Here is a 454957-nt window from a genome sequence, read left to right on the forward strand (position 1 = left end):
CGCGACCGCGTCGCAGCCGGCGAACACGTGGTCGTCCACCCCGGACTCCACCGTGCCCGGCTTGCCGGCCAGCAGCACCGTGGCGCCGGCCGCCTTCAGCGCCCCGGCCACCGCGGCGCCGTGCTCCGCGTACCCCTGGTCGCTGGAGCACAGGCAGGCGATCGGGGCGCCGCTCGCGGCGAACGCCTCGGCCAGCGCGGCCGGGTCGGTGCCTGCCGTGGTGACGGTCTCGATGCCGCCGGCCTGGAACAGGTTGGCCGCGAAGGTGGAGCGGGCGGTGTGCGCCGCCGCCGAGCCGATCGCCGCCAGGAACAGCCGCGGCCGGGCGCCGGTGGCCGCCAGGTGCGCGTCCGAGCGGGCGCGCAGCGCCTCGTACGCCTCGGCCCGGCGCACCCGCGGCAGACCGCCGCCGAGCGGCGCCGGCGCCGCCTCGCGGACCAGCGGCTGCTCGCCCAGGTGCGGGAACTCGCTGACCCCGGTGACCGGTTCGCGCCGCTTGGCGAGGCGCTGCGAGCGCTCCGCCCACGTCGCGGCGATCCGCTCGCCGACCAGGCCGCCGACCAGCGCCGCGCGCAGCCCGCCGGCCCGCTCGATCTCCTGGAACCACGCCCACGCGGCGCGGGCCAGCTCGTCGGTCAGCTGCTCCACGTACCAGGAGCCGCCGGCCGGGTCGACCACCTTCGCCAGGTGGGACTCCTCCAGCAGGATCGACTGGGTGTTGCGGGCGACCCGGCGCGCGAACGCGTCCGGCAGGCCCACCGCCTCGTCGAACGGCAGCACGGTCACCGCGTCCGCCCCGCCGACACCCGCCGCCAGGCACGCCACGGTGGTGCGCAGCATGTTCACCCACGGGTCACGGGCGGTCATCATCACGCTCGACGTCACCGCGTGCTGGCGCTGCGCCGCCGCCTGCGGCGCCACCCCCGACACCTCGGCGACCCGCGCCCACAGGCGGCGCGCGGCACGGAACTTGGCGATCGACAGGAACTGGTCCTCGGACGCCGCGTAGCGGAACTCCAGCTGCCCGGCGGCCGCGTCGACGCCCAGCCCGGCCGCGGTCAGCTCCCGCAGGTACGCCACGCCGGCGGCCAGCGCGCAGCCCAGCTCCTGGGCCGGGGAGGCGCCCGCGTCGTGGAACGCCAGCGCGTCGACGGTCAGCGCGCGCACGTTCGGGAAGCCGTCGGCGCAGCGCTCCGCCAGGTCGGCGGCGTCGGCCAGCAGCTCGGTGGTGGCGGTGTCGTCGCCGGTCCGGGCCAGCAGGCCCAGCGGGTCGGCACCGAGGTTGCCGGAGGCGGCCTCGGCCGACACCCCGCGCTCGGCCAGCACCGCGAACAGCTGCTCGGCGGCCGGGCGGAACTCCGGCCCGGCGTCCAGCACCACGGCCGCCAGGTCCAGGTAGACGCCGTCCAGCACCGCCGGCAGCGCGGCGATCGGCAGCCCGGCCTCACCCACCGTCAGCCACAGCGAGGAGACGCCGTTCTCCAGGTCCGCGAGCACCGCCTCGTTCGCGCGCCGCGGATCCGGATCGGCATGGCGCTGACGCACGTCCCAGCCGGACACCGCCGCGCCCTGCGCGCGCGAGCCGCGGACGAACGGCGGGAAACCGGGCAGGCCGGCATCGGCCGCGGTGTCCTGCGCCGTGTACAGCGGACGGACGCGCAGGCCGTCCTGCAGCCGGGTGGAGAGCACCTCCTCGGCCCGGACGCCACCGACGTCCTGCGCGCCGGACTTGCGCAGAACGTTCTCGACAAGGCGCTGCCACTGCTCGCGGGACGCATCCGGGAACTCGGCGGCCAGGGGGAGCCCTTCGGGCGGGACCGTCATGAGGGAAGGTTAACGTCCGTTACTCCGGTCGCAGCAGGGCGTAACAGTGTGACCTTTCACTCGCTGCACTCCCCGTGACCAGGAGTGCAACCGTTATCGTCGGCGCCATGAGCAGCCGGCCCGAGCACGGGCGCACCGCCACCGACGACCAGGGCACCGCCCACCGGCTCGGCGCCGTCCGCCGCGTCGTCTCCCTGGTGCCCTCGCTCACCGAGGCGGTCGCCGCCACCGCCCCCGACCTGCTGGTCGGCGCCACCGACTGGTGCAGTCACCCCGCCGACCTCGACGTCACCCGGATCGGTGGCACCAAGAACCCCGACACCGCCCTGATCACCGCACTCCGCCCCGACCTCGTCCTCGCCAACGAGGAGGAGAACCGCGCGCCCGACCTCGCCGCCCTGCGAGCCGCCGGGCTCGCCGTCTGGGTCACCGAGATCCGCACCCTCGACCAGGCCCTCGGCTCGCTGGAGCGGCTGCTGGTCCTCGGGTGCGGGCTGCCGTCGCCCGAGTGGCTCGCCGACGCGAGGGCCGCGTGGGAGGGCGTCGAGGCGGGGACCGTCCGGCGGGCGGTGGTGCCGATCTGGCGGCGGCCGTGGATGGTGCTCGGACGCGACACCTTTGCCGGCGACCTGCTGCACCGCCTCGGCGTCGACCACGTGTACGCCGACCACCCCGAGCGCTACCCCGCGATTCCGCTCGACCGGCTCACCACCGCCGGCGCCGACCTGGTCGTCCTCCCCGACGAGCCCTACCGCTTCACCGCCACCGACGGCCCCGACGCCTTCCCCGACCTCCCCGCCGCCCTGGTGAGCGGCCGTCACCTCACCTGGTACGGCCCGTCGCTGACCGAGGCACCGGCAGTTCTCGCCGAGCAGCTGACGTGTACTTCTCGGGGGCGCGAGGAACTGCGCGACCAGCCATAGCCCTACCTCAGCTGTCGGCCGGTCGCGCAGTTCTCCCCCAGCCTTCGGCCGGGGGTACCCCCACGCGCCCCTGGGTGCACCTTTCCAGGCACATGGCTGAGCACGCAGTCACCGCAGAGCCCGCCACCCGGGACGCGGTAGTAGAGGCAGCAGGAATCCCGGCGGAAGTGCAGCGGCGAACGGCCGAGCAGCTCACGGGCCAGCGGCTCCGCGGAGCGGCCCAGCATTCGTGCGGTGCCCGCGAGCGCCGACGCGGCGTTGCCGTCCAGGAGCCGGGCCGAGACGGGCGTGACCGCCCGGACGGCGGCGGCGAGCGGGGCGAGGTTCGCGTCGAGGACCGTACGGCGCAGCTCTGTCGCAAGGTCGGCGCCGACGGGGGCGAGGCCGGGCAGCCAGAGCTCCAGCGGCCCGGTGGGCGGCAGCAGGTGGTGGGCGCGGTCGGGGTCGAGGTCGGGCACCGCCCCGCCGAGCACGGCGGTGCCCAGGGCGACGGACCACAGCCGGGCGGCCAGCCCGAGGTGGACGATGGAGGCGGCGACCCGCGGTTCGGCGGTGCGCAGCTGGACCGCCGCCGCGGCGATCTTCACTGCCAGCGGCGAGCCGGGCTCCGTCGAGTACAGCTCGCGCAGCGGCCGGAACCCCGCTGGCGCCGGTCCGCCGTACCGCACCGCGAAGTACGGCCCGACCCGTCCGACCCGCTCGAACAGTTCCTCGGCGCGGGTCATCGGGCTCCCTCAGGCGACGGGTCGTACGGGCGTCGCACAGGATCGCACACCGCCGCTCCCGGGTCCGGCCCGGTCAGAGGCCGTCCACCCAGTCGGGGAGCGGCTCCCGGCGCTCCAGCCAGGCGGCCGGGACGCCCGTCAGGCCGGTCCGGGCGGCGACCGTACCGCCGGTGATCGCGCAGGTGGTGTCCACGTCGCCGAGGCCCTCGGCCGTGGTCCACAGGGCGTCGGTGAGGCTGTCGAGGTGGTGCGCGGCCGACCAGAGCGCGAACGGGACCGTGTCGCTCGCCCGGATCCGGTGGCCGTTGCCGAGCACGTCCGCGGCACGCCACGGTTCGGTGTCCGCGGGCAGGTCGGCGGCGGCGCGCAGGCCGTCGCGGATCACTCCGGCCGGGGTGCGGTCCGCGACGTCGGTGAGCAGCGCCCGACCGTCCGGGACGCCGGCGCCGCGGCTGCGGGCGGCGAGCGCGGCGGCCAGCGCCACCGCCACCGCACCGGCCACCCCCTCCGGGTGCGCGTGGGTCACCTCGGCGGAGAACGCGGCCTGCTCGGCGACCTCCTCCAGGTCCGCGCAGAACCACGCGCCGAGCGGCGCCACCCGCATGGCCGCGCCGTTGCCCAGGCTGCCGGTGCCCTCGAACAGGCCGCGGCTCTCCTCCCGCCAGGCGGCGGGATCCTCGGCGAGCCGGGGGAGCAGCTTGTGCATCCCGTACCCGTAGCCGCGGACCGGATCGGCGAGGTAGGTCGCGGCGAACGACTCGGCGAGCTGCTCCTGGTGCACGGCGTCGTGGATCGCCAGGACGCGGACCAGGGCGAGCGCCATCGCGGTGTCGTCGGTCCAGTGCCACGGCGACTCCTCGGGCATCCGGCGGGCCCGGACCAGTTCGATCGCCTCGCCGGCGGGGCGCATCCGAGCGAAGAACCGCTCGCCGAACGCATCGCCGAGGGCCAAGCCCTCCAGGGAGTCACGGGTGGCAGTGGTGGGAGTCATGAGCCGCATGCTGGCAGTTCCGACGGCCGGGCGCAGCCGGTTTCCGTACGGGCCGGGACCGTCCGCCGCGGGGATCGGGCGGCGCGCCAGGACCCCCCTGCGCGCAGCAGCTCCCGTACGGGCCGTCCGGCGCGTGCCGTGGTGGGGCGAGTGGCCGCCTGTGGTCCGCCGCAAGGTGTGCCGGGCCGGGGCCCCGCGCAGCGGGTTGTCGTCGGGCTGTCCGGTGGTCGTCGTTGGTGCGGGCGTGGGGTGGGTGACCGCATGGTGTGCCGGGCCGAGCCCCGCGCAGCGGGGTTCCGTGCGGGTCGTGGGTGGGGCGGGTGACCCGAACGGGAGGCTCCGGGGGCGTGGGGGTGGGGTGGCTCGCAGACTGGCGGGTGGGGGTGAAGGGACGGCGAGGATGGCGCGGCTGCTGGTGGACGGCGGCGAGGTGGTGGTGCGGTTGACGTGGTGGGAGCGGATCGTCACGCACCACCGCGAGCTGCGGGTGCCGCTGGCGGCGGTGGCGCGGGTGGCGGTCGAGCCGGTGGCGTGGCGGGCGCTGCGCGGGGTGCCCGAGCACGGGCTGCTGGTCCCTGGGGCGGTGTCCGTGGGGGACCGGCGGCATCCGGCGGGGCGGGACTTCGTGGCGGTCCGGCTGCCGCGCCGCCAGCCGGTGGTCTGCGTCGATCTGCGCGCGCCGGCGCCGTACCGGCGGATCGCCGTGGGTGACGCCGACGCGGAGCGGACGGCCGAGCGGCTGCGGGCGGCGGTCGCGGAACAGGGCGCCGCGGAACGGGACACCCCGCCGCCGTGACCCGCCGCCGGGCGCGCGGCGTCAGTGCGGCTCGGACGTCCGGTCGGGGAGCGGCCGGGCCGTGGCGGGGACGGGGGTGGGCAGGTCGGCCGGGTCGTGGGCGCAGATGAGCCGGACGGCGCCGGTGTGGTCGCGGCGCAGGGCGCGGAGCCGGTCGAGGTTGTCGCGGCGGGCGTGGTCGTCGAAGGCGACCATGCGCTGGAAGAGGGTCAGGGCGGGCGGTCGGCGCAGGGCGGGGTCGAGGTCGGTGTGCGAGAAGTAGGCGTCGCCGCAGTGCAGGAGCCAGTTGGCGCCGGTGCGGACGGCGACGCCGCTGTGGCCGCGGGAGTGGCCCGGCAGGGGGACGAGCAGGATGTCGGGGTCGAGGCCGGGCAGCGGGCGGACCGCCCGGAAGCCGTGCCACTCCTCGCCGCCGGCCCGGTGTTCGACCCAGTGCGGGCGGTGGGCCCACTGGACGGGGCGGTAGCGGTCGCGTTCGCCGCGGGTGGCGAGGGTACGGGCGGCGGCGAGTTCCTCGGCGAGGACGTGGACGCGGGCCTCGGGGAAGTCGCCGAGGCCGCCGGCGTGGTCGGCGTCGAGGTGGGTGAGCACGATGTGCCGGACGTCGCGCGGGTCGTGGCCGAGGGCGCGGATGCGGTGCAGGGCGGTGCCGGCCAGGGTGAGCCGGGGCCGGACGGCGGTGAGGAACGCGCGGCCGAGCCGCCCGGGGTCGGCGACGTCGCCGGTGCCGAAGCCGGTGTCGACCAGGACCAGCCCCCGGTCGGTCTCGATCAGCAGGCAGTGGCCGACGAGTCGCCCGGTGAGCGGCCCGCCGCTGCCGAGCAGCCGCCGGCCGCCGTACGGGCACATGGTGGCGCAGTCCAGGTGGTGGACGGTCATGGTGCCTCCGGGGCGTGGGCGGTTCGGGTATCGGTACCGGGCTCGGCCGTCGGGTTCAGCTGCCGAGGACGGGGGCCAGGTAGCGGTGCAGGGCGCTCTTCAACTCCACGATATAGCCCTCGCGTTGGGCGCCGTCACTGTGCATGACCAGGGCCAGTCCGGCGCGGAAGATCGCGAACGCCATCACCGAGACGCGGTCGAGCTCGGGTATGGGCAGGTCGGGGGCGCGGCGGGCGACCAGGTCGGTGATCTGCTGCTGGAGGACGGCGTGCAGTTCCTCGTGGTCGCTGACGATCTCGCCGGGCGCCTCGGGGCCGTGGATGAGAACGAAGAAGGCGGGGTGGCCGAGGTTGAACGCGATCAGCGGGTCGAGGACGGTGTCCAGGATCTCGGCCAGCGGTCGGGTGGTGTCGGCGCCGGAGAGCACCCGGCCGTGGGTCTGCTCCAGTTCGGCCATCAGCCGCCGGCCGAGCTCGACGGCGAGCGCCTCCTTGTTGGGGAAGAACTGGTAGAGCGTGCCGGGCGAGACGCCGGCGGCGCGGGCGATGCCGTTGGTGCTGGCGGCGGGGTAGCCCACCTCCTGGAACACCTGGGCGGCGGCCTCCAGCAGCTGCTCGATCCGCCGTTCCCCGCGGGCCTGCCTGCGGCGCGGCTTCTCCGCGGCCTGGGTTCCGGTCCCGGTCATGCGCGAGCCTCCCGTTCCTCCGAGATCGGTTGACAAATACGAGCGGTCGCTCACATTCTATGAAGTGCGAGCGGTTGCTCGTGTTTTTCAGTCTATGGCGTGAGGCGAAGAGGGGAAACCTGCCCGATGGCTGATCAGACGAGCCCCCCGCATCGGGGGCTGACGGGCTGGGCCCGCATCATCACCGCCCGGCCGAGACTGGCCCTGCTGGTCGCGCTGGTGTTCACCGCGCTGGCGGTGGTCGCCGGGCACGGCGTGGCCGACCGGATGGGCAGCGGCGGCTGGGAGGACCCGGGCGCCGAGTCCTCGGCCGCCGCAACCGCCCTGGCCGAGCACTTCCCGTCCGCCCAGCCCAACCTGGTGGTCCTGCTGGACGCCGGCGGTGCCACCGTCGACGACCCGGCGGTCGCCGCCGAGGCCGGCCGGATCACCCAGCAGCTGGCCGGCGAGGACCGGATCACCGGCGTGGTCTCGTACTGGCAGACCAAGCTGCCCGCGCTGCGCGCCAAGGACGGCCACCAGGGCATGATCACTGCCCGGATCGCCGGCGACGAGACGGTGGGCGCCAAGGTGTTCGCCGAGATCGCCCCCGGTCTGCGCGGCGCGCACGGCCCGGTCACCGTCACGCTGGGCGGCCCGGTCGCCGTCCGCAACGACATCCAGACCATCGTCAAGGAGGACCTGACGACGGCCGAGCTGATCGCCCTGCCGATCACCCTGCTGCTGCTGGTCCTGGTGTTCGGCAGCGCGGTGGCGGCGCTGCTGCCGCTCGGCGTCGGGATCGTGGCGATCCTCGGCACCAACGCGGTGCTGCGCGGCATCACCTCCTTCACCGACGTCTCGGTCTTCGCGCAGAACCTGACCACCGCGCTCGGGCTCGGACTCGCCATCGACTACGCGCTGTTCATCGTCCGCCGGTTCCGCGAGGAGCTGGCCGCCGGCGCCGAGCCGGTCCCGGCCGTCGCCGCGACGCTGCGCACCGCCGGGCGCACCGTGCTGTTCTCGGCGCTCACCGTCGCGGTCTCGCTCTCGGCGATGCTGGTCTTCCCGCAGTACTTCCTGCGCTCCTTCGCCTACGCCGGTGTCGCGGTGGTGCTGCTGGCCGCGGCGGCCGCGCTGGTGGTGCTGCCCGCCGCGCTGGTGCTGCTCGGCCACCGGGTCAACGCCCTCGACCTGCGCAGGGCGCTGCGCCGCGGCCGCACCCCGCAGGCCGGGGCGGAGGGCGGCTGGGCGCGGCTGTCCAGGCTGGTGATGCGGCGGGCCCCGCTCTTCGCGGTGGCCGCGACGGCCGGCCTGCTGGTCCTCGGCACCCCGTTCCTCGGGGTGAAGTTCGGCAACGCGGACGACCGGCAGCTGCCGGCGAGCGCCGAGTCGCGGACCGTCCAGCAGCACGTCCGGGACGGCTTCCCCGGCAGCCCCGGCGGCGCGATCTCGGTGCTGGCCGAGGGCGAGTTCGCCCCCGGCGCGCTCGCCGACTACACCCGCCGGCTGTCCGAACTGCCCGGTGTGGTCCAAGTGACCGGCCCGGAGGGCGAGTTCTCGGCCGGGCGGCAGAGCGCCCCGGCCGGACCGGCCACCGCGGCCCGGGCCGACGGTTCGGTGGCGTACCTGACCGTGCTGCGCCAGGGCGCCGCCGGTGACGCCGCCGGCCAGGACCTGGTCCGGACGATCCGCGCCGAGCAGGCCCCGTTCGTCACCCGGGTCGCCGGTCCGGGCGCCGCGCTGGTGGACTCCAAGCACGCCATCTCCCAGCGGCTGCCGTGGGCGGTCGCGGCGATCGTGCTGGCCACCCTGGTCCTGGTCTTCCTGCTGACCGGCAGCGTGCTGGTGCCGATCCAGGCGGTGGTGCTCAACGCGCTGAGCCTGACCGCGATGTACGGCGCGGTGGTGTGGGTCTTCCAGGACGGCCACCTGTCCGGATTCCTGGGCTTCACCTCCACCGGGGACATCGAGACCACCCTCCCGGTCCTGATGTTCTGCGTGGCGTTCGGCCTCTCCATGGACTACGGCGTCTTCCTGCTCTCCCGGATCAAGGAGGAGTACGAGCGCACCGGCGACCACCAGGGCGCGGTGGTGTTCGGGCTCCAGCGCACCGGCGGGCTGATCACGGCCGCCGCGGTGATCCTCGCGGTGGTGATGACCGCGATCGGCACCTCCCGGGTGACCAACACCAAGATGCTCGGACTCGGCATCGCGCTCGCGGTGCTGATGGACGCCATGGTGGTGCGATCGCTGCTGGTCCCGGCGGTGATGCGGCTCACCGGCCGCGCCACCTGGTGGGCGCCGGCACCGCTGCGCGGCCTGCACGCGCGCATCGGACTGAGCGAGGGCGGCCCCGAGCCCGAGCCCGCGTAGGCGGTGGTTCCGGTTCCGTCTGGGTGTTCGATAACGACTGGCTGAAACCCGGTCACGCGTGGACCACGTCCCGTAGGGTCGGGCAGAGGACTGTGTCCTTTGTGTGCCGGACTCTTCCCCTGTGCCATGCGTAAGGACACCCGGGCGCACCGCCCGGACACCAATCCTGGGGGGTACTGCGTGATCACCGAAACGATCCCGCCGGACGAGCAGCGTCCCGGCGTCGTTCGGGACGACGGACTGCGAATCCTGGTCGCGGTCAACAGCGATGTCGTGCGCGTTGGTTTGTGCTCGATCATCCAGCAGCTTCCGCTGACCCGTCAAGTGGTGGGACACGGAAGTCTCGACGAGGCCTTCACCGCCCTGTCGCACAGCCGGTGCGACGTCGTCATCGCCTCGGCGGGAATGGAGAACGACCAGCTGACCGAACTCCGGGACTGGGCGCGCAGCGAGGAGACCAAACTCCTGCTGCTGCTCTCCGACCCGAGCCACCTGCTCAACCGCACCGCGGCGCTCTCCGCGGACGGATTCCTGATGGAGGCCACCCTGACCACCACCGCCGTGGCGGACACCCTGAGCCGGGTGCACGCCGGAGACCTCCCGGTCCCGGCCGAACTCACCCGGGAGCTGGTCTCGATGGCGCAGACCGCGGCCAACCGCGTGCCGCGCCAGCGGACCTACCTCACGGCCAGGGAGCGGCAGACCCTGCGCCACCTGGTGGACGGTCTGAGCAACCGCCAGATCGCCGCGGCGATGGACATCACCGAGCACGGGGCCAAGCGCCACGTGGCCAACGTGCTCGCCAAGTTGAACTGCCCCAACCGCACCCTTGCCGCGGCGATGGCCGTACGCGAAGGCATCGTGGCGGATCAGGGCTAGCGGCGTCGGATGGCCCGATCGGGTACCCCGGTCGGGCCGCCCGTAAGGGGGTCGCGGTCGGGGGCTGTGCGCGGTGGGCGGCACTGGTTGACTTCGAGGCGTCGAAGAAAGCCTTTCACCACACCACAACTCGGGGGTACACGTTGCTGGTTGACGAATCCCGCCGGCTCGAGACGCTCGCCCTCGGCCCCGGCGACCGCAAGGAGATCGAGGCCCTGGCCCGGCAGATCGCGGACTGCCACGGCCACCTTCCGCTCGACCACGCCGACCTGCTCACCGCGGTCGACGTGGAGGCCGGCCGACTGCCGTCCGAACTCGCCCGTACGCTCGCCCGCTTCCGGGAACACGGCACCCCCGGCGGTGTCCTGCTGATCAAGGGACTGCCGATGGACGACCAGCTGCCGCCGACCCCGGCCGACGGCGCCCACCCGGGCCCGTGGACCGACCTGGCGCTCGCCACCGTCGCCGAGCTGATGGTGATGAGCCGCCTCGGCTCGGTCATCGCGTACGCGGACGAGAAGCAGGGCCGGCTGGTCCAGGACATCGCCCCGGTGCTCGGCGCCGAGGAACGCCAGGAGAACACCGGCAGCAAGCTGCTGGAACTCCACACCGAGGACGGGTTCCACCCCAACAAGCCGGACTTCATCGGCCTGTTCTGCGTCCGACCGGACCACGAGGGCACCGCGCTCACCGTCGCCGGCTCGATCCGCTCCGTCCTGCCCGACCTTCCGGAGGAGACCGTCCGGCTGCTGCGCCGGCCGCTCTTCCGCATCCGCCTGTCCAGCTCCTTCACCGGAGACGGCCAGGACCGCTACAGCTCCCTGCTCCCCGTGCTGACCGGCCCGGAGGAGGACCCCGACATGTGCGTGGACTTCCACGCCATGGAGTCCTTCGACCCGCGCGCCACCGCGGCGCTCGCCACCCTGCGAGAGCACCTCGAGCGCTCGCTGGCCGGCGTGGCGATGGAGCAGGGGGACCTGCTGATCGTCGACAACCGCGTGGCCGTGCACGGCCGCACCGGCTTCCGGGCGCGCCACGACGGCCGCGACCGGTGGCTGCGCCGCTGCTTCGTGGTGACCGACATCCGAGCCTCGCGCGGCAGCCGACCCACGGCGTCGCGCGTGCACCAGCCGCTGTGATCCGTTCGATCACACGGCCCCGTCCCTGACACAGAAGAGGTCGATGTGACAGCCCTGCCCGCCGCCGCGACCACGGTGCGGACCCGTTCCCGAGGCATCATGATGGCCGTCCTCGGGTGCTGCTTCCTCGTGGTGATGATGGACAACACCATCCTCAACGTCGCCCTGCAGACGATCCAACGGGATCTGAACGCCACCAACTCCGAACTCCAGTGGTCGGTGGACTCCTACATCCTGGTCTACGCGGCGTTGATGTTCTCGGCCGGCGTGCTCGCCGACTCCTTCGGGCGGCGGCGGACGCTGCTGATCGGCATGATCGTCTTCGGTGTCGCCTCCGGCTTCTCGGCCTTCGCCACCAGCCCGGAGCAACTGATCCTCTGGCGGGCGGTGATGGGCATCGGCGGAGCCGTGGTGCCCCCGGCCACCCTGGCGATCATCAACGACACCTCGGCGCCCGAGGAGCGCGGCAAGGCGATCGGCGTCTGGTCGGCGATCGGCGGCCTGTCCATCGCGCTCGGCCCGATCATCGGCGGCTTCCTGCTGGAGCACTACTGGTGGGGCTCGGTCTTCCTGATCAACATCCCGGTGGTGGTGGTCTGCGCGCTGCTGATGCTGGGCTTCGTCCCGGAGTCCCGGGCCGTCGAGCGGCCGCGGCTGGACGCGGCCGGCGTGCTGCTGTCCATCGTCGGCACCGGCGCCCTGGTCTACGGTGTGATCCGCGGCGGCGAGACCAGCGACTGGCTCGGCCCGGAGGTGCTCGGCAGCCTGATCGGCGGCCTGGCCCTGCTGGTCCTGCTGGTCCGGGTCGAGTCCCGGGCCGCCTCGCCGGCCCTCGACGTCAGCCTGCTGCGCAACCCGGCCTTCACCGCCGGCACCACCGGCATCTCGCTCTCCTTCTTCGCCCTGACCGGCGGCACCTTCCTGCTGGTCTTCTACGTCCAGGGGGTGCGCGGCTACACCCCGCTGGAGCTCGGCCTGCTGCTCCTGCCGGTCGCGGTCGGCACCATCGTCTCCGCGATCCTCAGCGGCGGCCTGGCCAAGAAGCACGGCCCGCGGCTGGTGGTCGCGGCCGGCTTGGTGCTGATGACCGCGTCCTTCCTGTGGATGGCCGTGCTCGGCCGGACCACCGCGATCTGGCAGCTGGAGGGCGCCCTGGCGCTCTCGGGCCTCGGCCTCGGCCTGGTCATGGGCACCACCACCACCGTCATCATGGCCGTGGTGCCGGCCGACAAGTCGGCCGTCGGCGCCGCCGTCAACAACACCCTGCGCCAGGTCGGTGCCGCCCTCGGCGTCGCCACCCTCGGCTCGGTCCTCTCGGTGCGCTACCGCGCCGACCTGGGCGGGGCGGCCGACATCCTGCCGGCCGGCCTGCGCGACGAGGCCCGCGACTCGCTCGGCGGCACCCTCGGCGCTCTGGAGAAGGCCGCGCACCAGCCGGCCGTCATCGGCCCGATCCACACCAAGGTCCCGCAGCTGATCCTGCAGGCCGACGACGCCTACCTGAGCGCCATGCACGTCACCGTGATCGTCGCGGCCGCGCTGCTGATCGTCGCCCTGCTCGTGGTCCTGCGCTGGCTGCCCGCCCGACTGCCCGAATCCTGACACACCGTCACATCGCAACGGAGGCCCTGATGAAGACTCCCGCACGGACCGATCCCACGGCCGGCTCGGCCGAACTGTTCTACGCCGAGCTCACCACCCGCAACACCGGGGTGGTCTCCGCCGAGGACCAGGCCGTGCTCGGACGGGCCACCGTGCTGGTCGCCGGCTGCGGCTCGATCGGCGGATCCGCCATCGAGCCGCTGGCCCGGCTGGGCATCCAGCACTTCGTCCTGGCCGACCCCGGCACGTACGAACTGAACAACCTCAACCGGCAGAATGCCACCTACGCCGACATCGACCGCAACAAGGCCGAGGTGGCCGCCGAGCGGATCCGGGCCATCAACCCGCACGCGAAGGTCACCGTCTTCCCCGAGGGCGTGACCGCCGAGAACGTGAAGGAACTGGTCACCGGCGTCCAGGCGGTGGTCGACGGGGTCGACGTCACCACCGACAGCGGCTGGCGCGCCAAGCTGCTGCTGCACGAGCACGTGGCCGCCGAGCGGCTGCCGCTGGTCACCGGCTGGGACATGGCCGGCGCCCAGTACGTCCACTGTTACGACTACCGCCGGCCCCGCCGCCCGCTCGACGGCGCGGTCACCCCGGCCGACCTGGACCGGCTCGGCAGCTGGGAGCTGCTGCGCCGCCTGCTCCCGGTGCGCTTCGTGCCGGTCGAGATGGTCCGCATCGCCCGCGCCAACCTGCGCAACCCGGACTTCTCCTTCCCGCAACTGGTCCACGCCGCCCTGATGTTCGGCGCGATCAGCGCCCACGCGGTGGCCCAGCTGCTGTGCGGCCACCCGGTGCGCGAGCACATCTACGTGGACGTCCACGAGCGGGTGCGCCCCACCTCGGCCCGCTGGGCCGCCCGGGCCGCCTGGCCGCGCGAGGTGGTCACGCTGCTGCGCGAGCTGCGCACCCTCGCGCCCCGCGCCTAGGGCTCCTCCCCAACTCCCTTTTTCTTCACCGCTGTTCAGCAACCCCTTTCAGTCACTTTCACCGATGGAGGCTTTGCCATGCCCGCTTTCCCGAACGCGGAGACCGCCGCCGAGGTCTTCGGCGAGCTGTTCACCATCCTCGCCGCCGACGAGGAGTTCACCGCCAAGCTGCGCGAGAACGACCTGACCGCCCGCCTGGTGCACACCAAGCCGGACTGCACCATCTTCCTCTCCGCCGACAAGGTCATCGTCGGCCCGGAGGCGCCCGAGGACGCGGCCATCACCATCAAGATGTCCTGCGACACCGCCCACCAGCTCTGGCTCGGCAAGCTGATGATGCCCGCCGCGGTGGCCACCGGAAAGGTCCGCATCCGCGGCAAGGTCGCCAAGGTCCTGGAGCTGGTGCCGATCCTGCGCCCGGCCTTCGACCGCTACCCGGAGCTCGCCGCCGCCCGCGGCATCGGCGCCTGACTCCCTGACCCCGACTCGTACCGAACCGTCCAGGAGAACACTCGCGATGTTCAACGAGATCATCAGCCCCGACCTCTCCGATCTGCCGCCCGAGACCCGCAAGTTCCACGCCGCCGTCCGGGAGTACGCCCGTGACGAGGTCGCCCCGAAGGCCCTCGAGCTCGACCTGCAGGAGGCCGAGGACTTCGACTGGGAGATCGTCCAGAAGGGCCACGACATCGGCCTGACCCGGGCGGTCATCCCCAAGGAGTACGGCGGCCTCGGCGTCGGCGTGCTGGGCGTGGCCGTCGCCATGGAGGAGCTGGCCGCGGCCTGCCCCGCGGTGGCCCTGATCTTCGGCGCCACCATGCTCGGGCAGACCCCGATCCTGCTCTCCGGCGACCCCCGGCTGCAGGCCCGCTTCCTGCCGATCTTCGGCGGCGACCAGGTCGCCCTGGCCTGCAACGCGGTCGCCGAGCACGAGGCCGGCACCGACCTGGTCATCCCGCAGAACGCGGTCCACGCCCGGATTGTCACCACCGCCCGCCGTGATGGCGACGAGTACGTCATCAACGGGCAGAAGCGTTTCTGCACCAATGGCAAGGTCGCCGACTTCGCGTCCATCTACGCCAACATGGAGGGCTACGAGGGCGCCACCGGCCTGACCGGCTTCATCGTGCCGCTCGACGCCGAGGGCGTCACCCGCGGCATCGTCGCCGACAAGATGGGCTACCGCGCCTGCCTCGGCAGCGAGCTGCACTTCGACAACGTCCGGATCCCGGTCGAGAACATGATCGGCGGCGAGGCCGAGGGCGTGGCCATCTCCACCGCCCAGGGCAACATGGCCCGCTCCACCGTGGCCGCGATATCCACCGGCATCGCCCGCAACGCCCTGGAGCACGCCGTCGAGTACTGCGGCCAGCGCGTGCAGGGCGGCAAGCTGCTGCACGAGCACCAGTTCACCGCCGGCAAGCTCGCCACCATGACCGCCAACGTGGACGCCGCCCGGCTGCTCTACCGCCGCGCCGCCGACCTGGTCGACAACCAGCTGCCCGCGCCCGAGTACGAGCCCGCGGTCGCCAAGCTGTTCGCCGACCGGGTCGCCATCGAGACCGCCGGCATGGCCGTCTCGCTGATGGGCGCCAACGGCTTCGTCCGCGAGTACGGCGCGGAGAAGATCCTCCGCGACTCGTACGGCACCCGGATCTTCGAGGGCACCCCCGAGGCGCTCTCCCTCGCCGTCACCGACTGCCTGTACCGGGAGGAGGACGACCTGTGACCGTGACCGGAGAGCGGGCGATCACCGCCCCCGACTCCGCGCCGCCGAGCGCCCTCCCGGCGCTCGGCGGGTCCGAGATCCGCCGCTTCGCGGAGTCGATCATCAGCCTGCACGGCCGGCTCAGCTTCGGCCGACTGCCCGACGCCATCGACGGCGAGCCGCTGTTCCGCTCCACGGACACCGGCGACGGACTGCTCACCCTGAGCCTGCGCGAGAGCCAGATCCCCACCCGCTACATGAAGGGCATCCTCGGCTTCCGGCTCGCCCAGTACCTGCGGCTCGGCTGGATCTCCGACGAGCTGGTCTACCAGGAGGCGCTCTACCACGAGCCCTCCGGCGCCCCGAACACCGTGGAGAACATCCACACGGTGACCCTGGACGAGGCGAGCGGACGGATCGTCGGCTACATCGGCCTGGTCTGCTCGCTGGACGAGAAGCCGATGCCGCTCGACTCGCCGCGCCGCAGCCGGTTCCCGTCCGAGTCCGCCCACCACGTCGACCTGGTCTCCCGGTTCGCCGAGCCCGGACTCACCAGCCACCACGTCTTCGAGATCAAGCGCTTCGTCCGCGAGGTCGACATGGCCCGCACCGACCAGCGCTGGCGGGTGCCGTGGCACCTGATCCTCGGCCTGTGCGGCGCCGCCCTCGCGGACGGCTCGGTCCGGCTGGTGCTCGGCGACTCCAAGGAGCACGGCGCGCTGCGCCACTTCCGCCTGATCGGGTTCGACCCGGTCGTCGTGGAGAACACCGAACCGCGCCTGGCCCGCTCGGAGCTGATGTGGCCGAGCTACAACCAGCAGATCAACGCCAAGCCGTTCGTCGCCCCGCTGCCGGTGCGCCTGGCCGACTACGCCGAGGTGATCCGCTCCTCGCTGGAGGACGGCGGCGGCGGGCGGTACGAACGCGGCCTCGCGGCCCGGCTCTCCGCCGCCCGCCGGACCCTGTGCGGTCCGACCAGCCAGTCCGACAAGGAGAGTTGACCCGTGACCGACTTGCACGAGCTCACCGCGGTGGAACAGGCCGCCGCGGTCCGGTCGGGCGCGGTGTCGCCCGTCGAGCTCACCGAGCACTACCTCAGCCGGATCGACCGGCTGGACGCGACTGTCGGCGCCTACACCACCGTGATGGCGGAGCAGGCACTGGCGGCCGCGGCCCGGGCCGAGCGGGAGGCCGCCGCCGCCCGCCGGGACGGCACCGCGCTGCCCCCGCTGCACGGGGTCACCGTCGCGGTCAAGGACCTGGTCCAGGTCGAGGACGTGCGCTGGACCCTCGGCTCCAAGGTCCACACCGACCAGGTCGCCGACGCCGACGACCACGTGGTCACCCGGCTGCGCGAGGCCGGCACGGTGCTGATCGGCAAGACCAACACCCCCGAGTTCGCCCTGCCCTGCTACACCGAGAACGAGATCGGCCCGCCCACCCGCAACCCGTGGGACCTGGACCGCTCGCCCGGCGGCTCCAGCGGCGGCTCCGCTGCCGCGGTCGCCGCCGGACTGGCCGCGCTCGCCCACGGCACCGACGCCGGCGGCTCGATCCGCATCCCGGCCTCCGCCTGCGGCCTGGTCGGCCTCAAGCCCAGCCGCGGCCGGATCAGCAACGGCCCGCTCGACCACGACATCACCGGCCTGTCGGTGCACGGCCCGCTCGCCCGGACCGTCGCCGACGCCGCCGCCCTGCTGGACGCGATGGCCGGCGTGATGCCCGGCGACGCGTACACCGCGCCCGCCCTGCCGCACGGCGAGACCTTCCTCGACCAGGCCGGCCGCGACCCCGGCACGCTGCGGATCGCCGCCCTGCCCGGCCCGATGGTGCCCGGCGCCGTCCTGCACCCCGACTGCGCCGAGGCGTACCGGCGGGCGACCGCTCTGCTGGAGGCGGCCGGGCACACCGTCACCGAGATCGAGATGCCGCCCGACCCGGACCTGGTGGACACCTTCCAGCTGGTCTGGTCGGTGGCCGCGGCCGGCCGCCAGGTCGAGGAGGAGGAAGAGCCGCTGCTCACCCCCTTCACCCGCCACCTGCGCGAGCGCGGCCGCACCACCGGCGGCCTCGACCTGGCCGGGGGCCTCGCCGCCTTCCGCGGCGTCGGCCAGCTCTTCGCCGACCTGTTCTTCTCGGCGTACGACGCGGTGCTCACCCCGACCCTGGCCCAGCCGCCGGCGCTGACCGGCGCGTTCTGCACCGGCGACCCGGCGGCCGACTACGCGGCGATGTCGAACTTCATGCCGTACACCCCGCTGTACAACATCACCGGCCTGCCGGCGGTCTCGCTGCCGCTGCACTGGAACGCCGAGGGCCTGCCGATCGGCGTCATGCTCGGCACCCGCTACGGCGACGAGGCGACCCTGATCGTGCTCGCCGCCCAGCTGGAGGCCGCGGCCGGACCGTCCGACCGCCGCCCGGGTCTGTGGTGACCCGGAGCGGCGACCGGACGGGGAGTCAGCGGCACTGACCGCTGCGCGGGCCGTCCACCACGGCGGCGACCAGGACCGGCGCCGGGACGTTCCCCGCGCAGCGCAGCGGGCCGGTGACCCGGAGGGCGGAGAACACGACACCCCCCGTGTTGTCCTCCGCGGTCACCGGCCCGTGCACGGTGCTCCCGGCGCAGTCCGCCGGGTCGCCGGCCGGGCCGGACTGCACCGCCCCGACCGTGCGGCGCAGGGTCAGCGGGCCGGTGAGATCGCCCCCGCAGATCCGCACCGCGAGCGCACCATCGGCGGTGAGCGGACCGGTGACCGAGGCCCCGGTGACGGCCAGCGCGCCGCCGGCCCGCACGGTGACCGGGCCCTCCTGCCGGGCGCCGGGCGCCAGGCACAGCGCCTCGCCCGGGTCCACCGTCAGCGGGCCGCGGTGGACGCCGGTGGTGCACGGCGCGCTGAACCCGACCGTCGGCGCGGCCGGCTCGGCGGTGGTGCTCGGCGTGAACAGCGCGTCGCCGCCGTAGCGGGCGGTGATCGCATGGGCGCCCGGGCGCAGCGCGGCGGTGGTGAACGCGGCCCGGCCGCCGGCCAGCGGGACGGTGGCGAGTTCGTCCGCCCCGTCGAGGAAGGTGACCGTGCCGCCCGGCGTGCCGACCGGCGCGGCCGGGACGACCGCCGCGGTCAGGGTGACCGGGTGGCCGAACAGCGGCCGGTCGGTGTCCGCGGTGACGTCGACCCCGGTGTCGTACCGGAAGGAGACCACCGCGCGGCCGTCGCCGTGGTGGACGCCCTGGAGCAGGACGGCGTCCGCGGTGCCCGGCGCCGCGTAGCCGCTGCCACCGCCGCCGCCCGCGCCGTACAGGTTGCCCGGGTTGCCGCCGCCGGAGCCGCCCCCGCCGCCGAACCAGCCGCCGCCCCCGCCTCCGCCGCCGTTGCCGCCACGGGCCCCGTTGCCGCCGGTACCGCCGCTGCCCGGCTCGGGCAGGCCGGTCCACTGGTCGGTGCCGCTGCCGGCGCCGCCCGGACCGCCGAGCGCCGAGTTGGGGCTGCCGGTGCCGGGCGCGGACTGGCTCCCGCCGCCGCCGGCCACCCCGGAACCGTCCGGGCCGCCGCCCTGGCCGCCCGGCTCGCCGGCCGGCCCGCCGCCGTTGCCGCCGCGCAGCAGCGGACCGCCGTTGCCGGCGCCCCCGCCGCCGCCCGCCACCAGCACCCGCTCCATCGGCCCGAACGTGCCGGTGCGCAGGTCGGTGCCGCCGCCGCCGGAACCGCCGCCCCCGTGCGCCCCGCCGCCGCCCGGCCCGTGGCCGGTGCCGCCCGGCCGGGCGAACTCGCCGTGCCGGGAGGTGCCGGAGCTGCCCGCCTGGCCGACGGTCAGCTGCAGCACCTGCCCGGGCCGTACGGCCAGCCGCGCCCGGGTCTCGCCGCCGAGCCCGCCCGGCGCCCCGTCGTTCGGCGGGTTGGGCAGGACGTACCCGGCGGCGCTGCCGCCCTCGGCGCCGAACAGGTCGACGCCGACCTCGCTGACCCCGTCCGGCACCGTGAAGGTGTCGGTGCCCACCGCCGTGTAGGTGCAGGTGGCCGGGGCGGCGGCGAGGACGCCCCCGGCCCCGCAGGGCGAGGGCGGGCCGGCCGGGGCGGCGGCCGCGGTGAACGGCGCGACGGCGGCAGCGAGCAGGCCGGTCGCGCCGACCACGGCGGTGGTGACCGGGCCGTGCGGCTTCCGGGGACGGTTCATGGGGTGCCTCTCAGATGGTGCAGGTGCGGGGTGCGGACGTGGGGGACGGGGGCGGGCAGCGGGGCTCAGACGCCGTCGTCGGCGCAGAGCGCCCAGGCGTCGGTGGAGGTGTTCGGCGAGGAGGCCCCGCCGGAGTGGCCCCAGGCCGTCCAGTACGCGGCCGTGGTGGTGCCGTCGCCGACCGGGCTGCCACCGGAGTCGCTCGGGAAGCTGCCCTTCAGGTGGTCGCCGCCGGAGCCGGGCGTGGTGAAGTCGGTGCCGGTGACACCGCCCCCGCTGATCGCCGCGCCGCCGCTGATCAGCTTGCCGTCGCCGCCGCCGCAGCCCACCGTCGCGGTCTGGCCCGCCGTCGCCGAGGTCGGGCCGGCCACCTCGGTGAACCGGACCTTCACCGTGACCCCGCTGACGTCCAGGTTGTCGCCGGAGCAGACGGCGTACACGAAGGTCTGGTTGCCGGTGCCGCCACCGCCGCCGTTCCAGCCGACGGCGGCCCAGGAGTCCGGATTCGTCTCGCCGTTGGCGGCGGCCTTCTGCCCGTAGTCGTGGCCCGCGTTGTTGAACGTCGGGTAGCTCGCGATCGGCTTGAGGCTGCCGACGTCCGCCGGGGTGGTCCGGGCGCCGCCGCCGAGCAGCCGGGTGCCGGCCGGGCAGGTCGCCACCACCAGGGCGACGGTGGCGGCGCTGCTCGGTCCGGCGACCTTGTTCATCACCACCTGGGTGTGGGTGATGACGTTGCTGGTGAGGCACATCGCGTACGGCGTGCTGGAGAACGAGGCGTTGACCGCGCCGCCGCTGCCGCCGATGCCGAGCCAGTGCGTCACGTCGGTGCCGACCACCCCGGTGGAGCCGGTGTACTCGGTGCTGCCGTCCGGACTGGGCGAGGTGCCGTTGATGTGGTTGCCGTTGGACGACATGCCGGTGCCGATCGCCTGGTCGATGCCGCCGCCCGCGACCAGGCCGCTGCCGCAGTCCGCGTGGGTGGAGATCTCGGCGAAGGTGCCGGACGGACCCGCCGTGGCTCCGGGGGTCTTCACCGTCACCGCCACCGAGTTGGCGTACGCCGTCCCCGGCAGCGCCAGGACCAGCGCCGCGGACAGGACCAGCAGGGATCGCGCTCTCATCGGACTCCTTCAATCACCGTGGGTGGAACAGCGGTGACATCCTTGGGGCGCCGCCCACGGCCCGGGAACTGGTCGCCCGTACGACGCCGGCGGCCCCGTTCTGGGCGATCACCCAGGAGTCCGGGCGGCGCCGGGCCCGTTCGCAGACGGTCCGCACACAGCGTCCGCGCACCCGGTCCGCGAGGAGCCGGCCGTCGCCGAACGGGTGAGTACGCGCATGCCTACGGCCTGGTGTGGCACACGAGGACGGAGTGAACCGGTCGAATAGTGTGACCACCCCGTCCGCCCGGCGGGTGGCGAACGGGACCGTCGACGGGAGTACACGTGGTCAGCTCTGTCCCCGCCGGTCGACTGCCCGCGCGGCAGCGGTTCCGCGCCTGGATGCTCGAGGGCCTGGCCGACATGGCCAAGCAGCACCCCGGACCGCACGCCCAGACCCCCGTCGAGCACCCGGGCCAGCGCTGGTGGCGGGTGATGTGCCTGACCGGCCTCGACTACTTCTCCACCCTCGGCTACCAGCCCGGCATCGCCGCCCTCGCGGCCGGCCTGCTCTCCCCGGTGGCCACCATCGTGCTGGTCCTGGTCACCCTGCTCGGCGCCCTCCCGGTCTATCGCCGGGTCGCCCACGAGAGCCCGCACGGCGAGGGTTCGATCGCCATGCTGGAGCGGCTGCTCTCGTTCTGGAAGGGCAAGCTGTTCGTCCTGGCGCTGCTCGGCTTCGCCGCCACCGACTTCATGATCACCATCACCCTGTCCGCCGCCGACGCCACCGCGCACATGGTCGAGAACCCGCACCTGAACAGCGTCCTCGGCGGCCGACAGGTGCTGATCACCCTGCTGCTGGTCGCCCTGCTCGGCGCCGTCTTCCTCAAGGGCTTCGGCGAGGCGATCGGCCTGGCCGTCGTCCTGGTCGCCGTCTACCTCGCGCTCAACGTGGTCGTGGTCGCCGTCGGCCTCTGGCACGTGGCCACCGACCCCGGGCTGATCAGCGACTGGGCCGACGCGCTCACCGCCGAACACGGCAACCCGATCGCCATGATCGGCGTCGCCCTGATCGTCTTCCCCAAGCTCGCGCTCGGCCTCTCCGGCTTCGAGACCGGCGTCGCCGTCATGCCCCACATCGAGGGCGACCCGGACGACACCGAGGCCAACCCGGTCGGCCGGATCCGCGGCGCCCGCAAACTGCTCACCACCGCCGCCGCGATCATGAGCGTCTTCCTCATCACCACCAGCTTCATCACCACGCTGCTCATCCCCCCGGCCCAGTTCGAGCCCGGCGGCCAGGCCAACGGCCGCGCCCTCGCCTACCTCGCCCACCAGTACCTCGGCGGCGCCTTCGGCAGCGTCTACGACCTCTCCACCATCCTCATCCTGTGGTTCGCCGGCGCCTCCGCGATGGCCGGGCTGCTCAACCTGATGCCCCGCTACCTGCCCCGCTACGGCATGGCCCCGCACTGGGCGCGCGCCGTCCGGCCCATGGTGCTCGTCCTCACCGCCATCGCCTTCCTGGTCACCTGGATCTTCGACGCCAGCGTCGACGCCCAGGGCGGCGCGTACGCCACCGGCGTCCTGGTCCTGATCACCTCCGCCGCCATCGCCGTCACCATCGCCGCCCACGCCGCCCGGCAGCGGAACTGGACCATCGGCTTCGGACTGATCGCCGCCGTCTTCCTCTACACCACCGCCGTGAACATCTCCGAGCGGCCCGACGGCGTCAAGATCGGCGCCTGCTTCATCGCCGGCATCATCCTGATCTCGCTGCTCTCCCGGCTCGCCCGCGCCTTCGAACTGCGGGTCACCTCCGTCGAACTCGACGACGTCGCCGCCCGCTTCGTCCGCGACACCGCGCACCGCACCATCCGCTTCATCGCCAACGAACCCAACGGCCGCGACCTCGCCGAGTACCGCGACAAGGTCAACCAGATCCGCGCCGACAACGACATCCCGGTCGAGGACGACCTGGTCTTCGTCGAGGTCACCGTCCTCGACCCGTCCGACTTCGAGGCCAAGCTCACCGTCCAGGGCGAGGTGCTGCACGACCGGTACCGGGTGCTCACCCTCCAGCACTCCAGCGTCCCCAACGCGCTCGCCGCACTGCTGCTGCACGTCCGCGACGTCACCGGGCAGAAGCCGCACATCTACTTCGAATGGACCGAGGGCAACCCCTTTGCCCAGCTGCTCCGGTTCTTCCTCTTCGGCCAGGGCGAGGTCGCGCCGGTCACCCGCGAGGTGCTCCGCGAGGCCGAGACCGACCGGAGCCGACGCCCCCGCGTCCACGTCGGCTGAGCGGACCGCCCGGGCGAGGCGCACGATGGAGTCGGTGCCCGAACCACCCCGAACCACCGGTCGGCGCGAGGAGGCCCCCCATGGCCCGGCTCCACCAGTTCCACCGCGACCTCGGCGACCACTCCGTCACCGTGACCGTCCGCGAAGGCGTCACCACCGAGGCGATGCTCCTGGTCGACGGCAGGGAAGTCGGCCTCCAGCGCTTCCACGGCCACGGCCTCCAGTACGCCGAACTCAGCGGCGAACTCCCCGACGAACCGGCCCGCCCCTTCACCGTCCACTTCGACCGCGGACCGCAGGAGGACCCCGCCCTGCGCTGCAGCCTCGACCTCGAAGGCCACCGCTGGCCCCTGCCCGAAAGCCCCTGAGGCCCGTATCCCGTCAGGGCGCTCCCGTCAGGGCCGCGTACGGATGTCGCGCCGCAGCATCAGGAGACTGTCAACAACCTCCGCACGCCCCCTCGCATCGGATTTCCTGGGGGGCCGGACAAGCTCTCACCTCGTCGAGGAGTGGATCGGAGATGGACGCGTACCTGCCCGACGGTCGCACCGAGCGCCGCGTGGTGGTCGGACTCAGCGGATCACTTGGCAGCCTCGCCGCCCTCCACCGCGCCGTCGCCGAGGCCCGCCGCACCGACACCCCCGTCCTCGCCGTCCACGCCTGGGAGCCGCCCGGCGGCGAGATCGGCTACCGCCGCTCACCCTGCCCGCCGCTGCTCGCCGCCGTCCGCGCCCAAGCCGCCGAGCGCCTCGCCACCGCCCTCGACGACGCCTTCGGCGGCACCGACCCCGGCGTCCGCCTGCAGACCCTGCTGGTCCGCGGCGAGCCCGGCCGCGCCCTCGTCGCCGCCGCCGAACACCCCGACGACCTCCTCGTCCTCGGCGCCGGCGGGTCGCTCCTCCACCGCGGCCTGCGCCCCTCCGTCACCGGCCACTGCCTCCGCCACGCCGCCTGCCCGGTCCTCACCGTCCCCCGGCCCGCCCTCCAACGCGACCTCCAGGCCCTCCACCGCCGCAACCGCTGGCACCTCCCCGCCCACCCCCTCCCCACCCGCTGACGGACCGCTCCGGACCTGCGGCAGCCAGACGGTCGGCACCCGCGGAGAAGGGTGAACACGCCGCCGTGGGCGGCCCCGGGCCGGGCGTACTGTCCGTTGACCACCCCGTTGCCGCGGGCGGCCCAGGGTGGTCGGCGGGGTGGGGGAATTCGGGATTCGTGACGGTGTTCATGCATGTGGGGGCGGTGGAGTGGGAGGATCCTCCAAGGTGCGGGGGTGGCGGTAGGGCTGCCCCGGGGCGGGAGGGGTGGGCGATGGCGGGTGTGGGGCGGCGGCGGTTCCTGGGGTACGTGCTGGCGGCGTCGACGCTGACGGTGGCGGCGCAGGTGGGGGAGGCGGGGGAGGCCGCGGCGGCGGTGCCGTCGCTGCCGGAGCCGGCGGACCTGTACGACCTGAACGACATGCTGACCGATGCGGCGCTGCCGACGTCGGGGCTGATCACGGTGCAGGTGCACGAGGACGGTACGGCGTCGCTCGCGCTGCCGCGGGCGGAGGTGGGGCAGGGGGTGACGACGTCCAGCGCGATGCTGGTGGCGGAGGAGCTGGAACTGCCGCTGGAGAAGGTGCGGGTGACGCTCGCGGACGCCCGTCCGGAGCTGCTGTTCAACCAGCTGACCGGCGGGTCGAACACCACCGTGTCGACGTTCACGCCGATCCGGGTGGCGGCGGCGGTGGCCCGGGGGCGGCTGCTGGCGGCGGCGGCCGGGCTGCTGGGGGTGCCGCTCGCGGGGCTGGTGGCGAAGGCGGGCGTGGTGGGCGCGCCGGGCGGACGCAGCGTCACGTACGGGGAGTTGGCGGTGCGGGCGGCGAGCGGGGTGGACGTCGCGGTGTCGGTGGCGCTGAAGGAGCGGGCGCAGTTCACCGTGATCGGTACGCCGCGGGGCCGGGCGGACGCGCTGGCGGCGGTGACCGGGCGCAAGCAGTTCGCGATGGACGTGAAGGTGCCCGGTGCGCTGCCGGTGATGCTGTGCCGGCCGCCGACGATCAACGGCACGGTCCGCGCGGTGCGCAACGCGGACGCGGTGCGGGCGATGCCGGGGGTGACCGATGTGGCGGTGGTGCCGACCGGGGTGGCGGTGCGGGCCCGGACGTTCGGGCAGTGCATCGACGCGGTCCGCGCGCTGCAGGTCGACTGGGGCCCGGGCACGGAGGACGGGGCGAGCGACGAGAGCGTGCTGAAGGAGCTCCGGGCCGCCGAACTGCCCTTGGTGGTGCCCCCGTTGCCCCTGCTGACCAAGGCGGTGGACGCCCGGTTCACCTTCCACTTCGCCAGCAACAGCGCGCTGGAGACCAACTGTGCGGTGGCGGACGTCCGGGCCGACCGGGCTGAGGTGTGGGCGTCGCTGAAGTCGCCGATCGTGGCGCAGGAGAAGATCGCGGCCCGGCTGGGCCTGCCGCCGACCGCGGTGACCGTGCACGTGACGGAGGGCGGCGGCTCGTTCGGCCGCAAGCTCTTCCACGACGCGGCGCTGGAGGCGGCCGAGGTGTCCCGGGCGATGGGCAAGCCGGTGCGGCTGATGTGGCACCGCACGGACGACTTCCGCCAGGGCCGCACCCATCCGATGGCGACGTCCCGGGTGCGGGCGACGTACTCGCTCGGCCAGGTGCTCAGCTGCGAGCAGCGGCACACCTCGGTGGCCACCGATTTCGGCCACGGCCTGGGCGAGATCATCACCGCGATGGCGGCCAAGCTGCCGGTGGCCGATCTCGCCTTCTCCGAGACGATGTTCGCGCTGACCCAGCAGACGCCGTACGACTTCGGCGTGACCACGCAGCTGCTGTCCGAGGTGGACAAGGGCTTCAACACCGGTTCGATGCGCGGCATCTACTCGCCGAATGTGCGCACCGCGCAGGAGCTGGTGGTGGACCGGCTGGCGGCGGGCACGGGCAGCGACCCGTACACCTTCCGCCGCCGCTTCCTGAAGGAGGACCGGGCCCGCGCCGTCCTCGACAAGGTGGCCGAACTCGGCGACTGGGGGCGGACCATGGCGGCCGGGACGGCCCAGGGGATCGCCCTGCACCCGGAGTACCACTCGGTGGTCGCGGTGCTCGCCGAGATCGACTGCCGCCCGCAGACCACCGGGCGGACCGTCCCGGACGCGTACACCGGGCCGCGGGTCACCAAGGTGGTCTGCGCGGTCGACGTGGGCCTGGCGGTCAATCCGCGCGGCCTGGAGGCGCAGATGCAGGGCGGCATCATGGACGGCATCGCGCTCGCCCTCAGCTCGGGCCTGCACCTTCAGGACGGGCACTTCCTCGAGGGCAGCTGGGACAACTACTTCTACACCCGGCAGTGGAACACCCCGCCGGAGCTGCAGGTCGTGGTGATGCCGCCGACCACCGGATCGCCGGGCGGTGCGGGCGAGTTGGCGGTCGCCGCCGCCATGGCCGCGGTCGCCTGCGCGTACGGCCGGGCCACCGGCACCATGCCGACCGTCTTCCCGGTCAACCACGGCGGGCCGCTGGGCTTCGAGCCGCTGCCCACCGTCCCGCCGGTCCCGCAGTCGCCGACCGACGGCCGCACCCGCGCGTACTGACACCCCCGGACCTTCCAGCCCCCAGGAGAGACCTCACCGTGCCCGAACACACTTTCATCCTCAACGGCGAGCGGGTCACCGTCGACATCGAGGACGACGTGCGCCTGCTGTGGGTGCTGCGCGACGTCCTCGGCGTCACCGGACCCAAGTACGGCTGCGGGCTGGGCGTCTGCCAGGCGTGCACCAGCCACCTCAACGGCCGGGCGTTCACCCCGTGCTGCGTCCCGGTGGGGGAGCTCGCGCCGGGTGACGAGGTCACCACCATCGAGGGACTGCCGGCCACCGTCGGCGCCGAGCTGCACCCGATGCAGGAGGCGTGGCTGGAGTTCGACGTCGCGCAGTGCGGCTACTGCCAGCCGGGGCAGATCATGGCGGCGGTGGCCAAGGTCCGGCAGGCCAGGGAGGCGGGCCGGGAGATCGGCGAGGCGGACCTGGACGAGATCCGCAACATCTGCCGCTGCGGCACCTACCACCGGATCCGGGAGGCCATCACGGCGGCCGCGAAGCGGTACTGACCCCTCCGCCTCCCGCTCCGAACCACCCCGAAACGCCTGTTCCGGACCGTCCGAGGGGACCGGGCACGTTGGGAGAAGCCCCTGCGGTGCCCGGTTGCTGATCATCTGTAGGGCTGGTCGGTACCTCATCCACGGACGGGCAACGGACACGAGGGGGCGGACTTCATGGGCGCGGAAGCGGGAAGCGCGGGGCTGGGGCGCCGGGCGGCGCGGATCGGCTCGGTGGCGGTGCGACACCTCGGCGGGGCCCTGGTGTCCCGCGGCGGAACGGTCTTGGACCGGCTCGCCGGGGCGGCCCCGGCGATGCTCGACGAGCTCGGTCCCTTCTACATCAAGGTCGGCCAACTGCTCAGCACCCGGCGGGATCTGCTCTCGGACCGGCTGTGCGACCGGCTGGGCACGCTGACCGACACGGTGCCCGCCCCACCCCGCGAGGCGGTCGCCGCGACGCTGACCGAGGCGTACGGGCCGGCCGAGCGGTGGCCGTTCCGGGAGTTCGACTGGGAGCCGGTGGGCAGCGGCTCGATCGCCACCGTCCACCGCGCGGAGCTGTCCGACGGACGGGTGGCCGCGGTGAAGGTCCGCCGGCCCGGGATCGTCCCGCTGATGCGCAGCGACTTCCGGCTGGCCGGCGCGATGGCCGGCACCACCCGGCTGGTGCCGGGCCTGCGCAAGCTGCCCGCGGAGGAGATGCTCGGCCAGATCGGCACCGCCGTCCTGACCCAGGCCGACCTGGCCGCCGAGCGGGCCTCGCTGGAGCGGCTGCGCGCCAACCTGGCCGACGCGTCCGGGGTGCGGCTGCCCGAGCCGTACGCCGAGTACTCCCGCGAGCAGGTGCTGGTCATGGAGTACCTGGACGACCTGCGGGACTTCACCCCCGAGCCGTACACCGCCGAGGAGCGCCGGGACGCGATGCGCCGGGTGCTGCACACGGTCTACCGGATGCTCTTCGTCGACGGCCTGGTCCACTGCGACCTGCACCCCGGCAACCTGCGGCTGAACGCCAAGGGCGAGGTGGTGATCCTGGACGCCGGCTTCGTGGTCCCGCTGCCCGACCGGGTGCGCCGGCACTTCGGCGGCTTCTTCATGAACATGGCCTTCGGGCAGGGCCGGCGCTGCGCCGAGATCGTCATCGAGAGCGCGGCCAAGGTGCCCGAGGGCTTCGACCGGGCAGGCTTCGTCGCGGCCGTGGAGGAGCTGGTCGGGGAGTCGGCCAAGGTGGTGGCGGGCGAGTTCAACCTGGCCGCGTTCGCCCCGCGCCTGTTCAAGCTGCAGCGCCGGTACGGGATCTACGCGGCGGCCGAGTTCGCCTTCCCGCTGCTCTCGCTGCTGGTGATCGAGGGCATGATCCACAGCTTCGACCCGGGGGTGGACTTCCAGGGCGAGGCGGTGCCGATCCTGATGCGCACCATGGGGCCTTCCGAGCACGCGAGTTGACATCGAGCGCGACACGACCGAGAGGAGAGGGACCATGCTGGTCTGCGTGACGGGTGGCACCGGGTTCGTCGGCGCGCACACGGTGGCCGCGCTGGTCCGGGAGGGCGCCCGGGTACGGGTGCTGGCCCGCGATCCGCGCCGGGTGGAGCGCGCGCTCACCCCGCTCGGCGTTCCCGCCGACGCCGTCGAGACGGTGGCCGGCGACGTCACCGACCGCTCCCGGGTCGAGGCGGCGGTGCGCGGTACGGACGCCGTGCTGCACGCCGCCTCGGTCTACTCCTTCGACACCCGGCGCTACCCGGAGCTGCGCCGCACCAACGTGCTGGGCACCGAACTGGTGCTGGACGCGGCGGTCCGGGCCGGCGTCGAGCGGATCGTGTACGTCTCCAGCGTCGCCGCGCTCTACCCCTCGGCGGACGCCGCGGTGACCGCCGACTCCCCGGTCGGCCGGCCGCGCGAGGCGTACATGGCCAGCAAGGCCGAGGCGGAGCAGGTGGCCCGCCGGTTCCAGGCCGAGGGCGCCCCGGTGGCGGTGACCTACCCGCCCGCGCTGATCGGCCCGGACGACCCGAACCTGGGCGACCAGAACGCCCGGCTGCGCAACGAACTGCGCGGGCTGATGCCGATGTGGCCGCTGGGCGGCTTCCCGCTCGGCGACGTCCGGGACACCGCGCGGCTGCACGCCCGCCTGCTGCTGGGCTCCGGGGAACCGACCGGCCGGCATTTCGGGCCCGGCCGGTACCTGACCACCCGCGGCTACCTCGCGGAGGTCTCCGCGGCCACCGGGCGGCGGCTGCCGGCGCTGTTCCTGCCGGCGGTGACCATGCTGCCGGTCGGCCGGCTGGTGGGCCTGGTGCAGCGGGTCTGGCCCTGGCACATCCCCGCCGAGTACGGCGCGGTCTACATCTGCTCGGCCGCCGCGCCGGTGGCCGAGGGCGAGTCCACCGGCGGGGTGGAGCCGCGGCCGCTGGTCGAGAGCATCGGCGACACGGTGCGCTGGCTGCACGGCCGACACCTGCTGACCAATCGTCAGGCCGGGCTCGCGGCACGGCCATTGGCCGACGTCGGAGTCGGCCCGTCCTGAGCGGTGCCGGCCGACCGTCCGGCATCCGAGCTTCGAGGAGATCCCCATGTCCACGGCCCTGTGGGAGAAGGTCCCCCACCACGCCGCCTACCGCACCACGCGCCAGACGCTGCGGGAGCTGTTCACCGCCCACCCCGGCGCGCCGGGTCTGGGCGTGCCGGCCTGTCCGGACTGGCGGATGGTCGACATCCTCAACCACCTGGTCTCGGTCAACCGGAGAATGGTCCACGGCACGGAGATCCCGCTGTGGGAGATCCCCTCCGAACCGTCCGGGCGCCGGGTGGACGAGCTGTTCGCGGACTGGGCCACGCTGGACGAGGGCACCCGCAAGCGGCTGGAGGAGCCGTACAAGCTGCAGCACTCGATCCTGGTGATGGACGCCTTCTCGCACGAGGTGGACATCCGGAACGTGCTCGGCGAGCCCGTGCCCGCCGACCATCCCTCGTACCCGATCGCGCTCGACCTGCTCACGCTGGGCCTGGGACTGTCGGTGCGGTCGCACGGGCTGCCGGCACTGCGGCTGGAGACCGACGGGGCCTCGTGGGTCTCGGGGGACGGGGAGCCGGCCGGAACCGTGCGGGGACACCGGCACGACTTGCTGCGGATGCTGACGGGGCGTCGGACCCTGGAGCAGATCTACGCCCTGGACTGGAAGGGTGAGCCGGCGACCTGGTCGGCGGCGTTCACCTGGGGCCCGTTCCAGGTGCCGGAGGCGGCCACCGAGAGCCCGTTCGCGGGGTAGGAGGGCCGGCCGTCGAGTTCCGGCAGGGCCAGCAGGATCGGGATGTCGAAGGCGCAGAAGGGGCGGGTCAGGATGTCGGTCTCGACCGGCGCGCCGTTCCGGATCACCACGGGTTCCCGGGTCGCGCCGATGAACAGCGGCTGCCTGACCCAGGGTCTGGGCTCGATCGGCCGGCTCGGGACGACCGCGACCCGGACGAACCACTGCCCGTCGGGTAAGCCGGCCAGCCGGAACGCCCCCGGCTCCTCCAGGACGTCGCAGGACCTGGGCTGGCCCTCCGGGATCGACTCCTTGAACGCGGCCACGTAGATGCGGATCGGCAGGTCCGTGTCGGGCACCGACACCTCGCCGTACGTCCCGCCCCGGTGCGCCGGCGGCCCGCTCGGCCGCAGCGCCCGGGGCAGCGCCGACATGCCGAGTTCGGACATCATCCGGAACCGGGCGGGCGGCACGCCCACGCTGCGGGTGAAACGGCTGGTGAAGGTGCCGAGGCTGTTGTAGCCGACCCGGAAGGAGATGTCGGTGACGCTCTCGGAGGTTTCGAGGAGGAGTTTTTTCGCCATACAGAGTCTTACGGCGGCGAGAAATCGACTCGGCGAGGTCCCGGTCAGCGTGCGGAAAACTCGCGAGAAGTAGAACTTGCTGAGGATCGCGGTGTCTGCTATGTCGGCCAGGGTCAGCGGTTCGTCGTACCGGTGCCACATGGTGGCGATGGCTCGCTCGACTGCCTCTTGCATTACAGCTCTCCATTCCCTTGGGTAGGCGAATGTCGTTCTGTGTCGCGATTCCGAGGAGCCTAGCGATTCGGTGACGCGTACTCAACAGTGAGTAGCGGAAGGCCAGTCGGCGATCCAGTGGGTCTGGAAGCCGTGCGGGACGCGGGCCGGGAGCGGGACCACGGCGACCGGCGGTCCGGTGAAGTCGGCGGTGTCCACCACGACCAGCTCACCGTGGCCGCTGGCGGCGTCGTGGGCGATGGTCAGCAGCCAGCCGTCGCCCTCCGGGGCGAGCGGTCCGCGCGGGACGAAGGCGGCCCGCCCGGCCTCCCGTCCGGGGGCCAGCCGGTGCTCGTCGGTGCGGCCGGTGTGCAGGTCGTGGCGGAGCAGACGGGGACCGGCCAGTGCGGCGCCCTGGCCCTCCCGCAGGCCCACGGTGAAGGCCCAGCGGTACGGCGAGCCCGCGTACCGGTCGTCGATCCGCGGGAACTCCTGCGTACGGCCGTCGAGTTGCTCCTCCTGGACGGTGCCGGAGAGGCGGTCGACGGTCCACCGCCACAGGGTCGGGGTGGACTCGGTGGGGTGCAGCGGGTCGCGGTCGAAGGCCCGCTCGTGGCGGATCACGTCGATCACGGTGTGGCGGCCGCGCTCGAAGGCGTTGACGGCGTGGAAGACGTAGCAGGGGTCGATCTCCAGCCACAGCACGTCGGCGTCGCCGCCGTCGCGGGGCAGGATGCCGAGCCGGGCGCCGTGGTTGTCGTCCCAGCGGTAGGGCACCCGCGAGCCGGCCGCGGCCTCGCGCGGGTCGAAGACGACCGGGAGGTCGTAGACGACGGCGTGGCGGTCGGTGAGCGAGAAGGCGTGCACCATCGGGGTGCCCTTGACGGTGATCGGTTCGGCCCGGCGGACCTTGCCGAGCGCGTCCACGGTGACGTGGGTCAGATGGGGGGAGCGGTGGTCGTAGGCGAGGGCGTGCAGCTCGCCGGTGAGCGGGTCGCCGACCGGCTGGGCGCCGAAGCCGCCGGGGAGGGTGCCGTCGAAGTCGATCCGGGCCACGCTGTCCAGTTCGCCGCTCAGCTGCACCGGCAGCGCGCCGCCGCCGCCGAGGGCGAGGGTGCGACCGGCGTGTCGGACCAGGCCGGCGTTGGTGTTGTCGCCGAGGCCGTTCCGCGGGCCGGGGGTGGGGAGTTCGCCGAGTGCGCGGGTGACGCGGTCGGTGCGCAGCCAGCGGTTGCGGTACCACTCGGCGCGCCCGCCGCGCAGCCGCAGGCCGTGCACCATGGCGTCGCCGGCGAAGGCGTGGTCGAGGGCCGGGTCGTGCGCGCCGAGCGGGTTGGCGCCGATCCGCAGCAGGGTGCCGTCGAGCTCGACGGGCAGCTGCCCCAGGACGGGCAGGCCGTGGACGGTGAGTTCCTCGGTGACCGGGCGGTACCCGGCAGTGAGCAGGTGCGACGTGCCATGGGTCCGGTGGGTGAGCATCTTCTCCGCCCTCGCATACCGTCGTTATATAACACTGTTGTGTTTAGGTTGGCAGCGCCGTGAGAGGATGTCAAGGGTGAGCCCACGTCAGATCGACCCCCGACTCGGGGCCCAACTCGTCGAGGCAGCAGCCAGGTTGCTCGCCGAGGAGGGTCCGAAGGCGCTGTCCACCCGACGGCTGGCGGCCGAGGTCGGCACCTCGACGATGGCCGTCTACACCCACTTCGGCGGCAAGGACGACCTGGTCCGGGCGATGGTGCGGGAGGGCTTCGGCTACCTCAACCGCAGGCTCACCGAAGTCGCCGAGACCGACGACCCGATCGCCGACATCGCGGTGCTCGGCTGGGCCTACCGGCACAACGCGGTGGAGCACCACAACCTCTACACCGTGATGTTCGGCGGCTCCAGCCTCGGCGGCTTCGCACTCACCGACGACGACCGCCAGCACGGCCGCTACACCCTGGAGACCCTGGTCAAGGCGGTGGCCCGGGCCATGGAGGTGGACCGGCTCGACCCCGGCGACGCCTACCTGGTCGCCCACCAGCTCTGGATCCAGCTGCACGGCCTGGTCACCCTGGAGCTCGGCGGCTACCTGATCGGCCCGTACGACGCCGACACCTGCTTCGAGGCCCAGGTCTGCGGCATGCTGATCGGCGCCGGCGACGAACCGGCCGCCGCCCGGACCTCCCTGGCCGCCGCACGCGAACGGCGGGCCTGAGCGCCGCAGCGCCCGGGCCCGCCGTCGCGGGGTGGTACCGGTCAGGCGTTCCACGGGGCGGTCGGGAACCAGATGTACCCGAGGCGCCCGAGCACCTTGACGTCCCAGTAGATCAGCGTGAAGACGCCGGCGATCAGGAAGGCCGCGGCCGTCACCGCCGCCGTCCGGCCCGGCTTGGCCGCCATCCAGCGCTGCAGCCGCCCGCCGGTGCCGTACGCCAGCAGCAGCACCAGCACCGCCATCACCAGGATGTTGCCGATCGACTGCAGGCTGAACGCGAACGCGCCGTACAGCGGGTTGTGGGTGGAGGCGGCGTGCCGGAACAGGTCGCGGAACAGCGGGTACGGGCGGCCGATCAGGAAGCCGCCGACCAGCGCGCCCAGCACCACCATCCGGGCGTTCGGGAAACGCCGGGTGAGCGGGCCCAGCGGGTCCTTCACCACCCCGGCCGAGGCCAGGCCCAGCACGATCATCACCAGCGCGATCAGGCCGAACGCGATCATCGACTGGGCGGACCGCGGCGAGATGGTGCCGGCCTTGCTCGCGGCGGTGGAGAACTGCGGCATCCGGGTGCCCACGATGCCGACCAGGGCGCCGTACGCGGCCGACACCGGGATCATGCCGGCCGCCAGCCAGCCGAGCGGCTTGACGGTCTGCAGGAAGCGCTGCGAGCGGGAGGCCTCCTGCCCGACCAGCGGCCCGACCGCGCCGAACACCGCGATGTTGCACGCGGTGAACGAGCCGGCCAGGCCCGAGACGAACGCGAACAGCACACCGGTGGCGATGCCCGCGATCGGGGTCTTGTGCGCGTCGTGGCCGAGCAGCGCGTTGGCGGTGTTGAAGCCGATCTCGTCGTCGACCAGCTTCGCGGACCAGGCGTACGACAGGAACACGCCGAAGAGCGTGGAGAGCACGATCAGCGGCCAGCGGCGGCGGGTCGGCGCGGCGACGGCCAGGTCGGTCATGGGAACGGCACTCACGGGTACCGGACTCCTTCGATCGGGGGCGGGACGGCAAGAGTCTTGGGGGCCGCGGGGTGGCCGGTCTTCTTCCGTCGTGCTCCGCGCGGGGCACGTTGGAAGTAGGTGTCCATTCGGCTCAGGGCCGACGATTTGAGTCGGACAGCTGCGTCCAATTCGGCAGCGCGACCCCTGGAGGAAACGATGGCGGGTTCTTGGCGTGCGCTCCGGCGCCGAATTCTGACCCCCGATTTCTCGCACACGAAAGTCTCGGTCCGCGGTTTCCACGACAAGAGCCCGGAATCGACGAAACTCCTCGAGACCGTCGGCTCGACCTTTCTCACCGGCTATGCGTACGCGGTCGAGGCGCGCACCGTCGCGGACGCGGAGGAGCGGCTGGAGACCGTTCCGCACCAGTTCCGCGGCTTCGCCTACGAGGGCGCCGCGATGGGCTTCGCCATGCTCGACGGCCTGCCCGGCGGCGGCAACCGCCGGGTCGAACAGCTGCTGAACGGCCGCGGCCGCCACCACAGTTACATGGTGTACGTCGGAGTCGGCTGGGCGATGGCCCGGTTGCCCCGGTTCCGGTGGGCCGCCGTCACCCCGCCCGACCCGCTGCTGCGCTGGCTGGTGCTGGACGGCTACGGATTCCACCAGGCCTTCTTCAAGACCGCGAAGTACGTCCACCAGCAGTACCGGGAGCCGAACTTCCCCTGGCCGGTGGGCGGTCCGGCCTGGTACGCCGACCGGGCGCTCGACCAGGGCATCGGCCGGGCCATGTGGTTCGTCGGCGGCTCCGACCCCACCGTGGTGGCGGACATGATCGACCGCTTCCCCGAGGAGCGCCGTCCCGACCTGTACAGCGGCTCGGGCCTGGCCGCCACCTACGCCGGCGGCGGCGACGAGTCCGAGCTGGAGGTGCTCTGGAAGCGGGCCGGAAAGTACGCCCCGCAGGTCGCCCAGGCCTCCGCCTTCGCCGCCACCGCCCGGGTCGAGGCGGGCCTGACCGTCCCGCACACCGAGCTCGCCGCCGGCTTCTTCTGCGGGATGAGCCCGGCCGAGGTCGCCGTCCTCTGCGACACCCTGCGCCCCCGCCCGGTCGTCGACGGCGAGGTGCCCGCGTACGAGCAGTGGCGCCGCCGGATCGCCGAGCAGCTCGCCGAGCACCGCGGGGTCGACGCGTGAGCGCCCCCGACCTCGCCCCTGGCCGGGCCGACCGCGACCCGGCGCCCGCGCCCTCGCCGGCGTCGTCCGCCAAGCGCCTGCCGCCCGGCCCGTCGCGCAGCCGCACCCCGGCCCTGCTCGCCCGGATGGCCCGCGACCGGCTCTCGGTGATGACCGCCGCCGCGCTCAAGTACGGCGACGCGGTGCGGCTGCCGCTCGGCCCGAAGACGCTGTTCTTCTTCAACCACCCCGACCACGCCCGCCGGGTGCTGGTCGACAACGCCGCCAACTACCACAAGGGCATCGGCCTGGTGCACGCCCGCCGCGCCCTCGGCGACGGGCTGCTGACCAGCGAGGGCGACCTCTGGAAGGCCCAGCGCAAGGTCATTCAGCCGGTCTTCCAGCCCCGCCGGATCGCCCGGCAGACCGAGGCGGTCGCCGAGGAGGCGGCGAAGCTGGTCGCCCGGCTCAGGGCCCGCGAGGGCACCGGGCCGGTCGACGTCCGCGACGCGATGACCGAGCTGACCCTCGGCATCCTCGGCCGCACCCTGCTGGACGCCGACCTGAGCGCCTACGACTCGATCGGGCACTCCTTCGAGGTGGTCCAGGACCAGGCCATCTTCGAGATGATGTCGCTCTCCGCCGTCCCGGCCTGGGTGCCGCTGCCCCAGCAGCGCCGCTTCCGGACCGCCCGGGACGACCTGGAGCGGATCGTCGCCGCGCTGGCCGCCGAGCGCGGCGCCCACCCCACCGAGCACGGCGACGACGTGCTCTCCCGCCTGGTCGACGCGCTCGACGCCGAACCCGACGAGACGGTCCGCCGGCAGCGGATGCGCGACGAACTGGTCACCCTGCTGCTGGCCGGCCACGAGACCACGGCCTCCACCCTCAGCTGGACCTTCTACCTCCTCGACCAGCACCCGCTGGTCTGGGAACGGGTCCACGACGAGGTGGTGGACGTGCTCGGCGACCGCCTGCCCACCACCGCCGACCTGCACCGGCTCACCTACACCACGATGGTGCTCCAGGAGGTCATGCGGCTCTACCCGCCGGTGTGGATCCTGCCCCGCAAGGCCCAGCAGGAGGACGAGATCGGCGGCTTCCACGTCCCGGCCGGCGCCGAGGTGCTGATCTGCCCGTACACCCTGCACCGCCACCCCGAGTTCTGGGCGGCGCCGGACCGCTTCGATCCCGAGCGCTTCGCCCCGGGCCGCGAGCGGGAGCGCAACCGCTACGCCTACCTGCCGTTCGGCGCGGGCCCGCGGTACTGCGTGGGCAGCAGCCTCGGCCTGCTGGAGGCCACCGTGGTGATCGCCCTGGTGGTGCGCGAGCTGCGACTGGCCAAGGCCCCGGGCTGGGTGCCGACGCCGGAGCCGATGCTCACCCTGCGGGTGCGCGGCGGGCTGCCGATGACCGTCCACTCGGTCTGACGCCCAGCGGCAACCAAGGAGCCCCCCGGCCGGTCGGCCGGGGGGCTCCTCGGTGGTTCGCGCCAGTCGGTCGGCCGGCGGCTAGCCGGCCAGGCGCTGGAAGCCGCCGCCGAAGTACAGCAGCGGGTCGTCGGCCGGCTCACGGCCAAGGTCGAGCACCGAGCCGAGGAAGATGGAGTGGTCGGCGCCGTCGTACTCGGCCGCCACCGAGCACTCCAGCCAGGCCTGGGCACCCACAAGCAGCGGCGCCCCGGTGTGCCGGCCGCGCACCGTCTCGACCGACTCGAACTCCTCGGGCCCGCGCGGGCGCTGGTGGTTGGCGAAGTGCCGGGCCGCCTTCTCCTGGCTGCTGCCGAGCACCGAGACGGCGAACGCGCCCTCGGCCACGATGGCCTCGTGCACGGCCGCGGTGCGCAGCACGCAGATCAGGATCAGCGCCGGGTCCAGGGAGACCGAGGTGAACGCGTTGGCGGTCATCCCGCGGGGCTCGGTCCGCCCGGCGGTCACCACGGTGACCCCGGTGGCGAATCGGCCCAGCACGCCGCGCAGTTCGGTCCGGTCGTGGGTCCGCGGCAGCCGGTCGAGGACCGAGCGGACCGGCGGGATTCTGTCGATGGAGGTCATCGGCTACGCCTCGCTCGGGACAGGGACGCGCTGCCCGGGCCGGGCACTCGCGTACGGTTCCAGCGCCAGCCGCAGCCCCTCGGGGACGCGGGTGGGCCGGGTGTTGGTGTTCGGGCCGCGCATGCACGCCACCCGCTGCCGGCCCTTGGCGACCAGCTCCTCGCCGCCCTCCGGGGTCAGCTTGACGTAGTCGAAGCTGAACCCGATCTGGGTCTGGGTCAGGTCCTCCAGCCGCATCCGGATGGAGAGCTGGTCGAACGCGGTGATCTCGGCGAAGAACTCGCAGTCCACCTTGAGGGTGAACAGCTTCAGGTCGCCGCGGATGTCCTCCAGCACCTCCGGCGAGAGCTCCCGCAGGAACATCTCCCGGCACCGGCCCTGCCAGCGAAGGTAGTTGACGTAGTAGACGTTGCCGACCAGGTTGGTCTCCTCGAAGCCGACCAGGTGGCGGTACTCGTAGTAGGGCTGCATTCTCACTCCTCGGACTGCGACATCACGGCGAACACCACCGGTTCGTCGACACCCAGCAGGGCCGTCGGGAAGGTCGCCACCAGCGCACCGCCGGAGCGCAGCACCACCCAGCGCGCCGGGGTGTCCGGCACGTCGGCCACCGTCAGGTCCGCGAGCGCCCGCCCGTTCTTGCGCAGGCACTCCACCGCTCCCCAGACCCGGGTCGCGGCCTGGTCCAGCACCTCACCCTGCTCGGCGGCGACCAGCCGGGCCAGCGCCAGGCCGTCCTGGCCCAGCAGCCCGGTCCAGTCCGCCTCCGAGCGGGCCTCGACGGTCTCCACGTCACCGGCGACCGCCGCGTCCCGGCCGAGCACCGCGAAGGTGACGCCGGCGCCGTGCGAGGAGGAGACCGTACGACCGGTCACCTCCGGCCGACCGTCCGGCCGGTAGCGCACCTCGGCGGGTCCGCCGAGCGCCCAGCCGACCGCCTCGGCGGTCCGCTCCCGGCGCGCCCGGACGCCCAGTGCGGGCTCCTCGCCGTCCGGCAGGACGACGCAGCGCACCGGCGCGTTCAGCACCGTCTCGGCCCGCCGCTCCAGGAACGCGCCCAGCAGCTCGGGCTGCCACGGGCCGGCGCCGTCCAGCTTGCGCACCGCCTGCAGCTTCAGGCCCTCCCAGCGCTCGACCAGCACACCGTCCTGGTCGCGCACGTCGAGGTCGTACAGGTAGGTGTCGTTGACCTTGGACCGCTCGACGGCGTGCAGGGTGACCTGCTTCTCGGCGCGGACCGCCGTCGGGTCGGCCAGGTACAGCCGCTCGACGCTGACCGGCAGCAGGGTGGCGTCCGGGACGCAGCACTGGATCGAGTGCATCATCGCGTCCCGGGTGCCCGGGTCGGCCAGCAGCAGCTCGGCCGGCAGGTACCCGGCGAACCAGCCCGTGGTCGGCACCGCGGCGACCTCCGCGACGCAGCCCTTGGCCGCCAACTCCCGGTAGCCCAGCAGCCGCTGGAACCGGCCGCCCTGGAACAGCACCGGACCGTACAGGTCCCGGGCCGGGTCCAGGCCCAGGCGCGGGGCGTCCTCGGCCACCGGCCGCGGGGCGCCGTCCTCGGGCGCCGGGCGGTCGTAGCGCAGGGTGGCCCGGAAGTGGTCCGCCTGGAAGCCGGTGTCGCTGGAGCGGATCACCGCCCTGACCGTGGTGGCGTCGGTGGCCAGCACCGCCACCCGGACGGTGGTGGAACCGGAGACCGGGACGACGATCGGCCGCAGGAACTCCATGTCCTCCAGCACCGGCGTACCGGTGAGCCCGGTGACCGCCGCACCGGCCTGCGCCATCGCCTCCATGCCCAGCACGGCGGGGAAGAGCAGGTCCCCGTCGAGCAGGTGGTCCGACAGGTACGGGTCGCCCGCCGCCGACAGGTCGGTGTCGACGACCAGTTCGACGCCCGGGTAGAACGCCTGCGGCCGGTCCAGGAAGCGCAGCAGCGGCAGTTCGCGCTGCTCCAGGGCGAGGGTCGGCAGTCCGCCGGCCCGGCCCATCACCACCATCGCGGTGGGCGCCTCGGGGTCGGCCAGCAGCCGCTTGAGCAGGGCCACGCCCTCCTCGGTCGGGATCGGCTCGATGCCGTCGCGGATCAGCGCCTCCAGGACGCCGAGCCGCTCGCCCATGCCGGCCCCGGACCACACCGACCACTCCAGCGCCAGGCACCGGCAGTCGGGGTAGTCCTCCTGGACCTTGCGGGTCAGGTCGGTCAGCCAGTCGTTGGCGGTGGCGTAGTCCGCCTCGCCGCGCAGGCCGGCCCGGCCGATGATCGAGCCGAAGGTGACCAGCAGGCGCAGCTCGGCCGGGTCGACCGCGGCCAGCACGGTCTCCAGACCGGTGATCTTGGTGGCCAGGGTGCGCCGGAACGAGGACTCGTCCAGGTTGGTCAGCGCGTGCGGCTCGTTGCGGCCGGCGCCGTGCAGCACGGCGGTGACCGGGCCGAGCGCGGCGCGGATCCCGGCCACGGCGGCCTTCACCTCGTCGGCCGAGGTGACGTCCGCCCGGGCGTAGTGGAAGGACAGGCCGGCGGCCGCCATCCGCTCCAGGTTGGCCGCCAGCTCCCGGTCGTCGGCCGGGTCGGAGCGGCCCAGCAGGCCGATCGCGGCGCCGGTCTCCAGGCCGAGTTCCAGGGCGCACTCGGCGGTGATGCCCTTGCCGCCGCCGGTGACCAGCAGGACGTCCCCGAGGCCCAGCGCGGACGGCCCGCCGGTGCGGGCCTCGGCCGGCAGCGGACGCAGCACCGGCACCCGGCGCACCCCGTCGACGCCGTGGTGGACCTCGCTGAACCCGCTGGTCGCCGCGACGTCCGCGGTGATCAGGGCGGCCAGCTCGGTGGCCCGCTCCACCGGGAGGTCCTCCGGCAGCGGCACCGTCACCAGGGTGGTGGTGACCTCCGGGGCCTCCAGGTGCAGGGTCTTGGCCAGACCCGCGGCGCCCCGCCGGTCGCCGACCGCGACGAACCGGGTGCCCTTGGCGGCCCGGCCGAGCGCGGCCCGCGCGGCGGACAGCATCAGCGCCGCGTGCTCCTCGTCGCAGGCCCGCGGCAGGCAGAGCAGCACGCCGCCGCCGAGCCCGGCCCGGCCCAGCGCGTGATGCAGCGCCCCGGCCAGCGGGTGGTGGTCGGTGGTGAACAGCTGCCAGTCGCCGCCGGTGGTCGCGGTGGCGGCGCCCGGGGCGGCCTCCACCAGGTCCACGGCGAACGCCCGCACCCACGGGCGGACCCCGGCCGCGATCCGCGGCGCGTCCTCGCCGCCGGTCGCCGTCTCGGACAACTCGTCCAGCAGGCGCGCGAGTTCGGCGATCGTCGAGGTGGCGAACGCGGAGGTCACCATCGGGGCGGAGATGCCCAGCTCCTGGGCGGCCTGGTTCATCACCTGGCCGACCGTGATGGAGCTCAGGTGCAGCTCGTCCAGCGGGTTGCTGTCCGGGTTGACCGCGTCCAGCGGCAGCTCGGCCCGCTCCGCGGCCAGCCGCAGCAGCACCTGGAGGCTGCTCGCCCCGGACGCGGCGGGAGCCGGCGCAGCGGCCGCGACGGCCACCGGCTTCGGCTTCTCGGCGCGCTCGACCCCGGCGAAGGAGAAGTCGCCCTCCGGGACCGACTCGGCGGGGCTGGCGAAGAAGCGGAACTCCTTGTCCAGCGGCAGCGGCCGGGTGAACCGGTCGCGGAACAGCTCACCGTGCTCGACCGGCGCGCCCAGCGTGTACGCCGCCGCCACCGCGGTCAGCAGACCGGCCAGCGAGCCGCTGTCGGCCTCCAGCGAGACGGTCGGCACCGCCGGTGCGATCTCGGCCGCGAGTCCGCGCAGCACCTTGCCCGGGCCGACCTCGATCAGCAGGTCGGCGTCGGCCGCCAGGTGCTCCACCGCCTCGGCGAAGCGCACCGGGTCGAGCACCTGCCGGGTGAGCAGCTGCACGACGTCCACGTCGGCCGCCAGCTCGCCGCCGGTGACGGTGGAGAGCATCCGGCGGGCGAGCGGGGCGAAGGTCTCGGTCGCCAGGTGCCGGCCGAAGCCCTCGGCGGCGGGGGCGACCGCCTCGGAGTGGAAGGCGTGCGAGACGTTGATCCGGGCGGTGCCGTAGCCCAGCCGGGCCGCCTTGGCGCAGACCCGCTCGACCGCGGCCACCGGGCCGGAGATCACCGTCTGGGACGGGCTGTTGTAGCCGGCGATCACCACCGGCTCGCCCGCCATCAGCGGCTCGACCAGGGCGGCCTCGGCCGCGATGCCGGCCATCGTGCCGCCGCCGTCGCTGGCCTCGGCCATGACCTGCCCGCGCACGCTGGCGATCCGCAGCAGCGCGGCCTCGTCCATCGCACCGGCCCAGTGCAGCGCGGTGACCTCGCCCAGGCTGTGGCCGGCCGCGCCGACCGCCTCGATGCCGAGCGCGGAGAGCACCCGCAGGCCCGCCACCGAGGAGGTGACGATCCGGGGCTGGGCCACCGCGGTGGCCACCAGGTCGCCCTCGGTGGGCTGGGCGTGGGTGCGGTACAGCTCGTCCACCGAGGCGAAACGCTGCCGGATCGCGCCGCCGTCGCCGCGCCGCCCGGCGCCCTGGCCGGGGAACAGGAAGCCGATCCGCGGAGTCAGCGCGGCGTTGCCGAGGAAGACCCCGCCGGCGGTGTCCAGCACCGAGCGGGCGCCGGAGTCCAGCAGGGTGAGCAGCTTGGTGAAGCGCTGCTCGGCCTGCTCGGGGGTTGCGGCGACCACCGCGGCCCGGATCGGCCGGGCGGCCAGCTCGCCCTGCAGGGTGGCGGCCAGGTCGCCGAGTTCGGCGAAGGACAGCCGCGGGGTCAGCGCGGCCAGCTTGGTGACCTTGCCACGCAGCTCGGCCATGCCGTCCGCGTCGACCAGCAGCAGCTCGACGTCCTGCCGGGAGGCGACCAGCTTGCGGGTGGTCCGGCCGACGTCCTCCTTGCGGACGCCGTCGGCGTGCTCGACCACCACGTGCGCGTTGATGCCGCCGAAGCCCATCGAGGAGACGCCGGCCCGGATCGGGGCGCCGGACGGCCACAGCTCGGCCTCGCCGGGCACCCGCAGGGCGGGCTTCTCGCCGGTCAGCTCCTGGTGCGGGTCGTGGTGGCTGGTGGCCGGCGGGATCACCTGGTGGCGGACCGCCAGCACGGCCTTGATCAGACCGGCCACGCCGGCCGCGCCCTTGGTGTGGCCGAAGTTGCCCTTGACGGTGGAGATCGCGGCGGGCGCGGCGTCCGGGTCGGCGGCCCGGCGGGCCTCGGAGAAGGCGCGCAGCTCGGTGGCGTCGCCGACCGCGGTGCCGGTGCCGTGGCCCTCGAAGTAGGAGACCGTCTCGATGCCGAACCCGGCCCGGGCGTACGCCCGCTGGAGCGCCAGGCGGTGACCGCTGGCCTCCGGGCGGGTGATGCCGCCCTTGCCGTCCGAGGAGTAGCCCCAGCCGGCCACCGAGGCGTACCGGAACCGGCCCTGGGCGACGGCGTCCTCGTCGCGCATCAGCACCAGCATGCCGCAGCCCTCGCCGGGCCAGAAGCCGTTGGAGCCCTTGTCGTAGACCTTCATCTCGCCGGTGGCCAGCGCGCCGGTCTTGGCGAAGCCGATCACCTCGAACGGGTCGATGGACAGGTCCACGCCGCCGGCGATCGCGACGTCCATCCGGCCGTCGGCCAGCGCGTCGCACGCGGTGGCCACCGACAGCAGCGAGGACGAGCAGGCGCCGTCGACGGTGAAGCCGCCGCCCTTGAAGTCGAAGTGGTTGCAGATCCGGCCGGCGATGGTGTTGGCCAGGCCGCCGGCCAGGCTGTCCTCGCCGATCGGCGGGAACGGGCTCTTGTAGCGCTCCTCCAGGCCGTCCAGGAACGCGGCCAGCGCCGCGTCGTCCCAGCCCTGCTCGCGCAGCGCGGCGCCGACCGTGCGGCGCACGTACGGCCAGCGCAGCCGCATCAGGTTGGCCCGGCTGAACTCGCCGGTGAGCGTGTTGCCGATGATGACACCGGTGTTGGAGTCGGCCAGGCCCTCGCCGAGCGGGAAGCCGGCGTCCTCCAGCGCGCGGGCGGCGGTGTCCAGTGCCAGCCAGTGCGTCATGTCGGTGGCGCGGAAGGTGGATCCGGCGATCCGGTGCTTGACCCGGTCGAACTCGAACCCCTCGATCACCGCGGCCTTGGGGGAGTAGAACTTGTCCGGCGCGGCCGGGTCCGGGTCGTAGTAGTCCTCGGCCCGCATCCGCTCGTCGGGCAGCCTGCGGAAGGCCCGCCGGCCGGCCAGCACGTTGCGCCACAGCTCGTCGTGCGAGTCGGCGTCGGGGTAGCGCGCGGCGATGCCGACGACGGCGATTCTCGGGGGCTTGTTCGCGGTCACGCCGCCACCGCCTCGGTGCTGCCGGTCTGCTTGCCGAGCTCGGCCGCGATGCCGTCGCCGAGGGTGCGGCCGCCGTCCTGCTTCTGCTTCGAGCGCTGGATCCAGTGGGCGACCCACCAGCCGGCGCCGCGCAGACCGCAGACCACGGTGACCGCGAAGAACAGGGTGTACACCACGTTGAACAGCATCAGCACGCCGTAGACCATGGCCACCCAGGAGCCGAACATGAACTGGTTCTTGCCCTTGGACGGCGTGGTGCCCGGGTCGCTGATCATGTAGTTGGTGAAGAGCACGAAAGCCACACCGCTCATCGGGCCGAGCGCCGAGAAGATCGCCACGTCCCAGACCCAGTGCCGGATGAGGGCCTGGATCACGAAGGCGCCCAGCCAGCCGACGATCAGCGGGACCTTCTTGGTCAGCATCGCGTTGATCACGGTGCCCGAGGTGACGATGATCAGCGGGATGCCCACCCGGAAGAAGGTGTTGGCGTTCTCGGTGAACTCGTACGGCGGGGCGATGGAGACCCAGGAGCCGAAGCAGACCAGGGTGACCGTGATGCCGAAGTTGGACGGGTTCATGAAGTGCCGCATCCGGCCGGCGACCGGCGCCTGCAGGGCGTGCTTGCCGGCCACGCCGACGAAGGTGGCGAACAGCACCGGCAGCAGCAGGTCGTTGCAGTAGAGCAGCATGTTGGCGGCCAGCGCGGTGATGTGCGAGGGCAGCAGGAACTCGTACATGCCGCGGGCGCCGTTGCCCAGGAAGCGCGGGGTGCGGCGCTGCGCCCAGGCGCTGACCAGCTCGAAGACGATCTCGGTGGTGTAGGCGGTGAGCACGGCGAGGATCGGCCACAGCCACGGCTGCTCGAAGCCGAGCAGGGTGTAGCCGAAGATGTTGAAGACGGAGATGGAGATGGCGAAGTTGCGCAGTGCCAGGTAGCGCGGGTCCTTGGCGGACGACTGCTTGGCGGCCGCGGGCTTCGCGGCGGCGATGACGGGGGCGCTCATCGGCTCGGAACCTCCTGGACGTCGCTGGTCAGTACGAGCGAGTGGGTACCGGGCTTCATCTCCAGGGTCTTCTCGTGCATCCCGCCGGTGGCGTCGCGCCAGCAGAGCATCACCGAGGCCGGACCGGCCTGGTCGGCGAGGCCGAAGTGCACGTTGAAGCTGCGGAAGCCGCCGTGGCCGCTGCCGCCGTCGAGCTGGGAGATCTGGGTGCCCTTGGGCGTGGTGACCTTGACGGTGGCGCCGTAGGCGGGCGCGCCGATGTTGGTCAGGCCCTTGCCGGCGTCGCTCTCGCCGGTCGGCCGGTACAGGTTGAGGTCGAGGTAGTGACCCGGGTTGGGCGCCTTGTTGGCGTAGAAGGCCGGCGGGCCCCACTGCCGGGCGATCGCGAGGTCGAGCAGGCCGGAGCCGGTGGTGTCGCCCATCGCGATGGCGCGGGTCGGGGTCGGCACCGCGAGGCCCAGCTGCTTGCTGATGTTGGCGAAGGTGCCGCCCTTGGTGCGGGCGTAGAAGGCCAGTTCGTCGTCGCCGGCCAGGTCGTCACCGGGCTGGACGTTCGGCCACATCATCGGGTTGGAGAGCAGGTCGTCGTTGGTCATGGCCATCTCCTGCAGCCACGGCCAGCGGTCGATGTCGCCCTTGACGAAGCCGTCGGCCTGCAGGATGGACAGGTTGCCGCTGTTGTTGAAGTCCGCCATCTTGGCGTCCCAGCCCCAGCCGGTCCACGCCACGCCGTTCTCGCGCGCCTCCTGGGTGAACGGCGCCACGTCGTCCTGCAGTTGGCGCTTCATGTCGGCGTCGTCCTTGGCCCGGTTGATCCAGAGGAAGTTGGACTCCTCCAGGCCCCAGGCCTCGGTGATGTTGCTGACCATCATGTCGAAGCTGCCGTTGTGGTCGACGTCGGCGAAGTCGACGCCCATGCCCTTGAACGAGCCCTTGCCGAGGACGAAGGACTTCGGCGTGGTCGCGTCCCGCTGGCCGGTCGCCTCGGAGAACTTGATGTGTCCCGGGGTCGAGCGGTTGTACAGCAGGTGGGCGTGGCCGAAGTCGTTGGCGATGTACAGCGAGGGCAGGCCCTCACCGGTCAGGTCGGCGCCGGCGATGGCCAGCGTCCAGCCGGTGGAGGCGTCGAACGGGATGGCGTCCCGCTCCTCCACGAACATGGCGTCCGGCTCGGTGCCGGTGGTCGATTTGGCCCAGCGCAGCACGTGGTCGCCACCCGCGTTCTTCGCGCTGGACAGCGAGTTGTTCATCTGCACGTTGTTCAGGCCGCCGGGGTCGAGCACGTCCGAGTCGGGGAAGTAGTTGCCGATCACGATGGACGGGTGGCCGCTGCCGTCCAGGTCGCCGACGTACGCGGCGTCGGTGTTCCAACGCGGGCCGTGGTACTTCCCGTCCAGCGACTGCGAGGGCACCACCTCGCGCGGCACGTACGAGCTCGGCGAGAGCTCGGTGGCGCCGGCCTTGGCCATGAACAGCACCGGGGTGCGGCCCCAGTAGGTGACCAGCAGGTCGGTGCGGCCGTCGCCGTTGAAGTCGCCGGGCGTGCAGCCGGTGGGTGCCATGGTTCTGTCCATCGGCAGCGGCGCGCCGTCCAGCACGAACGGTGTGAACCGGTCGGCCTGGCGCGCGGTCGGCGTGTACGTCACCACGACCTGGTCGGTTCGGGTGTCGACGATGCACATGCCGTCGGCGAGCCCGTGCCCGGTCAGGTCGTTGATGGCGACGGACGCGCCGACCGACGAGACCCAGGACCGGATCTTGGCGTACGACGGGTTGACCACCCGGACCGAGTTCATCGGCTGGGTGTCGTAGCCCGGCGGCATGGCGATGGGCATCTCCTGGAAGCCGTACTGGGTGGCGATTTCGTCGCCGTCGGCCAGCGCGGCCTGGCTCCGGACCGCGAAGAACAGTGATGTGGCCACCACCACCGTCGCAACCCCCGGAATGAGCCGCCTAATTCGATCGCGATGCAACACAATCCCCTCTCCGCGTAGGAATAACATTGTGATGGATCTGGTTGGCTCAAATTGTCTGATCAAGTCTGATCAGGGACGGACTTTTTGAGCATGGAACAACGGCCGGGGGGTTGCTTCTCTCATCTTGCCCACCGGCTGTCCCATGCCTGAGTCATGGGTTGAGCACGCTCGGAGAAGACACTCGGGCAGCCGGCTGTGAAGCTCTTCGACAAGTCCCTATCCGATTCCGTGACACCGAGGACGTTCCATGGCGCAGACTTACGACGACATCGTTGTCGGATCAGGCTCTGCCGGCGCGGCGCTCGCCGCACGGCTCACCGAGGACCCAGCCCGCAAGGTGCTGCTGCTGGAGGCCGGCCCGGACTTCGCGCAGGTGGAGGACCTGCCGGACGACATCCGCAACGGCAACGCGATGTCGCTGAGTGCCCACGACTGGAAGTTCCGGGCGGAGATCAGCGACGGCCGGAGGATTCTCTTTCCGCGCGGAAAGGTGTCCGGCGGATCTTCTTCGGTCGGTGCGACGATCGCACTCCGCGGCGTGCCCGAGAACTTCGAGGAATGGGCGGAGGCCGGAAATCCGGAATGGACCTGGAACAAGGTCCTTCCCTATTACCGGAAGCTTGAGGACGATCTCGACCTGGGCGGCACCGAACTGCACGGTGCCGGGGGGCCGGTCCCGATCCGGCGCTGGCGCCAGGAGGAGCTGACCGCGGCCCAGCAGGCCTTCGTCGACTCGAGCCTCGCTGCAGGCTTCCCCGAAGTGACCGACCACAATCACCCGGAGGCCACCGGAATCGGGCCGATTCCGTCCAACCGCCGGGACCGCGAGGTCCGGGTCAACGCGGCGCTCGCCTTCCTCACCCCCGAGGTGCGCGGACGGGCCAACCTGACCATCCACTCCGGGGTCCTGGTGGACCGGGTGCTCTTCGAGGGCAACCGGGCGGTCGGCGTGCTGGCCGCCGCGAACGGCGGCGCGCCCGAGGAGATCCGCGCCCGCCGCGTGGTGCTGGCCGCTGGTGCGACCAACTCGCCGACCATCCTGATGCGTTCGGGCATCGGCCCGGCCGAGGACCTGCGCCGGCTCGGCATCGACGTGCTGGCCGACCGGCCCGGCGTGGGCGGCAACCTGATCGACCACCCGCGCTCCGGCATCTTCATGCGGCCGAAGCCCGGCGCGATCGAGCGCACCGACCCCTTCCTGCAGACCATGGTCCGCACCACCGCGAAGGGCTCCGACCACTTCAACGACCTGCAGTACTACATGGTCAACCACTTCGACCTGACGCTCTTCCCGGATCTGCAGATGCTCTCCGGCGCCAACGTCATCCTCGGCGTGATGGTGGTCGACCAGAAGTGCGAGTCGCGCGGCCGGCTTCGGCTGAATTCCACCGACCCGTCCGCGGCCCCCGCCATCGACCTCAACTTCCTCGCCACCGAGCGGGACGTGGAGAAGATGGTCGAGGCGATCCGGACCTGCTGGGAGCTGGTCAACCACCCGGGCATCCGTGACCTGGGCGAGGAGTTCATCGTCCTCAACGACCGCCTGATCGAGAACGAGGACATGATCCGGCAGTACGTCAAGGTCAGCCTGGACAGCGCCTACCACCCGGTGGGCACCGCCCGGATGGGCCGCGCCGAGGACGAGGGCGCCGTGGTGGACGAGTTCCTGCGGGTGCACGGCACCGAGGGCCTCTACCTGGGCGACGCCTCGGTCATGCCGGAGATCGTCAACTGCAACACCAACCTCACCTCGACCATGATCGGCGAGCGGCTCGCCGACTGGCTGCGGGCCGGCTGACCGGCCCCGGGATCGGTGGAGCGATGGACCACGACGGCCGGCCTCGCCGGCCGGAGCGTGGCCGGGACTGGCTCGCCGAGCCCCCCGCGCTCGCCGGGGCGGCTCTGCTGCCGCTGGCCGGAGGCGGGATCGGCTGGCGGGTGCAGGACGTGCCCGGCGCGACGGCGGGAGCACTGATCGGCCTGGTGGCCGCGGTGGCTCTGGCCGTCCTGGTGGAACGCGGCTGACTGGCGGGCGGCCGCGCCCACCCCCCGGAGTCCGGACCGGAGGCGAATTCCTCGTCTCCGGCCCGGACTTCGTGCTGTCCGGCCGCAGGCACGTGGCAGGCGCCGCCCGGTGGCTTCGGCGGACGCCCAGGAGGTCGCGCGGCCGGCCGCGGAGGCGCACGGCTCCGGGCCCGCCTTGGGTCCGCCGCAGGAGCCCCGGCCGAGGCGCCGGGCCTCCGAGCCGCACCACCGCCGGGCCTCGCGGCCCTCCGGTACTCGTCGAACGGACTCGGCCACCACACCGCAGGCGTCCGACGGAGCGGAACGGCTCGGACGAATCTCCCCACCGGATCGCCCTCCCGCCGGCCCCACGGCGCGTCGAGCCGGACGGCACAAGGCCGCGCCCCGGGAGTCCGGGACGCGGCCTTCGGCACGCGCGCTGTGCGTACGGAGTGCTACCGCTGGTCGTCCGTGCCGGCCCCGGCTGTCGCGAGCGGCGTGCCGAGAGTGCCCGGTAGGCCGGCCCCGGCGAGGAAGGGCCGGCGCGACAGCACCACCCACTCCACCAGCACGAGGTGGAAGGCGAGCGATCCCCACAGGCCGATGTTGAGGAACGTGACATGGCTGTGATAGCTCGTCAGCGAGTAGGCGGTGGGATTGATCCAGTGCATGAGGAAGAGGTTGGCGAAGGCGAACGGCCGTGCGGTGACGATGACCGTGGTCAACGCGACGTTGCGCAGCATCCACCGCCGGTGGTCCTGGTACCGGCGCTTGACCGCCGCGGTCCAGCCGAGCACGCCGGTGAACAGCCACAGCGTGTCGATGGTGAGCAGGGCCAGTCGGATGGACTGCCCGCCGGTGTCCAGCACCGCGGTCGGAATGGCCAGCAGGCCGGCGGGGAACACCCCGGCCATCAGGTAGACGCGGCCCAGGGAGCGGTGCAGCTTCGGGCGGCGCGCCCGCAGCCTGGGCCAGACCTGCACCCAGGCCAGGGAAACCGCCACCACCCCGGTGAACACGTGGGCGACGATCAGCGGGTACTGCACGGGGGAGCGGGGCGGGAAGATCCTGGCGTGCGCCTGATTGAAGCTCAGGTAGGGGTCGGCGCCGTACAGCGCGAAGCCGATGCAGTACAGGGCGAACAGCGCCACCCACCACTGCCGGCGGGCGGTCACGACGCCCCGCTCGAGGGGTCGGCCGCCTGTCGGGGGTAGCCGCCGAGGGTGCGGTAGTCGCTGCTGAGCAGGGTCTCGGCGAGACTCTCGTAGACGGCCGGGTCGTCCGGGACGGAGGTGGCCAGCCCGCTGACGTAGCGATTGAACATGCAGAAGGCCGCGGCCACCAGCACGGTGTCGTGGATCTCGACATCGTCGGCGCCGGCCGCTCGGGCCCGGTCGACGTGCTCGGGCTTCACGGCCTTGCCGCCCTCGGTGACGACGGCGGCGAGCTGGAGCAGGCTCTTCAGCTTCTCGGGAACGGGGGCGCTCTCCGGGTCGCGGCAGACCGCGTCCACCAGGTCTCGGCCGCCCGGCAGCTGGGCTGCGGCGAACGCGCCGTGCGCGCGCTTCGACCACTGGCAGTCGTTGCGGGAGGAGACCAGGGCGACGATCAGTTCGCGTTCACCCGGGGTGAGCGGGCTCGCCTCGCGCAGCAGTACCTCGGCCAGGTCGAGGAGGGGCCGGGCCGGGCCGGGCCGGAAGGCGAGTAACCCGCCTATGCCGGGCCGCTGCGAGTCCTCGAGCTGTATGTGGGGCATGCGGTGTCCTTTGCGGTTCGTCAGATGCGGCCATGTGGGGTGGTCGGCCGTGGCGGGCCGTCACAGGGGTGCGACGGCCCGCCACGGGTCGGTGCGGGGGGACGGGTCAGCGGGCGTCCGCAGCGGCCTCGGGGGCCGCCGCCGGTGCGGCCGCGGGTGCGGCGGCCGGCTTCGGCCGGGGCAGCCGGAGGGCGGGCAGGGCTGTCGCCGCGGAGAGCACGGCCAGGACGATCCAGGCGGTGCGGAACGCGTCGAGGTGTCCGGCCGGGGTGCTCGGGGTGCCCATGACCGCGACCAGGAGGGCGACCCCGACCGTGAGGCCGATCTGACGGATCATGTTGACCAGGCCCGAGCCGGTGGCGAACCGCTGCGGGGGCAGGGAGGAGACCGCCACACCGGTCAGGGTGGGCGTCACCATGCCCACGCCGACGCCGGTCAGTGCCATCCCGCCGAGCATGCCGCCGACGTAGTCCGGTTCCACAGTCATCGCCGAGGCCCACCAGACCAGGCCCGCGGCGAAGGCGAGCGAGCCGGCCACCACGATCCGGCCGGGGCCGAAGCGCGGGATGAGCCGGGCCGCCACCTGCGACCAGATCGGCACCAGGGCGGGGCCGGGCAGCAGCGACAGACCGCTCTGCATCGGGGACCAGTGCCAGACGTTCTGCACCCACAGCACCGCCGAGAGCAGCATGCCGCCGAGCCCGACACCGAAGACCAGCGTGGAGGCGGTGGCGATGGCGAAAGCGGGGCTGCGCAGCAGTCCGACCTCGAAGACAGGGCTGGGGTGCTTGGCCGAGCGGCCGAGGAAGGCGGCGACCAGCACCGCCGCGGCGACCAGCAGGCCGATCACCCGGATCGAGTGCCAGCCCCAGTCACCGCTTTTCACCAGGGCCAGGGTCAGGGCGACGATGCCGGCGGTGAGCAGCAGGGACCCGGCCGCGTCCGGGGCGGGGCCGCCGTCGCCCTCGGTGCGCGGCAGCAGCAGCGCGCCGGCGATCAGCGTGGCGAGGCCGATCGGCAGGTTGATGACGAACACCCAGCGCCAGGACAGGTCGACCAGCGGTCCGGCCACGATCGGCGCCACGGTGACCGCGGCGCTGCCCACCACGGCCCAGATCCGGACCGCGCCGAAGCGCTTCGCCGGCGGGTACGCGCCGAGTACCAGGCCCAGCGAGGTGGGGAGCAGCAGCGCCGCACCGATGGCCTGGACGACCCGGAAACCGACCAGCATCGGGACGCTGGTCGAAGCCGCGCAGGCGGCGGAAGCAGCTACGAACACCCCGACGCCGAGCAGGAATCCGCCCTTGCGGCTGATCTTGTCGGAGAGCCGGCCGGCCACCACGAGCAGGGCTGCGAAGACGATCGCGTAGGCGTTGAGGATCCAGCTGAGATCGCCGAGGTTGTGCGGCTTCAGGTCGGCAGCCACCGACGGGAGCGCGACGTTCACCACGAAGAGGTCGAGGTTGGAGAGCACCAGCCCCGCCGACACGATCACGAGCACGATCGATGGCCTGCGAGCCACCTCTTGTTGCATGGAATCACTCCTTGCAGGTCCAGGAGCGCATGCCGGGGCAGGCTCCTTGCATGATGCAAGGACGTTACCGTCAGCCACATGCGTGATGCAAGTGATGCAGGGTAGATTGAGGGCATGCTCGGTCGGACGTACGAAGGACAGAACTGTTCGGCGGCCCGCGCGCTGGAGGTCGTCGGCGAGCGGTGGAGCCTGCTGATCATCCGGGACGCCATGTTCAAGGGGGTCACCCGCTTCGGTGACTTCCAGCAGCGGCTCGGGGTGGCGACCAATATCCTCAAGGCCCGGCTCGACGCCTTCGTCGAGGCCGGATTGATGGAGCGTCGCCACCTCTCGGGGCACCCCAAACACTTCGCATACGTTCTCACCGACAAGGGGTTGGACCTCCAGCCCGTCATCATGGCGCTCACCGCCTGGGGCGACCGCTGGGACGCGCCGGACGGCCCGCCGGTCCACTACCGGCACACCGCCTGCGGTGACACGGTGCACCTGGAGACCCGCTGTGCCGGCTGCGGCGAGGTGCACAGCGCGACCGAGGTGGTCACCCGTCCGGGCGCGGCGGGTCCGGGGCGGGGCGAACCCCGTTCGGACAGGGCAATTTAGGAGATACGGCGATCTGTGTTGCCCTGGAAGCATCGTGGGGACGGCGTTTCCGGTATCTGACCTGCCCTGTTTCCTCTGTGGCGGGTGGTGACGCCTGTTCAGCGATTCAGGATGAATTCCGTCCAGGGTGAAGGAGCCGATTTCATGGGTAACCAGGTTCCGGGCGTACGCGTCCCGCTGATCGACGAGGCCGAGGCGGCGGGCAGGACCGCCGAACTCTACGACCTGATCAAGAGCCGCACCGGACTGCCGTTCGTGCCCGACATGTTCCGGCTGATGTCCAGCCGACCGGATCTGATGGAGGTGCTGATCACCGGCTACGGCGGTGTGTTCCTCGGGGAGGCCGCCGTCCTGCCCCGCGCGACCCGGGAGATGATCTCGGCCTGGAGCTCCAAGGTGAACGGCTGCCCGTACTGCGTGGGAACGCACAACTGGTTCCTGTCGCAGTTCGGCGGCAGCGAGGAGCTCACCCGGGCGATCGCCACCGCCAACAAGCCGAGCGAACTGCCCATCGACGCCAGGACGTTGGCGCTGATGGAGCTGGTGACCCAGGTGTGCACCGGCGCGCACCGGATCACCGACGAGGACTGGGACCGGGTCGCCGAGGCCGGCTGGTCCAACGAGGAGATGCTGGAGGCGGTCTTCACCGCCGGCCTGTTCGCCTTCATCAACCGCCTGGTGGACGGCTTCGGCCTGGGCACCACGGTGACCCGCAGCCGGATCTCCCGGCAGTCGGACGGTGACGAGGGGACGGCCGCCTGATGGCCGCGTCCCGGGCGATCCTGCTGACCGGTGCCTCCTCCGGCACCGGGATGTCCTCCGGGACCGGGCAGGCCGCGGCGCTGCGACTGCACCGCGCGGGATGGCCGGTGTACGCGACCGGGCGCAACCTCGACGCACTCGCCCCGCTGGCCGCCGAGGGCATCCAGGTGCTGTACCTGGACGTCAACGACGAGCAGTCGATGGTGGACGCGATCGAGAAGATCACCGCCGAGCACGGCGGGGTCGGCACCCTCATCAACAACGCCGCGTACAGCCTCAACGGCACCATCGGCGAGACACCGATGGACGAGGTGCGCAAGCAGTTCGAGACCAACGTCTTCGGACTGTCCCGGCTCACCCAGCTGGTGCTGCCCGGGATGCGCGCCCAGGGCCAGGGCCGAGTGGTGATCATGTCCTCGATCTTCGGACAGTTCGCCACCCCGGGCCGCGGCTACTACCAGGCCACCAAGCACGCCCTGGAGGCGATCGGCGACTCGCTGCGGCACGAGGTGGCGCGGTTCAACATCAAGGTCGTGCTGATCGAGCCCTCGCCGGTGCTCGGCGGCTTCGTGCCGATGAGCGTCGCCGACCTGGGCATGACCGGCCAGGAGCGGAACGGCCTGTACGACGAGTTCTGGGAGTACTTCGTCGACTGGCACGGCGCCTACCGGGAGACCGAACACCCCACGGGCCGTGGCCGGATGGCGGTGCGGGCCGAGGGCGTGGCCAAGGTCATCGAGAAGGCGGTGACCAGCGACAACCCGCGGATCCGGTACCGGATCGGGGTGCCCTCGCGGCTGCTGCCGCGGATGCGCTGGACGATCGGCGACCGGATGTTCGAGAAGTTCGTGCGGTTCTTCTTCCCGATCCCCTGAGCGTCGGCCTCCCGAGACCCGACCCCTCGAGACCCTAAGGAACGGTGTGACCACGCAGTTCGAAGCCCCGAGCCTGGCCCGGGCGGTCGACTACCTGCTCGGCGGCGAGGCCCACGGCCCCGCCGACCGGCAGGCGGCCGACCGGGCCCGCGCCGCCTGGCCGACGGGCGACCTGCGGACCGAGCTCGCCACCGGCCGGGCGGTGCTCGGCCGGATGGTGGCCCACCTGCTGGGCGAGCTGGGCATCCGCCAGTTGCTCGACATCGGCGCAGGCCTGCCGACCGCCGGCAACACCCACCAGGTCGCCGCCCGGGTGGCACCCGGCACCCGGGTGGTCTACGTGGACCGCGATCCGGAGGTGGTGGAGTACTCCCGGCGGCTGCTCAAACAGCAACCGAAGTCTCCCACCGTCTACGTCCGCGGCGAACTGGACGACCCGGACCGGATCCTGCGGGACGCGGCCGCCACGCTGGACCTGTCCCAGCCGATCGGCCTGGTCCTGTTCGGGGTACTGGACCAGGTGCACAGCGCGGAGGACCCGGCCTGCATGGTCAAGTCCCTGTTGGACGCGGTCCCTTCGCACAGCTGCGTGGCCTTCGGCCACCTGGCCGCGCACGTTCGGCAGCAGGAGATGGACCTCGCGTACGAGTGCCTGCTGCCGGACTGGCGCGACCAGGTGGTGCGACGGAACCGGGCCGAGGCCGCGGCCCTGCTCGACGGCGACCTCGAACTGCTGCCACCGGGCGTGGTCGGGCTCCCCGACTGGCGCCCGGTGGCGGAGACCGGCCCGGCCGGACCGCCCACCATGTGGTGCGCGGTGGCCCGCAAGCCCTGAACCAACCCTTTGGCGGAACCAGAGAATTCGGGAAGGCAGCATGCGTACGAGGCTCGTCCGGTCCACCCTCCGGGGACTCTCCCTGGTCCAGGTGCGCCACGTGAAGCCGGTCGCCTACGACCGCGCCCGCGGTGGCGTCGCCCAGGTCTACCGCGAACTGGAGCGCGACTTCGGCGTGCTCGCACCCCCGATCGCCCTGCACTCGCCCTCGCCCGACGTGCTGGCCGCCGGCTGGCTGATGCTCCGGGAGACGCTGCTGGTGCGCGGCGCGGCCTCCCGCGCCATCAAGGAGGCGGTGGCCTCGGCGGTCTCGGCCGGCAACGAGTGCCCGTTCTGCGTCCGGATGCACAGCACCATGCTGGGCAGCCTGGTGCACGGCAAGGACGCCACCGCCATCGCCGAGGGCCGGCTCGACGACATCGCCGACCCGCGGATCCGCGCGGTCGCCGAGTGGACTGCCCGCGGCTCGGTCCGCGACACCGCCGGCGACAACCCGTCGCCCGTCCCGGCCGAGCAACTGCCGGAACTGATCGGCGTCGCGGTCGACCTGCACTACCTCAACCGGATGGTGAACGTCTTCCTCGGCGGCGTGCCGCTGCCCCCGGGAGCGCCGGAGGGCTCGCTCAAGCCGGTGCTCAAGGTCCTGATGTGGCTGCTCCACTCGGCCTCCCGGACCGATCTCGCGGTCGGCACCTCGCTCGCCCTGCTGCCCCCGGCGCCGCTGGCCGAGGACCTCGGCTGGGCCCGCGGGAACCCGGGCATCTCCGCCGCCTACGCCCGGTCGGCCGCCGCGATCGAGGAGGCCGGCCGCCGCAGCGTGCCGGAGGGCGTCCGCGAGCTGGTGCACTCCACCCTGGACCACTGGGACGGGCGGCCGCCCGGCCTCGGCCGCGGCTGGGTGGACGACGCGGTGGGCAAGCTGGCACCCGAGGAGCGTCCGGCCGGCCGGCTCGCCCTGCTCACCGCCCTGGCCTCCTACCAGGTGGACGAGGGCGTGATCGCGGGCTTCCGCGCGGTCTCCCCGGAGGACTCCGCCCTGGTCGACCTCACCGCCTGGGCCAGCCTCACCGCCGCGCGGCGGATCGGAGGGTGGTTGCGCAACGCCGACTGACCGCACGGGCTGCATCTGCTTCTTTGCACGGATTCGGACGGATTCGCACGGAATGGAGAGATGTCTTGCAAGCCGCTGTCGAGCGCGCGATCGAAACGATGTGGGAACGCTACGAGGAGCCGCTATCGCTGGATGACATTGCCGACACCGCGATCCTGAGCAAGTTCTACTTCTCCCGGGTGTTCCGGACCCTCACCGGGACCTCCCCGGGTCGCTTCCTGTCGGCGATCAGGCTGCACAAGGCCAAGATCCTGCTGCTGAAGACCTCGTTGAGCGTCACCGACATCTCCTACCGGGTCGGCTACAACAGCCTGGGCACCTTCACCAGCCGCTTCACCCGCAGCGTCGGCCTCTCCCCGGGCCGCTACCGCGCCCTGGCGCGGGCGGGCCTGCAGCGCGACTCGGCCGGCATGCGGGGGGCCGGTTCGGGCTGGCGGCAGGCGTCGCTGCGCGGCTCGGTCGGCGTGCCCGACCTCGACCTGTCCACCCGGATCTACGTCGGGGCGTTCAGCGACCCGATCGCCCAGGGCGAGCCGGCCGCCTGCGACGTACTGGACGGGCCGGGGGAGTTCGAGCTGGCCGGCGTGCCGGACGGGGTGTGGCACCTGCGCGCGGCGGTGGTCGCGGTGCGCGACGTCGACCCGCTGCCGTGGAACCGCCGGCCGCTGTTCATCGGCGCCAGCCAGCCGCTCACCGTCCGGTCCGGCAAGACCGTGGACGTGGACCTGGAGACCCGCGGCTTCTGCCCGTTCGACCTGCCGATCCTGCTGGCCCTGCCCGAACTGGACAGCTACCAGCTGCCGCAGTACGAGCCCGCCGCGCTGACCCTCGGCTGACCAGGGGACGGGCCGCGGGTGCAGCAGTCGTCGCGCACCTGCGGTCCGCGCTCGGGGGTGGGGCCGTGGGCGAACCGTCCCTTTTCGGTGGATTGCGCAAGCGATCTTGACGCCTTCTTGACGCCCTTGACGCCTTCTTGACGGCGGCCCGCCCGGTACGTCCGATTCCCGCACCTACGCTCGCGCATGTGTTCAATGCTCCCCAGGCGCTCAAGCGTCTCGTGATCGGCAAGGCCATGCGCAGCGAGGAGCTCGGCGAGACGCTGCTGCCCAAGCGGCTGGCGCTGCCGATCTTCGCTTCCGACCCGTTGTCCTCCGTCGCCTACGCCACCGGCGAGATCCTGCTGGTGCTGACGGTGGGCGGTACCGCCTTCCTGACCCTGACGCCGTGGATTGCGGCGGGCGTGGTCGCCCTGATGGCGGTGGTGGTGATGTCCTACCGGCAGGTGGTGCACGCCTACCCGTCGGGCGGTGGCTCGTACGAGGTGGTGTCGAAGAACCTCGGGGCGAACGCGGGTCTGGTGGTGGCGGCGTCGCTGCTGGTCGACTACGTGATGACGGTCGCGGTGTCGGTGGCGTCGGGGGTGGACAACATCATCTCGGCGTTCGGTGGCCTGGCGGGTTACCGGGTGGCGCTGGCGGTGGGGTTCGTGGTGCTGCTGACGGCGATGAACCTGCGCGGGGTGCGGGAGTCGGGGCGGGCGTTCGCCGCGCCGACGTATCTGTTCATCGGCGGCATTCTGCTGATGGTGGTGACCGGTCTGGTCCGGGTGGTGTTCGGGGACGATCCGCAGGCGCCGACCGCGGCGTTCGGGATCCATCCGGCGGCGGGTGGTGACAACCTGGCGGGCCTCGGTCTGCTGATGCTGGGCCTGCGGGCGTTCGCGTCGGGGTGCACCGCGCTCACCGGGGTGGAGGCGATCTCCAACGGCGTCCCGGCGTTCCGGGCGCCGAAGTCGCGGAACGCGGCGAGCACGATGAGTGCGATGGGCATCCTGGCGGTGGTGATGTTCATCGGCGTGACGGTGCTGGCGATGACGTCGAACGTGCACTACGTCGACGACGCCTGCCAGTTGAGCGGTCTGGCGGGGGACTGCTCGACGTACACGCAGCAGACGGTGATCGCGCAGCTGGCCTCGACGTTCCTCGGCGGCGACAACAGCATCCTGTTCTACTTCATCCAGGCCGTCACCGCGCTGGTGCTGATCCTGGCGGCGAACACGGCGTTCAACGGCTTCCCGCTGCTGGCCTCGATCCTGGCGCAGCACCGGTACCTGCCGCGGCAGATGCACACCCGTGGTGACCGGTTGGCGTTCTCGAACGGCATCATCGCGCTGGCGGTGGTGGCGGGTGGTCTGCTGTGGTTCTACAAGGCGGACGTCACCAGTCTGATCCACCTGTACATCCTGGGCGTGTTCACGTCGTTCACGCTGTCGCAGATCGGGATGGTGCGGCACTGGAACCGCGCCCTGGCCAGCGAGAGCGACCCGGCGGTGCGTGGTGCGGCGCAGCGGTCGCGGGTGATCAACGGGCTGGGTGCGGTGACGACGGCGCTGGTGCTGGTGATCGTGCTGATCACCAAGTTCACCCAGGGCGCCTGGCTGGCGGTGCTGGCCGCGGTGGCGCTGTGGGCGATGATGCGCGGCATCCGCCGCCACTACGACGCGGTCTCCTCCGAGTTGGCGGTCGAGGACCCGGCCGAGGAGTCGGCCAAGCCGACCCGGGTGCACGGCGTCGTGCTGGTCTCCAAGCTCCACAAGGCCACCCTGCGGGCGCTCGGCTACGCGCAGGCGTTCCGTCCCGACACGCTGGAGGCGCTGACGGTGGCGGTGGAGAAGGACGCCACCGACGAGTTGCGGGCGCAGTGGGACGCGTACGGGATCGAGGTGGCGTTGAAGGTGCTGGACTCGCCGTACCGGGAGATCACCAAGCCGGTCGTCCAGTACGTGCGGGAGTACCGCAGGGCCAGTCCGCGGGAGGCGGTCGCGGTGTTCATCCCGGAGTACGTGGTGGGCCACTGGTGGGAGCACCTGCTGCACAACCAGTCGGCGCTGTGGCTGAAGTCCCGGCTGCTGTTCACGCCCGGCGTGATGGTGATCAGCGTGCCCTGGCAGCTCGCGTCCGCCCCGCGGGCCGACCGCCCGGCCCGCCGCGCCCCCGGCGCCATGCGCCGCGGCGAACCGGTCAGGAGCCCGGCCAGAACCGCACCAGCGCACCGTCCTTGAACGGCTGCGGGCTGACGCACAACTCCCCGGCGAACGGCCGGTCGAGGACCAGCACCAGCAGCAGGCTGAACCCGATCAGGCCGGCCACCGAGCCGACGAACAGCAGCTGGATCCGGCGGCTGTGGATCCCGTACAGGAAGGTCAGCGGCAGGATCACCACCGCGCCGCCGTAGACCAGCACCTGGAGCAGCACCGGCAGTTGCTGGTGGCTCTGGGTGATCCGGGCCCGCCGCTGGGCGACCACCTGGTCCAGGCTGCCCACCGCCTGCTGGTAGAAGGTCTGCTCGGTCTGCGACTCCGGCGTGTACGCCCGCATCGCCTGGTAGACCGCCTCCAGCTTCGGCGCGGTCCGGGCGTAGTCGCCGGAGCCGGCCTGCATCAGCGGCCACTGCTGCTCGACCACCGCGTGCACGTACGCGCCGACCGCGGCGTCGATCGGCTCGCGGTGCTCGGGCGGGAAGGCGTCGGCGTCCCGGACGATCTGCGCCGCGGCGGAGGCCTCGGTGGCGACCACCGTCTCGGCGCTCTGGAGCTGCGTCCAGAGGTTGACGATCACGAAGGCGAGGATCACCCCGTAGATCGCGCCGAACATTCCGAGCACCACGCCGACCATGTCGTTGTGCGCGCCCTGCGCGGTCGCCGGGTAGCGGCGGCGGGTCACCGCGCTGCCGGTCACCGCGAGGACGATCACACCGCCGACCACCACCACCGCCAGGGCGAGGGTGGAGAAATTGTTGAGCAGCCAGAGTTCCACATACCGACGCTACGGCCGCGTACGGCGCCGCCGGGCCGGGACGGGCCGATGATCACCCGGACGGGAGGCGGCCCGCGCCCGCGGTTGACCGGTCGCGGCGGGCCCGGGCCTCGCCCGGACGGGTGCCGGGCGAGGCCATCCGGGTACCACCCGCCTGTCGCTCCCCGCTCCCGGCGCCCGGCGGAGCAAGAATGCTGACGGGCACTCAGCGGCCGCCGACCACCCGGCAGGTGGTCACCGCGTGGTCGGCGGCACCCCGCACGTGCCCGGTCGGCGCGGCCACCGTGCGGTGCAGGAACTCCACCAGCTCGGCGGTGATCTCCTCGCCGGGCAGGACGTTGGGGATGCCCGGCGGGTACGCCGACAGGGTGTCGGCCGACACCCTGCCGACCGCCTCCCGGGCGGGCACCGCGGTGCTCGGGGCGAGGAACGCCTCCCGGGCCGTCATCCGCACCGGTCCGGGCTCCGGCAGCCGCAGCGGCTCGGCCCGCTCCAGGCCGGGCACCGCCGGCAAGGCGTGCAGGGCGGCGGCGAACCGTTCGGCGGACGGTGCCGCGCCCGCGCCCACCACCGCGACCACCGCCGCGTCGGTCGCCACCTCCACCAGCACCCCGTGCTCGCGCATCAGCCGCCGCCGCGCCTCGTGCCCGGGCACCCCGCCGACCCGGGTGTCCACCGCCACCCGCAGCGGATCGGCGCCGACGATGTCCGGGAAGGCCCCGAAACCGTCGTCCACCACCGCGAACCGGCCGCCCGCGCGCACCGCCGCGCGCATCGCGTCGGCCGCCTCCAGCGAGGCTTCCAGCCGCTTGCCGCCGCCGACCAGTTCCCGGCGCGCCACGTCCAGCGAGGCCAGCAGCAGCGCACTGGCGCTGGTCGACTGGGTGAGGTGGAAGACCCGCTGCACCAGCGGCTCCAGCCGGTCCGCGTACGGGCCCTCGGCCAGGTGCAGCATCGCCGCCTGGGTCAGACTGCCGCCGAGCTTGTGGGTGCTGGAGACGACCAGGTCGGCGCCGAGCGCCAGCGCCCCGGCGGGCAGTCGCGGGTGGAAGCCGAAGTGCGAGCCCCACGCCTCGTCCACGATCAGCGGCACCCCGGCCGCGTGGGCGACCCCGGCCAGTGCCCGGACGTCCGCCACCGCGCCGAAGTAGCTCGGGCTGACCACGTACGCGGCGGCCGCGTCCGGGGTGGCCGCCAGCGCCCGGGCCAGGTCGTCCGCGCCGACCCCGTGCGCGATCCCGAGGTCCGGGTCGACCGACGGCCGGACGAATGCGGCCGGCAGGCCCGAGAGCACCAGCCCGTCGATCACGCTGGAGTGCACGCTGCGCTGGACCACCAGCGTCCCGCCGAGCGCGCGGGCGGCCAGCACCGCGATCCGGTTGCCCTGCGAGGCGCCGTTGGTCAGGAACCACGTCCGCCGGGCGCCCCACGCCTCGGCGGCCAGGGCAAGCGCCCGCTCCATCGGACTGTCCGGGCCCAGGTCCAGGCCCTCCAGCAGCGGCGGCCAGTCCAGCCGCAGCGGCGCCGCGCCGACCAGCGCGGCCAGCCCGTCGAAGCGCTCCGGGTCGGCCCCGTGCCCGGGAACGTTCAGTCGCAGCCAGTCCCCGCGGGCGGCGGCCGCCACCGCCTCCGCGTACGGGGCGCGCTGCTGGTCGAGGTCGAAGATGTCTCGCGTGCTCACCCCTCGAACCTGCCACCGGGCGAGCCATCGAGGAATACTGGAGTTTTCTGCCGATCTGAAGAATTCATCGATGGGAAGGCGGGCCGCATGCTCGAACTGCGCCACCTCCAGGTCCTGCGGGCCATCGCGCGGGAGGGCTCGCTGGCCGCCGCCGCCCGCTCGCTGCACCACGCCCAGCCCACCGTCACCCACCACCTGGCCACCCTGGAGGCCCACCTCGGCACCCGGCTGGTGCACCGCGGGCCGCGCGGCACCACCCTCACCGAGGCCGGCGAACTGCTGCTGCCGCACGCCGAGGCGGTGCTGCGGCGGATCGGCCAGGCCGAGCGCGAGGTCCGTGACCTGGTCCGCAGCGGCGAGGCCACCCTGCGGGTCGGCACCTTCCCCACCGCCGGGGCGGGCCTGCTGCCGCCGGCCGTCCGCCGGCTGCTGGGCAGCGGCGTCCGCCTCGGCCTCACCGAGGGTGAGCTCCCCGCCCTGCTGGACGGGCTGCGCTCGCGCGAACTGCACGTCGCCCTGGTCTTCCACCAGCCCGGCGAGCGGCTGGACCTCGACCACGAGGTGACCGTCCACCCCCTGCTGGACGACCCGCTGATGCTGGTCCTGCCCGCCGACCACCCGCAGGCCGCCCTGGACCGCGTTCCGCTCGCCGCGCTGCGGGAGGAGGGCTGGATCATGGGCACCACCGACTGGGACCCGGTCGACCGGGCGCTGCTGCGGGTCTGCGCGGCGGAGGGGTTCGAGCCGGTGCCGGTGCTGCGGACCGACGACTACGGCGTACTGCAGGGCTTCGTCGCCGCCGGGATCGGAGTGGCCCTGGTGCCGCGCCTGGGACTCGGCACCACCCGCGAGGACGTGGTGGTCCGCCCCCTCGCCGGCCACACCCCCACCCGCCGCATCGGCGTCGCCCTCCTGCCCGGCCGCGCCCCCGCCCCCGCCGAGGCCCTGCTCGCCGAACTCCGCACCGAAGCCGCCCGCCTCCACCACGACTGGTCCAGCCCTTGACCCCGCCGCCCTCCGCGGCTCTCCCTTCTGCCTTGCCGCCATCCCCCGGACTGCCCCACGCTGGTGGGGGCGGACGCGTCGACGGCCGGCGCGGTACGCCGGGAGGTGCGCGATGCACAACCAGTGGGACGTCGAACTCAGCTTCGAGGAGGACGGCACGCACACCGCGTGCGAGGCCCGTCTGATCGGCACGGGCGCCCCCGCCCTGACCGGCCGCGGCGAGTCGGAACGCAGCACCGGCGACCGCCCGGTCGCCCGGATCGGCGAGGAGGTGGCCGCGGCCCGTGCCCTGGACGAGCTCTCGCGCCGCCTGCGGACCCAGGCCACCGGCGACATCCAGGACGAGAGCCACCGGCCCGGCTACCTGATCTATTGATCACACTCCGGGGGCGCGGTGGGCAGGCCGCCCGCCCTCCTGACACGATGACCCGGGAGGCAACTCACCGCGTCACCCGGAGGATCAGAGGATCATGAGCAGCACCCACTACGACGTCGTCGTCCTCGGCGCCGGCCCCGGTGGCTACACCGCCGCCGTCCGCTCCGCGCAGCTGGGCCTGCGCACCGCGGTCATCGAGTCCAAGTACTGGGGCGGCGTCTGCCTGAACGTCGGCTGTATCCCCTCCAAGGCCCTGCTGCGCAACGCGGAGCTCGCGCACACCGTGACCAAGGAGGCCAAGACCTACGGCATCCAGGTCGAGGGCACGGTGCGCTTCGACTACGGCGCGGCGTTCACCCGCAGCCGGCAGGTGGCGGACGGCCGGGTCAAGGGCGTCCACTACCTGATGAAGAAGAACGGCATCACGGAGTACGACGGCCGCGGCACCTTCGTGGACGACCGCACCCTCCAGGTGGCGCTCAACGGCGGCGGCTTCGAGATGGTCACCTTCGACCACTGCATCATCGCGGCCGGCGCCACCACCCGGCTGCTGCCGGGCACCCGGCTCAGCGACCGGGTGGTCACCTACGAGGAGCAGATCCTCACCGAGCAGCTGCCCGAGTCGATCGTGATCGCCGGTGCGGGCGCGATCGGCGTCGAGTTCGCGTACGTGCTGCACAACTACGGCGTGAAGGTGACCATCGTCGAGTTCCTCGACCGGATGGTGCCGCTGGAGGACGCCGACGTCTCCGCCGAGCTGGCGAAGCAGTACCGCAAGCTGGGCATCGAGGTGCTGACCTCGACCCGGGTCGAGTCGATCGACGACAGCGACCCGAACGCCAAGGTCAGGGTGACGGTCACCCGGGACGGTCAGCAGCAGGTGCTGGAGACCGACAAGGTGCTGCAGGCGATCGGCTTCGCGCCGCGGGTGAACGGCTACGGCCTGGAGAACACCGGGGTCAAGCTGACCGACCGCGGTGCGATCGACATCGACGGCCGGGGCCGCACCAGCGTGGACCACATCTTCGCGATCGGCGACGTGACCGCCAAGCTGATGCTGGCACACGCCGCCGAGTCGATGGGTGTGATCGCGGCCGAGACCATCGCCGGCGCGGAGACCATGGAGCTGGACTTCGTGATGATCCCGCGCGCCACCTACTGCCAGCCGCAGGTGGCGTCCTTCGGCTACACCGAGGCGCAGGCCCGGGAGCTGGGGTACGACGTCAAGGTCGCGAAGTTCCCGTTCACCGCGAACGGCAAGGCGCACGGCCTGGCCCACCCGATCGGCTTCGTGAAGGTGATCAGCGACAACACGCACGGCGAGCTGCTCGGCGCCCACCTGATCGGCCCGGAGGTCACCGAACTGCTGCCCGAGCTGACCCTGGCCCAGCAGTGGGACCTGACCGTCCACGAGGTGGCCCGCAACGTGCACGCCCACCCGACCCTGGGCGAGGCGGTCAAGGAGGCGATCCACGGTCTGGCCGGTCACATGATCAACATGTGAGCCGTCCGGGTGAATCCAGCGCCGCCGGGGCCCTCCCCGCAGGCCGCCGGGGCGTCCCGGCGGTACCTCTGGTCTGACGAGCGACCACGGAGGAGCCCCGGATGGCCGACCAGGTGACGGAACGCAAGGAGCGCGGACGGGCGGCCCGCAAGGCGGTGCCGCGCTCGGGCCACGGCGAGTGGCGGCCCGCCGCCGACCGCGCCGACCCGGTGGCCGTCCTGGAGCAGCAGGCGCTGACCCGGGTCCCCGAGCTGGTGCCGATCCGGTACGGGCGGATGGCCGCGTCGGCGTTCGCCTTCCTGCGCGGCGCGGCGGCCGTGATGGCGGCGGACCTGGCGTCCGGTCCGCACACCGACCTCAACGTCCAGCTGTGCGGCGACGCCCACCTGGTCAACTTCGGGGTCTTCGGTTCACCCGAACGGGCGCTCCTGTTCGATCTGAACGACTTCGACGAGACCCTGCCCGGCCCGTTCGAGTGGGACGTCAAGCGGCTGGCTGCCAGCCTCGCCGTCGCCGCCCGGGAGAACGGCGCCGCCGACCGCGACGCCCGCCAGGTGGTGCTGGCCGGCGTCGGTGCCTACCGCCGGTCCATGCACGCGCTGGCCGGGCTCGGCGAGCTCGCCGTCTGGTACCGGCGGATCGCGGCCGAGGAACTGCTCCCGCTGGTGGAGAAGCCCGGCCAGCGCCGCCGGGTGGAGGCCCGGATCGCCGCCGCCCGCCGCCGCGACAGCCTGCAGGCCGCCGGCAAGCTCACCGAGGTGGTGGACGGCCGCCGGCGCATCGTCGACAACCCGCCGCTGGTCCAGCGCGCCGCCGTCGACACGGACGAGGTGCGGGCCCTGTTCGCCGACTACCGCTCCAGCCTGCCCGAGGAGCGCGGCGAACTGCTGGACCGCTACACCTTCGTCGACGCCGCGCTCAAGGTGGTCGGCGTCGGCAGCGTCGGCACCCGCTGCTTCATCGCGCTGTTCCAGGGCCGCGACGAGAACGACCCGCTGATGCTCCAGGTCAAGGAGGCCGAGGCCTCGGTGCTGGAGGCCCACCTGCCGGCCAGCCGATACGACCACCACGGCCACCGGGTGGTGGCCGGCCAGCGCTTCACCCAGGCCGCCAGCGACATCTTCCTCGGCTGGATGACCGGACCGGGCGGACGCCACTTCTACTGGCGCCAGCTGCGCGACATGAAGGGCTCGGCCGAGGTCGGCACCATGTCCTCCGCCGAACTCGGCATCTACGCCGAGCTCTGCGGCACCGCCCTGGCCCGCGCCCACGCCCGCTCCGGCGACCGCATCGCCATCGCCGGCTACCTCGGCAACTCCGACACTTTCGACCAGTCGATCGCCGCCTTCGCCCTGCACTACGCCGACCTCAACGACACCGACCACGCCGCCCTCGCCGCCGCCATCGCCTCCGGCCGCGTCGAGGCGGTCGAGGTGTAGAACCGCCGGCCCGATCCGGCCCCTTTCGGGCCGTTCGGCAGGATGGACCGGGCGGCGTTCAGCCAACTCCCAGGAACTTGGGACAGCCATTACTGCCCCATGGGAGTCTGATGACCTGGAGCCGTCCGGGTGAGGGGGCGGCCGCCGGGTCGGACGCCGACGCCCCGGCGCACCACCGGACGGGGGGAAGCATGCCGATCTCGGGCGGATCCACCGAGGAGGCCGACCCGGCTGTCCGTGCGGTCCGCGCGGTCGAGGCCGGCCACCGTACGCCGGACGGTCCCGCCGGGGCGGGCGGCGCCCGGCGGCGGGCCGCCGACACCCTGCTGCGGCACTCACCGCTCCAGCCCGCGTTCCGGATCCGCTCCGCCCGCCGGCTGGCGGTGCTGGCGTACCACGGCGTGGACGACCCGGCGAGCTTCGCCGCCCAGTTGGAGCGGCTGACCAGGACCGCCACCCCGGTCACCCTCGACCAGGTGGAGCAGGCGGTCGCCGAGGGGCGGCCGCTGGCTCCGCGCAGCGTGCTGCTCACCTTCGACGACGGCGAGCGCAGCGTGCTGACCCGGGGCCTGCCGGCCCTGGCCCGGCACCGGCTCCCGGCGGCCGCCTTCGTGGTGGCCGGACACATCGGCGGCGACCAGCCGTTCTGGTGGACCGAGGCGCACCATCTGGTCGCCGCCGGCGGCCACGCCGCCGCGCTCGGCCGACCGGCGGCGCCCGGCGCCGCGGTGGCCGCGCTCAAGCGGCTGCCCGACGCCGAACGGCTCGGCGCCCTGGAGGAGTTGCGTGCCACCGCCGCCCGTCCCACGCCCCGGACCGAGCAACTGACCGTCCGGGACCTCGCCACCCTGCGGGACGGCGGCGTGGCGATCGGCAACCACACCCTCACCCACCCCTGCCTGGACCGGTGCGCGGACGGGACCGTCCGGACCGAGGTCGCCGAGGCGCACCAGCTGCTGACCGGCTGGCTCGGCGCCGCCCCGACCGCCTTCGCCTACCCCAACGGCAACCTCGACGGCCGCGCCGAGACGCTGCTGCGCGACCTCGGCTACCGGCTCGGCTTCCTGTTCGACCACCGGCACGACGCCCTGCTGCCGCGAAACCCCCTGCGGATCAGCCGACTTCGGGTGAACTCGCACACCACCCGGGCCCGGTTCGACACCATCCTCTCGGGGCTGCACCCCGCCGTCCACCGCCTCCGCGGCGGACACTGACCCGACCCCGGCACCCGACGCTCCGGGCGCCGTCCGAGAACCCCGGGGAGACCGTGACCGTCCGACCCGAGATCCACACCGGCCCGCACCTGCCCGCCGAACTCGTCGACGGCTGGCGCACCCTGGTCGCCGACGACCCCGGCGGCTCGTGGTTCATGACACCCGACTGGGTGCTCGCCTGGTGGGAGACGCTCGGCGCGGGCCGGCCCGCCGAGATCGCCGTCTGGCGCGGACCCGACGGCCGGCCCGACGCCGTCGTCCCGCTGCTGCGTGGCCGGCAGACCCTGCACCCCAGGCTCCCGCTCACCGTGGACTGCCTGACCCTGCTCGGCTCCGGCCCCGGCGCCGCCGACCACTGCGGCATCCCCACCCGGCCCGAGCGCCGCGCCGACGTACGCGACTGGCTGGCCGAACGCGCCCGCCGCACCACCCTCTGGCTGCCCGACCTCGACCCCGGCCAGGACGTCCTGCTGCCGCCCACCGCCCGCCCCGTGGTCCGCGCCGCCTGCCCGCGCGCGGACCTCACCGCCGGTCCGGACGCCCTTGGCTCACGCCAGTTCCGCGCCACCGTCCGCCGCTACGGCCGCAAACTCGCCGCCGCCGGCGTCACCTTCCGCTGGGTCGACGCCGGCGAGGCCGACGAACGCCTCCTCGACACCGTCCTCCACCTGCACCGGCTGCGCCGCGACGCCCTCGGCCGCCCGACCACGTTCGACCAAGGGCGCCGCCCCCTGCACGCCCGCCTGCTCGAACGCACCGCGGGCACCGGCCACGGACCCGCCTTCCTGCTCGCCGAACGCGACACGGCGACCGTCGGCGCCCTCTACGGCTTCCGCTGGCGCGACTCCTTCAGCTACTACCAGATCGGCTGGGAACCGGAGTTGGCGCCACTGCGGCTCGGCACCGCGGTCATCGACCAGGCCCTGCGCGCCTGCGCCGAACGCGGCCTGCGCACCTTCGACTTCCTGCGCGGCACCGAGCCCTACAAGTACCGCTTCGGCGCGGTCGACCGCGAGGACGTCTCCTGGCTCGTCCCGCGCGGCACCTCCGGCGCGCTGCTGGCGCTCAAGCACCGCGTCCGGGACGCGGCGCGCTCCCGGCCTCAGCCGGCGTCGACGACACCGTCCAGGTAGACCCAGGCGCCCTGGTGGCGCCGGAACCGGCTGTTCTCGTGCAGCACGCCGGCGTGGCCGCCCTCCCGGTAGTGCGCACGGAACTCCACCGTGCCCTCCTGGTGGAACGGCCCGCCCTCGCCCGTACCCACGATCTCCAGCCGCTCCCAGCGCATCCCCGGGTCGAAGTCGACGGCGTCCGGGCGGGTGTCCGGGTGCCAGCTGCGCAGCAGGTACGGCTCGTCGTGCACCGCGAACGCGCTGAACCGCGAGCGCATCAGCTGCTCCGCGGTGGACGCGGCGGCCTCGCCCCGGTGCAACCGCCCGCAGCACTCGGCGTAGCGGGCGGGCAGGCCGCACGGGCACGCCTCGGGCGCGGCGGGCACGGCTGCGGGGGCGGGGCGGTTGGTACGGCGTCGCGACATGGGGCCATTGTCCCCTGCCGGGCGGGCCTACTGCGCCGGTCGGCCGTGCAGGCGCTCGAGGTCGCGGCGGTCCCGCTTGGTCGGCCGGCCGGCGCCGCGGTCACGCAGGCCGACCACGGCCGGCGCCTCCGTACGCGGCGGGGGCGGCGGGCTGTGGTCGACGTAGCACTCGACCGCCACCGGGGCGCCCACCCGCTTGCTGATCACCCGGGTCACCTTGACGATCCGCTCCCGGCCCTCGTGCCGCAGCCGCACCTCGTCGCCCGGCTTCACCTGCTGCGCCGGCTTCGCCCGCTCCCCGTTCACCCGCACATGCCCCGCCCGGCAGGCCGCCCCACCCGCCGACCGAGTCTTCACCAGCCGAACCGCCCAGATCCAGCTGTCCACCCGCGCCGCAACCTCGTCCATACCCCGACTTTAGCCGTGACGCCAACCACCACGGGGGCGCGAGGAACTGCGCGCAGCGGCAGGGCACCGGCCGCACTCTCCCGCCTCGCGCAGTTCCCCGCGCCCCTGTGGTCGACCCCTAGGATCGGATCATGTCGCTCCCGCACGCCATCCTCACCGCCCTCCTGGAGAAGCCGTCGTCGGGGCTGGAGCTGACCCGGCGGTTCGACCGGTCGATCGGGTTCTTCTGGTCGGCCACGCATCAGCAGATCTACCGCGAGCTGGGCCGCCTGGAGCAGGCGGGGCTGATCCGGGCACTTCCGCAGGCGGCGGACGGCCGCGGCCCGCGCAAGGCGTACGAGGTGCTGCCGGCGGGCCGGGAGGCGCTGGTGGCGTGGGTGGGGGAGCAGCAGGAGCCGAAGCAGATCCGGGACGCGCTGCTGCTGCGGCTGCGGGCGGCGGCGGTGGTGGGTACCGGCGGCCTGGGTGCGGAGCTGCGCCGGCACCTGGAACTGCACCGGAGCCAGCTCGCCGAGTACCGGGAGATCGAGGCGCGGGACTTCGCGCCGGAGCGGGTGGGGGAGGAGAACCGGCTGCACCACCTGGTGCTGTCGGGCGGGATCCAGCTGGAGTCGTTCTGGACGACGTGGCTGGAGGACGCGGTCCGCACCGTGGCGGAGCTGGACGCCGTCGACAACGCCGTCGACAACGGCGTCGACAAGGAGGTGTGAGCACCGGGAATACCGTCGCAGTCGCCTCGGTTCAGCGGTATAGTTGAATGTTGAATCAAGTGGAGGAGCTGAGAGCAGTGCAGTTCGGGATCTTCAGCGTCGGCGACGTGACCACCGACCCCACCACCGGTCGGACCCCGACCGAGCACGAGCGGATCAAGGCCATGGTGGCGATCGCGCTCAAGGCGGAGGAGGTCGGCCTGGACGTCTTCGCGACCGGTGAGCACCACAACCCGCCGTTCGTGCCGTCCTCGCCGACCACCATGCTGGGCTACATCGCGGCCCGCACCGAGCGCCTGATCCTCTCCACCTCCACCACCCTGATCACCACCAACGACCCGGTGAAGATCGCCGAGGACTTCGCGATGCTCCAGCACCTGGCCGAGGGCCGGGTGGACGTGATGATGGGCCGCGGCAACACCGGGCCGGTCTACCCGTGGTTCGGCCAGGACATCCGGCAGGGCATCCCGCTGGCGATCGAGAACTACGCGCTGCTGCACCAGCTGTGGCGCGAGGAGAACGTGGACTGGCAGGGCCGCTTCCGTACGCCGCTGCAGTCGTTCACCTCGACCCCGCGTCCGCTGGACGACACCCCGCCGTTCGTCTGGCACGGCTCGATCCGTTCGCCGGAGATCGCCGAGCAGGCGGCGTACTACGGTGACGGCTTCTTCGCCAACAACATCTTCTGGCCCAAGGAGCACTTCCAGAAGCTGATCAACCTCTACCGGGAGCGCTACGCCCACTACGGCCACGGCACCCCGGAGCAGGCGATGGTCGGCCTCGGCGGCCAGGTGTTCATGCGCAAGAACTCGCAGGACGCGGTCCGCGAGTTCCGTCCGTACTTCGACAACGCGCCGGTCTACGGTCACGGTCCTTCGCTGGAGGAGTTCACCGAGCAGACGCCGCTGACGGTGGGCAGCCCGCAGGAGGTCGTCGAGAAGACGCTGGCCTTCCGCGAGTCCTTCGGCGACTACCAGCGCCAGCTGTTCCTGATGGACCACGCGGGCCTGCCGCTGAAGACGGTGCTGGAGCAACTGGACCTGCTGGGCGAGGAGGTCGTGCCGGTGCTGCGCAAGGAGTTCGCCAAGGGGCGTCCGGCCGAGGTGCCGGACGGTCCGACCCACGCCGCGCGCGTCGCGGCCCGCGCCGAGTCGCTGGAAGAGGCCAAGTGAGCACCGTGAAGCTGGCGGTGGTGTCGGCCGGGCTGTCCGTGCCGTCGTCCACCCGGCTGCTGGCCGACCGGATCGCCGAGGCGACCGCGCGTGAACTGCGCGACGCCGGACGCGAGGTGGATGTCACCGTCATCGAACTCCGCGACCTGGCGCGGGAGATCGCCGACAACCTGGTCACAGGGTTCCCCGGTCCCGGGTTGCGGCGGGCGCTCGCGGCGGTCACCGACGCGGACGGGATCGTCGCCGTCACGCCGATCTTCAGCGCCTCCTACAGCGGCCTGTTCAAGTCCTTCGTGGATGTGATCGACAAGGACGCGCTGACCGGACGGCCGGTGCTGATCGCCGCCACCGGCGGTACCGCCCGGCACTCGCTGGCGCTGGAGCACGCCATGCGGCCGCTCTTCGCCCACCTGCGGGCGGTGGTCGCCCCGACCGCGGTCTACGCGGCGTCCGAGGACTGGGGTTCGGCCGGGTCCGCCGACGGCGCGTTGGCCGGCCGGATCGCCCGCGCGGCGGGAGAGTTGGCCGAGCTGATGGCCGGTCGTCCGGCGGCGGCCCGGACCGAGGAGGCGGTGATCCCGTTCGCCCAGCAGCTGGCCGCCCTGCGCACCGGCTGATCCGGCCCGCCCCACCCGTCCGTCCCACCCGTCCGACCCACCTGCTGGTCCGACCCCGAGGAGAGACATATGGAACCGCGCGTCACCGACAACCCGGAGCAGTCCCGGTTCGAGATCCACACCGACGAGGGCCTGGCCGGCTTCACCGAGTACCACCGCTACCAGGACGAACTGGCGTTCATCCACACCGAGATGGACCCGCGGTTCGAGGGACGCGGGCTCGGCGGCCGGCTCGCCCGGGGGGCGCTGGACGCGGCCCGCGAGGCGAAGCTGGCGGTCCTGCCGTACTGCCCGTTCATCCGCGGGTGGATCACCCGGCACCCGGAGTACACCGACCTGGTGCCGGCCGGTGAACGGGCCCGGTTCGCCCTCTGAGAGCGGGAGTTCGCCCGTTCGGCATGGACGCGGCGCGCCGGCCGGACTATCGTCGGCCGGCGTGACCTTCTCCATCGTGGCCCGCTCCGGCAGCGCCTTCGGGGTGGCCGTGGCCAGCAAGTTCCTCGCGGTCGGCGCCCTGGTGCCGGCCGCCGCGGCCGGTGTCGGCGCGCTCGCCACCCAGGCGTGGGCCAACCTCGCCTACCGGGACCAGGGCCTGGCCATGCTGCGGACGGGCGTGGCGCCCGCGTCCGCCGTCGCGGGCCTGACGGCCGCCGACCCGCAGCGCGCCCATCGCCAGCTCGGCATGGTCGGCCCCGTCGGCGCCGGGGCCACCTGGACCGGCGAGGAGTGCCTGGACTGGGCCGGCGGCGTGGCCGGCGAGGGCTACGCGATCCAGGGCAACATCCTGGCCGGCCCGGAAGTGGTCCGGGACATGGAGGCGGTCTGGCTCGCCTCCGCCGAACTCCCCTTCGCCGACCGCCTGGTGGCCGCGCTGGCCGCCGGTGACGCGGCCGGCGGCGACAGTCGCGGGCGGCAGAGCGCGGCCCTGTACGCGGTGGACCCGGGCGCCGGCATCGGCGGGTTCGGCGACGTCGCGTACGACCTGCGGGTGGACGACCACCCCGAGCCGATCGCCGAGCTGCGCCGTCTGCTCGGCATCCACGAGATCCTGCACGGCACCCCGGACCCCGACTCCTTGCTGGAGCTGGCCGGCGAGCTCGCCGCCGAGGTCGATTCCCGGCTGACCGCGCTCGGCTACCGCTCCCTGGACACCTGGGCCGGCGTGGAGAACCTGGAGGGCCGCCTCGTCCCGGGCCGGATCGACCCCCTCGTCCTCGCCCACCTCCGCGACCTCACCCGCTGAGCACCCCGGCAGGCGCTACAGCCACCCGCGGCGGGCCGCCTGGAGGCCGGCCTGGAAGCGGGTCTGGGCGTTGAGCGCGGTGAGGATGTGGCCGATCCGGCGGGTCATGGTGCGTTGGGTGATGCCGAGGCTGCGGACGATCGCCGCGTCCTTCATGCCGCTGGCCAGCATCGCCAGCAACTCCCGGTCACGGTCGTCGAGTTCGCCGTTCTGCTGCCCGCTGGCGAGCGGGGTGGCACGCTCCCAGAGCAGGTCGAAGCAGGTGACCAGCGCGGTCAGCAGCGGCGAGGGCCGCACCCACAGCGCCGCGGTCGACTCGGTCGCCTCGAAGCTCAGCGGGATCATCGCGTACCGCCGGTCGGCGACCAGCATCTTCATCCGGACCATGGGCAGGCTGCGGGCCTGCTCGCCGGCCGCGATGCACTCCAGCACGAAGCCCATCCGCGCCGCGCCCTCCAGTCCCGGCGCGTCGTACAGCGCGCGGTAGCCGACCCCGCGGGCCAGCAGCTGGAACTCGATCGGGTTGGCGGTCGGGTCGTCGAAGTACGGCGGGCAGTCGATGATCAGGATCTCCTCCTGGGCGCCGAGCTGCAGCTGCTCGGCCCGGTGCCGCATCGCCTCCTGGCCCTCGATGAGCTCGACCAGCTCGGCGGACTTGGACGGGCCGAGCCCCTCGAACTTCACCGCGAGCTCGCGGACCCGGGCGCGCAGCCGGTCCATCTCCTGCTGCCGCTGGGCGGCGAGGGCGTCCATGGCGACTTCGGGCGGCGCCGCGGTGTACCGCACGGGGGAGCCGGCCAGGCGGGTGACCAGGCCGGTGGTGACCAGTCGGCCGAGGGCGGTGCGGATGCCCGCGGTGGTGCTGCCGAGGGCTTCGGCGAGCTGGGCGGCGGTGGACCGCGGCGCCGACAGCACGTGGAGGTAGAGGGCGCTCTCGGTGGCGCCCAGTCCGACGGGTTCCAGCAGGTCGTCCGACATGCGGCCAGGATAATTTCGGTGTCCGCCGGTGGCGACTTGTGGCCATTGTCCACCACTCGCCGCAGCAGATCGGGCCATTCGGCCTTACGGTTCATGTCATCGGCAGTCTGCCCGACCGAGGTCGGGGCAGTACGGCCGGGAGCCCCACCGCGGCCGGACGACGGCACCCCATCCGTTGGTCCGCCGCCTCGCGTGAAGGGACCGACATGGCTGTCGCGGACCCACCCCAGACCGTTCGGTACGGCCTGAGCCTCCCCACCGTGCCCGCGTCCGTGCCGGAGGCACGGCGCCGCGTCCGCTCCGAGCTGGCCGCGCAGGGCATCGGGCCGGACCATCCGCTGACCGACACCGTGCTGCTGGTCGTGAGCGAGCTCGTCACCAACGCGGTGCGGCACGCTGCCGAGCACTCGCCGCGCACCCGGGTCGGCATCGCGGTCGGGCCGATGGAGCTGGTGGTCACCGTGCACGACCGGCACCCGCACTGTCCGCAGGCACTCGCCGTGCCGCACCAGGACGGCAGCGGCGGCTGGGGCCTCGGACTGGTCGCGGAACTCGCGGAGCTGGTCGGCGGCGGCATGGACTCGGACGCGGACCCGGACGGCGGCGGCAAGACCATGGTGGTCCGCCTGCCGTTCCCCTAGCAGCAGCCAGCAGCCAGCCGGCGGGACAGTATCGGTGGCGGGGCCGGCACCGCGGACCGGCGGTCGCCGGCTGGGAAGACGATCTCGACCCCGCGCTCACCACTCTGCTGCATGGGCATGCTTATTGCAAGTAGCTCGCAATAAGAGTCCGGCGCGGTCAGAACCGCCGCAGCGCACCCTCGGCCCGCAGCGCGGCGAGCGACGGATACCCGTCCACCGCCATGATCAGGTCCGCCTCGGCCAGCAGCGAGCGCAGCACGTGCACCACGCCGTCGGCGCCGCCCAGGGCCATCCCGTAGGCGTACGGCCGCCCCACGCCCACCGCTGTGGCACCCAGCGCCAGCGCCTTGACCACGTCGGCCCCGCTGCGCACGCCCGAGTCGAACAGCACCGGCAGGCCCTCCGCGGCCGCCACCACCTCGGGCAGCGACTCCAGGGCCGGCAGCCCGCCGTTGGCCTGCCGGCCGCCGTGGTTGGAGCAGTAGATCCCGTCCACCCCGCCGTCCCGCGCCCGCCGGACGTCCTCCGGGTGGCAGATGCCCTTCAGGATCAGCGGCAGCGAGGTGAGCGAACGCAGCCAGGCCAGATCGTCCCAGGTCAGTGGATTGGGGAAGACCTGGGTCCACTCGCTGACGGCGGAGCGCGGGTCGGCGTCGGGATCGCCGGTGAGCCGGGCCCGGAACACCGGGTCCGAGGTGTAGTTGGCCAGACAGTGACCGCGCAGCTGCGGGAAGTTGCCGGTCGCCAGGTCGCGCGGCCGCCAGCCGGTCACCCAGGTGTCGAGGGTGACCACGATGCCCCGGTAGCCGGCCTGCTCGGCCCGGTGCACCAGGCTCTCCGCCAGCGCCCGGTCGTTCGGCGGGTACAGCTGGAAAAACCCCGGGGTCCCGCCGAACTCGGCCGCCACCTGCTCCAGCGGGTCCACCGACAGCGTGGACGCCACCATCGGCACCCCGGTCCGGGCCGCGGCCCGCGCGGTGGCCAGGTCGCCGTGCCCGTCCTGGGCGCACAGGCCGATCACCCCGATCGGGGCCAGGAACAGCGGCGAGGGCAGGCTCAGCCCGAACAGCTCCACACCGAGGTCCCGCTCGGCCGCCCCGACCATCATCCGCGGCACCAGGCCCCAGCGTTCGAACGCCGCCGCGTTGGCCCGCTGGGTGTGCTCGTCGCCCGCGCCGCCCGCCACGTACGACCACACCGAGGGCGGCAGTGCGGCCCGGGCCCGCGACTCCAGCTCGGCGAAGTCCATCGGGTACGCCGGCAGCACGCCGAACAGCCCCTCGAAGTAGATCTCGTTCTGGTAGTCACCGAACCGCGGGCCCATGGCCGTCCCTTCTCGCCGTGATGCTGCACTCGCCGTGACGCGGCAAGGGCCCCACCGTCCACCGGCCGCCGCCGACCGTCAAGATCCCCCCGCCGGGATTCATCCCGCCGTCGGTTAGGCTCACCGCCGTGATCAAGGGTGTGATGTTCGACTTCTCCGGGACGCTCTTCCGGATCGACTCGACCGAGCAGTGGCTGGCCGGCCACCTCGCCGCGAGCGGCCTGCGGCTCGACGAGCCGGTCCGCACCGAACTGGTGCGACGGTTGGAGGAGTTCGGCGCCCTGCCGGGCGGGGTCGTGCCGCGCACCGTGCCGCCCGAGGTCGAGGAACTCTGGCACGTCCGCGACCTGACTCCCGAACTGCACCGGGCCGCCTACACCGCGCTGGCCCGGGCCGCCGAGCCGCCCGCCGCGCTCGACGTGGACGCCCTGTACGACCGCCACCTGGCTCCCGCGATGTGGCGGCCCTACCCCGACACCGCGTCCACCCTGCGCGAGCTGCGCCGCCGCGGCGTACCGGTCGCCGTGGTCAGCAACATCGGCTGGGACCTGCGCCCGGTCTTCCGCAGCCACGGGCTGGACGACCTGGTCGACGTCTACCTGCTCTCCTACGAGTTCGGCGCCCAGAAGCCCGACCCCGCCATCTTCCGCGAGGCCTGCGACCGGCTCGGCCTGGCCCCGGCCGACGTCCTGATGGTCGGCGACGACCGCACCGCCGACGGCGGCGCCACCGCCCTCGGCTGCCCCTTCCAGCCCGTCGACCACCTCCCGGTCGACCGCCGCCCCGCCGCCCTGACCGCCCTCCTGGACCTGCTCGGCTGAACCGGACCGCGCCCGGGCGGTACGGGACTCCGGACGGGGTGCGGGCCGAGGTAGCCTGGCTGCGGATGTGGTGAGAATGCGACAGGCCCAGCAGCGCGCCACCGGACGCGCCATCCCCGAGGTACCCTTCGCCGCCCCGCCCGGCACCCCGGTCGGTGTCGAGGTGATGACCCTCGCCGAACTGCGCCGGCGCCACCCCCGAGGCGGCGTCTTCGACCGGCCGCAGCGGCCCGCCTTCCACCACCTGCTCACCCTGGACGCCGGCACCCTGCGGCACACCGTCGACTTCACCGGCTACGCCCTGGAACCCGGCTGCTGGCTCTGGGTGCGGCCGGGACAGGTCCAGCAGTGGGGCGACCTCGCGGACGCCCACGGCACCCTGATCCTCTTCGAACCCGGCTTCCCCGACCCGGCGACGGTCGCCGCCGCCCGGCTGGACGACCCGTTCGCGCCCGCCGTCCAGCGTCCCGTCGGCGCGGACCGGGCCGCCCTGGAGGCCGCCGTCCGCCACCTCCACCAGGAGTTCGAGGCGGGCGCGGCCCTGCCCGCCGAGGTGCACCTCGCCCTGCTGCGCCACCTGCTGGCCGCTCTGGTGCTGCGCCTGGCCCACCTGGCCGCGCCGGTCGGCGCCGGTGCCGCCGAGGCGGGGGAGGCGTACCTGCGCTTCCGGCACGCCGTCGAACGGGACTTCACCCGCACCCGCCGGGTCGAGGACTACGCCCGCGCCCTCGGCTACTCGCCGCGCACCCTGTCGCGCGCCACCCTCGCCGCGGCGGGGGTGGGCGCCAAGGAGTTCGTCGACCGGCGGGTGATCCTGGAGGCCAAGCGCCTGCTCGCGCACAGCGACCGGTCCGCCGCCCGGATCGCCGACCACCTCGGCTTCGCCGACGCCGCCAACTTCGCCAAGTACTTCCACCAGCGCACCGGCACCACCCCGATCGCCTTCCGCACCGCCGTCCGCGGCGAGGCCGCCGCGACAGGTTGATATGTCAGGTGACCAAGAGCACCCCACCCTGACGGCCCGTCGGGGGGTAGCGTGCGGGGCATGACCGATCAGGACTTCACGGTGCGGGTCACCGTCCGCGGGTACGAGACCGACGCACAGGGCCACCTCAACCAGGCGGTCTACCTCCAGTACGCCGAGCACGCCCGCTGGGAGTACCTCCAGGCGGCCGGGGTCCGCCAGGCCGACCTGCTGGCCAAGGGCGTGGGGCCGGTGGTGCTGGAGACCACCGTCAAGTACCGCCGGGAGCTGCGCGCCGGTGACGAGGTCGACGTCAGCTGTGCCTTCGTCTGGGGCGGCGGGAAGACCTTCGAGGTGGTCCAGCGGATCACCCGCACCGACGGCGTGCTGGCCGCCGAGATCCGCGGCGTCGGCGGCTTCCTCGACCTCGCCGCACGCCGCCTGGTGGACGACGCCAGTGCCCCGATGCGCTCGCTGGCCGCCGACCCCGAACTGCTGGGCCTGGAGCGGTAGAGCCTAGGCGTCGAGGGCCGACCGGACCCGGGCGGCCACCTCGGCGGCCTCGGCCTCGTCCCGGTAGCGGGTGCGGGGCCAGAAGAAGCCCCGCAGCCCGTCCTTGCGGTTGCGCGGCACCACGTGCACGTGCAGGTGCGGCACCGACTGGCTGACCCGGTTGTTGGCGGCGACGAAGCTCCCCGCCGCCGCCATCCCGGACTCCACCGCCGCGGTGACCCGCCGCACCCGGGCGAAGAACGGCCCGACCAGCTCCTCCGTCAGGTCGGTCACCGTCTCCACGTGCGGGCGCGGCACCACCAGGACGTGGCCGGGGAAGAGCGGGCGGTGGTCCAGGAAGGCCACCGCCACCTCGTCCTCCAGCACCCGGTGCACCGTCACCGCACCGGCGACCACCTCGCAGAACAGGCACTCCATGCCGCCATTGTCACCTCAGTGCCCCCACAGCGGGCTGACCGCGATGGCGCGCAGCTGCTCGCCGGTGAGCGCGGGAGTGCCGGGCTGCGCGCCGTACCAGGTGCTCGCGTTGACCTCCGAGACGCTCACCAGGGTGCCGTCCGGGCGCAGCGCCAGGCCGGCCCAGTACATGGCTGGCTCCTGGCTGCCCTTGCTCGGGCCGGTGACCCGTACCGCCGACAGGGTCCCGTCGGACTCCGGGCTCGCCGGGGTGACGCCGTCGGTGCCGACCAGCCGGGCGAAGGCGTCCTGCGCCGACTCGTGGTCCTTCACCAGGTGCGGTTCGACCCGGACCAGCACGGTGCTGGTGCGCCCGTCGACGGTGACCGGCAGGTGCACGCCCCCGCTGGTCTGCTGCGGTCCCGGCTCACCCGCCGTGGCGCCGACCGGCAGCAGCTGCGTCAGGGTGGGGAGCAGCGTCTGCGCGGACGGGAGCGAGGGCGCCGGGGAGGCCGGTGCGGTCGGCCGGCCGGTGGCGCCGCGGCGGAAGTCCTCGAACAGCGGGTCCCACGCGGAACTGGCCACCACGGCGGTGAGCTGTTCGGGTGACAGCGGCAGCACGGTGCGGCCGCTCGACTGACCGTTCGGCTGGTAGTCCCGCTCGGAGAGGCGGACCCGCCGGCCGTCGGTGCCGGTGAAGACCGCGATCCAGCTGCGGTCCGGCGCCGGCGGGCGGGGCAGCTCCTTGGTGATTACCAGGACCGAGCCGTCCGGCCGCACGGTCCGCTCGCAGCTCTCGATCGGCGTCTCGAACGGGTCCGCGCACTGCGTGCCGCCGGTGTCCGGGCCGATCGGCAGGTCCACCCGGTCGGTGGTGAGCGACACCTGCACCGACCCGTGCCCGTCGTCGAACTGCAGCCACGCGGTCGGACCCATGTCGGGCATGGCCATCTCGCCGATGCCGTACCCCTTCTCGTCGCTGATGCCCCCCTCGGGCAGCAGCGACCGGAGGGTCTGGCTCATGTACGTCCCGGTGATCCGGCCGCGCGGCCCGCCGGGCGGCTGCCGGTCCGCCGACCCGGTCGCCGACAGCGCGGTCGCCCCCAGGGCGATCGTCCCCACCAACGCGACGGCCCCCGTCACGGTGGCCCGGCGCCGGGCCCGTCGCCGCCGTCCGCGGAGCTCGCCGGCCATCGCGAGCACCTCGCCCGGCGGGTCCGGTGCCAGCTCGGCGACCGCCCGCAGGTTCCGGGCGACGTCCTCCTCGTACGCCATCACTCAGCTCCTCAGCTCGGAAAGGGAATCGGCGCCCAGCTCGGCGCGCAGCCGGGCGAGCGCCCGGCCGCTGCGCGAACGGACGGCGCTCGCGGTCAGGTGCAGGGCGGTCGCGGTCTCCTCGACGCTGCGGTCCTCCCAGAAGCGCAGGACCACCACCGCCCGGTCCTTGGCCGGCAGCCCGGCCAGCGCGCGCAGCAGGGTCACCCGCAGCGCCGGGTCGGACTCGGTGCCCGGAGCGTCCGCGAAGGTGTCCGTGACGTGTTCACTGCTGCTGCGCCGACGCCGGTACGACAGGAAGGTGTTGACCAGGACGGTCTGCGTGTAGCCGGCCGGGTTCTCCAGCCGGGATATCCGCCGCCAGCGGTCGTAGACGCGGCCGAGGGTCTCCTGGGCGAGGTCCTCGGCGAGGTACGCGTCGCCACCGGTCAGCAGGAAGGCCGTCCTGACCAGGTGTCGCCCCCTCGCCGCAGCGAACTCCCGGAAGTCCAGCGGCCCTGGCGCCGTGGTTGGTGTGCGGTCCATGACCTTCCAACGCGGTGGGGAGGCGGTTCTGTCGCAACCTCACCGCTGTGGACTCCTGCGCAGGCGGGTGACGATCACCGGTGTGACGATGCGAGGGTGACCACCACCGAGACCAGCCCCGCCGCCCCGCAGGCCGCGCCGCCCGTCCTCGACCGGCGGCAGCGCAACATCGTCTTCGGCACCATCATGCTCGGCATGCTGCTGGCCGCCCTCGACCAGACCATCGTCGGCACCGCGCTGCCGACCATCGTCGCGGACCTGGGCGGCGCCTCCCACATGTCCTGGGTGGTGACCTCGTACCTGCTCGCCGAGACCGTCACCACGGCCCTGGTCGGCAAGTTCGGCGATCTGTTCGGCCGCAAGGTGGTCTTCCAGGTCTCGGCGATCGTCTTCATCACCGGCTCCTTCCTGTGCGGCCTGGCGACCAACATGGCGCTGCTGATCTCCTGGCGGGCGGTGCAGGGCGTCGGCGCGGGCGGCCTGATGGTGACCGCGATGGCACTCATCGCGGACGTCATCCCGCTGCGCGAGCGCGGCAAGTACCAGGGCGCGATCGGCGCGGTGTTCGGCGTGGCCACGGTGATCGGCCCGCTGCTCGGCGGGCTGTTCACCGACCACCTGACCTGGCGCTGGGCCTTCTACGTCAATGTGCCGATCGCGATCCTGGTGGTGATCGCGGCCCACCGGACCATCCCCACCGTCCGCTCGGTGGCCAAGCCGGTCATCGACTACCTCGGCATTACCCTGGTCGCGATCGGCGCCGGCACGCTGATCCTGGCGACCAGTTGGGGCGGCAACGAGTACGCCTGGGGCTCGCCGGTGATCATCGGCCTGTTCGTCGTCGGCGTGCTGGCCCTCGGCCTGTTCTGCCTGGTCGAGACCCGCGCGGCGGAGCCGATGCTGCCGATGCGGCTGTTCGGCAACCCGGTCTTCACGGTCTGCTCGGTGCTCAGCTTCATCGTCGGCTTCGCGATGCTCGGTGCGCTGACCTTCCTGCCCACCTACCTGCAGTACGTGGACGGCGACTCCGCCACCGTCTCCGGCGTGCGCACCCTGCCGATGGTGATCGGCCTGCTGATCGCCTCGGTCTTCAGCGGCAACGTGGTCTCCCGCACCGGCCGCTACCGGTACTTCCCGATCGTCGGCTCCCTGGTCATGGCCCTCGGCCTCTACCTGCTGTCCCGCCTGAACGCCGGCACCAGCGCCTGGCTGGCCTCGCTGTACATGTTCGTGCTCGGCGTCGGCATCGGCCTGTCCATGCAGGTGCTGACCATCGCCGTGCAGAACACCGTGGACTACTCCGACCTCGGCACCTCCACCTCCGGCGTCACCTTCTTCCGCACCCTCGGCAGTTCCTTCGGCACCGCCGTGTTCGGCACCATCTACGTCAACACCCTCAAGCCCAACCTCGCCGACGGCGTCGCCGAGGCCGCCCGTACCACCGGAGCCGACCCGGCCGCCCTCGCCGCCGCCGCGCAGAGCCCGCAGGGCGTCCACGGGCTGCCGCCCGAGCAGGCCGCGCCGATCGTCAACGCGTACGCCGACGCCCTGCACACCGTCTTCCTGTGGACGGTGCCGGTGGCGCTGGCCGGCTTCGTGGTGGCGCTCTTCCTCAAGCAGGTCAAGCTGCGCGACTCGGCCCGGTCCACCTCCACCGACATGGGCGAGGGCTTCGCCCAGCCGTCCTCGGGCGACTCGGCGAAGGTGCTGGAACTGGCCGTCGCCAAGATCCTTCGGCAGATGGGGCTGAACACCGCCCGTCAGGTGGTCGCCGACTCCGGCACCCGGCTCGACATCGCCGGCGCCTGGGCGGTGATGCAGGTGGAGTTCTTCACCCGGGCGGTCGGCCACGCCAGCCTGAGCCTGATCGCCGCCCGGCGGCGGCTGCCGCCCGAGGTGCTGGAGCCGGTGTTCACCCGCATGGTCCAGGAGGGCTACCTGGCCCGGCAGAACGGCTTCTTCGAGCACACCGCCGTCGGCGAGCGGGAGACCGCGCTGATCACCGCCGCCTGGTCGGACTGGCTCAACCGGCGCCTGGAGGAGGACCGCGGCCGCCCCCGCAGCGCGGAACTGCGCGCCGCCGCCGACGCCATCGCCAAACGCCTGATCGCCGAGGACCTCGCCGAGGGCCTCCCGGCGGACCACCCCACCCGCCAGGTCGCAGGCGCGGCCTAGCTATTTCTCGGGGATGCGGAAGGTGGCCTCCACCGTACGAGTGGGCTCCGATCCGGTCGGTGGCTGAAGGCGGAGGCGGTTCACGTCGCCGTCGTGGCCGACCTCGACCTCGGGGGTGGAGTCGTCCGGCAGGCGGACCAGGACGTAGGGGCTGAGGTCGAGCAGGAAGCGGAAGCCCTCCGCATCGTCGCCCGCCAGGGCGGGCACGGGAACGGCCGCCCAGCTCCCTTCGGCCGGCCCCGGGGTGATCCGGACCGGGACCCTGGCCAGGCAGGTCGAGGAGTTGGCCCACCACTCCAGGGCGGCGGGGATCGCGTCAGTGTCCACGGCAGCCAGACTAGTGACGGCACACCGGCGGCGTACCGGGAAGGACGGAGAGCAACGCCATGCTGCCCGGACTGGCCGTCAGCTTCCCGGTACCGGCCCTGCTGCTGATCGCCAACGGTCGGCGTGACGGCGTGATGGCGTGAGGGACGGCCTCGCGGGCCGGACGCGCCGGGGTCAGCCGATCAGGCGCAGGGCGGCGGCGGCCGCGCCGACCAGACCGGCGTCGGTGCCCAGCTGCGCGTGGTGCACCCGCAGGCCGCGGACGAACGGCAGCGCCGCGTAGGTGTCGAGGTGGCGGGCGAGTGGTTCGAACAGCAGCGGGCCCGCCGCGGCGACGCCGCCGCCGATCACCACCGCCTCCAGTTCCACCAGCGTCGCGGTCGCCGCGACCGCCGCGGCCAGTGCCCGCGCGGACCGGTCGAAGGCGGCGAGCGCCACCGGGTCGCCGGCCCGGGCGGACTCCGCCACCGCGGCGGCCGAGTCGTCCCCGTCGGGGCCCGGACGCCGGCCGCCGGCGCGGGCGTACCGGGCGATCGCCGGACCACTGGCCAGTCCCTCCACGCAGCCGCGCCCGCCGCACGGGCAGGGCTCGCCGTCGAGGTCCACGCTGATGTGGCCGATGTGTCCGGCGTTGCCGGTCGGCCCGCCGTGCACCCGGCCGTCCAGCACCAGCCCGCCGCCGACGCCGGTGGAGACCACCATGCACAGCACCGAGCGGTAGCCGGTCGCGGCGCCCTGCCAGTGTTCGGCCTCGGCGAGCGCCACGCCGTCCCCGATCAGGGTCACCGGCAGCCCCACCTGCCGCCGCACCTCGTCGACCAGCGGGAAGCCGCGCCAGGCGGCGATGTTCACCGGGCTGACCGTGCCGGCCGCGACGTCCACCGGGCCCGCGCTGCCGATCCCGACCGCCGACACCTCCGGCCAGCGGCCGTCCGCGGCCAGGTCGGCCGGCACCTCGCGGACCGCGCCCAGCACCGTCTGCGCGCCGGCGGTCGCCGGGGTCGGCCGACGGGTGGTGGCGAGCAGGGTGCCGGAGGAGTCCACCAGCGCACCGGCGATCTTGGTGCCGCCGATGTCCACCGCCGCGACCAGCGGCTTTCCGTCGATCCCGGCGTCGGCGTCGAACACAGGCGACCCTTCCTCGGACGTCGCTGCGGACATCGCTCCGGCGCGTCACGCTACCCGAGATCGAGGCGGCCGCGAGCGCTCGCCGGGCGCGGTGTCCCGCTGTCGGAGGACGCCACCGGCATCAGACGGCGGGCGACCAGGTGGCCCACCCAGTGCCGGCCGCACTCCGGGCAGGGCGGGGCCCCGTCCGCGGTGTACGGGGAGGCGGTGCCGATGCCGTCGTGCGCGTACCGCTCCCAGTCACCGCCGTCGTCGTCCTGGATGTGCTGGACGTCGTACTCGGCCATCCAGTGGTGCCAGCATTGTCCGCAGGTGAACTCGACCCGTTCCACGGCCAGTTCGGTGATCATGTCGTCCCGACCTCCCTACCGCGCCTGGGTGCCTCTTGACAGGGCCATTATCCAGTTTTATGCCGGTTTCAGGGACTCCTGAGGGTCCGCGGGGGCAACCGAGAGGAAGTCGGGCATGACGCGTTCAGTCGGAATCGACCTCGGCACCACCAACTCGGTCGTCGGCGTGCTGGAGGGCGGCGAGCCGGCCGTGATCCCCAACGCGGAGGGTGCCAGGACCACACCCTCCGTGGTCGCCTTCGCCAAGAGCGGCGAGGTGCTGGTCGGCGAGATCGCCAAGCGCCAGGCGGTCACCAACGTCGACCGGACGGCCCGCTCGATCAAACGGCACATGGGCGACACCGGCTGGCGCTTCCCCGAGACCGGGGATGTGGACGGCCACCGCTACACCGCCCAGGAGATCTCCGCCCGGGTGCTGCAGAAACTCAAGGCCGACGCCGAGTCCTACCTCGGCGAGACCGTCTCCGACGCGGTGATCACCGTCCCCGCGTACTTCAACGACGCCCAGCGCACCGCCACCAAGGAGGCCGGTGAGATCGCCGGGCTCAAGGTGCTGCGGATCATCAACGAGCCCACCGCGGCGGCCCTCGCGTACGGGCTCGACAAGGAGACCGAGCAGACCGTGCTGGTCTTCGACCTCGGTGGCGGCACCTTCGACGTCTCGCTGCTGGACATCGGCGACGGGATCGTCGAGGTCAGGTCCACCAACGGCGACACCCACCTGGGTGGCGACGACTGGGACCAGCGCGTCGTCGACCACCTGGTGAAGACCTTCAAGGCCGGGCACGGCGTCGACCTGTCCAAGGACAAGATGGCCGTCCAGCGCCTGCGCGAGGCCGCCGAGAAGGCCAAGATCGAACTCTCCTCCGCCAGCGAGACCTCGATCAACCTGCCCTACATCACCGCCTCCGCCGAGGGACCGCTGCACCTGGACGAGAAGCTCACCCGGGCGCAGTTCCAGCAGCTCACCGCCGACCTGCTGGAACGCTGCACCACCCCGTTCCACAACGCCGTCCGGGACGCCCGGATCGAGGTCGCGGACATCGACCACGTGATCCTGGTCGGCGGCTCCACCCGGATGCCCGCCGTCACCGAACTGGTCAGGTCGCTCACCGGCAAGGACCCGCACAAGGGCGTCAACCCCGACGAGGTCGTCGCCGTCGGCGCCGCCCTGCAGGCCGGCGTCCTGCGCGGCGAGGTCAAGGACGTCCTGCTGCTCGACGTCACCCCGCTCTCGCTCGGCATCGAGACCAAGGGCGGCATCATGACCAAGCTGATCGAGCGCAACACCACCATCCCGACCAAGCGCTCCGAGATCTTCACCACCGCCGACGACAACCAGCCGTCCGTCCAGATCCAGGTCTACCAGGGCGAACGCGAGATCGCGGCGTACAACAAGAAGCTCGGGATGTTCGAACTGACCGGCCTGCCACCGGCGCCGCGCGGCCTGCCGCAGATCGAGGTCACCTTCGACATCGACGCCAACGGCATCATGCACGTCGCCGCCAAGGACCTCGGCACCGGCACGGAACAGCGGATGACCGTCACCGGCGGCTCCGCCCTCCCCAAGGACGACATCGCCCGGATGATGCGCGATGCCGAGCAGTACGCCGAGGAGGACCGGCAGCGGAAGGAGGCCGCCGAGACCCGCAACAGCGCCGAACAGCTCGTCTACTCCACCGAGAAGATCATCCGGGACAACCCCGACCGGATCCCCGCCGAGGTGGTCACCGAGGTCGAGGCGTCCCTCGCCGACGTCAAGGAACAGCTCAAGGGCGAGGACACGGCGGCGCTGCGGGCCGCGACGGACCGGGCCGCGACCGCCGCGCAGAAGATCGGCGCGGCGATGTACGCGCAGGCGGGGGAGCAGGGCGCGACCGGTTCGGCCGACGCGGACTCGTCCGGCGCTCCCGATTCCTCCGGTGACGAGGTGGTCGACGCCGAGATCGTCGACGAGGACCGGCCCAAGGGAGGCGACACCGCATGACCGACCGTCCCGAGGACCCCCGTCCGGTCGTCCTCGCCCCGGGGAAGTCCGACCGGCGGCGGGCCATCCCCACCCGCAGGCCCGCCGGCGAGGTCACCGGGGGGTCGGCGGCCGCACCGCCGCCGGGCGGAGCTTCGGGCGGTGCGGCGGAGCCCCCGCCCGAGCCGCCGGCCGCCACCGTCGAGGTGCTGCTCGCCGAGCGGACCGCCGACCTGCAACGGCTGCAGGCCGAGTACGACAACTACCGCAAGCGGGTGCGCCGCGACCGGCTGGCCGTCGGCGAGGTCGCCGTCGCCAACGTGCTGGGCCGGCTCCTGCCGGTGCTCGACGCCCTCGACGGGGCCCGCCGGCAGGACGAGCTGACCGGCGGGCTGCGCGCGGTCGCCGAACTGCTGGAGACCGAACTCGGCGCGCTGGGACTGGAGTCGGTGGGGGAGGCCGGCGATCCGTTCGACCCGGCGCTGCACGAGGCGGTGGCCCGGACCCCCTCGCTGGTGGTCACCGCGCCGACCTGCGTGGAGATCCTGCGCGTCGGGTACCGGGTCGGCGGCCACCTGCTGCGACCGGCCGAGGTCGTGGTCGCCGAACCGGCCCGGGGCGGCGCACCGTCGATCACCCGCAGGCCCCACCACCGCTGACGGTCCGTCGCCCACCCGGGCTCGGCCACCTAGTGCCGCGTCGGGCAACCTTCGCCCCGTCGCGACGCCCGGCACGCACTCTCGCCGCACCTGCCGCAAGCCCAAGTACGTCCAGTACGAGGACTTGCGCCCGGCACGCCGAGAGCACCCACCGGACGCCGCTCCTTGACGGGCAAAGGTTGCCTGACGCGGCACTAGACTCGCTGCTTCCGTCCTCGTCGGTCCGTTCGAGCAGGGAGTACCCGGGTGACCGAACAGAACCCGCCGTTCCTCTACGTGGTCGTCAGCGCGGCGGGGGTCGCCGCGGACGTCGGCACCCTGGTCGAGGCGGCGCAGGCCGAGGGCTGGCGGGTCGGCGTGGTGGCCACCCCCAACGCGCTCCCGATCATTGACCCGCCGGCCCTGGCCGCCCTCACCGGCTACCCCGTGCGCTCCGCCTGGCGGGCCCCCGGGGAGGCGAAGCCGCTCCCGCCGGCCGACGCGATCGCGGTCGCCCCGGCCACCTTCAACACCGTCAACAAGTGGGCGGGCGGCATCGCCGACACCCTCGCCGTCGCCATCCTCTGCGAGGCCTACGGCCTGGGCGTCCCCACCGCCGCCCAGCCCTGCGTCAACCCGGCCCTCGCCGCCCATCCCGCGTACGCGGCGAGCCTGGCCCGCCTGCGGGACATGGGCGTCCTGCTCCCCGACGGGCCGGACTTCGCCTGGTCCCCGGTTCTCGACCTCCTGCGGCCGCACCTCGGGGGGTGACCGGAGACGGCGGGTCAGCCGAGGAGGGCGAGGGGGTCGGTGCGCAGGGCGAAGGTGCGGTGGAGGGCGCGGCGGGCGGCGTGGAGGCCGGACATGCCGTGGACGCCGGGGCCGGGCGGGGTGGCGGCCGAGCAGAGGTAGAGGTGGGGGAGCGGGGTGGTGTACGGGTCGAGGGCGGGGACGGGGCGGAACACCGTCTGCCACAGGCTCATCGCGCCGGCGCCGATGTCGCCGCCGACGTAGTTGGCGTTGTACGCGGCGAGGTCGGCCGCGGTGGTGGTGCGGCGGGCGAGCACGAGGTCGCGGAAGCCGGGCGCGAAGCGTTCGAGCTGGGCGGTGACGGCGTCGCCGACGTCGACGGTGGAGCCGTGCGGGACGTGGGCGTAGGTGTAGAGGGTGTGCTGCCCGGCGGGCGCCCGGGTGGGGTCGACGATGCCGGGCTGGACGGTGAGCACGTACGGGCGGTCGGGGTGCCGGCCGGCGCCGACCTCGCGTTCGAGGGCGGCGGTCTCCTCCCGGGTGCCGGACAGGTGCAGGGTGCCGGCGTACGCGCAGTCGGGGTCGGCCCAGGGGACGGGGCCGGACAGCGCGAAGTCGACCTTGCACGCGGCGGAGCCGTACCGGTAGCCGCGCAGCCGGCGGACGTACCGGTCGGGCAGTCGGGGGCCGGCGATCCGGAGCAGTCCGGCCGGGCTGGTGTCGAGCAGGACGGCGCGGGCGCGGGGCAGGTCGGTGAGGGAGTCGACCCGGTGGCCGGTGACGATCCGGCCGCCGCGGCGGGTGAGTTCGGCGGCCATGGCGTCCGCGACGGCCTGGCTGCCGCCGCGCGGGATCGGCCAGCCGACGGCGTGGCCGAGCGCGGCGAGCAGCAGGCCGGCCCCGGCCGCGGGGAGGGTGCGGGGTGGCCGGACGGCGTGCGCGGCGACCCCGGCGAGGAGGGCGCGGGCGGCGGGGTCGCGGAGCCGGGCGGACCAGGCCGGGGTGCCGAACTCGGCGACGCGGAGCAGGAGTCGGGCGGCGGTGAGCGGTGCGGCGGGCGGCCGGCGCCGGTCGGTCAGGGCGGCGTCGACCAGGCCGGGCCAGTCCTCGACCAGGGGGCGGAACAGGGCGCGCCAGGCGGGGCCGTCGCGGCCGAGGCGCTCGGCGGTGCGGTCGAGGTCGCGCCAGGCGACGGCGGCGGGCCGGCCGTCCAGGGGCTGGGCGTACGCGGCCTCGGGCTGGAGCATCTCGACCCGGGAGGCCAGGTCGAAGGCGCGGAAGAAGGGGGAGGCCAGGGCCATCGGGTGGGCGACCGCGCAGAGGTCGTGGCGGAAGCCGGGGAGGGTGAGTTCGGCGGTTCGGGTGCCGCCGCCGACGGTGTCGGCGGCCTCGTGCACCTCGACCCGCAGTCCGGCGCCGGCCAGGACCAGCGCGGCGGCCAGCCCGTTCGGGCCGGAGCCGACCACCGCGGCGTCCACCTCGCCGTTGGCCCGTGAGCCGAGACCCTCCTGAACCGCCGTCACCTGTGCCTCCGTCGCCGATCACCCGGGCCGATCACCTGGGCCGGACACCATTGCACACCCGACGGCGCCGGGAAGCGGGCAGCCGCGGGTGTGGTGGGGCGGGTCAGCGCTTGGTGGAGTCCACGATCACCGGGGCGGAGCCGGAGCCGCAGGGGCTGGCGTAGACCGGGTTCTTCTCGGCGGCGGCCTTGAAGGCGTCGATGCACTGGCTCATCAGCAGCTTGTCGGTGAGCGAGCCCGCGATGGCGGTGTTGGCGGCGGCGGTGGACTCCGCATCGATCCTGCGCTTCTCCGCCTCCGCCTGGGCGGTGCGGACGGCGGCCTCGGCCTGGGCGGTGGCCTGGTCCTGCTGGATCTTCGCCTCGATCGCGTGCTGCAGGCTGTCGCTCGGCTTGACGTTGCGCAGGTTGACGCCGTTGATCAGGATGCCGCGCGGGGCGAGCCGCTCGGTGATCAGCTTGTCGATCTCGGTGCTGATCGCCTCGCGCTGGGAGGTGTAGCCCTCGACGCCGGTGTGGCGGGCGAAGACGTTGCGGACGATCTCCCGGCTGTCGGGGTAGACCAGCCGCTGCTGGACGGCCTCCGGGCTGCCGGCCAGCTTGTAGAGGGCCTGGGTGTGCTGCGGGTCGATCGACCACTTGACCGTGACGTCGGCGTAGAGGACCCCGCCCTCGGAGGAGCGGACCTCCACGGTGTCGTTGCCGGTCATGTTGAGGTCGGTGGGCCGGGTGGAGAAGCTGGTGACGTCGGTGAGCGGCGACTTGAGGTGCAGGCCGGGCTGCCACGTCCCGCCCACCGTGCCGAGCGTGGCCGGGACGGCCACCTGGTACGGCTCGACCACGTAGGCGAAGGTGCTCAGCCCGAGCAGCAGGCCGACCACCCCGCTGAGCATGCCGCCGACGGTGACCGCACGGGCCTCGGTGACGCGGCGCCGACGGAGGATCAGCAGGGTGGCTCCGGTGGCGAGGAGCAGGAGGGAAAGGAAGAGCATCGTCTCGTCTCTCAGTGCTTGGTTGATGCCGTCGTCGTGGTGATGGCAGCAACGTAGGCGGCGCCGATGACAGCCTGAAAGACGTTCAGATGATGTTCAGTGAAGTCAGTCGGCTCAGCTTCCGGGCCGGGGTGCGGGCACCGCGTGGGCGGTGGCGGCGGAGCGGAAGTGGCGGTAGGCGGCGAGGTCGAACTCGCCGGCGCGGGGCGCGAGGACGGTGGCGGCGGAGAGTGCGACGGCGTCGGGGAGGATGGCGGGCCAGCCGGCGTGGCCGGCCAGACCGGCGGCGAGAGCGGCGACCACCGAGTCGCCGGCGCCGGTCGGGTTGCCGGTGACGGCGGCGGGCGGGGTGCAGCGCCAGGCGCCGTCGCGGTCGACGGCGAGCAGGCCGTCGGGGCCGAGGGAGGCGAGGACGGCGCCGGCGCCCCGGGCGAGGAGGGCGGTCGCGGCGGCGGGGACGTCGGCGATGCCGGTGGCGGCGGTGAGTTCGGCGGCGTTGGGCTTGACCACGGTGGGGCCGGCGGCGAGGGCGGCGGTGAGGGCGGGGCCGTCGGCGTCCAGCACGCAGGGCACGGCGTGCCGGTGGGCCAGGGTGACCAGGTCGGCGTAGGCGTCGGCGGGCAGGCCGCGGGGCAGGCTGCCGGAGAGGACCAGGACGCCGGCGGCGGGCAGCTGCCGGTCGACCTCGGCGAGCAGGGCGGCCCACTCCTCGGGGGCGAGTTTGGGGCCGGGCTCGTTGAGCATGGTGGCGTCCGAGGTGTCGACCACGGCGACGGTGCGGCGGGTCTCCCCGGCGATCCGGACGGGGGTGTGGGTGAGCCCGGCGGCCTGCAGATCGGCCTCGACGGCGGCGCCGGTGGGGCCGCCGAGCGGGAGCACGCAGCGGTTCTCGCGGCCGAGGGCGGTCAGCACCCGGGCGACGTTGACGCCCTTGCCGCCCGCCTGCGCGGCGACCTCGGCGACCCGGTTGCTGCGGTGCTTGCGGAAGGTGGGCACGGTGTACGTCAGGTCGAGGGCCGGGTTGGGGGTGACGATCAGGATCACGGCGGCGGGACTCCCTGGACGAGCTGGCTGAGTGAATCTGCGCGTTTGCATGTTTCTTCGAGCAGATTCAATCATCTACTTCAGGAGTCGCGACAGTCTTCGGTCGGCCAGTACCCGCCCGCCGGTCTGGCAGGTCGGGCAGTACTGGAGCGAGGAGTCGGCGAAGTTCACCGAGCGGACGGTGTCCCCGCACACCGGGCAGCGCTCGCCGGCCCGCCCGTGCACGGCCAGCCCGGCCTTCTTCTCGGCCTTGAGTCCGCCCGGCGGCGCGGCCCGGGCGTGCTCCAGCGCCCGGTGCAGCACCTGCCCGATCGCGGCGTGCAGCCGGGCAAGCTGCTCCTCGTCGAGCGAGGCGGCCATCGCGTACGGCGAGAGCTTTGCGCTGTGCAGGACCTCGTCGGAGTAGGCGTTGCCGATGCCGGCCAGCGCGGTCTGGTCGGTGAGGAAGGTCTTCAGCCGCTGCCGGGCGGCGCGGGTCAGCTCGGCGAGCTGCTCGGGCGTGGCCGCCAGGGCGTCGACGCCGAGCCGGGCGATGCCGGGGACCTGCTGCGGGTCGGCGACCACGTACGCGGCCAGCCGCTTGGTGGTGCCCTGCTCGGTGATGTCGAAGCCGGAGCCGTCGTCGAGGACGAGCCGCAGGGCGAGCGGTCCGCGCCGGCTCGGCGGCTTTGCCGGGAACGACTCCCGCGGGTGCACCCAACCGGCCCGGGCGAGGTGCAGCACCAGGTGCGGCCCGCCCGCGGTCGCCAGGTCGAGGAACTTGCCGTACCGGCCGACCTCGGCGACGGCCCGGCCGAGCAGCGCCTGCACCGGCGGGTCGAAGGTCTTGAGCACCTGGACGGAGAGCACGTCCACGCGGGCGAGGGTGCGGCCGGCGCAGGCGGCGGTCATGCGCTCGGCCAGCGCTTGCACTTCGGGCAGCTCGGGCACCCGGCCAGTGTCACCCGGCAGGCCCAGGCGCACCCCCCGACGCGCCGCCATTCGGTCGAGCATCGGTCAAGTACCAGTCATGTCTTTGGTGTTGACTGATGACGCGCTCCCTTGACGGTCCCATGTCATTCCGTCACCATCGGCTGGGCGCGCGCCTCCTCCACCCGTCCTGCCAGCCCCCACGGACCCCCGGGAGGACAGTCATGCGACTGCCCCGACGCGGACGGCCGGCCCTCGCCGTCGCCGCCCTGCTCTCGCTCGCCCTCGCCTCACCGCTCACCACCCAGTCCGCCGCCGCCCACCCCGCCGCCCCCGCTCCGGTCGCGCCCGCGGCCGCCGACGAGACGGTCCACCAGTACGCCGTCGACGGCCCGAGCTCCGTCGCCGACCGCACCGCGGTCGCCGCCACCGGCGCCTCCATCGACGAGGTGGACGCCCGCTCGCTGGTGGTCAGCGCCAACGCCGCCGAACTGCTGCGGCTGCGCACGCTCGGCTGGCGGCTCACCGAGCTGCCCGACCCCGAGCAGTCCCCGCAGCTGAGCCCCACGCCGTACGACTTCCCGAGCAAGGACTCGGCGTACCACAACTACGCCGAGGCCACCGCCGACATCAACGCGATGGTCGCCGCCCACCCGGCCATCATGAGCAAGCAGGTGATCGGCACGTCCTACGAGGGCCGGGACATCCTCGCGATCAAGGTCAGCGACAACGTCGCCACCGACGAGAACGAGCCCGAGGTGCTGTTCACATTCCACCAGCACGCCCGCGAGCACCTCACCGTCGAGATGGCGCTCTACCTGCTGCACGAGTTCGGCGACAAGTACGCCACCGACCCGCGGATCGCGAACATCGTCAACAGCCGGGAGATCTGGATCGTCCCCGACCTCAACCCGGACGGCGGCGAGTACGACATCGCCACCGGCAACTACCGCAGCTGGCGCAAGGACCGCCAGCCCAACAGCGGCAGCCGGTACGTGGGCACCGACCTCAACCGCAACTGGGACTACAAGTTCGGCTGCTGCGGCGGCTCCTCCGGCTCCACCTCCAGCGAGACCTACCGCGGCAGCGGACCGGAGTCGGCGAAGGAGACCAAGGTGGTCGCCGACTTCGTCCGCACCCGGGTGGTCGGCGGCAAGCAGCAGATCACCGCGGCCATCGACTTCCACACCTACAGTGAGCTGGTGCTCTGGCCGTTCGGCTGGACCACCGCGGACACCGCGGCCGGCATGACCGCCGACGAGGCCAACACCTTCGCCACCTTCGGGCGGACGATGGCCGCCACCAACGGCTACACCCCCGAGCAGTCCAGCGACCTGTACATCACCGACGGGTCGATCGACGACTGGCTGTGGGGCGCGCACAAGGTGTTCGCGTACACCTTCGAGATGTACCCGACCTCCAGCAGCGGCGGCGGCTTCTACCCGCCCGCCTCGGTGATCAACAGGGAGACCTCGCGGGACCGGGAGGCGGTGCTGCTCCTGCTGGAGAACGCCGACTGCATGTACCGGGCCATCGGCAAGCAGCAGCAGTACTGCGGCATCCCGAGCTGAGCTAGGGTACGGGCGACACTGCACCACTCAGAAGGAGTATGGGTTCCGTATGGACATCGACAAGGCCAAGGCGGCGTTCGACCGTTTCGACGTGAACGGCGACGGCTTCATCTCGCCGGAGGAGTACTCCAAGGTCATGGCCGAGATGGGCGACCCGTACGTCACCGTGCCGATGGCGCAGGCCGTGATCGCCAAGTCGGACACCAGCCAGGACGGACTGCTCTCCTGGGACGAGTTCGTGGCGGCCCAGCAGGGCTGACGCCCCGCCCGCACCCGGGCCCGGCCCCCCGCTCCGGGGGCCGGGCCCGACGCACGTCCGGCCGCCGCGGCCGTCAGCGCTCCTCGGGCTGCCCGAGCAGCGCCCCGAGGCCCTCCCGGCTCGCCGCGACCACCACCTGCTCGCCCTCGCGCAGCAGCCGGTCCGGCCGCGGCCGCCAGCGCGGCTCCCGGCGCAGGGCGCCCGCCTCACCCGCAGGCCGTACCGCGAGGATCCGCAGGCCGCCGGCCCGCTCGGCCTCGGCGACCGTGCGCCCGCACAGCTCGGGATGGCCGGCCACGTCCACCGCAGCGAGCAGCACCACCCGGCGGCCGACCGCGATCGCGCCGAGCACCTCACGGCCCATCATCGCGGCGCCGAAGGCCGGGGCGGAGAGGAAGGAGACGCTGTGGCTGCGGGTCTCCGCCTCGGGGTAGGAGTCGCGCAGCGCCCGGTAGAGCTCGGTGGCGAAGTCGTCGTCGAACAGGCCCAGCACCACCCGCAGCCCCGGGTTGGTCTCGCGGGCCAGCACCGCCGCCTCCAGGTTGGCGCTGTCCCCGGTGAGCGCGATCAGCGCCGAGGCGCGGCCGATCCGGGCGGCCTCCAGCACCCCGTCCTGGGTGGCGTCGCCGAGTACGACGGGCACCCCGTACGCGCGGGCGCGGGCCACGCCGCGGGCGCTCGGGTCGCTCTCCACGCAGACCACCGGGAGGTCCAGGTCCCAGAGCTGGTCGAGCACCCGGCTGCCGACCCGGCCGAGGCCGAGCAGCACCACGTGGCCGGAGATCCGGCGCGGCGGGCGGCGCAGGGTGCTGGCGGCCCGGAAGGTGCCGAGCGCCTCCAGGGCGAGCGCGGTCAGCAGCGGCATCAGCAGCAGTCCGCTGACCGCGGTGAGGATCTGCAGGACCTTGCGGGCCGGTACGTCGTCGGTGGCCGGGTCGGCGATGGCGATCACGTCGAGGACGGCGAGGTAGGCGGTGTGCAGCGGGCTCTCACCGGTCAGCGCCGCGGTCAGCCCGGCAAAGGCGAGCAGCAGGGCGGCGAGTGAGCCGAGCGCCCAGCGCAGCCGCGGGGAGAACAGGGCGGCGAACGGGAGTTCCGCCAGGCCCGGCAGGCGGCGCCGGCGGCGGCCTGGCTCGGTGGCGCCGCCGAGCATCTCCAGCACCAGCCGGCGGCTCTCGACCGGCCCCGGCAGCAGCTCCGGCGCCTCGGCGGGGCGTCCGGCGGGCAGGGCGGCCAGGGTGGCCAGCTCGGTGCCGGTGGCCTGCCGGCCGGCCGCCACCTCGGTCGCCCGCAGCAGCCTGCCGTCCACGTGCACCACCTGGCCGCCGCCGGTCACGGCCGCGGCCACCAGGGCGGGCGCGGCGGTCGCCGAGGTGGAGAGCACGGTGGTGGAGGCAGCCTGCTCGCGGGCGGTGGCGGTGCGGTCCAGCAGCAGGCCGACCCGGCGGCCGAGTTTGCGGTTGTAGACCCGCAGCACCAGGCGGATGCGCGGGTTGAGGCGCCGGGCGCGCAGCGCGGCCTGGATGTTCTGCTGGTCGTCCGGCCCGGTCAGGGCCAGCGCGGCGGCCTCCCGCACCCCGGCCGCGGAGAGCGCCTCGGAGGTCAGTCCGGCCGCCTCGACCACCCGGACCTCGGGGTGCCGCTCGGCCAGCGCCGCCAGCTGCGGACCGTGCCCGGCCGCGAGCGAGGGCGCCAGCACGGTGACGGGCCGTCCGTACACGGTGGCCAGTTCCAGCGCCAGCCGGTGGGTGAGGGCGTCGTCGCCGCAGACCAGCATCGCTGCGGCGGGGGCGGGCGCGGTGCCGGGCTGGGCGGGCAGGGCGGCGGTCTGCGGACGGGTGGGTGACATGCCGTCAGTCTGCCGGGTGCCGATCACGGATGATCGACCGGGCCCCCTCGGACCGCTCTCGATCGATGCGCTAAGTTGTCTGTACAACTTTGGCCTCGAATGGCTCAGGACCCGGATCCTCGGAGGTGGCCCCGTGGTGGTGCTCGTCGTGCTGGCCGCAGCCCTGCTGCACGCCGTGTGGAACGCCCTGGCCCACGGCGCGACCGACAAGCTGGCCGGCGTCGCCGTGATGAACTGCGCCATCCTCGGCACCGGCCTGCTGATGACCACGGCCGTCCCACTGCCCGGCCGGGCCGCCCTGCCCTACCTGGCCTGCTCGGCCGCCCTCCAGGTCGGCTACCAGCTGATGCTGGCCCGGGCCTACCGGCTGGGCGACTTCGGGCAGATGTACCCGATCGCCCGCGGCACCTCGCCGATGGTGGTCGCGCTGATCTCGGTCACCCTGCTCGGCCGCACCCTGCCGTTCGGGCAGTCGGCCGGGGTACTGGTGATCTCGCTCGGCCTGGCCGGACTGGCGCTGGCCGGCGGGATACCCGGCCGCGCCCAGCTGCCCGCGCTCACCGCCGCGCTCGCCACCGGCACCCTGATCGCCGCGTACACCGTGGTGGACGGCACCGGCGTCCGCCGGGCCGCCTCGGTCGGCGGCTACATCGCCTGGATGTTCGTCGTCCAGGCGATCGCCGTCCTCGCGGTCGCCTTCGCGGTCCGCGGCCGCACCCTGCTCACCGTCGACCGCGGCAGCTGGGCGCCCGGCCTGGCCGGCGGGGTGATGTCACTGACCGCGTACGGCCTGGTGGTGTGGGCCCAGTCGTACGGCGAACTGGCGACCATCGCCGCGCTGCGCGAAACCAGCATCGTCATCGCCGCGCTGATCGGCGCGATCGTCTTCCGGGAGAGGCTCGGCCGGCTCCGGCTGGCGGCCAGTGCCACCGTCCTGACGGGAATCGCCGTGCTGCAGCTCACGCACGGCTGACCAGGGGTTACGTCCCGCTATGCTGACGCCATGTCCGCACAGATCACCAAGGACACCCGGCTGTGCATGTCGCTCGCGGCCCGGCCCGGCAACTTCGGAACCCGCTTCCACAACTACCTCTACCGCGCGCTGGACCTGGACTTCGTCTACAAGGCCTTCACCACCCAGGACCTGCCGGCCGCGATCGGCGGCGTCCGGGCCCTGGGCATCCGCGGCTGCGCGATCTCGATGCCGTTCAAGGAGGACGTGATCGCCCTGGTCGACGAGCTCGACCCGTCGGCCGCCGCGATCCGCTCCGTCAACACGATCGTCAACGACGACGGCCACCTGCACGCCTACAACACCGACTACCTCGCCCTGCGCGAGTTGCTCACCCTGCACCGGGTGCCGACCGACTCGGTCTTCGCGCTGCGCGGCAGCGGCGGGATGGCCAAGGCGGCCGTGACCGCGCTGAGCGACGCCGGCTACCGCAACGGCACCGTGGTCGCCCGCAACGAGGAGGCCGGCCGGGACCTGGCGGACGCGCACGGCTACGCCTGGCGCTCGGAGCCCGGCGAGTTGCGCGCCGACCTGCTGGTCAATGTGACGCCGATCGGCATGACCGGCGGTCCGGAGGCCGAGGACCTGGCCTTCCCGGCGGAGGCCGTGGCCGCCGCCGAGACCGTGTTCGACGTGGTGGCGCTCCCGGTGGAGACCCCGCTGATCCGCACCGCGCGGGCGGCGGGACGCAAGGTGATCACCGGGGACGAGGTGCTGGTCCGGCAGGCGCTGGAGCAGTTCGTGCTCTACACCGGCGTCCGCCCGGACGGGGAGCTGGTGGCCGAGGCGGCGGGCTTCGCCCGGTCCTGACGCCGCGTGCGGCCCGGATCGCCCGCCACAGCGGGCGGCCGGGCCGACCCGGGACGGCGGGTCGGCCCGGGTGCGGCTCAGCCCGCCGCGGCCAGGGCCCGGTCGCGGACCCGGTCGAGGAGCGCCAGCAGGACCTCCTTGCTGGAGGCCCGGTCGCGCACGTCGCACAGCACCACCGGCACCGTCGGGTCCAGGTCGAGCGCCGCCCGCACCTCGTCCGGCGTGCAGTCGCGGCGCCCGTGGAAGCAGTTGACGCCCACCGCGAACGGGATGCCGCGCTGCTCGAAGAAGTCGACCGCGGCGAAGCTGCTCTCCAGCCGGCGGGTGTCGGCCAGCACGATCGCGCCGAGCGCGCCCAGCGACAGGTCGTCCCACATGAACCAGAAGCGGAACTGCCCGGGCGTGCCGAACAGGTAGAGCACCAGGTCGTCCCGGACCGTGATCCGGCCGAAGTCCATCGCCACCGTGGTGGTGGACTTCGAGCGGATGCCCTCCAGGCTGTCGACGCCGACGCTGGCCTGGGTGATCCGCTCCTCGGTCTGCAGCGGCTCGATCTCGCTGACCGAGCCGACCATGGTGGTCTTGCCCACGCCGAAGCCGCCGGCGACCAGGATCTTGACCGCGCCCGGCACCAGGCCGGCGATCATGCGGCGAGCTCCATCGGAAGATCAGCTCCTCGGCTGAGAGGTTGTGCGTTCACGGGGTACCGTCACCGGCGGGTGACGGCGGGGTTCGTGGTCCGGGCCGTGGTCCACGTCCCGGTCAGAGCCTGCGGACGCCGTCGATGACGGCCTGCACCAGCGCCAGGTCCGGCGCCTCGGCGAGCGGTACGGGGGCCCGGGTGAGCACCAGCGAGGCGTCCGCGAGGTCGCCCAGCAGCACCTTCACCACGCTGACCGGCAGGTCCAGCTGGGCGGCGATCTCGGCCACCGCGAGCGGCCGGTCGCGGCACAGCCCCAGGATCGTGGCCGGCTCCGGCGCCATCCGGGAGGTGTCGCGGTCCGGGTCCGCGGTGACCACCAGGGTGATCAGCGAGAAGTCGGTCCGCCCGGAGGCGGTGCGCCCGCCGGTGATGGCGTAAGGGCGGACGAGATGCCCCGCGTCCCGGTCGAACCACGCGTCCTCGGACTCCATGGTCACGCACCGTCACCCGCGAGGCCCAGGCCGGCGTCGCTGCGCGGCGCGGCGGTCAGGTACTGGCCGACCTGCTTGACCAGCATGTTGATCTCGTACGCCATCAGGCCGGCGTCGACCTCCTCGGTGGTCAGCACCGCCAGCCGGGCGCCCTGCCCGGCGGTGGTGACGAACAGGAAGAGGCGGTCCATCTCGACCACGGTCTGCCGGACGGTGCCGCCGTCGAAGCGGTGGCCGACGCCGCGGGCCAGGCTCTGCAGGCCGGAGGCGACGGCCGACAGGTGCTCGGCGTCCGCGCGGTCGAGCTGCCTCGACATGCCGACCAGCAGGCCGTCCTCGGACAGCACGATCGCGTGCCGGGTCTCCGGGACCCGGGACACCAACTCGTCGAGAAGCCAGTTGAGATCGCGCTGGGTGTCGGTGGGCTGGGTCATCGCTGGGGATCCTCGGTAGACGGTGCGGTGTCGGGTGCCGGGAAGGACGGACCGCCGGTCTGCCCCTCCGGCGCCTGCCGGGCGGTGCGGGTGCCGCGCTGGATCGCGGCCATGGTGGCGCGGGAGCGCTGCGGTGAGCGGTCCTCCGCCGGGGCGGCGGGCTCCGGGAGCGGCCGCGGCGCGGCGGCCGCGCTCTCCCGCAACTGGTCGGCCAGGCTGGCGTTGCGGATCCGCTTGGGCAGCACGGGCGGGGTGCGCAGCTCGACGTCGCCCCCGTCCGTACCGGGGCCGGCCGGGTCGGCGGCGCTCGGGCCGAGCGCGAGTGGAGCGGCGGGCAGGACGTGGCCGACCACCGCGTCGAGGACGGCCGCGTCGAGGGCCATCGGGTCGAGAGCCATCCGGTCGAGGGTGCTCGGGCCGAGGGTGCTCGGGCCGAGCAGGGCCGGGCCGCCGTCGCGCACCGGCTCGTCGCGGTACTCCCCGGCGCTCTGGTGGACGGGCGCCTCGGGGGCGGCCGGCCCCATCTCGAAGGGCTCGGTGCCCGCCCCGGCGCGCGGCCCGAAGGCGACCGAGAGCGCCTCGTCCAGCACGGCGTCGTCCAGCGGGTCCACCGGCTCGGCGGTCGACCGCGGGAAGGAGAAGGCGGCCACCACCGCCCCCGGCAGACCGGGGATCGAGGCACCGACGGACGGCCCGTGCCCCTCGGACTCGACGGCGCCGCCGATCAGCGCACTGAGCGCGGGGTTGCCGCCGGCGCCGCCGGCCGGACCGGACACCCGGGCACCGAACGGCAGACCGGGGATGCCCGCCGGGGCCTCGGCCTGCTCCAGCAGCGCCGCCGGCAGCAGCACCACGGCCCGGGTGCCGCCGTACGGCGAGGGGCGCAGGGTGACCTGGATGTCGTGCCGGGCGGCCAGCCGGGAGACCACGAACAGGCCGAGCCGCAGGTCGGTGCCGAGCGCGGCGACGTCCAGCTCCGGCGGGTCGGCCAGGTAGGCGTTGAGCCGCTCGTACTCCTCCTCGGACATGCCGAGGCCGCGGTCCTCCACCTCGACGGCCAGGCCCTTGGGAACCTCCTGCGCGGAGACCAGCACCTGGGTGTAGGGCGGGGAGAAGGTGGTGCCGTTCTCGATCAGCTCGGCGGTCAGGTGGATGACGTCGGCCACCGCCTGCCCGCTGAGCGAGACCCGCGGCACGCCCTGGACGGCGACCCGGGCGTAGTTCTCGGTCTCGGAGACGGCGCTGCGCAGCACGTTGACCACCGGGACGGCGTTGCGCCAGCGGCGGGCGGGCAGCGCGCCGCCCAGGATGACCAGGTTCTCGGCGTTGCGCCGCATCCGGGTCGCCAGGTGGTCGACCGCGAACAGCTCGCGGAGCAGCTCGGGCTCCTCGTGCTCGCGCTCCAGGGCGTCCAGCATGTTGATCTGACGATGGATCAGCACCTGGGTGCGGCGGGCGATGTTGAGGAAGACCTTCTTGGTGCCCTCGCGGCCATGGGCCTGCCGGACGACGGCGCCGACCGCGGTGCGGCGCACCGCGTCGAGGGCCTCGGCGACCTGCTCGACCTCGTCCGCGTCCGGGCGGCGCGGGCCGCGCGGCGCGGGCGCAGGCAGGAGCTCGCCGGCCTGGAGCCGGCGTACCACCTCCGGCAGTTCGGCCTCGGCGACGGCGCGGGCCTGCTCGCGCAGGTCCTCGACGCGGTCGGTCAGGGCCCGGGCGGTGCGGTGGCCCTGGGTCAGGCTCCAGACCAGCACGGCGGCGACCAGCACGCTGCCGATCGCCATGGCGGTGCCGTGTCCGGTGCCCAGCAGTAGGGTGCCGGCGTAGCCCCAGGCGACGGCCAGGCCCACCGAGGGGACCAGGACCAGGGGGAGGAGCGAGGTGCGGAGCGATCCGGAGCGGCCGGCGCTCTTTCCGTGTTTCGGGGCCGGTATGCCTGGCATCTGAGTCCTTGTACGGGTGCTGTGCCGCGCGGCGTTGCGATGGCGGCCAGTTGACTGTCCGTCATCGAACGGTTCCGTGCAGCGAGCTCGGTCGGCTTGCAGGCACGCTACCAGCCCTGACTGCCGTGTTAGCAACATCAACTGACGAGATGTCGGCGACGCGTCGGAGTCGAACGGCCCACCGCCGAAGGGCACCGGGCCGTTCTTGACGTGTCCTCGCAGGTCAGCTGGCCAGAGCCCGCGGACCCCAGGTCTCGGTGGGCCGTTTGGTCAAGTGCCCGAGCTTTTCCGACCACTGAACACCGTAGCTGCCGGCGGCCACCTGTCCGAGTCGCAGCCGCTGGACGTCGGAGGTGCCCGCCGGCGGGTAGATGTGGGTGGCGTCGCGCTGGTAGCGCTCGATCGAGAAGGAGGCCTGAAGGCCGCGGGCGGCGTGGATCTCCATGGCGCTGCGCGCCGAGTCCAGGGCGTACTCGGTGTTGATCAGCTTGGAGTTCATCAGCTCGGCGTCGCAGGCCCGGCCCTGGTCCAGCAGGTGCGCGGCGTGGTACGCGGCCAGCCGGGCCGTCATCAGCTTGGACTGCATCTCGCCGATCTTCAGGTTGATGGTGGGGAGTTCGGCCAGTGGTCTGCCGTACAGCGTCCGCTCCTCGGCGAAGTGCACGGTGTCCTCCACGATCGCCCGGTGGATGCCGAGCGCCACCGCCGCCAGGTTGGGGCGGCCGTAGAGGATCGAGGAGGAGTACGCCACGTCGAGGCCCTGGCCCTCCCGGCCCAGCCGGTTGGTGGCCGGGATGCGGCACCCCTCGAAGATGATCTCGCCGAAGCTGAAGCCGTGCAGGCCGCTCTGGGTGCCGAGGTCGCCGAGCCGGAAGCCCGGCCGGTCGCTCTCCACCAGGAAGGCGGACAGGCCGCGCGAGCCCTTGCCGGTCCGGAACACCACCCCGTGCACGTCGCCGATGTGCGAGTTCCCGACGAACCATTTCCGGCCGTCGAGGACGTACTCGTCGCCCTCCCGGCGGGCGGTTCCGGTCATCCCCAGCACGTGGCCGCCCGACTCCGGCTCGGTGACGGCGATGGTCGGCAGCGCCTCGCCGGAGGCGAACTTCGGCAGCCACTTGCGCCGTTGGCGCTCGTTGCCGAAGTGGATCACCTTGGCGACGCCCAGCTGGGAGGCCTGCGCGATCGCGCCCATCGCGCCACTGACCCGGGACAGCTCCTCGATGATCAGGGTCTTGGCCAGGTGGCCGAGACCCATGCCGCCGTACTCGCGCGGGATGGTGACGCCGATCCAGCCTCTGTGGGCGATCTCCCGGGCCAGATCGAACTCGACCTCGCGGTCCTTCTCCATCCGCGCCACCTGGGGGCGAACCTCCTTCTCGGCGAACTGCCGGACCTCCTCGCGGAGTTGGTCGTGGCGCTCGTCGGTGAAGTAGTCGGTGCCCACCATGTGATGTCCTCTCGTCGGTCCGGTGTCCTCCGTCCCCGCCTGCCCCCGGGACCATGTGGCGGTGTACGGCCACGCGGCGTGGCTCATTGTCGTACGGTGTGACCGCCCGGCTCCATACTGTGATCATGGATTGGCGCGAAGTCGGCGAGTCCTGGAAAACGTGTGTTTGACCCGCCGTCACCTGGGCAGTGATCTCTGCCCGTTCGGGGTGGGCGATGCTGACGGGGGCCGTGTGCAGGGCTGTCCAGGTCTGACACCATGGGCGCCATGAATGATGTGATGAGCGCTCAGAACGCCTATCCGGGTGGGGGTGGCGGCGGGTCGGACCGGACCCGGCGCCTGCGCAGCCTCGGCTTGAACGACCCGAGCCCGGACGAGGCCTTCGACCGCTTCGCGCACCTTGCGGCCAGTATCACCCGTGCCCCGATCGCGATGGTGAACTTCGTCAACGACGAGCGCCAGATGTTCCGAGGGCTCTACATTCCGCCAAATCCCGCGCAGACGGAGGAGGACGACGCCTGGGCGGACCGCGGCATCGCCTTCGACCTCCCCAACCGCGAGATGCCCCTGAGCCACGGCTTCTGCCCGCACGTGGTGGCCCAGCGCTCCCCGCTCGCCCTCGACGACATCCTCGCCTACCCCCGGTTCGCCGGGAATCCGGTGGTCGACGAGCTCGGCGTGCGCGCCTACCTGGGCGCGCCGCTGGTCGACGACACCAACACCGTCATCGGCACGGTCTGCGTCCTGGACCGCGAGCCCCGGCAGTGGGGCCGCGAGCGGCTGAAGGACATCCAGCACCTGGCCGAGGCGCTGCTGTCCGAGATCCGCCTGCGCGACAACCTGCTCGCCCAGCAGCAGGAGATGTTCGCGGCGTTCGACGGCTCGCCCTTCCCGATCATGCTCACCGACTCGCCCGAGCACCTGATCCGCTACGCCAACGCCGAGCACCTGGGCGTCTTCGGCAACCCGGGCCCGTTCGCGCCGGTCGGCCAGGCGTACCCGCAGCTGGGTGCGGCCGGCCTGCCGCACGCGGTGGAGGACGCCTACCGGAGCGGACGCACCACCGTGCTCAAGGACGTCCGGGTCCAGTCGTACGTGCCGGGCGCCCGGCGGGCCGAGCAGGTGTACACCTTCACCTGCACCCCGCTGCGCAACGCCCGGACCGGGCAGGTCAACGGGGTGCTGACGGTCGGTATGGACACCACCGCCCAGTCCCGTACCGAGGAGGAGCTGGGAACGCTGGCCGCCCTGCTGGTGGACCGGCTGCAGCAGTCCGGCCGCGGGCTGCCGGGCTGAGCGGGACCGACCGGACCCGGAACGGGCCGGACCGGGGCGCGTCCGGGGGCGCGCCCCGCGGTCCGGCCGAGCGGTGCGCCGCTGCCTTCGGAGGACGGCCGCGGTCGGTGCGCGGCCGCGGTGGCTCCGGCCGACCGGGTCAGCCGAGGGCGCGGACGAGGCGGTGGGCCGCGTCGGTCAGCTGCTCGGCGTTCTGGGCACAGGCGTAGCTGAGCCGCAGGTGCGGCGCGGGCGGCTCGGCGGTGAAGTACGGGCCGCCGGGCGTGACGGCCACGCCCGCGCGGAGCGCGGCGGCGGCCAGCGCCGCCGGATCGCTGCCGTCGGGCAGCCGCAGCCACAGCTGGTAGCCGCCGTACGGCAGCCGTTCGGGCAGCAGCTCGGGCCGCAGCGTGCGCAGGGCACCGACCAGCGCCGTCCGCCGCTCCTGCAGCGCGGCGGCGAGCGCCCGAAGGTGCTGGGTCCAGGCCGGGGCGGCGACCAGTTCGAGCGCGGTCTCCTGGAGCGGGCGGGGCACGAAGAAGCTGTCCACCGCCTGGACGGCCCGGAGCCGGGCGAGCGCGGGCCCGCGTGCGACCAGGGCGGCCACCCGCAGGTTGGGCGAGGTGGGCTTGGTCAGCGAGCGGATGTGCACCACGACGCCGTCGGGGTCGTCGGCGGCCAGCGGCGGGGGCAGCTCCGGTGCGTCGGCGTGCACCAGACGGCGGGCGAAGTCGTCCTCCACCACGAACGCCCCGGCGGCCCGCGCGATCCGCAGGACCTCGCGCCGCCGCTCGACGGCGAGCACCGCGCCGGTCGGGTTCTGGAACAGCGGCTGGCAGACGAACACCCGGGCGCCGCTGGCGGCGAACGCCTCCGCGAGCAGTTCGGTCCGTACGCCGTCGGCGTCCATCGGGACGGGCACCGGCCGCAGTCCCGCCGCGCGGGCGACGGCGAGCATCCCCGGGTAGGTGGGCGATTCGACCAGGACCGGCGCGCCGGGGGCGGCGAGCGAGCGCAGTGCGGTGGTGAGCGCGCTCTGCCCGCCGGCGGCGACCAGGACGTCGGCCGCGGTGACGGACCCTCCGATGTCCCGGGCGAACCAGGCCCGCAGCTCGGGCAGGCCCTCCATCGGGGGGCGGCTCCACGCCTCCGGCCGGCGGCCGGCCCTGGCCAGCGCGGCGGCCAGCGCGCGTTCGGGCTGCAGCGACGGGTGCAGGTAGCCGCTGTTGAGGTCGACCACCTCGGGCGGGGGGAGGGCGAGCGCGCCCAGCACACCGGAGGCGTCGGCGGCGCGGGCCGGCGGGATGCCCGCCTCGGCGCTGAGCGCGACCTCCTGCCAGGAGGTGTCGGCGGGGCGGGCGGTCGTCCGGCGGGTCTCGGCCCGGAACACCCCGGCGCCGGGACGGGAGACCACCAGGCCCTCCGCGGCCAGGACGGCGATCGCCCGGGAGACCGTCACCGGGCTGACCTGGTGGCGCTGCATCAGCTCCCGGCTGGACGGCAGCTTCTCGCCGGGGGAGTAGCGGGCGAGATCGCGGCGGAGCAGAGCGGCCAGTTCGGCGACGCTGGTGCGGTCCATGGGCGCTCACTCCCCTACTGCTACGCTCGTGTATGACAGCACACGATAGCGCTATCCTCGCCCGCCCGGTAGCGGTCGGCGGCGCGGCCCTCGCCGCGCTGGCCGTGCTCGGCTTCTCCTTCAGCTTCCCCGCCACGGTATGGGCGCTCGACGGTTTCGGCCCCTGGACGGCCACCGGTCTGCGCGGGGTGCTCGCCGCGGTGATCGCGGGCACCTGCCTGGCGGTCCGTCGGGTCCCGCTGCCGCGCCGGGCGGACCTGCCCGGTCTGCTGGTGGTGGCCGCCGGGTGCGTGGTGGGCTTCCCGCTGCTGACCACCTTCGCCCTGCAGTCCTCCTCGACCGCGCACTCGGCCGTGGTGATCGGCCTGCTGCCGCTGGCCACCGCCGCGTGCTCCGCGCTGCGGACCGGCGCCCGGCTGCCGCGGGCGTTCTGGTGGGCGGCGGTGGCGGGCGCGGCCGCGGTGCTGGCCTTCAGCCTGCAGCAGAGCGCCGGCCGGCCCGGGCCGGCCGACGCCTGCCTGCTCGCCGCGCTGCTGCTCTGCGCGGCGGGCTACGCCGAGGGCGGTCGGCTGGCCCGGCGGATGCCCGGCTGGCAGGTGATCGCCTGGGCCGTGGTCGCTGCGCTCCCCGCCACCGCGTCGACCCTTGCCCTGGCCCTGCCGGCCGAGCCCGTCCGGCTCAGCGCGCACGCCCTGGCCGGGATGGCCTACCTCGCGGCGGTCTCCCAGTTCGGGGGGTTCGTGGTCTGGTACCGGGGGATGGCCGCGATCGGCGTCCCGCGGGCCAGCCAACTGCAGCTCGCCCAGCCCCTGCTCACGCTGGGCTGGGCGGTGCTGGTGCTGGGCGAGCGGCTGCCGGCGGCCGCGCCGGTGACGGCGCTGGCGGTGCTGGTCTGCATCGCCGTCACCCAGCGCGCCGGCCGCTGAGCCGGCCGGTCGGCGCCGCCTGACTCGGCGCCCCGGGGCTCAGCGGCCGGGATCGGGATGCGGCGCACCGGGGCGCCGCAGACGGGACTCAGCCCTGGATGCCGGCGTCCTTGCACGCCTTGGCGTACTGGCCGGAGCAGACGTCGGACGCCTTGTAGAGGCCGCCGGCGATCACCGTGTCGGCCACCTTCGCCTTGGTCACCACGATGGGCGAGAGCAGCATCGAGGGGATCTGGTCGCCGTGGCTGTCGGTCATGGTGGTGGCGACCGAGGTGACGTCCAGGCCCTTGATCAGGTAGACCGCGATGTTGGCGGCGGCGTCGGCCTCCGGCCGGTACGGCTTGTAGATGGTGTAGGTCTGCTCGCCGGTGAGGATGCGTCGGATCGCGTCCATCGAGGCGTCCTGTCCGCCGACCGGGACGTCGGTGCGGCCGGCCTTCTTCAGCGAGTCGATGATCGAGGCCGCCATGCCGTCGTTGGCGGAGTACACGGCCTGGAAGCCGTTCTTGCCGAGCTGGCCGATCGCCTCGTTCATCTTCTGGGCGGCCACCTCCGGCTTCCACTCGCCGGACTGCTCGTAGGCGATCCGCTTCACCTTGCCGTCCAGGGCGTGGTGCGCGCCCGCCTTGAAGTCGGCGGCGTTCGGGTCGCTCTCCGAGCCGTTGATCATCACGATGTCGGCGCCGGCGGCCTTCGGGCCGAGCGCGTCCAGCAGGGCCTGGCCCTGGAGTTCGCCGGTGCGCTTGTTGTCGAAGGAGATGTACGCGGCGACCTTGCCGGCGGCGAGGCGGTCGTACGCGATCACCTTGGTGCCCTTCTTGGCGGCCCGGTCCACCCAGGGCGCGGTGACCGCGGCGTTGACCGGGTCGAGCACGATGACCTTGACGCCGCGGTCGACCAGCGCGTCGAACTGCTGCTTCTGCGCGGCCTCGTCGCCGTCGGCGTTGGCGTAGTCGACGGTGCATCGGGTGCACAGCCCGGTGATCGAGGCCTCGATCATCGGCTTGTCGAACGCCTCGTACCGGGTGGACGACGTCCGCTCGGGCAGGAGCAGGCCGACGGTCTTGTTGTCGGATGCCGACTTGGCCCCGTCCGACCCGCAGGCGGCGAGCGAGAGGGCCATCGACACAGCGGCCGTGCCGATGACCAGGCGACGCGTCATAGCGCTCATGGTGGGTGGTGCCTCCCTGACGGCCGCAGCGTTGCGGCGAGGTGAGGAGTCAAGCCCGAGCGCCGAGGTGTCGTCAAGAAATAAACCATGGTCCCGCCGGATTCGACCAAGTCGTTACCTTCTTGAAGGCTTACGCTGACCTTCGTCTCACCGTTCGGTACGGACCACCAGGCAGACGCCGCCCACCACGATCGCGCCGCCGACCACGATCGGCCAGGTCAGCGGCTCGTCCAGGATCAGCCAGCCGAGCACCACGGCCACCACCGGATTGACGTAGGCGTAGGTCGCGACCAGGGGCAGCGGCGCCTGCTGCAGCAGCCATGCATAAGCCGTGAACGCGACCAGTGAGCCGAAGGTGATCAGGTAGGCCAGCGCCAGCCAGGAGCGGGTGGAGATCGCGCCCACGTCGAGGCTCTGCGGCTCGTGCCGGACCACCGCCAGCACCGCCGCGCCCACGGCCGCCGCGAGCATCTCGTACACGCTGGCGGTGACCGGACTGGCCGGCATCGGCAGCCGACCGGCCAGGAAGGAGCCGAACGCCCAGACCAGTGCCCCCGCGACGACCATCAGCAGGCCGGACAGCCGGACCTCGCCGGACAGGCCGGGCGAGGTGAGCACCAGCAGGCCGAGCAGTCCCATCAGCACTCCGCCCACGGTGGCCCGCGGCGTGCGCTGCCCCGACAGCCGGCGCAGTACCACCACCCACAGCGGCACGCTCGCCACCAGCAGCGCCGCCAGGCCCGACGGCACCGAGCGCTCGGCCAGCACCACCATCCCGTTGCCGCCGACCAGCAGGAGCAGGCCGACCAGCACCGCCGAGCCCAGCTGACGGCGGTTCACTCGCAGCGCGGCCGGACCCTGCCGCCACGCCACCAGGGCGGCCAGCAGCAGACCGGCCACCAGGAAGCGGGCGGACGCCGAGAGCAGCGGCGGCATGGTCTCCACCGCCACCCGGATCGCCAGGTAGGTCGAGCCCCACACCACATAGACGATGCCGAGCGCGGCCCACACCGCGCTGCCGGTGCCGCGGGCGTCCTCGGGCGGCGCGGTCCCGGGTCCGGCGGCCTCGGGTCCGGCGGCCCTGGACGGACCGGCCGCGGGGCGGGAAGCAGGGGCGGTCATGTGCATCTCCGGGTTTCAGTCCTGTCGCTGGTGCTGGATGGCATGACACCACACCGGGTGGGGCGCAGATAAGGGCGGGGTGGTGCGCCGACCGGATGAACCGCGGGCGGGGCGCGCCCCCGGCCGGCCGCGGCGGGTCCGGCCCGGGTGGTAGGCATGGGGCGGGTCCGGTTGGTACGCGCGGGCGGTCCGTGTGCGCAACCGACCCGAGGAGCGGCCCGGATGGAGTGGTTCGCGGCGCCCGAGTACTGGCTCGGCCGGGAGGTCTTCCAGCGGCTCACCGCCGGCATCTACCTGATCGCGTTCCTCGACGCCGCCAACCAGTTCCGTGCCCTGATCGGCGAACACGGCATGCTCCCCGTCCCGCGCTTCCTCGCCCGTACCGGCTTCCGCGGCTCACCCAGCCTCTTCCACTGGCACTACTCCGACCGGCTGTTCACCGCCACCGCGACCGTCGGCGCCCTGACCTCGGCGGCGCTGCTCGCCGGCGCCGGCAACGCCGTCCCACTCTGGGCGGCCCTGCTGCTGTGGGCCCTGCTCTGGGTGCTCTACCTGTCGATCGTCAACGTCGGACAGACCTGGTACGCCTTCGGCTGGGAGTCGCTGCTGCTGGAGACCGGCTTCACCGCCGCCTTCCTCGGCAACGACGACGTGGCGCCGCCCGTCCTGGTGCTGTGGCTGCTGCGCTGGCTGCTGTTCCGGGTCGAGTTCGGCGCCGGACTGATCAAATGGCGCGGCGACGCCTGCTGGCGCAAGCTGACCTGCCTCTACTACCACCACGAGACCCAGCCGATGCCCGGCCCGTTCAGCTGGTTCTTCCACCACCTTCCCAAGCCCCTGCACCGGGCCGAGGTCGCCGCCAACCACGTCGTCCAGCTGGTCGTGCCGTTCGTCCTCTTCCTCCCGCAGCCGGCCGCCACCGTGGCCGCCCTGCTGATCACCGTCACCCAGCTGTGGCTGGTCCTCTCCGGCAACTTCGCCTGGCTGAACTGGCTCACCATCGCGCTCGCCCTCTCCGCCGTCGACGCCGACACCCTGCGCCGGGTGCTGCCGCTGCCCGCCGACCCCGCCTACGCCGGCCAACCCGGCTGGTTCCAGCTCCTGGTGGGCGCCTTCACCGCGCTCGTCCTCGCCCTCAGCTACGGGCCCGCCCGCAACCTGCTCACCCGCGGCCAGCTGATGAACTTCTCCTTCAACCGCCTTCACCTGGTCAACGCCTACGGCGCCTTCGGCTCCATCAACCGCGTCCGCTACGAGGTTGTGGTGGAGGGCACCACCGAACCTCTCCCGGATCGCCACACCACCTGGCGCGAGTACGGATTCAAGGGCAAACCGGGCGAACCGCACCGGATGCCCCGCCAGTTCGCCCCCTACCACCTCCGCCTGGACTGGCTGATGTGGTTCGCCGCCATCTCGCCCTCCTACGCCCGCCCCTGGTTCGCCGCCTTCGTCGCCCGGCTGCTCGTCAACGACCCGGACACCCTCGCCCTGCTGCGCCACAATCCCTTCCCCGACCGCCCACCCGCCTGCGTCCGCGCCACCCTGCACCGCTACCGCTTCACCGACCTGCACCAACTCCGCGCCACCGGCGCCTGGTGGGAGCGGACACCGGTCCGCGACTTCCTCCCCCCGGTCACCATCGAGGACGTCGCCCACCTCGCCCCCGGACACCGCCGATGACCGCACCCCGCTCCCCGACACCACCACGCCCGCCCGCTCGGCAGGCCCGGCGCGTGACCCCACCCGGCCCGGACGTGTCGTTCGTGGTCGGGTGCGTGCGGGCCTCGAACGCCCACCCGTATCCTGGCCCTCCACAGACCCCCCGCTCGCTTCCCTCCACCTCCCGCCTCCTCCGCCACGAACCGGACTTCACATGACTGTGCGCGACCTCAATGACGCCGACCACACGGAGTCGGCCACCGCGGCCACCACGGACGGCGACACCCGCCAGAGCACCCGTGAGGAGCTCGGCCGCTACGCCGACCAGGGCGGCTTCACCATGACCGTCGAGACCAACCCCTGGCTGGAGGCCGCCGATTCGGTCACCGGCCCGGAGGACGCCCGCTCCGCCTCCACCGTCCTCGCCGAACTGCGCAGCCGCGACATCCGCTCGATCGGCCAGGCCGTCACGGGCATCGGCGCCAAGGCCGGCCTCGACGTGCCCGACACCCTGATCGGGCTCACCACCCTGCTCGACCTGCTGCAGCGCGTCCACGCCACCTCCGAGACGCTCCGCAGCGCCGCGTACGAGGCCGACCTCGACGCGCTCACCGCCGCCACCGCGAGCGGACGCTGGCGCCGCGAGCAGGGCGTCAAGCTCTCCTGGGGCCGCCGGCGCACCCTGCGCGGCCAGGCCCGCGCCCTCACCGCCGGCGGCCGCACCCGCCGCGGCGACCTGCACACCGCGCTCGCCGCCGCCGCCACCGCCCGCACCGACTGGGCCGCCCTCGCCGCCGACGGCAGCGAGATCCGCCCGGCCGTCCCGGTCGACGGCACCCTCCTCGCCGAGACCGCCCAGGCCGTCGAGTCCCTCGCCGACGCCGTCCGCTCCCTCGGCCGGCTGCTCCCCGAGCGCAGCCTGGACACCGTCGCCCTCGCCGAACTCGCCGAGCTGGTCGACCGCCTCGCCGCGGACGAAGGCACGCTCTTCCGCCTCTCCGCCCTCCGCGAGCTGCGCGCCGAACTCGCCGAGCAGGGTCTCGCCGACCTCCTCACCGAGCTCGCCGACCTCCAGGCCGACCGCGACGCGGCCGTCTCCGCCTACGACCGCCACCTCGACGAGGACGCCGCCCGGGCCGCCCTCGCCGCCGGCCCGCGCACCGCCCCGGACACGGAGCAGGTGACCGAGGACGCCGAGCCGGTGGCCGAGGCCCCTGCGGCCGAGGTCGAGGTCGAGGCTGAGGTCGAGCCGGTCGCGGACGCGGACGTGGACGCTGAGGCGGAGACGGACACCGAGCCCGAGGCCGAGGCCGAGCCGGTCGCGGACGTCGAGCCGGAGGCTGAGGTCGAGCCTGTTGCCGAGGCTGAGGTCGAGGCCGAGCCGATTGCGGACGTCGAGCCGGTGGCCGCCGAGGTCGAGCCGGAGCTTGAGGCCGAGGCCGAGCCGGTTGTGGACGTGGACGCTGAGGCGGAGACGGACACCGAGCCCGAGGTCGAGCCCGTTGTCGACGCCGAGGCTGACGCAGCCGTCGAGACCGAGCCCGTCGCCGTTGAGGTTGACGCGGTCGCGGACGTCGAGCCGGTTGCCGAGGCCCCTGTGGTCGAGGCCGAGCCGGTTGCGGACGTCGAGGTGACGGTCGACGAGGCTGATGACGTCGAGCCCGTCGCCGAGGCGGAGACCGAGGTCGAGCCGGTCGCGGAGGTCGAGCAGGAGACGGTTGCCGAGCCCGAGGTTGAGGCCGAGGTCGTGACCGAGCCCGAGGCCGAGGCCGTGGTCGTCGAGCCCGAGCCCGAGCCCGAGCCCGAGCCCGAGCCCGAGGCCGTGGTCGTCGAGGCCGAGCCGGTCGAGGCCGCCGTCGAGGTCGAGCCCGTCGTCGAGGTCGAGCCCGAGCCGGCGGCGCCGGTTGCCGCTGGTCGGCCGGAGCGGCCGGACGTGACGCCCGGTCGGCCGGTGACGGCGTACGACCCGGCGGAGCTGGTGGCGCTGGTGCGCTGGATCGACGGCGACGAGGTGTCGCGCACGGACGACGAGCTGCTCCGCGCCGCCATGAAGGAGCTGGGCTTCGGCCGTCTCGGCCCGCGTATCAAGGAGGCGCTCGGCGCCGCCGTCGCCGAGGTCCGCGGCTGACGTTCAGCCCCCGCACTGCGCCTGCGCCCGCCGGGAACCACCGCCACCGCGGTCCCGGCGGGCGCAGTCGTGTCCGGACCTACGCGCCGGGTTCGCCGATGTCCTCGAACCACAGCTCGGGCCGGGCGGCGATGAACTCCGTCATCAGCCGCTCGCACTCCGGGTCGTCCAGCACCGTGATCCCCACGCCGTGCTCGGCGAGCCAGTCGTGGCCGCCGTGGAAGGTCCGCGCCTCGCCGATCACCACCTGCCCGATCCCGAACTGCCGGACCAGGCCGGAGCAGTACCAGCAGGGCGAGAGGGTGGTGACCATCACCGTCCGCCGGTAGTCGCGCAGGCGTCCCGCGGCGCGGAACGCGGCGGTCTCGGCGTGCATGGACGGGTCGCCGTCCTGGACGCGCCGGTTGCGGCCGCGGCCGAGCAGTTCGCCATCCGGCCCGAACAGGGCCGCGCCGATCGGGATGCCGCCTTCCGCGAGTCCGGCTCTGGCCTCCTCGACGGCCACGCCCAGCATTGCCCCGAGTTCGGTCGGATCCACCACGCCGAGTCCCCTCTGCCGTCGTTCTTCTTTCCACTGCTTGTCCCACCTACCCGTCCGCTGCCCCGTCCGAGCGTGCGCCGTAGGCTTCGGGCATGCGAGATTTCGGGGCGGGCCTGGGTTATCTGTTCAAGGGCCAGCGGTGGGTACTGAGACACGGGCGCTGGTGGGGCTTCGGCATGATCCCGGCGCTGATCACCCTGGTGGGGTACGTGGGGGTGATGGTGGCGCTGGTCGTCTGGTCGGGTGACATCGCCGACTGGGCGACACCGTTCGCGGACGGCTGGGGTTCGCCGTGGCGGGGCCTGCTGCGCGGGGCGGTGACCGTGGCGGTGGTGGGCGGCGGCGGGCTGCTGGCGCTGATCACGTTCACGGCGGTCACCCTGCTGATCGGGCAGCCGTTCTACGAGTCGCTGTGCGCGAAGGTGGACGAGACGGAGGGTGGTGCGCCGACTCCGCCGGAGGTGTCGTTCTGGCGCGAGCTGCTGGTCTCGGCCCGGGACAGCATGCTGGTGCTGGTGCGGGTGGCGGCGTTCGGGCTGGTGCTGTTCCTGTGCGGGTTCATCCCGGTGGTCGGTCAGACGGTGGTGCCGGTGGTGGGCGTCTGCGTCTCCGGGTACTTCCTGACGGTCGAGCTGACCGCGGTGGCCCTGCAGCGCCGGGGTGTGCCGCAGCGCGAACGGCTGCGGATGCTGCGCCGCCGGCTGCCGTTGGCGCTGGGCTTCGGTGCCGCACTGGTGCTGCTGTTCCTGGTGCCGCTGGTGACGGTGCTGGCGATGCCGGGCGCGGTGGCCGGGGCGACGCTGCTGGCCCGCGACCTGGTCCCGGTGGAGGAGACGGACGACGACGAGAGCCGCATCTCCCTCGCGAAATGACCGTACGACAATAATCAATTCCTATGGAATCAATTCCAAAAAGGGATTTGACACCACATTGTGCGGTGAACGATAAATTGCCCCATGAATGCACCGGCGGATGTCACCGCGCCTTCGGACATCGACCTCGGTGACCCGGAGTTCTGGAAGCTGCCCGCGTCCGACCGGGCCGAGGCGTTCGCCGCGCTGCGCCGTCTCGAGCGGCCCGCGGTCTTCACCGACCGGACCACCGGCCGGCCGTTCCACGCGCTGGTCCGCCACGCCGACGTGGTGGCGGCCAGCCGGACGCCGGAGGTGTTCATCAGCGGGCCGGGCGTCACCACGCCCGAGCCGGCCGGCTGGGTGCGGCTGCTGTTCGGCGACTCCATGGTCAACCTGGACGATCCGCGCCACGCCGACCTGCGGCGGGTGGTCTCGCGCGCGTTCACCCCGCGGCTGATCTCGCGGGTGGAGGACTCGATCCAGGAGATCGCCACCCGGCTGGTGGACGAGGTGGTGGCGCAGCGGCCGGAGGAGTTCGTCTCGGCGGTCGCGGCGGAGCTGCCGTACCAGGTCATCTGCACCATGATGGGCATCCCCGAACCTCAGCGGCGGCAGATTCTGGCGCTGATCAACCACGCCTCGGAGCACACGGGGGTGGCGCGCAGCCGGATCCGGGTGCCGGGCCGCGGGCTGCGGGCGCTGGCCCGGATGCAGGTGGTGATCGCCGCGCTCGGCCGGGAGCGCCGCCGGCGGCCCGCCGACGACCTGATCTCCGCCCTGGTCACCGCGGACGTGGACGGTCGGCACCTCAACTCCCGCGAGCTGGGCGCGTTCTTCTCGCTGCTGCTGGTGGCCGGTGTGGAGACCACCCGCAACGCGCTCGCCCACGGCCTGCACCTGCTCACCGCCCACCCCGAGCAACGGGCGCTGCTCACCGGTGACTTCGAGGCCCACCTGCCCACCGCGGTGGAGGAGGTCGTCCGGTACTCGACGCCGATCATCCAGTTCCGCCGCACCCTGGCGGTCGACCACGAGCTGAACGGCGCCCACCTCGCCAAGGGCGACAAGGTGGTGCTGTTCTTCGGCTCGGCCAACCGCGACGAGGCCGTCTTCACCGACCCGGAGACCTTCGACATCACCCGCTCGCCCAACCCCCACCTGGGCTTCGGCGGCGGCGGCCCGCACTTCTGCCTCGGCGCCTACCTGGCCCGCCAGGAGATGAAGACGCTGTACCGGGAGCTGTTCACCCGCCTGCCGGAGATCCGCTCGGTCGGTGAGCCGGAGCTGATCCCGTCCAACTTCGACCACCGGGTGAAGTCGCTGCGCTTCACGTACTGAGACGTACGGGGGCGTGCTGCGACGTACTGAGGCGGCCGGGCCACCCGCGATCCGTACGGTTCGGCCCCGGCGTTTGTCCGAACCGTCGGGCGCCGTGCGGGCCCGGGGCGGCCTACCGTTCCGGGACCACGCACGACGAGAGGCGGGCCCGGATGGACTGGCTGATCCACGACTACCGCGAGGACGACCTGGCGGCGGTCGTCCACCTGATCGACACCACCGCCGAGCTCGGCCAGGAGTCGGTGTTCTCCCTTGCCGAGTGCATCGGCGCGCTCACCTCCCGGCAGCCGGCCGTGGTCGCGGTCAGCCAGGGCACCCCGATCGGTGCCGCCCTCGCCCACCTGGCCGGTGACCGGGCGTGGGTGATGCGGATCGCCATCGCTCCCGCCTGGCGTGGCCGGGGACTGGCCAGCGCCCTGCTGCGCGAGCTGGAGCGCCGCCTGGTCGAGCGCCGGATCCGCCGGATCGCCTATGTGCTGCCGGAGGAGGAGCTGCTGGGCGAGGGCCTGCGCAACGCCGGCTACACCCGCCGTCCCGCGGTCGGGTACTTCGAGAAGGCCGAGCCGCCCACCGGTCCGGTGGCCAACCTGCTGGAGGAGCTGGGCGGTCGGCTGCTGCCGGGAGACCTGTGGGACAAGGTGGCCGGCATGGAGGCGGAGAAGAACCTGATCGAGCGGCGGGTGGTGCGGCCGCTCGCCGAGCCCGAGCGGGCCGCCCGGCACGGGGTACGGCCGCCGCGCGCCATCGCGCTGTTCGGTCCGCCCGGCACCGGCAAGACCACCTTCGCCCGGGCGGTGGCCTCCCGGCTCGGCTGGCCGTTCGTGGAGCTGCTGCCCTCCCGACTGGCCGACCAGGGCAATCTGGCGGCCGCCCTGCGCACCGCGTTCGCCCGGATCGCCCGGCTGGAGCGGGTGCTGGTCTTCATCGACGAGGTCGAGGAGATCGCGCCGCTGCGCACCGAGGGCGCGGTCGGCGGAATGCACGGGGTCACCAATGAACTGCTGAAGCTGATCCCCGGCTTCCGCGAGGGCGAGGAGCGCCTGCTGGTCTGCGCCACCAACTCGATCCGCTCGCTCGACCCGGCCTTCCTGCGACCGGGCCGGTTCGACTACCTGATCCCGATCGGCACTCCGGACGCCGCGGCGCGGGCCGCGATCTGGTCCCGCTACGCGGCGACCCGGACCGACGTGAAGCTGGATGTGCTGGTGGACGCCAGCGAGCTGTTCACCCCCGCCGACATCGAGCACGCCGCCCGCTCCGCCGCCCAGGCCGCCTTCGAGCGCGACCTCGGCGACGGCACAGCGCCCGGTCCGGACTCGGCAGGGGCGACGACGGACGACTACCGCGCCGCGATCGCGGGGTGCCGGCCGACGGTGACCCCCGCGATGATCGAGGAGTTCACCGCCGACATCGGCTCACATGCCCGCGTATAGCGGTCACGAGGGGTGGGCCCCGACCGCGTCGCGGATCTGGGCGCCCAGCTCGCTGTTGGCGCGGGCGCAGTGGCCGCAGCAGAAGAAGCTGCCCGCCACCTCGACGCCGTGCCCGACGATGCGGACCTGGCACTGCTCACAGCGCGGCGCAAGCTTCTCCATCGCGCACTCGAAGCTGTCGAAGGTGTAGGTGTCCCCGGTGATCGTCTTGATCTCGAAGGACAGCCAGTAGTCGTTGTTGCACACCACGCAGACCGCCATGGCAGGGTTCCTCTCGGTTGTCGCAGGTCGGACATCGGGTGGGGATCGAGCAGGGATGCGTCATCGAGTCTTCGCCGCCGACCGCAGGTCGGCAATCGGCGGCGGTCCGAACGGATAATGGGCACAGGCCCGCAGAAGGAGGCCGTCATGATCGTCAGAATCTGGGAGGCGCACGTCTCGGCACGGCGGATCGAGGAGTTCTGCCGGGAACTCGCCTCGACCGTGCTGCCGGAGATAGCCCGCAACGACGGCTTCCTCGGCGGTGAGCTGCTGCGGGCGCTCACCGACGGCGACCACCGGGTGCGGATGATCACGCGCTGGCGGGACGAGCAGGCGCTGCGCGCGTACGCCGGGCCGATGTGGCGGATCCGCCCGGTCTGGTCCGAGGGCGAGCTCAACTACCTGGACCACCCGCCGACGGTGTCGCACTACACCTCGCTGTCCCAGTTCGAGCGGGTGGCCCGCGACTGACCGGCGCGGTCGCCGGGCCGGGGCGGGTGGCTCGGAGGCCGGGCGGGCGGCTCAGAGGCCGGACGGGATCTCCTTGGCGCGTCCGCGCATCCGGAACGCGGTGAAGATCTCCACCAGCCCGAGCACCACCAGGACGCAGCCGGCAAGCACGGTCAGCGCGGTGATCGACTCCACCGGCCAGACCATCAGCAGGGCGCCGCCGATGATGTTGAGCGAGCCGGCGAAGATCTGCCAGCCGCGCATCGGTGTGACCGGTTCGGAGAAGGCGGCGACCAGCTGGGTGATCCCGCGGAACAGCCAGCCGATGCCGATCCACAGGCCGAGCAGCACCAGCGACCGTACGGCGCTGCGGAAGCAGAGCAGTCCGAGCAGGACGCACAGGGCTCCGCTGATGAAGGCCAGGATCCGCATGCCGGTGGAGATGTGGCTCTCGAACGCGGCGACCAGCTGGACGATGCCGATGACCACCAGGTAGATCCCGAACAGCACCCCGACCACGCGCAGGGTCTCCTCCGGCCAGGAGAACACCAGGATGCCGAGGATCAGTGAGACGACGCCGCCGATCAGGACCGCCTGCCAGGCGAGCTTGGCCAGCTGATGGATCGGGCCTTCGGCCGGCGGGCCGGCGGGCGTCGGGGTCGTGGCGGCCATGGGGACTCCTGACGGGCGTCGGGCAGAGCTACCCCTCCACTCTGGTCCGGTCGGCAGGGGCCCGCCCGCGGGCCTGCGCCGTTCGGACGACACGCCGGTGTACGGCAATTGATCGCCCACCGGCCATCTGGAGTCCCCCTGCGGGGCCGAACGGGGGATCTAGAATCTGACGGTATGACGGACGAAGGGCGGGGGACCCCTCAGACCGGCACCATCCGCGGGCACTACATCGTCTGCGGCGGGAACGCGATCGCCCACCGGCTGATCCAGGAACTCATCGAGCAGTACGAGGTGCCGGTGGTCGCCCTGGTCCCGGACCTGGCGCGCGAGCACGGGCCGCGGATCGAGCAGCTGCCCGGGGTGTCGGCGGTGGTCGAGTCCGCCACCATCACCGAGGACGTGCTGCGGACGGCCGGGATCGGGACGGCGCTCGGCATCGCCCTGGTGGACGCCACCGACCAGGAGAACATCCATGCCGCGCTGACCGCGCAGCAGTGCAACGCCGAGGTCCGGATCGTGCTGCGGATCTTCAACCAGCGGCTCGGCGAGCACCTGGAGCGGCTGCTGCCCAACGGCATCGCGCTGTCCGGCTCGGCCACCGCCGCCCCGGCCTTCGCCAACGGCGCGCTCGGCCGGCCGAACTCCGTCCAGGTCGGCGACCGCTTCCTGTACGTCGCGCACGGCGAGGACATCCGGGACAACCAGGTGTGCCTGGTCGCCGACCGGATCGACCCCAACGACCTCGGCGCGATGCGCCTCTTACCGGACGCCGGCAGCCGCGCCTCGGCATACATCGAGCTGGCCCAGCGGGTCGGCGACGAGGGCCCGATCGAGATCGGGCGGCGGCAGGACCCGGCGCCCGAGGAACGCGGCCAGGTCGCGGCGCTGCAGGCGCTGACCAGCGAGCCGCCGCTGCCGATCCCGCTGTGGAAGCGGCTGCGCTGGTGGGGTCAGGACGCGCTGCGCTACTTCACCAGCGCCCGGCTGCGGATGGTGCTGACCACCGCGCTGGTCGCGGTGCTGGTCGGCGCCGCGGTGCTGTGGCAGCACAGCGGCAGCCTGGGCTGGACGCTCTACTACACCCTGCTGGACGTCGCCGGTGCGGCCCAACCCGACATGCCGGGGCAGGAGTTGACCGGCGGGGCGGCGGGCCGGGCGGCCCAGGTGCTGATCACCTTCTGCGGGATCACCTTCGTCCCGGTGGCGACCGCGATCGTGGTGGAGGCGCTGGCCAGCGGACGGCGCGGCATCCCGCGGGCGCCCGGCGCCCGGACCCGCGACCACGTGGTGGTGGTCGGCCTCGGCAACGTGGGCAGCCGGGTGGCCGCGCTGGTGCACGGGACCGGGGTACCGGTGGTCTGCATCGAGCGCGACCCGCAGGCCCGGGGCATCGAGGCGGTCCGGGCGCTCGGACTGCCGGTGGTGATCGGCGACGGCCCGCTGGCCGCCCAGCTGGTCCGGGCCCGGGCCCGGCACGCCCGCGCGGTGGTCGCGGTGACCAGCGACGACGCGGCCAACCTGGAGGCGGCGCTGGAGGCCCGTGCGGTCCGGCCCGACATCCGCATCGTGGTGCGGCTGTTCGACGACAACTTCGCGCACCTGGTGTACGCGACGCTGGGCAACGTGGCCTCGCGCTCGGTGTCCTACCTGGCGGCGCCGGCGTTCGCGGCGGCGCTGATGGGCCGGGAGGTGCTGGGCACGCTGTCGGTCTACCGGCACGTGCTGCTGATCGCCGAGCTGGCGGCGGACGAGGGCTCCGGCCTGATCGGGCAGGACATCGGCGACATCGAAGGCCCGGGCGGGGTCCGGGTCATCGCCGTCCGGCTGGCCCGGCTGCCGAGGGAGTACCTGTGGAACTACGCCGACCGCGCCCGCCGGCTCGCGGCCGGTGACCGGGTCGTGGTGGCCGCGACCCGGGCCGGCCTGGCCCGGCTGATCCAGTGATCCGCGCGGACCGGGCCCGGACCCTCCGGTGACCGGGGGGCGGGCGCCGCACCGGGTGCCCGCCCCGGCCGGGTCAGCGGTTGGTGAACTCGGCCGGCCGCTTCTCGGCGAAGGCGGCCATGCCCTCCTTCTGGTCCGCGGTGGCGAAGGCCGCGTGGAAGAGCCGGCGCTCGAAGCGGACGCCCTCGGCCAGGGTGGTCTCGAAGGCGCGGTTGACCGACTCCTTCATCATCACCGCGGCCGGCGCGGACATCGCCGCGACCGTCTCGGCGGTCGCCATCGCCTCGGCCATCAGCTCGTCGGCCGGCACGATGCGCGAGACCAGGCCGGCGCGCTCGGCCTCCTCGGCGCCCATCATCCGGCCGGTCAGGCAGAGCTCCATCGCCTTGGCCTTGCCGACCGCGCGGGTCAGGCGCTGCGAGCCGCCGATGCCCGGGATCACGCCGAGCTTGATCTCCGGCTGGCCGAACTTCGCGGTGTCGGCGGCGATCAGGATGTCGCAGAGCATGGCCAGCTCGCAGCCGCCGCCGAGCGCGTAGCCGGCCACCGCGGCCACCACCGGCTTGCGCAGCCGGCTCAGCTCGTCCCAGGGGGCCAGCCAGTCGTCCAGGTACACCTCGGGGAAGGCGTTCTCCTGCATCTCCTTGATGTCGGCGCCGGCCGCGAAGGCCTTCTCCGAGCCGGTGACGACCAGACAGCCGATCTCCGGGTCGCGGTCGAACGCCTTCGCCGCCGCCACGACCTCGGTCATCAGCTCGGTGTTGAGCGCGTTGAGCGCCTTCGGCCGGTTGAGCGTGATGATCCCGACCCGCCCCTTGCGGTCGACCAGGATCGTCTCGTACTCGGTCATCGTCGTTGACTCCCTTGCGTTGCCCTGCGGCACTCTGACGCTGGATACGATCTCCGAAGGCGCCCCGCCCGCGCCAGTCTCGACAGGCGAGACGATGGTCACCCCAGACCGAGGTCCCCGTCGGCGGGCGGTGCGAAGAATGCGGCGACCTCGGCCGGGCCGACCTCGGCGAGCGAGGCCGGCCGCCACTGCGGGTTGCGGTCCTTGTCCACCACCTGCGCGCGGATGCCCTCCACCAGGTCGTGGTGGTCCAGCGCGGCGCAGGAGATCCGGTACTCCTGGTCGAGGGTCTGCCCGAGCGAGGTGTGGGCGCGGGCCCGGCGCAGGGCCGCCAGGGTGACCTTGAGCATGGTCGGCGACTTGGCGGCGATCTGCTCGGCCGCCTCCTTGGCCTCGGTCACCCCGCAGGCGGTCAGCCGCTCCAGGATCTCCTCCACCTCGTCGGCCGCGTAGCAGGCGTCGATCCAGTCGCGCTGGGCGGCCAGTTCGCTCTCCGGCGCCTCGGTGGCGTACGCGGCGAGCGCCTCGGCCGGGTCGCGCTGGGCGAGCGCCGCGAGCAGCCCGGGGAGGTCGGCGGAGGGGACGAAGTGGTCGGCGAAGCCGCAGTGCAGCGCGTCCCCCGCGGTCATCGAACCGGCGGTCAGCGCCAGGTGGGTGCCGAGCTCGCCGGGGGCACGGGCGAGCAGCCGGCTGCCGCCGACGTCCGGGACCAGGCCGATCCGGGTCTCCGGCATGGCGACCGTGGTGCGCTCGGTGACCACCCGCAGCGCGGCGTGGGCGGAGAGGCCGACGCCGCCGCCCATGGTGATGCCGTCCATCACCGCGACGTACGGCTTGGGGTAGCGCGAGATCAGCTCGTTCAGCCGGTACTCGTCGCGGAAGAAGACCCGGTAGCCGGCGCCGCCGGCCTTGGCGTCGTCGTGCATCGCCCGGATGTCGGCGCCCGCGCACAGGCCCCGCTCGCCGGCGCCGGTGAGCACCACGGTGGCCACCGTCGGGTCCGCGGCCCAGGCGTCCAGTGCGGCGCGGACGGTGTGCAGCATGTCGTGGGTCAGCGAGTTGAGCGCCCTCGGCCGGTTCAGGGTGATCCGTCCGGCGCGGCCGTCCCGCTCGATCAGCACATCCAAGGTCGTCGCTCCCGTCGTCAGGTCTCCCCGGGCGGCAACGATACGGGCCCGCCGCGCGGGGCGGCGGGCCCGGTCCCGGGCAGGGGCGGATCAGCAGGGGTGGTGGGCCGGCACGACGGACGCCGGGACGACCGGGGACATCGGGTGGTACGCGTGGAAGCAGTGGGCCGTCCCGGGTGCCGGGGCGGCGACCGCCGGCAGCGGGTGCGGGGCGAGTGGGGCGGCGTCGGCCTGCGGCACGGGCAGCAGCAGGTTGGCGACGGCGAGCACGGTGCCGCTGAGCAGGGTGCGCAGCTTCATCGGGGGGTCCTCCGGGGCAGTGTCCATACGGGTGCCGTCCCCGTCCGCGCCGGGCGTGGGCGGCCGGGCTCGGGGGACGTTCGTGGGACAACTGATAGCGGGGGACGGATCCGGGAAGCGGCAATCTCACCCGTACGGCGGCGCGCTGTGCACACGTGGTTGACGTCGCGCGCCGCCGTGGGGGCTCAGGGCAGGACGGCTCAGGGGACGATGCGGCCGGTGACCTCGCCGAAGCCGATCCGGGTGCCGTCGGGGCCCGGGGCGGTGGCGGTGAGGGTGACCTCGTCGCCGTCCTCCAGGAAGGTGCGGGTGGCGCCGTCCTGGAGCTTGACCGGCTGCTCGCCGTTCCAGGTGAGCTCGATCAGCGCGCCGCGGGTCTCCGGCTCCGGGCCGCTGACCGTGCCGGAGGCGTACAGGTCGCCGGTGCGCAGGCTCGCGCCGTTGACCGTCATGTGGGCGAGCTGCTGGGCGGCGGTCCAGTACATCGAGGCGAACGGCGGGCGGGAGATCACCTGGCCGTTGAGCGAGACCTCGATGGCCAGGTCCAGGCCCCAGGGCTCGCCGTCCCGGTCGTCCAGGTACGGCAGCGGCTCGACGTCGCGGGCCGGCGGGGTGACCCGGGCCGCCTCCAGGGCGTCCAGCGGGACCACCCACGGGGAGACCGAGGTGGCGAAGGACTTGCCGAGGAACGGGCCGAGCGGCACGTACTCCCAGGCCTGGATGTCGCGCGCGGACCAGTCGTTGAGCAGGCAGACGCCGAAGACGTGCTCGCGGAAGTCGGCCAGCGCCACCCGGGTGCCGAGCGCGGTCGGGGTGCCGACCACGAAGCCGACCTCGGCCTCGATGTCGAGGCGGCGGGTCGGGCCGAAGGAGGGCAGCGCGTCGGCGGGCGCCTTGCGCTGGCCGTGCGGGCGGACGATCGGCGTGTCGGAGACCACCACGGTGCCGGCCCGGCCGTGGTAGCCGATCGGCAGGTGCTTCCAGTTGGGGGTGAGCGGCTCGCTGCCCGGGCGGAAGATCCGGCCCAGGTTGGTGGCGTGGTGCTCGGAGGCGTAGAAGTCGACGTAGTCGGCGACCTCGAACGGCAGGTGCAGCTCGGCGTCGGCGAGGTCGACCAGGCAGCGGCTGATCTCCGGGCGGTGGGCCTCGTCGCTCAGCCAGCCGGTGAGCGCGGCCCGCACCTCGGTCCAGGTGGACCGGCCGGCCGCCATCAGCGGGTTGAGGGTGTCCGCGTCCAGCAGCACCGAGGGGCGGCCGAGCGCGCGGGCGGCGGCGCCGGCGTCCAGCACGAAGTCGCCGATCCGCACGCCGATCCGCCGCCGTCCCGGCCGGTCGGGGGCGCTGAACACGCCGTAGGGCAGGTTGTGGATGCCGTACGGCGAGTCGGCCGGAAGGTCGAGCCAGGTGGTCAACGGTCCTCCAAGTGCCGGCCGAGCAGGCCGAGCGTTTCCAGGTCTTCGAGCGGCTCGGCGATGCTGCAGGTGCCGAAGGAGGTGAAGTGGCGGCGGATGTGGGCGATCTGCGGGTCGGTCAGCTCACCGGCCGCCCCGGCCAGCACGGCGCCGTTGCGCTCCGCGAGCACGTCGGCGGCCACCTTGCGGTCGCCGGCCAGCGAGGCCAGCAGCACGTTGAGGAAGCCGTGGTGCTCGAAGCCGGTCGCCGCATCGGTGTGCCGCACCGCGTGGTGCAGGCCCGCCGTGCACTTGTACGGCAGGCCGCGCTCGGCGCAGCCGGCCAGGAAGGCGGCCAGCTCCGCCTCGTCGGGGAAGGCGTCGGCGCTGAGCCCGCCGGTGCGGTACTTGGCCCGGTACGGCGTCCCGGCCAGCGCGTCCAGGGCGTCCTCCGGCCGGCCGGCGCGCGGGAGTTCGACGGCGGCGGTGACGCCCTCGGGCAGCAGCGCGTCCAGCGCCGCCACCGCCTGCCGTACGTCGGGGTCGGCCAGCTCGACGGTGGCGACCGTCAGACCGGCCGCGTCCGCGAGCGCCGGCGCGAGGTGGGCGCTGCCCTGTGGCAGCACCAGCCCGACCGGCAGATCGGGCCCGGCCAGCGCGGCCAGCTCGCCGATCCGGCCGGCCCCGCACAGCAGCGGGCCGACCGACTCGGCGTACCAGGACGCCCGGTGGGTGCGGTGCGCCGCCACCGCGTCGGGCAGCGGCGCGTCGCCGGGCGGGAAGACCGCCGCGTCGTCGAACAGCCCCGTGAAGAGTGCGGGAACAGTCATCGCCGCGACCACGTCCAGGCGTAGTTCGGGTCCTCGGAGGCGGTGGCGGCCTCGCCGAGCTCCAGCGGGCGGAAGGTGTCCACCATCACCGCCAGCTCGTCGAAGAACTCCACGCCGATGGAGCGCTCGTACGCGCCCGGCTGCGGGCCGTGGGTGTGGCCGCCCGGGTGCAGCGAGATCGAGCCCTGGCCGATGCCGGAGCCCTTGCGCGCCTCGTAGTTGCCGCCGCAGTAGAACATGACCTCGTCGCTGTCCACGTTGGCGTGGTAGTACGGCACCGGGATGGACAGCGGGTGGTAGTCCACCTTGCGCGGCACGAAGTTGCAGATCACGAAGTTGTTGCCCTCGAAGACCTGATGGGCCGGCGGCGGCTGGTGGATCCGCCCGGTGATCGGCTCGAAGTCGGCGATGTTGAAGGCGTACGGGTAGAGGCAGCCGTCCCAGCCGACCACGTCGAACGGGTGGTGCGGCACGGTGTACCGGGTGCCCACCACACCGCTGCTGCCGCGGTGCTTGACCAGCACGTCGACCTCGCCGTCGCCGTCCACCACCAGCGGGCCGACCGGCCCGCGCAGGTCGCGCTCGCAGAACGGCGCGTGCTCCAGCAGCTGCCCGTACTTGGACAGGTAGCGGCGGGCCGGGGTGATGTGGCTGTTGGCCTCGATGCAGTACGCCCGCAGCGGCTCGTCGCCGCTCGGCAGCCAGCGGTGGGTGGTGGCCCGGGGGATGATCACATAGTCCCCCTGGCCCACCTCCAGGGTGCCGAAGACGGTCTCCACCGTGCCGGAGCCCGACTCGACGTACACGCACTCGTCGCCGAGCCCGTTGCGGTACAGCTCGCTCGGGGCCCCGGCGACGACGTACGAGATCCGCACGTCGCCGTTGCCGAGCACCAGGCGGCGGCCGGCCACCACGTCGGTGGACTTCCACTCCTGGCCCGCGAACAGCTCGTGCAGCTTCAGGTGCCGGGGGAGCAGCGGGAGGTTGGCGGTGGTGGACTGGTCCGGCAGCTCCCACACCTCGGCGGCGGTCACCGCCGACGGGATGCCCTTGTGGTAGAGCAGCGAGGAGTCCGAGAAGAAGCCCTCCTCGCCCATCAACTCCTCGTAGTACAGCCCGCCTTCGGGCGTGCGGTGCTGGGTGTGCCGCTTGCGCGGCACATCGCCGAGCTGCCGGTAGTGCGCCATCGTTCCCGGTCTCCCTGTCGACTCTGACTCAGAGGTTGCCGCGACTCAGAGGTTGCCGCGCTGCTCCTGCTCGCGCTCGATCGCCTCGAAGAGCGCCTTGAAGTTGCCCTTGCCGAAGCCCAGCGAACCGTGCCGCTCGATGAACTCGTAGAACACGGTCGGCCGGTCGCCGATCGGCTTGGTGAAGATCTGCAGCAGGTAGCCGTCCTCGTCGCGGTCGACCAGGATGCCGCGGCTCTTGAGCTCCTCGATCGGGACGCGGACCTTGCCGATCCGCTCCCGCAGCTCGGGGTCGTCGTAGTAGGAGTCCGGGGTGTTCAGGAACTCCACGCCGCGCGAGCGCAGCACGTCCACCGTGGTGAGGATGTCGTTGGTGGCGAGCGCCATGTGCTGGCAGCCGGCGCCGGTGTAGAACTCGAGGTACTCGTCGATCTGCGACTTCTTCTTGGCGATCGCCGGCTCGTTCAGCGGGAACTTCACCCGGTGGTTGCCGCTGGCGACGACCTTGGACATCAGCGCGGAGTACTCGGTGGCGATGTCGTCGCCGACGAACTCGGCCATGTTCACGAAGCCCATGACGCGGTTGTAGAACGAGACCCACTCGTCCATCCGGCCGAGCTCCACGTTGCCGACCGCGTGGTCGAGCGCCTGGAACAGGCGCTTCGGGGCGCCCTCGGGGCGGACCACGGTCGACTGGCGGGCGACGTAGCCCGGCAGGTACGGGCCGGTGTAGCGGGAGCGGTCGATCAGGGTGTGCCGGGTCTCGCCGTAGGTGGCGATGGCCGCGCGGCGGACCGTGCCGTGCTCGTCCGAGACGTCGTTCGGCTCCTCCAGGACGGTGGCACCCTGGGCGCGGGCGTGCTCGATGCACTTGTCCACGTCCGGCACCTCGAGGGCCAGGTCGACCACGCCGTCGCCGTGCCGGCGGTGGTGGTCCAGCAGCGGGCTGTCCGGCAGCACACCGCCCTTGATCACGAAGCGGCAGGAACCCGAGCGCAGCACGAACGCCTTGCGGTCGCGGCGGCCGGTCTCCGGGCCGGAGTAGGCGACCAGCTCCATGCCGAAGACGGCCTGGTAGAACTGGGCCGTCTGGGTGGCGTTGCCGACCACGAACACCACGGCGTCCTGGGCGGTGACCGGGAACGGGTCGTTCTCCGCGTCGTGCTCGACCAGGCCCACCAGGGTGCGGAGCTGCTCGGCCGTGAGGCCGGCCTCCCGCTCCTCGGGCGTCAATTCAACGGCGTTGGCGGTCATCGGTGCTTCCTCCACGTCGAGGTCGGTTGCGCAGAGCTTGCTCCTGCTCCGATCGATGGGCAACAGGTCGGATTTGGGCTGATCAATGTGTACAAGGTGAGCAGGTCGGGGCGGCACCGGCTGGTCATTTTGCTCAGTGCGGGGCCGCCTCGGCGAGGTGGCGGGTGAACCACGACGCCGCCAGCGACGCCACCGCCTCCAGTGCTCCCGGCTCCTCGAACAGGTGCGACGCGCCCGGGATCACCTGCAGGCCACTCTCGCAGCGCAGCTCCGACCGCGCCTGCCGGTTCAGGTCCAGCACCGGCCCGTCGGCACCGCCCACGATCAGCAGCGTCGGCGCCCGCACCCGGGCCAGCCGCTCCCCGGCCAGGTCGGGACGCCCGCCCCGGGACACCACCGCCGCCACCCCCGTCCCCGGCTCCGTCGCCGCCCACAGCGCCGCCGCCGCGCCCGTACTCGCCCCGAAGTAGCCCACCGGCAGCCCGGCCGCCTCCGGCTCCCGGCGCAGCGCCGCCGTCGCCTCGGCCAGCCGGCCGCCCAGCAGCCCGGTGTCGAACACCTTGCTCCGGTCCGGCTCCTCCGCCTCGGTGAGCAGGTCGAACAGCAGCGTGGCCAGGCCCTCCCGGTTCAGCTCCGCCGCGACGAAGCGGTTGCGCGGGCTGTGCCGGCCGCTCCCGCTGCCGTGCGCGAACAGCACCAGCCCCGCCGGGGAGTCCGGCACCGCCAGCTCGCCGGTCAGCCGTACGCCGCCGACCGCCAGCACCAGCTCCCGGGGGTCGATGTCCTTGCCGGCCGCCGCCTCGCGCGCTGCCGCCTCGTCCAGGCAGGCCAGCACCTCGGCGTCCGCCGTCTGCGAGAAGTCCGTGTAGAACTCGCCGATCGCCCAGAAGTGGCTCGGCGTGTACGGGCACACCAGCTGGTCCACGTCCCGGCCCAGCCGCTGCGCCCAGTCCTGCGGTGCCACCGGGACGGCCAGCACCACCCGCGCCGCCCCCCGGGCCCGGACGATCCGGCACGCCGCCAGCGCCGTCGAACCGGTCGCCACCCCGTCGTCCACCACGACCACCGTGCGGCCGTGCAGGTCCGCCGCCGGACGGCCGCGGCGGTAGCTGCGCGCCCGGCGCTCCAGCTCCGCCCGCTCCCGGACCTCCACCTCCGCCAGCTGTTCCGGCGTCACCGCCGCGCCGCGCACGATCTGCTCGTTGATCACCCGGGCGCCGTCCTCGCCGATCGCGCCCATGCCCAGCTCCGGCTGGAACGGCACGCCCAGCTTGCGGATCACACAGATGTCCAGCGGGGCGCCCAGCGCCTTCGCCACCTCGGCCGCGACCGGGACACCGCCTCTCGGCAGGCCCACCACCACCGGGTCGTGCGGATGTGTCCGCGCCACGTCGGCCGCCAGGCGGCGGCCCGCATCGGTTCGGTCGGTGAAGTACATGGGACAACCTCTCCGAGATCCACCGTACGCGCCACGGGTGGGCCGACCACGAGGGGCGCGGGGAACTGCGCGCCCGACCACCGCTCTACGTGAGCGCATGGCCGGTCGCGCAGTTCCCCGCGCCCCTGGGTTCACGCGTCCCGTCCCGTTTGAGGGCCGCAGGCCCTCGTGGTTGGGACGGCGGGATGGCGAATGTGGGTCGCAGAGCCCCTGCGTGACGCCCGAAGGAGTCCCCGTGACCACCACCGAAACCCTGTCCCACGGACTGTTCACCCGAGGCGAGCCGGTCAGCGCCTGGACGGTCGCCACCGCCCTCCCCGTCACCTACGAGGTCCGTTTCACCCCCCGCCTGCTGGACCCGGCCAACCCCGCGCTCGGCAACGCCGGAGGCGCCGGTGGCCGCCGGCTGGTGGTCGTCGAGGAGACGGTCGACCGGCTGTACGGCGGGCGGATCCGCCGCTGGTTCGAGGCCCGCGGACTGCCGTACCGCCTGTGCGTGCTGCCCGCGCACGAGCAGGTCAAGACCATGGACTCGGTCTACCGGGTGGTCGAGCAGATGGACCGCTTCGGCCTCGCCCGGCGTGGCGAGCCGGTGCTCGCCGTCGGCGGCGGCGTGCTGATGGACGTGGTCGGCCTGGCGTGCAGCCTGTACCGCCGCTCCACCCCCTTCGTCCGGATCCCGACCACGCTGATCGGCCTGGTGGACGCCGGTGTCGGCGCCAAGACGGGCGTCAACTTCGGCGACCACAAGAACCGGCTGGGCACCTACCATCCGGCCGTCGCCACCCTGCTCGACCCGGCGTTCCTCGCCACGCTGGACCGGCGGCACCTCGGCAACGGCATGGCGGAGATCCTCAAGATCGCCCTGGTCCGGGACCGCCGCCTGTTCGAACGGCTCGACCGTGACGGCGAGGCGCTGGTCGCCGAGCGGTTCCAGGGACCGACCCCGGGCGGCGAGGTGCTGACCCGGGCGGTCCACGGGATGCTCTCCGAGCTGCAGCCCAACCTCTGGGAGCACCGGCTGGAACGCTCCATGGACTACGGCCACTCGTTCAGTCCGACGGTGGAGATGCGGGCGCTGCCCGAACTGCTGCACGGCGAGGCGGTCTGCCTCGACATGGCCCTCACCACCGTCATCGCCCACCGGCGCGGACTGCTCGACACCGGGCAGCGGGACCGGATCCACCGGTTGATGCGCCGTCTCGGCCTGCCGGTGTGGCACCCGCTGATCGAACCGGCCACCCTCGGCGACGCCCTGACCGACACCGTCCGCCACCGCGACGGCCGGCAGCGCTTCCCGCTCCCGATCGGGATCGGCGACTGCTGCTTCGTCGACGACGTCACCGCGGCCGAACTCGCCGCGGCCGCCCGCGAGACCGAGGAGCTGTCGTGCGCCGCACGGTGATCCTCGCCGACACCCGCGCCCCCGCCGACGTGCACGGCGTGCACGGCACCGAGGGCCTGACCCAGTGGGCGTGCCTCGCCCGCCGGGTCGGGCTGAACGGCGCCTGGGAGGCGGTCGAATGGGCCCGCATCCCGCCGGGCGGCGTCAGCGGGGAACACCGGCACACCCGGACCGAGGAGGTCTACGTCCTGCTCGCCGGCCACGGGGAGATCACCCTCGACGGCCGCCCCCACCCCGTCCGCGCCGGGGACGCGGTCCTCACCGGGCTCGGCACCCGGCACGGACTGCGCAACCTCGGCACCCGACCCCTGGAATGGCTGGTGATCGAAATGCCCGCCGCCCCTGCCCCCGTCCCCGCCACCGTCCCCGCGCCCCGTGCGCCCGTACTCCACCACGCGGTGGTGACCAATCTCCGCCGGATCGGCCCGGTCGACCCCCGGATCGTCCTCACCGGCCCGCTCCGGCTGCTGGAGGCCGACAGCCTCCCGTACGGCGGACGGCTCCCGCTCCGGGCCGACCGGGTCGAGCACACCCTGTTCGTCACCGGCGGGTCCGGGCGGGCCGCGATCGGGGACGACGTCCGGGTCCCGCTCGTCCCGGGACGCTGCCTCACCCTGCCGCTCGGCAGCCGGGCCCTGGTCGTCGCCGGCGTCGACGGGCTCAGCTACGTCCACGCCGAACTCCTCGCCCCGGCCGGCCCCGAGCCGGAGGGAGGCGGCTCCCGGTGATCGTCGCCGACCGTGCCCACCCCGCCGTCCACCTCGGGCCCGGCACCCAGCGGCTGCGCACCCGCTGCCTGGCCCGGCGGGGCATGCTGCACAGCGAGTGCGAGGCGTTCGACCACCTGCGGATCAGCCCCGGTGCCTGCTTCGACCTCCCGGGACGGGACGGCACCGAGGCGGCCTGGTACGTGCTGTCCGGGCTGGCAGCCCTGCTCGACTGCCCGGAGCAGCCGCACCGCACCCTCGCCGCCGGCGACCTGCTGCTGGCCCCCGACGGCCGACGGGTCCACCTGCACGGCGGACCCTTCGGCGCCGAGCTGCTCTGCCTCACCGTCCTCCCCGACGGGATCAGCACCGAACTTCCCCCGCGCCGACCCGATCTGACCCGCCCCTGAATCACACCAGTCGCCGGGCGCCGCCTCCCACCCAGGGACGCGGCGCCCGGCGTTGCCGCGAGCGCTGCCGGGACCGGGAGGCGGACCGGAACGGGCCCGGCGGCTCAGGCGCCCGGGGCGGCGGGCGCCGCAGCGTGGTGGGGTCGACCCGAAGGAGTGAGTGCGATGGCCGACCCCGACGACACCGCCGAACTCGACCGCGACCTGCAACTCGGCCCGGCCCGCGTCCGCCTGACGGTCCGCAGCGGCGACACCGGCTGGCACGAGCTCCACCGCGAACTCGACGCCCTGCCCGCCGCCCGCTGCACCGTCCTCGCCGACCCCGGCACCGCGCCCGGACTGCTCGCCCGGATCCGCCCCGGCGCGCCCGTCCTGCACACCGACGGCGCCGCCACCCTGAGCGACGTCGAGCGCCTCGCCGAACGGCTGCTCGCCGCCGGCGCCGGGCGGGACACCGTCCTGCTGGCCGTCGGCGGACCGGACGTCGCCAACCTGGGCGGGCTGCTGGCCGCCCTGCTGTTCCAGGGCTGCCGGCTGGTCCAGGTCCCCACCACGCTCGGCGCGCTCTGCGGGCCCGCGCTGTCGCTGCGCCACACCGTCGCCTCCGGCGTGCTCGGCGCCTGGCACGCGCCCCAGCTCGTCCTCGGACAGCTGGACTTCCTCGACCGGCAGCCCGTCGACGGGCTCCGCGCCGACCTGGCGGAGGTCGTCCGGCACGTCCTGGCCGTCTGCCCCGGGCCGTACGACCGCGTCGCCGCCTCCCTGCGACGGGAGGGCCGCCCGAGCCGCCGCGAGCTGGTCGCGTACGTGGCGCTGTGCGCCGACGCCCGGGCCGCCGTGCTCGCGTACGACCCGCAGGAGCGCGGGCCCGGCCTGGCCCTGGAGTACGGGCGCACGCTGGGCCGGGCGATCCGGCTGCTGTGCGGCGGCGACCTGCCCGTCGGGCACGCCGACGCGCTCGGGATGCTCACCGCCGCGCGGATCGCCGTCCGGCGCGGGCTGCTCGACCGCGAGGGCGAGCGGGCCCACCTGGAACTGTTGGCCGCCGCCCGCCTGCCGCTCGTCCCGCCCGTCCCGATCGACCCGGCCGCCTTCCCCGCCGCGGTCCGCCTCGCCGCCGCCCGCAGCGGCCGGCGCGGCCTGGTCCTGCTCGACGCCCCGGGACAGCCGCACTGCACCGACGGCAGCCTGCTCACCGACGTCGACGACGCGACCCTCCGCCACGCGGCCGACGCCCTGGCGGACCGCGGCACCGTGCCCGCTCAGGCAGGTGGTGGGGCGGGGACGGGACGCGGTGCCCGTGTGCCCGGGACAGCGGGTGGGTGAGGGTCGTGGCAGGAGATCGAACCGGACACCGGGAGGCCCGAGATGACCAGGACCGCCATCACCGCGTTGCGGCGCGGCCGTGCCGTCGACCCCGGCCGGGTGCTCAGTGGGCCGCTGCGTGCGGTGGGGCGCCGGTGGCTGGAGGCGGGGGAGGCCGTCGACCTCGTCGCCGAGGGCCGTGAGCACGCGGTCTACGTCACCGCCGGCACCGGCACCGCCGAAACCCCCGGCGGCGAGGTGCCGCTGGCGGAGGGCACGGCGGTCACCCTGCCGCTCGGCTCCCGCACCACCCTCACCGCGGCCGAGGAGGGCCTGGAGTACTTCCACGCCGTCCTGGCCGTCCCCCGAGGAGGCCCCCGATGATCGTCGTCACCACCCCCACCGCGGCGACCGCGCTGCTGCTCGGCGCGGACGCGCCCGGCGCCCGGGTCCGCTCGCTGACGCCGTACGGCGCACTGCGCAGCGCCACCGACGCGTTCGACCACCTCGCGCTCGACCCGGGCGCCGAACACCTGCTCCCGGCCCGGACCGGCACCGAGTCGGCCTGGTACGTGCTGCGCGGCCCGGCGCTGGCCGAACGGCTGCCGGACGGCGCCCAGCACCTCGCCGACGCCGGCGACCTGCTGCTCGTCCCGCGCGGCGGCGGCCTGCGGCTCTCCGCCGGACCGGGCGGCGCCGAGCTGCTCCGGCTGGCCCTGGCCGCCCCGACCGCCACCCCCCGGCCCGCCCGTCGCGGCGCCCCCACCCGAAGGACCCGGCCGTGAACGACACCATGACCGCGCTGCGGATCGAGGCCCCGCACCGGGCCGCCCTCGCGCGGATCCCCGAACCCTCCCCGCCGCCGGGGGAGTTGCTGATCCGGACCGGACTGGTCGGCCTCTGCGGCACCGACCTGGAGCTGCTGCACGGCACCGCCTCGTACCTGCGGGACGGCCGGGCCCGCTATCCGCTGGTGCCGGGGCACGAGTGGGTCGGCACCGTGGTCGACGGCGACGCCGAATTCCCGACGGGCCAACGGGTGGTGGGACACACCATGGTGCCGTGCGGCCTGTGCCCGAGGTGCCAGGCCGGACGGCGGGCCCTGTGCCGGCGGCTCACCGAGGTCGGCCTGTACGGCCGGCCGGGTGCCGCCGCCGAGTACCTGACCATGCCACGGACCTCGCTGACCGCCGTCCCGGACGCGGTGGACGACACCGCCGCCGCGCTGGTCGAGCCCGCCGTCACGGTCGTCGGCGCGCTGGAGCGGGCGGGCTGCCGCCTGCCCGACCGGGTGGCGGTGATCGGCACCGGCACGATCGGTCTGCTGGCGGTCCAACTCGCCGCCAGGCTGGCCGGATCGGTCGACGCGATCGGCATCGACCCGGCCGGGCGCGCACTCGCCCGGCGCTGCGGCGCGGTGCGCGCCACCACGCCCGAGGAGGCGGACGACGGCGCGTACTCGCTGGTCGTCGAGGCGTCCGGCGCGGCGCCGTCCTTCCTGCGCGGACTGCGCCTGCTGGAGCCGGGCGGCCGGCTGGCGGTGGTCGGGGTGGCCGGCGCGCCGGCCGAGGGCTTCGTACCCGGCGAACTCGCCCTGCGCGGACTGGAGGTGATCGGGGTCCGGCACGGGCTCGACCACTACCACCGCACCGTCCGGCTGTTCCGGGACGGCGTGCTGGACGCCGAGCCGCTGGTCGCGGCCGTGCTGCCGCCCGGCGCCGAGGCGTTCGACCGGCTGCAGCACGGCCGCAGCGGACCGCCCAAGATCCTGCTCGACTTCGGAGGCACCCGATGATCCTCGTTCCCTCGGCCGTTCCCCGCTCCGTCCCCGACCTGCGGCGGGTGGTCGCCGCCCCGCACGGCACGGTCACCGTCCACGCGCTGGCCGCAGGCGAACGGCTGGAGGTGCTCGCCGCCGGGGAGGAGGCGCACGTCGTGCTGGTCGGCTGCGCCCGCTGGGGCCGGGCGCTGCTGCTGCCCGGCGAGGGCGTGCACCAGCAGCCCGGCAGCCGGGCGGTGTTCACCGCCGAGGGCGGCCCGCTGATCCTCTTCGCGGCGAGTGCCGCCGTACGTGCGGTGGGGGCGGTGGGAGCGGTGGGTGCCGCACCGGGCCCGCCGCGGCGGCTCGCGGCGGGCGACGGCGACCGGACGCTGGCGCGCACCGGCGGCTTCGACGGCATGGGTGTGCGCTGGCTGGCCACCACGCAGAGCGTCGGCGCCCGCCGACTGACCGTCGCCACCTCGGCGTTCACCCCGGGCGGCCGCCACGAGCTGCACCGCCATCCGGCGGCCGGCGAGTTCTTCCTGGTGCTGACCGGGGGAGGCGAGCACCTCACCGAACGCGGCCCGGTCCGCCTGGCCGCCGGAGACCTCGCCTACGTCCCGGCCGGCGAGTGGCACGGCTACCGCACCGACCCCGACCGCACCACCACCGCCCTGTACGGCTACCTGGGCGCCGGGAGCCTCACCGCCGCCGGGTACCAGGTGAAGCCCGCCGCGCGGGCGGAGGCGTCGTGATCCCCGGCCTCGCTCGGCACCACCTCGTGGATCGCCATCGCCCGGCCCGTCGCACCCCTGACTTCTGGAGGAGCAGATGAACGCCATCGTCACCGGCGCCAGTTCGGGCATCGGCCGGGCCACCGCCGTGGCCCTCGCCGGGGCCGGACACGCCCTCGCCCTCGGCTACCGCGGCGATCCGGCCGGCGCCCGGCGCACCGCCGAACTGGCCGGCGGCGGGATCCCGTTCGCCCTCGACCTGGCCGACCCGGCCGGCGCCGCGGCCGCCGTCGAGCGGGCCGCCGACCTCCTCGGCGGGGTCGACGTGCTGGTCAACTGCGCCGGGGTCAACCGCCGTTCGCCCGCGCTCGCGGAGACGCTGGCCGACTGGCAGCGGATCCTGACCGTCGACCTGACCGGGCCGTTCGCCTGCGCGCAGGCCGCCGCCCGGCGGATGGTCGCGGCCGGCCGCGGCGGCCGGATCGTCAACGTCACCTCGGTGCACGAGTTCACCCCGATCCCCGGCGGCGCGGCGTACTGCGCGGCCAAGGGCGGCCTCGGCGAACTCACCAAGGTGCTGGCGCTGGAACTGGCGCCCCACGGCATCACCGTCAACGCCGTCAGCCCCGGTGAGACCGCCACCCCGATGAACGGCGTCCCCGAGGGCGCGGACGCCGCCGGACTGCACCGCCCGGCCATCCCCGCCGGCCGGCCCGGCCGGGCCGCCGAGGTCGCCGCCGCCATCGCCCACCTGGCCGCGCCGGAGGCCGCGTACACCACCGGCATCACCCTCACCGTCGACGGCGGCCTCAGCCTCACCAGTGCCGTCGCCAACCAGGAGACCACCCTAAGGAGTTCGCGATGACCGGCATCCCCGGCGCGCTCGCCGTCCACCACGTCGCCTACACCGTCCCCGACCTGGACCAGGCGGTGGCCTTCTTCACCGACGTCCTCGACGCCCAACTGCTCTACCGGATCGGCCCGGTGGAGGACAAGGAGGGCGATTGGATGACCCGGCAGCTCGGCGTCCACCGGGACGCCCGCGCCCACATCGCGATGCTGCGGATCGGTCCGGTCACCAACCTCGAACTCTTCGAGTACACCGCCCCCGACCAGCGCCGCGAGCAGCCCCGCAACAGCGACATCGGCGGCCACCACCTGGCGATCGCCGTCGCCGACGTGGACGCCGCCGCCGCGTACCTGCGGCAGCAGCCCGGCGTCGAGGTGCTCGGCGAACCGCAGACCGTCACCGACGGCGGCCCGATCCACGGCGACCGCTGGGTCTACTTCCGCACCCCCTGGGGCCTGCAACTGGAGGTGCTGAACATGCCGATCGGCATGCCGTACGAGCGGCACACCAAGGCCCGGCTCTACTCACCGCTCACCGCCTGGAGCTGACCGTGCCGACCGACACCACCGCCGCGGTGGTCCGCGCCCCGCACGCGCCGTTCGTGCTGGAACCCGTACGGCTCGACGCGCCGCGCCCCGACGAGGTGCTGGTCGCCGTCGCCGCGGTCGGCATCTGCCACACCGACCTCAGCGTCCGGGCCGGGCGCACCCCCGGGCCGCTGCCCGCCGTCCTCGGCCACGAGGGCGTCGGCACGGTCGCCGCCGTCGGCCCGGCCGTCACCCGGGTCCGACCGGGCGACACCGTGGTCCTCACCTTCGACTCGTGCGGGGCCTGCTTGCCGTGCCTGGCCGGGCGGCCGGTGCAGTGCCGCCACTGGCCGGCTCTCAACCTGTTCGGCGGCCGGCGGCCGGACGGCAGCGCCACCGTGTTCGACCAGGACGGGCGCGCGCTGAACGGGCGCTTCTTCGGCCAGTCCTCCTTCGCCGAACTGGTGCTGGCGAGCGAACGCAACGCCGTACCGGTCCGCGGCGACCTGCCGGTCGAGCTGCTCGCACCGCTCGGCTGCGGCGTACAGACCGGGGCCGGCGCGGTGCTGAACGTCCTGCGACCCGGGCCCGGGACGGCCCTCGCCGTGTTCGGGGCGGGCGCGGTCGGGCTCGCGGCGCTCCTCGCCGCCCGGCTCACCCCGGCCACCCGGATCATCGCCGTCGACCTGCTGCCCGGCCGCCTGGAACTCGCCCGCGACCTGGGCGCCGACGCAGTGGTCGACGCCCGGACGGACGACCCGGCGGCCGCGATCCGCGACCTCACCGGCGGGCTCGGCGCGGACTGCGCGCTGGAGACCAGCGGCAGCGTACGGGCCCTGCGGCAGGCGGTGGACGCGCTGGCGGTCGGCGGGGTGTGCGGGGTGGTCGGCGCGCCGCCGGCCGGCAGCGAAGTCGCGCTGGACGTACCGGCGTTGCTGGCCCGGGCACCGCGCATCACCGGCATCAACCAGGGCGACAGCGACCCGGCCCGCTTCCTGCCCGCCCTCGCCGACCTGGTCCGCTCCGGCCGCCTGCCGATCGACCGACTGGTCCGCACGTACCCGTTCGAGGAGGTCGAACAGGCCGCGGCGGCGGCTGCGGGTGGGGAGGTGGTGAAGCCGGTGCTGTTGCTGTGAGGCGGGCGCAGGGTGGGTGGGGGAGTGGGGGACCGTCGGCGGGCCGGGGCGCGTGGGCGTGGGGGGTTCGGGTGGTCGCTCGGGGCGTGTCGGCATGTCACGCACCGTCACCGATTCGTCGCCGCTAGTGTCGCCAGGGTGGATGATCAGCAGAGTGGTGCCGAATCCGTGCGTGTACTGATCGTTGACGACCATCCGCTCTTCCGCGAGGGCCTCCGGGCCGCCCTGGCGAGCGCGGACGGGATCGAGGTGGTGGGCGAGGCCGAGACGGTGGGGGCGGTGCCGGAGGCGGTCGCCGCCCACCGGCCGGACGTGGTGGTGATGGACCTCTCCCTGCCCGACGGCTCCGGCCTGGAGGCCACCCGCCGACTGGCCGACCAGGCCGACGGCGGCGACGGCGTGCCGGTGCTGATGCTGACCATGGCGGACGACGACGGCAGCCTGCTGGCCGCGCTCCAGGCGGGTGCCCGCGGCTACCTGGTCAAGGGCGCGGGCAGGGACGAGGTGCTGCACGCCGTGCGGACGGTGGCCGGCGGCGGGGCGGTGTTCGGTGCCGACGTGGCGGCCCGGATCACCGCGCTGCTGGCCGGCACCCGGCTGCGCGAGGCGGGGCAGCTGTTCCCGGAGCTGACCGCCCGTGAGGCCGAGGTGCTCGACCTGGTCGCCCGGGGCCTGGACAACCGGCGGATCGCCCGGGAGCTGTTCGTGGCGGAGAAGACCGTCCGCAACCACGTCACCCACATCTTCGAGAAGCTCCACGTCGCGACCCGGGCCGAGGCGGTCGCCCGGGCCCGGGACATGGGGCTGGGCGACGACGAGCGGCGCCCGGAGCCCGGCGGCTCCCGGCCCGCCTGACCGGCCCGCCTGACCGGCCCGCCTGACCGGCCCGCCTGACCGTCCCGGCCGGCTGGCCCGTCCGACCCGGGGCCGGGACGGGACCGCCGGCCCCTGCGGCCGGGACACCGGGTGGCGAAGGATGGTCGGAACCACCGGGACCCACGGGCACCGACCGTCGTCGAGGAGGGCCGATGAACAGCGACCAGGGCGCCACCGCACTCACCCCCGCCAGGCCCGACCGGGCCCTCGCCGCCTGCGGGGCCGCACTGCTGTGCGCGCTCGCGTGGACCGCCCTGGCGGTCACCCACCCGCACGCCGACCTCGACCTGTACCTGAACGGCGCGCTGACCGCGATCTTCCTGTGCTTCGCGCTGTCCGGCGCGTTCGTGCTGATCAACCGGGCCGCCCGGGGGCTGGGCAGCGCCCTGCTGGCCACCGGCGTGGCACTGGAGGTCTCCCAGCTGGCGGTGATCGCAGGCGCGCTCGGCCACGCCACCGGCTGGACGGCGGACCTGGTGTTCGCCACCGTGCTGATCGGCTGGTGCTGCTACGGCGTGCTGGTGCTGACCTTCGCCCTCTGGCTGCCGGACGGCCGGCTGCCCGGCGGAGTCGCCGGCCGCGCCCTGGTCGCCGGGTACGTGCTGTGGGGCGTGGTGGACGGCTTCGCCACGGCCGCCAAGGACCCGGAGTGGTACGGCGTCCCCAACCCCTTCCACCACGGGATCTGGGCCGATCTCTACCGGGCCCGCACCGACGTGTTCGGCGACCCGACCGCCGACGTCTCGCTCGGCCGGAACATCTCCACCGCCCTGGTCGCGCTTGCCCTGCTGATCGCCGCCGTCCGCTGGTACCGCGCGCCCGGCCCGCACCGCCGACTGGTCGAACTGGTCGGGCCGTACCTGCTCTGGACGGCCGTGGTCACCGTCCCGTACTACACCGGCTACCACGCCGACTGGCTGTTCTACGCGGTGCTGGTCGGACCGGTCGCCTGGGCCGGCGGGCTGGTCTTCGCCTTCCGCAAGGACCGCTCGCTCTCACTGGACCGGGCCACCCGGCGCCGCCTCAGCCTGCTCACCTTCGGCACCCTGCTGTTCCTCGCGGTGGCGGCGGCCGCCGTCGTCGTGCACGACCTGCTGCCGGGCCGCGCGCCGGACGACTGGTGGGCCCTGGCCGGGGCGGTGGCGGCCGGGGCGCTGCTGCGCCCCGCGTTCCATGGCGTCACCCACGCCGTCGACCGGGCGTACTACGGCGACCGCGCCCACCCGTACCAGGTCGCGAGCGGCCTGGCGGAGCGGATCGGCTCCGCCGTCGACCCGGCCCACATCCCGCCGCTGCTGTGCCAGACGGTGGTCGACAGCCTGGGGCTGCCGGCCGCGGCCGTCCGGGTCGAGGGCCGCACCGGCGTTCGCGAGCTGGCCGCGCGCGGGCGCCTCGGACCGTCCGCCGAGCGCTTCCCGCTGCGCTACGAGGGCGCCGAGATCGGCGCGCTGCACGCGGCCCCGCGCAGCGGACAGACCACGCTCGACCGGCAGGACCGGGACGTGCTCCGGCTGCTCGCCGACCAGTCCGCACCCGCCGTCGCCTCACTGCGCCTGTACGAGGACCTGCAGGCCGGCCGCAAGCGCCTGGTGCTGGCCCGCGAGGAGGAACGCCGGAGGCTGCGCCACGACCTGCACGACGGCGTCGGACCGGCGCTCTCCGGGCTGCGGCTGCGCCTGGACGCCGCCCTCGCCACCGCGCCCGACGGATCCCCGACCGCCACCGCGGTGACCGCCGCCTCCGAGGAGATCGGCCGGCTGATCGTCGAGCTGCGCCGGATCACCGACGGCCTGGCTCCCGCCGCGCTCGGCTCGGAGGGGCTGGCCGGGGCGCTGCGCCGGCTCGCCGCCGGACTGGGCAGCCGCGGCCTGGAGGTGCTGGTCGAGCTCGACCCGGACCCGCTGCCGCCGCTGCCCGCCGCCGTCGAGGTGGCGGTCTACCGGATCAGCGGGGAGGCGCTCAACAACGTGGTGCGCCACTCGGGAGCCAGCAGCGTCCGGCTGGCCCTGAACGTCGGGGCGGACGAGGTCACCGTGGAGACCCTGGACAACGGCGCGGGCTTCCCGGTGCACACCGACGGGGTCGGGGTGGGCCTGCGCTCGATGGCCGAGCGGGCGGAGGAGCTCGGCGGCTGCTTCACCGCCTCCAACGACTCCTCCGGCGCCCGGGTCCGGGCGGTCCTGCCCCGGGCGGGCGCGGCGGAGCCCGCGGACTGAGCGCTCACTCCCCGGACGGGATTCCCGGGCGCAGTGGGGACACCTGCCCCATGCGCCCGGGACGCCTCCCGGCGGACAGTCGAGGTACGAGACCGGCCCGAACCGGGGGCGGTCGGCTCCCCAGGAGGACAGCTCGATGGCAGCGATACCCGAGGAAGAGGCGGTGACGGCCGAGCCGGAGCGGGGGACCGTCCGGCCGGACCGGGATCCGCAGGTGTCCGGGCCGGATCAGAACCCCGACCCGAACCCCGCCCCGCCCGGTCCGGAGCCCGCGCCGTGCGGTGGACCGCTCCAGCCGCGGTGCCCCTGACCCCCCGAAAGCGCGACCCGAGAGGCCCGGGCCGGTACGGAATTCCACTCCGCACCGGCCCGGGCCTCCGGGCTGTAACGGGTTCGGCTCCTCACGAGGCTTTCTCCGTCCGGCACTTGACGATTGCTTGACCAAACCCTGATCATCATGAGCGCGTCAAGTTCACCCGTGTTCGTTACCCCCCGTTTCCGTTTCTGCCCCACCAGAATCCGGAGCCCTCCGTGACCGAGCCTGCCCTGCGGCGACCCCGCGTGCGCCGCTCCCTGCTGGCCCTGGGCGCGACCGTCGCCACCACGGCCGCCGTCCTCCTCGCCCCCGGGGCCGCCGCCCGTCCGGCCGCCGCCCCGACCGTCCTCGCGCCACCGGACGTCCCGGTCGCCAACGTCAAGGCCCACCTGGCCCAGCTCCAGTCGATCGCCACCGCCAACAGCGGCAACCGGGCGCACGGCAGGCCCGGGTACAAGGCGTCCGTCGACTACGTGAAGTCCAAGCTGGACGCGGCCGGGTTCACCACCGTGCTGCAGTCCTACACCTACAACGGCGCCACCGGCTGGAACGTGATAGCCGACTGGCCCGGCGGCGACACCGCGCACACCGTCATGGTCGGCGCCCACCTCGACTCGGTCTCCGCCGGTCCGGGCATCAACGACGACGGCTCCGGCTCGGCCGGCATCCTGGAGGCCGCGCTGGCCGTCTCCCGGGCCGGCCTGCAGCCCACCAAGCACCTGCGCTTCGGCTGGTGGGGCACCGAGGAGGCCGGCATGGTCGGCTCCTCCAAGTACGTCAACGGCCTTTCCGCGGCGGACCGTTCGAAGATCGAGGCGTACCTCAACTTCGACATGATCGGCTCGCCCAACCCCGGCTACTTCGTCTACGACGACGACGCCAAGCTGGACCAGCTGTTCCGCACCTACTTCTCCGGACTCGGGGTCGCCACCGAGCCCGAGACCGAGGGCGACGGCCGCTCCGACCACGCCCCGTTCAAGAACGCGGGCATCCCGGTCGGCGGCCTGTTCAGCGGCGCCGACTACATCAAGACCAGTGCCCAGGCGAGCAAGTGGGGCGGCACCTCCGGCCAGGCCTTCGACCGCTGCTACCACGCCTCCTGCGACACCTCGGCGAACATCGACGACACCGTGCTGGACCGGATGAGCGACGCCATCGCCTACGCGCTGTGGACGCTCGGCACCGAGGCCCCGCCGCCGCCCGGCACCGTGTACGAGAACACCGCCGACCTCCAGATCCCGGACGCGGGCGCCGCGGTGGAGTCCCCGGTCACCGTCTCCGGCCGCACCGGCAACGCGCCCGCCGCCCTCCAGGTGGGCGTGGACATCAAGCACACCTGGCGCGGCGACCTGGTGATCGACCTGGTCGCCCCGGACGGCAGCACGTACCGGCTGAAGAACTCCAGCGGCAACGACTCCGCCGACAACGTCCTCACCACGTACACCGTGAACGCCTCGAGCGAGACGGCCAACGGGGTCTGGAAGCTGCGGGTGCAGGACACCGCCGCGCAGGACACCGGGTACCTGGACAGCTGGAAGCTGACCTTCTGACCTGTTGACCTTCCGACCCGTACGACGGCGGGGGCCCGGAGAAACTCCGGGCCCCCGCCGAGGCGTTGGTGCCTACGGCTGCATCTCGTACGCGCCCGAGAGCGCCTCGACCTGCGCCCAGACCCGGGCGGCGCGCTCGGCGTCGGCGACCGGGCGGCGGACGTGGGCCAGCGCCCAGGCGGCCTGCTCCTCGGTGGCGGAGGACTTGCCGTGCAGCTCGGTGGCGTGCGCGGAGAAGTCGCGGACCAGCGCGTCGAAGATCTGGTCCAGCACGTCCGCGTCCAGGCCGGTCAACTCGGCCTGCTCCAGCACCAGCTGGCCGTAGACGATCAGCGCGAACAGCTGGCCGATCTCCAGCAGGAAGTCCAGGTCGGCCTGCTGCTCCTTGCTCGGCGCGTGCGCGAGCAGCAGCGCGCAGAAGCCGTCGGCCTGCTCGCGGAAGCGGGCCACGTTGGCGATGTGGGCGTGCGTGTCGTAGGTGGTGCGCCAGTCGTGGAAGCGGATCGCGCCGAGGCCGCGGGCCGGGCCCTGGCGGAACAGGAACGCGTCGTCGGCGGCGTCCAGCCGGCTCGGCACCGGCGCGTACTCGGCCGGGGCGAACAGGTAGTTGCCCATGAACTTGAGGATCAGCGCCAGGTTGACGTGGACCGTGCCCTCCAGCTTCGGCAGGCCGCGGATGTCCTTGGCGGCCTTGTCGAAGTAGGTGTCCGCCTCGAAGCCCTTGGCCGCGATGACGTCCCACATCAGGTCGATGACCTTCTCGCCCTCGGTGGTGACCTTCATCTTGGTCATCGGGTTGAAGAGCAGGTAGCGGCGGTCCTCCGGGGAGGCGGTGCGGAAGTAGTCCACCGAGCGGTCGCTGAACAGCTTCATCGCCACCAGGCGGGCGTAGGCGTCGGTCAACTCCCGGCGCACGTGCGGGAAGTCGGTGACCTTCCGGCCGTACAGCACCCGGTTGTGGGCGTGCGTGACGGCCTCGTACATGGCGTGCTCGCAGATGCCGACCGAGGCGGTGCACAGGTTGAACTTGCCGACGTTGACGGTGTTCAGCGCGGCGTCGAAGGCGGCCTGGCCGGTGTGCAGCACGTCCTCGGCGCGCACCGGGTAGTTCTCGAGGCGGAACTCGCTGACGTACATCTGCGCGTTCACCACGTTCTTGACCAGGTGGTACGCCTCGTGCCGGCTGTCGGCGGCGAAGAAGACGTAGCCCTCGGGGCCCTCGACGTCCGAGCGGCGGCCGAAGACCGAGACCAGGCCGGCCACGTTGCCGTTGCCGATGTAGTACTTGGGGCCGGTGGCGGTGAAGCCGCCCTCGCCGTCCGGGGTGAGGATCATGTCGGTGGAGTAGATGTCCGCGCCGTGGGTGCGCTCGGACAGGCCGAAGGCCATCACGTGACCCTCGGCCAGCAGCTTGGCGGCCCGGGCCCGGACGGCCTCGTTCTCGCTCTGCCACACCGGGCCGAGGCCGAGGATGGTGACCTGCCAGGTGTACCAGTAGCCGAGGCCGTAGAAGCCGAGGATCTCGTTCAGCTCGGCGTTGCGCGCGGTGTCCCAGCGCTTGCTGCCGTCCGCCGAGGCCGGGGTCAGGAACTCGGCGAACAGGCCCTCCTTGGCGGCGAACTTGAGGAAGTCCGCGTACCAGGTGCGGTCGATGTAGGTGTCGATCAGCGCCTTCTTGCCCCGGGACTCGAACCAGTCCACGGTGGCGCGCAGCAGGCGCCGGGTGGGCTCGTCGAACTGCACGGGGTCGTAGCTGCGCGGGTTGAAGAGCATGCTCAGTCCTGGGGGGTCGAGGGTGTACGGGCGAGTCGGTGCAGGGTGGCGAGCACGTCGTCCAGCCAGGCGAGGGTCATCCGCTCGTACTCGATGCCGCCGCGCAGCACCACATGCTGGAGCTGCTCCTGGGCGTCGAGGCCGGAGGGGTCCGGGAAGTCGCGCCGTTCGCCGGCCAGGTAGTGCGCCAGCAGGGCCGCGTGGCTCTCCCGGTGGCGCTCCACCTCGGCGACCAGTGCGCCCGGGTCGGAGAACGCGGCGGCGCGGATCTTCACCGCCAGCTCGTGCCGGACGGTCTCCGGCTCGACCGGCTCGCGCAGCCACTCCGCCAGGGCGAGGCGGCCGGGCTCGGCGGGGGAGTAGACCTTCTTGTCGGGCCGCCCGTCCTGGGTGACCTGCTCGACGGCGATCCAGCCGTCCGCCTCCATCCGCCGCAGCACCCGGTAGATCTGCTGGTGGGTGGCGGTCCAGAAACGGCCGATCGACCGGTCGAAGCGGCGCGCCAGCTCGTAGCCGGAGCCGGGCCGCTCCATCAGCGAGACGAGGATCGCGTGCTCCAGTGCCATGGCCGCATCCTGCTATGCAACGAGTTGCATAGGCAATGCGGGCGCGCGGCGATGAGACGCAGCTCACGGAAGCGGGCCCGGTCGCGGACAATGGCGGACGTGATCGAGGACGCGCTGCTGCGGCGCTGGCGGATGCACAGTCACTTCGGGGACGACTCCGGTGCGGGCGGCCCGGCCGGGGTGGCCCGGCGGGTCGCGGGTCTGCAGGCGCAGGACGCGGCGGCGGTCCGCCGGGCGCTGCGGGTGCGCGGGGTGGGCGACCCCGGGGAGCCGCAGCGGGCGCTGCTGGCCGGGGAGGTGGTGGTCACCTGGCTGATGCGCGGCACGCTGCACCTGGTCCCGGCCGAGGACGCGCGCTGGCTGGTCGGCGTGTTCGGCGGGCGCAACCTGGCCGGCGGGGCGCGGCGGCGGCGCGAGCTGGGACTGACCGAGGACGTGCTGGCGGCGGCCCTGGAGGTGCTGCCCGAGCTGGTCGAGCGGCCGCTGAGCCGGGCCGAGCTGGTCCGGGAGCTGCGCGGGCGCGGGGTGGAGGTGGACCCGACCGGGCAGGCGCCGGCCCACCTGACGGCGTACGCGGCCGCCCAGGGCGTGCTCTGCCGGGGCGCCGAGGTGTCCGCCGGGCAACCGGGCTACCGTCCGCTGCCGCCGGGGCGGGCGCTCGCGGGCGAGGCCGCGCTCGGCGAGCTGGCCCGGTGGCACGCGGGGGCGTTCGGCCCGGTCGGGCCGGAGGATTTCGCGGTCTGGTCGGGGCTCGGACCGACCGTGGCCCGGCGGGCGTTCACGGCGGCCGGGCTGATCGAGGCGGCGCCCGGCCTGTTCACCCTGCCCGGCGCCGAACCGCCGCCGCCGGGCCCGCCGCTGGAGCGGCTGCTCGGTCGCTACGACAGCTTCCTGCTCGGCTACCGCGACCGTTCGCTGATGCTCGACCCCGCGCACGCCCGGCGGATCAACGCCGGCGGCGGGGTGATCCGCCCGGCGGTGGTCCGGGACGGGCGGATCGTCGGCACCTGGCAGGCGGAGGGTGACCGGGAGGCCGTGGAGCTGTGGGAATAAGAAAATAATAAGAGACAAACCCGCCGGTAGCGTTACATGCCGGACATAGCGGGTACGGACCAGACGCCTGCCATGTCCAGCAAACTTTGGAGGAGGTGGTCCCGGTGTCGACCCAGCTACCGACTGGGATGGAACACCATCCGGACATCCTGGCACTGCGTGAGCAAGCGGAACGTGCCACGTCGACCACGCGCGGGCAGGGCGTCGAGGCGCTCGGCGTCATGTGCGGCCTGTTCCTGGCGATCTCTCCCTGGGTGGTCGGGTACGCCAGCGCGCTGGGGTTCCTGGCGAGCGGCGTGGTCATCAGCAACCTGATCCTCGGCCTCGGCTACGCCTGGCTGATGGCGGGCTACGGCGCCTTCGAGCGCACCCACGCCCGCGCGTACGCCGCGCTGGGGATCGGCATCTGGACGATCGTCGCGCCCTGGGCGACCGTCGGCAACGAGGCCGTCAACCGGGTGATCTGGACCAACGTCATCGTCGGCGGCCTGATGACCTGCCTGGCGCTGGCCGCGGCCGGACTCGCCATGACCGGCGCTCCCACCGGACTGATGCGTCGCGGCAAGTGAGGCAGGTGAGCGGTCCGCAGGCTCCACAGCTCGGGGCCGGCCCGGAACTCCGGGCCGGCCCCGAGGCGTGTGCCGTACGGAACGGCACTCGTGCGCCGTGCGCAGCGGTCAGGGCCGGGTCATCCGCAGCACGTCCAGCGCCTCGTCCAACTGCTGTTCGGTCAGCAGCCCCTGCTGCACGTACCCGCGCTCCAGCACCACCTGCCGGATGGTCTTGCGCTCGGCCAGCGACTGCTTGGCCACCTTGGCCGCCTCCTCGTAGCCGAGGTAGCGGTTGAGCGGCGTCACCACCGAGGGCGAGGACTCGGCGTACTCGCGGGCCCGCTCGACGTTGGCGGTGATCCCGTCCACCGTCCGGTCGGCCAGCAGCCGGGCGGCGGAGGCCAGCAGCCGCACCGACTCCAGCACGTTGCGCGCGATCACCGGCAGCATCACGTTCAGCTCGAAGTTGCCGCTCGCCCCGGCCACCGTGACGGTGGTGTCATTGCCCACCACCTGCGCCGCCACCATCAGCACCACCTCGGGCACCACCGGGTTCACCTTGCCCGGCATGATCGAGGAACCCGGCTGCAGGTCCGGCAGGTTGATCTCGGACAGGCCGGTGCGCGGACCCGAGCCCATCCAGCGCAGATCGTTGGCGATCTTGGTGAAGCCGACCGCCACCGTCCGCAGCTGACCGCTCAGCTCCACCAGCCCGTCCCGGGCGCCCTGCGCCTCGAAGTGGTCGCGCGCCTCGGTCAGCGGCAGGCCGGTGGCCCGGGCCACCTCGGCGATCACCGCCGGCGCGAAGCCCGGCGGGGTGTTGATGCCGGTGCCCACCGCCGTGCCGCCGAGCGGCAGTTCGGCCACCCGGGGCAGGGTGGCGCGCAGCCGCTCCACCCCGTGCCGCACCTGCGCCGCGTAGCCGCCGAACTCCTGCCCGAGGGTGACCGGCGTGGCGTCCATCAGGTGCGTCCGCCCGGACTTCACCACCTCGGCGAACTCGGCCGACTTCCGCTCCAGCGCGGCCGCCAACTGCTCCAGCGAGGGGATCAGGTCGCCGGTCACGGCCGCCGTCGCGGCGATGTGGATCGAGGACGGGAAGACGTCGTTGGACGACTGGCTGGCGTTCACGTGGTCGTTCGGGTGCACCGGCCGGCCCAGCCGCTCGGCGGCCAGGGTCGCGATCACCTCATTGGCGTTCATGTTGGACGAGGTGCCCGAACCGGTCTGGAACACGTCCACCGGGAACTGGTCGTCCCAGCGGCCGGACGCCACCTCCCCGGCCGCCTCCCCGATCGCGGCCGCGGTCTGCGCGTCCAGTACTCCCAGCTCGGCGTTGACCTTCGCCGCCGCCGCCTTGATCCGGGCCAGCGCCTCGATGTGGGCCCGCTCCAGCCGCTGGCCGGAGACCGGGAAGTTCCCCACCGCGCGCTGCGTCTGCGCCTGCCACTTCGCGGCCGCGGGCACCCGCACCTCGCCCATCGAGTCGTGCTCGATCCGCCAGTCCTGGTCCTCACCCATGGTGCGACACCTCCTGGACACCAGAGCTTCGCACGCGCCCCGGGCATTCCCGGGCAACGCCACCACCCGGCCGGGCTTGACCTGGAGTCGACTCCAGCTCCTAGGGTCCCTCCCGGGCCCCGAGGGGCGGGGCCACCGGAACACGGGGAGAGAACCACCATGCGCTACCGCGTCCTCGGCGGCACCGGCATCGAGGTCAGCACGCACTGCCTCGGCACCATGATGTTCGGCGCCGTCGGCAATCCCGACCACGAGGAGTGCGCCCGGATCGTCCACGCCGCGCTCGACGCCGGGATCACCTTCGTCGACACCGCCGACATGTACTCCGCCGGCGAGTCCGAGACCATCGTCGGCAAGGCCCTGAAGGGCCGGCGGGACGACGTCGTCCTCTCCACCAAGGTGCACTTCCCGATGGGCGAGGGCCCGGCCCGCGGCGGCAACTCCCGGCGCTGGATCACCCGCGCGGTCGAGGACAGCCTGCGGCGGCTCGACACCGAGTGGATCGACCTCTACCAGGTGCACCGCCCGGACCACACCACCGACGTGGAGGAGACCCTCGGCATCCTCGGCGACCTGGTCACCCAGGGCAAGGTCCGCGCCTTCGGCTGCTCGACCTTCCCCGCCGAGGAGATCGTCGAGGCCCACCACGTCGCCGAGCGCCGCGGCCTCAAGCGCTTCCGCACCGAGCAGCCGCCGTACTCGCTGCTGGCGCGCGGCGTGGAGGCCGCCGTGCTGCCGGTCGCGCAGCGTCTCGGCATGGGCGTGCTGACCTGGAGCCCGCTCGCCTCCGGCTTCCTCACCGGCCGCTACCGGCAGGGCCGGCCGATCGACCTGGGCAGCGGCCGGCCTGCGCTGCACCCGGGCCGCTTCGACCCGGAGCTGCCCACCACCGCCGCCAAGCTGGCCGCGGTCGAGCAGCTGGTCGCCCTCGCCGAGGAGCTCGGCTGCACGCTGCCCGAACTCGCGGTGGCCTTCCCGCTGGCCCACCCCGCGGTCACCTCGGTGATCATCGGCCCGCGCACCCTCGGGCAGCTCCAGGACACCCTCAAGGGTGCCGAGTTGGTCCTCGACGACGCCACCCTCGACCGGATCGACGCGATCGTGCCGCCCGGCACCGACGTCTACCGCCCGGACGGCGTCTGGACCCCGCCTGCCCTGGCCCAGGCCGCCCGGCGCCGCCGACCGGTGCACGAGCGCGCCGCGGCCTGAGGTCCCGGTGCACGGGCGCGCGGCGGCCGGGGGTTCCGGTGCACGGGCGCGCGGCGGCCCGGGGTCCGGCTGCTCAGCCGAGGACGGCGAGGGTCCGGCCGGCGGGGGCGGCGGGCAGGCCCGGCTGGACGAGCACCGGCTCCTCCGTACGGGCGCGGGCCAGCGCCTCGGGGTCCAGGCAGGCGGTGATCAGCGCGCTGCCGCTCTCCGGGGCCTCGGCCAGCAGCCGGCCGTCCGGGCCCCACACCGCGCTGCCGCCGCACCCGGTGTACGGGCCGGCCGGGCCGACGTGGTTGGCCAGCGCGACGTAGAGCGTGTTGTCCAGTGCGCGGGCCGGGAAGACGGTGGCCCGCTGGTGGCGGCCGCCGCCGGTGCCGAACAGCGCGCCGACCAGGTAGGCGTGGGCGCCGTCCAGCGCCGCGGCGCGGGCGTGCTCGGGGAAGCCGGAGTCCCAGCAGACGCCCAGGCCCAGCCGCCAGCCGTCCAGCGCGATCGTGCAGCCGCCGGTGCCCGGGGAGAAGCCGGTGGCGCGCTCGTTCGGCGTGGCGAACTGCTTGCGGTACTCGGCGGCGACCCGGCCCGCGCGGTCGACCGCCAGGGCGGCGATGTGCAGCGAGCCGGTGGCGGCGTCCCGGACCGGCGCGCCGAGCACGGCGGCGGTGCCGGTCGCCGCGCAGGCGCGCAGCAGCGGCTCCAGGCGCGGATCGTCCGGGGTCACCGTGTACCGGTCGGGCTCGGCGGCGATCCCGGCGAGCTGGTAGCCGGAGAGGAAGAGTTCGGGGAGCAGCAGCAGCTCCGCGCCCCGGTCGGCGGCGCGGTGGACCAGCTCGGCGGCGGCGGCCGCATTGGCCGGCACGTCCAGCGGTGCGGACGATGCCTGGCCCACGGCGATCGTCAGGGGACGGGTGGGCAGCGCGTGTATAGGAGTGCTCACGGGAATCAATCATTACCGGATGACGCGCGGAGACTCAACCTCCGATTTCCCCGGCCGACCCCGGACGGCCGTCGCGGGGGCACGGGCGTGGCGGGCGGCCGGTGGTGGCGGCCGGGTGCAGCATGGCCGTATGACCGATGCACCCGACCTGGCGCCGCCCGACCCGGCGGCCCGTTACGACGAGATCGCCGAGGAGTTGGCCCCGCGCGGGGCCACCCGTTCGCAGATGTTCGGCATGCCCTGCCTCAAGGACGCGGCGGGCAAGGCGTTCGCCGGGCTGCGCGAGGGCGAGCTGGTCTGCCGCCTCGGCCGGGACAGCCCGGCTCTCGCCGAGGCGCTGCGCCTGCCCGGCGCCCACCTGTTCGACCCGATGGGCGGCCGGCCGATGAAGGACTGGGTCTGCCTCCCGGCCGCCTCGGTCGGCCACTGGGACAACTTCGCCGAGGCCGCGCTCGCCGCCGGGCGGTGAGCGCGGCCCGCGGCGGTGGGGTCAGCCGTGGTAGCCGGCGACGATCCTGGTGAACGCGTACGGCGACTGGCTGATCCCGCTGCACGAGTCGCCCGCGCCGGTGCCCGAGGGGCAGGGCCGGTCGCGGTTGACCGCCCAGAAGGTGAACCGGGCCAGGTGGTGCGCCTTGGCGTAGTTGACCATGGTGGTGAAGTCGCCGGTGGAGACCGTCTCGTCGCTCTCGTCGGTCCGGCCGTTCATCGAGGAGATCCCGATGTGCCGGTAGGCGGTGGCCGAGTCGTAGCCGTAGGCGCTCGCCACCGCGTTCTTCAGCCCGTCGGCGGCCTTGGTGGTGACGGTGCCCATCGAGCCGCTGTGGCTGCCGAAGTCGAACGGCATGACGGTCCAGCCGTCGACCGCGAGTCCGGCCGCCGCGCCCTTCCTGATCAGGTCGAGGCCGGCGGAGTCCGGGCCGCTCGGGGTGGTGCCGAAGGTGACGTACTCCTTGATGCCCGGGTTGGCGGTCTTCACCGTCTTCAGCGCGCTGATCACCCGCTGGCGGACGCCGGCGTCGGCGACCTCGGTGTTCTCGATGTCGATGTCGATCGCCTTGAGCCGGTAGGCGTCGATCACCTTCTGGTACGCGCCGGCCAGCGCGCTCGCCGAACCGCACTTCTCGCCGAGCTTGTTGCCGCTCCAGCCGCCGAACGAGACCACCACGTCGCCGCCCGCCGCCCGGATCGCGTTGATCGCCGACTGGTCGCTGCCGCCGGTGAGTGCCCGGCTGCCGTCCCACTTGGGGGTGCAGCCGCCGTCGCTGAGCATGAAGGCGAGCGTGAACTGCTTGACGCCGGTGGCCGCCATCACGTCGGCGGGCCTCTGCGGGTTGCCCCAACCCAGGTACTCGTACGGGGCGTTGAGGCCGACCGGGTCGGTGGTCGCGGCCTGGCCGGCCGGGGCGAGGGCGACGCCGGAGAGCGCGAGCGCGGCGGTCGCGGCGAGGGTGAGGAGCGGGCGGGACGGGGCGTGCGAGGCCATGGGTCACCGATCCGTGGGGAGGCGGGATGTTAGGAAACTTTCCTGACTGAAGAGCGTGACGTCTAGACCTGTGCGCGTCAAGAGGTGTGACGGCGCCACAGCTGTGGGCGGGGTCTCGTACCCATGGGTAGCGCGGCGCGGCATACTCGTCGCGCGGCACCACCCCGCCGAACCCTCCGAGGAGCACCCGCATGGCCACCACCCCCGCCCGCCTCGACCCGGCCGACCTGCTTGCCGTCGGCGACCTGCTGACCGACGAGGAGCGGCTGATCCGCGACACCGTGCGGCGGTTCACCGAGGAGAGGATCCGGCCCAACCTCCCCGACTGGTACGAGCGCGGCGTCTTCCCCGCCCGCGAACTCGCCCCCGAGATCGGGGCACTCGGCGTCCTCGGCATGCACCTCGACGGCTACGGCTGCGCCGGCTCCACCGCCGTCGAGTACGGCGTCGCCTGCATGGAACTGGAGGCCGCCGACTCCGGCCTTCGCAGCTTCGTCTCGGTCCAGGGCTCGCTCGCCATGCGCTCCATCCACGCCTTCGGCAGCGAGGAGCAGAAGCAGCAGTGGCTGCCCGACCTCGCCGCCGGCCGCGCCATCGGCTGCTTCGGCCTGACCGAGCCCGACTTCGGCTCCGACCCGGCCAACATGCGCACCCGCGCCCGCCGCAAGGGCGACGACTGGGTGCTCACCGGCTCCAAGATGTGGATCACCAACGGATCCGTCTCCGACGTCGCCGTGGTCTGGGCGCAGACCGAGGACGGCGTCCGCGGCTTCCTCGTCCCGGCCGGCACCAAGGGCTTCACCGCCCACGACGTCCACGGCAAGCTGTCGCTGCGCGCCTCCGTCACCAGCGAGCTCGTCCTCGACGAGGTGGTGCTGCCCGCCGACGCGGTGCTGCCCGGCGTCCGCGGGCTGCGCGGACCGCTCTCCTCGCTCAACGAGGCGCGGTACGGGATCCTCTGGGGCACCGTCGGCGCCGCCCGGGACAGCTACACCTCGGCGCTGGAGTACGCCAAGTCGCGGATCCAGTTCGAGCGGCCGATCGCTTCCTTCCAGCTGACCCAGCAGAAGCTGGTCGAGATGATGCTGGAGGTGGAGAAGGCGTACCTGGTGGCGGTGCGGATCGGCCGGCTCAAGGACGAGGGGCGGAGCCTGCCCGCGCACATCAGCTTCGGCAAGCTCAACAACGTTCGCATCGCGCTGGAGATCGCCCGCTCCGCCCGCACCATCCTCGGCGCGAACGGCATCACCACCGCGTACCCGCCGCTGCGGCACGCCAACAACCTCGAGTCGGTCCTCACCTACGAGGGCACCTCCGAGATCCACACCCTCGTCCTCGGCGAGGCCATCACCGGCGAGGCCGCCTACCGCTGACCCGGCCGCGGCGGACCGGTACGGGACGGCACCCGGCCGGTCCGCCGCGCAAAACCGCTGGCCGCGGCCGGTCGGGCGCCCCTACGGTGAGCCGCATGACACCGCAGACCACCACCCTCTGGCGCCCCACCGGACCTGAGGAGCTGGCGCTGGTCGAGGCCTCCGGATGGACGGCCTGGCCGCCCCGGCTCCCGGACCAGCCGATCTTCTATCCGGTGCTGAACGAGGACTACGCCGTCCGGATCGCCCGGGACTGGAACGTACCGGCGTCCGGCGTCGGGTACGTCACCCGGTTCGAGGTGGAGACCGCGTTCCTGGCGCGGTACCCCGTTCGGCAGGTGGGCGGGGAGACGATCCTGGAGCTGTGGGTGCCGGCCGAGGAGCTCGCGGAGTTCAACCGGCACATCGTCGGGCCGATCGAGGTGGTCCGCGAGTTCCGCTAGGAGCGGTGGGGCCGGTGGGGCCGCCCGGCGGAACCGGCTTTCGCGGTGGGGTGGTCGTGCGATAGGACGGGGCGCATACCCACCACCGTGAGGAGCCCCATGCCAGGCCCGACCGTCGACGCCGGCGGCGACCAGTCCACCGAAGCCGCCCCGATACCCCCGGCGGTGCCACCCGGCCGGGCCACCGTGGCCGTGCTGGGCGGACTGGCCGCCCTCGGACCGCTCACCACCGACCTCTACCTGCCCGCCCTGCCCGGCCTCACGGCCGACCTGCACTCCACCGCCCCCGCCGCCCAGCTCACCCTCACCGGTTCGCTGCTGGGCCTGGCCCTCGGCCAGCTGCTGTTCGGGCCGCTCAGCGACCGGATGGGCCGCCGCCGCCCGCTGCTGCTCGGCATGGCCGTCTACACCCTGGCCACCGTGGTCTGCGCGCTCGCGGACTCGATGCCCGTCCTGGTCGCCGGCCGCTCGCTGCAGGGCGCGGCCGGCGCGTCCGGGCTGGTGATCGCCCGGGCGATGGTGCGCGACCGGCTGGAGGGCGTCGCGATGATCCGCTTCCTGGCGTCGATGGGCCTGATCTCCGGCCTCGCCCCGATCTTCGCTCCGGTGGTCGGCGCCCAGCTGCTGCACGTCACCGACTGGCGCGGCACCTTCGTGGTCCTGGCGGTGCTCGGCGCGCTGCTCACGGCCGGCGCGGCGGTGTGGCTGCGCGAGAGCCTGCCGGCCGAACGGCGGCACGGCGGTGGCTTCGCCACCACCGCCCGGGCGATCGGCGGACTGCTGCGCGACGCGACCTTCCTCGGCTACATCCTCACCACCACCTTCGCCTTCGGCGCGCTGTTCGCGTACGTGGGCGGCTCCTCGGTGGTGCTCCAGACGGTGTACGGGATCTCGCCGCAGACGTACAGCCTGATCTTCGCCGTCAACTCGATCGCGGTGGTGGGCTTCACCCAGCTGAACGGCCGGGTGCTGGTGCAGCGCTTCACCTCGGCGGCGCTGCTGACCGCGGGCCTGGCGGCCACCGCCGTCGCGGGGGCCGCGGTGATCCTCTTCACCGCGGTCTGGGACGTGGGCCTGCCCGGCGTCTGGCCGGCGCTGTTCCTGCTGATGGCGAGCATGGGCGTGGTGCTGCCCAACTCCAGCGCGCAGGCGCTCACCCTCGCCCCGCACGCGGCGGGTTCCGCGTCCGCGCTGCTCGGGACGGGTACCTTCCTGTGCGGTTCGATCGTCGCGCCGCTGTCCAGCGCGGGCGGGCACCCGTCTGCCCTCGCGCTCGGCGTGATCGTGCTCGGCTGCGCGATGCTGGCGCTGGCCGCGTACGTGCTGCTGTGCCGTCCGCGCGGTGCGGTGGTGCAGGAGGCGTGACGCCGGCTCAGTGGCCGCTGCCGCGGGCCAGCAGCCGGGTGCGGGCGTAGTCGGCGAAGCCGGGGCCCGCGGCGGTGGCCACCGGGTCGGCGGTGTTGCCGCCGGGTTTCACCGTGCCGGAGACCGTGTAGTAGCCGTAACGGCCGATCGCGGCATGGGTGTTGGCGCAGCCTGCGGTGATGCACCAGGCGGTGGAGCCGGCCTTCACCAGGCCCTGTACCTGGCCCTGGTGGGCGGCGTTGGCGGCGTCCGCCTGGGCCTTGCCGTCCAGGACGGCGACGCCGATGGTCACCGCGCTGCTGCCGGAGGTGTAGGTGACGCGCAGCAGCGTCCGGCAGTTCTGGGCGGCGAGCACGTCGCCGAGGCCGCCGGTGGTGGCCTGCCAGCAGGTGGCGGTGGCGGCGTCGGTGAGGCGGGTCCAGGTCCTGCCGCCGATGCTCAGGGTGGCGGCCGGGAAGAGGCTGCCGGGGTCGAGCGGGGCGGTGTCGGTGGCGGCGGAGGAGATCGCCGTCAGCGGGTCGAGGGTGGTCGGCGCGGCCGGGGCGGAGGGGGTGGCCGAGGCGCCGGCTCGGGGTTTGGCCGACGTGGCGGCGGACGCGGATGCCGAGGCCGGACCGGAGGGCGCGGCCGAGTCCGAGGCGGTGGGGGCGGCCGCGCTGCTGCTCGGCTGCTCGGCGACGGCGGGGGAGGAGGCGGGGTCCTGGGCCAGCCGCTCGGCGCTGCCGCCGCCCCCGCCGAGCACCACCGCGGTCACGGTGATGCCGCCGACGGCGAGGGCGGCCGCGGCCGCGGTCCCGATGGTCCGCAGCCGCTTGCGCCGGGCCTGCTCGCGTTCGTTGCGCTCGGCCAGCGCGGTCCAGTCCGGCGTGCTGTCGGTCCCCCACCCGTCGCTCATGGTGGAGGATCCTAAGGCCTGTCTGACAATTCCCGCCGGGCGGCCGACGCCGGAGTACGCACCTCGCCGGCTTGTCGTCGGTCGCCGATGGCCCCCAGCCTCCGGCCGGGAGGTGCCCCCACCGCATGGACTCCCTCCTCCGCACCGCCGAGCCACGCTCCCTCCTTGCCCGCCAACGGGCAGGAGGGGCCCATCAACGCCGCCCGCTGATCCGACGGGAATTGTCAGACAGGCCTTGGAACACAGGATCGAACGGACGGACCGCGCGGGCCGGGGCTCACCTGTTCGACTGTCCGGAGGTTCAGGCGATGGCGAAGTCGTCGCCGTACACGGTGCCCTGGCCGTACCAGCCGTGCAGGTAGACGGTGACGGTGCCGGAGGCGCCGGTGGTGAAGGGGACGCTCAGCTTGGTCCAGCCGGCCGAGTTGGCCCAGGTGGAGCCGGTGGCGCCGCCCCGGACGCCCAGGTAGGCGTAGTTGCCCTGGACCCAACCGGTCAGCGTGTACTTGGTGTTGGGCGCCAGGGTGACGGTCTGGGTGCACTCGCCGGTCTGGCTCGCGGTCGGCGCGGCCGCCAGGGCCTTGGCGCCGGAGTGGACCGGGGTGGAGACCACGGCGCCGCCGCTCTGGCAGCTCCACGGGGCCAGGGCGCCGGTCTCCAGGTCGCCGTTGACCAGCACGCCGGATCCGCCGCCGCCACCGGTGACGGTCAGCGTGTACGTCGCGCTGTGGCTGCCGGACGGCGCGGTGCCGGTCACGGTGAGCGGGTAACTGCCGGGCGCCACGGCCGCGGTGGTGGTCACCGAGAGAGTGGCGCTGCCGCCCGCGGTGACGCTGGAGGCGCTCAGCGCGGCGGTCACCCCGGCCGGGGCGCCGGCCACGGCGAGCGAGACGGTCTGCGCCGACCCGGCGGTGACCGCGGTGGCCACGGTGGCGGAGGCCGAGCCGCCGGGCGCGGTCGAGCCGGACGCCGGGTTCACCGCCAGGGAGAAGTCGTTGGTGGCCTGGCCGCCGCCGGTGAACGGCGCGAAGACGTGGCTGAAGTCCCAGGTGCCCTGGGCGATGCCGGAGCAGCTGTCGGAGCCGGCGGTGCCGGGGCAGCCGCCGTTGTCGCGCTGCAGGGCCCAGAACGAGAGGGTGCCGATGCCCTTGCTCACGGCCCAGTTGTAGACGGTGGTGGCGTTGTCCAGGGTGAACGTCTCGGCCGCGCCGAAGTCGTCGATGCCGAGCATCTCGGTGATGCCGATCGAACCCCACAGCTGGGCCGGGGTCTTGGCCGGGTAGAGCTTGGCCAGCTGGTTGTACAGGCCGGTCGCGGCGGTCTGGGTGTCGGTGGCCATGTTGTGCGCGGCGTTGTCGTAGTAGTCGAAGGTCATCAGGTTGACCACGTCGATGCGCGCGTTGTTGGTGACCGCGTTCTTCAGCACGTTGAGGCCGCTGGCGGCCAGGCCGGAGGTGGTGGTCGGCAGGGTGTAGCCGAACTGGAGGGTCCGGCCGTTCGCGGCCGCCCAGTCCTCGACCAGCTTGATCGCCTTGTTGCGGCGGTCGATACCGGCGGTGTTGGTCAGCGAGTTGTCCTCGATGTCGAGGTCGATCCGGCTGACGTCGTAGGTGGTGACGACCGACTCGAAGGCGGCGGCGATGGCGTTGACGTCGGTGCAGCTGTCGGCCAGCTCGGTGCCGGTGTTGTCGGCCGTGTAGCCGCCGAAGGAGGGGATCACGTCCCCGCCGGCGGCCCGGATGGCGGTGATGTCGGAGCCGAAGACCGCGTTGGAGACGGGCATCCCGGTGTCGCCGTTCCACAGCGGCGTGCAGGAGCCCTTGCTCGCGGTCTGCAGGAAGGCCATGGTCAGGTTCTTGGCCCCGGACTGGGCGGCCAGCGCGGCCGGACTCGCCCCGGTCCAGGCCTCGAAGTACGGGGCGAACACGTGCTGCGGCAGCGGGGTGGCCGCCTCGGCGGGGGTGGCGAGCAGGCCGAGTGAACCGGCCAGCACGGCGCCCGCCGCCAGCAGGGCGTGCAGGGGTCGGTGAAGACGCATCAGTGCTCCATCAGGCGCGATCGGACAAGAAGGAGCCGCGCGTCCGGACGGTCGCGCGGCGGTGCCTGGTGCAGGGAGGAGCGGCCGGGTGGGCACACCCCCACGATGCGTCCCGGTCCGACGAGCAAGCCCAATGATTGGTCTGGACCATGCGTCTGTCAAGAACCTTGACAGTTCGTCAGCGCTCGTCCTTCTCGGAGGCGGACGGGCCGAGCCGTCCGGCGGTCAGCAGATGGCCGCTCACCCCCAGCAGGGAGGGGACCGACTCGGTGCGGCGCAGCGCGTCCAGTACGACGGCCCGGCGGTCGGCGTCGTCCAGGTGCTCCTCCATGTCGGGCATCAACCAGGCCGAGCCCTCCAGCCCGTACTGGCCGAACGACGCCAGACCGGCCTCGGCGAACTCGGCCGGGACGTCCTCCGGGCGGTGGAAGTAGGCGGTGGTGAACATCGAGTCGCGCTCCGAGTGCGCCAGCACCCCGGTCTCCATCGCCGACTCGGTGCGGGCCCGGCGGTTCGGCTCGAAGTACACGGCGGTGCGCAGCAGGTCGTGCATGCCTGCCCAGCGGTTGATGGTGGCGGCCACCACCAGGCCGCCAGGGCGCACCGCGCGGGCCGCCTCGGCCAGCGCGCGCAGCCGGTCGGCCCGCTCGGTCAGGTGGTAGAGCGGGCCGAGCAGCAGGACCGCGTCGTAGCTGCCGTCGGCGGCCGCCAGGGCGCGGGCGTCGCCGAGCGCGGCGTTGACACCGGGGAGCTGCCTGGCCTGTTCGACGTGGAGCGGCACCGGGTCGACCAGGTCCACCCGGTGCCCGTCCCCGGCCAGCCACGCGGCGTGGATGCCGGCGCCGCCGCCCACGTCCAGGATCCGCAGCGGGGTCTCGCCCAGCAGGCGGCGCAGCACGTCCTGGGTGCGCCAGAACTCCAGGCGGTTGCGGCCGCTGAGCAGGCGGTCCTGCTCCGCGCCGCGCTCGTAGTAGGCGAGGATCTCGGGGCGCAGGGCGTCGGGGGCGGTGGCCCCGGGTGCCGTCTCCGCGGGTGTCGTGGTGTTTGCGTCGGTCATGGCGTCATGATGATCCGCCTGATGATCTTCGGACAATCCGTTTACGGTGATCCGATCATCACGCCGGGTAGGGGTGGGGGCGCCTCGGCGGTGAGTCGGACCACAGGGCTTTCCAAGGCACGACGGCCGGTCGTGGAGGGAATCCGTGGGCATGGGCGCCTGAAATGCCGGTTTCGAAAGCCAAGGCCGCCGTTGACTACGACGCGGCGTCGTAGCGGGGGCCCCTTGGCGGGCGTCCGGGGCTCTGGCAACACTGGTCGAGTCGCAAGGCGCTCCACCGCATTCGACCGTGCCGCCCGTCAGGGCCTGGCAGGTCCGGGGAGCGCGTCCGTACGGCACACACCGAGACCGGGGTGCCCACGGCCCGGCGGCGCACGTGGTGGCCGAACAGCCGCCGACCAGCGCCCGGGCCGGTCCGAACCGATCGAGGAATCCACTCTGATGCGTAGCTCCCTCCTGTCCGCCATGCGCAAGCGCTCGACCGTCCTGGTGGCCTCCGCCGGCCTGGTGACCGTCGCCTCCGTGGCCGCGCTGGCGCTGCCCGAGGACCACGCTTCCGCCCGGACCGTCCCCGCCGCCGTCCAGGCGGCGGCGGTCCGGCCGGCGGCCGCCGAGGCGCCCGCCACCACCGGGCCGGCCACCGAGGCGCCGGCCACCACTGCGCCAGCCACCGAGGCGCCCACTGCGCCGGCCGCCGCGCCGCAGACCCAGGCCGCCCAGCCGCAGGCCCAGCAGCCGCAGAGCCCGCAGTCCGAGGCCGCGGCCGCGTCGGCCCCGGCGCAGCAGCCCGAGGCTCCGAAGCACGAGTCCGCGAAGCCCGCGGCCCCGAAGGCCGAGGCTCCGAAGCCCGCCGCTAAGGCTGCCGAGACCCCCGCCGCGAAGGCGCAGCCCGAGCCGCAGCAGCAGACCGGGGCCGCCTCCCGCTCCGAGCAGCGCTCCGCGCTGGCCGCGCCGGCCGACAGCAGCCCCGCCGCCGTCCAGGAGCTGGCCAAGTCGATCGTCCCGGCCGGCCAGTACGCCGCGTTCAGCAACATCGTCAGCCACGAGAGCGGCTGGGACATCAAGGCCACCAACGCCTCCTCCGGCGCCTACGGCCTGGCCCAGGCGCTGCCGGGTTCGAAGATGGCCTCGGTGGGTGCCGACTGGCGCACCAACCCGGAGGTCCAGATCAAGTGGGCGCTGAATTACATGAACGAGCGCTACGGCAGCCCGAACGCCGCCTGGGCGTTCTGGCAGACCCACCACTGGTACTGACCGGACCGGTGACGCGTACGCCGAAGGGGCGCGGGAGGAATTTCCGCGCCCCTTCGGCATGCCGGCACACCGGCGGCCGGATCAGCCGAGGCCGTTGGTCTTCAGCCAGTCCTTGGCGACCGCCGACGGGTCCTCCTTGTCCACCGCGACGCGCTTCATCAGCGCGGTCAGCCCGGCGGTGTCGAGCTTGGCGGAGACGGCGTTGAGCGCGGCGCTCGCGGTGGCGTCCACGCCGGCCTTGTTGACCAGCGGGGTGACGTTCTGCGCGCTGAACAGGTTCTTCGGGTCGGCCAGTGGGACGAGCTTCAGCTGGACGATCCGCGGGTCGGTGGTGAAGACGTTGCCGACCTGGATCGTGCCGTCCTTGAGCGCGTTGGCGGTGGTGTCACCGGTGGGCTTCCACTCCTTGAAGGTGAGCCCGTAGGTGTCCTTGAACTGCTGCTCGCGACGGGACTTGAACTCCGGCGGCCCGCCGATCGCCAGCTCGCCCGCCTTCGCGGACAGGTCGGCGATGGTCTTGAGGCCCAGCCGGTCGGCGGTGTCCTGGCTGACCGTGAGCGAGTCCTTGTCCTCGGCGGCGGCCGAGTCCAGGATCGCCAGGCCGGCCGGCAGCTTCTCCTTCAGCGCCGCGTTGACCTGCTCGCTGCCGGCCGCGGTGGCCTTGGGGTCGAGGTAGCCGAGCAGCGCGCCGTTGTACTCGGGGAGCACGGTCAGGCTGCCGCTCTGCAACTGCCCGTAGAGCACCTCCCGGCTGCCGATGTTGAACTTCTCCTCGACCTTGACGCCCTTGGCCTTGAGCGCCTGGGAGTAGATCGAGGCGAGCAGCACGTTCTCCGGGAAGTTGGCCGAGCCGACCACCACCGTCTTCGCGCCGGAGTCCTTCGCGGCGGCTGAGCCGGAGCCCGAGGCGAGCGGGTCGCCGCCGGAGGAGGAGCACGCCGCCGCGCCGAGCACCAGGGCGGCCGCGGTGAGCGTTCTGACCAGACGGGTCGTCATATCGATTCCTTGTCCATGGGGTGGGTGCGCCGCGCCCGGGTGCCGGGCGGTGACGCGTACCGGATCAGCAGGGCGAACAGGAGTTGGGTGGCGACGGCGAGCAGTACGACCAGCAGCGCGCCGCCGACGGTGGTGGGGAAGTTCCGGGTGGCCAGGCCGTCGACCACGTACCGGCCGAGCCCGCCGAGCCCGGCGTACGCGGCGACCGTCGCGGTGGCGATCACCTGGACCGCGGCGGTGCGCAGACCGGCCAGCAGGGTGGGCAGGGCGATCGGGAGGCAGACGGTGAACAGGGTCTGCCGGTGGGTGAGGCCGATGCCGCGGGCGGCGTCCCGGACGTCCGGGTCGGTGCCGCGGATCCCCTCGGCCGAGGCGACCAGCAGCGGCGGCGCGGCGAGCGCCACCAGCGGCAGCAGGACGGCGGCGTCGCCGACCCCGGCCAGCAGGACGGCCAGGGTCACCAGGCCGAGCGTGGGCAGCGCGCGGGCGACCCCGGTGAGGGCGGTGACCAGGACCACCCCGCGGCCGGTGTAGCCGATCAGCAGCCCGAGCGGCACGGCCAGCACCGCGGCGAGCAGTAGCGCCTCCCCGGCGAAGACCAGGTGCTCCAGGACGCGGTTGGCGATCGAGTCCGGGCCGCTGCGGTGGGCCGGGTCGGAGAGGAAGTCGGAGATCCAGCCGAGCCAGTTCATCGGGCCGCTCCGCTCGCCCACGGCGCCAGCACCCGGCGGGCCAGCACCAGCAGCAGGTCGGTGGCCAGCGCCAGCAGCGCGACCAGGGCGATGCCCGCCAGGATCGGGGTCGGGAAGGTGCGCTGGAAGCCGTCGATGAACAGGTAGCCGAGGCCGCCGCGCCCGATCAGCGCGCCGACCGCGGCCAGCGAGATGCTGGACACCGCCGCCACCCGGAGGCCGGCGATCAGGAACGGTACGGCGGCCGGGAGTTCGACCGTCGCCAGCCGGTGCCAGGGCCCGTAGCCCATCGCCACCGCCGACTGCCGCACCGACTCCGGTACGGCGCGCAGCCCGTCGACCGTGGTCGGCAGCAGCACCGCCAGGGCGTAGCAGGTGAGCGGGATCATCACGGTGGCCATGGTGGCCAGCCCGGTGTAGGGGATCAGCACCACGAACACCGCCAGCGAGGGCAGCGCGTACACCACGTTGAAGACCGCCGCGAGCGGTTGGTAGAGGCGGGGGAAGCGGGCGCAGACCAGGCCGAGCGGCACCGCGAGGACCAGCGCGACCAGCACCGGGACCAGGGCGATCACGGCATGGTCGGCGGCCAGGCCGCCCAGGTAGCCGAGGTGGTCGCCGATCCAGTGCCAGCGGACGAGCGGTTCACCGTCCATCGGGCGCGGCCCCCTCGGAGGAGCGGACCTTCCGGAGCCCGGTGGCCTCGCCCGATCCGGCGATTCCACTGGCGGCGTCGTCGGCTCCGTCGGCGTCGAGGAGGCCGCCGGCCCCGCGGACCGGCAGGGCGGCGACGACGGCGGCGCGACTGGCGGTGCCGATGGCGCGGCCCTCGGCGTCGACGGCCACCGCGCGGCCGGCCGGGGAGAGCACCGCGGCGTCCAGCGCGGTGCGCAGGGTGTCGTGGCCCGGGCGGAAGGCGGGCGCGGGGTGCTGCTCGCCCCGGCCGCGCCAGCGCACCGGCCGACCGGCCTCGTCCAGCTCCAACTCCCAACCATCGTGGTGGAGTTCGAGTGGCGACAGCGCGACCTCGTCGGCGATGCGCAGGCCCAGTCCGCGCAGCCCGCGGTCCCGGCCCAGGAAGGCGGCCACGCCCTCGTCCGCGGGGGCGGTCAGCAGGGTGTGCGGGTCGGCGAGCTGGGCGATCTCACCGTGCTTGCGCAGCACCACCACCCGGTCGCCGAGCCGGACCGCCTCCTCGATGTCGTGCGTGACGAACAGCACCGTCTTGTTCAACTCGGCTTGCAGCCGCAGCAGTTCCTCCTGCAGCCCGGTACGGACCAGCGGGTCGACCGCGCTGAACGGCTCGTCCATCAGCAGCACCGGAGGATCGGCCGCCAGCGCCCGGGCCACACCCACCCGCTGCTGCTGGCCGCCGGACAGCTGGGCCGGATAGCGCCGGGCCAACTCCGGCTCCAGACCGACCAGTTCCAGCAAATCGGCGGCTCGCGCCCGGGCCCGCTTGCGGTCCCAGCCGAGCAGCAGCGGCACGGTGGCGATGTTGTCGATCACCCGCCGGTGCGGGAACAGGCCGGCCTGCTGGATCACATAGCCGATGCCCCGGCGCAGCCCGGCCGGCGGCAGGCCGGCCACGTCGGCGCCGTCCAGCAGCACCCGGCCGGCGGTGGGCTCCACCATCCGGTTGACCATCCGCAGGATGGTGGTCTTGCCGCATCCGGACGGGCCCACCAGCACGGTGATCCGGCCGGCCGGGACGTCGAGGTCGAGACCCCCGACGGCGATGGTGCCGTCGGGGTGGCGCTTGGCGGCGCCGTCGAAACTGATCACTGGTCAAGGTCCTAGCGGTGGCCGTGCAGAGTATCGAACATTGATCTGAATGGTCGCCAGCCTGGCTTCCCGGTACGACATCGGCGCAAACCTTGATCCTCCGAACGGCCCCGGGCCGACGGTGGGAGGCCGGCGACGCTCACCACTGCTCCGGTCCCTCCACCGCGGTACGGACCAGACCGCCGGCCCGCAACTCGTACCGCGACATCGCGGCCAGCGGCGGCGAGTACGCGTGCAGGGTGACCGCCGGGCCGTTGGCGGTGTTCCGTACGTCGTGCAGGTACTGCGGCCCGAACGCCCTGGCCGTGCCGGCCGGCACCCGGCGGACCGCCAGACCGCCGTCCGGACCGGCCAGCGACAGCTCCTCCAGCTCCCCGAGCGCCACCGTGAACGCGCCGCGCGAACCGCCGTGGTCGTGGAAGCCGGTCGACTGGCCCGGCAGCCAGCTGATCAGCCAGACCTCGTGGTCCTCGGCCAGCCGCAGCCGCTCGTACCAGCGGCCCTCGGTGTCCAGCCGGACCCGGTGGATCCATTCCTGCGGGGACTCGGCGAGCTCCCGGACGATCGCCCGCAGGGCGTTCGACGAGAGCGGCCGGACGGTGGGCGGGGGTGCCAGATCAAGGGTCATGACGGTCCTCGGGTGTGCCGGACGGGCACCGGACGCAGAGCCGGAAGCGGCCGGAGGCGGCCGCGCGGCACGGCGCACGGAACGTGGGACGTGGGACGTGGGACGAAGAGGGTCGATCGGGTGGATCAGGCCCCGGGGATCGGCACGGGGCGGGAGGAAAGCGTCAGCGGGCACACATGTCGCTCGCCTGGCGTCGCAGATCGACGTGCAGGCGGCAGACCAGGATGGTGCCGGGCTTCATACCCTGATCGTTCACGACGGGGCCGACGGGAGTCAAGTGACGTCCACCGCTCGGGCGCGGGCCGTTGACCCGGCCGGGCGGGCGTGATCTAGGGTCAGAAGACCGCTCCGCCGGGGCGGCTGGTCACCGATGGGGGAGTACGGGTGATGGAACGGAACGAGCTGCTGGCCGAGCGCTTCGAGGCGGAACGCGGACAGCTGCGCGCGGTCGCGTACCGGATGCTGGGATCGCTGAGCGAGGCCGAGGACGCCGTCCAGGAGGCCTGGTTCCGGCTGGACCGCGCCGACACCACCGAGGTGCGCAACCTCGCCGCCTGGCTGACCACCGTCGTCGGCCGGGTCTGCCTCGACATGCTGCGCACCCGCACCTCGCGGCGCGAGGACCCGCTCGAACCGGTGGTCGGCCATGTACCCGAGCCGGTGATCAGCAACCCGGACGGCGTCGACCCCGAACAGGAGGCGCTGCTCGCCGACTCGGTCGGCCTCGCCCTGCTGGTCGTCCTCGACACCCTCGCCCCGGCCGAGCGACTCGCCTTCGTGCTGCACGACATGTTCGCCGTCCCGTTCGAGGACATCGCGCCGATCGTCGACAAGTCCCCCGCCGCCACCCGCCAGCTCGCCAGCCGCGCCCGCCGGAGGGTCCAGGGCGTCGAGGTGCCGGACGGCGACCTGGCCCGCCAGGCCGAAGTGGTGGACGCCTTCCTGGCAGCAGCCCGCGGCGGCGAGTTCGACGCCCTGGTCGCGCTCCTCGACCCCGACGTGGTGCTGCGCGTGGACACCGGCGTGACCAGCATGCTCCGCGGCGCGGCGCTGGTCGCCAACCAGGCGCTGATGTTCCGCCAGGGGGCGCTGCTGTCCCGGCGGGTGCTGGTCAACGGCCTGCCGGGCATGGTGGCCCTGCCGGAGCACGGCCCGGCCAGGTCGGTGATGGGCCTGACCATCCGGGACGGGCGGATCGTCGAGATCTACATCCTCGCCGACCCGGAGCGGCTCGCGACGCTGGACCTGTCGAAGCTCTGAGTCCCGCCGGTGGCTCGGGGCCGCAGCGGGAACGCGACCGGCCCGTCCTCCGGTGCGGGAGGACGGGCCGGTGCGGGTGGGACAGCGGGTGGGACAGCGGGTGGGTCAGTTGTCCTTGGTGGCGTCGTCGTCCGCCTGGGCGGCGGCGCTCTCGGCGCCGTCCACCGCCTGCTGCATCTGCTGGACCTGCGCGTCGTCCGGCTTGGCCGGGGCCGCGCCGCTGCCGCTCGGGCCGCAGGCGGTCAGCAGGGCGGCCGCGGCGATCGCGAGGACCGCGGCGCCGGCGGCAGTCCGGCGGATCACTTGCCGGACCCGGTGGACTGGCCCTGCGCGGCGCACCAGGTGGCGACCGCCTTCAGGTCGTTCTGGCGGGTCTGCAGGGTGGTGACCAGGCTCTTGCGGAAGGTCAGCCGGTCGTTGAGGTACGTCTGGATCTCGGTGTGGCCGGCCGTCTTGGCGTTGGTGACGCGCTGCTCGAGGCGGGCGACCGAGCCCACCACGGTGGCGTCGCCGCCCAGGCGGTCGAGGGCCTTGCCGACGTGCTCCTGGGTCTTCGGCAGGCGCTTGCAGATCGCCTTGGCGCCGTCCCCGGTCGGGGTGGGCTTGGCGCTGGGGCTCGCCGCCTGGGCGGGAGCGGCGGCGAGCAGCGAGCCCGCCAGGACGAGGACGCCGAGGGCGGCGGCCTTGCGGTTCTTGAGCATGGGTTCCCCTTCTCCGATGCCGGTCGGTCGGCTCGGGACCGACCGGACAGGAATGTAGGGACCCTTCTTGTGGATTCCCTGTGATCCGGCGGAGATCTTCGGAGCTTCCGGTTCAGCGGCCGGAGATCCAGTCCCGGCGGGCCGGCAGTTCGACGGTCGGAGCGTCCGGTCGGGGCAGCGGCAGCCGGACCTCCAGCCGGCACCCGGGTCCGTCCGGCACCGCCAGGGCCTGCACCGATCCCCGGTGCAGCGCCGCCTGCTGGGCGACCAGGGTGAGGCCGAGGCCGGATCCGGGGCTGCCGGGACGGTGGTGGAAGCGCTGGAACACCGCCTCCCGTTCGGCCGGCGGAATGCCGGGGCCGGCGTCGTCCACGGTCAGGACGGCGGACGCGCCCTCCGCGCGCAGCCGTACGGTGATCCGGGCGGGCCGGTCGGCGGTGCGGCCGTGCACGGCGGCGTTGCCGAGCAGGTTGGCCAGCATGATCCGCAGGCCGGAGTCCCAGCCGAAGACCCGCAGCTCGGCCGGGACGTCCGCCACGACCGCCGCCTCCGGGTGGCGCCGGGCGGCCTCGGTGACCGCCGCGTCGACCAGTTCCGCGAGGTCCACCGACCCGAACGCCGACACCTCGACCAGGTCGCCGCGGGCCAGCGCCGCCAGCGCGGTGAGCAGGTCCAGCATCCGGGTGTGGTCCTCGCGCAGCTCCCGGACCACGTCGGCGTGCTCGTCCGGCGGCAGGTCGGGATGGGCGGCGAGCACGTCCAGGTTGGTGCGCAGGCTCATCATCGGGGTGCGCAGCTCGTGCGAGGCGGCCGAGGAGAAAGATCGCGCGGTGTCCAGCGCCTGGGCGGTTCGGGCGGCCTGCTCGTCGTAGCGGGAGAGCAGCAGGGCGATGGCACCCGCCAGTTCGTCCACCTCGGTGGTGCCCGTCCGGCCGTGGGCGAAGGCGGCGGCGCCGGCCCGCGGGTCCAGTTCGGCCGCCCGGCGGCTGAGCCGGCGCAGCGAGACGGTGGCCCGCTCGGCCAGCCCGAAGGCGATCAGCCCGGAGATCGGCGCGGCCACCAGCGCGACCAGCAGCACCCGGCGCCGGACGGTCTTGGCCTCGGCCTCCGCCTCCGCGGACGGGGCGACCACCCAGAGCGTGCCGGTGGCCGATCCGCTGTCCACCCGGACGGCCAGCACCCGCCAGGCCTCGCCCTTCTCCCGGACGGTCACCGGACCGCCGGGCGCGGCCGGCAGCAGCGTCGGATCGGCCGGCTGCGGGCCGACCGCCAGCAGCACCGTGCCGTCCTGCGACGCCACCCGGACCCCGGCGTCCAGGGCCGAGTCGACCACCTTGCGCTGCTGGTTCTGCTCGACCTTGGGCCGCCCGCGGTTGTCCGCCGACAGCAGCGACCGGACGTTCGGCAGCACCGCGGCCGCCCGGTCGTTCAGCCGGGAGTCCTGGTGGCCGCGCAGATCGGCGTCGACCAGCGGGAGCAGCAGCAGCCCGGCCGCCACCACCAGCAGCGGCACCAGCACGGCGGCCGACAGCGCGATCCGGGTGGAGAGCTTCACCGGGACCCCTCCCCGGCGTCCGGGGCCGGCCGCGGGCCCTGCGGCGGGTCCTGCGGTTGGCCCTGCAGCGGGTCCTGCGGCGGGTCCGGCAGCCGCAGTACGAAGCCCACCCCGCGCACGGTGTGGATCAGCCGCGGCCGGCCGCCCGCCTCCAGCTTGCGACGCAGATAGCTGATGAAGGTGTCCACGGCGTCGCTGCGCACGTCGAAGTCGTAGCCCCAGACCCGGTCCAGCAGCAGCTCCCGGGACTGCACGATGCCGGGGTTCCGGGCCAGCTGGGTGAGCAGCTCGAACTCCCGCCGGGTCAGGTGCAGCTCGACGCCGTCCCGGGTCGCCCGGCGGGTCGCCGGCTCGATGGCCAGCGGACCGACCAGCAGCCGGTCGGACGGCTGCGGCGGACGGCGGCGCAGCAGCGCGTGCAGCCGCAGCACCAGCTCCTCCAGGGCGAACGGCTTCACCAGGTAGTCGTCCGCCCCGGCCTGCAGCCCCGCCACCCGGTCCGCCAGCTCGTCCAGCGCGGAGAGCATCAGCACCGGGGTCTCGTCCCCCCGCGCCCGCAGCGTCCGGCAGACCTCGGTGCCGGTGATGCCCGGCATCGACACGTCCAGCACCAGCACGTCCGGCGGCGCGGCGGCCAACCGGGCCAGCGCCGACGCGCCGTCCTCCGCCACCTCCACCGCGAACCCGCTCAGCCGCAGCCCGCGCTCCAGCGAACGGCGGATCGCGGCATCGTCGTCCACCACCAGCACCCGGCCGGTGTGCCCGCTTCCGTTCATGCGGCAGACCCTCTCATGCCGTCCCCGGCGGGCGAAGCCCCGGGGCGCGACGGGTGCCTGTCCTCTCCGCGTGCGGGCCTGCCCTTGCCGCGCAGGTACTGGTCGAGACGGCCCGGGCGACGGGTACTCAGGTCGGCTGAGGCGCCCTGCGGTTCGGACGGCCGGAACCGGGCGGGTGGCGGCGGCGTCCCACCCGGCGTGGGGCGGATGCGGATTCGCCCAGGACATCCAAGGGCAGGACAACGGGTATGAGTGTCATCAGCTGGATCCTCCTCGGCCTGGTCGCCGGGGCCATCGCGAAGTTCCTGCTGCCCGGCCGGGACCCGGGCGGTCTGATCATCACCACGCTGATCGGCATCGCCGGATCGTTCGTCGGCGGCTGGCTGGCCTCCAAGGTGCTGCACAAGTCCATCTCCGCCCACTTCTTCGACCCCGCGACCTGGATCTCCGCGATCGCCGGCGCCCTGGTCCTCCTGATCGCCTACCGGATCGTCTTCGGTAACTCCAGGAACTGACCGCGCCCGCCGGCGGCCGTCGGCGGCGGACGTGACGCGACAGCGGCGGGCCGCCCGAGGAGTACGTCTCCGCGGGCGGTCCGCCGCCGTGCCGTACGGGCCGTTCAGGCCGTAGTCCTCGCAGCTGGGGGAGTCCCGGTGGGCGTCGAGGGCGTGGCCGTCCAGGTCGGGAGGGGCTCGCAGGCTGCCAGCCAACCCGGCTCCACCTGGGCCAGACCCGTGCGCGCGGCCACCACGCCGCCGGCGATCGCGCAGGTGGTGTCCATGTCGCCCCAACCGCCGAGGGTCACCCACAGCGCCTCGGGCAGCGAGTCCAGGGCCCCGGCCGCGCACCACAGCGCGAACGGCACGGTGTCCGGCGCCGAGACCAGGTAGCCGGACCCCAGCACGACCGCCGCATGCCGCACGCTCGTACCCGCCGGCAGCCCGGCCGCGATCCGCACGCCCGACCGCACGTCGCTCTCCGGCAGCCGCTCGGCGACCGCGGTGAGGAACGCCGCCCGCTCCGGGGCCGCGCCGCCCCGGCTGCGTACGGCCAGCGCCGCCGCCAGCGCAACGGCGACCGCGCCGGCCGCCGCCTCCGGATGGAAGTGCGTGGCAGCGGCGGAGAGGGCGGCCTGCTCGGCGGCCCGGTCGAGGTCGTCCGCGAACCAGGCGCCGAGCGGCGCCACCCGCATCGCGGCACCGTTGCCGTGCGAGCCCTGGCCGCCGAACATCCCGGACGTGACCGCCCGCCAGTCCTCGCCCCGGTGGATCCGCCGCAGCACCTGATGCATCGACGGACCGTACTTGCGCGCCGGATCCGCCGTGTACGCCGCCGCGAACTCCCGCGCCAGCCCGTCCTGGTCGACCCGGCCGTGGCGGCGCAGGTGGTCGACCAGGACCAGGGCCATCGCGGTGTCGTCCGTCCACCCCCACGGGGCGCGGCGGGGGATACGGGCCACATACTCCGCCGACGCCTCGTCCACCCGCGGGTGGAACCAGCGGTCGCCGAAGGCATCGCCGAGGGCGAGGCCCTGCAGGCTGTCCAGGGCCGGGGTGGGCGTGGGGACCGGCATGTCGTACTCCAGGTGAGAATGACTTCTCCCCGGATTCTCCCGCCGGGCCACCGTCCGACGCGAGGGAATTAGCCGCGCCGGCCTCGTTCCACGATCGGCCTCCGGCAGGCGCGCGTGGCTCCGGCGGCTCTGCCGGTTCCGGTCAGGCGGTGCGGAGGCCGTGGAGGAGGAGGGACCAGACGGCATCGAAGTCCTGGTCGGCGCGCGGGCCGCTCCACTCGGCGGAGTGGACCGGGTCGTGGAAGTGAGCGGTCGCCTGGAAGACGGCGCGGGCGGCCGTGCCGACGTGGGTGGGGCGGAACTCGCCCTGGTGGATGCCGTCCTGGATGATCACCGCGATCTGGCCGGTCAGCGTCTCCAGATGGGCGTCCACGGTGCTGCTCAGCTCGCCGACCAGGGTGAGGTAGGTGGCGAACAGCTCCGGGTCCTCCAGCGCCTTGCGGCGCTTGGCGGCGAACAGGGTGGCCAGCCAGCGGTGCAGCCGCTCCGGCGCGGGGCCGCGCTCGACGGTGATCGCGGCCAGCGCCTCGTGCGCCTGGTCCAGCCAGCGCTGGGTCACCGCCTCGCGCAGCGCGGCCTTGCTGGGGAAGTGACGGTAGACGCTGCCGTGGCTCACGCCGAGGGCGCGGGCGATGTCCACCACGGTGGCCTTGGCCGGCCCGTACCTCCGCAGGACGTCCTCGGCCGCGGTCAGGATCTGCTCGGGGGTGAGGGTGCTGTCCGTGGTCACGGCGGGACGTCCTTCGGTGCTGGGTCGGTGGTGCCGGCCGGGGGCAGCTCAGCGCTCGCTGTCCAGGTGGGCCATCTGTGCGGCAGCGTACCGGTCACCGGCGGCCGCCCCGTTCGGCACCGCGGCCTCGATCGCGGCCAGGTCGGCGGCGGTGAGCACCACGTCGAGCGCGCCCAGCGCCTCGGTCAGACGGTCGCGGCGACGGGCGCCGACCAGCGGCACGATGTCCGAACCGCGCGACGCGACCCAGGCGATCGCCACCTGTGCCACCGACGCGCCCTTGGCGTCGGCCACCGCGCGCAACGCCTCGACCAGGGCCAGGTTGTGGGTCAGGTTGTCGCCCTGGAAGCGCGGGCTGAAGCCGCGGAAGTCGGTGGCCACGACCTCACGGTCGGCCCGCCAGTGGCCGCTGAGCAGTCCGCGGGAGAGCACGCCGTAGGCAGTGATGCCGATGCCGAGCTCGCGGGCGGTGGGCAGCACCTCCGCCTCCAGGCCGCGGGAGATCAGCGAGTACTCGATCTGCAGATCGCTGATCGGGTGGACGGCGGCGGCGCGGCGGAGGGTGTCGGCGCCGACCTCGGAGAGGCCGATGTGGCGGACGTAGCCGGCCTTCACCAGGTCGGCGATGGCGCCGACGGTCTCCTCGATCGGGACGTTCGGGTCCAGCCGGGCCGGACGGTAGACGTCGATGTAGTCGGTGCGCAGGCGGCGCAGGCTGTAGGCGAGGGCGGCCTTGGTGGCGGCCGGGCTCGTGTTGTAGCCGAGCCAGGAGTTGTCCGGTCCGCGCAGGGCGCCGAACTTCACGCTGATCTGCACGTCCGAGCGGCTGCGGCCGCGCAGGGCGTCGTGGAGCAGCAGCTCGTTGTGGCCCATGCCGTAGAAGTCGCCGGTGTCGAGCAGGGTGACGCCCGCGTCGAGGGCGGCGTGGACGGTGGCGATCGACTCCGCCTCGTCGGACGGGCCGTAGAGGTCGGACATGCCCATCAGGCCGAGGCCGAATGCGGAGGTGGTCGGGCCGGTGGTGCCGAGGGTGGTGGTGGGGACGGCGCGGCGGCTGGAGTTTGTCAGGTCGGTGGTGGCGGCAGGTGTGGTGCTGGTCACAGGGTGCTCCCGGGATGGTGATGTCTGAGAGGGGGCTGACGTGTTTCAACTATGGCATGTCGAATGACAGATTTCAATATCTGTCATTCGATGGGCGTCGATGGTCAGCCCGCCTCCGCCATCGCGCGACTGGTACCAAAGGCTGATCCGACGTCACTCATCAGGCGTGCTTCGGTCGGGAGCAGGCGATTCGCGCTGCCGAAGCGCCGTTCCGGGTCCATCGTTGAGTCAGGCGTGATCACCCGGTCACGCCCCAGCTCGCCGCACCAGGCCCTGGGTGCCGTACGCGCCCCGGAGGACTCCGTCCGCCGGGCGTGCGCCCCCGGGTCCGGAACCGGCGGGCGGACTGCCGGGCCACCTCGCAGGGAGACGAACGAATCTTCTAGGCTCGCTTCTCGGCCGCCCTGCGCCCGGTGCCCGGTAGCACCGCGCCGAGGAGGTCGACGTCCACGGGCCCCGGGCCGAGCCGGGGTCTCCGGACCGAGCGAGGAGGACGCAGTGTTGCCCAGCCCGAGGTCGCACCATCTGACCTTGCCCACTCCGACACCGGGCCGCGGGCTCGCAGCCGCCGGCCGCGCACTCCGCTCGAACGCACTGCCCCCGACCGTCTCCTTCGCGGCCGTCACCGCCCTCGCGGCCACCGGCCCGGTCGACGTCCTCCCGCCGAGCAGCGCCGGAGGTGCCCGGTGAGCGCCAACACCGTCGCCCCCGCCGCGGGCACCCCCGCGGGTACCCCCTCGGGCCCCGCCGGAGGGTCCACCGGAACCCGGGATGCGACCGAGCGTGCCGCCGTGGACGGTTCACCCGAAGGAGACCATCCCTCACCGGCCGACGGATCGTCCGTCACCCCCGGCGCGCCCGACGCCGCCGCCGTTGACGCCCTCCCCGCGATAGCCTCACCCGCTCCGGACCCGCACGCCGCCGCCATCGCAGCCGCCGCCGACACCGCGTCCGCCGCCCGCGCCTCGATCGCCACTGCCGACGAGGACGCCGCCGTCGCGGTCACCGAGTCCGACCCGAACGCCACCGCCGCTGCCACCGCCACCGCTGGCCGGGTCGCCGCCGCTCCTGCTCGGACTGCCGTGCCGAACACTCCGGCGATACGCGCCGCCGGCGCCCCGATTCTGCGTGGCGGGGCCCTGGCCGGCGCCGTCGCCACCCGCACGTCCGGGGCGACGACCCCCGTGGTCCGGCCCGTCGCCGGGGCCCCCGCCGGCCGGGCCGCCGCCGGAGCGAGCCCCTCGGTACGGGCCACCACCGGCGGACTCGGATCAGTCACCCGTGCCGCTGCCGCTCCGGCCACTCCCTCCACCCCTGCCGTGCGCGCCACGACCTCCGCCGCCGGCGCCCCGACGGTTCGGACCGGAACCGTGTCGGTCGGCAGGTCGGCCGCGCCGCCGGCGGTCACGCCGACCAGCGGTACCCCCGTGCTCAAGGCCGCCGCCGTCACCGCGAAGGCGACCGCGACCGCGACCACGTCCGCCTCCGCGTCGACCCGCGGTGCGTCCGCGGCACCACCCGCCGTACCAGCCGACCCCGCCGACGCCGTGGATGTGGCCGTCACCGCCGCGCTGCCCGGCCTGCCGCAGGCGCTGAGCACGCGCGCCCGTACGCTGGCCGGAGCCGTGCGGCGCCGGTGCGCGGACCTGGCGCGGATGGAGTCGCCGTCCGGCGATGCGCCGCGGCTGAACGCCCTCGCCGAGGAACTCGGCGCGGGCTTCGCCGCCACCGGTGCGACCGTGCGCCGCGAGCCCGGTCCGGCCGGTGACCACCTGGTCATGGAGTGGGCGGGCGAACGCGAGGACCTGCCGCACCTGCTGGTGGTCGGGCACCACGACACCGTCTGGCCGGCCGGCACCCTCGCGGACTGGCCGGTCGAGGAGAGCGAGGGCCGGCTCAGCGGTCCCGGCGTGCTGGACATGAAGGCCGGACTGGCCCTGCTGGAGGGCGCGTTCGCGCTGCTCGCCGACCTCGGACAGCGGCCGTACTGCCCGGTCAGGCTGGTGGTGGTCGCGGACGAGGAGGTCGGCAGCCCGGACGGCCGTCGGCTCTTCGAACGTCAACTCGCGGGCGCCGCGGCGGTACTGGGTCTGGAACCGGCCCACCCCGACGGGCGGCTGAAGACCGCCCGGCGCGGGTCGAGCCGGGTCCGGCTCACCGTCACCGGCCGCGAGGCCCATGCCGGGAACGACGCCGCCGAGGGCGTGTCGGCGGTCGACGAGCTGGTGGACCAGCTGGTGGCCGTCCGCGGACTGACCCGCCAGCCCGGGACGGAACTCAACACCGGCCGGATCACCGGCGGTACCCGCGCCAACGTCATCGCCGGTCGGGCGGAGGCGGAGCTCGGCCTGCGCTTCGCCAGCGCCGAGGCGCAGCGCCGCACCCTCGACACCCTCGCCCACCTCACCGCGCTCCGGCCGGGGGCGCGGATCCGGACCGAGGTGCTGTCCAGCCGGCCGACCTGGCCCGAGCGGAGCGGCAACCCGCTGCTGCGGCACGTCCGTTCGCTCGCGGCGGTGCTCGGTCAGCAGTTGGACGGCGCACCGGCCGGCGGGGCCGGCGACACCAACCTGGCGGGTGCCCGCGGCCTGCCGACCCTGGACGGCCTCGGCGCGGTCGGCGCCGGTCCGCACGCGCGCCACGAGCACATCCGGGTCGACCAGTTGGCGCCCCGGATCGCGCTGCTGGCGGGCCTGTTGGCCGTCCCGCTGCCCCGCCTGCGGGGTCGGAGCTGAGAACGGGGCCGTGAGGTCGGCTTGCGAGGGTCGGTCCTGAGCGCAGCCGCGCCGCCCGCGACGCCCGCGGTGTCGGCAACGGTGGAGTTGCCGGGGGGTCGACCGGCAGGTGGTCCGGAACGCGTTCGCGGACGCGGCCTGACCACTGGGCGACGGATCTCCGGAGAGGGGCCCGCCCGGAGACCGGCAGCACCCCCGCAGCGCCCGCAGTCCCCGCAGCACCCCCGCAGCCCCCCGCAGCCCCGCAGTGATCCGCAGCGCCCTTGGAGCCTCCCCGGGCGACCCGCGGCGAAGTGCGGTGATCCGTGCCTTGTCAGAGCGGCGCCGCGCCGTACACAATGGAACCGACCGAACGGTCAGTCGGGAGGTGGGTGGAAGTGACTGCGACGGATTCCGGCGAGCGCGCGCTCGAGGATCGCTTCGAGGCAGTGGTCGGTGCCGACCAGCGGGTCGAGCCGCGGGACTGGATGCCCGAGGCGTACCGGGCCACGCTGGTGCGGCAGATCGCGCAGCACGCCCACTCGGAGATCATCGGCATGCAGCCGGAGGGCAACTGGCTGACCCGGGCGCCCTCGCTGCGGCGCAAGGCGATCCTGCTGGCCAAGGCGCAGGACGAGGCCGGCCACGGCCTGTACCTGTACGCGGCGGCGGAGACCCTCGGGGTCGACCGGGCGGAGCTGACCGAGAAGCTGATCGACGGCCGCCAGAAGTACTCCTCGATCTTCAACTACCCGACGCTGACCTTCGCCGACGTGGGCGTGATCGGCTGGCTGGTGGACGGCGCGGCGATCTGCAACCAGGTGCCGCTGTGCCGCTGCAGCTACGGGCCGTACGCCCGGGCGATGGTGCGGATCTGCAAGGAGGAGTCCTTCCACCAGCGGCAGGGCTACGAGCTGCTGATGACGCTGATGCGCGGCACCGAGGCGCAGCGCGCGATGGTGCAGGACGCGGTGGACCGCTGGTGGTGGCCGTCGCTGATGATGTTCGGCCCGCCGGACGGCGACTCGCCGAACACCGAGCGTTCGATGGCGTGGCGGATCAAGCGGCACACCAACGACGAGCTGCGGCAGCGCTTCGTCGACATGACCGTCCCGCAGGCCCAGCACCTGGGCGTGACCCTCCCGGACCCGGCGCTGGCCTGGAACGAGGAGCGCGGCGGCTGGGACTTCGGCGAGCCGGACTGGTCGGAGCTGAAGCAGGTGATCAAGGGGAACGGCCCCTGCAACGCGGAGCGCGTCGAGCGCCGCCGGGCCGCCCACGAGGACGGTGCCTGGGTCCGGGAAGCGGCCCTGGCCCACGCGGAGAAGAAGAGGCGGAGCGCGCAGTGACCGAGAACAAGGCCGGCTGGCCGCTGTACGAGGTGTTCGTCCGGCCGCGGCGCGGGCTGAACCACGTGCACGTCGGTTCGCTGCACGCCGCCGACGACCGGATGGCCCTGCTGAACGCCCGCGACCTGTACACCCGGCGCAACGAGGGCGTCAGCCTCTGGGTGGTGCGCTCGGACGCGATCTGCGCCTCCACCCCGGACGAGCAGGACCCGTTCTTCGCCCCCAGCGGTGACAAGGTCTACCGCCACCCGACCTTCTACGACATCCCCGAGGATGTCCCGCACATCTGAGCCACGGATTCCGAGACCGGGATCCCGACACCGCGGATTTCGACGGCTCGCGATCCCCGGGACCGGGATTGCCGGAGCCGGGATTCCGAGCCAGGGATGGATGCCGAGATGACCGACGACCACGTCTACCTCTCCCTCGCCGAGGCGGGCCCGGAGCCCGAGGGCGAGGCCCGCTGGGCCTACGGCACCGGGTTCACCGACCCGCTGCTCGGTGTGGACACCGCGCTGCCGGCCGGTGTCGACGGCGCCGACCTCGCCGTCTACTGCCAGCTGCTCGGTGACGACGCGCTGGTGCTCTCCCAGCGGCTGATCGAGTGGGTCACCTGCGCCCCGGAGCTGGAGGAGGAGGTCGCGCTCGCCAACCTCGGCCTCGACCTGCTCGGCCAGGCCCGCCACCTGCTGACCCGGGCCGGCCAGGCCGACGGCAGCGGGCGCACCGAGGACGACTTCGCGTACCTGCGCGAGGAGCAGGAGTTCCGCAACGTCCGGCTGGTCGAGCTGCCGAACGGGGACTTCGCCGAGTGCGTCGCCCGGCTGCTGCTGTTCGCGACCGCCCGGCACGCCCTGTACGAGCGGCTGGCCACGCACCCGGACCGGGTGCTGGCCGCGGTCGCCGCCCGGAGCGTGAAGGAGCTGGCGTACCACATCGAGTACGCGGGGTCGTGGCTGCTGCGGCTGGGTGACGGCACCGAGCTGTCCGCCCGGCGGATGCAGGCCGCGCTGGACGCCCTCTGGCCGTGGCTGGACGAGCTGTTCACCCCGCACGAGGTGGAGCTGCGGCTCGGCGTGGACCCGTCGGAGCTGCGCGAGCCGGTTTTGGCCTCGCTCGCGGCGATGATCGCCGAAGCCACCCTGGCCGTCCCGACGGCGCAGCCGCGCGCCTTCGTCAACGGCCGCGGCGGCCGCCACGGCGTCCACACCGAGGCGCTCGGCCCGCTGCTGGCCGAACTGCAGGTGGTGGCCCGCGCCCACCCGGGTGCGACATGGTAGGCACCGCCTCCGCCGCCTGGGAGGTCGCGGCCGCCGTGCCCGACCCCGAGCTGCCGATGCTCACCCTCGCCGACCTCGGCATCCTCGCCGAGGTGAGCGAGCAGGACGGTACGGTGACCGCCTGGATCACCCCGACCTACTCGGGCTGTCCGGCGGTCGCCGAGATGGCCGCCAACGTCGACTCCCGGCTGCGGGCGGCCGGGTACGGCGAGGTGGCGGTCCGGCTGCGGCTGGACCCGCCGTGGTCGACCGACCGGATCAGCGCCGAGGGCCTGCGCAAGCTCGCCGAGGCGGGCATCGCCCCGCCGGGCCCCGCCGGCGCCCACCCCGGGCAGTCCACCGGGCCGACCGCGCTCGCGCTCGGCCCCACCCGGCGGGCGGTGACCTGCCCGCAGTGCGGTTCCACCGACACCGAGGAGCTCTCCCGCTTCGGCTCCACCGCCTGCAAGTCCCTCTGGCGCTGCCGCAGCTGCCGCGAGCCCTTCGACCGGATCAAGGAGATCTGATGGCCGTCCGCCGACCGACGTTCCACGAGCTGCCCATCGCGGTGCTGGAGCCGCTCTGCGAGGACGCGGTGGCGGTCACCTTCGCGGTGCCCGACGGCCTCGCCGAGGAGTTCGCCTTCCGTCCGGGCCAGACGCTCACCCTGCGCCGGATGGTCGAGGGCGCCGACGAGCGCCGCTCGTACTCGCTCTGCTCGCCGGTCGGCGGCAGCCTGCGGATCGCCGTGCGGGAGGTGCCCGGCGGGCTGTTCTCGCGCTGGCTGGTGCGGGACGCGGCGGTCGGCGAGACGGTCGAGGTGCTGCCCCCGTCCGGCCTGTTCAGCCCCGAGCTGGGGGTGCCCGCCCACCACGTGCTGATCGCCGCCGGGTCGGGCATCACCCCGATGCTGTCGATCGCCGGCTCGGTCCTGGACGCCCACCCCGACTCCCGGGTCACCCTGCTGTACGGCAACCGGCGCAGCGACACCGTGATGTTCGCCGACGAGCTGGCCGACCTGAAGGACCGCCACCTGGACCGGCTACAGCTGGTCCACGTGCTCTCCCGGGAGAGCCGCGACGCCGAGCTGCTCAGCGGCCGGCTCGACCCCGAGCGGGTCGAGGCCCTGCTCACCGCGCTGGTCGACGTGGACACCGTGGACCACTTCTGGCTCTGCGGCCCGTACGGCATGGTGACCGGCGCCAAGGAGCTGCTGGCCGGGCTCGGCGTGCCGGGCGAGCGGATCCACCAGGAGCTGTTCCACGCCGAGGACGAGCCGGTCGCCGAGCGGCCCGAGGAGGCCGTGGACGGGGAGGCCAGCGAGGTCACCGTGGTGCTCGACGGGCGCGCCAGCGCGCTGTCGCTGCCGCGCGACCGGTCCATCCTGGACGGCGCGCAGCGGTCCCGGCCGGACCTGCCGTTCGCCTGCAAGGGCGGCGTCTGCGGCACCTGCCGGGCGCTGGTCTGCGACGGCGAGGTGGAGATGCGGCGCAACTTCGCCCTGGAGGAGAAGGAGGTCGCGGCCGGCTACGTACTGACCTGCCAGGCCCGGCCGGTCTCCGACAAGGTGACCGTCGACTTCGACCGCTGACCCGGCCGCTCCCGGGCCGGCCTCAGGATCCGACCGTGGCGGCAACAGGCCGTTTCGCCGGGTCGCCGAGCAGCTTGACGATCTCGTTGACGGCGGCGCGCCCGGCCCGGTTGGCGCCGATCGTCGACGCGGACGGGCCGTACCCCACCAGCTGGATGCGCGGGTCCGCGGCAGCACGGGTGCCCTCCACCCGGATCCCGCCGCCCGCCTCGCGCAGCCCGAGCGGGGCGAGGTGGGTGGTCTCGGCCCGGAAGCCGGTGGCCCAGACGATCGCGTCCACCGGCAGCTCCCGGTCGCCCCAGGCGACGCCGTGCTCGGTCAGCCGGTCGAACATCGGCCGGCGCTGCAGGACGCCGAGCGCCTGCGCCCTGCGGTAGGCGACGCTCGGGCCGAGCCCGGTCACGCTGACCACGCTGCGCACCGGCAGCCCCAGGCGTACCCGCTCCTCGACCCGGGCGACCGCCGCGCGGCCGAACTCCGGGGTGAACGGCCCCTCGTGGACGACCGGTTCGCTCCGGGTGACCCACACCGTCTCGGCCACCGCGCCCAGCTCCGAGAGCACCTGGATCGCCGAGGCGCCGCCACCGACCACCACCACGCGCTGCCCGGCGAAGGACTCCGGGCCGCGGTAGTCGGCGTAGTGCAGCTGCCGGCCGGCGAAGTGGCCGGGGTAGTGCGGGAGGAACGGCCTGGTCCACGTCCCGGTCGCGTTGATCAGCGCGCGCGCCACCCAGGTGCCCGCGTCCGACGCGATCCGCAGCCGGCCGTCCGGCAGCGAGGTGACGGCGCGCACCCGCACCGGGCGCACCACCGGCAGCGCGTGCCGGGCCTCGTACGCCGCGAAGTAGCCCGGCACCACCTCGCGCGCCGGGGCCTCGGGGTCGGGCTCGGGCAGCTCGAAGTCGGGCAGGTCGTGGAAGCCGTGCACGGTGGCCATCCGCAGGGACGGCGAACGGTGCGCCCACGCCCCGCCGGGGGCGCGGTCGGCGTCCAGCACCACGAAGCCGCGGTACGGCTCGAAGCCGCGCCGCCGCAGGTGGTACGCGGCGGACAGCCCGGCCTGGCCGGCGCCGATCACCACCACGTCGACCTCGTGGACGGCGGACTCAGCCGTGTCGGCCGACTCGTTCGTTGCACCGTAAACAGTCACGCTGGTGAAACATCTCGGCCGGGCGCGGTGTTCCCGGGCCTGACCCGGTCAGCGGCGCGCCGCCGCGGCCGCCCGCACCAGGCGCTCGGCCGCCTCCGGGTGGTGGCCGAGGAAGAGCCGCGGCTCGGTCAGCTCCAGCTCGATCAGGACCGGCGCGCCGTCGGCCGTGCGCACCAGGTCCACCCGGGCGTACAGCAACGCGTCCCGCTCCGGGACCGCCGCCAGCACCTGCTCGGCCAGCGCCAGCTGGTCGGCCGCCGGCTCCCGGGCGACGTCCTCGAACGTGGTGCGCCCGACCAGCATCGGACCGCGCCGCACCGCGTGGCTGAACCGCCCGCCGAGGAACAGCAGCGAGGTCTCACCCTCCTCCTCCACCATCGGCAGGTACGGCTGCACCATGGCCGTGCGCCCCGCGTCGGTCAGCGCCTTCACGTGCGCCACCGCCTCGGCCCGGTCGGTGGTGCGCACGGTGTCCCGGGCGCCGGAGGAGACGGTGGGCTTCACCACCAGCTCCGGCCACGGCGCCGCGTCCGCCGACAGCTCCCCGCCCGGCGCCACCCACACCGTCGGCACCACCGCGACACCGGCCTCGGCCAGCTCCCACAGGTACGTCTTGTCGGTGTTGTGCTCCAGCACCGGCGCCGGGTTGGCCAGCACGGTCAGCGCGGAGACCCGGCGGGCCCAGGCGAGGAACTCCTCGCGCCGCGCGATGTAGTCCCATGGGCTGCGGACCAGGGCCAGCCCGAAGCGGCTCCAGTCCACCGCCGGGTCCGCCCAGTCCACCGCCTCGGCCGGGACCCCGAGGCGGGCGAAGGTCGCCAGCGCGAGCTCCAGGTCCGGATCCCGGACCTCGGGGTGGCCGCAGGTCACGTACGCGACGGGCTCGGTGCTCAACTCGGCTCCTGACGGTGGTTCGTGGTCGTCAGGGGCCGAGCCTGGTACCGGCCCGAAGGCCTGTCAACCGGTTATCCGACCAGGTCGGCCCGGGAGCGGGTCAGCCGATCGGAGCGATCACCGCGGCGGTCCCGTACGCGCAGATCTCCGTACCCAGATCCGCGGCCTCGGTGACGTCGAAGCGCATCATCAGCACCGCGTTGCCCCCGCGCGAGCGGGTCTGCTCCACCAACCGCTCCATCGCCTGGTTGCGGCTCTCCACCAGCGTCTTCGTCAAACCCTTCAGCTCACCCCCGAGCATCGACTTGAAACCCGCGCCGATCTGCGTGCCCAGGTGCCGGCTGCGCACCGTCAGCCCGAACACCTCGCCGATCACCCGCTCCACCCGGTGCCCGGGAACGTCGTTGGTGGTGACCACCAGCACACTGTCGTCGGGTCGCTGCCCGCCGCCGAAGTCGTCGAGATTGCTCATGGCCACCACCCTGGCCGACCGGGGGCGCCCGAGCGGCGCTGGCGCGCCGAAGAAGGTGGGACGCACCGGTGATCCGGGGGCGCCGGAGCCGTACTGTAGGCGCATGGGCGAGCGAAGCGATCATCCACAGGGGCCGGGCGCGGCGGAGGACTCCGGTGCGCAGGAGATCGAGGCGACCGTGGTGCTCGGAATCCGGATCACCGACTGGCCGGCGCTGCGCGCCGCCGCCGTCGCGGCCGTCGAGGAGCTGGACTTCGGCGGGATCGATCCCGTCGGCCAGCGCGAGGAACTGCTGCGCGAGGTCGCCGAGGACCCCAACGCGGCACTCGGCGCGCTGCTCCACCCGGACCGGCTGATCGCCGCGATCCCGGGCATCGAGGCGCTCGGCGGCACGCTGGAGATCAGCGTCACCGACGACTTCGCGCCGGACTTCGCCGACCTCTTCCCGCTCGACGGCGAGGACGGCGACGGCGGCGACTGGACCCTCACCCCGCGCACCGCCTGCCTGCTGCACACCCAGCTGGTCGGCCTGGCCGACGCCGCCTACGACGACCTCGACGAACACGGCGAGGACCCGGTCGTCGACGAGGACGAGGCCGACTGGACCGTCTTCGGCCGCCTCCCGCGCCGCACCTGGGGCATGCACCGCACCTGGCGCCGCGCGCTGGCCCGCACCTTCGACGACCTCGCCGACGACCTCGCCCTCGGCGAGTGGCCGCTGCCGCGCTGCCCCGCTGAGGAACTGGCGCTGCGCTTCGCCCTCGCCGACGCCAGAGCCCTGCTCGGCGCCCAGCCCGAGTCCGTCGCCGACATGATGGGCGACCTCCCCGCCGACCTGTACGACTACGACTGGGACGGCTGCGCGGACGAACTGTTCGGCGTCTACGGCCCCGACGACGGCGACCCCGAGCTGACCACCGCCGAACGGATCGACCAACTCCTCGCCGCCACCCACCCCGAGGGCTGGTTCCTGGCCTACGACGACGCCGAGGAGCGCGATCCCGGGCGCGGCTACCGCCGCTGACCGGCCCGTCGGGGGCTGGCATCCTGGTGGGGTGAGTTCACCCTTCGAAGATCCGTCCGCCGCACCGGCCCCCGACTCCCGCGACGCCCGGGAGCAGTACGTGCTCCCGCTGGTGGTGCGCCTCGAGCGGGCCACCCCGCCGGCCCGCACCGACGCGCTGGAGACCTCCGCCCGCGCGGTGCTCACGCTGCTCGCCGACCCCCGGGTCACCGACGACGGCGGCGAGTGGGCCGAGCGGGTCGCCGCCTGGGAGGACGCCCGGATCCGCAAGGTGGTCCGGCGGGCGCGCGGCGGCGAATGGCGCAAGGCCGGTGAACTGCCCGGCGTCACCGTCACCGGGGTGGGTGCCGAGGTGCGGGTCTTCCCGCCGGTGCCGCTGGACGGCTGGCCCAAGGAACTGGCCAAGCTCCAGGTCTCCGGCACCGAACTGGACGACCCCGCCGAGCCCGGCCCCGCCCCGGCCGGCGTCCCGGTGCTCTGGCTCAACCCCGAGATCGAGATGAGCGCCGGCAAGACCATGGCCCAGACCGGGCACGCCGCCCAGCTCGCCTGGTGGCGGCTGGACGACGCACAGCGCAAGGAGTGGGCCGACGCCGGCTTCCCGCTCGCCGTCCGCACCGCCACGCCCGCCGCCTGGGCCGAGCTGACCGCCGGCGACCTCCCGCTCGTCCGCGACGCCGGCTTCACCGAGATCGCCCCCGGCAGCTGCACGGTCGTCGCGGACCATCCTGCGCTGCGGTAATCGCTGACAGGGGTGCGAGGGACTGCGCGCCCGGCTGGCGGCCTGCGTCAGCTGTTGGCCGGGCGCGCAGTTCCACGTGCCCCTGAAACCCCGATGGCGGTGCGCGCTTCGGCCAACGCCAACCCGCTCACGGACGCCAGCAGTACGGCCGCGCCGATCAGTGTCGCAGGCGTCGGCCTCTCGCCGAGCAGCGCGACCGCGATCACCGTCGCACTGACCGGCTCGATCAGCGCGATCACCGAGGCGGTGGCGGCCCGCACCACCGCGGCGCCCGCGAAGTACAGCGCGTACGCGAGCGCGGTCGGCACCGACGCCAGGTAGCCGAGCAGCGCCAGCGTCCGGCCGAGTTCGGCCCCGGCCGGCCACAGGCCCTCGGAGAGCGCGAACGGCAGCAGGCACACCGCGCAGATCCCGAACGAGCAGAGCGTGGTGAGGTACGCGCTCTCGGCCTGCCCGCCGCGGCCGAGGTGCCGGGTGTACAGGGTGATGCAGGCGTACCCGGCAGCCGAGGCGAGTGCCCAGCCGATCCCGACCGGGCGGACCTCCCCGCTGCCGCCGTCACCGAGCACCAGCACGGCGAGGCCCGTGAGCGCCCCGGTCACCGCGACGGCGCCGGCCGCCCCGAGCCGCTCGCCCATCAGCAGCCGGGCGCCGAGCGCGACCAGCACCGGCGCCGCGCCGAGGGTGACCACGGTGGCGACGGCGAGTCCGGTCTCCCGGACGGCGAGGAAGTAGGCGGCCTGGAAGAGCGTCAGGCCCAGGCCGTTGACCAGGAAACGGCCCAGGCGGCGCCGGGTGAGCGGGCCCGAGCGGACGGGTGTGCCGCCGACGGCCCGGGCGGCGAGCAGCAGCAGGACGCCGCCGGCCGATCGCCAGAAGGTGAGGGCCATCGGGCCCAGGCCGCTGCGGCCGTAGAGCAGTGCGGCGGCGGCGCCGGCCGTGCCCCAGGCGGTGGCGGCGGCGGTGATGTACAGCAGCCCCCGCCCGACGGGCAGGGCGGTACGGGAAACGGACATGCGGGTTCTCCCACAGGGACGGAAAAAGCCGGTCGTGTGATCCCGTGTGCGGGTACGACCGGCCGACCCCGGGGCCTCGCGGGCCCGGGGTCCGTGTCTGGTGGCCTGTCGCCCGCCTAGGCGGCGGGCGGCGGCAGAACGCCGAGGTGCATGGGCCCACCCTACCGGAGCCCGAAATTCCGCCCGACCGTCCTTCTCTCGACTGTCCTGGTGGCGCAGCGCGTACAGGCCGGCCAGGTCGGGGAGGTGGACGGCCACCTCGGGGTGCGGGCCGGGAAGATCCGCTCAGGCCGGGTAGGCGTGGGTCTGGGCGGCCTTGACGGCAGCCCAGACCTCGACGCCCGGTGCCAGGTCGAGTTCGGCGGCGGCCGCCGGGGTGAGGTCGGCGGCCAGCGGCAGCGGTCCGGTCAGGTCGACCCGGACCTGGTCGCCGTGCAGGTCGAGGCCGGCCACGGTGAGCGGCCAGACGTTGCGGGCGCTGCCGTCCGGGCGGTGGCGGTGCAGGGTGACGGCGGCCGGCGGGAAGGCGACGAAGGCCGGTCCGCTGATCTCCTCGCTGGTGAACAGCTCCTGCCCGTCGGGGAGTTCGACCCGGTGGCCGGCGGCGGTGCCGCGGTACAGGTTGAGGCCGACCAGCCGGGCGATGTAGTCGGTGCGCGGCCGCCGGGAGATCTCGGACGGCGTGCCGGACTGGACCGTCCGGCCGTCCTCGATCACCACCAGCCGGTCGGCCAGCACCATGGCGTCCAGCGGGTCGTGCGTGACCAGGATCGCCACCGCCTCGAACTCGGCGAGGTGGCGCCGCAGTTGTGCCCGGACGTCCAGCCGGGTCCGGGCGTCCAGCGCCGCCAGCGGTTCGTCCAGCAGCAGCAGCCGGGGGCGGACCGCCAGCGCGCGGGCGAGCGCGACCCGCTGCGCCTGGCCGCCGGAGAGGCTGCCGGGGCGGGCCGCGGCGTGCTCGGCCAGGCCCATCCGCTCCAGCCAGGGCAGCGCCAGGGCGCGGGCCTCGCGCCGGCGGTGGCCCCGGCAGCGCAGGCCGAAGGCGACGTTGTCCAGCGCGCTGAGGTGCGGGAAGAGCAGGTAGTCCTGGAACACCACGCCGACCGGCCGCTGCTCGGCGGGCGTGTGCACCCCGGCGGCCGGATCCTCCAGCATGGCACCGTCCAGGCGCAGATGGCCGTCGGTCAGCGGCAGCAGCCCGGCCAGTGCGCGCAGGGCGGTGGACTTGCCGGCGCCGTTCGGGCCGAGCAGGGCGACCACCTCGCCGGGCGCCGCGTCGAGCGGCAGGTCGAGGCTGAAGGCGGCGCGGTCGACCCGCAGCAGGGCGTCGAGGGCGGTGGTCATCGGAGGTCCCCCAGCCGGGGCGGTCACGGCGCCGACAGCCAGCGGTCGCGCAGGCCCGCCAGGACGGCGACGGAGACCGCCAGCAGCACCAGGCTGAGCGCGATCGCCGCCTCCGGGTCGGACTCCATCGCCAGGTAGACGGCGAGCGGCATGGTCTGGGTCCGGCCCGGGAAGTTGCCGGCGAAGGTGATGGTGGCGCCGAACTCGCCGAGCGCCCGGGCCCAGGCGAGCACCGCGCCGGCCCCGATGCCGGGCGCCACCAGCGGCAGGGTGACCCGCCGGAAGGCGGTCAGCCGGGAGGCGCCGAGCGTGGCGGCGGCCTCCTCGTACCGCGGGTCGGCCGCCCGCAGCGCCCCCTCCACGCTGATCACCAGGAACGGCATGGCGACGAACGCCTCGGCGAGCACCACCCCGGGGGTGGTGAACGGCAGGGTCAGGCCGAAGGCCGAGTCCAGCCAGCGGCCGACGATCCCGTTGCGGCCGAGCACCAGCAGCAGCGCCACGCCGCCCACCACCGGCGGCAGCACCAGCGGCAGGGTCACCAGCGCCCGGATGAACCGGCGGCCGGGGAAGGTGGTCCGGGCCAGCAGCCAGGCCAGCGGCACTCCCAGCACCAGGGAGACCGCGGTGGCGGCCGTGGCGCTGATCAGCGAGAGCTTCAGCGCCTGCCAGACCTCGGGGCTGGACAGCTGCTCGGGCAGCGCGCTCCACGGCGCGCGGACCAGCAGCCCGACCAGCGGGAGGACCAGGAAGGCGAGGCCCAGCAGCGCGGGCAGCAGCAGCGCGTACGGGATGCGCTGCCGCTGCCGGCGCCGGCGGGCCGATCTGGCGGGGGCGGGCGGTGCGGTGACGGTCACGGAGCCTGGAAGCCGGCCTCGGTGAGCACCTTGCGGGCGTCGGCGGACTGGATGTACGCGACGAAGGCGGCGGCGCCGTCGGCGTTGGCGGCCTTGGCGAGCGCGGTGATCGGGTAGTCGTTCACGGCCTTGGCGGCCTCGGGGAAGTCCACACCGTCGATCTTCGCAGCATCGGCCTTCACATCGGTCCGGTACACCAGCGACGCGTCCACCTCGCCGAGCTCGACCTTGGTGAGGGCGCCCTTGACGTCCTGCTCCAGGGTGACCGGGGTGAGGTTCACGCCGGCGGCCGTCAGCGCGGTGACCGCCGCGGCGCCGCACGGCACCTCCTTGGCGCACAGCGCGGTCTTCACACCGGTGAGGTCCTTCAGCCCGGCGATGTGCTTGGGGTTGCCCTTGGGGACGGCGATCTCCAGGGTGTTGCGGACGAACACCTTGGGGTCGCCGGTCGCCGCCTTGGCGTCGGTGACCGTCTTCATGGTGGCCGGGCTGGCTGCGGCGAACACGTCGGCCGGGGCGCCGCCGACGATCGACTGCGCCAGGGCCGAGCTGCCGCCGAAGTTGAAGGTGACCTTGACGCCGGGGTTGGCGGCCTCGAACTTCTTGCCGAGGTCGGTGAACGACTCCTTGAGCGAGGCGGCCGCGAAGACCGTGACGGTGCCGCTCGGCTTGGGCGCCGAGGACGCCGAACCGGAGGCCGCGGGCTTGGCGGAGTCGCCGCCGGCGGAGCTCGCGCAGGCGGTGAGGCCGGCCGCGAGGGCGAGGACGGCGGCGGTGGCGGCGGTACGGCGTCTGACGGTGCTCATGCGGGTTCCTGTTCTGCGAGGACAACGGCGATCATAGTGCCGCATCTGCGGTCGGAAAATCCGCTGTTTCATCGCACAGGCGAGGGGGTGCGGCCCTGTGTGCCCGCATGTGCGATGGCTCAACCGGAATGGCTCAACCGGAAAAGCGATGGCCCGCGTGGATCGATACCCGCCAGAGTGTCCGGAACACCGAGGAACGGGGGAGACATGTCGACACTGCGGGTGACCGCCGAGCGCCTGACCATCCACGAGCACCCCAACGCCGACGCGCTGGAGCTGGCCCAGGTCGGCCTCTACCGCGCGGTGGTGGCCAAGGGCGCCTACCGCACCGGCGAGCTGGCGCTCTACATCCCGGAGCAGGCGGTGCTGCCCGCCGGGCTGATCGAGGAGCTCGGACTAACCGGCAAGCTGGCCGGCGGCAACGCCGACCGGGTCAAGGCGGTCCGGCTGCGCGGCGAGCTCTCCCAAGGCATCGTCTGCCGCCCCCGCGCGCTGGACGGCGCCGACCTCTCGGCGGCCGCCGAGGCGGGCGAGGACTTCGCCGGACTGCTCGGCATCACCAAGTGGGCGCCGCCGATCCCCACCTCGATGAGTGGCGACGTGGAGGCCGCGCCGGACCTGCTGCCCTGGGTCGACATCGAGAACCTCAAGCGCTTCCCGGGTGTCTTCGAGCCCGGCGAGCCGGTGGTCATCACCGAGAAGCTGCACGGCAGTTGCTGCCTGCTCACCTTCCACGCCGCCACCGGCGAGGTGCAGGTCTCCTCCAAGGGTATCGGCGCGCAGGGCCTGGCGCTGAAGGAGGACGAGCGCAACCTCTACTGGCGCGCGGTCCGCGGCCATGGCGTCGCCGAGGTGGCGGCCCGGCTGGCCGAGCGGCTCGGTGCGAGCCGGATCGGCGTGTTCGGCGAGGTGTTCGGCGAGGGCGTCCAGGACCTGGCGTACGGCGCCTCGGCCCGCGCGGACCGGCTCGGCTACGCGGTCTTCGACGTCTCGGCCGAGATCGACGGGCAGGTGGTCTGGCTGGACGCGGCCGACCTGCTCGACGGCGAACTGCCCCTGGTGCCGCGGCTGTGGAGCGGCCCGTACGACGAGCGGACCGTGCTGGAGCTGGCCGAGGGCCGGGAGACGGTCTCCGGGCGCGGCCTGCACATCCGCGAGGGCGTGGTGGTCCGCCCCGCCGTCGAGCGGTACAGCTTCGTGCTCGGCGGCCGGGCGATCGCCAAGGCGGTCGGCGGCGCGTACCTGACCCGCAAGGGCGGCACCGAGTACGAGTAGACCTGCGAGCGGGCCAGGCCCTCTCTTCCGGATCGCGTCGGATCAGCGCGCGTCGTTGATGGGCCCCTCCTGCCCGTCGGCGGGCAAGGAGGGAGCGTGCTCCGGCGGCGGGCGCCCGGCGTGATCCGAAAGAGAGGGCCTAACTCCGTTGGGCGCACCGGTCGTTCCGGTGCGCCCTTCTGTGCTGACGGGTGGTCGGCTAGCGTGGCCGGGTACGCACGCCTGTTCCCGCCACACCGTGGAGGACCACCATGCCGGACACCCGAATCCCGGGGCCGCCCGGACTGCCGCTGATCGGATCGATGCTCGACCTGCGGCGCGACGCGCTCCAGGCCTACCGGGACGCCTTCCGCGAGCACGGCGACGTGGTGCGCTTCACCGCCGGCCCGCCCGGGCTGCGGGCCACCTTCTGGATGGTCTACTCGCCCGAGGCCGCCCAGCAGGTGCTGGCCGGCGAGTCGGCCAATTTCCGCAAGGAGAGCGCCTTCTACGAGGAGATCCGGCAGAGCTTCGGCAACGGCCTGCTGACCTCGCAGGACGAGGACTACCAGCGCCAACGCCGACTGATCCAGCCGCTGTTCACCCGCCGCCGGGTGGACACCTACGCCGAGGCGATCGCGGTCGAGGCGGAGGCCCTCGTCGAGCGCTGGGCGGCGGTGCCGGACGGCGTGGTGGAGGCCGCCGGCGAGATGTCCGGCTTCGCGCTGCGGGCGGTGGCGCGGATCCTGTTCGGCACGGACGTGGAGGAGGCCATCGCCACCGTCCGGGACAACTTCCCGATCCTGGGCGCCTTCGTGCGAACCCGCGGCTTCTCGCCGCTGCGCCTGCCCCGGCAGTGGCCGCTGCCCGCGCACAAGGAGGCGCTGGCCGCCGAGCAGGCCCTGTACGCGGTGTGCGACCAGATCATCGCCCGTCGCGGCGACGCCGAGACCGAGGACCTGCTCGGCCTGCTCGCGACCGCCCGCGACGAGGACGGCGGACAGCTGGACGCCACCGAACTCCGCGAGCAGGTCCTGGTGTTCCTGCTCGCCGGCCACGAGACCACCGCCACCTCGCTCACCTTCGCGCTGCACCTGCTCGGCCTGCACCCCAAGGAGCAGGAACGGGCCCGCGAAGAGGTCGACCGGGTGCTGGCCGGCGGCCGCCGGCCCACCGCCGAGGACTACAACGCGCTGCCGTACACCACCCAGGTGCTGAAGGAGGCGATGCGGCTCTTCCCGGCGGCGCCCGCGATCGGCCGGCGCTCGGTGGCCGAGACGGTCATCGGCGGCGTCACCGTCCCCGCCGGCTCGGACGTGCTGGTCTCGCCGTACGTCACCCACCGGCACCCGGCGCATTGGGAGGACCCGGAGCGCTTCGACCCGGACCGGTTCACCCCCGAGCGGGAGGCGCAGCGCCACCGCTACGCCTGGTTCCCGTTCGGCGGCGGGCCGCGGGCCTGCATCGGGCAGCACTTCTCGATGCTCGAGTCGGTGCTCGGACTGGCCGCGCTGCTGCGGGAGTTCGAGATCGAGGCGGTGGACACCGAGGTCGAGCTCGGCCAGGGCATCACCCTGGAGACGCGCAGCCCGGTGCGGATCAGGCTCACCCGGCGCGGCTGACGCGCCGTACGGCGGCCGGGGCGGTGTGATCACCGCCCCGGCCGTCCGTCGTTCCGTGACGGTCCGTCAGGCGGTGTGGCGCACACACCGGTACCCATTCGAGCACAACCCACCCAGACGCGGGGCAGCTTTTCACATCTTCGGGTGACCACCTCCGGACGCTGAGTAGCGTCCAGCGGCATCCGAGACCGAAAGCGCACATGCGAGAGGCACATGACCCTCCCGCTCGGAGGCCCCGATGGGAACCATGAACCACTTCAGCTTCGGCTGGCTCACCCCGACGCTCTCGTACCTCATGGCCTGCGCCGGCGCCGCGCTCGGCCTGCGCTGCACCCTGCGGGCGCTGGCCGCCACCGGCACCGCCCGCCGCAACTGGCTGCTCACCGCCGCCGCGGCGATCGGCTCGGGCATCTGGACCATGCACTTCGTGGCCATGTTCGGGTTCTCCGTCGACGGCACCGAACTGCGCTACGACGTCCCGCTCACCATCCTCAGCCTGCTGGTCGCCGTCCTGGTGGTCGGACTCGGCGTCTTCACCGTCGGGTACGGCCGCCACCGCGGCCGCAGCCTGCTGCTCGGCGGCCTGACCACCGGGGTGGGCGTCGCCGCCATGCACTACCTCGGGATGGCCGCGGTGCTCATCCACGGCCGGATCACCTACCGGCCCGGCACGGTCGGCCTGTCCGTCCTGGTCGCGGTCGCCGCTGCCACCGCCGCGCTCTGGGCCGCTGTCACCATCCGCACCATGCTCGCCGCCGGCGGCGCCGCCCTGGTGATGGGCGTCGCGGTCAGCTGCATGCACTACACCGGCATGGCCGCCGTCCAGGTCCAGATGGAGCCCGCCCGGACCGAACTCGGCGGCGCCACCCCAATGCAGTTCATCTTCCCGCTGGCGGTCGGGCTCGGCTCCTTCCTCTTCCTCACCTCCGCCTTCGTCGCGCTCTCGCCCTCCGCCCAGGAACGCGCCGCCTACCGCGAGGCCGGCGAACTCGCCGTCGAGGACCTCCGCCGCGCGGCCTGACCGCCCGCCCCACCCCCCAGAGCGCCCCGACTCCTGACGCAGCCACCGTCCGTCGAAAGGCTCACCGCCCATGCGTGCCAGCTCCCGCAGTGGACCCGCGGCGCCGACCACCGCGCGCGGCCCCGCCCGGCCCGGGGCCGGCGGGCCCCGCCGCGGAGCCCATGCCGGCCAGCCCGCCCGGGAAGGCTCCCCGCCCGCGCCCGCGCCTGCGGCGGCCGGCGACCCGACCCCGGCCGGCGACTCCCGGGCCCGGTCGCGGCTGCGGCCGCGCACCGTCCGGGCCAGGATCGTCGCGCTGCTGATGGTCCCGGTGGTCTCGGTGCTCGCCCTGTGGTCCTTCGCCACCGTCACCGCCGCCGGCGGCGTCTGGGAGCTGATCCGCTACCAGGACGTCGCGACCACCCTGCTCACCCCGCTCGACGCCACCACGGCCGGACTGCAGGCCGAACGCACCGCCGCCGGCCAGCTGTTCGCCGCCCCCGGCGCGGCCCGGGAGAGCGCCCTGCGGGAGGCCGCCGCCGCCACCGACCGGGCCGCCGCACCGCTCTTCCTCGGCGAGCACTACAACCGGGCCGACGCCGAGGGCCTCGGCGCCGAGACCGCCGCCCGGGTCGACGCGCTCGGCGCGGCCGTCGCCGCGCTGCCCGAGCTGCGCAGCCGGATCACGGCCCGCACGGTCGGCTGGGACGACGCCTACGCCGCGTACACCGACGCCGTCGAACGGGCGCTGGCCGTCGCCGGCTCGGTCACCGGACTGCAGGACCACCGGGCCGCCTCCGACGCCCGGGTGCTGCTGGAATTCGACCGCTCCCGCGAACTGCTCGCCCGCGAGGACGCCCTGCTGCGCTCCGCCCAGGCCGCCGGCCGCTTCGGCGACGAGCAGCAGCGCGAGTTCACCGCCGCGGTCTACGCCCGGCGGCTCTTCGAGCGGACCGCCGCCGGCGACCTGCGCCCCGCCGACCGGGCCGCGCTGCAGACCGTCACCGCCGGCCCCGACCACCAGGACCTGCTGCGCATGGAGGACGCGGTGCGCACCGCCGTCGACGGGAAGCAGGCCGCCCTCGCGGTCGCCGCCGACCGCTGGGCCGCCGCCGAGGACGGGACGGCCCGCGCCCTGCGCGCGGTCGCGACCGACGCCGGCACCGCCGCCGCCCGCCGCAGCGACCCGTACGCGCTCGGCCTGTTCACCCCGTCCGGCGCGGCGGTCGGCCTCGGCCTCGCCGCGGTGGTCGCCTCGCTGCTGATCTCGGTGCAGATCGGCCGCGGCCTGGTCACCGAACTGGTCGGCCTGCGCAACGCCGCCCTGGAGCTGGCCGGCCGCACCCTGCCGGCCACCATGCGGCGGCTGCGGGCCGGCGAGGAGATCGACGTCGATGCCGAACTGCCGCGGGCGGTGCACGGCGAGGACGAGATCGGCCAGGTGCACCGCGCCCTCGGCACCGTTCAGCGGGCCGCCGTCACGGCCGCGGTGGAACGCGCCGAGGTGCTCTCCGGGGTCTCCGGCGTCTTCGTCAACCTGGCCCGCCGCAGCCAGGTCCTGGTGCACCGCCAGCTCACCCTGCTGGACGCGATGGAACGCCGCACCGACGACCCGGCGGAGCTGGACGACCTGTTCCGGCTGGACCACCTGACCACCCGGATGCGCCGCCACGCCGAGGGCCTGATCATCCTCTCCGGCGCCGCCCCCGGCCGGGCCTGGCGCCGGCCCGTCCCGCTGATGGACGTGGTCCGGGCGGCCGTCTCCGAGGTGGAGGAGTACGCCCGCACCGAGGTCCACCCGCTGCCGCCCGCCGCCGTCACCGGCCAGGCCGTCGCCGACCTCACCCACCTGCTCGCCGAACTGGTCGAGAACGCCACCGCCTTCTCGCCGCCGCACACCAAGGTGCACATCCGCGGCGAACGGGTCGGCAACGGCTATGCGCTGGAGGTCGAGGACCGCGGCCTGGGCATGGGCCCGGAGGCGATGGCCGACGCCAACCGGCGGATCGACGCCGCCGACCAGGTCGACCTGTTCGACAGCGACCGGCTCGGCCTGTTCGTGGTCAGCCGGCTGGCCCGGCGCCACCGGGTCCGGGTCTCGCTGCGGCCCTCCCCGTACGGCGGCACCACCGCCGTGGTGCTGCTGCCGACCGACCTGCTCGACCCCGCCGAGGCGGCCCCGGCGGCGCCGCAGCCGTCCGCGGCGGTGCCCGAGCCGCCCGCCGTGCCGCCGGCTGTCCCGCTGCCGCGCGCCGCCGCGACCGCCACCGACCAGGAGTCCGCTCCCGTCCGGGACCCCGCGCCCGCTCTCCCCGAGCTCCCCGAGTCCCCCGAGCTCCCCGAGCGCCCGGCGTTCCCTCCCCGTACCGGCGGCCCGGACGAACTGCCGCGCCGGGTACGGCAGGCCAGCCTGGTCCCGCAGCTGCGCGAGGCGCCGCCGCGCCCGGCGCAGCCACCCCGCACCGATCCACCGCCGCCCGGGCGCAGCCCGGAGGAGGCGCGCGCCGCGATGTCCGCGTTCCAACGCGGCTGGGCGCGCGGCACCGGCCCGCACCGCACCGACGAGCGAGGAGAGACCCGATGATCGGCACCACCCGCCAGCCCGGAGAACTCAACTGGCTGCTGGACGAGTTGGTATCCCGCGTGGCCCAGGTCCGGTACGCCGAGGTGCTCTCCGGCGACGGCCTCGCGATGGGCACCTCGGCGGGCCTGGACCGGGAGGACGCCGAGCACCTGGCCGCCGTCGCCGCCGGCTTCCACAGCCTGGCCAAGGGCGCCGGACGCCACTTTGATGCCGGTGAAGTCCGCCAGACGATGGTGGAGTTGGAGCGCGGCTTCCTGTTCGTGGCAGCCGCCGGCGAGGGCTCCTGCCTGGCCGTCTTCGCCACCGCGGACGCCGATCTCGGCCTGGTCGCCTACGAGATGGCGCGGCTGGTCCGCCGGGTCGGCGAGCACCTGCACACCGCGCCGCGCGACACCCTCGGCGGGTGAGCGCGGTGTCCCAACAGCCGCACCCACAGAGTCCATCGGATCCGTCGCCCGCCCGCTGGTACGACGACGCGGCCGGTCCGATGGTCCGCCCGTACACGATGACCGGCGGACGGACCCGCCCCGAGCCGGAGTTCGACCTGATCGCCCTGGTGGTGGGCGACGTGGACGTCACCCCCGAGCTGCCGGTCGGCCCGGAGCAGGCGGCGCTGCTGCGCCTGTGCCGCGCCAACGCGCTGTCGGTCGCCGAACTCGCCGCCGAGACCGACCTGCCGGTCGGCGTGGTCCGGGTCCTGCTCGGCGACCTGCTGGACGCCGAGTACATCCGGGTCAGCCGGCCCGTCCCGCCCGCCCTGCTCCCCGACGAGCACATCCTCCAGGAGGTCATCGATGGACTCCGCGCCCTCTGAGATTCCCCGACTGGCCCTGAAGATCCTGGTCGCGGGCGGGTTCGGGGTGGGCAAGACCACCCTGGTCGGGGCGGTCAGCGAGATCCGCCCGCTGCGCACCGAGGAGCAACTCACCGCGGCCGGCCGGGGCGTGGACGACCTCGGCGGGGTGGAGCGGAAGACCACCACCACGGTGGCGATGGACTTCGGCCGGATCACCGTCCGGGACGGCCTGGCGGTCTACCTGTTCGGCACCCCGGGCCAGGACCGGTTCTGGTTCCTGTGGGACGAGTTGGCGACGGGTGCGCTCGGCGCCGTGGTGCTGGCGGACACCCGCCGGCTGACCGACTGCTTCCCGGCGGTGGACTTCTTCGAGCGCCGCGACATCCCCTTCGTGGTCGCGGTCAACCGGTTCGCCGGCACCCGGGACTTCCGCCCCGACGAGGTCTCCCGCGCGCTGGACCTGGACGCCGGTACGCCGGTGGTGAGGTGCGACGCACGGCAGCGGGCCTCCGGCAAGCAGGTGCTGGTGGCGCTGGTGGAGCACGCCTCGACGGTGCACGCGGCCCGGACACCCGTCGATGCGGTCGTCGGCGAAGCACGTTGACGAACCGTCATCCCGGAACGGCTGTTCCGCATCCGTCCGCCCGCTGTTCGTGCGGTGGACTCCTGGACGTGTGCTGCGCTCGCTTGGCTGTCCGCCGACAGCAGGCGAAGGAGTATGTACATGTTGATGGGGAACGGGCGGCGCCGACCGGTGCGGGCGGTGGCGGCGGCGGCCGTACTCGCCCTGCTCGCCGGCTGCAGCGGAGCCGCGAGCGCCGGCGGTGGCGGCGACTACACCGTGATGACCTGGGCCCCCTCCGGAACCGGCTCCGCCGACCGCCCGGGCGTCACCGCGCTCGCCGAGGCGATCGGCCGCACCACCGACGCCAAGGGCGGCCTGGGCGGCCACCACCTGCGGGTCCTGACCTGCAACGAGCACAACACCGCGGACGGCGCCACCGCCTGCGCCCGGCAGGCCGCCGACGCCCACGCGGTCGCGGTGATCGGCTCGTACAGCGAGTTCGGCGAGAACTTCATGCCGGTGCTGGAGCAGGCCGGCATCCCGTACATCGGCGGATACGGCATGTCCGGGCCGGAGTTCAGCAGCCCGTACTCCTACCCGGTGGCCGGCGGTACCCCCACCCTGATCGCCGGCAGTGGGCGGCAGCTGGTCGCGGCCGGCTGCAAGCAGATCGCGCTGGTCCGCCCGGACACCAGGGCCGGCGACACCCTCAACCGCTACCTGGCGAGCTCGCTCGGCGACTCCGGGGTCAGGCTGGTCGACCTCAAGGTGCCGGACAAGGACCCGGACTACCCGGCGATCGCCCGCAAGGCGGTCGGCGACGACCAGAAGGGCAACTGCGTCAGCAACGCCCTCTCGCCCGAGGGCAGCCGGAAGCTGCTGGAGGCCTACCGCCAGACGGCCCCGCGCCGCACCCAGCTCAGCTCGGTGATCGGCGCCGTCCAGCAGTCCGTGCTCGCCTCGGTCACCGGCGGCAGCGGCTCGCTGAACGGCTCGCTGGCCACCGGCTGGTATCCGCCGGAGTCGTCCCGGGTCTGGGACGACCTGCGGGCCGCCGCCGGCGGCGACACCCGGATCGACCTCTCCGACCTCGGCGTGCAGACCACCTGGGTGGCCTACCAGGTCTTCCTGGTGGCGGTCGACCGGATCCAGTCGGCCGGCACGCCGCTCACCGCCAAGACCCTGCGCAGCCAGCTCGACAGCGGCGACTCGCTGGACACCGGCGGCGCCACACCCCCGCTCAACTGGGGCATGACCGACATGCTGCCGAGCGCCGAGTCGCCGCGCCTGGTGAACACCTGGGTGACCTTCCAGCAGATCCGGGACGGTCGGCTGACCGAGCAGCAGAGCGGCTTCGTCGACGTCCGGTGGGTGCTGACCGGCGGCCGCCCGCCGCAATGAGTACGCGCCGTGGTGTTGCGCGCGGCCGGCGGCGGGTCCGGCTCGTACGCTGACGGGATGATCGTCCACGAGGAGCGCTCGCCGGGCGCGCTCGCCGCCGAGGGCCGCTGGCCGGAGCTGCTGCTGCGCTTCCGGCGGGCCCGGGCCGCCGGCGCCGGGTCCGCCGGGGCGCTCGGGCACCTGGTCGCGTACGGTGCCCCGCCCGAGCTGGCCGCCCGGCTGTTCGACGGCGACGGCGGCCCCGGCACCGCGGCGGACACCGCCGACCACGATGCGGGGCCGCTCTGGGAGGTCCTGGCCACCCGTCACCCCTGGCGGCGGCTGGCCCCGCTGCTCGAACCGCCGCAGGTCCGGCGGCTGGTAACGCACACCCGCGCGCTGCTCGGCGAGAACCTCGCGCACGACGCCGAACCCGACGAGGAGGGCGTCCCGCTGCGGCTGCAGGTGTGGGAGGCGGCCGGCTGGGACGAACCCGGACGGGTCCGCGAGTACCTGCCGGGCGGCGGCGCCCGGCTCGCCGTCCAAGCCCTGCCGGCGCTGCGCGAGGGCCTCGGCCCGGTACGGCTGCCCGAACCGGGACCGCCCGCCCCCGCGCTGGCGGCCACCCGGCTGCTGGACGGGCTGGCGCCGTGGGCCCGGGCGGTGTGCGTCCGCGGCCAGGCGCCGGACGCGGCCGCGCGACTGGCCTCGGAGCGGCAGGTGACCGGGGGCTGGCTGCCGTTCACCGCCGTCTACCCCGCGCTGGTCCAGCCGGCCGCCGCCCCGGCCGATCGGGGCGCCGCCCAGGGACGGCTCGCGGTGTGGCGGCTGCTGGCCGCGATGACCGGTGAGCGGCGGGTGGTGGCGGCCGAGGTGGACGCCCTGGTGGCCCGGCTGCGGTGCTTCACCTGGAGCGAGCCGGACGACGAGCTGTCGTACCTCCACCTGGCACTGGAGGACCCGGCGACCGGCCTGGCCTGGGCGGTCAGCGGCGGCGCCGAGGTCTGACCGCCCGGACGCGGGTGAGCCCCGGCCCGGCACCGCTCCGGGGGCTGGGAGCAGCGGTGCCGGGCCGGGGCGGTCCCGGGGGTGTCAGGAGGCGGTCTGCTCCAGCGCGGGGGCCGCGTTCTGGTGCGGCACGCCGCCGGTGTGGCCGTCGTCGATGAGCGTGGTCTCGTCGAAGGGCGCCCGGCCGGCCAGCACCTCGGTCATCCGGGACCGGTCCAGTTCGCCGGTCCAGTGGCCGATCAGCACGGTGGCGACCGCGTTGCCGGCGAAGTTGGTCAGCGCCCGGGCCTCCGACATGAACCGGTCGATGCCGACGATCAGGCCGACGCCGTCCACCAGCTCCGGCTTGTGCGACTGCAGGCCGCCCGCCAGCGTGGCCAGCCCGGCGCCGGTGACGCCCGCCGCGCCCTTGGAGGCGATCACCATGAACAGCAGCAGCGAGAGCTGCTGGCCGATCGACATCGGCTTGTCCATCGCCTCGGAGATGAAGATCGACGCCATGGTCAGGTAGATCGCGGTGCCGTCCAGGTTGAAGCTGTAGCCGGTGGGCACGGTGATGCCGACCACCGGGCGGGAGACGCCCAGGTGCTCCATCTTGGCGATCAGCCGCGGCAGCGCGCTCTCCGAGGACGAGGTGGAGAGGATCAGCAGGAACTCCCGGCCGAGGTAGCGCAGCAGGGCGAACACGTTCACCCCGGCGACCAGGCGCAGCAGCAGGCCCAGCACCACGACCACGAACAGCACGCAGGTGACGTAGAAGCCGATCATGATGACCGCGAGGCTCTTCAGCGCGGCCACGCCGGTGGCACCGACCACGGCCGCCATCGCGCCGAAGGCGCCGACCGGGGCCAGCCACATGATCATCGACATCACCCGGAAGACCAGCTTCTGCAGGTGCTCGACCCCGCGCAGCACGGGCGTACCGGCCGAGCCCATCGCCTGCAGCGCGAAGCCGGCGAGCAGGGCGACCAGCAGGGTCTGCAGCACCTTGCCCTCGGTGAGGGCCGAGAACATCGTGGTCGGGATGATCCCGAGCAGGAAGTCGGCGGTCGAGGTGGCGCCGCCGGCCGCCGCCTGGGCGTGGCCCGACTTGGCCAGTGCGGCGGTCAGGTGCAGGCCCGAGCCCGGCTCCAGCAGGTTGCCGACCACCAGGCCGATGCCCAGCGCCACGGTCGACGTCACCAGGAAGTAGCCGAGCGCCAGACCGCCGACCCGGCCGACCTTGGCGGCCTTGGTCACCGAGCCGACGCCCAGCACGATGGTGCAGAAGATCACCGGGCTGATCATCATCTTGATCAGGTTGACGAAGCCGGTCCCGACCGGCTTCAACTCCACCGCGAACCCCGGCGCCACCAGACCCACCGCGATGCCGGCCAGCACCGCCGCGATCACCGCCAGGTAGAGGTAGTGCGTGCGGTCGGACCGTCTCGTCCGGACTGCTCCCGTCGTCGACATGTGCGGCTCCTTCGCCCTGCTGTCCTGCGGCCCCGGGGGGAGGGCCGACGGCCCGGGTGGCGGGCCGGTTCGACTATGGGCTCCGGCGTGACGCGGGTCACGTTTGCGTTCATAGAGTTCACGTCCGCCCGGCCCTTGCCCCCGCCCCCGGGCCAGGCACACTGTCTGACATGGCCGTCCCCCCGAACCCGCCCCGGCGCCGCCCGCTGCGCAGTCTCGCCGGGCAGCTGTTCGTGGTGCAGATCGTCATCGTCGCCGCCGTGGTCGCCGGCGGCGCCGTCCTGGCGTACCTCTTCACCGAGCACCGGTACGAGGACTCGGTCCGCCGCCAGGCCACCACCGTCGCCCTGTCGCTCGCCGACTCGCCGACCGTCCGCGAGGCCGCCACCGGGCCCGACCCCAGCGCCGTCATCCAGCCGTACGCCGAACAGGTCCGCCAGGACACCGGCGTCTCCTTCATCACCGTCATGGACACCCACGGCATCCGCTGGTCCCACCCCGACCCCGCCCGCATCGGCGAGCCCTACCTCGGCCAGATCAAGCAGGCCCTCGCCGGGCAGGTCTTCGCCGAGACCGCCACCGGCACCCTCGGCCCCTCCATGCGCGTGGTCGCCCCCGTGTACGACCGGGACCACCACGTCGTCGGCCTGGTCAGCGCCGGCATCACCCTGCACTCGATCAGCGACCAGCTGCGCGCCCCGCTGCTCGCCCTGGTCGGTGTCGCCGGCGCCGCCCTGGTGGTCGGCGGCATCGGCACCTACCTCGCCAACGCCCGGCTGCGCCGACACACCCACGGCATGGGCGCCGACCAGCTCAGCCACCTGTACGACTACCACCAGGCCACCCTGCACTCCGTCCGCGAGGGCCTGATCCTGCTCGACGGCGGCCGGCGGATCGTGCTGTGCAACGACGCCGCCCGCGAACTGCTCGCCCTCGCCGGCGACCTGGACGGCGTGCCGGTCGCCGACCTCGGCCTGCCCGGCTCGCTCACCGGCGCCCTCACCGCCGCCACCCCGGTCCGCGACGAGGTCCACCTGACCGCCGAACGCGTCGTCCTGCTCAACACCTCCGCCGTCGGCCCCGGCCTCGGCACCGTGGTCACCCTCCGGGACCACACCGAACTCCAGGGCCTCACCGGCGAACTGGACACCGTCCGCGGCTTCGCCGACGCCCTCAGCGCGCAGGCCCACGAAGCCGCCAACCGGCTGCACGCCGTCGTCTCCCTCGTCGAACTCGGCCGCCACCAGGAGGCCGTGGACTTCGCCACCGCCGAACTCGCCCTCGCCCAGCGGCTCACCGACAAGGTCGTCGACGCCGTCGGCGAACCCGTCCTCGCCGCCCTGCTGCTCGGCAAGGCCGCCCAGGCCGCCGAACGCGGCGTCGACCTGGTCCTCACCGACGACAGCCGGATCGACGACGGCGTCCTGCCGCCCGGCCTCACCCCGCGCGACCTGGTCACCCTGCTCGGCAACCTGGTCGACAACGCCGTCGACGCCGCCATCGAGAACGCCGCCGTCCACCCCGGCACCCCCGAGGTCACCGTCACCGCCCGCACCGACCACGGCGAACTCCTGCTGCGCGTCGCCGACACCGGCGCCGGCATCGACCCCGCCGCCGCCACCGACGTCTTCCACCGCGGCTGGACCACCAAACAGCACGGCCGCGGCCTCGGACTCGCCCTGGTCGCCCAGACCGCCCGCCGCAACGGCGGCGGGGTCGAGATCGGCCGCGACCGCGGCGCCGTCCTCACCGTCCGCCTCCCGCTCCGGCCCCCCGCCCCTGCCGTACCCGGGCCCGCCGTACCCGCCGCCCGAGCCGAGGAGGCCGCCCGGTGATCCCCGTCCTGGTCGTCGAGGACGACCCCGTCGCCGCCTCCGCCCACGCCCTCTACGTCGAGCGCGCCCCCGGCTTCCACCCCGCCGCCACCGTCCACACCTGCGCCGACGCCCTGCGCGCCCTCGACCGCGCCCGCGCCGCCGGCACCCCCGTCGAACTCATCCTGCTCGACCTCCACCTCCCCGACGGCCACGGCCTCCAGCTCTGCCGCACCCTGCGCGCCGCCGGCCACGGCGCCGACATCATCGCCGTCACCTCCGCCCGCGACCTCGCCATGGTCCGCCACGCCGTCTCCGCCGGCGTCGTCCAGTACCTGCTCAAACCCTTCAGCAGCGCCGCCCTCGGCGACCGCCTCGAGCGCTACGCCCGCTACCGCGCCTCACTCGGCCGCGCCGGCGACGCCCTCGGCCAGGACGAGGTCGACCACGCCTTCGCCGTCCTGCGCACCCCCGACCGCAGCAGCCTCCCCAAGGGCCTCAGCGCCCCCACCCTGGACACCGTCGCCACCGTCCTGCGCACCGCCCCCGACGGCCTCTCCGCCGCCGCGGTCGCCGCCGCCGCCGGCGTCTCCCGCATCACCGCCCGGCGCTACCTCGAACACCTCGTCGACACCGGCCTCGCCGCCCGCGAACCCCAGTACGGCCAAGTCGGCCGCCCCGAACTCACCTACCGCTGGCGCTAGGGAGGCACTCCTGCAAGGGGCTCGGGGAACCGCGAGGCCGACCCCTGGACTGGTCAACCTCTCAAGTGGGGCCCACCGTTGGTGGCGCTTCCCGACGCCCAGCCATCCAACCGGCGGAGACCAGCCCGTCAGGGGCTCGGGGAACCGCGAGGCCGACCCCGGGACCGGTCAACCTCCCGAGCGGGGCCCACCGTTGGTGGCGTTCCGGCCGCTCACCCCTCCCGCTCGGCCACCGCCAGGAACCGCACGTCCGAGTCCACGTACGACACCAACCGCCACCCCGCCCCCGCCAGCAGCCCCCGCAGCGGCCCCTCGGCCCGGATGTCGTCCGCCGTGAGCTGCCGCCCGTGCCGCGCGGCGAGCGCGGCCCGCCCGATCGGGTGGTACAGCGCGAGCCGTCCGCCGCCCCGGGTGACCCGGGCGAGTTCCCGCAGGCCGCTCTCCGGTCCCGGCAGGTGCGAGATGAGTCCGGCCCCGAAGACCAGGTCGACGACCCCGTCCCGCAGCGGCAGCCGCCCGCAGTCGGCGGTGACGAGCGCCGCGTCCACGCCCTTCGCGGCCGCCTGTGCCAGCATCTCCGGCGTCAGGTCGATCCCGAGCACCACACCGTCCGGCCCCACCGCGTCCCGCAGCGGCGCCAGCGCGCGCCCCGTCCCGCAGCCCGCGTCGAGCACGAACTCTCCGCCGGACAGCCCGAGTCCGGCGACGGCGGCGGCGTACCGCGGTTCGTCGCCGGGGAACTTGGCGTCCCAGCCCGCCGCGCGTTCGGCGAAGAACTCCCTGGCGCGGGCCGGCTCGGATTCGTACGACACGCCCGCAGACTACCCGTAACCCATGAAGCGTCGGCTCGTTGTCGTTCCGACCGAGGTGTCACCCGGTCGAGTGGTCTTCCCGCCGATCCCGGCCGACCTGGTCATTTCCCGATAAAGTTAGGCTTACCTAACTTTAAGGGAGCTCTGCTGTGACCCTCACCGTCGGCACCGTCGGCGCCGCCCCCGTCGGCGACGCGATCCTGCGCCGTCAGCGCATCCGCGAGTCGGCCGCCCGCACCTACGCCCGGTCGTTCCCGATCGTGCCGGTCCGGGCCAACGGGATGACGGTCGAGGGTGCCGACGGCCGCCGCTACCTCGACTGCCTGTCCGGGGCGGGCACGCTGGCGCTCGGTCACAACCACCCGGTGGTGCTGGAGGCGATCCGCCGCACCCTGGACAGCGGCGCCCCGCTGCACCTCCTCGACCTGGCCACCGCCGAGAAGGACGACTTCACCACCGCGCTGCTCGCCAGCCTGCCGCCGGCCTTCGCGGCCAACGCCCGGATCCACTTCTGCGGTCCGGCGGGCACCGACGCGGTCGAGGCGGCGCTGAAGCTGATGCAGACCGCGACGGGGCGGCGCGGCGCGCTCGCCTTCACCGGCGCGTACCACGGGATGACAGCCGGCGCGCTGGCGGTCACCGGCAACGTGGCGGTCAAGGAGCCGCTGCCGAGCGGGGGAGAGGTGACCCGGCTGCCGTTCCCGTACGCCTACCGCTGCCCGTTCGGGGTGGGCGGCGAGCGGGGCGCCGAGCTGTCCGCCGCGTACACCGAGCGCCTGCTGGACGACCCGTCCGGCGGGGTGCTGCCGCCCGCGGCGATGATCGTGGAGGCGGTCCAGGGCGAGGGCGGGGTCGTCCCGGCGCCGGACGGCTGGCTGCGCGCGATGCGCCGGATCACCGCCGAGCGGGGCATCCCGCTGATCGTGGACGAGGTGCAGACCGGCGTCGGCCGCACCGGCGCGATGTGGGCGGTGGAGCACAGCGGGGTGATGCCCGACGCGATGGTGCTCTCCAAGGCGATCGGCGGCAGCCTGCCGCTGGCCGTGGTGGTCTACCGCGAGGAGTACGACGGCTGGCGGCCGGGCGCGCACACCGGCACCTTCCGCGGCAACACGCTGGCGATGGCGGCCGGCGCCGCCACGCTCCGGTTCGTGGCCGACCACGGGCTGGTGGCCCGCGCCGCGACGGTCGGCGCCCGGATGGCGGCCCGGCTCGACGGTGCGCGCGGACGGCTGCCGGTGATCGGGGACGTCCGCGGCCGCGGCCTGATGCTCGGCGTCGAACTGGTCGACCCCGCGGGCACGCCCGACAGCTGCGGCGCGCTGCCGCCGGACCCGCGCCTCGCCGTCCGGGTGCGCGAGGCGTGCCTGGCCCGCGGGCTGATCGTCGAACTCGGCGGCCGCCACGACGCGGTGCTGCGTCTGCTCCCACCGCTCACCATCACCGACGAGCAGGCCGAGGCCGTCCTCGACCGCCTCCTCGACGCCATCGAGAACGCCGCCACCGCCCCTTCCGCTACCGGGAGCGCCGCCACCGCCCCCGCCGGGAACCCGGCATGACGGACCCGCACCACCTCGCCGCCGACGACTGGCCGGCCCTCTCCGGCGGCACGGCCGGCCCCGCGGCGCTGCGCCCGCTGCTGGAGGAGGTCCTGGCGGCGCTGTCGGCCGGCGCGCAGCGGCGCGGCGGGCCGATCGCCGCAGGCCGTCCGGCCGAGGCCGCCGACCGGGTCCGGGCCGCCCTCGCGGACGCCACCGGCCCCGCCGCGCTCGCCCGGCTGACCGAACTGCTGGCCCACGGCGGCGCCGACCCGGCCGATCCGGCGTGCGCCGCCCACCTGCACTGCCCGCCGCTGGCCGTGGCGGCCGCCGCCGACCTGGCGGTCAGCGCGCTCAACCCCTCGCAGGACTCGTGGGACCAGGCGCCCGCCGCGACCGCCCTGGAGCGCGAACTGCTGGCCGAGCTGGCCGCCCTGGTGGGGTTCGACCCGGCCGGATCGGCCGGGGTGCTGACCTCGGGTGGCACGGAGTCCAACCTGATGGGCCTGATGCTGGCCCGGGACCGGCGCCTCGGCCCGGACGTCGAACTGGACGGCGTCCCGCCCGGCGTCCGTCCGCGGATCCTCGCCTCGCAGGCGGCGCACTTCTCCGTCCAGCGCGCGGCCGCCCTGCTCGGCCTGGGGGAGCGCGCGGTCCGCGCCGTGCCGGTCGACCGGACGCTGCGGATGGACCCGGCGGCGCTCGCGGAGGCACTCGCCGCGACGGCCCGGGAGGGCGCCGTCCCGGTCGCGGTGGTCGCCACCGCCGGGACCACCGACACCGGCGCGATCGACCCGCTCGGCCCGGTCGCCGACCTGGCGTCCCGGTACGGCGCCTGGCTGCACGTGGACGCGGCGTACGGCGGTGGCGCGCTGTTCTCCGACCGGCTGTCCCCGCTGCTGGCCGGCGTCGAGCGGGCGGACTCGGTCTCGCTCGACTGGCACAAGCTGGGCTGGCAGCCGGCCGCCGCCGGGGTGTTCCTGGTCCGCCGGGCGGAGACGTACGCGTCCCTCGCCCGCCGCGCCGTCTACCTCAATCCGGCCGACGACGAGGAGGCCGGGTACCCGAGCCTGCTGGGCCTCTCGCTGCGCACCACCCGCCGTCCGGACGCCTTCAAACTGGCCGTCACCCTGCGCACGCTGGGCCGTGCGGGCCTCGGCCGGATGGTGGACCGCTGCCACGAGCTGGCCCTCGCCGCCGCCGAGCTGGTCCGGGCCGAGCCGGCGTTGGAGCTGCACTGCGACCCGGTGCTCACCACCGTGGTCTTCCGCTACCTCCCGACCGGCACCGCAGGCTCCGCTGTCGACCCCGCCGCCGCGGACCGGATCAACGCCGAACTGCGCCGCGAACTGCTGCGCACCGGCCGGGCCGTGGTCGGCCGGACCGAACTCCCCGCCCCCGCGCACTCCTCGAACGCCGCGGGCCTGGTCCGACTGAAACTCACCCTTCTCAATCCCCGGACGACGCCGTCCGATCTGGCCGATCTGCTGGCCGCCGTGGTCCGGGCCGGTCGCCGGGTGGAGCAATCGTCCTAACCGAATGCCCGCTCTGGCCAAGACAATCGGAGAAACGTACACTGGTCGCCCGTGACGGCCGGTCAATTCGGTGAATCCTCCGAAGAGACTCCGTGAACATACTTCCGCTCGCCTGTCCACGTGATTCCGGCCGTGGACAGGCGATATTTTGCCATCTCCCGAACCGGACTTGCGGATTCGACCGAGCCGGGCGGTAACTTCTCGTAGTCGCCGCCACACCGGGAGCGCACGGCTCTCAGGGACTAGCGGCACAAGGGGGCTCCACCACATGCGCGACCGCGTTCCTGCGGTTTTCGCGGCATGCCGTTGCGCGACGCCGACGCTGTCGGCAGTACCGCGCTCGTTCGGCTAGCCCGACCCGAGAATTCTCCGCCCGACCGGCGTTTCCGGCCGCTTTCCCTTGGCTCGCCCCGACCGGGCGACCGAGGTGTCCGACGGCTGCCCAAAACCCCCTCTTATGTCCTCAGTTCTGCGACGCGGAGGCCGCGGCATGAGCGAATCGCTCCTGAGCACCACCCTTGCCACCTTCACCACCCATGGACCCTTCGAGGTCCGGCCCTTCTCGGACCGCTGCCGGTCCGTGTTCGAACTCGGCGACCACCTCCTGATCGGGGTCAGTCCGGGAAACAGCTATTTCGGTCCGCAGCGGATCGCCGAACTCGTGCGGTGGGGACACGAGTTCTTCGACGCCGTCGACATCGTCTACGCGGACCTGCACGTCGACGCGCAATTCACCGCCGCCGGCTACACCGCCGAGCACGCCGAGCGGCGCGCCGCCAAGGAGGTCAAGGCCACCCAGCGGCGGATCCAGCGCGGGGTCGCCGAGGCGGGCCGTCCCGGGGTCGGCGTGCACGCCCTGTCGGAGTTCCTGCCCCGGGCGACCTACCGGGAGCTGCACCGCGAGGTGCTGCACGCCCTCGGCACCGACCCCGAGTTCCGGGCGGCCACCGAGGGGATGGCCCGCTCCTTCCTGCGGGCCCGGCAGGCCGACGGCACCGCCCCCGCCCCCGATCGGCTGGCCGCCGGCGTCGACTACATCGCCGCCGAGCTGCCGTTCTTCCTGGACACCCCGGCGCTGCTCGGGGTGCGCTCCTCGGTCGCCTGCTACCACGTCGAACTCCCGCTCACCCCGGTGCTGTTCGGCCGCACCGAGGGCCTGCGCGCAGTCCCCGCGCAGGCGTACGCGGTGGTCCGTCCGACCGCCGCACCGCAGGTCGCCGCCGCCTGACCGGCCGTCACCCATCGCAAGGAGAACACCCCGTATGACCGACACTGTGCAGCCCGAGTTCACCTTCCCGCTCTCCCGGCGCGGCGACATCGTGCCCGAGGAGGCGAACCTGCTGCGCGAGAAGCACCCGGTGGCGAAGGTCCGCACCCTGACCGGGGACGACGCCTGGCTGGTCAGCAGCTACGCCCTCGCCAAGCAGGTGCTGGAGGACGAGCGGTTCAGCCTCAAGGACACCGCCAACCCGGGCGTCCCGCGCCAGTACGCGCTGACCATCCCGCCGGAGGTGGTCAACAACATGGGCAACATCAACAGCGCCGGACTGCGCAACGCCGTGATGAAGACCCTCTCCCCGCGCGCCGACAAGGAGTTGGCGAGCTGGCTGGAGGCCGAGGCGCACCGGCTGATCGACCGGCTGATCGAGCAGGGCGCCCCCGGCGAGTTGCGCGACGGCTTCACCGAGCCGTACTCGGCCGCCCTGCACTGCCGGCTGCTCGGCATCCCCACCGACGACTGGCGGCGGTTGATGTCCGGCATCGACGTCGCGTTCATCACCAGCCCGGAGCCGTTCGAGGGCTCCACGCCCAACTGGTACAAGGATCTCGGCTACATGGTCGACCGGCTCAACGCCGACCCGGAGCCCACCGAGGGGCTGCTCGGCCGGTTCGCCGAGCTGCGCCGCTCCCCGGACGTCTCGGACCGGGTCAGTGACGAGCTGCTCGCCACCGTCGCCCTGTCGCTGTTCGGGGCGGGCGCGGTCTCCACCTCCTCGTTCCTGCTGCACGCGATCATCTACCTGGTGGAGCGGCCCGAGTTGGCCGAGCGGATCCGCCGGGAGCCGGCGGTGATCGGCCGGGCGGTGGACGAGCTGCTGCGCTACAACCTGTCGATCGGCGACGCGCTGCCGCGGATCGCCCTGGCGGACGTGCGGCTGGGGGAGGTGCTGGTGAAGGAGGGCGAGCTGGTCCTGGTGCTGATCGAGGGCGCCAACCACGACCCGGAGGTCTTCCCGCACCCGGAGCGGATCGACTTCGACCGGGAGTCCAACCCGCACCTGGCGTTCGGCGGCGGCCGGCACTTCTGCCCGGCGTCGGCGCTGGGACGCACCCACGCCGAGATCGCCGTCACGGCGCTGGTGGAGCGGCTGCCCGAGCTGCGGCTCGCCCTGCCGGTGGAGCAGCTGGCCTGGCGTCCGGGCTTCATCAAGCGCCTGCCGGAGCGGCTGCCGGTGGTCTGGTGAACCGGGGCGCCCGTGCGGCCCGCGCAAGCCGCACGGGGCTCAGTCGAGGCCGAGCAGGATGGCGTGGATCCGGTCCCACTGGTCCGCGTCGGCGGTGACCAGCAGGCCGTCCTCGCAGCCCGGGGCCTCCGGGCGGTAGGCGCTGCCGTCGAGGCGGGCGGAGCGTCCGCCCGCCTCGGTGACCAGCAGCGAGCCGGGGGCGTGGTCCCAGGGGAGCGTGCGCCAGTACAGGATGAAGTCCTGCTCGCCGGTGGCCACCAGCGGGTACTCGATGCCGGCCGCGCTCCGCCCGCCGCTGAGGTGGCCGAAGACCCGGGCGTTGCTCTGCAGGCGGTGGTGGGTGGCGGGGTCGAGGAAGCGGCTCTTCAGGATGCCCTGCCACTGCGCGGGGGAGTCGGCGACCGGCGGGTGGGTCAGCCGCCGGCCGTCGCACCAGGCGCCGGAGCCGAGTTCGGCGGCGTACGCGGTGCCGGTGACCGGCTGCCAGATCCAGGCGGCGACGGTCTGCCCGGCCCGGACCAGGGAGGCCATCACGGCGAAGTTCGGCCGGCCGGCCACGAAGTTGGAGGTCCCGTCGACCGGGTCGACCAGCCAGACGGCCGGCTCGGAGTGCAGGGCGCGGGCCAGCTCCGGATCGGCCGAGACGGCCTCCTCGCCGACCACCGGGACGGGCAGCAGCTCGCGCAGCCGGTGCGCGATGATCTGCTCCGCCTCGCGGTCGGCCACGGTGACCACCTCGCCGGGGGCCTTCTCCATCACCTCGCCGGCGGCCAGCGCGCGGAACCTCGGTTCCACGGCCACGGCCGACGCCTCGGCGAGGATCTCCGCCACCTTCTCCATCAGCACGTGCCCGCTCCCTTCGCTGACTCCACTCTCGCACGTCCGTGCGGTCCGGCTCGCGCCGGTCCACGCCGGTCGGAGATGCTGATCGACTTGTCGACATGGAGTCACCGGGGCCCGCCGTCGCGCGGAGGCCGGCGGGCGGGCGGCGGCGTCAGCTGCGGCGGGAGAGGGCCACGCCCGCCAGGCAGAGCGCCCCGCCGACGAAGGCGAGGGGGCGCGGCAGCTCGCCGAGGACGGCCCAGGACATCAGCACCACCAGCGCCGGCACGGTGTAGGTGGTGGCGCCGAGCCGGCCCGCCGTGGTGCGGGCCAGCGCGTACGCCCAGGCGGTGAAGGCCAGCGCGGTCGGGAACAGCCCCAGGTAGACCATGTTGAGGGTGGCGCCGGCCGGGGCCGCGGCCACCTGGGAGACCAGCTGCGGGGCGAACGGCAGGCACACCGCCGCTCCGGTCAGGCAGCCGAAGGCGGTCGCCTGCAGCGGTGAGGCGTGCCGCAGCGCCGGCTTCTGCAGCACCACGCCCACCGCGTACGTCACCGCGGCGAGCGCGCACAGCAGGATCCCGCCGATCGGGCCGCCGCCGCTCGAGGTGGCGATCCCGACCACCAGGGCGCCGCAGAACGACACGGCGAGCCCGGCCAGCAGCTTGCGCGGCAGCCCCTCGCCCAGCAGTCGGCCGCCGAGCAGGGCGATCAGCAGCGGGCCGAGCGCCACCACCATCGCCGCGGTGCCGGCGTCCACCAGGTGCTCGCCCCAGTGGATCGCCACCGTGTACAGCCCGAACCACACCACCCCGGAGGCGGCGATCCCCGGCCAGGCCGCCCGCGGCGGCAGTCCCTCGCCGCGGGCCAGCAGCATCACCACCAGCACGAGCGAGCCGACCAGCAGCCGGCCCAGGGCGAGCGCGCCGGGGCCGAAGTGGTCGGCGGCGCTGCGGATCGAGACGAAGGCGGACGCCCAGAGGACGACGGCGGTGGCCGCGGCGGCCACCGCCCCGGCGGCCGGGCGGTCGGCGGTGGTGGGGGAGAGGTCCATGCGGGTCAGGCTACGGACCGGCCCCCTGCGCGCAACCGGGTTTTCCCCGGGCACCCGACGTGGACTGACGATGCGTCAGGCCGCGGTGGTCGCGGTCGGCCGGGGCGGCGCGGGGGTGTGGCGGCGGCGGTAGCGCCGTTCGGTGGCGGTGGTGAGGGCCAGCAGCAGGGCGAGGGCGGCGGCGGTGCAGGTCACCAGGAACGGGGCCGCCGGGCCGTGGTGGTCGGCGGCCCAGCCGGCGGCGAGGGTGCCCGCGGACTGGGCCAGGGTGATGCTGCTGACCAGCGCGGCCATCGCCTCGCCCAGCCGCTCGGCCGGGACGGTCCGCTCGGCCAGCCCGAACATGGTGATCATCTGCGGGGCGACCGCCGCGCCCAGACAGCCGGTGGCGACCGTCAGCGCGGTCATGGTGTCGGCGAACGGCAGCAGCAGCGAGGCGGCCAGCAGCAGGACGGTACCGCCCTTCAGTCGCACCGGCAGCCCGACCCGGGCGGGCAGCGCCGCGGTGGCCACCCCGGCGAACGAGGAGACGCCGCCGATCAGGCCGTACAGCAGGCCGGCCGCCCCGGGGTGGCCGAGGTGTTCGGTGGTGGCGGTGACCCCGACCTGGACCGAGCCGAAGCACACCCCGAGCAGGGCCATCCCGCCGAGCAGCAGCGCGAACGGCGGATTGACCAGGCGGGCGGTGCTGCGCGCGGCAGCCGGCGAGCCGGGCGAGGCGCTCGGATGCAGGGCGAACAAGGTGGCGCAGACGCCGACCAGCGCGGCAGCCAGCAGCATTCCGGCGGCCGGGTTCGCCAGGGCGGCGAGCAGGCCGATCACGGCCGGTCCGGCGGTGAAGCTGATCTCGTCCACCGTGCCGTCCAGCGAGAGCGCGGCGGCGGTGGACTCCCGGTCGCCGCGGGCCAGGCGGACCCACCGGCTGCGCGAGAGCGGGCCGACCAGCGGCACCGAGACGCCGATCAACGCGGCGGCCAGCAGCTGGACGGGCAGCGCCAGGCCCAGCACCGACCCGGCCACCAGGGCCAGGATGGCGAGCGTGTTCACCGCGGCCGCGGCCAGCCCGACCGGGCGCTGCCCGCGGCGGTCCGCCAGCCGGCCGACCAGCGGCCCGCCGACGCCCTGGCCGACGGCCAGCACCCCGGCCACCGCCGCACCGCGCCAGACACTGCCGGACTCGTCCGTCACCAGCAGCAGCGAGCCGATCGGGCACATCGCGGCGGGCAGCCGCCCGAGTAGCGACCACAGGAGCACCCGGCCCCCGGTCAGCCCCACCGCCGTACGGAACGTCCTCATCACGGCCATCCGCCACCCACCCCCGGGCGGGCCGGCTCGGGGCGCCCGCCTCCCGTCGTCGGCCCGGACGAAAGCAGTGACGTGTGCGGGTGAGTCTCGACCGTACCGGCGAGGAACCCAACCGCGTCACGGTCCGATCACCCAGCGCACCGCACCCGGCCCGGGCCCTCTCCTTGGAGGAGCACCCAAGCCGTGGTGGCGGCGGGTCACGGGTGGCGCAGCTGCTCGTACTCCGCGCGGACCCGGCGGTCCATGGCGAGGGTGAACTGGGCGTCGTTGACGGCGCGGGCCAGCGGGCGGATGCGGCGGATCTGGTCGGTGAGGCGGGCGGCCTCGGCGGGGGTGAGGTCCTCGACGTGGGTGAGGGCGCCGAGCAGCCGGTCGCGGACCAGGGCGACGAAGACCTCGGCGGTGGCGTCCGCGTACTCGCGGGCCTTGCGGCTGACGGCGAGCACGGCGGAGAGCGGGACGCCCTCGGCGACCAGGGCGACGGTGGCGTCCATCAGGCGGCGGCTGATGTGGGTGATGCCGTCCTCGTCGACGGTGATGAAGCCCTGGGCGATGGACTCGGTGGTGTTCTCCTCGGTGAGCTGGTCGCCGAAGGCGGCGTGCAGGTCGTCCCAGCCGAGGTGGACGGGGGTCTCGTCGGACCAGGGGGCGATCAGCTCGTCGGCCAGTCCGATCAGGTCGGCGACGTCGCGGCCGCGTTCGCCGGCGCCGATCAACTCGGCGATGCCGCCGAGGGCGTGGCCGCGGTCGAGGAGTTCGGCGATCAGCCGCAGCCGGGCCAGGTGCTCCTCGCCGTACCAGGCGATCCGGCCCTCCTTGCGGGGCGGTTGGAGCAGTCTGCGTTCGCGGTAGAAACGGACGGTCCGCACGCTCACGCCGGCCGCCTCGGCGAGTTCCTCGACCCGGTACTCGCGCGGCCCGCCGTCCTTCTCGATCTCCGCCACGCCGGTCAGCATAGGCGGGAACCCGCCCCGTCCGCCCTATTCCACTCGGTGTCAACAAGGACTACCCTGCCAATCGTGCCAGTGATTACTGGCAAGGTTTCCGGTCCGTGCAGCACCCCAGCACCCCCATCCCCGCCCTGGAGGCCCCCGCATGGCACCCCGCACCAAGCAGCCGCCCGCGGCCCAACCCTCCGCCGACGGTGCCACCGCCGCCGTTCCGGTCCCGCACGTGCGGGTCGCGGTGATCGGCTCCGGCTTCGGCGGCCTCGGCGCCGGCGTCCGGCTGCGCCGCGCCGGGATCACCGACTTCGTGATCCTGGAGCGCGCCGGCTCGGTCGGCGGCACCTGGCGCGACAACAGCTACCCGGGCTGCGCCTGCGACGTCCCCTCGCACCTCTACTCCTTCTCCTTCGCGCCGAACCCCGAGTGGCCGCGCAGCTTCTCCGGCCAGCCCGACATCCGCGCGTACCTGGAGCGGGTCACCGAGACCTTCGGGCTGCGCCCGCACCTGCGGTTCAACGCCGAGGTGAGCGAGCTGCGCTGGGAGGAGGAGCACACCCGCTGGCGGGTCACCACCTCCGCCGGGCAGTGGACGGCGGACGCCGTGGTCTCCGCGGCCGGCCCGCTGGCCGACCCGCAGATCCCGGACCTGCCCGGCCTCGACACCTTCCCCGGCAAGGTGGTCCATTCGGCCCGCTGGGACCACGACTTCGACCTGACCGGCAAGCGGGTGGCGGTGGTCGGCACCGGGGCATCCGCGGCGCAGATCATCCCGGCGATCCAGCCGCAGGTCGGCCGGCTGACGGTGTTCCAGCGCACCCCGGCGTGGGTGATGCCGCGGCGCGACCGGGAGATCTCCGGACTGGAGAAGTGGCTGCACAGCAAGGTCCCGCCGACCGGGGCGGTCCGCCGCGGCACGCTGTTCGCGCTGCGCGAGCTCCAGGTGGACGCCTTCGTCCGTCGGCCCGGACTGCTCAAGCTGGTGCAGAAGGTTGCCGAGGCGCACATCGCCCGCGGGGTACCGGACCCGGCGCTGCGGGCGAAACTGACCCCCGACTACCGGATCGGCTGCAAGCGCATCCTGCTCAGCAACACCTACTACCCGGCGCTGGCCGCCGCCAACACCGAGGTGGTCGCCTCGGGCCTGCGCGAGCTGCGCGGCTCCACCCTGGTGGCGGCCGACGGCAGCGAGCACGAGGTGGACGCGATCGTCTTCGGCACCGGCTTCCACGTCACCGACCTGCCCATCGCCCACCGGGTGTTCGGCGTCGGCGGCACCAGCCTGGCGGAGACCTGGAAGGACGGCATGGAGGCGCTGCGCGGCGCCACCGTGCACGGCTTCCCCAACCTGTTCTTCGTGATCGGGCCCAACACCGGCCTCGGCAACAGCTCGATGATCCTGATGATCGAGTCCCACCTGAACTACCTGGTCGACGCGCTGACCACGCTGGACGCGGTCGGCGCGACCGCGATGCAGCCCACCGAGCGGGCCCAGCGCCGCTGGAACCTGGAACTGCAGCACCGGATGGAGCGTACGGTGTGGACCACCGGCGGCTGCCAGAGCTGGTACCTGGACCGCTCGGGCAAGAACACCACCCTGTGGCCCGCCTCCACCAGCGCGTTCCGGCGCGCCACCCGCCGGGTCGACCTGGCCGAGTACGAGCTGATCAAGCGCACCGCGCCGGTCGCGGCGCCCGCCGAGGAGGTTGTCCCCGCGTGATCGCGAGCATTCCGAGCGACTGCGTCCTGCCCGACCCGGCCGAGGTCCGGCGGGTCCGCTCCGCCGACGGCACCGGACTGAACGTCGAGAGCTACGGCCCCGAGGGCGCCCCGGTCGTGGTGCTCTCCCACGGCTGGACCTGCGCGACCGCGTTCTGGGCCCCGGTCGTCCACCAACTGGTCGGCGAGTACCGGCTGGTGGCGTACGACCAGCGCGGCCACGGCCGCAGCGACACCCCGCCGGGCGCGGCCGGCTACTCCACCGCCAAGCTCGCCGAGGACCTGGAGGCGGTCCTGCTGGCCACCGTCCCGGCGGGGGAGCGGGCGGTGCTGGCCGGGCACAGCATGGGCGGCATGACCATCATGGCCGCCGCCGACCGCCCCGAGGTCCGGCGGCGGACCGGCGCCGCGGTGCTGATCTCCACCGGCCCCGGCGAGCTGGTCGCCGAGCTCACCGTCGTCCCGCCGGCCGTCCGCTCCACCGCCGTCAGGCGCTTCCTGCACCGGCAGATCCTGCAGTCCCGGCTGCCGCTCGGCCCGGTCACCGGCCTGTCCAAGGCGCTGCTCAAGTACGCCACCATGGGGCCGGACACCCCCGCCGACCGGGTCGCCGCCTGTGCCCAGGTGGTGCACGCCTGCCCGACCGCCGTCCGGCACCGCTGGGCCGGCGTGCTGGACACCCTGGACGTCCACCAGGGCCTGGCCCGGCTCGCCGTCCCCACCGCGGTGGTGGTCGGCAGCCACGACAAGCTGACCCCGCCGGTGCACGCCCACCGGATGGCCGCCGCCCTCACCGACGGGCGCGGCCTGCTCGAACTGGACCGGGTGGGCCACATGTCCCCGGTGGAGCGCCCGGCCGAGGTGGCCGGGGAGATCCGCCGGATGGCCGCCCTCGCGGCCGACGCCCCGTCCGCATCCGCCGCCGCATCCGCCCCCGCTTCTGCCGCCGAGGAGGCCGTCTCATGAACCCGCCCCTGTCCTCCCAGGTCGTCGTCGTCACCGGAGCCGCCCGCGGCATCGGCGCCCTGATGGCCCGTACGCTGGCCGCGCAGGGCGCCAAGGTGGCCCTGGTGGGCCTGGAGCCGGCCGAGTTGAAGGCGGTGGCCGCCGAGTGCGGTGAGCACGCGTCCGCCTGGGAGGCCGACGTCACCGACCTGGACGCGCTGAGTGCGGTGGCCCGCTCGATCCAGGACCGCTACGGCCGGATCGACACCGTGGTGGCCAATGCCGGCATCGCGATCGGCGGCCCGCTGCTGGACAGCGACCACCGGGCGTTCAGCCGGGTGATCGAGGTCAACCTGCTGGGCTCGGTCGCCACCGCCCGGGCCTTCCTGCCCGCGCTGGTGGAGAGCCGCGGCTACCTGCTGCAGATCGCCTCGCTGGCCGCGATCACCCCGGCCCCGCTGATGGCGGCGTACTGCGCCTCCAAGGCGGGGGTGGAGTCCTTCGCCCACGCGCTGCGCGCCGAGGTCGCCCACCAGGGCGTCAAGGTCGGTGTCGGATACCTGAGTTGGACTGACACCGACATGGTGCGCGGAGCCGACCAGGACACCGTGCTGCGGCAGATGCGGGCCCGGCTGCCCTGGCCGGCCAACAAGACCTACCCGCTCGGCCCGGCGGTGGACCGGCTGGTGGCCGGGATCGCCCGCCGCTCCCCGCACGTCTACGCCCAGGCCTGGCTGCGCGGCATGCAGCCGATCCGGTGGATGCTGCCCGGCCTCATCGCCGCGGTCGGCTCGCGCGATGTGGCCCGGCTGGAGCCGGAGTTGAAGGCCACTGCGGACACCCGGCTGGCCCCGGTCGGCGCCGGCGGCGCGGCCGACGCCTCCGCGCGGGCCGCCAGGTCCGGTACGCAGGGCTGAGTTTCGGACATTCGGCGAATACGGGAGTGAAGTAAAGCTTCCATCCCGTGGCACCCAAAGACCGGTAAACCTCCGGTCTTTGGGTGTTTTGTCGTGAAAATTTCACGGCCGGAACGCGTCTGACGCGTCCATGCGGCCGGTGCGTAGCCTCTGCTCGGCGGTCCCCCACCGCCGTCCCCCCACCCCCGCAGGAGAGCAGATGCGTCGCTCTGTCCGGATCTCGACCAGACTGCTGGGTGTCGCCGCCCTCGCCGGCGTGACCGCCTTCACCCCGTTCTCCGTCCCCACCGCCTCCCCGTCCGCGGCGCCCGCCGCGGCCTGCGCCCAGGACTCCGCGGACGCCGGTGCCCGCCGGGCCGCCGGCAGCCAGGCCCAGGAGCCGAACGCGATCACCGACGCCCGGGCCAGGGCGATGGAGGCCGACCTCCAGGCGCAGGTGGCCAGGGTGCGCACCTCGCCGAAGGGCGCCCAACTGCTGGCCGGCGGCGCGCTGGCCGCCACCACCGTGCCGGTCTACGTCCACGTCGTGCACGACGGCGCGGCGGGCAACCTGAGCGCGAGCGACATCTCCAAGCAGCTGACCGTGCTGAACGCGGCCTACGGCGGCCAGGGCACCGGCAACGCGGCCACCCCGTTCCGGTTCCAGCTGGTCGCCACCGACTACACCGACAACGCGTCCTGGTACAACGACATCACGCCCGGCTCCACCGCCGAGACGCAGATGAAGTCGACGCTGCGCAAGGGCGGCGCCAACGCGCTGAACATCTACACCGCCAAGCTCGGCCAGTCGCTGCTCGGCTGGGCGACCTTCCCGAGCGACTACCGGTCCGCGCCGAGCGACGACGGGGTGGTCATCCTGGACTCCTCGCTGCCGGGCGGCTCGGCCACCAACTACAACGAGGGCGACACCGCCACCCACGAGGTCGGCCACTGGTTCGGGCTGTACCACACCTTCCAGGGCGGCTGCAGCGGCAACGGCGACTACGTCTCCGACACCCCGGCCGAGAAGACCGCGGCCTTCCAGTGCCCGACCGGCCGCGACTCCTGCACCAACAAGACCGGCGTGGACCCGATCCACAACTTCATGGACTACACCTACGACTCCTGCATGTACCAGTTCACCCCCGGCCAGGTCACCCGGATGACCAACTCCTGGGCGGCGTACCGCGCCTGATCGTCGGTTCGGTCCCCGACCGCACCGCAACCGGCGCCGGCCCGGCTCCCCCTTCCGGAGCCGGGCCGGAGTGCGTCAGGCCGGTGGTATGGAGCGGGGCAGCGTCTGAGTGGGCATCAGAATCCCTCGGTCGAAGATCGGAACGGTGATATCACCACACCGCGTGGGCTGCGATGTGCGGATCAACGTACGATCGGTCGGCCGTCCGCGGCCCCGCGCCGCGCCGGACGGCGGCCGCGCCTCGCCCGTTTGCCGCCCGGGCGCACCGGTGCGCCGATCCCTACCCGCCGGTACGGTCGGTCCATGACCACTGCTCTCATCACCGGCGCCACCGCCGGAATCGGCGCCGCCTTCGCCCGCCGCCTGGCCCGCGACGGGCGCGACCTGGTCCTGGTCGCCCGCGACGGCGAGCGGCTCGCCGCCGCGGCCGCCGAGCTCGCCAAGGGCTACGGCGTCCAGGTGGAGACGCTCACCGCGGACCTCGCCACCGACCTGGGCATCGCCGCCGTCGAGGAGCGGCTGCGCGACGCCGACCGCCCGGTCGACATCCTGATCAACAACGCCGGGTTCGGGAACCGCGGCGCCTTCCTGGACGTGCCGCTCCAGGCCGAACTCGACATGCTCAAGGTGCACGTCGAGGCGATCCTGCGGACCACCACCGCCGCGCTGCCCGGGATGCGCGAGCGCGGCCGCGGCGGGATCGTCAACGTCGCCTCGGTCGCTGCCTTCCTGCCCCGCGGCACCTACGGCGCGACCAAGGCCTGGGTGGTCAACTTCACCCAGGGCATCGCCCGCGACGTGGCCGGCAGCGGCGTCCGGCTGCAGGCGCTGTGCCCCGGCTTCACCCGGACCGAGTTCCACCAGCGGGCCGGCATGGGGACCTCCAACATCCCCCGCTGGGGCTGGCTGTCCGCCGACCGGGTGGTCGACGAGTCGCTGCGCGACCTGGCGCGCGGCCGCACCCTCTCCGTGCCGGGCAAGCGCTACAAGGCCGTGGTGGCCGTCGCGCGGCTGCTCCCGGCCGGCGGGCTGGGCGGCATCTCCTCCAAGGCGGCGCGCAGCTACCGCACCGACTGACCTGCGCTCGGCTCGTCGAGCGGGGGACTCCGGGGTGGGACTCCGGGGTGGGGCTCCGGGGTGGGGTGCCGGCGGGAATAGCCGGTAATTCTTTTAGCTTTGCTAACTATGAGCTTCACTCTGTATGCTGGCCGCCCGCCCACCCTGGAGGTCCTCCCTTGCAGCTCCACCGGAACGACTGGACCCCGCCCGAGCGCACCGAGGACGAGCCCCGACCACCCGCTCAGCTCCGCCGCATCCTGGCGCTGTTCCGCCCCTACGTCGGCCGGCTCGCCGTGGTCGGGCTGCTGGTCGCCGCCTCCGCCGTGGTCTCCGTGGTCACACCGTTCCTGCTGCGCGCCGTCCTCGACGTGGCGATCCCCCAGGGCCGGACCGGACTGCTCACCCTGCTCGCCCTCGGCATGATCGCCGCCGCCGTGGTCAACAGCGTCTTCGGCGTCGCCCAGACCCTGATCTCCACCACCGTCGGCCAGCGCGTCATGCACGACCTGCGCACCGCCGTCTACACCCACCTGCAGCGCATGTCGCTGGCGTTCTTCACCCGCACCCGCACCGGCGAGGTGCAGTCCCGGATCGCCAACGACATCGGCGGCATGCAGTCCACCGTCACCTCCACCGCCACCTCGCTGGTCTCCAACCTCACCGCCGTGGTCGCCAGCGTCGCCGCCATGGTCGCCCTCGACTGGCGGCTCACCGTCGTCTCCCTGCTGCTGCTCCCGCTGTTCGTCTGGATCAGCCGCCGGGTCGGCAACGAGCGCAAGAAGATCACCGCCCAGCGGCAGAAGCAGCTCGCCGCGATGAGTTCCGCCGTCCAGGAGTCCCTCTCGGTCAGTGGCATCCTGCTCGGCCGCACCATGGGCCGCTCCGACTCGCTCTCCCGCGAGTTCACCGGACAGTCCGACGAACTCGCCGACCTCGAGGTGCGGTCCTCGATGGCCGGCCGCTGGCGGATGTCCACCATCGGCGTGGTGATGGCGGCGATGCCCGCGGTGATCTACTGGGCGGCCGGACTGGCCGCCGCCGGCGGCGCCCCGATCGTCTCGGTCGGCACCCTGGTCGCCTTCGTCTCGCTCCAGCAGCAGCTGTTCCGGCCCACCGTCAGCCTGCTGTCCACCGGCGTCCAGGTGCAGACCTCGCTCGCGCTCTTCCAGCGCATTTTCGAGTACCTGGACCTGCCGGTCGAGATCGCCGAGCCCGAGCAGCCGGTCCGCCTCGGCGAGGTCCGCGGCGACGTCACCTTCGACGGCGTCGAGTTCCACTACCAGGCCGACCAGGACCGGCCCACCCTCACCGGCATCGACCTCAAGATCCCGGCCGGCGGCTCGCTCGCCGTCGTCGGCGAGACCGGCTCCGGCAAGTCCACCCTCAGCTACCTGGTGCCCCGGCTGTACGACGCCACCGGCGGACGGGTCCTGCTCGACGGGGTCGACGTCCGCGACCTGGCCTTCGACACCCTCGCCGCCGCGGTCGGCGTGGTCTCCCAGGAGACCTACCTCTTCCACGCCTCGGTCGCCGACAACCTCCGCTTCGCCAAGCCCGACGCCACCGACGAGGACCTGGTCGCCGCCGCCACCGCCGCCCGGATCCACGACACCATCGCCGAACTCCCCGACGGGTACGACACCCTGGTCGGCGAGCGCGGTTACCGCTTCTCCGGTGGCGAGAAGCAGCGCCTGGCGATCGCCCGCACCATCCTGCGCAACCCGCCCGTGCTCATCCTGGACGAGGCCACCAGCGCCCTCGACAACCGGACCGAACTCGCCGTCCAGCAGGCCATCGACGCGCTCGCCGCCGGCCGCACCACCATCACCATCGCCCACCGGCTCTCCACCGTCCGCGCCGCCGACCAGATCGCCGTCCTCGACCAGGGCCGGATCGCCGAGCTCGGCACCCACGACCAGCTCCTCGCCCTCGGCGGCCGCTACGCCGCCCTCCTCCACCGCGAGGCCGTCCCGGCGTAGGGTCCGTCGTCGAACCCCCGTCGTCCACCCGAAGGGCGGGCCTGGCGGTGTTCGCGTGCGTGCATCGCAAGGCGGAGCGACCGATGACAACGCGGCGGTGGGCCCTCCTGCCCGTAGGCGGGCAAGGAGGGAGCGTGCCCGGGCGTCGCCAGGAAGGCGGGGGTTTGACGGCGGCCCCCGGGGGGTGGGCAGGTCCCGTCGGGACCCGGCGGCAGCCGGGAGGCGGGGTCGGGTCAGGGCTGCTGCCGGGCGGCGGTGGCGCGGGTGTCGGCGGTGGCGGTGGTCATCGCGGCGAGGAAGCGCTCGGCGGTGTCGAGCTCGGCCGGGGTGAAGGCGTCCATCGCGGTGAGCAGCGCGCCGATCGCGGGGCCGAAGAACGACCAGCCGAGGTCGACCGCCCGCGGCTCGACGGTGAGCAGGACCCGCCGGCGGTCGGCGGCGTCGCGTTCGCGGCGGACCAGGCCGAGCCGTTCCAGCCGGTCGACCAGGGCGGTGGTGCCGGCCGAGTTGAGGCGGAGCTGTTCGCCGAGCCGGCCGGGGGTGACGGGGCGCTCGGCCCGGGCGGCGTCGAGCAGGGCGATCAGGGCCCGCAGGTCGGTGGGGTGCAGGCCGTGCCGGGCGGCGAACTCCGCGCCGAGCAGGTCGAACTCGACGGTCGCCGCCCGCAGCCGGTGGACCAGTCGCAGCCGCGGGTCCTGCCGGCTCTCCTCGGCATTCATGGACATGGATTCCTCTCGCTCGCCTAGTATCTCGCTCAGCGAGAGAATACGTCAGAGCGATCTCCCGAGGCGCCGTTGTGTCCGAATCGTTCGTCGCCGCCTACGACGCCCTGCTGGCCCGCTGGCCGGCCGGCACCGCCGCACTGACCGTGGCCACGCCGTACGGCCCGACCCGGGTGCACGCGTACGGCCCGCCGGACGCTCCGCCGCTGGTCCTGCTGCCCGGCGGCGGGGCGACCGGCGCCGCCTGGTTCGCCAACGCCCCGGCGCTCGGCGCCCGGCACCGGGTGTACGCGGTGGACATTCTCGGCGACGTCGGCCGCAGCGAGCGCGCGGGCCTGCCGCTGCGCACGCCCTCGGACCTGATGGCGTGGCTGGACGCGGTGCTGGACGGCCTGGAGCTGCCGTCCGCCGCGCTGTGCGGGCACTCGTACGGCGGCTGGGTGGCCGCCGCGTACGCGCTGCACGCGCCGCGGCGGGTGGAGCGGCTGGCGCTGCTCGACCCGACCCAGGTGTTCGGCGGCTACCGGCCGGGCTACCTGCTGCGGGTGCTGCCGATGCTGCTGCGGCCGACCGCGCGGCGGGTCGGGGCGTACCTGGCATGGGAGACCGCGGGGACGGGCGTGGACGAGGACTTCGGGCGCCTGTACGTGCGGGGCGCCACGCTGCCGGGCCGGGGCCGGCCGGTGGTCGGGCGGACGCTCGACCCGGCGCCGCTCGCCCCGCCGGTGCTGGTGGTGTTCGCCGGGCGCAGCCGGGTGCACGACGCGGCGGCGACGGCGGACCGGGCCCGTCGGCTGCTGCCGCGGGCCCGGGTGGAGGTACTGCCGGGGGTGGGCCACCACGCGCTGCCGACGGCCGCCTCCGCGGCCGTGGACGCGCTGGTGCTGGAATTCCTGGGGACGCCGCCCGCGCGGCGTCAGGCGGCCTTGGGCAGCTCGTTGTAGCTGTCGGCCAGCTCCTGGCCGGAGAGCTCGTGGATCGCCGCCATCACCTCGTCGGTGACCTGGCGGCGGGCCCTGGCCGAACGGGCCTGCCCGTGCAGCTCGTCGAAGTGCAGCGGCTTGCCGAAGCGGACCGTCACCTGGCGGATCCGGGGCAGGCGCCGACCGACCGGCAGGATCTCCGACGGGCCCTCCAGCGCCACCGGGACCACCGGTACGCCCGCGGTCAGCGCCAGCCAGGCGACGCCGGTCTTGCCCTTGTACAGCCGGCCGTCCAGCGAGCGGGTGCCCTCGGGGTAGATGCCGAAGGCCTTGCCGGACTGCAGGATCTCCAGCGCCTGCTCCAGCGAGGCGGCGGCCGAGCGGTAGTCGGTGCGCTCCACCGGGACGGCGTTGATCACGTTGGTGAAGAAGGCGCGGGAGATCGCGCCCTTGATCCCGGTGCCGGTGAAGTACTCGGCCTTGGCCAGGAAGTGGACCTGGCGCGGAGCCGTCAGCGGGATCACCACGCTGTCGATGAACGACAGGTGGTTGCTGGCCAGGATCACCCCACCCTTGCGCGGCACGTGCTCCAGGCCCACGATGACGGGCCGGTAGACCGCCTTCGCCAGCGGCTTGAGCACGAGCTTCGTGATGAGGTTGAGCATGGGCCCTCCCTGGCCGGCTGACTCCTGGTGACGGTTCGGCGCGGCGGCCGAGATCAGACCGCACACTACGACATGGACCCCGCTGCCCGTCCACTCCCAGCTTGCGGTGTGAGACTGCGATCCTGGTCACCTTGACGCGCGGGCGCACCGGCGTGGCGGATTCGGGCGTCCACCGACGGCCCGCCGCCGGACCGGCTGGTTCGCGTCCGGAGCGGGAACCCGGGCCGTACGGCGGCTACTTGCGGACCGGGAACACCCGGCTGACCACCCGTTCGGCGGCCCGCCCGTCGTCCCAGGGGCAGAACCGCTCGCGGAACTTCGCCCGCACCGCCGGCTCGGGGTCGCCCGCCAGCAGCGCCTCGGCCAGCGCCTCGGGCTCGGTGGCGAATGGGCCGGGCGGCTCGGCGCTCAGGTCGAAGTAGACGCCGCGCACCCGCCGGTACTCCTCCCAGTCCGGCGCGAAGATCGCGACCGGCCGGTCCAGGACGGCGTAGTCGAACATCATCGAGGAGTAGTCCGTCACCAGGACGTCGGCGGCCAGGTAGAGGTCCTCGACCACCGGGTGCGCGGAGACGTCCACGATCTCGGCCGCATCCGGTCCTGCGGTCAGGTCGCCGGGGCCGCCGGTGTGGAAGTAGTGGGCGCGCACCAGCAGCGTGTGGCCGGGGCCGAGCCGCCGGGCCAGCTCGGGCAGGTCCAGCAGCTCCACGAAGCCGCCCCGGTTCTCCCGGTGGGTGGGGGCGTAGAGCACGGTGCGCTGCCCCGCCGCGATGCCGAGGCGCTCGCGGACGGCCGCGCACTCCTCGGGCGTGGCGTTCGCCAGCCGGTCGTTGCGCGGGTAGCCGGTCTCCAGCAGCTCGTACCGGCCGGGGAAGGCGCGGCTGAACTCGGTGCTGGTGTGCGGGTTGGGCGAGACCAGGTAGTCCCAGCGGGCGACGCCCTCCAGCAGCCGGTCGAAGTCCATCCCGTCCGCGGCCCCGGGCCGGTCGCGCAGGTCCATGCCCATGGCCTTCAGCGGGGTGCCGTGCTGGGTCTGGACGTGCACGGTGCCGGCGCGCTTCGCCATGGTGTGCGGGAAGTTGACGTTGTTGACGAAGTACTTGGCGGTGGCCATCGCCTTCAGGTAGGCGGGGGTGTTGACGATGACGTACGGCACGCCGGCCGGCAGCGCGGCCGCCCGCTCGCGGTTCTCCACCACCCACACCCCGCGCACCTGCGGGGCCAGCTCCTTGGCCTTCTCGTAGATCGCGGCCGGGTTGCAGGCGTAGCCGCGGTGCCAGTACGCCGCGTACACGGCCAGGTTCCGGTCCAGCGGCAGCCGGCGGAAGGTGTTGTAGGCGGTGAACCGGGCGCTGCTGCGGACCGCCTTCTTCACCCCGGGCGCGACCGCCCGGGTGGAGCGCTTGACCGCGCCGGGCAGCCGTCCGCCCCGGCGCAGCTCCGCGTAGGCGCGCCGGGCGCCGCGGGCGGCCAGTCGGTACTGCACGCCGCGGGCGCCGGAGGGGAAGCGGTAGCCGGCCGGGCGGTGGCGCTCGAAGTGCTCGGCGATCCGGCCGAAGAACGCGGCGCGCAGCTCGACCGGGACCAGCCCCGGGGTGTCGTACACGGTGAGCGCCTGCTTGACCGTGCGGTCGAAGACCAGGGTGCGCAGGGCGGCCGCCCGCTCGTCGCGGTCCAGGAAGGCGAAGATCGCGTCGTACTGGGCGAAGGCGTCGGCGTGCTTGGGCGAGGCGGTCGCGGTGATGGCGCCCGGCCGGCCGCGCCGGTAGTGGTAGCAGGGGCGGTCCAGGTAGCGCAGCCGGCCGGCGGCCAGCAGCACCGGGTAGGTGACCGAGATGTCCTCGTAGTAGCCGCGGCCGAAGGAGACGCCGAGGCCGGTCAGGAAGTCCCGCCGGACGATCTTGTTCCAGACCGCCAGCACGCTGTTGAACAGGGCCGGGTGCTCGGCGGCGGTGCAGCCCTCGACCAGCGGCGAGCCGGCCAGCACGCGGCGCCACGGGTTGGGCTCGGTGGAGCCGTCGTTGTAGACGTGGGTGAAGCCGGTCAGCAGCACGTCGGCCGGGCCCTCGGCGCGGGCCTCCTCGGCGCGCAGCTCCGCCAGGACGGCGTCCAGGGCGCCCTCGGGCAGCCAGTCGTCGCTGTCCACGAACCACACGTAGCGGCCGTGCGCCTCGGCCAGGCCGGCCTCGCGGGCGCCGCCGAGCCCCTGGTTGACGGTGAGGTGCAGGACCCGCATCCGCTCGTCCCGGGCGGCGTACGCGTCGAGGATCGCGCCGCAGCCGTCGGGGGAGAGGTCGTCCACCGCGATCAGCTCGACCTCGCCGGGTGCGGCGGTGTCGGCCCGCAGGGAGTCGAGGCACTGGGGGAGGAAGCGCTCGACCCCGTGGACGGGCAGAACAATGCTGAGCAGGGGACTCACGTTGCGTTCACTCCGCGAAGGGATGCCGGATGCCGGATCTCCGGTGGGGCGCCGGGTACGCACACTCTACCGAGCGGGCCGGGCCGGGCCGGAAGGCGGTGATCGCGACGGGGGTGGCGGCAGGGGTGGCGGCGATCGCGACGGGGCGGCGGGGCGGCGGCGGTGATCGCGTGCGATGATCGCGGGCGGAAAAAGCGACCGCCGGTGCCGCGCCGTGCGAGCGGCGGCACCGGCAGCCTGATGGCGGTCCGGCCGACCCTCAACGACCGACCGCCGGTCCGTCCACCGCTGGTGAGCCGGGCCGTCGCAGCGTCGAGACGGCCGGGCAGTGGCTCACCGGGGTGTCGGAAGTGCCAGTTCGGATGATTCGTTCATCTTCCAAATCATCCGATCGGGGGAGACTGGGCTTCGAGCCCGGTTTCCGTGTTGCTACAGATATTGCTTGGAGGTTTCAGCCACGTCAATCCCTCGAATGTGTTCAATTTCTGAAGCGTGTCGAAGTCATTGCCCAGCGTGGCCGACCCCTCCTATATTGACGCGACGTCTCACACGGTGCGGCGTCGTCTCCCCGGGGAGGGGCCCGTGTCCAGACCCGTCAGCCTCGTGCTCAAGCTGATGATGATCGCACCGCTCGCCGTCGCGGCGGGCTACAGCGCCGTCACGCTCACCCTGGCCCCCACCGCCACCGACTCCTTCTTCGCCTGGCGGATGTCCCCGGTCACCGCCGTCCTGCTCGGCGCCGGCTACGGCGGCGCCTGCACCATGCTGGCCCTCGCCCTCGGCGAGCGGCACTGGGAGCGGGTCCGGGTCGCGGTCGCCGCCTGCGCCCTCCTCATGCCACTGATGCTCGGTGCCACCCTGCTCGGCCGCGGCACCCTCCACCTGCTCGGCGGCAGCCTGCTCGCCTTCGCCAGCGCCTGGATCTGGCTCGCCGTCCACCTCGCCGCCCCGCCGATCGGACTGATCGCCCTCGGCGCCCAGTGGCGCGTCCGCGGCCCAGCCCCGACGCGGGCACCCCGACTGCCCTGGTGGGTCGCCCTCCCGATGGCCGGCAACGGCACCGCCCTGGCCGCCGCCGGACTCCTCCTCTATCTGCGCCCCGATCCACTCGCCCGCCACTGGCCCTGGCAGGCCGGCCCGCTCGACGTCCGGGTCCTCGGCGCCTGGTGCCTCACCTTCGGCGCCGCCCTGCTGCTCAGCCTCGCCGAGGCCGAGCTGCGCCGGGTGCGCAGCGGCATGACCGCACTGGTCGCCACCGGCCTGCTCGGACTGGTCGGACTCATCCGCTACGGTGACCACGTCAGCTGGACCTCGCCCGGCGCCTGGCTCGTCCTGCTGGTCCTGCTCACCCTCGCCGGCCTCGGCCTCTGCGGCTTCGGGATCTCCTGGATGCTCGACCCGGCGGAGACCCGGCGCCCGCTGGAGCCCCCCACCTCGCTCAGGCCGCTGTAGACGTCCGGACTCCTGTGGACGTCCGGGCCCCTGTGGACGCTCGGGCCCCTGAGTAGGTCGACGCCCGTCACGCGTGCGCTGGGTCCAAACCTCCGGAGCCGCCGTTTCGGGGGCATCCGGGTCAGTCCCGGCACCTGCGGCGCGACCCGCGCGGTCCGGGGCCGGTACACGCCCCCGCTCCGCATCCGGCCGCCCGAGGGCCCGGAAAGCCGATGGTGCACCACCAACCGATGCGTACTCGTGATCGAGGCCACTCGGACCTGGTGAAGTGTCAGTTCCGTATCCACGGTACGGTGGCAGAACACCAGGACGGTTGCGCGAAGGCCGTCAGTCACGGATAGTCTTCGCCTCACGGCCCTGGCGCCTCGTAGGGGTGGGAAAACTGATGGAACACATGAAAGTGCGGGCACGGCCCCGCGTACCGGCGGTCCAATGCGGCGTCGGTACGACCGGCCGCCGGATCGAGCGGCACCTCGCTGTCCTCGGCGCGCCCGCCATCTCGGCGGTCGACACGGCCGAAGCACTCGGCCTGATAAGGGAGCTGACGCCGCGAGGTGCGGCCCCCACCGGCCCCGCCGGTGCCGGTACGCCCGCCGCGCGACGCCGTAGCGTCCGCGTCTCGCTGATGGCACCGCTCCGCCGGCTCCGCCGCAGCCTCTTCGGCAGCCGCGGCTAGCGCGGACGGCGCTTGCACAGACGGCGCGCCGCCCCTTCGGGGCGCGGCGGCCGGCGACCCGATGGAACGGGTGGGTCCATCGGGTCGAAGTCGTACCCGGAATCGGTCGTACCCGCATTCCGGTGCGGTGGACGGCCCGGCTCGTCGGAGCAGGGCCGACGATCGGTCAGGATGGCACCATGGCGGACACCTTCCACTCCCTCACCTTCGAGGTCACCACCGGCAGCGCCGAAGTGGCACTGGACATCACCGAACGCTGCGAGTCCTTCCTCACCACGGCCGCCGGCGGCCGCGACGGGCTGCTCAACGTCTTCGTCCCGCACGCCACCGCGGGGATCGCCGTGATCGAGACCGGCGCCGGCAGCGACCAGGACCTGCTGGCCACCCTTCGACACCTGCTCCCGGCCGACGACCGCTGGCGCCACAGCCACGGCAGCCCCGGCCACGGCCGCGACCACGTCCTGCCCGGGCTGGTCGCCCCCCACGCGACTCTGCCGGTGATCTCGGGGCGGCTCGCCCTCGGCATCTGGCAGTCGATCGTCCTGATCGACACCAACGGCGACAACCCGCGACGGACCGTCCGGCTCTCCTTCCTCGGCTGAGCGGCCGTCGCCGACCCGTCGTGGGCACGGTGACGGCCGGGGGTGGGCACGGCGGGGCACAGGGTAGGCACAACGTAGGCGCGGGGCAGGAGGAGCGGTATGACGGACGGGACCGAGGTGTGCGAACTCACGGCGGACGACGCCGATGCGGTGCGGGGCCTGACGCCTGCGCCCGAGGCGGACGGGCCGCGCGCCGACTGCGTGCTGTGCGGCGAGCCGACCGAGTACCCGGCCGCCGAGGCCGGAACCACGCTCTGCCCGGTGTGCACCTGGCAGCAGGCCCAGCGGATCGCCTGCTCCGGCTGAGCCCGGCCGGCCTGGCCGCCCGGGGGTGTCCGGGGCCGCCGGGTCAGGCGTCCTCGCGGGCGGCGAGCCGCAGCGTGGAGCCGTGCCGGTGCTTGCGGACCAGCAACTGGGCCGGGATCCGCGAGCGCAGGTCGGCGACGTGGCTGACGATCCCCACGGCGCGGTCGCGCTCGCGCAGACCGTCCAGCACGTCCATGACCTCCTCCAGGGTGTGCTCGTCCAGGCTGCCGAAGCCCTCGTCGATGAAGAGGGTGTCCAGCGGCATGCCGCCCGCCTCGTCGGTGACCACGTCGGCGAGGCCGAGCGCCAGGGCGAGCGAGGCGAAGAAGCTCTCCCCGCCGGAGAGCGTGGCGGTGTCGCGCTCGCTGCCGGTCCAGGCGTCGACGACGCGCAGCGACAGCCCGGAGCGCTTGGTGCCGGAGACCAGCCCGTCGCTGTGCACCAGCGTGTAGCGCCCGCCGGACATCCGGATCAGCCGGTCGCTGGCGGCCGCCGCGACCTGCTCCAGCCGGGCGGCCAGCACGTACGACTCCAGGCGCATCCGCAGCGCGTTCTCCGCCGGGGCACCGGCCAGCAGTGCGGCGAGCCGGCTGATCCGCCCGAAACGCTCCAGCGCGGGGGCGAGCTGCCGGGCCAGCGCGGTCAGCGCACCGCCGATCCGGGCCAGCGCCGCGCCGCGCTCGACGGCGGCCCGCTCCACGGCCGACGCCCGGCGCAGGCGGTCGGTGGCCAGCGCCTCGGCCGCCCGGGCGGCGCCCGGGTCGGCGGCGGGCCGGGCGGCCGCCTCGGCCAGCTCAGGTTCGGCGAGCAGGGATTCGCCGCGGGCCAGCGCGGTGTGCACCCGCTCCAACCGGGCCGACAGCGCCTCCCGTTCGACCGCCGGCAGGACGGCCGCCTCGGCCTCCGTACTGTCGGCGAACCCGGCGGCCCGGGCCGCCCGTTCCACCTCCCGCTCGGCCTCGGCCAGCAGCCCGGCCGCGTCCGAACAGCCCTGGGCGGCGGCCAGGGTGGCGGCGACCGCCTCGGTGAGCCGGCCGAGCTCCGCCAGCCGGGCCGCTACCGACGGGGCGTCACCCCGCGCGGCGGCGATCCGCCCGGCCAGCTCGTGCCGGTCGGCGGCGAGCCGCTGCAGCCTGGCGGTGAGGGCGGCGCCGCGCTCACCCGCCTGCTGCAGCCGCTCCTGGCGATCGCGCCGCTCCCGCTCGAGCTGCTCGATCCGCTGGCCGAGCAGACCGAGACCGTCGGCGGCGTGCAGCGCCGACCGGCGCTCCGCGTCCACCTCGGCCAGCGCCGCGGTCAGCTCCGCGACGGCCCGGCCACCGGCGGCGGACGCGGCGGCGGCCTCCTCGATCCGCAGCGCGGTGAGCGACGTCTCCGCCGCTCCCGACCGCTCCTCGGCGGCCCGCTGGGCGGCACGGGCCCGCTCCTCGTCGCCGGCGGTGACCCGGTCGGCGGTCGGCACGGCCGGCACCGGGTGCTCGGCCGAACCGCAGACCCGGCACGCCAGGCCGTCCGCCAACTGCTCGGCCAGCTCGGCGGCCATCCCGGCGAGGCGGCGCTCCTGCAGGTCGAGGGTGTGCGCCCGGGCGTCCTGGGCGGCGCCGCGCAGGTCGAGCGCGGCCCGCTCGGCCTCGGCGATCCGGCGGTGCAGCCCGTCCCGCCGGGTGGCGGCCCCGACCCGCTCGGACAGCTCGGCCCGGCGGGCGTCGAGCTGCTCCACCCGGGCCTCGGCGGTCCGCGCGGTCTCCTGGGCGTCCTGCAACGCCTTCAGCCGGGTGTCGTAGTCGATCAGCCAGTCCTGCGCCTCCTCGGCGAGCTCCTCGGCCCGGACCCGCTCGGCGGCCAGCTCCTCCTGCTCGTGGCCGAGGCGCTGGTGCCGCTGCTCGTCCGCCCGGGCCGCGTCCAGTCGGCCGCAGCGCTCGCGCAGCCGCCGCTCGGCCGCGGCGAGCTCGGCGACGCCGGCGCCCGCCAGGGCGGGGGACCGTCGAGTCACTGCGGTGGTGGACCGGCCGGGGGCGGTGGCAGCGGCCTCGACGGCGGGGCGCTCGTGACCGTCGGCGACCGTCGGCGCCGGCCGATCCGTGTCGGTACCGGTGGCACGGCGAGCGCTGGGCAGGAAGGGGGCCGGCGGGGTCGCGCCGGCCGGGTCGGCGTCCTCGGTGAGCGGCCGGGCGGCTTCGAGCGCGGCCAGTGCGGTGCGGTGCTCGCGTTCGGCGACGCTCGCCGCGCGGTGTGCCGTGGCGCGTTCGCGGCGCAGCCGGAGCACCGCCTCCACCCCGACCGCCGCCCGGGCGGCGGTCAGCCGGGACTGCTCGCCGGCCAGCGCCGCGGCCGCCTCGGCCTGCCGCTGGGCCTCGACCGCGGCGGCCCGGTAGCGCTGCTGGCGGTCGGCCAGCGCGGTCTCGGCCTCCCGGCGCCGCTGGGCGGCCGCATGGTCGGCCTCGGCCAGCGCGACGGCCGAGCGGGCGACGGCCAGCCGCTCCGCGGCGGCGCTGCGCAGCGCCGCCGCCCAGCCGAGCACCGCCTCGGCGGGCGCCTCCTCGGCCGGCCACAGCTCGGCGACATCGGCCGCGGCCGGGCCGGCGGCCTCCTCGGCGCGGCCCGCGAGGTCGCGCAACTGCCGGTGCCCGTCCCGGACGGCGGCCTCCTGGCGGAGCCGTTGCTCGGCGATCCACTTCTCCAGGCGGTCGAAGCGCCGGGTGTCGAAGAGCCGCCCGAGCAGCTCGGCGCGCTGCTTGGTGTCGGCGCGCAGGAAGCGCGCGAAATCGCCCTGCGGCAGCAGCACCACCTGGCAGAACTGCTCGCGGCTCATCCCGATCAGCCGGTGCAGTTCCTCGCCCGCCTCCTGGTGCGACTTGCTGAGCGGCTGCCAGCCGGACGGCCCGCCGTCGGCGTCGGGCCGCCACTCGCGCAGCAGCGTCTGTGCCTTCTCGACGGTGAAGCCCGAGCCGCGCTTCTTGGGGCGAGGCTGCTCCGGGCGGCGGGTGACCTCCAGCCGGCGTCCGCCCAGGGTGACCTCGAGGGTGACCTCGGTCAGCCGCTCCGGCTCGGCGTGGTCGCTGCGCAGCGGATTGCCCTTGCGGGCGCCCGGCACCTCGCCGTACAGGGCGTAGCAGACCGCGTCCAGCACGCTGCTCTTGCCGGCGCCGGTCGCACCGCGCAGCAGGAACAGGCCGGAGTCGGCGAGCCGGTCGAAGTCGACCTCCTCGGTGCCGGCGAACGGGCCGAACGCGGTCAGGACCAGCCGGTGGAGCCTCATCGGGCCGCCTCCCGGTCCCGCTCCTCGGCGCACCGGACGGCCTCCAGGCCCTCCAGCAGCCAGCCCTGCTCGGTGTCGTCCAGCACCCGGCCGGGGCGGACGTGGGCCACGAAGCCCTCGACCACCTCCTGGTCGCTGCGGCCGCTGACCCGGGCCGCGTACGACCGGGGATCGTCGCCGGGCGCCCCCTCCGGCTCGAACAGCAACTGCAGGGTGTGCGGGAAGCGGGCGCGCAGCCGCTCCATCGGATCGCTCGGGCGGACCGGGTCGGTCAGCGTGGCCCGCACCCAGGACTCCTCGTGCTCGGCGAAGCCCGGATGCTCCAGCAGGTGCTCCAGCGGGCCGCGCAGCCGGGCGAGCCGGCGCGGCACCGGGCAGTCGATCCGCTCCGCCGCCACCGTGCCGTCCGCCGCCAGGTCGACCAGCCACATCGTCTTGCGGTGGTCGGCCTCGGAGAAGGAGTACGCCAGCGGCGAGCCGCTGTAGCGCAGGTGCGGGGCGAGCGTCTGGCAGCCGTGCAGGTGGCCGAGGGCCGCGTAGTGCACCCCGTCGAAGACGCCGGCGGGCACGCTCGCCACGCCGCCGACCGTGATGTCGCGCTCACTGTCGCTCGGCTCGCCGCCGGTCACGAAGGCGTGCGCCAGCACCACCGCCCGGGTGCCCGGATCGCGCGTCGCCAGGTCCGCCCGGACCGCGTCCATCGCCGCGCCCAGCACCCGGTCGTGACCGCCCTTCTCCAGGCCGAACCGCTCCCGGACCATCGCCGGCTCCAGGTACGGCAGCCCGTAGACGGCGACCGGGCCGTGCTCGTCCGCCAGCAGCACCGGCACCGCGCAGCCGTCCGGATCCGTGCGCAGGTGGATGCCGGAGCGGTCGATCAGCCGCGAACCGACACCCAGCCGGCGGGCGGAGTCGTGGTTGCCGCTGATGAAGACCGTCGGCACGCCGAGCTCGGCGAGCCGGAACAGCACCTCGTCGAAGAGCGCAACCGCCTCCAGGCCCGGCAGCGCCCGGTCGTACACGTCGCCCGCGACCAGCACGGCGTCCACCCGCTCCGCCCGGACCACCGCGACCAGGTGGTCCAGGAAGGCGCGCTGGGCGTCGTGCAGGCTCTCCCGGTGGAAGGAGCGCCCGAGGTGCCAGTCGGAGGTATGCAGCAGTCGCATGGTCCCCGACCCTAACGGGAGCCACTGACATCGCGGGGCTGACGAGGTGTCACAGCGGTCGCGATCGCTCACGCAACGTCGATTGTCGGTGACGGTGTGTATGGTCCGGGCAGTGCGGTCGAGCGGAGCGGGAGGTCGGTCATGGGCGGTGGGAACGGCATGCGGCACGGTGGGCGACACGGCGGTTGGGAGCGTCCGGGGCGGGAGCGTCCGGGGCGGGTGGGCGCGGGCGCCGGGGGTGCGGGCGTCGGGGGTACGGCGCGAGGTGCACCGCCGGGGCGGGCGCCCGCGCGCCAGCCGGTCGCGCTCGCCGTCGCGGCCGACGCGGCGGACTTCGAGCGGCTGCGGCGCTACCGCCTGTTCGACGCGGCCGACCACGGCGGGTACCTGCGGTGCACCGAGCGGCAGCTGCGGGTCCTGCGGGGCGCCGGGCTGGCGGTCCACCTGCGGCTGCTGGCGGCCGGCGCGTACGAGGAGTTCTGCGCGCAGCGGCTGCTCGCCCCCGCCGACCCGGTCGCCCGGACGGCGTTCGCGGCGGATCCGGACTACCCGGGCGAGCCGTTCGTCTACGCGGGCGAGCGGCTGGCCGAGCTCGTGCCCGCGCTGTTGCGCGACCATCGGACGCGCGCCGGGGCGGCGGCCGGCCGAGCCGCCCTGCTGGCCGCGGTCGACGGCGAGCCGCACCCGGCGGAGCTGCTGACCGCCCACCTGGCGTACGCCGCCGAGCTCTGCCTCGTGCTGGCGCACGGCCCGGGCGGGGCGGGCTGTCGGCTGCGCCTGCTGGCGGAAGGGCCGGGCGGCGAGGAGTTCGACGCCACCGCGGAGCTGGGCGGTGCCGGCCGGTCGCCGGTGCCGGACGGGCGGGAGGCGGAGGCGTTCTGCGTCACCCTCGCGGCCGTGCTGGCCGGCGGCGGCGTCGGGGAGCTGCTGCGGTACGGGCCGGACGGGCCGGACGTGGTGGTGGGCGCCGGGTCCGCGAGGGAACTGCGCGGCTGGTCGGTGGCCGACGGGCGCCTCCACCCGCTCACCGCCCTGGAGGTCGGCGCGGTGGCCCCGCCGGCGCCGGACGTCGGAGCGGTTCGGCCGCGCGACGCGCACCCCCTGCCGGGACCTCGCTCGGCGGACCGGGCCGGGCCGGGCGGTGCTGGCGGGGTGCGTGGGCGGGCCGGGTCGGGCGGTGCCGGCGGGGCGGTGGCGCGGGTCGGGGAGGTGGGGGGATGAGCGGGTCGGAGGGGTGTGAGGCCGCTGGTGGGGCGGCCGTGCCCCGAGCGGCCGTCAGGACTGTTCATCGACCGGATGTTCGGGGAAGATCAACAGTCGGAGCGCCGGGCAGCCCCACCTGCCGGCTCCAGGACGGGCTGGTGCGGCCCGGTCCTGGCCATCGTGCGCCGGAGTGCCGGCCACCCCCGAGTCCGGAGGGAGTGGGCATGAGCCGTATCGAGTACAGCCCGGAGATCTCCGAGCTGCTCGGCCGGGTGCGGCGCCGGCCCACCGCGGGGTGGCCGTGGCGGCCGGGCGAGGCGGTTCCGGTGGGGCTGCCGGTCAAGCAGTCCTGGGGCTGGCTGTTCGCCCCGGACGGGCGGGTGCTCACCCTGGTCAACCCACGGGACGGCATCGTCAGCCTGCCGGGCGGTTCGCTGGAGCCGGAGGACGGCGGCGATCCCGGGGTGGCGCTGGCGCGGGAGGCGGGTGAGGAGGCGCAGGCGGTCATCGGTGCGCCGCTCTACCTCGGCTACCTCTACGACCGGGTCGGCTCGGCCAACGGCGGGCACGAGTGCGCGCGGGTGCGGATGGCGGCCGCGCTGCTCGGGGTCGGCCCCAGCGTGCCCGATCCCGCCTCGGGCCGGCACTACCGGCGACTGCTGGTCTCGCCGGGCCTCGCGGTGGAGCTGCTGGGCTGGGGCGTTCCCGGTCTGCGGCAGGCGCACGCGGCGGTCGCCGCGGCGGCCCGCCACCTCGGGGTGCCCACGCTGGCGGACGAGACCATCGAGGAGCTGCCGCCCGGCGGGTGCGTGCTTCCCGCAGGGCGCTGACGGTCGGTCACGTCGCCGGCGGGAAGCGGGCCGAAGGGCGCGGACACACGGACGCGCGGACACCGGAGAAAGGGGAGTGGCGGTGGCACGGGGGCTGTTCCATCACGTCGAGCTGTGGGTCGACGACCTGGCGCGGGCCGAGGCGCAGTGGGGGCCGGTGCTGCTGGCACTGGGCTGTGAGCCGTTCCAGCACTGGGAGCGGGGGCGGAGCTGGCGCCTGGGCGACGCGTACCTGGTGGTGGAGCAGTCGCCGGCCCTGGTGCCGGGTGGTCATGAGCGCCTGCGGGCGGGGCTGAACCACCTCGCGGTGCACGGGACGCGGGCGGCGGTCGCGGCGGCGCTGGCCGCGGACTGGGCCGTTCGGGTGGACACGGGCGACGCGGTGCACCTGGTCGACGCGCAGGGTTTCGAGTTGGAGATCGTGGTCGCAGCGGCGGGGGAGACCGGGTCGGTCTGACGGTCGGTCCGACGGTCCGAGTGGCGGTCCGAGTGGTGGTCGGCGTGACGCCGGATCGGGCGGATCCGACACGGCGTCAACAAATCTTGGCATGAGCGCTTCCCAGCCAGGCTACTGCTTGGTATCAAAAGTGTGACCCGCGTCACTTTCGTGGAGGTGCTCCATGCGCCCTGCTCGTGCCGTGTCCGTCGCCACCACGGCGATCCTCCTCTCCCTGTCCACCCTCGTCGCCGCCGCCGGCAGTGCCTCGGCGGCCGGAGTCCGCTACGCCGCGCTGGGGGACTCGTACTCCTCCGGTGTCGGTGCCGGCAGCTACACCGGCGAGAGCGGCAGCTGCAAGAGAAGCACCAACTCCTACCCGTACCTCTGGAAGACCGCCCACGCCCCCTCCGCCTTCGCCGACGCCGCCTGCTCGGGCGCGAAGACCGGCGACGTACTGAACAGTCAGCTCGGCATCCTGGACAGCTCGACCACCCTGGTCTCGATCACCATCGGCGGCAACGACGCCGGCTTCGCCTCGACCATGCAGACCTGCGTGCTGGACAGCGACAGCGCCTGCCTGAACGCGGTCGCGGCGGCGAAGCAGTACGCCACCAACACCCTGCCGGGGCTGCTGGACCAGGTCTACTCGGCGATCCACGGCAAGGCGCCGGGCGCCCATGTCGTGGTGCTCGGCTACCCCCACCTCTACAAGGTGCCGGGCTCCTGCATCTTCGGGATCTCCGACACCAAGCGCAACGCGATCAACGGCGCGGCCGACGTCCTGGACGACGTGATCGCCAAGCGCGTCGCCAACGCGGGCTTCACCTTCGAGGACGTGCGCGGGCTGTTCGCCTCGCACGAGATCTGCGGCAGCGGCACCCGGTGGCTGAACTCCACCACGCTGCCGATCGACGAGAGCTACCACCCCAACGCGGCCGGCCAGTCCGGCGGTTACCTGCCGGCGTTCTCCGCCGGCGTGTAAGGAGCGGGAGCGAGGAGCAGGGGCCGGGCCCGTCCGCGGGCACGGCCCCTGTCCGTCCGACCGGGGGTCAGTGCAGGTGGTCGACCAGGCCGGCCGGGTGCAGGCCGGCGGCGGCCGCGGCGTCCAGCGCGCGCTGGAGGTCGGCGGCCAGCGTGTCGGTGAAGTGCAGCAGGATCACGTCGCCGGGCTGCAGTGCACCGCCGTGGTAGACGTTCGCGGCGCCCCAGCTGAAGTCGGCGCTGGCGGTGAGTACCTGGTGCATGCCGCAGTTGGCGGCGGCCTGGAGGGTGTCGGCGTTCCAGGCGAAGTACGGCGGCCGGAAGACGGTCGGCACGGTGCCGAAGCGGTCGGCCGCGGCGTCCCGGGCGTCGCAGATCTCGGCCTGCTGTTCGGCGGGGGAGAGCGTGGTCAGGTCGCGGTGGGAGACGCTGTGGTCCTGGATCGAGGAGCCGGGAACGGCGGTGACCTGCCGGAACCAGTCGGGCTCGAAGCCCTCCGGCATGGGCAGCGGGAAGGCGGTCACCGGCACCTGCCGGTCGGCGATCAGCCGGGCTGCCTCCGGGGTGCGCTGCCAGCCGTCGTCGATGGTGACGAAGACGACCGGGTCGGTGGTGGGGACGCTCCCGACGGCCCCGACCGGCTCCGGCGCCGGCCCGTCCACCTGGACGTCGTCGGCGGCCCACGGGCCCTGCCCGTACCAGCCGTGCAGGTGGAGCCGGACGGAGCGGGTGTCGGCGCCGGTGGTGAAGGTGGTGGTGAGCCGCTGCCAGCCGTCGCCGGTGCCCGGGGTCCAGGCGGGGGCGACGTCGTGCCCGGTGCCGGTGGCGCCGAGGAAGACGTACGAGCCGTGCACCCAGGCCGAGTAGGTGTAGGTGGTGGCGGGCCGGACGGCCAGGGTCTGGGTGCACTCGCCGGTGGAGTCGTCGGTGGCCGGTGTGACGGTGAGGGCCGAGGCGCCGCCGTGGGCGGCGGATCCGAGGGCGGCCTCGCCGGGCGCGCAGTGCCAGCCGGGGATCGAGCCCCAGTCGGCCAGCGGCAGGGTGGGGATCTCGAAGCCGGGGTTGGTCGCCAGATTGACGGCCGGTCCGGTGGTGGCCGCGTCGGCGGTGGCCGCCATGGTGGGGGAGCCGGCGGCGAGCAGGGCCAGGACGGTGGCCGAGGCGCCGGACGCGAGGCGTCGCAGGGCTCTGGACATGGAGCAACTCCTGTGTGGGGGAGGAGAGACAGGGGGTTGCTCCCGGAGGGGGCGGGAGCGGCCGGCGAGCCGCACCCGCGCCGAGGCCACACAATGGACTGGACCAATATCCGTGGTCAAGGGAATCCGGGCATCGGCCCGCCGAGATCCGCTATCCGGCGTAGAGCTCCTCGATGTCCGCGGCGTAGCGGTCCGCGATGGCGTGCCGACGGAGTTTCAGGGACGGGGTCAGCAGGCCGTCCTCGACGGTGAACTCCTTGGGCAGCAGCCGGAAGGCGCGGATCGACTCGGCGCGCGAGACGGTGGTGTTGGCCGCCGCCACGGCCCGCTGGATCTCGGCGTGCAGCTCCTCGTCGGCCAGCGCCGACCAGATGTCGAGCTGTTCGCGGCCGTGGGTCTTCAACCAGTGGCTCAGTGCCTGCGCGTCCAGGGTGACCAGCGCGGCCACGTACGGCCGGTCGTCGCCGACCACCAGGCACTGGGCGATCAGCGGGTGGGCCCGGACCCGCTCCTCGAGCTGGCCGGGGGCGAGGTTCTTGCCGCTGCTGGTGACGATCAGTTCCTTCTTGCGGCCGGTGATGGTGAGGTAGCCGTCCTCGTCCAGCGAGCCGATGTCGCCGGTCGCCAGCCAGCCGTCGTACAGGGCCTGTTCGGTGCAGCGCGGGTGGTTGAGGTAGCCGCCGAAGACGCCGCCGCCGCGGACCCACACCTCGCCGTCCTCGCCGATCGCCACCGACGCTCCCGGTACCGGCTTGCCGACGGTGCCGAACCGCGGGCGGCCCGGCGGGTTGGCGGTGATCGCCGCGGTGGTCTCGGTCAGCCCGTAGCCCTCGTAGACCGTCATGCCGGCGCCGGCGAAGAAGAGTCCGAGTTCGCGGCTGAGCGTGGAGCCGCCGCACATCACGTTGCGGACCCGGCCGCCGAGGACCGCGCGCAGCCGGGAGTAGACCAGCCGGTCGTAGGCCGCGTGTCTGATCCGCAGCGCCGGGCCGGGGCCAGGACCGTGGCCGAGGCCGCGCTGCTCGCGGGCGGCGGCCCAGCTGGTGGCCGTCTCCGCGGCCTGTTCGAAGAGGTCCAGGCGGCCGTCGGCCTCGGCGGCCTCCCGGGCGCGCTGGTAGATCTTCTCGAAGATGTACGGCACCGCGTGCAGGAAGGTCGGCCGGAAGGAGGCCAGCGCGGGCAGCAGCGAGTCGGTGGAGAGCACTCCGTGGTGGCCGATCCGGATCCCGCCGCGGACGGCCGCCACCTGGACCATCCGGCCGTAGACGTGGGCGAGCGGCAGGAAGAGCAGGGTGCCCGGCTCGCCGCCGCCGGTGTCGCGGAACACCTCCGCCCAGCCGCCGAGCAGCGCGTCCGCGGCGGCCGCGAAGTTGCCGTGGGTGAGCAGGCAGCCCTTGGGACGGCCGGTGGTGCCCGAGGTGTAGATGACGGTGGCCACGCTCTCCGGGCCCACGCCCAGGCGCTGACGGTGGACCAGCGCGTCCGGCACCCCGCGGCCGTCCTCGACCAGGTCCTCCACGCAGCCGCGGTCCAGCTGCCAGATGCCGGTGAGTTCGGGCAGCGCGTCGCAGACCGCGCCGACGGTCATCGCGTGGTCCTCGTGCTCCACCACGCAGGCCACCGCGGCGGTCTCGGCGAGGATCCAGCGGACCTGCTCGGCCGCGGCGGTCGGGTACACCGGGACCGGGATCGCGCCGATCGACCAGAGCGCGTAGTCGAACAGGGTCCACTCGTAGCGGGTCGCCGACATCACCGCGACCCGGTCGCCGTAGCGCACGCCCCGGGTGAGCAGGCCCTTGGCCAGCGCCAGCACCTCGCGGCGGAACTCCGCCGCGGTCACCGGCCGCCAGCCCTCGCCGTCCCGGCGGGAGAGCTGGACCAGCCCCGGCTCGCGCTCGGCCCAGTCGTACACCGAGTCGGCGAGTCCGCCGGTCACCGCCGCCGGAAGGGCGGGGCTGCTGATCTCGCGCACGATACCCCCGATCCGACGCCCCGGGTCGGACGCCCGCAGCGCCCCGCGGAGCGGATTGCAGCGAAGTTACCGGATCGCCGCGGCCCTGCCCAGACTCGCAGGACGAGGCGGTTCCCGACGGCACCCGCAGCGGCGCGCAGTGCCGCAGGTGGGGGCCCCGTACGGGGGTCCGCCGGTGGCATTTCGGGACGTACCGGACAGGTCTTCGGGGAAACGCCCATTCACCCCTCGAACGGGTGTCGGCACCGTAGTAGGCTCGCGCAGCTCGTACCGCACTCCCGTCCCCGCCCGGCAACCCCCCTGACCGAGGACCCCATGCGCCTGCGCCGCAGCTCGATCCGCGCGAGGATCATCGCGCTGCTCCTGGTGCCCATCGTGGCGCTCGGTGGACTGTGGGCGTACGCGGTGCTGGTGACCACCGGAGACGTGTGGGGCCAGCTCGACCTCAGCGCCACCTACCGCGCCCTCGGCAACCCGGCCGACCAGTACGCCCGCGATCTGCAGGTGGAGCGCCGGGCCGCCGTGCTGCGGCTCGCCGAGCCGGGCTCGAAGACCGCCGCCGACACCTACCAGCAGGCCCAGACGGTCACCGACCGCGACCTGCAGCTGCTGCGCTTCCAGGCGAACGGCAGCGACTACCGGAAGCTGGACACCGACCAGCGCGGCCGCTTCCAGGACATCCTGACCCTCGGCGACCAGCTCGCCGGCGTGCGCAGCCCGATCCAGCAGGGACGGCAGAGCTGGGACGGCGCGCTCAAGGACTACAGCGACCTGATCCAGCCGGTGTTCACCTTCCGCTCGGCCTTCGTCGCCAAGCAGAGTGGCAACCTGCCCCGCCAGGGCACCATCCTGGTCGAGCTGGTCCGGGCCCGCGAGTACCTCTCCCGGGAGGCCGCCGCCATGCAGGCGCTGCGGCTGACCGCCAACCCGGACGACCGCAAGATGCAGGCCGCCCTGGACGCCCTGCACAGCCAGCAGGCGCTGTTCCGGATCTACGTCGCCGAGCTCGACCGGCCGGACCAGATCGAGTACAACACCCTGCGCAACAGCCAGGCCTGGACCGAGCTGGCCACCGCCGAGCAGGCCTTCGAGGACGCCCCCAACCGGGTCACCGAGGTGCACAGCGGCCCCACCGACCCCTGGCACGACAACGCCGACCGGGTCCTCGCCGACCTCGCCGACCTGAACAGCCGGATGGCCGCCGGGATCGGCGACCAGGCCCGCTCCTACGCGGTCAACTCGCTGGTCCGCGGCGGTATCGCCGGCGCCGCCGGCCTCGGCGCCGTGATCCTCTCGGTGCTGATCTCCTTCCGGATCGGCCGCCGCCTGGCCCGCGAGCTGATCGGCCTGCGCAACGCCGCCCTGGACCTCTCCGGCAACCGGCTGCCCTCGGTGATGCTGCGCCTGCGCCGCGGCGAGGCCGTGGACGTGGCCGCCGAGGTCCCCGGACTCGACTTCGGCACCGCCGAGATCGGCCAGGTCGGCCGCGCCATCACCGACGTGCAGCGGGTCGCCGTGGAGGCCGCCGTCGAACAGGCCGAGCTGCGCCGCGGCGTCTCCGCGGTCTTCGTCAACCTGGCCCGCCGCAGCCAGGTGCTGCTGCACCGCCAGCTCACCCTGCTCGACACCATGGAGCGCCGCACCGAGGACCCGCGCGAGCTGGAGGACCTGTTCCGGCTCGACCACCTCACCACCCGCATGCGCCGCCACGCCGAGGGCCTGATCATCCTGTCCGGCGGCTCGCCCGGCCGGGCCTGGCGCAAGCCGGTGCGGATGGTCGACGTGGTGCGCGCCGCGGTCGGCGAGGTCGAGGACTACGCCCGGGTGATCGTCCGGCCCTTCCCCGGCACCGGCCTGCTCGGCAGCGCGGTCGCCGACGTCACCCACCTGATCGCCGAACTGGTCGAGAACGCGGCGGTGTTCTCCCCGCCGCACACCCAGGTCACGGTCCAGGGCGAGGTGGTGGCGCACGGCTTCTCGCTGGAGATCGACGACCGCGGCCTCGGCCTGAGCGAGCAGGCGCTCGAGGAGATCAACCAGCGGCTCGCGGTGGAGCAGGAGTTCGACCTCGCCGACACGGACCGGCTGGGCCTGTTCGTGGTCAGCCGGCTGGCCCGCCGGCACGGCATCCGGGTGCACCTGCGGCCGTCGCCGTACGGCGGCACCTCGGCGATCGTCCTGGTCCCGCGCGAACTGCTTGCCGAGGCCTCCGACATGGCGCCCGAGGCGCCCCGCTCGGCCGTCCCGGAGGACAACGGGCACCGGCGCACCCCGGCCGCCCCGGTCGGCGGCGGCGAGCCCGCCCGCACCGGACGGGCGCACGCGATCGGCCCGGCGCAGCTGGGCGGCCCGCGCCCGTCCGCGCCCGAACCGGCCGACACCCCCGGCGGGCTGCCCCGGCGGCGCGCCGCGTCCGCCGCGGCGGCCGAGGCGGGCACCGGCCGGCACCGCCGCGCCGACGCTCCGGCCGAGCCGACCCCGGCCCCCGTGCCGACGGCGGCCGCGACCCGGCCCGCGACCGAACCCGACGCCGAGCAGGCCCCGGTGGCCGGCGGACTGCTGCCCCGCCGGGTCCGGCAGGCCAACCTGGCCCCGCAGCTGAAGGCCGCCGCCGTCGAGGACGGGGCCGAGCAGTCCCGCGAGCGCAGCCCCGAGGAGGCCCGGGCCACCTTCGCCTCCTTCCAGCGCGGCTTCGCCCGCGGCCGCGGCGACCGGCTCCAGCCAGCCTCGCTCACCGTGGTCCGCAACCCCCCGGAGCCGGACGGCGCCTCCGCGCCCGTCCCGGCGCCGGCCCCGCCCACGCCGGCGGTCCGGCTGCGGGTCGCGCTGCCGTCCGCGCCCGTCCCGCAGGCGCTGCCGGCCGCCCCGATCCGTCCCGCCGTCCCGGCGCCCGAGGCACGACCCGTACGACCCGCTCCACCCGCACCGCCCGCTCACGCAGAAGGAACCGAATCATGACCGCAACATCACAGCCGTCCGGGGACCTCGACTGGCTCCTCAACGACCTGGTCGGCCGGGTCGCGACGCTGAGGCATGCGGTGATCCTGTCCAGCGACGGGCTTGCCACCGGTGTCTCCCAGGGCCTCGGCCGGGAGGACGCCGAGCACCTGGCCGCCGTGGCCGCCGGCTTCCACAGCCTGGCCAAGGGCGCCGGACGGCACTTCGACGTCGGCGGCGTCCGGCAGACCATGGTCGAGCTGGACGAGGCGTTCCTGTTCATCACCTCGGCGGGCGACGGCAGCTGCCTGGCGGTGCTCAGCGACGCCGAGTCCGACGTGGGCCAGATCGCGTACGAGATGGCGCTGCTGGTGAAGCGGGTCGGCGAGCACCTGGCCGCCGAGCCGAGGACCGAGAACGCTCCGCCCGGGAGATGAGGGAGCCGATGAGCGAGCCGATGGGAGACGAGGACGCCGCCGAGCCGGTGCTCGACCTGTTCACCCCCCGGACCCCCGTCGACGACCGCTGGTTCGACGACGACGCGGGCCCGGTGGTCCGACTGTTCTCGATGACCCGCGGCCGCGCGCGGCCGGTCGACGACGGACTCTTCGACCTGATCTCCCTGGTCACCGCCGTCGGCCCGGCCGGACCGGCCGGGTCGGGCGTCGGTGACCTGCACCTCGACCTCGAGCACCACGCCATCCTCGGCCTGTGCCGGGACGAGCCGCTCAGCGTCGCCGAGTTGGGCTCGTACACCGACCTGCCGGTCAGCGTCGTCCGCGTCCTGCTCGGCGACCTCCACGACGCCGAGCTGATCAGCGTCACCCGACCCGTCCAGCTCGCCCAGCACCTGGACGAGCGCCTGCTGCGAGACGTGATCAATGGCCTCCGCGCACTCTGACACCGCGACCGACGCACCGTCGGCACCCGCCTCCCACCAGGCCCTGTGGGGCACCACCGCGCTCAAGGTGCTGGTCGCCGGCGGCTTCGGCGCCGGCAAGACCACCCTGGTCGGCGCGGTCAGCGAGATCCGCCCGCTGCGCACCGAGGAGGTGCTCAGCGAGCGCGGCCGCCCGGTCGACGACACCCACGGGGTCGAGGCCAAGCGCACCACCACGGTCGCCATGGACTTCGGCCGGATCGACCTGCGTCCCGGCCTCGCCCTCTACCTGTTCGGCACCCCCGGGCAGGACCGGTTCTGGTTCGTCTGGGACGAGCTGGCGCGCGGCGCGCTCGGCGCCGTGGTGCTCGCCGACACCCGCCGCCTCGCCGACTGCTTCCCCTCGGTCGACTTCTTCGAACAGCGCGGCATCCCCTTCGTGGTCGCCGTCAACTGCTTCGAGGGGACGGAGGTGTACGCGCCGGACGACGTCCGGGCCGCACTCGACCTCGGTGAGTCGGTGCCGGTGCTGCTCTGCGACGCCCGCAGCCGCGAGGACAGCAAGGAGCTCCTGATCCGGCTCGTCCAGCACGCCTGGGTACGCTAGGCTCGGCAGGACTTCACATCGTCACCCGGGGGGAGGGCCCATGACCGCGTCGCCGCTGCACGCCACCGCCGTGCCCGCCCCGGTCGTCCCGGCGCTCACCGTCCGCCGGTACATCGATCTCGCCCTGATCTGCAGCGCCTGCTGTCGCTGACTCTCCGCCGCGCCCGGCCGTTCCCGAGGCCGGGCCGGTCTCCGGCGTTCCGCCGCGTCCGTCCCGATCCGGAGAGAGCAGTGAATCCGATCCCGCCCGCGCACCGCGCCCCGGACGGCGTCGAGGCCCGTTTCGACCTCGAGCCGTTCTGGCCGTCCCGACAGCCGCACCTCTTCGACCAGACGTGTCCGGGTTCGACCCGCGCGTCCCGGCCTGCGGCGGCCTGACCCTCCGTCACCCGCCTCCGCAGCACCGTTTCGACGCGCAGACGCACCCACCCGTCCGTTCCGCGCGAAAGAGCTGCCCCATGTCCTCCTCCACCGCCACCCTGACCGTTCCCTCCGCGACCCCGCACCTGCGCGCGGTCCGCTCCGTCCCCGCCGAACGGTGGCACCAGCCCGCCCCGCGGCCGGCCGCCGTCCCGCCCACCGTCCTGCCCGTCGCCCCGGCCGGGATCGCCGGGCTGCCCGAAGGCGCCACCGTCGTCGCCGCCCTGCCGCAGTCCGCGCTGCCGCCGGCCCTGCTCGCCCAGCTCGGCGCCCACCTGGGCGAGACCGGACGGCAGCCGATGGTCGGCTACCTGGTCCTCGTCCCGGCCGCGCCGGAGACGGCCGCCGACCAGCCGCGGGACGACCGGCCGGAGGTCCTCGCGCCCCTGCGGCGCCGACCGGCGGCCCCCGCCGGCCACGGCATCAGCGTGGACACCGACCGGCGCACCGCCCACGTCGACGGGCACCAACTCGACCTCACCTACCTGGAGTTCGAGCTGCTCGCGCACCTCACCGCACACCCGCACCGGGTGCACACCCGCGACCACCTGGTCACCGCCGTCTGGGGCTACGGCCACATCGGCGACGGCCGGACGGTCGACGTCCACGTCGCCCGGCTGCGCCGCAAGCTCGGCGCGGCGCACCGGGACACGATCGTGACGGTCCGTCGGGTCGGCTACAAGTACGCCCCCGCCGCCTGACACACCGCGGGGGGTGCCGGGCCACCCGGCCCCGCACCCCCCGCGGCCCGGCTCACCGGCTCAGCCGGTCGATCTCCGCCAGCTCCTCGTCGGTCAGCGGACCGCCGGCCAGCGCGTCGATGTTCTGGTCCAGCTGCGCCACGCTGCTGGCGCCGATGATCACCGAGACCACCCGCTCGTCCCGCAGTACCCAGGACAGCGCCAGCTGCGCCAGCGTCTGGCCGCGCCGCTCGGCCACCTTGTTCAGCGCCCGCAGCTGGTCCAGCTTGGCGCCGCTCAGCGCCTCCTCCTTGAGGAAGTGCCCGACCGACATCCGGGAGCCGACCGGCACCTCGCCGCTCAGGTAGCGGTCGGTCAGCAGGCCCTGGGCCAGCGGGGAGTAGGCGATCAGCGCGGTCTGCGTGTCACCGACCGCCTCCAGCAGGCCCTCCTCCGGACCCCGGTCCAGGATCGAGTAGCGGGCCTGGTTCAGCAGCACCGGCGTGCCCAGCTCGCGCAGGATCGCCACCGCCTCCCGGTGCTGCTCGGCCGGGTAGTTGGAGATGCCCGCGTACAGCGCCTTGCCCGCCCGCACCGCGGAGTCGAGCGCGCCCATGGTCTCCTCCAGGGGCGTGGTCGCGTCGTAGCGGTGCGAGTAGAAGACGTCCACGTAGTCCAGGCCCATCCGGCCCAGCGACTGGTCCAGGCTGGCCAGCAGGTACTTGCGGCTGCCGCCGTCGCCGTACGGGCCCGGCCACATGTCGAAGCCGGCCTTGGAGGCGATGAACAGCTCGTCCCGGTACGGGCGGAAGTCCTGCGCGAACAGGGTGCCGAAGTTCTTCTCCGCCGAGCCGTACGGCGGGCCGTAGTTGTTGGCCAGGTCGAAGTGGGTGATGCCGCGGTCGAAGGCGCGGCGCAGCACCGCCCGCTGGATCTGCAGCGGCTGGGTGTCACCGAAGTTGTGCCACAGGCCCAGCGAGACGGCGGGCAGCTGGACGCCGCTGCGCCCGGCGCGGCGGTAGGTCATCGTGGCGTAGCGGTCATCTGCGGCGAGGTAGGTCATGGCGCCCATCCTGCCAGCCCCGGCACCCGGCACCCGGGACCGGGACCGGGACCAACGTCCCTGTCCGGCCGGTCGGGGGCCACCGTAGCCTGGAGGGGCCGTCCCAGCAGAGGAGCCCCGCGTGGAGAAGCGTGACATCGCCGACCGGGCCGACCTCGACCCGCTGCTGCGCCGCTTCTACGCGGCGGCCGCCGCCGACCCGCTGATCGGCCCGTACTTCGCCGGAGGGGCCGGCTTCGACCTGGAGCGCCACCTCCCGCACATCACCGACTTCTGGGAGAGCGCCCTGCTGCGCACGGCGGACTACCGCCGCAACGCCTTCGCGCCGCACCGCGAACTGCACCGCGGGCGTCCGCTGACCGCCGAGCACTTCGGCCGCTGGGTGCAGCTGTGGCAGGCCGCGGTCGACGGGCTGTACGCCGGGCCGCTGGCCGAGCGGGCCAAGGCGCAGGGCGAGCGGATCGCCGTCGCCATGCTCCGCCGGATCAGCGGCGGGGACACCTCCGGCGACGGGGTCGGCTTCGTCCCGCTGGCCGCCGTCCTGCTGCGCAGCTGAGCCACCCGCCCCGGGCGCGGGGCCCTTCCGCCGCGGGTTCTGTACCTACTAGTATGTACGACCATGAGCACCCAGGACCGCCTGATCTCCTCCACCCAGGAACTCCTCTGGGAACGCGGCTACGTCGGCACCAGTCCCAAGGCCATCCAGCAGCGGGCCGGCGCCGGCCAGGGCAGCATGTACCACCACTTCACCGGCAAGCCCGACCTGGCCGCCGCCGCCCTCGGCCGCAGCGCCGAGGAGCTGCGGGCCGCCGCGGCCGCCCAGCTGGACGGGCCGGGCACGGCCTACCAGCGGATCGCCGGGTACCTGCTGCGCGAGCGCGACGCCCTGCGCGGCTGCCGGATCGGCCGGATGGCGCAGGACCCGGACGTGATCGCCGACCCGCAGCTGCGCGCACCGGTCGAGGAGACCTTCGCCTGGCTGCGCGGCCGGCTCGCCGACCTGGTCGCCGAGGGGCAGACGGCCGGGGAGTTCCCCGCCGCGCTGGACCCGGCCGACACCGCCGCCGCGATCGCCGCCGTGGTCCAGGGCGGCTACGTGCTGGCCCGCGCCGCCGGCGACGAGGAGCCGTTCCACCAGGCCGTCCGCGGCGCCCTCGCCCTGCTCGCCGCCGACCGACGGGAGCCCTGACCGTGCACGCCATGCAGTACGAGTTCACCCTGCCCGCCGACTACGACATGGGGATCATCCGGGAACGAGTGGCCGCCAAGGGGCACCTGCTGGACGACTTCCCCGGCCTCGCCTTCAAGGCCTACCTGGTCCGCGAACGCGGCGTCGCCGGCTCGCCGGTCAACCAGTACGCCCCCTTCTACCTGTGGCGCACCGGCGCCGGGATGACCGAGTTTCTGCGCGGCCCCGGCTTCCGTACGCTCAGTGCCGACTTCGGCCGCCCCCCGGTCCGCCACTGGCTGGCCGCCGGGCTCCACCTCGGCCCCGCCGCCGACCGGGAACCGACCACGGCCGTCCGCGAGCAGCGGCCCGTCCCCGAGACCGAGGACGCCGGGGAGGCGCTCGACGCCGCCCTCGCCGGACTGGGCGACCGGCCCGGCCTGTGCGCCGCCGCGGTCGCCCTCGACCCCGAGCGCTGGGAGCTGACCCGCTTCACGCTCTGGCACCACGACGCCCCCGACCACGGCACCCGCTACCGGGTGCTCCACCTCTCCCGGCCGGAGATCCGCGACCTGTGAACCCCGAACCGCTCACCCCCGCCACCCTCGACCGGGCCGCCGGGTACGACGTCCTCGCCACCCTGATGGACCCGGCCACCCGGCAGTCCACCCTCGGGCCGCTCGACCGGCTCGCCCCCGGCTTCCCCGACTGGATCGTCACCAGCCTGTTCGGCGGTACCTATCAGCGCCCCGGCCTCGAACCGCGCGAACGCCAACTGCTCACCCTGGCCGCGCTGGCCGCCCTCGGCGGGGTCGAACCGCAGCTGCACGGCCACGTCCGCAGCAGCCTGCGGCTGGGGATGACCCCCGAGCAGATCACCGAGTCCTTCGTCCACCTCGCCCCGTACGTCGGCGTGCCGAAGGCGCTCGCCGCCCTGCGGGTGGCCTCCGCCGCGTTCGCCGAGGCCGAAGCCGAAGCCGAGTCCGAAGCCAAGGCCGAGTCCGGAGCCGAAGCCGGGGGTCAGGAGTGACCGCCACCGTCCGGACCGTCCTCGGCGAGCTCCCGCCCGAACGGCTCGGCCTCTGCGACGCCCACGACCACCTCTTCCTGCGCAGCCCCCTGCTCCCCGGCCAGGAACTCGCCGACCCGGTCGCGGCCGAGGCCGAACTGCGGCAGTTCGCCGCCCACGGCGGGCAGGCCCTGGTCCAGTGGACCCCGTACGGCATGGGGCGCCGGCGCCGCGACCTGGTGACGCTCTCCCGCGCCACCGGCGTCCACCTGGTCGCCGCCACCGGGCTGCACCAGGCCGTCCACTACGACCCCCGGACGCTGCGCGGGCTCGACCTCGCCGCCCTGTTCGTCGCCGAGCTGACCGGCGACGGGCCGCGGGCCGGACTGATCAAGGTGGCCGGCGGCTACCACGGCCTGGACGCCCACGCCCGCCGCACCATGGCCGCGGCCGCCGAGGCACACCACGCCACCGGCGCGCCGATCGCCGTCCACCACGAACTGGGCACGGCCGCCGACGAGGTGCTCGACCTGCTCTGCGACTCCCACGGTGTGGCGCCCGACCGGGTGATCCTCGGGCACCTCGGCCGCTTCCCCGACCTGCGACTGCACCGGCGGCTCGCCGACGCCGGCGCCTACCTCGCCTTCGACGGCCCGTCACGCACCCACCACGCCACCGACCACCACCTGTTCGACTGCCTGGTCTCCCTCGCCGACGCGGGCCACCTCGACCGCCTGCTGCTCGGCGGCGACACCACCACCGCGGCGGCCCGCGGCAACCCCGGCCCGGCCCACCTGCCGCGCACCCTGCGACCGCGGATCACCGCCGAACTCGGCGAACCGGCCGCGACCCGCATCCTGGTCACCAACCCGGCGCACGCGTTCGCCTGGTGACCGGACACGCCGGGAGCGGGGCGTCCGGGGCGCCGGGCGGCGCGGACCTACCGTGGGGTCATGAGCATCCGTGTGCGCCGGGTCTACGACCCGCCCGAGGACGGCGACGGGGTCCGCGTCCTGGTGGACCGGCTGTGGCCGCGCGGCCTGCGCAAGGAGGACGCGGCGATCGACGAGTGGCCCAAGGCGCTCACCCCCTCCACCGAACTGCGCCGCTGGTACCACGGCCCGCACGCCACGCACGAGGAGTTCGTCCGCCGGTACGAGGCGGAGCTGGCCGCCCCCGAGGCGGCCCGCGAGGCCGACCGGCTGCGTACCCTCGCCCGCTCCCGCCGGCTCACCCTGCTGACGGCGGTGAAGGACCCGGAGCACAGCCACGCCGCGGTCCTGGCGGAGCGGCTGACATGACCGAACCGTCGATCAGCCGCGAGGAGATCCGGCGGCTCTCCCGGCTGAGCCCGTTCGAGCTGAAGGGCGAGTTCATCCGGCTCGCCCGGGCGTACCAGGAGGACCGGCCGGGCCAGAAGGCCAGGTCGACCACCAACATGCTCAACGCCGGCCGCGGCAACCCCAACTGGGTCGCCACCGGACCGCGCGAGGCGATGCTGGCGCTCGGCCACTTCGCCCTCGCCGAGAGCCGCCGGGTATGGACCGCCGACAACCTCGGCGGCATGCCCGAACGGCACGGGATCGCCGCCCGCTACGACCGCTTCGCCCGCACCCACCCGGACCTGCCCGGCATCGAGCTACTCACCGAGTCGGTCGCCCTGGCCGTCGAGCGCTTCGGCTTCGACCGGGAGGCGTTCGTCCACGAGCTGACCGACGCGACGATCGGCGACAACTACCCGGTGCCGGACCGCATGCTGGTGCACGCCGAGCAGGTGGTCGTGGGCTACCTGCACGAGGAGCTGATGGACGGCCGGCCCCCGGCCGACCGGCTGGACGTGTTCGCCACCGAGGGCGGCACCGCCGCGATGTGCTACGTCTTCGACTCGCTGCTGCGCAACGGCATCCTGCACCGGGGCGACCGGATCGCCCTGATGGTGCCGCTGTTCACCCCGTACATCGAGATCCCCGGACTGGCGGACTACGCCTTCGAGGTGGTGCGCGTCGAGGCGTCCAGCTTCGTGGAGACCGGCGTGCGCGGCTGGCGCTACCCGACCGAGGAGGTCGCCAAGCTCGCCGACCCCTCGATCCGGCTGGTCTGCCTGGTCAACCCCAGCAACCCGCCCTCCCTCGAACTCTCCCGGCGGGTCGCCGACCAGATCAAGCGGATCGTGGCCACCGGCAACCCCGACCTGATCATCCTCACCGACGACGTCTACGGCACCTTCGTGGACGGCTTCCGCTCGCTCGCCGCCGAGCTGCCCCGCAACACCCTGCTGGTCTACTCGTACTCCAAGCACTACGGCGCCACCGGCCACCGGCTCGGCGTCGTCGGACTCCACCGCGGCAACGTGATCGACCGGATGATCGCCGAGCTGCCCGCCGCCGAGCAGGACCGGCTGGCCCGGCGGTACGGCTCGCTCACCCTGGAGCCCGGCCGGCTGCGCTTCATCGACCGGATGGTCGCCGACTCCCGGCAGGTCGCGCTCAACCACACGGCCGGGCTGTCGCTGCCGCAGCAGGCCCAGATGACCCTGTTCTCGCTGTTCGCGCTGATGCCCGAGGGCAAGGCGTACAAGGCGAAGGTGCAGGGGATCGTCCGGCAGCGGCTGGGCCTGCTGCTGGAGGGCTCGGAGCTGCGGATCTCCGACGACCCGAAGCGGGCCGCGTACTACATCGACATCGACCTGCTGGCCTGGGCCGAGCAGCTCGCCGGCCGGGAGTTCGCCCACTACCTGGAGCGGACGTACGAGCCGACCGAGCCGCTGTTCCGGCTCGCCGGGCAGACCGGGGTGGTGCTGCTGAACGGCGGCGGCTTCGAGGGGCCGCCGTGGTCGGTCCGGGTCTCGCTGGCCAACCTCGACGACCTGGATTACCTCAAGATCGGGCACCACCTGCGGGAGATCTTCCAGGAGTACCACGAGGAGTGGCAGGCCTCCCGACCGTAGGCGCCGCACAGTGGGGGAGAGGGCACCCTCGCGGACCGGGGCCGGTCGTCGCATCCTGGTAGCGGGGGCTCTGGACCGCTCCGGGAGCCGATCATGAACAGCAGGACCCCCGCCGGCGTGGTGGCCGGCATCGACGGGAGCGCGCACGCCGAGGCCGCCGCCGAGTGGGCCGCCCGGGAGGCCGGCCTGCGCGACCGCGCCCTGCACCTGGTGCACGCCGTCAACACCGGGACCGTCACCCTCTCGCCGCGCACCGGCGCCGCCGTCACCGACCTGATCCTGCGCGACGCCGAGACACTGCTGACCGAGTCGATGGACAAGCTCCGCGCCGCCCATCCGACCCTGCGGCTGACCGGTGACGTGGTGCCCCGGGACGCCGCCGAGGCGATCCTGACCGCCGCCGAGCACAGCGAACTGGCCGTCGTCGGCACCCGCGGCCACGGCGGCTTCGCCGCGCTGATGCTGGGCTCGGTCAGCCTGCGGGTCGCCGCCCACACCAGCTGCCCGGCGGTGGTGGTCCGCGGGCCGGTCGACCCGGGCGGGCGGGTGCTGGTCGCGGTCCGCGACGAGCGGGACGCGGCCACCCTGCGCTTCGCCTGCGAGGCCGCCGCCCGCCGCGGGCTGCCGGTCGAGGCGCTGCACACCTGGTCCCCGGTGGTCGCCGACGTCGGACACATGGCGCCGATGGTCGACGAACTGGGCGAGGAGTCCCGGCTGCACCAGGGGTTGCTGCGGCGCACCTGCGACCCGGTCATCGAGGAGTACCCGGACCTGGTGGTGGAGACCCGCCAACTGGCCGGGGCCACCGCGGCGACTCTGGTCGAGGAGTCGAAGCGGGCCTCCCTGCTGGTGATCTCCCGGCACCGGCCGGCCCCGCACTTCGGCCTGCGGCTGGGCACCGCGGTGCACGCCGTGCTCCACCACGCGCACTGCCCGGTGGCCGTCGTCCCGGTCTGAGCCGCTCGTTCCCCGCCGTCCGCCGGGCCCGCCGCCTTTGCCGGATCGGCAAGTTTTCTTGGCATCCGTACCACCCCGGTCCGAGGATCGCGGGTGAACGGAGGCAGACACCCATGACCGACACCCACCACGCCCACCGCCACGAGCACCACCACGACCACCCGCGCGAGCGCCACCCCGAGGAGGCGGCCGCCGGTACGCCCTCGGAGTACTGGGACGCCCGCTACCGGCGCAGCGAGCGGATCTGGAGCGGCGCCCCCAACGCGGCGCTGGTGCGCGAGAGCGCGGACCTCGTCCCCGGCTCGGCCCTGGACCTCGGCTGCGGCGAGGGCGCGGACGCGGTCTGGCTGGCGCGGCAGGGCTGGCGGGTGACCGGCGTGGACATCTCCGAGGTCGCCCTCGGCCGGGCCGCCGAGCACGCCCGCGAGGCGGGCGTCGCCGAACGGATCGAGTGGCGGCTCCAGGACCTGGCCGACGGCCTCCCGGACGGCGGCCACCAGCTGGTCTCCGCCCACTTCCTGCACTCGGAGGTCGAACTGCCCCGGGAGCGGATCCTGCGCGGCGCGGCCGAGGCCGTCGCCCCCGGCGGAGTGCTGCTGGTCGTCGGCCACACCGGCGTCCCGCACTGGTCCGCGCAGCCCGAGCGGGCCGTCGCGCTGCCCGGTCCGGACGAGGTGCTCGCCGCGCTCGACCTGCCGGCCGGGGACTGGGAGACGCTGCGCAAGGAGGAGACCGAGCGCACCGGTACGGACCCCGAGGGCCGGCCGATGGTCTGGGTGGACAGCGTGCTCAAGCTCCGCCGGCTGCGCTGACCGCCCCGGCGCCCCTGACCGCTCCGGCGGCCCGACCGCTCCGGCGGCCCGCCGAGCGGGTGAACACCCCGCCGCGCCCGGTCGGCCTGCCGCCGGCCGGGCGCGGCCGCGGCCGATGATGTCCCGACCTGAGGGAACGTCGGGAGGCCGGCCCAGCATGCGGGAACGCGCAGTCAACCTCGGCCGGCTCGCGTTCGGCCTGCTCGCCGCCGTGGCGCTCGGCGTGCAGGCGTACCACGTGTGCACCCGGCATGCCTCGCTGGTGAACTTCTTCAGCTACTTCACCGACCTCAGCAACATGGCCGGCGCGGTGGTGCTGCTGACCGGCGGCACCCTCGGCCTGCTCGGCCGGCGCGGCGTACCCGACCCGGTCCGCGGCGCGGTGGTGCTCTGCATGACGGTCACCGGTGTGGTGTACGCCGTGCTGCTCGCCGGCTACCACCTTCCGCTGGAGCTGCCGTGGGTCAACGCGGTGCTGCACAAGCTGATGCCCGCGGTCCACCTCGCCGACTGGCTGATCACCCCGCCGCGGCGCCGGATCGCCTGGCGCCGGGCCGTCCTCTGGCTGGCCTTCCCGCTGCTCTACCTGGTCTACAGCCTGCTGCGCGGCGCCGCGGTCGACTGGTACCCGTACCCCTTCCTGGACCCGCGCCGGCCCCACGGCTACGGCCGGGTGGCGGTCGCCAGCGCGATGATCACCGTCCTGTTCGTGGCGGTGGGCGCCGCCGTGGTCTGGACCGGGAACCGGCTGGGGCGGCGTTCGGCACGGTCCGTCGGCGTGCATACTTGACCGGTTGTTGTGACCGCGGCGGGGCGACCCCCCGCGCGGCCGGGCAGGGGAGTAACGGGGACATGGGGCTGACCAGCCGCACACTGCTGCTGTTCGCGATCGAGATCGCAGTGGTCGCGGTGACCGCCACCATCTGGTGGTGGCCGGCGCTGGCCCGGCGCGGCTGGCGGGCGGTGCTCGGCCGGCTCGGCATGCTGCTCGGCACCCAGTTCGCGCTGCTCGCCGTCCTCGGCCTGCTGGCCAACAACTACTTCGCCTTCTACAGCAGCTGGGACGACCTGCTCGGCACCGGCAACAACGGCCCGGTCGACGTCCGTACCAAGGCCGTGGGTGCGACCGCCGGGCCGGTCGCGACCCCCGCGCCGAGCGAGCAGCCCACCCCCGAGCCGACGCACGGCCCCCCGCTGCCGGTCCAGGAGCTCGGCCGGGAGGCGGTCGACAGCGGCGGCAAGGGCCGCGACCCGAAGGTGGTCGGCGAGATCCGTACGGTCCGCCTCGCCGGGGCGCGCAGCGGGCTGTCCACCGACGGGTACGTCTACCTGCCGCCGCAGTACTTCCAGCCGCAGTACCAGGACCGCAAGTTCCCCGCGGTGATCGTGATGACCGGCTTCCCCGGCGACGCCAAGAACCTGATCACCCGGCTCAACTACCCCGGCGCGGCCCTCCAGTTGAACCTGAGCGGCCGGATGCAGCCGACCGTGCTGGTGCTGATGCGGCCCTCGCCCGCGATGCCCGCCGACACCGAGTGCGAGGACGTCCAGGACGGCCCCCGGTCGGCCACCTACTTCGCCGAGGACGTGCCCGGCTCGGTCGCCCTCTCCTACCGGGTCTCGGCCGACCCGCAGGGCTGGGGCATCATGGGCAACTCCACCGGCGGCTACTGCGCGCTGAAGCTCGCGATGCGCCACCCCGAGGCGCTCCCCAGCGCGGCCTCGATCTCCGGCTACCTCAAGGCCGCCGAGGACGTCTCCACCGGCGACCTGTTCAAGGGCAGCCAGCAGCGACGGGACGAGGCCGACCTGATGTGGCGGCTGACCAACCGTCCGCAGCCCGCCGTCTCGCTGATGCTGGCCGGCGCCGAGCACGGCGACGGCGACTTCCGCAAGGAGACCGACGCGTTCACCGCCGCGGCCCACCCGCCGATGACGGTGGCCGTGGCCAGCGTCCCAGAGGGCGGGCACAACTTCCAGACCTGGACCAAGCTGCTGCCGCCCGCGCTGGAGTTTCTCTCCCAGCACCTCAAGGCGTAGGAGGCGGCCGGCCTGCGGCTCAGGCCGGGGTCAGCCGGCCGGTGTGCAGCTCGCCGACCCGGCCGCCCTCGCCCTCCCAGGTCCAGAACACCTTCACGGTGAGGGTGTTGAGGTCCATCACATGGCTGACCGTGATGCCGCTCGTCTCGGTCCAGCTGACGAAGTAGATCCGCGGCGCGACCTCGGCGACGTGCAGCTTCACGTCCTCCCACTGGCCGGCCGACTCGCCGAGGCCCTCCCAGCGCAGCCGCGTCCCGTCCGCGGAGTAGGCGTTGCGGAACGCGGCACCGTTGTCGACCTCGAAGAGGTAGGTGCGGCCGGCGAAACCCGGCAGGGGCGCGGTCATCGTCTCGGCTCCTCTGAACGGCGGTCACGGGGGGGTGCGGCCGGGCCCGGCCGCACCCCCCAACCTAGCGGACCGCCGCGGTCAGTGGAGGTAGGGTCCGTCCGTGCCGACCTTGCCCGGGGCGGCGTTCTTCCCGCCCAGGTCGAGCACGTACACCCGCAGGTTGCCCTTGCCGGAGGCGGCGATCGTCAGGCTGCCGCCGGTGACGGTGCGCACGTCGCCGGTGACGGCGTCCCGGTACGTGCCGTTCGGGATCCCGGTGAACGTGGCGCCATTGGTGACCGCGACCAGCGCGAAGCTGTCCGTCCCGCTCGCCGCGTCGGTGTAGCGGCGCTTGAACGCCATGTCGCCGCTGACCCCCGCGGTGGAGTACTGGCCCATCTGCAGGGCGGGCACCGCCCGGCGGATCAGGTTCAGCCGCTGTACGTGCTTGACCAGCGGCTGCTGGAGCGTGGTGGCGACGGCTCCGTCGGCTGCCGAGATCACCGAGAAGTCCGAAGCCGTGACGTTGCCCGCAACCTTGTCCCCGTAGTACGCCCGGCCGGTGGTGGCCAGCGGGCAGGTCGGCCCGCAGTCGATCTGCTTGCCGGCCTGGAACTCGATCTCGGAGCCGTAGTACAGCGTCGGGATGCCGCGGAAGGTCCACATCAGTGCCATGTTCTCGGCCCAGGCGTCGGTGCCGCCCGCGTAGCGGGTGCTCGACTTGTTCGGCCCGAAGTCGTGGCTGTCCACGTACACCACGTTGTAGGTGGCGTCGTTGTAGCTGTCGTCGGAGTCCTTGCCGTTGTTGAAGGCGTTGGACGCGTCGCCGAAGTTCATGTGCATCCGCATGTCGATGACGTTCATGCCGCTGAACATGGAGTGGTCCGGCGCGTGGTAGCTGTTGCCGTCGAGGAAGGCGTTGGTGGTGGTCGGCTGGTTGCCGGGGCCGAGCTGCTCCTCGTAGGCGTACTGGTCGAGCGCGGCCTGCACATCGTCCGAGGTGTACTCCTTGCGCTCCTTCCAGGTGTAGAACTGCGCCGAGTGGTCGACCGAGCCACGGTTCCACTTGTCGTTGACGAAGGCGCCGACCTCACCGAAGACGAAGAAGTTCCCGGCCTTGTCGGCACCGAACTTCCGGTTCACCTCGTCGTGGATGGCGGGCAGGAAGCGCCGGTTCCAAGCGACCCGGGGGATGTGGACGGCGGTGTCGATCCGGAACCCGTCCACCCCCATGTCGATGTACTTGTCGTACGCGCCGATCAGGTACTGCTGGACCACCGGGCTCTCGGTGTCGAAGTCGGCCAGGTCCTCGTGGATCCAGCACGACCGGGAGTCCTCGCCCTCCCAGTTGCCGATCCAGCACTGGTGGTAGAGCGCCTTGGGGAACATGCCGGACGTCGGGTTCGGCCACTGGCAGTTGTAGATCGTGTAGCCCTCGGCACTCCTGGCGCCGGTCGGCACACCCCAGTTGAGACAGGTGTTGCCGGCCGGCTCGGCGGTCGACCAGAGGTCGCCGTTGTAGTACGACTTGCCGGAGACCGGGTCGACGGACAGGCCGTCGTAGCCGAAGTCGACGTTCGGCCTGTCGTAGTACCAGGACCACTGGGAGTCGCGCACGCCGTACACGGTGGGGGTGAACAGGCCCTTGGCGCCCCAGCGGGAGCTGTGGTTGTAGACCACGTCCTGGTAGATCTTGATGCCCTTGGCGTGGGCGGCGTTGATCAGGTCCTGGTACGAGGCGCCGGCCGACTCCAGCCGGGGGTCGACCCGGTAGAAGTCGTAGCCGTGGTACCCGTGGTAGTCGTAGTCCGAGCGGTTGAGGACGACCGGGGTGATCCAGATCGCCGAGAAGCCCAGGCCCTTGATGTAGTCGAGCTTCTGGACCAGGCCCTTGAAGTCGCCGCGGAACATCGGGTCGCCGTTGGCCGCGTTCCCGGACTTCACGTCCTGGCTGCCGCCGCGGTTGTTGGAGCTGTCGCCGTCGTTGAACCGGGCGGTCAGCACGAAGTAGATCGGGTCCTTGCGCGGATCGCCGCCGAGCGGGGTGCCGGCGGCGGCCGGCGGGGGAGCGGTGCCGGTGGTGGCGCACCCGGCCGTCGACGCGGCGGAGGTGTTGCCGGCCGCGTCCCGCGCACTGACCGTCCAGCAGTACGCGGTGGCGGCCTCCAGTCCGGTCTCGGACCAGACGGTGGAGGAGGTGTCCACCACCGAACTGCCCCTGGTGCCGCCGGTGCGGGTGAGTCGGTAGCCGGTGACGCCGGTGTCGTCGGTGGCGGCGTTCCAGGTCAGCACCGCGCCGGTGCCGGTGGCCGTGGCGGTGACGCCGGTCGGGACGGTGGGGGCGGTGGTGTCCGGGACGACCGCGGCGCACGGGTCGGTGGCCCGGGCCGTGACCACCTTGTCGCGGACGGTGGAATTGCCGGTTCCCAGCCGGTAGTTGGCGCTGTTGTTGTTGTCCCAGGTGCCGTTGCCGTTGTTGAAGGTGGCCTGCCAGGTGGTGGCGGCGCCCAGGTCGACGGTCAGCTCGACCCAGCCGGTGCAGGCGGCGGCCATCCGGGTGCCGGGGGCGGTGGTCCAACTGCCGCCGCTCGGCGCCCAGTGCAGGTAGTGGGCGGGCCAGTTCCGGCTCGCCGTCCAGTAGTACACGGTGGCCGAGGTGGGGGCGGCTGCCGCGCACGGGTCGGTGGTGCTCACCGTGCCGCCGGAGACGGCGCTGGTGCCGCTGGACAGCCGGTAGTTGGCGCCGCCGTTGTTGTCCCAGGCGCCGGCGCCGTTGGTGAAGGTGGCCTGCAGTCCGGACGCGGCGCCCAGGTCGACGGTCAGCGCGACCCAGCCGGTGCAGGCGGCGGCCATCGGGACGCCGGGCGAGGTGGTCCAACTGCCGCCGGTGGGCGCCCAGTGGAGATCGACGGTGGTCCAGCCGGCGGAGGGCTTGTAGTAGACGGTGGCGGTGGTCGCCGCATGGGCGGTGACGGCCGGCAGCAGGGCCGCCACCAGGCCGGCGAAGGCGGCCAGTACCGCCAGGATCGGATGGCGCCGCCGACGTTGGCGTGCTCGGTCCACAGGGGACTCCTCGGAGCGGGCCGCGGAGGGGCGCGACCTGTCGGGTGGGGGAGTGAGGGTCCTCTTGCGAAAGTTTCTGCAAGATGTTGCCGGGAGCGTAGCGAGTGGTCAAGTCCGCGTAAAGGAGCGGGACATGAAAAGCGGCCGCCCGCCCCCCGGGAGTCGGGGCGGGCGGCCGGCCGGGGCCGGTCAGCAGCTCCAGTCGACGCGGTAGAAGTGCGCGTAGTGGTCGCCGGTGTAGTAGTCCTCGTGGTACGTACGGCCGGTGACGATCCGTCGGGCGCCTCTGGTCGGGCTGCCCGGGGTGATCACGGTGTACTCGTGGTAGTAGCCGTTGGACTTGGCGGGCAGGACGCCTTCGCGGTTCTGGAAGACGACGCCGTCCTGGGAGTACGGGAACGGGCCGCCCTCGTCGATCAGGTCCAGGGTGTCCCAGGCCTCGCCCGGCAGGTCGTTCAGGCAGACGCTGCCGCTGACGGTGGCGTGGGCCTCGCCGGCGAACACGGCGGTGGGGGCGAGGGTCAGCAGGCCGACGGCGACGACGGAAGCGGCGCGGGTCTTCAACGCGCGTAGAGTGTTTCGCATGGCAGCAGTCTGAAGTCTTGTCAGGTACCGGTGGAAGTGCCGAGAAAAGCTTTCAGCTGCCCGTAACCGGGGCGGCGCCTCCACGACGTGTCGGGTACCGGCAACAGCAGCGACCGGCCACTGCGGTCCTGTCGCGCGGCGCGGGTGGGGTGGGCGGGCCGGCGCCGTCGTCGGGCCCGCGGACCGCCTCGGAACGCCCCCGTAGTCGGGCCTGGCGGCCGCCGCGGCGGCGCAGAGTACCAGGTCGGAGGGGGTGCGGCCGAGGGCTTCGGCGCCGCGGGCCGGATGTGAGGCTTGTCTCGCCGCCGCTCGTTGTCGGCTCCGACCCGGTCCGCCTAGCCTGCACGGGATGCCCGTACGGGCACAGCCGTCGTCGGGACGCCGAATCCTGTCCACCCGCCGGCGGTCCTCGTCGACGACCACCCTGGACAGGAGCGGGGGACCCAGGTACGTCGCCGTGCCCTCCCCGCTCCCTGCCCGGACGGGTGGGTCCGGCTCGGGGTGAAGCCGCGTGCGCGGCCGGGCCACCTCACGGTCCGAACCCGACAGCTCACCTCGCAGGCGTCGCGGAGGACTCCCCATGCGCCTTTCCCGTCCTGCCCGCATCGGCGCTGTCGCCGGTGCGGCCGCCCTGTGCGGCCTCCCCTTCGCCGGCAGTGCCCAGGCCGCCTGGTTCGGCTACGGCACCACCGTCCCGGCCGGCACCGCCGCCGGCACCACCGCCCCGAGCGCGACCACCGTCACCCAGGACAAGCTCACCCCGACCTCGATGACCGCCGGGGTCGCCGCCACCGCCTCGCTCGCGGTGCACTCCTCGTCCTGCTTCACCGCCAAGACCGTCGGCGTCGGTCTGCGCGACGCCGCCGGCGCCAACCTGGACTTCCCGGGCAACGCCACCAACGTGCGGATCTGCCCGGAGGGCCTCGCCTTCACCAGCGCCGCCCGCACCCTGCCGGCCGGCACCTACACCCAGTTCGGCTTCTGGCAGGACACCGCGAACGGCTGGCACAACCTGCCCTCGCGCACCCTCACCGTCGCCCCCGCGGGCACCGCCGCCCCGGCCCCGGCGCCCACTCCCGTCGCGCCGACCGCCCCCGCACCGGCGCCGACCACCGCCGCACCGACCACCGCGGCCCCGACCACGGCCGCACCGACGCCGCTCCCCCCGGCCCCCACCGCGCCGAGCAGCACCGCGGCGCCGAGCAGCCCGGCCGCCGGCTCGCCGATCCCCGGCAAGGCGCTCACCTGGTCCGAGGAGTTCGACAGCGCCATCGCGTACGGCTCCAAGTGGACCGGCGACAAGTCCAGCGCCTACCGCTACGGCAACCACAACCCCGACGACAACAAGCTCGACTGGCTCTCCCCGAGCAACGTCTCCGTCGCCGGCGGTGTCGCCACCTTCACCGCCAAGCCCTCCGCCCACACCCTGGAGAACGGCAAGCAGGCCTGGGACACCGGCCTGCTCACCACCGAGTACTCCTCCCAGGGCTTCCAGGTGAAGACCGGCGACTACGCCGAGACCCGGGTCAAGCTCCCCGCCGGGACCGGTGCCTGGCCGGCGCTGTGGACCTGGAAGAACGGCGGCAGCGAGATCGACTCCTTCGAGTACCACCCGGACAACCCGAACCTGCTCGAACTGACCAACCACGTGAAGTCCGGCTCGAAGTACTACACCGACGCCGGCGCCGTCGCCAAGGACCAGTGGGTGACCATCGGCACCTACTACGGCGCGAACTCCGTCGACTGGTACGTCAACGGCAAGAAGGTCTTCTCGGACGGCACCGGCGTGGGCGCCAACTGGTCCGCGTACCTGATCCTCAACCTGTCGCTCAGCGCGGGCCAGTACCACCCGGCCGCGGCCGGCTCCGCCCCGATCACCTTCGCCGCCGACTACGTCCGCGTCTACCGCTGACCGTCGGCCGACTGTTCGATCACCTGACGGACAGCGTGAACGCCGTGCCGTCGTCCGACGGATCGGCGTCCTCCGCGCTCACCACCCTGACGTGCCCCTCGGCCACCGTGCCGGGGGGCACGTCCGCGTCGGAGCGGACCGGGACCAGGGCGGTGGCCGTCCGCTGGGCCGGCAGGCCCGCGCCGAAGGCGCAGCGCACCAGGTGGCCGCCCGCGGCCGCGACGCAGTCGGCCGGGAAGTACGGGCCCTCGGCGGTGAACCCCGCAGGCAGGTCGATCAGCACCGTGAACGGGGCCGCCGTCCGGTCCGGGCCGTGGTTGGCGACGAAGCCGTGCACGGTGGTCAGCCCGCCGGGCGCGACCGGGTCCGGGTCCAGCCGGACCACCGCCAGGTCCGCGCGCGGCATCGGCGCCGCGGCAACCGGCGCCCCCGCGACAGCCACCGCAGCGCCGGCCGCCGCCACAGCCACTGCAGCGCCGGCTGCCGCGACCGTCGCCGCCCACTGCCGCATCACCCGCATGGCCCCGCTCCGCTCCGGTCGCACGTGTCGGAATGCATACTCACGGTAGCGAAGGATTCCGATCGGGAGGTGGACGCGATGACGGGGCGCGTGTTGAGCGAGGTGAGCGGTGTGCTGGCGGCGGACCGGGAGGCCGACTTCGTCGAGGCCTACCGCCGCCTGGTGGCCGGCCCGCTCCCGGACGGGCTGCTGCGCACCGAGCTGCTCAGGGGCTCGGACCACCACTGGCGGGTCCAGAGCCTGTGGCGCGACGTCGCCACCCTGCAGGCCGTCCGCGCCGACCCGAAGACGGCCGCCGCACCCCGCCTCTTCCGCGAGGCCGGCTCCGAACCGTCGCTCGAGGTCTTCGAGGTGACGGTCGCCCAGATCGGCGCGAGCGGCATGCCCGACTGACCGGACGGTCTCAGGGCGCCAGGACCTGGCCGAGCCGGGTGGCGATGGCGCGCATCACCGGTACCAGGGCGGCGCTGCCGGCCTGCGCCTCCAGGGCGCGGATCCGCGCCTCCGGGCCGGAGACCGAGAGCGCGGTGGGCGTCGGCGCGCCGGGGACGGCCACCGCGATGCAGCGCACCCCGATCTCCTGCTCCTGGTCGTCCACCACGTAGCCCGACTCGCGGGCCGAGCCGAGCTGGGTGATCAGTTCCTGAGGATCCGTCACCGTGTACGGCGTGTGCGCCTGGAGCGGGGCGCCGCCCAGCAGGGCCCGCGCCTCGTCCTCCGGCAGCTGCGCCAGCAGCGCCTTGCCGACGCCGGTGCAGTGCGGCTGGACCCGCCGCCCGACCTCGGTGAACATCCGCATCGAGCGCCGCGACTGCACCTGCCCCACGTACACCACCTCGCCGCCCTCCAGGACGGCCAGGTTGGCGGTCTCGCCGGTGGCCTCCATCAGCTCGGCCAGGTACGGGCGGGCCCAGCTGCCGAGCAGCCGGCCCGCGGTCTCGCCGAGCCGGATCAGCCGGGGACCGAGCGTGTAGCGACGGGCGGTGTCCTGGCGGACGTAACCCTGCTGGACGAGGGTACGAATCAGACGGTGGATGGTCGGCATCGGCAGCCCGGAGGTGAGGGAGAGCTCGCTCAGGGTGGCGATGCCGCCCGAGTCGGCCAGCGCCTCCAGCAGGAGGAAGGCGCGCTCGACCGACTGCACGCCACCGCCGGTGCGGTCGTTGCCTGACGGAGCTGCGGCGGGGGTGCTGGCCACCGGCGTTCCCTTCACTGTGGGAGGAGGAGTAGAGTCCCAGCGATCTAGCTCAACAAACCGTTGAAATTCTGTATCGCGGAAACTAGTCTCCACCTTACAGAACAGAACCCGCCGGTAGGCAGGGTTCGGATCCGGGAGGTTCCCACCGGAGCATCCCGTGCGATCACAACCGTCCAAGGAGTGTCCTGCCCATGGCTGCAGATCAGGGACCACTCGGCGTTTCCCCCGCCGCCCCGGTCGTCACTGTCGCCGGTCCGCGCGTCCCCCGCGCCGAGGAGGTGCTCACCCCGGAGGCCGTCGCCTTCGTCGTGGGCCTGCACCGCGCCTTCGAGGGACGCCGTCAGGAGCTTCTGGCCCGACGCAAGACCCGCCGGGCCGAGATCGCCGCGGCCGGCACCCTCGACTTCCTCCCGGAGACCGCAGCCGTCCGCGAGAGTGACTGGCAGGTCGCCGAAGCCCCCCGGGCCCTCCAGGACCGCCGGGTCGAGATCACCGGCCCCACCGACCGCAAGATGGTCATCAACGCCCTCAACTCCGGCGCCCGCGTCTGGCTCGCCGACTTCGAGGACGCCACCGCCCCCACCTGGGCCAACGTGGTCTCCGGCCAGGTCAACCTGATCGACGCGTTCGAGGGCCGGATCGACTTCACCTCCTCCGCCGGCAAGGCGTACACCCTCAAGCCCGCCGACCAGCTCGCCACCGTCGTCGTCCGCCCCCGCGGCTGGCACCTCGACGAGAACCACCTGCTGGTCGACGGCACCCCGGTCGCCGGCGCCTTCCTCGACTTCGGCCTGTACTTCTTCCACAACGCGAAGCGGCTGCTGGCCAAGGGCGCCGACGACCCGAACTCCGGCCCCTACTTCTACCTGCCCAAGACCGAGAGCCACCTCGAGGCCCGGCTCTGGAACGACGTCTTCACCCACGCCCAGGCCGCCCTCGGCATCCCGCACGGCACCATCCGCGCCACCGTGCTGATCGAGACCATCACCGCCGCGTTCGAGATGGAGGAGATCCTCTACGAGCTGCGCGAGCACGCCGCCGGCCTCAACGCCGGCCGCTGGGACTACCTGTTCTCCATCGTCAAGAACTTCCGCGACACCGGCGAGCACTACATCCTGCCCGACCGCAACTCGGTCACCATGGCCTCGCCGTTCATGGCCGCCTACACCCGCCTGCTGGTGCAGACCTGCCACCGCCGCGGCGCCCACGCCATCGGCGGCATGGCCGCCTTCATCCCCTCCCGCCGCGACGCCGACGTCAACGCCGCCGCCCTCGAGAAGGTCCGGGCAGACAAGGACCGCGAGGCCGCGGGCGGCTTCGACGGCTCCTGGGTCGCCCACCCCGACCTGGTCCCGGTCGCCCGGGCCTGCTTCGACGCCGTGCTGGGCGACCGTCCGAACCAGAAGGACAACCCCGGCTCAGACGAGGTCGTGACGGCCGCCCAGCTGCTCGACATCGCCGGCTCCGGCGGACACTGCACCGAGGCCGGCCTCCACAACGCCGTCCAGGTCGGCGTCCGCTACATCGAGGCGTGGCTGCGCGGGCTGGGCGCCGTCGGCATCTTCAACATGATGGAGGACGCCGCCACCGCCGAGATCTCCCGCTCGCAGATCTGGCAGTGGATCCACAACGACGTCGTGCTCGCCAACACCGGGGAGAAGGCGACCGCCGACCTGGTCCGCCGGCTGGTGGCCGAGGAACTCGCCGCGCTCCGCGCCGAACTCGGCGACGACGCCTACGCCGGTGGGCGCTGGAACGAGGCCGCCAGGCTCTTCGAACAGGTCGCGCTGGCCGAGGAGTTCGTCGACTTCCTCACCCTGCCCGCGCTCGCCCTGCTGGACTGAAATCTAGCCACCCCCCGCCCGCCGTACCCCTGACACTGCGGCGAAACCGCAGGTCCGATTGCTCCGTTCCGTACGGCTGCCCACCACCTGTCCTCGGCAGCCGTACGGGACGGCCACCCCCGGAGCACCCCATGGCACGCATCTTCTTCAACGGCCAGGCAATGGTCGGCGGCCCCTTCCACCCCTCGGTCGCCGACTACCTCGTCGGACCGGTCCGCACCGCACCCGGCTACCGCTTCTTCTCCATCCGCGACGTCTGCCCCGGGCTCCACCCCGACCCCGCCGCCGACACCAGCATCGAGGGCGAGCTCTACGACGTGCCCCTCGAACACCTCCGCGACGTCGTCCTCCCCGGCGAACCCCGCGAACTCGAACTCGGCATCATCACCCTCGCCGACGGCACGCCCTCCCTCTCCATGCTCCTCGCCCGCGGCGAACTCGACCGCGGCGTCCACCGCGAAATCACCACCCACGGCGGCTGGCGCCCCTACCTCGCCACCCTCGGCCGCACGGCCTGACCGGAGAAAGCACAAGGCCCCGAACGCGGCGCGTTCGGGGCCTCCACGAGTGTGGCGGTCAGCGGACGTCGGACTCCACCGGCCCGGGCTGTGCCGGTGCCTCCCAGTTTTCGAGGCGCTTCAGCGCAGCCGCGATGTCCTCGGTTCCGAGGCCGAGCGCAGCCGCGAGAACGTGGACACCGAGGCGCGGAGGAATGGCGTTGCCGATCTGTTGCGCCACCGCGTTGCCTGCCCACGGGTAGCCCGCCGGGAACGTCTGGAGCAGTCCCGCCTCGGAGTTGTCGAATCGGGTGTAGTCGTTCGCCGAAGGGTTCGCGATCCGGGAGTCGATCACACGATTTCGCGAGATCTTTCCGGTTACGGTGAACGCCGGTTCTGCATGGGTGCGGCGCCCGCGGTTCTTGGGATCACCGCCGGTCCCGTAGTTCGAAACGACCTCGAACGGCGCGCGACGGTTCAGAACATCACCCATCGTCACCCATGTGGCGAGGCCGCTGTCGAAGGCGATCTGCGGTGCCCCATTGTGCTTGTGGAACCGCTGATGGGTCGGCTTCGGGAGTTCGACGACTACGGGCGCCGACGCCTTCGGGTCGCGGAGACGGGCGATCAGAATGGCACGACGACGGGTCTGGGGCACGCCGAACTCCTCGGTGTGCAGTACGCCGTGGTTGGCGACGTAGCCCTTGTCCTCGAGGATCCGACGGTATTCGGCCCAGACGGGCAGCACCGCTGGAACCTGTTCCAGTACGATCGTTTGATACGGCCGTCCGAGTGCGATCGCTTCGATGGCCCACCGTAGCGGCTCCAGGACCAGCCCAGTGCGCTCATCGTCGAGTTCCGACAGCTCCGCTCGAATGTCTTCGCCCGCGGCCATTCGACGTGCGAACCCGATGACCTGGTCGAGTGCCCTGCGACCGGCGCCACTGCCGGCGACGGTGAAGGTCTGACACGGTGGTCCGCCCGCGAGAATGTCCGCACTCGGAAAGCTGCCGGGACCGAACTTGCGTACGTCGTCGTGTTCCGTGGACAGGCCGGCCCGGTGACGCGTCTTACAGGCGTCGTCGTCCCACTCGATGCCCACTGCGGGGATCATCAGAGCATGCGCGGCCATGTCGAGCCCGCCAGGCCCGGCGAAGAGGTCCACGATCTTGGGCAGGTCGGTGAGGGCGGGCACGTGCATGGACAGATCCTATCGGGACAGGGCGGTGGCCAGGGACCGGCCGACGGCGGTGGCCAGCGGGGGCGGCATCGAGTGGCCGATCTGGCGGTACACGGAGGTCTTCCGGCCGAAGAAGATCCAGTCCTCCGGGATGCACTGGATCATCGCAGCCTGCCGGATGTTGAGCCGGGGATGGGCGTCCACGGGGAAATCGGCGGGAGGGAAGTCGTCGCTCAGGCTGTTGCCGTTGATTCCCAGGGCCGCCCAGGCACGCTTACTACCGGTGGGGCCGAGGTCGGCCCCACCGCGGCGATCGGAACCACCGACCAGCGCAGGTGCCGGCCGGTCGGCCTGCTCGGCCCAGCGTTGGGCGCCGGGCCAGCCGCGTGCGGCCATGGATGCGCCGAGGGCTTCGCCGACCGTGGGCGTCGGCAGGCCATCGGTCCGGGGCCAGGCGAACGAGGCCTGGAACGGCTCAGCCAGGGCCACCAGAAATCCGCTCCTGCGGTTCTGGGGGACACCGAAGCCGGCAGCGTTGAGGACTGTCCGGTGAAGCGTGTAGCCGAGGTGGGCCAACAGATTCTCGATCCAGTCGAGGTCTTCCGCGTACTCGTGCTTCTCCACGAGTTCCGGCAGGTTCTCCAGGAGGAGAGCCTTCGGCCGGATCGTTCCGACCAGTCGGACGGCCGCGCGGAGAAGCTCCCGTTCCGCGATGTCCTGGTCGCGACGCACGGCCGCAGCCGCCTTGATCCTCGGCAGACCACCGCTGATCAGGTCGACGTTGTACGCCTGGGGATGCGCCGACGGATCGAACGCGAGCAGGTCCTCACACAGGACCTTCCACCGTCGACGGTTCTGGCCGATCGTCCTGCAGGCATCCGCCTTGTTGTCGATGAGTAGCACAGGATCGAAGCCGGCCTGTTCGAGGCCGAGCGCCTGGGCACCGGACCCCGAGCAGATCTCGATCGAGGAGAATCGGGGAGCCGTACCCGGCTCGTCCACGGTACTCAACGGATCAGTCCTCCCGACTCGGGACGATCGCCTGGCCCGCCCGCGAGGAGTCGACGGTGGTGAAGCGCACCACGCGGTCGTCCCGTCCCTTCGCCGTGCTGGGAGCGGCGAAGGCGAAGGCGACGACGATCTTTCCGGCGTCGAGCCGGCCATCCGGGTTGATCTCTCCCTGGTGCTTCTTCTCCACGAGCGGGAACAGCGCCAGCACACCCCGCCGCTCGGCCGTCAGTGCATCGGCGTTGGGGTCGCCGCTGCCGGGAAGCGCGCCGGCGATCCGGAGCAGCGCCGGACGGTGCTTGGGCTCACTGACTGCACCGAAGAGCGGACCGCGGCGCCGCTCACGGCCGAACCAGGAGAAGCGACGGTCACCCTTCCCGAGGCGGACGGTCTTCCCGGTACCCATGTGCTGGGGCGCCACGATCAGCCAGTCGTCGACCTGTACCGGATCACGGCCGATCTCCTCCAGGTACGTGAGGTGCGGGGCGAACTGCTGGTCGGCGCTCCAGTCGAGCTGCCGCAGCACCGCCATGAGTTCGTGGTGACCGGCGAGTGCCGTGCGAGCCGGGAAGCTGTGGGTGACCAGTCTGCCGTCGGGCCGCTCCAAGGTGTGACCGAGCGTGACGGTCTCGGCGGAGAGTCGGTCAATGATCGGAGCCCACAGTTCAGTGTTGCGTCGGAGCTGCGGCGATCGCATCGGATAGGCGGTGGGCTCCTCCCACCGGCCCGGCGAGCGGATCTCGACCAGCCGTGCGTTGAACATCTTGTTGGGGCTCGTCGGCTTGAGCCACGGCAGATGCTGCGAGACGAGCGGAGGTACCTGGGCCGGAGTGATCTGGGCCTCTCCGTCGACAGGACGGGCGTACTGCTCCAACTGGGCCCGGAACGCCTCCTCGTCGCGGCAGATGGCCTCGAACGCCTGGTAGAGGTCGATCTCCTTGGCGCCCATCGTTTCCTCGCGCCCGAGGTACAGGCGGACCAGATCGCGGTACCCGGGGCGGAATCCGAACCAGCGACCCATCTGCATCAAGGTGGATGCATTGTTGGTACGTCGCCGGTAGTACGTGACCGTGAGTCCCTCGACGGTGAATCCACGAGCGAGCTTCTGGCCGCCGACGAGGATCTTCCAGATCGAGCGCTTGTCGAAGTCGGCCTCGCCGGTCTCGATGTCGCGGTCGCCGTTCACCACGATGATGGGCTTGTTGTCGCCGCCGATGCGCATGAAGGCGGGCCCGATGAACGGCGCCAACTCGTCGAAGTCGGCGGGCACCGCCTCCCCAGCGGCACGGGCACGGGAGACCGGAGCGAGGTCCGTGTCGAAGAGCTCACGAAGGCGTGCGTGTCCGGCGGCACCGGTGTAGCTGCTGTCGTACCAGAGTCGGGTCGCCAGGGCGAGCAACTCACGGTGGTCGGCCGTGCGCACGGACTCGTGGATGAGCATGGTGTGGTGCTGGAAGTGGCCGTCCCCGAGGCCCTTTGCCTCGCGGAACAGCTTCATCGCTGCCGTCAGGACGAACATGTCCATGGCCTGCCGCAGACAGCTGTCGTCCTCCTCGTCGCTCAGGACGATGTCGCGGACGTGCGCCTTCTCGTTGGAGTTCGCGAAGGTCCGCTCCGAGGGGGGAATGTCGAGGTCGAGGTCGTGGAAGTCCTGGACACCCATGTAACCGCTCGGCCGCGGGAGCGAGATGATGAAGTCCTTCGGGAAGATGTCTTCCGTGTCGCTCGGGTCGATGAAGACGTTGGCGAACGGGGTCGCGGTGTATCCAACATACTGGGCACGCGGCAGCATGCGGAGAAGTTCGGAGATCTTCTCGTTGATCGCGGTGCGCTCGGCGTCCGGCTTCGCGGGGCTGCTGGTATTGACGGACGCCTCGTCCGACTCGTCGTCGATGATCAGCACAGGGATCTCACCGAGCGGAGTCTTGATTTTGCTGAGGTCCTTGACCAGCTTCGCCAGGACGGTCTTGTTCTTCTTGACCACCATCAGCCGTGCGGAACTGCGGTGCAGATTGCGTGGGTCGTGAAGCGGGAGTGCAGGCTCCTGCTTCTCGAATTCGAGCGCGACGATTCCCTGCAGCAGGCTCTTGTAGTCGTTGTCGCGGGTGGTCATCCGCACGATGTCGAAGCCGCCGCGGGTGGAGGGCAGACCGCCGTGGGTCAGGAACTTGCCCTGGGGCCAGGCAGGGTCGTCCGCGTAGTCGGATTCGTGGTCCGGTGCGCCGCGGAGGATGTTCTCCCGCCCGACGAGTTCCATGTCGAGCCGGCGCTGGGTCTGGGCGCGCAGGAGGTTCAGTGTGCCGCCGAGGACGATGACCAACCGGTAACCGGAGTCGACCGCCTTGGCGATGACACCCGTGAAGTTGGCGGTCTTGCCGGACTGGACGTAGCCGACCACGAGTCCCCTGGACTGGTACGCGGCCTCGTCGGACGGGTCTGCCAGCATCTCGACGACACGGTCCGATGCCTCGTCGAGCCCTGCGACAGCGGGTTCGCCCCATCCCTTGGCGCGGAGAAGGGACGCATAGGCGGGCCAGTAGCAGCTGCGCCCGCTCACGGACTGCGGCGTGTACCAGTCCCGCCGGGTCTGACGGATCACCACGGGTGCGGCGTCCTTGGCCACCGGGATCAGATCGTTGACGACCTTGCGGGTGTCGGTGTCGAGACCGAGGGCATCGAGGACCGCGGTACGGCGAAGGTCCGTCCGGGGCTCGGTGTCGGTCCAGGTCGGAGCGTCGACGAAGTCCCATTCGGTCAGCTGCTTCCGCCAGAGCTCGAGGAGCTGGTCGCCAGGACGGAGACCGAGAAGAGCGTCGTGGAAGTCGCGTTCCGGAAGCTGTACCGCCTGGTCCAATTCCTCCCCATAGAAGTCCAATGCGCGCTGGAGCTGCTTCGGACGCGAGCCGTTCATGCCCGCAAGGGCGGCTCGGTGAAGGGACAGACGGGTCGGGTCGTCGATCACGATGGTCCTCGTCGGCAGAGGGAGCAGGATCAGGGAAGGGAGACAGCGGAGAGCACGGATGGGGGCGCCGAGGCCGCGGTCAGGTGGGTCACGTCGATCCGGTACTGCAGCTTGTCGATTCTCTCCCGCAGCCCGGCCGGAATGCAGTTCAACAGCGCGGCGTCGATGCGCGGCAGTCGCTCGTCCACCGGAAGCGCCAACGGCTCGGAGCGCAATGTCCAGCGCTCCTCGTCCGGGTTGTCGGAGTCCCATCCGGCTGCGGCGAGTCGAGCGTCGTAGGCCGCGAGCTGCGACGGGCTGTGCTGCCCGATTCGGCGCCGAACGGCGGCGGCGCACTCGCCGAGCGTGCGCCCACCGGCACCGCCACGGGTGAGCTGGACCGACACCAGCCAGAGCGGACGATGCGGTTTCGGAGTGAGCTGCGCGGTGCCGTGGACCACGTGGCGGCGCGCCTCGGACGCGGTGCTCTTCACCTCGATGTCGAATTCCGTTAGTGCGAAGTCGTGTTCCTCGGCCTGCGGGCCCACCCACGCCGCGACGGCCCGCGACCAACCGGTCGCCGGATCGAGGCCCAGGGCGTTCAGTACGGCCAGCTCACCGATCAGGCCGATCCGCCGCTGTGTGTCGAGTTCCTGGTGACGCCTCAGCAGCGCGGTCCACGCTTGGACGGTCTCGCCGAAGGCCTCGGCCAGGCTGCGGTCCTGTCGGACGATCCGGTCGGCGACTGCGCACAGGAGGTCGTGGAAGTCGCGGCGCAGCGCTGCGTCGGCAATCCGGAGCCGGGCCATCCGCCGGCCCTCGGAGGAGATCTGGTCGACCCGGACCATGGGGAAGTCCGACCGCGGCGGCTGCTCGTGGGAGCCCAATTCGACGTGCAGAGCAATGTCGTGGGGGGTCACCACGTAGTCGACGCGCGGTGCGGCTGTGCCGTTCATACGCAGCGTTGTGGCGAGGTTGCGCTCGAGGTAGTACTCGATGTCGGACCACGCCACGTCGAGAGGAGGGTAGTTCGGATCGTCAGTCATTGTCGACCAACCGGTCCACCTCGGAGCGGGCCGCCGTGACCAGAATCGACTGCCACAGCTGCAGGTTGTCCTTCTCCCGCGAACCGCTGTGGGACTTCTCGAAAACCTGGTGCAGCATCAGGAACAGGAGCGACTTGAGCACAGGTGCGTCATTGAGGCCCCCGCGCCGGCCACCCAGGATTGCGGTCCGGTAGGCACTGTTCAGCAGGATGATGTGCTTCTCCCGGTCCAGGTCGAAAAACATGCCGCCGTCCAGTTTCTGCCACCGGATCTCGATCGGGTCCTCGTGTTCGTGGAGCGGCAACTCGTCCTTGATCGCCTGCCGGACCTCCGGTGGAATGCCCTTGCCCGGCGGAATGACGGGATTCCGGACCGGACCGCTGCGACGGCGGGCCTCCCGATAGGTGGTCTGGGCAACTGTCAGGTAGTCGGTGAAGGACACTCCGTCGACGTCGCAGGCGTCGTCGAGAGCGGCCGGGAACTCAGGTGAGGTCTCCACTCCCGACTTCTTCACGGTCAGACGGAACACGTCACCGGTGTCCGGTGGAAGGTCGATTGCCACCCGCGCCAGCGCCAGATGCTGCTCGGCCTGGCGGAACTTGTTCCAACCTCCCGCCTGCACAAGGCGGTTGTTCCGGTAGAAGTAGAAGCCCTGGCGATCGAGGACTGTCCCGATGGCCTTGTACTCGTCGAGGTTGGACCGCGGTGTCCAGACATGGGCTTCCAGGGCGACCGGGCCGACACCCGGGATAGTCGTGGTGAATGTCCGGGGGAATCCAGGGTCTCCACTCACCGGATAGGCGAAGGGGTCCACTGGTTGCACCCCGTAGTCGAGGTAGACGGTCCGTGTTCGGACGTCCTCCACGGCGATGGTGATGTTGAAGTCGTCACGGGCGAGAAAGCGGTGGAGGTGGAGGCCGAGGTGGAGGCCGAGCTTGGCAATGATGCGGTTCAGGTAGCGGTCCGTCTGGCCGCTGCCGCCGTGCTTGGGGAAATCCTTCACGCCGTCCCAGCGGACGATCGTGCCCTGCCACGTGATGGGGCGGTCGTAGTACCGGTCGAGAAGGCTCTGGGCGAAGTCCGGGTCGACGATGTCGCACCGGTGGTCGCTGCGGGCATGCTCCATGACCCAACGTCGACCGGCCGGGCGAGAGCGGCGGGTCCGGCTGATCACCGTGACACTGCGGGCCTGTGAGAGCGACGCCGACTTGAGGCCGGTGCCGAACATACCGAGTGCCCGGCTCCCGTAGTCGCGGCGTCCACCGACCGTCATGGCAATGTCGAGCTCCTGCTCGTCCATACCGCTGCCGTCGTCGACGACCAGGAGGCTCACCAACTGGTCACCGTCCCTGAGGAAATGGATGACGACATCCCTCGCGCCGGCATCCACCGAGTTGTCGACCAGATCCGCGACGGCCACTTCGAAGTCGTAACCCTGGCTGCTGAGCGCGTCCCACGAGCGAGGATCCGGAGGAAGGATCTTGCAGCCGCTGGTGGGGACGTCGAACTGCCAGTCGGTCATGGCCTGCCTTGAGTCGGTGTGCGGAGGAGCCCCGGGTTGCGCGTCCGTGGCTCGATGGTCATCTTCTCAGGCGTGACCGTATCGGTCCATGTCGACAGCGGGGGATGGGTTGGAGAAACCCGCGATCAGGCCGGGCCCTGCGGTGTCGGCTCATCGGGACGGACAGTGGCGCGGACGGTGGCGGCGATGTCGGCGGGTGTCTCGTGTTCCCAGAAGCGCAGGACGGTCCAGCCCTCTGCCGTGAGGTGTTCGGTGGTCTCCAGGTCGCGGGCCACGTTCCGGTCGAGCTTGGTGCGCCACCAGTCGGAGTTGGCCTTGGGACTGGTGGCGTGCTCGGGGCAGCCGTGCCAGAAGCAGCCGTCGAGGAAGACGGCGACCCGGGGGCCGCGGAAGAGTATGTCGACGGTCCGCCGGGGCATGCCGGGCACCGGCGCGTTGACCCGGTAGCGCAGCCCCCAGCCGAACAACAGCCTTCGTACGGCCAGCTCCTGGGCGGTGTCGCGGGAGGCCTGGCGGCTCATCCGGGCGGCGACGGCGGGTGACGATGCGGTGGGCGGCACAGTCCCAGTATGGCGCCGGGGACCGACAGTCAGCCGGCGGTGGTGAGGGAGGTGCCGAGGGGGGTGAGGGAGTAGAGGACGCTGCGGCCGTGGCGGGTGCGGGTGAGGAGGCCGGCGGCGGTGAGGGCGGTGAGGTGGCGGCTGACGGCGGCCGGGGTGACGCCGAGGCGGTGGGCGAGTTCGGTGGTGGAGGCGGGGTGGTGGAGGAGGGCGAGCAGGCGGGCGCGCGGGGCGCCGATCAGGTTGGCGAGGGCGGAGCCGGCGGGTGGGGCGGTGGTGAGGCCCTCGGCCATGGTGGCCTTGCCGCGGGCGGGGTAGGTGACCAGGGGCGGGCCGTCCTGGCCGATGTCGGTCTGGGCGCCGAGGGCGAAGAGGGTCGGCATCAGGACCAGTCCGCGTCCGGCCACCTCGACGGCGCGGCCGAGGGCCTGGACGCCGGGGTCGGGGTCGTCGAGGCGGAGGGTGCCGTGCTGCCAGGACAGGCGCGGGTCGAGGTCGGCGAAGAGGCCTTCCGCGCCGTGTTCGGAGAGCCTCCGCCCGCGGTGGGCGAGGTCGGCCTCCAGGACGGTACGGGCCCGGGGCCACCAGGCGGGGGCGAGGCAGCGGTTCCAGTAGCTGTCGAGGACGTCGACGACCCGTGCGAGCAGGACGTCCGGGGTGTCGACCAGATCGCGCAGGACCGGCGGCAGGGGGCTGCCGTCGCTGCGGTAGGCGGCGAGCACGTCGGCGCGCACCACCGCGGGCGCGGTGCCGGCGAGGGTCGCGAGCTCGGTGGGGAAGTCCGGGCGGGGCCGCCGGGGGCGGGGGGTCAGGAAGTCGGGCACCCAGCGGCGCGGGGTGACCAGCGACTCCAGCAGCGCGGTGTCCAGGGTGGCGTATGCGTGCTGCCAGCGGGCGATCCACGGCTGCTGTTCGGGGTAGCGGCCGGCGCCGGAGCGGGCACGCAGGCTGAGGACGGCCTCCTGGAGCGGGGAGTAGGCGAACCAGGTGGTCGCCAGGTCGTCGACGCCGAACCTGAACTCGATCATTGACCCCCACGGTAAAAGGATTCCGGGACGACGGGAAGCCCGCTGTCCTTGGCGCATGACCTCCACTGCGGCGCTGCCACGCGCCCGTCGCCTGCTGCCCGCCGACCCGCTGCTGCGCCGGCTCGTGCTGATGAGCCTGGTCAACACGGTCGGCAACGGCCTGTTCGGCACGGTCAGCGTGCTCTACCTGACCCGTTCGGTGGGCCTGAGTGCCCATCAGGTGGCCCTCGGGCTGACCGCGGCGGGTGTCTGCGGGACGTTCGCCGGGGTGCCGATGGGCCGGCTGGCGGACCGGGTGGGCAGCAAGCGGTTGTTGCTGGTGGTGGGGCCGCTGGAGGCGGTGGCCGTGCTCGGCTACGCGCTGGTGGGCTCCTGGGCGGCGTTCGTGGCGCTGGCGTGTGCGGCGACGGTGCTGGAGCGCGGCGCGGTGGCGGTCCGGAGTGCGTTGATCGCCCGGGTCGTGCCCGGGGAGCGGCAGGTGGCGTCCCGGGCCCTGCTGCGTTCGGTGATGAACGCCGGGTTGGTGGTCGGCGCCGGGGGAGCGGCCCTCGTGCTGCAGGTCGACCGGTATCCGGCGTACGTGGCGGTGCTGGTGCTGGACGCGCTGAGCTTCCTCGGTGCGGCGGCGCTGCTGGCCGGCCTGCCGGCGCCGGACATGGCATCCGCGGACGGGCGGGAGGCGGCCCGGCCCCGCGGCCGCCGGTCCGCGCTGCGGGACCGGCGGTACCTGGCGGTGACGGCCCTGCACGCCGTGCTGGAGCTGCAGTTCGCGATGCTGGCCGTCGGGATCCCGCTGTGGATCGCGTTCCACACGGCCGCGCCGCGCGCCCTGGTCGCGGCGGTCGACGTGGTCAACTGCCTGACCGTGGTGCTGTTCCAGGTGCGGGCGGGGCGCGGGGTGAGCGGGGTGCCGGGGGCGGCGCGGGCCTGTGCGCGGGGCGGGGTGCTGCTGGCCGGGGCGTGTCTGGTGTACGCGTCGGCGGGCGGGCGGGGCGCGGTGGTGGCGTCGGTGGTGATGCTGGCCGGGGCGGTGGTGCACAGCGTGGCGGAGCTGCTCACCTCGGCGGGCGGCTGGACGCTCAGCCTGGACCTCGCCGATCCGGCGGCGCACGGCGAGTACCAGGGCGTCTTCATGAGCGGCCAGGCCGCCTCGCACGTGATCGGCCCGCTGGTGGTCACCGTCACGGTCCTCGACCACGGCACCGCGGGGTGGGCCGTCCTGGCGGGGCTGCTCGCCGTGGCGGGGCTCGTCCTGCCGCGCGTGGCCGGCGGAGCCCGGTAGCGGGGAGCCGGGGGGCCGGGTACGGCCCTGCGCCCTACGGGGGTGGGGGCAGGGCCGTACGGCGGTCACAGGCCGGTGCAGGTGCGGTGCGGGTGGTCCAGGCCGCCGATGGCGTCGGCGAGACCGTACCCGGCGAACACCAGCAGGACGGCGGCCACCACGGCGACCACCGCCGCGGCCACCGTGGTGGCGGTGCTCGGCCCGCCGCGCAGCTGCCGGACCGCGCCGAAGCCGGCCAGCAACTGCAGCAGCGGGCCCAGGCCGAGCGCCAGCCAGGCGACGGCCGGTACCGGGTCGGCGGTGAGACAGCGGTTGAGCCGGCGCGGTACGGCGTCGAGGTAGGCGTCGTGGCCGTACTTGGCGCAGACCCAGCCGAACGCCGCGGTCACCAGGGCGGCGAGCAGCCAGGCCGCGCGGGGGCGGGGGGTGGCGCGGACCGTCGTGTCGATCACGGGGGCTCCTGACTCAGTACCAGTTGGGTTCGACGCGGACGAAGTGCATCTTCTGCCGGCCCTCGGACTCCGCCTCGTGGCCGGACCGGCCGTCCAGGCTGACGTTCTTGCGGGAGTCGTTGTGCTGGCTGTAGCGGATGTCGCCGTCCGGGGTGACCGCGGTGACGATCGCGGTGTGGTGGATGTTGCCCTGCTTGAGGTCGGGGTTGAGGTCGTTGTCGTCCTCCAGGAAGACCAGGTCGCCCGGCTTCACCTCGGACGGCGGGACTTCGCGGCCGCCGTTGGAGACCATGAAGTCGTGCAGGTTCTGGGCGCCGCCCCAGGCGTGGCTGTGCTGCTGGCCGACGATGCCGAGGCCGAGCCAGCCGGGGTCGTCGCCGCGGTTCCAGGCGTCGCCCTCGAAGGTCCAGTCGCCCTTCATCTTCACGCCGGACTGGAACAGCGCCTCGGACGCGAAGTTGGTGCAGTTGTTCTCGTCGTCGAAGTCGCCGGACTTGTCGTTCCAGTGGGCGAGCGTCCACTCGACCATCTGCACCCGGTCGAACTTGCGGTTCGGACCGCCGCGGAGGTCCTCCTTGACGTTGTCCGGGATACCGGGCAGGTTGGCCAGCTTCACCGGGTCGGCGAGTTCCAGCTGCCGCTGCTGCTCGGGGGTGAGCGAGGACCACCAGCGGGCGACCAGGGCGGGGTCGCGACCGTCCGGGATGTCGCCGTCGAGCATGTTCAGCTGCACCTGGGAGGCCTCGCCCTGGAGCTGGTCGAGCGCCCGCTGGGGGTCGGTCTCGCAGGTGGCGCCGGCCAGCTTGCGCAGTTCGGCACTGGCCTGGTCGTCGGCCTGCCGGGCCTCGCGCAGGGCCTCCCGGATCAGGTCGGAGACCTCGTTCATGTGGGTGATCGACTCGCTGGTGACCTCGCCGGTGGTGGAGACCGTGCCGGCCTGGTCCACCTCCAGTCGGTACGCGGCGGCCAGGTCGAGCGCGCGGTGCAGGGCCTGCTGGGCGTACTCCACCGAGGAGGCGAGCCCGTCGACCACCATGGCGACGCCGCGCAGGATGTCGGCGTCGGCCTCCAGGATCCGGGCCTGCTCCTCCAGCTTCTTCCCGGCGGCCTGGCCGACCCGGTCCTTCCAGTCCTCGCGGAGCGGGCCTATCCCGTTGGCGTGCAGGTCGTCGACGGCCTGCCAGGACTCCTTCGACAGGGCGACCCAGCCCTCGGCGGCGGTCCGCAGCGAGGCCGGGTCGGCGGTGCGCAGGGCGGTGAAGTCGACCACGGCTCAGGCCCCTCCGTTCAGGTCGCGGGAGGCGAGGTCGAGCCGGCGGACGGACTCCTGTTCGGCGCTGTCGTAGGAGTGCGCGGAGTCCCGGAGCTGGTCGGCGTAGGTGTGCAACTGGCCGACGACCGACGCCATGTGGGTCTGCCAGGCGTCGGCGCAGTCGCGCAGCGCCGGTCCGGAGGCGAACCCGGGGTGCTTCGCGGCGGCGGTGAGGCTGCCGTCCAGCCAGTGCCCGGACTTGGTGCCGAGCTGCGAGGAGCTGCCCCGGACGGCCTCGGCGGCGGTGTGCAGGCCCGCCGTTCGGATGTGGATGTCGTTCATGTGCTTCCCCCGTTCGGCCCGGTGGGTTGCCCGGGCGCCCGTCGTGACAGGGGGAGGACGTCGATCACCGCCCGGCGGTTCCCGGTGGTACGCCCCGGGAAGCGCCACAGCGGACAAGCAGCCCCGGACCCTCGCCGTGGGTCCGGGGCTGCGCTCCGTCGGCCCGGGGGCCGGGGAGTCCGGGTCGCACCGTCCCTGGTGCGGCCCGGAGTTCGGGGTCAGACGCCGCGGGAGGCGAGCTCCTGGGCGGCGCGCTTGCAGGCGAGGGCGATCTGGTCCTCGTTGACGGTGGTCAGGGTGTTGTTCTCGACGACGGCGTTGCCGTTGACGAACAGGACGGACAGCGGCGGGAGGGCGCCGAAGGTGAGGGCGGCGACCGGGTCGGCGATCGAGGAGTGCATGATGCCGTCGATCTTCCAGAGCGCCAGGTCGGCCAGCTTGCCGGCCTCGATGGAGCCGATCTCGTGGTGCCGGCCGAGCACCCGGGCGCCGCCCATGGTGCCCAGGCGCAGCGCCTGACGGCCGGTCAGCGCGGTCGGGTAGCCGTGCAGACGGTTGATCAGCAGGGCGTTGCGCAGCTCGGTGCCGAGCTCGCCGGACTCGTTGGAGGCGGTGCCGTCGACGCCGAGGCCGACCGGGACGCCGGCCTTGAGCATGTCGGGGACGCGGGCGATGCCGGCGGCGAGGCGGGCGTTGGAGGAGGGACAGTGCGCCACACCGGTGCCGGTCTCGGCGAACTTGGCGATGTCGGAGTCGTTCATGTGGACGCAGTGGGCCATCCACACGTCCTCGCCGAGCCAGCCGGTGGACTCGAAGTAGTCGGTCGGGCCCATGCCGAAGAGCTGCTTGCAGAACTCCTCCTCCTCGGCGGTCTCCGAGCCGTGGGTGTGCAGGCGCACGCCCTTGCGGCGGGCCAGCTCGGCGGACTGCTTGAGCAGTTCGGTGGAGACCGAGAAGGGGGAGCAGGGGGCGATGGCGACGTGCAGCATCGAGCCGAAGGAGGAGTCGTGCCACTTGTCGACGGCCGCCTCGGAGGCGATCAGGATGTCCTCGGTCTCCTCGACCGCGTGGTCCGGCGGCAGGCCGCCGTCCTTCTTGCTGCGGTCCATGGAGCCGCGCAGCGCGGTGAAGCGCATGCCGAGCTGCTGGACGGCCTCGATGGAGGCGCCGAGGATGTCGCCGCCGCCCTGCGGGAAGACGTAGTGGTGGTCGCTGGCGGTGGTGCAGCCGGACTTGAGCAGTGCGGCGGCGGAGCCGAGCGTGGCGGCGTGGACGAGCTTGTCGTCGATCCGGGCCCAGGTCGGGTAGAGCGCGACCAGCCAGTCGAAGAGGATGTTGTCCTGGGCCAGGCCGCGGGTGATCCACTGGTAGAAGTGGTGGTGGGTGTTGACCAGGCCCGGGGTGATCAGGTGGCCTTCGCCGTTGATCCGGCGCACCACGTTGTCCAGCCACTGCGGGGCCGGGCCGTCGCCGACCGACTCGATCGTGTTGCCGAGGATGACGACGTGGCCGCGGGCGTACTCGGTGTCGTTGGCGTCGACCGTGGCGATGGCGACGTTCTCGATCACGATCCGCTGGTCGGCGGGCGGGGGCTGGACTGCCATGGTGTGACTCCAATGGGGGAGGGCGTACGGCGGGCGCCGACGTGGTGGAAGAGCAGGTTGAGCAGGACGGCTGCCAGGCAGCCGGCCGAGATGCCGGAGTGCATCAGGGTCCGCACGGCCTCCGGGAAGGCGTCGTAGAAGGTCGGGGCGGCGATCGGGACGAGGCCGACCCCGAGCGACACCGACACCAGGACGGTGTTGGCTCCGGACTCCATGCCGGCCTCGGCGAGGGTGCGTATGCCGCTGGCGGCGACCGTGCCGAAGAGCACGATCCCGGCGCCGCCCAGGACGGGCTGCGGGACCAGCGACACCACCGACCCGAGGACCGGGAAGAGGCCCAGCAGGATCAGGATGCCTCCGCCCGCCGCCACCACGAAGCGGCTGCGGATCCTGGTCAGCGCCACCAGCCCGATGTTCTGGGCGAAGGCGCTGCACGCGAAGCCGTTGAGGACCGGGCTGAGCGCGGTGGCCAGGCCGTCGGCGCGCAGGCCGGCGGCGAGGGTGGCCTCGTCGGCCTCCCGCTCGACGATCCGGCCGAGTGCCAGCATGTCGGCGGTGGACTCGGTCATCGAGACCACCATGACGATGCAGAGCGAGACGATCGCGGCGGCGTCGAACACCGGGGCGCCGAAGTGGAACGGGGAGGGCAGGGCGAAGACCTCGGCGTCCCGGACGCCGCCGAAGTCGGCGAGCCCGAGCGGGAAGGCGGCGGCGGCGCCGATCACCAGTCCGACGAGCAGGGACAGCTGCTGCCAGAAGCCGCGGAGCAGCCGGTTGCAGAGGACCACCGCGGTGAGGGTGAACGCGGCGAGGCCGATGGCCCGGACGGAGCCGTAACCGGGGGCGGCGGGTGAGCCGCCGCGCGCCCAGTTGACCGCGACCGGCAGCAGGGACACCCCGATGAGGGTGATCACGGTGCCCTGGACGACCGGCGGGAAGAACCTGATGAGCTTGCAGAAGTACGGTGCCGCGAGAAGGCACAGGGTTCCCGCGACGATCACCGCGCCGAAGATCACCGGCAGGGCGTCCTTCGGGCCGTGCTCCTCGGCGATCGCCAGCATCGGGGCGACGCCGGCGAACGAGACGCCGTTCACGAACGGCAGTCGGGCGCCGATCCGCCACACCCCCAGGGTCTGGAGGAGGGTGGCCAGTCCGGCGGTGAACAGGCTGGCCGAGATCAGCAGGGCGAGCTCGGCGGGGGAGAGTCCCACGCCGGCGCCGACGATGAGCGGGGGCGCGACGACGCCCGCGTACATCGCGGCGACGTGCTGCAGTCCGGTGCCGAAGAGCTTCAGCGGTGGCAGCAGCTCGTCCACGGGGTGGACCTCGCGGCCGGACGGGTCGCCGGGAAGACTGGTGGACGCTCCGTCCGGCCGCGGGGGCCGGTCAGGGGTGGAACCGCCGTCGGTGGTACGGGTGGTACGGGAATCCATGTCGAGCCCCTCTACGTGTGCTCGTGGGCTCCGGCGCGGCCCGTGGCGCTGGAGAGTCCCGAGGGCGGGACGGCGGTGCAAGGGTCCCTCGGGCGTCTTCTCCAGCTCCCCGGGCCGGCCGCCGGGAGGCGAGCGCGGTCTCCGGTGGGTGGGGGTGGAGAAGGGTGGTGCGGTCAGGCGGGAACGGCAGCAGGGTCAGGCGACCGGGATGACCGGGACGACGCCCTCGCGGTGCACGGTGCCCTCGATCAGGCCGTACATCCGGTCGGCGGCGTAGTAGACCTCGTTCTCGTTCTTGAGGCCGAAGGGCTCCAGGTCGACCAGGAAGTGGTGCTTGTTCGGGAGCTCCAGGCGGACCTCGTCCACCTCGGCCCGGTTGTTCAGCACCCGGGTGCCCATCGCGTGCAGGGTCTGCTGAAGCGAGTAGGAGTAGGTCTCCGCGAAGGCCTCCAGCATGTGGCGCTTCACGTGGTTGTACGAGCGGTTCCAGTTCGGCTGCGGCTCGTTGTCGCGGCCGTCGAAGCCGTACTTCCAGCGGGCCGTCACCTGGGTGGCCAGGATCCGGTCGTACGCCTCCTGGAGGGTGGTGTACTTGTCCTTGATGTAGCCCCAGAACTCCGAGTTGGTGGAGTTCATGACGATGAGGTCCTTGAGGCCGGAGATCACCTGGACGGTCTCGCCGTCGTAGACGACCTCGCAGGTGCGGGTCTCCTGGCCGGTGCGGACGAAGGAGTGGCCGACCTCGTCGGCGCCGATGAAGCGGGCCGAGCTGTCCGGCGTCTTGATCCGGTCCCAGGAGTACTCCTCGATCCGGATCCGGGCGCTGTGCACGACGCCGCGCTCGGTGTTGTCGACGAAGTGGCGGGCCAGGACGATGCCGAACGCCTCGGCCGACTCGATCCCGTACTCCTTGGCGAAGGCGTACACGGTGTTCTTGGTCGTGTCGGTGGGGAGGCAGTTGGCGTTGGAACCGGTGAGGTGGACGTCCTCGAACTCGCCCTGCAGCGAGACCGAGACGTTGAGGTCCTTGATCTCGTGGCGGGTGGAGTCGCGGTAGACGCGGACGATGCGGTTCTCCGCCTTGCCGTACTGGTTCTGACCGAGTACGTGGGCCATGACGTGGCTCCTAAGCGTTGAGGTCGGTCTACTAGCTTCCGCGGTAGACCGAGTAGCCGAACGGGTTGAGCAGCAGCGGCACGTGGTAGTGGTGCTGCGCGGGGGCGACCGTGAAGACGATCGATACCTCGGGGAAGAACGGCGTCTCGTCCGACCTGGCCGCGTAGTAGGCGGCGGTGTCGAAGAGCAGCCGGACGACCGAGCCCGCCTCCACGGCCGGCAGGTCCTTGGCCCGGCCGTCGGAGTCCGTGGCGGAGGCGCCGAGCACCTTCCAGCCACCCTCGGTGTGCAGTGCGAGCTCGACCGGGACGCCCTCGGCCGGGCGGCCGATGCTGGTGTCGAGCACGTGCGTGGAGATGCCAGTCATGGGTGGTGATGACCTTAACTGTGCGCAGGAGTTGACTGACCGTCGGAGGCGTCAGGCCTCGTCGAGCAGCCGGTTGATGCGGATGTCGTTGATCTTGCGGAGCTCCCCGCGGACGATCTCCGCCTCGGTGGCGGCGTCGTGGGGGTAGCGCTCGCGGAGCGAGGCGAGCATGGTGGCCGCGGTCCGGCCGGTCGCGCAGATCAGGAAGACGTGGCCGAACTTCGCCTCGTAGGCGGCGTTGGCCTCGTGCAGCTCGTCGAGCAGGGCGGTGTCCGCCCCCTGGATCCCGGCCTGCTCGCGCTCGGAGGTGGCGTCGCCGGTCTTGGGCGTGCCGATCCGGGCGTGGCCGGCCATGGCGTCGGCCAGGTCCTGGACCGTCAGCGACGCCATCGCGGCGGCGTTGGCCGCCAGCAGTGCGTTGCGGTCGGACCAGGGCCGGCTGGCCGCGACGGCGGCAGCCCAGCCGGGGCTGGAGCAGATCTCCAGCAGGGTCTCCTGCAGCTCGGCGGCGTCGGCCGTCGCCAGAGCGTCAAGAGCGTCGGGGTGCTTGGTCACGGGTGGACCTCCTGAAGAGTGGTGCCACCCGGAAAAGCTAGATCGACCACCTCAGGTCGTCAACACTTTGTTGAACTGTTGGTGGTTACGTTTTGCGACGGGCCCGGTTGTGGGGCCGTACGGTGTGCGATTCGCCAAGTGTGTCCGGTGTGGACGGTGGGACAGACTGGGCGAAGCCGGGCAGGGGGCGTCAGCCCTTCTCCTGCCGGTTGAGGTAGTTGTACACGGTGAACCGGCTGACGCCGAGCGCCGACGCGACCGTCTCCACCCCGTGGCGGACGGTGAACGCGCCGCGTTCCTCCAGAAGGGCCACCACGCGCTGCTTCTCGGCGCGGTCCAGCTCGGTGAGCGGACGGCCGTCGAAGGCGCGGGTCATCTCGGCCAGCAGCCGGTCCAGGGCACTGCTCAGGTGGGGCAGCCGCACGGCGACCACTGGGGCGCCGTCCCACTCCAGGACCACGTCCTCGACCTTCGCCTCGGCGGGTTCGACGGCGGTCGCGCCGACGGCGTCCAGCAGCGGCTTTATCGCCGCGGCGAGCGGGTGTTCCAGGGCGTTGCTCACTGCGTACCCACTCCTTCCGGGGTGGTGGTGTCCTCGCTGTCCGGACCGTCCGGCAGGACGCTGACCTGCACCGAGATCCGGGTCGCGCCGGCGTCCAGGGTCTCGCGCAGCAGCCGGCCGACCGCGGCGAGCGCCTGCTCGGCGTCGCCCTCGGCGCTGGTGCCGAACGGGCCCACCGAGACGGCCAGGCCGGCCTCGTCCACGACGCGGCGCGCGGCCTTGGCGTGGTCCGGGAAGGTGTCCAGCTCGAACGGTTCTGTCGTGAACTCAACCATCAATCGCACCTGCTCACTGTAGCGAGGGGGCTGGTTGATCAGACAGTCGGCCGGGTGGCTGGCCGGAAGGCTTCGGCGGCTTCAACAAATTGTTGCGCCGACCTTGACACCCCGTCGAGCCCCCGGCAATGCTTCCACCAGACAGAATCCCTCTTCCGAATCGTGGAAGTTGCGGATCGGAAGAGAGAGCGAGAGGTGAACGACGTGACCGCTGCCGCGAAGCACAGCTTCACGATCAACCTGTCCATCCTGTTCAGCGAGCTCCCGCTCCTCGAGCGTCCGGCCGCAGCGGCCGCCGCCGGCTTCACCGCCGCCGAGCTCTGGTGGCCCTTCGGCCTCGAGGTCTCGCCCTCCGCGGAGGAGCTGGACGCGCTGCGCAAGGCGTTCACCGACGCCGGCGTGCAGCTCACCGGCCTCAACTTCCTCGACGACCTGGCCACCGGCGTCGCCAAGGGCACCCTGTCGGTACCCGCCGAGAGCGAGCGCTTCCGCGAGAACGTCCCGGTCGCCGTCGGCCTCGCCGAGTCCCTCGGCACCAAGGCGCTCAACGCGCTCTACGGCAACCGCATCGAGGGCGTCGACCCGGCCGTCCAGGACGAGCTCGCCCTGGAGAACCTCGTCCTCGCCGCCCGGGCCGCCCACTCCATCGGCGCGATCCTCCTGATCGAGGCGCTGAACAAGCCCGAGGCGCCCGCCTACGCGCTGGTCTCCGCCGCCGCGGCCGTCGAGGTGGTCGACAAGGTCAACGCCGCCACCGGCCTCGGCAACGCCAAGTTCCTCTGCGACCTCTACCACCTGGCCCGCAACGGCGAGGACCTGGTCGCGGTGATCGACGAGTACGCCGACCGGATCGGCCACGTCCAGATCGCCGACAGCCCGGCCCGCAACGAGCCCGGCACCGGCGACCTCGACTTCGAGGACCTCTTCGCCCGCCTCGCCGCCGCCGGCTACACCGGCCGGATCGGCCTCGAGTACAAGCCCTCCACCGGCGTCAGCGCCGACAGCTTCGCGTGGCTCCCGCGCGAGCTGCGCGCCGCCAAGTAACACCCACCCGCTTCTCACGTACGAAGGATCACCGCGATGAGCCGCAAGATCGCCTTCATCGGCCTCGGCATCATGGGCAAGCCCATGGCCATCAACCTGGTCAAGGCCGGCCACCACGTCACCGGCTTCAACCTGGAGCAGTCCGCCATCGACGCGCTCGTCGCGGCCGGCGGCCACGGCGCCGCCTCTATCGCCGACGCGGTGAAGGACGCCGAGGTCGTCATCACCATGGTCCCGGCCGACCCGCACGTCGAGCAGGTCATCCTGGCCGAGGGCGGCGTCCTGGAGAGCGTCCAGGCCGGCACCCTGGTGATCGACATGTCCTCGATCACCCCGCAGACCTCGCAGAAGGTCGCCGCCGCCGCCGTGGCGAAGGGCGTCCGCACCCTGGACGCCCCGGTCTCCGGCGGCGAGGCGGGCGCCGTCGAGGCGGTCCTGTCGATCATGGTCGGTGGCGACGCCGCCGACTTCGCCGAGGCCAAGCCGCTCTTCGACGCGCTCGGCACCACGGTGGTCCACGTCGGCCCCTCCGGCGCCGGCCAGACCGTCAAGGCCGCCAACCAGCTGATCGTGGCCGTCAACATCCAGGTCCTCGCCGAGGCCGTGGTGTTCCTGGAGAACGCGGGCGTCGACCTCGCCGCCGCCCTCGACGTGCTCGGCGGCGGCCTGGCCGGCTCGACCGTGCTCAACCGCAAGAAGGGCAACATGCTGAACCGCGAGTTCGCTCCCGGCTTCCGCATCGACCTGCACCACAAGGACATGGGCATCGTCACCGACGCCGCCCGCGCCGTGGGTGCCGCCCTCCCGCTCGGCGCCGTGGTGGCCCAGCTGGTCGCCTCCGCCCGCGCCAACGGTGACGGCTCGCTCGACCACTCCGCGCTGCTGCGCGGCGTCGAGCGCCTCTCCGGCCGCGAGGTCAAGTAACCCCTCGTGTGACCCCCTAGCTCCTCCTGGTGGCGTGTACCTGTCCGGTCGTGCCCGCGTCACCAGGAGGCCAAGCCGGCAGCGCGCCACCCCTCCCGGGGGCACTTCGGTCGTGCCAGCGCGCTGTCCGGCCCCCTCCTCGCCGAGGGGAGCCCCTCGTACGTCGGAAGCGGGACGAGGGGAACGGCGAGGAGGGGGCCGCACCAAATCATTCAGGGGCTCGGGGAACCGCGAGGGTGACCCTTATTGAGGGTGACTCTTTCAAGAGAAGCCCATTCCCGGGGATGCCCTCGCGGTTCCCCGAGCCCGTAACCAGCCGAGCCCCCTACCAGCGAAAGGCCACGCCAATGCCCACCACCCCCACCCAGGGCCATGTGGTCGTCGCTCCCGACAAGTTCAAGGGCACCCTGGAGGGCGCCGAGGTCGCCGCGCGGATCGCCGCCGGCATCCGTCGCGCCGCCCCCGGTGCCGAGGTCCGCGAGCTGCCCGTCGCCGACGGCGGCGAGGGGACGCTGGCCGCCGCGCTGGCGGCCGGGTTCACCCGGGTCGCGGTGAAGGTGGCCGGTCCGACCGGTCTGCCGGTGGACGCCGCGCTCGCGGTCAAGGGCGACACCGCCGTGGTCGAGCTGGCGCAGGCGTCCGGCCTGGCCCGGCTCCCCGGCGGCCGCACCGCGCCGCTGGCGGCCGGCTCCTTCGGCGTCGGCCAGCTGATCGCCAAGGCGGTGTCGCTGGGCGTCGAGCGCGTGGTGCTGGGCCTGGGCGGCAGTGCCTGTACCGACGGCGGCGCCGGCATGGTCCAGGCGCTGGGCGTGGGGCTGTACGGCGCCGACGGCGCGGAGCTGGCCCCGGGCGGGGCGTCGCTGCGCCGGCTGGAGCGGCTCGACCTCGGTTCGCTGGCCGACGGCCTGACCGGGGTGGAGATCGTGGTCGCCTGCGACGTCGACAACCCGCTGCTCGGTCCGCGCGGCGCCGCCGCGGTGTACGGGCCGCAGAAGGGTGCGGACGCCGAGGACCTGGTGATCCTGGAGGAGGGCCTGACCCGCTGGGCGGACACCGTCCACGCCGTGACCGGCCAGGACTACCGCAACAACCCCGGCGCCGGAGCGGCCGGAGGGGTCGGCTTCGCCGCCCTCGCCCTGCTCGGCGCCACCATGCGACCCGGCATCGAGCTGCTGCTCGAGCTGCTGGGTTTCGACGAGGCTGTGCGTGGGGCGCGCCTCGTCGTGACCGGTGAGGGATGCCTGGACGCGCAGACGCTCCACGGCAAGGCCCCCGCCGGCGTCGCCGCGGCGGCCACTCGGGCGGGGGTTCGGGTGGCCGCTGTGGCAGGGCGGCTGGAGCTGTCGGAGAGTGAGTGGCGGACGGCCGGGTTCGCGGCCGCGGTGGCCCTCACCGACCTGGCCGAGCAGCCCGGCGAGTCGATGACCAGGGCGGGCGAACTGGCGGAGGTCGCGGGCGAGCGGCTGGCGTCCGAACTGCTCGCCGGCTGAGGTCCAACCCCTCGTATTTTCCTACATTGACGTTTTGTTGAAGGCGGGCCTAGGCTCCGAGAAATCCTTCGGCACACCCCACGTTCCCGAGTTCGGAGGTCCCTCATGCCCCTCAGCGAGACGCCCGCGACCACGGCGGTGATCCGCTCCCGCCGGGTGGTCCTGCCGGACGGCGAGCGTCCCGCCGATGTGCTGATCCGGGGCGGACGGATCGAGCAGATCGCCGCCCACGGCTCGCTGCTGGTCGGCGACCAGCACCTGACCGACCTGGGCGACACCGCCCTGCTGCCCGGCCTGGTCGACACCCACGTGCACGTCAACGAGCCCGGCCGCACCGAGTGGGAGGGCTTCGCCACCGCCACCCGGGCAGCGGCCGCCGGCGGCGTCACCACCGTCATCGACATGCCGCTCAACTCCGTCCCGCCGACCACCACGGTGGCCGGCCTGGAGGCCAAGCGGAAGACCGCCGAGGGCCAGGCCTGGGTCGACCTGGGCTTCTGGGGCGGCGCCGTCCCCGGCAACGCCGACGAGCTCGAACCCCTGCACCGGGCGGGCGTGTTCGGCTTCAAGTCCTTCCTGGCGCCGTCCGGCGTGGACGAGTTCCCGCACCTCGCCACCGCGGAGGACCTGGAGACCGCGCTCGCCGAACAGGCCCGGATCGGCGCGCTGGCCATCATCCACGCGGAGGACCCGGCCGTCCTGGACGCCGCCCCGCAGGTGCCCGGCGTGCACTACCGCGACTTCCTCAACTCCCGTCCGGACGACGCCGAGGCCGCCGCGGTGGCCCGGCTGCTGGACACCGCCCGCCGCACTGGCGCCCGGGTGCACATCCTGCACGTCTCCTCCGCCGCCGTGCTGCCGCTGCTGCGCCAGGCCCGCGCGGACGGCGTGCAGGTGACCGCCGAGACCTGCCCGCACTACCTCACCCTCGCCGCCGAGGAGGTGCCGGACGGCGACACCGCCTTCAAGTGCTGCCCGCCGATCCGCGACGAGTCCAACCGCGATCTGCTCTGGCAGGCCCTCGCGGACGGCGAGTTCATCGCCGTCGTCTCCGACCACTCGCCCTCCACCCCGGACCTGAAGCTGCTGCGGCGCTACGGCGGCAGCGGCGACTTCGCCGCCGCGTGGGGCGGCATCGCCTCCCTCCAGGTCGGCCTGCCGGCCGTCTGGACCGAGGCCCGCCGCCGCGGCCACACCCTGGCCGACGTGGTCCGCTGGATGGCCTCCGGACCCGCCTCACTGGTCGGCCTCACCGGCACCAAGGGCGCCATCGCGGTCGGGTACGACGCCGACCTGGTCGCCTTCGACCCCGACGCGGCGTTCGCCGTGCACGCCGAGCAGCTGCACCACAAGAACCCCGTCACCCCCTACGCCGGCCGCACCCTCAGCGGCGTGGTCCGCACCACCTGGCTGCGCGGCCGGGTGGTGGACACCACCGCCGAGCCGTTCGGCCGTCAGATCACTCGTTAACGAGGAGCCCCGAGTTGAGTACCGGTCAGACCCCCAGCGCTCCGTTCACCGAGCTGGTCAACCTCGCCTCCCGGCTGCTCGGCGCCGGCATCGTCGGCACCAACGAGGACACCTTCGCCGACGCGGAGAACCTCCTGGTCGCCAAGCCCGCCGAGTTCCGCCCGCACACCTTCGGCCACAAGGGCCAGATCATGGACGGCTGGGAGTCCCGCCGCCGCCGCGGCGCCTCCGCCGAGCAGCCGCACCCCACCGACCAGGACCACGACTGGGCGATCGTCCGCCTCGGCGTGGCCGGCGTGATCCGCGGCGTGATCGTGGACACCGCCCACTTCACCGGCAACTACCCGGAGACCGCCTCGGTCGAGGCGGCCGCCCTGTCCGGCCACCCCTCGCCCGACGAGGTCCGGGCCGCCGAGTGGGTCGAGATCGTCCCCCGCAGCGCCCTCCAGGGCAGTACCGCCCACGAGTTCGCGGTCGACAACGGCACCCGCTTCACCCACGTACGCCTGAACATCTTCCCCGACGGCGGTGTGGCCCGGCTGCGGGTGCACGGCGAGGTGCTGCCCGACCCGCGCGAGCTGGACGGCCTCACCTTCGACCTCGCCGCCCAGGAGTACGGCGGCGTCGCCGAGGCCGCCTCGGACCGCTACTTCTCCTCCCCGCACAACCTGAACGCTCCCGGCCGCGCCTCCGTCATGGGCGAGGGCTGGGAGACCCGGCGTCGGCGCGACAAGGCCAACGACTGGGTGCAGATCGCCCTGGCCGGGGGCGGCGAGGTCCTGGCCGCCGAGGTGGACACCACCCACTTCGTCGCCAACGCCCCCGGCTGGGCCGACCTGGTCGGCTACGACGCCTCCGCCGGCGGGGACCCCTCCACCGACGCCGACGGCTGGTTCCCGATCCTGCCCCGCACCCGCCTCCAGCCCGACACCCGCCACCGCTTCCGGCTCACCGTGGGACGTCCCGTCACCCACGTCCGGATCAACGTCTTCCCCGACGGCGGCCTGGCCCGCCTGCGCCTGACCGGCAAGCTCACCGAGGCCGGCCGCGCCGCCCTCGCGCTGCGCTGGTTCGACGCGCTGCCGGCCGCCGACGCCGAGACCGCCCTCACCGAGGCCGGCCTGACCGCGGCGGAGGCCACCGCCCTCACCGCCGCCCGCCCGCTCGCGGACGCCGCCGCGACCACCGCCGCCGTCGCTGCCCTGCAGCCGACCGACGGCCCCGACGGCGAGCACACCACCCGCCGCCGCGCCGCCACCTGGCGCCTTCTCGGGATCTGAATTTTTCCGACAGGGGTGGTGCCCTCCCGAAACTGATCACTTGTAAGGACCCGTCATGTCGAAATTCCTCACCACCGAGTCCGGCGCCCCGGTCGCCGACAACCAGAACTCCGCCTCCGCCGGCGAGTACGGCCCGCTGCTGATCCAGGACCAGCAGCTGCTGGAGAAGCTGGCCCGCTTCAACCGCGAGCGCATCCCGGAGCGCGTCGTGCACGCCCGCGGCTCCGGCGCCTACGGCTACTTCGAGGTCACCGACGAGGTCTCGCAGTACTCCAAGGCGGCGTTCCTCTCCGAGGTCGGCAAGCGCACCGAGGTCTTCCTGCGCTTCTCCACCGTCGCCGGCGCCCTCGGCTCCTCGGACGCGGTGCGCGACCCGCGCGGCTTCGCGCTGAAGTTCTACACCGAGCAGGGCAACTACGACCTGGTCGGCAACAACACCCCGGTGTTCTTCATCAAGGACCCGATCAAGTTCCCGGACTTCATCCACTCGCAGAAGCGCGACCCGTTCACCGGCGTGCAGGAGGCGGACAACGTCTGGGACTTCTGGGCCCACTCGCCGGCGTCGACCCACCAGATCACCTGGCTGTTCGGCGACCGCGGCATCCCGGCGTCCTACCGCCACATGAACGGCTACGGCAGCCACACCTACCAGTGGGTCAACGAGCAGGGCGACGCGTACTGGGTGAAGTACCACTTCAAGACCAACCAGGGCATCCGCAGCCTGGACTGCGAGCAGGCCGCCGAGGTGCTCGGCGGCGACGCCGACTCGCACCAGCGCGACCTGCACCAGGCCATCGAGCGCGGCGTGTTCCCGTCCTGGACCCTGTACGTCCAGCTGATGCCGGTCGCCGAGGCGGCGGACTACCGCTTCAACCCGTTCGACCTCACCAAGGTGTGGCCGCACGCGGACTACCCGCTGGTCAAGGTGGGCCGCCTGGTGCTGAACCGGAACCCGGAGAACGTGTTCGCCGAGGTCGAGCAGTCGGCCTTCTCGCCGAACAACTTCGTGCCCGGCATCGGCCCGTCCCCGGACAAGATGCTCCAGGGCCGCCTGTTCGCCTACGCGGACGCCCAGCGCTACCGCCTCGGTGTCAACCACACCCAGCTGCCGGTGAACGCGCCGCGCGCCACCGAGGCCGCCAACTACGGCCAGGACGGCTTCAACGCGCTCAACCGCAACGGCCGCGGCAAGAACTACGAGCCCAACTCGTACGACGGCCCGCGCCAGAGCGACGAGGCGCTGGCCGCCCCGTCCGCCGTCTCCGGCTACACCGGCACCTACACCACGCCGGCGCACACCAAGGACGACGACTTCTTCCAGGCCGGCGAGCTCTACCGGCTGATGTCCGAGGGCGAGAAGGGCCGCCTGATCGCCAACCTCGCTGGCTTCCTGGCCCAGGTGACCCGCGAGGACGTGATCGAGCGCAACCTCGCCCACTTCCACGCGGCCGACGAGGAGTACGGCGCCCGCCTGGAGGCCGCCGTCGCCAAGCTCCGCGCGGGCGACGACAGCTGAACCCATCGACCAACCCTCACCGGCCGCCGGGGCCCGCACCCCGGTAGCCGACGGGCCCTTCCCCTCCGGGCAGTAGGGGAAGGGCCCGTTCCCTTTTTCCGCGGCACCCGTCTCCGTTCGGCGGGGTCGTCCGTGGGCATATGCCAGTCAAGGGGTACGGCCCACCTGCGGCGATATTCGGTGCGGCGCGCGGTGCGGTGGTTAGGCTGGACGGATCGGTGAGAGGGGAGGCGGTGCCCGTGTCGGCACTGAGCCGGGATCAGCAGGCCACCCTGGGCGGGGGTGGCGCCGGTCCGTTCGGGATGCTCCGGAGGGCCCTTCGGCTGCTGGAGGCGGTCGACCGCAGGCCGGGTGGGGTGACCACCGGGGAGCTGGCCCGCGATCTGTCGGTGCCGCCGCCGTCGGTGCAGCGGCTCGCCGAGGAGCTGGAGATCGAGGGCTACCTGACCTTCGCGGACGGCGCCTGGGTGCTCGGCGGTGCGTTCGCGCTGCTCGGGCGGCAGAGCCGCGAGCCGCTGGTACGGGCCCGGATGCAGCACCGGCTGGCCGAACTGCGCGACGAGATCGGGGCCGCCGTCTACTTCAGCCGCTACCACGACGGGGAGCTGACCGTGGAGGCCGTCTCGACGGCCGACCACGCGCCGGCGGTCGAGGAGTGGGTGGACTTCCGGGCCACCGCGCATGCCAGCGCGATCGGCAAGTGCCTGCTCAGCCAGCTCGACCACGAGGGCCGCCTGGACCACCTGGCCCGCCACCCGGTCGCCCGGCTCACTTCCCGCACCATCACCGACCCCGAGCAGCTGATGCACCGGCTGGAGCGGCAGCCCGCCACCGTCCCGGTGCTGGACCTGCAGGAGTACGCGCTCGGCACGGTCTGCGCCGCCGTCCCGGTCACCGCCGGCTCCACGGTCGGCTGCCTGGCCACCTCGATGCCGGTCGCCGAAATGCACCGGCTGCGCGCGGCGGCCGAGGTGCTGGCCGCCCGGGCGGCGCCGCTGATGCTGGCGATGGCGGTCTGAGCCCGGGCGGTGCGGCGGTCGCTCAGTGCGGTCCGTCCGGCCAGGGCAGCAGCGTCACCGTGATGTCCCGCGGCTCGTCCGGCAGGTGGCGGACGGTCACCGGGCGGCCGGGCCGCGGCCGGTCGCCCGCGGGGAACTCCCGGTCGACCTGCCGGGTGTACTGCTCGCCGTCGGCCGCGGTGTAGCGGACGGTCAGGGTGAGCCGGGGGAGGTCGCCGCCGACCCCGGTGACCACCCCGGGCACCGAGACGCCGCGGTCGCGGCGTTGCCGCCAGCGGGCCACCTCGCGGCGGCGCCGGCGCAGTCCGAGCAGGGCCGGCGGCACGGCCAGCAGCGCGGCCCCGGCCGCCGCGCCGAGCAGTCCGGGGTGCGGATGCGGGGCGGCGAAGGAGCAGCCCACCAGCCCGGCGGCGGCGCCGGCCGGCAGCAGGGCGCCGACCGGCAGGAAGAGTTCGGCTTCCGGCGCATCTCCGATCGTCACGTACAGGGCGGTCCAGAGCGCGGCGAGCCACAGGCCGAGACCGGCCGCCGTGCCCAGCGCGTACAGCGGATCCCGGTGGGCCAGGGCGACACCCGAGCCGGCCACCCAGCCGCCCGCCGCGGCGGTGCCCGCGCAGAGCGCGAGGCCCAGCGAACGGCCGACGGTCATCCCGGACGGCTCGGCCGCCGGTGCATCGGTGCTCATGGCGCGGGATGCTAGTCGGCCGCCGCCGGCGCCAGGCCAACTCCCGCCGCCCACCGGGCGTACGGCCGGTGAACAGGCCGCAGCCCCGGCTGTGGTCCTTCTTGGTCAGGGCCAGAGCAGCGTACGGTCCCAGCCGTCCGCACCGCGCCGGTAGCGCAGCCGGACGTGGCGTCGCCGCGGGTCGCCCTGCCAGAACTCCACCGAGTCCGCGTGCAGCGTGTAGACGGTGTGCCCGGGCACCGGCAGCGCCGGGTCGGCGGCCAGCGCCGCCTCGAAGGCGGCGTCGTACTCGGCGGCGGAGGCGAGCGGCTCGCTCTGCCGGCCGACCAGCGAGGCGGCCCGCGCACCGGGCGAGCGGTTGAGCGCCGCGGGCGCCGCCACGGCGGTGACCTCGCCGCGGATCCGGACCTGCCGTCCGAGCGCGGGCCAGTACACCGTCATCGCGGCGGCCGGCCGACCGGCCAGCTGGCGGCCCTTGGGGCTGTCCGCGTCCGCCCAGAACACCCAGCCGGCGCGGGTGGTGTCCACATCCCGCAGCACCAGCACCCGGGCGTCGGGCAGCCCGTCCCCGTCCACCGTGGAGAGGGTCACCACCTGGGCGTCCGGCACCCCGGCGGCCAACGCGCCGCGCAGCCACTCCACGAACAGCCCGGCCGGCTCGGCGGGTGCGGCCGCGGGGTCGAAGGCGGGCAGCTCGCGGGCCATCGGCGGGTGCGCGATCAGCGCCTCGACCAGGCCGTCGTCCACAGGGTCTCCCGGGGTGCGGGGCCGCGGCGCGGCCGGTCCCGGCATGGTAGGCGGAAACTTATTAGACTCGATGTCGATAAGAACGGTCGAGACCCTTGTCCGCCCCCGTACCCGCGAGTAGTTTGCGGATACGCCCTCGCCACCCAGCAGGTCAGGAGGCACCCCCATGCCCGGCACCACCCAGCCCACCACCGTGCACGACAACCTCGTCCTGGAGCCCCGGGACGTGCACTTCGACTGGTCACGGCTGCCGCTGCACTGGATCCCCGACGAGCCGATGGCCACCCACACCATCAACGTGCTCCACCTCCTCCTCCCCGAGGGCGAACGCTGGTTCGTCAAGGTCTTCAAGGACGCCCTGCCGCTCATCACCGACCAGCAGCTGCGCGAGGAGGTGCTCGGCTTCATCGGCCAGGAGGCCATCCACGCCGAAGCCCACCAGGAAGTACTCGACCACCTGCTCGGCCAGGGGCTCGACCCGCGCCCGTACGTCCGCCAGATCAGCTGGCTGTTCCACCGCGTCCTCGGCGACAAGCCCGGCCTGACCCCCACCCAGCGCCGCGAGAACATCATCGAGCGGGTCGCCTTCGTCGCCGCGATCGAGCACTTCACCGCCTTCCTCGGCAACTGGGCGCTCAACTCCCCGGGGCTGGACCGGGCCAAGGCCGACCCCACCATGCTCGACCTGCTGCGCTGGCACGGCGCCGAGGAGGTCGAGCACCGCAGCGTCGCCTTCGACCTGATGGTCCACCTCGACCCCGGCTACCTGCGGCGGGTCCGCGGCATGGCCGTCTCCGGGCCGCTGCTGGTCCACCTCTGGATCCGCGGCACCCGCTTCATGCTCGCCGCCGACCCGACCCTCAACGGCTCGATCCGGCCCAGCTGGCGGGAGGCCCAGCAGGTCGCCCGCCGCGGACTGCTCCCCGAGCCCGCCCGGATGCTCCGCTCCGCCCTCCGGTACTTCCGGCCCGGCTACCACCCCACCCAGGAGGGCTCCTCCAGCCAGGCGCTCGCCTACCTCGCGACCTCGCCCGCGGCGCGCGAGGGCAACCACTAGGGGCGCGAGGAACTGCGCGACCGGCCATCCACGGTCCTGCACGTTCTCCTCCCGCCTGTAGCGAACTGCTCCCGTGGTCGACCACTCGATGACGCGCGCCCCACCCGTGGTCGGCCTCGCAGTTCCCCGAGCCCCTTGTAGGGCTGACGCGAACCCAGGGGCGCGAGGAACTGCGCGACCAGCCATCCACGGTCCTGCACGTTCTCCTCCCGCCTGTAGCGAACCGCTTCCGTGGTCGACCACTCAGTGAGGCTCACCCGTCCCGTGGCCGGCCTCGCAGTTCCCCGAGCCCCTGAAGAAGAAAGCCTCCTCCGCTTATGGATCTCAGCACCCCGCCCCCCGACCTCTACGGCCGCCCGCGGGCGGACCGGTTCTTCGAGCGCCTCACCGCCTTCAGCGACTGGTACACCCCCGCCATGGGCCGCCCCGGGCTGCGCCGCAACCCGCGCCGTCCGCAGACCCGCCCGACACCCCCGCTGACCGTGGTGGTCACGTCCCACGAGCCGATCGCCGCCGACGTGGTCGAGCTCCGCCTCGCCGACCCGTCCGGCGCGCCGCTGCCCGGGTGGCAGCCCGGCGCCCGGATCCTGCTCACCCTCCCGTCGGGCCGCGAGCGGCACTACTCGCTGTGCGGCGATCCGGCGGACCGCCACTTCTACCGGATCGCGGTGCGGCGGATCGCGGACGGCGGCGGGGGATCCACCGAGGTCCACGACGAGCTGCACGCGGGCGTCCGGCTGACGGTCCGCCGGCCGCGCAACGGGTTCGCGTTCTGCGGCGAGCCGCGGGTGCTGCTGCTGGCGGGCGGCATCGGGATCACGCCGCTGCTGCCGATGGCCCGGGCCGCCCGGCGCGCCGGCGTGGACTGGCGGCTGGTGCACACCGGCCGGGACGCGGCGTCGCTGCCGTTCACGGACGAGCTGCGCGCCCTCGACCCGACCCGGGTCGAGATCCGCACCGACGACGTGCACGGCGTGCCCGACGCCGCCGACCTGCTGTCCCGCGCGCCGCAGGGCGCCGCGGTGTACGCCTGCGGGCCGGCCCCGATGCTGAGCGCCGTGCAGCGCGCCCTGGACGCGTCGCCCGCCGCGTCGCTGCACGTCGAGCGTTTCGGCGCGCCGCCCATCGTCGACGGCCGCCCGTTCACCATCCGGCTGGGCGCGGACGGGCCCGAACTCACCGTCCCCGCCGACCGGTCGGCCCTGGACGTGGCCCGCGAGCTGCGCCCGGACCTGCCGTACTCCTGCCACCAGGGCTTCTGCGGCACCTGCCGGCTCACCGTCCGCTCCGGCACGCCCGAGCACCGCGACCGCCGGCTCACCGAGGACGAGAGGGCCGCCGGCGCCCTGCTGCCCTGCGTCTCCCGCGCCGCCGAGGGCGAGACCCTCGTCCTGGAGGTCTGACCGTGCCCGCCACCAGCACCCCGCCCGCGTTCCCGTACACCGAGCAGGACCTGGCCCGGTTCCGCGAGACCCAGCAGTTGGCGTACGGCTGCGCCGAGCAGGTCGCGGCCTGGATCGAACCGGGCGTCACCGAGCGGCAGGCCACCGCGAAGCTGCGCCGTTGCCTGGTCCGGGCCGGCGTGCAGGACTTCTTCCACGTCCCGTTCGCGTGGTTCGGCGACCGCACCGCGTTCCGGCACTTCCACACCCCGCTGCAGTTTTTCGCCGGCAACCGCAAGCTCCAGGAGGGCATGCCGTACGTGCTGGACTGCGCGCCCGTGGTCGACGGCTACACCGCCGACATCGGCTACGGCGGGAAGGTCGGCGACAACCCGGTGTGGGACCGGCTCGCCCAGGACCTCAAGGTCTACCGCGAGCTCATCCTGCGCGAGGTCCGCGCCCGCCGGCCGCTGAACGAGGTGTACGCCGCCGTCGACGCCCAGATCGCCGCGCACGGCTACGACAACCGCCACCGGGTCTACCCCGGCCGGGTCATCGGCCACCAGGTGACCCGCACGACCGCCCGCGGCCCGGCCGGCGTCAACCTGTTCGGCTTCGGGGTGCGCACCCTGCAGACCCTCGGCCGCGAACTCATCAGCGAACGGCTGCACGGCCGCTCGCCCCTGTGGGCGGACGGCCGCGCCTCCCGCCACGCGCCCACCCCCGGACTGTGGGCGGTCGAACCGCACATCGGATTCCGCGAGGTGGGCATCAAGTTCGAGGAACTCCTCGTGGTCACCGAGGATGATGCGTACTGGCTCGACGACGACCTGCCGCACGTGCGGCGCTGGACCCACACCCAGGAGGCCACCGCATGACCGGAGCCCACGGTGGCATCCGCCGCCGCACCGTCCACTCCCACGGACTGCCGCTGGCCGTCTACGAGCAGGGCGACCCGGCGCATCCGACGGTGGTCCTGGTGCACGGCTACCCCGACACCCACGCGGTCTGGGACGACGTCGCCGCCGACCTCGCCGCCGACCACCACGTGGTCCGCTACGACGTCCGCGGCGCCGGCGCCTCCGGCGTCCCCGCCGGCCGCCACGAGTACCGCCTCGAACTCCTCGGCGCCGACCTGCTCGCCGTCGCCGACGCGGTCAGCCCCGACCACCCGGTCCACGTGGTCGCCCACGACTGGGGCTCGGTGCAGTCCTGGGAGGCGGTCACCACCCCCGGCGCCCGGCAGCGGATCGCCTCCTACACCACCATGTCCGGCCCCTGCCTCGACCACATGGGCCACTGGATCCGCCACCGGCTGCGCCGCCCCACCCCCCGGCACCTGCGCCAACTCCTCGTCCAGGGCCTGCACTCCTGGTACATCACCGCCTTCCACCTGCCGGTGCTCGCCCCCGCCACCTGGCGGCTGTGGCTGGCCCGCGCCTGGCCCCGCGTCCTGCGCGACCTGGAGGCCGTCCGACCCCGCCCCGGCCACCCGCAGGCCACCCTCAAGCAGGACGCGGTCCGCGGCATCGAGCTCTACCGCGCCAACATGCGGCCCACCATCCGCCGCCCGCGCGAACGCCACACCGACGTCCCGGTCCAGCTGATCACCCTGCGCCGCGACCACTACGTCTCCGACTTCCTCTCCGACGGACTGGAACGCTGGGCACCCAAGCTCACCCGGCGCAGCCTCGACGCCACCCACTGGTCCGCCCTCCTGGAGAAGGGCGCCACGGTCGCCGGCATGGTCCGCGACTTCACCACCCGGATCGCCGCCGGCCACGAACACGCCCCGCCGGACAGCGGCGAACTGGTCGTCGTCACCGGCGGCGGCAGCGGCATCGGCCGCGCCACCGCGCTCGCCTTCGCCGAACAGGGCGCCCGCGTCGTGGTCTGCGACCGCGACCTCGAATCCGCCGAACGCACCGCCGAGCTCTGCATGCTCACCGGCTCCGCCGCGCACGCCTACCGCGTCGACGTCAGCGACGGCGCCGCCGTCGACGCCTTCGCCGCCACCGTCGCCGCCGAACACGGCGTCCCCGACGTCGTCGTCAACAACGCCGGCATCGGCCACTCCGGCACCTTCCTGCAGACCACCGAGAAGGAGTGGCAGCGGGTCCTCGACGTCAACCTCTGGGGCGTCATCCACGGCTGCCGCGCCTTCGGCACCCTCATGGTCGAACGCGGCACCGGCGGACACATCGTCAACCTCGCCTCCGCCGCCGCCTACCTGCCCTCCAAGGTGCTCGCCGCGTACGCCACCTCCAAGGCCGCCGTCTACATGCTCTCCGACTGCCTGCGCGCCGAACTCGCCCCGCACCGCATCGGCGTCTCCACCATCTGCCCCGGCATCATCGACACCAACATCACCCGGACCTCCACCTTCTCCGGCCTCACCGCCGACGAACAGGCCGCCAAGCAGGCCAAGGTCTCCAAGCTGTACGCCCGCCGCGGCTTCCCGCCGGAGAAGGTCGCCGCCCAGATCGTCCGCGCCGTCCGCACCGGCAAGCCCGTCGTCCCCGTCACCATCGAGTCCAAGGCCGCCCGCCTCCTCGGCCGCCTCAGCCCCGCCCTCCTCCGCCGCGCCGCCCAGCTCAACGCCGGCTGACCCCCGGACCCCGCCCGACGGCGGAGAATCCGCAGGCGCCCGCCCGCCGATGGCCGTTCGACGACTAGATGACTGATGCCAAGGGCTCGCTGGCACGCATGACATGAAGCGAGGGAGACTAAAGCTCGGTTGCGACTCCTGACCTGGACCCCCTACCGCGAAGCCCATCCGCTCGGTGCTCCCGATCGCCCCGCCGTAGGCCGCGGTGAGCAGGCCGCCCCGGTCCCGGCACCGAACAACCGATCCCCGGGAGCGAAGAGCGCGCGCAGCCGCCTACCGATCACGCAGCCACTTCAGCGCCCGCCCCGACCCCCCGCAAGCCGCGACCTTCTTGGCCGCCACTACTCACACCGTCCTACCGCCCGGCGATGGCTGACGTTCGATCAGAACGGATCACGTGCAGCAAAAGGTCCCGGACCAGTGACGACGATCCACTGGTCCGGGGCCTTCCCGGTGTGCGGCGGCGAGCCGCTCAGCCGGGACTACAGCACCTGGAGGTTCTTGCGAAGCTCGAACGGGTGACCTCGGAGCGGTACTCCTCCCGCTCCTGGCGCTTGTTACGCAGGAACTGACGCCGCTCCATACCGACCTGCGGCGGCAACCGGCCTCCGGGTAGCTGAGCCGTCAGCCTCACACGGCTCGCCCGGACACCGAAGATCAATTAAGGGACAGCCCTTAGACGAGACTTCCCTTCTCCGATTCCATCAGCTGATTGGAAACTGCCCGGAGAAGAACCTCGGGAGCCCCACCGTCGTCCTCGTTCACAAATACGCGAACAGTCGCCTGTGCGCGACTGAGTGCAAGGTAAAGAAGGGATAGGTACTTCGTGCGCTCGTTCGCTCCGAGGGAAGACGCGTTCAGGTCTGGAATTCCGGCCACCAGTACCGAATCAAACTGAAGACCAGCAAGGAATTCCGCCGGGCCAATGACGAGTCCGCGGCGCCGATACCCAAGCCCCTCAATGTCTGACCGGCCAGACACGATTGAGACATGAAACTTACCGGACTGTCCCAGCCGTGACGCCAGTCTGCTGAACCTCTGCCATTGACGGACGTCAACGACCGCGAGCGCCAGTCGCCCAGACGAGTACATAGACTGCACGACTCGGGCAATGTCATCCTCTTCACCGGAACGGGACGCCGCCGAGATAAGGTGCGGCAGGGAACCGTTGGCCTGCGCCGATTCGACTCGGGAGAAGTCAATATCCCAGTTTTGCCCGAGGTCGAGTGTCGGGAACTCGTGATGCACGTGCTTGATCAACTCAAGGATCTGTGGAGTGAACCTGTGGACGGTCGTGAGTTCGAAGTTCGCGACATCGCCATATCCATCGTCCGCCGCCGAAACCCCGCTCGAGGACAGGGTGCCATCGGCGGCCAGTCCAATGAACGCCTCGGACGGAGACTGCCTTGGGTCCACGGCCATAAATACCCGCGGATAGGTCGCCGTGTCACGGGTCAAATAATGGAGGACCTGGCGCTCAAGCGGACTGAATAGATGAAACTCATCGACGAATACCAGGTCGTATCCCTGCGCTCGACGAGCACGGTTCCACGTGTTAGTGGACAGGTGGATCAGAAAGTCGGCAAGAACCTGGTCGGTTGTAGTGAGCGCTCGCTGATCGAGACTTTCCCAGTAGCGCGTATACAGCTCGAATACTACGCGCTGATCCTCCCTTGTCTCAAGCGGCAGCATCCATGTCGCGCGCGGAAGCTGGAAGTATCGGAGATCAGACCCCGCCCCAGGAAAGATTGCTGCCGCACCAATTACTGATCCAAACTCGATAAGAAGATCCCACGCCAGTGCTCGCCGCTCGTCATCGCGCGTTGAATCAAACCTCAGTCGCAGGCCTTCAGTTACACCACCCTTATAGGTGATCCAATCCCCGGCAAGGAAATCGTCGAGCACCTCCTGAATTTCATCCAGCTGAGCCTGCTTGCCGCTGAGGCTGTCGTCCCCAATCACATTGAATCCAGACGAGACGTCTTGGACATATTGAGGGGAGATCAGCTTTGCGATTTCAAGCAAGGGAAAAACGTCGATCTCGTGAAGGTGGCTTAGGCCCATCGAGTCGAGCGAGTCCGAGATCTGGGCCGCCAGTGCCCAGCTGTGCGTGGCAACGAGGACTCGCACGTCCCTTCCGGCGTCGCGGGCCTTGAGGACCTCACGGCCTGCCTTCATGGTCAAGGCCAGCGTCTTACCGGAGCCAGCCGGCCCCCGGAGTCGGATTGATTTCTCGGTGCCCGCTTGGATGAAATTCCGCTGTTCCTTAGTGACCTCCTCCAGCCATTGCTCATAAGTCCACCCCTTAGTAGTGGAGAGCTCAAGGGCTGGCAGGCGCATTTCGACATCAGCAGGCTGCGAGCGCACCTGAGCGAAGTGTTCCTGGGCAGCCGCAATAGCCCGAGCCCATTCACCCTCAAACTCCGGCGCAGCCGGCCGCCTGGCGTCGAAGTCTTCCAGGGTGGATTTCTTGTCCGATGTAGTGGTTTCCCAGAAGATAATATCGGCGCGATCCCCAGGAGAAACCTCGGCAATCCATCGACTAAACTGCGGATCACTCTTCGGAACCGCCCGAAAGGCCACGTAGTTATTGTACTTGTACTGATGCCATTGTCGCGGCAGGGAGAGCGGGCCGGCAGATTTTGCCCTCTCCGAGAAACTCGTCATGCGACTCAAGACATCCCGCCTTAGTGCGGCAAGGTGGTCCGGAACGCATAGTTCCACAGAGTTCTTATCGCGCATAATTACAATGCGCTGAGCCCCTTCGCCGTCCTCCGTCGAGATAAGGAATTCCATCTCCGGAGTGTCGAGCGAAAAAAGAACCTCCGACGACTCCACGGCATCAGGTGACAGCCCGGCCGCAAGCTCACCCAGGGCAGCAACAGTCGTAATCAGCGGTTTCATGATAGGCTCTCCCCTAGAATCGCTGCATGCAGATCTCGAAGCTCCTCATATTGCTGCGGGAGCCCGATTGACATGAATACCATCGCAAATCTTTGGACGAGCGCATGCGCAAATCGATCTCGCATGCGGGAAATCCTGCGGTACGTTGAAGGAGCTCGCGATGGCCCCAGAGAGATTTCAGGCTCCCAGACCTGCTCAATGTGTCGGAGATACGCAAAAAATCCGGCGTCCAAGCCGGGTCCGATCGACGCCAAGAAAAGCGCGTCGCCGGGAGGTTGCGAGTAGGGTTCCCGAAGTTTGCCTACCACTTTCTTAAGGGCGCCCTCAGGTTTGGGGGGACTCGCGCCGGCAAGCTGGGCTTTTACGAGCAACTCGATGCCAGATCTAAGGCTTTTCGCTGGAGTGTCCAACATTCGGATGGCTTCGAGTGCGTCGCTGGCCTTCTTTGAATTCGCTCCGTCTAGGCCGAGCCGCCGCACGATAGCTTCGGCTTTCTCTTCACTTGCCCATTCTCGAAGCCGTCGGTCACTAATGGTCGGCATCTGGCCGCTAGCGAGGATCCGGCGAAGCTCAGCCATCTGTGGTTTGACGAGTTGATCGCGGACCTTTGGGATCTGCATCTCCGCGAGGTACTCCTCGGCGGTAAGCAGCGGCACGCAGGTAACCCGACCCCGGTGCTTGGCATGAGCAAAGTCGCAGTCAGCAGTCATGACGAGGAGGTGTCGCTTCCACATCGTCGCCTCAGCGTCCACCGCCTCCAGTACGTCGCCCTGTCGTAGCGGATCGGCCACGCCGACGTCGCAGTACTCGGCAAAGCGCTCATCCATCGTCTGCTCCTACAGCCCACCTGGTTAGCAACGCATCGCTACGGTAGCGGAATTGGGGTCCTTCCGGTTGCACCTTGGCGTCGGCGTCGAGGCGTCTTGCTGACGCAGACGGCACTGGGCCCTGGCCGGGATGACCGACCGAACCGCGGCGCGCCTGGACGCGTCCTGTGCGTGCACGACAACCGAGTAGGACGCGGCATCGGCTGAACCACCACGGGGTGGTTCAGACTCGACCCCTCCCAGCCTGAACACATGACCTGTCAGGGTCCTGTCTGGTCCGTTCTCCCAGCTCACAGCTATTGACCGGACAGCGGGACAGCCCGGACATCAACCTCCGGCCGCGTGGTGTCCGGCACCTGCAGGTTGGTACCGCCTTTGCCCTCGCGCCAGGTCGTTCCAACGCCAGCGGGTCATTGCACAGCCTCAGCCATCTAGGCGCCGCATGCGGCCAGGAGTTGCTGGAAGGCCGTCGGGCGGGGGCGGTCCGGGAGGAAGTCGCGGATCCGGCGGGCGCATTCGGCGGGGGAGAGGACGGAGGTGTCCACCTCGAGGTCGTACACGCCGTGGGAGTGGACCGGGCCGATCTGCTGGGCGGCCAGGCCCGGGGGGCGGTCGCCGCGTTCGCGTTCGCGCCGCTCCAGCTCGTCGAGCGGGCAGTGGAGGCCGACCAGCACCACGTCCTCGGCCGGGAACAGCGCCAGGCAGTCCTCCAGCCGCCACGGCTGGCTGAACAGGTGGTCCACCACGACCGTGTTGCCCGCTGCCGCCATCCCGGCGACCGCCCGGTGGAAGCCCATCCAGGTCCGGCGCAGCACCTCGGGCAGGTCCGCCTCGGTGTAGCCGTGCTTCGAGCGCATGGCGTGGAACGCGTCCACCGGCAGGTGGAACGACGCCCCGTCCAGGGTCGCCAGCAGTTCCTTCGCCACGCTCGACTTCCCGGAACTCGACGTCCCGTTCAGAAAGATGATCAGACCCTCGGCCACCGTCGTACTCCCCTCTCCCCGTGTACGCACCGAGCATGACCCATCGTCGGATATTCGACGGCACCGGGGCGGCGGCTGAGCGAGACTACGGCGTATGACCGCCGAGACCGTCCCCACGCCGCAGGAGCGCGCACTGCGCCACGTCGCCGCCCTCGCGGCCGGCGGCCCGCTCGACCCCGCGCTGCGGGTCACCCTCAACTTCCACCCGGACCGGCTGATCGACGGCCGCCCGATCCTCGAGGCGATGGCCGAGGACGGCGTCTACCGCTCCCAGTTCGTCACCGGCACCAGCAACGGCGGCCTCACCGCCCACCCCGGCGGCGACCGCTGGAGGTGGGAGAGCCGGATCTTCGCCGGCGCGTACGACGACGCCCCCGCGGACCTGCGGCCGGTCTACGGTGCGCTCGACTTCCGCCGCGACCCGTACGGCGCCGCCCCGCGGTTCGGCTCCGCCTTCTTCCGGCTCACCGCCGACGCGCTCGGCCGGGCCACCTTCTGCTACCCCGACAGCTGGCTGGAGCCGGCCGACTTCGGGGTCGCGGCCGCCGCCAGCGCGCTGATCGCGCTGGCCGAGGCCGACGACCAGGACGCGTTGGACGACTACATCGAGGCCCAGGTCCACGGGCCGGTCCGGCTCGCCGAGGACGTCGAGGCGCTGGTCCTCGACCCCTGCTACCGCGACACCGAGGTCGAGGCGGCCGCCCGCAAGCTCCCGTGCCCGCTGGAGTTCCACCCCGGCTACCGCCTCCCCACCGCCGAACTCGCCCGCCATCCCGACTACCGCGGCCCCGCGTACGTCGCCCTCGGCACCTCCCTCGCCCCGGACGGCCACCTCGACCCCGGCCTCCTCGGCACCGCCGCCCGCACCACCCGCCACGACCCCCAGGACCTCAAGAAGGTCTGGCACTACCTCGCCCGCTTCGGCCGGACGGCCGCACCGGACCCGCAGGCGCGGCGTCCGTAGGATGAGCGGCCATGGAGATGACGTCGGCGGTGTGGTCGTTCGCGCTGGTGGTCGGGGTGCTGACGCTGACGCCGGGGCTGGATTCGGCGCTGATCCTGCGGACGGCGGCGCTGGGGGAACGCCGGCGGGCGTGGGGCGTGGTGCTGGGCATCCAGACCGGGACGCTGGTGTGGGGGACGCTGAGTTCGGCCGGGGTCAGCGCGCTGCTCACGGTCTCGCGGGTGGCGTACGAGACGCTGCGCTGGGCCGGTGTCTGCTACCTGCTGTGGATGGGGGTGCAACTGCTGCGGGCACGCCACGCCGAGCCGGAGGGCGAGGACCGGGGCACCGGCGGCGGCCTGGGGGAGGGGTGGCGGCGCGGGGCGCTGACCAATCTGCTCAACCCGAAGGTGGGCGTGTTCTACGTGGCGGTGCTGCCCCAGTTCATCCCGCGGACGGCCCCACACCTGGCGACGGGCGTCCTGCTGACCTCGGTGCACGTGGCGGAGGGTCTGCTGTGGTCGGCGGTGCTGGTGGCGTTCGCGCGGACGCTGCGGTCCTGGCTGCGCCGCCCGTCGGCACGCCGGCTGATGGACCGGGTGACCGGTACGGCGGTGATCGGCTTCGGGGTGAAGCTGGCGGTGTCGGACTAGGCCGCACAGGACCGGCTCGGCGCCCCGGCTACGCGGCGTGCACCGCCGGCGGAGCGGTGGGCTCGCTGTCGGCGGCGGCGGCGGTGCGGGCGAGGTCGTGGTGGATGGGGCCCTCGCCGGCGGAGAGCGGCAGGCAGGAGCCGCCGCGCCGCTGGGCGACGATCTCGGCGGCGACCGAGACGGCGGTCTCCTCGGGGGTACGGGCGCCGAGGTCGAGGCCGATGGGGGAGCGGAGGCGGCCGATCTCGGCGTCGGTGAGGCCGACCTCGCGCAGCCGGGTGTTGCGGTCGCGGTGGGTCTTGCGCGAGCCCATGGCGCCGACGTACGCGACGGGCAGCCGCAGGGCGCGCTCCAGCAGCGGGATGTCGAACTTGGCGTCGTGGGTGAGGACGCAGAGCACGGTGCGGCCGTCGATCCGGTCGAGCTGGGAGTCGAGGTAGCGGTGCGGCCAGTCGACGACGACCTGGTCGGCGTCGGGGAAGCGCCGGGCGGTGGCGAAGACGGGCCGGGCGTCGCAGACGGTGACGTGGTAGCCGAGGAACTTGCCGATCCGGACGACGGCGGCGGCGAAGTCGATGGCGCCGAAGACCAGCATCCGCGGGGCGGGCACGTAGGACTCGACGAAGAAGGTGATGGTGCCCTGGCCGGCCTCGTCGCAGGGGCGGCCGTCGAGGCCGAGGACGACGCGGCCGGTGCGTCCGGCGTCCAGCATGGCCCGGGCCTCGGCGACCACCGCCCGTTCGAGCGCGGCGACGGTGGAGGGGGCGGGGGAGAGCGAGCCGTGGTGGGTGTCGGCGGTGACGGCGACGGTGGCACCGAGCAGGGCGGCCGGTCCGTCGATGACCCGGGCGAGGGCGACGGGGGTGCCGGAGGCGATGTAGGTGATGCCGGCGTCGAGGCCGGGGTCGGCACCGGGGACGACCGGCTGGACGAAGACGTCGAGGACGCCGCCGCAGGTCAGCCCGACGGCGAAGGCGTCCTCGTCGCTGTAGCCGAAGCGTTCCAGGACCGGTTCGCCGGTCTCGACGGCGGTCTGGCAGAGCTCGTACACCGCGCCTTCGACGCAGCCGCCGGAGACCGAGCCGATCGCCTCGCCGGCGGAGTCGACCGCGAGGGCGGCACCGGGGTCGCGGGGCGCGCTGCCGGAGACGCCGACGACGGTGGCCACGGCGAAGGTGCGCCCGGCGGCGTGCCAGGCCTGCAGCTGCTCGGCGATGTCCTGCACGGTGTGCTCCCTACCAACCAATAGTGCACGGGAAACGGGTGGTGCCGCGGTACGGGGGCGGACGGGTCCCCGTACCGCGGCGCGGTGGGTCAGTGCACGCCCAGCCACGACTTGATCGGGGTGAGGGCGAAGTAGACCACGAAGACGCCGGTCAGGATCCACATCAGCGGACCGGGCTCGCGCCACTTGCCGGTGCCGGCCTTGATGACGGTGTACGAGATGACACCGGCGGCCACGCCCGCGGTGATGCTGTAGGTGAACGGCATCAGGACGCAGGTGAGGAAGGCGGGGATGGCGACCTCGCGGTCGGACCAGTCGATGTGCCGGGCCTGGCTCATCATCATCGAGCCGATGACGACCAGGGCCGCGGAGGCGACCTGGACCGGGACGACGGCCGCGACCGGCGAGAAGAACAGCATCAGGGCGAACATGCCGCCGGTGACGGCGGAGGCGAGGCCGGTCCGGGCGCCGTCGCCGACGCCGGTGGCGGACTCGACGAACACGGTCTGGCCGGACGCGCCCGCCACACCGCCGATCGCGCCGCCGGCACCGTCGATGAACAGGGCCTTGGACAGACCGGGCATCCGGCCCTGCTTGTCGGCCAGGCCCGCCTCGGTGCCGACGCCGATGATGGTGGCCATCGCGTCGAAGAAGCCGGCCAGGACCAGGGTGAAGACGGCGACCGTGGCGCTGATCGCGCCGAGGCCCTTGCCGCCGAAGGCGCCGACGACGTCGACGTGGCCGAAGAGGCCGAAGTCGGGCGCGGAGACCGGGCTGCCGGGCCACACCGGGGCGGAGCCGCCCCAGGCCTTGGCGTCCAGGCCGGCGACCTTGTTGACGATCACGGCGACCACGGTGCCCGCCGCGATGCCGATCAGGATCGCGCCACGGATGTTGCGGGCCAGCAGGACGAAGATCGTCAGCAGGGTCAGGCAGAAGATCAGGACGGGCCAGCCCTCGAGTTCGCCGAAGGGGCCCAGGGACAGCGGAGTGGGACCGCCGGTGTGCACGAAGCCGGCCTTGTAGAAGCCGATGATCGCGACGAACAGACCGATGCCGATGGTGATGGCGTGCTTGAGCGGCAGGGGGATGCCGTTCATGATCTTCTCGCGGAGGCCGGAGACGACCAGTAGGACGATCAGCAGGCCGTAGATCACGCACAGGCCCATGGCCTGGGACCAGGTGGTGTGCGGGACGACCAGGGCCGAGATCGCGCCGGAGACCGAGAGGCCCGCGGCGACCGCGAGCGGCACGTTGCCGATCACGCCCATCAGGATGGTGGTGACCGCGGCGGCGAGCGCCGTGGCGGTGGTCAGCTGTGCGTGGCCGAGCTTGGCGCCGGTGACGTCGGCGCCGCTGAGGATGATCGGGTTGAGCAGGACGATGTACGCCATCGCCATGAAGGTGGTGAGTCCACCGCGGAGCTCATTTCCGAAGGTGGATCCGCGCGCGGATATCTTGAAATAGGTGTCCAGCGCGTTCTTCGGGTGAGCTGCCGGCGACGGCGTGTGGGTGTCGTCGACGGCGGGTGCTTCTTCGGTGGGGCCGGGCTCCGTGGGGATCCGGGTCATGTCCACTCCCAAGGTTCAAAGGGGGTTGGGGTGGGCGAGCCGACCTGATTGCCAGTCATGGGAGGGGCGCAGGGGGACTGTTCGACTCACTGGGGTGCACCACTGCAGAACCCCGGCGTGGGAGAGGCAGCGGTTCTGGTGCATTGGGTGGGTACTTTCGGTGGTGCTGCCCCGGGGCGGCCGGCAGGAAGTCGCCGCCCCGGGGACGTCTCGGGAGTCAGAGCGTGCCGGTGAGGTGCTCGGGTCGGACCGGGATCCGGGTGAGGGCGATCCCGGTGGCCTGCCGGATGGCGGCCACGATGGACGGGGTGGCCGAGACGGTGGGGGCCTCGCCCACACCGCGCAGGCCGTAGGGCGCGTTCGGGTCGGGAAGTTCGAGGATCTCCACCGGGATCGGCGGGGTGTCCAGGATGGTGGGGATCAGGTAGTCGGTGAAGGACGCGTTGCGCACCTTCCCGTCCTTGACGATGATCTCCTCCATCACGGCCAGGCCCAGCGCCTGGGTGCAGCCGCCCTGGATCTGGCCGACCACCGAGAGCGGGTTGAGCGCCTTGCCGACGTCCTGGACGGCGGTCAGCTCGACCACCTTGACCAGGCCCAGCTCGACGTCCACGTCGACCACCGCGCGGTTGGCGCAGAAGGTGTACTGGACGTGGCCGAAGCCCTGTCCGGTCTCCTTGTCGAAGGGGACGGTCGGCCGGTGGTGGTGCTCGCGGGTCAGGTCGATCGCCTCGTCCCCGAGGAGGTCGACCATCGACACCAGCACCCCGGCGGACTCGGAGACCACCTTGCCGGCGACCAGGTCGATGTCGTTCTGGGTCCAGCCGTAGCGCCGGCGGCCCTTGGTGATCAGCGCCTGCTTGACCGCCTCGGCGGCGAGCTTCACCGCACCGCCGGTCATGTACGTCTGGCGGGAGGCGGAGGTGGAGCCGGCCGAGCCGACCTCGGTGTTGGCCGGGTGGATGGTGACCTGCTCGACGCCCAGCTCGGTGCGGGCGATCTGGGCGTGCACGGTGACGCCGCCCTGGCCGACCTCGGCCATCGCGGTGTGCACCATGGCGACCGGCTCGCCGCCGATGACCTCCAAGCGGACCCGGGCGGTGGAGTAGTCGTCGAAGCCCTCGGAGAAGCCGACGTTCTTGATGCCGACCGAGTAGCCGACGCCGCGGACGATGCCCTCGCCGTGCGAGGTGTTGGACAGCGCGCCGGGCACGGCGCGGATGTCCAGGTTGTCCAGGTCCAGCGGCGGCGGGAGCGGCATGTCCTTGACCCGCTGCAGCAACTCGGCGACCGGGGCCGGCGAGTCGATCTGCTGGCCGGTGGGCATGTGGTCGCCCTCGGCCATCGCGTTCAGCTGGCGGAACTCCACCGGGTCCATGCCGAGCGCCTCGGCCAGCTTGTCCATCTGCGACTCGTAGCCGAACGCGGCCTGTACCGCGCCGAAGCCGCGCATGGCACCGCAGGACGGGTTGTTGGAGTACAGCGCGATGGCGTGCATCTTCACGTTGGGGATCACGTACGGGCCGTGGCCGAGCGAGGCGGCGTTGCCGACCACCGCGGGCGAGGCCGAGGCGTACGCGCCGCCGTCCAGCACGATTCGGCAGTCGGCGAAGACCAGCTTGCCGTCGCGGGTGACGCCGTGCTCGTAGTGCATCTTGGCCGGGTGGCGGTGCACGTGGCCGTAGAAGGACTCGTCGCGGGCGTACACGATCTTGACCGGCTTGCCGGTGTGCTGGGCCAGCAGGCAGGCGTGGATCTGCATCGAGATGTCCTCGCGGCCGCCGAAGGCGCCGCCGACACCGGCGAGGGTCAGGCGGACCTTCTCCTCCGGCAGGCCGAGCACCGGGGCCATCTGCTGGCGGTCCACGTGCAGCCACTGGGTGGCGATGTAGAGGTCGATGCCGCCGTCCTCGGCGGGCACCGCGAGGCCGGACTCCGGGCCGAGGAAGGCCTGGTCCTGCATGCCGACCTCGTAGTCGCCGGAGATGACGACGTCCGCCAGCGCGCGGACCTCGTCGGTGACGCCGAGGCCGGAGACCAGCTTCTGCTCGTGGCAGATGTTGCCGTAGCCGTGCGACTTGAACTCGTGCGGCTCGTGCACGTAGCCGTGGGTCTCGGGGTCGAGGCACTGCTCCTCGGTGACGATCGGGGTGAGCACCTCGTACTCGACCTTGATCTTCTTCACCGCGCGGCGGGCCGTCTCCGGGTGGTCGGCCGCGACCAGCGCGATCGCCTCGCCGTGGTAGCGGACCTTGTCGATGGCCAGGGCCGGCTGGTCCTGGATCTCCAGGCCGTAGAACTTGGAGCCGGGGATGTCCTGGTGGGTGAGGACGGCGTACACGCCGGGCAGCTTGAGCGCCTCGGAGATGTCGACCGAGAGGATGTTGGCGCGGGGGTGCGGCGAGCGCAGCGCCATGCCCCAGAGCATGTCCTCGTGCCACATGTCGGACGAGTACGCGAACTCGCCCTTCACCTTCAGGGTGCCGTCCGGGCGCAGCGGCGAGCCGCCGATGCCGTCCTTGGACGCCTGGTTGATGTTCTGCAGGTTCTTCTGACCCTGGATCGTCCGAGTGCTCATTCGGAAACCCCCTTGCCGGCGCACTTGCGGGCCGAGGCCAGCCGCACCGCGTCCATGATCTTCTCGTAGCCGGTGCAGCGGCACAGGTTGCCCGACAGTGCCTCGCGGATGTCGTTGTCGCTGGGCTGGTCGTCGCGGTCCAGCAGCGCGTCGGTCTGCACCAGCAGGCCGGGGGTGCAGAAGCCGCACTGGACGGCGCCGGCGTCGATGAACGCCTGCTGGACCAGGCCCAGCTCGCCGTTCTCCTCGGCCAGGCCCTCGACGGTGCGGACCTCGCGGTCCTGCACCTGGCCGGCCGCGACCAGGCAGGAGCAGACCGGGGTGCCGTCCAGGTACACGGTGCAGGAGCCGCACTCGCCCTGCTCGCACGCGTTCTTCGAGCCCGGCAGGCCCACGCGCTCGCGCAGCACGTACAGGAGGCTCTCGCCCTCCCAGACGTCGTCGGCCTCGACCGGCTTCCCGTTGGCGGTGAAGGTGATCCTCATGCCGCGCTCCTGATCTGCTTGCTGTAGTCGTTCCAACACCAGGTGAGGGTGCGGCGGGCCATCACGGCCAGGGTGTGCCGGCGGTAGTCGGCGGTGCCGCGGACGTCGTCGATCGGCGACGCGGCGGCCTTCACCAGCTCGCCGAAGCGCTGGGTCACCTCGGCGCCCAGCAGGCCGCCCGACTCCCACAGGCCGCGCTCCTCCAGCGCGCCCTGCAGGTACTCCTCGGCCTCCACGGCGCGGCGCGGCGTGGGGGCAGCCGAGCCGATACCGGTGCCGACCGTGTGGTTCTTGGGGTGCAGCGCGAAGCCGAACGCGCACACCGCGATCACCATCGCGTTGCGGGTGCCGATCTTGGAGAACTGCTGCGGACCGTCGGCGACCGGGATGTGCACGGTCCTGATCAGCTCGTCGGCCGCCAGGCTGTTGCGCTTCACGCCGACGTAGAACTCGTCGATCGGGATCAGCCGGGTGCCGCGCACCGAGACCGCCTCGACGAACACGTCCCGGCCGGCCGCCAGCAGCGCCGGGTGGGCGTCACCGGCCGGCGAGGCGCCGCCCAGGTTGCCGCCCACGCTGCCGCGGTTGCGGATCTGCGGCGAACCGACGGTGTGCGCGGCCTTCGCCAGTCCGGGCAGCTGCTCGGAGAGCTCGTCGATGATGCGGGAGTACGGCACCGAGGCGCCCAGCTTCACCACATCCCCGTCGATCTCCCACTGGCGCAGCTCGGGGATGCGGTTCAGGTCGAGAATCGCGGATGGCCGGTGCACGTCGAAATTCATCTCGACCATGACGTCCGTACCGCCCGAGATCGGCAGCGCGGTCGGGTACTCAGCCTTCGCCGCGAGCGCCTCGTCCCACGTTGCGGGCCGAAGGAACTCCATGCGGGTGTCTCCTCAAGTCGTTGCCTACCGGACAGTGGGCACAGCGCCCGGAACTCGGTTTTCGGACTGTGCTACCGCTTCGTTGCCTTGGCGTTGAGTCCTGGTCACCGGGGTGTGTCCGGCGGCTTGTGGCCAGTGAACCGCTGTGACCGGGCCCACTGGCAGTCACCGATGGCATGAAGCCCCGGCTGTGGTCCCGCCCGGCATCCTGTACGTTCCTCTAAGGAGGACAATGTCGCAGCCCAGGAGTTGACCGGGCGCTACTTATGACCGTAATCCGGCCGTGATTCGCGAGCTACGGGCCCGTGATCCGGGCCCCGGTTGATACGTAACACCGAGCCCTCGATCTCGTGCACACTGTGAGCCCCTCACCCCCTCACCCTCAACCCCATCGGACGAAGGAGTCTGCGGATGCGTGTCCGTGACCTGCTCGCTCCCGGCGCGCCGCACCTGCGGCTGCTCGCCGGTGAGGACGAGCTCGACCGGCAGGTCAGCGGTGTCATGACCACGGACCTGCAGGACCCCGGCCGATACCTGCACGGCGGCGAGCTGGTGCTCACCGGCATGCTCTGGCGCACCTCGGCCGAGGACTCCGAGCGCTTCGTGCGTACCCTGGTGGCGGGCGGCGCGGTCGCCCTCGCGGCCGGCGAGGCCGAGGTCGGGCCCGTCCCCGAGGACCTCACCGCCGCCTGCCGCCGCCACCGCTTGCCGCTGCTCGCGGTGCCCGACGACATCGCCTTCGGCGCCGTCACCGAGTTCGTCGGCCGCCAGGTCTCCGCCGACCGGGCCGCCGACCTCGCCGCCCTGGTCGACCGCCACCGCCTGCTGGTCTCCGCCGCCGGCGGCGGCGGCCTGGACGCCGTCCTCGACCTGCTCGGCGGCGACCTCGACCTCGACTGCTGGGTGCTCACCCCCACCGGACGGGTGATCGCCGGGCCGGCCGACCGGCTCACCGGCGAGGACCGCGACCAGCTGGTCCGCGCCCACCTCGCCGCCCAGCGCCAGCGCCGCCGCCCGCCGCACCGCGCCCGGCTGGTCACCGGCTCGTACTCGCTGCTGCCCGCCCCCGCCGACCCCGCCGACGAGGCCCCGCTCGCCGACTGGCTGCTCGCCGTCGCCGGCGACGTCACCGAGTGGACCCCCAAGCGCCAGCAGCTCGCCGAGAACCTCGCCCGCCTGGTCGCCGCCGAGCGAACCCGCCGCGACGAGGGCCGCCGGCTGCGCCGCCGGATCGCCGACGAGGCGCTCGCCCTGCTCCAGCGCGACGCCGACCCCGCCGAGATCAGCCGCGCCCTGCACGCCTCCGCCTCGATGGCCCGCTACGAGGGCGGCGGACCGGTGCCGGCCGCCGCCGCCGAGGGCAACTGGCTCGTCCTCAGCGTCGAGGCCACCGGCCTGCCCGACGGCGCCCTGCGACCCGTCCTCGAAGAGGCGCTGGCCGTGACCGGCGACCGCGCCCTGGTCGCCGCCGCCGGGGCCACCGGCGCCGTCGTCGTGCTCCCCGCGATGGACGTGCCGGTGCCCGCCGACGCGCTGCGCGACCTGCTCGCCCCGCTGGAGGCCGGCCTCGGCTCCGAGGGCCGGATCACCGTCGGCGTCTGCGCCCCCGCCGCGGAGGCCGGCGGCCTGCGCGGCGCCCTCGAGGAGGCCCGGCACGCCCGGCGGATCGCCGGAGCCCGGGTCGGCCGGGTGTGCGTGGCCGGGCCCGAGGAGCTCGCCTCGCACGTGCTGCTGCTCGCCGCCGTCCCCGACGAGGTCCGGCGGGCGTTCCGCAGCCGGCTGCTCGACCGGGTCATCGCGTACGACATCGAGCACCAGGCCGACCTGGTCCGCACCCTGGAGGCGTTCCTCCGTTCGGACGGGTCCTGGACGCGGTGCGCGGCGCAACTGCACGTCCACGTGAACACGCTGCGCTACCGGATCGGGCGCATCGAGGAGCTGACCGGGCGCGACCTGTCACGGCTGGAGGACCGGGTGGACTTCTACCTGGCCCTGGAACTGGCGTAAACCACCGGGGGCGCGGGGAACTGCGCGACCGATCATGCACTCACGTAGAGCGACGGCCGGTCGCGCAGTTCCTCGCGCCCCCGGTGGTTGACCCTTACTTGACGGGGTGGCCGAAGTTCTGGGCCGCGGCGGCCTTGGCGACGGCGGCCTGGGCGGCGGGGGAGCTGTCGATCCGCCAGTCGGTGGCGACCTTCGCGCCCGGCCAGGTCTTCTGCAGGTCGAACCAGACCAGCCCGATCAGCCCGTCGGTGTTCGCGGCGCCGGTGAACAGGTCGGTGATCTGGGAGGTCTTCTTCGGCCCCTCGGCGACGCCGGTCTCGGTGATCAGCAGCGGCTTCTTGGAGAGCGAGCGCAGCGTCTTGACGGTGGGCGCGAACAGGCCCTTGAAGTCGCTGCCCTCCTGCGGCCCGTAGTAGCCGACCAGGCCCAGCCAGTCGACGTAGTCGTCGCCGGGGAAGTACGGCTTGAGGGTGGCCTGTGCGGCGGAGTCGCTGACGTGCGGGGTCCAGAGCCAGATGACGTTGGTGACGCCGTGGTCGCGGAAGGTGTCGTGGACGTGCTTCCAGGCGGCGATGAAGTCCGCGGCGGTGGCCTTGCCGGGGCCCCAACCGTTCCAGCTCGCGTTCATCTCGGACGCGAAGGAGAGCACCAGCGGGCCCTGGTACGAGCGGACCTGGTCGGCGAAGGAGGTCAGGTAGGTGTCCTGCGCGCCGCCGGCGATGTCGGTCAGCGTGACGGAGTCGGGGACCAGGGTGAGGATCGGCAGCTGGCCGTTCTTCCACAGCGCGGTGTTGCCCGCGACGTCGAAGTCGTCGCCCCAGACCTGGTAGTACTCGCGGGCGTCGGCGGGGCGGCCGGCCTTGGCGGCGAAGGCGGTGACGGAGGCGAGGTCGCCGGGGTCGCCGTCGGAGGCGACGCCGAGCATCCGGCCGGTCGGGGTGCGCAGCGCGGAGGCGTCGTACGGGGGTGCCGAGGAGGCGGGCGCGGCGGAGGATCCGGCCGGGGCGGGGTCCGTGCCGCCGTCGCCGGACGGGGCGACCGTGCTGCAGGCGGCGAGCAGCATCGGGGTGGCCACGGCGAGGGCGAGCAGGCGGCGACGGGAGGGGGTGCGGTTGTTCAAGAGCTGCCGACCTCGGCTGTTCGGGGGACGCGGTCCTGGCGGTGGCACCGGCGGTTGCCGCATTTTATGAGGTGGTCAGGTCACCGAACGCGTGGGAGCCGTGTCGAGCGGATTGCGATCCGGTCACGGCCCCTGCGCAGACCGGGATAAATCGAACATTGACGCAGAATCAGCCAACCTTCGTGTAATAGCGTCCGGGCTTGAGCACAGTCAGCGGTCTCCGCTTACCGGAAAGGCCGACCACTCGGTGGCACCCTCCCTTCTTCGCACCGGGCGCACCGAGCCCGACCCGGCGACCCCAGCGGTCCTCGCGCCGGCCGATCCGATTCCGGTCTTCGTCGATCAGACGGGTGCCCGCGGGCGCCGACTGCGCGGTTTCGGGTGGACCCTCGGCGTGGCCAGCACCGTTCTCGCGGGTGCGATGGGTGCCAGCGTGGTCGGCCTCCAGTCCAACGCCCCTGCCCTGCGCGTCCCGCCGCAGCCCACGCCCGGTGCGCTGGTGAACCAGCCCGGCCCGTCCGCCAGCGCCCTGCCGGGCGCGTCGGCGAGCGCCTCCGCGTCGGGCTCGGCCAGGACCTCGCCGAGCGCGCACACCTCCGGAACCGCCAAGGCGGGCGGTTCCACCACCAAGCCGGCCACCGGCGCCAGCCACTCCGGCAGCACGGCGCCCGCCGGCCGTTCCGTGGCGACGACGAAGCCCAGCACCACTCACTGACCGGTCCCCAGGAACGCCATGTCCCGTCATCAGAGCCCCCGGCGCAAGTCGGTCCGCACTCGCAGGCTGGCCGCACCGCCGCTGCGCTTCTTCCTCCCGGTCACGCTGCTGGCCTGCCTGCTGGCACTGCTGGTGCTGCGCGGACTGGCCAACAACGAGGTCTTCCACGACAACCAGGTCGCCATCTCGGTGGACAAGACCACCGTGCCGCCGAACCTGCTCACCGGCGGGCCGGTGGTCGACGCCCGGGGCCGGCTCAACGACCACCCGGTCAGCTACTCGATCCCGGACAAGACCGTGGTGCTGAGCTTCGACGACGGACCGGACCCGGTCTGGACGCCGAAGATCCTCGACCTGCTGGCGCAGCACCACATCCACGCCACGTTCTTCGTGACCGGTGCGATGACCTCCCGCCACCCGGAGCTGATCCGGCAGATCGTCGCGGGCGGCCACGAGATCGGCCTGCACACCTTCACCCACGCCGACATGGCGCTGCAGACCCGGACCCGGCTGGCGTGGGAGCTGGGCCAGACCCAGCTGGCGCTGGCCGGCGTCGCAGGGGTGCACAGCTCGCTGTTCCGGCCGCCGTACTCCTCCACCGCCGACGCACTGGACGACTGGACCTGGCCGGTGGTCAAGGACGTCGGCAAGCACGGCTACCTGACCGCCTTCATCGACGCCGACACCGACGACTGGAAGAAGCCCGGTGTCGAGGAGATCGTGAAGACCGCGATGCCCAAGGTGCCGGGCCGCGGCGAGATGGTCCTGATGCACGACGCCGGTGGCGACCGCTCGCAGACCGTCGCCGCGCTGGGCCAGATCATCGACAAGCTGGAGGCGCAGAACTACAAGTTCGCCTCGATCGGCGAGGCGCTCGGCTCCTCGCCGACCACCGTGCCGGTGCACGGCCTGCAGCTCTGGGCCGGCAAGGCGTTCATCTTCATGACCGGCATCTCGGTGAACCTGCTGCCGTGGCTGATCGGTCTGCTCTCGGTGGTCGGCGTGCTGGTCTTCGGCCGGTTCGCGCTGATGATGATCCTGGCCACCCGGCACGCCTGGCGGACCAGACGGCCGGACTTCTCCTGGGGGCCGCCGGTGACCGAACCGGTCACCGTGCTGGTCCCGGCGTACAACGAGCAGGAGTGCATCGCCAACACGCTGAAATCCCTGGCGCTGAGCGATTATCCGATCGAGATCATCGTGATCGACGACGGTTCCACCGACGACACCTCGGCGATCGTCGAGGAGATCGCGATGGAGAACGTCCGGCTGATCCGCCAGCCCAACGGCGGCAAGCCGGCGGCGCTGAACAACGGCATCGCCAACGCCTCGCACGAGATCGTCGTGATGATGGACGGCGACACCGTCTTCGAGCCCTCCACCGTGCGCGAGCTGGTCCAGCCGTTCGCCGACCCCACCGTCGGCGCGGTCGCCGGCAATGCCAAGGTCGGCAACCGGGACACCCTGATCGGGGCGTGGCAGCACATCGAGTACGTGATGGGCTTCAACCTCGACCGGCGCATGTACGACGAGCTGAACATCATGCCGACCATTCCCGGTGCGGTCGGTGCCTTCCGCCGCGAGTCGCTGCTGAACGTCGGCGGCATGAGCGACGAGACCCTCGCCGAGGACACCGACATCACCATGGCGATGCTGCGCCAGGGCTGGCGGATCGTCTACGCGGAGAAGGCCCGCGCCTGGACCGAGGCCCCCGCCTCCATGCAGCAGCTGTGGTCCCAGCGCTACCGCTGGAGCTACGGCACCATGCAGGCGATGTGGAAGCACCGCCACGCGATCCGCGAGAGCGGTCCGGCGGGCCGCTTCGGCCGGATCGGCCTGCCCGTGGTCGCCCTGTTCGGCGTGCTCACCCCGCTGCTCGCTCCGCTGATCGACCTGTTCCTGCTGTACGGCATCTTCTTCGTCGACGCCGAGCGCACCATCGCGGCCTGGGCCGGCGTGCTGGTCGTCCAGGGCGTCCTCGCCTACTACGCCTTCCGGCTGGACCGGGAGAAGCCCTGGCACCTGGTCACCCTGCCCGTGCAGCAGGTGGTGTACCGGCAGCTGATGTACCTGGTGCTGCTCCAGTCCTCGATCACCGCGCTCACCGGTGGCCGGCTCCGATGGCAGAAACTGCGGCGTACCGGCGAGGTCGCGGCACCGATCGTGGAGGCCTGACCATGACCGGAACCTCCGGGTTCTCCTTCTTCGGCGGATCGCCGGCCACCGAGCCGGAGCCGGACGAGGAGGGCACCCCCGCCGCAGCCGACGCCGCCGACCCGAGCGAGACCGTCTCCCTGCGGCTGCCCCGGCAGCCACAGGACGGGCGGTCCGCCGCGCCCGCCGTCGAGCGGGAGCGCCCGCGTACCGAGGCCCGCCCCGAGCCCGGCGGGTCGCTGTTCCAGCGCCGCCCCGCCCCGGTGGCCGGCGAGCGCGAGCGGCCCGCGCCGCGCCCCGGCGAGCAGCGCCCTGGCCCGCGTCCGGACGGGCGTCCCGCTCCGGGGGCGGCTCAGCGTTCCGGTTCGCCGTTCCTGGAGCAGCCCGCCCCGCGCGGCGAGCAGCGCCCCGGCCCGCGCCCGGACCAGCGTCCGGGCCCGCGGCCGGCTCAGCGTTCCGGCTCGCCGTTCCTGGAGCAGCCCGCCCCGCGCGGCGAGCAGCGCCCGGGCCCGCGCCCGGACCAGCGCGAGCGCGTCCGCGTTGCCGAGCGGGCGGCCGATCCGAGCGAGACCATGCAGCTGCGACTGCCCACGCCGCCCGCCCCGTCCGCCGCCGACCGTGCCTCGGACCCGAGCGAGACCATGCAGCTGCGGGTCCCGGTGCTCTTCGCCCCCGACCCGGTCGAGGAGGAGGTCGAGGCCGCACCCGCGCCGAAGAAGAAGGGCGGCCGCGACCGCTACTTCGACCTGCTGCGCGCCCTGGCGCTCGGCCGCGTGATCCTCTACCACAAGTTCGGCTGGTCCTGGCTGCCGCTGGTCTTCCCGTCGATGGGCGTGATGTTCGCGCTGGCCGGCTCGCTGATGGTGGTGTCGCTGCGGCGTCCCGCCCTCACCGTGATCCGCGACCGTCTGCGCCGTCTGCTGCCGCCGATGTGGCTGTTCGGCGCGCTCCTGCTGACGCTGATGATCCTGGACGGCTGGGGTCCGAACTCGGAGGGCCACCCGAACTGGTGGTGGGGCAAGCTGGCGTTCTGGGTCCTGCCGCTGTCCACCCCGCCGTACGGTGCCGAGCTGAGCGGCTTCCACGGTCTGCTGGAACCGTCCTGGGCGGAGAACATCGCCGTCCCGCTCTGGTACCTGCGCGCCTACCTCTGGTTCGTGCTGCTCTCCCCGCTGATGCTGCGCGCCCTGCGGTGGAACCCGTGGATCACGATCTTCACCCCGCTGGCGGCGTCCGCGGTGATCAACTCCGGCCTGTTCTCGCAGGAGGGCCGGATCTGGGAGACCACCACCGACTTCACCACCTTCGCGGCCTGCTGGATCCTCGGCATGGCCCACCGGGAGGGCGTGCTGCGCCGGCTGCCGCAGTACCTCGCGCCGTCGATCGCCCCGATGATCATGATGGCCGGTCTGTGGTGGCTGCTCAGCCGTCCGATCACCGACCCGACCACCGTCGGCGACATCGAGACGGTGCCGTTCGCCCAGGCGATCTGGTCCTTCGGCTACGTGCTGCTGCTCCTGCACCTGAGCCCGTCGTGGGAGCAGTGGCCGCCCCGGCTGGAGCGCTGGAACGGCGTGGTCAGCCTGCTGAACGCCCGCGCGGTCAGCGTCTACCTGTGGCACATCCCGGCGATGGCGATCACCGTGCCGCTGATGGACCGGCTGTGGGACGTCGGCTTCCTGTTCGACCACGCGCAGTTCGTGCTGCGCAGCCAGTGGGCGCCGCTGCTGATCGCGCTGCCGCTGCTGGCCCTGCTGGTGCTGTGCTTCGGCTGGATGGAGGACCTGGCGGCCCGCCGTCCGCTGCGGCTCTTCCCGTACCCGCGCCGCCCGCGCGGAAAGCGAAGGGCCGGCTGATCCCAGCCGGCCCGGTCCGCTCCGTCGTTCTGCGTGGTGCTGCCCGCGGTCAGTGGTTGGCCGGGATGATCCCGGTCAGCCAGGTGAAGATCGAGGGGATCATCGGCTTCCACACGTCACTGGCGTGCGGGCCGGTGGTCTCCACCGGGAGGACCGTGGTCGGCGCCTTGGCGGCCGCCTTCATCGCCTCGGCGGCCTCGTAGCCGTCGCCCTTGTTGCCGCTCATGTAGAGCGCGACCTTCGGCGGCTGGGCGGCGTTCTTGAGGATGTTCAGCGGGTTGGAGATCTCCCGCAGGTGCGGGTCCTTCGCGGTCAGCGACTTGTCCTCGCCCGCCGGGTCGTTGTAGCCGGAGAGGCTGATGCCGGCGCGGTAGCGGTCCGGGTGCTCCAGGGCCAGCTTGGCCGCGCAGTGGCCGCCGGCGGAGTAGCCGGCCACCGCCCAGCGGTCGGCGGACGGGTCGGCGCGGAAGTTGTCCAGCACCATCTGCGGGACGTCCCGGGCGAGCCAGGTGTCGGCGTTGACCTTGCCGGGCACGTCGGCGCAGCCGGTGTCGACGGTGTCGCCGAGCAGGTTGGTGCGCGGGGAGATCAGGATGAAGGGCGAGACCTCGCCCTTCTGCATCATCGGCTTGAGCTGGTCGGAGACCTTCAGGGTGCCGTACCAGGTCTTGGAGGAGCCGGGCCAGCCGGGCAGCAGCTCGACCACGGGGAAGGTCTTGTCCTTGTACGCCGGGTCGTTGTACTGCGGCGGCAGCCAGACCAGCACCTCGCCGTCGATGCCCGACAGCTGGCCCTTGAGGTCGGTGGTCTGGACGTCGTTCGGCACCTTCGGGTCGCCGACGCCCTTGAAGGCCTGGACGACCTTGGGCCGCTTGTTGTCGTTGGAGGTGCCGTTCGCGCCGTCGGCCGGGACCTTCGGCACCGCCCGGACGTGGTTCCCGGTGCCCAGCAGGTCGTCCCAGCTGCCGTAGATCAGGTTGGCGTTGTTGACCATGATGAACACCATCATCACGGCGGTGAACTGACAGAAGAGCAGCATGGCCAGTCTGGACAGCAGCTGGAGGGGCTGCGGGCCGCGAACCCGTCCCCACAGCAGCAGCGCGGCCGCGATGGAGATCGGCACGAGGACGATCGTGACGATGAGGAACGGTGTGCCTGTCAGTTGCATGAAGAGATCTCGTATCCGGGTCGCTGGGCCGCCCGGGCCCACGCGCCCGGTACCACTACACAAGGGATCAGACAGTCGGAAACGGACGATCAGTTGCTCCCGAAGCTGTGGGAAAGCTGAGAGGAACGTCACGTTTTCGTGAAAATCGGCTGTACGGGTCGAGCCTAACCTGTCGGTCCTTCCGGGTTGATCACCGACTGGTCGCACACCCGCCCGGGCGGCAGGATGGGCATGACCCACGACCCGAAGGAGCCCACCGCCCGTGACCAGCCCCCGCGGCGCCACCCGCCCGGCCGTCCTGCCCAACCTGCTGGGCCTCGGCCCGCGTGCCGAGCGCCGCCGCCGTGCCCTGCCCGCGAGCGTCCTGCGGCTGCCCACCATCGGGGTCGACATCGGCGGCACCAAGGTGGTGGCCGGGGTGGTGGACGGCGAGGGCCGGGTGCTGGACCGGGTCCGCACCGAGACGCCCGACAAGAGCAAGAGCCCCAAGGTGGTCGAGGACGTCATCGTCGAGCTGGTGCTTCAGCTCGCCGACAAGCACGACGTGCACGCGGTCGGGGTCGGCGCGGCCGGCTGGGTGGACGCCGACCGCTCCCGGGTGCTCTTCGCCCCGCACCTGAACTGGCGGAACGAGCCGCTGCGGGACGCGCTCAGCGCCCGGCTGCGGTTCCCGGTGGTGGTGGAGAACGACGCCAACGCCGCCGCCTGGGCCGAGTGGCGGTTCGGCGCCGGCCGGGGCGAGGACCAGATGGTGATGATCACGCTCGGCACCGGCATCGGCGGCGCGGTGGTCCGGGACGGCTACGTCGACCGGGGCAAGTACGGGCTCGCCGGTGAGTTCGGCCACATGCAGGTGGTGCCCGGCGGTCACCGGTGCCCGTGCGGGAACCGGGGCTGCTGGGAGCAGTACTCCTCCGGGAACGCGCTGGTGCGCGAGGCCCGGGAGCTGGTCGCCGAGGAGTCGCCGGTGGTCCAGCCGCTGCTGGCCCGGGCCGGCGGCACCCCGGCGGGCATCACCGGACCGCTGGTCACCGAGGCCGCCCGGGACGGCGACGCGGTGGCGGTCGAGCTGCTCTACGAGGTCGGGCGCTGGCTCGGCGTCGGCCTGGGCAACCTGGCCGCCGCCCTCGACCCGGGCCGCTTCGTGATCGGCGGCGGCGTCTCCGAGGCGGGCGAGCTGCTGCTCGGGCCGGCCCAGGACGCCTTCCGCCGCACCCTCACCGGCCGCGGCTTCCGCCCCGAGGCCGGCATCGTCCACGCCGAGCTCGGCAACGACGCCGGCCTGGTCGGCGCCGCCGACCTGGCCCGCCAGGTGGCCCGCCGCTTCCGCACCATCAAGCGCCACCGCACCGAGCGGGCCACCCTGTCCTGACCGCGCCGGGCGCCGCCGGGCCTCAGCCGTCGAGCGGATGCCCGGTGGTGGCGTCGACGTGGTCGGGGACGGGGGCGTGGCGGTCGCCGACGGTCGACGTGCCGGTGGGTTCGAACATCAGGATCGCCGCGCCGTCCGCGGCGGACGGCCGGTGCTCGGTGCCGCGCGGGACGGTGAACACCGAGCCGCGCGGCAGCACGACGGTGCGCTCCCCGGCGCTCTCGCGCAGGGCGATGGACAGCTCGCCCGCCAGGACGAGGAAGAACTCGTCGGTGTCCTCGTGCGTGTGCCAGACGTGCTCGCCCCGCACCTTGGCGATCCGGACGTCGTAGTCGTTGACCCGGGTGACGATCCGCGGGCTCCACAGGGCGTCGAAGGAGGCGAGGGCCTCGTCGAGGGAGAGGGGCTGGTGGCTCATGCGATCCATCGTCCGGCCCCGGCGCCGCTCGTACGAGTGCTAGAAATGGCGGATGTCGCAAGGATCCTCGCAGCCCCGGCCCCGGCCCCGGCCCCGGCCCGCCGCCCCGCACCGGGTGGTGGTGATCGTCGACGAGAACTCCAACCCGTTCGAGCTGGGCTGCGCCACCGAGGTCTTCGGTCTGGACCGGCCGGAGATCGGCCGCCGGCTGTACGACTTCCGGCTGTGCGCGCCGGAGCCGGGCATCCGGATGCGGGACGGCTTCTTCACCCTCGGCGGGGTGGCCGACCTGTCGGCCGTCGAGCACGCGGACACCGTGATCGTCCCCAACCGGCCGGACACCGAGGTGCCTCGGCGCCCGGCGGTGCTGGCGGCGATCCGCCGGGCGCACGGGCGCGGCGCCCGGCTGATCGGCTTCTGCAGCGGGGCGTTCACCCTGGCCGAGGCCGGGGTGCTGGACGGCCGGCGGGCCACCGCCCACTGGCAGTGGGCCGAGGAGTTCCGGGCCCGCTTCCCGGCCGTCCGCCTGGAGCCCGACGTGCTGTTCGTCGACGACGGCGACATCCTCACCGCGGCGGGCAGCGCCGCCGCCCTGGACCTCGGGCTGCACGTGGTGCGCCGCGACCACGGCGCGGAGGTGGCGAACGCGGTCAGCCGACGGCTGGTGTTCGCCGCGCACCGGGACGGCGGTCAGAAGCAGTTCGTCGAGCGGCCGGTCCCGAAGCTGCGGGACGAGTCGCTGGCACCGCTGCTGGCGTGGGCGCAGGAGCGGCTGGACCGCCCGCTCACCGTGGCCGGGCTGGCCGAGCGGGCGGCGGTCAGTCCGGCCACCCTGCACCGTCGGTTCCGGGCTCAGCTGGGCACCACCCCGCTGGCCTGGCTGACCGGCGAGCGGATCGCGCTGGCCTGCCGCCTGATCGAGCGCGGCGAGGCCCGGTTCGAGGTGGTGGCCCGTCACAGCGGACTGGGCACGGCGGCGAACCTGCGTGCCCTGATCACCCGCGAGACGGGCCTGAGCCCCTCCGCCTACCGGCGCCGGTTCGGCCCGGCGGCCGTCACCTGAGCGGGACGGAGATCCAGGACGGGTCGCCGGCCGGGCTGCCGAAGGTGAGGCCGGCGAAGGCCGGGTTGTGGGTGATGTAGAGCGGGTCGACGGTGTCCACCACCAGCGCCAGCCGGTGCCCGGCGGGCACGTCGTAGGCGGTGGCCTGGAGTCGGAAGTCCGCTGTGAAGGCCTGCCCGGGGGTGCGGTCGAGGAAGGTGTACGGCGCGTGACCGACCAGCCTGCCCACGCCGAGCGCGTCCACGTCGTACAGGTAGGCGATCAGGCTGCCGCGTTCGGCGGTCGGGGTCACCCCGAGGTGGACCCGGACCGCGCCGCGGATCCGCTGGGCGGAGCCGTACGGGTCGGACTGCCAGACCGCGGCGACCGGGCGGGGCAGCAGCGGGACGGAGACAGTCGGCGGCAGCTTGAGGAACTGCTCGGCCAGGTTGGAGAGGAAGACGATGCCGCCGTCGGCGCCGGAGTCGACGCCGGTGGCGACGGTGGTGTGCCAGCCGGTGTCGCTGCCCGGCTGCAAGGAGCCGGTGCCCAGCCAGTCGCGTCCGCCGAGGCCGAGCGTGGCGTGGCTGCCGGCGACGGCGGCCCAGCTGGGGTAGTCCTCGTAGCCGTCCTGGAGCTGGGGCAGCAGATGGACCGGCAGGGCGCGGTCGATGCCGTTGTCGACGCCCTTGAGGTAGTGGTCGAGCCAGGCCCGGGTGTCGGTCCAGACGTCGTTCGGCAGCCCGGCCAGACCGGTGGCCTCGGCGGTGGCGTGGTCGCCGGGGCGCAGTTCCAGCCGCTTGGGCACCGTCAGCTTCTCGTAGAAGGAGGTCAGCTGATTCGGCGGGAAGATCGAGTCGCCCCAGGCATTGGCCAGCATCACGGCCGGACCGTTGGCGTTGATCCGGTCGAGGTAGGTGGCGGCCGAGCGTTCGGCCGCCCAGGCGCGCAGCTTGGGCTCGTTGGCGTAGTCGCTGCCGAAGAAGGAGGTCAGCTCCTCCTGCAGCTCGGAACCCGGACGGCCGGTCAGGTAGCCGGCCACCGCGAGGACCCCGGCCGACTGGAGGTGCTGGGTCTCGTCGCTGAACAGCGAATCCGCCAGGTCGGCCCAGCCGCTGAGCGCGGCGACCGCCTTGATCCGCGGGTCGGCGGCGGAGCCGAGCAGGCTGATCCCGGCGCCGTAGGAGATGCCGGCCAGGCCGATCCGGTCCGGGTCGGCGCTGGTGTGGGCGAGCGCCCAGTCGATCACCCGGGAGAGGTCGGCGGTGTCCGGCGGCCCGGCCACCTCGATCCGGCCACCGGAGCCCCAGAACCCGCGCGGGGTGTAGGAGACCACCACGTAGCCGGCCTCGGCGAAGCGTTTCGCCTGGGCCAGGTACTCCAGGTCGTTGAGCGACCATGAGCTGGGCAGGACGAGCAGCGGGTGGCGGATCGCACCGTCGCCGGGCTCGTACACATTGCCCTTGAGGACGACGCCGTCCGACCCGGGGATGTCGGTGAAGCGCAGCGAGGCGGCTGAAGTGGCCGCGGCGGCCCGGTCGGTGGGGGAGAGGGCGAGCGGGGCGGCGGTGAGCAGGGCGGTGGCCAGCGCGAGCGCGGCGGCACGGCGGCGAATGGGCATGGGGGTGCTCCAGGGGGGGGGCGGCCGATGGGTGGGGGTGTGGCGCCGGTACTGGACGGTAGCTTGTTGGACGGCGTGTCAGTAACTCGTCGGCGGGTTGCGGAGCGATAACGAAACTACCCGCCGGTAGTGGCCGGAGGTCCTGTTGTCGGGTCCCCGGCGACTGTGGGACAACAGGGAGCTGACGCCGCCTCAGGAGGTCCGCATGCGCTTGCCGGCCAGACTCGTCCCGACGCTCGCCCTCGCCACCGCGCTGATCTGCGCCGCCGTCGCCCCGGCCCACGCCTCCCCGGCGCCACCGCCCAAGACCCCCGAGGCGATCGGCTACGGCGGCGCGGTCTCCAGCGTGGACGCCGACGCCACCGCCGCCGGGATCGAGGTGCTGCGCCGTGGCGGCAACGCCGTCGACGCCGCGGTGGCCACCGCCGCCGCGCTCGGGGTGACCGAGCCGTACTCGGCCGGCATCGGCGGAGGCGGCTACTTCGTCCACTACGACGCCCGCACCGGCCGGGTCTCCACCCTGGACGGCCGGGAGACCGCCTCGCACACCGCCGACCAGAACCTCTTCCTGGAGAACGGTGTCCCGCTGCCGTTCAACGACGCGGTCACCAGCGGACTGTCGATCGGTGTCCCCGGCACCGCCGCCACCTGGGAGCAGGCGCTGCGGCTGTGGGGCACCCGCTCGCTCGCCGACAGCCTGCGGCCCGCCGAGCGGATCGCCGAGCACGGCTTCACGGTCGACCAGACCTTCCGCGACCAGACCGTCGCCAACCAGGACCGGTTCAAGGACTTCCCGGCCACCCGGGCGCTCTTCCTCCCCGGCGGCCAGGCACCCGCCGTCGGCAGCACCCTGCGCAACCCGGACCTGGCCGCCACCTACCGCGAGCTCGGCCGGCGCGGCACCGACGCCCTCTACCGCGGCCCGATCGGCGCCGACATCGTCCGCACCCTCCAGCACCCGCCGGTCGACCCGGCGTCAGGACGCCTGGCCCGCCCCGGCAAGGTGGACGCCAGGGACCTGGCCGACTACCGGGTGATCCGGCGCGAGCCCACCCATGTCGACTACCGCGGCTACGACGTCTACGCGATGGCGCCGTCCTCCTCCGGTGGCACCACCGTCGGCGAGGCGCTCGGCATCATGTCCCACGGCGGCGACCTCACCGACCCGGTCGCCTACGACCACCGCTTCCTGGAGGCCAGCCGGATCGCCTTCGCCGACCGCAACCGCTGGGTGGGCGACCCGGCGTTCACCGCGGTGCCGACCGACCGGCTGCTCTCCCCGGCCTTCACCGCCGCCCGGGCCTGCCTGGTCAGCCCCGACCACGCGCTGACCAGTCCGCTCGCCCCCGGCGACCCGTACCACCCCGCCCCCTGCGCCTCCACCGGGCCGGCCCAGCCCGAGCCGTACGAGGGGCAGAGCACCACCCACCTGACCGTCGCCGACCGCTGGGGCGACCTGGTCTCGTACACCCTCACCATCGAGCAGACCGGCGGCAGCGGCATCACCGTGCCGGGCCGCGGCTTCCTGCTCAACAACGAGCTGACCGACTTCTCCTTCGCCCCGATCGTCCCCGGCGTCCCGGACCCCAACCTGCCCGGGCCCGGCAAGCGGCCGCGCTCCTCGATGGCGCCGACCGTGGTGCTGCGCGACGGCAAGCCCTTCCTGGCGACCGGCTCGCCCGGCGGCGCCACCATCATCACCACCGTGCTGCAGGTGCTCACCGGCCGGCTCGACCGGGGGCTGAGCCTGGAACAGGCCATCGCCGCCCCGCGGGCCAGCCAGCGCAACAGCGCCGCCACCCAGGCCGAGCCCGGGTTCCTCGCGCTGCCCGAGCGGGCGGAGCTGGAGGCGATGGGGCACGTGTTCGCGTCGACGCCCGAGATCGGCGCCGCGACCGGTGTCGAACGGCTGCCGGACGGCCGCTGGCTGGCCGCCGCCGAACCGGTGCGGCGCGGCGGCGGCGCGGCCGCGGTGGTCCGCGCCGGGCGCTGACGGCCGACGGCGGGCGTTCGGGCCGGCGTTTGGGGCCGGCGGGTGCTCGGCGACGGTTCGGGCGGGAGCGCCGGTCGCCCCGGGTTGTCGGTGCCTGGCGGTATGTTCGGGGTGGGCGGGCCCGCGGGCGCGCCCACCCGTCCGCACCGTCCGACTCGGGAAGGCCGCCCGCCGTGACCGTCCGCATCGCCACCTGGAACATCAACTCCGTCACCGCCCGGCTGCCCAAGCTGCTGGAGTGGCTGGAGGGCGCCCGGCCCGACGTGCTCTGCCTCCAGGAACTCAAGTGCAGCACCGACGCCTTCCCGTACAACGCGGTGGCCGAGCTGGGCTACGAGACCGCCGCGCACGGCACCGGCCGCTGGAACGGGGTGGCCATCGTCTCCCGTCTCGGCCTGGAGGACGTCGTCCGCGACCTGCCGGATCAGCCCGGCTTCCTGGCCGACGACGCGATGCTGCCGGTGGTCGAGCCGCGGGCGATCGGCGCCACCTGCGGCCCGCTGCGGGTCTGGTCGGTCTACGTCCCCAACGGCCGCGAGGTCGGCCACGCCCACTACGGCTACAAGCTGCAGTGGCTGGAGACCCTGCGGGACACCGTCCGGGAGGACGCCGCCGCCGCCCGCCCGTTCGCCGTGCTCGGCGACTACAACATCGCCCCGACCGACGAGGACGTCTACGACCTCGCCGCCTTCGAGGGCCAGACCCATGTCACCGAGCCCGAGCGCGCCGCCCTCGCCGCCCTCCGCGAGACCGGCCTGCAGGACGTCATGCCCCGCCCGCTCAAGTACGACCGGCCGTACACCTACTGGGACTACCGCCAGCTCTGCTTCCCGAAGAACCGCGGCATGCGGATCGACCTCACCTACGGCAACAAGGCCTTCGCCGACGCGGTGACCGACGCCTACGTCGACCGCGAGGCCCGCAAGGGCAAGGGCACCTCCGACCACGCCCCGGTCGTCACCGACCTGGACCTCTGAGCTGCCCGTTCGGCGGTTGCGCTCCGTGACCGGCGGCCCCGAACGGCCGTGTGGAGTGGCCGGGCGGGGTGGCGCTGCCTAGCGTGTCCGGTGACTGGGTGTAGTGGTTCGATCACGTGGACGACGGCGTCCGCCGCTGCACCGGAGAACCTGGAGGTACGGCATGCGCCGCGCGCGTACGGCTGCCGCCGCCCTGCTGGGTGCCACCACCCTGCTCGGGCTCGCCGCCACCACCGCCACCACCGCGTCCGCGAAGGACACCGAGCCGGCCTGGGTCAGCCCGGCCGAGGCCGAGCCGGGTCAGTCCGTCTCGGTCAGTGTCACCTGCGAGACCAGCTCGGAGAAGACCGTCACCGCCGCCTCGCAGGCCTTCGTCGGCGGCTCGACCACGCTGACCGTCGGGCCGGACGGCAAGTACACCGGCTCGGCGAAGGTGGTTGCCAAGGAGGACCTGACCGCCGCCCTGGTCAGGAAGCTCACCAAGGACTCCTCGTGGGGGATCGACGGCAAGTGCCCCAACGGTGACACCTTCGCCGGCGCGGTCTCCGTCGCCGCGGCGGCCGCGGCCGCGGTCGGGGGCGCGGGCGCAGGCCCGGCGGAGCAGCCGGGCACCCCGCACGGCGGCGTGAACACCGGCGTCGGCGGCTCCGTCGCCACCGACGGCCGTCAGCTCGTGGTCGGCGGTGCGCTGGTCGCGGCGGGGGTGGGCGGGTTCTGGATGCTCAGGCGTCGCGAGGCGTAAAGCTGTTCAGGGGTGCGAGGAACTGCGCGCCCGGCCATGCACTCACGCAGTCATTGGCTGGGCGCGCAGTTCCGCGCGCCCCTCAGCGGTGACCCCGTCAAGTTCCTTGTGCGCCAGCAGGCCGCTCGCCAGCAGGTACTGGGCGGCGATGTAGGTCGACATGATCATCAGCTCGTGCCCCGGCAGTTCCTTCCAGCCGGCCAGCTGCGTGGCGATCAGAGTGTCCGAGAGCAGGAAGAGCGCGCCGCCGAGGCCGGTCCGCCAGTTGAGGCCGGCGGAGGTGACGGCGGTGGAGGCGAGCAGCAGGCTGTAGCCGGCGACCGGGACCTTGAGGTCGCCGAGGCCGGGCCAGAGCTGACCCATCATGGTGGCCCAGGCGGTCGCGTACGCGGCGCCGACGAGCAGTGCCTTCCGCCGGTCGGAGAGCGCCCCCTCCTGGACGAACATCGTCACGTAGCAGACGTGCGCCGCCGCGAAGGATCCCATCCCGGCGAGGAAGGCGGTGTCGCCGCCGACCTGGAGCAGGACGTCGCCGCCGGTGCTGGCGACCAGGGCGGGCGCGAGCAGCTTGGGGGCCTTGCGGGAGGCGGCCAGGCTCTGCGCGGCCAGCAGCGGCATCAGGGCCGGCTTGGTGGCGCGCTGCAGGGTGGTGACGCCGGTGGCGATCGCCCCGAGGTGGGCGGCCGAGGTGGCGGCGAAGCCGGCCAGCAGGCCGCGGGCGGTCTTGACGCGACGGGTGAGGTTCATGCGACGGTGCCCTCCGGGCGGTCGGTGCGGACGGGCTGCCAGCCGGGGCCCTTGGTGAGGTGCCGGACGCGGTCGCCCCAGGTGCGGGCGCCGGCCACGTCCCGGGCGATCGCGGCGTACTCGTGGGTGGCGACCCGCAGCGGATTGTGGGTGGTGATGTTCTTGGTCAGACCGAAGACGGGCCGGTCGGTCTCCGGGGTGAAGCTGCCGAACATCCGGTCGAAGAGGATCAGGATCCCGCCGAAGTTGCGGTCCAGGTAGCCGCCCTGGGAGGCGTGGTGGACCCGGTGGTGGGACGGGGTGTTGAGGACGTACTCGATCGGGCGGGCCAGCCGGTCGATCCGCTCGGTGTGGATCCAGAACTGGTAGACCAGGTTGACCGAGGAGCAGAAGGCGAGGGCCGCGGGGTGCACCCCGGCCAGCACCATCGGGACGTAGAACACCCAGCTGGTGGCCCCGGTCCAGGGCTGGCGCAGCGCGGTGGAGAGGTTGTAGTGCCGGCTGGAGTGGTGCACCACGTGCGAGGCCCACAGGATCCGGACCACGTGGTGGCCGCGGTGCTGCCAGTAGTAGCAGAAGTCCTGGGCCAGCAGCATCAGCGGAACGGTCCACCACAGCACCGGCACCCGCAGCGGCGTCAGCTCGTACAGGGCGGAGTAGGCCAGTGCGATCGGGATCTTCCAGCCGGCGTCGAAGAACAGCGAGCCGAGGCCCATGCCGAGGCTGGTCGCGGTGTCCTTGGCGGCGTAGCCCTGCTCCTCGTCGTCCGGGTGGAAGCGGTAGGAGACCATCTCCACGACCGTGAGCAGCACGAAGGCCGGTATCGACCACAGCACCACGTCGGGCAGATTCGGCATGCTCAGGACGATAGGGGACGCCGGGCGGCGGGCGGAAGAGGGGGGTTACCGGCGCGTAGGCAAGGGTTCGGTGGAATTCGGCCCGACGAGTCGGAGCCAGGGCCCGGGCGGGCCGACCACCGTCTAGTCTGGTGGGCGACATGGAGCGGCACGAGTACGCGTCCGGCGCCCCGGCGGGGCCCGGCCGCACGGGGATCGGGCGCGCGGGCGGGGCGGGGCGGCTCGTCGCCCCTGCGCCGGCCGGGCTGTACCCGCAGGCCGAACTCCTGGCCGGGCGGTTCGCCGAGGCGGGGCCGGACGCGGCCCACGAGCTGTTCACCGCCGCCTTCGGCCTCTACGGCGCCCGGCACCTGGGCGGTGCGCCGGACCGTTCCTGTGCCTTCTCGCCCCGGGTCAGCTGGTGGCACGGCCCGAGCGCGTACCTGACCGCGGCCCTGCGCACCCGGCCGCCCGGCTACCGCCGGATCCGCCGCGACGCGCCCCCGGCCGCCCAGGGCGGCGCCGCCACCGCCGGGCGCCACCGCAAGCCCGAGCGCTCACCGGCCGCCGGCCATCCGGCGGCCGCCGCCGAGCGCCGCACCGCCGCCCGGCTGCTGCTGGCCCAGCCGCTGGTCACTGCGGCCGGGCCGCACCGCGCGGGCTTCCCGCTGATCCGCCGGCACGCCGGCTGGCTGGCCGAGCGGTTCCGTGAGCTGCTCGGCTACGAGCTGACGGTCGGCCCCGGCTGGGCCCGGCTGCGCAAGGCCCCGCTGTCCGACCGCGGTCTGACCGGCTACGGCCCGGCCGGCTACGCCGAGCTGGCGCTGGCGCTCGGCGCGCTGGCCGACGGCCGCGCCGCCGAGGTGGAGCGGCCGGAGGTGCGGCGGGTGCTGACCGACTGGCAGGTGCTCGCCGCCGACGGGGAGGCCGACCGCGAGCTGGCGGTGGCGCTGGCCGCGCCAGCCGTCGAGGTTGCCGCCGGGCCCGGGCTGACGGTCCGTCGGCTGCTGGCCGAGACCCCGGTGGTGCTGGTGGACGAACTCGCCCCGGCGGAACGGGACTGGCTGCTCGGCCGGCTGGCCGCCGAGGCCGAGCTGTTCGCGGACTTCCTCGGTCTGGAGGCGGAGGTGCGGGCCGAGGGCATGGCGCTGCTCGACCCGGCGGACGAGCTGACCGACCTGGCCCTGCCCGGCACCGGCACGCTGGCGCAGGCCGCCCTGCTGCTGGCCGAGCGGCTGGTGGAGGAGCTGCGTCCGCTGCCGGAGGAGGCCGCGCCGCCGGCCGTCCTGGTGCCGGACGCACTGATAGACGGCGCGCTCGGCGACATCACCGACGACTACGGCCTGCGGGCCGGCTGGGAGCCCGGCTACCTGGCCGACCTGACCGCGTTCCGGCGCGACGCGCTGGACCTGCTGTGCCGGATGGGCCTGACCGCCCGGGCTGGCCGGGCCTGGGTGCTGCGGGCCCCGGCCGCCCGGTACGCCCCCGAGCTGGAGCAGCCCGCCCAGGGCTCGGGCCGCCACTCGAGGCCGGCCGCGCCGGGCCAGGCCCGGGCCCGCCAGTCGGTCTAGTGCCGTCGCGAGGGCTCCGGCGGCAGCGCCCGGACGTGCTCGGCGACCGGGCGGTACTCCTGGACCGTCTCGTCGTACTCCACGCGCTGGCCCTCGTGCAGCAGGCGGTCCTCGCTGCCGATGATCGAGTCGTAGTAGACCGCGACCTCGGGGCCGCCCCCGTCGGGGGTGATGTAGCCGTATGCGTGGTGGATGTTGAACCACTTCACGGTGCCGGTGGACATGGCGCCACTCCTTCCCACGGCCGATCACCTGAAGTATCGGCCGGATGGGTGTTCAGCGCGCGGTGGAACTCGCGGTGACGGCGGTGCCGCCGCGGACGGTCTCCACGGTGGCGCCGACCCCGAAGGTGCCGAGCGCGACGGAGGCGGCGACCGCCGCGCAGGCGAGGACGCGGCGGTGGCGCTGCGGCAGCGGGAAGCGCGGCTTCTGCGGGGTCGGCCGGGCCGACGGGGTCGGCGGGGTCGCCGACGGCTGGACGTTCATGCTGATGAGGTTTCCAGTGAGGTGTTAAACGATCACGACGGGCGGGTGAAGTCTGGGCGGGATCTCGGCATCGGGATGCCCGCCGCGGCATCGTCGCAGGTCGGGGCGGGACGCGGTGGCCAGCTTGCCACCGATCGTGCTGAGTGTGTCAGGTCGGTCGCGTCCGGTGACCGGCCCCGGGAGCGGCGTTCGGCCGGGCGGGACACGGCATCCGTCGTGCCCGAACGGTCAGCGGCAACCGGTGCGGGTTCACTCGAACGAGGGTGGGCGATCGGCGTAGCGGTGGCCGTCCGTCGTACCGGGTCAGCCGACCGGCGTGGTCTCGTACGGCAGCAGGACCAGGCGCACCATGTCCTCCAGCCGCCGGCGGGCGTCGTCCAGCGTGGTGCGGCCGGTCACCCAGGCGGTGAGCTCGCCCTGCCACGCGTGGCCGACGATGTGCTGCACCAGGTCGCCGGAGGCGGGCGGCACCTCGGACATCAGCGTCCGCAGCGCCGCGCCGTCGGCCCGGGCCATGCCCTGCAGCGCCTCGCTGGCGAACGGGTCGGTGGAGGTGGCCACCGCCACCCGCAGCCGGGCCAGTTCGGGCTGCCGCTGGTAGGCGCGCATGCCGTGGCGGACGAACCGGACCATCCGCTCGGTGGGCGAGGCGGTGGTCCGCGGGCCGCGCAGTTCGGCCACCAGGTCGGCCAGCAGCAGCCGGTGCCAGTCGGCGATCGCCGCGGCCAGCAGGTGGTCCTTGGAGGAGAAGTACCGGTAGGCGGTGCCTAGGGCCACGCCGGAGCGCTCCGACACCTGCTTCATCTGGAGTCTCTCGACGCCGATCTCGGTCACCAGACCGAGGGCGGCCGACAGGAGACTCCCGCGGCGTTCGAGCTGACGGGGCGACATCGCCTCCACCGGACGAGGTGACAGGTCAACCTTGGTCACCCGTCCCATGATACGGGCCGGGTGCTCGGCGCGGTATGACGCCTGGCAGCGGGCGCCCGGCGCGGGCCGGGCGCAGGCCTCAGGCCCGGGGCCGTTCGCGCACGAGCGTCTCCTGCACCGCGGAGGCGACCAGGTGGCCGTCCCGGTCGTAGAACTCACCCATCGCCAGCCCGCGGCCGTCCGACGCGGACGGGCTGCGCTGGGCGAACAGCAGCCACTCGTCGGCGCGGAACGGGCGGTGGAACCACATCGCGTGGTCCAGCGAGGCGAGCAGCGCCCGGTTGGGCTCGGTCCGCTGCACCATGTGCGGCTGGAGGTGCAGCGCGGTGGTGGAGGCCAGCGTCAGGTCGGAGAGGTAGGTGAGCGCGCAGACCTGGAGCAGCGGGTCGTCGGGCAGCGGGGTGCCGGTCCGCAGCCAGACGAACTGCTGCGGGACGCCCGGCAGTTCACGGGGCATCCCGGGCGCGTCGGCCGGGATGAAGCGCATCTCCATGCTGCGGAAGATGGTCGCCCGGGCGTAGTCCTCCGGCGCCGACCTCTCCCACGCGACGAACGGGTCGGCCAGGTCCTCCGGGCCCGGCACCGGCGGCATGGTGCGCTGGCGCTCGGTCGCGGCCTCCGGCTTCTTGAACGAAGCGGAGAGGGTGAAGATCGCCTCGCCGCGCTGGAGCGCGGTGACCCGGCGGGTGGCGTACGAGGAGCCGTCGCGCACCCGGTCGACCTGGTAGACGATCGGCCGGGTCGGGTCGCCCGGGCGCAGGAAGTAGCCGTGCAGCGAGTGCACCAGGCGCTCGCGCGGGATGGTCCGGCCGGCGGCGGTCAGCGCCTGCGCGGCGACCTGCCCGCCGAAGGCCCGCATCGGGGCGCCCGCGTGGCAGGTGCCCCGGAACAGGTTCTCGTCCAGCTCCTCGATCCGGAGCAGCTCGACGAACTCCGCGATGCTGCTCTTTTCGGGGTTCTGCTCTGCCATGGCGTCGTTCACGCCCGACATTCTAGAACAGGTTCCAGCAGCGCCGACGGGGGGATGTCGGTGCCGGCCCCTACGGTCACCGACATGACGCAAGCCGTACAGACGTACGCCTATCTCCGTCCGTCCGCCGTGCTGGACGGCGCCGCGGGACGCAGCTTGGCGCTCGCCACCTCCGGCGGCTCGACCCCGGCCGGGGAGGTGGCCAACCCGCGCTTCTTCGCCGGGTTCCTGACCGCCCCCGCGCCGGCCGCCGCCGCCCTGCTCGCGGTCGCCGACGTCGCGGCCGCCCGCTACTACCAGCCGCTGCTGCGCGCCTCGCTCGACCCGGTGGTCACGGCCAACGGCGACCGGCTGCGGTTCGAGTCCTTCTCCGGCTGCTGCGGCGTGTACGCCCGCCTCGACGTGCTGGCCGACGGCCTGGACGGCGACGAGATCGGCCACGGCACCACCAACGTCGACGTCAACAACCCGCTCCGGGAGAGCCTGAGCCTGATCGGCTCCACCGACCCGCTGCACCTCGCGGTCGGGCCGGACGCCCTGGAGGTCACCACCCTCGACGGCCCGGTGGTGGAGAAGAAGGTCCCGCTGCCGGACCGCTGGCTGCGCGGCTTCGCCGAGACCCAGGTCATCGGCGCCGGGCTCGACCTGCGCGCCGAACTGCCCGCCGCCGAGGCCGTCCGCTTCCTGCGCTCGCTGCCGCGCGGCGGCCGCACCACCGTCGCCTGGGTCGTCCCGGCCGGGCGCACCCTGCGGCCCACCACCCGCCCGGTGCCCGGCGCGGTCTGCCTGCCCGGCCCCGAGCGGCTGGTCGCCCTCCAGCGCGTGCTGCGCCACGCGGTGGCGCTGCGGGTCTACGGCCCGCCGAATGCGACCGCGCCCACCGCCTCGGCCTGGGAGGTGGTCCTGCCGGGCATGCGGCTGACCCTCACCCTCTCCCCGGACGCCGCCCGCGGCTTCTCCGGCGAGGGCGGGGTGCTGACCGCGCTCGCCGCCGAGGGCTCCGCCGCCGACGCCGAGCTGGTCGCCGTGCTGCTCGCCTGGGAGCCCCGGATCGACCCGGCCGAACTGGCCGAGCAGGCCGGGATCAGCCTCGCCCGGGTGCGCGCCGCGCTCGGCCGGCTCGGCACCTCCGGCCAGATCGGCTACGACACCGCCGAGGCCGCCTACTTCCACCGCCGGCTGCCGTACGACTCGGAGCGGGCCGAGGCCCGCAACCCGCGGCTGACCGCGGCCCGGGCACTGGTGGCGGCCGGGGCCGTCCGACAGGAGGGGGAACTGGCGACCGTGACCGTCGACGACCACGTCCAGCGGGTGCGCCGGGGCGCCGACGGCGCCCACACCTGCACCTGCCTGTGGTGGGCCAAGTACCGCGGCGGACGCGGACCCTGCAAGCACGTCCTGGCAGTGGGCCTGGCCCGCGGGGAGGAGACCCGATGAGCGTGGTGGAACACGTCCGGAGCGGGAACGTCCCGGCCCTTGCCCGGGAACTGGCGCCGCTGACCGCCGCCGAACGCCGGGAGCTGCTGCCCGGACTGAAGCAGCTGCGCAAGGAGCTGCGGGACAGCTGGAGTTCGCGGGCCGGCGCCTGGTCCTGCCTGATGGTGGCCGGCGCGGTCTGCCACAGCGCGCCCTCGGGCGCCGCGGCCTGGCTGGGCGGCCGCGAGTTCGAGGACATCTCCGCCTGGCGGCACGCCCGGCTGCGCGAACTGCTGGACGACCGGCCCGCCGAGTGGCAGGCCGCCGTGGCCGAGCGGCTGGCCGAGCGGCGCCCCAACCGCTGGGGGACGGACGAGCGGCTGCACCTGGTCGAGTACCTGGTGCACCGCAGCGGCTGCCCGGTGCCGACCTCCGACGGGTTCGTGCTGCACTGGGCCCGGGACCGGGGCCGGCCGGGACCGCGTCCCGAGGTGCCCCGGCCGCTGCCGGTCGGCACCGACCTGTACGTCCGGCTGCTGGCCGACCCCTGGACACCCGTCCTGGCGCCCCGGCTGTTCGAGGTGGCCGAGGCCGCCGAGCAACTGGCCGGCCCCTGGGCGGCCCGCGACGACGGCCGGAAGTGGCCCGCCGTGCTCGCCGAGCTGGCCGAGGCCGGCGTGCTGGACAGGGCCGACCTGATCGACCGCTGCCTGGCCCGGCTGCTGCGCGGCGGCCGGGCGAACGAACTGCGGGTCTTCCAGACCGTGCTGAAGGCCCTCGCCCCGACCGCGGCGGAGAACACCGCCCGCGTCCGCACGTACCTGGCCCTGCTGGACGGCCCCTCCCCGATCGCCGGCGAGGCCCAGCAGGTGCTGATCGGGCTGGACGCGACGGACCTGCTCGCCGAGGCCTCGCAGACCGTGCTCTTCCGCACCGAGAAGAAACTGGTCCGGGCCCAGCTCGGCTGGCTCGACCGGACCGCCCGGGCGGGTGCCCGGGCCGGCGACGGCGGCGAACGGGCCGGCGAGGTCGTCCTGGCCGCCGCGGCCGCGCTCGGCCACCCCGACCGCGCGCTGCAGGAGGCCGCACTGAAGGTGATCGCCCGTCACCTGCCGGCCGCCGGCGAGGCCGTGCTGCCCGAGCTGCGGCTGGCCGCCGAAGCCCTCGACCCCGCCCACCATGCCCGTGCCGCCGACCTGTTCGGCGCCGCCCCGGCCGCGGCCGAGGAGTACCGGGAGCAGCTGCCGGTGGTGGCACCCCGGCCCGTCCCGGCGCCGCCGGCGAGCCCCGAGGAGACCGCCGAGGAGCTCGCCGCGGTGCTGGCCGGCGACGACGGCCTGGTCCCGTTCGAACGGACGCTGGACGCGCTGGTACGGCACAGCTTCCAGAACCGGGAGGCCCTCGCCCGGGCGCTGGAGCCGGTGCTGCGGGTCGGCGCGCGCACCGAGCTGTACACGGTGGGCGAGGCCGTCTGCGGCCGGATCCCGGCCCACCAGGCCTGGGCCGCCGTCCAGGGACGCCAGAACTGGTTCCGCCACCACTGGACGACCTCCTTCGACCACCAGCGGGCCGCCCGGCTGGAGGAGGCGGTCTGGCGGATCGTGGTCCGTCCGGTCCCGTTCCTGCTCGCCATCCCGACCGACGCCACCGGCGCGATCGACCCGGCCGCCCTGGTCGACCGGCTCACCCGCTACGAGGAGGCCGGCCTCGGGCCCGGCCCGGCCGACCTGGCGCAGGCCCTGCTCCGCGTCGCGCCGACCACCGACCCCGCGGTGCTCGCCGCGGCCGGCCGGCTCGAGTCGCCCGAGGGCGAGCGGCTGGCCCACTGGCTGCGCACCGGCGGGCTGCCCCGCCAGACCTCCGAGCCGGTCACCGCCGACCGGCGCGACTGGCGTGGCGGCCGGATCCGGACCATGCGCCAGCCCGGCGTGGTCGCGGAGCCCGCGCTGCCCGCCGACGCCGCCTGCCTCGTCGGCCCGCCGGAGAAGCTCCGGCTGCGGGACTCCTGGTGGTCGCCGCAGCCGGCCGAGCACTGGCTCGGCACCCTGCCCGGCCACCGCGAGGAGCTGGCCGCCCGGCTGCTCCGCTGCTTCGCCGAGGTCGAGGAGCGCGGGGCCCAGCAGGTGCTGCCGCAGCTCGCCGAGGCCGCCGGCCCGGCCGGGCCGGCCGTCCACCTCGCGGTCGGCTACGGGCTGGCCGCCCGCCACGTCGACGACCGCACCGCCGCGGTGGACGCCCTGCTGGTGCTCGCCGCCCGGGGCGACCTGGACGCGGCGCTGCTCGGCGCCGAACTCGGCGAGCTGGTCCGCGCCGGCCTGGCGAAGACCACCCGGATCGCCGCCGCGCTGCGCTCCGCCGCCGACACCGGCGCGTACCGGACCGTCTGGGGCGTGCTGGCCGTCCTGCTGCCGGTCGCGCTGACCGACCGGGCGCCGCGCGGCGCCGCCGAACTGCTCGCCCTGGCGGTCGACTGCGTCCGGCGCTGCGGCGCGCGCGGGCCGGTCGCCGAGGTGACGGCGGCGGCCGGCCGGGGCGGCAGCTCGCGCCTGGTGCAGGAGGCGCGCGCGCTGGACCACCTGCTGGCGGGCTGTTGACGCGTCGGCTCGGACAGCGGCGGCGCGGACCGGGGCTCAGACCGCGATGCCGCCGCCGTCCACGGACTTCCGGCCGTTCGGGTCCGGGGGCGGGGAGGCGGCCGGGCGGGGCTCGGCGGCGTCCGGTCCGGAGTCGGCGCCCGCCGCCTGCGGGTCGGCAGGCGTGCGGTCGGCGGGCTCGAGGTCGACCGGCTGGGTGGCCGGCTCGGCGAACTCCTCGGGCACCAGCAGCTCCTCGCCGCTCGGCAGCGCCGCGACCGCGCGCCACCACAGCTTGACCGCGGGCGGATCGACCGGCTCGAACGGCTTGCCCGGCCGGGGCATCACCAGGGTGGCGTCCAGCGCCTTCGCCGCCCTGACGGTCCGCTCGGCCGGCTCCTCCCAGGGGTGCGGGGCCAGGTTGAAGGTGCCCCAGTGGATCGGCAGCATCACCCGGCCGCCCAGCTCCAGGTGCGCCCGGACACCCTCCTCGGGGGTCATGTGCACCTCGGGCCAGAACGCGCTGTACGCGCCGACCTGCATCATCGTCGCGTCGAACGGCCCGAACCGGCGGCCGATCTCGGCGAAGCCCGGGAACCAGCCGGAGTCGCCGCTGTGGAAGACCCGGTGCTGCTCACCGACCACCACCCAGGACGCCCACAGGTAGCGGGTGCTGGTCCGCGGGCCGCGGCTGCAGTAGTGCCGGGCCGGCGTCGCGGTCAGCGTCAGGTCGGCCACCTCGGCCGACTCCCACCAGTCCAGCTCGACGATCCGGGCGGTCGGGATGCCCCAGTGCTCCAGGTGCGCGCCGACCCCGAGCGGGACGGCGAAGAACGTCCCCGGGTGGTCCAGCGCCCGGACGGTGTCCATGTCCAGGTGGTCGTAGTGGTCGTGCGAGATCACCACCACGTCCACCGGGCCCAGTTCGCCCAGCGGCATCGGCATCGGGTGCATCCGCTTCGGACCGGTCCACGGGAACGGCGAGCAGCGCTCGCTCCACACCGGGTCGAACAGCACCCGGCGGCCGTCCAGTTCGGCCAGCACGGTGGCGTGGCCCAGCCAGGTCAGCCGCAGCCCGGACTCCGGCGGGTGGGCCAGCTCCATCGGCAGCAGCCGGTGCAGCGGGATCGCCGCGGCCGGCTCGCGCCGCCCCCGGGCGGTGGTCAGCTGAGCCCGGGTGATCTCCAGCGGGGTCTTCTCGTACACCAGCCGGCGGGTCGGCACCGGATTGCGGAAGGCGCCGTCGACGAAGTGCGGCGAGTTCCTGACCCGGTGCAGCCGGTAGCCCTTGGGGTCGGCCCCGAAGGCGTCCGTGCGGACCCGGTGCCAGGTCTCCCGGGGGAGGGTCCGGAAGCGCTTGGCGTCCCGGATGTTGAGGGCGACTTCGGCGGCCAGTCCGCCCGCGCGGTAGAGCCAGGAGACGGGGCTGGGCACGGCACCTCCACGGTCGTCGGCATGCCGAGGCGCGCACGGCCACGGGTGGGGGGCACCCGTTGCCGCACGACAACCATCTCACCCGGACATTACCGGGCATATCGGGCATTGACCCGCCGGAACATGCCACGCCACGCCGGACGGACCGGCGGTGGACGGGAGGGGGAGGCCAGGTAGGGGAGCCGGCGTCAGGCGGCGTAGAAGCGGGTGATCGTCTCCGCGACGCAGTGCGGCTTGGCGCTGCCCTCGCTGGTGATGGTGAAACGCACCAGCGCCTGCACCCCGCCCGGCACCTCGTCCGCCTTCAGCAGCTCGGCCGTCGCCCGCACCGCGGTGCCCACCGGCACCGGGGCCGGGAAGCGGACCTTCTCCGAGCCGTAGTTCAGCGCCATCCGGACGCCCTCGACGCCGTAGCACTCCTTCGCCAGCACCGGGATCAGCGACAGCGTCAGGTAGCCGTGCGCGATCGTGCCGCCGAACGGGCTCTCCTTGGCCCGCGCCGGGTCGACGTGGATCCACTGGTGGTCACCGGTCGCCTCGGCGAACAGGTCCACCCGCTCCTGCTCGATGGTGTGCCACTCGCTGGTACCGAGCTCGGTGCCGACGGCGGCGGTCAACTCGGCGAGGGAGGCGAAGGTCGTCACGGTGCGCTCCAGGGAGAAGGGGTGCTCGGGCGGGCCGGTACCGTCCGCAGGGCCGGGGCCGACCTCCGGGAGAGTATGCCTACTCGCCGGTCACCTGTCAGGAGGGCTCCGGGCCGACACCGGCCGGCGCCGCGTCCAGCCGCCGCCCGCCGATCAGCTCCGGGGTGAGCACCGCGTACACCGGGGTCTGCCCGCCCACCCACGGCCGCGGGCCGTCGCGCAGCAGCTCCGCCAGCTCGGCGCGGTCGCGGACCAGCTCGGTGCGGCCGTGCACCAGGACGCTCCAGCCCGCGCGGTGCTCCGGGTCCAGCAGGTCGGCCTGGAAGGCGGCCACCGTGCCGTCCAGCGCACGGGCGGTGGTGGAGTCCGAGCGCAGCGCCAGCACCAGCCGGCCGTCCGGGGCCACCCGGAACGCCACCGGCAGCACCGCGGGCAGCGCGTGCTCGGTGTACACCACGCGCCCGAGCGGCACCGTCCCGAGCAGGCGGCGGCACTCCGCCTCGCTCAGGGTCTCCACACGCTGGTCAGGATCCATACGCCGATGGTGCAACGCGGGGCGGGGGAGGGGTAGGGCCCATGGTCCCGGAGCGGGGCCGCTGTCGCGGGGGCTGGGGGAGGGGGCGGGGAATGGATGGTGCGACGCGGGGCGGGGGAGGGGTGGGGGCCGATGGTCTCGGAGCGGGGCCGCTGCCGCGGGGGCTGGGGGAGGGGGCGGGGAGTGGATGGTGCGACGCGGGTGGGGGCGGGGGAGCGGCGGCTCCGGCGTGGGGGCGGGGTGGTGGGGGCGCGTTCTGTCCAGGGTCCCTGAGCTGGGGGAATCCGGGGGAATCGGCTCCGGAGGGCGGGGGTGCGGCGCTAGCTTGGGTGGTGGACGGGCCGGGGACGGATGGGGGCGGTACGGATGGGCGGCGGCATCGAACTGGTGGTGATCGGGGCGGACGGCGGGCCCGACCGCAGCTGGGGCGGTTCCGCCCGGGCGGGGGACGGCGCCCGGACGCTCGCGGCGGCGCTGCCCGGCCGGACGTTCGACGCCGGCGCGCGCGGCTGCGCGGTCAGCCACCTGCGGCCGGATGCCGACGCCAACACGATGCTGACCGCCCTGCGGCAGGCGGGCCAGCGGCCGGCCCGCTGGCTGGTGGTCTGCCTGGTGGGGCAGCTGGTCGCCGACCCGCGCGGCCGCCGGCTGGCGCTGGTCACCGCCGGCTCCACACCGGACAACGCGTACCGCCGGGGGCTCGCCTGGGACTGGGTGATCAGCGCGATGGTCCACGGCGACCAGGAGGAGACCCTGCTGCTGGTCGACGCGGTCGCCGACCGGGACACCTGGGCGGCGCTGCAGCGCGAGGACGGCGCGGGCGAGTTGGTGGCGCACTCCCGGGTGCCGCTGTGGGGCCGGATCGGCCGCTACACGGGTGGGCGGCGCGGGCGGGACGCCGTACTGCCGGGCGGTGAGGGCTCGTTCAGCTGGGCGCTCGGGCGGGTGCTGGACACCGGGGTGCCGGGTGCCCCGGCGGCGGTCGGGCCGCTGGAGCTCCAGGCGGCGGTCGCCGGGCAGTTGGCGTGGGGCGAGCCGGCGGCCGGTTCCGTCGACGCCCTGTTGCCCGTTCCGCGGGACGGGGGAAGACTTCTGATGCGCAATAGAGCGGCCGTGAGAGGTGCGTTGGCCGGATTGTCGCTTTCCGATGAACTCTTGGCTGTTCTGTGGCGAGAAAACACCCCAACGGATCCGCCTTCCGCGTAAGGTCAGGGGGCCCGGAGTGTTGCCGTGTCGGGGAGGGGTGGCGAAGAATCGATGCCCCGGAAGCAGCACACCGGGACGGCGGACGAGTTTCGCGACCATGGCCCCCGACGGCGCCGGTCGCGGCGAGGTGGGGCTATGCGGCGACGCGCGAATGCGGTGCGCCCAGGGGTGATCGGGGTCGGCGGGGTGGCGTTGTCGATGCTGCTCACCGCCTGCTCGAGCGGTGGAGCGACGGGTTCCGCCGACCGTCTGGGTACGCCCGGGGCGAGTGTTCCGGGCGGTTCCGCGATCACTCCTTCGAGTGGTTCGTCAGCGACCGGCGCGGCCCCCACCGACGGGGCTGAAGGGGCGTTCGGGCGGATCGTCCTGAGGTCGTACCAGGCCTGGTGGGACGCGCAGACCGACGCCTTCGGGCGATCGGATTCGGACGGATCCCAACTGCGGGAGCTGTCATCCGGACAGGCCCTGAGCGAAACCCTGGCCACCCTGGACGAACTGCACCGCACAAAGCTGGTGATGACCGGCGCCCCGCGCAACTCCCCGGTGGTGCGGACCCTCGATCTGAAGGCCGATCCGCCGACCGCGGTGGTCGAGGACTGCCTCGACGTCTCCGCCTGGCACCAGGCGGATTCCGTCAGCAAAACCGTGAAGGATCCCGCCCAGCGCTACTCCCGCTACGTGGTGACGGTCGGTCTGCGGAAGGCCGACAGTCGCTGGCTGATCGTCTCCTACCAACGCGAGGTGGGTCGGACATGCTGAACTCGATTCGTTCCATGACGGTCTGTGGACTTCTCACGCTCGGTCTGGTCGCCGCCGGGATCACCTCCGCGAGCGCCGACGACCCGACCTCCACCGGCACCGTCACCCAGTGCGCCAACCAGGCCGTCTGCGGGTCGGTCACCGACCACAGCGGCAGTACGCCGAGCCCCGGGGCGACCCTCGGCGGTTCGGGCGGCGGGGGCGGCGGTGTCCAGATGTGCAGCTGGAACGGGCAGCAGTGGCCGTGCTGGGACGACGACCTGGGGTGGTTCAGCACCTCGGACGGCTGCTACTACCAGGCCTCCGACCCGCAGCCGCCCGCCGACGACCCGGCGTGGGCCGGCCACAAGCCCACCGACGGCGCCGTCTACGAGGTCAACTGCCGCGGGGTCGGCGGCCAGCTGACCCCGAAGCCGCTGATGTTCTTCGCCGCCGCACCGGTTGCCCAACCGCCCCGCGACCGGCCGATCGACATCGCCCGGCGGACCGTCAAGCAGATGCACTTCGACTCGCCCACCCTGCACGCGGCCCCCGCCGGTACCGCGGTGGTGGGCTCCCCGGTCTGGCTCTGGTACGACGCCACGCCGACCACCGCCGGCGTGCAGACCAAGAAGGTCGACGGCCTGGGCCTGAGCATCACCATCACCGCCACCCGCGGGGAGGTGAGCTGGGACCCGGGCGACGGCAGCTCCACCTTCGGCTGCAAGGACTCGGTCACCCCGTACCGGAGCGACCTGCCGCGCGACGCGGTCCCGCCCTGCGGCTACACCTACCGGACCAGCTCGGCCAAGGCGAAGGACACGTCCTTCTACCTGACCGCCAAGTTCCTCTGGCACGTGGAGGCCACCCGCTCCGACACCGGCGCGGTGTTCTACCGGGTCGACATCCCGGTCGACACCGCGGTGCCGCTGAAACTGCAGGTGGCCGAGGTGCAGGTGCTCAACTGACCGTCGGCGTCCGACCCGTCCCGCCCCGTACGAAAGGCCGAAGCCCGGTGGAAACCCGAAGCATCCCGACGCCGAGCCCCGGCAGTGCCGCGTTCGCCCCCGAGCCGGTGCGGCCCGCGCCGCACACTCCGCCGCGGCGGCTCGGTGCGCGGCGCCGCCGCCCGGCCGTGCTGGCGATGGCGGTCGCGCTGATCGCGGCGGGCGGGCTCGGCGGCGCGGTGCTCTACAACTCCAGCGGGCAGCGGATCGCCGTGATCGCGCTGGCCCGCGACGTGTCGATGGGTCAGACCCTCACCGCCGACGACCTGGTGGTGGCGCGGATCGCCGGCGACCCGGCGCTGCGCCCGCTGGACGCCCGGGACCTGGCCCGGATCGTCGGCCTGCGGGCCACCACCGACCTGCACCGCGGCTCGATGCTGACCAAGCCGGACGTCACCGCCGACCCGGCCGTCCAGCCCGGCCAGCAGCTGGTCGGCGTGGCCGCCAAGCGCTCCCAGCTGCCCGCCACCCGGCTCCAGCCCGGCCTGCAGGTCCAGATCGTCTACACCCCGGACGCCAAGGCCGACCAGTCCACCACCACCCGCACCCCGGAAACCCTCGCCGCCGTGGTCGCCGCGGTCGGCAAGGCCGACGCCGACGGCGTCCAGGTGGTCGACGTCGCGGTCGGCCCGGCCGACGGCGCCCGGCTGGCGGTCTGGGTGGCGACCGGCAAGTTCCAGGTGGTGCTGGCCCCCCGAGCCGGCACGGGCGGGGGATCCTGATGGCCGTGATCGCGGTCGCCGGCGGGCCCGGCGCCCCCGGCGCCACCACCTCCGCACTCGCCCTGCTGCTCGCCTGGCCGCTGCGGCCCGGCCGCCGCGTCCTGCTGGTCGAGTGCGACCCCGACGGCGGGGCCGTGCTGGCCGGCGCGCTCGAGGGCCGGGTCGAGGCGGTGTACGGGCTGCGCAACCTGGCCGTCGCCGACCGGCGCGGACTCCTCGCCCGGACTCTCTGGGAGCAGCTGCTCGACGTCTCCCCGCAGGGCACCGGCGACCGCCTGCTGCTGCCCGGCCTCACCGACCCCGCCCAGGCACCCGGTCTGGCGTACACCTGGGAGCCGCTGGTCGAGATGCTGCACGGACTCGAACCGCAGGGCTACGACGTGCTGCTGGACCTCGGCCGGTCCGGCGCCCACGGTCCGGGCGCGGTGCTGGCCCGCCGCGCCGACGTGGTCGCGGTGACCGTCCGCTCCACCCTGCGCGGCCTCAGCGGCGCCCGGCCGCGGATCGCCGCCCTGCGCGAGGACCTCGAGACCAACGGCACCGGCGCGGACGCGCTCGGCCTGCTGGTGGTCGGCGAGGGGCCGTACCCCGTCGCCGAGGTCGCCCGCGAGTTCCGGGTGCCGGCGCTCGGGCTGCTGGCGTACGCGCCGCGCACCGCCCGGGTGCTCTCCGACGGCGGGGACACCGGCGACCGGCGGTTCATCCGCTCCGAACTGATGCGGACCGCCCGCACCGCCGCCGACCGGCTGCAGGAGCTGGTCGCGCTGCGCCGCCGACGCCTCGCCCCGGCCGCCGCCGCGTCGCCGGCCCCGTCCGGCGGGCCGCTCCCGTACCCGCCGCCGCCGGCGCCGTACGCTCCACCGCCGGTGCCGTACGCTCCGCCGCCGGCGTCCGCGCCGTACCCGCAGGCACCGGTGGTCGGCGGTCCGGTCCACGGGCCGGTGCCGGGCCCGGCGCCGCAGGCCGTGCTGCCGCAGCCGCCCGATCCCCAGCCGGTCTCGTACGCCCAGCACATAGCGCCGCCCGCGGTGCCGCAGCCGCCGGCGCCCGCCCCCTTCCCGAGCCAGCCGGCGCCGGGCGCTTCGGGGGAGGTGCTCCGTGCGCGCTAGCCCCGTCAACGGCCACCCCGTCAACAGTCACTCCACCAACGGCTACTCCGTCACCGGCCTGCCCGGCGGCGTCACCGCCGCCACCGATGCGGCCGGTCTGCCCTGGGGCGCACCCGCGCAGCCGGTGGCACCAGCGGCGACGGTCGGCACCGGCCCGGTGCACGCCGTGCCCGAGCTGCAGCCGGTCGCCGTCCGCCCGGCCGTCGACCCGCAGGTGGCCCGGGAGTTGAAGCGCCAGGTGGCCGCCGAGCTGCACCAGCAGCTCTCCCGGCTGGCCGAGAACTCCACCACCGAGGTCGACCGGGCGACCCGCCGCCAGCGCGGCCGAGCCCTGATCGAGGAGGCGGTCGCCCGCTGGTCCGACGCGTACGCGCAGACCCACGGCATCCCGCCCACCCGCGAACAGGACCGGGCCCTCGCCGAGGCCGTCTACGACCTGCTGTTCCGCGCCGGACGGCTCCAGCCCTACCTGGACGACCCGGAGATCGAGAACATCCTGATCAACGGCAGCGACGACGTCTGGATCTCGCGGGTCCACCAACCCCTGCGCCAGGTACCGCCGGTGGCCGACAGCGACGAGGAACTGGTCGAGCTGCTGCAGGACCTGGCCCGCCAGCACGGCGGCGGCGAGCGCAGCCTGTCCACCGCCAGCCCGATGCTGGCGCTGCGGCTCGAGGGCGGCATGCGCCTCCAGGCCATGACCGGGGTCACCCCGCGGCCGTACGTGGCGATCCGCCGCCACCGGGTGGCCAGCGCCACCCTGCCCGACCTGGTGCAGCTGGGGACGGTGGACCCGAGCCTGGCCGCCTTCCTGGGGGCGGCGATCCGGGCCCGGAAGAACGTGATGATCACCGGCACCCAGGGCGTCGGCAAGACCAGCCTGCTGCGCGCGATGGCCGCCGAGATCCCGCCGGACGAGCGGGTCGGCACCCTGGAGTCGGAGTTCGAGCTCTGGCTGCACACCCTCGGCCACCTGCGCCAGGTCGTCCCGATGGAGGCCCGCGAGGGCAACGGCGAACGCGTCGACGGCCGGGTGGCCGGCGAGTTGACGATCGGCGAGCTGATCCCGGCCGCGCTGCGGATGACCCTCTCCCGGATCATCGTCGGCGAGGTCCGCTCCGCCGAGGTGGTACCGATGCTGCGGGTGATGACCAACGGCGAGGGCGGGTCCATGTGCACCCTGCACGCCCGCGGCCCGCACATGGTGGTCGACCGGATCGCCGAACTCTGCCTGGAGTACGGCGCGCACATGACCGACAGCCTGGCCTACCGGCTCACCGCCAACGCCGTCGACTTCATCGTGCACGTCAGCATGGTCGACGAGACCGCGGTCGGCGGGCGCCGGCACCGCTTCGTCTCGCACGTCCTGGAGGTGACCGGCCTCGGCGAGTCCGGCCGGCCCGCGATGAACACCGTCTTCGGTCCGCGCCCCGACCTCGGCGAGCCCCGGGCCGTCCCGCACACCCCGCCGAACTGCCTGGACGACCTGCGCCGGGCCGGGTTCGACGCGGGCCTGCTCCAGTCCCCGTACGGCAGTTGGAGCGCGCCGCTGGCGCTGCGGATCGGAGGTGGGCGCTGATGCTGCTCTTCGTGCTGTGCGGCCTCGCCCTGGTCGGCGGCCTGGTCGCGCTGGCGGTCGGCCTGGTCGGCACCCGCGACGACGGGGAGGACCACGGCCGCAACCCGCTGGAGAGCCGCGCCCACCTGTTCTGGTACGGCGCGCCCGGCACCGCGGCGCCCGGGATCGTCCGGCTGCGCCGGATCCAGACCGCCGCCGCGCTGCTCGGCGCGCCGGCCGGCTGGCTGGCCACCGGCATCCCGCTGGCCGCCGTCCTGGTGCCGCTGGGCGTCTTCGGCCTGCCCTGGCTGTTCGACGCCACCCGCTCCGACACCCGCCGGATCGAACGGCTGGAGGCACTCGCCGAGTGGACCCAGCGGCTCGCCGACGTCCTGCTCCTCGGCGTCGGCCTCAACCAGGCCATCCTGACCAGCCGGCGGACCGCGCCCGCCGCCCTGGAGAGCGAGATCACCGATCTGGCCGCCCGGCTCCAGGCCCGCTGGCGCCCGGAGGACGCGCTGCGCGCCTTCGGCGACCAACTCGCCGACGCCACCGCCGACAAGGTCCTCGCCGCCCTGCTGCTGCGGGCCGGCGACAGCGGCCCCGGGCTGGCCCGGGCGCTCGCCGACATGGCCGCCTCCGTGCGCGAGGAGGTCCGCCAGCGCCGCGCGATCGAGGCCGACCGGGCCAAGCACCGCACCACCATCCGGTGGCTGGTCGGCATCATCCTGTTCGTCCTGGTGATGGGCGCGCTCAACTCCCGCTACACGCAGCCGTACTCCACGCTGGTCGGCCAGCTGGTGCTGGCCGCGGTGGCGGTCGCGTTCGTGCTGGTGATCGCCTGGATGCGCTCGCTGGCCGCGCACACCCCGCTGCCCCGGATCCTGGAGCAGGACCGCCGTTCCAAGGCGGGCCGGCTGCCCGGCGACCGCACCCCGGCGCCGGAGGACGGCGAACTCCCGGTCCGGGAGGGCGCGGTGGTGGGGACTGCGGGGGCTGCCGGAGCTACCGGGGCCGCCGGGTTCGCGGCGGAGAAGACACCGTGATGGTCGAGGAGGAGCAGTGATCTCGCCCTGGGCCGTGCTCGCCGGCGGCGCCGCCGCCGGCGGAATCGCCCTGCTCGTCGCCGAACTCCGGCCCGCACCGCCGGACCTCGGCCAGGCACTGGACCGGCTGCACCGCACCCCGCTCCAGCACCCCGTGGACGAGCAGGACCTGCCCGCCTGGTACGACCGGGTCGGCGCCCGGTCGCTGCGGCTGCCGGGCGTACGGATCCCGTACCAGCAACTGGCGTTGATCGGCCGCACCCCGGCCCGGTTCATGGCGCACAAGCTGCTGTTCGCCCTGCTCGGCCTGGTGCTGCCCGGCTACCTGTCGGCGATGGCCGCGCTGGCCGACCTGGCGCTGCCGGTCGCCGTCCCGCTGGTCACCGGGCCGATCCTGGCCGGGCTGCTCTGGTTCGTCCCCGACGGCATCGTCAGCGGCGAGGCCAAGGAGGCCAGGACCGAGTACCTGCACGGCATCGCGGCGTACCTCGAACTGGTCGCGCTGGAACGGGCCGCAGACTGCGGACCGGCCGAGGCGCTGCGCCGGGCCGCCGCGGTCGGCCGCGGCACCGTCTTCCGGCGGCTGCGCGACGCCCTGGAGCGCGCCGCCACCGACCGGCTCCCGCCCTGGGACGGACTGGACGCGCTCTCCGAGGAGTTGGGGCTCACCCCGCTCCAGGACGTGGCCGACATCATGCGCCTCTCCGGCACCGACGGCGCCGCCGTGTACGACACCCTCCGGGCCCGTGCCAAGAGCCTGCGCGGCGAACTCCTCGCCGAGGAGCTGGCGCAGGCCAACACCGACAGCGAGCGGATGGTGGCGCCGGGCTCGGCGCTCACCCTGCTGATGACGGTGCTCATCGTCTTCCCCGCGCTCTACCAGATGCTCGAAGTCGCCTGACCCGTGCACCACTTCCGTCCCTCTCGACGCCATGGAGACCACACCATGACCCGGATCAAACTGCTGCTGGCGGCGCTGCTGCTGCCGCTGCTGTATCCCGTCCACCTCGGCCTGCCGGTCCTGCGGTACCGGCTGGGCCGGCTGAAGGCCGCCCGGCTGGCCGGCGACCGCGGTGCGATCAGCATCGAACTCGCCCTCGCCGTCATCGTCGTGGTGGGCATCGCCGGCGCCGTCCTGGTGCTGGTGAAGACCCTGGCCGGCAACGTGGAGAAGAAGATCCCGTCCGACGTGCCGGCCGCCGGACAGTGATCCGCCGGCTGTCCGCCCGGCTCCGCGCCCGCCCGGGCGTCCGGCCGGGCGTCCGGCTCGCGGGCGTACGCGTCCGGCCGGGCGTCCGGTTCGGCGGTCGGGACGCGGGGGTGATGACCCTCAGCCTCGCGATCGTCCTGCCCGCGGTGATCGCCGTCATCATGCTGGTGGTGCAGGCCGCGCTCTGGTGGTACGCCAGTCAGGCCGCGCTCACCGCCGCCCGGGAGGGCGTGGAGGCGGGCCGGATCCGGGACGCGACGGCCGCCGACGGGCCGGACCGGGCCAGGGACTTCCTCGGCCGGGTCGGCGAGTTGGCGAAGGAGAAGGCCATCGAGCCGTCGGGTGACGCGGACACCTACCGGCTCAGCGTCAGCGTCCACCCGCTGCTGGTGCTGCCCGGGTTCGAGGGCCTGTCGATCACCGAGACGGCCAGCGCCCCGCGGGAGCGGTTCGTCCCCCAGGGGGCGCGGTGAGCGGGGCCGGAGGCGGGCGCGGGAGGGACCGGCGCCGGTTCGGCGGGTCCGATCGGGGCAGCCTGGCCCTGGAGGCGGCCATCCTGATCCCGGTGGTGCTCGCCTTCGTGCTGATGGCGGTGGCCGCCGGACGGCTGCAGACCACCGGATCGGTGGTCGACGCCGCCGCCCGGGCCGGCGCCCGGGCCGCCTCGCTGGCCCGCACGCCGGAGGGTGCGCGGGCGGCGGCCGCCGAGGCCGCCGGCGACGTCCTGGCAGGTCGGAGCGTCCGGTGCACGCAGGAGCCGATCGGGGACCCCGAGTACGGCAGCCTGGACACCGCGGGCGGGCGGCTGGAAACGGTCACCGTCCGGGTGCGGTGCACCGTGCCGCTGCGGGATCTGCTGCGGTTCGACGGGGTACCGGGGGAGAAGACACTCACCGGGGAATTCACCTCGGTGATCGACCGCTACCGCGGGGACTGAGCGGAGTTGGGGGTAGGGGCAGTGGTGGGGACGGAGCCCGGGGGAGGGGTGACGGTGCGTTCGCGGCAGGTGGGTCCGGGTCGGGTGCGTCCGGGTCGGGTGCGTCCGGGTCGGGGCGGCGGGGCCGTCCCGGTCGGTGCGCGGCCGGTGCGACGGGGCCCGGACGACGGGGCGATCTCCGTCCTGGTCGCGATCACCGCCGCCGCGCTGGTCGTCCTGGTCGGCGTGGTGCTGGACTTCGGCGGCCGGCTGCGCGCCATCGAGCAGGCCGACGCCCGGGCCCAGGAGGCCGCCCGGGTGGCCGGCCAGCAGCTGGACGAGAAGGCGCTGCGCGACGGCCAGGGCTACCGACTGCGCCAGGACGTGGCCGAGCAGGCCGCCGCCGCCTACCTCGGCCGGTACGGCCTGACCGGCGCCGTGTCCTTCCCCGACCCGCGGACCGTCACGGTCACGGTCGACACCCAGTACCGGACGGCGCTGCTCGGCGCCGTCCACCTCACCACCCTCCCGGTGCACGGGCACGGCAAGGCCGCCCTGGTGCACGGCGTCACGGAAGCGGAGAACGGCTGATGGCCGCGCGAGGAGCCCACGAGCAGACCCGTCACCCCCGTCCGGCCGACGGCGGGGGCGGGTACCGGCACCACCCCGGCGGCCCCGGCGGTCCGCGGCGTCCCGTCGCCGGACCGCCGCCCCGCCGACGGCGTCCCGGCGGCTCGCTGGCGGCCGCGCTCGGCGCCCTGCTCGCGCTGCTCGGCCTGCTGGCGGCCGTCCCCGCGCTGCTGCTGTACGGCACGCTCGCGGTCGCCGGCATGGGCGCACCCGCCGAGGGCGGTGTGGTCGCCGCACTCACCGGCCCGGACGACGGACGGCTGTTCCTGTGGGCGCTGGTGGCGGTCGGCTGGCTCGCCTGGCTCTGCTTCGCCGGATCGGTTCTGCTGGAGATCCCGGCGCAGCTGCGCGGGCGGGTCGCCCGGCGGCTCCCGGCGCTCGGCTGGAGCCAGCGCCTCGCCGCCGGACTGGTCGGCTCGGTGCTCGCCCTCCTCCCGGTCGCCGGCTCCGCGTTCGCCGCGACCCCCGAGCGCCCGCAGATCGCCGCCGCGCCCGCCCAGGTGACCGCCCGGGCCGAACTCCTCGCGCTCCCCGCCGCGGCTCCCGCCACCGCGCCCGCGGCCCCCGAGCAGCAGCCCGCGTACACCGTTCGCGACACCCGGCCCGCCGACAGCCTGTGGTCCATCGCCGAGCGTCAACTCGGCTCCGGCGAGCGGTGGGTGGAGATCGCCAAACTCAACGACGGCCGGGTGATGGACGACGCGGGACTGCGCTTCGACGCCGACCGGCCGATCCAGCCCGGCTGGCGACTGCTGATGCCCGCCGACGCCAAGGCCGACGACGCCCGCAGCGGCGCGCCCGCCGCCCTGCCCGCGGCCGCGCCGACGCCCGCCCACAGCAGCGTCACCGTGCACGACGGGGACACCCTCTCCGCCATCGCCCAGCGGGAGTTGGGCGACGCCGAGCGGTGGCCGCAGATCTTCGCGGCCAACCAGGGCGCCCAGGCGCCGGACGGCGAGCGGCTGACCGACCCCGACCTGGTGGTGCCGGGGATGGTGCTCAGCCTGCCGGGTGCGCCGGCCGCCCAGCCGCCGGCCCCGGCCCCGACCGACCCCGGGCAGCAGCCCGAGCAGCCGGCCCCGGCCACCCCGGCCCCCAGTGCGCCTGCGCCGGCCGCCTCGGCTCCGGCCACGCCCGCGCCCTCGGGGGCGGCGACCGAGCAGCCCTCGCCCTCCGCCACCGCACCCTCCGCCACTCCGGTGGGCCCGGTCGCCTCGGCGACGCCGCAGCACACCGCGCCGGCCGCCGAGCCCAGCGACGACTACCGCATCGCGCTCGCCGCCTCCACGATCAGCGTGCTGCTCGCCGCCGTCATGATCGGTGCCGTCGCGCGCCGTCGCACCGACCAGCAGCGCGCCCGCCGACCCCGGCACCGGATCACCATGCCGGCCCCGTCCGCCGCCCGCTTCGAGGCCGAACTGCGGGCCCGGCAGGACACCGAGGGCCTCGAACTGCTCAACCGCGCCCTGCGCACGCTCGCCCGCAACACCGTGCGCGGCGGCAAGAAGCTGCCCGCCCTGGTCGCCGCCCGGGTCACCCCGGCCCGTACGGTCGAGCTGCACCTGGCCGGCCCGGCCGTCCCGATCGCGCCCTTCCGGGCCGCCCACGCGCCGAACGTCTGGTGGTGCCCGGACGACGCGTCGGACCTGCTCTCCGCCGGGCAGGCCGCCAAGCACGCCGCGCCGTACCCGGCCCTGGTCACCCTCGGCAGCTCGCCGGACGGCTCGGTGGTCCTCGCCGACCTGGAGACCGTCCGGCTGGTGCACCTGTCCGGCCACCCCGAGGACGCCGAGGACGTGCTGCGCACCCTGGCCGTCGAACTGGCCCACAGCCCCCTCGCCGACCGGCTCCACCTCCATCTGGTCGGTGTCGCCGCCGACCTGCCGGGGTTCGGCCCGGCCGCTGAGCGGATCCACCACCACGCCTCGCTCGAGGACGCGCTGACCGCCCTCGGCCCGCGCACCGCCAAGGCCCGGGCCACCCTGGTCGCCGCCGACGCCACCAGCCCGCGCGACGCCCGCAGCCTGGGCCGGGCCGACGACTCCTGGACCCCGGAGATCGTGCTCTCCGCCCAGCCGCCGACCGGTACCGTCCCCGCCGAGCTCGGCCGGCTGCTCGACGGCCGCCCGCGCACCTGCCTCGCCGTGATCACCCGGGCGCCCGAGCGCGGCGCCGGTCCGGTCGCCCGCTGGACCCTGCCCAGCACCGGCGCGGCGACCCTGCCCGGGCTGCACCTGACGGTCGAACTCCAGCGCCTGGACCGCGAACAGTACGAGCACATCGGCGAACTCGTCCGCAGCTCGGCCGACTTCGCCCAGCACCCGGCCCCGGACTGGACTCTGGAGGGTCCGGGCGAGGATCTCGACCCGGCCGAACTCCCGCTGCCCGTGCCGGTCCTGGCCACGGTCGGCGCCGCGGCCGAAGCGGACGAGGCGACCACCCGGCTGCTCGCCCGGGTCATCGGCACCGGCGCCAGCCCCTTCGCGGGCACCGCTCCCACTGCCACACCGGCCCCCGCGTCGGCCGCCTCCCGGCACATCGCCAACGCGCTGGGCCTGCACGCCGTCAACCCCGGCCCGGCGGCGCTCCCTGCGGCGCTTCCCCCGGGGGTCCCTGCGGCGGTCGTCCCGGTCCGGCCGGCCCCCGCGGCCGACGGCTCCGGCGGGGCGGACTCGCTCAGCGCCTGGGCCCGGCTCGCCTCCGGCTTCCCGCTGGGCGAGGGCGCGGCCGACGCTGCGCCGGTGGCCTGGGCCGCCGACCCGGAACCCGCCGACGCCGGCCCGGACGGCCTCCGGGACGAGTCCGTCCGCCTCGACCGGGCGCCAGCTCAGGACTCCGTCGAGTCGCCCCTCCGTCCCGCCCTGCCGCTCGGCGGGACGGGTCCGGCGGCGACCGAACTGCCCGACCTGGAAAGGGAGTCCGGCTACAGCTTCAACGGGCGGTCCGACACCGACACGCTCCCGTTGACCGTGCAGCGCCCGGCCGCAGAGCCGGTCGAGGAGCCGGTCGCAGAGTCGGTCGACGATCGCGCGGAGGACGACACCACCCCGCTCCCGGCGGTGGAGGCGGCCCCCGAGCCCGCGCCGACCCCCGAGCCCGCACCCGCTGTCGAGCCCGCGCCCGCTTTCGAGCCCGCACCCGAGCCCGCGCCGACCCACGACCAGGCGCCGGCCCCCGACCCGCACGCCACCGCCGCGCAGACCCGGCCCGCCCCGCGCCCGGAGACGGCACCCGCCCGCACCGACAGCGACGACCTGCTCGCCATCCTCCGTTCCCCGGAGGCGCACACCATGCGCGGTGCCCCGCGGATCCGGCTGCTCGGCCCGGCGGACGTCCTGGGGGCGGCGGGCAGCGCCGAGCCGTCCGCGACCGCCCGGCTGACCGAGCTGGCCGCGTACCTGGCGCTGCGGCCCGGCACCGAGCACACCGTGCTCGACCGCGACATCCACCCCGGCGCCGCGCACCTGGACCCGCGGGCCACCGCCGAGCGCCTGGCCGAGCCGCTGCCCGCCAAACTGGTCGCCCTGTCCGGCTGGTTGGGCGCCGCCACCGACGGCCGCCCGTTCCTGTCGGCCGAACGCGCCGAGGCGTACACCCTCGCCCCGACGGTGACCTGCGACTGGGACGAGTTCCGCAGCCTGTACCGCCGCGGCATGCGCTCCACCTCCGCCACCGCGGACGCGGCGCTCGCCCACGCGCTCGCGCTGGTGCGCGGAGCCCCGTTCGCGGAGACCCCGGCGGGCGCGTACGGCTGGGCGGAGACCGAGCGGCAGGACATGCTGGCCGCGATCGTCGACACCGCGCACGAACTGGCCGCCCGCCGCCTGCAGTACGGCGACCACCGCACCGCCGAGGCCGCCATCTTCCGCGCCCTCGCGGTCGCCCCGGACGTCGAACTGCTGCACCGCGACCTGTTCTACGCCTACGCCTCGGCCGGGGCCCGGGAGCAGCTGGTCCGGGCCGTCAACCGCCTCGACGCGCTGTCCCGCCGTACCGGCCGCGACCTCGACCCGGACACCGTCGCCCTGCTGCGCGATCTGCTCACCGGCGAGTGACGTCCCGGTGGCGGGGCGGCCGCCCCGCCACCGGGTCCGGACTACGGGGCCGGGGTGGCCCCGCCGCCCTCGTAGGCGTCCCGGAGGCCCTGGACGTTCAGTTTGCGCATGCCGAGCATCGCCCGGGTCACCCGGGCCGAGCGCTCCGGGTCGGGGTCGGAGATCATCTCCATCAGGACCTTCGGGACCACCTGCCAGGAGAGCCCGTAGCGGTCCTTGAGCCAGCCGCACTCGACCTCCTGGCCGCCGCCCTCGGTCAGCGCGGCCCAGTAGGCGTCCACCTCGGCCTGCGAGTCGCAGTCGATCTGCAGCGAGATCGCCTCGGTGAAGGGGAACAGCGGTCCGCCGTTGAGGGCGATGAAGCGCTGGCCGGCCAGTTCGAAGGTGACGGTCATGACCGTCCCGGCCACTCCGGGGCCGGCCTCGCCGTACCGCTGCACGTCGACCACCCGGGAGCCGGGGAAGACCGAGGTGTAGAAGGCGGCCGCCTCCTCGGCCTGGTGGTCGAACCAGAGGAAGGTGGTGATCTTCTGCTCGGCCATGGGTCTCCTCCTCGAGGGCTGTCCCGATCGAAGCTAGCGGCCGCCGGTGCGCCCGCCCGGCTGGACGCGCCGTCACCGCGCACACCCGGGCTTGACTTGAAGCGCGCATGAGGTTTCAGGATGGGCGGCGGCACGACACGGGACCGGAGAGGGGATGGGCATGCGCGCGGTATGGCTGCGGGAGTTCGGCGGACCGGAGGTGCTGGTGGCCGGCGCCGCCCCGGATCCGGTGCCCGGACCGGGACAGGTCCTGGTGGCGGTGGCGCACGCCAACATCACCTTCGTCGAGACCCAGTTCCGCGCGTCCGGCCGCGGCCCGTTCGCCGTCGAACCCCCGTTCGTCCCGGGCAACGGCGTCGGCGGTACGGTCGCCGCCGTCGGCGAGGGTGTCGACCCGGCGCTGCTCGGGCGGCGTGTGGTGGCGTCCACCGGCGGCTCCGGCGGGTACGCCGAACTGGCGCTCGCCGCGGCCGACGGGCTGTTCGAGGTCCCGGACGGTCTGGCGACGGACGCGGCGGTCGCCCTGCTGGCCGACGGCCGCACCGCCGCGCTGCTGGTCGGCGAGGCCGCCCTGCGGCCCGGTGACCGGGTCCTGGTGGAGGCCGCCGCGGGCGGAGTCGGCACCCTGCTGGTGCAGCTCGCCACGGCCGCCGGCGCCACCGTCACCGCCGCGGCCGGCGGGGAGGCCAAGCTCCGACTCGCCCGCGAACTCGGCGCCGCCCGCACCGTCGACTACACCAGGACCGGCTGGGAGGCGGAGGCCGGGCCGCAGGACGTGGTCCTCGACGGCGTCGGCGGCGCCGTCGGACGGGCCGCCTTCACCACCCTCGTGCCCGGCGGACGGATGCTCACCTACGGGCTCTCCAGCGGCTCCTGGGCGGCGATCCCGGAGGCCGAGGCGGCGGCGCGCGGCGTGGCGCTGCTGGGCCTGCGCCCCACGCCCGAACGCATCCGCGCGGCCACCGGGCACGTGCTCGCCGAGGCCGCCGCCGGACGCCTGCGGCCGGTGATCGGCCGGCGCTTCCCGCTGGAGCGGGCGGCCGAGGCGCACGCGGCGATCGAGTCCCGGGCCACCCTCGGCAAGACCCTCCTGGACGTCGCCCCCACGGCTGACCCGCGCGGATAATCCGTCGAAGAACGGGCGACGGTCCGCCTACGATCTGCGCATGATCGAGCCTGCGTACCCCGCCAAACCCAGTCCGGGCGACCGCGTCGCCATCGTCTCGCCCGCCGCCGGCCTCCCCGAGCTCTACCCGCTGCCGTACGAGCTCGGGCTGCGCCGGCTCACCGAGGACTTCGGCCTGGTGCCCGTCGAGTACCCCACCACCCGGAAGATGGGCACCAGCCCGCAGGAGCGGGCCGCCGACCTGCACGCGGCCTTCGCCGACCCGGAGATCAAGGCGGTCATCGCCTCGATCGGCGGCTCCGACCAGATCACCGTGATCCCCCACCTGGACGCCGAGTTGATCCGGGCCAACCCCAAGCCCTTCTTCGGCTACAGCGACAACACCAACCTGCTGGACTTCCTGTGGCGGCAGGGCATCGTCGGCTTCCACGGCGGCGGCGTGATGACCCAGTACGGCCGTCCCGGCGCGATGGACCCGATGAGCGAGTCCTCGATCCGGGCCGCGCTGTTCACCTCCGGCCCGTACGAGCTGACCGAGCCGGCCCGGATCACCGAGGTCAACCGCGACTGGGCCGACCCGGCGACCTTCGACGCCGAACCCGCCACCGAGCCGGCCACCGGCTGGTCCTGGCACCGCGCCGACCGGGTGGTCGAGGGCCGCAGCTGGGGCGGCTGCCTGGACATCGTCGCCTGGCTGATGATGGCCGACCGGATCGCGCCGCCGGAGACGTACGAGGGCTGCGTGCTGTTCCTGGAGACGTCCGAGGAGCTGATGAGCGCCGACGAGGTCTACTTCACCCTGCGCTGCATGGGCGAGCGCGGACTGCTCCGCCGCTTCCCGGCGCTGCTGATGGGCCGGGCGATGGCCTGGTCCTTCCAGAAGCCCCTCGGGCCGGCCGAGCGCGAGCGCCACCGCGCCGAGCAGCGGGCCGCCGTGCTGCGTGCGCTCGCCGAGTACGCGCCGGACACCATGGCGGTGTTCGACGTGGACCTCGGCCACACCGAACCGCAGCAGATCGTCCCGTACGGCGGCGTGGTCCGGGTGGACGGGCCCGCTCGCCGCGTCACCGTGCACTACTGACGGCCCGCCGGGCGGGTGGCTCGGCCCACCCGCCCTGGCTCGGATCCCGGGGGACCCCGTAAGGTGACGGGGATCGGACGTGGTGGCAGGCACCGCGGCGGCAGGCACGACGTCGCAGGTGCGACGGGGGCGGGAGTGACCGGGAGTGGCGGACGTGACGACGTCGTCCGGGGACGGCACACAGCCGGGCCCCGACCTGGTGAAGACCGTTCCGCTGCCGGGCCCGGGCGACCGTGCCGGTGCGGAGCGCACTGGCGAGCCGCCGGTACCGGCCGACCCCTTCGAGCTGCCGCCGCCCGCGGCGACCGCGGCGGCCCCGGTGGTGCCGCCGATGCCCGCGATGCCGCCGACCGCCCCGGCCGGGCCGGGTGCCGTCCTGTCAGCGGCGCCGCCCGCGGCCGGGCCTGGCGGGGCGTCCGGCGTCCCGTCCACCGGCTGGACCTCGGTGATGCCGGCCATCACCCTCCCCCCGGGCGGGCAGCCGTCCGCCGAGCCGGTCCCGCCCCGCGGCATCGGCAACGGCCTGCGCGGACGCATCCTGGTCGTCGAGGGCGGGTACGCCGGCGGCCGGCGCCCGTGGGCGCGCGGCGGCTCGGCCCACACCCACGTCCTGTCCGAGATGATGGCGGGCGTCGCACCGCAGGTGCTGCTCTCCGCCGACGCCGTGGACGCCGTCCACCTGCCCGGCGGCGCCGACCCGCAGACCGTGCTGGCCCACCTGCGCGCCGCCGCCCGCCACCCCGGCCCGGTCCTGGTGCACCTCGGCGGCCACCTCGTCGTCGACCGCCGCGGCGGACAGCTCTACCTCAGCCTGCGCGACGCCAAGCCGTCCGAGAGTCTCCCCTGGAGCGCCCTCGCCGCCGAACTCCGCCACCGCCCTGCCGAGCTGGACACCCTGGTGATCGCCGACCTGAGCGCCGACCACGCGATGTGGCCGCAGCTCCAGGCGATGGGCCCCGGCCTCGCCGAGGGCGTACCGATGTGGGCCGTGGTCACCCCCGACCCGGACCAGCTGGGCACCTTCACCCGCGCCCTGATCGAGGCCCTGCACCGCGGGCGCCCGGGCGCCGAGGCCCTGCTCGCGCCGGAACAGCTCCAGCCGCAGGTCCACTCGGTGCTGCGACCCGACAGCATGGTCGTGGTCGCCCACCCCGCCGACCGGCCGTACTTCCGCAACACCTCGCGGCAGATCGGCGGCGGCCCCGACGCCGCCCACCCCGAGCCGCCTCAGGCCGCCAGGCCGACCCGGCCCGCCCCCGTACCGGCGCCGTCGGCCGCCGAGCCGCGGGTCGAGCTGGGCAAGGGCCGGATCAGCCCCACCTGGACGCCGCGCGGCATGGTCAGCCTGCGCAAGCCCGGTGTACCGCCCACCCCGGCCCGCCCGCCCCGGCCGGTCTCCCTGCTCAAGGGCCGGCCCGCGCAGCCGGACGCGGCGGCGACGGTGGACCTGGCCAAGCCGGCCGACGGCGGCGGAGCGGAGCGGGTGGACCTGGCGAAGCCGTCCGCCGCCGTCGATCCGGACCTGGCGGCGACCCTCGACCTGGCCGACCGGGACAGTGCCCCGGCGGCCACCCTGGACCTCGCCGACCCGGACAGCGCGCTGGCGGCCACCCTGGACCTGGCCGAGCACGGCGCCGGGCCGGCCGCGCGGGTGGAACTCGGCAAGCGCGACGGCGGTGCGCCGTCCGAGCCCGCGGAGGCGGCCACGGTGGACCTCGCCGAGCGCGACAGCGCGCTCGCCGCCACGCTCGACCTGGCCGACCGGGACAGTGCCCTGGCGGCCACCCTGGACCTCGCCGACCACGACGGCGCGCTCGCGGCCACCGTGGACCTGGCCAAGCCCGACGGCGCCCTCGCCGCCACCGTCGACCTGGGCAAGCCCGCGCCCGCCCCGGAAGCCGAAACCGCAACCGCGGCCGCGGAAGAACCGCCGACCGACTACCGCGAGGCGATCGGACGGATCGTCCGCTGCGCCGACGCCGGCGAGCACGACACCGCCGCCGAACTGGCCCTCGCCCTCGAGGAGCAGGCCGTCGCCGCCCACGGACCGGCCGCCCCGTCCGCGCTGCAGGCCCGGCAGGTCCGAGCCCACGTCTCCCGGCTCGCCGGACGCCCCGCACTGGCGGCGGAGCTGTACCGCGAGGTGGCGCTCACCCTGCTGCGCACCGAGGGCGCCGGGCACCCGGAGACCCAGCAGGCCGCGACCAACGCCGAGGCGTGCTGGCGGGCGATCCCCGACCCGGCCGAGGCGATCCGGATCGCGCCGGACATCATCGAGCTGCGGGCCCACCTCCCCGGCCCGGACGGCCGCAAGCTGCGCGCCGCCGAGCGCTACCTGATGCAACTGGCCGAGGCCAAGGCGAAGGCCTGAGGCCCGGGACAGTCCCGAACCTCAGGCCTCGATCGCGAGCCCGCTCGACGGAAGGGCCTAGGGTCCGTCTTCAAACCCCCGCCTGCCTGGCGACGCCTGGGCACGCACCTCGCCGCGTTGTCGTCGGTCGCCGATGCTCCGCATGGACTCCCTCCTCCGCCTTGCGATGCACGCACCCAGACGCCGCCAGGCCCGCCCTCCGGGCGGACGACGGGGGTTTGAAGACGGACCCTAGCTTGATCTTTAACCTGTTCGGCGTGGTTGAGGGCTGTTGATCTGCGGGTTCTTCTGTGTCGGTGGCGTCTTGGTACTCGTTTTGCCGGCGGTGTGGACGTCGTGGCGTGGGGTCGGTTGGGTGTTCTTGCGGCCGGGTGGCCGTCCCGGGCCTGGTCGGCTGGGTTTGGGTGCGCCGGCTGGGCAGACCGCCTTGCGACGGAGGTGCCGGAATCCGCGTCGGACGCGGGCGGGGGTCATGCGTTCGGGCGGCGCGGGCCGTTCCCAGGGGCGACGCAGGTCGGTCGCGAGGGGCCGGGCGAGGCGGAGCTGGGTGTGGGCGGCGAGGATCAGCCAGGTCCAGCGGTCCGCGGCCTCGGGCGTGCGGATCTTCGGGCAGGTCCAGCCCAGGGTCTGCTTGAACAGGCGGAAGGTGTGCTCGATGTCGAAGCGGCGCAGGAACGCCTGCCAGAGCAGGTCGATGTCGGTGGTGGTGGCGTCGGTGCCGGACCACCACAGCCAGACCGGCTTCGGGATCGCGCCGCTGGGCAGGTGGTCGACCTCCAGGCGGATCACGGTGCCCTCGATCACCGGCAGGGTGCCCGCATCCGCCACCCAGGCGGATCGGTGGGTCAACCTTGGGTGCAGGCGGTCCCAGGATCGGGCGGTCGCGATGCCGTAGAGGCGGGTCTCGGTGACGGTTCGGGTGTCCGGGTCGCCCCAGGTGTTCGGGTCGTTGAAGGCGAACTCGCCGCCGTGCCTGGGCGGTCGGCCCACGGTGCCGGCCGGCCGGGGCGGGCAGGCCCTGCGCAGGACGCGGTCCGAGCGCATCCGCCCCAGCACCTGCACCGGCAGGTCGCCGAGGAGGAAGGCGAGGCGGGGAATGTCGTATCCGGCGTCCGCGACGACGAGAATGTCCGGGTCTCCGGTGTGCCACTGACCGGCGTCGACGAGACGCCGGACCAGCTCGCGCAGCTGCCGGGCGGTGACGGTCGCGGCGTCGTCGCCCGGCGCGAGGCGGCGCGCGTCCAACGGCGCGGTCCACGAGCTGCGGCCGGTCTCCAGGGCGGTGATGATCAAGTAGGGCCAGCCCGGAACGGGGATGTGCTGGTCCTTGCCCCGCCCGTAGGTGTGGCACAGGATCCGCTCGGGTGAGGTGTGGGCGTCCGGCCGCAGCCAGCAGGTGACGTCGACCGCCAGCACCAGCCGGCCGTCGGTCGCTCGCGGCAACGGCGCCTCCGCGAGAGCCCGCCGCAGCCGATCCGCATCGATCCGACCGCGGGCCAGAGCGGCGTAGAGCCCGCCGTGGCCGCGGCGGTGCTCGCCCACCAGGGAGAGCTCCACCAGCGACCTGACCGGCCCGTCGGCACACAGCACAGCGTCGGCCAGCTCGAACAACGCATCCCCACGCCGGGTCAAGCAGGAGTAGAACTCCCCTCGGAAGCGTGACAGTTCAGCGATTGCGTCCCTGCCGACGCCGTCATGCAGCACACTCATCCCCACGGCCTTCGTTTTGATCACGTGCATTCCTTGGTCGGAGCACAGGATCAGACGAAGGCCGCCTTCATGTACGGCCGTTACCGCAACGAGTGATCACGTTCGGACAGGCCGTTCGAGCCCACTGGTTAAAGACCAAGCTAGCGGGCGCCGCCGTTGACGTACAGGGTCTGCCCGCTGACGTACGAGGCGTCCTCGCCGGCCAGGAAGACGACCACGGCGGCGACCTCCTCCGGCTGGCCGACCCGCCGCAGCGGCGTCCGCTCGGCGGCCAGCGCCTGGTGGTCCTCGGCGCTGGCGCCGACCCGCTCGGCGGTGGCGGCGGTCATCGCGGTGGCGATGTAGCCGGGGGCGACGGCGTTGACGTTGATGTTGTACGGGCCGAGCTCGATCGCCAGGGTGGCGGTGAGGCCCTGGATGCCGGCCTTGGCGGCGGCGTAGTTGGCCTGGCCGCGGTTGCCGAGCGCGGAGCGCGAGCTGAGCGAGACGATCTTGCCGTACTTCTGCGCGACCATGTACTTCTGGGCGACGTGGCTGCAGTTGTACGCGCTGGTGAGGTTGACCGTCAGGACGGCGTCCCAGTCGGCCTTCGGCATCTTGAAGAACAGGTTGTCCCGGGTGATGCCGGCGTTGTTGACCAGGATGTGCAGGCCGCCCATCTCCTCGGCGACCGTCGCGAACACGGCCTCGACCGCGCCGTAGTCGGCGACGTCGCAGCCGTACGCCCGCGCCGTGCCGCCCTTGGCGGTGATCGCCTCGACGGTGGCGGCGGCCCGCTCGGCGGTGAGGTCGACGACGGCGACGGCCGCGCCCTCCTCGGCCAGCCGCAGCGCGGTCGCCGCACCGATGCCCTGGGCCGCTCCGGTCACCACGGCGACCTTGCCCGCAAACCGACTCATCTGACGCAACTCCTCGACTGGTGAAGGGTGTTCAACGAACGTTCGCAAGGGGTGTTCAGCGGACGTTCTCGACGACGACGGCGGTGCCCTGACCGACGCCGACGCACATGGTGGCCAGGCCCCGGCGGGCGCCGGTCCGGCGCATCCGGTGCAGCAGGGTGGTGAGGATGCGGGCGCCGGAGCCGCCGAGCGGGTGGCCGAGGGCGATCGCGCCGCCGGTCGGGTTGACCAGCTCCGGGTCGAAGCCCAACTCCCTTACGCTGGCGAGCGCCTGGGCGGCGAAGGCCTCGTTGAACTCGGCCTCCTCGACGTCCCCGACCTGCCAGCCGGCCCGCGCCAGCACCTTGCGGGTGGCCGGGACGGGGCCGATGCCCATCACGTCCGGGTGGACGCCGGCCGAGGCGCCCGCCACGTACCGGCCGAGCGGCTCCAACTCCAGGTCCCGCAGGGCCTCCTCGCTCACCAGCAGCAGCGCGGCGGCGCCGTCGTTCATCGGTGAGGCGTTGCCCGCGGTGACGGTGCCGCCGGCCTTGAAGACCGGCTTCAGCCGGGCCAGCTTCTCCAGGGTGGTGTCCTCGCGGATGCACTCGTCCGCGGTGACGGTGATCCCGTCCGGGCGCTCGACGGGCAGCAGTTCGGCGTCGAAGTGGCCGTCCTTGCGGGCGGCGGCGGCGCGCTGGTGGCTGCGCAGGGCGAAGGCGTCCTGGTCCTCACGGGAGACGCCGTAGCGCTCGGCGACCTGCTCGGCGGTCTCGCCCATCGAGAGCACGCCGTGCAGGTCCTTCATCCGCAGGTTGGTGAGCCGCCAGCCGAGCCGGGTGTCGAAGGTCTCGATCCGGTGCGGCAGTGCCTCGTCGGGGCGGGGCAGGACGAACGGTGCGCGGCTCATCGACTCGCAGCCGCCGGCCACCACCACGTCCGCCTCGCCGGAGCCGATGGCCCGGGCGGCGGTGGTGACGGCCTCCAGGCCGGAGGCGCACAGCCGGTTGAGGGTCGCGCCGGGGACGGACTCGGGCAGTCCGGCGAGCAGCACGGCCATCCGGGCCAGGTTGCGGTTGTCCTCGCCGGCCTGGTTGGCGGCGCCCCAGTAGACGTCGTCGATCCGGGCGGGGTCGAGCTGCGGGACCTCGTCGAGCAGGCCGCGCAGCACGGCGGCCGACAGGTCGTCGGGCCGTACGGTGGACAGCGCGCCGCGCAGCTTCCCGATCGGGGTGCGGCGGGCGGCGGCGAAGTAGACAGGACGCACTTCGTCGGGCTCCTCATCCATGGGGGTTTCTAGAACGCGTTGATGCCGGTCAGGGATCGCCCGATCAGCAGCTTGTGGATCTGGCTGGTGCCTTCGTACAGGGTCATCACCCGGGCGTCGCGCAGGTACTTGCCGACCGGGTACTCGTCGATGAAGCCGTAGCCGCCGAAGACCTGCAGGGCGTTGTTGGCGGCCCGCACCGCGGCCTCGCTCGCGTACAGCTTGGCGGTGGAGGACTCGGTGGCGAACGGCAGGCCGCGCTCGATGCGGTCGGCGACCCGCCAGGTGAGCAGGCGGGCGGCGTCCACGTCGACGGCGATGTCGGCGATCAGCTCCTGCACGAGCTGGTGGGAGGCGATCGGCTTGCCGAACTGCTCGCGCTCGGTCGCGTACCTCACCGCGGCGTCCAGGCAGCCCTGGGCGATGCCGACGCAGCCGGCGGCCACCGACATCCGGCCCTTGGCGAGCGCGGACATCGCCACCGAGAAGCCCTTGCCCTCGGCGCCGAGCCGGGCGCTGTCCGGCACCCGGACCCGGTCGAAGGCGAGCTCCGCGGTGGCCTGGCCGCGCAGGCCGAGCTTGCCGTGGATCAGCCGGCGCTCGAAGCCCGGCAGGTCGGTGGGGACCAGGAACGCGGTGATGCCGCGGTGGCCGGGCTCGCCGGTGCGGGCGAAGACCAGGGCGACCTCGGCCCAGGTGCCGTTGGTGATGAACATCTTGGCGCCGGAGATCAGCCAGTCCTCACCGTCCCGCACCGCCCGGGTGGTCAGGTTGGCGGCGTCCGAGCCGGTGCCCGGTTCGGTCAGCGCGAAGCAGCCGAGCGCCTCGCCGGAGGTCAGCCGCGGGAGCCAGTGCCGCTTCTGCTCCTCGGTGCCGTACGCGTTGATCGACTTGCCGACCAGGCCGAGCGAGACCGACACGATGCCGCGGACCGAGGAGTCGCCGCGGCCCAGCTCCTCCAGGACCAGGCAGTACGCGAGGTGGTCGCCGCCGCTGCCGCCGTACTCCTCGGGGAGGGTGAGGCCGAGGAAGCCCACCTTGGCCAGCTTGCGGACGACGGCGAGGTCCACCGACTCGGCCCGGTCCCACTCGGCGGCGTACGGCACGATCTCGCGGTCGACGAAGTCCGCCGCCAGCTCCCGGACGGCGGCCTGCTCCTCGGTGAGCTCCAGGTTCATGGCGCGGACACCTCGATAAACTAGCGCTGCAAGTTTTAAGGTGACTGTAGCCCGCGCCCGGCGGGCTGTGAAGGGGCGGCCCCGCCAGGCCTGGGAGAATGCCGTGGATCCGACCGGCCGAGTCGAAGTCGAACCGAGAGGGAGGCGAGCGTGGCCCGACCGCGCACCCCGCTGCTGAGCCGCGAGCGGATCGTCGCCGCCGCGCTGGCGGTGGCCGACGCCGAGGGGCTGGACGCCCTCTCCACCCGCCGCCTCGCCACCGAGCTCTCGGTCAGCGGGCCCTCGCTCTACAACCACTTCGCCACCAAGGACGATCTGCTCGACGCCGTGGTCGACAGTGTGATGGGCGAGGTGGACCTGTCGATGTTCGACGCGCCGCAGGACTGGCGGACCGCGCTGCGCGACTGGGCCCGCTCCTACCGCGCCGCGCTGGCCGCCCACCCGCACGTGGTGCCGGTGCTCGCCCAGGGCCCGGGGCGGCGGCCCAACGCCCTGCGCCTGGCCGACGCCGTCTTCGGCTGCCTGGTGGCGGCCGGCTGGCCGCGCGGACAGGCCACCCGGGTCGGTGCGCTGATGCGCTACTTCATCACCGGCTCGGCGCTCGGCTCCTTCGCCGCCGGCTTCCCCGAGGACGCCCAGCTCTACGCGGGCGACTATCCGCACCTCGGCGAGGCCCACCTGCTCGCCGAGCACCGTCGATCGATCGACGAGGGCGCGTTCGAGACCGGCCTGGAAGCCCTCCTGGACGGTCTCGAACTGCGCTTCGCCCGCCTGTCGGCGGACCGGCCGGGACCGGACCCCACGAACTGATCCGGGCCCGGGCCGGGCTCAGGCCCGCACGGCTCCGGCCTGCATGCGGCTCAGGCCTGTACGGCTCCGGCCGAGGCCAGCGCCCGGCGGATCTCGGCGGCCGGGTCGCCGGCGTGGTAGATCCGCTCGCTCGGCTCGATGCCGTCCAGGAACTCCTGGTAGCGCACCGCGTAGTACACGTGCATCAGCGGCTTCGACAGCTCCAGCGCCCGCTCCGGGTCCGCGCCCGGGACCAGCCGCCGCCACGCCGCCACCCAACGCCCGCGCGTCTCGGCCCAGCGCTCCTCACCGAGGAACGGGCGCGGCCGGTGGCCGTCGAAGGCCGGGTGGCCGTGGAAGGCGTCGGAGAAGTCCATCGCCACCGCGCGCTCACCGTCGAAGCGCCAGTTGCCCGGGTGGAAGTCGCCGTGCACCGCGGTCTCCGGGAGGCCGCACCGGGCCAACTCCTCGACCAGGCCCGGCAGTCGGTCGGCCAGCCGGCCGGCATCGGCCAGTTCCTCGGGCGACAGCTCGGTCACCTTGCCGCTCGCCAGCAGCTCCCGGAAGGCGCCGACCAGGGCGGCGGGCGTCCGGTCCGCCAGCGCCGGGTCGCGGCGCCCGGCCAGCGCGTGCTGGGCCTCGGCGAGCCGCTCGACCAGTGTCAGCATGCCGTCCTCGGGCGCGCCCCAGCAGTCCACCCCGGCGACGTGCTCCAGCAGCACCCGGTGCGGCGCCGCGGCCAGCACCCCGGGCACCAGCGCCGGGTCGGCCGCGCCGAACACCGCGATGGCGCCGGCCTCGTCCACGCCGAACGGGGGCGTGGTCTTCAGCCACACCGGACCGTCCGCGGTCGGGATCCGGAACAGGCCGGAGAGGTTCCAGGACTTGACCTGCTCGGCGGGCCCGGTCGCGGGCCGGCCCAGCCGGTCCAGCTCGGACGATGCCCAGTCCAGCGCCGAGCGCAGCCCCTCCGGGGTGGCCCAGGCCAGCCGCAGCGGGTGGTCCGCCGGCTCGGCGGCGAAGTCCGGCCCGGCCGGGGCGAGTTCGGCCTCGGGCCGGTCCAGCGCCTCGGCGTGGTAGGTGACCAGGCCGCCGCGGCCGCCGTCGCCGCCGTCCACCGACAGCAGCCGCAGCACCATCACCGGTACCGCCAGCCGCTCCGTCAACTCCCGTGCCACCTGGCCGACCTCGGCCCAGTGCGGCGAGTCGACCCCGAACGGGCCGACCGAGCCGAGGACAGTTCCCCGGCAGGTCACCACTGCGGTGACCGTACGCTTCGTATCGTTGTGCACCTGCGCATTGTCCGGACGGGCCGCCCGCGCCGCCAGCGAATATCCCGCGCGGGCGCTCACCGGCCGAACTGCTCGGCCAGGACCGCCGACAGCGCGTCCAGCGCGGCGGGCCAGGCGCGTTCGGCGGGTGCGCCGAAGCCGATCAGCAGGCCCTCCGGCCGTCCCGTCGGGTCGTGGTGCAGTTCGCTGAGGCCGCGCAGCGCCACGCCGCGTTCGGCGCACCGCGCCAACAGCGGGGCCTCGCCCGGCCCGTGGTCCGGCAATGTGACCAGCGTGTGGAGTCCGGCCGCCACCCCGTGCACGGTCGGCCCCGGCAGTGCGCCGATCCGCTCCACCAGCTGCCCGCGCCGCCGCCGGTAGCGCAGCCGGGCGGCCCGGACGTGCCGCTCGTACGCGTGGCCGGCGATCAGGTCGGCGAGGATCAGCTGGCCGAGGCTCTCGCCGTACAGGTCGGTGCGCTCCCTGGCCCGGACCACCGGGTCGACCAGCTCCGGCGGCAGCACCAGCCAGGCCAGCCGGAGCGCCGGGGCGAGGGTCTTGGAGGCGGTGCCGCAGTAGACCACGCGGTCCGGTGCGGTGCCCTGCAGGGCGCCGACCGGCTGGCGGTCGTACCGGAACTCGCCGTCGTAGTCGTCCTCCAGGACCAGGCCGCCGGTGGTGTGCGCCCACGCGCGCAGGGCCCGGCGGCGGCGCGGGTGCAGCGGGACACCGGTCGGGTACTGGTGCGAGGGGGTGAGCGAGACGGCGCCGACGTCCGGGCCCAGCTCCTCGACCCGGGCGCCCTCCCGGTCCACCGGCAGCGGGTCGACGGCCAGCCCCGCCCGGCCGAGCAGCGCACGGTAGACGTCGTGTCCCGGGTCCTCGGCGGCCACCCGGGTGGTGCCGCCGGCCGCCAGGACCCCGCCGAGCAGCGCCATCGCCTGGTGGAACCCGGCGGTGACCACCACCCGGTCCGGGGTGGCGACCACGCCGCGGGTCCGGGCGAGGTGCTCGGCGAGGGCGGTGCGCAGCTCGATCCGCCCCTGCGGGTCGCCGGGGCCGAACGCCTGCGGCCCGACCCGGCCGAGCACCCGGCGGGTCGCGGCCAGCCAGGTCCGGACGGGGAAGGCGTCGAGGTCGGGCCGGCCGGGCCGCAGGTCGTGGACGGGTTCGGCCGGCGCGGCCGCCGGACGCGCCGCGGCGACGGTGTCGGAGGCGGGGAGGGCGGCCACCGAGGTGCCGGAACCCGGCCGGGCGGTGAGGTACCCCTCCTCGACCAGCTGGTCGTAGGCGGCCGTCACGGTGCCCCGGGCGAGCCCCAACTCGGCGGCCAGCGCCCGGGTCCCGGGCAGCGACGTGCCCGCGGCCAGCCGGCCGGCCCGGATCGCCTCGCGCAGCGCGCCCTCCAGACCGACCCGTCGGCCGCCCGCCGCGGCGGCGGGCTCCAGGTGGAGGTCGACGCCGTGACCGGACCAGTTTTTCGGCACGGAACCGGATCTTAACCCTGGTCCGGTCGGGACCGTACGGTCGCGTCATGGACAAGTCGACAAGGAGTCACCCACCATGCCCGTGATCGCGCATCTCAGCGACCTGCACGTCAGCGACCTGCACCTCAGTGACCTGCATCTCGACGGCGGTGCCCGCAGCGTCGAGCGCGTCCGCGCCGTCATGGCCTTCCTCGAGGACCTGCCGTACGACCTGGACGCGGTGCTGGTCACCGGCGACCTCGCCGACCACGGCCGGCCCGAGGAGTACGAGGTCCTGCGCGAACTGCTGGTCTCCCGCCACCCGGTGCTGGTCCTGCCCGGCAACCACGACGAGCGCGCCGCCCTGCGCAGGGTGCTGCTGGGCGAGGACGCGGCGGACGGTCCGGTGAACCGGGTGCATCGCGGCGCGGGCTTCGTCCTCGCGCTGTGCGACTCCTCGGTGCCCGGCCGGCCCGAGGGCCTGCTGGCGGACGAGACGCTGGCGTGGCTGGACGGGGTGGTCGAGCGGACCCCGGCCGGGGTGCCGGTGCTGGTCGCCTTCCACCACCCGCCGGTCGTGCTGCACACGCCCGCCGTCGACCCGATCCGCCAGTTCGGCGCCGAGCGCCTGGCCGAACTGGCCGGGCGCCGGCCGCAGATCGCCGCCTTCCTGTGCGGCCACGCGCACACCCCGGCCGCGACCCGGTTCGCCGGACGCCCGCTGCTGGTCGCCCCCGGGGTGGTCTCCACCCTCCGGCTCCCGTGGGAGCGGCCGGGACCGGACGCCCACCCGGACCTGCCGCCCGCACTCGCCTTCCACGTGCTGGACGGCGACGGCCGGCTCACCACCCACTACCGGGTGGTGCCGCTCTGACTGCTCACCAGGGCTCGCGGGCCACGAACGCGGGCCGCAGCCCGGGGTCGACCGGGTCGTAGTAGCGGTGGTAGACCGGCGTCAGCCCGCCGGAGACCGGCGGGACGATCCAGCTCCAGTCCGCCGGGGTCGGCCGGCCGAGCCGCTGCTCCTGCGCGACGTGCCGCAGGAAGCGCTCCGACTCGGTGTGGTGGTCGGCCATGGTCACCCCGGCCTCCTGGAAGGAGTGCAGCACCGCGATGTTCAGCTCCACCAGGGCCCGATCGCGCCAGAGCGTGCGGTCGCTGGAGGTGTCCAGCCCCAGCCGCCGGCCCACCTCGGCCAGCATGGCGTACCGGTCGGCGTCGGCCAGGTTGCGGGCGCCGATCTCGGTGCCCATGTACCAGCCGTTGAACGGCGCCGCCGGGTAGCGGATGCCGCCGATCTCCAGCGTCATGTCGCTGATCGCCGGGACGGCGTACCAGCGCAGCCCCAGCTCGCCGAACCAGCCGTACTCGGGGTGGGTGAGTTCCACCTCCAGCACCGCGTCGTCCGGCACCTCGAACCAGCGCGGCTCGGCGGCCGGGGCTTCCTGCACCAGCAGTGGCAGCACGTCGAACCGGCCCTCGCCGCTCTTCCACTCGGCCGCCCGGGCCAGGGCGGCGAGTTCGCCGCCGGCCGGGTCGCCGGTCCACCGCCCTTCGAGGTCCTGGTAGCCCGCGTAGCGCACCAGCTGGGAGTTGAGGATCCGGGGCGCGGGCCGGCCCGGCCGGTCGGGGGCGAAGACGGTGACCATCGGCCGGATCCGGCCGCCGTTGGTGGCCGCCCGCAGGTGCCCGAAGCACTCGGCGGCGATCTCCTCCGGACCGGTCACCTCCCGCCGGTCGCGCACCACCAGGCTGCGCCAGTACAGCCGGCCGATGCACCGGGCCGAGTTCCGCCAGGCCAGCCGGGCGCCGAAGGCCAGCTCGGCGGCGGTGTGCCGGTACGTCCCGGTCTCCGCGATCTCGGCCAGCACCTCCCGGATCCTCGGGCCCGGGTGGCCGGCGCTCGCGGTCTCCTCGTGGAACTGCCGGACGAACGCCGCCGCCTGCGCGGCCGGTGTGCTCCCGTCGTCGTCCCGGGCGACCGGCGGCGCGGGGTGGTGCGTGTACGCGGGCTGGTGGTGGGCGTAGGGGCAGGCGCCGGTCGGGGCCGGCTTGCGCGGACGAAGGCGATTGAAGATCAAGAGCACATCCCTCCCAGTCCTCCATGGGTACCGGAGGTGCGTGCGCGGCCGCAGGGAGTGCGCGATTCGGCCCCCGTAGCGCCCGCTCCGGCGCTACTGTGTGCCGTTCCCCGCGATCCGGAACGGCGTCGCCCTCCCCGGCCGCGGTGCTCCTGCACCCGGGGAGGGCGACGGTGGTCAGGCGACGGTGACGGGCTCCGAGAGGGAGAGCCCGAAGCGGCCCTGCTCGTCGGTCCACCACTCGGTCAGGCGCAGGCCGGCGGCGGCCAGTTCGTCGGCCACCCGGGAGCGGCGGAACTTGGCGGAGATCTCCGTGCGCAGCTCCTCGCCCTCCTCGAAGTGGACCGGCAGGTCGAGTTCGGGGATCTTGACGGACTGCGCGCGGGTGGAGCGCAGCCGCATCTCGATCCACTCCTGCTCGGTGTCCCAGTGGGCCACGTGGTCGAACAGCGCGGGGTCGAAGTCGGCGGCCAGCTCGCGGTTGAGCACGTTGAGCACGTTCTTGTTGAACTCGGCCGTCACCCCGGCCGCGTCGTCGTACGCGGCCACCAGCACCGCCGGGTCCTTGACCAGGTCGGTGCCGAGCAGCAGGCAGTCGCCGGGCCGCAGTTGGGCGCGCAGACCGGCCAGGAAGGCGGCCCGCTCGGGCGGCAGCAGGTTGCCGAGGGTGCCGCCGAGGAAGGCCACCAGCCTGGGGCTGCCGTCCTCGGGCAGGCCGAGCCCGGCGGTGAAGTCGGAGAGCACCGCGTGGACGCTCAGCCCCGGGTACTCGGCGATCAGCGCCTCGGCGGCCGACTCCAGGGCGCTCTCGCTGACGTCCACCGGCACGTACGTCTCCAGGGTGCCGAGGTCGCGCAGCGCGTCCAGCAGCAGCCGGGTCTTCTCCGAGGAGCCGGAGCCGAGTTCGACCAGCGTCCGGGCCTTGGCGATCGCGGCGATCTCGGGGGAGCGGGCGGTGAGGATCTCCCGCTCGGCCCGGGTCGGGTAGTACTCCGGCAGCCGGGTGATCTCCTCGAAGAGCTCGCTGCCCCGGGCGTCGTAGAACCACTTGGGCGGCAGCTGCTTCGGACTCGCGGTCAGGCCCGCCTGCACGTCGTGGCGTAGCGCGTGCTGGAAGTGGTCGGCGGGCAGCAGCCGGGTCAGGTCGTATCCGGTCACGGTGCGGGGTCCTCTCACGGGGGGAGCGGGCAGTCAGTCGATCGGATGGACGGTCACGCCCGCCGCGGTGGCGAGCAGCAGGGAGCGGTCGGGCACCTCGGACCAGCCGGGGGAGTCGTCGCCCGGCTCGGAGGCGACCATGACGCCGGAGCCGGGCCGCACCCGGTGGAAGAGGGTGTCGCCCCAGGCCGTGGCGGCGATCGAAGTGCCGTCGGTCAACAGCAGGTTGAGCCGGGCGTCGCCGTACTTGGCGACCGCCCGGACGGTCTCGGCCAGTGCCTCGCCGAGCGCCGCCCCGGCGCGCAGCCGGTGCAGCACCAGCGCCCAGACCAGGGCGGAGTCGGTACGGGCGGTGAGTTCCAGCAGTTCGGTGGCGGGCAGTTCGGCGGCCAGCGGCCCGTGGCGTTCGGGCCAGCCCGGCAGCGCGCCGTTGTGGCTGAACAGCCAGCGCCCGGCGGCGAACGGCGCGGCCGCCGTTTCGCCGGCCGCGCAGCCCTCGGTGGCCGAGCGCACCGCGGCCACCAGCGCCCGGGTGCGCACCGTCCGGGCCAGGTCGGCCAGGTTGGCGTCGGCCCAGATCGGGCCCTCGCGCCGGTACCGGGCGGGCAGTTCGTCGCCGTCCGCGTACCAGCCGACGCCGAACCCGTCCGCGTTGACCGTCCCGTACTGCTGCAGCCGGGGCGCCCAGGACTGCCGGTACAGGCCGTGCGGCGGGTCGAGGATCAGCCGCCGGATCGCCACCGGCTCACCGAGGTAGGCCAGATGGCGGCACATCAGGCCTCCTCCCCGGCGTCGCGGGCGGTGCGGAACCCGGAGAAGATCTGCCGCCGGACGGGGTAGTCCCAGTTGCGGAAGGTGCCCCGGCACGCGACCGGCGCCACCGCGAACGAACCGCCGCGCAGCACCTTGTACTCGGGGCCGAAGAAGACCTCCGAGTACTCCTTGTAGGGCCACACCCGGAACCCCGGGTAGCCGTGGAAGTCGCTGGACGTCCACTCCCACACGTCACCGATCAACTGCCGTACCCCGTACGGCGACTGACCGGCCGGGTAGCTGCCGACCGGGGCCGGCTGGAGGTGCTGCTGGCCGAGGTTGGCGTGCGCGGGGGTCGGTGACTCGTCGCCCCACGGGAAGCGGCGCGAGCGCCCGGTGGCCGGGTCGTGCCGGGCCGCCTTCTCCCACTCGGCCTCGGTCGGCAGCCGCCGCCCGGCCCAGCGGGCGTAGGCGTCCGCCTCGTACCAGCTGACGTGCAGCACCGGTTCGCGCGGCGGCACCGGCTCGAGGGTGCCGAAGCGGCGGCGCATCCACTGCCCGCCGTCCAGCGACCAGAACAGCGGTGCGGCCAGCCCGGCCTGCTGCCGGTGCGCCCAGCCCCGCTCGGTCCACCAGCGCGGGTCGTCGTAGCCGCCGTCGGCGATGAACACCTGGTAGGCGGCGTTGGAGACCGGCGCGGTGTCCAGCCAGTACGCGGGCAGCTCCACCCGGTGCGCGGGCCGCTCGTTGTCCAGCGCCCACGGCTCGGTGTCGGTGCCCATGGTGAACGGGCCTGCCGGGACGAGGACTTCGGCCGGCAGCCGGTCGGCGTGGTCCGGCGGCGCGGGCGCGGTCAGCGCGGCCGGCCCCTTGCGCAGCTGGTGGGTGATCAGCATGGTCTCGTCGTGCTGCTGCTCGTGCTGGACGATCATGCCGAAGGCGAAGCCCGCGTCCAGTAGCGGCGATCCCTCCAGCGGGCTGGCCGCCAGCAGGTCCAGCACCCGCCCGCGTACGTCGTGGGCGTACCCGCGGGCCTCCTTCGGCGGCAGCAGCGGCAGGCTCGGCCGCTCGGACCTGGGGTGCTCGAAGGCGTCGTACAGCGGGTCGATCTCCGGGTGCATCGGGTCGCGGCCGCCGACGTTGCGCAGCAGCCACAGCTCCTCCTGGTTGCCGATGTGCGCCAGGTCCCAGACCAGCGGCGACATCAACGGGGAGTGCTGGGCGACGAGTTCGTCGTCCTCGACGCAGTCGGTGAGGCGGCCGGTGCGCTCGCGGGCGGCCGCCAGCTCGCCGGCGATCAGCTCGCGCAGCACAGCGGGATCGGTGGTGTCGGCGTTCAGCACGCTGCCGTCTCCTCGGAAATCGGGTGGGCGCCGGTGCGCACGGCGTCCAGCTGGTCGTCGGCGGGGCAGCGGCCCCGCACCGGGTAGCGCTCGGCGAACTCGCCCAGGGCGCGCCGCAGCCGGCCGCTCCCGCCGCGCCGGGCCAGCGCCCGGTCGGCGGCGGCGAAACACGCCACCGTGGCGCGGCGCAGCTCCGGGTCGGTCATCCCGAGGCCCGCCGCCCGGCGCCACAGCATGTTGCGCGGCGGCGGGGCACTCCCCGGCTCGGCCAGCGGCTCCAGCGCCGCCAGCGCGGCATCGGTCGCCTGCGGGTCGTCCATCAGCGCGCTGACCAGGGCGAGCGGCACCAGCCAGCCCTCGCCGGGCTGCGCGTCGATCATGCGCAGCTCCAGGTGGCCGCGCGGGCGCACCGGCGGGAACAGCGTGGTGCGGTGGTACTCCAGGTCGGCCATGGTCGCCGGCCGGTCGCCGGCCCCGCGCAGCCACTCCCGGAAGGTCAGCCCCGCGGGCGCCGTCCACGGCTCGCCGTCGGGCCGCTGCACGCACAGCACCTTGGCGTCCAGCACGTACCGCGCCCAGGCGTGCCGCGGGTCGCCGTTGGCCGCCGGGGCCAGCGTGCGGCTGGGGTCCATCCGCGACCAGACCGTCTGCCGCATCGACTTGTAGCCGGTCGGCCGGCCGTCCAGCAGCGGGGAGTTGGCGAACGCCGCGACCAGCACCGGCCCCAGCGCGTGGGCCAGGCGCCAGCGCGCCGCCAGCTGCGCCTCGGACCCGGAGTCCACGCAGACCTGCACCGACGCGGTGCCGCACATCATGATCCGGCCCCACGGTCCGGTCCGGTCGAAGTACTGCTCCATCGCGACGTAGCGCGGGTGGGAGGCCTGCATCCGGCGCTCGCGGGCCAGCGGATCGGTACCGCTTCCGGTGAGCCGCAGTCCCTGCGCGGCGTACGCGGCGCTCAGCGCCGCCTGGTCGGCCAGCAGCAGGTCTGCGCAGCGGTCGGGATCATCGGCGGGCTGGGAGCTGAGCTCGACCTGTCCGCCGGGTTCGTGGGTGAGACGGGAGCCCGCCGGGAGCTGCGGGCCTTCGGGGTGCGCCGGGAGCGCCGCCAGGGCGGCCGCGACGCGGTCGGGATCCACCGGATCGTCGGGACATCGGGCGTCATGGACGAACCACTCGGCCTCCACCCCCACCAGCCGGGGCGGCCCGATCTTGAAACATATGCCGGCCAGATGGCGTTCAGCCGTGGCCTCGGTCAGCGGGGTCACGCTCGGTGGCGTCTCCTGCCGTCCCGCGGCCGAATGCGGGCGTACGGGTATCACCGGACTCACCATCCCTCGGGTATGCGGTTGCGGCCCGGTACTTCCTGCTCAGTCTGCCCCGCGGCAAACCTCGGCGCTTCTCAGAGCGCGTTGTCGCTGGTCAACCGGGTGAGTGCGGTTCGCAGACGGTCGAGCGGGAGGGCGAAATTCAGCCGCAGGCATCCGGAACCGGCCACTCCGAAGTCCGCGCCGTCCGAGAGTTCGACCTTGCGCTCCGTGAGCAGCCGGCCGCGGCTGCCGAGGCCCGTACCGTCCAGCCACAGCAGGTACGACGCCTGCGGACGGGCCAGCACCGCGCCGCCGAGCGCCGCCGTCGCCAGGTCCCGCGCCGCGGTCAGGTGCGCCAGCAGGTCGTCCAGCCACGGCCCGCCCTCGGCCAGCGCCGCCCGCTGCACCACCTGCTCCAGCAGCCCGCCCTCCCACAGCCCGTACCCGGCCATCACCGCCGCGAGCCGCTCCCGCAGCCCGGGATCCGGCACCAGCGCGAAACTGCTCGGCACGCCGGACGCGTTGAACGTCTTGCCCACCGAGTTGAGCGTCACCACGTGCCGGGCGCCGCCGGTCACCGCCACCGCCACCGGATGCTCCTGCCCCGCGTCCGGGTGCACCAGGTCCCCGTGCACCTCGTCCGAGACCAGCAGTCCGCCCCGCCCGGCCACCAGCTCGGCGAGCGCGGCGATCTCGTCGGCCCGCCACAGCCGGCCCGACGGGTTGTGCGGACTGCTCAGCAGCACCAGCCCCGGCCGGTGCCGCGCGAACTCCGCCACCGGCAGCCGGTAGCCCTCCGCCCCCCGGGTGAACGGCACCTCCCGGAACGCCACCCCCGCCGCCCGGCAGATCTGCCCGAACCCGCCCCACTCCGGCGACCCGAACACCGCCGGGCCCGGCAGCTCCCCGACCGCCTCCACCAGCAGGCGCACCGCCGTCCGCGGCCCGAACGGCAGCAGCATCACCCAGTCCGGATCCACCTCCACCCGGTGCCGCTGCCGGTACCACCGCGCCACCAGCTCCCGGTCCGCCTCCTCGCACACCGTGTAGCCCAGCGCCCCGTGCCGCGCCCGCTCCGCCAGCGCCGCGCCCACGGCCGGCGGGCCCGGCAGATCCATGTCCGCCAGGCCCAGCGCGATCCGGCCCGCCCCGGCCCGCGCCCACTTGGCACTCCCCGTGCCCGACCGATCGAACTCCCCGAACACCGCACCTCCCGCGCACCGCCTACCCGACCACCCCCTCCTACCCAGCGCCGCCGCCCGCGCCCACCGCTGTCCACCGAATGGTCGGGCACGTCGTGAACCGCGCCTGGCGCGTACCCTGCCGGGTGATCGACTCCGCGAGGGGAGCGGCACCGCACCACCGGGGGTACGCCATGACGACGCTGGAACAGACCGCCGGCGAGGAGGTCACCCTCTTCGTCGCCCGCCGGGTCGACCGCGGCCACGAGCAGGAGTTCGAACGCTGGGCCCGCGCCATCCTCGGCGCCGCCGCCGCACACCCCGGCAACCTCGGCACCGGCCTGCTCCGCCCCTCCGCCCCCGGCGAACCCTGGCACCTGCTGCTGCACTTCCGCGACGCCGACGCCTTCCGCGCCTGGCAGCTCTCCCCGGCCCGCGCCGCCTGCTTCGCCAGGGCCGACGGCCACCACGTCGAGGTCGCCCGCCGCGAACTCCACGGCATGGAAGGCTGGTTCGCCACCACTCCGGCCGGCGCCAGGAGCGCGCCGCCGCCCCGCTGGAAGATGACGATCGCCTCCACCCTCGCCATCGCCCCGCTCACCCTCACCACCAACCTGCTGCTCACCCCCCACCTCACCGCCCTCCCCGTCACCCTCCGCACCCTCCTCCTCGCACCCCTGATCAGCGCCCTGATGACGTACGTCGCCCTCCCCGCCACCACCACGGCCCTCCGCCGCTGGCTCTTCCCGCGCTGAGACTGTTCTTCCTCAGGGGCTCGGGGAACCTGCGATCGCGGCCGCCCCCGGTGACGAACCCTCTCAACTCGAAAGGCGCCGCTCCAGCGGAGTGCGGAACCGCGGAGTGATCCGCACATCCCCCACCCACCCCCGCAACCGCTCCGCCTCCACCGCGACGGCCGCCTCGACGGACGCCGCATCCGCCTCGGCCCCCAGCAGCTCCCAGACGATCTCCCCGTCCGCCCGCTGCGCCCAGCCGCCGACGATCCGGCCGTTCCACCACACGGTCGGCCCGATGTTGCCCGAGCGGTCGACCAGCTCACCCCGCAGCGCCGCGCCGAAGTACCAGTCGCGCTGCTGCCACCCCATCGCCGTCGGGTCCAGCGAGGGCAGCAGTGCCGCCCAAGGCTCCGCGGGCGCGGCCACCGCCTCCGCGTCCCCGGGCAGGACGTACCCCTCGCCGCCGTCCTCCAGCTCGACGGCGACGGCGTCGCACGCGGCGAGTGCGGCCCGGACCTCCCGGACGCCCCAGCCGGTCCACCACTTCAGGTCCTCCGCGGTCGCCGGGCCGTACGAGGCGAGCCACCGCGCGGCGAGTGCGGCCTGGGCGTCGGCGACGGGCAGCGGCGGGTAGGGCCGGTGCAGCGCCCACTGGTGCTGGCTGCTGGTCCAGCTGCCGACCGGCCGGCGGCGGACGATGGCGCCCTCCATGCCGAGGACGCGCAGCAGCCGCATGCTGACACTCTGCGTGGTCGCGTACGAGGTGCCGACGCCGTACGGGATCTCCTGGCGCAGCTCGGGCACCAGGGTGCCGAGTCGGGCGCCGGTCGCCTCGCCGGCGTCGGCCAGGGCGGCGAGGGTGCGGTCCTCGACCCGGGCGGTCCAGCCGGCGTCCAGGCCGGCGGCGGCGAACGCGGCGAGCATGGAACGGCGTTCGCGCGCGGCGACCTTGAGGGTGGTGGAGGAGTGGACGACGGGCGCGGCGGCCTCGTCGACGACGAACAGGGTGTGCCGCATGCCGTGCATCCGGACCAGGGTGTCGTCCTCGTAGAGCGCCTGCTCGGTGGGGGCGGCGGACGGTGCGCGGAGCCGGGCGGCGACGGAGAGGAAGACGGTGGACGGGTCGGTGGCGTGCAGGGCGACGACCGCGCCCGCGACGTCCTCGGTCCGGTCGGCCCGGTGCGCGGGCGCCAGCAGGTGGCGGACGCCCAGCCGGGCGCGGCGCTGCTCGTCGTCGATCCGGGGGCGGGCGGTCATCGCGGGCGGGCTCCTTCGGTCGGTGCCGGGCCCGGGCGGGACGTCGGGCTCCCCGCCAGTGATAGCAAACCGCGGGCCCGCACCGCAGCGCGACAGCACCGTCCGCAGCCGACAGTCCGTCAATGCGGGAGCGCTCCCACCAAGTTCGGTCGAAGTCCTTGACGTGCATGCGCCTGCATGGGTTCATATCCCGTGACCCCGGGCCCAGTTGGGCCTTCGGGTCCACCAGATATGGGAGCGCTCCCACACGTGGCTCCCAGCAGGGTCCGTCCCCCACCCGAAAGGATCCCGTCTGTGTCGGCCCAACTGCTCAGCCGTCTGAGGACGGCCGCGGCCGCCGTGGCGCTCAGCGCCGCGTCCGTGCTGCCGATCGCGACCGCGCAGTCCGCCCATGCGGCGGCCGCCCGCGTCGACAACCCCTACGTCGGCGCCGGGGTCTACGTGAACCCCGAGTGGTCCGCCAAGGCCGCCGCCGAGCCCGGCGGCACGGCGGTCTCCGACCAGCCGACCGCCGTCTGGCTGGACCGGATCGCCGCGATCAACGGCGTGAACGGCTCGATGGGCCTGCGGGCCCACCTCAACGCCGCGGTCGCCCAGTCGCAGGCGGCCGGCAGGCCGGTCGTCTTCCAGGTGGTCGTCTACGACCTCCCCGGCCGCGACTGCGCGGCGCTCGCCTCCAACGGTGAGCTCGGCCCGACCGAGATCGGGCGCTACAAGAGCGAGTTCATCGACCCGATCGCGACGATCCTGGCCGACCCGGCCTACGCGAGCCTGCGGATCGTCACCACGATCGAGATCGACTCGCTGCCCAACCTGGTGACCAACGCGGGCGGCACCGCCACCGCCACCCCGCAGTGCGACACCATGAAGGCCAACGGCAACTACGTCACCGGCGTCGGCTACGCCCTGGCCAAGCTGGGCGCGATCCCGAACGTCTACAACTACATCGACGCGGGCCACCACGGCTGGCTGGGCTGGGACTCCAACCTCGGTCCGGCGGTGGACGTGCTCAAGCAGGCGGCGACCGCCTCCGGCTCGACCGTCGCCGATGTCCAGGGCTTCATCGTCAACACCGCCAACTACTCGGCGCTGAAGGAGCCCGACTTCACCATCGACGACACGGTGAACGGCACCTCGGTGCGGCAGAGCAAGTGGGTGGACTGGAACCGGTACGTCGACGAGACCACCTACGCCAAGGCGTTCCGGGACAAGGCGGTGGCGGCCGGGTTCGACGCGAACATCGGCATGCTGATCGACACCTCCCGCAACGGCTGGGGCGGCGCCGGCCGTCCGGCCGGGCCCGGCCCGAAGACCTCGGTGGACGCGTACGTGGACGGCGGCCGGATCGACCGCCGGTTCCAGACCGGCAACTGGTGCAACCAGTCCGGCGCGGGCCTCGGCGAGCGTCCGAAGGCGGCCCCCGAGGCCGGCATCGACGCCTACGTGTGGGTGAAGCCGCCCGGCGAGTCGGACGGCGCCAGCTCGGCCGTCGCCAACGACGAGGGCAAGGGCTTCGACCGGATGTGCGACCCGACGTACACCGGCAACGCCCGCAACAACAACAACATGTCGGGCGCGCTGCCGAACGCCCCGCTGGCCGGCCACTGGTTCTCCGCGCAGTTCCAGGAGCTGCTGAAGAACGCCTACCCGCCGGTGGGCGGCGGTGGCGGCACCACGGACACCACCGCCCCGACCGCGCCCACCGGGCTGACCGCCCCCGCGACCACGAGCAGCAGCGTCTCGCTCGCCTGGACGGCCGCCACCGACAACGTCGGCGTCACCGGCTACGACGTGTACCGCGGCGCCACCCTGGTCGCATCGACCTCGGCCACCTCGTACACCGACAGCGGGCTGAGCGCCGCCACCGCGTACAGCTACACCGTCCGGGCCAGGGACGCGGCCGGCAACGTCTCGGCGGCCTCCGCGGCCCTCGCGGTGACCACCCCGGGCTCCGGCGGTGGCGGCGGGTCGGCCGGCTGCACCGCCACGTACCGGATCAGCAGCGACTGGGGCGCCGGGTTCAACGCCGACGTCACCGTCACCAACACCGGCGCGAGCGCCACCAAGGGCTGGAAGGTGACCTGGACCTTCGCCGGCAACCAGCAGGTCACCAACTTGTGGAACGGCGCCGTGACCCAGTCGGGCAGCGCGGTGACCGTGCTCAACGCCGGCTACAACGGCGCGATCGCGGCCGGTGGATCCACCGGATTCGGCTTCGGAGCCTCCTACTCCGGCGCCAACGCCGTTCCGACGCTCACCTGCACCGCGAGCTGACCCGCTGCACCCGATCCGTCGAACCAGCCGCCCGCACCCGGACGTTCCGGGTGCGGGCGGTCCGTCGTCGCCCCGACCGGATCAACCCGTCAGCAGGAAGGCCGAGTTGACCAGGGCGACATGGGTGAAGGCCTGCGGGGTGTTGCCGAGCTGGCGGCCGGCCACCGGGTCCCACTGCTCGGAGAGCAGCCCGAGGTCGTTGCCGAGGCCGACCACCTGGCCGAACAGGTCGCGGGCCTCGGCGACCCGGCCGAGCGCGGCCAGCGCGTCCGCGAGCCAGAACGAGCAGGCAAGGAAGGCGCCTTCGGGTCCGTCCAGGCCGTCCGAGCCGGTCTCGGTGGAGTAGCGGCGGACGAAGCCGCCGTGGTCGAGCCCCTCTCGGACGGCCTCCACGGTGCGGGCCACCCGGGGGTCGTCCGGCGGCAGGAAGCCGGTCTTGGGGATGAACAGGGTGGCCGCGTCCAGCTCCTTGGCGCCGTAGCTCTGGACGAAGACGCCGCGGCGACGGTCGAAGCCGTTGGCGCAGACGTCGGCGTGCACCAGGTCGCGCATCGCCCGCCAGCGCTCCACCGGCGCGGGCAGGCCGGTGAGTTCGGCCATCTTCACGGCGCGGTCGGCGGCCACCCAGGCCATCACCTTGGAGTGGACGAAGTGGCGGCGCACGCCGCGCACCTCCCACAGGCCCTCGTCCGGCTCCGACCAGTGCTTCTCCAGGAAGGACATCAGCGCCCGCAGCAGGCTCCAGACCTGGCGCTCCATCGGGATGCCGGCCAGCAGGGCGAGGTGCAGGGTGTCCACCACCTCGCCGTAGACGTCCAGTTGGAGCTGGCGGATGGCGGCGTTGCCGAACCGGACCGGGGCCGAGCCCTGGTAGCCGGGCAGCCAGTCGGCGACCGTCTCGGGCAGCCCGCGCTCACCGGCCACGCCGTACACCGCCTGGAGGTCGCCGGGGTCGCCGGCGATGGCCCGCAGCAGCCACTTGCGCCAGGCCGCGGCCTCCTCGCGGAAGCCGCCGCGCAGCAGGGCGGAGAGCGTCATGCTGGAGTCGCGCAGCCAGCAGAAGCGGTAGTCCCAGTTGCGCTGGCCGCCGATCCGCTCGGGCAGCGAGGCGGTGGGGGCGGCGACGATCCCGCCGGTGGGCTCGTACGCGAGCGCCTTGAGGGTGATCAGCGAGCGCAGCACCGCCTCCCGCCACTCGCCCCGGTAGCGGCAGCCGGACGACCAGCGCTGCCAGCCCTCCAGGGTGCGCTCGAGCGCGGCGTCGGGGTCGCTGCGCGGGCTGGTGGTGAGGTGCGAGGGCTGCCAGGTGAGCACGAAGCGGACCCGCTCGCCGGCGTGGACGGTGAAGTCGGAGACGGTGGCGCCGTCCACGCCCATGGTGTGGACGCCGGGCGGCACCCGCAGCCAGGCGGAGTCGGGCCCGGCGACCGCGACCCGGTGGTGCTCGGTGCGGCGCACCCAGGGCTCGACCCGGCCGTGGTTGAAGCGCAGCCGCAGCTCGCCGCGCATCGGCACGCTGCCGTCCAGGCCCTCGACGATCCGGAACAGCTGGGGGACGCGGTCGCGCTGCGGCATGAAGTCGATCACCCGGACGCTGCCGTCCGGGGTCTCCCAGTGGGTCTCCAGCACCAGGCTGTCGCCGCGGTAGCGCCGGGTGGTGCACGGGCCGCCGCCCTGCGGGGCGAGCCGCCAGGCGCCGTGGTCGGCGGTGCCGAGCAGGCCGGCGAAGCAGCTGGGGGAGTCGAAACGGGGCAGGCAGAGCCAGTCGACCGAGCCGTCCCGTCCGACCAGGGCGGCGGTCTGGAGGTCTCCGATGAGGGCATAGTCCTCGATGCGTCCGGCCATCGTGGCCATTCTCCGCCGCTTTGCCGGTCGGTTCACGCCGACGGGGCCGGCGCGCCGACGGCAGGTCCGGCGCGCCCGCCGGGCTCCGCCCGTTCGGTCGTCACCGCTTGCGGCACCGATCCGGAATATAGGAAGATCTTTATGTCCTATTGTCATTTTCCGGAAGGGGTGCCGTGATGCGGCGACCGAACTGGGTGCCCGCCGGAACGGACCTGGACAAACCGAACGCGGCCCGGGTCTACGACTACTACCTGGGCGGCTCGCACAACTTCGAGGCCGACCGCCAGATGGCCCGCAAGGCCATGGAGCTCTGGCCCGACCTGCCGCGCATCATGCGGGCCAACCGGGCCTTCCTGCGCCGCTCGGTGCACCTCCTGGCGGAGGAGAAGGGCATCACCCGCTTCCTGGACATCGGCTCCGGCATCCCGACCTTCGGCCCCGTCCACGAGGTCGCCCGCGCGGTGCAGCCGGACACCCGGGTGGTGTACGTGGACCGCGACCCGGTGGCGGTCGCGCACAGCCGGCTGATCCTGGCCGACGTCCCGGACTGCGCCGTGATCGAGGCCGACCTGCGGGACGTCGACGACCTGCTGTCGCGCCCCGAGGTGGTGGAGCTGCTGGAGCCCGGCGAGCCGGTGGCGGTGATGCTGGTGGCGGTGCTGCACTTCGTCACCGACGCGGACGAGCCGGAGAAGCTGGTCGCCCGGCTGCGCGAGGCGCTGCCGCCCGGCAGCGCGCTGGTGGTCTCGCACGCGGGCCTGGAGGGCCGCCCCGACCAGGCCGGCTCCCACCAGGACCTGTACAAGCGCACCCCGACCCCGCTGACCATGCGCAGCAAGGACCGGGTGCGCGGTTTCTTCGAGGGCTTCGAGCTGCTCGAACCAGGAGTCGTCTACCTGCCCGAGTGGCGGCCGGACGAGCCGGGCACGGTCGGCCCGCACCCGGAGCGGATGACCGGACTGGCCGGCGTCGGACTGCTGCCGTGAGCGAGGCGGACCCGGCGGAGACCGGCGGCGAATTCCACGCCGCCTGGACCGCCATGCTCCGGGCGGGCCACGGCAGCGCGGTGCACCCGAGCGTGCTCGGCCGGCTGGCGGCCGAGTCCGGCGACCTGCTGTACCGGGCGGCCCAGGACCAGCCCTTCCAGCCGCGGCTGGCCGGGCAGGCCGGCGCGCTGCTGGTGGACAACCACTTCACCGACCCCGCGGTGCTGGCCGACGCGCTGGAGGTGCTGCAGGCCCAGCCGCTGCCGGACGACCGCGGCCCGGCGCTGTGCGGCGCCTTCGCGGCCGGCTGGGCGGCGGCGCTGCGCGAGCGCACCCTGCGTGAGCAGGAGACCATCCGGCTGGCGGCGGACACCGCCCGGCAGGAGGTGGAGAAGGCGCTGCGGGCCTCCGAGGCCCGGTTCCGGGCGCTGTTCGAGAGCGCGGCGATCGGCATCGGCCTGGGTGACACCGACGGCAACATCCTGGCGGTCAACCGGGCGCTCGGCGAGATCTTCGGCGGCGGACCGGAGGACATGACCGGGGTACGGGTCAACGACCTGGTGCACCCCGAGGACACCCCGGGCGTCTGGGAGGCGTACGAGGAGCTGATCGGCGGCAAGCGGGAGTACTTCCAGTTCGACAAGCCGTACTACCGCCGGGACGGCGAGGTGGTGTGGACCCACCTGACCGTCTCGCTGATCCGCGACGACGACGGCACCCCGCTGTACCAGGTGGCGATGCTGGAGGACATCACCGACCGCTACCGGCTGCAGGAGCGGCTGCGCCACCAGGCCACCCACGACCCGCTGACCGGTCTGCCCAACCGGGCGGCCTTCTTCGAGCGGCTGGAGAAGCTCTTCGAGGAGCCGGAGCCGGGCGCCCGCTTCGGGCTGTGCTACGTCGACCTGGACGGCTTCAAGGTGGTCAACGACAGCCTGGGCCACGACATGGGCGACCAGCTGCTGACCGCGGTGGCGGGCCGCCTGGACGCGGCGCTCAGCCCGCTCGGTCACCTGGTCGCCCGCCTCGGCGGCGACGAGTTCGTGGTGCTGCTGGAGAACTGCCGGGGCGAGCAGGAGGCGGTCGCGGCGGCCAAGACGGTGCTGGCCGCGCTCGCCAAGCCGGTCCTGATCGGCGACCACAAGCTGGCGGTCGGGGCGAGCGTCGGCGTCCTGGAGCGCCGAATCGCCACCACCACGCCGGGCGCCGCCGTACGGGCCGCCGACCTGACCCTGTACCGGGCCAAGGAGGCCGGCCGGGGCCGGTGGACCCTGTTCGACCCGAAGGAGAACGCCCGCGCGGTCAGCCGCTACGCGGTGTCGGTGCGGATGCCGGCGGCCCTCGACCGCGGAGAGTTCTTCATCGACTACCAGCCGATGGTCGACCTGGCGGACGGTTCGATGGCCGGCGTCGAGGCGCTGGTGCGCTGGCGCCACCCGCAGCTGGGCGTGCTCGGCCCGGACGAGTTCGTCGGCGTGGCCGAGGAGACCGGTCTGATCATGCCGCTCGGGCGCTGGGTGCTGGAGCAGGCCTGCGGCCAGGCCGCCGACTGGGTGGCCAGGTTCGGCGACCGCGCGCCCAAACTGAGCGTCAACCTGGCGGTCCGTCAGGCCCGCAACGCCGGGCTGGTGTCGGACATCGACCGGATCCTGCGCTCCACCGGGCTGGACCCCGCCCGGCTCCAGTTGGAGATCACCGAGTCCACCGTGGTCGGCCCCGAGGACGAGGCGCTGAAGGCGCTGCACGCCCTGGTCGACATGGGCGTCTCGCTGGCGGTGGACGACTTCGGCACCGGCTGGTCCAACTTGGCCTACCTGCGCGACCTTCCGGTCTCCGCGCTGAAGATCGCCGGCTCCTTCGTCGGCGACCTGCACGACCCCGCCAAGGACACCCACCTGGGCTGGCGGATCGTCAGCGGCCTGGTGTCGCTGGCCCATACGCTCGGTCTGACCGTCACCGCCGAGGGTGTGGAGAGCCGCGCCGACGCCGAGCGGCTGCGACTGATGGGCTGCGACTGGGCGCAGGGCTGGCACTTCGGCCGGCCGGTGCGCCCCGGTGAGATCGCCCGCCGGATCGCCGAGGCCAATCTGCCCGAATCGGACTTTGCGGGCGAACGGTAAAAAAGTCGGTCATAACTACTTGACGTGACGTCCGTCCCGGGATGAGGATGGGGCCACCGGAACCGCTTCGCGGCGGAGTTCCGGTCTCGCCGGGCACCGCCGGTTCCCGGCCGAGTGAGCAGACGCCTTACCGGGCCGGGGGGTCGAGCGGGGGAGTTTTCCGGGGCTGGGGATCCGCGCCCGTGCGTCGTGCATCGCTCTTCTCCTACGCCACGGGCGCCGTGCGCCCGCGTGCTTCCCCGAGGGGCTCCCGCGATGAGCACCACTCTGCCCTCCGACCGTCACGGTCAGGTCGTCCCGTACCCCATGCACGACGGCCATCCCATGCGCCGGTCCGACGACCGGGAATCCCAACCCGTACCGCGGCGGCGGGCCACCGACAAGGCCAGGGCCAGCGTCAGCCTGGTCGTCCCGGCCCGCGACGAGGCCCGCAACATCCCCTGGGTGTTCGAGCAGATCCCGCGCTGCGTCGACGAGGTGATTCTGGTGGACGGCTCGTCCAGCGACGCCACCGTCGCCGTCGCCCGCGAGTGCCTGCCGAGCGTGCGCAGCGTCCAGCAGAAGGGCCCCGGCAAGGGCTCGGCCCTGCGCACCGGCTTCGCCGCCGCCACCGGCGACTACGTGGTGATGATGGACGCCGACGGTTCGATGTGGCCCGGCGAGATCCCGCACTACCTCCACTTCCTCGACAACGGCTACGACTTCGTCAAGGGGTCGCGCTGCATCGCCGGCGGCGGGTCGCTGGACTTCACCCGCACCCGAGCGTTCGGCAACCGCGTGCTGCTGGCCGTCGTGAACCGGCTGTACCACTCCGGCCTCACCGACCTGTGCTACGGCTACTGCGCGTTCCGGCGCACCTTCCTGGACGAGCTCGACCTGCGGTCCACCGGTTTCGAGATCGAGGCCGAGATGATCGCCCACGCACTGCGCTCGGGCCTGCGCATCGCCGAGGTCCCGAGCCTCGAACTTCCCCGCCGCAGCGGTCGCTCGCACCTGCACGCCGTCTCCGACGGCCGAAGGGTGCTGCGAACCCTGATCGCCGAACGTCCCGGCGTCAGGACCGCGGCGCCCCATGCCGTGGGGGAGGAGTGATGAATGGCTACGACCGGCGCACCGCTGCGGCCTGCCCCCGCTATGCCGCCCGTGACTCGTTCTACACCCCCGTCAGGGTCGTCGAGCTGGACCTGGACGAACCGAGCGAGCTGCGCTCGCCCGGAGGTCTCGGACCGGTCGACCCCGACGGCCGCGTGTTGGCGTTGGTGCGGCTGCACGGACACCCGCTCGGCTTGGTGAAGGCCACCGGAGCAGCAGGCGAGACCGCCACGCTGTGCCGGGCGCTGGTCGATGCCGCCTACCGGGAACTCCACGTTCCCGCCAGGTCCACCGCGACACCCGCGGCGCGGCGAAGTCGGGTCGCCCGCGCCCGGGTGCCCGCGGGACACCCGCTGGTCTCGGTGATCGTCTGCACCCGGGACCGGGCGGACATGCTGCCCGACTGCCTGGACGCGCTCACCCGGATCAGGTACCCGAACCTCGAGCTGATCGTGGTCGACAACAACGACCCCGACGTCCACGACACCGAGAACGTGGTCCGCGCCGGCTACCCGGACACCGTCCGCTACCTGCGCGAGCCGGTCCGCGGCGCCTCCCGGGCCCGCAACCGCGGCCTCGCCGCGGCGCACGGCGAGATCTGCGCGTTCACCGACGACGACACCGTCGCCGACCCCGGCTGGATCGGCGCCGTGGTGGAGGCCTTCCAGGCGGACCGCCGGGTCGGCTGCGTCACCGGCCTGATGCTGCCCGCCGAACTCGACACCGAGGCCCAGGCCATCGTGGAGACCTACGGCGGACCGACCCGCGGCTTCGCGCCGTTCAGCGCCTCGCTGCGCGAGCGCCTGGACGACCCGCTGCTGCGCTTCTCGGTCGGACGCTTCGGGGCCGGCGCCAACATGGCCTTCCGCACCGACGTGCTCCGCCAGATCGGCGGCTTCGACGAGCGGACCGGGCCCGGCACGCCCACCCGCGGCGGCGAGGACCTGCTGGCCTTCCTGCGCGTCCTGACCGCCGGGCACACCGTGACCTACCACCCCGACGGGCTCATCTGGCACCGCCACCGCCGGACCATGGCCGCCCTGGAGACCCAGGTCTTCGGCTTCGGCACCGGCTACGGGGCCTGCCTGGCCGCCGCGGTGTCCCAGCAGCCGAGCCTGCTGGCGAGCCTGCTGCGCCTGCTGCCGTACGGCCTGTGGCGCTGGGCGGCGGCCCGCCGCCGGCACAGCACCACCGCCCGCTGCAACCCGTCCACGGCCCGGCAGGACTCGCTGCGCCGGCTCAGCATGCTGGAGGCCCGCGGCCTCGCCTACGGCCCGTTCTGCTACGCACTGAGCGTCTGGCGCAAGCGCGGCACCGCCGCCATCGAGCTGGGAGGACGGTCGTGACCTCCACCACCGTCACCGCCGTCCGCCCGGACGGGCCGGTCCAGGTCGTCGAACTGGACCTCGACCGGCCCACCGAACTCAACCGCCCCGGCGGCGAGCCGCTCACCGCTCCCGCCGGACCGGTCCTCGCCCTGGTCCGCCACGCCGGGCGCCCGCTCGGCCTGGTCGGCTCCGGCGGACCGGCCCGCGAGGTGACCGCCCTGTGCGACGACGTGGTGGCGGCCGCCCGTCGGGAGTTCGACCACCCCGCACCCGCCGACGCACCGGCCGACCCCACCGAGCCGCCCACCGTCTCCGTCATCGTCTGCACGCACAACCGGGAAGGGATCCTGCCGCGCTGCCTCGACTCACTCCTGCGGACCGGCTATCCGCACGTCGAGGTCATCGTGGTGGACAACGCACCCGCGAACGACGCCACCGAGACGCTCGTCCAGGTGCGCTACCCCGACCAGGTCCGCTACCTGCGCGAGCCGGTGGCGGGCCTGGCACGGGCCCGCAACCGGGGACTCGCGGCCGCCCGCGGCGAGATCTGCGCCTTCGCCGACGACGACCTCGTCATCGACGCCGGCTGGGTCGGGGCGCTGGCCGAGCCCTTCCGCCGCGACCGGCGGATCGGCTGCGTCACCGGACTGGTGCTGCCGTCCGAACTGGACACCCCCGCCCAGCGCGTCCTGGAGCGCTACGGCGGCTACTCCAAGGGCTTCGCCGCCCGCAGCTGGTCGCTGGCCGACCACCCGGACGACCCGCTCTTCCCGTTCGCCACCGGCCGGCTCGGCACCGGCGCCAACATGGCCTTCCGCACCGACCTGCTGCGCGCCATCGGCGGCTTCGACGCCGCCACCGGCACCGGCACCCCCGCCCGCGGCGGCGAGGAACTGCTCGCCTTCCTGCGCGTCCTCACCGCCGGGCACACCATCGCCTACCGGCCGGACGCCCTGGTCTGGCACCCCCACCCGCGCACCATGGCGGAGCTCAACGCCCAGGTCTTCGGCTTCGGCGTGGGCTTCGGCGCCTACCTGACCGCGGCCGTCTCGCACCGGCCCGCCCTGCTCGCCGCACTGGTCCGCCAGGTGCCCCGCGGGGTGTGGCAGACCGTCCGCCGCGGCCGCGGGCCCGCCGAACCGGCCGCCCGCCCGATCGCCCGCCTCGGCCGGCTCGAACTGCGCGGCCTGCTGTGCGGCCCGTTCTGCTACGCGCTCAGCGCCTGGCGCGAGCACGCCCTCGCCTCCGGAGGGCAGTCGTGACCACCCGCCCGCAGCTGACGGCGACCGCACCCGTGCGGCCGTGCTCCTGCCCGCTGCCGCTGCCCTGCCAGTGCTCCTACCGGCAACTGGTAGTGGCCCGGCTGCGGGCCGCCACGCCGGCCGGGCTGCGCGAGCCGCTGCTGCGCAACGGGCACATCCTGGCGGCCAGTTCGCTGGTGGCCGCGGGGCTCGGCTCGATCTTCTGGATCCTCTCCACCCGCTCGTACAGCGCCGAGAACGTCGGGCGCAGCTACGCGGCGCTGTCCGCCGCCACCTTCCTGTCCACCCTGGGCAGCTTCAACCTCGGCGACGTCCTGGTCCGCTTCGTGCCGACCGCCGGCCGGCACACCCGCCACCTGGTCCTGCGCTGCTACACGGTCAGCATCACCTTCAGCGCGCTGGCCGCCGGCGTCTTCCTGCTGCTGGTCCCCACCATCGCCCCCGGGCTCGCCTTCCTGCGCGATCCGCTGGTGGCCGCCGCCTTCGTCGCGGCGACCGCCGGCTACTCCGTCTTCGTGCTGCAGGACGGCGCCCTCACCGGGGTGCGGCGCACCGGCTGGGTACTGGCCGAGAACGCCATGTTCGCGGTGGCCAAGGTCGCCCTGCTGGCCACCTGCGCCGCACTGGCCCTGGGCTCCGGAATCCTGGTCTCCTGGGCGGCCGCGCTGGTGGTGGCGATCGTCATCACCAACACGGCGCTGTTCGCCCGGGCGATCCCGGCCCACCAGCGGGCCGCCCGCCCCGACGCCCGCCCGCCCGAGCGGGTGATGCGCTGGGCCACCTCCGACTACGTGGGCAACCTGTCCACCATCGGCACCTACAGCGTGGTGCCCCTGATGGTCCTCAACCACCTCGGGGCCGGCCACAGCGCCTACTACTCGCTCGCCTTCATCATCGCCGACACCCTGTACGCGGTCGCCTTCGCCATGGGCCACTCGCTGGTCGTCGAGGGCGCCCGCGACCCGGCCCGGCTCGCCGAGCTCGGCCGCCGGATGCTGCGCAACTCCGTCCTGCTGCTGTCCGCCGCGGCGGCGGTGGTGGTGGTCGGCGCGCCGTGGATCCTGCGGCTGTTCGGCCCGGAGTACGCCGCCAACGGCACCACGGTGCTGCGCCTGATGGCGCTGTCCACCGTGCCCAACGCGGTGCTCAGCGTCGCCATCCAGGTCGCCCGGGTGCGCCGTTCGGCGCTCGGGATGATCGGACTGCGGGTCGCCTTCGCCCTGCTCGTGGTCGGCCTGGTCGCCGGACTGCTGCCCGCCTTCGGACTGACCGGCGTCGGCGCGGCCTGGCTGATCGCCGAGTGCGCGATAGCACTCCCCCTGCTGCTCACACTCAACCGCTGGCTGCCGAAAAGGACCGGGAGGTCGTGATGGACGCCGTGCCGACCCTGTCCGTGGTGATCTGCACCTACACCCTGGACCGCTGGGACGATCTCCGGGCGGCCGTGACCTCGGTCAGCGGCCAGCGCAGGCCACCGGCCGAACTCCTGGTGGTGGTCGACCACTGCCCCGAGCTCGCCCGCCGCACCCTCAGCGACCTGCCCGGCACCCGGGTGCTCGCCAACCGGGAGCAGCGCGGCCTGTCCGGCGCCCGCAACACCGGCGTCGCGGCCGCCCGCGGCGAGGTGGTCGCCTTCCTCGACGACGACGCGGAGGCCGGGCCCGACTGGACCGACCGCCTGCTCGCCGCCTACCGCGACCCCGAGGTGCTCGGCGTCGGCGGACACGTCCAGGCCCGCTGGGACGACGGCCGGCCGTCCTGGTTCCCGCCCGAGTTCGACTGGGTGGTCGGCTGCTCGTACACCGGCCTGCCCCACGACGGCGGCCAGGTCCGCAACCTGATCGGCGCCAACATGTCCTTCCGCCGCGCCGACGTGGTGGCCGCCGGCGGCTTCCGACTCGACCTCGGCCGGGTCGGCACCCGGCCGCTGGGCTGCGAGGAGACCGAGCTGTGCATCCGGATGTCCGCGCGCCGGCCCGGCTCGGTGCTGCGGTACGAGCCCGCCGCCACCGTCCGCCACCACGTCCCCGCGCAGCGCGCCACCTGGTCGTACTTCGCGGCCCGCTGCTTCGCCGAGGGACGCTCCAAGGCCGCCATGTCCCGGCGCACCGGCCGCAGCCCGGCCCTGGCCAGCGAACGGACCTACCTGCGGCACGTCGTGCCGACGGCGCTGGTCCGGGCGCTGCGCCACCGGCAGCTGCGCACCGCGGCCGCCCTGGTCGGCGGCGTGGTCACCACGGTCGCCGGGTACGGCGTCGGCCTGCTGAAGGCCCGGGTCGCCGCGGCCGGACCGGGAGCCTCCGATGGTTGAGCAGGTGACCGGCCCGCCGCAGCCGGCCCAGGGCGACTCCGCCCGGGCGGTCATCCGCTCGGCCAGCACCGTGCTGCAGCGCGCCGCGGGCGGGGCCGGACCGGCCGGCTGGATCGTCCGGCTGGCGCTGCCCGCCGCACTCGGACTCTGGGCCTTCGCCCTCACCCGCACCCGGCTCGACCGGATGGGCGACCTCGGCCTGCTGCAGGCCCTGCCCCCGGCGTACTGGGCCGCGCTGGTCCTGCTCACGGTCGGCTTCGTCGTCGGCCTGCGCACCCCGCGGATCTCCCGGGCCTGGTCCGGGGCGTACGTGCTCGGCCTGATCGCGATCATCCACGCCACGCCCAGCCTGCTCTACCCCTCGCTGCGCTACGCCTGGGCCTGGAAGCACGTGGCGATCGTGGACGCGATGCTCCGTCACAACGGCACCGTCCCCGAGCCGCACAACCTCGACATCTACAACCAGTGGCCCGGTTTCTTCCAGCTCAACGTGCTGATCCTGCGGGTCACCGGCCTGCACTCGGCGCTCGGCTACGCCTCCTGGTACCCCGTCATCGCCAATGTGCTGCTGCTCGCACCGCTGCTGGCGATCTTCCGGACGCTCACCCAGGACCGGCGGCTGGTCTGGGGCGCGGTGTGGCTGTACTTCTCCACCTCCTGGGTGGGCCAGGACTACTTCTCCCCGCAGGCCTTCGCGTACCTGCTGTTCCTGACCGTGCTGGCCATGGTGCTGCGCCGGCTGCCCGCCCGGCAGCTCCACCCCGCCGGGGCCCCGGCCGACAGCGGCGCCCGGGCCCTCGGCGGGCCCCCCGAGGCCCGACCCCGGCGGGGCTGGCGGCCGCTGCCCTTCTGCCTGCTGGTGGTCCTGACGGCGGCGATCGTCTCCAGCCACCAGCTGACCCCGCTGATGCTGATCAGCTTCCTGACCATGCTGGCCGTCCCGCGGCGCAACCGCCGGGTGGTGCTGCCCGCGCTCGCCGTCGCCGTCGGGCTGACCTTCCTGTGGGACGCCACCGTCGCCCACCCCTACCTGTCGACCAACGTCGGCAACCTGGTCGGCGCTCTCACCTCGCCCGACCGCAACGCGCTGCCCGGCCTCTCCCGCCTGGGCGCCATGGCGCCCGCCCAGCTGTTCGCCTCCATGGTGGTCAAGGGCCTGACCGTCGGCATGGCGCTGCTCGCGCTGTCCGCGCTGGTGGTCCACCGCTGGACCCGGCACACCGCGCTGCCGTGGCTGCTGGTGGCCCCGGTGCCGCTGCTGCTGGCCAACGGCTACGGCGGAGAGATGATCTTCCGGGCGTACCTGTTCGCCCTGCCGGCCGCCGCCTTCCTGGCCGCCACGGTGCTGATCCCGACCGCGACCCGGCACGGCGCGGCGGTGCGGCTGCGGGTCTGGGGCTCCACCGCGGTGATGCTCGCCCTGCTGGGCAGCCTGTTCTTCGGCTACTACAGCAAGGAGCAGATGAATTACTTCACGCCGGACGAGGTCGCCGCGACCCGCTACGTCGCCGACGCCGCCCCGCCCGGCGCCCGGGTGGTCACCGTCACCGGCGACCTTCCCGGCGGCGAACTGCGCTACGACGAGCACGAACTGATCGTGCTGGCCAACGGTGCCCTGCCCGACCGGCAGCTGCTGGTCAACGACACCGCGGCCGAACTGGAGACCCAGCTGAACCAGCTCGGCGCCGGCGGACCGGTCTACCTGGTCCTGACCCGGGGCCAGGTGGCCGAGTCCCGCCTCACCGGCGTCTTCCCGGCCGGCACCCTCGAGAAGGTCCGGGCCGCGGCCGACGGCTCCCCGGACCTGAGGCCGGTCTTCTCCACCCCCGACGCGGTGGTCTACCACCTGGTCGGGCCCTCCACCCAGGCCGCCGGCGGGAACTGAGGACGTGGTCGGCGATGAACGGACGACTCAGGGCAATCGCCCCGACCCGGGCGCGCACCGCGCTCGCCCTCTCCGGCTGGGCCGCACTGGCCGCCACCGCGCTGCCGCCCGCCAACCCGCTGCGGGTCGTCGTGGTGACCGGCTTCGTCCTGCTGGGACCGGGGGCCGCGGCGGTCGGCGTCGCCGGCCTCGCCCCGGCCCGCTACGCCCGCTGGTCGCAGCACGTCGCGGCCGCCGCCCTCGCCCTCGCGGTCAGTGCCGCCGCCGCCACCGTGACCGCCGAGGCCCTGCTGCTGACCCACCGGTTCACCCCCACCCGGGCCGTGCTGGTCCTCGCCGTGCTCACCACCGTGCTCGCCCTGACGCCGCCGCGGCGGCGCCCGGGCCCGGTGGCGGCCGAGCCCGCCCCCGGCGGGCCGTCCCCGGCCGCCGGCACCGGCCCGCAGGGACCGGCCGCCCGCACCGGCCCGCACGGACCGGCCGGCCGTGCCGCGCGCCGGATCGGCGTTTACCCGCCGGTCCTCCTGCTGGTGCTCGCCGTCACCGCCTGCACCAACGCCACCGGACGGACCCTGTCGGCGGCCGGCTCGCGGCCGCCGGCGGCCGCCGACCTGCCGCCCGCCGACCGGCTCCCGGACCTCCCCGCGCTGCCCGGAGCCTGGCACCCGGTCTTCCGTGACGACTTCGACGGCACCGCGCTGAACCGTGCGGACTGGGCCACCTGCTACGACTGGAACGACGGCGGCTGCACCAACGCCGGCAACCACGAGCTCGAGTGGTACCGGCCCGGTCAGGTGCACGTGGGCGACGGCGCGCTGACCCTCACCGCCGACCGCCGGGCCACCCAGGGCGGCGACGGCCACACCTACCCGTGGACGTCCGGCATGGTCACCACCGGCCGCGACAGCTGGAACGGCACGCCCCGGCACACCTTCACCTACGGCTACTACGCCGCGGCCATCAAGGCGCCGGCCGACCCCGCCGGGATGTTCCCCGCGTTCTGGCTCATCCCCGCCGACTCGCGCGCCACCCCGCCCGAACTCGACATCGCCGAGTTCATCCACTCCAACCAGGCCGTGGACCTGCACCTGCACTGGCGCTCCGCGGCCGGCGAGGACGTCCACGACGGCACCAGGTACGGTCCCGCGGACTTCGCCGGCGGCTACCACGTCTTCGCCATGGACTGGGAGCCCGACGCGGTCACCTGGTACGTCGACGGCGTCGAGCGCTACCGGATGGACGACCCGTCCCTCGTCCCGGACGTGCCGATGGAGCTGGTGCTCGACCTCGCCGTGGGCTTCCAGGCCGCGCCGCCCGACTCGGTGGACCGGACGAGCCTTCAGGTCGCCTGGGTCGGGGTCTGGCAGCACTGACAACCGGGGACCGCCGAGGACCGCAAGCTGAGGAGAGAAGTCATGACCGTCGTGCCCGTCTTCCTGTACCACTCGGTGTCCACCGACCCGCCCTCCTGGATCGCCCCGTTCACGGTCACCCCGAACACCTTCTCGGCACAGCTCGCCCAGATCGCCGCGAGCGGGCTGACCATCATCCCGCTGAGGCAGCTGGTCTCCGCTCTACGCGGGGGGCCACCGGTACCGGACAGGTCCTGCGTCCTGACCTTCGACGACGGCTTCGCCGACTTCTACTGGACCGTGGCGCCCGTGCTCAGCGAGAAGGGCCTCCCGGCCACGCTCTACGTGACCACCGGAGCCATCCACCCGCCGGGCGGCCCGCCCAGCGGCAGCGCCCTCCCGCCGGCCCAGATGCTGAACTGGCGGCAGGTCACCACCCTGGACGCGCTGGGCGTCGAGATCGGCGGCCACACCAGGACCCACCCCCAGCTCGACACCCTGCCGGCCGCCCGGCTGCACGACGAGATCGTGGACAGCAAGAAGCAACTGGAGGACGCGGTCAGCCACCAGATCCACTCCTTCGCCTACCCGCACGGCTACTCCAGCGCGGCGGTCCGGCGCAAGGTCGCCGAGGCCGGCTACTCCTCGGCCGCGGCGGTGCGCAACGCGCTCAGCTCCCCGGCCGACGAGCCGCTGCGGATCGCCCGGCTGATGGTCATGGCCGACACCAGCGCCGAGCGCTTCGCCGAGTGGACCCGCGGCCGGGGTGCGCCGGCCGCCCCGATGCCGGAGAGCGTGCGCACCAGGGCCTGGCGGATGTACCGGCGGGCCAGGGCGGCCTTCGGCACCCCGCCCGGCGGGCCGCAGATCCGGGAGGAGCGGTGAGTTCAGTGCTGCCAGACCCGCACCCGGTCCACGTCGAGGCGCGCCGAGTCCACCCCGTCCGGCGGAGCGGCGGGGTAGCCGACGGCCAGCGTGAGGAGCACCTCCATCGGCACGGCCGGGATCTTCGAGGTGTCGGCGACCCGGTAGCGCTCGACCCCGTCGACGTACCAGGTGAGGGCGTCGGGCTCCCAGTCCACCGCCAGGGTGTGGAAGGCGGACGGGAAGTCCACCGGTCCCCAGTGCGCGTCCTGATGCAGGTCGGCGCCGTCGGGGCCGGCCCAGTGCAGGGTCATCTGGAGGTACTGGGAGGTGCCGATCAGCTCGCCCGCGTCGATCTCGGGCGGCACCCTGCGGCTCTCCGGCATCAGCCAGAACGCCGGGAACATGCCGTCGCCGCCGGGCATGCGGACCGAGGCCTCGACGTAGCCGTAGGTGAAGACGTGCCGCGGGGCGGCGTCCCAGGAGTCCCGGCCGGTGGAGATCATGCCGGAGGTCCAGGGGTAGGTCCGGCCGTCGCCGCCGACGGTCGCCCGGCGCTGCGCGGTGAGCGTGGCCGTGCCGCCGCCGACGGTGACCTGCTCGGGCCGGTACCACTGGAGCTCGTGGTTGCCCGCGTTGGTGCAGCCGCCGTTGTTCCAGTCGTAGCAGGTCGTCCACTTCGCCGGATCCAGCGCATGGCCGTCGAAGTCGTCGCCGAACACCAGGTGCCACGGGCCGGGGGCGGCCGGGCCCGCGGACTGCGGTCCGGGCGTCCCGGCGGAGCGCGCCGGACCGGGGGAGGCGCTGCCCGCACCCCCGCCGCAGGCCGAGGCGAGGACCAGGAGCGGCGCCAGGAGCCCGGCGCCCACCGCCCGGACGCGCATGGTCAGTGCCGGCCGCCGGCGACCGCGCCGCTGATCCGGCCCGCCGCGAAGCCGGTGCCCGCGACGAAGCGCATCACCGGGCCGAAGGTGTCCGCGGCGGAGAGCCCGGCGAAGTACAGGCCCGGGACCGAGGACTCGAAGGTGGCGGAGAGCCGCGGCGAGCCCGCCGGGGTCCGGCGCAGCGCCCGCTCCACCGCCGGGTCCAGCAGGTCGAGGCGGGCCACGTCCACCTGGTACCCGGTCGCGGCCAGCACGTGGTCCACCTCCAGCTCCCGGGTCGCGCCGCGCAGGCGCAGCAGTACGCCGTCGCCCTTGCGCTCCGCCTGCTCGACCGAGTGGCCGGTCAGCACCGGGAACTTGCCGTCCACCCGCGGCCGCAGCCACCAGGCGCCCGAGGGCCCCAGCACGGTCCGTACGAAGTGGACCCGGCTCCGGTCGGGCAGGTGCCGGAACGCGCCGGGAGCGCGGCTGAACGCGAACAGCGACCAGCCCGGGCCGAGCGGCGAACCCGGCTTGACCAGCCGGTCGGAGACCGGGCGGTCCCGGTCGACGTCGGTGGTCGGCGGGGACCCGAACCGCACCCGGTCGGCGCGGACCAGCACCGTGGGCTCGGCCCCGGCCTCGTGCAGCAGCGCGGCGCTCTCCAGCGCCGACTGCCCGGCGCCGATCACCGCGACCCGGCGCCCCGCGAACACCGACAGGTCGCGGTGGTCGACGGTGTGCGAGGCCAGCGACTCGCGGACCAGCGGCTCCAGCAGCCGCGGCGTGCGGGCGTACGGCCGCAGCCCGGTGGCCAGCACCACCGCGCGGCTGGTGAACGTCTCCCCGGAGTCCAGGGTCAGCCGGAAGCCCTCGCGGGTCCCCTCGACCCGCAGCACGACGAGTTGCTCCACCTCGGGGACGCAGTTCTGCTGGAACCAGGAGCCGTAGTCGATGAACTCGGCGATGGACACGGGGTACAGGTCACCGTGGTTCTCACGACCGGTGGCCGCACGGAAGTCGGCCAGCCGGAACCGGGCATGCGGGTCGGAGATCGAGGAGGCGGAAGGCGTGGACTTCAGGAACATTCCCACCGGCATGCACGAACGCCATCCGTCCATGGGGGCGCCCAGCACACGGACCGGCAGGTTCCGGGCCTTCAAGTGGGCGGCGACCGCGAGGCCGTACGGTCCGGCGCCGATGACGGTGACCGGTACGGCGGCCCCGCCGGTCATGACCGGCTCCGGGAACGGCGAGCGGACCGGTCGGCGGGCCGACGGGGCGGGAACGGGTGACGAGGTGACATCCGGCGTCCTCCTTGGCTGCGAGGCCCCCCGTCCAGAATGCGTCCGCTCCACCCGCAGGGCACGCCCGGCCCTGGACACCGAGGTCCCCGCGCTGGTGGTCAAGGTGGGCAGCTACCCCCAGCACCACGGCGGCCTGGGCGTGATCCGCACCCTCGGACGGGTCGGCGTGCCGGTGTACGCGATGACCGAGCGCGGCCTCACCCCGGCCGCGGCCTCCCGCTACCTGGCCGGGCGGTTCGGCTATCGGAGTGACCGGACCGGAGAGGAGGAGCTGCTCGCGCGGCTGCTGGAGATCGGCCGGGAGATCGGGCGGCCGACCGTGGCGGTGCCGACCGACGACGAGGCCGGCGTGCTGCTGGCCGAGCACGCCGCGGAGCTCTCCGAGCACTTCCTGCTCCCGCCGGTGGCGCCGTCGCTGCCGCGCCGGCTGGCCAGCAAGGGGGAGCTCAGCCGGATCTGCGCGGAGCACGGGATCCCCGCGCCGCGCTGCGGGGTGCCCCGCTGCGTCGACGAGCTGCACGCCCTGGTCGCCGAGCTGGGCTATCCGCTGGTCCTGAAGAACCTCGAACCGTTCACCCGGCTGCGCCGTCCGGTGGTCGGCGCCACCGCGGTGGTCCGGGACGAGGCCGAGCTGCTGGCCCACTGCCCGCCCGGGGCCTGGGACCGCGACACCGCCCCGTCCGTGCTGGTCCAGGAGTACCTGCCGTCCGAGCACGCCCAGGACTGGGTCACCCATCTGTGCTGCGGACCGGGCGGCGAGCCGCTGGTGGTCTTCACCGGGCTGAAGCTGCGGTCCTGGCCGCCCGGCGCCGGGGTGACCACCCGGGCCAGGGCGCTGCCCGATCCCGGCCTGGCCGAACTGGCCGTCCGGCTCTGCCGGGCGATCGGCTACTGCGGCGTTGCCGACCTGGACTGGCGGCTCGACCTGCGCACCGGTCGCTACAACCTGCTCGACTTCAACCCGCGGACGGGTGCGCAGTTCCGCCTCTTCGAGACCGCGGACGGCGTGGACGTGGTGCGGGCCCTGCACCTGTCGCTGACCGGGCGCGCCGTGCCGGCCGGCCCCCAGCTGCTGCGCAGCTACGGCGTGGGCCAGCTGGACGCGGTCTCCGCCGGGGCGTGGGCGTGGCGCCACCGGGCGCTGCCCCGCGACCTCGCCCCGCGGCGCTCCACCGAGCGGGCCTGGCTCTGCCGCGACGACCCGGTGCCGGCCGCCGTGGAACTGGGCTGGTTCGGCACCACCGTGGCCGACCGGCTGCGCCGGGCCGTGCACCGCCGCGGCTGACCGTACGCTTCGGGCGCTTACGCACCCCTCGTCCCGTCCTCGTCCTCGTCCGACTCCGTTCGGGCGAGGTTCCTTTTTGCCCGTTATGGGCGTTGTGAAACCCGGCTGTGCGGGACGTCACAGCGGGGCGGCGCCGACCAATCCCACCAGGGATTTTGGACGTGTACGCGCCGATCGGCGGGGTCGCCGGCGGTGCTCGAAGCTTGCGTCCCGGCCGTTCCTTCCCGCAGGCTCCTCGACGTCGCGGGTCGATCCCTCTCCCACGGGGGACCGGCCCTGGTCCGTCGGGGGGGTAGGAAGGAAACCCCCACGCCATGCCCAGACACTCCAAGCACCGACGTGTCAGCCACCCCGGCAAGGTCCGCCTCGCCGCCTTCGGCCTCTCGCTCGCCGCGATCGGCACCGGCGCCGCCGCCTGGGCCGGCCCGGCCCGCGCCGCCGAGCCCGTCGTGGTCGACTCGCTGTCGCTCACCCCGTCCTCGCCGGACGCCAACGCCACCGTGACCGCCACCGCCAAGCTGCACGCGGCCCGGTCGGTCTCCGTCCAAGCCCTGACCGTCGCGGTCCGCGGCGCGGACGGCAGCAACTACGACTTCCGCGGCGCCGTCGCCGGGACGCTCGGCACCAAGCAGCAGACCTTCACCCCCGAGGGGCGCACCTTCCCCGCCGGGACGTACAAGGTCTTCGTCGCGTACGAGACCAACAACGTCTGGCACAACCTCAACCCGGTGAAGACCTTCACCTCGGGCCCGGCCTCGGCCGCCACCCCGGCGCCGTCGGCCACGCCGACCACGGCCGCGCCGACCACCGCCGCGCCCACCCCCACGGCCGCGCCGACCACCGCCAAGCCGACCCCCACGGCCGCCCCGACCACGGCTGCGCCGACCACCGCCGCGCCGACGCCGACCGCCGCCCCGTCCACCGCGGCGCCGGCCTCCGGCACCGGCCCGGTGGGCATCCCCGGCAGCTGGCGCTCGGTGTGGGGTGACGAGTTCAACGCCACCTCGGTCGACTCCTCGAAGTGGACCGCCAACTGGCTGGGCTGCGCCACCTGCACCACCCCGCCGGTGAACGGCGCCGAGTCCGGCGCCTACGCCCCCTCCCAGGCCACCGTCAGCGGCGGCAGCCTGCACCTGACCGCGGTCAACCAGGCGACCACCGTGAACGGCACCACCTACCCGTACCGCAGCGGCATGGTGCAGAGCAACGGCAAGGCCCAGTTCACCTACGGCGCCTTCGAGGCCCGGATCTACCTGCCGCCGTCCGGCAGCCAGGTCGCCAACTGGCCGGCCTTCTGGACCGACGGCCAGAGCTGGCCGGCCGACGGTGAGATGGACATCATGGAGGGCCTGAGCGGTCAGGCCTGCTACCACTACCACTCGCCCTCCGGCGGCCCCGGCGGCTGCGCCGGCGGCAACTTCAGCGGTTGGCACACCTTCGGCGCCGACTGGGAGCCGGGCTCCGTCACGTACTACTACGACGGTGTGAAGGTGGGTCAGATCACCAGCGGGATCTCCTCCTCCCCGCAGTACGTGATCCTCAACAACGCGGTCTCCAGCGGCAACCCGACCGTGACCCCGGCCGACATGCAGGTCGACTACGTGCGCGTCTGGCAGCACTGACCGTGCACTGACGGCGCATCCGCGTCCGCGCCCGCCCTCTCACGCTCCGGCGTGAGGGGGCGGGCGCTTCTGCTTCCACGCGCCGGCGGACGGACGGTCAGGACACGATCCGTGCGGGTATGTCCGGGCTGTACCGCCGCGCGACCGAGGAGTGTGCCCGGTGACCGAGACACTGCCGCCGACCGACCCCGCCCCCGAGCCGTCCGGACCCGTCGTGGTCTTCGACGCCCCGTTCTCCGACCGCACCCAGTGGGCGGCCGGCACCACCTCCGCGTACCCGCCGAGCGGCCTCAACCCCGACGACAACAAGCTGGACCACCTGGTGCGCGGCTACGGTCCCGACGGCGACCTGTTCACCGCGGTCCGGGAGAGCTCGCGCCGCTGGAAGACCCCGCTGGTCACCACCGAGGGCACCCAGGGCGGCTTCGAGCTGCGGCCCGGCGACCTGCTGGAGGCGCAGTGCCTGCTGTCCGCCACCCAGGGCGTCTGGCCGGCGCTGTGGACCTGGGGGCGGGACGTCTCCGCGGGCCGTCCCCAGCCCGGCCACGGCGAGGTGGACGTCTTCGAGTACCACGACGACCACCCGCGGATGCTGGAGCTGAGCAACCACGTCCGCCCCGGCGACCCGGGCTACCTGGACGGCCTGGTCACCCCGGGGCAGTGGTTCACCATCGGCTGCCGGTTCGGCACCGACTCGGTCCGCTGGACGGTCGACGGCCGCGAGGTGTACGCCGACGGCCGGGGCGTGGGCCCGACCTGGCGGGCCTGGATCATCGTCAACCTGTCGGTCGCGGGCGGCCAGTGGGGCCACCGCAGGCCCCGGGCGGACGCCACCCGGCTCTCCTGGCGCTGCCGGGGCCTGCGCGTCCAGCGCGGAGTCTGACAACGAGCGGGCCCCGCGGTCGCCGCGGGGCCCGACGAGCAGCAGGTCAGCCCACCAGCCGGGCCAGCGGGATCGAGTGCCCGGTGTGCTCGACCTTGGCGCGCAGGTAGCGGACGTTGCTCTCCGAGACGTGCACGCCGGTGGGCACCCGCTCGGCGATCTCGATGCCGAGCGCGGCCAGCTGGGCGGCCTTGTCCGGGTTGTTGCTGAGCAGCCGGACGGCGCCGGCGCCGAGGGTGGTGAGCATCTGGGCGGCCGCGGTGTAGTCGCGGCCGTCCTCGGGCAGGCCGAGCGCGGTGTTGGCCTGGTAGGTGTCCAGCCCGGCGTCCTGGAGGGCGTAGGCGTCCAGCTTGTTGTAGAGGCCGATGCCGCGGCCCTCCTGGCGCAGGTAGAGCAGGTACCCGCCGGTCTCGGCGATCCGCTCCACCGACTCGCGCAGCTGTGGGCCGCAGTCGCAGCGGTCGGAGCCGAACACGTCGCCGGTGAGGCACTCCGAGTGCAGCCGGACCAGGGGCACCGTGCCGGTCGCCGGCTCGCCCAGGGCGAGCGCCAGGTGCTCGGCGCCGTCGGCCAGCCCGTGGAAGGTGAAGACCTCCGCCTCGACCCGGTACCCGTCGCCGAAGGTCAGCGGGATGCGGACGCGCGAGCGGACGGTGGCGGCGCCGGGAATCGTCCGGCTGGTCTCGGTGTTCGTCATTCCCGACCTCCGTGGTGCGCGTGAGTGGTCCGCGTCGTGGTTCAAATTCGAACCGATCGTGCCGGGTCAGACGCTACACCTTTGTTCCAATTTGAACAACCCTGGCCCCGTTCGGCTCACCAGCCCCGCGTTACCCACCGGTACCGGGCCAAGCTGGGCAGGACAGGCAAGCGAGAGGCGAGGGGACGGCGGCATGTCCAAGGCGTTCGGTTTCGTGGCGTACGGCGGACCGGAGAACCAGGAGTTCCTCGACCGACCCGCTCCCGAGCCAGGCCCCGGCACCCTGCTGATCGCCGTCCGCGCGGCCGGCGTCAACCCGGCCGACTGGAAGAAGCGCCGCGGCATGTTCGGCACCGGCGACGACCTGCCCGCCGTGCTGGGCAGCGAGGCCGCCGGTGTGGTCCGGGCCGTCGGCCCCGGCGTCAGCGGCTTCGCGGTCGGCGACGCGGTGTTCGGCACCACCCCGGTCGGCGCCTTCGCCGAACACACCCTGCTCGCCGCCGAGGGTGCCGCCCACAAGCCCGGCGGAGTGACCTTCGCCCAGGCCGCCGCCCTGCCGGTGGCCGCCGCCACCGCGTACGACGCGGTGCGCCAGCTCGACCTCGACCCCGGCCGGACCCTGCTGATCCTCGGCATCGCCGGCGGCGTCGGCAGCGCCGCCGCCCAGCTCGCCCGGGAGCAGGGCCTACGGGTGCTCGGCACCGCCGGCGAGCACAGCCGCGCCCACGTCGAGGCGCTCGGTGCCACCCCGGTGCGCTACGGCGAGGGCGTCGGCGAGCGGGTCGCCGCCGCCGCGCCGGACGGGGTGGACGGCATCCTCGACCTGGTCGGCGGCGAGGCCGTCCGCGCGGTGGCCGGAGTGCTGACGGACCGCTCCAAACTGGTCTCCACCGTCGATCCGGCGACCGCCGAGGAGCTCGGCGGCGGATACGTCCGGCGGGATGGCACCGGCGCGGTGCTCACCGTGCTGGCCGACCTGGTCGCGGCCGGCAAGTTCGACCCCCAGATCACCGCGACCTACCCCCTGGCGCACGCGGCCGAGGCGATGGCCGCGGTCGAGTCGGGCCACGCCCGCGGCAAACTGATCCTGGAAGTGAGCTGAGCCGTGAAGATCACCTCTCCGACCGTCAACGCGCCCTGCTGGGTCGAGCTGAGCACCAAGGACCCGGTGGCGGCCAAGGCGTTCTACCACGAGCTGTTCGGCTGGCGGCCCGAGACCGTGCCGGACGAGAAGGCCATGGGCTACACCAACCTGTACGCCGGGGACGCGGCGGTCGCCGGGCTGGTCGGCCTTATGCAGCCCGACCAGCCCACCGCCTGGACCATCTCCTTCGCCAGCACCGACGCGGACGCCGGCGCCGCGGCGGTCAGGGCGGCCGGCGGCAGCCTGATCGTCGAACCGATGGAGGCGCTGGACTGGGGCCGGTTCGCCGTCGCCGCCGACCCGTCGGGCGCGGTGTTCGGCCTCTGGCAGGGCCGCTCCTTCGCCGGCGCCCAGCTGATCGACGAGCCGGGATCGCTGGGCTGGATCGAGCTCGCCACCCGGGACACCGCCGGCGCCCGCGAGTTCTACCACCGGGTGTTCGGCTGGAGCGTGACCATCGGCGAGATGTACACCCAGTGGGGCATCGCCGGGCACGACTTCGGCGGCATGCTCGACATGAGCGACCAGTTCCCGGCCGACGTCCCGCCGTACTGGATGCCCTACTTCGCCGTCGCCGACGTCGACGTCACCGCCGAGCGGGCCGCCGTCCTCGGCGCCACCGTCAGCCTGCCGCCCACCGACGTGCCGGACGGACCCCGGCTCTCGGTGCTGCGCGACCCGCAGGGCGCGGCGTTCGGCATCCACGTGGCCGACCCGCAGGGCTGAGCGCCGCCGCAGGTCCTGCGGGCCTCAGCGCCGGCCCGCCCCGGAGCGCTCCGGGGCGGGCCGCTCCCGCGCCGCCGCGTCGGTCCGGGCGCGGCGGGCGCGGGCGCCGAGGACGGCGCCGCCGGCCAGCGCGGTGATCCCGACCGCGGTCAGCGGCACCCAGTCGCCGAGGCGGACGTACCAGGTGCGCGCGCCCGGCGCCGCCAGGTCCACCCGCACGGTCGCCGCGCCGGTGTCGCCGGTGGTCAGCCGGACCAGCCGGCGCCCCTGGCGGTCGTACGCCACCGACTCGCCGGTCAGCGCCGCCTGCACCACCGGCCGGCCGGTCTCGGCGGCCCGGATCGCGCCCAGCGAGGCGTGCTGGGCCGGGGCCCAGGTGGACTGGAAGGTCGAGGTGGACGACTGGTAGACCAGCATCCGGGCGCCGTCCGCCGCGGCCGCCCGGGACATGTCGGGGAACGCCGACTCGAAGCAGATCAGCGCACCGACCGGCAGCGGGCGGCCGTCCCGATCGGTCACCGGCAGCAGGTGGAAGGCCGCGCCGGGCGCCCGGTTCTCGCCGGCGGCGGCACTGACCCCGGCGATCCAGCCGAGCACCGGGCGCAGCGGGATGTACTCGCCGAACGGGACCAGCCGGATCTTCCGGTAGCGGGCCGCCACCCCGGCCGGGTCGATCAGCACGGCGTCCTTGGAGATCCGCCCGTCCGCCTTGCGGGCGTCCTCGCCGACCAGCAGCTGGGCGCCGGTGGCGGCGGACAGGGCGCGCAGCCGGTCCAGGGTCGGCCGGTCGCGGTCCAGGTCGGCGGTGGTGCTGCTCTCGCCCCACACCACCAGGTCCACCGGCCCGGTCAGGCCGCGGGTGATCCGCACATTGGCGTCCAGCCGGGCGCTCTCGTCCGCGGTCTGGCCCGCCTGGACCAGCGCCACCTCGGCCGAGCCGGCGGCCGCCGGCGGCGACTGCAGCGCGAACAGCAGCGGCCCGCCGGCCACGCTCGCGGTCAGCGCTGCCAGCGCGGTGAGCCGCACCCGCGGCACCCGTACGGTGCACAGCAGCGCCACCGCGGTGTTGGCCGCCACCAGCGCCGCCGACACCAGCCACACCCCGCCCACCGAGGCCAGCCCCAGGACCGCCGGGTGCTGCCACTGGCTCGCGCCCAGCAGCGCCCACGGCCCGCCCAGCGCGTGCCAGGACCGGGCGAACTCGGCCGCCAGCCACACCGACGGCAGCACCACCAGCGCGGCCGCCGCCCGCCGCACGTCCACCGGCGGGGCCAGCAGCAGGTGGGCCGCGTACCCGAACGGTGCCTGCAGCGCGCCGAACAGCAGCGCGAGCAGCAGCAGCCCCGGGCCGATCGACGGGATCAGCCAGTACATCGCCACCAGGATGAAGCCCGCACCGAACCACCAGCCGCGCACCGCCGCCTCCCGGCGGTCCGGGGCCTGCCGCATCAGCAGCAGCCCCGGCACCAGGCAGACCCAGGCGGACCACGCCCAGCCCACCCCCGGGAAGGCGAGCACCGGCAGCGCGCCGGCGGCGAGCGAGGCGTACCGGGCGGGTCGGCCGAGTGCTGAGCGCAGCGTCATGCGGAGATTGTCCGCCCGCGACGTGTCGTGTGCGAGCACCCGCGGGTGACCAGGGACGATCCGGCGCCGGAACGCCGGGCGGCCGCGGTCAACCGGGTGCGGGGAGGATCAGCCCCGGGGAGGAACGGCCGCCCCCGGGGCTGTCCGGTCACTCGCCCTCGAGGTCGCCCTCGGTCTCCAGGTAGGCCTGGCGCAGCGCGTCGAGCAGCTGCGGGTCCGGCTCGGCCCACATCCCGCGCTCGGCCGCCTCCAGCAGGCGCTCGCTGATGCCGTGCAGCGCCCACGGGTTGGCGCCGGTCAGGAACTCCCGGTTGGTCTCGTCGAGCACGTACTCCTGGGTCAGCTTCTCGTACATCCAGTCGGCGACCACGCCGGTGGTGGCGTCGTAGCCGAACAGGTAGTCGACGGTCGCCGCCATCTCGAAGGCGCCCTTGTAGCCGTGCCGGCGCATCGCCTCCATCCACCGCGGGTTGACCACCCGGGCGCGGAACACCCGGGCCGCCTCCTCGGTGAGGGTGCGGGTGCGCACCGTCTCCGGACGGGTCGAGTCGCCGATGTACGCGGCCGGGTTCTTCCCGGTCAGCGCCCGGACGGTGGCCACCATGCCGCCGTGGTACTGGAAGTAGTCGTCCGAGTCGGCGATGTCGTGCTCGCGGGTGTCGGTGTTCTTCGCGGCGACGGTGATCCGCTTGTACGCGCTCTCCATCTCCTCCCGCGCCGGGCGGCCGTTCAGCTCCCGGCCGTAGGCGTAGCCGCCCCACACCGTGTAGACCTCGGCCAGGTCGGCGTCGGTGCGCCAGTCCCGGCTGTCGATCAGCTGCAGCAGACCGGCGCCGTACGTGCCCGGACGGGAGCCGAACACCCGGACGGTGGCCCGCCGCTCGTCGCCGTGCACCGCCAGGTCGGCCTGCACGTGGGCGCGGACGAAGTTCTCCGCGCCGTCCTCCTCCTGGCGGGCCGCGAGCCGGACCGCGTCGTCCAGCAGCGCCACCACGTGCGGGAAGGCGTCCCGGAAGAAGCCGGAGATGCGCAGCGTGACGTCGATCCGGGGCCGGCCCAGCTCCGCGAGCGGGATCGGCTCCAGACCGGTCACCCGGCGCGAGGCGTCGTCCCACACCGGGCGGATGCCGAGCAGCGCGAACGCCTCGGCGATGTCGTCACCGGCGGTGCGCATCGCGCTGGTGCCCCACAGCGACAGGCCCACCGACGGCGGGTACGCGCCGTCGTTGTCCGCCCGGTAGCGCTCGACGAGCGAGGCGGCCAGCGCCTGGCCGGTCTCCCAGGCGAGCTTGGACGGCACCGCCTTCGGGTCGACCGAGTAGAAGTTGCGGCCGGTCGGCAGCACGTTGACCAGACCGCGCAGCGGCGAACCCGACGGGCCCGCCTCGACGAAACCGCCGTTCAGCGCGTGCAGCACCGCGTCCAGCTCGTCGGTGGTGGCGGCCAGCCGCGGCACCACCTGGCGGGCGGCGAAGTCCAGCACCTCGGCGACGGCGGCCGCATGTCCGGCCGCCACCTTCTCCACCGCCTCCGGCGCCCAGTCCTCGGCCTCCATCGCCTCGACCAGCGCCCGGGCCTGCGCCTCGGCCGCGTCGGTGGCAGCCAGGGTCGGCGCCGACTCGTCCAGGCCCAGCGCCTCGCGCAGACCCGGAAGCGCGCTCACGCCGCCCCAGATCTGCCGGGCGCGCAGGATCGCCAGCACGATGTTGACCCGGTCGGTGCCGGCCGGCGCCTGGCCGAGCACGTGCAGGCCGTCCCGGATCTGCGCGTCCTTCACCTCGCACAGCCAGCCGTCCACGTGCAGCAGGAAGTCGTCGAAGCCGTCGTCCTCCGGGCGCTCGTCCAGGCCCAGGTCGTGGTCGAGGCGGGCGGCCTGGATCAGCGTCCAGATCTGCGCCCGGATCGCCGGCAGCTTCGCCGGGTCCATCGCCGCGATGTTGGAGTGCTCGTCCAGCAGCTGCTCCAGGCGTGCGATGTCGCCGTAGGAGTCGGCCCGCGCCATCGGCGGCACCAGGTGGTCGACCAGCGTCGCGTGCGCGCGGCGCTTGGCCTGGGTGCCCTCGCCCGGGTCGTTCACCAGGAACGGGTAGACCAGCGGCAGGTCGCCCAGCACCGCGTCCGGACCGCAGGAGGCGGACAGCGCCGCCGTCTTGCCCGGCAGCCACTCCAGGTTGCCGTGCTTGCCCAGGTGGACCACGGCGTGCGCGCCGAAGCCGCCGTCCTCGCGGTCCGCGGCGATCCAGCGGTAGGCCGCCAGGTAGTGGTGCGAGGGCGGCAGGTCCGGGTCGTGGTAGATCGCCACCGGGTTCTCGCCGAAACCGCGCGGCGGCTGGATCAGCACCAGCAGGTTCCCGGAGCGGATCCCGGCCAGCACGATGTCGCCGTCCGGGTTCTGCGAACGGTCCACGTACAGCTCGCCCGGCGCCGGGCCCCAGTGCTCCTCGACCTGCTCGCGCAGCTGGGCCGGCAGCGTCGCGTACCAGCGGCGGTAGTCCGCCGCCGGGATCCGCACCGGGTTGCGGGACAGCTGCTCCTCCGTCAGCCACGCCTGGTCGTAGCCGCCCGCCTCGATCAGCGCGTGGATCAGGGCGTCGCCCTCGTGACCCTCGCCGTCGGTTTCGGTGTCCAGCCCGGGCAGGTCGGTGCCCAGGTCCATGCCCTCGGCGCGCAGCCGGGTCAGCAGCCGGACCGCGCTCGCCGGGGTGTCCAGGCCGACCGCGTTGCCCACCCGGGCGTGCTTGGTCGGGTACGCGGAGAGCACCAGCGCCAGCCGGCGCTCGGCCGCCGGGGTGTGCCGCAGCCGCGCGTGCGCCACCGCGATGCCAGCCACCCGGGCGGCCCGCTCCGGATCGGCGTTGTAGACGGTCAGCCCGTCCTCGTCCAGCTCCTTGAACGAGAACGGCACCGTGATCAGCCGGCCGTCGAACTCCGGTACCGCCACCTGCGTCGCGGTGTCCAGCGGGGACAGGCCGTCGTCGCTGGCCTCCCACTGCGCCCGCGACCAGGTCAGGCACAGCGCCTGGAGGATCGGACGGTCCAGCGCCGCCAGCGCCCCCGCGTCCCACGCCTCCTCGTCACCGCCGGCCTGGGCGTCCGCCGGGCGGGTGCCGCCCGCCGCCAGCACCGTGGTGACGATCGCGTCCGCCTGCGCCAGCTCCGCCAGCAGCTCCGGCTCCGCCCCGCGCAGCGACGCGCAGAAGATCGGCACCGGACGGGCGCCCTGGTCCTCCAGCGCCGAGCAGAGCGCCTCCACGAACGCGGTGTTCCCGCTCATGTGGTGCGCCCGGTAGTACAGCACCGCGACGATCGGACCCGAGGTGTTCCGGGCCGTCCGCTCCAGCGGGCCCCACGCCGGGGCCGAGGCGGGCGGAGCGAAGCCGTGGCCGGTCAGCAGCACCGTGTCGGACAGGAACGCGCCCAGCTCGGCCAGGTTGGCCGGACCGCCGTGCGCCAGGTACGCGTGCGCCTCGGCCGCGATGCCCGCCGGCACCGTCGACAGCTCCATCAGCTGGGCGTCCGGCGCCTGCTCACCCGTCAGCACCACCACCGGGCGCGGGCCCGCCAGCAGCGCGTCCAGCCCCTCCTCCCAGGCCCGGCGGCCGCCCAGCAGGCGCACCACCACCAGGTCCGTTCCCTCGGTCAGCGCCGGCAGGTCCTCGGCGGACAGCCGGGCGGGATTGCCGAGCCGGAACGGGACCGGGCCCTGCGAGGCACGGGCGCTCAACAGGTCGGTGTCGGACGTCGACAGCAGCAGGATCATGCGAAGGCCCTCCCGGCCTCGTCAACGGGCACAGGCACGGGCACAGCCACGAACGCGGGCATGCGACAGCGCATAGCAGTCAGGCCTTCCTCGGGGTCCGCGCCCCGGGCTGGTGGAGGACGGCCGGAGTTCCTGGCTCCCCCGGCTCCCATGAGCCGAGGTCACAGTGGCGGGACCGCACCGGGTTTGCACCGGTTTCCTCCGCTGTGCCGTCGCTGGCGTTCGGGCAGGCCGACAGGCCCACCCGGGCAGCATCGTACGGGGTGCGGCGGGGGCGGGGGAGTGTGACGTCGCAGACGGCGCCGTGGGCTGACCTGCGGAGGCCGCTGCGCGGCGGCGGCTTGCGGGTACGGGTCTCGGTGGCGGGACAGTTCTGATGGGCGTGCGCCCGGGGTGCGGGGGCGGGGCGGTGCGCCGGGGTGTGCGGGCGCGCGGGGGTTGAGCTGGGGAGTGTGATGTACGGGACGGGGGCGGGTGGTCGGACAATCTGTATGCTCGCGGCCATGCCACCCACACCCGACGCCATCGCGGCGGGCTCCGCGGTGCCCGATCGAGGGCGTGCGGACGCCTGCCCCGGGGCGCTGCGCCTGCACGCGGCCGACGACGGCGCGCTCGCCCGCGTACGGCTGCCCGGCGGGCTGCTGACGGCAGGTCAGGCGCTGGCCCTGGCGGACGCCGCCGAGGCACTCGGGGACGGCGCGCTCGAGACCACCTCCCGCGGCAACGTGCAACTGCGCGGCCTGCGTTCGGACTGCGACGCGGAGCTCGCGGCGCGGCTGCGCGCCGCCGGCCTGCTGCCCTCCGACACCCACGAGCGGGTCCGCAACATCGTCGCCTCCCCGCTCGCCGGTCTGGACGGCATCGGCCGCGCGGACGTCCGGGCGTGGGTGCGCGAGCTGGACGTACGGCTGTGCGCGAGCACGTGGGCGGCGGGTCTGTCCGGCAAGTTCCTGTTCGCGCTGGACGACGGCCGCGGCGACGTGGCCTCGCTGAACGCCGATGTGACGTTGATCGCAGGCCCGGACGGCGGGGCGCTGCTCCGCTACGGCCGGGCCGAACTGGGCACGCCGGTCGCCGACCCGGTGGCCGCCGCACTGGAGGCGGCCCGCACCGTGCTGGACGCGGCCGCCGGCCGGGCGTGGCACGCCCGCGAGATCCCCGACCTGCTGCCGCCGGGCACCCGTCCGCTGCCGCCGCCCGCCGCCGACCCGAACCCGCCGCTCGGCGTGCTGCCCGGCGGGCTGTCGCTCGGCGTGCGGTTCGGCCGGGCGAGCGCGGCGCAGTGGCGGCTGCTGGCCGAGGCGTCGGCCGGCGAGGTGCGGCTGACGCCCTGGCGGGGCGCGGTGCTGCCCGGGGCGCAGGCCCGGTGGCTGGAGCCGCTCGCGGCGGCCGGCTTGCGGACCGCGTCCGGTACGGCGTGGGAGCGGGCGACGGCGTGCACCGGCCTGCCGGGGTGCGGCAAGTCGCTGGCGGACGTCCGGGCCGACGCGGCCCGGGCCCTGGACGGCGCACCGGACGCGCCGCAGGTACGGGCCGGCAGGCCGGGGCTGCTCCCGGTGCACTGGTCGGGGTGCGAGCGCCGCTGCGGCCGTCCGTCCGGACGGTGGGTGGATGTGCTGGCGACCGGGCAGGGCTACCGGGTGACGGTGACCGGCGGGTCGCCGCTGGATGTGACGGGACGAGCGGCGGCCGAGGCGGTCGCCCAGGCGCGGAGGGCGAATTGATCGAGTACGAGAAGGACGGCGCGGCCATCTACCGGCAGTCCTTTGCCACCATCCGGGCCGAGGCCGACCTGGCCGCGCTGCCTGCGGACGTCTCCCAGGTCGCGGTGCGGATGATCCACGCCTGCGGCATGACCGACCTGGTCGAGGACCTGGTGTACTCGCCCGGCGTGGTCGCCTCCGCGCGCAAGGCGCTGCACGCCGGTGCGCCGATCCTGTGCGACGTCAACATGGTGGCCAGCGGCGTCACCCGCAAGCGGCTGCCGGCCGACAACGAGGTGCTCTGCACCCTCACCGACCCGGCCGTCCCCGAGCTGGCGCGGAAGATGGGCAACACCCGCAGCGCCGCCGCGATGGAGCTGTGGCTGCCCCGCCTGGAGGGCGCCGTGGTGGCCGTCGGCAACGCGCCGACCTCGCTGTTCCGGCTGCTGGAGATGATCGAGGCCGGCGCCCCGCGCCCGGCCGCCGTGATCGGCGTGCCGGTCGGCTTCATCGGCGCCGCCGAGTCCAAGCAGGCGCTCGCCGAGCACCCGTCCGGCCTGGAGCACCTGGTGGTGCGCGGCCGCCGCGGCGGCAGCGCGATGGCCGCCGCCGCCGTCAACGCGATTGCGAGTGAAGAAGAGTGACGGAGCGTCAGACCGGTCGACTGTACGGGGTCGGCCTCGGCCCCGGCGACCCCTCGCTGGTGACCGTCCGGGCCGCCGAACTCATCGGCAAGGCCGACGTGGTGGCGTACCACAGCGCCCGGCACGGGCGGTCGATCGCCCGCTCGATCGCCGAGCGCTACCTGACCGGCGGCCAGATCGAGGAGAAGCTGGTCTACCCGATCACCGTGGAGACCACCGACCACCCCGGCGGCTACCGCGGCGCCCTCGACGACTTCTACCGGGAGGCCGCCGAGCGGCTGGCCGCCCACCTGGACGCCGGCCGCGACGTGGTCGTCCTTGCCGAGGGCGACCCGCTGTTCTACGGCTCGTACCAGCACATGCACAAGCGCCTCGCGCACCGCTACCCGACCGAGGTGGTGCCCGGCGTGACCTCGGTCAGCGCCGCCGCCGCCCGGCTCGGCACTCCGCTGGTGGAGGCCGAGGAGGCGCTCACCGTCATCCCGGGCACCCTGCCCGAGGAGGAGCTGACCGCCCGGCTGGCCGCCGCCGACTCCGCGGTGATCATGAAGCTGGGGCGTACCTTCCCCGCCGTCCGCCGCGCCCTGGAGCGGGCCGGCCGGCTGGAGGACGCGCTGTACGTCGAGCGGGCCACCATGGACGGCGAGCGCACCGCGCCGCTGGCCGACGTGGACCCGCAGAGCGTGCCGTACTTCGCCGTCGCGGTGCTGCCCAGCAAGGTCGCCGTGCTGCGCGAGGACGCCGAACTGCCGGCTGCCGCCGAGAATCCCGGGGCCGTCGAGTCCGTCGAGCCCCTGGCCGCCGGGGACGTGGTCGTGGTCGGCACCGGCCCGGCCGGGCCGCTCTGGCTCACCCCCGAGGCCCGCGGCGCGCTCTCCCGCGCCACCGACCTGGTCGGCTACACCACGTACCTCGACCGCGTCCCGGTCCGCCCCGGCCAGGTCCGGCACGGCTCGGACAACAAGGTCGAGGCCGAGCGCGCCGAGTTCGCCCTCGACCTCGCCCGGCGCGGACGGCGGGTGGCCGTGGTCTCGTCCGGCGACCCCGGCGTGTTCGCGATGGCCACCGCCGTCCTGGAGGCGGCCTGCGCGGACCCGTACCGCGAGGTCCCGGTCCGGGTGCTGCCCGGCATGACCGCCGCCCACGCCGCCGCCTCCCGGGCCGGCGCGCCGCTCGGCCACGACTACGCCACCATCTCCCTCTCCGACCGGCTCAAGCCCTGGGACGTCATCGCCCGCCGGCTGCGCGCCGCCGCCGAGGCCGACCTGGTGCTCGCCCTCTACAACCCGGGCTCGAAGTCCCGCACCACCCAGGTCGGCCTGGCCCGCGACCTGCTGCTCGAACACCGCGCGCCCGACACCCCCGTGGTGATGGCCCGCGACGTCGGCGGGCCCACCGAGCGGATCCGCACCGTCCGGCTCGCCGACCTCGACCCGGCCGAGGTCGACATGCGGACCCTCCTGCTGATCGGCTCCTCCCAGACCAAGGCCGTCGCCCGCGACAACGGCACCGAGGTCGTCTGGACCCCCCGCCGCTACCCGGAGGCCTGACCCGGCCGTCCGACCCGGACCGCGGTCAGGAAGGTCGGACCGCGACGCCCGCCAGGACCTGCTCCACCGCCTCGGCGGTGGGGCGGGCCGGCAGGCGGGAGCCGTCGCGCAGGCGGAGGGAGACCTGGTCGGCGGCGGCCTCGGCCGGGCCGATGACGGCCTGGTACGGGACCAGGCGGCCGGCGCGGACGCGGGCGCCGAGGGTGCCGTGCTCGGGGCCGGCCAGCTCCGCGCGCAGTCCGGCCCCGATGCAGCGGCGCACCAGCGCCTCGGCGGCGGGCCGTTGTTCCTCGGACAGCGGCAGCGCCAGCACCTGGACCGGGGCCAGCCAGGCGGGGAAGGCGCCGCCGTGCACCTCGATCAGGTGGGCGACGGCCCGCTCCACGCTGCCGATGACCGCCCGGTGGACCATCACCGGCCGGTGCCGTTTGCCGTCCGGGCCGATGTAGCCGAGGTCGAACCGGGCCGGCTGGTGGAAGTCGACCTGGACGGTGGAGAGGGTGGACTCGCGTCCGGCCCCGTCCACCACCTGCACGTCGATCTTCGGCCCGTAGAAGGCTGCCTCGCCGCCCGCCTCCTCGTACGGGATGCCGGCCTCCTCCAGCACCTGGACCAGCAGCGCGCCCGCCCGGCGCCACAGCTCGGGATCGGCCACGTACTTGCCGCCCTTGCCGGGCAGCGAGAGCCGGTAGCGGGCGGCCTCGATGCCGAGCGCCCGGTGCGCCTCGCGGATCAGCTCCAGGGCGGATTGGACCTCGTCGGCGACCTGGTCGAGGCGACAGAAGATGTGCGCGTCGTTCAGCTGGATCGCCCGCACCCGGGTCAACCCGCCGAGCACGCCGGAGAGTTCGGCCCGGAACATGCCGCCCAGCTCGGCCATCCGCAGTGGCAGATCCCGGTAACTGCGGCCGCGGGAACGGAAGATGACCGCGTGGTGCGGACAGAGGCTCGGCCGCAGCACCACCTGCTCGCCGCCCAGGTCCATCGGCGGGAACATGTCCTCGCTGTAGTGCGACCAGTGGCCGGAGATCTCGTACAGCTCGCGCTTGCCGAGCACCGGCGAGTACACGTGCCGGTAGCCGGCCCGGCGTTCGGCCTCCCGGACGTACTCCTCCAGGGCGTGCCGGACGGCGGCGCCGTCCGGCAGCCAGTACGGAAGTCCGGCCCCGATCAGCGGATCGGTGTCGAACAGCTCCAGCTCGCGGCCGAGCTTGCGGTGGTCGTTCATGGCGGTCTCCCAACCGTTTCGGGCGGGGGCGGGTGACCGCACGCAGCACGAAGCCCCGGGGCCACTCGCCCCGGGGCTTCGGACAGCAGATGTCAGCGCGCCGGGACGTGGTCCGGCGTCGTCGTCACAGCAGCGCGCTCGATGTTCATGCCTCCACGCTAACGCGGAGCTCCCGCGCGGCGCACGCGAATTTCCGTGCGGCGCTTGCGGCGCTTCAGGTCAAGGTGATCCGGATGCCCACCGTGCCGCGCTCGCCGCGACGGATCCGGCTGCCGAGCAGGGTCAGCACGCCGAGCAGGCCGTACTTCTGGCGCAGCAGCGTCCGGTACGCGGCGGTCCGCTCGGCGGTGCAGATCTCGGCGACGGCGGGCACCGACTCACCGGTCGGGTTGCCGCGCACGTCGCACGGGCCGACCGTCACGTCGGCCCGGTTGCGGATGCGCCGGACCTTCCACGAGTCGGCCACCGTCCACACGCCGAGCGCCTCGCCGTCGCGCACCACCCACACCGGCGTCGGCACCGGCGTGCCGTCCTTGCGGAAGGTGGTGAGCAGCAGGTAGCTGCCGGCGGAGAGGCTGACCAGCCGTTCCAGCCGGTCGTTGGGGGTGGCGTCCATGGCAGGAGTTTAGGCTCTCGCTTTCGGGTCGCGCCGGGCGCCCGCCGCCGGAGCACGCACCTCGCCGGCTTGTCGTCGGTCGCCGATGCTCCGCATGGACTCCCTCCTCCGCACCGCCGAGCCACGCACTCCGACACCGCGCGCTGATCCGACGTGACCCGAAAGCGAGAGCCTGAATCTCTCGTTCGGGCATGCACCGTGGGGGAGACCCCGGGTGTCAGGCGGGCTCGGGGAGGGGGAAGTTGCGGCGCATGATGGCGTCGAAGGCGGCGTCCGGCAGCAGGCGCTTGGCCAGCATGGTGCCGCGGGCGAGGCCGCCGATGGCGTAGCGGGCGCGGGGGCGGGCGGCCGTCGCGGCGCGGACGATCACGCGGGTGGCGGTCTCGGCGGAGACGGCGCCGCTGCGTCGGGTGAAGGCGCGGTTGGCGTACATGTCGGCGAGGCGGGTGCGGAAGCTGCCGTACGGGTCGTCGGCGGCCGGGGCGCCGTGCATGGTGCCGACGGCGGTGGCGCCGAAGCCGGTGATGGTGGGGCCGGGCTGGACGACCACGACGTCCACGCCGAACGGGGCGACCTCCAGGCGCAGCGAGTCGCTGATCGCCTCCACGGCGTGCTTGCTGGAGTGGTAGAAGGCGCCGCCGGGCGGCGAGAAGCGGCCGGCCATCGAGGAGATGTTGACGATCCGGCCGCGGCCGGCGCGCCGCATGCCGGGCAGCACCAGCTGGGCCATCCGCACCACGCCGAAGACGTTGGTCTCGAACTGCGCCCGGACCTCCTCGGGCGTCGCCGACTCGACCGGCAGGTGCAGCCCGTACGCGGCGTTGTTGATCAGCACGTCGACCTGTCCGTGCTCGGCCTCGACGGCGGCGACGGCGGCGGTCATCGACTGCTCGTCGGTCACGTCCAGCGGCAGGGTGGTGATGCCGAGCGCGGCGAGGTCGGCGAGGGTCTCGGGACGGCGGGCGGTGGCGACGACCCGGTGGCCGAGCCGGTGCAGGGCGATCGCGGCCTCACGGCCCATGCCGGAGGAGCAGCCGGTGATCAGCACGGTCGAGGCGTTCGGTGCGGCCGGTGCGGCCGATGCGGCGGGGGTCATGGGGTGGCCTTTCGGTGCAGGAGGTCCCAGACGGCGGCTTCGGCGCGGTCGAGGTCCTCGGCGGGGAGGGTGTCGAGGCCGCCGGGGCGCTGGAGCTTGACGAGCCCGGTGAAGGCGCCGATGGCGAGGGCGACGAGCTGGGCGGCGTCGCCGTCGCGGATCTCGCCGGCCTGCTGGCCGCGCTCGATGAAGTCGGCGGCGATCCGGTCGATCTCCTCGGCGAGGACGCGGCTGTCCGGCGCGAGGAAGGTGTCGTGCTGCTGGTGCTCCAGGAAGACGAAGGCGTCCGGGTTGGCGCTCGCGTAGCGGGTGAAGCCGCGCCAGAAGCGGCCGAACTCCCCACGGATCGAGCCGCTGGGCCCGCCTTCGGCGAGTGCCTCGGCCAGGGCGTCGAGCAGGGCGCGCTTGGCGTGCTGGAAGGCGGCGTTGCCGAGCGCCTCCTTGCTCGGGAAGTAGCGGTAGATGCTGCCGACGCCGACGCCCGCGCGCTGCGCCACCGCGGGCATCTGGGTGCCTTCGAAGGTGCGTTCGGCGAAGAGCGCGATGGCGGCGTCGATGAGCAGCCGGTCGAGGTCGGGCTTCCTGGGTGTCACGGAATGAATGTTCATTCCGTTTCGGGGCGATGTCAAGCGCCCCCGCCCCACCCCGCCCTACGCTGGAGGCATGGCCCGGCTCAACGACCAGGTCGCCGCACTCCTCCAGGAGTACGCGGACCTCCTCCTGCTGACCGGCGGCGACGCCTACCGGGCACGGGCGTACGAGAAGGCCGCCCGCGCCGTCGGCGGCCACCCCGACGACCTCGCCGCCCTGGACGCCAAGGGCCTCCAGCAGATCCCCGGCGTCGGGAAGTCCACCGCCGAGAAGATCACCGAGTACCTGGCCACCGGCCGGGTCGCCAAGCTGGAGCAGCTGCGCGCCGAGATCCCGGCCGGCCTGCGCGAGATCATGGCCGTTCCCACCGTCGGCCCCAAGAAGGCCGCCCTGCTCCACCGCGAACTCGGCATCTCCACCGTCGACGAGCTCCGCGCCGCCGCCGAGACCGACCGGCTGAACGACCTCCCCGGCCTCGGCGCCCGCACCGCCGAGAACATCCGCCACGGCATCGACCAGCTGCGGGCCGGCGGCGGACGCGTCCTGATCAGCACCGCCACGGAACTCGCCGAGGAGATCGTCTCCGCCGTCTCCGCCGCCCCCGGCTGCGAGCGCTGCGGCCACGCCGGCTCACTGCGCCGGATGCGCGAGACGATCGGCGACGTCGACGTCCTGGCCGTCGCCGAGGACTCCGCACCGCTGATGGCCGCCCTCACCGACCTGCCCCAGGTCACCGAGGTGATCGCGGCCGGCACCACCAAGACCTCCGTCCGCACCACCGCCGGACTCCAGGTCGACCTGCGGGTCGTCCCGCCCGGCGACTGGGGCGCCGCCCTGGTCTACTTCACCGGCTCCAAGGCCCACAACATCGCCCTGCGCGCCCGCGCCGTCCGAGCCGGCCTCAAGCTCTCCGAGTACGGGCTCTTCGAGGCCGACGGCGGCCGGAAGATCGTCTCGGCGACCGAGGAGGAGGTGTACGAGGCCCTCGGCCTGCCCTGGATCCCGCCCACCCTGCGCGAGGACCGCGGCGAGACCGACGCCGCCCTCGCCGGCGAACTCCCCGACCTCGTCCAGGAGTCCGACATCCGCAGCGACCTGCACACCCACACCGACCTCACCGACGGCCTCGCCCCGCTGGAGGCCATGCTCGCCGCGGCCGCCGACCGCGGCCTCGCCTATGTCGCCGTCACCGACCACGCCCCCGACCTCGCGATGCAGCGGATGACCGACGCCAAGATGCTCGCCCAGCGCGAGCAGGCCCGCGCCCTGGACCGCCGGTACCGGGGCCTGCGGGTCCTGCACGGCACCGAACTCAACATCGACCGGGACGGGAACGTCGACTGGCCGCCCGAGTTCCTCGCCGGCTTCGACCTCTGCGTCGCCTCGATCCACTCCCACTTCACCGCCGACCGCGACACCCAGACCCGGCGGCTGATCCGCGCCTGCGAGAACCCGTACGTCCACGTCATCGGCCACCCCACCACCCGACTGCTGGGCCGCCGACCCCCGATCGACGTCGACCTGGAGGCCGTGTACGAGGCCTGCGCGCGCACCGGCACCGTCCTGGAGATCAACGCCTCGCCCGAACGCCTCGACCTCGGCGACCAGGACATCCTCGCCGCCCGCCGCCACGGCGTCCGCTTCGCCGTCGACACCGACGCCCACGCCGTCCCGCACCTCGCCAACCTCCGCTACGGCATCGGCACCGCCCAGCGCGGCCGGCTCACCGCCGACGAGGTCGTCAACACCTGGCCGCTGCAGAAGCTGCGCCGGTACCTGAAGAAGAAGAGCTGACCGCGGCGCCGTCGCCCGAGGTCGCCGGCCGGGGTGGTGGGCGCACTAACATCCCGCACATGACGACTCATCACGAGATACTCGAGGCGGCGCTGGCCCGGATCACGGCCGGGTACGTGTTCCCCGAGCGGACGGCAGCCGTGGAGACCGCGATCCGGCGGCGGCTGGCCGAGGGCGCGTACGACGGGCTGGACGGACCGGGGCTGTGCGAGCGGGTGACGGCGGACCTGCAGGAGGTGTGTCCGGACAAGCACCTGCGGCTGCTGTGGTCCGAGGAGCCGCAGTCGATGGACGAGGAGCCGGAGGAGCTGGCCAGGGCCCGGTTCGCGGCGTACGCGCGGGAGCAGAACTACGGTGTGCGGCGGGTCGAGCAGCTGGACGGCAACATCGGCTACCTCGACCTGCGGATGATCGCGCCGGCCGAGCTGGGCGGTCCGGCGATCGCCGCCGCGATGCAGCTGCTGGCGGGCACCGCGGCGCTGGTGGTGGACCTGCGGCAGTGCCGGGGCGGGTCGCCGGAGGGGGTGCAGCTGTGGTGCAGCCACTTCTTCCCGGGCGACGAGGTGCACCTCAACGACATCTACGAGCGCGCCACCGACTCCACCCGGCAGTACTGGACGCTGGGGCACCTGGCCGCCCCGCGCTACCTCGACCGGCCGGTGGCGGTGCTGACCAGCGACGTCACCTTCTCCGGCGGCGAGGAGCTGGCGTACAACCTTCAGGTGCTGGAGCGGGCCGTGCTGGTGGGGGAGACCACCGGCGGCGGTGCGCATCCGACGGCCCGGATCGCGGTGGCGCCGCACGTGACGGTGACCGTCCCCAGCGCCCGGTCGATCAACCCGGTGACCGGGACCAACTGGGAGGGCGTCGGGGTGCGTCCGGATGTCGCCGTACCGGCCGACCAGGCCCTGGAGGCGGCGTTGAAGCACCTGCGCGGGCAGCTCGGCTGACCCGAGCGGCCGGGACGACCCCGCCCGGCCCGGCCTGCGGGGTCAGCGGGCGGTGAGCCAGGCGAGGGCGCCGGCCACGTCCGGGGTGGTGGGGACGCCGGCGGGCGGCTCGGGCCGGCGGACGACGACCACCGGCAGGCCGAGTTCACGGGCGGCGGTGAGCTTGGGGGCGGTGGCCGCGCCGCCGCTGTCCTTGGTGACCAGGACGTCGATCCGGTGCTCGCGCAGCACGGCCCGTTCGCCGTCCAGGGTGAACGGGCCGCGGTCGAGCAGGACCGAGGTGGCGGACGGCACCGGCGGTTCGGGGGCGTCCACCGAGCGGACCAGGAACCAGTGGTCCGACAGGTGCGCGAAGGCGGCCAGGCCCTGCCGCCCGGTGGTCAGGAACACCCGGTGGCCGAGGCCGGGCAGGGCGTCGGCGGCTTCCGCGAGCGAGCCGACCGGGTGCCAGCGGTCGCCCTCGACCGGCACCCAGCTGGGACGTCGCAGCGCGAGCAGGGGAACATGGACCTCGGCGGCCGCCTCGGCCGCGTTGCGACTGATGGTGCCGGCGAAGGGATGGGTGGCGTCGATGAGCGCGTCCACGTGCTGCTCGCGCAGCCAGGCGGCGAGGCCCGCCGGGCCGCCGAAGCCGCCGATCCGCACCTCGCCGGCCGGCAGCCGCGGCTCGGCCACCCGGCCGGCCAGCGAGCTGGTGACCCGGACCGCCGGGTCGGTGGCGAGCGCCTCGGCCAGCCGCCGGCCCTCGGTGGTGCCGCCGAGGATCAGTACGTGCATCGGGACTCCAGGGAGCGGGCGTGGCTGAGGGCGGCGGACGGGCGGCGCAGCTGAAGAGTAGCGGGCTGCGGCACGGCTGGACGACGGGCGCCTGCGCGACGGCGGCGACCGCCGCCGCGTACACCGCGCTGCTGACCGGCGAGTTCCCGGACCCGGTGACGATCACGCTGCCGAAGGGCCAGCAGCCGGCGTTCGCGCTGGCGGCGGAGGAACGGGCGGCGGACCGGGCGATGGCCGGGGTGGTGAAGGACGCCGGGGACGACCCGGACGTCACCCACGGGGCGCTGATCCGCTCGACGGTCCGGCACGGCGCGCCCGGCACGGGCGTGGTGTTCCGGGCCGGCCCCGGCGTCGGTACGGTCACCAAGGCGGGCCTGCCGCTGGAGGTGGGCGAGCCGGCGATCAACCCGGTGCCCCGGCAGATGATGCGCGACACGGTGGCCGAGGTGGCGGCGCGCCACGGCGGCAGCGGGGACGTCGTGGTGGAGATCTCCGTCGACCACGGCGAGGAGATCGCCCGGTCGACCTGGAACCCGCGCCTGGGCATCCTGGGCGGCCTGTCGATCCTCGGCACCACCGGCATCGTGGTGCCGTACTCCTGCTCGGCGTGGATCGACTCGATCCGCCGCGGGGTGGACGTGGCCCGCGCGGCCGGCCGGACGCACGTCGCCGGGTGCACCGGTTCCACCTCGGAGAAGGTGGCGGTCGCGGTGCACGGCCTGCCGGAGGACGCGCTGCTGGACATGGGCGACTTCGCCGGTGCGGTGCTCAAGTACCTGAAGCGGCACCCGGTGCCCCGGCTGACCATCGCCGGCGGCTTCGCCAAGCTCTCCAAGCTGGCCGCCGGCCACCTGGACCTGCACTCGGCGCGCTCCCAGGTGGACAAGGGCTACCTGGCCGAACTGGCCCGGCGCGGCGGGGCGTCCGAGGAGCTGGCCGGGGCGGTGGCGGCGGCCAACACCGGCCTGGAGGCGGTCCAGCTGTGTGCGGCGGCCGGCGTGCCGCTGGGCGACCTGGTCGCCCGGGAGGCGCGGGCCACCGCGCTCGGCGTGCTGGTCGGCGCGCCGGTCGCGGTGGACGTCATCTGCATCGACCGGGCGGGCACCGTCGTGGGCCGGGCCGAGCCTAAGGGCGCCTGAGCGCCAGGGCCCCGAGGACGTCAGTCGGTGACCACGGCCTGCGCGTCGATCTCCACCAGCATGGGCTCCTGCGGCAGTTCGACGAAGACCGTGGTCCGGCAGGGCTTCACCCCGCCGGGCGCGATGTTCTCCTCGATGAACGCGGCGTAGACCTCGTTCATCAGCGGGAAGTGGGCGCGCTCGGTCAGGTAGACACGGAACATCACCACGTCCTCGATGCTCGCGCCGCCGGCCTCGACGATCGCCTTGACGTTCTCCAGCGTCCGCCGGGTCTGCGCCTTCACATCCCCCGGGTACAGGTACGCGCCGGTCGCCGGGTCCTGCGGCCCCTGGCCGGAGACCTGCAGGATCGGGCCCTTGCGGACGCCCTGCGAGAACATCCAGGCCGGGGCCGGGGCGCCGTCGGTGCGGATCTCGGTCTTGTCGGTCATCTCGACTTCTCTCCAGGGGTGTTCCGGCGTTGTGCCGGCGTTGTGCCGGCGTGGTGCCGGCAGGTCAGGGACGGTGGCCGGCGTCGGCGGACGCCGCGCGGGCGGTGGCGAGCAGGCGGGGCAGCAGCTCCAGCACCTGGGCGTACGGGAGCACCATGTCCGGCACCGACATCGACACCGCGGCGACCACCCGGCCGGTGGCGTCCCGGACCGGCGCGGCGATGCAGTTGATGAACGGCTCGTGCTCGGCGTGGTCCTGCGCCCAGCCCTGGGCGGCGACGGTCGCCAGTTCGGTGAGCAGCGCGGCCGGGGTGGTGAGGGTGTTCGCGGTGTGGACGGTGTACTCGACGGCCTCCGCGACCCGGCGGCGCTCGGCCGGCGGCAGGTCGGCCAGCAGCACCTTCGCGACGGCGGTGTTGTGCAGCCCGGCCCGCAGGCCGATCCGGGAGTACATCCTGACCGGGTGGCGGGAGTCGTACTTGTCGATGTAGACCACCTCGCCGCCCTCGTACGCGGCCAGGTGGACAGTGTGCCCGGTGGCCGCGTTCAGTTCGGCCAGGTGCGGGGCGGCGGTCCGGCGAATGCCGCGCTGCTCCAGGGCGAGGCTGGAGAGGGCGAACAGGCCCGCGCCCAGGTGGTAGCGGAAGTCGGCGTCCCGGTGGACGAAGCGCTGCTCCTCCAGGCTCTGCAGGAGGCGCAGCACGGTGGTCTTGTGCACCCCGATCAGCTCGGCGAGCTGGTCGAGCGAGCGCTCGCCCTCGCCGAGTTCGGCGAGCAGGCGCAGGGCGCGGGTGACGGTCTGGCTCATCGGGCTCCTGGTGCGACCGGGGGTGCGACCGGCGGGTACGGCCGGGTACGGCCGGGAGGGCGGCGGCCGGGCCCGCTCGTTGACCGTCGTTCGGCGTGAATGCTAGAACCGTATCGCCAGCATGCGCAACGGGCGTTGCAGATGATGCAACGCTCCTGGTCAAGCGGAGGTACGGGCAATGGGGCAGAGCTTCACGGACCGCGACGCGGGGCCCGGGATCGACCCCGAGCAGGTCCTCGCCCTGGCCGAGGAACGGCTCGACTGGCGGTTCAAGGCGCTGCCCCCGGCCGCCTGGGGCCGCACCGTCGGCGAGTACCTCGCCACCGCGCCCACCCTCACCGGGCTCGGCACCCCGCTGCTCACCCTCGACGCCGGCGCCCTCGACCACAACCTGCGCACCATGGCCGCCTGGTGCGCCGACGCGGGCGTGGCGCTCGCCCCGCACGGCAAGACCACCATGGCCCCCGCCCTCTGGCAGGCCCAGCTGGACGCCGGCTGCCACGGCATCACCCTGGCCAACCTCTCCCAGCTGCGGGTCGCCCGCGCCTTCGGCGTCAGCCGTCTGCTGCTCGCCAACACCCTGCTCGACCCGGCCGGACTCGCTTGGCTCGCCGCCGAGTTGGACGCCGACCCCGGCTTCGCCTTCCTCGCCTGGGTGGACTCCGCCGAGTCCGTCCGGCAGATGGACCGGGCCCTGCGGGCCGCCGGCGCCGACCGCCCCGTCGACGTCCTGGTGGAACTCGGCGGCCCGCGCGGACGGACCGGCGCCCGCGGCGTGGAGGCGGCCGCCGAGGTGGCCGCCGCCGTCCTCGCCGCGCCCACCCTGCGCCTGGCCGGCGTCGGCGGGTACGAGGGCGCGCTCGCCCACGACGCCGGCGAGGCGGCGCTCGCCACCGTCCGCGGCTACCTGCGCGAACTCGCCGCGCTGCACCGGCGGCTGGCCGGCCGGTACGAGACCGGCGCGCCCGTGGTGTCGGCCGGCGGCAGCGCCTACTTCGACACCGTGGTCCAGGAACTCGGCCCGCTGGCGGACGAGGTGCCCGGCACCGCGGTGATCCTGCGCTCCGGCGCCTACCTGGTGCACGACGACGGCTTCTACCGCTCCGTCTCCCCGCTCGCCCGCCGCGCCGACACCACTCCGCTGCGCTCGGCCATGCACGCCTGGACCCGGGTGGTCTCCCACCCCGAGCCGCAGCTGTCCCTGCTGGACGGCGGCAAGCGCGACCTCAACTTCGACCTGGGCTTCCCGGAGCCGCAACTGGTCCGCGGCAGCGGCCCGTTGAAGGACGCGACGATCACCGCCCTGAACGACCAGCACGCCTTCCTGCGCGGCGCCGGCGAGCAGGCCCCGGTCGGCGCGGTGGTCCGGCTCGGCCTCTCCCACCCGTGCACCGCCTTCGACCGGTGGAACCTCATCCCCGTCCTGGACGACGCCGACGCCGAGGAACCCCGGGTGGTCGACCTGGTGCGGACCTTCTTCTGATGGCCGACCTGCTCGTCCGCGGCGCCACGCTGGTCGACGGCACCGGCGCCGCCCGGCGGACCGCCGACGTCACCGTCACCGACGGCCTGATCGAGGAGATCGCGGACCGCCGGGCCAATCTCACCGCCCGGCGGACCGTCGACGCCGACGGAATGGTGCTCGCCCCCGGGTTCATCGACATGCACGCCCACTCCGACCTGCGCACCCTGGTCGAGCGCGCCCACCCCTCCCGGGTCACCCAGGGCGTCACCTGCGAGGTCCTCGGCCAGGACGGGCTCTCCTACGCGCCGGTCGACGACACCACCCTGCCCCTGCTGCGCCGCCAACTCGCCGGCTGGAACGGCGATCCGGCGGACTTCGACTGGAGCTGGCGCACGGTCGGCGAGTACCTGGACCGGCTCGACCGCGGCACCGCGGTCAACACCTGCTACCTGGTGCCGCACGGCTCGGTGCGGATGCTCGCCATGGGCTGGGAGAACCGCCCGCCCACGCCCGCCGAACTCGACCGGATGCGGGAGCTGGTCGCCCGCGGCCTGCACGAGGGTGCGGTCGGCCTGTCCAGCGGCCTCAGCTACCCGCCCGGCTCGTACGCCGGCACGGACGAACTGGTGGCGCTCTGCACGGTGGTCGCCGGCCTCGGCGGCTTCCACGCCCCGCACCAGCGCTCGTACGGGGCAGGGGCGTTGGCGGGGTACGCCGAGATGATCGAGATCGCCCGGCGGTCCGGCTGCCCGGTCCACCTCACCCACGCCACCATGAACTTCGCGGTCAACCGCGGCCGGGCCGGCGAGCTGCTCGCGCTGGTCGACGCGGCCCTCGCGGAGGGGATCGACGTCACCCTCGACAGCTACCCCTACCTGCCCGGCGCCACCACGCTGGCCGCCCTGCTGCCCGGCTGGTCCACCGAGGGCGGCCCGGAGGCGACCCTCGCCCGGCTCGACGACCCGGCCGCCCGGGAACGGATCCGGGGCGCCCTGGAGGAGCACGGCAGCGACGGCTGCCACGGGGTGGTCGCCGACTGGGAGACCGTCCAGATCTCCGGCGTGGGCCGTCCGGAGCTGGCCGCGGCGGTCGGCCGCACCGTCGCCGAACTCGCCGCGGAGCGCGCCACGTCGGGGACCGAGGTCTTCTTCGACCTGCTGCGGTGCGACGGCCTCGCCACCTCGATCCTGCAGCACGTCGGGCACGAGGAGAACGTCCGGGCCGTGATGCGGCACCCCGCGCACACCGTCGGCAGCGACGGCCTGCTGGTCGGCGCCCGCCCGCACCCGCGGGCCTGGGGCACCTTCGCCCGCTACCTCGGCCACTACAGCCGGGAGGAGGGCGTCCTCGGCCTGGAGGAGACCGTGGCACGGATGACCGGGCGGCCCGCGCGGCGCCTGCGACTGCGCCGACGGGGCGTGGTCCGGCCCGGCCACCACGCGGATCTGGTGCTGTTCGACCCGGCCGGCGTCCGGGACACCGCGACCTTCGAGCAACCGCGCCGGCCGGCCGCGGGCATCGAGCACGTGTGGGTGGGCGGCGTCGCCGTGCTGGCCGGGGCACGGCCCACCGGGGCGCTCCCGGGCCGAGCACTGCGCCGTACCGGGACGGGGAGCACCGAGTGAGCGGCCCTTCCCGGACGGTCGGCCTCGTCCGGGGTGGGCGTCGCGGTTCCCCGAGCCGCTGAAACCGCTAGCGGCAGCGGTCGGTGGAGTAGAGGTGGCTGTCGGGGAACTGTTCGGCGCCGAGGGTGCGGCCGACCAGGATGACGGCGGTGCGCAGGACGCCGTGGGCCTTCACCTGGTCGGCGATGTCGCCGAGGGTGCCGCGCAGGACCAGCTCGTCGGGGCGGCTGGCCATGGCCACCACGGCGGCGGGGCAGTCCGCGCCGTAGTGCGGCAGCAGTTCCTCGACCACGCTGTCGACGTAGCGGGCGGCCAGGTGCAGCACCAGGAGGGCGCCGCTGCGGCCGAGGGTGGCGAGGTCCTCGCCCTCGGGCATCGGGGTCGCCTGCCGGGCCACCCGGGTGAGGATCACGGTCTGGCCGACGGTGGGGACGGTCAGTTCGCGCCCCAGGGCGGCGGCGGCCGCGGCGAAGGCGGGGACGCCGGGCACGATCTGGTACGGGATGCCGAGCGCGTCCAGTCGGCGCATCTGCTCGGCGACGGCGCTGAACACCGACGGGTCGCCGGAGTGCAGCCGGGCGACGTCGCGGCCCTCCTCGTGGGCGCGGGCGAACTCGGCGACGATCTGGTCGAGGTTGAGGTCGGCGGTGTCCACCAGCCGTGCGCCGGGCGGGCATTCGGCGAGCAGCTCGGTCGGCACCAGGCTGCCCGCGTACAGGCAGACCTCGCACGCCGCGAGGGTCCGCTGGCCCCGCAGGGTGATCAGGTCGGCCGCGCCGGGCCCGGCCCCGATGAAGTAGACGGTCACCTGGATGCTCCCTCTTCCTTGATCACTGACCACTGGGTGACGGGCATCGCCTGCCGCCAGCCCGTGAAACCGCCCACCGGCACCGCGTGGGCCACCGCGAGTTTGACCAGCTCGCCGCCGTGCCGCCGGTACCACTGCGTCAACAGCGCCTCGGACTCCAGCGTCACCGTGTTGGCCACCAGCCGTCCGCCGGCCGGCAGGGCGTCCCAGCAGGCGTCGAGCAGACCGGGGGCGGTGAGTCCGCCGCCGACGAAGACGGCGTCCGGGGTCTCCAGGCCGGCCAGGGCGGCGGGCGCCGGGCCGCTGACCACGCGCAGGCGCGGTACGCCGAGGGCGGCCGCGTTGCGGGTGATCCGCCCGGCCCTGACCGGGTCGCGCTCCACGCTGACGGCGCGGCAGCTACGGTGTGCGCGCAGCCACTCGATGCCGATCGAGCCGGAGCCGCCGCCCACGTCCCAGAGCAGTTCGCCGGGGGCGGGGGCCAGTGCGGCGAGGGTGGCGGCGCGGATGTGGCGCTTGGTCAGCTGCCCGTCGCTCTCGAAGAGTCCGTCCGGAAGGCCCGGCACCAGCTGGGCGCGCGGGGTGCCGGGGACGGCGGCGCACTCCACGGCGACCACGTTCAGGGGGTCGCCCGGGGCGTGCGGCCAGCCGTCGGCCGTGCCTTCGCGGACGTCCTCGCCCTCGCCGCCGAGCTGTTCCAGCACCCGCAGCCGGCTCGGACCCCAGCCGCTCCCGGCGAGCAGCGCGGCGAGGCGGGCGGGGGTGGCGGCGTCCGCGCTGAGCACCAGCAGGCGGCGGCCGGGGTGGAGCGCGGCGCGCACCGACTCCAGCGGCCGGCCGACGGCGGTGACCACCTCGGTCTCCTCCACGGGCCAGCCGAGCCGGGCGCAGGCGTACGAGACGGAGGACGGGTGCGGCAGCACGTGCAGGCGTTCGGCGCCGACGGTCTCGGCCAGGGTCCGGCCGATGCCGTAGAACATCGGGTCGCCGCTGGCCAGGACCGCCACCCGGCGTCCGGCGTGGGCGGCCAGCAGGCCGGGGACGGCGGGGCGCAGCGGGGAGGGCCAGGTGAGCTGCTGCGCGGTCACCTCGGCGGGCAGCAGGGCGAGCTGGCGGGGGCCGCCGATGACCACCTCGGCGGCGCGGAGCGCCTGGCGCGAGGTTGCGGCGAGTCCGGGCCACCCGTCCGCGCCGATGCCGACGACGGTGATCGCAGACTCGGGCACTGACACTCCTCGCGGCTCGGAACGGGGCAGCGGCAGCCTACCCGTCCGGGGCGGCGCCACCGGGCCCGAGCTGCGAAAACCCTGCCGGCGGGGGTGCGATGTTGGCCACACCGGGCCGGTTCACGGCCGGCCCGGGAGCTTTCACGGCTGGTACGGGAGCTGCGGGACGTCGAAGCAGGTGGTGTCCATGTCGGGGACCTCGGTGACCCAGCCGCCGCGGTTGTCGAAGGCGGTGTCCTGCCAGCGGGCGGCGTTGAGGCAGGCCCGGGTGGGGCTGGTGGGGCGCGGCTGGGGGGTGAAGGAGGCCGGGATCAGCAGGCCGTGCGCGTCGTACGGTTCGGGCCGGTTCATGAAGCGCTCGACGCAGGAGCGGGTGAGGTCCCGGCCGCAGGAGTCCATCGCGTCGGTGAGCCACTGGCCCGCCGCCCAGCCCTCCAACTCCCAGGCGGACATCAGGGGTTCGCGGTCCGGGAAGTAGCGGGCCATGCCGTCGCGGAACTGCTTGACGGCCGGGTACGAGACGTCCTCGTAGTTGCGGGAGGAGGAGGTGGCCCACAGCGCGTTGCGGCAGGCGGGGGAGTCGTGGTAGGCGACGCGGGCGGTCTCGGACCAGTTCTGCACGTTGGTGACCTTGGCGGTCAGCTGCACCCCGGCGGCGTCCAGGGCCTGGCAGAGCGCGGCGTTGCCGCGGGTGTCCATCGCGTCCAGCAGCAGTTCGGTGCCGTCGGCCTTCATCGCGGCGGCCACCGCCTGGAAGCCGGGCAGCGCCAGGTCGACGCTCTGGCTCAGCACCCGGTAGCCCTCGGCCTTCAGCCCCTGCTCCAACTGCTTGGCGTAGCGGGCGGAGTCGGCCTGGTTGTAGAACACCACGGCGGCGCTGCGGGCGCCGGTCCGCTCCTTGAAGAAGCGGTAGACCTCGGTCGACTGGTAGAGCGTGCCGTCCCAGCCGACCGAGTGGCCGTCGCGCGGCGAGTCGCTGCCGTAGATGCTGTACAGGTGCGGCCAGCGGTCGTACTCGGTGCCGATCGGCTGCCCGCCGATGTCCGGCACGCCCTTGGCGCTGACGTACGGCGCGCCCGCGTAGTCGAGCACGCTGGTGGCGACCAGGGCGAAGACCTGCTCGCGGTCGATCAGCCGGTGGACGCAGTCCTGGTTGCCGATGCCGCTGCCGCCGTCGTCGCAGGTGATCACCTTGACCGTCCGCCCGTGCAGGCCGCCCCGGTCGTCGAGGGCGTGCAGGAACGCCTGGGCGCCGTAGCGCGGGCCGGAGAAGGTCTCGCTGCCGACCGGGCTGGTGAGCGAGGTGATGATGCCGATCCTGATCTCGCCGCCGCTCACCCCGGTGTCGGTCGCGCCCCCGGCCGCCGCAGGCGCACCGGCGGTGGTGAAGGCGCTCTCCGGCAGCCGGCTGCCGCAGCCGCCCAGGGCCAGCAGCAGTACGGCGAGGGCGGCCGCGCGACGGTGACCCCGCCGCCCGGCCGCCCGGCTCCTCATCGTCGACCGCCCCCGGTGGTCAGCTGCACCCGGGGACGGCGGTGTTGCCGCTCTGCTGGACCAGCCCGCAGAGGGTGGAGCGGGACACCTTCCAGGTGCCGTTCTCCAGCACCGCCGTGCCGGTCGCGTCCGGCTGGACCACGTTGCCCTGGATCGACAGCGAGTAGGTGACCGTCGCCTCCGTCGCCGAGGTGAACTGCACCGAGGTCACCTTCGCCTGCACCTGGCCCACCCGCGGGTCGCTGGCGAAGCCCTGCAGCACGGGCGCCAGCTGGTCGCCGTTCTGCAGCAGGGCGCCCTTGTCGGCGAGCGTGGTCTGCGGGCTGAAGAACTTCTCCCAGGTCGCGGTGATCTCCGCCGTGGCCGCGGCCGGATCGGCCGGCGCCGTCCCGGTCGGCGACGCCGCCGCCGAGCCGCTCGGGGAGGCGCTCCCGGTCGCGGCGGCGCTGGAGGTCGCCGCGACCGCCGAGGTGGTGGAGGAGCTGCTGCTCTTGCTGCTGCTGCAGGCCGCCGCGAGCAGCACGGCGACCACCACGGCGGTCAGCCGTACGGCCGCACCCGTCCGGGGCGCTCGGACCGGCCGGCGGGGCCCGTCCGGGTGGGGCAGCGGGCCGGGCGCGGCCTCGCGGGACTGCTCGCTGTGCGTGGTAGCCATTCGTCTCTCACCGCGTCTCTTCCCGACCGGGGGCCGGTCGGTCCCGCGTGGCCCCGGTCGCTCGGATGGTCTTGTGAACGGTCGTGCTGCGGCCGCTCTGGTGCACCGCAAGTGAGACCATGAAGGCCGATCTGTGGGCGAATCGCAATATCTACGGACATCAACGGCAAACCGGACGGCATGGAGTGCCCTTGACGAAGCGCATGCGGCGAGCCGACGACCTGCTCCGGCGGGCCGGCCGGGCGCTGCGGGAGTGGCCGGGCTGGTTCATCCTCGCGGCGGGCGCGGTGCTGTGCGTGCTCGGCTGGTACGGCGTCTCCGGCGAGACGGTGGCCGCCCGTCAGCTCCCGTACCTCGCCTCCGCGACCGTGCCCGGCGCCGCGCTGGTCGTGGCCGGGGCCGTCCTGATCGCCGCCCGGCAGGCCGGCCGCGCCGGCGAGTCCGCCGACCGGCGCACCGACCAGCTGCTGGCCCTGCTCGTCGCCGAGGCGGGCAGCGGGAGCGGCGACGGCGGGGAGCCGGCGGCCGGTGCGGTCGGGCCGGTGGTCGCGCTGCCCGACGGCACGCTCTACCACCGCGGCGACTGCCCGCTGGTGGCCGGCAAGGCCAACGCCCGGACGGCCGACGCGGCGACGGTCCGCGAACGGGCGCTGACGGCGTGCCCGGTCTGCGACCCGGAGCCCCCCGGAGCGGGAGACGCGGCGGACCAGGGCGGCGGCCCGGGCGCGGGCGGGCCCGGGGCGGGGGGCTGAGGTGGGGGCGGCGGGGCTGACGCTGGACCTGGCGTTGGCGGGGCTGGCGGTGGGCAGCGCGGCGGCGCTCAGCGGCGTCGGGCTGGTGGTGACGTACCGGGCGACCGGCGTGCTCAACCTGGCGCAGGGCGCCCAGGCGATGGCCACCGCGTACCTGCTGCGCGAGCTGGTCGTGGTGCACCACTGGCCGCTCGCCCTGGCGGCCGTCTGCTGCCTGCTGGTCGCCGCGCCGGCCCTCGGCGTGCTGCTGGACCTGGCGGTGTTCCGGCCGCTCCAGCGCCGGGGCGCCGGGCCGGCCGAGACCATGGTGGCGGGCATCGGCGTGTTCGTGCTGCTGATCGGCGCGGCGGTGCTGATCTGGGGCACCGCCCCGTACGGTGACGCGCCGCCGCTGGTGGAGGGCACCGCGCTGGCCCAGCCGGGCGGCCACGTGCTGCGCCTGGACACCGCCGTGCAGCTGGCCACCGTCCTGGTGCTGGCCACCACGGTGGGCCTGGTCAGCCGGTACACCCGGTTCGGGGTGCGGCTGCGGGCGGTGGTGGACAACCGCGCGTTGGCCCAGCTGGCCGGGGTCGACGCCGACCGGATCTCCTCCGCGGGCTGGGCGTTCGGCTCGTTCACCGCCGGCCTGGTGGGCGTCCTGCTGGCGCCGTTCCTGCTGCTCGACCCGTACGGGCTGCCGCTGCTGGTGATGGAGACGATGGCGGTCGCGGTGGCGGCGCGGCTGCGTTCGCTGCCGGTCGCGGTGGTCACCGGCCTCGCGCTCGGGGTGGCGCAGAGCGAGCTGACCCGGCTGCGCCCGGCCGGGCAGCTGCTGCCGCTGGCCCAGGCCGTCCAGACCAACCTGTTCGTGGTCGCGCTGCTGGTCGCCGCGCTGCTGCCGTGGTCCGGCGGCTCGGACGACACCGGCCTCGCGCTGCCCGGCGGCGGCCGCGGCGGGCGCGGCGCCACCGCCGCCCGGACCGCCTGCACGGTGCTGGTCCTGCTGCCGCTCGGCTTCCACGCCGACGACCTGCGGCACGCCCTGCTGGTGCCCGCGCTGGCCCTGGTGCTGCTCTCGGTGGTGGTGGTCACCGGCTACGGCGGGCAGGTGTCGCTCGGCCAGGCCGGGTACGCCGGGCTCGGGGCGCTCGGCACCGCCCTGCTGATGTCCGGGAAGGTCCCGGGCCTGCCCGCGCTGCCCGCCGTACCCGCGCTGCTGCTCGCGGTGGCCGTCACCGTGCCGCTCGGGCTGCTCACCGGCTGGCCGGCGATCCGGCGGCGCGGGCTGGCGCTGGCGCTGGTCACCTTCGCCGTGGGCACGGCCCTCAGCCGGCTGGTGTTCGACCAGCCGTACGCCACCACCGGGCTCACCGTCTCGCGCGACGGCATGCCGACCGGCGACCGCGGCTTCTACACGGTCGAACTGGTGCTGCTCGGGGTCGGGCTGCTGGTCGTCCGCAATCTGCACCGGGGACGGCTCGGGCGGGCGCTCACCGCGATGCGCGACCACCAGGCGGGCGCCTCCGCGGCCGGGGTGGACGTGCCGCGGCTGAAGCTGCTGGTGTTCATGGCCGGCGCCGGGCTGGCCGCGCTCGGCGGCGGACTGATGGCGCTCGGCGGGCAGGCGTTCGACCCGACCGCGTTCGACCCGGTGCAGGGCCTGCTCTGGTTCGCCACCGTGGTGGTGGCCGGGGCGGACAGCGCGGCCGGTGCCGTACTCGCCGCCGCGCTGCTGGTCGGACTCGACGCGGGCACCGCGGCCGGCGTCTCCGCCGTCGTGGTCGGCGCCCTGGCCACCGTCCTCGGCCGGATGCCCGGCGGACTCGCCGGCCTCGCCCGCCGCGCCGCCGACCGGGCGACGGTGCCCGCCCGGCCCGGACCCGGCCAGGAGGCCGCCCTCACCCCGCTCGGCCGGCGGCTGCGCGAGCGGATCGCGGAGCGGGCGCCGTGACGGCCGCCGGCACGCCTGGTGCCGGGCTGGTCGCCCGCGGCGTGGTGCGGCGCTTCGGCGGCATCGCCGCGGTCGACGGGGTCGACCTGGACGCGCCGATCGGACGGATCACCGCACTGATCGGACCCAACGGTGCCGGCAAGAGCACGCTCTTCGACTGCCTGGCCGGCGCCGCCCGCCCCGACGCCGGGCAGGTACTGCTCGCCGGCCGCGACATCACCCGCCTGCCCGACCACGCCCGCGCCCGGCTCGGCCTGCTGCGCACCTTCCAGCAGATCGCCGCCTTCCAGGGGCTGACCGTCGCCGAGAACGTCCGGGTCGGCGCCGAACAGGTCCACCGCGGCACCGGACGCGGACTGCTCGGCCTGCCCCCGCCCGGACGGGACACCGCCCGCGCCGCCACCGAACGGGCCCTGCGCCTGCTCGACCTGGACGCCGTCCGCGACTGGCCCGCCGACCGCCTGCCGACCGGCGCCCTGCGCCTGCTGGAACTCGCCCGCGCCCTCGCCGCGACCCCCCGGGTCCTGCTGCTCGACGAGCCGGCCGCCGGACTCGACCAGGCGCAGACCGCCCGCCTGGGCACCGTCCTGCGCGCGCTCGCCGCCGAGGGCACCGCCCTGCTGCTGGTCGAGCACGACGTCGAACTGGTCGCCCGACTCGCCGACGCCGTGTACGTGATGGCCGCGGGACGCGTCATCGCCCGGGGACCGACCGCGTCCGTGCTGGCCGATCCGCGGGTCGCGGCGGCCTGGGGTGCGACGTGAGCCGGTGGCGCGCGGGCCGCGGCCGGACGGGGGCGGCGCGGTGAGCGCGGAGGTGGAGCTGCGCGGGGTGCGGGTGCGGTACGGGCTGCTGGAGGCGCTGCACGGGGTGGACCTGGCGTGTCCGGCCGGGCGGGTGACGGTCCTGCTCGGCCGCAACGGGTCCGGGCGGACGACGGTGCTGCGGACGGTGGCGGGCGTGGTGCGGCCCTCCGCCGGGCAGGTCCTCTGGCAGGGGCGGGAGACGGCCGGGCTGGACGCGTACCGGCGGGCGCGGGCCGGCCTGGCACTGGTGCCCGCCGAGCGCGGGGTGTTCGGCTCGCTGACGGTGGCGGAGAACCTCGGACTGTCCGAGCCGGGCACGGTCGAGCCGTCCTTCCCCGAGCTGCTGCCGCTGCTCACCCGCCGGGCCGGCACGCTCTCCGGCGGCCAGCAGCAGATGGTCGCGCTCGCCCGGGCGCTGCTCGCCCGGCCCCGGCTGCTGCTGCTCGACGAGCCCGGACGCGGCCTCGCCCCCGCGGTGGTCGCCCGGCTGCACGAGCTGCTGTTCCGGGTCGCGGCCGAGGGCCGGACCGTGGTCCTCGCCGAGCAGGGACTGCCGCCCACCCTGGAGGCGGCCGCGGTGGTGCACGTGCTGCGCCGCGGCCGGATCGCCTTCAGCGGCGAGCCGAGCGAACTGCGCGGCCTCGTACGGTAGTCGGGTCGGACACGTGGCGTCTCATCTGGGGTGGGCGTCGGCGGTGGTCCGGGCCGGCAGCTCCTCGCGGAGCAGGATGCCGACGCCGCCCCTGAGCACCAACTCCCGTTCGGGGACGACCACCAGCTCCGCGCCGGTGCCCACCGCCGCACGGATCAGCGCCGCGTCGGCCGGCTCCTGCCAGCCCGTCCGCGGACCGAGCGCGCGCAACTCCGGCTCAGTGAGCGCGAGTTGGGTGGGCGCCATGCCGACCCACAGGCGCTCGGCGAAATGCGTCTCACGGTTGACCAGCACGGCCCGGGCCCGCCCGCGCTGCAGCACGGCCACGGTCGAGGACAGACCCTCCAGCGCCGACCCGTAGCGCTGCCGCTGCTCGGCGAAGCGGGCCAGGTGGGCGCGGTCGCGGGCGCTCAGGCAGCCGTGCAGCAACTCCTCCAGCTCCTGCTCCAGCAGCGCCCGCCCGGAGTCGGCCGAGTGCCCGTCGCCGGCCACCGTGACGATCCGGTCGCGCAGCCGGGCGGGCACCTCGCGCACCAGAGCGCTGCGCATCCGGGCCGAACCGGAGAGCACCACCACCTCGGCGGCCGCGTCGTCGGCGAGTTTCGCCAGCTCGTCCAGGAGCTGGCCGACCTCGGCGTCCCAGTTCTCCCCGGCCAGCCAGCGGCGCGACACCACCGCTCCGGAGACCCGGCTCATCGGCCAGCGGCCCACCTGCAGGTCGACCTCCAGCTCCGGCTCGCCCGGCAGGTCGCGGGTGCCGGTCTCGACCGGATCGGCCCGGTGGACCGCCAGGGCGGCGTACGGGATGTCCGGGGCGTGCTGCAGCGCGAGCGGCATCGCGTCCGGGAGCATGTCGGTGCGTGCCGTGTCGTGCGACGGCGGCTCGGGCAGCTCCTCGGCGAGCGCGAGGCGGCCGTGCGCGGCGAAGATCGCCTGGCCGTGCGGCCCCGGCAGCGCGCGGTCGCTCCCGGCGACGTGGCCGAGCGCACCGATGGTGGCCTGGTCCGTCCCGTGCTCCAGCAGGTCCGCGCGCAGCCGCTGCCAGCGCAGCTCGACCGAGCGGTCCGCCTCCTCGCCCTCGCGCGGGGCCTCCCGCGAGGTGTCCAGGTACACCGAGGCGAACGGCCCGGGACGGGCGTACAGCGGGCTGAGGAACGACAGTTTCATGGCCGCCTCCCCACGGACGACGGGGGCCGGAAGGGCACCTTCCACGATAGGTGGACCGCCGCGGAAGGGCCCGGGCGGAGCGCGGACCGGCCCGACCGGGCCGGTCAGCCGGCCCGGAGGGCGTTGAGCCGGGCCGCCTGGCGGGTCAGGTGGTCGCGCTCCGCGAGATTGGGCGCGCGGTGCGCCGCCTCGGCGTACAGCCGCGCCGCCAGGGCCAGGTCGCCGTCCCGCTCGTGCAGGTACGCGGCCACCGCGGTGTGCCTCGGCAGGGAGTCGTCCAGCGCCGCGAGCGCCGCCAGCCCGGCCCGCGGACCGTCCGCCTCGCCCACCGCCACCGCCCGGTTCAGCCGCACCACCGGGCTGTCGGTCAGCCGGGCCAGTTCGTCGTACCACTCCACGATCTGCACCCAGTCCGTCTCCTCGGCGCGCGGTGCGTCGGCGTGCAGCGCCGCGATCGCGGCCTGGGCCTGGAACTCGCCCAGCCGGTCGCGGGCGAGCGCCGCCTGAAGGACCGCGACCCCCTCCGCGATCGACGCGGTGTCCCACCGGCCGCGGTCCTGCTCCGCCAGCGGCACCAGACTGCCGTCCGGCGCCGTCCGGGCCGCCCGCCGGGCGTGGTGCAGCAGCATCAGCGCCAGCAGCCCCGCCACCTCCGGATGGTCGATCCGGGCCGCGAGCTGCCGGGTCAGCCGGATCGCCTCGGCGGCCAGGTCCACGTCCCCCGAGTAGCCCTCGTTGAAGACCAGGTAGAGGACCCGCAGCACCGTCGCCACCTCGCCCGGCCGGTCGAACCGCACCCCCGCGACCGTCCGCTTCGCCCGGCTGATCCGCTGGGCCATCGTCGCCTCCGGCACCAGGTACGCCTGCGCGATCCGGCGGGTGGTCAGCCCGCCCACCGCGCGCAGCGTGAGCGCCACCGCGGAGGCCGGCGTCAGCGACGGGTGGGCGCACAGGAAGTACAGCTGGAGCGTGTCGTCCACGTCCGGCGCGGGGCCGGGCGGCGGCTCCTCGTCGACCTGGTCCTCGCGGCGGCGCCGGGCGGTGTCCGCCCGGGCCGCGTCGAGGAACTTCCGCCACGCCACCGTGACCAGCCAGCCCTTCGGATCGCGCGGAGGGTCGGCCGGCCACGCCCGGACCGCCTCCACCAGGGCGTCCTGCACCGCGTCCTCGGCCTCCGCGAAATCGGCTCCGCGGCGGACGAGGACCGTGAGCACGCCCGGCGTCAGACTCCGCAGCAGCGCCTCGTCCATCGGTGACGTCACTCCGTGACGGTCGGCGGCATCGACAGGAACGGCCGCAGCTCCAGCCACTCGTGGATCGGCTCGCCGCCCGCGCCCGGCGCCGCCGAGAGCTCCCCGGCCAGCTCGACGGCCCGCTCGTGGCTGTCCACGTCGATCACCATCCAGCCGGCGATCAGATCCTTCGTCTCGGCGAACGGACCGTCCGTGACCGGGGGACGGCCCTCGCCGTCGTACCGCACGAACGTCCCCTCCGGCGCGAGCGCCTGGGCGTCGACGAACTCGCCGGTCGACTCCAGCTTCGCCGCGAAGTCGCGCATGTACTGGATGTGCGCCGAGACCTCCTCGGGCGTCCAGCGGTCCATCGGCACGTTGTTCACCGGGGCCGGGGCGCCGCGGTAGTGCTTCAGCAGCAGGTACTTGGCCATCGTCGTTCTCCTCGGTGCGGTGCGACCCATTCTGGTCGCCTTCACCCCTGGGACGGAGCACGTCCGCGGATCTCGACACGGTCGGCGAAAGAATGTCCCGCGAGTTTTTCCGGCCGCGGCGGACGGGGAGAGCAGGGCGGGGTCAGCCGCCGAGGTGGCGGGTGCGGGTGGTGCGGAGGGCGAGGAGGTCGGGGAGGGGGAGGGCGGTCAGGTGGGCGAGGGCGGTGGCGACGGCGGTGGTGAGGCGGGCGGGGAAGCCGGCGGCGGGGGTCTCGGGGACGGTGTGGTCGATCAGGCCGGCGGCGGCCAGGTCGTGGGCGCGGATGCCCTGGGTACGGGCCAGCGCGGGGGCCTGGGTGCCGTCGCGGTGGACGATCGCGGAGGCGCCCTCCGGCGGCAGCGGGGCGAGCCAGGCGTGCTCGGCGGCGATCACCCGGTCGGCCGGGAGCAGGGCCAGCGCTCCGCCGCCGGAGCCCTGGCCGAGGAGGACGGCCACCACCGGGGTCCGCAGGGCGACCAGGGTGTGCAGGCAGTGGGCGATCTCGACGGCGATGCCGTCCAGCTCGGCGCGGACGGAGAGTTCGGCGCCCGCGGTGTCGACCAGGGTGAGCAGTGGCAGCCCGAGTTCCTCGGCGGCCTGCGCCCAGCGCCGGACGGCCCGCAGGTCGGCGGCGGTGAACGGGCGCGCGGGCCCGCCGGGGCTCCGGCGCTGCTGCCCGGCGACCAGCACGGGCTGCCCGCCGATCACCGCGAGGCCGTGGACCAGGGCGCCGTCGCCGCCGAGCAGGACCAGTTCCTCGGCGGTGCGGCGGAGCAGTTCGCGGGCGCCGATCCGGTCGGGGCGCCGACTGCGCAGCACCGACTCCCAGGCGTCGCCGGCCGTGGCGGGCTCGGCGGCGGGCTCGGCGGCCGCGGAAGGCGCCGCCGGGGCGGTCGGGCGCGCGGTGAGGACGGCGAGGGCGCCGCGCAGCACCTCGCGCAGCCGCTCGGGCGGGACGACCGCGTCCACCAGCCCGCGGCCGAGCAGGGTCTCCGAGCGCTGGACGTCGGGTGGCAGGGGTTCGCCGCGCAGTTCCTCGTACACGCGGGGGCCGAGGAAGCCGAGGCGGGCGCCGGGTTCGGCGAGGACCAGGTGGCCGAGGGTGCCCCAGGAGGCGAAGACGCCGCCCATGGTGGGGTTGCGCAGGTAGGTGAGGTAGGGGAGGCCCGCGGCCCGGTGGGCGTGGACGGCGGCGGTGATCCGCACCATGCACAGGAAGGCAGCCGCCCCCTCCTGCATCCGGGTGCCACCGGAGACGGGCAGTGCGACCAGGGGCAGGCGTTCGGCGGTGGCGCGTTCGACGGCGCGGGTGATCCGTTCGGCGGTGGCGACGCCGATCGAGCCACCGAGGAAGCCGAACTCGGAGGCGACCAGGGCAACGGGGTGTCCGGCGAGGAGGGCGCAGCCGGTGGTGACCGCCTCGTCCAGGCCGGTCCGCTCGCGGGCCCGCTCGAGCGCGGCCCGGTAGCCGGGGTCGGCGGGAGGCGGGCCGAGCGGCTCGTCCCAGCAGGTGAAGCTGCCCGGGTCGGCGAGCAGGTCGATCAGCTGACGTGCCGTCACCGTCGGTCCTCCGTCGAAGTCGGTGCGCCGAGCCTACGGGACCGGGCCCGTGCAACTCCGGCTTGGTGACCGACACCACGCGCCCCTAATTGGTATCCGAGATGCGGATTAGCTAGGGTCGTCCACGTGAGGCTGACCAAGAGCACCGACATCGCACTGCGCATCGCCATGCGCCTCGCGGTGCTCGGTGAGGACGCCAATCCGACCACCCGGGAGGTGGCGGACGCGGTGGCCGTGCCGTACAACCATGCGGCCAAGGTGGTCAGCCGGCTCCAGCACCTGGGTGTGGTGGAGGCCCGGCGCGGGCGCGGTGGTGGGCTGGTGCTCACCACGGCCGGCCGGACCGGCTCGGTCGGGCAGCTGGTCCGCGAGTTGGAGGGCGTGGGCGACGTGGTCGGCTGCGAGGACGACCCGCCCTGCCCGCTGCGTGCGGCCTGCCGTCTGCGCGGGGTGCTGCGCCAGGCCCAGGAGGCGTTCTACGCCGCGCTCGACCCGTACACGGTGGACGATCTGGTCCGCTCGCCCACCGGGCCGGTGCTGCTGGGGTTGCCGAGTACGAGGAGTTCGCTTCAGGAGTGAGTCCACCTCCGGTCCGGTTGCGGTCCGGCAGGTGTTCCCGCTTGGCCTTTAATGCGCATCTTGGATGCGAGTTTGGAGAGAGTCGGATGCTGTCCGAGAGGTCGGCCGAGACGGTCCGCGCCACCCTCCCCGCCGTGGGCGGGGCGATCGGCGAGATCACGTCGCTGTTCTACGACAAGCTGTTCGCCGCCCACCCCGAGCTGCTGCGCGACGTGTTCAACCGCGGCAACCAGGCCAACGGCACCCAGCGGCAGGCGCTCGCCGGATCGATCGCGGCCTTCGCCACCGCGCTGCTGGAGCACCCGGACACCCGGCCCGACGCGATGCTCGCGCGGATCGCGCACAAGCACGCCTCGCTCGGCGTCACCGCGGAGCAGTACCAGGTGGTCCACACCCACCTGTTCGCGGCGATCGTCGAGGTGCTCGGCGAGGCGGTCACCCCCGAGGTGGCGGCCGCCTGGGACGAGGTCTACTGGCTGATGGCCAACGCGCTGATCGCCATCGAGCGGCGGCTGTACGAGGAGGCCGGTGCGGACGGCGCCGACACCTGGCGCGAGTACCGGGTGGTCGCCCGCCTGCACGAGACCGCCGACGTGGTCACCTTCCTCGCCGCACCGCTCGACGGAGGCCCGGTGCCGGCCTTCGCGCCGGGAAGCTACGTCTCGGTGCAGGTCGAACTGGCCGACGGCGCGCGGCAGATCCGCCAGTACAGCCTCTCCGGCCGCCCGGACGGGATGCTCCAGTTCTCGGTCAAGCGGGTGGCCGGCGCCCCGGACGGCGAGGTCTCCACCCACCTGCACCGCCAGGTCCACACCGGTGACACCCTGCGGATCAGCGCGCCGTTCGGCGACGTCACCCTGGCCGACGGGGACACCCCGGTGGTGCTGGCCTCCGCCGGCATCGGCTGCACCCCGATGATCGGCATGCTCGCCCACCTCGCCGCCACCGGCTCACAGCGGCAGGTGCTCGCCCTGCACGGCGACCGCGACGAGCTCTCGCACGCCTTCCGCGCCGACCTGGAGCAGCTGGTCGCCAAGCTGCCCCGCGCCGAGGCGCAGGTCTGGTACGAGCGGCCGCTCGGCGAGCGGCCCGCCGAGCGGACCGGGCTGGTCGACCTCGCCGGGGTCGACATCCCGGCCGGGGCGACCGCGTACCTGTGCGGTCCGCTGCCCTTCCTGCGCTCGGTCCGGGCCCAGCTGCTGGCCGCCGGACTGCGGCCGGCCGACATCCACTACGAGGTCTTCGGCCCGGACCTCTGGCTCGGCCAGGAGGCCTGACCGCCGTCCCGCGGCCGCCGTACCCATCGCCCGCGCGGTGGGTACGGCGGCCCGTCCGTTCCGTCCTTCTTCCCCGGACGGGCCGTCAGGCCTCGTGCACGGCCGGGTCGGCGGCCTCGGTCAGGTCCTCGCGCTCGATCTGGTTCTCCCGGACCAGCCACAGCGCCAGGGCCGCGCCGATCAGGCTGACCAGCGCGCCGAGGAACAGCACCGTGTTGAGGCCGGACAGGAACCCGGCCCGGGCCGAGTCCGAGAGCGCCTGCCGGATCCCCGGCGGCGCCGCCTCCAGCGCCTGCGGCAGGCTGCCGGAGGAGGCCGCCTCGACCAGTTGGCGCCGCTGGCTGTGCGTGGTGTTGGCGGTCAGGACACCGAACTGGTCCGTCCCGCGGGCGATCAGCACCGCACCCCACACGGCGATGCCGACCGCGATGCCGACCTGCCGGAAGGTGTCGTTGATGCCCGCCGCCATGCCGCTGCGCTCCTTGGGCACCACGCTGACCGCCACGTCCGCGATCACCGGGTTGATCAGGCCGACGCCCGCACCGGCCACCAGGAAGCCGGCGAGCAGGCCGGTCCAGGTGTCGTCCGCCTGGATGTCGCCCATCAGCCACAGGCCGGCGCCGATCGCGGTCAGGCCCACCCCGAGCATCAGCCGGGCCTGCACCCGCGAGAGCAGCACGCCGGCGACCGGCGCCACCAGGAAGCTCAGCACGGTGATCGGCAGGTAGCGCAGGCCCGCCTGGAACGGTGAGAGGCCCAGGTAGTTCTGCAGGTAGAGGGTCAGGTAGAGGAAGAGCGCGAACAGCGAGCTGGAGACGGCGAACGCGGCCAGCTGCACACCGGTGAACGCGGCGCGCCGGAACAGGCCCAGCGGCAGCATCGGCTCCGCCACCCGCAGCTCGATCGCCACGAAGGCGGCGAGCAGCACCGCCGAGACGCAGAACAGCGCCAGGATCTTCGGGCTGGTCCAGCCGTCGGCGTTGCCCCGGACCAGGGCGAGCACCAGCAGGAACAGCGCACCGCTGAACACCGCGACGCCCGCCCAGTCCACCCGGGTGGCGTTCGGGTCCCGACTCTCGCGCACCTTGAGGAAGGTGATCACCAGCGCCGCCGCGCCGATCGGCACATTGAGGTAGAAGATCGACTCCCACCCCAGCGTGTCGGTCAGCGCCCCGCCGATCAGCGGACCGACCGCGACCGCCACGCCGATGGTCGCCCCGTACGCGCCCATCGCCGCGCCGCGCTCGCGCCCGGCGGTGAACTCCTGCGCGATCAGCGCCAGCGACACCGCGAACATGATCGCGCCGCCGACGCCCTGCACCGCCCGGGCGATGTTGAGGAAGGTCGGGTTCGGCGAGACCGCGCACAGGAACGAGGCCACCGAGAAGATCACCAGTCCGACCGCGAACATCTTCCGCCGCCCCAGCCGGTCGGCGAGCGAACCCGCCGTCAGCACCAGCGCGGCCAGGGTCAGCGTGTAGGCGTCGAACACCCACTGCAGGTCGGTGAAGTCGGCGTGCAGATCCTTGCGGATCGAGGGCAGCGCCACGTTCACCACGGTGATGTCGAGCAGCAGCATGAAGGTCGCCACCGAGACGGCGATCAGGGTCCACCACTTGCGTTGCACCTCGTCACTCTAGGCACACGGGTGGGCCGCCCGCTGTGACCGACGCGGCCGGACCGTCAGGGCGCGGCGGGCTCCAGGACGATCCACACCGGCCCCGGGTGGAAGGGCATCGGCTGCCCGCCGAAGGTGAACGAGGTGCCCGCGGCGGCGTCCGGACGCGACCACGAGCCCTGGTACGCCCGGCCGTCGCGGAGCACCGTCGCGGCTCCCGACCCCTCCGTCGGCGCGTACGGGGAGAGCACGCCGGGGGAGTCCATGAAGCCCCGCGGCGAGGTGGTCTCGGCGACCTCCTGGATCACCACGGTCGGCGCCCCCAGCTGCCCGCCGTCGGTGGACAGCGCCGGCTTCCCGTCGAATGCCACCAGGTAGCGGCCCTCGGCCGCCGACCAGGTGAAGGTGAACGACGCCGACGGCATCCGCGCCGTCGCGGTCGCGGTCGCCACCCCGCCGGGCGGGGCGTCGCCGAAGCGGAAGCCCACGTCCTGGGCGGGCGCCGAGTCCGGGAACCGCGCCAGCACCGCGGACGGCACCACGTACTCGTTGTACGGCGCCGCCCGGTCGCTACCGCGCAGGAAAGCCGAGGCGTCCTGCTCCGGGGAGGCGTTCACCACGTCCGCCGCGGCCAGCACCGGCAGGAAGCGGGTCAGTGCACCCGAATAGGCGAAGTCCACCCGGCCGTACTGCTGGAGGATCGGCAGGTCACTCTCCCGGGCGCTGCGCACCGGGCCGATCCGGTCGCCCGGGGGCAGGTGGTCGGAGTCGTAGACCGCGAGGAAGCGGGACAGGCCGCCCTCCACCTCGATCGCGTACACCACGTCGGCCGAGCCGAGACCGGTCTGCGGCCGGGCGGGGAGGGCGTTGTCGACCTTGACGGCCAGGATCCGCCCGGCGCCGCCCGGCAGCCCGGTGAGTGGTGAGAGCGCGCCGGTCGGGGCCGACGGGGCCGCCGGTGTCGACGGGTTCGTCGGTGTCGACGGCCCGGTCGGCGTCGGTGCGAGCGGCGGTACGGCCACCGGGGCCGGACCCCGCGTCGCCGTGACGGCGAGCACCGCGCCCAGCACGGCGGCGGCGCACAGCACGGCGACGACGGCGATCCGGCGGGGGAGGGACCACGAACTCCACCACGCCGGCACCCGATCGAGCAGCGTCCTCATCGGCGGCTCACCTCCGCGCCTGTCCGGCTATCAGTAAAGACGCCCGCGGACCGGTGCGCAGTTGCCGGAGCGTGCCGCGGATCCCGCGACGGCCTCAGTCGTCCACGCGCAGCTCGGAGGGGACAGCGATGACGTCCACCAGGGCCTCGCCGCGCAGCACGGTGAGGGCGAGCGGCCGGCCGATCGCGTCGGCCAGCATCAGCCGCTGGAGCTGCTGGGCGCTCTCCATCGGGCGGTCGCCGGCGGTGAGCAGCAGGTCGCCCGCGTGCAGCCCGGCGAGGGCGGCGGGCGCGCCGGGCACCACCTCGACGATCCGCAGCCCGGTCCGCCGGCCGGTCCGCTCGCGCAGCGCGGGCGGCACCGGGGTGGGCACCCCGGCCAGGCCCAGGTAGGCGCGGCGGATGCGGCCGTCGGTGAGCAGGGCGGTGATGATCCGGCGGCTGGTGGCGTTGATCGGGACGGCCAGGCCCAGACCGTTCCCGGCCACCGCGGTGGTGATGCCGACGACCGCGCCGTCGGCGGTGGCCAGGGCGCCGCCGGAGTTGCCGGGGTTGAGCGCGGCGTCGGTCTGGATCACGTCGTCGATCACCCGGACGGCGTCGCCGGAGCGGGCCGGCAGCGAGCGGCCGAGCGCGCTGACCACGCCCGCGGTGACACTCCCGGCCAGCCCGAGCGGATTGCCGACCGCGACCACCAGACGGCCCACCCGCAGGTCGGTCGCCTCGCCGAGGCGGACCGGCGAGGGCGTCGCCCCGTCGGCGCGCAGCACCGCCAGGTCGGAGAGCGGATCGGTGCCGATGGTGTGGAACGGCACGGTGGAGCCGTCGGCGAAGGCCAGCGTCCCGGCGTCGGCGTGCCCGACCACATGGGCGTTGGTGAGCAGGAAGCCGTCCTCGGTGAAGACCACCGCGGAGCCGAGCCCGGTGGTGAACCAGCCGCCCCGGCCGCGCCGGCCCACCTGCAGCGCGGCCACCCGGGGCGTCAGGTGCTCCGCGACGGCGGTGACGATCCGGGAGTACGCGTCCTCCAGCGGTTCGGACATGTCCACCAGAACAACAGCGGCGTCACAGGGCTTCCGTACGGCCGAACGTGGCGGGACACTCGAATGCCCCGGATCGTCCGGGCGCGCTCCGGCGGGCCCTCAGCGTAATCTGAAGGCCGTTGCCCCGGTTGATCATGCGGAAGGGGGTGGGCCCGGTGTCGACCTCCCCCGGCCAACCGGATCTCTCCAAGTCGATGTCCACGCAGGGTTCCGGTGCCGGCGAGAAGGGCCTGAAGACCGACGCGCTCGGCCTGGTCTCCTCGGTCGCCATCGGTCTGGCCTCCACCGCCCCCGCGTACAGCCTGGCCGCCACCCTCGGCATCATCGTGGTCGGGGTCGGCCTGCAGGCGCCGATCGTCACCATCCTGGCGTTCATCCCGATGCTGCTGATCGCGTACGCGTACAAGGAGCTGAACGCCGCCGACCCGGACTGCGGCACCACCTTCACCTGGGGCGCCAGGGCGTTCGGCCCGCGTACCGGCTGGATGGGCGGCTGGGGCATCATCGTCGCCGACATCATCGTGATGGCGAACCTGGCGCAGATCGCCGGCGTGTACGGCTTCCGGCTGTTCGGCCTGGACTCGCTCGCCGACAGCACCACCTGGACCACCGTGGCCGGCGTGGTGTGGATCGTTGTCATGACGCTGATCTGCTACATCGGCATCGAGATCTCGGCGGCCATGCAGCGCTGGCTGCTCTGCCTCGAGGTGGTGATGCTGGTGCTCCTCTCGATCACGGCGCTGGTCAAGGCGTACGGCGACCACCCGCCGGCGACCGCGATCCACATCAGCTGGTCCTGGTTCAACCCGTTCAACGTGCCCTCGGCGAGCGCCTTCACCGCCGGCATGCTCGCCGCGGTCTTCATCTACTGGGGCTGGGACACCGCCGTCTCGGTCAACGAGGAGACCGCCGACTCGCACCGCACCCCCGGGCGCGCGGCGGTCATCTCCACCGTGCTGCTGCTGGCCATCTACGCGCTGGTCTCCACCTCGGCGCAGGCGTTCGCCGGCATCGGCACCGAGGGCATCGGGCTCGGCAACCCGGACAACTCCGGCGACGTGCTCTCCGGCCTCGGCGACGCGGTGTTCGGCGTCGGCGGGTTCGGCGGCTTCCTCAGCAAGCTGCTGATCCTGATGGTGCTGACCTCGGCCGCCGCCTCCACCCAGACCACCATCCTGCCGACCGCCCGGACCGCCTTCTCGATGGCCACCCACAAGGCCATCCCCAGCCACTTCGCCCGGGTGCACCCGCGCCACCTCACCCCGACCTGGTCGACCCTCGGCATGGGCCTCGCCTCGATCGCCTTCTACGTGCTGCTCACCGCGATCAGCGGCAACGTGCTGGCCGACTCGATCGCCTCGGTCGGCCTCGGCATCGCCTTCTACTACGGCCTGACCGGCTTCGCCTGCGTCTGGTACTACCGGCGGGTGCTGACCCGCAGCGCCCGGGACTTCGTCTTCAAGGGCCTGCTGCCGCTGCTCGGCGGTCTGATGCTGCTCTACTTCTTCGTCTACGGCGCCTTCGACGTGTACGCCGCCCCGGACTACGGCTCCACCTCGATCGACCTGCCGATCTTCGGGGAGACCGGCGGCGTGACCGTGATCGGCATCGGCGCGCTGGTGCTCGGCGCGGTGCTGATGCTGATCCAGTGGGCGGTGCAGGGCTCCTGGTTCCGCCGCCCCGACGTCCCCACCGGCCCGGCGGACCCGGCCGAGGCCCCCTAGGGATCGCTCGGGCGCACAGTGCCGGTGCCGAGTGCCGCGGTGGCGCGGGGTTGCATCGGGCCGTCGGCGCGGCGGGAGAGAAGTACCAGTTCCTCGACCCGGGCGGTGCGGCTGCCGAGGCGGGCGGCGCACTCGGCGGCAAGGTCCCGGGGGCGCAAGGAGCGGCCGAGGGACAGGTGCGGGGTGAAGGTCTCGCGGTGGCCGCGGCAGCCGGGGAAGCGTTCGACCAGGGCCCGGTGGAGTGCCGTCCACGGGGCGGCGCCGCCGGCCGCCGGGTCCAGCCAGACGGTGGCGTACGCGCGGTGCCGGAACCAGCGCACCCCGGCCAGCCGGGCGGTGAACGGCGGGATGCCGGCCAGCGCGGCGGCCAGCGGTGCGGCCGCCCGTTCGAAGGACTCCTCGGGTACGAAGCCGAACAGCACGTTCACATGCGGTGGCCAGCGGCGGATCTGCGGGTCGTGCTCCCAGCGGATGTCCTGGATCGGCGGCCACAGCTCCGGGGGCGGGAGCCAGGCCAGCGCGGTGCGCGGCGTCGGCGCCTCGGTGAGCACTCCCGGATCCGTCTCCACACCGCCATGATGGCCCCGGCCCGCCGTACCGGCCGGTAGCCTGGCGGCCACCCGCAGAAGCGAGCGAGCGAGGAGAGCCGTCAGCATGGCCGAAGCACTGATCATCGGCGTCGGGGGCCTGGAGCCCGAGGTGGACCCGACGGCGTTCGTCGCGCCGACCGCGGTGGTGGTGGGCGCGGTCCGGCTGGGCCCGCGGGCGAGCGTCTGGTACCAGGCGGTGCTGCGCGGCGACGCCGAGACGATCGCGATCGGCGCCGACTCCAACATCCAGGACAACTGCACCGTGCATGCCGACCCGACCTTCCCGGTGCGGGTCGGCGAGCGGGTGACGGTCGGTCACAACGCGGTGCTGCACGGCTGCACGGTCGAGGACGACGTGCTGGTCGGGATGGGCGCCCGGGTGCTCAACGGCGCCCGGATCGGCACCGGTTCGCTGATCGCGGCGGGCGCGGTGGTGCCGCAGGGCACCGAGGTGCCGCCCGGTTCGCTGGTGGCGGGTGTGCCGGCCAAGGTGAAGCGGCCGCTCACCGACGAGGAGCGGCTCGCCGTCAAGGCCAACGCGGACGGCTACCTGCTGCTGGCCGAGGCGCACGCCGCGATCCCGCGTTCCTGACCGTGCGGCGGGTGCGGTGGCCGGCCGTGACGACCGGCCACCGCACCCGCCAAGGCCGCCGGTCCGTCAGGAGGCCGGCACCGGGAAGGGATCCGCGTCCGGCGTGAGCAGCTGGCCGGCGGCCGGTACCGCCTGGTCCACCAGGTAGGAGGTGACCAGGGCGTTCAGTGCGGCGCTCCGGCCGACCGCGCAGTGCTCGATCATGTCCACGGTGACCAGGACGGCGCTGCCCAGCTCGCGCTGCATGCTCTGGGCGAACCGGTACTGGGTGGCCGGGTCGAAGGTGTTGCCGATGACCATCAGCGGGTGGGCGGTCCGCCGGTTCCACGGCCCGGTGTAGCGCTCGACCTCCCAGGTCTTCGCCGGCCAGGTCGCGCACGGCGGGGCGTCGAAGGCCTGGTAGCGGCCGAAGGTCGGCGCCTCGCGCTCCCACGCGCGGGCGATCAGCGGGAACAGCTGCGGCGCCGGCGGGTAGGGCTTGTCCAGGCAGTTGACGCCGTAGTAGGAGTCGTCGCTGGTGTACGGGGTGTCCGCCGGGGCCTCGCGCAGTGCGGCCGGTGCGGCCACCGCCAGCGCGGACGCCTCCTGCACCGGCGGCCGGTCGGCCCGGGAGCCGAGGGCGGGCTGCGGTGCGACCACCTGGTACAGCGCCTGCATCGAGCGGGCCAGCGGGGCCTGGCGGCTCTGCGCGTACAGGGCGTTGGCGACCTGGCTGGTGAAGGTGGACAGGGTCACCGCGGAGCCGTCCGGCAGGGTGACCGGGCCGGTGCGCAGCCGGTCGCGGACCAGGTCGAACTTGGCCCGGGTGTCGCCGTCTCCGAAGGCGCAGCGCGGGGCGCCGACCGCCTGGCAGCGCCTCAGGTACTCGGCCAGCGAGACCTCGAAGCCGCCAGCGGCGCGCCGGCGGTCGTACTCCAGGCCGTCGGCGAGGCGCAGTTGCGGGTCGACGTTCCCGTCGACGATCAGCGCCCGCACCTTGTCCGGGTACAGGTTGGCGTAGGTGGCGCCGATCAGGGTGCCGTACGAGAAGCCGGCGAAGGTGAGCTGCTTGTCGCCGACGGCCTGGCGCATCCGGTCCAGGTCGCGGACCACGTTGAGGGTGGACATGTGCGGCAGCAGGGCGCCGGCGTTGCGGGCGCAGGCGGCGGAGTAGTCCCGGTCGGCCGCCAGGGTGGTGTCGATCTCGGCCCCGGTGACCGGGACGCCGGTGATCCGGCCGAGGACGGCTTCGGCGTCCTCGTCGGTGGTGAAGCAGCGCAGCGGGTTGCTGCGGGCGACGCCGCGCGGGTCGAAGCCGACCAGGTCGAAGTGGTCGCTCACGCGCTTCTCGAACCGGGTGGTGGTGGCCCACAGGTAGCCGCTGCCGCCCGGGCCGCCGGGGTTGAGGAAGAGCGAGCCGATCCGCTCCGCCGGGTTGCCGGCGCGGCGGCGCATCATCGCGATGCCGATCTTCTCGCCGTCGGGCCTGGCGTAGTCGAGCGGGACGGGGTAGACGGCGCAGTCGTAGCCGCCCGGGTCGGGCCGGGTCGGGTCGGGGTTGCACGGGGTCCAGACGACCGGATCGACTCTCTTCTCCGGTGCTGCCGGGGCGGCCGTCGCGGCCTGGGCCGTTCCGGCGAGCAGGGCGAGGGCGCCGGTCAGGGCGAGCGCAAGGGTGGGTATGCGGAGCCGTGGCAAGGATCCTCCTCGATCGCTGCGAGCCCGGTCAGCCTGGCAGCCGCGATGCGGGAGGGGAATACCTCGATTTGTTGATTGCTTTTCAGTTTATTTACGAGTCAAGGGAGTTGGACGATCGGCAGCAGGACCTCGTCCACGATGGCCTCGGCGTCCGGCTGGCCGAGCACCCCGCAGCCCATCTTGATCCGGTAGATCATCAGGGCCGGCACCACGTCGGTCACCAGCGGGGTGACCGACTCCGGCCGCACCTCGCCGCGCAGCTCGCCGCGGGCCAGCACCTCGGCGATCAGCCGGGTGGTCGGCTCGACCACCCGGGCCACGACGATCTCCAGGAACGCGTGCGCGCGCTGGTGGTCCAGCTCGTTCATGATCGCGCGGACCGCCGCGCCGGTCTCCGAGAACATCGCGGTGCGCATCCGGGTGACCAGCTCGATCAGGTCGCCGCGCAGGCTGCCGGTGTCCGGGGCGGTCCTGGCCGGCGGCAGGCAGGCCCGCAGGGCGTCCATCACCAGCGCCTCCTTGGAGGGCCAGCGGCGGTAGAGGGCGGCCTTCCCGGTCTGGGCGCAGGCCGCGACGCCCTCCATGGTCAGCCGGGCGTAGCCGACGGTGGTCAGCTGGTGGAGCGTGGCCTCGAAGATGGCGCTCTCCAGCGCCTCGCCGCGGCGGCGGAGCGGGACGGCGGCGGCCTCTCCGCGGGCGGCTGGGGATTCGGGGTACATGGCTGCGCACCTTCTCCACGACCCGAGAATGTCCGTTCCGTCCGTAATGAACGGTTGTGTTCATAATTTTCCGGGTCTAGTGTCGATCGTAGTGAACGAAGCCGTTCTCTCCTAGTCCTTCGGGGGACCGCCATGGCAAGCTCACCCGCCCTGGCCAAAGCTCCTCCCGCGCCCGCCCGACGCGGACAGCATCCAGGGATAGCCCTCACCGTCATCGCCGCGACCCAGCTGATGGTGGTGCTCGACATCACCATCGTGAACATCGCCCTGCCGCACATCCAACAGGCACTGAACTTCTCCACCACCGGCCTGTCCTGGGTGATCAACGCCTACACGCTGACCTTCGGCGGCCTGCTGCTGCTCGGTGGACGGATGGGCGACATCCTCGGCCGGCGCAGGGTGTTCATCGTCGGCGTCCTGCTCTTCAGCTTCGCCTCGCTGCTCGGCGGCGTCGCCACCTCCTCCTGGTGGCTGCTGGCCGCCCGCTCGCTGCAGGGCGTCGGCGGCGCCATCGCCTCGCCCACCGCCCTGGCGCTCATCGCCACCAACTTCAAGGAGGGACCCGAGCGCAACCGCGCCTTCGGCGTCTTCTCCGCGGTCGCCGGAGCCGGCGGCGCCATCGGCCTGCTGGCCGGCGGCATGCTGACTTCCTGGCTGTCCTGGCGGTGGGTGTTCTTCGTCAACGTGCCGATCGGCATCGCGATCGCCGTACTGGCGCCGCTGTACATCAACGAGTCCGAGCGCCACCCCGGCCGCTTCGACCTCGCCGGTGCCTTCACCGCGACCCTGGGCATGGTCTCGCTGGTCTTCGGCTTCATCCGCGCCTCCGAGCACGGCTGGAGCGACCCGCTCACCCTGGCCTCGTTCGGCGCCGCCCTCGCGCTGCTGCTGATCTTCCTGGCCAACGAGCAGCGGGTGGCCCAGCCGATCACCCCGCTGCACCTGTTCCGCAACCGGAACAGATCCGGCGCGTACGCGATGATGCTGTGTCTGGCCGCGGCGATGTTCAGCATCTTCTTCTTCATCACCCTGTTCGTGCAGGAGATCCTCGGGTTCAGCCCGCTCAAGGCCGGCTTCGCCTTCCTGCCGATCAGCCTGGCGATCATCGCGGCGGCCCAGTTCGCGGCCCGCAGCCAGTTCCGGTTCGGCCCCAAACCCTTCATGGTGGTCGGCTCGATCCTGGTCACCGCCGGCGTCCTCTGGTCCACCCGGATCGACCTGCAGACCACGTACGCCAGCGGTGTGCTGGGCCCGACGATCCTCTTCGGCCTCGGCATGGGCTCGATCTTCGTCCCGCTGATGCTGATCGCCGTCTCCCGGGTCGCCCCGCACGAGACCGGGGCCGCCACCGGCATGCTCAACGCCACCCAGCAGGTCGGCGGCTCGCTGGGCCTGTCCATCCTGGTCACCGTGTACGGCACGGCCAGCCGCAACGAGGCCAGCAGCCAGGTCGGCAAGTTCCTGGCGCAGGCGAGCCCCGCCGAGGCGGCCCGCTTCAAGGCCACCGGCCAGCTGCCACCGCCGTACTCCTCGGAAGTGCTGGTCCACGGCATCTCGCAGGCGTTCTACATGGGCCTGGTGTTCGCGGCGATGGCCATGGTGATCGCGCTGTTCGTGATCAAGGTCCGCAAGGAGGACCTGCCGGGGTACGAGGCGAGCGAGAAGGCCGAGAAGGCCGAGCCGGCCGAGGAGCCGGCCCCGGCCGGCGGGTCGCCACCCGCCGGGGAGGCGCCGTCCACCGGTGAGGCTGCCGCTTAGCCGTTCATCACCCGCCCCCAGGGGTCACGTACGGGACATCGTCACGTGCGTGACCCCGGACGGCGTGGTCACCGACTCGATCCGGAACCGGTCCTCCAGCCCGTCCAGGCCGTCCCAGAGTCGCACGCCCCGGCCGAGCACGATCGGCACCACCACCACGTGCAGCTCGTCGATCAGATCCGCCTCCAGGAAGGCCCGGACGGTGCTCGGCCCGCCCCCGATCCGTACGTCGAGCCCGCCCGCGGCCTCCCGGGCCTGCCGCAGCGCCTCCGCCGGATCCGCCTCGACGAAGTGGAAGACCGTCCCGCCCTCCATCTCCACCGACGGCCGCGGGTGGTGGGTCAGCACGAACACCGGCGTGTGGAACGGCGGGTTCGGACCCCACCAGCCGTTCCACTCGTGGTCCTGCCACGGACCGCGCTGCGGGCCGAACTTGTTCCGGCCCATGATCTCGGCGCCGATACCCGCCCGCCACGCCCCGGCCATCGCCTCGTCCACCCCGGCGGTGCCGCCCTCCTTGCCCTGCATCGCCCGGAACGTCCGGGTCAGGAAGAACCACTCGTGCAGGCGGCTGCCCGCGTGCCCGAACGGCGCCTCCGCGCTCTGTCCCTCGCCGGTACCGAAACCGTCGAGGGACACCGAGAAGTTGTGCACTCGCACCCGGGACATGACACACCCTTTCCGCCGCCGGCAACCCCGGCCTTCCTACCACCGGGGCCGCGCGGCCCGCCGCAGGCGCGCCCCGGTCAGTCCGCCTGGCGCGTGGCGAACGCCTCCAATCCCTTGAGGCTCAGCCGCCGGTAGTGGTCGAGCCCGTGCTGCTGCGCGAGTTCGAGAGTCTCCAGGAAGTAGCGCCGTGCCACCTCGGGATCGCCGTGTTCGAGATGCGTCCGGGCGATCGTCTCGAGCGTGTCGGCGACGTTCCCGTGGCTGTGCTGCGCCCGCCGGATCTCGAGCGCCTCGGCGAGCACGTCCAGAGCCTCCTGCGGACGGCCCAGGCCGCGCAGCGTGTCGCCCAGATTGCTCAGCGCCGTCGACAACTTCTCCCGCGAACCGGCTGCCCGCCAGCCCGCCACCGCGGCCTGAAACGTCCGCTCGGCACCCTCCAGGTCGCCGGACTCGAACAGCACGCCCCCGGCCGTCAGCAGATCACCCGGTCGGCTCGTCGACGTCGAGAGCTCCAGGGCCTGCTCCAGGTACGCCTGTGCCTGGTCGAGCTCCCCGGCCTGCTGGCTCGCCGCAGCGAGGTTCGACAGCACCACGCGCTGGCCCTCGGTGTCGTCGACAGCCCGGAACAGCTCGAGGGCGGTCCGCAGGTGGTCGAGACTGCGCTCGTTGCGCTGGACCAGGCCGTTCGCCACCCCCAGACGGCCGTGCAGCCACGCCTGGCCTTCGCGGTCGCCGGCTGCGCGCGTCGCGGCGAGCGCCTCCTCCAGGCACTCCAGCCACACGCCGTTCCACCAGTAGGTCAGGCCGTAGCCGAATAGCGCCGCCGCGGCCCGCCAGGCGACGTCCGGACGGTCCAGCGCGACGGCGAGGCGGACGGCCGACCGGATCGCGGGCAGCTCGTCGACACACCACTCCAGTGCCGCCACCTCGTCCGCGAACTCGGGCAGCTCGGGGTCGGCCGGGTCCGCGGCGGCACCAGCCCCGGCGAGCGGCGGAATCGGCCGGGCCTGCGGCGCGATGGTCCGGTTGGCCTTGGTGACCGCCGCTGCGTACCAGCACACCAGCCGCAACTGGGCCGACCGCCGGGCCTCCTCGGACTCGTCCTCCCGGGCCCGCTCCGCCGCGAACTCGCCGAGCAGGTCGTGGAAGCGGTAGCGCCCCGACGCTGCCTGATCCAGCAGGTGGGAGTCGATCAGCGCGTCCAGGACGTCCAGCGCGTCGTCCACCGGCGCGCCCATCAGGGCGGCCGCGGACTCCGCCGAGTGGTGGTGCGGCCACAGGCCCAGCAGCCGGAACGCCCGCGCCGCCTCCCGCTCCACCGGCCGGTCGCCCGCCAGCAGCGAGCTGTACGAGAACGAGAACGCCTCCCGGACCGCGAGGTGGTCCACCGCGAGCGCCTTCAGCCGGTCCGCCCGGCCGAGCCGGCGGGCCAGCTCGTCCAGCCGCCAGGACGGCCGGTGTGCCAGCCGGCTGCCGGCGATCCGCAGGGCCAGCGGCAGGCCGGCGCAGGCCGCCATGATCTTCCCGGCGGCCACCGGATCGGCCGCCACCCGGTCCTCGCCGCACATCGCCGCCAGCAGGCGGCGCTGCTCCTCCTCGGCCAGCGGACCCAGCGGGATCCGGGTCGAGCACTGCACCCCCGGCAGCTTGTGACGGCTGGTCACCACCACCGCGGAGCGCCCCGTCCCGGGCAGCAGCGGGGCGACCTGGCGGCTGTCCCCGGCGTTGTCCAGCACCACCAGCACCCGCCGCTCGGCGAGCAGTGACCGGTAGAGCGCCGCCCGGTCGTCCACGTGCTCGGGCAGGGTCTCGCCCGCAACACCCAGATCGGTCAGGAAGCGGCCCAGCAGGTCGTGCGGCGTCCGGGCCGCGGACAGTCCGAAGCCGTGCAGGTCGGCGTAGAGCTGGCCGTCCGGGTAGTCCTCCCGCACGGCCCGGGCGCCGTGCACCACCAGCGTGGTCTTGCCGACACCGCCCATACCGGTGACCAGCACCACCCGGGCCGGCGCGTCCCGGTCGCCGGGGCGCAGGTACAGCGCCAGCGCGTCCAGCTCGCCCTGCCGGCCGGTGAAGTCGCCCGGCGCGGTCGGCAGCTGGGCCGGCACCGGGACGGCGGCCACCGCATCGTCCGGCTCCTCCTGCGGGAGCGGCCCGTCCGCGGCCAGCACCTCCTGGTGGGCCCGCTGGACGGCGGCCCCCGGCTCCACGCCCAGCTCCTCCACCAGGGTGGTGCGCAGCTCCTGGTACACCGCGAGGGCGTCGGCCCGGCGGCCGGTGCGGTGCAGGACCAGCATCAGCTGGCGGTGGAAGGACTCCCGCAGCGGATGGTCGGCCGTCAGCCGGGCGAGTTCGGCGCTCAGCCCGTGGTGGCGGCCGAGCTCCAGCTCGGCGTCGAACCGCCACTCCAGCGCCTCCAGGTGAAGCTCCACCAGGTGGTCGAGCCCGGTCTCCGACCCGGCCGGCGGGCCGCCCCGCCAGAGGGCGAGCGCCGCCGTCACCTGCTCCGCGACGCGGGGCCAGTCCCGCTCGCCGTGCGCCGACCGGGCCGTACGCAGGTGCGTGGTGAACACGGCGCTGTCCAGCTCGCCGTCCTCGACCCGCAGGACGTACCCGGACGCGGTGGACCGCAGCCGGTCCTCCAGGAGCGGGCCGAGGCTCCGGCGCAGCCGGCCGATGTGGTTGTGCAGCGATGCCTGCGCGGTCCGCGGCGGCCGCTCGCCCCATACCGCCGCCACCAGCGCTTCGGCGGTGACCGGGCGGTTGGGGTCGAGCAGAAGGTGCGTCAGCAGCGCCCGGTGGGTGGGACTGGTGATCGGACGCGGCTCGCGACCGTCGTGGACGGTCAGCGGGCCGAGCAGGCCGAACGCGATGGCCATGGTCTCCCCAGATCGGATGGTCTGTTAGGCGCATGTTAGTTCGCTGTGGTCGGCGGCCTGCAGGATGGTCCGCAGGACGCCGGACGCCGCACCGATCGAGGCGGCAGACCACGGGGGAGGAACGCCGATGAACCGTCGATCGACCGCCGCTCAGCGGGACACCGTCTGGACCTGACACACCGTTCCCCGCCGCACAACGGCGGGGGCCGGACGCCCACGGGGGGCTGTGGGGGGCTGCAGGGGCACCAGGGGGAAGGTGAGAGCGGGTCGGGACCGAATCGGTCCCGACCCGCTCTCATGTCCGCGTTCAGGCCGTGCTGTCGGAGGCGGCCTGCGGCCGGGGCCTTCGCTGCGGGGTCACAGCGCGCAGAACGCGTCGACGGTGGCCTTGCCGGTGTCCTGCTGGCCCTTCGTCCCGGCCATCAGGTGGAACTCGTTGTTGGCGCGCACCACCTGCTTGCTGCCGTCCTCGCTGGTGAGCCAGTCGCTGTAGTAGCCGAGGACGGCGCCGTTGTGGTTCCAGGCCCACTGCCCGCACGGCAGCTGCACGTGGATGATGCCCAGGCCGTACCCGACGGTGCCGTCGGCCGTCACCGGGACGGTGGTCTTCAGCTCGGCCTCCTGCGCCGGTGCCAGGAGCTTCCCGGTCACCAGCGCCCGGGAGAACGCGGCCAGGTCGTCCACGGTGGACACCATCGCCCCGGCGGGCCCGAAGGTCTGCACGTCGGACACGGTGACGTCGCGGATCACGATCCCGACCACCGGGTACTCGTAGCCGTGCAGGTACGTGCCGTGCAGCGCCGGGTCGGCGGTGGGGAAGGTGGTGTCGTGCAGGCCGAGCGGTTCGACGATCCGCTGCCGGATCTCGGTGGCCGCGTCGTTGCCGGTGACCGCCTTGATCACCATGCCGGCCAGCACGTAGTTGGTGTTGGCGTAGCTCCACTTCGTCCCCGGCGCGGCGGACGGCTTCTGCTGGGCGAGCGCCAGGTCCACCAGGGTCTGCGGCGGCCAGGGC

General features: G+C 73.8%; 407 protein-coding genes, 1 pseudogene and 2 riboswitches (1 of these 410 cut by a window edge). Of the genes and pseudogenes, 224 read left to right on the top strand and 184 right to left on the bottom strand.

Annotated features, from left to right (window positions below):
* Positions 1-1824, bottom strand: a 1824-nt coding sequence (locus FHR36_RS06890; protein ID WP_253794830.1) for a methylmalonyl-CoA mutase family protein, incomplete at its 3' end; no start/stop codon positions are given.
* 107 nt (positions 1825-1931) lie between these two features.
* Here FHR36_RS06890 and FHR36_RS06895 point away from each other — a divergent pair.
* The gene (locus tag FHR36_RS06895) at positions 1932-2747 is read left to right on the top strand and encodes a helical backbone metal receptor (protein WP_253794833.1); all 816 of its coding nucleotides are present in this window, start codon (positions 1932-1934) and stop codon (positions 2745-2747) included.
* A gap of 2 nt (positions 2748-2749) precedes the next feature.
* Here FHR36_RS06895 and FHR36_RS06900 read toward each other — a convergent pair whose 3' ends face one another.
* The gene (locus FHR36_RS06900; RefSeq protein ID WP_253794835.1) at positions 2750-3472 is read right to left on the bottom strand and encodes a (2Fe-2S)-binding protein; all 723 of its coding nucleotides are present in this window, start codon (positions 3470-3472) and stop codon (positions 2750-2752) included.
* A 73-nt stretch (positions 3473-3545) separates the two neighbouring features.
* On the bottom strand, positions 3546-4472 hold the full coding sequence (locus FHR36_RS06905; RefSeq protein ID WP_380230868.1) for an ADP-ribosylglycohydrolase family protein: 927 nt from the start codon (positions 4470-4472) through the stop codon (positions 3546-3548).
* A 391-nt stretch (positions 4473-4863) separates the two neighbouring features.
* Between FHR36_RS06905 and FHR36_RS06910 the strand changes: the two genes are divergently transcribed.
* Positions 4864-5259: a hypothetical protein gene (locus FHR36_RS06910; protein ID WP_253794839.1), complete on the top strand. Its 396-nt coding sequence runs from the start codon at positions 4864-4866 to the stop codon at positions 5257-5259.
* A 21-nt stretch (positions 5260-5280) separates the two neighbouring features.
* On the opposite strand, the gene FHR36_RS06915 is transcribed toward FHR36_RS06910, so the two are convergent.
* Positions 5281-6138 carry an MBL fold metallo-hydrolase gene (locus FHR36_RS06915; RefSeq protein ID WP_253794841.1) on the bottom strand — a complete coding sequence of 286 codons (858 nt, stop codon included), beginning with the start codon at positions 6136-6138 and terminating at the stop codon, positions 5281-5283.
* Positions 6139-6193: 55 nt separating this feature from the next.
* Positions 6194-6823, bottom strand: coding sequence for a TetR/AcrR family transcriptional regulator (locus FHR36_RS06920; RefSeq protein WP_253794842.1), 630 nt, complete (start codon positions 6821-6823; stop codon positions 6194-6196).
* 126 nt (positions 6824-6949) lie between these two features.
* On the opposite strand from FHR36_RS06920, the gene FHR36_RS06925 reads away from it, so the two are divergent.
* From FHR36_RS06925 to FHR36_RS06965, 9 genes are all read left to right on the top strand, one after another.
* Complete coding sequence (locus FHR36_RS06925) at positions 6950-9178, top strand: MMPL family transporter (protein ID WP_253794843.1); 2229 nt, start codon at positions 6950-6952, stop codon at positions 9176-9178.
* Between the two features lie 126 nt (positions 9179-9304).
* Complete coding sequence (locus FHR36_RS06930) at positions 9305-10057, top strand: helix-turn-helix transcriptional regulator (protein ID WP_253794844.1); 753 nt, start codon at positions 9305-9307, stop codon at positions 10055-10057.
* Between the two features lie 143 nt (positions 10058-10200).
* On the top strand, positions 10201-11196 hold the full coding sequence (locus FHR36_RS06935) for a TauD/TfdA family dioxygenase (RefSeq protein WP_253794845.1): 996 nt from the start codon (positions 10201-10203) through the stop codon (positions 11194-11196).
* A 45-nt stretch (positions 11197-11241) separates the two neighbouring features.
* Complete coding sequence (locus tag FHR36_RS06940) at positions 11242-12798, top strand: MFS transporter (protein ID WP_253794846.1); 1557 nt, start codon at positions 11242-11244, stop codon at positions 12796-12798.
* Between the two features lie 29 nt (positions 12799-12827).
* Positions 12828-13733, top strand: a complete 906-nt coding sequence (locus FHR36_RS06945) for a HesA/MoeB/ThiF family protein (RefSeq protein WP_253794847.1) — start codon at positions 12828-12830, stop codon at positions 13731-13733.
* Between the two features lie 78 nt (positions 13734-13811).
* Positions 13812-14204: an SCP2 sterol-binding domain-containing protein gene (locus FHR36_RS06950; RefSeq protein ID WP_253794848.1), complete on the top strand. Its 393-nt coding sequence runs from the start codon at positions 13812-13814 to the stop codon at positions 14202-14204.
* A 46-nt stretch (positions 14205-14250) separates the two neighbouring features.
* Positions 14251-15462: an acyl-CoA dehydrogenase family protein gene (locus FHR36_RS06955; protein ID WP_253794849.1), complete on the top strand. Its 1212-nt coding sequence runs from the start codon at positions 14251-14253 to the stop codon at positions 15460-15462.
* A complete protein-coding gene (locus FHR36_RS06960) occupies positions 15459-16442 on the top strand; it encodes a hypothetical protein (RefSeq protein WP_253794851.1) in 984 nt (327 codons plus the stop codon). The genes FHR36_RS06955 and FHR36_RS06960 overlap by 4 nt, the downstream gene beginning before the upstream one ends.
* Before the next feature lie 3 nt (positions 16443-16445).
* Complete coding sequence (locus FHR36_RS06965; protein ID WP_253794853.1) at positions 16446-17876, top strand: amidase; 1431 nt, start codon at positions 16446-16448, stop codon at positions 17874-17876.
* A 25-nt stretch (positions 17877-17901) separates the two neighbouring features.
* Here the strand turns inward: FHR36_RS06965 and FHR36_RS06970 are convergent, their stop codons facing one another.
* Together FHR36_RS06970 and FHR36_RS06975 are read right to left on the bottom strand one after the other, a co-directional pair.
* Positions 17902-19617 carry an Ig-like domain-containing protein gene (locus FHR36_RS06970; RefSeq protein WP_253794855.1) on the bottom strand — a complete coding sequence of 572 codons (1716 nt, stop codon included), beginning with the start codon at positions 19615-19617 and terminating at the stop codon, positions 17902-17904.
* A gap of 65 nt (positions 19618-19682) precedes the next feature.
* Entirely contained in the window at positions 19683-20738 is a 1056-nt protein-coding gene (locus tag FHR36_RS06975; RefSeq protein ID WP_253794857.1) for a hypothetical protein, read from the bottom strand.
* Between the two features lie 381 nt (positions 20739-21119).
* Here FHR36_RS06975 and FHR36_RS06980 point away from each other — a divergent pair, with 381 nt between their 5' ends.
* From FHR36_RS06980 to FHR36_RS07015, 8 genes are all read left to right on the top strand, one after another.
* Positions 21120-23024, top strand: coding sequence for an APC family permease (locus FHR36_RS06980; RefSeq protein WP_253796671.1), 1905 nt, complete (start codon positions 21120-21122; stop codon positions 23022-23024).
* An 80-nt stretch (positions 23025-23104) separates the two neighbouring features.
* The gene (locus tag FHR36_RS06985; protein ID WP_253794859.1) at positions 23105-23392 is read left to right on the top strand and encodes a hypothetical protein; all 288 of its coding nucleotides are present in this window, start codon (positions 23105-23107) and stop codon (positions 23390-23392) included.
* A 152-nt stretch (positions 23393-23544) separates the two neighbouring features.
* Positions 23545-24081 carry a universal stress protein gene (locus tag FHR36_RS06990; RefSeq protein WP_253794861.1) on the top strand — a complete coding sequence of 179 codons (537 nt, stop codon included), beginning with the start codon at positions 23545-23547 and terminating at the stop codon, positions 24079-24081.
* A gap of 254 nt (positions 24082-24335) precedes the next feature.
* The gene (locus tag FHR36_RS06995) at positions 24336-26618 is read left to right on the top strand and encodes a molybdopterin cofactor-binding domain-containing protein (protein ID WP_253794863.1); all 2283 of its coding nucleotides are present in this window, start codon (positions 24336-24338) and stop codon (positions 26616-26618) included.
* A 38-nt stretch (positions 26619-26656) separates the two neighbouring features.
* Entirely contained in the window at positions 26657-27133 is a 477-nt protein-coding gene (locus FHR36_RS07000) for a (2Fe-2S)-binding protein (RefSeq protein ID WP_253794865.1), read from the top strand.
* A 165-nt stretch (positions 27134-27298) separates the two neighbouring features.
* The gene (locus FHR36_RS07005) at positions 27299-28570 is read left to right on the top strand and encodes an ABC1 kinase family protein (protein ID WP_253794866.1); all 1272 of its coding nucleotides are present in this window, start codon (positions 27299-27301) and stop codon (positions 28568-28570) included.
* Between the two features lie 34 nt (positions 28571-28604).
* On the top strand, positions 28605-29654 hold the full coding sequence (locus tag FHR36_RS07010) for an SDR family NAD(P)-dependent oxidoreductase (protein ID WP_253794868.1): 1050 nt from the start codon (positions 28605-28607) through the stop codon (positions 29652-29654).
* Between the two features lie 46 nt (positions 29655-29700).
* On the top strand, positions 29701-30396 hold the full coding sequence (locus FHR36_RS07015; protein ID WP_253794870.1) for a maleylpyruvate isomerase family mycothiol-dependent enzyme: 696 nt from the start codon (positions 29701-29703) through the stop codon (positions 30394-30396).
* Here the strand turns inward: FHR36_RS07015 and FHR36_RS07020 are convergent.
* Together FHR36_RS07020 and FHR36_RS07025 are read right to left on the bottom strand one after the other, a co-directional pair.
* Positions 30291-31133: a helix-turn-helix transcriptional regulator gene (locus tag FHR36_RS07020; protein WP_253794872.1), complete on the bottom strand. Its 843-nt coding sequence runs from the start codon at positions 31131-31133 to the stop codon at positions 30291-30293. The two genes, FHR36_RS07015 and FHR36_RS07020, sit on opposite strands and share 106 nt — an antisense overlap.
* An 81-nt stretch (positions 31134-31214) precedes the next feature.
* Entirely contained in the window at positions 31215-32591 is a 1377-nt protein-coding gene (locus FHR36_RS07025; protein WP_253794874.1) for a carotenoid oxygenase family protein, read from the bottom strand.
* A 76-nt stretch (positions 32592-32667) separates the two neighbouring features.
* Between FHR36_RS07025 and FHR36_RS07030 the strand changes: the two genes are divergently transcribed.
* Positions 32668-33309: a TetR/AcrR family transcriptional regulator gene (locus tag FHR36_RS07030; protein ID WP_253794876.1), complete on the top strand. Its 642-nt coding sequence runs from the start codon at positions 32668-32670 to the stop codon at positions 33307-33309.
* Positions 33310-33350: 41 nt separating this feature from the next.
* Here FHR36_RS07030 and FHR36_RS07035 read toward each other — a convergent pair whose 3' ends face one another.
* Positions 33351-34289, bottom strand: coding sequence for a hypothetical protein (locus tag FHR36_RS07035; protein ID WP_253794878.1), 939 nt, complete (start codon positions 34287-34289; stop codon positions 33351-33353).
* 183 nt (positions 34290-34472) lie between these two features.
* Between FHR36_RS07035 and FHR36_RS07040 the strand changes: the two genes are divergently transcribed.
* Positions 34473-35453: a DUF1702 family protein gene (locus FHR36_RS07040; RefSeq protein WP_253794880.1), complete on the top strand. Its 981-nt coding sequence runs from the start codon at positions 34473-34475 to the stop codon at positions 35451-35453.
* A gap of 125 nt (positions 35454-35578) precedes the next feature.
* A complete protein-coding gene (locus FHR36_RS07045; RefSeq protein ID WP_253796672.1) occupies positions 35579-36862 on the top strand; it encodes a cytochrome P450 in 1284 nt (427 codons plus the stop codon).
* Between the two features lie 81 nt (positions 36863-36943).
* Here FHR36_RS07045 and FHR36_RS07050 read toward each other — a convergent pair whose 3' ends face one another.
* The 5 genes from FHR36_RS07050 to FHR36_RS07070 are packed head-to-tail and all read right to left on the bottom strand — an operon-like array spanning position 36944 to position 46732.
* Entirely contained in the window at positions 36944-37486 is a 543-nt protein-coding gene (locus FHR36_RS07050; protein ID WP_253794882.1) for a flavin reductase family protein, read from the bottom strand.
* A 3-nt stretch (positions 37487-37489) separates the two neighbouring features.
* On the bottom strand, positions 37490-37957 hold the full coding sequence (locus tag FHR36_RS07055; protein ID WP_253794884.1) for an acyl-CoA thioesterase: 468 nt from the start codon (positions 37955-37957) through the stop codon (positions 37490-37492).
* A 2-nt stretch (positions 37958-37959) separates the two neighbouring features.
* Positions 37960-43806, bottom strand: coding sequence for a type I polyketide synthase (locus FHR36_RS07060; protein WP_253794886.1), 5847 nt, complete (start codon positions 43804-43806; stop codon positions 37960-37962).
* Positions 43803-44810: an enediyne biosynthesis protein gene (locus FHR36_RS07065; RefSeq protein WP_253794888.1), complete on the bottom strand. Its 1008-nt coding sequence runs from the start codon at positions 44808-44810 to the stop codon at positions 43803-43805. Before FHR36_RS07065 ends, FHR36_RS07060 begins: the two co-directional genes overlap by 4 nt.
* The gene (locus FHR36_RS07070; RefSeq protein WP_253794890.1) at positions 44807-46732 is read right to left on the bottom strand and encodes a CRTAC1 family protein; all 1926 of its coding nucleotides are present in this window, start codon (positions 46730-46732) and stop codon (positions 44807-44809) included. The genes FHR36_RS07065 and FHR36_RS07070 overlap by 4 nt, the downstream gene beginning before the upstream one ends.
* 301 nt (positions 46733-47033) lie before the next feature.
* Between FHR36_RS07070 and FHR36_RS07075 the strand changes: the two genes are divergently transcribed.
* Both FHR36_RS07075 and FHR36_RS07080 read left to right on the top strand, forming a co-directional pair.
* On the top strand, positions 47034-48584 hold the full coding sequence (locus FHR36_RS07075; RefSeq protein ID WP_253794892.1) for a GMC family oxidoreductase: 1551 nt from the start codon (positions 47034-47036) through the stop codon (positions 48582-48584).
* Between the two features lie 23 nt (positions 48585-48607).
* Positions 48608-48811, top strand: a complete 204-nt coding sequence (locus tag FHR36_RS07080; RefSeq protein WP_253794893.1) for a hypothetical protein — start codon at positions 48608-48610, stop codon at positions 48809-48811.
* A gap of 434 nt (positions 48812-49245) precedes the next feature.
* On the opposite strand, the gene FHR36_RS07085 is transcribed toward FHR36_RS07080, so the two are convergent.
* The 3 genes from FHR36_RS07085 to FHR36_RS07095 all read right to left on the bottom strand — a co-directional run bounded on the left by FHR36_RS07085 (position 49246) and on the right by FHR36_RS07095 (position 52080).
* Entirely contained in the window at positions 49246-49965 is a 720-nt protein-coding gene (locus FHR36_RS07085; RefSeq protein ID WP_253794894.1) for a DUF2306 domain-containing protein, read from the bottom strand.
* The gene (locus FHR36_RS07090; RefSeq protein WP_253794895.1) at positions 49962-50546 is read right to left on the bottom strand and encodes a carboxymuconolactone decarboxylase family protein; all 585 of its coding nucleotides are present in this window, start codon (positions 50544-50546) and stop codon (positions 49962-49964) included. The genes FHR36_RS07085 and FHR36_RS07090 overlap by 4 nt, the downstream gene beginning before the upstream one ends.
* Before the next feature lie 106 nt (positions 50547-50652).
* Positions 50653-52080: an MFS transporter gene (locus FHR36_RS07095; RefSeq protein WP_253794896.1), complete on the bottom strand. Its 1428-nt coding sequence runs from the start codon at positions 52078-52080 to the stop codon at positions 50653-50655.
* A gap of 114 nt (positions 52081-52194) precedes the next feature.
* Between FHR36_RS07095 and FHR36_RS07100 the strand changes: the two genes are divergently transcribed.
* From FHR36_RS07100 to FHR36_RS07130, 7 genes are all read left to right on the top strand, one after another.
* Entirely contained in the window at positions 52195-52680 is a 486-nt protein-coding gene (locus FHR36_RS07100; RefSeq protein WP_253794897.1) for a winged helix-turn-helix transcriptional regulator, read from the top strand.
* A gap of 144 nt (positions 52681-52824) precedes the next feature.
* Positions 52825-53442, top strand: a complete 618-nt coding sequence (locus tag FHR36_RS07105; RefSeq protein WP_253794898.1) for a carboxymuconolactone decarboxylase family protein — start codon at positions 52825-52827, stop codon at positions 53440-53442.
* Positions 53442-54317 (top strand): SDR family NAD(P)-dependent oxidoreductase, encoded by an 876-nt coding sequence (locus tag FHR36_RS07110; protein ID WP_253794899.1) that lies wholly within the window; start codon positions 53442-53444, stop codon positions 54315-54317. Before FHR36_RS07105 ends, FHR36_RS07110 begins: the two co-directional genes overlap by 1 nt.
* Positions 54318-54363: 46 nt before the next feature.
* Positions 54364-55152 (top strand): SAM-dependent methyltransferase, encoded by a 789-nt coding sequence (locus FHR36_RS07115; protein ID WP_253794901.1) that lies wholly within the window; start codon positions 54364-54366, stop codon positions 55150-55152.
* Between the two features lie 40 nt (positions 55153-55192).
* Positions 55193-56263, top strand: coding sequence for a carboxymuconolactone decarboxylase family protein (locus tag FHR36_RS07120; protein WP_253794903.1), 1071 nt, complete (start codon positions 55193-55195; stop codon positions 56261-56263).
* A 65-nt stretch (positions 56264-56328) separates the two neighbouring features.
* Entirely contained in the window at positions 56329-57099 is a 771-nt protein-coding gene (locus FHR36_RS07125; RefSeq protein WP_253794904.1) for a helix-turn-helix transcriptional regulator, read from the top strand.
* Positions 57100-57335: 236 nt separating this feature from the next.
* Positions 57336-59324 carry an APC family permease gene (locus tag FHR36_RS07130; RefSeq protein ID WP_253796673.1) on the top strand — a complete coding sequence of 663 codons (1989 nt, stop codon included), beginning with the start codon at positions 57336-57338 and terminating at the stop codon, positions 59322-59324.
* Here FHR36_RS07130 and FHR36_RS07135 read toward each other — a convergent pair.
* The gene (locus FHR36_RS07135; RefSeq protein ID WP_253794906.1) at positions 59284-60078 is read right to left on the bottom strand and encodes a bestrophin-like domain; all 795 of its coding nucleotides are present in this window, start codon (positions 60076-60078) and stop codon (positions 59284-59286) included. The two genes, FHR36_RS07130 and FHR36_RS07135, sit on opposite strands and share 41 nt — an antisense overlap.
* Before the next feature lie 205 nt (positions 60079-60283).
* Positions 60284-61759 (bottom strand): aminotransferase class I/II-fold pyridoxal phosphate-dependent enzyme, encoded by a 1476-nt coding sequence (locus tag FHR36_RS07140; protein ID WP_253794908.1) that lies wholly within the window; start codon positions 61757-61759, stop codon positions 60284-60286.
* A gap of 87 nt (positions 61760-61846) precedes the next feature.
* Here FHR36_RS07140 and FHR36_RS07145 point away from each other — a divergent pair, with 87 nt between their 5' ends.
* From FHR36_RS07145 to FHR36_RS07170, 6 genes are all read left to right on the top strand, one after another.
* Complete coding sequence (locus FHR36_RS07145; RefSeq protein WP_253794910.1) at positions 61847-62764, top strand: LysR family transcriptional regulator; 918 nt, start codon at positions 61847-61849, stop codon at positions 62762-62764.
* Between the two features lie 112 nt (positions 62765-62876).
* Positions 62877-63140: a dsRBD fold-containing protein gene (locus tag FHR36_RS07150; RefSeq protein ID WP_253794912.1), complete on the top strand. Its 264-nt coding sequence runs from the start codon at positions 62877-62879 to the stop codon at positions 63138-63140.
* Between the two features lie 94 nt (positions 63141-63234).
* Positions 63235-64644, top strand: a complete 1410-nt coding sequence (gene lpdA / locus FHR36_RS07155; protein ID WP_253794914.1) for a dihydrolipoyl dehydrogenase — start codon at positions 63235-63237, stop codon at positions 64642-64644.
* Positions 64645-64745: 101 nt separating this feature from the next.
* Positions 64746-66083 (top strand): DUF2252 domain-containing protein, encoded by a 1338-nt coding sequence (locus FHR36_RS07160; protein ID WP_253794915.1) that lies wholly within the window; start codon positions 64746-64748, stop codon positions 66081-66083.
* A gap of 110 nt (positions 66084-66193) precedes the next feature.
* A complete protein-coding gene (locus FHR36_RS07165; protein WP_253794917.1) occupies positions 66194-67297 on the top strand; it encodes a polysaccharide deacetylase family protein in 1104 nt (367 codons plus the stop codon).
* 53 nt (positions 67298-67350) lie between these two features.
* Positions 67351-68430: a GNAT family N-acetyltransferase gene (locus tag FHR36_RS07170; protein ID WP_253794919.1), complete on the top strand. Its 1080-nt coding sequence runs from the start codon at positions 67351-67353 to the stop codon at positions 68428-68430.
* Here the strand turns inward: FHR36_RS07170 and FHR36_RS07175 are convergent.
* Both FHR36_RS07175 and FHR36_RS07180 read right to left on the bottom strand, forming a co-directional pair.
* Positions 68400-68834 carry a YchJ family protein gene (locus FHR36_RS07175; RefSeq protein WP_253794921.1) on the bottom strand — a complete coding sequence of 145 codons (435 nt, stop codon included), beginning with the start codon at positions 68832-68834 and terminating at the stop codon, positions 68400-68402. The two genes, FHR36_RS07170 and FHR36_RS07175, sit on opposite strands and share 31 nt — an antisense overlap.
* Positions 68835-68861: 27 nt before the next feature.
* Positions 68862-69242 carry an RNA-binding S4 domain-containing protein gene (locus FHR36_RS07180; protein WP_253794922.1) on the bottom strand — a complete coding sequence of 127 codons (381 nt, stop codon included), beginning with the start codon at positions 69240-69242 and terminating at the stop codon, positions 68862-68864.
* A gap of 131 nt (positions 69243-69373) precedes the next feature.
* On the opposite strand from FHR36_RS07180, the gene FHR36_RS07185 reads away from it, so the two are divergent.
* The 5 genes and pseudogenes from FHR36_RS07185 (at position 69374) to FHR36_RS07205 (ending at position 72984) form a co-directional block, all read left to right on the top strand.
* Positions 69374-69952, top strand: a complete 579-nt coding sequence (locus FHR36_RS07185; RefSeq protein ID WP_253794923.1) for a PadR family transcriptional regulator — start codon at positions 69374-69376, stop codon at positions 69950-69952.
* Between the two features lie 77 nt (positions 69953-70029).
* A complete protein-coding gene (locus FHR36_RS07190) occupies positions 70030-71124 on the top strand; it encodes an LLM class flavin-dependent oxidoreductase (protein WP_253794924.1) in 1095 nt (364 codons plus the stop codon).
* Positions 71121-71741 (top strand): FMN reductase, encoded by a 621-nt coding sequence (locus FHR36_RS07195; protein WP_253794925.1) that lies wholly within the window; start codon positions 71121-71123, stop codon positions 71739-71741. The genes FHR36_RS07190 and FHR36_RS07195 overlap by 4 nt, the downstream gene beginning before the upstream one ends.
* 51 nt (positions 71742-71792) lie before the next feature.
* A pseudogene (locus FHR36_RS07200) lies at positions 71793-72116 on the top strand (GNAT family N-acetyltransferase); the annotation flags it as partial.
* A gap of 61 nt (positions 72117-72177) precedes the next feature.
* Positions 72178-72984: a DUF1028 domain-containing protein gene (locus tag FHR36_RS07205; RefSeq protein ID WP_253794927.1), complete on the top strand. Its 807-nt coding sequence runs from the start codon at positions 72178-72180 to the stop codon at positions 72982-72984.
* 15 nt (positions 72985-72999) lie between these two features.
* On the opposite strand, the gene FHR36_RS07210 is transcribed toward FHR36_RS07205, so the two are convergent.
* Positions 73000-73962, bottom strand: coding sequence for a helix-turn-helix transcriptional regulator (locus FHR36_RS07210; RefSeq protein ID WP_253794928.1), 963 nt, complete (start codon positions 73960-73962; stop codon positions 73000-73002).
* Positions 73963-74222: 260 nt separating this feature from the next.
* On the opposite strand from FHR36_RS07210, the gene FHR36_RS07215 reads away from it, so the two are divergent.
* The gene (locus FHR36_RS07215) at positions 74223-74603 is read left to right on the top strand and encodes an ATP-binding protein (RefSeq protein WP_253794930.1); all 381 of its coding nucleotides are present in this window, start codon (positions 74223-74225) and stop codon (positions 74601-74603) included.
* Between the two features lie 157 nt (positions 74604-74760).
* Here the strand turns inward: FHR36_RS07215 and FHR36_RS07220 are convergent, their stop codons facing one another.
* Positions 74761-75927: an alpha-hydroxy-acid oxidizing protein gene (locus tag FHR36_RS07220; RefSeq protein WP_253794932.1), complete on the bottom strand. Its 1167-nt coding sequence runs from the start codon at positions 75925-75927 to the stop codon at positions 74761-74763.
* A gap of 131 nt (positions 75928-76058) precedes the next feature.
* Between FHR36_RS07220 and FHR36_RS07225 the strand changes: the two genes are divergently transcribed.
* The 3 genes from FHR36_RS07225 to FHR36_RS07235 all read left to right on the top strand — a co-directional run bounded on the left by FHR36_RS07225 (position 76059) and on the right by FHR36_RS07235 (position 78225).
* A complete protein-coding gene (locus FHR36_RS07225; protein WP_253796674.1) occupies positions 76059-76748 on the top strand; it encodes an HAD family hydrolase in 690 nt (229 codons plus the stop codon).
* A gap of 76 nt (positions 76749-76824) precedes the next feature.
* Positions 76825-77733, top strand: a complete 909-nt coding sequence (locus FHR36_RS07230) for a helix-turn-helix transcriptional regulator (RefSeq protein WP_253794934.1) — start codon at positions 76825-76827, stop codon at positions 77731-77733.
* Between the two features lie 60 nt (positions 77734-77793).
* A complete protein-coding gene (locus FHR36_RS07235) occupies positions 77794-78225 on the top strand; it encodes an acyl-CoA thioesterase (protein WP_253794935.1) in 432 nt (143 codons plus the stop codon).
* A 3-nt stretch (positions 78226-78228) separates the two neighbouring features.
* Here the strand turns inward: FHR36_RS07235 and FHR36_RS07240 are convergent, their stop codons facing one another.
* Genes FHR36_RS07240 through FHR36_RS07250 form a run of 3 tightly spaced genes read right to left on the bottom strand, consistent with a single transcriptional unit; the run spans position 78229 to position 80421 of the window.
* Positions 78229-78642 (bottom strand): HIT family protein, encoded by a 414-nt coding sequence (locus FHR36_RS07240; protein WP_253794936.1) that lies wholly within the window; start codon positions 78640-78642, stop codon positions 78229-78231.
* A gap of 15 nt (positions 78643-78657) precedes the next feature.
* Positions 78658-79896, bottom strand: a complete 1239-nt coding sequence (locus tag FHR36_RS07245; RefSeq protein ID WP_253794937.1) for a hypothetical protein — start codon at positions 79894-79896, stop codon at positions 78658-78660.
* A gap of 3 nt (positions 79897-79899) precedes the next feature.
* Positions 79900-80421, bottom strand: a complete 522-nt coding sequence (locus tag FHR36_RS07250; protein WP_253794938.1) for a SigE family RNA polymerase sigma factor — start codon at positions 80419-80421, stop codon at positions 79900-79902.
* Between the two features lie 96 nt (positions 80422-80517).
* Here FHR36_RS07250 and FHR36_RS07255 point away from each other — a divergent pair, with 96 nt between their 5' ends.
* Positions 80518-82596, top strand: a complete 2079-nt coding sequence (locus tag FHR36_RS07255) for an MDR family MFS transporter (protein WP_253794939.1) — start codon at positions 80518-80520, stop codon at positions 82594-82596.
* On the opposite strand, the gene FHR36_RS07260 is transcribed toward FHR36_RS07255, so the two are convergent.
* From FHR36_RS07260 to FHR36_RS07270, 3 genes are all read right to left on the bottom strand, one after another.
* A complete protein-coding gene (locus FHR36_RS07260; RefSeq protein WP_253794941.1) occupies positions 82597-82923 on the bottom strand; it encodes a hypothetical protein in 327 nt (108 codons plus the stop codon).
* 174 nt (positions 82924-83097) lie between these two features.
* A complete protein-coding gene (locus tag FHR36_RS07265) occupies positions 83098-84051 on the bottom strand; it encodes an ROK family protein (protein WP_253794943.1) in 954 nt (317 codons plus the stop codon).
* Positions 84052-84101: 50 nt separating this feature from the next.
* A complete protein-coding gene (locus FHR36_RS07270) occupies positions 84102-84401 on the bottom strand; it encodes a hypothetical protein (protein WP_253794945.1) in 300 nt (99 codons plus the stop codon).
* A gap of 115 nt (positions 84402-84516) precedes the next feature.
* On the opposite strand from FHR36_RS07270, the gene dnaK reads away from it, so the two are divergent.
* From dnaK to FHR36_RS07285, 3 genes are all read left to right on the top strand, one after another.
* The gene (gene dnaK / locus FHR36_RS07275) at positions 84517-86388 is read left to right on the top strand and encodes a molecular chaperone DnaK (RefSeq protein ID WP_253794947.1); all 1872 of its coding nucleotides are present in this window, start codon (positions 84517-84519) and stop codon (positions 86386-86388) included.
* Positions 86385-87026 carry a nucleotide exchange factor GrpE gene (gene grpE / locus FHR36_RS07280; RefSeq protein ID WP_253794948.1) on the top strand — a complete coding sequence of 214 codons (642 nt, stop codon included), beginning with the start codon at positions 86385-86387 and terminating at the stop codon, positions 87024-87026. The genes dnaK and grpE overlap by 4 nt, the downstream gene beginning before the upstream one ends.
* Before the next feature lie 246 nt (positions 87027-87272).
* Positions 87273-87776 carry a flavoprotein gene (locus FHR36_RS07285; protein WP_253794949.1) on the top strand — a complete coding sequence of 168 codons (504 nt, stop codon included), beginning with the start codon at positions 87273-87275 and terminating at the stop codon, positions 87774-87776.
* A gap of 14 nt (positions 87777-87790) precedes the next feature.
* Here the strand turns inward: FHR36_RS07285 and FHR36_RS07290 are convergent, their stop codons facing one another.
* The 4 genes from FHR36_RS07290 to FHR36_RS07305 form a co-directional block, all read right to left on the bottom strand.
* Positions 87791-89278, bottom strand: a complete 1488-nt coding sequence (locus tag FHR36_RS07290; RefSeq protein WP_253794950.1) for a phytoene desaturase family protein — start codon at positions 89276-89278, stop codon at positions 87791-87793.
* A 103-nt stretch (positions 89279-89381) separates the two neighbouring features.
* The gene (locus FHR36_RS07295) at positions 89382-90269 is read right to left on the bottom strand and encodes a prohibitin family protein (RefSeq protein ID WP_253794951.1); all 888 of its coding nucleotides are present in this window, start codon (positions 90267-90269) and stop codon (positions 89382-89384) included.
* 114 nt (positions 90270-90383) lie between these two features.
* Positions 90384-91313, bottom strand: a complete 930-nt coding sequence (locus tag FHR36_RS07300; RefSeq protein WP_253794952.1) for a 1-phosphofructokinase family hexose kinase — start codon at positions 91311-91313, stop codon at positions 90384-90386.
* Between the two features lie 75 nt (positions 91314-91388).
* Positions 91389-92243 carry an Fpg/Nei family DNA glycosylase gene (locus tag FHR36_RS07305; RefSeq protein WP_253794953.1) on the bottom strand — a complete coding sequence of 285 codons (855 nt, stop codon included), beginning with the start codon at positions 92241-92243 and terminating at the stop codon, positions 91389-91391.
* Positions 92244-92446: 203 nt separating this feature from the next.
* Here FHR36_RS07305 and FHR36_RS07310 point away from each other — a divergent pair, with 203 nt between their 5' ends.
* Together FHR36_RS07310 and FHR36_RS07315 are read left to right on the top strand one after the other, a co-directional pair.
* Positions 92447-93793 carry a M14 family metallopeptidase gene (locus tag FHR36_RS07310; protein ID WP_253794954.1) on the top strand — a complete coding sequence of 449 codons (1347 nt, stop codon included), beginning with the start codon at positions 92447-92449 and terminating at the stop codon, positions 93791-93793.
* A 49-nt stretch (positions 93794-93842) separates the two neighbouring features.
* Positions 93843-94052 carry an EF-hand domain-containing protein gene (locus FHR36_RS07315; RefSeq protein ID WP_253794955.1) on the top strand — a complete coding sequence of 70 codons (210 nt, stop codon included), beginning with the start codon at positions 93843-93845 and terminating at the stop codon, positions 94050-94052.
* 73 nt (positions 94053-94125) lie between these two features.
* Here FHR36_RS07315 and FHR36_RS07320 read toward each other — a convergent pair whose 3' ends face one another.
* Positions 94126-95901 carry an NAD-binding protein gene (locus FHR36_RS07320; protein ID WP_456077703.1) on the bottom strand — a complete coding sequence of 592 codons (1776 nt, stop codon included), beginning with the start codon at positions 95899-95901 and terminating at the stop codon, positions 94126-94128.
* 133 nt (positions 95902-96034) lie between these two features.
* Here FHR36_RS07320 and FHR36_RS07325 point away from each other — a divergent pair, with 133 nt between their 5' ends.
* Positions 96035-96874, top strand: a complete 840-nt coding sequence (locus FHR36_RS07325; protein ID WP_253794957.1) for an EamA family transporter — start codon at positions 96035-96037, stop codon at positions 96872-96874.
* A 30-nt stretch (positions 96875-96904) separates the two neighbouring features.
* The gene (locus FHR36_RS07330; RefSeq protein WP_253794958.1) at positions 96905-97723 is read left to right on the top strand and encodes a shikimate 5-dehydrogenase; all 819 of its coding nucleotides are present in this window, start codon (positions 96905-96907) and stop codon (positions 97721-97723) included.
* A gap of 77 nt (positions 97724-97800) precedes the next feature.
* Here FHR36_RS07330 and FHR36_RS07335 read toward each other — a convergent pair whose 3' ends face one another.
* The 5 genes from FHR36_RS07335 to FHR36_RS07355 form a co-directional block, all read right to left on the bottom strand.
* A complete protein-coding gene (locus tag FHR36_RS07335; RefSeq protein WP_253794959.1) occupies positions 97801-98370 on the bottom strand; it encodes a GTP-binding protein in 570 nt (189 codons plus the stop codon).
* A gap of 115 nt (positions 98371-98485) precedes the next feature.
* Complete coding sequence (locus FHR36_RS07340) at positions 98486-98857, bottom strand: DUF742 domain-containing protein (protein WP_253794960.1); 372 nt, start codon at positions 98855-98857, stop codon at positions 98486-98488.
* A 2-nt stretch (positions 98858-98859) separates the two neighbouring features.
* A complete protein-coding gene (locus FHR36_RS07345) occupies positions 98860-99291 on the bottom strand; it encodes a roadblock/LC7 domain-containing protein (protein ID WP_253794961.1) in 432 nt (143 codons plus the stop codon).
* On the bottom strand, positions 99288-101234 hold the full coding sequence (locus FHR36_RS07350; protein ID WP_253794962.1) for a sensor histidine kinase: 1947 nt from the start codon (positions 101232-101234) through the stop codon (positions 99288-99290). The genes FHR36_RS07345 and FHR36_RS07350 overlap by 4 nt, the downstream gene beginning before the upstream one ends.
* Positions 101235-101457: 223 nt before the next feature.
* Positions 101458-102684, bottom strand: coding sequence for an acyl-CoA dehydrogenase family protein (locus tag FHR36_RS07355; protein WP_253794964.1), 1227 nt, complete (start codon positions 102682-102684; stop codon positions 101458-101460).
* Between the two features lie 267 nt (positions 102685-102951).
* On the opposite strand from FHR36_RS07355, the gene FHR36_RS07360 reads away from it, so the two are divergent.
* Entirely contained in the window at positions 102952-103980 is a 1029-nt protein-coding gene (locus tag FHR36_RS07360) for a GAF domain-containing protein (RefSeq protein WP_253794966.1), read from the top strand.
* A 139-nt stretch (positions 103981-104119) separates the two neighbouring features.
* Here FHR36_RS07360 and FHR36_RS07365 read toward each other — a convergent pair whose 3' ends face one another.
* On the bottom strand, positions 104120-105538 hold the full coding sequence (locus FHR36_RS07365; protein WP_253794968.1) for an aminotransferase-like domain-containing protein: 1419 nt from the start codon (positions 105536-105538) through the stop codon (positions 104120-104122).
* A 32-nt stretch (positions 105539-105570) separates the two neighbouring features.
* Here FHR36_RS07365 and FHR36_RS07370 point away from each other — a divergent pair, with 32 nt between their 5' ends.
* Entirely contained in the window at positions 105571-106464 is an 894-nt protein-coding gene (locus tag FHR36_RS07370; RefSeq protein ID WP_253794970.1) for a DMT family transporter, read from the top strand.
* 88 nt (positions 106465-106552) lie between these two features.
* On the opposite strand, the gene FHR36_RS07375 is transcribed toward FHR36_RS07370, so the two are convergent.
* Both FHR36_RS07375 and FHR36_RS07380 read right to left on the bottom strand, forming a co-directional pair.
* On the bottom strand, positions 106553-107635 hold the full coding sequence (locus FHR36_RS07375) for a sugar ABC transporter substrate-binding protein (RefSeq protein WP_253794972.1): 1083 nt from the start codon (positions 107633-107635) through the stop codon (positions 106553-106555).
* A gap of 147 nt (positions 107636-107782) precedes the next feature.
* Positions 107783-108757 (bottom strand): EamA family transporter, encoded by a 975-nt coding sequence (locus FHR36_RS07380; protein WP_253794974.1) that lies wholly within the window; start codon positions 108755-108757, stop codon positions 107783-107785.
* A gap of 222 nt (positions 108758-108979) precedes the next feature.
* Between FHR36_RS07380 and FHR36_RS07385 the strand changes: the two genes are divergently transcribed.
* Positions 108980-110437 carry a lipase maturation factor family protein gene (locus FHR36_RS07385; RefSeq protein ID WP_253794976.1) on the top strand — a complete coding sequence of 486 codons (1458 nt, stop codon included), beginning with the start codon at positions 108980-108982 and terminating at the stop codon, positions 110435-110437.
* Positions 110438-110630: 193 nt separating this feature from the next.
* Positions 110631-112544 (top strand): hypothetical protein, encoded by a 1914-nt coding sequence (locus FHR36_RS07390; RefSeq protein ID WP_253794978.1) that lies wholly within the window; start codon positions 110631-110633, stop codon positions 112542-112544.
* A gap of 79 nt (positions 112545-112623) precedes the next feature.
* On the opposite strand, the gene FHR36_RS07395 is transcribed toward FHR36_RS07390, so the two are convergent.
* Complete coding sequence (locus tag FHR36_RS07395) at positions 112624-113058, bottom strand: nucleoside deaminase (protein ID WP_253796678.1); 435 nt, start codon at positions 113056-113058, stop codon at positions 112624-112626.
* 119 nt (positions 113059-113177) lie between these two features.
* Here FHR36_RS07395 and FHR36_RS07400 point away from each other — a divergent pair, with 119 nt between their 5' ends.
* The 3 genes from FHR36_RS07400 to FHR36_RS07410 all read left to right on the top strand — a co-directional run bounded on the left by FHR36_RS07400 (position 113178) and on the right by FHR36_RS07410 (position 116710).
* Positions 113178-113957 carry an EI24 domain-containing protein gene (locus FHR36_RS07400; RefSeq protein WP_253794980.1) on the top strand — a complete coding sequence of 260 codons (780 nt, stop codon included), beginning with the start codon at positions 113178-113180 and terminating at the stop codon, positions 113955-113957.
* A gap of 84 nt (positions 113958-114041) precedes the next feature.
* Positions 114042-115277 carry a cytochrome P450 gene (locus FHR36_RS07405; protein ID WP_253794982.1) on the top strand — a complete coding sequence of 412 codons (1236 nt, stop codon included), beginning with the start codon at positions 114042-114044 and terminating at the stop codon, positions 115275-115277.
* Positions 115278-115429: 152 nt separating this feature from the next.
* The gene (locus FHR36_RS07410) at positions 115430-116710 is read left to right on the top strand and encodes a GNAT family N-acetyltransferase (RefSeq protein ID WP_253794984.1); all 1281 of its coding nucleotides are present in this window, start codon (positions 115430-115432) and stop codon (positions 116708-116710) included.
* Positions 116711-116713: 3 nt separating this feature from the next.
* On the opposite strand, the gene FHR36_RS07415 is transcribed toward FHR36_RS07410, so the two are convergent.
* On the bottom strand, positions 116714-116971 hold the full coding sequence (locus tag FHR36_RS07415) for a Prokaryotic metallothionein (RefSeq protein WP_253794986.1): 258 nt from the start codon (positions 116969-116971) through the stop codon (positions 116714-116716).
* A 147-nt stretch (positions 116972-117118) separates the two neighbouring features.
* Between FHR36_RS07415 and FHR36_RS07420 the strand changes: the two genes are divergently transcribed.
* Positions 117119-117442 (top strand): antibiotic biosynthesis monooxygenase family protein, encoded by a 324-nt coding sequence (locus FHR36_RS07420; RefSeq protein ID WP_253794988.1) that lies wholly within the window; start codon positions 117119-117121, stop codon positions 117440-117442.
* Between the two features lie 51 nt (positions 117443-117493).
* Here the strand turns inward: FHR36_RS07420 and FHR36_RS07425 are convergent, their stop codons facing one another.
* Entirely contained in the window at positions 117494-118093 is a 600-nt protein-coding gene (locus FHR36_RS07425; RefSeq protein ID WP_253794990.1) for an HdeD family acid-resistance protein, read from the bottom strand.
* Positions 118094-118267: 174 nt separating this feature from the next.
* On the opposite strand from FHR36_RS07425, the gene FHR36_RS07430 reads away from it, so the two are divergent.
* Positions 118268-120037 (top strand): NAD-binding protein, encoded by a 1770-nt coding sequence (locus FHR36_RS07430; protein WP_253794992.1) that lies wholly within the window; start codon positions 118268-118270, stop codon positions 120035-120037.
* A 73-nt stretch (positions 120038-120110) separates the two neighbouring features.
* Here the strand turns inward: FHR36_RS07430 and FHR36_RS07435 are convergent, their stop codons facing one another.
* The 8 genes from FHR36_RS07435 to FHR36_RS07470 form a co-directional block, all read right to left on the bottom strand.
* A complete protein-coding gene (locus tag FHR36_RS07435) occupies positions 120111-120887 on the bottom strand; it encodes an enoyl-CoA hydratase (RefSeq protein WP_253794994.1) in 777 nt (258 codons plus the stop codon).
* Positions 120888-120985: 98 nt separating this feature from the next.
* Complete coding sequence (locus FHR36_RS07440; protein ID WP_253794996.1) at positions 120986-122014, bottom strand: enoyl-CoA hydratase/isomerase family protein; 1029 nt, start codon at positions 122012-122014, stop codon at positions 120986-120988.
* Between the two features lie 90 nt (positions 122015-122104).
* Positions 122105-122314 carry a hypothetical protein gene (locus FHR36_RS07445; protein ID WP_253794998.1) on the bottom strand — a complete coding sequence of 70 codons (210 nt, stop codon included), beginning with the start codon at positions 122312-122314 and terminating at the stop codon, positions 122105-122107.
* 200 nt (positions 122315-122514) lie between these two features.
* On the bottom strand, positions 122515-123726 hold the full coding sequence (gene fahA / locus FHR36_RS07450; RefSeq protein ID WP_253795000.1) for a fumarylacetoacetase: 1212 nt from the start codon (positions 123724-123726) through the stop codon (positions 122515-122517).
* Positions 123723-124535, bottom strand: a complete 813-nt coding sequence (locus FHR36_RS07455; RefSeq protein WP_253795002.1) for a hypothetical protein — start codon at positions 124533-124535, stop codon at positions 123723-123725. Before FHR36_RS07455 ends, fahA begins: the two co-directional genes overlap by 4 nt.
* Complete coding sequence (locus tag FHR36_RS07460) at positions 124532-125722, bottom strand: homogentisate 1,2-dioxygenase (RefSeq protein ID WP_253795004.1); 1191 nt, start codon at positions 125720-125722, stop codon at positions 124532-124534. The genes FHR36_RS07455 and FHR36_RS07460 overlap by 4 nt, the downstream gene beginning before the upstream one ends.
* Before the next feature lie 45 nt (positions 125723-125767).
* Positions 125768-126976 carry a 4-hydroxyphenylpyruvate dioxygenase gene (gene hppD, locus FHR36_RS07465; protein ID WP_253795007.1) on the bottom strand — a complete coding sequence of 403 codons (1209 nt, stop codon included), beginning with the start codon at positions 126974-126976 and terminating at the stop codon, positions 125768-125770.
* A 133-nt stretch (positions 126977-127109) separates the two neighbouring features.
* The gene (locus FHR36_RS07470) at positions 127110-128414 is read right to left on the bottom strand and encodes a phosphoribosyltransferase family protein (protein WP_253795009.1); all 1305 of its coding nucleotides are present in this window, start codon (positions 128412-128414) and stop codon (positions 127110-127112) included.
* 235 nt (positions 128415-128649) lie between these two features.
* Here FHR36_RS07470 and FHR36_RS07475 point away from each other — a divergent pair, with 235 nt between their 5' ends.
* From FHR36_RS07475 to FHR36_RS07540, 14 genes are all read left to right on the top strand, one after another.
* Positions 128650-129819, top strand: a complete 1170-nt coding sequence (locus tag FHR36_RS07475) for a sedoheptulose 7-phosphate cyclase (protein ID WP_253795011.1) — start codon at positions 128650-128652, stop codon at positions 129817-129819.
* The gene (locus FHR36_RS07480; protein WP_253795013.1) at positions 129804-130547 is read left to right on the top strand and encodes a cupin domain-containing protein; all 744 of its coding nucleotides are present in this window, start codon (positions 129804-129806) and stop codon (positions 130545-130547) included. The genes FHR36_RS07475 and FHR36_RS07480 overlap by 16 nt, the downstream gene beginning before the upstream one ends.
* Complete coding sequence (locus FHR36_RS07485) at positions 130544-130936, top strand: pirin family protein (protein ID WP_253795015.1); 393 nt, start codon at positions 130544-130546, stop codon at positions 130934-130936. The genes FHR36_RS07480 and FHR36_RS07485 overlap by 4 nt, the downstream gene beginning before the upstream one ends.
* Before the next feature lie 165 nt (positions 130937-131101).
* Positions 131102-132262: a 3-dehydroquinate synthase family protein gene (locus FHR36_RS07490; protein WP_253795017.1), complete on the top strand. Its 1161-nt coding sequence runs from the start codon at positions 131102-131104 to the stop codon at positions 132260-132262.
* A gap of 42 nt (positions 132263-132304) precedes the next feature.
* Positions 132305-132625, top strand: coding sequence for a cupin domain-containing protein (locus FHR36_RS07495; protein ID WP_253795018.1), 321 nt, complete (start codon positions 132305-132307; stop codon positions 132623-132625).
* Positions 132622-133026, top strand: coding sequence for a pirin family protein (locus FHR36_RS07500; RefSeq protein WP_253795020.1), 405 nt, complete (start codon positions 132622-132624; stop codon positions 133024-133026). Before FHR36_RS07495 ends, FHR36_RS07500 begins: the two co-directional genes overlap by 4 nt.
* Positions 133023-134036: a zinc-dependent alcohol dehydrogenase gene (locus tag FHR36_RS07505; protein ID WP_253795022.1), complete on the top strand. Its 1014-nt coding sequence runs from the start codon at positions 133023-133025 to the stop codon at positions 134034-134036. The genes FHR36_RS07500 and FHR36_RS07505 overlap by 4 nt, the downstream gene beginning before the upstream one ends.
* Positions 134033-134758 (top strand): cupin domain-containing protein, encoded by a 726-nt coding sequence (locus tag FHR36_RS07510; RefSeq protein WP_253795024.1) that lies wholly within the window; start codon positions 134033-134035, stop codon positions 134756-134758. Before FHR36_RS07505 ends, FHR36_RS07510 begins: the two co-directional genes overlap by 4 nt.
* Before the next feature lie 76 nt (positions 134759-134834).
* Positions 134835-135602, top strand: coding sequence for an SDR family oxidoreductase (locus FHR36_RS07515; RefSeq protein WP_253795026.1), 768 nt, complete (start codon positions 134835-134837; stop codon positions 135600-135602).
* Complete coding sequence (locus FHR36_RS07520) at positions 135599-136135, top strand: VOC family protein (RefSeq protein WP_253795028.1); 537 nt, start codon at positions 135599-135601, stop codon at positions 136133-136135. Before FHR36_RS07515 ends, FHR36_RS07520 begins: the two co-directional genes overlap by 4 nt.
* Before the next feature lie 2 nt (positions 136136-136137).
* Positions 136138-137250 carry an NAD(P)-dependent alcohol dehydrogenase gene (locus FHR36_RS07525; RefSeq protein WP_253795030.1) on the top strand — a complete coding sequence of 371 codons (1113 nt, stop codon included), beginning with the start codon at positions 136138-136140 and terminating at the stop codon, positions 137248-137250.
* A gap of 168 nt (positions 137251-137418) precedes the next feature.
* On the top strand, positions 137419-138105 hold the full coding sequence (locus tag FHR36_RS07530) for a response regulator (protein ID WP_253795031.1): 687 nt from the start codon (positions 137419-137421) through the stop codon (positions 138103-138105).
* A 173-nt stretch (positions 138106-138278) separates the two neighbouring features.
* Positions 138279-140342 carry a sensor histidine kinase gene (locus FHR36_RS07535; RefSeq protein WP_253795033.1) on the top strand — a complete coding sequence of 688 codons (2064 nt, stop codon included), beginning with the start codon at positions 138279-138281 and terminating at the stop codon, positions 140340-140342.
* A gap of 573 nt (positions 140343-140915) precedes the next feature.
* The gene (locus tag FHR36_RS07540) at positions 140916-142208 is read left to right on the top strand and encodes a M28 family metallopeptidase (protein WP_301330016.1); all 1293 of its coding nucleotides are present in this window, start codon (positions 140916-140918) and stop codon (positions 142206-142208) included.
* Positions 142209-142280: 72 nt separating this feature from the next.
* Here the strand turns inward: FHR36_RS07540 and FHR36_RS07545 are convergent, their stop codons facing one another.
* Both FHR36_RS07545 and FHR36_RS07550 read right to left on the bottom strand, forming a co-directional pair.
* Positions 142281-143981, bottom strand: a complete 1701-nt coding sequence (locus FHR36_RS07545; protein ID WP_253795035.1) for an acyl-CoA dehydrogenase family protein — start codon at positions 143979-143981, stop codon at positions 142281-142283.
* Positions 143982-143983: 2 nt separating this feature from the next.
* Positions 143984-144547, bottom strand: a complete 564-nt coding sequence (locus tag FHR36_RS07550; RefSeq protein WP_253795036.1) for a PadR family transcriptional regulator — start codon at positions 144545-144547, stop codon at positions 143984-143986.
* Between the two features lie 99 nt (positions 144548-144646).
* On the opposite strand from FHR36_RS07550, the gene FHR36_RS07555 reads away from it, so the two are divergent.
* Together FHR36_RS07555 and FHR36_RS07560 are read left to right on the top strand one after the other, a co-directional pair.
* Entirely contained in the window at positions 144647-145600 is a 954-nt protein-coding gene (locus FHR36_RS07555) for a DNA glycosylase AlkZ-like family protein (RefSeq protein ID WP_253795038.1), read from the top strand.
* Between the two features lie 128 nt (positions 145601-145728).
* A complete protein-coding gene (locus FHR36_RS07560; protein WP_253795040.1) occupies positions 145729-146169 on the top strand; it encodes an SPW repeat domain-containing protein in 441 nt (146 codons plus the stop codon).
* A gap of 108 nt (positions 146170-146277) precedes the next feature.
* Here FHR36_RS07560 and FHR36_RS07565 read toward each other — a convergent pair whose 3' ends face one another.
* On the bottom strand, positions 146278-147672 hold the full coding sequence (locus FHR36_RS07565) for a class II fumarate hydratase (protein WP_253795042.1): 1395 nt from the start codon (positions 147670-147672) through the stop codon (positions 146278-146280).
* 159 nt (positions 147673-147831) lie between these two features.
* Here FHR36_RS07565 and FHR36_RS07570 point away from each other — a divergent pair, with 159 nt between their 5' ends.
* A complete protein-coding gene (locus FHR36_RS07570) occupies positions 147832-148881 on the top strand; it encodes an aldo/keto reductase (RefSeq protein WP_253795045.1) in 1050 nt (349 codons plus the stop codon).
* Between the two features lie 73 nt (positions 148882-148954).
* Here FHR36_RS07570 and FHR36_RS07575 read toward each other — a convergent pair whose 3' ends face one another.
* A complete protein-coding gene (locus tag FHR36_RS07575; RefSeq protein WP_253795046.1) occupies positions 148955-149815 on the bottom strand; it encodes a carbon-nitrogen hydrolase family protein in 861 nt (286 codons plus the stop codon).
* Between the two features lie 130 nt (positions 149816-149945).
* Here FHR36_RS07575 and FHR36_RS07580 point away from each other — a divergent pair, with 130 nt between their 5' ends.
* On the top strand, positions 149946-150284 hold the full coding sequence (locus tag FHR36_RS07580) for a hypothetical protein (RefSeq protein WP_253795048.1): 339 nt from the start codon (positions 149946-149948) through the stop codon (positions 150282-150284).
* A 21-nt stretch (positions 150285-150305) separates the two neighbouring features.
* Here FHR36_RS07580 and FHR36_RS07585 read toward each other — a convergent pair whose 3' ends face one another.
* Positions 150306-151301, bottom strand: a complete 996-nt coding sequence (locus tag FHR36_RS07585; RefSeq protein WP_253795050.1) for a chitinase — start codon at positions 151299-151301, stop codon at positions 150306-150308.
* Between the two features lie 191 nt (positions 151302-151492).
* Between FHR36_RS07585 and FHR36_RS07590 the strand changes: the two genes are divergently transcribed.
* From FHR36_RS07590 to FHR36_RS07600, 3 genes are all read left to right on the top strand, one after another.
* The gene (locus FHR36_RS07590) at positions 151493-152674 is read left to right on the top strand and encodes an acyl-CoA dehydrogenase family protein (RefSeq protein ID WP_253795051.1); all 1182 of its coding nucleotides are present in this window, start codon (positions 151493-151495) and stop codon (positions 152672-152674) included.
* Between the two features lie 95 nt (positions 152675-152769).
* Positions 152770-153117 carry a hypothetical protein gene (locus FHR36_RS07595; protein WP_253795052.1) on the top strand — a complete coding sequence of 116 codons (348 nt, stop codon included), beginning with the start codon at positions 152770-152772 and terminating at the stop codon, positions 153115-153117.
* A gap of 99 nt (positions 153118-153216) precedes the next feature.
* Positions 153217-154482 carry a multidrug effflux MFS transporter gene (locus tag FHR36_RS07600; RefSeq protein ID WP_253795053.1) on the top strand — a complete coding sequence of 422 codons (1266 nt, stop codon included), beginning with the start codon at positions 153217-153219 and terminating at the stop codon, positions 154480-154482.
* 7 nt (positions 154483-154489) lie between these two features.
* On the opposite strand, the gene FHR36_RS07605 is transcribed toward FHR36_RS07600, so the two are convergent.
* The 3 genes from FHR36_RS07605 to FHR36_RS07615 form a co-directional block, all read right to left on the bottom strand.
* Positions 154490-155377 carry a hypothetical protein gene (locus tag FHR36_RS07605; RefSeq protein WP_253795054.1) on the bottom strand — a complete coding sequence of 296 codons (888 nt, stop codon included), beginning with the start codon at positions 155375-155377 and terminating at the stop codon, positions 154490-154492.
* Between the two features lie 301 nt (positions 155378-155678).
* Positions 155679-157415, bottom strand: coding sequence for a glycosyl hydrolase family 18 protein (locus tag FHR36_RS07610; protein WP_253795055.1), 1737 nt, complete (start codon positions 157413-157415; stop codon positions 155679-155681).
* Positions 157416-157593: 178 nt separating this feature from the next.
* A complete protein-coding gene (locus FHR36_RS07615) occupies positions 157594-158472 on the bottom strand; it encodes a class I SAM-dependent methyltransferase (RefSeq protein WP_253795056.1) in 879 nt (292 codons plus the stop codon).
* Positions 158473-158913: 441 nt separating this feature from the next.
* Here FHR36_RS07615 and FHR36_RS07620 point away from each other — a divergent pair, with 441 nt between their 5' ends.
* On the top strand, positions 158914-159726 hold the full coding sequence (locus FHR36_RS07620) for an aggregation-promoting factor C-terminal-like domain-containing protein (RefSeq protein ID WP_253795057.1): 813 nt from the start codon (positions 158914-158916) through the stop codon (positions 159724-159726).
* Positions 159727-159807: 81 nt separating this feature from the next.
* Here FHR36_RS07620 and FHR36_RS07625 read toward each other — a convergent pair whose 3' ends face one another.
* The 5 genes from FHR36_RS07625 to FHR36_RS07645 form a co-directional block, all read right to left on the bottom strand.
* Complete coding sequence (locus FHR36_RS07625; protein WP_253795058.1) at positions 159808-160722, bottom strand: ABC transporter substrate-binding protein; 915 nt, start codon at positions 160720-160722, stop codon at positions 159808-159810.
* The gene (locus FHR36_RS07630; RefSeq protein WP_253795060.1) at positions 160719-161414 is read right to left on the bottom strand and encodes an ABC transporter permease; all 696 of its coding nucleotides are present in this window, start codon (positions 161412-161414) and stop codon (positions 160719-160721) included. Before FHR36_RS07630 ends, FHR36_RS07625 begins: the two co-directional genes overlap by 4 nt.
* Complete coding sequence (locus FHR36_RS07635) at positions 161411-162070, bottom strand: ABC transporter permease (protein WP_253795062.1); 660 nt, start codon at positions 162068-162070, stop codon at positions 161411-161413. The genes FHR36_RS07630 and FHR36_RS07635 overlap by 4 nt, the downstream gene beginning before the upstream one ends.
* The gene (locus FHR36_RS07640) at positions 162060-163199 is read right to left on the bottom strand and encodes an ABC transporter ATP-binding protein (protein WP_253795064.1); all 1140 of its coding nucleotides are present in this window, start codon (positions 163197-163199) and stop codon (positions 162060-162062) included. The genes FHR36_RS07635 and FHR36_RS07640 overlap by 11 nt, the downstream gene beginning before the upstream one ends.
* Positions 163200-163338: 139 nt before the next feature.
* The gene (locus tag FHR36_RS07645; RefSeq protein ID WP_253795066.1) at positions 163339-163827 is read right to left on the bottom strand and encodes a cysteine dioxygenase; all 489 of its coding nucleotides are present in this window, start codon (positions 163825-163827) and stop codon (positions 163339-163341) included.
* 387 nt (positions 163828-164214) lie between these two features.
* On the opposite strand from FHR36_RS07645, the gene FHR36_RS07650 reads away from it, so the two are divergent.
* The gene (locus tag FHR36_RS07650) at positions 164215-165087 is read left to right on the top strand and encodes a sigma-70 family RNA polymerase sigma factor (protein ID WP_253795068.1); all 873 of its coding nucleotides are present in this window, start codon (positions 164215-164217) and stop codon (positions 165085-165087) included.
* 105 nt (positions 165088-165192) lie between these two features.
* On the opposite strand, the gene FHR36_RS07655 is transcribed toward FHR36_RS07650, so the two are convergent.
* The 4 genes from FHR36_RS07655 to FHR36_RS07675 form a co-directional block, all read right to left on the bottom strand.
* On the bottom strand, positions 165193-165390 hold the full coding sequence (locus tag FHR36_RS07655) for a hypothetical protein (protein ID WP_253795070.1): 198 nt from the start codon (positions 165388-165390) through the stop codon (positions 165193-165195).
* The gene (locus FHR36_RS07660) at positions 165387-165788 is read right to left on the bottom strand and encodes a hypothetical protein (protein WP_253795072.1); all 402 of its coding nucleotides are present in this window, start codon (positions 165786-165788) and stop codon (positions 165387-165389) included. The genes FHR36_RS07655 and FHR36_RS07660 overlap by 4 nt, the downstream gene beginning before the upstream one ends.
* Before the next feature lie 112 nt (positions 165789-165900).
* Positions 165901-167343, bottom strand: coding sequence for a sensor histidine kinase (locus FHR36_RS39205; RefSeq protein ID WP_308199221.1), 1443 nt, complete (start codon positions 167341-167343; stop codon positions 165901-165903).
* A complete protein-coding gene (locus FHR36_RS07675) occupies positions 167340-168119 on the bottom strand; it encodes a response regulator transcription factor (RefSeq protein ID WP_253795074.1) in 780 nt (259 codons plus the stop codon). The genes FHR36_RS39205 and FHR36_RS07675 overlap by 4 nt, the downstream gene beginning before the upstream one ends.
* 248 nt (positions 168120-168367) lie before the next feature.
* Here FHR36_RS07675 and FHR36_RS07680 point away from each other — a divergent pair, with 248 nt between their 5' ends.
* Complete coding sequence (locus FHR36_RS07680; protein ID WP_253795076.1) at positions 168368-168634, top strand: GlsB/YeaQ/YmgE family stress response membrane protein; 267 nt, start codon at positions 168368-168370, stop codon at positions 168632-168634.
* Between the two features lie 104 nt (positions 168635-168738).
* Here FHR36_RS07680 and FHR36_RS07685 read toward each other — a convergent pair whose 3' ends face one another.
* The 3 genes from FHR36_RS07685 to FHR36_RS07695 all read right to left on the bottom strand — a co-directional run bounded on the left by FHR36_RS07685 (position 168739) and on the right by FHR36_RS07695 (position 171406).
* On the bottom strand, positions 168739-169692 hold the full coding sequence (locus FHR36_RS07685; RefSeq protein ID WP_253795078.1) for an ADP-ribosylglycohydrolase family protein: 954 nt from the start codon (positions 169690-169692) through the stop codon (positions 168739-168741).
* Between the two features lie 142 nt (positions 169693-169834).
* The gene (locus FHR36_RS07690) at positions 169835-170422 is read right to left on the bottom strand and encodes a TetR/AcrR family transcriptional regulator (RefSeq protein WP_253795080.1); all 588 of its coding nucleotides are present in this window, start codon (positions 170420-170422) and stop codon (positions 169835-169837) included.
* A gap of 48 nt (positions 170423-170470) precedes the next feature.
* The gene (locus tag FHR36_RS07695) at positions 170471-171406 is read right to left on the bottom strand and encodes an aldo/keto reductase (RefSeq protein WP_253796682.1); all 936 of its coding nucleotides are present in this window, start codon (positions 171404-171406) and stop codon (positions 170471-170473) included.
* Between the two features lie 648 nt (positions 171407-172054).
* Between FHR36_RS07695 and FHR36_RS07700 the strand changes: the two genes are divergently transcribed.
* The 7 genes from FHR36_RS07700 (at position 172055) to paaE (ending at position 178436) form a co-directional block, all read left to right on the top strand.
* Entirely contained in the window at positions 172055-172213 is a 159-nt protein-coding gene (locus FHR36_RS07700) for a hypothetical protein (RefSeq protein WP_253795082.1), read from the top strand.
* A 101-nt stretch (positions 172214-172314) separates the two neighbouring features.
* Entirely contained in the window at positions 172315-174258 is a 1944-nt protein-coding gene (locus FHR36_RS39850; protein WP_308199223.1) for a M20 family metallopeptidase, read from the top strand.
* 338 nt (positions 174259-174596) lie between these two features.
* On the top strand, positions 174597-175586 hold the full coding sequence (gene paaA / locus FHR36_RS07710) for a 1,2-phenylacetyl-CoA epoxidase subunit PaaA (protein ID WP_253795084.1): 990 nt from the start codon (positions 174597-174599) through the stop codon (positions 175584-175586).
* Positions 175583-175876 (top strand): 1,2-phenylacetyl-CoA epoxidase subunit PaaB, encoded by a 294-nt coding sequence (paaB, locus tag FHR36_RS07715; RefSeq protein WP_253795086.1) that lies wholly within the window; start codon positions 175583-175585, stop codon positions 175874-175876. The genes paaA and paaB overlap by 4 nt, the downstream gene beginning before the upstream one ends.
* A gap of 108 nt (positions 175877-175984) precedes the next feature.
* A complete protein-coding gene (paaC, locus tag FHR36_RS07720) occupies positions 175985-176866 on the top strand; it encodes a 1,2-phenylacetyl-CoA epoxidase subunit PaaC (protein WP_253795087.1) in 882 nt (293 codons plus the stop codon).
* Positions 176860-177372, top strand: coding sequence for a 1,2-phenylacetyl-CoA epoxidase subunit PaaD (gene paaD / locus FHR36_RS07725; protein WP_253795088.1), 513 nt, complete (start codon positions 176860-176862; stop codon positions 177370-177372). Before paaC ends, paaD begins: the two co-directional genes overlap by 7 nt.
* Positions 177372-178436 carry a 1,2-phenylacetyl-CoA epoxidase subunit PaaE gene (gene paaE / locus FHR36_RS07730; protein ID WP_253795089.1) on the top strand — a complete coding sequence of 355 codons (1065 nt, stop codon included), beginning with the start codon at positions 177372-177374 and terminating at the stop codon, positions 178434-178436. Before paaD ends, paaE begins: the two co-directional genes overlap by 1 nt.
* A gap of 22 nt (positions 178437-178458) precedes the next feature.
* On the opposite strand, the gene FHR36_RS07735 is transcribed toward paaE, so the two are convergent.
* The 3 genes from FHR36_RS07735 to FHR36_RS07745 all read right to left on the bottom strand — a co-directional run bounded on the left by FHR36_RS07735 (position 178459) and on the right by FHR36_RS07745 (position 180952).
* A complete protein-coding gene (locus FHR36_RS07735) occupies positions 178459-179586 on the bottom strand; it encodes an FAD-dependent oxidoreductase (protein WP_253795090.1) in 1128 nt (375 codons plus the stop codon).
* Between the two features lie 48 nt (positions 179587-179634).
* Complete coding sequence (locus tag FHR36_RS07740; protein ID WP_253795091.1) at positions 179635-180480, bottom strand: ATP-grasp domain-containing protein; 846 nt, start codon at positions 180478-180480, stop codon at positions 179635-179637.
* 100 nt (positions 180481-180580) lie between these two features.
* A complete protein-coding gene (locus FHR36_RS07745) occupies positions 180581-180952 on the bottom strand; it encodes a YbjQ family protein (protein ID WP_253795092.1) in 372 nt (123 codons plus the stop codon).
* A 103-nt stretch (positions 180953-181055) separates the two neighbouring features.
* On the opposite strand from FHR36_RS07745, the gene FHR36_RS07750 reads away from it, so the two are divergent.
* Both FHR36_RS07750 and FHR36_RS07755 read left to right on the top strand, forming a co-directional pair.
* A complete protein-coding gene (locus FHR36_RS07750) occupies positions 181056-181976 on the top strand; it encodes a hypothetical protein (protein WP_253795094.1) in 921 nt (306 codons plus the stop codon).
* A gap of 31 nt (positions 181977-182007) precedes the next feature.
* Positions 182008-182718, top strand: a complete 711-nt coding sequence (locus tag FHR36_RS07755; protein WP_253795096.1) for a peptidyl-tRNA hydrolase — start codon at positions 182008-182010, stop codon at positions 182716-182718.
* Between the two features lie 47 nt (positions 182719-182765).
* On the opposite strand, the gene FHR36_RS07760 is transcribed toward FHR36_RS07755, so the two are convergent.
* From FHR36_RS07760 to modA, 4 genes are all read right to left on the bottom strand, one after another.
* Entirely contained in the window at positions 182766-183734 is a 969-nt protein-coding gene (locus FHR36_RS07760; RefSeq protein WP_253795098.1) for a DMT family transporter, read from the bottom strand.
* Positions 183735-184019: 285 nt separating this feature from the next.
* On the bottom strand, positions 184020-185078 hold the full coding sequence (locus tag FHR36_RS07765; protein ID WP_253795100.1) for an ABC transporter ATP-binding protein: 1059 nt from the start codon (positions 185076-185078) through the stop codon (positions 184020-184022).
* Positions 185079-185101: 23 nt separating this feature from the next.
* Complete coding sequence (locus FHR36_RS07770; RefSeq protein ID WP_253795102.1) at positions 185102-185935, bottom strand: ABC transporter permease; 834 nt, start codon at positions 185933-185935, stop codon at positions 185102-185104.
* Entirely contained in the window at positions 185932-186741 is an 810-nt protein-coding gene (gene modA, locus FHR36_RS07775) for a molybdate ABC transporter substrate-binding protein (RefSeq protein WP_253795104.1), read from the bottom strand. The genes FHR36_RS07770 and modA overlap by 4 nt, the downstream gene beginning before the upstream one ends.
* 207 nt (positions 186742-186948) lie before the next feature.
* Here modA and FHR36_RS07780 point away from each other — a divergent pair, with 207 nt between their 5' ends.
* From FHR36_RS07780 to FHR36_RS07830, 9 genes are all read left to right on the top strand, one after another.
* Entirely contained in the window at positions 186949-188016 is a 1068-nt protein-coding gene (locus FHR36_RS07780) for an RNA ligase (ATP) (protein WP_253795106.1), read from the top strand.
* Between the two features lie 251 nt (positions 188017-188267).
* Complete coding sequence (locus FHR36_RS07785; RefSeq protein ID WP_253795108.1) at positions 188268-189617, top strand: cytochrome P450; 1350 nt, start codon at positions 188268-188270, stop codon at positions 189615-189617.
* A gap of 238 nt (positions 189618-189855) precedes the next feature.
* Positions 189856-190638 carry an MHYT domain-containing protein gene (locus tag FHR36_RS07790; protein ID WP_253795110.1) on the top strand — a complete coding sequence of 261 codons (783 nt, stop codon included), beginning with the start codon at positions 189856-189858 and terminating at the stop codon, positions 190636-190638.
* Positions 190639-190708: 70 nt separating this feature from the next.
* Positions 190709-193201 carry a sensor histidine kinase gene (locus FHR36_RS39210; RefSeq protein ID WP_301329958.1) on the top strand — a complete coding sequence of 831 codons (2493 nt, stop codon included), beginning with the start codon at positions 190709-190711 and terminating at the stop codon, positions 193199-193201.
* Complete coding sequence (locus FHR36_RS07810; RefSeq protein ID WP_253796686.1) at positions 193198-193608, top strand: roadblock/LC7 domain-containing protein; 411 nt, start codon at positions 193198-193200, stop codon at positions 193606-193608. Before FHR36_RS39210 ends, FHR36_RS07810 begins: the two co-directional genes overlap by 4 nt.
* Positions 193609-193613: 5 nt before the next feature.
* A complete protein-coding gene (locus tag FHR36_RS07815; RefSeq protein WP_380232793.1) occupies positions 193614-194015 on the top strand; it encodes a DUF742 domain-containing protein in 402 nt (133 codons plus the stop codon).
* The gene (locus FHR36_RS07820) at positions 193996-194601 is read left to right on the top strand and encodes a GTP-binding protein (protein WP_253795112.1); all 606 of its coding nucleotides are present in this window, start codon (positions 193996-193998) and stop codon (positions 194599-194601) included. Before FHR36_RS07815 ends, FHR36_RS07820 begins: the two co-directional genes overlap by 20 nt.
* A gap of 120 nt (positions 194602-194721) precedes the next feature.
* Positions 194722-195963, top strand: a complete 1242-nt coding sequence (locus tag FHR36_RS07825) for an ABC transporter substrate-binding protein (RefSeq protein WP_253795114.1) — start codon at positions 194722-194724, stop codon at positions 195961-195963.
* 57 nt (positions 195964-196020) lie between these two features.
* Positions 196021-196950 (top strand): hypothetical protein, encoded by a 930-nt coding sequence (locus tag FHR36_RS07830; protein WP_253795116.1) that lies wholly within the window; start codon positions 196021-196023, stop codon positions 196948-196950.
* Positions 196951-197034: 84 nt separating this feature from the next.
* Here the strand turns inward: FHR36_RS07830 and FHR36_RS07835 are convergent, their stop codons facing one another.
* A complete protein-coding gene (locus FHR36_RS07835) occupies positions 197035-198405 on the bottom strand; it encodes a cation:dicarboxylate symporter family transporter (protein WP_253795118.1) in 1371 nt (456 codons plus the stop codon).
* Between the two features lie 170 nt (positions 198406-198575).
* Here FHR36_RS07835 and FHR36_RS07840 point away from each other — a divergent pair, with 170 nt between their 5' ends.
* Both FHR36_RS07840 and FHR36_RS07845 read left to right on the top strand, forming a co-directional pair.
* Positions 198576-200240: an ATP-binding protein gene (locus FHR36_RS07840; protein WP_253795120.1), complete on the top strand. Its 1665-nt coding sequence runs from the start codon at positions 198576-198578 to the stop codon at positions 200238-200240.
* A complete protein-coding gene (locus tag FHR36_RS07845; RefSeq protein ID WP_253795121.1) occupies positions 200237-200923 on the top strand; it encodes a response regulator in 687 nt (228 codons plus the stop codon). Before FHR36_RS07840 ends, FHR36_RS07845 begins: the two co-directional genes overlap by 4 nt.
* Before the next feature lie 212 nt (positions 200924-201135).
* Here the strand turns inward: FHR36_RS07845 and FHR36_RS07850 are convergent, their stop codons facing one another.
* The gene (locus tag FHR36_RS07850; RefSeq protein WP_253795123.1) at positions 201136-201735 is read right to left on the bottom strand and encodes a class I SAM-dependent methyltransferase; all 600 of its coding nucleotides are present in this window, start codon (positions 201733-201735) and stop codon (positions 201136-201138) included.
* Positions 201736-201884: 149 nt separating this feature from the next.
* Here FHR36_RS07850 and FHR36_RS07855 point away from each other — a divergent pair, with 149 nt between their 5' ends.
* The 4 genes from FHR36_RS07855 (at position 201885) to FHR36_RS07870 (ending at position 207273) form a co-directional block, all read left to right on the top strand.
* Positions 201885-203294 (top strand): diaminobutyrate--2-oxoglutarate transaminase family protein, encoded by a 1410-nt coding sequence (locus tag FHR36_RS07855; protein ID WP_253795125.1) that lies wholly within the window; start codon positions 201885-201887, stop codon positions 203292-203294.
* Positions 203291-204808, top strand: a complete 1518-nt coding sequence (locus tag FHR36_RS07860) for a pyridoxal phosphate-dependent decarboxylase family protein (protein WP_253795127.1) — start codon at positions 203291-203293, stop codon at positions 204806-204808. Before FHR36_RS07855 ends, FHR36_RS07860 begins: the two co-directional genes overlap by 4 nt.
* 490 nt (positions 204809-205298) lie before the next feature.
* Entirely contained in the window at positions 205299-206036 is a 738-nt protein-coding gene (locus FHR36_RS07865; protein WP_253795130.1) for a tRNA-dependent cyclodipeptide synthase, read from the top strand.
* 34 nt (positions 206037-206070) lie between these two features.
* A complete protein-coding gene (locus FHR36_RS07870; RefSeq protein WP_253795132.1) occupies positions 206071-207273 on the top strand; it encodes a cytochrome P450 in 1203 nt (400 codons plus the stop codon).
* A gap of 39 nt (positions 207274-207312) precedes the next feature.
* Here the strand turns inward: FHR36_RS07870 and FHR36_RS07875 are convergent, their stop codons facing one another.
* From FHR36_RS07875 to FHR36_RS07890, 4 genes are all read right to left on the bottom strand, one after another.
* Complete coding sequence (locus FHR36_RS07875; protein WP_253796688.1) at positions 207313-208113, bottom strand: inositol monophosphatase family protein; 801 nt, start codon at positions 208111-208113, stop codon at positions 207313-207315.
* A gap of 154 nt (positions 208114-208267) precedes the next feature.
* Positions 208268-209149, bottom strand: a complete 882-nt coding sequence (locus tag FHR36_RS07880) for a DMT family transporter (RefSeq protein ID WP_253795134.1) — start codon at positions 209147-209149, stop codon at positions 208268-208270.
* A 75-nt stretch (positions 209150-209224) separates the two neighbouring features.
* Entirely contained in the window at positions 209225-210445 is a 1221-nt protein-coding gene (locus FHR36_RS07885) for an MFS transporter (protein WP_253795136.1), read from the bottom strand.
* A gap of 206 nt (positions 210446-210651) precedes the next feature.
* Complete coding sequence (locus FHR36_RS07890) at positions 210652-211398, bottom strand: MerR family transcriptional regulator (RefSeq protein WP_308199226.1); 747 nt, start codon at positions 211396-211398, stop codon at positions 210652-210654.
* Between the two features lie 151 nt (positions 211399-211549).
* On the opposite strand from FHR36_RS07890, the gene FHR36_RS07895 reads away from it, so the two are divergent.
* The 6 genes from FHR36_RS07895 (at position 211550) to FHR36_RS07920 (ending at position 219191) form a co-directional block, all read left to right on the top strand.
* Positions 211550-213118, top strand: a complete 1569-nt coding sequence (locus FHR36_RS07895; RefSeq protein ID WP_253795140.1) for a flavin-containing monooxygenase — start codon at positions 211550-211552, stop codon at positions 213116-213118.
* Positions 213118-214083 (top strand): alpha/beta fold hydrolase, encoded by a 966-nt coding sequence (locus FHR36_RS07900; protein ID WP_407660823.1) that lies wholly within the window; start codon positions 213118-213120, stop codon positions 214081-214083. Before FHR36_RS07895 ends, FHR36_RS07900 begins: the two co-directional genes overlap by 1 nt.
* Positions 214080-214979, top strand: a complete 900-nt coding sequence (locus tag FHR36_RS07905; RefSeq protein WP_253795143.1) for an SDR family oxidoreductase — start codon at positions 214080-214082, stop codon at positions 214977-214979. The genes FHR36_RS07900 and FHR36_RS07905 overlap by 4 nt, the downstream gene beginning before the upstream one ends.
* 199 nt (positions 214980-215178) lie before the next feature.
* On the top strand, positions 215179-216153 hold the full coding sequence (locus tag FHR36_RS07910) for a zinc metalloprotease (protein WP_253795144.1): 975 nt from the start codon (positions 215179-215181) through the stop codon (positions 216151-216153).
* Between the two features lie 303 nt (positions 216154-216456).
* On the top strand, positions 216457-217230 hold the full coding sequence (locus FHR36_RS07915; protein WP_253795145.1) for an SDR family NAD(P)-dependent oxidoreductase: 774 nt from the start codon (positions 216457-216459) through the stop codon (positions 217228-217230).
* 158 nt (positions 217231-217388) lie between these two features.
* A complete protein-coding gene (locus tag FHR36_RS07920; RefSeq protein WP_253795146.1) occupies positions 217389-219191 on the top strand; it encodes an ABC transporter ATP-binding protein in 1803 nt (600 codons plus the stop codon).
* A 233-nt stretch (positions 219192-219424) separates the two neighbouring features.
* Here FHR36_RS07920 and FHR36_RS07925 read toward each other — a convergent pair whose 3' ends face one another.
* A complete protein-coding gene (locus tag FHR36_RS07925; RefSeq protein WP_253795147.1) occupies positions 219425-219910 on the bottom strand; it encodes a MarR family winged helix-turn-helix transcriptional regulator in 486 nt (161 codons plus the stop codon).
* 77 nt (positions 219911-219987) lie between these two features.
* On the opposite strand from FHR36_RS07925, the gene FHR36_RS07930 reads away from it, so the two are divergent.
* Positions 219988-220857, top strand: a complete 870-nt coding sequence (locus FHR36_RS07930; RefSeq protein WP_253795150.1) for an alpha/beta fold hydrolase — start codon at positions 219988-219990, stop codon at positions 220855-220857.
* On the opposite strand, the gene FHR36_RS07935 is transcribed toward FHR36_RS07930, so the two are convergent.
* The gene (locus FHR36_RS07935) at positions 220830-221501 is read right to left on the bottom strand and encodes a lysophospholipid acyltransferase family protein (protein WP_253795152.1); all 672 of its coding nucleotides are present in this window, start codon (positions 221499-221501) and stop codon (positions 220830-220832) included. The genes FHR36_RS07930 and FHR36_RS07935 overlap by 28 nt on opposite strands.
* Positions 221502-221736: 235 nt before the next feature.
* Complete coding sequence (locus tag FHR36_RS07940) at positions 221737-223920, bottom strand: bifunctional glycosyltransferase/CDP-glycerol:glycerophosphate glycerophosphotransferase (RefSeq protein ID WP_253795154.1); 2184 nt, start codon at positions 223918-223920, stop codon at positions 221737-221739.
* 582 nt (positions 223921-224502) lie between these two features.
* Here FHR36_RS07940 and FHR36_RS07945 point away from each other — a divergent pair.
* From FHR36_RS07945 to FHR36_RS07960, 4 genes are all read left to right on the top strand, one after another.
* Positions 224503-225372 carry a hypothetical protein gene (locus tag FHR36_RS07945; protein ID WP_253795156.1) on the top strand — a complete coding sequence of 290 codons (870 nt, stop codon included), beginning with the start codon at positions 224503-224505 and terminating at the stop codon, positions 225370-225372.
* Positions 225373-225757: 385 nt separating this feature from the next.
* Entirely contained in the window at positions 225758-226048 is a 291-nt protein-coding gene (locus FHR36_RS07950) for a hypothetical protein (protein WP_253795158.1), read from the top strand.
* A gap of 179 nt (positions 226049-226227) precedes the next feature.
* Entirely contained in the window at positions 226228-226650 is a 423-nt protein-coding gene (locus tag FHR36_RS07955) for a secondary thiamine-phosphate synthase enzyme YjbQ (RefSeq protein WP_253795160.1), read from the top strand.
* Between the two features lie 99 nt (positions 226651-226749).
* Entirely contained in the window at positions 226750-226956 is a 207-nt protein-coding gene (locus FHR36_RS07960; RefSeq protein ID WP_253795162.1) for a hypothetical protein, read from the top strand.
* 43 nt (positions 226957-226999) lie between these two features.
* On the opposite strand, the gene FHR36_RS07965 is transcribed toward FHR36_RS07960, so the two are convergent.
* Positions 227000-230215 carry an AAA family ATPase gene (locus FHR36_RS07965; protein ID WP_253795164.1) on the bottom strand — a complete coding sequence of 1072 codons (3216 nt, stop codon included), beginning with the start codon at positions 230213-230215 and terminating at the stop codon, positions 227000-227002.
* On the bottom strand, positions 230212-231381 hold the full coding sequence (locus FHR36_RS07970; protein WP_253795166.1) for an exonuclease SbcCD subunit D: 1170 nt from the start codon (positions 231379-231381) through the stop codon (positions 230212-230214). Before FHR36_RS07970 ends, FHR36_RS07965 begins: the two co-directional genes overlap by 4 nt.
* A 141-nt stretch (positions 231382-231522) precedes the next feature.
* On the opposite strand from FHR36_RS07970, the gene FHR36_RS07975 reads away from it, so the two are divergent.
* The 4 genes from FHR36_RS07975 (at position 231523) to FHR36_RS07990 (ending at position 234835) form a co-directional block, all read left to right on the top strand.
* On the top strand, positions 231523-232602 hold the full coding sequence (locus tag FHR36_RS07975; RefSeq protein ID WP_253795168.1) for a DUF8829 domain-containing protein: 1080 nt from the start codon (positions 231523-231525) through the stop codon (positions 232600-232602).
* 206 nt (positions 232603-232808) lie between these two features.
* The gene (locus tag FHR36_RS07980) at positions 232809-233414 is read left to right on the top strand and encodes an NUDIX hydrolase (protein ID WP_253795171.1); all 606 of its coding nucleotides are present in this window, start codon (positions 232809-232811) and stop codon (positions 233412-233414) included.
* Positions 233415-233496: 82 nt separating this feature from the next.
* A complete protein-coding gene (locus FHR36_RS07985) occupies positions 233497-233871 on the top strand; it encodes a VOC family protein (protein WP_253795173.1) in 375 nt (124 codons plus the stop codon).
* 163 nt (positions 233872-234034) lie between these two features.
* On the top strand, positions 234035-234835 hold the full coding sequence (locus tag FHR36_RS07990; protein ID WP_253795175.1) for an SGNH/GDSL hydrolase family protein: 801 nt from the start codon (positions 234035-234037) through the stop codon (positions 234833-234835).
* A gap of 67 nt (positions 234836-234902) precedes the next feature.
* On the opposite strand, the gene FHR36_RS07995 is transcribed toward FHR36_RS07990, so the two are convergent.
* The gene (locus FHR36_RS07995) at positions 234903-236030 is read right to left on the bottom strand and encodes a polysaccharide deacetylase family protein (RefSeq protein WP_253795177.1); all 1128 of its coding nucleotides are present in this window, start codon (positions 236028-236030) and stop codon (positions 234903-234905) included.
* A 151-nt stretch (positions 236031-236181) separates the two neighbouring features.
* The gene (locus FHR36_RS08000) at positions 236182-238002 is read right to left on the bottom strand and encodes an AMP-dependent synthetase/ligase (protein WP_253795179.1); all 1821 of its coding nucleotides are present in this window, start codon (positions 238000-238002) and stop codon (positions 236182-236184) included.
* Between the two features lie 315 nt (positions 238003-238317).
* Between FHR36_RS08000 and FHR36_RS08005 the strand changes: the two genes are divergently transcribed.
* The 5 genes from FHR36_RS08005 (at position 238318) to FHR36_RS08025 (ending at position 243547) form a co-directional block, all read left to right on the top strand.
* Positions 238318-240960, top strand: a complete 2643-nt coding sequence (locus tag FHR36_RS08005; protein WP_253795181.1) for a sensor histidine kinase — start codon at positions 238318-238320, stop codon at positions 240958-240960.
* Positions 240957-241376, top strand: coding sequence for a roadblock/LC7 domain-containing protein (locus tag FHR36_RS08010; protein ID WP_253795182.1), 420 nt, complete (start codon positions 240957-240959; stop codon positions 241374-241376). Before FHR36_RS08005 ends, FHR36_RS08010 begins: the two co-directional genes overlap by 4 nt.
* An 8-nt stretch (positions 241377-241384) precedes the next feature.
* Positions 241385-241840: a DUF742 domain-containing protein gene (locus tag FHR36_RS08015; RefSeq protein WP_253795183.1), complete on the top strand. Its 456-nt coding sequence runs from the start codon at positions 241385-241387 to the stop codon at positions 241838-241840.
* Positions 241821-242426: a GTP-binding protein gene (locus FHR36_RS08020; RefSeq protein WP_253795186.1), complete on the top strand. Its 606-nt coding sequence runs from the start codon at positions 241821-241823 to the stop codon at positions 242424-242426. The genes FHR36_RS08015 and FHR36_RS08020 overlap by 20 nt, the downstream gene beginning before the upstream one ends.
* 458 nt (positions 242427-242884) lie before the next feature.
* Entirely contained in the window at positions 242885-243547 is a 663-nt protein-coding gene (locus FHR36_RS08025) for a winged helix-turn-helix domain-containing protein (RefSeq protein ID WP_253795188.1), read from the top strand.
* Between the two features lie 52 nt (positions 243548-243599).
* Here the strand turns inward: FHR36_RS08025 and FHR36_RS08030 are convergent, their stop codons facing one another.
* Positions 243600-244589 carry an aldo/keto reductase gene (locus FHR36_RS08030; RefSeq protein WP_253795190.1) on the bottom strand — a complete coding sequence of 330 codons (990 nt, stop codon included), beginning with the start codon at positions 244587-244589 and terminating at the stop codon, positions 243600-243602.
* 121 nt (positions 244590-244710) lie between these two features.
* Here FHR36_RS08030 and FHR36_RS08035 point away from each other — a divergent pair, with 121 nt between their 5' ends.
* The 11 genes from FHR36_RS08035 (at position 244711) to FHR36_RS08085 (ending at position 253522) form a co-directional block, all read left to right on the top strand.
* Positions 244711-245145 (top strand): group III truncated hemoglobin, encoded by a 435-nt coding sequence (locus FHR36_RS08035; protein ID WP_253795191.1) that lies wholly within the window; start codon positions 244711-244713, stop codon positions 245143-245145.
* A 63-nt stretch (positions 245146-245208) separates the two neighbouring features.
* A complete protein-coding gene (locus FHR36_RS08040; protein ID WP_253795192.1) occupies positions 245209-245778 on the top strand; it encodes a TetR/AcrR family transcriptional regulator in 570 nt (189 codons plus the stop codon).
* A gap of 2 nt (positions 245779-245780) precedes the next feature.
* Positions 245781-246335, top strand: a complete 555-nt coding sequence (locus FHR36_RS08045) for a DUF4865 family protein (RefSeq protein ID WP_253795193.1) — start codon at positions 245781-245783, stop codon at positions 246333-246335.
* Positions 246332-246787 (top strand): carboxymuconolactone decarboxylase family protein, encoded by a 456-nt coding sequence (locus FHR36_RS08050; RefSeq protein WP_253795194.1) that lies wholly within the window; start codon positions 246332-246334, stop codon positions 246785-246787. Before FHR36_RS08045 ends, FHR36_RS08050 begins: the two co-directional genes overlap by 4 nt.
* Positions 246784-247659 (top strand): phosphotriesterase family protein, encoded by an 876-nt coding sequence (locus FHR36_RS08055; protein ID WP_253795196.1) that lies wholly within the window; start codon positions 246784-246786, stop codon positions 247657-247659. Before FHR36_RS08050 ends, FHR36_RS08055 begins: the two co-directional genes overlap by 4 nt.
* A 60-nt stretch (positions 247660-247719) precedes the next feature.
* Positions 247720-248067, top strand: coding sequence for a DUF488 domain-containing protein (locus FHR36_RS08060; protein ID WP_253795197.1), 348 nt, complete (start codon positions 247720-247722; stop codon positions 248065-248067).
* Complete coding sequence (locus FHR36_RS08065) at positions 248064-249713, top strand: bifunctional aspartate transaminase/aspartate 4-decarboxylase (protein ID WP_253795199.1); 1650 nt, start codon at positions 248064-248066, stop codon at positions 249711-249713. Before FHR36_RS08060 ends, FHR36_RS08065 begins: the two co-directional genes overlap by 4 nt.
* A 93-nt stretch (positions 249714-249806) precedes the next feature.
* The gene (locus tag FHR36_RS08070) at positions 249807-250670 is read left to right on the top strand and encodes a universal stress protein (RefSeq protein WP_253795201.1); all 864 of its coding nucleotides are present in this window, start codon (positions 249807-249809) and stop codon (positions 250668-250670) included.
* 113 nt (positions 250671-250783) lie between these two features.
* Positions 250784-251482, top strand: a complete 699-nt coding sequence (locus tag FHR36_RS08075; protein ID WP_253795203.1) for an SAM-dependent methyltransferase — start codon at positions 250784-250786, stop codon at positions 251480-251482.
* A 157-nt stretch (positions 251483-251639) separates the two neighbouring features.
* Complete coding sequence (locus FHR36_RS08080; protein WP_253795205.1) at positions 251640-252272, top strand: Pr6Pr family membrane protein; 633 nt, start codon at positions 251640-251642, stop codon at positions 252270-252272.
* Positions 252273-252334: 62 nt separating this feature from the next.
* Complete coding sequence (locus FHR36_RS08085) at positions 252335-253522, top strand: alpha/beta hydrolase (protein ID WP_253795207.1); 1188 nt, start codon at positions 252335-252337, stop codon at positions 253520-253522.
* A 19-nt stretch (positions 253523-253541) separates the two neighbouring features.
* Here FHR36_RS08085 and FHR36_RS08090 read toward each other — a convergent pair whose 3' ends face one another.
* From FHR36_RS08090 to FHR36_RS08100, 3 genes are all read right to left on the bottom strand, one after another.
* The gene (locus FHR36_RS08090) at positions 253542-253868 is read right to left on the bottom strand and encodes a MoaF-related domain-containing protein (RefSeq protein ID WP_253795209.1); all 327 of its coding nucleotides are present in this window, start codon (positions 253866-253868) and stop codon (positions 253542-253544) included.
* 81 nt (positions 253869-253949) lie between these two features.
* A complete protein-coding gene (locus tag FHR36_RS08095; protein WP_253795211.1) occupies positions 253950-256913 on the bottom strand; it encodes a carbohydrate binding domain-containing protein in 2964 nt (987 codons plus the stop codon).
* Positions 256914-257102: 189 nt separating this feature from the next.
* Positions 257103-257498, bottom strand: coding sequence for a guanyl-specific ribonuclease (locus tag FHR36_RS08100; protein ID WP_253795213.1), 396 nt, complete (start codon positions 257496-257498; stop codon positions 257103-257105).
* A gap of 406 nt (positions 257499-257904) precedes the next feature.
* Positions 257905-258075, top strand: a riboswitch (cyclic di-AMP (ydaO/yuaA leader).
* 3 nt (positions 258076-258078) lie between these two features.
* Between FHR36_RS08100 and FHR36_RS08105 the strand changes: the two genes are divergently transcribed.
* A complete protein-coding gene (locus FHR36_RS08105; protein ID WP_253795215.1) occupies positions 258079-259410 on the top strand; it encodes a glycoside hydrolase family 16 protein in 1332 nt (443 codons plus the stop codon).
* Positions 259411-259429: 19 nt separating this feature from the next.
* Here the strand turns inward: FHR36_RS08105 and FHR36_RS08110 are convergent, their stop codons facing one another.
* On the bottom strand, positions 259430-259930 hold the full coding sequence (locus FHR36_RS08110; protein ID WP_253795217.1) for a hypothetical protein: 501 nt from the start codon (positions 259928-259930) through the stop codon (positions 259430-259432).
* Positions 259931-260008: 78 nt separating this feature from the next.
* On the opposite strand from FHR36_RS08110, the gene FHR36_RS08115 reads away from it, so the two are divergent.
* Entirely contained in the window at positions 260009-260323 is a 315-nt protein-coding gene (locus tag FHR36_RS08115; protein ID WP_253795219.1) for a hypothetical protein, read from the top strand.
* Between the two features lie 10 nt (positions 260324-260333).
* Here the strand turns inward: FHR36_RS08115 and FHR36_RS08120 are convergent, their stop codons facing one another.
* Positions 260334-261128: an IclR family transcriptional regulator gene (locus FHR36_RS08120; protein ID WP_253795221.1), complete on the bottom strand. Its 795-nt coding sequence runs from the start codon at positions 261126-261128 to the stop codon at positions 260334-260336.
* Positions 261129-261319: 191 nt separating this feature from the next.
* Here FHR36_RS08120 and aceB point away from each other — a divergent pair, with 191 nt between their 5' ends.
* The gene (gene aceB, locus FHR36_RS08125; protein WP_253795223.1) at positions 261320-262972 is read left to right on the top strand and encodes a malate synthase A; all 1653 of its coding nucleotides are present in this window, start codon (positions 261320-261322) and stop codon (positions 262970-262972) included.
* A 131-nt stretch (positions 262973-263103) separates the two neighbouring features.
* A complete protein-coding gene (locus tag FHR36_RS08130) occupies positions 263104-263490 on the top strand; it encodes an allophanate hydrolase-related protein (RefSeq protein WP_253795225.1) in 387 nt (128 codons plus the stop codon).
* Between the two features lie 58 nt (positions 263491-263548).
* Here the strand turns inward: FHR36_RS08130 and FHR36_RS08135 are convergent, their stop codons facing one another.
* The 7 genes from FHR36_RS08135 to FHR36_RS08165 all read right to left on the bottom strand — a co-directional run bounded on the left by FHR36_RS08135 (position 263549) and on the right by FHR36_RS08165 (position 272754).
* Entirely contained in the window at positions 263549-264670 is a 1122-nt protein-coding gene (locus FHR36_RS08135; protein ID WP_253795227.1) for a DNA cytosine methyltransferase, read from the bottom strand.
* 9 nt (positions 264671-264679) lie between these two features.
* Positions 264680-265651, bottom strand: coding sequence for a DNA cytosine methyltransferase (locus tag FHR36_RS08140; protein ID WP_308199320.1), 972 nt, complete (start codon positions 265649-265651; stop codon positions 264680-264682).
* Positions 265652-265664: 13 nt separating this feature from the next.
* Positions 265665-268568 (bottom strand): Z1 domain-containing protein, encoded by a 2904-nt coding sequence (locus tag FHR36_RS08145; RefSeq protein WP_253796689.1) that lies wholly within the window; start codon positions 268566-268568, stop codon positions 265665-265667.
* Between the two features lie 80 nt (positions 268569-268648).
* A complete protein-coding gene (locus FHR36_RS08150) occupies positions 268649-269611 on the bottom strand; it encodes a PD-(D/E)XK motif protein (RefSeq protein WP_253795231.1) in 963 nt (320 codons plus the stop codon).
* A gap of 25 nt (positions 269612-269636) precedes the next feature.
* Positions 269637-271166 carry an ATP-binding protein gene (locus FHR36_RS08155; protein ID WP_253795233.1) on the bottom strand — a complete coding sequence of 510 codons (1530 nt, stop codon included), beginning with the start codon at positions 271164-271166 and terminating at the stop codon, positions 269637-269639.
* A 125-nt stretch (positions 271167-271291) separates the two neighbouring features.
* Complete coding sequence (locus tag FHR36_RS08160) at positions 271292-271687, bottom strand: very short patch repair endonuclease (RefSeq protein WP_253796690.1); 396 nt, start codon at positions 271685-271687, stop codon at positions 271292-271294.
* A 68-nt stretch (positions 271688-271755) separates the two neighbouring features.
* On the bottom strand, positions 271756-272754 hold the full coding sequence (locus FHR36_RS08165; protein ID WP_253795235.1) for an ArsR/SmtB family transcription factor: 999 nt from the start codon (positions 272752-272754) through the stop codon (positions 271756-271758).
* A gap of 55 nt (positions 272755-272809) precedes the next feature.
* On the opposite strand from FHR36_RS08165, the gene FHR36_RS08170 reads away from it, so the two are divergent.
* Complete coding sequence (locus tag FHR36_RS08170) at positions 272810-274036, top strand: MFS transporter (protein ID WP_253795237.1); 1227 nt, start codon at positions 272810-272812, stop codon at positions 274034-274036.
* A gap of 65 nt (positions 274037-274101) precedes the next feature.
* On the opposite strand, the gene FHR36_RS08175 is transcribed toward FHR36_RS08170, so the two are convergent.
* The 10 genes from FHR36_RS08175 to FHR36_RS08220 all read right to left on the bottom strand — a co-directional run bounded on the left by FHR36_RS08175 (position 274102) and on the right by FHR36_RS08220 (position 281994).
* Positions 274102-274488: a hypothetical protein gene (locus FHR36_RS08175; RefSeq protein ID WP_253795239.1), complete on the bottom strand. Its 387-nt coding sequence runs from the start codon at positions 274486-274488 to the stop codon at positions 274102-274104.
* A gap of 13 nt (positions 274489-274501) precedes the next feature.
* Positions 274502-275758: an amidase domain-containing protein gene (locus tag FHR36_RS39855; RefSeq protein WP_253795240.1), complete on the bottom strand. Its 1257-nt coding sequence runs from the start codon at positions 275756-275758 to the stop codon at positions 274502-274504.
* A 3-nt stretch (positions 275759-275761) separates the two neighbouring features.
* Positions 275762-276082 carry a hypothetical protein gene (locus tag FHR36_RS08185; RefSeq protein ID WP_253795242.1) on the bottom strand — a complete coding sequence of 107 codons (321 nt, stop codon included), beginning with the start codon at positions 276080-276082 and terminating at the stop codon, positions 275762-275764.
* 218 nt (positions 276083-276300) lie between these two features.
* Positions 276301-277686, bottom strand: a complete 1386-nt coding sequence (locus FHR36_RS08190) for an 8-oxoguanine deaminase (protein ID WP_253795244.1) — start codon at positions 277684-277686, stop codon at positions 276301-276303.
* Positions 277647-279119 (bottom strand): nucleobase:cation symporter-2 family protein, encoded by a 1473-nt coding sequence (locus FHR36_RS08195; protein WP_253795245.1) that lies wholly within the window; start codon positions 279117-279119, stop codon positions 277647-277649. The genes FHR36_RS08190 and FHR36_RS08195 overlap by 40 nt, the downstream gene beginning before the upstream one ends.
* 195 nt (positions 279120-279314) lie before the next feature.
* The gene (gene pucL, locus FHR36_RS08200; protein WP_253795246.1) at positions 279315-280235 is read right to left on the bottom strand and encodes a factor-independent urate hydroxylase; all 921 of its coding nucleotides are present in this window, start codon (positions 280233-280235) and stop codon (positions 279315-279317) included.
* A 31-nt stretch (positions 280236-280266) separates the two neighbouring features.
* The gene (gene uraH / locus FHR36_RS08205; protein WP_253795248.1) at positions 280267-280602 is read right to left on the bottom strand and encodes a hydroxyisourate hydrolase; all 336 of its coding nucleotides are present in this window, start codon (positions 280600-280602) and stop codon (positions 280267-280269) included.
* A gap of 51 nt (positions 280603-280653) precedes the next feature.
* Positions 280654-281157 carry a 2-oxo-4-hydroxy-4-carboxy-5-ureidoimidazoline decarboxylase gene (gene uraD / locus FHR36_RS08210; protein WP_253795250.1) on the bottom strand — a complete coding sequence of 168 codons (504 nt, stop codon included), beginning with the start codon at positions 281155-281157 and terminating at the stop codon, positions 280654-280656.
* A gap of 190 nt (positions 281158-281347) precedes the next feature.
* Complete coding sequence (locus FHR36_RS08215) at positions 281348-281719, bottom strand: helix-turn-helix domain-containing protein (protein WP_253795252.1); 372 nt, start codon at positions 281717-281719, stop codon at positions 281348-281350.
* Entirely contained in the window at positions 281716-281994 is a 279-nt protein-coding gene (locus FHR36_RS08220) for a thiamine-binding protein (protein ID WP_301330034.1), read from the bottom strand. Before FHR36_RS08220 ends, FHR36_RS08215 begins: the two co-directional genes overlap by 4 nt.
* Positions 281995-282189: 195 nt before the next feature.
* Between FHR36_RS08220 and FHR36_RS08225 the strand changes: the two genes are divergently transcribed.
* The 7 genes from FHR36_RS08225 to FHR36_RS08255 all read left to right on the top strand — a co-directional run bounded on the left by FHR36_RS08225 (position 282190) and on the right by FHR36_RS08255 (position 290737).
* Positions 282190-283038 (top strand): TIM barrel protein, encoded by an 849-nt coding sequence (locus FHR36_RS08225; RefSeq protein ID WP_253795256.1) that lies wholly within the window; start codon positions 282190-282192, stop codon positions 283036-283038.
* 36 nt (positions 283039-283074) lie between these two features.
* On the top strand, positions 283075-283962 hold the full coding sequence (locus FHR36_RS08230; RefSeq protein WP_253795258.1) for a 2-hydroxy-3-oxopropionate reductase: 888 nt from the start codon (positions 283075-283077) through the stop codon (positions 283960-283962).
* 347 nt (positions 283963-284309) lie between these two features.
* Positions 284310-285452, top strand: coding sequence for a glycerate kinase (locus tag FHR36_RS08235; RefSeq protein ID WP_253795259.1), 1143 nt, complete (start codon positions 284310-284312; stop codon positions 285450-285452).
* A gap of 105 nt (positions 285453-285557) precedes the next feature.
* Positions 285558-286922, top strand: coding sequence for an allantoinase AllB (allB, locus tag FHR36_RS08240; protein WP_253795260.1), 1365 nt, complete (start codon positions 285558-285560; stop codon positions 286920-286922).
* Positions 286923-286936: 14 nt separating this feature from the next.
* Positions 286937-288202: an allantoicase gene (gene alc, locus FHR36_RS08245; protein WP_253795262.1), complete on the top strand. Its 1266-nt coding sequence runs from the start codon at positions 286937-286939 to the stop codon at positions 288200-288202.
* A gap of 55 nt (positions 288203-288257) precedes the next feature.
* Positions 288258-289718, top strand: a complete 1461-nt coding sequence (locus FHR36_RS08250; protein WP_253795264.1) for a catalase — start codon at positions 288258-288260, stop codon at positions 289716-289718.
* Positions 289719-290020: 302 nt separating this feature from the next.
* Entirely contained in the window at positions 290021-290737 is a 717-nt protein-coding gene (locus FHR36_RS08255) for an IclR family transcriptional regulator (RefSeq protein ID WP_253796691.1), read from the top strand.
* A gap of 22 nt (positions 290738-290759) precedes the next feature.
* Here the strand turns inward: FHR36_RS08255 and FHR36_RS08260 are convergent, their stop codons facing one another.
* Positions 290760-291422: a DUF3592 domain-containing protein gene (locus FHR36_RS08260; protein ID WP_253795266.1), complete on the bottom strand. Its 663-nt coding sequence runs from the start codon at positions 291420-291422 to the stop codon at positions 290760-290762.
* A 105-nt stretch (positions 291423-291527) separates the two neighbouring features.
* Positions 291528-292169 (bottom strand): pyridoxine/pyridoxamine 5'-phosphate oxidase, encoded by a 642-nt coding sequence (locus tag FHR36_RS08265; protein WP_253795268.1) that lies wholly within the window; start codon positions 292167-292169, stop codon positions 291528-291530.
* A 166-nt stretch (positions 292170-292335) separates the two neighbouring features.
* Between FHR36_RS08265 and FHR36_RS08270 the strand changes: the two genes are divergently transcribed.
* The 4 genes from FHR36_RS08270 to FHR36_RS08285 all read left to right on the top strand — a co-directional run bounded on the left by FHR36_RS08270 (position 292336) and on the right by FHR36_RS08285 (position 297216).
* Positions 292336-293226 carry a metal-dependent hydrolase gene (locus FHR36_RS08270; protein ID WP_253795271.1) on the top strand — a complete coding sequence of 297 codons (891 nt, stop codon included), beginning with the start codon at positions 292336-292338 and terminating at the stop codon, positions 293224-293226.
* Positions 293227-293543: 317 nt separating this feature from the next.
* The gene (locus tag FHR36_RS08275; protein WP_253795273.1) at positions 293544-294629 is read left to right on the top strand and encodes a PDR/VanB family oxidoreductase; all 1086 of its coding nucleotides are present in this window, start codon (positions 293544-293546) and stop codon (positions 294627-294629) included.
* Between the two features lie 2 nt (positions 294630-294631).
* Entirely contained in the window at positions 294632-295486 is an 855-nt protein-coding gene (locus FHR36_RS08280; RefSeq protein ID WP_253795275.1) for a M24 family metallopeptidase, read from the top strand.
* Positions 295483-297216, top strand: coding sequence for an SDR family oxidoreductase (locus FHR36_RS08285; protein ID WP_253795276.1), 1734 nt, complete (start codon positions 295483-295485; stop codon positions 297214-297216). The genes FHR36_RS08280 and FHR36_RS08285 overlap by 4 nt, the downstream gene beginning before the upstream one ends.
* Positions 297217-297891: 675 nt before the next feature.
* Here FHR36_RS08285 and FHR36_RS08290 read toward each other — a convergent pair.
* From FHR36_RS08290 to FHR36_RS08300, 3 genes are all read right to left on the bottom strand, one after another.
* Positions 297892-300120, bottom strand: coding sequence for a UvrD-helicase domain-containing protein (locus tag FHR36_RS08290; RefSeq protein ID WP_253795278.1), 2229 nt, complete (start codon positions 300118-300120; stop codon positions 297892-297894).
* Entirely contained in the window at positions 300117-300947 is an 831-nt protein-coding gene (locus FHR36_RS08295; protein ID WP_253795280.1) for a hypothetical protein, read from the bottom strand. Before FHR36_RS08295 ends, FHR36_RS08290 begins: the two co-directional genes overlap by 4 nt.
* A 431-nt stretch (positions 300948-301378) precedes the next feature.
* Positions 301379-301930, bottom strand: coding sequence for a chloramphenicol phosphotransferase CPT family protein (locus FHR36_RS08300; RefSeq protein ID WP_253795282.1), 552 nt, complete (start codon positions 301928-301930; stop codon positions 301379-301381).
* Positions 301931-302024: 94 nt separating this feature from the next.
* Between FHR36_RS08300 and FHR36_RS08305 the strand changes: the two genes are divergently transcribed.
* Together FHR36_RS08305 and FHR36_RS08310 are read left to right on the top strand one after the other, a co-directional pair.
* Positions 302025-302894, top strand: coding sequence for a DUF3626 domain-containing protein (locus FHR36_RS08305; RefSeq protein ID WP_253795284.1), 870 nt, complete (start codon positions 302025-302027; stop codon positions 302892-302894).
* A gap of 11 nt (positions 302895-302905) precedes the next feature.
* Positions 302906-303526 (top strand): LysE family translocator, encoded by a 621-nt coding sequence (locus FHR36_RS08310; protein ID WP_253795286.1) that lies wholly within the window; start codon positions 302906-302908, stop codon positions 303524-303526.
* Between the two features lie 28 nt (positions 303527-303554).
* On the opposite strand, the gene FHR36_RS08315 is transcribed toward FHR36_RS08310, so the two are convergent.
* From FHR36_RS08315 to FHR36_RS08335, 5 genes are all read right to left on the bottom strand, one after another.
* Positions 303555-304751 carry an XdhC family protein gene (locus FHR36_RS08315; protein ID WP_253795288.1) on the bottom strand — a complete coding sequence of 399 codons (1197 nt, stop codon included), beginning with the start codon at positions 304749-304751 and terminating at the stop codon, positions 303555-303557.
* An 89-nt stretch (positions 304752-304840) separates the two neighbouring features.
* Positions 304841-306322: an NCS2 family permease gene (locus tag FHR36_RS08320; RefSeq protein ID WP_301329960.1), complete on the bottom strand. Its 1482-nt coding sequence runs from the start codon at positions 306320-306322 to the stop codon at positions 304841-304843.
* Positions 306323-306539: 217 nt separating this feature from the next.
* Complete coding sequence (gene pucD, locus FHR36_RS08325; protein WP_253795291.1) at positions 306540-308900, bottom strand: xanthine dehydrogenase subunit D; 2361 nt, start codon at positions 308898-308900, stop codon at positions 306540-306542.
* Positions 308897-309385 (bottom strand): (2Fe-2S)-binding protein, encoded by a 489-nt coding sequence (locus tag FHR36_RS08330; RefSeq protein ID WP_253795293.1) that lies wholly within the window; start codon positions 309383-309385, stop codon positions 308897-308899. Before FHR36_RS08330 ends, pucD begins: the two co-directional genes overlap by 4 nt.
* The gene (locus tag FHR36_RS08335; RefSeq protein WP_253795295.1) at positions 309382-310269 is read right to left on the bottom strand and encodes an FAD binding domain-containing protein; all 888 of its coding nucleotides are present in this window, start codon (positions 310267-310269) and stop codon (positions 309382-309384) included. Before FHR36_RS08335 ends, FHR36_RS08330 begins: the two co-directional genes overlap by 4 nt.
* Positions 310270-310680: 411 nt before the next feature.
* On the opposite strand from FHR36_RS08335, the gene FHR36_RS08340 reads away from it, so the two are divergent.
* On the top strand, positions 310681-312276 hold the full coding sequence (locus tag FHR36_RS08340) for a PucR family transcriptional regulator (protein WP_253795297.1): 1596 nt from the start codon (positions 310681-310683) through the stop codon (positions 312274-312276).
* A gap of 94 nt (positions 312277-312370) precedes the next feature.
* Here the strand turns inward: FHR36_RS08340 and FHR36_RS08345 are convergent, their stop codons facing one another.
* On the bottom strand, positions 312371-313396 hold the full coding sequence (locus tag FHR36_RS08345; protein ID WP_253795299.1) for a glycoside hydrolase family 26 protein: 1026 nt from the start codon (positions 313394-313396) through the stop codon (positions 312371-312373).
* A 394-nt stretch (positions 313397-313790) separates the two neighbouring features.
* On the opposite strand from FHR36_RS08345, the gene FHR36_RS08350 reads away from it, so the two are divergent.
* The 3 genes from FHR36_RS08350 to FHR36_RS08360 are packed head-to-tail and all read left to right on the top strand — an operon-like array spanning position 313791 to position 318121.
* Positions 313791-314111: a hypothetical protein gene (locus FHR36_RS08350; protein ID WP_253795301.1), complete on the top strand. Its 321-nt coding sequence runs from the start codon at positions 313791-313793 to the stop codon at positions 314109-314111.
* An 18-nt stretch (positions 314112-314129) separates the two neighbouring features.
* A complete protein-coding gene (locus FHR36_RS08355; protein WP_253795303.1) occupies positions 314130-316286 on the top strand; it encodes a bifunctional polysaccharide deacetylase/glycosyltransferase family 2 protein in 2157 nt (718 codons plus the stop codon).
* A 2-nt stretch (positions 316287-316288) separates the two neighbouring features.
* Entirely contained in the window at positions 316289-318121 is a 1833-nt protein-coding gene (locus FHR36_RS08360; protein ID WP_253795305.1) for an acyltransferase family protein, read from the top strand.
* Positions 318122-318170: 49 nt separating this feature from the next.
* On the opposite strand, the gene FHR36_RS08365 is transcribed toward FHR36_RS08360, so the two are convergent.
* Positions 318171-319244, bottom strand: coding sequence for an alpha/beta hydrolase (locus FHR36_RS08365; RefSeq protein WP_253795307.1), 1074 nt, complete (start codon positions 319242-319244; stop codon positions 318171-318173).
* A gap of 307 nt (positions 319245-319551) precedes the next feature.
* Here FHR36_RS08365 and FHR36_RS08370 point away from each other — a divergent pair, with 307 nt between their 5' ends.
* Entirely contained in the window at positions 319552-320661 is a 1110-nt protein-coding gene (locus FHR36_RS08370; RefSeq protein ID WP_380231346.1) for an ROK family glucokinase, read from the top strand.
* Between the two features lie 22 nt (positions 320662-320683).
* On the opposite strand, the gene FHR36_RS08375 is transcribed toward FHR36_RS08370, so the two are convergent.
* A complete protein-coding gene (locus tag FHR36_RS08375) occupies positions 320684-321079 on the bottom strand; it encodes a cupin domain-containing protein (protein WP_253795309.1) in 396 nt (131 codons plus the stop codon).
* A gap of 52 nt (positions 321080-321131) precedes the next feature.
* On the opposite strand from FHR36_RS08375, the gene FHR36_RS08380 reads away from it, so the two are divergent.
* Positions 321132-322142, top strand: coding sequence for a GlxA family transcriptional regulator (locus FHR36_RS08380; RefSeq protein ID WP_253795311.1), 1011 nt, complete (start codon positions 321132-321134; stop codon positions 322140-322142).
* On the opposite strand, the gene FHR36_RS08385 is transcribed toward FHR36_RS08380, so the two are convergent.
* Positions 322135-323742 carry a CocE/NonD family hydrolase gene (locus FHR36_RS08385; protein WP_253795313.1) on the bottom strand — a complete coding sequence of 536 codons (1608 nt, stop codon included), beginning with the start codon at positions 323740-323742 and terminating at the stop codon, positions 322135-322137. The genes FHR36_RS08380 and FHR36_RS08385 overlap by 8 nt on opposite strands.
* A 205-nt stretch (positions 323743-323947) precedes the next feature.
* Between FHR36_RS08385 and ggt the strand changes: the two genes are divergently transcribed.
* From ggt to FHR36_RS08400, 3 genes are all read left to right on the top strand, one after another.
* Complete coding sequence (gene ggt, locus FHR36_RS08390) at positions 323948-325735, top strand: gamma-glutamyltransferase (protein WP_253795315.1); 1788 nt, start codon at positions 323948-323950, stop codon at positions 325733-325735.
* Between the two features lie 173 nt (positions 325736-325908).
* A complete protein-coding gene (locus tag FHR36_RS08395; RefSeq protein ID WP_253795317.1) occupies positions 325909-326712 on the top strand; it encodes an exodeoxyribonuclease III in 804 nt (267 codons plus the stop codon).
* A gap of 163 nt (positions 326713-326875) precedes the next feature.
* Positions 326876-327454: a GVDTG sorting domain-containing protein gene (locus FHR36_RS08400; protein WP_253795319.1), complete on the top strand. Its 579-nt coding sequence runs from the start codon at positions 326876-326878 to the stop codon at positions 327452-327454.
* A 42-nt stretch (positions 327455-327496) separates the two neighbouring features.
* Here the strand turns inward: FHR36_RS08400 and FHR36_RS08405 are convergent, their stop codons facing one another.
* Entirely contained in the window at positions 327497-328201 is a 705-nt protein-coding gene (locus FHR36_RS08405) for a lysoplasmalogenase (protein WP_253795320.1), read from the bottom strand.
* Complete coding sequence (locus FHR36_RS08410) at positions 328198-329058, bottom strand: sterol desaturase family protein (protein ID WP_253795321.1); 861 nt, start codon at positions 329056-329058, stop codon at positions 328198-328200. The genes FHR36_RS08405 and FHR36_RS08410 overlap by 4 nt, the downstream gene beginning before the upstream one ends.
* Before the next feature lie 140 nt (positions 329059-329198).
* Between FHR36_RS08410 and FHR36_RS08415 the strand changes: the two genes are divergently transcribed.
* The gene (locus tag FHR36_RS08415; RefSeq protein ID WP_253795322.1) at positions 329199-330608 is read left to right on the top strand and encodes a DUF2398 family protein; all 1410 of its coding nucleotides are present in this window, start codon (positions 329199-329201) and stop codon (positions 330606-330608) included.
* Here FHR36_RS08415 and FHR36_RS08420 read toward each other — a convergent pair.
* The 4 genes from FHR36_RS08420 to FHR36_RS08435 all read right to left on the bottom strand — a co-directional run bounded on the left by FHR36_RS08420 (position 330605) and on the right by FHR36_RS08435 (position 333015).
* The gene (locus FHR36_RS08420; protein WP_253795323.1) at positions 330605-330832 is read right to left on the bottom strand and encodes a cold-shock protein; all 228 of its coding nucleotides are present in this window, start codon (positions 330830-330832) and stop codon (positions 330605-330607) included. The two genes, FHR36_RS08415 and FHR36_RS08420, sit on opposite strands and share 4 nt — an antisense overlap.
* A 52-nt stretch (positions 330833-330884) precedes the next feature.
* Positions 330885-331094, bottom strand: a complete 210-nt coding sequence (locus FHR36_RS08425; protein WP_253795324.1) for a hypothetical protein — start codon at positions 331092-331094, stop codon at positions 330885-330887.
* A 303-nt stretch (positions 331095-331397) separates the two neighbouring features.
* Positions 331398-332024 (bottom strand): TetR/AcrR family transcriptional regulator, encoded by a 627-nt coding sequence (locus tag FHR36_RS08430; protein ID WP_253795325.1) that lies wholly within the window; start codon positions 332022-332024, stop codon positions 331398-331400.
* A 79-nt stretch (positions 332025-332103) separates the two neighbouring features.
* A complete protein-coding gene (locus FHR36_RS08435; RefSeq protein WP_253795327.1) occupies positions 332104-333015 on the bottom strand; it encodes an acyl-CoA thioesterase in 912 nt (303 codons plus the stop codon).
* A gap of 63 nt (positions 333016-333078) precedes the next feature.
* Between FHR36_RS08435 and FHR36_RS08440 the strand changes: the two genes are divergently transcribed.
* Both FHR36_RS08440 and FHR36_RS08445 read left to right on the top strand, forming a co-directional pair.
* Entirely contained in the window at positions 333079-334431 is a 1353-nt protein-coding gene (locus FHR36_RS08440; protein WP_253795329.1) for an SWIM zinc finger family protein, read from the top strand.
* A complete protein-coding gene (locus tag FHR36_RS08445; RefSeq protein WP_253795331.1) occupies positions 334428-337004 on the top strand; it encodes a DUF7824 domain-containing protein in 2577 nt (858 codons plus the stop codon). Before FHR36_RS08440 ends, FHR36_RS08445 begins: the two co-directional genes overlap by 4 nt.
* Before the next feature lie 36 nt (positions 337005-337040).
* Here the strand turns inward: FHR36_RS08445 and FHR36_RS08450 are convergent, their stop codons facing one another.
* The 3 genes from FHR36_RS08450 to FHR36_RS08460 all read right to left on the bottom strand — a co-directional run bounded on the left by FHR36_RS08450 (position 337041) and on the right by FHR36_RS08460 (position 339596).
* Positions 337041-338354, bottom strand: coding sequence for an MBL fold metallo-hydrolase (locus FHR36_RS08450; RefSeq protein WP_425558172.1), 1314 nt, complete (start codon positions 338352-338354; stop codon positions 337041-337043).
* Between the two features lie 251 nt (positions 338355-338605).
* A complete protein-coding gene (locus tag FHR36_RS08455; protein WP_253795333.1) occupies positions 338606-339061 on the bottom strand; it encodes a MaoC family dehydratase in 456 nt (151 codons plus the stop codon).
* A gap of 97 nt (positions 339062-339158) precedes the next feature.
* Positions 339159-339596 (bottom strand): pyridoxamine 5'-phosphate oxidase family protein, encoded by a 438-nt coding sequence (locus FHR36_RS08460; protein WP_253795335.1) that lies wholly within the window; start codon positions 339594-339596, stop codon positions 339159-339161.
* 351 nt (positions 339597-339947) lie between these two features.
* On the opposite strand from FHR36_RS08460, the gene FHR36_RS08465 reads away from it, so the two are divergent.
* The 13 genes from FHR36_RS08465 (at position 339948) to FHR36_RS39220 (ending at position 353793) form a co-directional block, all read left to right on the top strand.
* The gene (locus FHR36_RS08465; protein ID WP_253795337.1) at positions 339948-340802 is read left to right on the top strand and encodes a hypothetical protein; all 855 of its coding nucleotides are present in this window, start codon (positions 339948-339950) and stop codon (positions 340800-340802) included.
* Between the two features lie 198 nt (positions 340803-341000).
* A complete protein-coding gene (locus FHR36_RS08470) occupies positions 341001-341561 on the top strand; it encodes a hypothetical protein (protein WP_253795338.1) in 561 nt (186 codons plus the stop codon).
* Positions 341555-342508, top strand: coding sequence for a hypothetical protein (locus FHR36_RS08475; RefSeq protein ID WP_253795339.1), 954 nt, complete (start codon positions 341555-341557; stop codon positions 342506-342508). Before FHR36_RS08470 ends, FHR36_RS08475 begins: the two co-directional genes overlap by 7 nt.
* Before the next feature lie 47 nt (positions 342509-342555).
* Entirely contained in the window at positions 342556-343269 is a 714-nt protein-coding gene (locus FHR36_RS08480; protein ID WP_253795340.1) for an SAF domain-containing protein, read from the top strand.
* On the top strand, positions 343269-344378 hold the full coding sequence (locus tag FHR36_RS08485; protein WP_253795341.1) for a hypothetical protein: 1110 nt from the start codon (positions 343269-343271) through the stop codon (positions 344376-344378). Before FHR36_RS08480 ends, FHR36_RS08485 begins: the two co-directional genes overlap by 1 nt.
* The gene (locus tag FHR36_RS08490; protein WP_308199239.1) at positions 344368-345957 is read left to right on the top strand and encodes a TadA family conjugal transfer-associated ATPase; all 1590 of its coding nucleotides are present in this window, start codon (positions 344368-344370) and stop codon (positions 345955-345957) included. Before FHR36_RS08485 ends, FHR36_RS08490 begins: the two co-directional genes overlap by 11 nt.
* On the top strand, positions 345957-346982 hold the full coding sequence (locus tag FHR36_RS08495) for a type II secretion system F family protein (protein WP_253795342.1): 1026 nt from the start codon (positions 345957-345959) through the stop codon (positions 346980-346982). The genes FHR36_RS08490 and FHR36_RS08495 overlap by 1 nt, the downstream gene beginning before the upstream one ends.
* 16 nt (positions 346983-346998) lie before the next feature.
* Positions 346999-347883 (top strand): hypothetical protein, encoded by an 885-nt coding sequence (locus FHR36_RS08500; protein WP_253795344.1) that lies wholly within the window; start codon positions 346999-347001, stop codon positions 347881-347883.
* A 45-nt stretch (positions 347884-347928) separates the two neighbouring features.
* Positions 347929-348192: a hypothetical protein gene (locus FHR36_RS08505; RefSeq protein ID WP_253795345.1), complete on the top strand. Its 264-nt coding sequence runs from the start codon at positions 347929-347931 to the stop codon at positions 348190-348192.
* 113 nt (positions 348193-348305) lie between these two features.
* Complete coding sequence (locus FHR36_RS08510; RefSeq protein ID WP_253795346.1) at positions 348306-348665, top strand: TadE family protein; 360 nt, start codon at positions 348306-348308, stop codon at positions 348663-348665.
* The gene (locus tag FHR36_RS08515) at positions 348662-349129 is read left to right on the top strand and encodes a TadE/TadG family type IV pilus assembly protein (protein ID WP_253795347.1); all 468 of its coding nucleotides are present in this window, start codon (positions 348662-348664) and stop codon (positions 349127-349129) included. The genes FHR36_RS08510 and FHR36_RS08515 overlap by 4 nt, the downstream gene beginning before the upstream one ends.
* 147 nt (positions 349130-349276) lie before the next feature.
* Positions 349277-349699: a hypothetical protein gene (locus FHR36_RS08520; RefSeq protein ID WP_253795348.1), complete on the top strand. Its 423-nt coding sequence runs from the start codon at positions 349277-349279 to the stop codon at positions 349697-349699.
* On the top strand, positions 349699-353793 hold the full coding sequence (locus tag FHR36_RS39220) for a BTAD domain-containing putative transcriptional regulator (RefSeq protein WP_301329962.1): 4095 nt from the start codon (positions 349699-349701) through the stop codon (positions 353791-353793). The genes FHR36_RS08520 and FHR36_RS39220 overlap by 1 nt, the downstream gene beginning before the upstream one ends.
* 41 nt (positions 353794-353834) lie before the next feature.
* On the opposite strand, the gene FHR36_RS08540 is transcribed toward FHR36_RS39220, so the two are convergent.
* The gene (locus FHR36_RS08540; protein ID WP_253795349.1) at positions 353835-354335 is read right to left on the bottom strand and encodes a VOC family protein; all 501 of its coding nucleotides are present in this window, start codon (positions 354333-354335) and stop codon (positions 353835-353837) included.
* Between the two features lie 160 nt (positions 354336-354495).
* Between FHR36_RS08540 and FHR36_RS08545 the strand changes: the two genes are divergently transcribed.
* The 3 genes from FHR36_RS08545 to FHR36_RS08555 all read left to right on the top strand — a co-directional run bounded on the left by FHR36_RS08545 (position 354496) and on the right by FHR36_RS08555 (position 358913).
* Positions 354496-355461, top strand: coding sequence for a zinc-binding dehydrogenase (locus tag FHR36_RS08545; protein WP_253795350.1), 966 nt, complete (start codon positions 354496-354498; stop codon positions 355459-355461).
* 40 nt (positions 355462-355501) lie between these two features.
* Entirely contained in the window at positions 355502-356542 is a 1041-nt protein-coding gene (locus tag FHR36_RS08550) for a S66 family peptidase (protein WP_253795352.1), read from the top strand.
* A gap of 154 nt (positions 356543-356696) precedes the next feature.
* Positions 356697-358913, top strand: a complete 2217-nt coding sequence (locus tag FHR36_RS08555; RefSeq protein WP_253795354.1) for a hypothetical protein — start codon at positions 356697-356699, stop codon at positions 358911-358913.
* A 243-nt stretch (positions 358914-359156) separates the two neighbouring features.
* On the opposite strand, the gene FHR36_RS08560 is transcribed toward FHR36_RS08555, so the two are convergent.
* From FHR36_RS08560 to FHR36_RS08575, 4 genes are all read right to left on the bottom strand, one after another.
* A complete protein-coding gene (locus FHR36_RS08560) occupies positions 359157-360623 on the bottom strand; it encodes an NF041680 family putative transposase (RefSeq protein ID WP_253795356.1) in 1467 nt (488 codons plus the stop codon).
* A 140-nt stretch (positions 360624-360763) separates the two neighbouring features.
* Positions 360764-361522, bottom strand: a complete 759-nt coding sequence (gene fabG / locus FHR36_RS08565; RefSeq protein WP_253795358.1) for a 3-oxoacyl-ACP reductase FabG — start codon at positions 361520-361522, stop codon at positions 360764-360766.
* A 55-nt stretch (positions 361523-361577) separates the two neighbouring features.
* Positions 361578-362768 (bottom strand): thiolase family protein, encoded by a 1191-nt coding sequence (locus FHR36_RS08570; protein ID WP_253795360.1) that lies wholly within the window; start codon positions 362766-362768, stop codon positions 361578-361580.
* Between the two features lie 29 nt (positions 362769-362797).
* Complete coding sequence (locus FHR36_RS08575; protein WP_253795362.1) at positions 362798-363946, bottom strand: acyl-CoA dehydrogenase family protein; 1149 nt, start codon at positions 363944-363946, stop codon at positions 362798-362800.
* Positions 363947-364096: 150 nt separating this feature from the next.
* Between FHR36_RS08575 and FHR36_RS08580 the strand changes: the two genes are divergently transcribed.
* Positions 364097-364756 (top strand): TetR/AcrR family transcriptional regulator, encoded by a 660-nt coding sequence (locus FHR36_RS08580; RefSeq protein WP_308199241.1) that lies wholly within the window; start codon positions 364097-364099, stop codon positions 364754-364756.
* Positions 364757-364806: 50 nt separating this feature from the next.
* On the opposite strand, the gene FHR36_RS08585 is transcribed toward FHR36_RS08580, so the two are convergent.
* Together FHR36_RS08585 and pdxR are read right to left on the bottom strand one after the other, a co-directional pair.
* Positions 364807-366027, bottom strand: a complete 1221-nt coding sequence (locus tag FHR36_RS08585) for an aminoglycoside phosphotransferase family protein (protein WP_253795364.1) — start codon at positions 366025-366027, stop codon at positions 364807-364809.
* A 56-nt stretch (positions 366028-366083) separates the two neighbouring features.
* A complete protein-coding gene (gene pdxR, locus FHR36_RS08590) occupies positions 366084-367493 on the bottom strand; it encodes a MocR-like pyridoxine biosynthesis transcription factor PdxR (RefSeq protein WP_253795366.1) in 1410 nt (469 codons plus the stop codon).
* A gap of 76 nt (positions 367494-367569) precedes the next feature.
* On the opposite strand from pdxR, the gene FHR36_RS08595 reads away from it, so the two are divergent.
* Entirely contained in the window at positions 367570-368346 is a 777-nt protein-coding gene (locus tag FHR36_RS08595) for a metallophosphoesterase (RefSeq protein ID WP_253795368.1), read from the top strand.
* 4 nt (positions 368347-368350) lie between these two features.
* On the opposite strand, the gene FHR36_RS08600 is transcribed toward FHR36_RS08595, so the two are convergent.
* The 6 genes from FHR36_RS08600 to FHR36_RS08625 form a co-directional block, all read right to left on the bottom strand.
* Positions 368351-369553: a nitric oxide synthase oxygenase gene (locus tag FHR36_RS08600; protein WP_253795370.1), complete on the bottom strand. Its 1203-nt coding sequence runs from the start codon at positions 369551-369553 to the stop codon at positions 368351-368353.
* Between the two features lie 177 nt (positions 369554-369730).
* Positions 369731-370711 carry an L-histidine N(alpha)-methyltransferase gene (gene egtD / locus FHR36_RS08605; protein WP_253795372.1) on the bottom strand — a complete coding sequence of 327 codons (981 nt, stop codon included), beginning with the start codon at positions 370709-370711 and terminating at the stop codon, positions 369731-369733.
* 33 nt (positions 370712-370744) lie between these two features.
* Positions 370745-371485 carry an ergothioneine biosynthesis protein EgtC gene (egtC, locus tag FHR36_RS08610; protein ID WP_253795374.1) on the bottom strand — a complete coding sequence of 247 codons (741 nt, stop codon included), beginning with the start codon at positions 371483-371485 and terminating at the stop codon, positions 370745-370747.
* A complete protein-coding gene (gene egtB, locus FHR36_RS08615; RefSeq protein ID WP_407660806.1) occupies positions 371485-372807 on the bottom strand; it encodes an ergothioneine biosynthesis protein EgtB in 1323 nt (440 codons plus the stop codon). The genes egtC and egtB overlap by 1 nt, the downstream gene beginning before the upstream one ends.
* Positions 372801-374075, bottom strand: coding sequence for an ergothioneine biosynthesis glutamate--cysteine ligase EgtA (egtA, locus tag FHR36_RS08620; RefSeq protein WP_253795376.1), 1275 nt, complete (start codon positions 374073-374075; stop codon positions 372801-372803). Before egtA ends, egtB begins: the two co-directional genes overlap by 7 nt.
* A 134-nt stretch (positions 374076-374209) precedes the next feature.
* Complete coding sequence (locus tag FHR36_RS08625) at positions 374210-375322, bottom strand: aminotransferase class I/II-fold pyridoxal phosphate-dependent enzyme (protein WP_253795377.1); 1113 nt, start codon at positions 375320-375322, stop codon at positions 374210-374212.
* 170 nt (positions 375323-375492) lie between these two features.
* Between FHR36_RS08625 and FHR36_RS08630 the strand changes: the two genes are divergently transcribed.
* The gene (locus tag FHR36_RS08630) at positions 375493-376053 is read left to right on the top strand and encodes an antibiotic biosynthesis monooxygenase (protein WP_253795378.1); all 561 of its coding nucleotides are present in this window, start codon (positions 375493-375495) and stop codon (positions 376051-376053) included.
* Between the two features lie 63 nt (positions 376054-376116).
* On the opposite strand, the gene FHR36_RS08635 is transcribed toward FHR36_RS08630, so the two are convergent.
* Positions 376117-377292, bottom strand: a complete 1176-nt coding sequence (locus FHR36_RS08635) for a winged helix DNA-binding domain-containing protein (protein WP_253795379.1) — start codon at positions 377290-377292, stop codon at positions 376117-376119.
* A gap of 231 nt (positions 377293-377523) precedes the next feature.
* Between FHR36_RS08635 and FHR36_RS08640 the strand changes: the two genes are divergently transcribed.
* A complete protein-coding gene (locus FHR36_RS08640; protein ID WP_407660807.1) occupies positions 377524-379566 on the top strand; it encodes a glycoside hydrolase family 6 protein in 2043 nt (680 codons plus the stop codon).
* 81 nt (positions 379567-379647) lie between these two features.
* Here the strand turns inward: FHR36_RS08640 and FHR36_RS08645 are convergent, their stop codons facing one another.
* The gene (locus FHR36_RS08645; protein WP_253795380.1) at positions 379648-381411 is read right to left on the bottom strand and encodes a glycoside hydrolase family 15 protein; all 1764 of its coding nucleotides are present in this window, start codon (positions 381409-381411) and stop codon (positions 379648-379650) included.
* 176 nt (positions 381412-381587) lie between these two features.
* On the opposite strand from FHR36_RS08645, the gene FHR36_RS08650 reads away from it, so the two are divergent.
* The 10 genes from FHR36_RS08650 (at position 381588) to FHR36_RS08705 (ending at position 394632) form a co-directional block, all read left to right on the top strand.
* Complete coding sequence (locus FHR36_RS08650) at positions 381588-382397, top strand: SAM-dependent methyltransferase (protein ID WP_253795381.1); 810 nt, start codon at positions 381588-381590, stop codon at positions 382395-382397.
* Positions 382394-384517, top strand: coding sequence for a putative bifunctional diguanylate cyclase/phosphodiesterase (locus FHR36_RS08655; RefSeq protein ID WP_253795382.1), 2124 nt, complete (start codon positions 382394-382396; stop codon positions 384515-384517). The genes FHR36_RS08650 and FHR36_RS08655 overlap by 4 nt, the downstream gene beginning before the upstream one ends.
* 255 nt (positions 384518-384772) lie before the next feature.
* The gene (locus FHR36_RS08660; RefSeq protein ID WP_253795384.1) at positions 384773-385609 is read left to right on the top strand and encodes a glycosyltransferase family 2 protein; all 837 of its coding nucleotides are present in this window, start codon (positions 384773-384775) and stop codon (positions 385607-385609) included.
* A complete protein-coding gene (locus FHR36_RS08665) occupies positions 385609-386955 on the top strand; it encodes a glycosyltransferase family 2 protein (protein ID WP_253795385.1) in 1347 nt (448 codons plus the stop codon). Before FHR36_RS08660 ends, FHR36_RS08665 begins: the two co-directional genes overlap by 1 nt.
* Positions 386952-388199: a glycosyltransferase family 2 protein gene (locus FHR36_RS08670; RefSeq protein WP_253795387.1), complete on the top strand. Its 1248-nt coding sequence runs from the start codon at positions 386952-386954 to the stop codon at positions 388197-388199. The genes FHR36_RS08665 and FHR36_RS08670 overlap by 4 nt, the downstream gene beginning before the upstream one ends.
* Positions 388196-389569, top strand: coding sequence for a lipopolysaccharide biosynthesis protein (locus FHR36_RS08675; RefSeq protein ID WP_253795389.1), 1374 nt, complete (start codon positions 388196-388198; stop codon positions 389567-389569). The genes FHR36_RS08670 and FHR36_RS08675 overlap by 4 nt, the downstream gene beginning before the upstream one ends.
* Positions 389569-390510 (top strand): glycosyltransferase family 2 protein, encoded by a 942-nt coding sequence (locus tag FHR36_RS08680; RefSeq protein ID WP_253795391.1) that lies wholly within the window; start codon positions 389569-389571, stop codon positions 390508-390510. Before FHR36_RS08675 ends, FHR36_RS08680 begins: the two co-directional genes overlap by 1 nt.
* Positions 390503-392395, top strand: coding sequence for a glycosyltransferase (locus FHR36_RS08685; RefSeq protein ID WP_253795394.1), 1893 nt, complete (start codon positions 390503-390505; stop codon positions 392393-392395). The genes FHR36_RS08680 and FHR36_RS08685 overlap by 8 nt, the downstream gene beginning before the upstream one ends.
* A 14-nt stretch (positions 392396-392409) precedes the next feature.
* Positions 392410-393768 (top strand): glycoside hydrolase family 16 protein, encoded by a 1359-nt coding sequence (locus FHR36_RS39225; protein WP_301329963.1) that lies wholly within the window; start codon positions 392410-392412, stop codon positions 393766-393768.
* A gap of 42 nt (positions 393769-393810) precedes the next feature.
* Positions 393811-394632, top strand: a complete 822-nt coding sequence (locus tag FHR36_RS08705) for a polysaccharide deacetylase family protein (protein ID WP_253795396.1) — start codon at positions 393811-393813, stop codon at positions 394630-394632.
* Positions 394633-394634: 2 nt separating this feature from the next.
* Here FHR36_RS08705 and FHR36_RS08710 read toward each other — a convergent pair whose 3' ends face one another.
* Both FHR36_RS08710 and FHR36_RS08715 read right to left on the bottom strand, forming a co-directional pair.
* Positions 394635-395480 carry a glycoside hydrolase family 16 protein gene (locus FHR36_RS08710; protein WP_253795397.1) on the bottom strand — a complete coding sequence of 282 codons (846 nt, stop codon included), beginning with the start codon at positions 395478-395480 and terminating at the stop codon, positions 394635-394637.
* A gap of 17 nt (positions 395481-395497) precedes the next feature.
* Positions 395498-396709: an NAD(P)/FAD-dependent oxidoreductase gene (locus FHR36_RS08715; RefSeq protein ID WP_253795398.1), complete on the bottom strand. Its 1212-nt coding sequence runs from the start codon at positions 396707-396709 to the stop codon at positions 395498-395500.
* Between FHR36_RS08715 and FHR36_RS08720 the strand changes: the two genes are divergently transcribed.
* The 3 genes from FHR36_RS08720 (at position 396675) to FHR36_RS08730 (ending at position 400571) form a co-directional block, all read left to right on the top strand.
* The gene (locus FHR36_RS08720) at positions 396675-398066 is read left to right on the top strand and encodes a carboxylate--amine ligase (protein ID WP_253795399.1); all 1392 of its coding nucleotides are present in this window, start codon (positions 396675-396677) and stop codon (positions 398064-398066) included. The two genes, FHR36_RS08715 and FHR36_RS08720, sit on opposite strands and share 35 nt — an antisense overlap.
* A gap of 314 nt (positions 398067-398380) precedes the next feature.
* Positions 398381-399688: a glycoside hydrolase family 16 protein gene (locus FHR36_RS08725; RefSeq protein WP_253795400.1), complete on the top strand. Its 1308-nt coding sequence runs from the start codon at positions 398381-398383 to the stop codon at positions 399686-399688.
* Between the two features lie 160 nt (positions 399689-399848).
* Positions 399849-400571, top strand: coding sequence for a beta-glucanase (locus FHR36_RS08730; protein WP_253795401.1), 723 nt, complete (start codon positions 399849-399851; stop codon positions 400569-400571).
* 46 nt (positions 400572-400617) lie between these two features.
* Here the strand turns inward: FHR36_RS08730 and FHR36_RS08735 are convergent, their stop codons facing one another.
* Entirely contained in the window at positions 400618-401268 is a 651-nt protein-coding gene (locus tag FHR36_RS08735; protein ID WP_253795402.1) for a GTP cyclohydrolase II, read from the bottom strand.
* Between the two features lie 193 nt (positions 401269-401461).
* Between FHR36_RS08735 and FHR36_RS08740 the strand changes: the two genes are divergently transcribed.
* Complete coding sequence (locus FHR36_RS08740; RefSeq protein WP_253795403.1) at positions 401462-402370, top strand: NADP-dependent oxidoreductase; 909 nt, start codon at positions 401462-401464, stop codon at positions 402368-402370.
* Positions 402371-402373: 3 nt separating this feature from the next.
* Positions 402374-403138: a VOC family protein gene (locus tag FHR36_RS08745; RefSeq protein WP_253795404.1), complete on the top strand. Its 765-nt coding sequence runs from the start codon at positions 402374-402376 to the stop codon at positions 403136-403138.
* 24 nt (positions 403139-403162) lie between these two features.
* Here FHR36_RS08745 and lnt read toward each other — a convergent pair whose 3' ends face one another.
* Together lnt and cobN are read right to left on the bottom strand one after the other, a co-directional pair.
* Entirely contained in the window at positions 403163-404722 is a 1560-nt protein-coding gene (gene lnt, locus FHR36_RS08750; protein ID WP_253795406.1) for an apolipoprotein N-acyltransferase, read from the bottom strand.
* Positions 404723-404870: 148 nt separating this feature from the next.
* A complete protein-coding gene (gene cobN / locus FHR36_RS08755) occupies positions 404871-408482 on the bottom strand; it encodes a cobaltochelatase subunit CobN (RefSeq protein WP_253795408.1) in 3612 nt (1203 codons plus the stop codon).
* A 104-nt stretch (positions 408483-408586) separates the two neighbouring features.
* Positions 408587-408741: riboswitch (cobalamin riboswitch) on the bottom strand.
* 232 nt (positions 408742-408973) lie between these two features.
* Between cobN and FHR36_RS08760 the strand changes: the two genes are divergently transcribed.
* From FHR36_RS08760 to FHR36_RS08770, 3 genes are read left to right on the top strand one after another with little or no spacing between them, the layout of a single operon-like run.
* Positions 408974-410206: a ferredoxin-like domain-containing protein gene (locus FHR36_RS08760; RefSeq protein ID WP_407660808.1), complete on the top strand. Its 1233-nt coding sequence runs from the start codon at positions 408974-408976 to the stop codon at positions 410204-410206.
* Complete coding sequence (locus FHR36_RS08765; protein WP_253795413.1) at positions 410203-410829, top strand: precorrin-8X methylmutase; 627 nt, start codon at positions 410203-410205, stop codon at positions 410827-410829. Before FHR36_RS08760 ends, FHR36_RS08765 begins: the two co-directional genes overlap by 4 nt.
* On the top strand, positions 410826-412379 hold the full coding sequence (locus FHR36_RS08770; RefSeq protein ID WP_253795415.1) for a precorrin-2 C(20)-methyltransferase: 1554 nt from the start codon (positions 410826-410828) through the stop codon (positions 412377-412379). Before FHR36_RS08765 ends, FHR36_RS08770 begins: the two co-directional genes overlap by 4 nt.
* Before the next feature lie 25 nt (positions 412380-412404).
* Here the strand turns inward: FHR36_RS08770 and thrS are convergent, their stop codons facing one another.
* The 4 genes from thrS to FHR36_RS08790 all read right to left on the bottom strand — a co-directional run bounded on the left by thrS (position 412405) and on the right by FHR36_RS08790 (position 415912).
* A complete protein-coding gene (gene thrS, locus FHR36_RS08775) occupies positions 412405-413607 on the bottom strand; it encodes a threonine--tRNA ligase (protein WP_253795417.1) in 1203 nt (400 codons plus the stop codon).
* Between the two features lie 214 nt (positions 413608-413821).
* Entirely contained in the window at positions 413822-414223 is a 402-nt protein-coding gene (locus FHR36_RS08780; RefSeq protein WP_253795418.1) for a PPOX class F420-dependent oxidoreductase, read from the bottom strand.
* Positions 414224-414440: 217 nt separating this feature from the next.
* Complete coding sequence (locus FHR36_RS08785; protein ID WP_253795419.1) at positions 414441-415319, bottom strand: SDR family NAD(P)-dependent oxidoreductase; 879 nt, start codon at positions 415317-415319, stop codon at positions 414441-414443.
* Positions 415316-415912 carry a TetR/AcrR family transcriptional regulator gene (locus FHR36_RS08790; RefSeq protein WP_253795420.1) on the bottom strand — a complete coding sequence of 199 codons (597 nt, stop codon included), beginning with the start codon at positions 415910-415912 and terminating at the stop codon, positions 415316-415318. The genes FHR36_RS08785 and FHR36_RS08790 overlap by 4 nt, the downstream gene beginning before the upstream one ends.
* Positions 415913-415982: 70 nt before the next feature.
* Between FHR36_RS08790 and polX the strand changes: the two genes are divergently transcribed.
* Both polX and FHR36_RS08800 read left to right on the top strand, forming a co-directional pair.
* A complete protein-coding gene (polX, locus tag FHR36_RS08795) occupies positions 415983-417704 on the top strand; it encodes a DNA polymerase/3'-5' exonuclease PolX (RefSeq protein WP_253795421.1) in 1722 nt (573 codons plus the stop codon).
* A 59-nt stretch (positions 417705-417763) separates the two neighbouring features.
* Positions 417764-418654, top strand: coding sequence for a S41 family peptidase (locus FHR36_RS08800; protein ID WP_253795422.1), 891 nt, complete (start codon positions 417764-417766; stop codon positions 418652-418654).
* Positions 418655-418696: 42 nt separating this feature from the next.
* Here FHR36_RS08800 and FHR36_RS08805 read toward each other — a convergent pair whose 3' ends face one another.
* Complete coding sequence (locus FHR36_RS08805; RefSeq protein WP_253795424.1) at positions 418697-419431, bottom strand: cobalt-precorrin-6A reductase; 735 nt, start codon at positions 419429-419431, stop codon at positions 418697-418699.
* 20 nt (positions 419432-419451) lie between these two features.
* On the opposite strand from FHR36_RS08805, the gene FHR36_RS08810 reads away from it, so the two are divergent.
* Positions 419452-420570 carry a cobalt-precorrin-5B (C(1))-methyltransferase gene (locus FHR36_RS08810; protein ID WP_253795432.1) on the top strand — a complete coding sequence of 373 codons (1119 nt, stop codon included), beginning with the start codon at positions 419452-419454 and terminating at the stop codon, positions 420568-420570.
* A 20-nt stretch (positions 420571-420590) separates the two neighbouring features.
* Here the strand turns inward: FHR36_RS08810 and FHR36_RS08815 are convergent, their stop codons facing one another.
* Both FHR36_RS08815 and FHR36_RS08820 read right to left on the bottom strand, forming a co-directional pair.
* Positions 420591-421001 carry a RidA family protein gene (locus FHR36_RS08815; protein ID WP_253795434.1) on the bottom strand — a complete coding sequence of 137 codons (411 nt, stop codon included), beginning with the start codon at positions 420999-421001 and terminating at the stop codon, positions 420591-420593.
* A gap of 64 nt (positions 421002-421065) precedes the next feature.
* Positions 421066-421809 (bottom strand): IclR family transcriptional regulator, encoded by a 744-nt coding sequence (locus FHR36_RS08820; RefSeq protein WP_253795436.1) that lies wholly within the window; start codon positions 421807-421809, stop codon positions 421066-421068.
* Between the two features lie 178 nt (positions 421810-421987).
* On the opposite strand from FHR36_RS08820, the gene FHR36_RS08825 reads away from it, so the two are divergent.
* A complete protein-coding gene (locus FHR36_RS08825) occupies positions 421988-423292 on the top strand; it encodes a type III PLP-dependent enzyme domain-containing protein (protein WP_253795438.1) in 1305 nt (434 codons plus the stop codon).
* Complete coding sequence (locus tag FHR36_RS08830; RefSeq protein WP_253795440.1) at positions 423292-424899, top strand: N-acyl-D-amino-acid deacylase family protein; 1608 nt, start codon at positions 423292-423294, stop codon at positions 424897-424899. The genes FHR36_RS08825 and FHR36_RS08830 overlap by 1 nt, the downstream gene beginning before the upstream one ends.
* Before the next feature lie 67 nt (positions 424900-424966).
* Here the strand turns inward: FHR36_RS08830 and cobM are convergent, their stop codons facing one another.
* The 4 genes from cobM to FHR36_RS08850 all read right to left on the bottom strand — a co-directional run bounded on the left by cobM (position 424967) and on the right by FHR36_RS08850 (position 429082).
* Positions 424967-425707, bottom strand: coding sequence for a precorrin-4 C(11)-methyltransferase (cobM, locus tag FHR36_RS08835; protein ID WP_253795442.1), 741 nt, complete (start codon positions 425705-425707; stop codon positions 424967-424969).
* Entirely contained in the window at positions 425704-426939 is a 1236-nt protein-coding gene (gene cbiE, locus FHR36_RS08840) for a precorrin-6y C5,15-methyltransferase (decarboxylating) subunit CbiE (RefSeq protein ID WP_407660809.1), read from the bottom strand. Before cbiE ends, cobM begins: the two co-directional genes overlap by 4 nt.
* A gap of 135 nt (positions 426940-427074) precedes the next feature.
* The gene (locus FHR36_RS08845; protein ID WP_253795446.1) at positions 427075-428427 is read right to left on the bottom strand and encodes an ABC transporter substrate-binding protein; all 1353 of its coding nucleotides are present in this window, start codon (positions 428425-428427) and stop codon (positions 427075-427077) included.
* A 19-nt stretch (positions 428428-428446) separates the two neighbouring features.
* A complete protein-coding gene (locus FHR36_RS08850) occupies positions 428447-429082 on the bottom strand; it encodes an MTB12 C-terminal domain-containing protein (RefSeq protein ID WP_253795448.1) in 636 nt (211 codons plus the stop codon).
* A 203-nt stretch (positions 429083-429285) separates the two neighbouring features.
* On the opposite strand from FHR36_RS08850, the gene FHR36_RS08855 reads away from it, so the two are divergent.
* Genes FHR36_RS08855 through FHR36_RS08870 form a run of 4 tightly spaced genes read left to right on the top strand, consistent with a single transcriptional unit; the run spans position 429286 to position 433225 of the window.
* Positions 429286-429834, top strand: a complete 549-nt coding sequence (locus tag FHR36_RS08855) for a hypothetical protein (RefSeq protein ID WP_253796710.1) — start codon at positions 429286-429288, stop codon at positions 429832-429834.
* 1 nt (position 429835) lies between these two features.
* Entirely contained in the window at positions 429836-431767 is a 1932-nt protein-coding gene (locus tag FHR36_RS08860) for a branched-chain amino acid ABC transporter permease (RefSeq protein ID WP_253795450.1), read from the top strand.
* A complete protein-coding gene (locus FHR36_RS08865; RefSeq protein WP_253795451.1) occupies positions 431764-432531 on the top strand; it encodes an ABC transporter ATP-binding protein in 768 nt (255 codons plus the stop codon). The genes FHR36_RS08860 and FHR36_RS08865 overlap by 4 nt, the downstream gene beginning before the upstream one ends.
* 40 nt (positions 432532-432571) lie before the next feature.
* Complete coding sequence (locus FHR36_RS08870) at positions 432572-433225, top strand: ATP-binding cassette domain-containing protein (protein ID WP_253795452.1); 654 nt, start codon at positions 432572-432574, stop codon at positions 433223-433225.
* A gap of 21 nt (positions 433226-433246) precedes the next feature.
* Here the strand turns inward: FHR36_RS08870 and FHR36_RS08875 are convergent, their stop codons facing one another.
* The 4 genes from FHR36_RS08875 to FHR36_RS08890 all read right to left on the bottom strand — a co-directional run bounded on the left by FHR36_RS08875 (position 433247) and on the right by FHR36_RS08890 (position 437658).
* Positions 433247-434392 (bottom strand): baeRF2 domain-containing protein, encoded by a 1146-nt coding sequence (locus tag FHR36_RS08875; RefSeq protein WP_253795453.1) that lies wholly within the window; start codon positions 434390-434392, stop codon positions 433247-433249.
* Between the two features lie 104 nt (positions 434393-434496).
* On the bottom strand, positions 434497-435642 hold the full coding sequence (locus tag FHR36_RS08880) for an RNA polymerase sigma factor (protein WP_253796712.1): 1146 nt from the start codon (positions 435640-435642) through the stop codon (positions 434497-434499).
* A gap of 8 nt (positions 435643-435650) precedes the next feature.
* Positions 435651-436058 (bottom strand): YciI family protein, encoded by a 408-nt coding sequence (locus tag FHR36_RS08885; RefSeq protein WP_253795454.1) that lies wholly within the window; start codon positions 436056-436058, stop codon positions 435651-435653.
* 142 nt (positions 436059-436200) lie between these two features.
* The gene (locus FHR36_RS08890; protein WP_253795455.1) at positions 436201-437658 is read right to left on the bottom strand and encodes an acetyl-CoA carboxylase carboxyltransferase subunit alpha/beta; all 1458 of its coding nucleotides are present in this window, start codon (positions 437656-437658) and stop codon (positions 436201-436203) included.
* A 126-nt stretch (positions 437659-437784) separates the two neighbouring features.
* Here FHR36_RS08890 and FHR36_RS08895 point away from each other — a divergent pair, with 126 nt between their 5' ends.
* Together FHR36_RS08895 and FHR36_RS08900 are read left to right on the top strand one after the other, a co-directional pair.
* Positions 437785-438237 carry an RrF2 family transcriptional regulator gene (locus FHR36_RS08895; protein ID WP_253795457.1) on the top strand — a complete coding sequence of 151 codons (453 nt, stop codon included), beginning with the start codon at positions 437785-437787 and terminating at the stop codon, positions 438235-438237.
* A gap of 86 nt (positions 438238-438323) precedes the next feature.
* On the top strand, positions 438324-439514 hold the full coding sequence (locus FHR36_RS08900; RefSeq protein ID WP_253795459.1) for a globin domain-containing protein: 1191 nt from the start codon (positions 438324-438326) through the stop codon (positions 439512-439514).
* An 85-nt stretch (positions 439515-439599) separates the two neighbouring features.
* Here FHR36_RS08900 and FHR36_RS08905 read toward each other — a convergent pair whose 3' ends face one another.
* From FHR36_RS08905 to FHR36_RS08915, 3 genes are all read right to left on the bottom strand, one after another.
* Positions 439600-441141, bottom strand: coding sequence for an MFS transporter (locus tag FHR36_RS08905; RefSeq protein WP_253795461.1), 1542 nt, complete (start codon positions 441139-441141; stop codon positions 439600-439602).
* A 56-nt stretch (positions 441142-441197) separates the two neighbouring features.
* Positions 441198-442295: a DUF3048 domain-containing protein gene (locus tag FHR36_RS08910; protein ID WP_253795463.1), complete on the bottom strand. Its 1098-nt coding sequence runs from the start codon at positions 442293-442295 to the stop codon at positions 441198-441200.
* Positions 442296-442389: 94 nt separating this feature from the next.
* Positions 442390-443337, bottom strand: a complete 948-nt coding sequence (locus tag FHR36_RS08915) for a S1C family serine protease (RefSeq protein WP_253795465.1) — start codon at positions 443335-443337, stop codon at positions 442390-442392.
* Positions 443338-443492: 155 nt separating this feature from the next.
* On the opposite strand from FHR36_RS08915, the gene FHR36_RS08920 reads away from it, so the two are divergent.
* The gene (locus FHR36_RS08920; protein ID WP_253795467.1) at positions 443493-445061 is read left to right on the top strand and encodes an APC family permease; all 1569 of its coding nucleotides are present in this window, start codon (positions 443493-443495) and stop codon (positions 445059-445061) included.
* On the opposite strand, the gene FHR36_RS08925 is transcribed toward FHR36_RS08920, so the two are convergent.
* Complete coding sequence (locus tag FHR36_RS08925) at positions 445058-445630, bottom strand: 2'-5' RNA ligase family protein (RefSeq protein ID WP_308199245.1); 573 nt, start codon at positions 445628-445630, stop codon at positions 445058-445060. The two genes, FHR36_RS08920 and FHR36_RS08925, sit on opposite strands and share 4 nt — an antisense overlap.
* A gap of 85 nt (positions 445631-445715) precedes the next feature.
* On the opposite strand from FHR36_RS08925, the gene FHR36_RS08930 reads away from it, so the two are divergent.
* Positions 445716-446243, top strand: a complete 528-nt coding sequence (locus FHR36_RS08930) for a gamma carbonic anhydrase family protein (RefSeq protein WP_253795470.1) — start codon at positions 445716-445718, stop codon at positions 446241-446243.
* A gap of 66 nt (positions 446244-446309) precedes the next feature.
* On the opposite strand, the gene FHR36_RS08935 is transcribed toward FHR36_RS08930, so the two are convergent.
* The gene (locus FHR36_RS08935) at positions 446310-447920 is read right to left on the bottom strand and encodes an alpha/beta hydrolase (protein WP_253795472.1); all 1611 of its coding nucleotides are present in this window, start codon (positions 447918-447920) and stop codon (positions 446310-446312) included.
* Positions 447921-448018: 98 nt separating this feature from the next.
* Positions 448019-448639 (bottom strand): TetR/AcrR family transcriptional regulator, encoded by a 621-nt coding sequence (locus FHR36_RS08940; protein WP_253795474.1) that lies wholly within the window; start codon positions 448637-448639, stop codon positions 448019-448021.
* 132 nt (positions 448640-448771) lie between these two features.
* On the opposite strand from FHR36_RS08940, the gene FHR36_RS08945 reads away from it, so the two are divergent.
* A complete protein-coding gene (locus FHR36_RS08945; protein ID WP_253795475.1) occupies positions 448772-450397 on the top strand; it encodes an MFS transporter in 1626 nt (541 codons plus the stop codon).
* Positions 450398-450421: 24 nt separating this feature from the next.
* Here FHR36_RS08945 and FHR36_RS08950 read toward each other — a convergent pair whose 3' ends face one another.
* The 3 genes from FHR36_RS08950 to FHR36_RS08960 all read right to left on the bottom strand — a co-directional run.
* Entirely contained in the window at positions 450422-451066 is a 645-nt protein-coding gene (locus FHR36_RS08950; protein WP_253795476.1) for a dihydrofolate reductase family protein, read from the bottom strand.
* Between the two features lie 77 nt (positions 451067-451143).
* The gene (locus FHR36_RS08955) at positions 451144-453942 is read right to left on the bottom strand and encodes an AfsR/SARP family transcriptional regulator (protein ID WP_253795477.1); all 2799 of its coding nucleotides are present in this window, start codon (positions 453940-453942) and stop codon (positions 451144-451146) included.
* Positions 453943-454299: 357 nt separating this feature from the next.
* Positions 454300-454957, bottom strand: partial view of a serine hydrolase domain-containing protein gene (locus tag FHR36_RS08960; protein WP_253795478.1) — the 3' portion only. 485 nt of this gene lie beyond the right edge of the window; only the last 658 of its 1143 coding nucleotides appear in the window; its start codon lies beyond the right edge, outside the window; the stop codon is at positions 454300-454302.

This window comes from Kitasatospora cinereorecta (assembly GCF_024172095.1).
Classification (GTDB): domain Bacteria; phylum Actinomycetota; class Actinomycetes; order Streptomycetales; family Streptomycetaceae; genus Kitasatospora; species Kitasatospora cinereorecta.

Bases quoted from the DNA above. Each gene is read 5' to 3' on its own strand.
- FHR36_RS06895 (WP_253794833.1), top strand. From the start codon at position 1,932: ATGAGCAGCCGGCCCGAGCACGGGCGCACCGCCACCGACGACCAGGGC.
- FHR36_RS06900 (WP_253794835.1), bottom strand. From the start codon at position 3,472: ATGACCCGCGCCGAGGAACTGTTCGAGCGGGTCGGACGGGTCGGGCCG.
- FHR36_RS06905 (WP_380230868.1), bottom strand. From the start codon at position 4,472: ATGCGGCTCATGACTCCCACCACTGCCACCCGTGACTCCCTGGAGGGC.
- FHR36_RS06910 (WP_253794839.1), top strand. From the start codon at position 4,864: ATGGCGCGGCTGCTGGTGGACGGCGGCGAGGTGGTGGTGCGGTTGACG.
- FHR36_RS06915 (WP_253794841.1), bottom strand. From the start codon at position 6,138: ATGACCGTCCACCACCTGGACTGCGCCACCATGTGCCCGTACGGCGGC.
- FHR36_RS06920 (WP_253794842.1), bottom strand. From the start codon at position 6,823: ATGACCGGGACCGGAACCCAGGCCGCGGAGAAGCCGCGCCGCAGGCAG.
- FHR36_RS06925 (WP_253794843.1), top strand. From the start codon at position 6,950: ATGGCTGATCAGACGAGCCCCCCGCATCGGGGGCTGACGGGCTGGGCC.
- FHR36_RS06930 (WP_253794844.1), top strand. From the start codon at position 9,305: ATGCGTAAGGACACCCGGGCGCACCGCCCGGACACCAATCCTGGGGGG.
- FHR36_RS06945 (WP_253794847.1), top strand. From the start codon at position 12,828: ATGAAGACTCCCGCACGGACCGATCCCACGGCCGGCTCGGCCGAACTG.
- FHR36_RS06950 (WP_253794848.1), top strand. From the start codon at position 13,812: ATGCCCGCTTTCCCGAACGCGGAGACCGCCGCCGAGGTCTTCGGCGAG.
- FHR36_RS06955 (WP_253794849.1), top strand. From the start codon at position 14,251: ATGTTCAACGAGATCATCAGCCCCGACCTCTCCGATCTGCCGCCCGAG.
- FHR36_RS06970 (WP_253794855.1), bottom strand. From the start codon at position 19,617: ATGAACCGTCCCCGGAAGCCGCACGGCCCGGTCACCACCGCCGTGGTC.
- FHR36_RS06975 (WP_253794857.1), bottom strand. From the start codon at position 20,738: ATGAGAGCGCGATCCCTGCTGGTCCTGTCCGCGGCGCTGGTCCTGGCG.
- FHR36_RS06980 (WP_253796671.1), top strand. From the start codon at position 21,120: ATGCTCGAGGGCCTGGCCGACATGGCCAAGCAGCACCCCGGACCGCAC.
- FHR36_RS06985 (WP_253794859.1), top strand. From the start codon at position 23,105: ATGGCCCGGCTCCACCAGTTCCACCGCGACCTCGGCGACCACTCCGTC.
- FHR36_RS06990 (WP_253794861.1), top strand. From the start codon at position 23,545: ATGGACGCGTACCTGCCCGACGGTCGCACCGAGCGCCGCGTGGTGGTC.
- FHR36_RS06995 (WP_253794863.1), top strand. From the start codon at position 24,336: ATGGCGGGTGTGGGGCGGCGGCGGTTCCTGGGGTACGTGCTGGCGGCG.
- FHR36_RS07005 (WP_253794866.1), top strand. From the start codon at position 27,299: ATGGGCGCGGAAGCGGGAAGCGCGGGGCTGGGGCGCCGGGCGGCGCGG.
- FHR36_RS07010 (WP_253794868.1), top strand. From the start codon at position 28,605: ATGCTGGTCTGCGTGACGGGTGGCACCGGGTTCGTCGGCGCGCACACG.
- FHR36_RS07015 (WP_253794870.1), top strand. From the start codon at position 29,701: ATGTCCACGGCCCTGTGGGAGAAGGTCCCCCACCACGCCGCCTACCGC.
- FHR36_RS07020 (WP_253794872.1), bottom strand. From the start codon at position 31,133: ATGCAAGAGGCAGTCGAGCGAGCCATCGCCACCATGTGGCACCGGTAC.
- FHR36_RS07025 (WP_253794874.1), bottom strand. From the start codon at position 32,591: ATGCTCACCCACCGGACCCATGGCACGTCGCACCTGCTCACTGCCGGG.
- FHR36_RS07040 (WP_253794880.1), top strand. From the start codon at position 34,473: ATGGCGGGTTCTTGGCGTGCGCTCCGGCGCCGAATTCTGACCCCCGAT.
- FHR36_RS07045 (WP_253796672.1), top strand. From the start codon at position 35,579: ATGGCCCGCGACCGGCTCTCGGTGATGACCGCCGCCGCGCTCAAGTAC.
- FHR36_RS07050 (WP_253794882.1), bottom strand. From the start codon at position 37,486: ATGACCTCCATCGACAGAATCCCGCCGGTCCGCTCGGTCCTCGACCGG.
- FHR36_RS07055 (WP_253794884.1), bottom strand. From the start codon at position 37,957: ATGCAGCCCTACTACGAGTACCGCCACCTGGTCGGCTTCGAGGAGACC.
- FHR36_RS07065 (WP_253794888.1), bottom strand. From the start codon at position 44,810: ATGAGCGCCCCCGTCATCGCCGCCGCGAAGCCCGCGGCCGCCAAGCAG.
- FHR36_RS07075 (WP_253794892.1), top strand. From the start codon at position 47,034: ATGGCGCAGACTTACGACGACATCGTTGTCGGATCAGGCTCTGCCGGC.
- FHR36_RS07080 (WP_253794893.1), top strand. From the start codon at position 48,608: ATGGACCACGACGGCCGGCCTCGCCGGCCGGAGCGTGGCCGGGACTGG.
- FHR36_RS07090 (WP_253794895.1), bottom strand. From the start codon at position 50,546: ATGCCCCACATACAGCTCGAGGACTCGCAGCGGCCCGGCATAGGCGGG.
- FHR36_RS07095 (WP_253794896.1), bottom strand. From the start codon at position 52,080: ATGCAACAAGAGGTGGCTCGCAGGCCATCGATCGTGCTCGTGATCGTG.
- FHR36_RS07100 (WP_253794897.1), top strand. From the start codon at position 52,195: ATGCTCGGTCGGACGTACGAAGGACAGAACTGTTCGGCGGCCCGCGCG.
- FHR36_RS07105 (WP_253794898.1), top strand. From the start codon at position 52,825: ATGGGTAACCAGGTTCCGGGCGTACGCGTCCCGCTGATCGACGAGGCC.
- FHR36_RS07110 (WP_253794899.1), top strand. From the start codon at position 53,442: ATGGCCGCGTCCCGGGCGATCCTGCTGACCGGTGCCTCCTCCGGCACC.
- FHR36_RS07120 (WP_253794903.1), top strand. From the start codon at position 55,193: ATGCGTACGAGGCTCGTCCGGTCCACCCTCCGGGGACTCTCCCTGGTC.
- FHR36_RS07130 (WP_253796673.1), top strand. From the start codon at position 57,336: ATGCGCAGCGAGGAGCTCGGCGAGACGCTGCTGCCCAAGCGGCTGGCG.
- FHR36_RS07145 (WP_253794910.1), top strand. From the start codon at position 61,847: ATGCTCGAACTGCGCCACCTCCAGGTCCTGCGGGCCATCGCGCGGGAG.
- FHR36_RS07150 (WP_253794912.1), top strand. From the start codon at position 62,877: ATGCACAACCAGTGGGACGTCGAACTCAGCTTCGAGGAGGACGGCACG.
- lpdA (WP_253794914.1), top strand. From the start codon at position 63,235: ATGAGCAGCACCCACTACGACGTCGTCGTCCTCGGCGCCGGCCCCGGT.
- FHR36_RS07160 (WP_253794915.1), top strand. From the start codon at position 64,746: ATGGCCGACCAGGTGACGGAACGCAAGGAGCGCGGACGGGCGGCCCGC.
- FHR36_RS07165 (WP_253794917.1), top strand. From the start codon at position 66,194: ATGACCTGGAGCCGTCCGGGTGAGGGGGCGGCCGCCGGGTCGGACGCC.
- FHR36_RS07175 (WP_253794921.1), bottom strand. From the start codon at position 68,834: ATGTCGCGACGCCGTACCAACCGCCCCGCCCCCGCAGCCGTGCCCGCC.
- FHR36_RS07180 (WP_253794922.1), bottom strand. From the start codon at position 69,242: ATGGACGAGGTTGCGGCGCGGGTGGACAGCTGGATCTGGGCGGTTCGG.
- FHR36_RS07185 (WP_253794923.1), top strand. From the start codon at position 69,374: ATGTCGCTCCCGCACGCCATCCTCACCGCCCTCCTGGAGAAGCCGTCG.
- FHR36_RS07210 (WP_253794928.1), bottom strand. From the start codon at position 73,962: ATGTCGGACGACCTGCTGGAACCCGTCGGACTGGGCGCCACCGAGAGC.
- FHR36_RS07220 (WP_253794932.1), bottom strand. From the start codon at position 75,927: ATGGGCCCGCGGTTCGGTGACTACCAGAACGAGATCTACTTCGAGGGG.
- FHR36_RS07230 (WP_253794934.1), top strand. From the start codon at position 76,825: ATGCGACAGGCCCAGCAGCGCGCCACCGGACGCGCCATCCCCGAGGTA.
- FHR36_RS07235 (WP_253794935.1), top strand. From the start codon at position 77,794: ATGACCGATCAGGACTTCACGGTGCGGGTCACCGTCCGCGGGTACGAG.
- FHR36_RS07240 (WP_253794936.1), bottom strand. From the start codon at position 78,642: ATGGAGTGCCTGTTCTGCGAGGTGGTCGCCGGTGCGGTGACGGTGCAC.
- FHR36_RS07245 (WP_253794937.1), bottom strand. From the start codon at position 79,896: ATGGCGTACGAGGAGGACGTCGCCCGGAACCTGCGGGCGGTCGCCGAG.
- FHR36_RS07250 (WP_253794938.1), bottom strand. From the start codon at position 80,421: ATGGACCGCACACCAACCACGGCGCCAGGGCCGCTGGACTTCCGGGAG.
- FHR36_RS07270 (WP_253794945.1), bottom strand. From the start codon at position 84,401: ATGATCACCGAACTGGCCGTGGAACGGGTCGAGTTCACCTGCGGACAA.
- dnaK (WP_253794947.1), top strand. From the start codon at position 84,517: ATGACGCGTTCAGTCGGAATCGACCTCGGCACCACCAACTCGGTCGTC.
- grpE (WP_253794948.1), top strand. From the start codon at position 86,385: ATGACCGACCGTCCCGAGGACCCCCGTCCGGTCGTCCTCGCCCCGGGG.
- FHR36_RS07295 (WP_253794951.1), bottom strand. From the start codon at position 90,269: ATGCTCTTCCTTTCCCTCCTGCTCCTCGCCACCGGAGCCACCCTGCTG.
- FHR36_RS07310 (WP_253794954.1), top strand. From the start codon at position 92,447: ATGCGACTGCCCCGACGCGGACGGCCGGCCCTCGCCGTCGCCGCCCTG.
- FHR36_RS07315 (WP_253794955.1), top strand. From the start codon at position 93,843: ATGGACATCGACAAGGCCAAGGCGGCGTTCGACCGTTTCGACGTGAAC.
- FHR36_RS07320 (WP_456077703.1), bottom strand. From the start codon at position 95,901: ATGTCACCCACCCGTCCGCAGACCGCCGCCCTGCCCGCCCAGCCCGGC.
- FHR36_RS07330 (WP_253794958.1), top strand. From the start codon at position 96,905: ATGTCCGCACAGATCACCAAGGACACCCGGCTGTGCATGTCGCTCGCG.
- FHR36_RS07335 (WP_253794959.1), bottom strand. From the start codon at position 98,370: ATGATCGCCGGCCTGGTGCCGGGCGCGGTCAAGATCCTGGTCGCCGGC.
- FHR36_RS07340 (WP_253794960.1), bottom strand. From the start codon at position 98,857: ATGGAGTCCGAGGACGCGTGGTTCGACCGGGACGCGGGGCATCTCGTC.
- FHR36_RS07345 (WP_253794961.1), bottom strand. From the start codon at position 99,291: ATGACCCAGCCCACCGACACCCAGCGCGATCTCAACTGGCTTCTCGAC.
- FHR36_RS07350 (WP_253794962.1), bottom strand. From the start codon at position 101,234: ATGCCAGGCATACCGGCCCCGAAACACGGAAAGAGCGCCGGCCGCTCC.
- FHR36_RS07355 (WP_253794964.1), bottom strand. From the start codon at position 102,684: ATGGTGGGCACCGACTACTTCACCGACGAGCGCCACGACCAACTCCGC.
- FHR36_RS07360 (WP_253794966.1), top strand. From the start codon at position 102,952: ATGAATGATGTGATGAGCGCTCAGAACGCCTATCCGGGTGGGGGTGGC.
- FHR36_RS07365 (WP_253794968.1), bottom strand. From the start codon at position 105,538: ATGGACCGCACCAGCGTCGCCGAACTGGCCGCTCTGCTCCGCCGCGAT.
- FHR36_RS07370 (WP_253794970.1), top strand. From the start codon at position 105,571: ATGACAGCACACGATAGCGCTATCCTCGCCCGCCCGGTAGCGGTCGGC.
- FHR36_RS07375 (WP_253794972.1), bottom strand. From the start codon at position 107,635: ATGAGCGCTATGACGCGTCGCCTGGTCATCGGCACGGCCGCTGTGTCG.
- FHR36_RS07380 (WP_253794974.1), bottom strand. From the start codon at position 108,757: ATGACCGCCCCTGCTTCCCGCCCCGCGGCCGGTCCGTCCAGGGCCGCC.
- FHR36_RS07385 (WP_253794976.1), top strand. From the start codon at position 108,980: ATGGAGTGGTTCGCGGCGCCCGAGTACTGGCTCGGCCGGGAGGTCTTC.
- FHR36_RS07390 (WP_253794978.1), top strand. From the start codon at position 110,631: ATGACTGTGCGCGACCTCAATGACGCCGACCACACGGAGTCGGCCACC.
- FHR36_RS07395 (WP_253796678.1), bottom strand. From the start codon at position 113,058: ATGCTGGGCGTGGCCGTCGAGGAGGCCAGAGCCGGACTCGCGGAAGGC.
- FHR36_RS07400 (WP_253794980.1), top strand. From the start codon at position 113,178: ATGCGAGATTTCGGGGCGGGCCTGGGTTATCTGTTCAAGGGCCAGCGG.
- FHR36_RS07405 (WP_253794982.1), top strand. From the start codon at position 114,042: ATGAATGCACCGGCGGATGTCACCGCGCCTTCGGACATCGACCTCGGT.
- FHR36_RS07410 (WP_253794984.1), top strand. From the start codon at position 115,430: ATGGACTGGCTGATCCACGACTACCGCGAGGACGACCTGGCGGCGGTC.
- FHR36_RS07415 (WP_253794986.1), bottom strand. From the start codon at position 116,971: ATGGCGGTCTGCGTGGTGTGCAACAACGACTACTGGCTGTCCTTCGAG.
- FHR36_RS07420 (WP_253794988.1), top strand. From the start codon at position 117,119: ATGATCGTCAGAATCTGGGAGGCGCACGTCTCGGCACGGCGGATCGAG.
- FHR36_RS07425 (WP_253794990.1), bottom strand. From the start codon at position 118,093: ATGGCCGCCACGACCCCGACGCCCGCCGGCCCGCCGGCCGAAGGCCCG.
- FHR36_RS07430 (WP_253794992.1), top strand. From the start codon at position 118,268: ATGACGGACGAAGGGCGGGGGACCCCTCAGACCGGCACCATCCGCGGG.
- FHR36_RS07435 (WP_253794994.1), bottom strand. From the start codon at position 120,887: ATGACCGAGTACGAGACGATCCTGGTCGACCGCAAGGGGCGGGTCGGG.
- FHR36_RS07445 (WP_253794998.1), bottom strand. From the start codon at position 122,314: ATGAAGCTGCGCACCCTGCTCAGCGGCACCGTGCTCGCCGTCGCCAAC.
- FHR36_RS07455 (WP_253795002.1), bottom strand. From the start codon at position 124,535: ATGACTGTTCCCGCACTCTTCACGGGGCTGTTCGACGACGCGGCGGTC.
- FHR36_RS07460 (WP_253795004.1), bottom strand. From the start codon at position 125,722: ATGGCGCACTACCGGCAGCTCGGCGATGTGCCGCGCAAGCGGCACACC.
- hppD (WP_253795007.1), bottom strand. From the start codon at position 126,976: ATGACCGCCAACGCCGTTGAATTGACGCCCGAGGAGCGGGAGGCCGGC.
- FHR36_RS07470 (WP_253795009.1), bottom strand. From the start codon at position 128,414: ATGTACTTCACCGACCGAACCGATGCGGGCCGCCGCCTGGCGGCCGAC.
- FHR36_RS07490 (WP_253795017.1), top strand. From the start codon at position 131,102: ATGGCCGACCCCGACGACACCGCCGAACTCGACCGCGACCTGCAACTC.
- FHR36_RS07495 (WP_253795018.1), top strand. From the start codon at position 132,305: ATGACCAGGACCGCCATCACCGCGTTGCGGCGCGGCCGTGCCGTCGAC.
- FHR36_RS07500 (WP_253795020.1), top strand. From the start codon at position 132,622: ATGATCGTCGTCACCACCCCCACCGCGGCGACCGCGCTGCTGCTCGGC.
- FHR36_RS07510 (WP_253795024.1), top strand. From the start codon at position 134,033: ATGATCCTCGTTCCCTCGGCCGTTCCCCGCTCCGTCCCCGACCTGCGG.
- FHR36_RS07515 (WP_253795026.1), top strand. From the start codon at position 134,835: ATGAACGCCATCGTCACCGGCGCCAGTTCGGGCATCGGCCGGGCCACC.
- FHR36_RS07520 (WP_253795028.1), top strand. From the start codon at position 135,599: ATGACCGGCATCCCCGGCGCGCTCGCCGTCCACCACGTCGCCTACACC.
- FHR36_RS07535 (WP_253795033.1), top strand. From the start codon at position 138,279: ATGAACAGCGACCAGGGCGCCACCGCACTCACCCCCGCCAGGCCCGAC.
- FHR36_RS07545 (WP_253795035.1), bottom strand. From the start codon at position 143,981: ATGCTCTTCAACCCGCGCAGCTACGACCCCGTGCAGTTCGACGAGCCC.
- FHR36_RS07550 (WP_253795036.1), bottom strand. From the start codon at position 144,547: ATGGCACTGGAGCACGCGATCCTCGTCTCGCTGATGGAGCGGCCCGGC.
- FHR36_RS07560 (WP_253795040.1), top strand. From the start codon at position 145,729: ATGGAACACCATCCGGACATCCTGGCACTGCGTGAGCAAGCGGAACGT.
- FHR36_RS07565 (WP_253795042.1), bottom strand. From the start codon at position 147,672: ATGGGTGAGGACCAGGACTGGCGGATCGAGCACGACTCGATGGGCGAG.
- FHR36_RS07570 (WP_253795045.1), top strand. From the start codon at position 147,832: ATGCGCTACCGCGTCCTCGGCGGCACCGGCATCGAGGTCAGCACGCAC.
- FHR36_RS07580 (WP_253795048.1), top strand. From the start codon at position 149,946: ATGACCGATGCACCCGACCTGGCGCCGCCCGACCCGGCGGCCCGTTAC.
- FHR36_RS07585 (WP_253795050.1), bottom strand. From the start codon at position 151,301: ATGGCCTCGCACGCCCCGTCCCGCCCGCTCCTCACCCTCGCCGCGACC.
- FHR36_RS07590 (WP_253795051.1), top strand. From the start codon at position 151,493: ATGGCCACCACCCCCGCCCGCCTCGACCCGGCCGACCTGCTTGCCGTC.
- FHR36_RS07595 (WP_253795052.1), top strand. From the start codon at position 152,770: ATGACACCGCAGACCACCACCCTCTGGCGCCCCACCGGACCTGAGGAG.
- FHR36_RS07600 (WP_253795053.1), top strand. From the start codon at position 153,217: ATGCCAGGCCCGACCGTCGACGCCGGCGGCGACCAGTCCACCGAAGCC.
- FHR36_RS07605 (WP_253795054.1), bottom strand. From the start codon at position 155,377: ATGAGCGACGGGTGGGGGACCGACAGCACGCCGGACTGGACCGCGCTG.
- FHR36_RS07610 (WP_253795055.1), bottom strand. From the start codon at position 157,415: ATGCGTCTTCACCGACCCCTGCACGCCCTGCTGGCGGCGGGCGCCGTG.
- FHR36_RS07615 (WP_253795056.1), bottom strand. From the start codon at position 158,472: ATGACCGACGCAAACACCACGACACCCGCGGAGACGGCACCCGGGGCC.
- FHR36_RS07620 (WP_253795057.1), top strand. From the start codon at position 158,914: ATGCGTAGCTCCCTCCTGTCCGCCATGCGCAAGCGCTCGACCGTCCTG.
- FHR36_RS07625 (WP_253795058.1), bottom strand. From the start codon at position 160,722: ATGACGACCCGTCTGGTCAGAACGCTCACCGCGGCCGCCCTGGTGCTC.
- FHR36_RS07630 (WP_253795060.1), bottom strand. From the start codon at position 161,414: ATGAACTGGCTCGGCTGGATCTCCGACTTCCTCTCCGACCCGGCCCAC.
- FHR36_RS07635 (WP_253795062.1), bottom strand. From the start codon at position 162,070: ATGGACGGTGAACCGCTCGTCCGCTGGCACTGGATCGGCGACCACCTC.
- FHR36_RS07645 (WP_253795066.1), bottom strand. From the start codon at position 163,827: ATGACCCTTGATCTGGCACCCCCGCCCACCGTCCGGCCGCTCTCGTCG.
- FHR36_RS07650 (WP_253795068.1), top strand. From the start codon at position 164,215: ATGGAACGGAACGAGCTGCTGGCCGAGCGCTTCGAGGCGGAACGCGGA.
- FHR36_RS07660 (WP_253795072.1), bottom strand. From the start codon at position 165,788: ATGCTCAAGAACCGCAAGGCCGCCGCCCTCGGCGTCCTCGTCCTGGCG.
- FHR36_RS07675 (WP_253795074.1), bottom strand. From the start codon at position 168,119: ATGAACGGAAGCGGGCACACCGGCCGGGTGCTGGTGGTGGACGACGAT.
- FHR36_RS07680 (WP_253795076.1), top strand. From the start codon at position 168,368: ATGAGTGTCATCAGCTGGATCCTCCTCGGCCTGGTCGCCGGGGCCATC.
- FHR36_RS07685 (WP_253795078.1), bottom strand. From the start codon at position 169,692: ATGCCGGTCCCCACGCCCACCCCGGCCCTGGACAGCCTGCAGGGCCTC.
- FHR36_RS07695 (WP_253796682.1), bottom strand. From the start codon at position 171,406: ATGGGCATGTCCGACCTCTACGGCCCGTCCGACGAGGCGGAGTCGATC.
- paaA (WP_253795084.1), top strand. From the start codon at position 174,597: ATGGAACCGACCGAACGGTCAGTCGGGAGGTGGGTGGAAGTGACTGCG.
- paaC (WP_253795087.1), top strand. From the start codon at position 175,985: ATGACCGACGACCACGTCTACCTCTCCCTCGCCGAGGCGGGCCCGGAG.
- paaD (WP_253795088.1), top strand. From the start codon at position 176,860: ATGGTAGGCACCGCCTCCGCCGCCTGGGAGGTCGCGGCCGCCGTGCCC.
- paaE (WP_253795089.1), top strand. From the start codon at position 177,372: ATGGCCGTCCGCCGACCGACGTTCCACGAGCTGCCCATCGCGGTGCTG.
- FHR36_RS07745 (WP_253795092.1), bottom strand. From the start codon at position 180,952: ATGAGCAATCTCGACGACTTCGGCGGCGGGCAGCGACCCGACGACAGT.
- FHR36_RS07750 (WP_253795094.1), top strand. From the start codon at position 181,056: ATGGGCGAGCGAAGCGATCATCCACAGGGGCCGGGCGCGGCGGAGGAC.
- FHR36_RS07760 (WP_253795098.1), bottom strand. From the start codon at position 183,734: ATGTCCGTTTCCCGTACCGCCCTGCCCGTCGGGCGGGGGCTGCTGTAC.
- FHR36_RS07765 (WP_253795100.1), bottom strand. From the start codon at position 185,078: ATGACCACCGCCCTCGACGCCCTGCTGCGGGTCGACCGCGCCGCCTTC.
- modA (WP_253795104.1), bottom strand. From the start codon at position 186,741: ATGAGCACCGTCAGACGCCGTACCGCCGCCACCGCCGCCGTCCTCGCC.
- FHR36_RS07780 (WP_253795106.1), top strand. From the start codon at position 186,949: ATGTCGACACTGCGGGTGACCGCCGAGCGCCTGACCATCCACGAGCAC.
- FHR36_RS07785 (WP_253795108.1), top strand. From the start codon at position 188,268: ATGCCGGACACCCGAATCCCGGGGCCGCCCGGACTGCCGCTGATCGGA.
- FHR36_RS07790 (WP_253795110.1), top strand. From the start codon at position 189,856: ATGGGAACCATGAACCACTTCAGCTTCGGCTGGCTCACCCCGACGCTC.
- FHR36_RS39210 (WP_301329958.1), top strand. From the start codon at position 190,709: ATGCGTGCCAGCTCCCGCAGTGGACCCGCGGCGCCGACCACCGCGCGC.
- FHR36_RS07810 (WP_253796686.1), top strand. From the start codon at position 193,198: ATGATCGGCACCACCCGCCAGCCCGGAGAACTCAACTGGCTGCTGGAC.
- FHR36_RS07820 (WP_253795112.1), top strand. From the start codon at position 193,996: ATGGACTCCGCGCCCTCTGAGATTCCCCGACTGGCCCTGAAGATCCTG.
- FHR36_RS07825 (WP_253795114.1), top strand. From the start codon at position 194,722: ATGTTGATGGGGAACGGGCGGCGCCGACCGGTGCGGGCGGTGGCGGCG.
- FHR36_RS07830 (WP_253795116.1), top strand. From the start codon at position 196,021: ATGATCGTCCACGAGGAGCGCTCGCCGGGCGCGCTCGCCGCCGAGGGC.
- FHR36_RS07835 (WP_253795118.1), bottom strand. From the start codon at position 198,405: ATGTCGACGACGGGAGCAGTCCGGACGAGACGGTCCGACCGCACGCAC.
- FHR36_RS07840 (WP_253795120.1), top strand. From the start codon at position 198,576: ATGGCCGTCCCCCCGAACCCGCCCCGGCGCCGCCCGCTGCGCAGTCTC.
- FHR36_RS07860 (WP_253795127.1), top strand. From the start codon at position 203,291: ATGACGGACCCGCACCACCTCGCCGCCGACGACTGGCCGGCCCTCTCC.
- FHR36_RS07865 (WP_253795130.1), top strand. From the start codon at position 205,299: ATGAGCGAATCGCTCCTGAGCACCACCCTTGCCACCTTCACCACCCAT.
- FHR36_RS07870 (WP_253795132.1), top strand. From the start codon at position 206,071: ATGACCGACACTGTGCAGCCCGAGTTCACCTTCCCGCTCTCCCGGCGC.
- FHR36_RS07875 (WP_253796688.1), bottom strand. From the start codon at position 208,113: ATGGAGAAGGTGGCGGAGATCCTCGCCGAGGCGTCGGCCGTGGCCGTG.
- FHR36_RS07880 (WP_253795134.1), bottom strand. From the start codon at position 209,149: ATGGACCTCTCCCCCACCACCGCCGACCGCCCGGCCGCCGGGGCGGTG.
- FHR36_RS07885 (WP_253795136.1), bottom strand. From the start codon at position 210,445: ATGAGGACGTTCCGTACGGCGGTGGGGCTGACCGGGGGCCGGGTGCTC.
- FHR36_RS07895 (WP_253795140.1), top strand. From the start codon at position 211,550: ATGGCACCCCGCACCAAGCAGCCGCCCGCGGCCCAACCCTCCGCCGAC.
- FHR36_RS07905 (WP_253795143.1), top strand. From the start codon at position 214,080: ATGAACCCGCCCCTGTCCTCCCAGGTCGTCGTCGTCACCGGAGCCGCC.
- FHR36_RS07910 (WP_253795144.1), top strand. From the start codon at position 215,179: ATGCGTCGCTCTGTCCGGATCTCGACCAGACTGCTGGGTGTCGCCGCC.
- FHR36_RS07915 (WP_253795145.1), top strand. From the start codon at position 216,457: ATGACCACTGCTCTCATCACCGGCGCCACCGCCGGAATCGGCGCCGCC.
- FHR36_RS07925 (WP_253795147.1), bottom strand. From the start codon at position 219,910: ATGAATGCCGAGGAGAGCCGGCAGGACCCGCGGCTGCGACTGGTCCAC.
- FHR36_RS07935 (WP_253795152.1), bottom strand. From the start codon at position 221,501: ATGCTCAACCTCATCACGAAGCTCGTGCTCAAGCCGCTGGCGAAGGCG.
- FHR36_RS07950 (WP_253795158.1), top strand. From the start codon at position 225,758: ATGGAACACATGAAAGTGCGGGCACGGCCCCGCGTACCGGCGGTCCAA.
- FHR36_RS07955 (WP_253795160.1), top strand. From the start codon at position 226,228: ATGGCGGACACCTTCCACTCCCTCACCTTCGAGGTCACCACCGGCAGC.
- FHR36_RS07960 (WP_253795162.1), top strand. From the start codon at position 226,750: ATGACGGACGGGACCGAGGTGTGCGAACTCACGGCGGACGACGCCGAT.
- FHR36_RS07965 (WP_253795164.1), bottom strand. From the start codon at position 230,215: ATGAGGCTCCACCGGCTGGTCCTGACCGCGTTCGGCCCGTTCGCCGGC.
- FHR36_RS07970 (WP_253795166.1), bottom strand. From the start codon at position 231,381: ATGCGACTGCTGCATACCTCCGACTGGCACCTCGGGCGCTCCTTCCAC.
- FHR36_RS07975 (WP_253795168.1), top strand. From the start codon at position 231,523: ATGGGCGGTGGGAACGGCATGCGGCACGGTGGGCGACACGGCGGTTGG.
- FHR36_RS07980 (WP_253795171.1), top strand. From the start codon at position 232,809: ATGAGCCGTATCGAGTACAGCCCGGAGATCTCCGAGCTGCTCGGCCGG.
- FHR36_RS07990 (WP_253795175.1), top strand. From the start codon at position 234,035: ATGCGCCCTGCTCGTGCCGTGTCCGTCGCCACCACGGCGATCCTCCTC.
- FHR36_RS07995 (WP_253795177.1), bottom strand. From the start codon at position 236,030: ATGTCCAGAGCCCTGCGACGCCTCGCGTCCGGCGCCTCGGCCACCGTC.
- FHR36_RS08005 (WP_253795181.1), top strand. From the start codon at position 238,318: ATGCGCCTGCGCCGCAGCTCGATCCGCGCGAGGATCATCGCGCTGCTC.
- FHR36_RS08010 (WP_253795182.1), top strand. From the start codon at position 240,957: ATGACCGCAACATCACAGCCGTCCGGGGACCTCGACTGGCTCCTCAAC.
- FHR36_RS08015 (WP_253795183.1), top strand. From the start codon at position 241,385: ATGAGCGAGCCGATGGGAGACGAGGACGCCGCCGAGCCGGTGCTCGAC.
- FHR36_RS08020 (WP_253795186.1), top strand. From the start codon at position 241,821: ATGGCCTCCGCGCACTCTGACACCGCGACCGACGCACCGTCGGCACCC.
- FHR36_RS08025 (WP_253795188.1), top strand. From the start codon at position 242,885: ATGTCCTCCTCCACCGCCACCCTGACCGTTCCCTCCGCGACCCCGCAC.
- FHR36_RS08030 (WP_253795190.1), bottom strand. From the start codon at position 244,589: ATGACCTACCTCGCCGCAGATGACCGCTACGCCACGATGACCTACCGC.
- FHR36_RS08040 (WP_253795192.1), top strand. From the start codon at position 245,209: ATGAGCACCCAGGACCGCCTGATCTCCTCCACCCAGGAACTCCTCTGG.
- FHR36_RS08060 (WP_253795197.1), top strand. From the start codon at position 247,720: ATGAGCATCCGTGTGCGCCGGGTCTACGACCCGCCCGAGGACGGCGAC.
- FHR36_RS08065 (WP_253795199.1), top strand. From the start codon at position 248,064: ATGACCGAACCGTCGATCAGCCGCGAGGAGATCCGGCGGCTCTCCCGG.
- FHR36_RS08070 (WP_253795201.1), top strand. From the start codon at position 249,807: ATGAACAGCAGGACCCCCGCCGGCGTGGTGGCCGGCATCGACGGGAGC.
- FHR36_RS08075 (WP_253795203.1), top strand. From the start codon at position 250,784: ATGACCGACACCCACCACGCCCACCGCCACGAGCACCACCACGACCAC.
- FHR36_RS08080 (WP_253795205.1), top strand. From the start codon at position 251,640: ATGCGGGAACGCGCAGTCAACCTCGGCCGGCTCGCGTTCGGCCTGCTC.
- FHR36_RS08085 (WP_253795207.1), top strand. From the start codon at position 252,335: ATGGGGCTGACCAGCCGCACACTGCTGCTGTTCGCGATCGAGATCGCA.
- FHR36_RS08090 (WP_253795209.1), bottom strand. From the start codon at position 253,868: ATGACCGCGCCCCTGCCGGGTTTCGCCGGCCGCACCTACCTCTTCGAG.
- FHR36_RS08100 (WP_253795213.1), bottom strand. From the start codon at position 257,498: ATGCGAAACACTCTACGCGCGTTGAAGACCCGCGCCGCTTCCGTCGTC.
- FHR36_RS08105 (WP_253795215.1), top strand. From the start codon at position 258,079: ATGCGCCTTTCCCGTCCTGCCCGCATCGGCGCTGTCGCCGGTGCGGCC.
- FHR36_RS08110 (WP_253795217.1), bottom strand. From the start codon at position 259,930: ATGCGGGTGATGCGGCAGTGGGCGGCGACGGTCGCGGCAGCCGGCGCT.
- FHR36_RS08115 (WP_253795219.1), top strand. From the start codon at position 260,009: ATGACGGGGCGCGTGTTGAGCGAGGTGAGCGGTGTGCTGGCGGCGGAC.
- aceB (WP_253795223.1), top strand. From the start codon at position 261,320: ATGGCTGCAGATCAGGGACCACTCGGCGTTTCCCCCGCCGCCCCGGTC.
- FHR36_RS08130 (WP_253795225.1), top strand. From the start codon at position 263,104: ATGGCACGCATCTTCTTCAACGGCCAGGCAATGGTCGGCGGCCCCTTC.
- FHR36_RS08135 (WP_253795227.1), bottom strand. From the start codon at position 264,670: ATGCACGTGCCCGCCCTCACCGACCTGCCCAAGATCGTGGACCTCTTC.
- FHR36_RS08145 (WP_253796689.1), bottom strand. From the start codon at position 268,568: ATGAACGGCTCGCGTCCGAAGCAGCTCCAGCGCGCATTGGACTTCTAT.
- FHR36_RS08155 (WP_253795233.1), bottom strand. From the start codon at position 271,166: ATGACCGACTGGCAGTTCGACGTCCCCACCAGCGGCTGCAAGATCCTT.
- FHR36_RS08160 (WP_253796690.1), bottom strand. From the start codon at position 271,687: ATGAGCCGCCAGGCCTCCCGCGACACCGCCCAGGAGCTGGCCGTACGA.
- FHR36_RS08165 (WP_253795235.1), bottom strand. From the start codon at position 272,754: ATGATCGAGTTCAGGTTCGGCGTCGACGACCTGGCGACCACCTGGTTC.
- FHR36_RS08170 (WP_253795237.1), top strand. From the start codon at position 272,810: ATGACCTCCACTGCGGCGCTGCCACGCGCCCGTCGCCTGCTGCCCGCC.
- FHR36_RS08185 (WP_253795242.1), bottom strand. From the start codon at position 276,082: ATGAACGACATCCACATCCGAACGGCGGGCCTGCACACCGCCGCCGAG.
- FHR36_RS08190 (WP_253795244.1), bottom strand. From the start codon at position 277,686: ATGGCAGTCCAGCCCCCGCCCGCCGACCAGCGGATCGTGATCGAGAAC.
- FHR36_RS08195 (WP_253795245.1), bottom strand. From the start codon at position 279,119: ATGGATTCCCGTACCACCCGTACCACCGACGGCGGTTCCACCCCTGAC.
- pucL (WP_253795246.1), bottom strand. From the start codon at position 280,235: ATGGCCCACGTACTCGGTCAGAACCAGTACGGCAAGGCGGAGAACCGC.
- uraH (WP_253795248.1), bottom strand. From the start codon at position 280,602: ATGACTGGCATCTCCACGCACGTGCTCGACACCAGCATCGGCCGCCCG.
- FHR36_RS08220 (WP_301330034.1), bottom strand. From the start codon at position 281,994: ATGGTTGAGTTCACGACAGAACCGTTCGAGCTGGACACCTTCCCGGAC.
- FHR36_RS08230 (WP_253795258.1), top strand. From the start codon at position 283,075: ATGAGCCGCAAGATCGCCTTCATCGGCCTCGGCATCATGGGCAAGCCC.
- FHR36_RS08235 (WP_253795259.1), top strand. From the start codon at position 284,310: ATGCCCACCACCCCCACCCAGGGCCATGTGGTCGTCGCTCCCGACAAG.
- allB (WP_253795260.1), top strand. From the start codon at position 285,558: ATGCCCCTCAGCGAGACGCCCGCGACCACGGCGGTGATCCGCTCCCGC.
- FHR36_RS08250 (WP_253795264.1), top strand. From the start codon at position 288,258: ATGTCGAAATTCCTCACCACCGAGTCCGGCGCCCCGGTCGCCGACAAC.
- FHR36_RS08255 (WP_253796691.1), top strand. From the start codon at position 290,021: ATGCTCCGGAGGGCCCTTCGGCTGCTGGAGGCGGTCGACCGCAGGCCG.
- FHR36_RS08260 (WP_253795266.1), bottom strand. From the start codon at position 291,422: ATGAGCACCGATGCACCGGCGGCCGAGCCGTCCGGGATGACCGTCGGC.
- FHR36_RS08270 (WP_253795271.1), top strand. From the start codon at position 292,336: ATGCCCGGCACCACCCAGCCCACCACCGTGCACGACAACCTCGTCCTG.
- FHR36_RS08275 (WP_253795273.1), top strand. From the start codon at position 293,544: ATGGATCTCAGCACCCCGCCCCCCGACCTCTACGGCCGCCCGCGGGCG.
- FHR36_RS08285 (WP_253795276.1), top strand. From the start codon at position 295,483: ATGACCGGAGCCCACGGTGGCATCCGCCGCCGCACCGTCCACTCCCAC.
- FHR36_RS08290 (WP_253795278.1), bottom strand. From the start codon at position 300,120: ATGAAACCGCTGATTACGACTGTTGCTGCCCTGGGTGAGCTTGCGGCC.
- FHR36_RS08295 (WP_253795280.1), bottom strand. From the start codon at position 300,947: ATGGATGAGCGCTTTGCCGAGTACTGCGACGTCGGCGTGGCCGATCCG.
- FHR36_RS08305 (WP_253795284.1), top strand. From the start codon at position 302,025: ATGACCGCCGAGACCGTCCCCACGCCGCAGGAGCGCGCACTGCGCCAC.
- FHR36_RS08310 (WP_253795286.1), top strand. From the start codon at position 302,906: ATGGAGATGACGTCGGCGGTGTGGTCGTTCGCGCTGGTGGTCGGGGTG.
- FHR36_RS08320 (WP_301329960.1), bottom strand. From the start codon at position 306,322: ATGACCCGGATCCCCACGGAGCCCGGCCCCACCGAAGAAGCACCCGCC.
- pucD (WP_253795291.1), bottom strand. From the start codon at position 308,900: ATGAGCACTCGGACGATCCAGGGTCAGAAGAACCTGCAGAACATCAAC.
- FHR36_RS08330 (WP_253795293.1), bottom strand. From the start codon at position 309,385: ATGAGGATCACCTTCACCGCCAACGGGAAGCCGGTCGAGGCCGACGAC.
- FHR36_RS08335 (WP_253795295.1), bottom strand. From the start codon at position 310,269: ATGGAGTTCCTTCGGCCCGCAACGTGGGACGAGGCGCTCGCGGCGAAG.
- FHR36_RS08340 (WP_253795297.1), top strand. From the start codon at position 310,681: ATGCGTGTCCGTGACCTGCTCGCTCCCGGCGCGCCGCACCTGCGGCTG.
- FHR36_RS08355 (WP_253795303.1), top strand. From the start codon at position 314,130: ATGTCCCGTCATCAGAGCCCCCGGCGCAAGTCGGTCCGCACTCGCAGG.
- FHR36_RS08360 (WP_253795305.1), top strand. From the start codon at position 316,289: ATGACCGGAACCTCCGGGTTCTCCTTCTTCGGCGGATCGCCGGCCACC.
- FHR36_RS08375 (WP_253795309.1), bottom strand. From the start codon at position 321,079: ATGAGCCACCAGCCCCTCTCCCTCGACGAGGCCCTCGCCTCCTTCGAC.
- FHR36_RS08380 (WP_253795311.1), top strand. From the start codon at position 321,132: ATGTCGCAAGGATCCTCGCAGCCCCGGCCCCGGCCCCGGCCCCGGCCC.
- FHR36_RS08385 (WP_253795313.1), bottom strand. From the start codon at position 323,742: ATGCCCATTCGCCGCCGTGCCGCCGCGCTCGCGCTGGCCACCGCCCTG.
- ggt (WP_253795315.1), top strand. From the start codon at position 323,948: ATGCGCTTGCCGGCCAGACTCGTCCCGACGCTCGCCCTCGCCACCGCG.
- FHR36_RS08400 (WP_253795319.1), top strand. From the start codon at position 326,876: ATGCGCCGCGCGCGTACGGCTGCCGCCGCCCTGCTGGGTGCCACCACC.
- FHR36_RS08405 (WP_253795320.1), bottom strand. From the start codon at position 328,201: ATGAACCTCACCCGTCGCGTCAAGACCGCCCGCGGCCTGCTGGCCGGC.
- FHR36_RS08410 (WP_253795321.1), bottom strand. From the start codon at position 329,058: ATGCCGAATCTGCCCGACGTGGTGCTGTGGTCGATACCGGCCTTCGTG.
- FHR36_RS08415 (WP_253795322.1), top strand. From the start codon at position 329,199: ATGGAGCGGCACGAGTACGCGTCCGGCGCCCCGGCGGGGCCCGGCCGC.
- FHR36_RS08420 (WP_253795323.1), bottom strand. From the start codon at position 330,832: ATGTCCACCGGCACCGTGAAGTGGTTCAACATCCACCACGCATACGGC.
- FHR36_RS08425 (WP_253795324.1), bottom strand. From the start codon at position 331,094: ATGAACGTCCAGCCGTCGGCGACCCCGCCGACCCCGTCGGCCCGGCCG.
- FHR36_RS08435 (WP_253795327.1), bottom strand. From the start codon at position 333,015: ATGTCGGGCGTGAACGACGCCATGGCAGAGCAGAACCCCGAAAAGAGC.
- FHR36_RS08440 (WP_253795329.1), top strand. From the start codon at position 333,079: ATGACGCAAGCCGTACAGACGTACGCCTATCTCCGTCCGTCCGCCGTG.
- FHR36_RS08445 (WP_253795331.1), top strand. From the start codon at position 334,428: ATGAGCGTGGTGGAACACGTCCGGAGCGGGAACGTCCCGGCCCTTGCC.
- FHR36_RS08460 (WP_253795335.1), bottom strand. From the start codon at position 339,596: ATGGATCCTGACCAGCGTGTGGAGACCCTGAGCGAGGCGGAGTGCCGC.
- FHR36_RS08465 (WP_253795337.1), top strand. From the start codon at position 339,948: ATGGGGGCGGTACGGATGGGCGGCGGCATCGAACTGGTGGTGATCGGG.
- FHR36_RS08470 (WP_253795338.1), top strand. From the start codon at position 341,001: ATGCTGCTCACCGCCTGCTCGAGCGGTGGAGCGACGGGTTCCGCCGAC.
- FHR36_RS08475 (WP_253795339.1), top strand. From the start codon at position 341,555: ATGCTGAACTCGATTCGTTCCATGACGGTCTGTGGACTTCTCACGCTC.
- FHR36_RS08485 (WP_253795341.1), top strand. From the start codon at position 343,269: ATGGCCGTGATCGCGGTCGCCGGCGGGCCCGGCGCCCCCGGCGCCACC.
- FHR36_RS08495 (WP_253795342.1), top strand. From the start codon at position 345,957: ATGCTGCTCTTCGTGCTGTGCGGCCTCGCCCTGGTCGGCGGCCTGGTC.
- FHR36_RS08505 (WP_253795345.1), top strand. From the start codon at position 347,929: ATGACCCGGATCAAACTGCTGCTGGCGGCGCTGCTGCTGCCGCTGCTG.
- FHR36_RS08510 (WP_253795346.1), top strand. From the start codon at position 348,306: ATGACCCTCAGCCTCGCGATCGTCCTGCCCGCGGTGATCGCCGTCATC.
- FHR36_RS39220 (WP_301329962.1), top strand. From the start codon at position 349,699: ATGGCCGCGCGAGGAGCCCACGAGCAGACCCGTCACCCCCGTCCGGCC.
- FHR36_RS08540 (WP_253795349.1), bottom strand. From the start codon at position 354,335: ATGGCCGAGCAGAAGATCACCACCTTCCTCTGGTTCGACCACCAGGCC.
- FHR36_RS08545 (WP_253795350.1), top strand. From the start codon at position 354,496: ATGCGCGCGGTATGGCTGCGGGAGTTCGGCGGACCGGAGGTGCTGGTG.
- FHR36_RS08550 (WP_253795352.1), top strand. From the start codon at position 355,502: ATGATCGAGCCTGCGTACCCCGCCAAACCCAGTCCGGGCGACCGCGTC.
- FHR36_RS08560 (WP_253795356.1), bottom strand. From the start codon at position 360,623: ATGAGTGTGCTGCATGACGGCGTCGGCAGGGACGCAATCGCTGAACTG.
- fabG (WP_253795358.1), bottom strand. From the start codon at position 361,522: ATGAGTCGGTTTGCGGGCAAGGTCGCCGTGGTGACCGGAGCGGCCCAG.
- FHR36_RS08575 (WP_253795362.1), bottom strand. From the start codon at position 363,946: ATGAACCTGGAGCTCACCGAGGAGCAGGCCGCCGTCCGGGAGCTGGCG.
- FHR36_RS08595 (WP_253795368.1), top strand. From the start codon at position 367,570: ATGCCCGTGATCGCGCATCTCAGCGACCTGCACGTCAGCGACCTGCAC.
- egtC (WP_253795374.1), bottom strand. From the start codon at position 371,485: ATGTGCCGCCATCTGGCCTACCTCGGTGAGCCGGTGGCGATCCGGCGG.
- FHR36_RS08630 (WP_253795378.1), top strand. From the start codon at position 375,493: ATGACGACGCTGGAACAGACCGCCGGCGAGGAGGTCACCCTCTTCGTC.
- FHR36_RS08635 (WP_253795379.1), bottom strand. From the start codon at position 377,292: ATGACCGCCCGCCCCCGGATCGACGACGAGCAGCGCCGCGCCCGGCTG.
- FHR36_RS08640 (WP_407660807.1), top strand. From the start codon at position 377,524: ATGGGAGCGCTCCCACACGTGGCTCCCAGCAGGGTCCGTCCCCCACCC.
- FHR36_RS08645 (WP_253795380.1), bottom strand. From the start codon at position 381,411: ATGGCCGGACGCATCGAGGACTATGCCCTCATCGGAGACCTCCAGACC.
- FHR36_RS08650 (WP_253795381.1), top strand. From the start codon at position 381,588: ATGCGGCGACCGAACTGGGTGCCCGCCGGAACGGACCTGGACAAACCG.
- FHR36_RS08660 (WP_253795384.1), top strand. From the start codon at position 384,773: ATGAGCACCACTCTGCCCTCCGACCGTCACGGTCAGGTCGTCCCGTAC.
- FHR36_RS08665 (WP_253795385.1), top strand. From the start codon at position 385,609: ATGAATGGCTACGACCGGCGCACCGCTGCGGCCTGCCCCCGCTATGCC.
- FHR36_RS08680 (WP_253795391.1), top strand. From the start codon at position 389,569: ATGGACGCCGTGCCGACCCTGTCCGTGGTGATCTGCACCTACACCCTG.
- FHR36_RS08685 (WP_253795394.1), top strand. From the start codon at position 390,503: ATGGTTGAGCAGGTGACCGGCCCGCCGCAGCCGGCCCAGGGCGACTCC.
- FHR36_RS39225 (WP_301329963.1), top strand. From the start codon at position 392,410: ATGAACGGACGACTCAGGGCAATCGCCCCGACCCGGGCGCGCACCGCG.
- FHR36_RS08705 (WP_253795396.1), top strand. From the start codon at position 393,811: ATGACCGTCGTGCCCGTCTTCCTGTACCACTCGGTGTCCACCGACCCG.
- FHR36_RS08720 (WP_253795399.1), top strand. From the start codon at position 396,675: ATGACGGTGACCGGTACGGCGGCCCCGCCGGTCATGACCGGCTCCGGG.
- FHR36_RS08715 (WP_253795398.1), bottom strand. From the start codon at position 396,709: ATGACCGGCGGGGCCGCCGTACCGGTCACCGTCATCGGCGCCGGACCG.
- FHR36_RS08725 (WP_253795400.1), top strand. From the start codon at position 398,381: ATGCCCAGACACTCCAAGCACCGACGTGTCAGCCACCCCGGCAAGGTC.
- FHR36_RS08735 (WP_253795402.1), bottom strand. From the start codon at position 401,268: ATGACGAACACCGAGACCAGCCGGACGATTCCCGGCGCCGCCACCGTC.
- FHR36_RS08740 (WP_253795403.1), top strand. From the start codon at position 401,462: ATGTCCAAGGCGTTCGGTTTCGTGGCGTACGGCGGACCGGAGAACCAG.
- lnt (WP_253795406.1), bottom strand. From the start codon at position 404,722: ATGACGCTGCGCTCAGCACTCGGCCGACCCGCCCGGTACGCCTCGCTC.
- cobN (WP_253795408.1), bottom strand. From the start codon at position 408,482: ATGATCCTGCTGCTGTCGACGTCCGACACCGACCTGTTGAGCGCCCGT.
- FHR36_RS08760 (WP_407660808.1), top strand. From the start codon at position 408,974: ATGCTCGCGGCCATGCCACCCACACCCGACGCCATCGCGGCGGGCTCC.
- thrS (WP_253795417.1), bottom strand. From the start codon at position 413,607: ATGAACGACCACCGCAAGCTCGGCCGCGAGCTGGAGCTGTTCGACACC.
- FHR36_RS08780 (WP_253795418.1), bottom strand. From the start codon at position 414,223: ATGGACGCCACCCCCAACGACCGGCTGGAACGGCTGGTCAGCCTCTCC.
- FHR36_RS08785 (WP_253795419.1), bottom strand. From the start codon at position 415,319: ATGACCCCCGCCGCATCGGCCGCACCGGCCGCACCGAACGCCTCGACC.
- polX (WP_253795421.1), top strand. From the start codon at position 415,983: ATGGCCCGGCTCAACGACCAGGTCGCCGCACTCCTCCAGGAGTACGCG.
- FHR36_RS08800 (WP_253795422.1), top strand. From the start codon at position 417,764: ATGACGACTCATCACGAGATACTCGAGGCGGCGCTGGCCCGGATCACG.
- FHR36_RS08805 (WP_253795424.1), bottom strand. From the start codon at position 419,431: ATGCACGTACTGATCCTCGGCGGCACCACCGAGGGCCGGCGGCTGGCC.
- FHR36_RS08815 (WP_253795434.1), bottom strand. From the start codon at position 421,001: ATGACCGACAAGACCGAGATCCGCACCGACGGCGCCCCGGCCCCGGCC.
- FHR36_RS08820 (WP_253795436.1), bottom strand. From the start codon at position 421,809: ATGAGCCAGACCGTCACCCGCGCCCTGCGCCTGCTCGCCGAACTCGGC.
- FHR36_RS08825 (WP_253795438.1), top strand. From the start codon at position 421,988: ATGGGGCAGAGCTTCACGGACCGCGACGCGGGGCCCGGGATCGACCCC.
- FHR36_RS08830 (WP_253795440.1), top strand. From the start codon at position 423,292: ATGGCCGACCTGCTCGTCCGCGGCGCCACGCTGGTCGACGGCACCGGC.
- FHR36_RS08845 (WP_253795446.1), bottom strand. From the start codon at position 428,427: ATGAGGAGCCGGGCGGCCGGGCGGCGGGGTCACCGTCGCGCGGCCGCC.
- FHR36_RS08850 (WP_253795448.1), bottom strand. From the start codon at position 429,082: ATGGCTACCACGCACAGCGAGCAGTCCCGCGAGGCCGCGCCCGGCCCG.
- FHR36_RS08855 (WP_253796710.1), top strand. From the start codon at position 429,286: ATGCGGCGAGCCGACGACCTGCTCCGGCGGGCCGGCCGGGCGCTGCGG.
- FHR36_RS08875 (WP_253795453.1), bottom strand. From the start codon at position 434,392: ATGAAACTGTCGTTCCTCAGCCCGCTGTACGCCCGTCCCGGGCCGTTC.
- FHR36_RS08880 (WP_253796712.1), bottom strand. From the start codon at position 435,642: ATGGACGAGGCGCTGCTGCGGAGTCTGACGCCGGGCGTGCTCACGGTC.
- FHR36_RS08885 (WP_253795454.1), bottom strand. From the start codon at position 436,058: ATGGCCAAGTACCTGCTGCTGAAGCACTACCGCGGCGCCCCGGCCCCG.
- FHR36_RS08900 (WP_253795459.1), top strand. From the start codon at position 438,324: ATGCTGTCCGAGAGGTCGGCCGAGACGGTCCGCGCCACCCTCCCCGCC.
- FHR36_RS08910 (WP_253795463.1), bottom strand. From the start codon at position 442,295: ATGAGGACGCTGCTCGATCGGGTGCCGGCGTGGTGGAGTTCGTGGTCC.
- FHR36_RS08915 (WP_253795465.1), bottom strand. From the start codon at position 443,337: ATGTCCGAACCGCTGGAGGACGCGTACTCCCGGATCGTCACCGCCGTC.
- FHR36_RS08930 (WP_253795470.1), top strand. From the start codon at position 445,716: ATGGCCGAAGCACTGATCATCGGCGTCGGGGGCCTGGAGCCCGAGGTG.
- FHR36_RS08940 (WP_253795474.1), bottom strand. From the start codon at position 448,639: ATGTACCCCGAATCCCCAGCCGCCCGCGGAGAGGCCGCCGCCGTCCCG.
- FHR36_RS08945 (WP_253795475.1), top strand. From the start codon at position 448,772: ATGGCAAGCTCACCCGCCCTGGCCAAAGCTCCTCCCGCGCCCGCCCGA.
- FHR36_RS08950 (WP_253795476.1), bottom strand. From the start codon at position 451,066: ATGTCCCGGGTGCGAGTGCACAACTTCTCGGTGTCCCTCGACGGTTTC.
- FHR36_RS08955 (WP_253795477.1), bottom strand. From the start codon at position 453,942: ATGGCCATCGCGTTCGGCCTGCTCGGCCCGCTGACCGTCCACGACGGT.